The sequence below is a fragment of the Winogradskyella haliclonae genome, assembly GCF_014635865.1.
Lineage (GTDB): Bacteria > Bacteroidota > Bacteroidia > Flavobacteriales > Flavobacteriaceae > Winogradskyella > Winogradskyella haliclonae.
Genome location: NZ_BMDQ01000002.1, coordinates 1 through 461,373 on the forward strand (window position 1 = coordinate 1; position 461,373 = coordinate 461,373).

413 protein-coding genes, 5 tRNA genes and 1 other RNA gene (1 of these 419 only partly in view) are annotated in these 461,373 nt (G+C 33.1%); 208 read left to right on the forward strand and 211 right to left on the reverse strand.

The genetic code is table 11. The features are described from left to right. The coding region (locus IEV10_RS08055) for an Ig-like domain-containing protein (RefSeq protein WP_229719659.1) at positions 1-2,042 on the reverse strand (2,042 nt) is incomplete at its 3' end. A 512-nt stretch (positions 2,043-2,554) separates the two neighbouring features. Here IEV10_RS08055 and IEV10_RS08060 point away from each other — a divergent pair. From IEV10_RS08060 to IEV10_RS08075, 4 genes are all read left to right on the forward strand, one after another. Next, entirely contained in the window at positions 2,555-3,049 is a 495-nt protein-coding gene (locus IEV10_RS08060; protein ID WP_308694209.1) for a SixA phosphatase family protein, read from the forward strand. 57 nt (positions 3,050-3,106) lie between these two features. Further along, complete coding sequence (gene ppk1 / locus IEV10_RS08065; protein ID WP_188374213.1) at positions 3,107-5,173, forward strand: polyphosphate kinase 1; 2,067 nt, start codon at positions 3,107-3,109, stop codon at positions 5,171-5,173. Beyond that, the gene (locus IEV10_RS08070) at positions 5,166-6,071 is read left to right on the forward strand and encodes a Ppx/GppA phosphatase family protein (RefSeq protein WP_188374214.1); all 906 of its coding nucleotides are present in this window, start codon (positions 5,166-5,168) and stop codon (positions 6,069-6,071) included. The genes ppk1 and IEV10_RS08070 overlap by 8 nt, the downstream gene beginning before the upstream one ends. A 98-nt stretch (positions 6,072-6,169) precedes the next feature. Then, positions 6,170-6,709, forward strand: coding sequence for a porin family protein (locus IEV10_RS08075; RefSeq protein ID WP_188374215.1), 540 nt, complete (start codon positions 6,170-6,172; stop codon positions 6,707-6,709). Positions 6,710-6,758: 49 nt separating this feature from the next. Here IEV10_RS08075 and IEV10_RS08080 read toward each other — a convergent pair whose 3' ends face one another. The 3 genes from IEV10_RS08080 to dnaX are packed head-to-tail and all read right to left on the reverse strand — an operon-like array spanning position 6,759 to position 9,655. Then, a complete protein-coding gene (locus tag IEV10_RS08080; RefSeq protein WP_188374216.1) occupies positions 6,759-7,340 on the reverse strand; it encodes a MiaE family protein in 582 nt (193 codons plus the stop codon). 1 nt (position 7,341) lies between these two features. Continuing rightward, positions 7,342-7,926 carry a hypothetical protein gene (locus IEV10_RS08085; protein ID WP_188374217.1) on the reverse strand — a complete coding sequence of 195 codons (585 nt, stop codon included), beginning with the start codon at positions 7,924-7,926 and terminating at the stop codon, positions 7,342-7,344. Positions 7,927-7,930: 4 nt separating this feature from the next. After that, positions 7,931-9,655 (reverse strand): DNA polymerase III subunit gamma/tau, encoded by a 1,725-nt coding sequence (dnaX, locus tag IEV10_RS08090; protein ID WP_188374218.1) that lies wholly within the window; start codon positions 9,653-9,655, stop codon positions 7,931-7,933. A gap of 100 nt (positions 9,656-9,755) precedes the next feature. Here dnaX and rnpB point away from each other — a divergent pair. After that, an RNA gene (gene rnpB, locus IEV10_RS08095) (RNase P RNA component class A) lies at positions 9,756-10,074 on the forward strand. Between the two features lie 34 nt (positions 10,075-10,108). Here the strand turns inward: rnpB and rsmD are convergent. The 3 genes from rsmD to IEV10_RS08110 are packed head-to-tail and all read right to left on the reverse strand — an operon-like array spanning position 10,109 to position 12,136. After that, complete coding sequence (gene rsmD / locus IEV10_RS08100) at positions 10,109-10,651, reverse strand: 16S rRNA (guanine(966)-N(2))-methyltransferase RsmD (RefSeq protein WP_188374219.1); 543 nt, start codon at positions 10,649-10,651, stop codon at positions 10,109-10,111. Continuing rightward, positions 10,651-11,412, reverse strand: coding sequence for a DUF3822 family protein (locus IEV10_RS08105; protein ID WP_188374220.1), 762 nt, complete (start codon positions 11,410-11,412; stop codon positions 10,651-10,653). The genes rsmD and IEV10_RS08105 overlap by 1 nt, the downstream gene beginning before the upstream one ends. Before the next feature lies 1 nt (position 11,413). After that, positions 11,414-12,136: a hypothetical protein gene (locus IEV10_RS08110; RefSeq protein ID WP_188374221.1), complete on the reverse strand. Its 723-nt coding sequence runs from the start codon at positions 12,134-12,136 to the stop codon at positions 11,414-11,416. A gap of 160 nt (positions 12,137-12,296) precedes the next feature. On the opposite strand from IEV10_RS08110, the gene IEV10_RS08115 reads away from it, so the two are divergent. Genes IEV10_RS08115 through IEV10_RS08140 form a run of 6 tightly spaced genes read left to right on the forward strand, consistent with a single transcriptional unit; the run spans position 12,297 to position 17,510 of the window. Beyond that, complete coding sequence (locus IEV10_RS08115) at positions 12,297-13,727, forward strand: ATP-dependent DNA helicase (protein WP_188374222.1); 1,431 nt, start codon at positions 12,297-12,299, stop codon at positions 13,725-13,727. Positions 13,728-13,775: 48 nt separating this feature from the next. After that, entirely contained in the window at positions 13,776-14,504 is a 729-nt protein-coding gene (gene kdsB, locus IEV10_RS08120) for a 3-deoxy-manno-octulosonate cytidylyltransferase (RefSeq protein ID WP_262890110.1), read from the forward strand. Continuing rightward, a complete protein-coding gene (locus tag IEV10_RS08125; RefSeq protein WP_188374223.1) occupies positions 14,505-15,212 on the forward strand; it encodes an HAD family hydrolase in 708 nt (235 codons plus the stop codon). After that, the gene (locus tag IEV10_RS08130; protein ID WP_188374224.1) at positions 15,205-15,831 is read left to right on the forward strand and encodes a CatA-like O-acetyltransferase; all 627 of its coding nucleotides are present in this window, start codon (positions 15,205-15,207) and stop codon (positions 15,829-15,831) included. Before IEV10_RS08125 ends, IEV10_RS08130 begins: the two co-directional genes overlap by 8 nt. A 46-nt stretch (positions 15,832-15,877) precedes the next feature. After that, positions 15,878-16,960 (forward strand): iron-containing alcohol dehydrogenase family protein, encoded by a 1,083-nt coding sequence (locus IEV10_RS08135; protein WP_229719660.1) that lies wholly within the window; start codon positions 15,878-15,880, stop codon positions 16,958-16,960. A gap of 1 nt (position 16,961) precedes the next feature. Then, entirely contained in the window at positions 16,962-17,510 is a 549-nt protein-coding gene (locus IEV10_RS08140; protein WP_188374225.1) for a 1-acyl-sn-glycerol-3-phosphate acyltransferase, read from the forward strand. Here IEV10_RS08140 and IEV10_RS08145 read toward each other — a convergent pair. From IEV10_RS08145 to uvrA (IEV10_RS08260), 24 genes are all read right to left on the reverse strand, one after another. After that, complete coding sequence (locus IEV10_RS08145; protein ID WP_229719661.1) at positions 17,507-18,001, reverse strand: hypothetical protein; 495 nt, start codon at positions 17,999-18,001, stop codon at positions 17,507-17,509. The genes IEV10_RS08140 and IEV10_RS08145 overlap by 4 nt on opposite strands. Before the next feature lie 199 nt (positions 18,002-18,200). After that, a complete protein-coding gene (locus IEV10_RS08150; RefSeq protein WP_229719662.1) occupies positions 18,201-20,756 on the reverse strand; it encodes a zinc-dependent metalloprotease in 2,556 nt (851 codons plus the stop codon). A 138-nt stretch (positions 20,757-20,894) separates the two neighbouring features. Beyond that, the gene (locus IEV10_RS08155) at positions 20,895-21,359 is read right to left on the reverse strand and encodes a nuclear transport factor 2 family protein (protein ID WP_188374227.1); all 465 of its coding nucleotides are present in this window, start codon (positions 21,357-21,359) and stop codon (positions 20,895-20,897) included. 160 nt (positions 21,360-21,519) lie between these two features. Further along, the gene (locus IEV10_RS08160; RefSeq protein ID WP_188374228.1) at positions 21,520-22,269 is read right to left on the reverse strand and encodes a YebC/PmpR family DNA-binding transcriptional regulator; all 750 of its coding nucleotides are present in this window, start codon (positions 22,267-22,269) and stop codon (positions 21,520-21,522) included. A 93-nt stretch (positions 22,270-22,362) separates the two neighbouring features. Continuing rightward, on the reverse strand, positions 22,363-22,653 hold the full coding sequence (locus IEV10_RS08165) for a 4a-hydroxytetrahydrobiopterin dehydratase (RefSeq protein ID WP_188374229.1): 291 nt from the start codon (positions 22,651-22,653) through the stop codon (positions 22,363-22,365). 50 nt (positions 22,654-22,703) lie between these two features. Next, complete coding sequence (locus IEV10_RS08170) at positions 22,704-23,534, reverse strand: sugar nucleotide-binding protein (protein WP_188374230.1); 831 nt, start codon at positions 23,532-23,534, stop codon at positions 22,704-22,706. A 27-nt stretch (positions 23,535-23,561) separates the two neighbouring features. Further along, the gene (gene gcvT / locus IEV10_RS08175) at positions 23,562-24,644 is read right to left on the reverse strand and encodes a glycine cleavage system aminomethyltransferase GcvT (RefSeq protein WP_188374231.1); all 1,083 of its coding nucleotides are present in this window, start codon (positions 24,642-24,644) and stop codon (positions 23,562-23,564) included. 45 nt (positions 24,645-24,689) lie between these two features. Then, positions 24,690-25,226, reverse strand: coding sequence for a hypothetical protein (locus IEV10_RS08180; protein ID WP_188374232.1), 537 nt, complete (start codon positions 25,224-25,226; stop codon positions 24,690-24,692). Further along, positions 25,223-25,693 (reverse strand): hypothetical protein, encoded by a 471-nt coding sequence (locus IEV10_RS08185; protein WP_188374233.1) that lies wholly within the window; start codon positions 25,691-25,693, stop codon positions 25,223-25,225. Before IEV10_RS08185 ends, IEV10_RS08180 begins: the two co-directional genes overlap by 4 nt. A gap of 1 nt (position 25,694) precedes the next feature. Then, on the reverse strand, positions 25,695-26,384 hold the full coding sequence (locus tag IEV10_RS08190; protein WP_188374234.1) for a LytR/AlgR family response regulator transcription factor: 690 nt from the start codon (positions 26,382-26,384) through the stop codon (positions 25,695-25,697). Then, complete coding sequence (locus IEV10_RS08195; protein ID WP_188374235.1) at positions 26,377-27,438, reverse strand: sensor histidine kinase; 1,062 nt, start codon at positions 27,436-27,438, stop codon at positions 26,377-26,379. Before IEV10_RS08195 ends, IEV10_RS08190 begins: the two co-directional genes overlap by 8 nt. Further along, positions 27,425-28,084: a hypothetical protein gene (locus IEV10_RS08200; protein ID WP_188374236.1), complete on the reverse strand. Its 660-nt coding sequence runs from the start codon at positions 28,082-28,084 to the stop codon at positions 27,425-27,427. Before IEV10_RS08200 ends, IEV10_RS08195 begins: the two co-directional genes overlap by 14 nt. A gap of 118 nt (positions 28,085-28,202) precedes the next feature. Beyond that, on the reverse strand, positions 28,203-28,586 hold the full coding sequence (locus IEV10_RS08205) for a DoxX family protein (protein WP_308694210.1): 384 nt from the start codon (positions 28,584-28,586) through the stop codon (positions 28,203-28,205). A gap of 87 nt (positions 28,587-28,673) precedes the next feature. Beyond that, positions 28,674-29,861 (reverse strand): cytochrome-c peroxidase, encoded by a 1,188-nt coding sequence (locus IEV10_RS08210; RefSeq protein ID WP_188374237.1) that lies wholly within the window; start codon positions 29,859-29,861, stop codon positions 28,674-28,676. A gap of 123 nt (positions 29,862-29,984) precedes the next feature. Next, positions 29,985-30,875, reverse strand: coding sequence for a GIN domain-containing protein (locus IEV10_RS08215; protein ID WP_188374238.1), 891 nt, complete (start codon positions 30,873-30,875; stop codon positions 29,985-29,987). Between the two features lie 8 nt (positions 30,876-30,883). Further along, on the reverse strand, positions 30,884-31,267 hold the full coding sequence (locus IEV10_RS08220; protein WP_188374239.1) for a hypothetical protein: 384 nt from the start codon (positions 31,265-31,267) through the stop codon (positions 30,884-30,886). Positions 31,268-31,279: 12 nt separating this feature from the next. Beyond that, complete coding sequence (locus IEV10_RS08225) at positions 31,280-31,765, reverse strand: hypothetical protein (RefSeq protein ID WP_188374240.1); 486 nt, start codon at positions 31,763-31,765, stop codon at positions 31,280-31,282. A gap of 20 nt (positions 31,766-31,785) precedes the next feature. Then, on the reverse strand, positions 31,786-32,280 hold the full coding sequence (locus tag IEV10_RS08230; RefSeq protein ID WP_188374241.1) for a DoxX family protein: 495 nt from the start codon (positions 32,278-32,280) through the stop codon (positions 31,786-31,788). Positions 32,281-32,400: 120 nt separating this feature from the next. Next, the gene (locus tag IEV10_RS08235) at positions 32,401-33,573 is read right to left on the reverse strand and encodes a helix-turn-helix domain-containing protein (protein WP_229719663.1); all 1,173 of its coding nucleotides are present in this window, start codon (positions 33,571-33,573) and stop codon (positions 32,401-32,403) included. 102 nt (positions 33,574-33,675) lie between these two features. After that, complete coding sequence (locus IEV10_RS08240; RefSeq protein ID WP_188374242.1) at positions 33,676-34,419, reverse strand: hypothetical protein; 744 nt, start codon at positions 34,417-34,419, stop codon at positions 33,676-33,678. A 164-nt stretch (positions 34,420-34,583) separates the two neighbouring features. Beyond that, positions 34,584-36,995 carry an alpha-ketoacid dehydrogenase subunit alpha/beta gene (locus IEV10_RS08245; protein ID WP_188374243.1) on the reverse strand — a complete coding sequence of 804 codons (2,412 nt, stop codon included), beginning with the start codon at positions 36,993-36,995 and terminating at the stop codon, positions 34,584-34,586. A gap of 151 nt (positions 36,996-37,146) precedes the next feature. Continuing rightward, entirely contained in the window at positions 37,147-39,987 is a 2,841-nt protein-coding gene (locus IEV10_RS08250; RefSeq protein ID WP_188374244.1) for a gluzincin family metallopeptidase, read from the reverse strand. 7 nt (positions 39,988-39,994) lie between these two features. After that, positions 39,995-40,681, reverse strand: coding sequence for an LOG family protein (locus tag IEV10_RS08255; RefSeq protein WP_188374245.1), 687 nt, complete (start codon positions 40,679-40,681; stop codon positions 39,995-39,997). A 49-nt stretch (positions 40,682-40,730) separates the two neighbouring features. Next, complete coding sequence (uvrA, locus tag IEV10_RS08260; protein ID WP_188374246.1) at positions 40,731-43,559, reverse strand: excinuclease ABC subunit UvrA; 2,829 nt, start codon at positions 43,557-43,559, stop codon at positions 40,731-40,733. A gap of 122 nt (positions 43,560-43,681) precedes the next feature. Between uvrA (IEV10_RS08260) and IEV10_RS08265 the strand changes: the two genes are divergently transcribed. Beyond that, positions 43,682-44,209: a DUF8685 domain-containing protein gene (locus IEV10_RS08265; RefSeq protein ID WP_188374247.1), complete on the forward strand. Its 528-nt coding sequence runs from the start codon at positions 43,682-43,684 to the stop codon at positions 44,207-44,209. A 73-nt stretch (positions 44,210-44,282) separates the two neighbouring features. Here IEV10_RS08265 and IEV10_RS08270 read toward each other — a convergent pair whose 3' ends face one another. The 4 genes from IEV10_RS08270 to IEV10_RS08285 all read right to left on the reverse strand — a co-directional run bounded on the left by IEV10_RS08270 (position 44,283) and on the right by IEV10_RS08285 (position 50,198). Continuing rightward, a complete protein-coding gene (locus IEV10_RS08270) occupies positions 44,283-47,027 on the reverse strand; it encodes a zinc-dependent metalloprotease (RefSeq protein ID WP_188374248.1) in 2,745 nt (914 codons plus the stop codon). A gap of 69 nt (positions 47,028-47,096) precedes the next feature. Next, the gene (locus IEV10_RS08275) at positions 47,097-47,858 is read right to left on the reverse strand and encodes a hypothetical protein (protein WP_229719664.1); all 762 of its coding nucleotides are present in this window, start codon (positions 47,856-47,858) and stop codon (positions 47,097-47,099) included. A gap of 40 nt (positions 47,859-47,898) precedes the next feature. Beyond that, complete coding sequence (gene ggt / locus IEV10_RS08280) at positions 47,899-49,599, reverse strand: gamma-glutamyltransferase (RefSeq protein ID WP_188374249.1); 1,701 nt, start codon at positions 49,597-49,599, stop codon at positions 47,899-47,901. Further along, positions 49,596-50,198 carry an acyl carrier protein phosphodiesterase gene (locus IEV10_RS08285; RefSeq protein WP_188374250.1) on the reverse strand — a complete coding sequence of 201 codons (603 nt, stop codon included), beginning with the start codon at positions 50,196-50,198 and terminating at the stop codon, positions 49,596-49,598. Before IEV10_RS08285 ends, ggt begins: the two co-directional genes overlap by 4 nt. Before the next feature lie 70 nt (positions 50,199-50,268). Here IEV10_RS08285 and glmM point away from each other — a divergent pair, with 70 nt between their 5' ends. Together glmM and IEV10_RS08295 are read left to right on the forward strand one after the other, a co-directional pair. Beyond that, positions 50,269-51,657, forward strand: a complete 1,389-nt coding sequence (glmM, locus tag IEV10_RS08290) for a phosphoglucosamine mutase (protein WP_188374251.1) — start codon at positions 50,269-50,271, stop codon at positions 51,655-51,657. Positions 51,658-51,690: 33 nt separating this feature from the next. Next, positions 51,691-53,196 (forward strand): aminotransferase class V-fold PLP-dependent enzyme, encoded by a 1,506-nt coding sequence (locus IEV10_RS08295; RefSeq protein WP_188374252.1) that lies wholly within the window; start codon positions 51,691-51,693, stop codon positions 53,194-53,196. A 7-nt stretch (positions 53,197-53,203) separates the two neighbouring features. Here IEV10_RS08295 and IEV10_RS08300 read toward each other — a convergent pair whose 3' ends face one another. Then, positions 53,204-54,094 carry a lysophospholipid acyltransferase family protein gene (locus IEV10_RS08300; protein WP_188374253.1) on the reverse strand — a complete coding sequence of 297 codons (891 nt, stop codon included), beginning with the start codon at positions 54,092-54,094 and terminating at the stop codon, positions 53,204-53,206. Positions 54,095-54,149: 55 nt separating this feature from the next. On the opposite strand from IEV10_RS08300, the gene IEV10_RS08305 reads away from it, so the two are divergent. From IEV10_RS08305 to IEV10_RS08320, 4 genes are all read left to right on the forward strand, one after another. Beyond that, the gene (locus tag IEV10_RS08305; protein ID WP_188374254.1) at positions 54,150-54,803 is read left to right on the forward strand and encodes a rhomboid family intramembrane serine protease; all 654 of its coding nucleotides are present in this window, start codon (positions 54,150-54,152) and stop codon (positions 54,801-54,803) included. Positions 54,804-54,924: 121 nt separating this feature from the next. Next, a tRNA-Ser gene (locus tag IEV10_RS08310) sits at positions 54,925-55,008 on the forward strand. A 25-nt stretch (positions 55,009-55,033) separates the two neighbouring features. Beyond that, positions 55,034-55,108: transfer RNA gene (locus tag IEV10_RS08315), tRNA-Pro, on the forward strand. A gap of 219 nt (positions 55,109-55,327) precedes the next feature. After that, a tRNA-Arg gene (locus IEV10_RS08320) sits at positions 55,328-55,401 on the forward strand. Between the two features lie 64 nt (positions 55,402-55,465). Here IEV10_RS08320 and IEV10_RS08325 read toward each other — a convergent pair. The 4 genes from IEV10_RS08325 to IEV10_RS08340 form a co-directional block, all read right to left on the reverse strand. Then, a complete protein-coding gene (locus IEV10_RS08325) occupies positions 55,466-56,641 on the reverse strand; it encodes a THUMP-like domain-containing protein (RefSeq protein ID WP_188374255.1) in 1,176 nt (391 codons plus the stop codon). A 5-nt stretch (positions 56,642-56,646) separates the two neighbouring features. After that, positions 56,647-57,735: an AI-2E family transporter gene (locus tag IEV10_RS08330; protein WP_188374256.1), complete on the reverse strand. Its 1,089-nt coding sequence runs from the start codon at positions 57,733-57,735 to the stop codon at positions 56,647-56,649. A gap of 67 nt (positions 57,736-57,802) precedes the next feature. Beyond that, positions 57,803-58,315 carry a TrmH family RNA methyltransferase gene (locus IEV10_RS08335; protein WP_188374257.1) on the reverse strand — a complete coding sequence of 171 codons (513 nt, stop codon included), beginning with the start codon at positions 58,313-58,315 and terminating at the stop codon, positions 57,803-57,805. 245 nt (positions 58,316-58,560) lie between these two features. Then, complete coding sequence (locus IEV10_RS08340; RefSeq protein WP_371862936.1) at positions 58,561-59,181, reverse strand: DUF4159 domain-containing protein; 621 nt, start codon at positions 59,179-59,181, stop codon at positions 58,561-58,563. A 77-nt stretch (positions 59,182-59,258) separates the two neighbouring features. Between IEV10_RS08340 and IEV10_RS08345 the strand changes: the two genes are divergently transcribed. Continuing rightward, positions 59,259-59,990 (forward strand): DUF1223 domain-containing protein, encoded by a 732-nt coding sequence (locus IEV10_RS08345; RefSeq protein ID WP_188374259.1) that lies wholly within the window; start codon positions 59,259-59,261, stop codon positions 59,988-59,990. A 3-nt stretch (positions 59,991-59,993) separates the two neighbouring features. Here IEV10_RS08345 and IEV10_RS08350 read toward each other — a convergent pair whose 3' ends face one another. The 4 genes from IEV10_RS08350 to tsaD all read right to left on the reverse strand — a co-directional run bounded on the left by IEV10_RS08350 (position 59,994) and on the right by tsaD (position 63,194). Next, a complete protein-coding gene (locus IEV10_RS08350; protein WP_188374260.1) occupies positions 59,994-60,698 on the reverse strand; it encodes a 16S rRNA (uracil(1498)-N(3))-methyltransferase in 705 nt (234 codons plus the stop codon). Further along, positions 60,698-61,327, reverse strand: coding sequence for a peptidylprolyl isomerase (locus tag IEV10_RS08355; protein ID WP_188374261.1), 630 nt, complete (start codon positions 61,325-61,327; stop codon positions 60,698-60,700). The genes IEV10_RS08350 and IEV10_RS08355 overlap by 1 nt, the downstream gene beginning before the upstream one ends. 20 nt (positions 61,328-61,347) lie before the next feature. Continuing rightward, positions 61,348-61,719 carry a hypothetical protein gene (locus IEV10_RS08360; RefSeq protein WP_188374262.1) on the reverse strand — a complete coding sequence of 124 codons (372 nt, stop codon included), beginning with the start codon at positions 61,717-61,719 and terminating at the stop codon, positions 61,348-61,350. Between the two features lie 452 nt (positions 61,720-62,171). Further along, positions 62,172-63,194 carry a tRNA (adenosine(37)-N6)-threonylcarbamoyltransferase complex transferase subunit TsaD gene (tsaD, locus tag IEV10_RS08365; RefSeq protein ID WP_188374263.1) on the reverse strand — a complete coding sequence of 341 codons (1,023 nt, stop codon included), beginning with the start codon at positions 63,192-63,194 and terminating at the stop codon, positions 62,172-62,174. 183 nt (positions 63,195-63,377) lie between these two features. On the opposite strand from tsaD, the gene IEV10_RS08370 reads away from it, so the two are divergent. From IEV10_RS08370 to IEV10_RS08395, 6 genes are all read left to right on the forward strand, one after another. Beyond that, positions 63,378-67,745: a translocation/assembly module TamB domain-containing protein gene (locus IEV10_RS08370; protein ID WP_229719665.1), complete on the forward strand. Its 4,368-nt coding sequence runs from the start codon at positions 63,378-63,380 to the stop codon at positions 67,743-67,745. 147 nt (positions 67,746-67,892) lie between these two features. After that, on the forward strand, positions 67,893-68,879 hold the full coding sequence (pfkA, locus tag IEV10_RS08375; protein WP_188374264.1) for a 6-phosphofructokinase: 987 nt from the start codon (positions 67,893-67,895) through the stop codon (positions 68,877-68,879). Between the two features lie 24 nt (positions 68,880-68,903). Next, a complete protein-coding gene (gene gap, locus IEV10_RS08380) occupies positions 68,904-69,905 on the forward strand; it encodes a type I glyceraldehyde-3-phosphate dehydrogenase (RefSeq protein ID WP_188374265.1) in 1,002 nt (333 codons plus the stop codon). Positions 69,906-69,984: 79 nt separating this feature from the next. Then, on the forward strand, positions 69,985-70,845 hold the full coding sequence (locus IEV10_RS08385) for an N-acetylglucosamine kinase (protein ID WP_188374266.1): 861 nt from the start codon (positions 69,985-69,987) through the stop codon (positions 70,843-70,845). Positions 70,846-70,940: 95 nt separating this feature from the next. After that, complete coding sequence (locus tag IEV10_RS08390) at positions 70,941-71,108, forward strand: hypothetical protein (RefSeq protein WP_188374267.1); 168 nt, start codon at positions 70,941-70,943, stop codon at positions 71,106-71,108. Between the two features lie 183 nt (positions 71,109-71,291). Further along, positions 71,292-72,629 (forward strand): M24 family metallopeptidase, encoded by a 1,338-nt coding sequence (locus tag IEV10_RS08395; protein WP_188374268.1) that lies wholly within the window; start codon positions 71,292-71,294, stop codon positions 72,627-72,629. Here IEV10_RS08395 and IEV10_RS08400 read toward each other — a convergent pair. Continuing rightward, on the reverse strand, positions 72,607-73,893 hold the full coding sequence (locus IEV10_RS08400) for an MFS transporter (protein ID WP_188374269.1): 1,287 nt from the start codon (positions 73,891-73,893) through the stop codon (positions 72,607-72,609). The genes IEV10_RS08395 and IEV10_RS08400 overlap by 23 nt on opposite strands. Before the next feature lies 1 nt (position 73,894). Further along, the gene (locus IEV10_RS08405; RefSeq protein ID WP_188374270.1) at positions 73,895-75,538 is read right to left on the reverse strand and encodes an acyl-CoA carboxylase subunit beta; all 1,644 of its coding nucleotides are present in this window, start codon (positions 75,536-75,538) and stop codon (positions 73,895-73,897) included. Positions 75,539-75,693: 155 nt separating this feature from the next. Between IEV10_RS08405 and IEV10_RS08410 the strand changes: the two genes are divergently transcribed. The 6 genes from IEV10_RS08410 (at position 75,694) to ettA (ending at position 80,299) form a co-directional block, all read left to right on the forward strand. Next, positions 75,694-76,224: an NADPH-dependent FMN reductase gene (locus IEV10_RS08410; RefSeq protein ID WP_188374271.1), complete on the forward strand. Its 531-nt coding sequence runs from the start codon at positions 75,694-75,696 to the stop codon at positions 76,222-76,224. 9 nt (positions 76,225-76,233) lie between these two features. After that, positions 76,234-76,671, forward strand: a complete 438-nt coding sequence (locus IEV10_RS08415) for a MarR family winged helix-turn-helix transcriptional regulator (RefSeq protein ID WP_188374272.1) — start codon at positions 76,234-76,236, stop codon at positions 76,669-76,671. Between the two features lie 50 nt (positions 76,672-76,721). Then, entirely contained in the window at positions 76,722-77,597 is an 876-nt protein-coding gene (locus IEV10_RS08420; protein ID WP_188374273.1) for a pirin family protein, read from the forward strand. 12 nt (positions 77,598-77,609) lie between these two features. Beyond that, a complete protein-coding gene (locus IEV10_RS08425; protein ID WP_188374274.1) occupies positions 77,610-78,326 on the forward strand; it encodes a pirin family protein in 717 nt (238 codons plus the stop codon). Between the two features lie 99 nt (positions 78,327-78,425). After that, complete coding sequence (locus IEV10_RS08430; RefSeq protein ID WP_188374275.1) at positions 78,426-78,608, forward strand: CAL67264 family membrane protein; 183 nt, start codon at positions 78,426-78,428, stop codon at positions 78,606-78,608. Further along, complete coding sequence (gene ettA, locus IEV10_RS08435) at positions 78,608-80,299, forward strand: energy-dependent translational throttle protein EttA (RefSeq protein ID WP_188374276.1); 1,692 nt, start codon at positions 78,608-78,610, stop codon at positions 80,297-80,299. The genes IEV10_RS08430 and ettA overlap by 1 nt, the downstream gene beginning before the upstream one ends. A 73-nt stretch (positions 80,300-80,372) precedes the next feature. On the opposite strand, the gene IEV10_RS08440 is transcribed toward ettA, so the two are convergent. After that, positions 80,373-80,597, reverse strand: a complete 225-nt coding sequence (locus tag IEV10_RS08440) for a hypothetical protein (protein ID WP_188374277.1) — start codon at positions 80,595-80,597, stop codon at positions 80,373-80,375. 286 nt (positions 80,598-80,883) lie between these two features. Here IEV10_RS08440 and IEV10_RS08445 point away from each other — a divergent pair, with 286 nt between their 5' ends. The 7 genes from IEV10_RS08445 (at position 80,884) to IEV10_RS08475 (ending at position 89,569) form a co-directional block, all read left to right on the forward strand. Then, the gene (locus tag IEV10_RS08445; protein ID WP_188374278.1) at positions 80,884-82,233 is read left to right on the forward strand and encodes a coiled-coil domain-containing protein; all 1,350 of its coding nucleotides are present in this window, start codon (positions 80,884-80,886) and stop codon (positions 82,231-82,233) included. A 98-nt stretch (positions 82,234-82,331) separates the two neighbouring features. After that, on the forward strand, positions 82,332-83,366 hold the full coding sequence (locus IEV10_RS08450) for a hypothetical protein (protein ID WP_188374279.1): 1,035 nt from the start codon (positions 82,332-82,334) through the stop codon (positions 83,364-83,366). 21 nt (positions 83,367-83,387) lie between these two features. Then, positions 83,388-85,349, forward strand: coding sequence for an AAA family ATPase (locus IEV10_RS08455; RefSeq protein ID WP_188374280.1), 1,962 nt, complete (start codon positions 83,388-83,390; stop codon positions 85,347-85,349). Positions 85,350-85,365: 16 nt separating this feature from the next. After that, the gene (locus IEV10_RS08460; RefSeq protein WP_188374281.1) at positions 85,366-86,601 is read left to right on the forward strand and encodes a DUF6638 family protein; all 1,236 of its coding nucleotides are present in this window, start codon (positions 85,366-85,368) and stop codon (positions 86,599-86,601) included. Between the two features lie 40 nt (positions 86,602-86,641). Next, on the forward strand, positions 86,642-87,187 hold the full coding sequence (locus tag IEV10_RS08465) for a hypothetical protein (RefSeq protein ID WP_188374282.1): 546 nt from the start codon (positions 86,642-86,644) through the stop codon (positions 87,185-87,187). Between the two features lie 10 nt (positions 87,188-87,197). Beyond that, the gene (locus tag IEV10_RS08470; protein WP_188374283.1) at positions 87,198-88,886 is read left to right on the forward strand and encodes a hypothetical protein; all 1,689 of its coding nucleotides are present in this window, start codon (positions 87,198-87,200) and stop codon (positions 88,884-88,886) included. A 26-nt stretch (positions 88,887-88,912) separates the two neighbouring features. Then, complete coding sequence (locus tag IEV10_RS08475) at positions 88,913-89,569, forward strand: SLATT domain-containing protein (RefSeq protein WP_188374284.1); 657 nt, start codon at positions 88,913-88,915, stop codon at positions 89,567-89,569. A 5-nt stretch (positions 89,570-89,574) separates the two neighbouring features. On the opposite strand, the gene IEV10_RS08480 is transcribed toward IEV10_RS08475, so the two are convergent. Both IEV10_RS08480 and IEV10_RS08485 read right to left on the reverse strand, forming a co-directional pair. Continuing rightward, positions 89,575-90,039: a GNAT family N-acetyltransferase gene (locus tag IEV10_RS08480; protein ID WP_188374285.1), complete on the reverse strand. Its 465-nt coding sequence runs from the start codon at positions 90,037-90,039 to the stop codon at positions 89,575-89,577. Then, on the reverse strand, positions 90,029-91,048 hold the full coding sequence (locus tag IEV10_RS08485) for a formimidoylglutamase (RefSeq protein WP_188374286.1): 1,020 nt from the start codon (positions 91,046-91,048) through the stop codon (positions 90,029-90,031). Before IEV10_RS08485 ends, IEV10_RS08480 begins: the two co-directional genes overlap by 11 nt. A gap of 99 nt (positions 91,049-91,147) precedes the next feature. On the opposite strand from IEV10_RS08485, the gene IEV10_RS08490 reads away from it, so the two are divergent. Then, positions 91,148-92,032 (forward strand): DUF8428 domain-containing protein, encoded by an 885-nt coding sequence (locus IEV10_RS08490; protein ID WP_188374287.1) that lies wholly within the window; start codon positions 91,148-91,150, stop codon positions 92,030-92,032. A 53-nt stretch (positions 92,033-92,085) separates the two neighbouring features. Here IEV10_RS08490 and IEV10_RS08495 read toward each other — a convergent pair whose 3' ends face one another. The 3 genes from IEV10_RS08495 to fumC form a co-directional block, all read right to left on the reverse strand. Then, complete coding sequence (locus IEV10_RS08495; RefSeq protein ID WP_188374288.1) at positions 92,086-92,664, reverse strand: hypothetical protein; 579 nt, start codon at positions 92,662-92,664, stop codon at positions 92,086-92,088. Then, positions 92,648-93,883: an imidazolonepropionase gene (gene hutI / locus IEV10_RS08500; RefSeq protein ID WP_188374289.1), complete on the reverse strand. Its 1,236-nt coding sequence runs from the start codon at positions 93,881-93,883 to the stop codon at positions 92,648-92,650. Before hutI ends, IEV10_RS08495 begins: the two co-directional genes overlap by 17 nt. A 123-nt stretch (positions 93,884-94,006) precedes the next feature. After that, the gene (gene fumC, locus IEV10_RS08505; protein WP_188374290.1) at positions 94,007-95,404 is read right to left on the reverse strand and encodes a class II fumarate hydratase; all 1,398 of its coding nucleotides are present in this window, start codon (positions 95,402-95,404) and stop codon (positions 94,007-94,009) included. 212 nt (positions 95,405-95,616) lie between these two features. Here fumC and IEV10_RS08510 point away from each other — a divergent pair, with 212 nt between their 5' ends. The 3 genes from IEV10_RS08510 (at position 95,617) to IEV10_RS08520 (ending at position 99,349) form a co-directional block, all read left to right on the forward strand. After that, positions 95,617-96,894, forward strand: coding sequence for an ammonium transporter (locus IEV10_RS08510; RefSeq protein ID WP_188374291.1), 1,278 nt, complete (start codon positions 95,617-95,619; stop codon positions 96,892-96,894). A 36-nt stretch (positions 96,895-96,930) separates the two neighbouring features. After that, positions 96,931-97,455, forward strand: a complete 525-nt coding sequence (locus tag IEV10_RS08515; protein ID WP_188374292.1) for a DinB family protein — start codon at positions 96,931-96,933, stop codon at positions 97,453-97,455. A gap of 91 nt (positions 97,456-97,546) precedes the next feature. Continuing rightward, the gene (locus IEV10_RS08520; protein WP_188374293.1) at positions 97,547-99,349 is read left to right on the forward strand and encodes a serine hydrolase; all 1,803 of its coding nucleotides are present in this window, start codon (positions 97,547-97,549) and stop codon (positions 99,347-99,349) included. Between the two features lie 45 nt (positions 99,350-99,394). Here the strand turns inward: IEV10_RS08520 and IEV10_RS08525 are convergent, their stop codons facing one another. The 3 genes from IEV10_RS08525 to IEV10_RS08535 all read right to left on the reverse strand — a co-directional run bounded on the left by IEV10_RS08525 (position 99,395) and on the right by IEV10_RS08535 (position 105,283). After that, positions 99,395-100,057, reverse strand: a complete 663-nt coding sequence (locus IEV10_RS08525; RefSeq protein ID WP_188374661.1) for an ABC transporter ATP-binding protein — start codon at positions 100,055-100,057, stop codon at positions 99,395-99,397. Between the two features lie 21 nt (positions 100,058-100,078). Next, entirely contained in the window at positions 100,079-102,649 is a 2,571-nt protein-coding gene (locus IEV10_RS08530; protein WP_188374294.1) for a DUF5916 domain-containing protein, read from the reverse strand. A 225-nt stretch (positions 102,650-102,874) separates the two neighbouring features. Continuing rightward, positions 102,875-105,283: a DUF5916 domain-containing protein gene (locus IEV10_RS08535; RefSeq protein WP_229719667.1), complete on the reverse strand. Its 2,409-nt coding sequence runs from the start codon at positions 105,281-105,283 to the stop codon at positions 102,875-102,877. 201 nt (positions 105,284-105,484) lie between these two features. On the opposite strand from IEV10_RS08535, the gene IEV10_RS08540 reads away from it, so the two are divergent. Further along, positions 105,485-105,745, forward strand: coding sequence for a hypothetical protein (locus tag IEV10_RS08540; RefSeq protein WP_188374296.1), 261 nt, complete (start codon positions 105,485-105,487; stop codon positions 105,743-105,745). A 50-nt stretch (positions 105,746-105,795) separates the two neighbouring features. On the opposite strand, the gene IEV10_RS08545 is transcribed toward IEV10_RS08540, so the two are convergent. The 9 genes from IEV10_RS08545 to IEV10_RS08585 form a co-directional block, all read right to left on the reverse strand. Next, positions 105,796-106,386 (reverse strand): hypothetical protein, encoded by a 591-nt coding sequence (locus IEV10_RS08545; protein WP_188374297.1) that lies wholly within the window; start codon positions 106,384-106,386, stop codon positions 105,796-105,798. A gap of 71 nt (positions 106,387-106,457) precedes the next feature. Next, complete coding sequence (locus IEV10_RS08550) at positions 106,458-108,896, reverse strand: TonB-dependent receptor (protein WP_188374298.1); 2,439 nt, start codon at positions 108,894-108,896, stop codon at positions 106,458-106,460. 96 nt (positions 108,897-108,992) lie between these two features. Further along, positions 108,993-109,325, reverse strand: coding sequence for a hypothetical protein (locus IEV10_RS08555; RefSeq protein WP_188374299.1), 333 nt, complete (start codon positions 109,323-109,325; stop codon positions 108,993-108,995). Further along, positions 109,322-109,816 (reverse strand): DUF6787 family protein, encoded by a 495-nt coding sequence (locus tag IEV10_RS08560; protein ID WP_188374300.1) that lies wholly within the window; start codon positions 109,814-109,816, stop codon positions 109,322-109,324. The genes IEV10_RS08555 and IEV10_RS08560 overlap by 4 nt, the downstream gene beginning before the upstream one ends. A gap of 26 nt (positions 109,817-109,842) precedes the next feature. Beyond that, positions 109,843-110,280 carry a DUF6146 family protein gene (locus IEV10_RS08565; protein ID WP_188374301.1) on the reverse strand — a complete coding sequence of 146 codons (438 nt, stop codon included), beginning with the start codon at positions 110,278-110,280 and terminating at the stop codon, positions 109,843-109,845. Positions 110,281-110,476: 196 nt separating this feature from the next. After that, positions 110,477-111,127 carry a DUF937 domain-containing protein gene (locus IEV10_RS08570; RefSeq protein WP_188374302.1) on the reverse strand — a complete coding sequence of 217 codons (651 nt, stop codon included), beginning with the start codon at positions 111,125-111,127 and terminating at the stop codon, positions 110,477-110,479. 96 nt (positions 111,128-111,223) lie between these two features. Continuing rightward, positions 111,224-112,174 (reverse strand): D-2-hydroxyacid dehydrogenase, encoded by a 951-nt coding sequence (locus IEV10_RS08575; RefSeq protein WP_188374303.1) that lies wholly within the window; start codon positions 112,172-112,174, stop codon positions 111,224-111,226. 14 nt (positions 112,175-112,188) lie between these two features. Beyond that, positions 112,189-113,250, reverse strand: coding sequence for a 3-phosphoserine/phosphohydroxythreonine transaminase (serC, locus tag IEV10_RS08580; RefSeq protein WP_188374662.1), 1,062 nt, complete (start codon positions 113,248-113,250; stop codon positions 112,189-112,191). Between the two features lie 77 nt (positions 113,251-113,327). After that, positions 113,328-114,374, reverse strand: a complete 1,047-nt coding sequence (locus IEV10_RS08585; RefSeq protein WP_188374304.1) for an acyl-CoA reductase — start codon at positions 114,372-114,374, stop codon at positions 113,328-113,330. A gap of 76 nt (positions 114,375-114,450) precedes the next feature. Here IEV10_RS08585 and IEV10_RS08590 point away from each other — a divergent pair, with 76 nt between their 5' ends. After that, positions 114,451-114,804, forward strand: a complete 354-nt coding sequence (locus IEV10_RS08590; protein WP_188374305.1) for a 4Fe-4S dicluster domain-containing protein — start codon at positions 114,451-114,453, stop codon at positions 114,802-114,804. A 208-nt stretch (positions 114,805-115,012) separates the two neighbouring features. Here IEV10_RS08590 and IEV10_RS08595 read toward each other — a convergent pair whose 3' ends face one another. Next, positions 115,013-116,167, reverse strand: coding sequence for a vWA domain-containing protein (locus tag IEV10_RS08595; RefSeq protein WP_188374306.1), 1,155 nt, complete (start codon positions 116,165-116,167; stop codon positions 115,013-115,015). 188 nt (positions 116,168-116,355) lie between these two features. On the opposite strand from IEV10_RS08595, the gene ychF reads away from it, so the two are divergent. The 4 genes from ychF to IEV10_RS08615 all read left to right on the forward strand — a co-directional run bounded on the left by ychF (position 116,356) and on the right by IEV10_RS08615 (position 123,046). Then, positions 116,356-117,450 (forward strand): redox-regulated ATPase YchF, encoded by a 1,095-nt coding sequence (gene ychF / locus IEV10_RS08600; protein ID WP_188374307.1) that lies wholly within the window; start codon positions 116,356-116,358, stop codon positions 117,448-117,450. Between the two features lie 42 nt (positions 117,451-117,492). After that, positions 117,493-118,251 (forward strand): DUF481 domain-containing protein, encoded by a 759-nt coding sequence (locus IEV10_RS08605; RefSeq protein ID WP_188374308.1) that lies wholly within the window; start codon positions 117,493-117,495, stop codon positions 118,249-118,251. A gap of 216 nt (positions 118,252-118,467) precedes the next feature. Beyond that, on the forward strand, positions 118,468-120,321 hold the full coding sequence (locus IEV10_RS08610) for a DNA topoisomerase IV subunit B (RefSeq protein WP_188374309.1): 1,854 nt from the start codon (positions 118,468-118,470) through the stop codon (positions 120,319-120,321). Between the two features lie 28 nt (positions 120,322-120,349). Then, positions 120,350-123,046: a DNA gyrase/topoisomerase IV subunit A gene (locus tag IEV10_RS08615; RefSeq protein WP_188374310.1), complete on the forward strand. Its 2,697-nt coding sequence runs from the start codon at positions 120,350-120,352 to the stop codon at positions 123,044-123,046. Between the two features lie 9 nt (positions 123,047-123,055). On the opposite strand, the gene IEV10_RS08620 is transcribed toward IEV10_RS08615, so the two are convergent. Genes IEV10_RS08620 through IEV10_RS08630 form a run of 3 tightly spaced genes read right to left on the reverse strand, consistent with a single transcriptional unit; the run spans position 123,056 to position 124,650 of the window. Beyond that, positions 123,056-123,844 (reverse strand): TerC family protein, encoded by a 789-nt coding sequence (locus tag IEV10_RS08620; RefSeq protein WP_188374311.1) that lies wholly within the window; start codon positions 123,842-123,844, stop codon positions 123,056-123,058. A gap of 1 nt (position 123,845) precedes the next feature. After that, positions 123,846-124,232 carry a hypothetical protein gene (locus tag IEV10_RS08625; RefSeq protein ID WP_188374312.1) on the reverse strand — a complete coding sequence of 129 codons (387 nt, stop codon included), beginning with the start codon at positions 124,230-124,232 and terminating at the stop codon, positions 123,846-123,848. Positions 124,233-124,275: 43 nt separating this feature from the next. Beyond that, positions 124,276-124,650, reverse strand: a complete 375-nt coding sequence (locus IEV10_RS08630) for a helix-turn-helix domain-containing protein (RefSeq protein WP_188374313.1) — start codon at positions 124,648-124,650, stop codon at positions 124,276-124,278. Between the two features lie 302 nt (positions 124,651-124,952). On the opposite strand from IEV10_RS08630, the gene IEV10_RS08635 reads away from it, so the two are divergent. The 3 genes from IEV10_RS08635 (at position 124,953) to IEV10_RS08645 (ending at position 127,240) form a co-directional block, all read left to right on the forward strand. Continuing rightward, positions 124,953-126,095 (forward strand): M14 family metallopeptidase, encoded by a 1,143-nt coding sequence (locus IEV10_RS08635; protein ID WP_188374314.1) that lies wholly within the window; start codon positions 124,953-124,955, stop codon positions 126,093-126,095. Between the two features lie 72 nt (positions 126,096-126,167). Continuing rightward, entirely contained in the window at positions 126,168-126,647 is a 480-nt protein-coding gene (locus tag IEV10_RS08640) for an Lrp/AsnC family transcriptional regulator (protein WP_188374315.1), read from the forward strand. Positions 126,648-126,733: 86 nt separating this feature from the next. Then, complete coding sequence (locus tag IEV10_RS08645) at positions 126,734-127,240, forward strand: DinB family protein (RefSeq protein WP_188374316.1); 507 nt, start codon at positions 126,734-126,736, stop codon at positions 127,238-127,240. Here the strand turns inward: IEV10_RS08645 and IEV10_RS08650 are convergent. Both IEV10_RS08650 and uvrA (IEV10_RS08655) read right to left on the reverse strand, forming a co-directional pair. Continuing rightward, complete coding sequence (locus tag IEV10_RS08650; RefSeq protein ID WP_188374317.1) at positions 127,237-127,899, reverse strand: hypothetical protein; 663 nt, start codon at positions 127,897-127,899, stop codon at positions 127,237-127,239. The genes IEV10_RS08645 and IEV10_RS08650 overlap by 4 nt on opposite strands. Before the next feature lie 2 nt (positions 127,900-127,901). Next, positions 127,902-130,691, reverse strand: a complete 2,790-nt coding sequence (gene uvrA / locus IEV10_RS08655) for an excinuclease ABC subunit UvrA (RefSeq protein ID WP_188374318.1) — start codon at positions 130,689-130,691, stop codon at positions 127,902-127,904. Positions 130,692-130,927: 236 nt separating this feature from the next. Between uvrA (IEV10_RS08655) and IEV10_RS08660 the strand changes: the two genes are divergently transcribed. Together IEV10_RS08660 and IEV10_RS08665 are read left to right on the forward strand one after the other, a co-directional pair. Beyond that, complete coding sequence (locus IEV10_RS08660; RefSeq protein ID WP_188374319.1) at positions 130,928-131,512, forward strand: RNA polymerase sigma factor; 585 nt, start codon at positions 130,928-130,930, stop codon at positions 131,510-131,512. 57 nt (positions 131,513-131,569) lie between these two features. Next, positions 131,570-131,713: a hypothetical protein gene (locus IEV10_RS08665; RefSeq protein WP_188374320.1), complete on the forward strand. Its 144-nt coding sequence runs from the start codon at positions 131,570-131,572 to the stop codon at positions 131,711-131,713. Positions 131,714-131,737: 24 nt separating this feature from the next. Here IEV10_RS08665 and IEV10_RS08670 read toward each other — a convergent pair whose 3' ends face one another. Further along, the gene (locus IEV10_RS08670) at positions 131,738-132,289 is read right to left on the reverse strand and encodes a hypothetical protein (protein WP_188374321.1); all 552 of its coding nucleotides are present in this window, start codon (positions 132,287-132,289) and stop codon (positions 131,738-131,740) included. A 50-nt stretch (positions 132,290-132,339) separates the two neighbouring features. Continuing rightward, on the reverse strand, positions 132,340-132,996 hold the full coding sequence (locus IEV10_RS08675; RefSeq protein ID WP_188374322.1) for an endonuclease III domain-containing protein: 657 nt from the start codon (positions 132,994-132,996) through the stop codon (positions 132,340-132,342). A gap of 34 nt (positions 132,997-133,030) precedes the next feature. On the opposite strand from IEV10_RS08675, the gene bcp reads away from it, so the two are divergent. Beyond that, positions 133,031-133,486 carry a thioredoxin-dependent thiol peroxidase gene (gene bcp / locus IEV10_RS08680; protein ID WP_188374323.1) on the forward strand — a complete coding sequence of 152 codons (456 nt, stop codon included), beginning with the start codon at positions 133,031-133,033 and terminating at the stop codon, positions 133,484-133,486. Positions 133,487-133,551: 65 nt separating this feature from the next. Here the strand turns inward: bcp and IEV10_RS08685 are convergent, their stop codons facing one another. Then, the gene (locus tag IEV10_RS08685) at positions 133,552-135,003 is read right to left on the reverse strand and encodes a TonB-dependent receptor (protein ID WP_188374324.1); all 1,452 of its coding nucleotides are present in this window, start codon (positions 135,001-135,003) and stop codon (positions 133,552-133,554) included. Between the two features lie 88 nt (positions 135,004-135,091). Here IEV10_RS08685 and IEV10_RS08690 point away from each other — a divergent pair, with 88 nt between their 5' ends. After that, a complete protein-coding gene (locus IEV10_RS08690) occupies positions 135,092-135,853 on the forward strand; it encodes an MBL fold metallo-hydrolase (RefSeq protein ID WP_188374325.1) in 762 nt (253 codons plus the stop codon). 3 nt (positions 135,854-135,856) lie between these two features. Further along, positions 135,857-136,360, forward strand: a complete 504-nt coding sequence (locus IEV10_RS08695) for a hydrolase (RefSeq protein WP_229719668.1) — start codon at positions 135,857-135,859, stop codon at positions 136,358-136,360. Here IEV10_RS08695 and IEV10_RS08700 read toward each other — a convergent pair. The 5 genes from IEV10_RS08700 to IEV10_RS08720 form a co-directional block, all read right to left on the reverse strand. Beyond that, positions 136,357-137,004: an alpha/beta hydrolase gene (locus tag IEV10_RS08700; protein ID WP_188374326.1), complete on the reverse strand. Its 648-nt coding sequence runs from the start codon at positions 137,002-137,004 to the stop codon at positions 136,357-136,359. The two genes, IEV10_RS08695 and IEV10_RS08700, sit on opposite strands and share 4 nt — an antisense overlap. Before the next feature lie 3 nt (positions 137,005-137,007). Continuing rightward, positions 137,008-137,337 (reverse strand): hypothetical protein, encoded by a 330-nt coding sequence (locus tag IEV10_RS08705; protein WP_188374327.1) that lies wholly within the window; start codon positions 137,335-137,337, stop codon positions 137,008-137,010. A 1-nt stretch (position 137,338) separates the two neighbouring features. Next, positions 137,339-138,592, reverse strand: coding sequence for a dihydroorotase (locus IEV10_RS08710; protein WP_188374328.1), 1,254 nt, complete (start codon positions 138,590-138,592; stop codon positions 137,339-137,341). Then, positions 138,589-140,511: a BatA domain-containing protein gene (locus IEV10_RS08715; RefSeq protein ID WP_188374329.1), complete on the reverse strand. Its 1,923-nt coding sequence runs from the start codon at positions 140,509-140,511 to the stop codon at positions 138,589-138,591. The genes IEV10_RS08710 and IEV10_RS08715 overlap by 4 nt, the downstream gene beginning before the upstream one ends. 92 nt (positions 140,512-140,603) lie before the next feature. Next, the gene (locus tag IEV10_RS08720; protein ID WP_188374330.1) at positions 140,604-141,611 is read right to left on the reverse strand and encodes a glycosyltransferase family 2 protein; all 1,008 of its coding nucleotides are present in this window, start codon (positions 141,609-141,611) and stop codon (positions 140,604-140,606) included. 96 nt (positions 141,612-141,707) lie between these two features. On the opposite strand from IEV10_RS08720, the gene IEV10_RS08725 reads away from it, so the two are divergent. Then, positions 141,708-143,597, forward strand: a complete 1,890-nt coding sequence (locus IEV10_RS08725; protein ID WP_188374331.1) for a M61 family metallopeptidase — start codon at positions 141,708-141,710, stop codon at positions 143,595-143,597. 107 nt (positions 143,598-143,704) lie between these two features. Here IEV10_RS08725 and IEV10_RS08730 read toward each other — a convergent pair whose 3' ends face one another. Together IEV10_RS08730 and IEV10_RS08735 are read right to left on the reverse strand one after the other, a co-directional pair. Then, positions 143,705-145,192 carry a S10 family peptidase gene (locus tag IEV10_RS08730; protein WP_188374332.1) on the reverse strand — a complete coding sequence of 496 codons (1,488 nt, stop codon included), beginning with the start codon at positions 145,190-145,192 and terminating at the stop codon, positions 143,705-143,707. Between the two features lie 29 nt (positions 145,193-145,221). Continuing rightward, entirely contained in the window at positions 145,222-145,992 is a 771-nt protein-coding gene (locus IEV10_RS08735) for a TIGR02757 family protein (RefSeq protein ID WP_188374333.1), read from the reverse strand. 71 nt (positions 145,993-146,063) lie between these two features. Here IEV10_RS08735 and IEV10_RS08740 point away from each other — a divergent pair, with 71 nt between their 5' ends. Further along, positions 146,064-146,477 (forward strand): DUF1801 domain-containing protein, encoded by a 414-nt coding sequence (locus tag IEV10_RS08740; RefSeq protein WP_188374334.1) that lies wholly within the window; start codon positions 146,064-146,066, stop codon positions 146,475-146,477. A 71-nt stretch (positions 146,478-146,548) separates the two neighbouring features. Here the strand turns inward: IEV10_RS08740 and IEV10_RS08745 are convergent, their stop codons facing one another. Both IEV10_RS08745 and IEV10_RS08750 read right to left on the reverse strand, forming a co-directional pair. Then, a complete protein-coding gene (locus IEV10_RS08745) occupies positions 146,549-146,929 on the reverse strand; it encodes a RidA family protein (RefSeq protein ID WP_188374335.1) in 381 nt (126 codons plus the stop codon). 55 nt (positions 146,930-146,984) lie between these two features. Further along, positions 146,985-149,792, reverse strand: a complete 2,808-nt coding sequence (locus IEV10_RS08750) for a putative LPS assembly protein LptD (protein WP_188374336.1) — start codon at positions 149,790-149,792, stop codon at positions 146,985-146,987. A gap of 113 nt (positions 149,793-149,905) precedes the next feature. On the opposite strand from IEV10_RS08750, the gene IEV10_RS08755 reads away from it, so the two are divergent. The 9 genes from IEV10_RS08755 to serB all read left to right on the forward strand — a co-directional run bounded on the left by IEV10_RS08755 (position 149,906) and on the right by serB (position 157,435). After that, the gene (locus tag IEV10_RS08755; RefSeq protein WP_188374337.1) at positions 149,906-151,036 is read left to right on the forward strand and encodes an N-acetylmuramoyl-L-alanine amidase family protein; all 1,131 of its coding nucleotides are present in this window, start codon (positions 149,906-149,908) and stop codon (positions 151,034-151,036) included. Between the two features lie 59 nt (positions 151,037-151,095). Continuing rightward, positions 151,096-152,043: an MlaD family protein gene (locus IEV10_RS08760; RefSeq protein WP_188374338.1), complete on the forward strand. Its 948-nt coding sequence runs from the start codon at positions 151,096-151,098 to the stop codon at positions 152,041-152,043. Positions 152,044-152,051: 8 nt separating this feature from the next. After that, a complete protein-coding gene (locus tag IEV10_RS08765) occupies positions 152,052-153,362 on the forward strand; it encodes a 4Fe-4S dicluster domain-containing protein (protein WP_188374339.1) in 1,311 nt (436 codons plus the stop codon). 5 nt (positions 153,363-153,367) lie between these two features. Further along, entirely contained in the window at positions 153,368-153,997 is a 630-nt protein-coding gene (locus IEV10_RS08770) for a hypothetical protein (protein WP_188374340.1), read from the forward strand. A gap of 3 nt (positions 153,998-154,000) precedes the next feature. Then, on the forward strand, positions 154,001-154,789 hold the full coding sequence (locus IEV10_RS08775) for a (Fe-S)-binding protein (RefSeq protein WP_188374341.1): 789 nt from the start codon (positions 154,001-154,003) through the stop codon (positions 154,787-154,789). A 2-nt stretch (positions 154,790-154,791) separates the two neighbouring features. Further along, complete coding sequence (locus tag IEV10_RS08780; protein WP_188374342.1) at positions 154,792-154,983, forward strand: hypothetical protein; 192 nt, start codon at positions 154,792-154,794, stop codon at positions 154,981-154,983. Continuing rightward, on the forward strand, positions 154,976-155,614 hold the full coding sequence (locus IEV10_RS08785) for a hypothetical protein (RefSeq protein WP_188374343.1): 639 nt from the start codon (positions 154,976-154,978) through the stop codon (positions 155,612-155,614). Before IEV10_RS08780 ends, IEV10_RS08785 begins: the two co-directional genes overlap by 8 nt. Further along, complete coding sequence (locus tag IEV10_RS08790) at positions 155,614-156,096, forward strand: ABC transporter ATPase (protein ID WP_188374344.1); 483 nt, start codon at positions 155,614-155,616, stop codon at positions 156,094-156,096. Before IEV10_RS08785 ends, IEV10_RS08790 begins: the two co-directional genes overlap by 1 nt. A 115-nt stretch (positions 156,097-156,211) precedes the next feature. Next, the gene (gene serB, locus IEV10_RS08795) at positions 156,212-157,435 is read left to right on the forward strand and encodes a phosphoserine phosphatase SerB (RefSeq protein ID WP_188374345.1); all 1,224 of its coding nucleotides are present in this window, start codon (positions 156,212-156,214) and stop codon (positions 157,433-157,435) included. On the opposite strand, the gene IEV10_RS08800 is transcribed toward serB, so the two are convergent. Then, complete coding sequence (locus IEV10_RS08800; RefSeq protein WP_188374346.1) at positions 157,436-157,843, reverse strand: hypothetical protein; 408 nt, start codon at positions 157,841-157,843, stop codon at positions 157,436-157,438. A gap of 153 nt (positions 157,844-157,996) precedes the next feature. Here IEV10_RS08800 and IEV10_RS08805 point away from each other — a divergent pair, with 153 nt between their 5' ends. Together IEV10_RS08805 and bshA are read left to right on the forward strand one after the other, a co-directional pair. After that, entirely contained in the window at positions 157,997-160,957 is a 2,961-nt protein-coding gene (locus IEV10_RS08805; protein ID WP_188374347.1) for a serine hydrolase domain-containing protein, read from the forward strand. A gap of 87 nt (positions 160,958-161,044) precedes the next feature. Beyond that, complete coding sequence (gene bshA / locus IEV10_RS08810; RefSeq protein WP_188374348.1) at positions 161,045-162,181, forward strand: N-acetyl-alpha-D-glucosaminyl L-malate synthase BshA; 1,137 nt, start codon at positions 161,045-161,047, stop codon at positions 162,179-162,181. A gap of 48 nt (positions 162,182-162,229) precedes the next feature. Here bshA and IEV10_RS08815 read toward each other — a convergent pair whose 3' ends face one another. After that, the gene (locus IEV10_RS08815) at positions 162,230-162,706 is read right to left on the reverse strand and encodes a hypothetical protein (RefSeq protein ID WP_188374349.1); all 477 of its coding nucleotides are present in this window, start codon (positions 162,704-162,706) and stop codon (positions 162,230-162,232) included. A 112-nt stretch (positions 162,707-162,818) separates the two neighbouring features. On the opposite strand from IEV10_RS08815, the gene IEV10_RS08820 reads away from it, so the two are divergent. Then, positions 162,819-165,743 (forward strand): FAD-binding and (Fe-S)-binding domain-containing protein, encoded by a 2,925-nt coding sequence (locus IEV10_RS08820; RefSeq protein WP_188374350.1) that lies wholly within the window; start codon positions 162,819-162,821, stop codon positions 165,741-165,743. 9 nt (positions 165,744-165,752) lie between these two features. On the opposite strand, the gene IEV10_RS08825 is transcribed toward IEV10_RS08820, so the two are convergent. Continuing rightward, positions 165,753-166,586 (reverse strand): UDP-2,3-diacylglucosamine diphosphatase, encoded by an 834-nt coding sequence (locus IEV10_RS08825; protein WP_188374351.1) that lies wholly within the window; start codon positions 166,584-166,586, stop codon positions 165,753-165,755. A 185-nt stretch (positions 166,587-166,771) separates the two neighbouring features. On the opposite strand from IEV10_RS08825, the gene aroC reads away from it, so the two are divergent. From aroC to IEV10_RS08860, 7 genes are read left to right on the forward strand one after another with little or no spacing between them, the layout of a single operon-like run. After that, positions 166,772-167,836 (forward strand): chorismate synthase, encoded by a 1,065-nt coding sequence (gene aroC / locus IEV10_RS08830; protein ID WP_188374352.1) that lies wholly within the window; start codon positions 166,772-166,774, stop codon positions 167,834-167,836. A 53-nt stretch (positions 167,837-167,889) separates the two neighbouring features. Continuing rightward, a complete protein-coding gene (locus IEV10_RS08835) occupies positions 167,890-171,090 on the forward strand; it encodes an AsmA family protein (protein ID WP_188374353.1) in 3,201 nt (1,066 codons plus the stop codon). 21 nt (positions 171,091-171,111) lie between these two features. After that, entirely contained in the window at positions 171,112-172,419 is a 1,308-nt protein-coding gene (locus IEV10_RS08840) for a dicarboxylate/amino acid:cation symporter (protein ID WP_188374354.1), read from the forward strand. Between the two features lie 59 nt (positions 172,420-172,478). After that, complete coding sequence (gene gshB / locus IEV10_RS08845; protein ID WP_188374355.1) at positions 172,479-173,516, forward strand: glutathione synthase; 1,038 nt, start codon at positions 172,479-172,481, stop codon at positions 173,514-173,516. A gap of 11 nt (positions 173,517-173,527) precedes the next feature. Continuing rightward, positions 173,528-174,682 (forward strand): sulfurtransferase, encoded by a 1,155-nt coding sequence (locus tag IEV10_RS08850; protein ID WP_229719669.1) that lies wholly within the window; start codon positions 173,528-173,530, stop codon positions 174,680-174,682. Positions 174,683-174,688: 6 nt separating this feature from the next. Then, positions 174,689-175,519: an N-formylglutamate amidohydrolase gene (locus IEV10_RS08855; protein ID WP_188374356.1), complete on the forward strand. Its 831-nt coding sequence runs from the start codon at positions 174,689-174,691 to the stop codon at positions 175,517-175,519. Continuing rightward, complete coding sequence (locus tag IEV10_RS08860; RefSeq protein WP_188374357.1) at positions 175,519-176,676, forward strand: peptidase MATCAP family protein; 1,158 nt, start codon at positions 175,519-175,521, stop codon at positions 176,674-176,676. The genes IEV10_RS08855 and IEV10_RS08860 overlap by 1 nt, the downstream gene beginning before the upstream one ends. A 269-nt stretch (positions 176,677-176,945) precedes the next feature. Here the strand turns inward: IEV10_RS08860 and IEV10_RS08865 are convergent, their stop codons facing one another. Further along, entirely contained in the window at positions 176,946-177,368 is a 423-nt protein-coding gene (locus IEV10_RS08865) for a thiol-disulfide oxidoreductase DCC family protein (protein ID WP_188374358.1), read from the reverse strand. Then, entirely contained in the window at positions 177,365-179,533 is a 2,169-nt protein-coding gene (locus IEV10_RS08870) for an endonuclease MutS2 (protein WP_188374359.1), read from the reverse strand. The genes IEV10_RS08865 and IEV10_RS08870 overlap by 4 nt, the downstream gene beginning before the upstream one ends. Before the next feature lie 120 nt (positions 179,534-179,653). On the opposite strand from IEV10_RS08870, the gene IEV10_RS08875 reads away from it, so the two are divergent. Next, complete coding sequence (locus tag IEV10_RS08875; protein WP_188374360.1) at positions 179,654-180,328, forward strand: uracil-DNA glycosylase; 675 nt, start codon at positions 179,654-179,656, stop codon at positions 180,326-180,328. Here the strand turns inward: IEV10_RS08875 and IEV10_RS08880 are convergent. The 6 genes from IEV10_RS08880 to IEV10_RS08905 are packed head-to-tail and all read right to left on the reverse strand — an operon-like array spanning position 180,321 to position 184,941. Continuing rightward, positions 180,321-180,917 (reverse strand): hypothetical protein, encoded by a 597-nt coding sequence (locus IEV10_RS08880; protein ID WP_188374361.1) that lies wholly within the window; start codon positions 180,915-180,917, stop codon positions 180,321-180,323. The genes IEV10_RS08875 and IEV10_RS08880 overlap by 8 nt on opposite strands. A gap of 51 nt (positions 180,918-180,968) precedes the next feature. After that, positions 180,969-181,823 (reverse strand): substrate-binding domain-containing protein, encoded by an 855-nt coding sequence (locus IEV10_RS08885; RefSeq protein WP_188374362.1) that lies wholly within the window; start codon positions 181,821-181,823, stop codon positions 180,969-180,971. A 25-nt stretch (positions 181,824-181,848) separates the two neighbouring features. After that, positions 181,849-182,721, reverse strand: a complete 873-nt coding sequence (locus tag IEV10_RS08890) for a nucleoside phosphorylase (protein ID WP_188374363.1) — start codon at positions 182,719-182,721, stop codon at positions 181,849-181,851. Then, positions 182,711-183,652 (reverse strand): DUF1835 domain-containing protein, encoded by a 942-nt coding sequence (locus IEV10_RS08895; RefSeq protein WP_188374364.1) that lies wholly within the window; start codon positions 183,650-183,652, stop codon positions 182,711-182,713. The genes IEV10_RS08890 and IEV10_RS08895 overlap by 11 nt, the downstream gene beginning before the upstream one ends. 2 nt (positions 183,653-183,654) lie before the next feature. Continuing rightward, a complete protein-coding gene (locus IEV10_RS08900; RefSeq protein WP_188374365.1) occupies positions 183,655-183,984 on the reverse strand; it encodes a translation initiation factor in 330 nt (109 codons plus the stop codon). Positions 183,985-183,993: 9 nt separating this feature from the next. Then, the gene (locus IEV10_RS08905) at positions 183,994-184,941 is read right to left on the reverse strand and encodes an isopenicillin N synthase family dioxygenase (RefSeq protein ID WP_188374366.1); all 948 of its coding nucleotides are present in this window, start codon (positions 184,939-184,941) and stop codon (positions 183,994-183,996) included. A gap of 150 nt (positions 184,942-185,091) precedes the next feature. On the opposite strand from IEV10_RS08905, the gene IEV10_RS08910 reads away from it, so the two are divergent. Then, the gene (locus IEV10_RS08910) at positions 185,092-187,092 is read left to right on the forward strand and encodes an alpha-ketoacid dehydrogenase subunit alpha/beta (protein ID WP_188374367.1); all 2,001 of its coding nucleotides are present in this window, start codon (positions 185,092-185,094) and stop codon (positions 187,090-187,092) included. Positions 187,093-187,163: 71 nt separating this feature from the next. After that, positions 187,164-189,335 carry a S9 family peptidase gene (locus tag IEV10_RS08915; RefSeq protein ID WP_188374368.1) on the forward strand — a complete coding sequence of 724 codons (2,172 nt, stop codon included), beginning with the start codon at positions 187,164-187,166 and terminating at the stop codon, positions 189,333-189,335. Positions 189,336-189,409: 74 nt separating this feature from the next. Here IEV10_RS08915 and IEV10_RS08920 read toward each other — a convergent pair whose 3' ends face one another. Next, a complete protein-coding gene (locus IEV10_RS08920; protein ID WP_188374369.1) occupies positions 189,410-190,708 on the reverse strand; it encodes a dipeptidase in 1,299 nt (432 codons plus the stop codon). A 383-nt stretch (positions 190,709-191,091) separates the two neighbouring features. Beyond that, the gene (locus IEV10_RS08925; protein WP_188374370.1) at positions 191,092-191,655 is read right to left on the reverse strand and encodes an ExbD/TolR family protein; all 564 of its coding nucleotides are present in this window, start codon (positions 191,653-191,655) and stop codon (positions 191,092-191,094) included. 166 nt (positions 191,656-191,821) lie between these two features. On the opposite strand from IEV10_RS08925, the gene IEV10_RS08930 reads away from it, so the two are divergent. Together IEV10_RS08930 and IEV10_RS08935 are read left to right on the forward strand one after the other, a co-directional pair. Then, positions 191,822-193,336 (forward strand): DEAD/DEAH box helicase, encoded by a 1,515-nt coding sequence (locus IEV10_RS08930; RefSeq protein WP_188374371.1) that lies wholly within the window; start codon positions 191,822-191,824, stop codon positions 193,334-193,336. Positions 193,337-193,426: 90 nt separating this feature from the next. Continuing rightward, positions 193,427-194,134 (forward strand): hypothetical protein, encoded by a 708-nt coding sequence (locus IEV10_RS08935; protein WP_188374372.1) that lies wholly within the window; start codon positions 193,427-193,429, stop codon positions 194,132-194,134. Here the strand turns inward: IEV10_RS08935 and IEV10_RS08940 are convergent. Beyond that, positions 194,115-194,702 carry a pseudouridine synthase gene (locus tag IEV10_RS08940; protein WP_229719670.1) on the reverse strand — a complete coding sequence of 196 codons (588 nt, stop codon included), beginning with the start codon at positions 194,700-194,702 and terminating at the stop codon, positions 194,115-194,117. The two genes, IEV10_RS08935 and IEV10_RS08940, sit on opposite strands and share 20 nt — an antisense overlap. Next, the gene (locus IEV10_RS08945; RefSeq protein WP_188374373.1) at positions 194,681-195,487 is read right to left on the reverse strand and encodes a DUF1853 family protein; all 807 of its coding nucleotides are present in this window, start codon (positions 195,485-195,487) and stop codon (positions 194,681-194,683) included. The genes IEV10_RS08940 and IEV10_RS08945 overlap by 22 nt, the downstream gene beginning before the upstream one ends. Positions 195,488-195,567: 80 nt before the next feature. Here IEV10_RS08945 and IEV10_RS08950 point away from each other — a divergent pair, with 80 nt between their 5' ends. From IEV10_RS08950 to IEV10_RS08965, 4 genes are all read left to right on the forward strand, one after another. Continuing rightward, on the forward strand, positions 195,568-196,686 hold the full coding sequence (locus IEV10_RS08950) for a DEAD/DEAH box helicase (RefSeq protein WP_188374374.1): 1,119 nt from the start codon (positions 195,568-195,570) through the stop codon (positions 196,684-196,686). 60 nt (positions 196,687-196,746) lie between these two features. Then, positions 196,747-197,382, forward strand: a complete 636-nt coding sequence (locus tag IEV10_RS08955) for a peroxiredoxin-like family protein (protein WP_188374375.1) — start codon at positions 196,747-196,749, stop codon at positions 197,380-197,382. 89 nt (positions 197,383-197,471) lie between these two features. Further along, the gene (locus tag IEV10_RS08960) at positions 197,472-198,056 is read left to right on the forward strand and encodes a DUF4251 domain-containing protein (protein ID WP_188374376.1); all 585 of its coding nucleotides are present in this window, start codon (positions 197,472-197,474) and stop codon (positions 198,054-198,056) included. A 90-nt stretch (positions 198,057-198,146) separates the two neighbouring features. Further along, the gene (locus IEV10_RS08965; protein WP_188374377.1) at positions 198,147-199,538 is read left to right on the forward strand and encodes a DUF3179 domain-containing protein; all 1,392 of its coding nucleotides are present in this window, start codon (positions 198,147-198,149) and stop codon (positions 199,536-199,538) included. A gap of 1 nt (position 199,539) precedes the next feature. Here IEV10_RS08965 and IEV10_RS08970 read toward each other — a convergent pair whose 3' ends face one another. From IEV10_RS08970 to IEV10_RS09010, 9 genes are all read right to left on the reverse strand, one after another. Continuing rightward, the gene (locus tag IEV10_RS08970) at positions 199,540-200,433 is read right to left on the reverse strand and encodes a LamG-like jellyroll fold domain-containing protein (RefSeq protein WP_188374378.1); all 894 of its coding nucleotides are present in this window, start codon (positions 200,431-200,433) and stop codon (positions 199,540-199,542) included. A 14-nt stretch (positions 200,434-200,447) separates the two neighbouring features. After that, entirely contained in the window at positions 200,448-202,631 is a 2,184-nt protein-coding gene (locus tag IEV10_RS08975) for an acylase (protein ID WP_188374379.1), read from the reverse strand. A gap of 61 nt (positions 202,632-202,692) precedes the next feature. Continuing rightward, entirely contained in the window at positions 202,693-203,619 is a 927-nt protein-coding gene (locus tag IEV10_RS08980; protein ID WP_188374380.1) for a peptidoglycan DD-metalloendopeptidase family protein, read from the reverse strand. Positions 203,620-203,715: 96 nt separating this feature from the next. Beyond that, the gene (locus tag IEV10_RS08985) at positions 203,716-204,702 is read right to left on the reverse strand and encodes a PorP/SprF family type IX secretion system membrane protein (protein ID WP_188374381.1); all 987 of its coding nucleotides are present in this window, start codon (positions 204,700-204,702) and stop codon (positions 203,716-203,718) included. Positions 204,703-204,728: 26 nt separating this feature from the next. After that, a complete protein-coding gene (locus tag IEV10_RS08990; RefSeq protein WP_188374382.1) occupies positions 204,729-212,945 on the reverse strand; it encodes a T9SS type B sorting domain-containing protein in 8,217 nt (2,738 codons plus the stop codon). 74 nt (positions 212,946-213,019) lie between these two features. Further along, positions 213,020-215,380 carry a PorP/SprF family type IX secretion system membrane protein gene (locus IEV10_RS08995; RefSeq protein ID WP_188374383.1) on the reverse strand — a complete coding sequence of 787 codons (2,361 nt, stop codon included), beginning with the start codon at positions 215,378-215,380 and terminating at the stop codon, positions 213,020-213,022. A gap of 1 nt (position 215,381) precedes the next feature. After that, complete coding sequence (locus tag IEV10_RS09000) at positions 215,382-216,848, reverse strand: T9SS type B sorting domain-containing protein (RefSeq protein WP_188374384.1); 1,467 nt, start codon at positions 216,846-216,848, stop codon at positions 215,382-215,384. 56 nt (positions 216,849-216,904) lie between these two features. Further along, entirely contained in the window at positions 216,905-218,230 is a 1,326-nt protein-coding gene (locus IEV10_RS09005) for a beta-helix domain-containing protein (protein WP_188374385.1), read from the reverse strand. Between the two features lie 259 nt (positions 218,231-218,489). Further along, positions 218,490-218,942, reverse strand: a complete 453-nt coding sequence (locus IEV10_RS09010) for a hypothetical protein (RefSeq protein WP_188374386.1) — start codon at positions 218,940-218,942, stop codon at positions 218,490-218,492. A gap of 394 nt (positions 218,943-219,336) precedes the next feature. Here IEV10_RS09010 and IEV10_RS09015 point away from each other — a divergent pair, with 394 nt between their 5' ends. The 4 genes from IEV10_RS09015 to IEV10_RS09030 all read left to right on the forward strand — a co-directional run bounded on the left by IEV10_RS09015 (position 219,337) and on the right by IEV10_RS09030 (position 224,814). After that, the gene (locus IEV10_RS09015) at positions 219,337-219,918 is read left to right on the forward strand and encodes a peptidase associated/transthyretin-like domain-containing protein (RefSeq protein ID WP_188374387.1); all 582 of its coding nucleotides are present in this window, start codon (positions 219,337-219,339) and stop codon (positions 219,916-219,918) included. A 193-nt stretch (positions 219,919-220,111) separates the two neighbouring features. Then, complete coding sequence (locus tag IEV10_RS09020) at positions 220,112-221,794, forward strand: patatin-like phospholipase family protein (protein WP_188374388.1); 1,683 nt, start codon at positions 220,112-220,114, stop codon at positions 221,792-221,794. Positions 221,795-221,888: 94 nt separating this feature from the next. After that, positions 221,889-223,898, forward strand: coding sequence for a M13 family metallopeptidase (locus IEV10_RS09025; protein WP_188374389.1), 2,010 nt, complete (start codon positions 221,889-221,891; stop codon positions 223,896-223,898). Positions 223,899-224,007: 109 nt separating this feature from the next. Then, positions 224,008-224,814 (forward strand): TolB-like translocation protein, encoded by an 807-nt coding sequence (locus tag IEV10_RS09030; protein ID WP_229719673.1) that lies wholly within the window; start codon positions 224,008-224,010, stop codon positions 224,812-224,814. Positions 224,815-224,993: 179 nt separating this feature from the next. Here the strand turns inward: IEV10_RS09030 and IEV10_RS09035 are convergent, their stop codons facing one another. Further along, entirely contained in the window at positions 224,994-225,368 is a 375-nt protein-coding gene (locus tag IEV10_RS09035) for a hypothetical protein (protein WP_188374391.1), read from the reverse strand. 214 nt (positions 225,369-225,582) lie between these two features. Between IEV10_RS09035 and IEV10_RS09040 the strand changes: the two genes are divergently transcribed. Both IEV10_RS09040 and IEV10_RS09045 read left to right on the forward strand, forming a co-directional pair. Further along, positions 225,583-226,560 (forward strand): sensor histidine kinase, encoded by a 978-nt coding sequence (locus IEV10_RS09040; protein ID WP_188374392.1) that lies wholly within the window; start codon positions 225,583-225,585, stop codon positions 226,558-226,560. Positions 226,561-226,564: 4 nt separating this feature from the next. Then, positions 226,565-227,263 (forward strand): LytR/AlgR family response regulator transcription factor, encoded by a 699-nt coding sequence (locus IEV10_RS09045; RefSeq protein WP_188374393.1) that lies wholly within the window; start codon positions 226,565-226,567, stop codon positions 227,261-227,263. A gap of 11 nt (positions 227,264-227,274) precedes the next feature. Here IEV10_RS09045 and IEV10_RS09050 read toward each other — a convergent pair whose 3' ends face one another. Continuing rightward, positions 227,275-227,796, reverse strand: coding sequence for a hypothetical protein (locus IEV10_RS09050; protein WP_188374394.1), 522 nt, complete (start codon positions 227,794-227,796; stop codon positions 227,275-227,277). A gap of 102 nt (positions 227,797-227,898) precedes the next feature. Continuing rightward, positions 227,899-228,993, reverse strand: coding sequence for a helix-turn-helix domain-containing protein (locus IEV10_RS09055; protein ID WP_188374395.1), 1,095 nt, complete (start codon positions 228,991-228,993; stop codon positions 227,899-227,901). Between the two features lie 214 nt (positions 228,994-229,207). Here IEV10_RS09055 and IEV10_RS09060 point away from each other — a divergent pair, with 214 nt between their 5' ends. Next, on the forward strand, positions 229,208-230,953 hold the full coding sequence (locus tag IEV10_RS09060) for a polysaccharide lyase 6 family protein (RefSeq protein WP_188374396.1): 1,746 nt from the start codon (positions 229,208-229,210) through the stop codon (positions 230,951-230,953). Positions 230,954-231,063: 110 nt separating this feature from the next. Next, positions 231,064-231,711, forward strand: coding sequence for a class I SAM-dependent methyltransferase (locus IEV10_RS09065; RefSeq protein ID WP_188374397.1), 648 nt, complete (start codon positions 231,064-231,066; stop codon positions 231,709-231,711). Between the two features lie 457 nt (positions 231,712-232,168). Here IEV10_RS09065 and IEV10_RS09070 read toward each other — a convergent pair whose 3' ends face one another. Beyond that, complete coding sequence (locus IEV10_RS09070) at positions 232,169-232,507, reverse strand: HNH endonuclease (RefSeq protein ID WP_188374398.1); 339 nt, start codon at positions 232,505-232,507, stop codon at positions 232,169-232,171. A 154-nt stretch (positions 232,508-232,661) separates the two neighbouring features. On the opposite strand from IEV10_RS09070, the gene IEV10_RS09075 reads away from it, so the two are divergent. The 3 genes from IEV10_RS09075 (at position 232,662) to IEV10_RS09085 (ending at position 236,190) form a co-directional block, all read left to right on the forward strand. Continuing rightward, positions 232,662-233,324, forward strand: a complete 663-nt coding sequence (locus tag IEV10_RS09075; protein ID WP_188374399.1) for a hypothetical protein — start codon at positions 232,662-232,664, stop codon at positions 233,322-233,324. A 210-nt stretch (positions 233,325-233,534) separates the two neighbouring features. Further along, positions 233,535-233,804 carry a hypothetical protein gene (locus IEV10_RS09080; protein ID WP_188374400.1) on the forward strand — a complete coding sequence of 90 codons (270 nt, stop codon included), beginning with the start codon at positions 233,535-233,537 and terminating at the stop codon, positions 233,802-233,804. A gap of 91 nt (positions 233,805-233,895) precedes the next feature. Then, the gene (locus IEV10_RS09085; protein ID WP_188374401.1) at positions 233,896-236,190 is read left to right on the forward strand and encodes a type IA DNA topoisomerase; all 2,295 of its coding nucleotides are present in this window, start codon (positions 233,896-233,898) and stop codon (positions 236,188-236,190) included. Positions 236,191-236,242: 52 nt separating this feature from the next. Here the strand turns inward: IEV10_RS09085 and IEV10_RS09090 are convergent, their stop codons facing one another. The 3 genes from IEV10_RS09090 to IEV10_RS09100 all read right to left on the reverse strand — a co-directional run bounded on the left by IEV10_RS09090 (position 236,243) and on the right by IEV10_RS09100 (position 239,715). Beyond that, positions 236,243-236,701: a cold-shock protein gene (locus IEV10_RS09090; RefSeq protein ID WP_188374402.1), complete on the reverse strand. Its 459-nt coding sequence runs from the start codon at positions 236,699-236,701 to the stop codon at positions 236,243-236,245. A gap of 86 nt (positions 236,702-236,787) precedes the next feature. Further along, positions 236,788-237,219: a DUF2452 domain-containing protein gene (locus IEV10_RS09095; RefSeq protein ID WP_188374403.1), complete on the reverse strand. Its 432-nt coding sequence runs from the start codon at positions 237,217-237,219 to the stop codon at positions 236,788-236,790. Between the two features lie 9 nt (positions 237,220-237,228). After that, the gene (locus IEV10_RS09100; RefSeq protein ID WP_188374404.1) at positions 237,229-239,715 is read right to left on the reverse strand and encodes a zinc-dependent metalloprotease; all 2,487 of its coding nucleotides are present in this window, start codon (positions 239,713-239,715) and stop codon (positions 237,229-237,231) included. Between the two features lie 144 nt (positions 239,716-239,859). Here IEV10_RS09100 and IEV10_RS09105 point away from each other — a divergent pair, with 144 nt between their 5' ends. After that, positions 239,860-240,144, forward strand: a complete 285-nt coding sequence (locus IEV10_RS09105; protein WP_188374405.1) for a DUF3817 domain-containing protein — start codon at positions 239,860-239,862, stop codon at positions 240,142-240,144. A gap of 40 nt (positions 240,145-240,184) precedes the next feature. Then, positions 240,185-241,423 carry a mechanosensitive ion channel family protein gene (locus IEV10_RS09110; RefSeq protein WP_188374406.1) on the forward strand — a complete coding sequence of 413 codons (1,239 nt, stop codon included), beginning with the start codon at positions 240,185-240,187 and terminating at the stop codon, positions 241,421-241,423. Here IEV10_RS09110 and IEV10_RS09115 read toward each other — a convergent pair. The 3 genes from IEV10_RS09115 to IEV10_RS09125 form a co-directional block, all read right to left on the reverse strand. Then, a complete protein-coding gene (locus tag IEV10_RS09115; protein WP_188374407.1) occupies positions 241,416-242,417 on the reverse strand; it encodes a T9SS type A sorting domain-containing protein in 1,002 nt (333 codons plus the stop codon). The genes IEV10_RS09110 and IEV10_RS09115 overlap by 8 nt on opposite strands. 81 nt (positions 242,418-242,498) lie before the next feature. Continuing rightward, positions 242,499-242,882: an acyl-CoA thioesterase gene (locus tag IEV10_RS09120; RefSeq protein WP_188374408.1), complete on the reverse strand. Its 384-nt coding sequence runs from the start codon at positions 242,880-242,882 to the stop codon at positions 242,499-242,501. Further along, a complete protein-coding gene (locus IEV10_RS09125) occupies positions 242,883-243,776 on the reverse strand; it encodes a DUF72 domain-containing protein (protein ID WP_188374409.1) in 894 nt (297 codons plus the stop codon). A 153-nt stretch (positions 243,777-243,929) separates the two neighbouring features. Between IEV10_RS09125 and IEV10_RS09130 the strand changes: the two genes are divergently transcribed. The 3 genes from IEV10_RS09130 (at position 243,930) to IEV10_RS09140 (ending at position 245,804) form a co-directional block, all read left to right on the forward strand. Beyond that, entirely contained in the window at positions 243,930-244,346 is a 417-nt protein-coding gene (locus IEV10_RS09130) for a glyoxalase (protein ID WP_188374410.1), read from the forward strand. A gap of 79 nt (positions 244,347-244,425) precedes the next feature. Further along, the gene (locus IEV10_RS09135; protein WP_188374411.1) at positions 244,426-245,007 is read left to right on the forward strand and encodes a TetR/AcrR family transcriptional regulator; all 582 of its coding nucleotides are present in this window, start codon (positions 244,426-244,428) and stop codon (positions 245,005-245,007) included. A gap of 47 nt (positions 245,008-245,054) precedes the next feature. Then, positions 245,055-245,804: an SDR family NAD(P)-dependent oxidoreductase gene (locus IEV10_RS09140; RefSeq protein WP_188374412.1), complete on the forward strand. Its 750-nt coding sequence runs from the start codon at positions 245,055-245,057 to the stop codon at positions 245,802-245,804. Between the two features lie 47 nt (positions 245,805-245,851). Here the strand turns inward: IEV10_RS09140 and IEV10_RS09145 are convergent, their stop codons facing one another. Next, a complete protein-coding gene (locus IEV10_RS09145) occupies positions 245,852-246,526 on the reverse strand; it encodes a DUF2461 domain-containing protein (RefSeq protein WP_188374413.1) in 675 nt (224 codons plus the stop codon). Positions 246,527-246,801: 275 nt separating this feature from the next. Here IEV10_RS09145 and IEV10_RS09150 point away from each other — a divergent pair, with 275 nt between their 5' ends. Next, positions 246,802-247,023 carry a hypothetical protein gene (locus tag IEV10_RS09150; RefSeq protein WP_188374414.1) on the forward strand — a complete coding sequence of 74 codons (222 nt, stop codon included), beginning with the start codon at positions 246,802-246,804 and terminating at the stop codon, positions 247,021-247,023. Between the two features lie 57 nt (positions 247,024-247,080). On the opposite strand, the gene IEV10_RS09155 is transcribed toward IEV10_RS09150, so the two are convergent. After that, a complete protein-coding gene (locus tag IEV10_RS09155) occupies positions 247,081-247,869 on the reverse strand; it encodes a tRNA pseudouridine synthase A (RefSeq protein WP_188374415.1) in 789 nt (262 codons plus the stop codon). A gap of 85 nt (positions 247,870-247,954) precedes the next feature. On the opposite strand from IEV10_RS09155, the gene IEV10_RS09160 reads away from it, so the two are divergent. Then, positions 247,955-248,365 (forward strand): hypothetical protein, encoded by a 411-nt coding sequence (locus IEV10_RS09160; protein WP_188374416.1) that lies wholly within the window; start codon positions 247,955-247,957, stop codon positions 248,363-248,365. Positions 248,366-248,443: 78 nt separating this feature from the next. Here IEV10_RS09160 and IEV10_RS09165 read toward each other — a convergent pair whose 3' ends face one another. From IEV10_RS09165 to IEV10_RS09270, 22 genes are all read right to left on the reverse strand, one after another. Further along, on the reverse strand, positions 248,444-250,252 hold the full coding sequence (locus tag IEV10_RS09165) for a zinc-dependent metalloprotease (protein WP_188374417.1): 1,809 nt from the start codon (positions 250,250-250,252) through the stop codon (positions 248,444-248,446). A gap of 102 nt (positions 250,253-250,354) precedes the next feature. Beyond that, positions 250,355-250,954, reverse strand: a complete 600-nt coding sequence (gene hisIE, locus IEV10_RS09170; protein ID WP_188374418.1) for a bifunctional phosphoribosyl-AMP cyclohydrolase/phosphoribosyl-ATP diphosphatase HisIE — start codon at positions 250,952-250,954, stop codon at positions 250,355-250,357. A gap of 50 nt (positions 250,955-251,004) precedes the next feature. Next, on the reverse strand, positions 251,005-251,760 hold the full coding sequence (hisF, locus tag IEV10_RS09175; RefSeq protein WP_188374419.1) for an imidazole glycerol phosphate synthase subunit HisF: 756 nt from the start codon (positions 251,758-251,760) through the stop codon (positions 251,005-251,007). 2 nt (positions 251,761-251,762) lie between these two features. Next, positions 251,763-252,488, reverse strand: coding sequence for a 1-(5-phosphoribosyl)-5-[(5-phosphoribosylamino)methylideneamino]imidazole-4-carboxamide isomerase (hisA, locus tag IEV10_RS09180; protein ID WP_188374420.1), 726 nt, complete (start codon positions 252,486-252,488; stop codon positions 251,763-251,765). Position 252,489: 1 nt separating this feature from the next. Continuing rightward, on the reverse strand, positions 252,490-253,071 hold the full coding sequence (gene hisH / locus IEV10_RS09185) for an imidazole glycerol phosphate synthase subunit HisH (protein WP_188374421.1): 582 nt from the start codon (positions 253,069-253,071) through the stop codon (positions 252,490-252,492). Beyond that, positions 253,071-254,204, reverse strand: a complete 1,134-nt coding sequence (gene hisB, locus IEV10_RS09190) for a bifunctional histidinol-phosphatase/imidazoleglycerol-phosphate dehydratase HisB (protein ID WP_188374422.1) — start codon at positions 254,202-254,204, stop codon at positions 253,071-253,073. The genes hisH and hisB overlap by 1 nt, the downstream gene beginning before the upstream one ends. Next, positions 254,204-255,238, reverse strand: coding sequence for a histidinol-phosphate transaminase (gene hisC, locus IEV10_RS09195; RefSeq protein ID WP_188374423.1), 1,035 nt, complete (start codon positions 255,236-255,238; stop codon positions 254,204-254,206). Before hisC ends, hisB begins: the two co-directional genes overlap by 1 nt. Then, on the reverse strand, positions 255,235-256,521 hold the full coding sequence (hisD, locus tag IEV10_RS09200; RefSeq protein WP_188374424.1) for a histidinol dehydrogenase: 1,287 nt from the start codon (positions 256,519-256,521) through the stop codon (positions 255,235-255,237). Before hisD ends, hisC begins: the two co-directional genes overlap by 4 nt. After that, positions 256,521-257,378, reverse strand: coding sequence for an ATP phosphoribosyltransferase (gene hisG, locus IEV10_RS09205; RefSeq protein WP_188374425.1), 858 nt, complete (start codon positions 257,376-257,378; stop codon positions 256,521-256,523). The genes hisD and hisG overlap by 1 nt, the downstream gene beginning before the upstream one ends. A gap of 225 nt (positions 257,379-257,603) precedes the next feature. Next, positions 257,604-258,416 (reverse strand): prohibitin family protein, encoded by an 813-nt coding sequence (locus tag IEV10_RS09210; protein ID WP_188374426.1) that lies wholly within the window; start codon positions 258,414-258,416, stop codon positions 257,604-257,606. A gap of 11 nt (positions 258,417-258,427) precedes the next feature. Beyond that, the gene (locus IEV10_RS09215; RefSeq protein ID WP_188374427.1) at positions 258,428-260,458 is read right to left on the reverse strand and encodes a VWA domain-containing protein; all 2,031 of its coding nucleotides are present in this window, start codon (positions 260,456-260,458) and stop codon (positions 258,428-258,430) included. Positions 260,459-260,461: 3 nt separating this feature from the next. After that, positions 260,462-261,001, reverse strand: coding sequence for a hypothetical protein (locus IEV10_RS09220; protein WP_188374428.1), 540 nt, complete (start codon positions 260,999-261,001; stop codon positions 260,462-260,464). A gap of 10 nt (positions 261,002-261,011) precedes the next feature. After that, positions 261,012-261,758, reverse strand: a complete 747-nt coding sequence (fabG, locus tag IEV10_RS09225; protein WP_188374429.1) for a 3-oxoacyl-[acyl-carrier-protein] reductase — start codon at positions 261,756-261,758, stop codon at positions 261,012-261,014. A gap of 114 nt (positions 261,759-261,872) precedes the next feature. Next, positions 261,873-262,745 (reverse strand): succinate--CoA ligase subunit alpha, encoded by an 873-nt coding sequence (sucD, locus tag IEV10_RS09230; protein ID WP_188374430.1) that lies wholly within the window; start codon positions 262,743-262,745, stop codon positions 261,873-261,875. Positions 262,746-262,831: 86 nt separating this feature from the next. Further along, positions 262,832-263,215: a nuclear transport factor 2 family protein gene (locus tag IEV10_RS09235; protein ID WP_188374431.1), complete on the reverse strand. Its 384-nt coding sequence runs from the start codon at positions 263,213-263,215 to the stop codon at positions 262,832-262,834. Positions 263,216-263,217: 2 nt separating this feature from the next. Beyond that, the gene (locus IEV10_RS09240; RefSeq protein ID WP_188374432.1) at positions 263,218-264,159 is read right to left on the reverse strand and encodes a UDP-3-O-(3-hydroxymyristoyl)glucosamine N-acyltransferase; all 942 of its coding nucleotides are present in this window, start codon (positions 264,157-264,159) and stop codon (positions 263,218-263,220) included. 2 nt (positions 264,160-264,161) lie between these two features. Further along, on the reverse strand, positions 264,162-264,767 hold the full coding sequence (locus IEV10_RS09245) for a hypothetical protein (protein ID WP_188374433.1): 606 nt from the start codon (positions 264,765-264,767) through the stop codon (positions 264,162-264,164). 4 nt (positions 264,768-264,771) lie between these two features. Continuing rightward, positions 264,772-265,338, reverse strand: a complete 567-nt coding sequence (gene efp, locus IEV10_RS09250; RefSeq protein ID WP_188374434.1) for an elongation factor P — start codon at positions 265,336-265,338, stop codon at positions 264,772-264,774. A 19-nt stretch (positions 265,339-265,357) separates the two neighbouring features. After that, positions 265,358-266,143 carry an acyl-ACP--UDP-N-acetylglucosamine O-acyltransferase gene (gene lpxA, locus IEV10_RS09255; protein WP_188374435.1) on the reverse strand — a complete coding sequence of 262 codons (786 nt, stop codon included), beginning with the start codon at positions 266,141-266,143 and terminating at the stop codon, positions 265,358-265,360. Between the two features lies 1 nt (position 266,144). After that, complete coding sequence (locus tag IEV10_RS09260; protein ID WP_188374436.1) at positions 266,145-267,551, reverse strand: bifunctional UDP-3-O-[3-hydroxymyristoyl] N-acetylglucosamine deacetylase/3-hydroxyacyl-ACP dehydratase; 1,407 nt, start codon at positions 267,549-267,551, stop codon at positions 266,145-266,147. Beyond that, a complete protein-coding gene (gene lpxD / locus IEV10_RS09265) occupies positions 267,538-268,566 on the reverse strand; it encodes a UDP-3-O-(3-hydroxymyristoyl)glucosamine N-acyltransferase (protein ID WP_188374437.1) in 1,029 nt (342 codons plus the stop codon). Before lpxD ends, IEV10_RS09260 begins: the two co-directional genes overlap by 14 nt. A 49-nt stretch (positions 268,567-268,615) precedes the next feature. After that, a complete protein-coding gene (locus IEV10_RS09270; RefSeq protein WP_188374438.1) occupies positions 268,616-269,842 on the reverse strand; it encodes an HD domain-containing protein in 1,227 nt (408 codons plus the stop codon). 35 nt (positions 269,843-269,877) lie between these two features. Between IEV10_RS09270 and porX the strand changes: the two genes are divergently transcribed. The 6 genes from porX to IEV10_RS09300 all read left to right on the forward strand — a co-directional run bounded on the left by porX (position 269,878) and on the right by IEV10_RS09300 (position 274,429). Then, positions 269,878-271,431 (forward strand): T9SS response regulator signal transducer PorX, encoded by a 1,554-nt coding sequence (gene porX, locus IEV10_RS09275; RefSeq protein ID WP_188374439.1) that lies wholly within the window; start codon positions 269,878-269,880, stop codon positions 271,429-271,431. 95 nt (positions 271,432-271,526) lie between these two features. Next, complete coding sequence (tsaE, locus tag IEV10_RS09280; RefSeq protein ID WP_188374440.1) at positions 271,527-271,970, forward strand: tRNA (adenosine(37)-N6)-threonylcarbamoyltransferase complex ATPase subunit type 1 TsaE; 444 nt, start codon at positions 271,527-271,529, stop codon at positions 271,968-271,970. A gap of 171 nt (positions 271,971-272,141) precedes the next feature. After that, a complete protein-coding gene (locus IEV10_RS09285; protein WP_188374441.1) occupies positions 272,142-272,285 on the forward strand; it encodes a hypothetical protein in 144 nt (47 codons plus the stop codon). Continuing rightward, entirely contained in the window at positions 272,272-272,781 is a 510-nt protein-coding gene (locus tag IEV10_RS09290; protein ID WP_229719675.1) for a hypothetical protein, read from the forward strand. Before IEV10_RS09285 ends, IEV10_RS09290 begins: the two co-directional genes overlap by 14 nt. Before the next feature lie 64 nt (positions 272,782-272,845). Continuing rightward, positions 272,846-274,039 carry an alanine dehydrogenase gene (locus tag IEV10_RS09295; protein ID WP_188374443.1) on the forward strand — a complete coding sequence of 398 codons (1,194 nt, stop codon included), beginning with the start codon at positions 272,846-272,848 and terminating at the stop codon, positions 274,037-274,039. Positions 274,040-274,054: 15 nt separating this feature from the next. Next, positions 274,055-274,429 carry a hypothetical protein gene (locus tag IEV10_RS09300; RefSeq protein WP_188374444.1) on the forward strand — a complete coding sequence of 125 codons (375 nt, stop codon included), beginning with the start codon at positions 274,055-274,057 and terminating at the stop codon, positions 274,427-274,429. Here IEV10_RS09300 and IEV10_RS09305 read toward each other — a convergent pair. Then, complete coding sequence (locus IEV10_RS09305) at positions 274,426-275,598, reverse strand: proline dehydrogenase family protein (RefSeq protein ID WP_188374445.1); 1,173 nt, start codon at positions 275,596-275,598, stop codon at positions 274,426-274,428. The genes IEV10_RS09300 and IEV10_RS09305 overlap by 4 nt on opposite strands. Before the next feature lie 95 nt (positions 275,599-275,693). Between IEV10_RS09305 and aroB the strand changes: the two genes are divergently transcribed. Continuing rightward, positions 275,694-276,767, forward strand: coding sequence for a 3-dehydroquinate synthase (gene aroB, locus IEV10_RS09310; protein ID WP_188374446.1), 1,074 nt, complete (start codon positions 275,694-275,696; stop codon positions 276,765-276,767). Here aroB and IEV10_RS09315 read toward each other — a convergent pair whose 3' ends face one another. Beyond that, positions 276,768-277,838 carry a DUF3667 domain-containing protein gene (locus tag IEV10_RS09315; protein ID WP_188374447.1) on the reverse strand — a complete coding sequence of 357 codons (1,071 nt, stop codon included), beginning with the start codon at positions 277,836-277,838 and terminating at the stop codon, positions 276,768-276,770. Positions 277,839-278,093: 255 nt separating this feature from the next. On the opposite strand from IEV10_RS09315, the gene IEV10_RS09320 reads away from it, so the two are divergent. Continuing rightward, positions 278,094-278,771, forward strand: a complete 678-nt coding sequence (locus IEV10_RS09320; RefSeq protein WP_188374448.1) for a hypothetical protein — start codon at positions 278,094-278,096, stop codon at positions 278,769-278,771. Positions 278,772-278,911: 140 nt separating this feature from the next. Continuing rightward, the gene (locus tag IEV10_RS09325; protein WP_188374449.1) at positions 278,912-280,162 is read left to right on the forward strand and encodes a hypothetical protein; all 1,251 of its coding nucleotides are present in this window, start codon (positions 278,912-278,914) and stop codon (positions 280,160-280,162) included. A 73-nt stretch (positions 280,163-280,235) separates the two neighbouring features. Here IEV10_RS09325 and IEV10_RS09330 read toward each other — a convergent pair whose 3' ends face one another. The 4 genes from IEV10_RS09330 to IEV10_RS09345 are packed head-to-tail and all read right to left on the reverse strand — an operon-like array spanning position 280,236 to position 285,759. Further along, a complete protein-coding gene (locus tag IEV10_RS09330) occupies positions 280,236-281,693 on the reverse strand; it encodes a lipopolysaccharide biosynthesis protein (RefSeq protein WP_188374450.1) in 1,458 nt (485 codons plus the stop codon). A gap of 30 nt (positions 281,694-281,723) precedes the next feature. Then, positions 281,724-283,013, reverse strand: a complete 1,290-nt coding sequence (locus tag IEV10_RS09335) for a glycosyltransferase (RefSeq protein ID WP_188374451.1) — start codon at positions 283,011-283,013, stop codon at positions 281,724-281,726. A 9-nt stretch (positions 283,014-283,022) separates the two neighbouring features. Beyond that, the gene (locus IEV10_RS09340) at positions 283,023-285,446 is read right to left on the reverse strand and encodes a YfhO family protein (RefSeq protein ID WP_188374452.1); all 2,424 of its coding nucleotides are present in this window, start codon (positions 285,444-285,446) and stop codon (positions 283,023-283,025) included. A 31-nt stretch (positions 285,447-285,477) separates the two neighbouring features. After that, on the reverse strand, positions 285,478-285,759 hold the full coding sequence (locus IEV10_RS09345; protein ID WP_188374453.1) for a DUF4834 family protein: 282 nt from the start codon (positions 285,757-285,759) through the stop codon (positions 285,478-285,480). Positions 285,760-285,863: 104 nt separating this feature from the next. Here IEV10_RS09345 and IEV10_RS09350 point away from each other — a divergent pair, with 104 nt between their 5' ends. Together IEV10_RS09350 and IEV10_RS09355 are read left to right on the forward strand one after the other, a co-directional pair. After that, positions 285,864-286,841 (forward strand): transporter, encoded by a 978-nt coding sequence (locus tag IEV10_RS09350; protein WP_188374454.1) that lies wholly within the window; start codon positions 285,864-285,866, stop codon positions 286,839-286,841. Between the two features lie 8 nt (positions 286,842-286,849). After that, on the forward strand, positions 286,850-287,968 hold the full coding sequence (locus IEV10_RS09355) for a GTP cyclohydrolase (RefSeq protein WP_188374455.1): 1,119 nt from the start codon (positions 286,850-286,852) through the stop codon (positions 287,966-287,968). A gap of 50 nt (positions 287,969-288,018) precedes the next feature. Here the strand turns inward: IEV10_RS09355 and capB are convergent, their stop codons facing one another. The 3 genes from capB to IEV10_RS09370 all read right to left on the reverse strand — a co-directional run bounded on the left by capB (position 288,019) and on the right by IEV10_RS09370 (position 292,653). Continuing rightward, positions 288,019-289,278: a cysteate-C-fatty acyltransferase gene (gene capB, locus IEV10_RS09360; RefSeq protein ID WP_188374456.1), complete on the reverse strand. Its 1,260-nt coding sequence runs from the start codon at positions 289,276-289,278 to the stop codon at positions 288,019-288,021. 205 nt (positions 289,279-289,483) lie between these two features. Next, positions 289,484-290,521, reverse strand: coding sequence for a cysteate synthase (gene capA, locus IEV10_RS09365; RefSeq protein WP_188374457.1), 1,038 nt, complete (start codon positions 290,519-290,521; stop codon positions 289,484-289,486). Between the two features lie 71 nt (positions 290,522-290,592). Continuing rightward, complete coding sequence (locus IEV10_RS09370) at positions 290,593-292,653, reverse strand: S9 family peptidase (protein ID WP_188374458.1); 2,061 nt, start codon at positions 292,651-292,653, stop codon at positions 290,593-290,595. 78 nt (positions 292,654-292,731) lie between these two features. On the opposite strand from IEV10_RS09370, the gene IEV10_RS09375 reads away from it, so the two are divergent. Continuing rightward, complete coding sequence (locus IEV10_RS09375; protein ID WP_188374459.1) at positions 292,732-293,043, forward strand: YbaB/EbfC family nucleoid-associated protein; 312 nt, start codon at positions 292,732-292,734, stop codon at positions 293,041-293,043. A gap of 1 nt (position 293,044) precedes the next feature. Here IEV10_RS09375 and IEV10_RS09380 read toward each other — a convergent pair whose 3' ends face one another. Then, positions 293,045-294,064, reverse strand: coding sequence for a threonine aldolase family protein (locus IEV10_RS09380; protein ID WP_188374460.1), 1,020 nt, complete (start codon positions 294,062-294,064; stop codon positions 293,045-293,047). Beyond that, positions 294,064-296,475, reverse strand: a complete 2,412-nt coding sequence (locus IEV10_RS09385; RefSeq protein ID WP_188374461.1) for a zinc-dependent metalloprotease — start codon at positions 296,473-296,475, stop codon at positions 294,064-294,066. Before IEV10_RS09385 ends, IEV10_RS09380 begins: the two co-directional genes overlap by 1 nt. A gap of 106 nt (positions 296,476-296,581) precedes the next feature. Between IEV10_RS09385 and prfB the strand changes: the two genes are divergently transcribed. The 3 genes from prfB to IEV10_RS09400 all read left to right on the forward strand — a co-directional run bounded on the left by prfB (position 296,582) and on the right by IEV10_RS09400 (position 298,515). Continuing rightward, positions 296,582-297,683 (forward strand): peptide chain release factor 2 gene (prfB, locus tag IEV10_RS09390; RefSeq protein ID WP_188374462.1). Its coding sequence is split into 2 segments (ribosomal slippage): positions 296,582-296,644 and positions 296,646-297,683, totalling 1,101 coding nucleotides; the frame shifts between segments, so codons are not numbered across the junction. 17 nt (positions 297,684-297,700) lie between these two features. Next, positions 297,701-298,042: an arsenate reductase (glutaredoxin) gene (arsC, locus tag IEV10_RS09395; RefSeq protein WP_188374463.1), complete on the forward strand. Its 342-nt coding sequence runs from the start codon at positions 297,701-297,703 to the stop codon at positions 298,040-298,042. Further along, positions 298,039-298,515 carry a hypothetical protein gene (locus IEV10_RS09400; RefSeq protein ID WP_188374464.1) on the forward strand — a complete coding sequence of 159 codons (477 nt, stop codon included), beginning with the start codon at positions 298,039-298,041 and terminating at the stop codon, positions 298,513-298,515. Before arsC ends, IEV10_RS09400 begins: the two co-directional genes overlap by 4 nt. A 6-nt stretch (positions 298,516-298,521) precedes the next feature. On the opposite strand, the gene IEV10_RS09405 is transcribed toward IEV10_RS09400, so the two are convergent. Continuing rightward, on the reverse strand, positions 298,522-299,181 hold the full coding sequence (locus IEV10_RS09405; protein WP_188374465.1) for an HAD family hydrolase: 660 nt from the start codon (positions 299,179-299,181) through the stop codon (positions 298,522-298,524). Positions 299,182-299,246: 65 nt separating this feature from the next. Here IEV10_RS09405 and IEV10_RS09410 point away from each other — a divergent pair, with 65 nt between their 5' ends. Beyond that, a complete protein-coding gene (locus tag IEV10_RS09410; RefSeq protein WP_188374466.1) occupies positions 299,247-299,402 on the forward strand; it encodes a hypothetical protein in 156 nt (51 codons plus the stop codon). A gap of 2 nt (positions 299,403-299,404) precedes the next feature. Here the strand turns inward: IEV10_RS09410 and acs are convergent, their stop codons facing one another. From acs to IEV10_RS09430, 4 genes are read right to left on the reverse strand one after another with little or no spacing between them, the layout of a single operon-like run. Beyond that, positions 299,405-301,312: an acetate--CoA ligase gene (acs, locus tag IEV10_RS09415; protein WP_188374467.1), complete on the reverse strand. Its 1,908-nt coding sequence runs from the start codon at positions 301,310-301,312 to the stop codon at positions 299,405-299,407. Between the two features lie 30 nt (positions 301,313-301,342). After that, a complete protein-coding gene (locus IEV10_RS09420; RefSeq protein ID WP_229719676.1) occupies positions 301,343-303,073 on the reverse strand; it encodes a sodium:solute symporter family protein in 1,731 nt (576 codons plus the stop codon). Continuing rightward, complete coding sequence (locus tag IEV10_RS09425; RefSeq protein WP_188374469.1) at positions 303,063-303,320, reverse strand: DUF4212 domain-containing protein; 258 nt, start codon at positions 303,318-303,320, stop codon at positions 303,063-303,065. Before IEV10_RS09425 ends, IEV10_RS09420 begins: the two co-directional genes overlap by 11 nt. A 10-nt stretch (positions 303,321-303,330) precedes the next feature. Next, positions 303,331-304,707, reverse strand: a complete 1,377-nt coding sequence (locus IEV10_RS09430) for an alanine/glycine:cation symporter family protein (protein ID WP_188374470.1) — start codon at positions 304,705-304,707, stop codon at positions 303,331-303,333. A 131-nt stretch (positions 304,708-304,838) separates the two neighbouring features. Between IEV10_RS09430 and IEV10_RS09435 the strand changes: the two genes are divergently transcribed. The 3 genes from IEV10_RS09435 to IEV10_RS09445 all read left to right on the forward strand — a co-directional run bounded on the left by IEV10_RS09435 (position 304,839) and on the right by IEV10_RS09445 (position 308,664). Beyond that, complete coding sequence (locus tag IEV10_RS09435) at positions 304,839-305,516, forward strand: hypothetical protein (RefSeq protein ID WP_188374471.1); 678 nt, start codon at positions 304,839-304,841, stop codon at positions 305,514-305,516. A gap of 246 nt (positions 305,517-305,762) precedes the next feature. Next, a complete protein-coding gene (locus tag IEV10_RS09440; protein ID WP_188374472.1) occupies positions 305,763-306,377 on the forward strand; it encodes an HIT domain-containing protein in 615 nt (204 codons plus the stop codon). A gap of 1 nt (position 306,378) precedes the next feature. Further along, complete coding sequence (locus tag IEV10_RS09445) at positions 306,379-308,664, forward strand: AIR synthase related protein (protein ID WP_188374473.1); 2,286 nt, start codon at positions 306,379-306,381, stop codon at positions 308,662-308,664. Between the two features lie 3 nt (positions 308,665-308,667). Here IEV10_RS09445 and IEV10_RS09450 read toward each other — a convergent pair whose 3' ends face one another. Both IEV10_RS09450 and IEV10_RS14390 read right to left on the reverse strand, forming a co-directional pair. Further along, positions 308,668-309,006, reverse strand: coding sequence for a hypothetical protein (locus tag IEV10_RS09450; RefSeq protein ID WP_229719677.1), 339 nt, complete (start codon positions 309,004-309,006; stop codon positions 308,668-308,670). 133 nt (positions 309,007-309,139) lie between these two features. Further along, complete coding sequence (locus IEV10_RS14390; RefSeq protein WP_262890113.1) at positions 309,140-309,262, reverse strand: hypothetical protein; 123 nt, start codon at positions 309,260-309,262, stop codon at positions 309,140-309,142. On the opposite strand from IEV10_RS14390, the gene IEV10_RS09455 reads away from it, so the two are divergent. Next, a complete protein-coding gene (locus IEV10_RS09455) occupies positions 309,248-310,354 on the forward strand; it encodes a heparan-alpha-glucosaminide N-acetyltransferase domain-containing protein (protein WP_188374475.1) in 1,107 nt (368 codons plus the stop codon). The genes IEV10_RS14390 and IEV10_RS09455 overlap by 15 nt on opposite strands. Before the next feature lie 14 nt (positions 310,355-310,368). Next, a complete protein-coding gene (locus IEV10_RS09460; protein WP_188374476.1) occupies positions 310,369-311,265 on the forward strand; it encodes an alpha/beta hydrolase in 897 nt (298 codons plus the stop codon). Here the strand turns inward: IEV10_RS09460 and IEV10_RS09465 are convergent. Continuing rightward, positions 311,262-312,188, reverse strand: a complete 927-nt coding sequence (locus IEV10_RS09465) for a LysR family transcriptional regulator (protein ID WP_188374477.1) — start codon at positions 312,186-312,188, stop codon at positions 311,262-311,264. The genes IEV10_RS09460 and IEV10_RS09465 overlap by 4 nt on opposite strands. 86 nt (positions 312,189-312,274) lie before the next feature. Between IEV10_RS09465 and IEV10_RS09470 the strand changes: the two genes are divergently transcribed. From IEV10_RS09470 to IEV10_RS09480, 3 genes are all read left to right on the forward strand, one after another. Then, positions 312,275-312,532, forward strand: a complete 258-nt coding sequence (locus IEV10_RS09470; RefSeq protein ID WP_188374478.1) for a hypothetical protein — start codon at positions 312,275-312,277, stop codon at positions 312,530-312,532. 16 nt (positions 312,533-312,548) lie between these two features. After that, positions 312,549-312,860, forward strand: a complete 312-nt coding sequence (locus IEV10_RS09475) for a hypothetical protein (RefSeq protein ID WP_188374479.1) — start codon at positions 312,549-312,551, stop codon at positions 312,858-312,860. 98 nt (positions 312,861-312,958) lie between these two features. Continuing rightward, positions 312,959-313,921, forward strand: coding sequence for a sodium-dependent bicarbonate transport family permease (locus IEV10_RS09480; protein WP_188374480.1), 963 nt, complete (start codon positions 312,959-312,961; stop codon positions 313,919-313,921). A 19-nt stretch (positions 313,922-313,940) separates the two neighbouring features. Here the strand turns inward: IEV10_RS09480 and IEV10_RS09485 are convergent, their stop codons facing one another. Together IEV10_RS09485 and IEV10_RS09490 are read right to left on the reverse strand one after the other, a co-directional pair. Continuing rightward, entirely contained in the window at positions 313,941-314,894 is a 954-nt protein-coding gene (locus tag IEV10_RS09485) for a phosphoribosylaminoimidazolesuccinocarboxamide synthase (protein WP_188374481.1), read from the reverse strand. Further along, complete coding sequence (locus tag IEV10_RS09490; RefSeq protein ID WP_188374482.1) at positions 314,894-315,847, reverse strand: PhoH family protein; 954 nt, start codon at positions 315,845-315,847, stop codon at positions 314,894-314,896. Before IEV10_RS09490 ends, IEV10_RS09485 begins: the two co-directional genes overlap by 1 nt. A gap of 110 nt (positions 315,848-315,957) precedes the next feature. On the opposite strand from IEV10_RS09490, the gene IEV10_RS09495 reads away from it, so the two are divergent. The 6 genes from IEV10_RS09495 (at position 315,958) to dnaN (ending at position 321,345) form a co-directional block, all read left to right on the forward strand. Next, entirely contained in the window at positions 315,958-316,794 is an 837-nt protein-coding gene (locus tag IEV10_RS09495) for an SAM hydrolase/SAM-dependent halogenase family protein (protein WP_188374483.1), read from the forward strand. Positions 316,795-316,797: 3 nt separating this feature from the next. Continuing rightward, the gene (locus IEV10_RS09500) at positions 316,798-317,094 is read left to right on the forward strand and encodes a putative quinol monooxygenase (RefSeq protein ID WP_188374484.1); all 297 of its coding nucleotides are present in this window, start codon (positions 316,798-316,800) and stop codon (positions 317,092-317,094) included. A gap of 122 nt (positions 317,095-317,216) precedes the next feature. Then, on the forward strand, positions 317,217-317,939 hold the full coding sequence (gene gldF, locus IEV10_RS09505) for a gliding motility-associated ABC transporter permease subunit GldF (protein ID WP_188374485.1): 723 nt from the start codon (positions 317,217-317,219) through the stop codon (positions 317,937-317,939). A gap of 3 nt (positions 317,940-317,942) precedes the next feature. Next, on the forward strand, positions 317,943-318,434 hold the full coding sequence (locus IEV10_RS09510; protein WP_188374486.1) for a hypothetical protein: 492 nt from the start codon (positions 317,943-317,945) through the stop codon (positions 318,432-318,434). Next, positions 318,424-320,097: a gliding motility-associated ABC transporter substrate-binding protein GldG gene (gldG, locus tag IEV10_RS09515; protein WP_188374487.1), complete on the forward strand. Its 1,674-nt coding sequence runs from the start codon at positions 318,424-318,426 to the stop codon at positions 320,095-320,097. Before IEV10_RS09510 ends, gldG begins: the two co-directional genes overlap by 11 nt. A 129-nt stretch (positions 320,098-320,226) precedes the next feature. Beyond that, positions 320,227-321,345, forward strand: a complete 1,119-nt coding sequence (gene dnaN, locus IEV10_RS09520) for a DNA polymerase III subunit beta (protein ID WP_188374488.1) — start codon at positions 320,227-320,229, stop codon at positions 321,343-321,345. Between the two features lie 70 nt (positions 321,346-321,415). Here the strand turns inward: dnaN and IEV10_RS09525 are convergent, their stop codons facing one another. Further along, the gene (locus IEV10_RS09525) at positions 321,416-321,754 is read right to left on the reverse strand and encodes a DUF4870 domain-containing protein (RefSeq protein ID WP_188374666.1); all 339 of its coding nucleotides are present in this window, start codon (positions 321,752-321,754) and stop codon (positions 321,416-321,418) included. 237 nt (positions 321,755-321,991) lie between these two features. Between IEV10_RS09525 and IEV10_RS14460 the strand changes: the two genes are divergently transcribed. Further along, complete coding sequence (locus IEV10_RS14460; RefSeq protein WP_188374489.1) at positions 321,992-322,189, forward strand: LytTR family transcriptional regulator DNA-binding domain-containing protein; 198 nt, start codon at positions 321,992-321,994, stop codon at positions 322,187-322,189. 233 nt (positions 322,190-322,422) lie between these two features. On the opposite strand, the gene IEV10_RS09535 is transcribed toward IEV10_RS14460, so the two are convergent. Continuing rightward, complete coding sequence (locus IEV10_RS09535; RefSeq protein ID WP_188374490.1) at positions 322,423-322,572, reverse strand: hypothetical protein; 150 nt, start codon at positions 322,570-322,572, stop codon at positions 322,423-322,425. Between the two features lie 242 nt (positions 322,573-322,814). Here IEV10_RS09535 and IEV10_RS09540 point away from each other — a divergent pair, with 242 nt between their 5' ends. Next, positions 322,815-323,483, forward strand: a complete 669-nt coding sequence (locus tag IEV10_RS09540) for a helix-turn-helix domain-containing protein (RefSeq protein ID WP_188374491.1) — start codon at positions 322,815-322,817, stop codon at positions 323,481-323,483. Between the two features lie 65 nt (positions 323,484-323,548). Continuing rightward, positions 323,549-324,919 carry a serine hydrolase domain-containing protein gene (locus IEV10_RS09545; protein ID WP_188374492.1) on the forward strand — a complete coding sequence of 457 codons (1,371 nt, stop codon included), beginning with the start codon at positions 323,549-323,551 and terminating at the stop codon, positions 324,917-324,919. Between the two features lie 175 nt (positions 324,920-325,094). Here IEV10_RS09545 and IEV10_RS09550 read toward each other — a convergent pair whose 3' ends face one another. Together IEV10_RS09550 and IEV10_RS09555 are read right to left on the reverse strand one after the other, a co-directional pair. Next, positions 325,095-326,021, reverse strand: a complete 927-nt coding sequence (locus tag IEV10_RS09550; protein ID WP_188374493.1) for an alpha/beta fold hydrolase — start codon at positions 326,019-326,021, stop codon at positions 325,095-325,097. Positions 326,022-326,090: 69 nt separating this feature from the next. Then, positions 326,091-327,005: a hypothetical protein gene (locus tag IEV10_RS09555; protein WP_188374494.1), complete on the reverse strand. Its 915-nt coding sequence runs from the start codon at positions 327,003-327,005 to the stop codon at positions 326,091-326,093. A gap of 106 nt (positions 327,006-327,111) precedes the next feature. Here IEV10_RS09555 and IEV10_RS09560 point away from each other — a divergent pair, with 106 nt between their 5' ends. Next, the gene (locus tag IEV10_RS09560; protein WP_188374495.1) at positions 327,112-327,603 is read left to right on the forward strand and encodes a MarR family winged helix-turn-helix transcriptional regulator; all 492 of its coding nucleotides are present in this window, start codon (positions 327,112-327,114) and stop codon (positions 327,601-327,603) included. Positions 327,604-328,518: 915 nt separating this feature from the next. On the opposite strand, the gene IEV10_RS09565 is transcribed toward IEV10_RS09560, so the two are convergent. From IEV10_RS09565 to IEV10_RS09635, 15 genes are all read right to left on the reverse strand, one after another. Next, positions 328,519-329,136, reverse strand: coding sequence for a DUF3108 domain-containing protein (locus IEV10_RS09565; RefSeq protein ID WP_188374496.1), 618 nt, complete (start codon positions 329,134-329,136; stop codon positions 328,519-328,521). A gap of 162 nt (positions 329,137-329,298) precedes the next feature. Continuing rightward, positions 329,299-329,808: a hypothetical protein gene (locus tag IEV10_RS09570; RefSeq protein ID WP_188374497.1), complete on the reverse strand. Its 510-nt coding sequence runs from the start codon at positions 329,806-329,808 to the stop codon at positions 329,299-329,301. A gap of 27 nt (positions 329,809-329,835) precedes the next feature. Then, positions 329,836-331,020, reverse strand: a complete 1,185-nt coding sequence (locus IEV10_RS09575) for a serine hydrolase domain-containing protein (protein WP_188374498.1) — start codon at positions 331,018-331,020, stop codon at positions 329,836-329,838. Next, on the reverse strand, positions 331,017-331,481 hold the full coding sequence (locus tag IEV10_RS09580; RefSeq protein WP_188374499.1) for a hypothetical protein: 465 nt from the start codon (positions 331,479-331,481) through the stop codon (positions 331,017-331,019). The genes IEV10_RS09575 and IEV10_RS09580 overlap by 4 nt, the downstream gene beginning before the upstream one ends. 134 nt (positions 331,482-331,615) lie before the next feature. Beyond that, positions 331,616-331,999: a nuclear transport factor 2 family protein gene (locus IEV10_RS09585; RefSeq protein ID WP_188374500.1), complete on the reverse strand. Its 384-nt coding sequence runs from the start codon at positions 331,997-331,999 to the stop codon at positions 331,616-331,618. Between the two features lie 67 nt (positions 332,000-332,066). Continuing rightward, positions 332,067-333,173, reverse strand: a complete 1,107-nt coding sequence (locus IEV10_RS09590) for a DUF2911 domain-containing protein (protein ID WP_188374501.1) — start codon at positions 333,171-333,173, stop codon at positions 332,067-332,069. Between the two features lie 322 nt (positions 333,174-333,495). Beyond that, positions 333,496-334,521 (reverse strand): helix-turn-helix domain-containing protein, encoded by a 1,026-nt coding sequence (locus tag IEV10_RS09595; RefSeq protein ID WP_188374502.1) that lies wholly within the window; start codon positions 334,519-334,521, stop codon positions 333,496-333,498. Positions 334,522-334,708: 187 nt separating this feature from the next. Then, positions 334,709-335,629, reverse strand: coding sequence for a TPR end-of-group domain-containing protein (locus tag IEV10_RS09600; RefSeq protein WP_188374503.1), 921 nt, complete (start codon positions 335,627-335,629; stop codon positions 334,709-334,711). An 834-nt stretch (positions 335,630-336,463) separates the two neighbouring features. Next, a complete protein-coding gene (locus tag IEV10_RS09605) occupies positions 336,464-336,706 on the reverse strand; it encodes a helix-turn-helix domain-containing protein (protein WP_188374504.1) in 243 nt (80 codons plus the stop codon). A gap of 70 nt (positions 336,707-336,776) precedes the next feature. Then, a complete protein-coding gene (locus IEV10_RS09610) occupies positions 336,777-337,679 on the reverse strand; it encodes a CPBP family intramembrane glutamic endopeptidase (RefSeq protein ID WP_188374505.1) in 903 nt (300 codons plus the stop codon). Positions 337,680-337,693: 14 nt separating this feature from the next. Continuing rightward, the gene (locus IEV10_RS09615; protein WP_188374506.1) at positions 337,694-338,221 is read right to left on the reverse strand and encodes a hypothetical protein; all 528 of its coding nucleotides are present in this window, start codon (positions 338,219-338,221) and stop codon (positions 337,694-337,696) included. A gap of 20 nt (positions 338,222-338,241) precedes the next feature. Further along, positions 338,242-338,769 carry a hypothetical protein gene (locus IEV10_RS09620; RefSeq protein WP_188374507.1) on the reverse strand — a complete coding sequence of 176 codons (528 nt, stop codon included), beginning with the start codon at positions 338,767-338,769 and terminating at the stop codon, positions 338,242-338,244. 10 nt (positions 338,770-338,779) lie between these two features. Then, positions 338,780-340,408, reverse strand: a complete 1,629-nt coding sequence (locus IEV10_RS09625; protein ID WP_188374508.1) for a M20/M25/M40 family metallo-hydrolase — start codon at positions 340,406-340,408, stop codon at positions 338,780-338,782. A gap of 134 nt (positions 340,409-340,542) precedes the next feature. Continuing rightward, entirely contained in the window at positions 340,543-341,664 is a 1,122-nt protein-coding gene (locus IEV10_RS09630; protein ID WP_188374509.1) for a sensor histidine kinase, read from the reverse strand. A 6-nt stretch (positions 341,665-341,670) separates the two neighbouring features. Beyond that, entirely contained in the window at positions 341,671-342,450 is a 780-nt protein-coding gene (locus IEV10_RS09635; RefSeq protein WP_229719680.1) for a LytR/AlgR family response regulator transcription factor, read from the reverse strand. A gap of 586 nt (positions 342,451-343,036) precedes the next feature. Here IEV10_RS09635 and IEV10_RS09640 point away from each other — a divergent pair. From IEV10_RS09640 to IEV10_RS09655, 4 genes are all read left to right on the forward strand, one after another. After that, complete coding sequence (locus tag IEV10_RS09640; RefSeq protein ID WP_188374510.1) at positions 343,037-343,555, forward strand: ankyrin repeat domain-containing protein; 519 nt, start codon at positions 343,037-343,039, stop codon at positions 343,553-343,555. 1 nt (position 343,556) lies between these two features. Further along, complete coding sequence (locus tag IEV10_RS09645) at positions 343,557-344,444, forward strand: TolB-like translocation protein (protein WP_188374511.1); 888 nt, start codon at positions 343,557-343,559, stop codon at positions 344,442-344,444. Positions 344,445-344,447: 3 nt separating this feature from the next. Further along, positions 344,448-345,026 carry a DUF1579 family protein gene (locus IEV10_RS09650; RefSeq protein WP_188374512.1) on the forward strand — a complete coding sequence of 193 codons (579 nt, stop codon included), beginning with the start codon at positions 344,448-344,450 and terminating at the stop codon, positions 345,024-345,026. 81 nt (positions 345,027-345,107) lie between these two features. Further along, positions 345,108-345,413: a hypothetical protein gene (locus tag IEV10_RS09655; protein ID WP_188374513.1), complete on the forward strand. Its 306-nt coding sequence runs from the start codon at positions 345,108-345,110 to the stop codon at positions 345,411-345,413. A gap of 71 nt (positions 345,414-345,484) precedes the next feature. On the opposite strand, the gene IEV10_RS09660 is transcribed toward IEV10_RS09655, so the two are convergent. Further along, positions 345,485-346,306 carry a helix-turn-helix domain-containing protein gene (locus tag IEV10_RS09660; RefSeq protein ID WP_188374514.1) on the reverse strand — a complete coding sequence of 274 codons (822 nt, stop codon included), beginning with the start codon at positions 346,304-346,306 and terminating at the stop codon, positions 345,485-345,487. Between the two features lie 518 nt (positions 346,307-346,824). Between IEV10_RS09660 and IEV10_RS09665 the strand changes: the two genes are divergently transcribed. From IEV10_RS09665 to IEV10_RS09685, 5 genes are all read left to right on the forward strand, one after another. After that, positions 346,825-348,333 carry a serine hydrolase domain-containing protein gene (locus IEV10_RS09665; RefSeq protein WP_188374515.1) on the forward strand — a complete coding sequence of 503 codons (1,509 nt, stop codon included), beginning with the start codon at positions 346,825-346,827 and terminating at the stop codon, positions 348,331-348,333. Between the two features lie 13 nt (positions 348,334-348,346). Beyond that, entirely contained in the window at positions 348,347-349,318 is a 972-nt protein-coding gene (locus IEV10_RS09670; RefSeq protein ID WP_188374516.1) for an alpha/beta hydrolase fold domain-containing protein, read from the forward strand. Positions 349,319-349,443: 125 nt separating this feature from the next. Beyond that, entirely contained in the window at positions 349,444-349,974 is a 531-nt protein-coding gene (locus IEV10_RS09675) for a hypothetical protein (protein WP_188374517.1), read from the forward strand. A 7-nt stretch (positions 349,975-349,981) separates the two neighbouring features. Beyond that, a complete protein-coding gene (locus tag IEV10_RS09680) occupies positions 349,982-351,124 on the forward strand; it encodes a TlpA family protein disulfide reductase (protein ID WP_188374518.1) in 1,143 nt (380 codons plus the stop codon). Positions 351,125-351,147: 23 nt separating this feature from the next. Next, on the forward strand, positions 351,148-352,362 hold the full coding sequence (locus tag IEV10_RS09685) for a S41 family peptidase (protein ID WP_188374519.1): 1,215 nt from the start codon (positions 351,148-351,150) through the stop codon (positions 352,360-352,362). 56 nt (positions 352,363-352,418) lie between these two features. Here IEV10_RS09685 and mnmE read toward each other — a convergent pair whose 3' ends face one another. Continuing rightward, positions 352,419-353,810, reverse strand: coding sequence for a tRNA uridine-5-carboxymethylaminomethyl(34) synthesis GTPase MnmE (gene mnmE, locus IEV10_RS09690; protein ID WP_188374520.1), 1,392 nt, complete (start codon positions 353,808-353,810; stop codon positions 352,419-352,421). 117 nt (positions 353,811-353,927) lie between these two features. Between mnmE and IEV10_RS09695 the strand changes: the two genes are divergently transcribed. Then, a complete protein-coding gene (locus tag IEV10_RS09695) occupies positions 353,928-355,079 on the forward strand; it encodes a TlpA disulfide reductase family protein (protein WP_188374521.1) in 1,152 nt (383 codons plus the stop codon). 42 nt (positions 355,080-355,121) lie between these two features. Here the strand turns inward: IEV10_RS09695 and IEV10_RS09700 are convergent, their stop codons facing one another. Continuing rightward, entirely contained in the window at positions 355,122-357,173 is a 2,052-nt protein-coding gene (locus IEV10_RS09700) for an HD family phosphohydrolase (RefSeq protein ID WP_188374522.1), read from the reverse strand. 114 nt (positions 357,174-357,287) lie between these two features. On the opposite strand from IEV10_RS09700, the gene IEV10_RS09705 reads away from it, so the two are divergent. Further along, positions 357,288-358,466 (forward strand): acetyl-CoA C-acyltransferase, encoded by a 1,179-nt coding sequence (locus tag IEV10_RS09705; RefSeq protein WP_188374523.1) that lies wholly within the window; start codon positions 357,288-357,290, stop codon positions 358,464-358,466. A 9-nt stretch (positions 358,467-358,475) separates the two neighbouring features. Further along, positions 358,476-359,225, forward strand: a complete 750-nt coding sequence (locus IEV10_RS09710; RefSeq protein WP_188374524.1) for a C40 family peptidase — start codon at positions 358,476-358,478, stop codon at positions 359,223-359,225. Between the two features lie 45 nt (positions 359,226-359,270). Here the strand turns inward: IEV10_RS09710 and IEV10_RS09715 are convergent, their stop codons facing one another. Beyond that, positions 359,271-360,545, reverse strand: coding sequence for a tetratricopeptide repeat protein (locus IEV10_RS09715; protein WP_188374525.1), 1,275 nt, complete (start codon positions 360,543-360,545; stop codon positions 359,271-359,273). A gap of 26 nt (positions 360,546-360,571) precedes the next feature. Continuing rightward, a complete protein-coding gene (gene gyrA / locus IEV10_RS09720) occupies positions 360,572-363,100 on the reverse strand; it encodes a DNA gyrase subunit A (RefSeq protein WP_188374526.1) in 2,529 nt (842 codons plus the stop codon). Between the two features lie 259 nt (positions 363,101-363,359). Here gyrA and IEV10_RS09725 point away from each other — a divergent pair, with 259 nt between their 5' ends. Continuing rightward, positions 363,360-365,915 carry an ATP-dependent Clp protease ATP-binding subunit gene (locus IEV10_RS09725; protein WP_188374527.1) on the forward strand — a complete coding sequence of 852 codons (2,556 nt, stop codon included), beginning with the start codon at positions 363,360-363,362 and terminating at the stop codon, positions 365,913-365,915. A gap of 49 nt (positions 365,916-365,964) precedes the next feature. Here IEV10_RS09725 and hutH read toward each other — a convergent pair whose 3' ends face one another. Then, entirely contained in the window at positions 365,965-367,515 is a 1,551-nt protein-coding gene (hutH, locus tag IEV10_RS09730; protein ID WP_188374528.1) for a histidine ammonia-lyase, read from the reverse strand. A 125-nt stretch (positions 367,516-367,640) separates the two neighbouring features. On the opposite strand from hutH, the gene IEV10_RS09735 reads away from it, so the two are divergent. Continuing rightward, complete coding sequence (locus tag IEV10_RS09735) at positions 367,641-369,020, forward strand: TlpA family protein disulfide reductase (RefSeq protein ID WP_188374529.1); 1,380 nt, start codon at positions 367,641-367,643, stop codon at positions 369,018-369,020. A gap of 40 nt (positions 369,021-369,060) precedes the next feature. On the opposite strand, the gene IEV10_RS09740 is transcribed toward IEV10_RS09735, so the two are convergent. Further along, positions 369,061-370,614, reverse strand: a complete 1,554-nt coding sequence (locus tag IEV10_RS09740; RefSeq protein ID WP_188374530.1) for an NAD(P)H-hydrate dehydratase — start codon at positions 370,612-370,614, stop codon at positions 369,061-369,063. Positions 370,615-370,822: 208 nt separating this feature from the next. On the opposite strand from IEV10_RS09740, the gene thrA reads away from it, so the two are divergent. The 3 genes from thrA to thrC are packed head-to-tail and all read left to right on the forward strand — an operon-like array spanning position 370,823 to position 375,497. Further along, a complete protein-coding gene (gene thrA / locus IEV10_RS09745; RefSeq protein WP_188374531.1) occupies positions 370,823-373,270 on the forward strand; it encodes a bifunctional aspartate kinase/homoserine dehydrogenase I in 2,448 nt (815 codons plus the stop codon). A gap of 1 nt (position 373,271) precedes the next feature. Continuing rightward, a complete protein-coding gene (locus IEV10_RS09750) occupies positions 373,272-374,192 on the forward strand; it encodes a homoserine kinase (protein ID WP_188374532.1) in 921 nt (306 codons plus the stop codon). Next, positions 374,193-375,497, forward strand: coding sequence for a threonine synthase (thrC, locus tag IEV10_RS09755; RefSeq protein ID WP_188374533.1), 1,305 nt, complete (start codon positions 374,193-374,195; stop codon positions 375,495-375,497). On the opposite strand, the gene IEV10_RS09760 is transcribed toward thrC, so the two are convergent. Further along, on the reverse strand, positions 375,494-376,657 hold the full coding sequence (locus IEV10_RS09760) for a THUMP domain-containing class I SAM-dependent RNA methyltransferase (protein ID WP_188374534.1): 1,164 nt from the start codon (positions 376,655-376,657) through the stop codon (positions 375,494-375,496). The genes thrC and IEV10_RS09760 overlap by 4 nt on opposite strands. 63 nt (positions 376,658-376,720) lie before the next feature. Here IEV10_RS09760 and IEV10_RS09765 point away from each other — a divergent pair, with 63 nt between their 5' ends. Genes IEV10_RS09765 through IEV10_RS09775 form a run of 3 tightly spaced genes read left to right on the forward strand, consistent with a single transcriptional unit; the run spans position 376,721 to position 378,565 of the window. Beyond that, positions 376,721-377,452: an SAM-dependent methyltransferase gene (locus IEV10_RS09765; protein WP_188374535.1), complete on the forward strand. Its 732-nt coding sequence runs from the start codon at positions 376,721-376,723 to the stop codon at positions 377,450-377,452. A gap of 9 nt (positions 377,453-377,461) precedes the next feature. Further along, entirely contained in the window at positions 377,462-378,136 is a 675-nt protein-coding gene (locus tag IEV10_RS09770) for a ZIP family metal transporter (RefSeq protein ID WP_188374536.1), read from the forward strand. Continuing rightward, positions 378,137-378,565, forward strand: coding sequence for a DUF4268 domain-containing protein (locus IEV10_RS09775; protein ID WP_188374537.1), 429 nt, complete (start codon positions 378,137-378,139; stop codon positions 378,563-378,565). It begins immediately after the preceding gene. 23 nt (positions 378,566-378,588) lie between these two features. Here the strand turns inward: IEV10_RS09775 and IEV10_RS09780 are convergent, their stop codons facing one another. Further along, positions 378,589-378,969, reverse strand: coding sequence for a Fur family transcriptional regulator (locus IEV10_RS09780; protein WP_188374538.1), 381 nt, complete (start codon positions 378,967-378,969; stop codon positions 378,589-378,591). 157 nt (positions 378,970-379,126) lie between these two features. Between IEV10_RS09780 and IEV10_RS09785 the strand changes: the two genes are divergently transcribed. The 7 genes from IEV10_RS09785 (at position 379,127) to IEV10_RS09815 (ending at position 383,256) form a co-directional block, all read left to right on the forward strand. Further along, on the forward strand, positions 379,127-379,477 hold the full coding sequence (locus IEV10_RS09785) for a MerC domain-containing protein (protein ID WP_188374539.1): 351 nt from the start codon (positions 379,127-379,129) through the stop codon (positions 379,475-379,477). An 85-nt stretch (positions 379,478-379,562) separates the two neighbouring features. Beyond that, positions 379,563-379,916: a DoxX family protein gene (locus tag IEV10_RS09790; protein ID WP_188374540.1), complete on the forward strand. Its 354-nt coding sequence runs from the start codon at positions 379,563-379,565 to the stop codon at positions 379,914-379,916. A gap of 54 nt (positions 379,917-379,970) precedes the next feature. Continuing rightward, entirely contained in the window at positions 379,971-381,263 is a 1,293-nt protein-coding gene (locus tag IEV10_RS09795) for an SRPBCC family protein (protein WP_188374541.1), read from the forward strand. Continuing rightward, positions 381,264-381,797, forward strand: a complete 534-nt coding sequence (locus tag IEV10_RS09800) for a GNAT family N-acetyltransferase (protein WP_188374542.1) — start codon at positions 381,264-381,266, stop codon at positions 381,795-381,797. A gap of 101 nt (positions 381,798-381,898) precedes the next feature. Further along, positions 381,899-382,297: a DoxX family protein gene (locus tag IEV10_RS09805; RefSeq protein ID WP_188374543.1), complete on the forward strand. Its 399-nt coding sequence runs from the start codon at positions 381,899-381,901 to the stop codon at positions 382,295-382,297. Positions 382,298-382,368: 71 nt separating this feature from the next. Continuing rightward, complete coding sequence (locus tag IEV10_RS09810) at positions 382,369-382,740, forward strand: VOC family protein (protein ID WP_188374544.1); 372 nt, start codon at positions 382,369-382,371, stop codon at positions 382,738-382,740. 6 nt (positions 382,741-382,746) lie between these two features. Then, entirely contained in the window at positions 382,747-383,256 is a 510-nt protein-coding gene (locus tag IEV10_RS09815; RefSeq protein ID WP_188374545.1) for a flavodoxin family protein, read from the forward strand. On the opposite strand, the gene trhA is transcribed toward IEV10_RS09815, so the two are convergent. Together trhA and IEV10_RS09825 are read right to left on the reverse strand one after the other, a co-directional pair. Further along, on the reverse strand, positions 383,253-383,879 hold the full coding sequence (gene trhA / locus IEV10_RS09820; protein ID WP_188374546.1) for a PAQR family membrane homeostasis protein TrhA: 627 nt from the start codon (positions 383,877-383,879) through the stop codon (positions 383,253-383,255). The genes IEV10_RS09815 and trhA overlap by 4 nt on opposite strands. Beyond that, complete coding sequence (locus IEV10_RS09825; RefSeq protein WP_188374547.1) at positions 383,876-384,562, reverse strand: DUF4294 domain-containing protein; 687 nt, start codon at positions 384,560-384,562, stop codon at positions 383,876-383,878. Before IEV10_RS09825 ends, trhA begins: the two co-directional genes overlap by 4 nt. Positions 384,563-384,688: 126 nt before the next feature. Between IEV10_RS09825 and IEV10_RS09830 the strand changes: the two genes are divergently transcribed. The 7 genes from IEV10_RS09830 to IEV10_RS09860 are packed head-to-tail and all read left to right on the forward strand — an operon-like array spanning position 384,689 to position 391,686. Next, positions 384,689-385,777: a M42 family metallopeptidase gene (locus tag IEV10_RS09830; RefSeq protein ID WP_188374548.1), complete on the forward strand. Its 1,089-nt coding sequence runs from the start codon at positions 384,689-384,691 to the stop codon at positions 385,775-385,777. A 53-nt stretch (positions 385,778-385,830) separates the two neighbouring features. Beyond that, a complete protein-coding gene (locus IEV10_RS09835; RefSeq protein WP_188374549.1) occupies positions 385,831-386,982 on the forward strand; it encodes an aminotransferase class V-fold PLP-dependent enzyme in 1,152 nt (383 codons plus the stop codon). Then, the gene (locus IEV10_RS09840) at positions 386,975-387,529 is read left to right on the forward strand and encodes an NUDIX hydrolase (RefSeq protein WP_188374550.1); all 555 of its coding nucleotides are present in this window, start codon (positions 386,975-386,977) and stop codon (positions 387,527-387,529) included. Before IEV10_RS09835 ends, IEV10_RS09840 begins: the two co-directional genes overlap by 8 nt. Beyond that, complete coding sequence (locus IEV10_RS09845) at positions 387,529-388,209, forward strand: PrsW family intramembrane metalloprotease (RefSeq protein WP_188374551.1); 681 nt, start codon at positions 387,529-387,531, stop codon at positions 388,207-388,209. Before IEV10_RS09840 ends, IEV10_RS09845 begins: the two co-directional genes overlap by 1 nt. 10 nt (positions 388,210-388,219) lie before the next feature. After that, the gene (locus tag IEV10_RS09850) at positions 388,220-388,696 is read left to right on the forward strand and encodes an acyl-CoA carboxylase biotin carboxyl carrier protein subunit (protein ID WP_188374552.1); all 477 of its coding nucleotides are present in this window, start codon (positions 388,220-388,222) and stop codon (positions 388,694-388,696) included. Between the two features lie 2 nt (positions 388,697-388,698). Beyond that, the gene (locus tag IEV10_RS09855) at positions 388,699-390,138 is read left to right on the forward strand and encodes an acetyl-CoA carboxylase biotin carboxylase subunit (RefSeq protein ID WP_188374553.1); all 1,440 of its coding nucleotides are present in this window, start codon (positions 388,699-388,701) and stop codon (positions 390,136-390,138) included. Between the two features lie 6 nt (positions 390,139-390,144). After that, positions 390,145-391,686 carry an acyl-CoA carboxylase subunit beta gene (locus IEV10_RS09860; RefSeq protein ID WP_188374554.1) on the forward strand — a complete coding sequence of 514 codons (1,542 nt, stop codon included), beginning with the start codon at positions 390,145-390,147 and terminating at the stop codon, positions 391,684-391,686. Between the two features lie 5 nt (positions 391,687-391,691). Here IEV10_RS09860 and IEV10_RS09865 read toward each other — a convergent pair whose 3' ends face one another. Both IEV10_RS09865 and IEV10_RS09870 read right to left on the reverse strand, forming a co-directional pair. Further along, positions 391,692-392,771 carry an amidohydrolase family protein gene (locus IEV10_RS09865; RefSeq protein ID WP_188374555.1) on the reverse strand — a complete coding sequence of 360 codons (1,080 nt, stop codon included), beginning with the start codon at positions 392,769-392,771 and terminating at the stop codon, positions 391,692-391,694. Between the two features lie 3 nt (positions 392,772-392,774). Next, positions 392,775-393,221 carry a DinB family protein gene (locus IEV10_RS09870; RefSeq protein ID WP_188374556.1) on the reverse strand — a complete coding sequence of 149 codons (447 nt, stop codon included), beginning with the start codon at positions 393,219-393,221 and terminating at the stop codon, positions 392,775-392,777. A gap of 91 nt (positions 393,222-393,312) precedes the next feature. On the opposite strand from IEV10_RS09870, the gene IEV10_RS09875 reads away from it, so the two are divergent. Further along, positions 393,313-394,524: a multidrug effflux MFS transporter gene (locus tag IEV10_RS09875; RefSeq protein WP_188374557.1), complete on the forward strand. Its 1,212-nt coding sequence runs from the start codon at positions 393,313-393,315 to the stop codon at positions 394,522-394,524. On the opposite strand, the gene IEV10_RS09880 is transcribed toward IEV10_RS09875, so the two are convergent. Then, on the reverse strand, positions 394,521-395,141 hold the full coding sequence (locus IEV10_RS09880; protein WP_188374558.1) for an L-threonylcarbamoyladenylate synthase: 621 nt from the start codon (positions 395,139-395,141) through the stop codon (positions 394,521-394,523). The genes IEV10_RS09875 and IEV10_RS09880 overlap by 4 nt on opposite strands. 107 nt (positions 395,142-395,248) lie before the next feature. Here IEV10_RS09880 and IEV10_RS09885 point away from each other — a divergent pair, with 107 nt between their 5' ends. Both IEV10_RS09885 and IEV10_RS09890 read left to right on the forward strand, forming a co-directional pair. Continuing rightward, positions 395,249-396,208, forward strand: a complete 960-nt coding sequence (locus IEV10_RS09885; protein ID WP_188374559.1) for a pepsin/retropepsin-like aspartic protease family protein — start codon at positions 395,249-395,251, stop codon at positions 396,206-396,208. After that, positions 396,205-397,149: a glycogen-binding domain-containing protein gene (locus IEV10_RS09890; RefSeq protein WP_188374560.1), complete on the forward strand. Its 945-nt coding sequence runs from the start codon at positions 396,205-396,207 to the stop codon at positions 397,147-397,149. The genes IEV10_RS09885 and IEV10_RS09890 overlap by 4 nt, the downstream gene beginning before the upstream one ends. Here IEV10_RS09890 and IEV10_RS09895 read toward each other — a convergent pair whose 3' ends face one another. Next, on the reverse strand, positions 397,150-399,486 hold the full coding sequence (locus tag IEV10_RS09895) for an ATP-dependent helicase (RefSeq protein WP_188374561.1): 2,337 nt from the start codon (positions 399,484-399,486) through the stop codon (positions 397,150-397,152). A 144-nt stretch (positions 399,487-399,630) separates the two neighbouring features. Between IEV10_RS09895 and IEV10_RS09900 the strand changes: the two genes are divergently transcribed. The 6 genes from IEV10_RS09900 (at position 399,631) to IEV10_RS09925 (ending at position 412,142) form a co-directional block, all read left to right on the forward strand. Next, positions 399,631-402,606 (forward strand): sensor histidine kinase, encoded by a 2,976-nt coding sequence (locus tag IEV10_RS09900; protein ID WP_188374562.1) that lies wholly within the window; start codon positions 399,631-399,633, stop codon positions 402,604-402,606. 3 nt (positions 402,607-402,609) lie between these two features. Then, positions 402,610-403,254: a response regulator transcription factor gene (locus tag IEV10_RS09905; RefSeq protein WP_188374563.1), complete on the forward strand. Its 645-nt coding sequence runs from the start codon at positions 402,610-402,612 to the stop codon at positions 403,252-403,254. Between the two features lie 116 nt (positions 403,255-403,370). Then, entirely contained in the window at positions 403,371-408,518 is a 5,148-nt protein-coding gene (locus tag IEV10_RS09910; RefSeq protein ID WP_188374564.1) for a T9SS type A sorting domain-containing protein, read from the forward strand. 209 nt (positions 408,519-408,727) lie between these two features. After that, a complete protein-coding gene (locus IEV10_RS09915) occupies positions 408,728-409,996 on the forward strand; it encodes an amidohydrolase (protein WP_188374565.1) in 1,269 nt (422 codons plus the stop codon). A gap of 3 nt (positions 409,997-409,999) precedes the next feature. After that, positions 410,000-411,562 carry an FMN-binding glutamate synthase family protein gene (locus IEV10_RS09920; RefSeq protein WP_188374566.1) on the forward strand — a complete coding sequence of 521 codons (1,563 nt, stop codon included), beginning with the start codon at positions 410,000-410,002 and terminating at the stop codon, positions 411,560-411,562. Positions 411,563-411,620: 58 nt separating this feature from the next. After that, positions 411,621-412,142: a DUF7935 family protein gene (locus IEV10_RS09925; protein ID WP_188374567.1), complete on the forward strand. Its 522-nt coding sequence runs from the start codon at positions 411,621-411,623 to the stop codon at positions 412,140-412,142. 9 nt (positions 412,143-412,151) lie between these two features. Here the strand turns inward: IEV10_RS09925 and IEV10_RS09930 are convergent, their stop codons facing one another. Together IEV10_RS09930 and IEV10_RS09935 are read right to left on the reverse strand one after the other, a co-directional pair. Further along, positions 412,152-413,033 (reverse strand): patatin-like phospholipase family protein, encoded by an 882-nt coding sequence (locus IEV10_RS09930; protein WP_188374568.1) that lies wholly within the window; start codon positions 413,031-413,033, stop codon positions 412,152-412,154. Continuing rightward, on the reverse strand, positions 413,033-414,997 hold the full coding sequence (locus tag IEV10_RS09935) for a M1 family metallopeptidase (RefSeq protein ID WP_188374569.1): 1,965 nt from the start codon (positions 414,995-414,997) through the stop codon (positions 413,033-413,035). The genes IEV10_RS09930 and IEV10_RS09935 overlap by 1 nt, the downstream gene beginning before the upstream one ends. Before the next feature lie 80 nt (positions 414,998-415,077). On the opposite strand from IEV10_RS09935, the gene recG reads away from it, so the two are divergent. Next, positions 415,078-417,180 (forward strand): ATP-dependent DNA helicase RecG, encoded by a 2,103-nt coding sequence (gene recG / locus IEV10_RS09940; protein WP_188374570.1) that lies wholly within the window; start codon positions 415,078-415,080, stop codon positions 417,178-417,180. 75 nt (positions 417,181-417,255) lie between these two features. On the opposite strand, the gene IEV10_RS09945 is transcribed toward recG, so the two are convergent. Further along, complete coding sequence (locus tag IEV10_RS09945; RefSeq protein WP_188374571.1) at positions 417,256-418,344, reverse strand: DUF2911 domain-containing protein; 1,089 nt, start codon at positions 418,342-418,344, stop codon at positions 417,256-417,258. Between the two features lie 164 nt (positions 418,345-418,508). Between IEV10_RS09945 and IEV10_RS09950 the strand changes: the two genes are divergently transcribed. The 8 genes from IEV10_RS09950 to IEV10_RS09985 all read left to right on the forward strand — a co-directional run bounded on the left by IEV10_RS09950 (position 418,509) and on the right by IEV10_RS09985 (position 425,331). After that, positions 418,509-419,090 (forward strand): MiaE family protein, encoded by a 582-nt coding sequence (locus tag IEV10_RS09950; protein WP_188374572.1) that lies wholly within the window; start codon positions 418,509-418,511, stop codon positions 419,088-419,090. Positions 419,091-419,158: 68 nt separating this feature from the next. Then, positions 419,159-420,199: a glycosyl hydrolase gene (locus IEV10_RS09955; protein WP_188374573.1), complete on the forward strand. Its 1,041-nt coding sequence runs from the start codon at positions 419,159-419,161 to the stop codon at positions 420,197-420,199. A 10-nt stretch (positions 420,200-420,209) separates the two neighbouring features. After that, positions 420,210-421,604: a short-chain fatty acid transporter gene (locus IEV10_RS09960; RefSeq protein WP_188374574.1), complete on the forward strand. Its 1,395-nt coding sequence runs from the start codon at positions 420,210-420,212 to the stop codon at positions 421,602-421,604. Between the two features lie 112 nt (positions 421,605-421,716). Then, positions 421,717-422,568, forward strand: a complete 852-nt coding sequence (locus IEV10_RS09965; RefSeq protein ID WP_188374575.1) for an alpha/beta fold hydrolase — start codon at positions 421,717-421,719, stop codon at positions 422,566-422,568. Then, positions 422,565-423,053, forward strand: a complete 489-nt coding sequence (locus IEV10_RS09970) for an RNA polymerase sigma factor (protein ID WP_188374576.1) — start codon at positions 422,565-422,567, stop codon at positions 423,051-423,053. Before IEV10_RS09965 ends, IEV10_RS09970 begins: the two co-directional genes overlap by 4 nt. Next, positions 423,043-423,594 (forward strand): hypothetical protein, encoded by a 552-nt coding sequence (locus IEV10_RS09975; RefSeq protein WP_188374577.1) that lies wholly within the window; start codon positions 423,043-423,045, stop codon positions 423,592-423,594. The genes IEV10_RS09970 and IEV10_RS09975 overlap by 11 nt, the downstream gene beginning before the upstream one ends. Positions 423,595-423,657: 63 nt before the next feature. Further along, positions 423,658-424,218: a helix-turn-helix domain-containing protein gene (locus IEV10_RS09980; RefSeq protein ID WP_188374578.1), complete on the forward strand. Its 561-nt coding sequence runs from the start codon at positions 423,658-423,660 to the stop codon at positions 424,216-424,218. A gap of 120 nt (positions 424,219-424,338) precedes the next feature. Beyond that, on the forward strand, positions 424,339-425,331 hold the full coding sequence (locus IEV10_RS09985; RefSeq protein ID WP_188374579.1) for a hypothetical protein: 993 nt from the start codon (positions 424,339-424,341) through the stop codon (positions 425,329-425,331). 3 nt (positions 425,332-425,334) lie between these two features. Here the strand turns inward: IEV10_RS09985 and IEV10_RS09990 are convergent, their stop codons facing one another. Together IEV10_RS09990 and IEV10_RS14350 are read right to left on the reverse strand one after the other, a co-directional pair. Next, complete coding sequence (locus tag IEV10_RS09990) at positions 425,335-426,555, reverse strand: peroxiredoxin family protein (protein WP_188374580.1); 1,221 nt, start codon at positions 426,553-426,555, stop codon at positions 425,335-425,337. A gap of 97 nt (positions 426,556-426,652) precedes the next feature. After that, positions 426,653-429,769, reverse strand: coding sequence for a fibronectin type III domain-containing protein (locus IEV10_RS14350; protein ID WP_229719682.1), 3,117 nt, complete (start codon positions 429,767-429,769; stop codon positions 426,653-426,655). 246 nt (positions 429,770-430,015) lie between these two features. Between IEV10_RS14350 and pheT the strand changes: the two genes are divergently transcribed. The 8 genes from pheT (at position 430,016) to ribB (ending at position 440,616) form a co-directional block, all read left to right on the forward strand. Then, positions 430,016-432,448, forward strand: a complete 2,433-nt coding sequence (gene pheT, locus IEV10_RS10010) for a phenylalanine--tRNA ligase subunit beta (protein ID WP_188374581.1) — start codon at positions 430,016-430,018, stop codon at positions 432,446-432,448. Position 432,449: 1 nt separating this feature from the next. After that, positions 432,450-433,304: a phosphatase PAP2 family protein gene (locus tag IEV10_RS10015; protein ID WP_188374582.1), complete on the forward strand. Its 855-nt coding sequence runs from the start codon at positions 432,450-432,452 to the stop codon at positions 433,302-433,304. 77 nt (positions 433,305-433,381) lie between these two features. After that, complete coding sequence (gene tpx / locus IEV10_RS10020; protein ID WP_188374583.1) at positions 433,382-433,882, forward strand: thiol peroxidase; 501 nt, start codon at positions 433,382-433,384, stop codon at positions 433,880-433,882. 3 nt (positions 433,883-433,885) lie between these two features. Continuing rightward, positions 433,886-434,263: a diacylglycerol kinase family protein gene (locus tag IEV10_RS10025; RefSeq protein ID WP_188374584.1), complete on the forward strand. Its 378-nt coding sequence runs from the start codon at positions 433,886-433,888 to the stop codon at positions 434,261-434,263. Positions 434,264-434,379: 116 nt separating this feature from the next. Next, positions 434,380-436,797: an FtsK/SpoIIIE family DNA translocase gene (locus IEV10_RS10030; RefSeq protein ID WP_188374585.1), complete on the forward strand. Its 2,418-nt coding sequence runs from the start codon at positions 434,380-434,382 to the stop codon at positions 436,795-436,797. Positions 436,798-436,816: 19 nt separating this feature from the next. Next, a complete protein-coding gene (gene lolA1 / locus IEV10_RS10035) occupies positions 436,817-437,452 on the forward strand; it encodes an outer membrane lipoprotein periplasmic chaperone LolA1 (protein WP_188374586.1) in 636 nt (211 codons plus the stop codon). A gap of 2 nt (positions 437,453-437,454) precedes the next feature. Next, a complete protein-coding gene (locus tag IEV10_RS10040) occupies positions 437,455-439,437 on the forward strand; it encodes an LptF/LptG family permease (protein ID WP_188374587.1) in 1,983 nt (660 codons plus the stop codon). 30 nt (positions 439,438-439,467) lie between these two features. Then, entirely contained in the window at positions 439,468-440,616 is a 1,149-nt protein-coding gene (gene ribB, locus IEV10_RS10045) for a 3,4-dihydroxy-2-butanone-4-phosphate synthase (protein ID WP_188374588.1), read from the forward strand. Here ribB and IEV10_RS10050 read toward each other — a convergent pair. From IEV10_RS10050 to IEV10_RS10065, 4 genes are all read right to left on the reverse strand, one after another. Then, positions 440,613-441,806 carry a DegT/DnrJ/EryC1/StrS family aminotransferase gene (locus IEV10_RS10050; protein ID WP_188374589.1) on the reverse strand — a complete coding sequence of 398 codons (1,194 nt, stop codon included), beginning with the start codon at positions 441,804-441,806 and terminating at the stop codon, positions 440,613-440,615. The genes ribB and IEV10_RS10050 overlap by 4 nt on opposite strands. Before the next feature lie 2 nt (positions 441,807-441,808). After that, positions 441,809-442,237 (reverse strand): hypothetical protein, encoded by a 429-nt coding sequence (locus IEV10_RS10055; protein ID WP_188374590.1) that lies wholly within the window; start codon positions 442,235-442,237, stop codon positions 441,809-441,811. Positions 442,238-442,292: 55 nt separating this feature from the next. After that, positions 442,293-442,922: an NAD(P)H-dependent oxidoreductase gene (locus tag IEV10_RS10060; RefSeq protein ID WP_188374591.1), complete on the reverse strand. Its 630-nt coding sequence runs from the start codon at positions 442,920-442,922 to the stop codon at positions 442,293-442,295. Positions 442,923-443,004: 82 nt separating this feature from the next. Beyond that, positions 443,005-443,089, reverse strand: a tRNA-Ser gene (locus tag IEV10_RS10065). Positions 443,090-443,289: 200 nt separating this feature from the next. On the opposite strand from IEV10_RS10065, the gene IEV10_RS10070 reads away from it, so the two are divergent. The 4 genes from IEV10_RS10070 (at position 443,290) to IEV10_RS10085 (ending at position 447,165) form a co-directional block, all read left to right on the forward strand. Continuing rightward, positions 443,290-444,069, forward strand: coding sequence for a DUF3108 domain-containing protein (locus IEV10_RS10070; RefSeq protein WP_188374592.1), 780 nt, complete (start codon positions 443,290-443,292; stop codon positions 444,067-444,069). 4 nt (positions 444,070-444,073) lie between these two features. After that, complete coding sequence (locus IEV10_RS10075; protein ID WP_188374593.1) at positions 444,074-444,403, forward strand: membrane-associated sensor domain-containing protein; 330 nt, start codon at positions 444,074-444,076, stop codon at positions 444,401-444,403. A 57-nt stretch (positions 444,404-444,460) separates the two neighbouring features. Next, complete coding sequence (locus tag IEV10_RS10080) at positions 444,461-445,492, forward strand: M28 family metallopeptidase (RefSeq protein WP_188374594.1); 1,032 nt, start codon at positions 444,461-444,463, stop codon at positions 445,490-445,492. 116 nt (positions 445,493-445,608) lie between these two features. Next, on the forward strand, positions 445,609-447,165 hold the full coding sequence (locus IEV10_RS10085; protein ID WP_188374595.1) for a M28 family metallopeptidase: 1,557 nt from the start codon (positions 445,609-445,611) through the stop codon (positions 447,163-447,165). A gap of 59 nt (positions 447,166-447,224) precedes the next feature. Here the strand turns inward: IEV10_RS10085 and IEV10_RS10090 are convergent. The 7 genes from IEV10_RS10090 to IEV10_RS10120 form a co-directional block, all read right to left on the reverse strand. Beyond that, positions 447,225-447,300 (reverse strand) — tRNA-His (locus IEV10_RS10090). Between the two features lie 59 nt (positions 447,301-447,359). After that, positions 447,360-448,076: a bacillithiol biosynthesis deacetylase BshB1 gene (gene bshB1, locus IEV10_RS10095; protein WP_188374596.1), complete on the reverse strand. Its 717-nt coding sequence runs from the start codon at positions 448,074-448,076 to the stop codon at positions 447,360-447,362. A gap of 25 nt (positions 448,077-448,101) precedes the next feature. Next, entirely contained in the window at positions 448,102-449,247 is a 1,146-nt protein-coding gene (locus IEV10_RS10100) for a trans-sulfuration enzyme family protein (RefSeq protein WP_188374597.1), read from the reverse strand. A gap of 40 nt (positions 449,248-449,287) precedes the next feature. Then, positions 449,288-450,694: an MATE family efflux transporter gene (locus IEV10_RS10105; RefSeq protein WP_188374598.1), complete on the reverse strand. Its 1,407-nt coding sequence runs from the start codon at positions 450,692-450,694 to the stop codon at positions 449,288-449,290. A 257-nt stretch (positions 450,695-450,951) separates the two neighbouring features. Continuing rightward, complete coding sequence (locus IEV10_RS10110; protein ID WP_188374599.1) at positions 450,952-451,140, reverse strand: hypothetical protein; 189 nt, start codon at positions 451,138-451,140, stop codon at positions 450,952-450,954. A 75-nt stretch (positions 451,141-451,215) separates the two neighbouring features. Next, a complete protein-coding gene (locus IEV10_RS10115; protein ID WP_188374600.1) occupies positions 451,216-454,419 on the reverse strand; it encodes a cytochrome c biogenesis protein CcsA in 3,204 nt (1,067 codons plus the stop codon). Between the two features lie 114 nt (positions 454,420-454,533). After that, positions 454,534-454,923 carry a group III truncated hemoglobin gene (locus IEV10_RS10120; protein WP_188374601.1) on the reverse strand — a complete coding sequence of 130 codons (390 nt, stop codon included), beginning with the start codon at positions 454,921-454,923 and terminating at the stop codon, positions 454,534-454,536. A gap of 84 nt (positions 454,924-455,007) precedes the next feature. Here IEV10_RS10120 and IEV10_RS10125 point away from each other — a divergent pair, with 84 nt between their 5' ends. From IEV10_RS10125 to IEV10_RS10150, 6 genes are all read left to right on the forward strand, one after another. After that, on the forward strand, positions 455,008-455,808 hold the full coding sequence (locus tag IEV10_RS10125; RefSeq protein WP_188374602.1) for a Rossmann-like and DUF2520 domain-containing protein: 801 nt from the start codon (positions 455,008-455,010) through the stop codon (positions 455,806-455,808). Next, on the forward strand, positions 455,798-456,328 hold the full coding sequence (locus tag IEV10_RS10130; protein WP_188374603.1) for a KdsC family phosphatase: 531 nt from the start codon (positions 455,798-455,800) through the stop codon (positions 456,326-456,328). The genes IEV10_RS10125 and IEV10_RS10130 overlap by 11 nt, the downstream gene beginning before the upstream one ends. Before the next feature lie 24 nt (positions 456,329-456,352). Beyond that, the gene (locus IEV10_RS10135; RefSeq protein ID WP_188374604.1) at positions 456,353-457,282 is read left to right on the forward strand and encodes a geranylgeranylglycerol-phosphate geranylgeranyltransferase; all 930 of its coding nucleotides are present in this window, start codon (positions 456,353-456,355) and stop codon (positions 457,280-457,282) included. Beyond that, positions 457,282-457,875: a Maf-like protein gene (locus IEV10_RS10140; RefSeq protein WP_188374605.1), complete on the forward strand. Its 594-nt coding sequence runs from the start codon at positions 457,282-457,284 to the stop codon at positions 457,873-457,875. Before IEV10_RS10135 ends, IEV10_RS10140 begins: the two co-directional genes overlap by 1 nt. A 28-nt stretch (positions 457,876-457,903) precedes the next feature. Continuing rightward, the gene (locus tag IEV10_RS10145) at positions 457,904-458,854 is read left to right on the forward strand and encodes a septum formation inhibitor Maf (protein WP_188374606.1); all 951 of its coding nucleotides are present in this window, start codon (positions 457,904-457,906) and stop codon (positions 458,852-458,854) included. Between the two features lie 88 nt (positions 458,855-458,942). Next, a protein-coding gene (locus IEV10_RS10150) for a PIG-L family deacetylase (protein WP_188374607.1) crosses the window boundary here: on the forward strand, positions 458,943-461,373 show its 5' portion. It continues 92 nt past the right edge of the window; only the first 2,431 of its 2,523 coding nucleotides appear in the window; it begins with the start codon at positions 458,943-458,945; its stop codon lies beyond the right edge, outside the window.

Here is a 461,373-nt window from a genome sequence, read left to right on the forward strand (position 1 = left end):
TCACCAGAAATATCATAAGGGCTAGTTCCACCAGCAAAGCTGATTGTAATAGACCCATCAGTTAAACCGAAACAAGAGATTTCAGAAGCTACCGTTGCATTAGCAGTAAGTTCTGAGTCAGGTTGATTAATAGTAAAGCTTTCACCAACTGTACATCCATTAGCATCTGTAACTGTAACAGCATAAAAATTACCTGCAATTACACCCGATATGTCTTGAGTAGTTTGGTTAGTTGTCCATAAATAAGTGTAAGGTGCAGTACCTCCACTCACTGTTATATCAATACCACCTGTAGAATCACCAAAACAATCTACATCTATTATAGTAGAACTAGAGATTGATAGTTCTGCAGTAGGACTATCAACAATAATTTCCATGCCAGTTGCAAACGTAAATGAACATCCTGATGTATCTGTAACTACTACATTGTACATACCAGCAGGTATGTTAGATAAATCTTGAGTTGTTTGAGGTATAGAATTTCCATCTTGTGTCCAAGAGTATGTGTAAGGAGGGAAGCCTCCAGTAACATTAAGATCTATAGCGCCATTTACATTTCCAAAACAATCTATATCAGTAGTAGAATTGATTTCTACTTCTAAGGTTTCTAATGTTATTTGAGTAGTACTAGGAACGTTTTCACATCCAGTTGCTCTGTTTCTTATACCGAATACGTATGTACCAGGTCCAAGATTACTAAAAACTGGAGAAGACTGAAAAGCACCTCCATTTACTATATCAACATTATATTCAAAGTCACCACCAACTGGATCAGTAACTGTGACGTCATAACTTCCATCAGCATTACAAGACACATCCAAAGTCGGATTGTCTGGCTTAGGATTATATGTAAGTGTTACAGTGTTAGTTTCGCAAATATTACCAATTGAAGGTATACAGACTTCGTATTCAAAAGTAACAGTACCAGTAAAACCAGCAGGTGGAGTATAAGTAAAAGCACCATCTGGTTCACTAAAATTAAGTGTACCTGTACCAAGATTTGAAGGAGATGTTTGTAGACTATTTGCAACTAAGCTATATTCACCATCGCTAGGTACAGAAGATGAATTATCTATCTGGCCATTAAAAATACCATCAATACAACCTAAACCTGTTTGTGGTAGTGCATATCTTTGTAATATAAAAAGTTTACCATCACCATCATCATTTGAAGCAGCGATGAATTCAACTTTACTAATTTTAGAACCAGTAGGCGCAACGCTATTAAGCTCAAAAAGAGCTATAGCAATTGATTGACCATTATCAATCTTTCTACCAGATTGCCAGTAATCTGATTCATCACCATTATTAGGGCCTCCATTTCCATCATCTGGAGGAAGAACGTTACTTCCTCTTAAGTCACCATTAGTTCTAACAAAAGTATCTCCTAATACAGTTTCTGTTGTAGAACCAGGTAAGAATCCTCTAAATCTTATGTAATAACAGTTATTACCGCCACGTTCAGTAATAGCTATTACTCCACCCTCATTAGATGGAATGGCTGGACTATATAATAATGTTTGTATTTGTGCATCAGTTTCGGGAACTCCATTTATTCCATTGGCTGCGTTAAAATTTCCACAAATATTATCTCCATTTCCATTAGAAGTAAAATAATGGTTTAAGTTAGGGTCTTGGAATGCAGCTCTAGCTGCAGAATTCCACGGACTATTTATGCCTCCAGTAGAAGACCCACTGCCAAAGATAACATTGGCATTATTTTCTCTAATACCGTTTATACTGTTACCACCAGGTCCAAGTCTGGTTAATTCGTAGCCAAATGGAACAGCAAAAGCATCATATACAACATTATCAATAGTTATAGATTTAATCGTAGCCGGTTGGTTGTTTTCATTGGCATCAATGTCACCATTTCCATTTGTATCTTGCTCATCTGACCATTGAAAAGTAACATTTTCCCTGATAGAGGGCGATTGTGTTCCTACTTGAGCTTCTAAACTGCTAGGTAGGTAAAGTATTCCTAGAATTAATAGTGCTCTAATTACTTTAAACACTGAAATACAATTGTACTTGTTTTTCATATTGATTTGGATTATCTTAATATTTCCGTGCAGAAAGTGCGTACAAGAATTTACTTATTATCATAAGTTTAAATTCTAAATACTCACCAACAGCATCTTTCTTTTCTATATTTTAAGGGAGGGACGTACTTTGTTAGAGTACTAAATGGAAAAATTAATGTGTTTTTTATTTATTAATAGCAATGCAAATCAACACACTACTATGTATAATTGCAAAAAAAGTACTTTAAATACTCATATATTCGTTGAGCGACAATTATATATGTTTTATCGATTAAAAATGCATTTAATCTATATATTTATACATTCTGTTATAAACTTCTTACGCACATCTACCATATTTTAATTTATTTAAACTTTATGCACAAAATTTTACCTGTATTAATATATTTTAATCTAATTTTCATAGATAAAAACATATTTCACTGATATAATCTTAATCATTTCGACCGCAATTTATGACTTTAAACCGATAAAACAAACATTTAATCGTAAAAAAATGTATTTAAACGATGAATATTAAGAAAATCATATTCGTAAGACATGCAAAATCTTCGTGGAAGTATAATGTTTCAGATATAAACAGGCCTTTAAAGAAAAGAGGTATTGATGATGCAGGGATTATCTCACAAGAATTTAAGAAGTTAGATTTAACTATAGATTTTATATACTCAAGCCCAGCAAATAGAGCATTGTCTACATGTAAAATTTTTCAAAAGTGTCTGAATCATCCAGATAGCATGTTTAATATAACAGAAGATTTATATGATTTTTCTGGTGAACGGGTTTTAGAATTTATTAAGTCTATTAATAATGAACTAAATTCTGTAATGCTGTTTGGGCATAATTATGCTTTTACATCACTAGTAAATATCTTAGGAGATAGAATCATCGATAATTTGCCTACATCTGGTCTTGTCATAATAGATTTCGATATAACTTCATGGGAATATGTAAAGTTTGGTCAAACCAAAAAAATAATGTTTCCAAAAGATTATAGGTTATAAAAAAGACAATAGTATTTTGTGATGCATTTCAATACAATATATTTGTAAAAATAAGTGATGACTAATAATAACTACACATATATAAATAGGGAATTAAGTTGGTTACAGTTTAATGCTCGAGTTTTACAAGAAGCTGCAGATGTTAATGTGCCGTTAATTGAGAGGTTACGTTTTATTGGTATATTTTCTAATAATCTTGATGAATTTTTTAAAGTAAGATATGCTACTGTAAAACGAATTGACCAAGCTGGTAAAGGTGGTAAAAATCAACTAGGGGGTATTAAAGCTAGTGATTTGTTGCAGCGTATAACAGAAATCGTGATTGAGCATCAAAGTACAAGTTTAGGTATTTTGAATAGTATTCAATCTCAATTGGCAAATGAAGACATTTATATTATAGATGAAACACAAATAGAGTCATCTCATCATGAGTTTATAAAAAATTATTTTTTTCAAACTGTCAGTCCAGCTCTAGTTACAATAATACTAAATGATGATATAGAGTTACCATTGCTAAAAGATAGTGCTGCATATTTGGTAGTAAAAATGTGTTTAAAAAATGATACTAAACAGTATGCATTGATAGAAATATCAAAGTCTTTGGATAGGTTTGTAGTACTGCCTGAAAAGAATGGAAAAAACTATATCATATTAATAGATGATTTGCTTAGGTGCTGCTTAGGGGATATTTTTGACATTTTTGATTATACATCTATATCTGCTAACATGATTAAAATCACAAGAGATGGTGAGTTAGATTTTGATAGTGATTTAAGTAAAAGTTTTATTGAAAAAATATCTGATAGTGTAAAAGACAGGAAAATTGGTGAGCCAGTAAGGTTTGTTTATGATAAAACATTAGATGATGAGACACTCACTTATTTGATGGCAAAAATGGGTATTGACTCAAAAGATAGTGTTATACCTGGAGGTCGATATCACAATAGAAGAGATTATATGGGTTTCCCAAGTTTGGGTCGCCAAGACCTCTTATATGATAAAATAAAACCACTTCCAGTAAAAGGCTTAAGTTTAGAACAAAGTATTTTTAGCACAATTGCTAAGAAGGATTATATGGTTCATACACCATATCATACCTTTTCATACATTGTTAAATTTTTACGAGAAGCTGCATTAGACCCAAAGGTAAAAACTATAAAAATTACCATTTATAGACTTGCTCAAATATCTCACGTTGCAAGTTCTTTAATAAATGCAGCAAAAAATGGAAAAAAGGTAACAGTTTCTATAGAGCTTAGAGCCCGTTTTGATGAAGAAGCGAACATTAATTACGCTGAGCAGATGCAGAGTGAAGGTGTAAATATGCTTTTTGGTGTACCAGGTTTAAAAGTACACAGCAAAATGTGCGTTATCGAACGAGATGAAGGTAAAAAAATTAAGAGATATGGATTTATAAGTACTGGTAACTTTAATGAGTCTACTGCACGCATATATACAGATTTTACGTTGTTTACTGCAGATCAGAGAATATTAAAGGACATTAATAAAGTCTTTAATTTCTTTGAAGTTAGTTATAGAATGTACCGCTACAAGCATATCATAACATCACCTCATTATACGCAAACTAAACTATTCATGTTAATTGATAATGAAATACTAAATGCTAAAGAGGGTAAGCCAGCATTTATTAAGCTTAAAATGAACAGTATGAGTAGTTATAAAATGATTGATAAGCTTTATGAGGCGAGTAGAGCTGGTGTAAAGATTCAAATGATTATTAGAGGTATTTGTTGTTTAGTTCCTGGAGTTAAAGATATGAGCGAAAATATAGAGGTTATTAGTATTATAGATAAATTTTTAGAACATACTCGACTTTATATATTTTCTAATAATAATGATCCTAAAATTTATATTTCTTCAGCAGATTGGATGACAAGGAACATTGATAATAGAGTAGAAGTCAGCTGTCCAATTTATGATGAAGATATAAAGCAAGAGATGCAAGATATTTTTGATATATGTTGGAATGATAATGTTAAGGCTCGAATAATTAATCAAAATCAAGATAATAGTTATAAAAACTCTACAAGCAGAATAAAAGTTAGAGCACAATTCAATATTTATGATTATTACAAAAGCAAATTAGAAGTTACAGATGCTTAGTATTAAAAAGTATGCCGCTATTGATATAGGCTCTAATGCTGTTAGACTTTTAATTACAAGTGTAATTGAGCAGGATGATAAGCCTGTAATTTTCAAGAAAAATTCATTAGTAAGAGTACCAATAAGATTAGGTGCAGATGTTTTTGTTTCTGGAGAAATCTCAGATAATAATAAACAAAGAATGCAAGATACTATGACTGCATTTTACCTTTTGATGAAATCTAATGGAGTTGTTAATTATAAAGCATGTGCTACTTCTGCAATGCGTGATGCATCCAATGGGAGAGAGGTTTGTAAATTGATTAATGAAGAATGTAAGATTTCCATTGATATTATCGATGGAGAGGAAGAAGCAACAATAATTGCTGCTACCGATTTACATAGATTCATCGATCCTAATAAAACATACCTTTATGTTGATGTAGGTGGAGGAAGTACAGAGTTTTCTGTGATACATAACTCAGAGAAAATTGAATCAAAATCCTTTAGAATTGGTACTGTACGCTTATTAAACGATAGCGTTATAAATGATACATGGAGATCTTTAGAGAATTGGATTAAAAATCACACCAAATCTTATGATAAAATTGAGCTTATTGGTTCAGGAGGAAATATTAATAAGATATTTAAGATATCAGGAAAAGATTTAGGAAAACCATTATCCTATTTTTATCTGACTAGTTATTACAAGAGCTTGCAAGAGTATTCTTATGAGGAAAGAATTACAGAATTAAACCTTAATCAGGATAGAGCTGATGTAATAATTCCTGCTCTAAGAATATATTTGTCAGCTATGAAATGGAGTGGTGCAAAAGATATTTTAGTTCCAAAAATCGGGTTATCTGATGGCATCATTAAAAGCATCTATTACAATACCATAAGTAGTACAACCCTTTAGCTTTACAGTTTGCCGTATTTTTCCTATCAGAAGTCTAATAATTAATTATTGTAAAGATTTTAAATATATATTCGTGACATAATAAAATTAACTACTTTATGAAAAAAGCTTTACTCACGTCGACATTATTATTGTTTATAAGCCTTAGTTTTTCTCAAGGTAATGGCGCTACTAAATATGGTATCAGAGCAGGTATTAACATATCAAACATGGATTTTGACCCTGCACCTACAGAAAGAAACTTACATAGAAATGGTTTTCATTTTGGAGGTTTCGCAGAGTTTTCTTTATCAGAGAAATTATGGTTAAATACTGAGTTATTATGGTCTGCTGAAGGAGCTAAAGATGAAAACTGGAGAGCAAATTACCTTAGTTTACCAGTACAATTAAAATTTCTTGTTGGCGATAGACTTTCTTTGGGAGTTGGACCGCAAATAGGTGTAAAAACTTGGAAAAGCTCAGACGCGTTCGATACATTGAATTTTTCTGGAGTAGCTGGTATTCAATACCAAATATTCGGAGATTATTTCATAGAAGTGCGAGGTGTATATGGTTTTACCAACATGTTAGATGATACACTTGCACCACTTGAGGCAAAGCAGTTTGTAATACAGGCAAGTATAGGTATTAAAATATAAATCCTAATGACTATAAATGTAAAAGCCTTTTCAACTGAAAAGGCTTTTTTTATCCGTGTATAGTTTCTTTATTTCCAAGAGATTTCATGATGTCGGCTTCGTAATTCAAAAGCGCGTTCCATTTTTTGTCCACATCTTTTTTATCACCATATTTTCTAGCAAATTTTAAAAACATGGTATAGTGTCCAGCTTCGCTAATCATTAGTTTTCGATAAAACTTGGCTAGTTTTTTGTCTTCTAGTTCTTCTGAAAGCAATCTAAAACGCTCACAACTTCGGGCTTCAATAAGCGCAGCATATAATAATCTATGTACCAATTGTGTGGTTCTACTACCACCTTTTGGAAAAAATTTTAGTAGTTGAATAACATACTCGTCTTTACGGTCTCGACCAAGAATCCACCCCTTTTCTAAAATTAAGTCATGAACCATTTTAAAATGACTCATTTCTTCATTAACGAGCTCTATCATTTCTTGAACGAGCTCTGTATACTCTGGAAAACTAACAATTAATGATACAGCTGTACTGGCAGCTTTTTGTTCACAATAGGCATGGTCTGTTAGTATGTACTCTATATTTTTTTCTACAATATTCACCCATCGTGGGTCAGTAGGTAATTTAAGTCCAAGCATACTAATATGTTAATTGAATAAAATTTGATTTCCCATGTTTATCTATTTTTAAAGTATGCCAATCTATGTAGTCTTCATTTGGTATGGCATAAGCTATATCTATATAAATAGAGTCATTTTTTACACTTAATTCTTCGTTAAGATGTATCGACTTTAATAAAGCTAATGTATTAAAATCATGAATAGGTTCTTCTGAATCTATATCTGATGAGTAACCAAATAAGTCATTTACTTTTTGCTTATTAAAACTCTCATCAAATAATTTCTTTCCATTCTTTTCTATAGTAACGTTGAAGTTGAAGTTTCTGTAATTGTTTACATAATCGATATTGTCTTTAGTTTTTGTAAAAACAACCTGATTTATCATGTCAGTAGAAGTCTGTATTTTAACTCTAAAGCCATTAGAAAGTATGGTATCTATACGATGTTCAAAATACGTTTCGGGTATAAACTCATTGATTTTAATAGTATTATCTTTCTTAAAAGAAGATATACTTTCAGTTAATGCTTTACGCTGAGATTTTCGGCCTTCACAACTTGTAAAGCCTATAACAAGAATTAAAATAAAGTAAAGTCCGTTTTTCATAATATTAGATGTCTAGACCAAAAGTTCGCTTGAGAAGCTCAATATTTTCATTTCTCTCTTTTAGTTTTTCATATTTTTCTTGTGGTGTAAAAGCATACTTTTTGGCAACTTCTTCATTTACTGTAATGTCTAAATGAAGATCATAGTTTTTGCAGTTTTTACGTAAGTGCGCTAATAATGGATATTGTGCACGTTCTAACTCTATCTTACTAGTATGGTTAGAGTAGGTAAGGCATATTGCAGTATCTTTTAATGTTGGTGTTTCCATTTCCATAATGGATGCCATGATTTTTTCACCTTTTTTATGTAGCGACTTTATATAGCTTTCCCATGCTTCAATAAGCTTTTCTTCAGTTACAGGTTCTCTAGGAAGATTTTCTTCATCAATAACAACATCCATTTGTCGTATCTGATGCTCTTTTTTCTCTCTAATACTCTTCAATGATAGCCCAGATGTCACTTTCGAGGGTTTATTAATAGATATTTTTGGTATTACGGGCTCTACTGTTTTAGCTATAGTTTCTTCTTCTACTTTAATTTTTTGAGAAGCATTTTGGGTTATAGTTATTGCAGTCTCTTTAGGCTCAGTTTTTGTTACCGGAATAGGAGTAATCCCTTTAGACTTAAAAAAATAGGGCGGAATTATGTAATGTCTGCTATTTTTTTTTTCTCCATCAAAAGTGATAGAGGCTAGTTGCATAAGCGCTAATTCAACAAGTAATCGTTGATTTTTACTATTCTTATATTTTAAATCACAATCGTTTGCAATGTCTATACCTTTGATGAGGAAGCTTTGAGAGGATTTCTGAGCTTGTTCAACATATTTGAGCTTAGTATCTTCTCCAACTTCCAATAATTCTATGGTTGAAGGGTTCTTGCAGACTAATAAATCTCTAAAGTGAGATGCTAGTCCAGCGATAAAATGATGACCATCAAAACCTTTAGATAAAACGGTATTGAAATGAATAAGTAATTCAGGGATTTTATTCTCTAAAATTAAATCTGTACTCGTAAAATAAGTTTCGTAATCAAGAACATTTAAATTTTCTGTAACAGCTTGGCGTGTTAAGTTTTTTCCTGAAAAACTAACCACACGATCAAAAATTGAAAGCGCATCACGCATAGCACCATCGGCTTTTTGAGCAATAATGTGCAAAGCATCATCTTCAGCTGTTATACCTTGCTCTTCGGCAATATACTTAAGGTATTCTTTGGCGTCTTTTACGGTTATACGTTTAAAATCAAAAATCTGGCAACGTGATAATATGGTAGGTATGATTTTATGTTTCTCAGTGGTTGCAAGAATAAATATACAATGCTTTGGTGGCTCTTCTAAGGTCTTTAAAAAAGCATTAAAAGCTGCTTGAGATAACATATGTACCTCGTCAATGATATAGACTTTGTATTTTCCTACTTGAGGTGGAATACGAACTTGATCTGTGAGACTTCTAATGTCATCAACAGAATTATTGGACGCGGCATCAAGTTCAAAAATATTAAAGGCAAAATCTTCATTTTCACTGGTATTGCCATCACTATTAATCATTTTAGCAAGTATGCGCGCACAGGTAGTTTTCCCAACACCACGTGGCCCAGTAAACAAAAGCGCTTGAGCTAGATGATTATTTTCAATAGCATTTAGCAAGGTATTAGTAATCGCCTGTTGCCCCACAACATCTTTAAATGTTTGAGGTCTATATTTACGGGCCGATACTACAAAATGTTCCATAGAAAACTACTGAATTACAAATTTAAGAATATGGATGAAATAGTCATTTTCAGAGGGCTAAATTTAATAGGAGTTATTAACAATTTGTTTAATTTTGCAGCAAGCAGATCGCCTTATCGATCCTAACTTTAGTTAGGGTAGGAAAGTCCGAACACCATAGTGCAATCATAGTGGTTAACAGCCATCAGTCGTAAGGCTAGGAAAAGTGCAACAGAAAGTATGTACAGGTCATGCTGTAGTGAAATCAGGTAAACTCTATGTGGTGCAATGTCATGTATACTAACGTTTGAGTGTGCACGCGCGATTGTTAGAGGGTAGACAGCTAAAGTTTGCTGGTAACAGTAAACGTAGATAAATGATAAGGAACTTTTCTTAAAAAGAAAAGTGTACAGAATTCGGCTTATAAATCTGCTTAATTAAACAAGCCTTTTGCATTTTTGTGGGAGGCTTTGTTTATATATTGATTTCAAAAAAGCTAAACATATTACCGCCATAACTTTTTGAATAGGAAAAATGATCTAGCTCATCTAATTTGGTATGTTTAGAGTGCTCTACAATTAAAAGACCATCATCTTGTAGTAATTGATTTTCAAAAACGAGTTTTGGTATTTTTGAGAATTCTTCAATCTCAAAACCATACGGCGGATCAGCAAATATGATATCGTGCTTTTGTTTTGATTTTTCTAAGAATTTATACACATCACTTTTTATGGTGATAATAGACATATCAAAATTTTCAGCGGTCTCGTTAATAAATTTAATACAACCATAATTAGCATCTACAGCCGTAATTTGCTCTGTACCTCTGGATGCAAACTCATAACTGATGTTTCCTGTGCCTGAAAATAAATCTAGTACAGATATATCATCAAAATAGTATTGGTTATTTAAAATATTAAACAAAGCTTCCTTAGCCATATCTGTAGTTGGTCTAACAGGTAATTGCTTAGGTGCTGTTATGCGTCTTCCTTTATATTTTCCAGATATAATACGCATTAAAAACTATTTTTAATTAAAAATAGCTTGTGTTCGTCTACCAAACTGACATGTCTTATATACTTATATGCTACTTTAAACAAATCATCATCATCATCTAAAGCTCCAGAAAGCTTTACATGCGTTTTTTCAGCATTTAATTGTAATTGCTCAAAGGTGAATAAAATGTAGTATATAAAATCTTCGGGAGATGAAAATTCAAAATAATTATAAAAATCAAAGGCATGACTACTACATACAACAACTTGCATTGTAGCGCCTTCTATATTGATATAGACACATTTTTCCTCACTTTTATTTATACCGTTTATAGCGTTAATAAAAACCGATGAGGCGTGAGTATATGTAAAAGCTCCAAAAGTATCAAAGATGTAGTTGTTTATATTTACATACGGCACATAAACATTAACAGAATCTAATGATTCAATTTTATCAGAAGCAATAAAATCTGTTTTTAGGATTTTTGAATTAAACTTTAAATATTCAGCATTATTAGATTCGTCATATAACAATTTTGGGACTAAGGTTGATAGTTCGTTATAATGTATGATTTTTATAGTATTAAAATCATCAGAGAAAACAGTATTAGAAGCTAACTCTTCTTTTAAACGATTTAGGGTTTCGAAAGGAGTGAGTTTTTCATCAAATACAATTGTATTTGAATATTCAATCTTGTTATTTTCTGAACGATTAAGTATGCAAAAAGAAAGTCCACTCAAATTTACTTGAATGGACAGGTCTTTAATTATTTTGTTAGTCAAATTATTCCTTTTTAGTAAAGTTTTTTGGCCAATTTCCTGTAGTCTTTACTTCGTTCATAGAACCAACTGTTATTCTTGGTCCATTAACACCATCAACAGAAACTGTTTGCTTTTCATTAGATACTAAATTTTTATCTTGATCGTGTAAAACAACAGCTTTATCTACACTAGCTTCAAATACTGGAATGTCATCTAATTTGCCAGCTTTTAATTCAAACTTAGCGTCTTTCTCGCCTATTCCAACATTCATCATATTTTTGTAATCAATGTTCTTGAAAAGTGAATCTTTTACAGAAAAATATCTTAGTGTATCAATAACCACGAATGTTTTTGGCGTCTCTACGCCAAATAAGCGTGTTTTTTCTTGATCTATACCTGTACTATCTCTTCTTTGAGTGACAGGAACTTGTGCTGTATCTATAAATTTGATAAGGTTATCATACTTATCAGTATATTCTCCATTAACATCTTTATATGCAACTTGAGCTTTTTGTATATCTATCAAACGATTAACAACAACTTGGTAGCGCTCATCTTTTACCTTCTCAAATCTTAATTCTCCAGCAACTGACTCATAAGTAATATACCCTAAAAAGAAAACAATAGCCCAAAGCAAAAGGTTTAATACAGGCTTTAATTTTTTAGGTACAAATTTATCTATTAACCATACAATGGCTATGGTTGCGAGGATAATAGCAACAACTACAATAATTACTGTTAACATGTTTAGTTTATTTTATTAAGGTCTTTCGCAAATCTACAATTTTTTTTTGTTCGCAAAAACATAATAAATAAAAATATAGAAAAATGTATTTTAGAGTTGTAGTAAAGCACTTTAATGTGGAGATATAATAGTATATTGGCATTTAATTTTTTAAAGTTAAATGATTCAAAACGCATCAGATTTTTATAAGCTCATAAAGTCAAAATTTCCTTTTCAACCTACTGAAAAACAAGATATTGTTCTATTACAGCTTTCTGAGTTTATTTTTGATTCTAAACCAAATTCACTGTATTTACTAAAAGGTTATGCAGGTACAGGTAAGACAAGTATTATTGGCACTATAGTTTCTAATTTATGGCAATCTAAAAAGAGTTCAGTTTTATTGGCACCAACAGGTAGGGCAGCAAAAGTTATCTCTAACTACTCTAAAAAAGAAGCTTTCACTATACATAAGAAGATTTATTTCCCTAAAAAAGAAAAAGGAGGCGGTGTTAAATTTGTAATGCAGCCCAATAAGCACCGTAATACTATTTTTATAGTTGATGAGGCTTCAATGATACCAGATATTCCAGCAGATTCTAAATTATTTGAAAACGGTTCTTTACTAGATGACTTAATGCAATATGTGTATTCTGGTCATAAATGTAAGTTATTATTAATTGGAGATAAAGCGCAATTACCACCTGTAAAGTCTGAATTAAGTCCAGCATTAGATGCATCAAAACTAGATTTAAACTATAACAAGCAGGTTACTACTGTAGAGTTAGACGAAGTGGTGCGGCAAGAACAAGATTCGGGAATATTGGAAAACGCTACTGAGTTAAGAGCAGTTTTAGAAACTACATTTTATGATAGCTTCAAATTTAATGTAAAACTATATAGTGATATTGTTCGTCTTATCGATGGTCATGAAATTATGGATGCTATAAACGATTCTTACAGTAACGATGGCTATGAAGAAACAGCAATTATTGTTAGGAGTAATAAGCGTGCCAATCTTTATAATCAACAAATAAGAAATCGCATTCTTTTTAATGAAAGTGAATTATCTACAGGAGATTATCTTATGGTGGTTAAGAATAATTATTTCTGGATAAAACCTACTACCGAAGCTGGCTTTATTGCCAATGGTGACATTATCGAAGTCCTAGAAATTTTTAGTATTAAAGAATTGTATGGCTTTAGATTTGCTGAAGTTAAAGTAAAGATGGTTGATTATCCTAGGATGAGAGCTTTTGAAACCGTATTACTCTTAGATACTATTTCTGCAGAAAGTGCATCATTAACATACGAAGAATCAAATAGACTGTATCAAGAAGTTGCAAAAGACTATGCTAACGAAACGTCTAATTACAAACGATTTTTAGGAGTAAAAAACAACAAGTACTTTAATGCCTTGCAAGTGAAATTCTCATATGCAATTACCTGCCATAAATCTCAAGGTGGACAATGGAATACCATTTTTGTTGAACAACCTTATTTGCCAAATGGTCCAGATAGAGATTATATAAGATGGTTATATACTGCAGTAACTAGAGCCAAGGAAAAATTATATCTCATTGGTTTTAAAGATGATTTGTTTGTAGAATAGTTTATGTCAAATCAAACTATTATTTTTGATTAACTAACCCAGTTATAAATGAAGATAATAGCCATGATTCCCGCACGATATGCGGCGTCACGTTTTCCGGCAAAATTAATGCAAGACCTAGCAGGAAAGACAGTTATTTTAAGAACTTATGAAGCTACGGTCGCCACAGGATTATTTTCTGAAGTCTTTGTCGTGACAGATAGTGATATCATTTATAACGAAATAGTATCTAATGGCGGTAAAGCTATAATGAGTATTAAAACGCATGAGTCTGGTAGTGATAGAATTGCCGAAGCTGTTGCAAATGTAGACTGTGATATAGTAGTGAATGTGCAAGGAGATGAACCTTTTACTGAAAGAGAAAGCTTAGTAAAAGTTTTAAGCGTTTTTAATGATGATGATAAAAATGAAATTGATTTAGCCTCTTTAATGGTAGAAATCAAAGACTTGGAAGAGATAGAGAATCCAAACACAGTTAAAGTTATTGTGGATCAAAATAACTTTGCACTTTATTTTTCCAGAAGCCCAATTCCTTTTCCGCGAGATAAAAATGTTGCCTCACGCTACTTTAAGCACAAAGGCATTTACGCATTTAGAAAACAAGCGCTCTTGGATTTTACAGTTCTACCTATGCAATTTTTAGAAGCTACCGAAAAAATAGAATGTATAAGATATTTAGAGTACGGTAAGAAAATAAAAATGGTAGAGACTTCTGTACAAGGTGTAGAAATTGACACACCTGAAGATTTAGAACGTGCGAAAAAACTTTGGAAATAAGTGAAGGAAAATTTTAAGAATATAAAAGTAATAGGCTTTGATGCCGATGATACACTTTGGGTTAATGAGACTTATTTTAGAGATGCAGAGCAAGAGTTTGCAAAATTGCTTTCTCAGTTCGAGACACCAAACAAAATAGACCAAGAACTCTTTAAAATGGAAATGAAAAATCTTCCACTTTATGGCTACGGTGTTAAAGGATTTGTGCTCTCTATGGTTGAGATGGCTTTAGAGCTTTCTAATCACACAGTCTCTAGCAAAACCATAGAGAAGATTCTGGATATTGGAAAAGCTATGATAAATAAACCAGTTGAGCTACTAGATGATGTTGAGCATGTTTTAAAGCAAATGTCAGGTAAATACAAACTTATACTAGCCACCAAAGGCGACTTGTTAGACCAAGAACGTAAGCTTGAAAAATCTGGTCTTATCGATTATTTTCATCATATTGAGGTCTTAAGTGAAAAGGAAAGCAATAATTATTCAAAATTATTGAAACACCTAGAAATTGAACCTTCTGAGTTTTTAATGATTGGAAACTCTTTAAAATCTGACATTTTACCACTTGTAGACATAGGTGCATATGCTGCTCATATACCTTTCCATACAACTTGGCAACATGAAACTGTTTCTGAACAATCTGCAACAAGTGCAGATTATTTAACGCTTAACTCCATTAGTGATATTCTGAAGTATTTAGATGAATAAATCAAGAGTAGACATTGCGAACTGGAATAGAAAAGAGCATTTTGAATTTTTCAATACATTTCATGATCCTTATTTTGGTGTTACTTTTAAAGTAGATGTTACTAAAATGTATGCGAAATCTAAATCCAATGCGGTTTCATTTTTTGCACTCTATTTACATGCTTGTACTAAAGCTATAAACAGTGTTGAAAATTTGCGATATAGGATAGATTCCGAAAGCAATGTTGTATGCTTCGATAAAATTCATGCTTCAGCTACAATTTTAAGACCAGATAATACATTTGGTTTTTCATTTATTGATTTTGAACAAGATTTCGAGCGATTTAATAAAAATTATGAAGCTGAAAAATCGCGTATTTTTAACTCAAGTCATCTTTTTCCTCCAAAAAATTCATTAGATTGCTTTCACTGTTCAGCATTACCTTGGGTTAATTTTACAGGACACAAAGAGCCATGTAATGGTGTAAAGGATTCAGTTCCAAAAATAGCTTTCAGTAAAACGGAAGTAATAAAAGACAAGCAAATGATAAATATTGCCATATCTGTTAATCACGCCTTAGTCGATGGTTATCATATTGGGTTATTTTTAGAAAAATTTCAATATTTTTTAAATCAATAGGTAGAACGCAAGAGTATTTATATTTTTGTTTTAGAAAAAAAAATAAATGAGTTTTAAAAACTTTCCAATGGTTTCTCGTGTCATTTATGGCAGAGGTAGTTTCAATCAATTAGATGAAATTATCTCTCCTAAGCGTCAAGGTAGAGATGCGCCATTTATTTATTTTATAGATGATGTGTTTAAAGGTAATCATTGGTTAACATCAAGAGTTTCGTTATCATACAAGGACAAAATCATTTATGTTCCTACTGAAGAAGAGCCGAAAACTTCCCAAATAGATCAAATTGTTGAAGATATAATTCTTGAATTTAGCGAGCACCCATCTGGTATTATTGGTATTGGCGGTGGCATTGTATTAGATATAGCAAAAGCAGTATCTATTATGCTAACAAATGAAGGAGAATCTAAAGACTATCAAGGTTGGGATTTAGTAAAAAATCCTGCAATATATCACGTAGGAATACCTACAATATCTGGTACTGGAGCCGAAGTTTCAAGAACAACGATACTTACTGGTCCAGAGCGTAAACTGGGCATCAATAGTGATTATACGCCTTTTGATCAAGTTATTTTAGATCCTGAGTTGACTAAAGATGTACCTAAAGACCAATGGTTTTTTACTGGTATGGATTGTTTTGTTCATTCTATTGAATCTCTTAACGGCACTTTTTTAAATGCCTTTAGTCAAAGTTATGGAGAGAAGGCTTTTGAAATTTGTAAGGAGGTCTTTTTAGAGGATTATCTGTCTGAAGAAGAAGCTCAAGATAAACTAATGATGGCTTCTTGGCATGGCGGTATGAGTATCGCTTATTCTCAAGTTGGTGTTGCTCATGCAATGAGTTATGGCTTGGGCTACTTATTAGGTATCAAACATGGAGTTGGTAACTGTATAGTGTTTGACCATTTAGAAGCATTTTATCCTGAAGGTGTAAAGCTCTTTAAACAAATGAAAGAAAAACATAATATCGTATTACCTTCAGATGTTTGTAAAGATTTAGACCAACATCAACTGGATATTATGATAGATGTTGCCCTTGGTTTAGAGCCATTATGGGAGAATGCCATAGGTAAGAATTGGAAGTCTAAAATTACTCGACAAACATTGCAAGACTTATACTTAAAAATGTAAGATGAAAGCCTTAGCAAGATTCATCTACTTTAAACTCCTTGGGTGGAAAGTCGTTGGTAATACTAACTTCTCAAAAGACACCGTGAAAAAAGCCGTGATTATTGCTGTGCCGCATACCAGTTGGCATGATTTTTTTATAGGTTTATATCTTAGAAAAGTTACAGGAGTTAAAACTAATTTTGTTGGAAAGAAAGAGCTTTTTATTTTTCCGTTTGGTTATTATTTTAGGGCTGTAGGCGGAAAACCTTTAGATCGTACTTCTGGTCAGAATAAAGTTGAAGCTATTGCGAAATTATTTGAAGGCGAAGATGAGTTTAGATTGGCCTTAGCTCCGGAAGGAACACGAAAAAAAGTTAAAGAATGGAAAACAGGATTCTATTATATAGCAAAAGCTGCGCATGTACCTATAATTATGTTTACTCTAGATTTCAAGAATAAGCAAAATAAAGTTTCTGAACCTTTTTATACCACTGACGATAAAGAGGCAGATTTTACATTCATGCGTTCATTTTTTGAGGGAGTAGTAGGTAAGGTGCCAGAGTACTCTTAAATCTTCTTAGTTTTTAATTTCTTTTCCTTTGGTTTCTCATCTCTTTTGCTCCCTGGAAATATTAGTGATGTACTCGCATAAGTTGTCCCAAAATTTGTATTGGCATAATATACTTGACTAATAGCATCTTCTACTTGTTTTTCTGAAAGTTCTCTTAACGGATGTATAAATGCTGACCAAATTATACCTTCCGAGATGGCATATTTGACATCTAAGGCAGAATGAAAATTTGCAATAAGAGCATTTTCTAACATATTTTTCTCTAAGCTTATTGTTTCAGCAATAGGAGAGATAATGCGCATTCTATTATTAGTAGAATCTGTGAGTACTATAAAAACTGTTTCTTTGATATTAAATTGCCATCTTCCGCTTTCACCTTCAACCTTATCACTTACTTCATTTATGATTTTACCTAGTTTATCATTAGTCATTTCTTGAGCAGAAACATTTAATGCTAAAAGGCTTATAATTAATACTACAAATCTTTTCATTTTAATTGAATTTAGAGTTACTATTTAAATAGTCGATAAATATTTAACAACTAACAATTTTATTTATGGCATAAGCTTTGATATATAATTGATACAGCAATGAAACATAAAATAAACCCTAGTGTCACTAGAAAGAAACATTGCTAAATAAAAAAAGGCCATCAATTAATTTGATAGCCTTTTTTCTGATATATAGATATTATTTTACTTCTTTTAAAGCATTATCGATAAGAGTTCTTAAATGCTGTTTATGTGCTTTTGAAGACACATTTCCTGAAGGAGCAGCCATAGTTCTTATATTCTTTAGGTTATATAATGCCATGGACTTTGCATTATTGGTAAACCTTCCGCTTTGCTTACCTGTTAGCATATCTATAAGCATATTTGTATACTCTAGCTGTAGATTTTGTCTAAACGAATTAACATTACCGTATATGTCGGCCTTAAAAATTGCATTATTAAGATCAGACATAAACGTAGATAACTTATACTCATTTCCATAAAGCTCACTATCAGTAATACGTTGCAGTGTGTTTGGATGAAGAATATGTATTAATACACCTCTTTGGTAGTTTAATACTTGTCTGTGGATTTTTGGGTCTTCTGGACCTCCAAAGAAATTATAGCCTCTTCTTTGCATTGCTAGATAATTATACAAATCGCTAGGCGCATCAAAAGCATTTGGAGCAAAAACATAAGTCTTAAGGGCATTCATCGCTCTTTTTTGATCTTCTAAACTAACAGGCGTGTAAGGTTTTGTAGCACCTTGTTGGCCTACCATAGCGCGATCAACATAAACTCCTCCAATAAACCTGGAAATTACATTACCTGCTGTAGCGCGTTGTCCGCTTAAGATATAGTATGCTCGGCGCATCTCTTGAAATGATTCACCACGCTTTGCAAACTTAACTTTAATATCTCCCATCATTTCATCAACAAGCTTAAATCGGTCTATAGAGTAGCCTATTTGGTCGTTAGATAAATCTCCAATCATAACACGTGGGTCAATTGCCTTACCGGGAGCTCGCATATCATCTGCATCATTTCCAAAAATTAATTCAGGTTTTGTAGATTGATTCAATAATGCTTCTTTTTCTGCAGCAGTTTTAAAAGGTGTGTAACCAAATTGAATAGCCCATACATCGTATGGCCCAACTGAAGTATCATAGTACTGACCTTGCTTACTTCTATCATTTGTTAAATTAATGCCTGCATAATCCATTACAGAACCTGTAAGACACTTGCCTTCTATAAAACTAGCATCTGCTAATTGTTCTGGAGAAAATAACTGACTGGCTTTCATGTTATGATTAAGACCCAGAGTATGACCAACTTCATGCATAATTAATGCTATCATAGCTTCTTTTTTCATTCTAGCCATTTCCAAATCATCAGCGCCTGCAACTTCTAGTACAGCTTGGCCAAACATAGTGCTCTCATGCATAACATGACCTAATGAACAAAACACTTTATTCTCTCTTAAAAATTCTGATGCATCAAATGCTTTAGGTTTTGCAGATAATTCAAATAACTTATCATACATTACCCTATTAGTAAAGTGTACATACTCAAGCATAATATCTGCACCCATGATTTCTCCTGTTTTTGGGTTTACAAAACTAGGGCCATAACCACCAAAAGGTGGATTTGGAGATGAGGTCCAACGTAAAACGTTGTAATTGATATCTCCTGCATCCCATGTTGCATCATCTGGTTGCATTTTTACAACCATTGCATTTTTAAACCCTGCTTTTTCAAAGGCTTTGTTCCATTCTAAAACACCTTGCTTTATAGTCTCTCTCCACTCGACTGGTGTAGAGTTTTCCATCCACCAAGTAATAGGTTTTACAGGTTCTGAAATAGCAGCACTAGGGTCCTTTTTCTTAAGATTCCAACGGTGAACTAAATCTCTGAAAGGTGTAGAATTTGTTGCTGTTTGGTCATTAACTTGTGTTGTAAAATAACCCACACGAGGGTCATCCAGAAGAATTTCATAGTCATTATCTGGCATAGCTATAAAACTATGGAAAACCTGGACGCTTACATTTCTACCATCAGCTATAGCAGCTGAGCCACCATTTATAGCTGAAGACTTAGAATAAACATATTCAACCTCTAGATTAGTGTTGTCTTCGTAATTATTTATGGCTTTTACTGTAGTCTTGTTTTTATCTAAATTACCAAGTGTAAATGCAAAAGGCGATTGACCGGGAAATCGTGGACGTTTTAATTGCCTCAGGGTTTCTTTCATAAAAATACCATCTGCTTTGATTAAGTATTCTCCAGTTTCTTTATCATGTGCTTCAACTTTTAACGACGCCATTTTACCATTAGTAATATTTGCTTCTTTTGATCGCGATATAGCATTACCTTCATCAAAATAGAATGACGTATTCTGACCTTCAAATTCTAACTTATTAAAATGTTTATTTATTCTGAAAACTTTAGAGCCTCCATAGGCACCACGATATAAGCCAGCATCTGTGCTACCATTTGACACTTGGCTGAAATAGATATAATCTTTCCCAATTTGGTCATCTTTAACAATCATGTGTAAAGCGCCTGTTATAGTATCTTCATAAATCGTAAAAAGACCTTCAATTTTTTTGCTTGATTTTGTGAGTTCTTTAATTGACTTTTCTTTTTTCTTAGGAGGCTTAGGTGGCGCAGCTTCAGTTTTGTCTTTTTTTCTTTTTTTCTTTCGTTGTGCATTAACATTTTGCGGCATTACAAAAGCGCATAAAAGAAGAGCCATTGAAAAGTATTTAATGGCCTTGATTGATGTCATCTTCATGATTATAAATTTAGATTAGTGATATTTTAAATTCTAGAACAGAATGTTTAACAATATATAAAATATGCACCTTTATATAAGTTAATGATTGTTAAAAGATTAGTTTTTGGTTTCATATTGTGAAAGTAAAGTATGGGTTTGTTTCTGCAGTTTCTTTTTAAAAAAAGAAGTACCACCTATTAATTTTCCTTTAAAACCGAAAGCTTGCGAAGCCCATCTATGCAAGTTAAATGTATCTACATGTTTTATAATTAGACCGTCTTTGAATTGGAACTGCGCGGAAATCTTGTTATGGACTCTTTTTCTCGTTTTGCTAAAATTATATTTTGCTTCCCATTTGGCTGAGGCAATATTTTCATTAATTTCAATGTTAGAAAATGTGACTATAAAATCTTTTCCTTTTTGAGAAGCGCACAACATTCGCCACATATTCTTGGCATGTTCACCATGTAAAACACCAAAAGCAGGGTCTTCAAAAACGATGTCTTTGTGATAACAATTTGCCATAGCTTCTGCATCTAAATTTGCAAATGCGGTATAAAAAGAGGTTACTAATTTTTCCATGTTTTAAAGCTACAAAATTTATTTTTTGTTAAAAAAATCTAAAATTAGTTTTGTGACGTATATACTGCATCCCCTTTTTATTTTAATGGATTAATTTAAAAAGAAAAAAGGCTATCATTAGTTTGATAGCCTTTTTAAATTTTTATAAAACACGAAGTGGTTATTCTTCAGTAGATTCTTCCATGGTATGATATACATTCTGTACATCATCATCTTCTTCTAGTTTTTCAAGCAGTTTTTCTACGTCTTGAGCTTGTTCAGGTGTAAGCGGTTTGGTGACTTGTGGAATACGCTCAAAACCAGACGAAATGATTTCGATATTGTTTTCTTCTAAATAAGACTGGATATTTCCAAAACTCTCAAATGGTGCATAAATCATGACACTATGTTGTTCATTACCATCTGCATCTTCATCAGTGTCTTCAAAAATTTCTTCCACACCAAAATCTATAAGTTCTAATTCAAGTTCTTCTAAATCTAATTCTTCGCCTTTAATTTTAAAATTACAAGTATGGTCAAACATGAATACCACAGAACCAGACGTACCTAAGCTTCCATCTGTTTTATTAAAATAACTTCGCACATTAGCTACAGTACGTGTATTGTTATCTGTTGCTGTTTCTACAAGTACAGCAATACCATGTTGTGCATAGCCTTCGAAAAGAACTTCTTTATAATCGCCTTGGCCTTTTTCACTAGCTTTTTTTATCGCACGTTCTACATTGGCTTTGGGCATGTTTACAGCCTTGGCATTTTGAATAACGGCGCGTAAACGTGCATTACTTTCTGGGTGAGGCCCACCTTCTTTTACAGCCATTACAATATCTTTACCAATACGTGTAAAGGCTTTACTCATTGCCGACCAACGCTTCATTTTACGTGCTTTTCTAAATTCAAAAGCTCTTCCCATAATTTGTAGTTAAAAAGTTAAAAAGTATATGAAATGTCTAAAATTTTATAGACAAAACAAATTTAAAAAAATAAGTGTGGTTTAAAAATGATTTTAATCTTCAGGTTCAACAATAAAATCTATAGCTTTTGCAAGCTCAAAATCTTTATCTGTAACACCACCAGCATCATGTGTAGTAATAGATATTTTTAAAACATTATAGACATTTGACCAGTCTGGATGATGACCTAAGGATTCACACTCAAAAGCAATGCGACTCATAGCACTAAAGCAATCTTTGAAGTTTTCGAATTCAAACTCAGCATGAAGCGCATTATCAAAATAATCCCAATCTGGAAGTTGTAATAATTTTGCCTCTATAGTGTCTTTATCAAGTTGTTTCATCAAAAAATAGTTTGTATTAAAATTAACCAATTACAATAAGTATCACAAAATTACTTTTGCAGCTCTTTTAAAACAATATCACTAGTAATCTGAAGATGCTTAGGCAGTATATTATACTTTGGTAAAACTGCTAAATAGCGATCTTCGTTAGTAGTATAGACCTGTTTTAGTGATACTTTTGTTTGTGTAATATTAGATATGATTTGTTGAATAAACTCATCATGATGCACCAAATCTGTGCTTCCTAAGTGGAATACACCAGATTTTTTTCGATTGATGATATAATGAATTTGCTGTGTTACTTTTTTGTCAAGCGTAACATTCATTATTAAGTTTGGAAAAATTTCGACAGCTTCTTTTTCTGAAATGAGTTGTTTTATTTCTTGAATTCTAGGGCAGTTCGCTCCAAAAACCATGGGTAAACGTAAGATTGCTACTTGACGCTTTGGCATACGCATGAGCATATTCTCAATTTTTATTTTGAAATGCCCATAAATACTATGGCTTAAGGTCTTATCGGTTTCGTAGCTTGGGTATTTGCTATAGGCATCAAATGCGTTTGCTGAAGACAAGAAAATAATTTTTGAACCATGTTCTAAAGCATATTCGGCAATATGGGCATGTGCTATAGTTTGTGCGTGAAAATCGCCACGCAAAGCAGAAATGATAATGTCTGGTTTTGTAGCTTCAAGAATTTCGTAAATATCATCTTCTTCTACATTGTAGTGAAAAAAATGTTTGTTGTTCTCAAATTCCTTTTTGGGTGAAAAATAGGTGCCATAGGTATTAAAATACATGCAGAGTTCTTTGTAGATGGCATTACCTAGATAACCACTAGCACCAAGAATCAAGATTCTGTATTTCTTTTCTATCTTCTTCATTAATCTTACAACGCTAAGAATAGAAATTTAGCCTTTATAGAATGGCAATTTTACCACAGTTGCAGGAATTGCTTTTTTACGTACCTGAATATTAATTTTGCTATCTGCTGAGGCAAATACACGTGGCACATAGCCTAAACCGATACCAATACCTAAACTAGGACTCATTGTACCTGAAGTCACACGACCAATAGTTTTACCTGAACCATCAACAATATCGTAACCGTGACGTGGAATACCACGCTCATCAAGTTTAAAAGCAACCAATCTATTTTCTGGCTTACGTTCTTTTTCGGCCTGTAGTGCTTCACTATTTGTAAATTCTTTATTGAATTTGCAGACCCAGCTTAGACCAGCTTCTATAGGAGACGTAGTATCATCTATATCATTGCCGTACAAACAATAGCCCATTTCTAGACGTAGCGTGTCTCTTGCTGCTAATCCGATGGGTTTAATGCCAAAATCTGCTCCAGCTTCAAGAACTTTATCCCATATTTGTTTTACTTCAGAATTTTTGCAATAAATCTCAAAACCACCACTTCCTGTATAACCAGTTGCTGAGATAATCACATGTTCTATACCTGCAAAATCACCGACTACAAAATTGTAGAAATTGATTTCTGATAAATCATGACTAGATAAAGATTGCATGGCTTCTACGGCTTTTGGACCTTGGATGGCTAATAACGAATAATCTTCGCTTAAGTTACGCATTTCGGTACCGATATCGTTTTTAGAAGCAATCCAATTCCAATCTTTTTCTATGTTACTTGCATTAACGACTAGGAGGTAAGTCTCCTCTTTAATCTTGTAGATGATTAAATCGTCAACAATTCCACCATCATCATTAGGTAAGCAACTGTATTGTGCTTTACCTATTTCTAATTTTGAGGCATCATTACTTGATACTTTTTGAATTAACTCTAGTGCATTAGGCCCTTCGATTAAGAATTCACCCATATGAGAAACATCAAAAACACCAACTGCCTTTCTAACTGTTTCGTGTTCTATGTTTACACCTTCGTATTGTACTGGCATATTATAACCAGCAAAAGGTACCATTTTAGCGCCTAAGGCTTCGTGTGTTGCAGATAATGCAGTATTTTTCATGTTGTACGAATCAAAATTTGATGCGCTAAATTAAGAATTTGAAAGTTAACTTGAAACATCAAGTCTTTCTAATTTTGTACTTAAAAAGGATACTAATTTATTGAAATCGGATTCAGAAATTTCATCTTTACCTAAAATGTAAGATATATTTACATGAGAAGTATTTAGAAATATATTTTCTTCTACGATATCAAAATTTTTAAAGAAAGACCAATCCATTTTTACTTCACATTTTTCATCAGAATATTTAAAAAAATCATCTTTAAATTCCCAAATACTTTTACTCTTTATCTCAATAAAATTTGTGACATGTTTTTCTGATTCAGAAAAATAACGTTTTTTGTTATTCTTGTAGCTATGCCAAAATTCGTAGAACTTGTAGAGATATATTGTGCCTATTGAAAATATAATTACACCAAAGAAAGACCTGTGACCAATAAAAAATAAGCCTGTTGCTAAGTATATTATGCTAAAAACTAAACCCTTCCAGCTCTTTTTTAAATTTGATTTCCAAACGTAGTCAAACTGTAGTTTTGTTTGATTTAAATATATTTCTTTTATAAATGGAACTTCAAAAATCATAAGTTATCTAATTGAACTTTAAAATCATACTGCAAATCTTCATGAAACGTTGAGATTTTCTTCTCTATAGCTATAATCTGTCTTTGGTAGAGATTGTCTAGTGTTCGGTTGCGATGAATATTTGGTTTTAGTTGATTGAGTCGTTCGCAAAAATAGAGGAGAAGTTCTACTTCAGTAGTTTTAGTAATGCTATAACGGCTATAGGTTTTTATAAGCCTTAATATCTTTCGGATTGTTTTTTTCATATAGAAATAACTATCCGTATTCATACTTTCAAAATACTCGTCTAGCGTTTCTTTAATATTTTCTATATAGCTATCTTCGTCGTGAGCTTGAAAGAGCAAATAGGTGAGTAACTCCTTGTTTTCTTTTTTAAATCGCCCTAATCGTAAACATAACTGTAGTAAATCTTCTTTTGGAAGATGTTGTAATTCCTTTTTTATAGTGACGATTGTGGCTGCTTTCATACTATAGATTTAAAGCTTTTAAAACTTGTGCTTTGTAGGTTTGTCCAATAGGGACTTTATGCGAATCTACGGTAATTTGATTACCTGAGAGGTGATTCATCTTATTTAAATTGATGCTAAACGATTTGTGAACCCGAATAAAATCAATTGGTAATTGCTTAATAAAACCAGAAAATGTGCTGTGTGTTACTATCGTTTTATCTTCTAAATGTACTTTTACGTAATCTCCAAAGGCTTCAATAATGCTAATATCAGAAAAGAAGACTTTATGTAACGCTTTATTTTCTTTTAGAATCAGGAAATCTTGTTTTGGCTGAAGCGCTTTCTCATTTAAAACTTTATTAATCGCTGTTAAAAAACGCTCATAAGGAATAGGTTTTAGTAAATAATCGGTAGCATTGACCTCAAAACCTTCCACAGCATATTGCGGATATGCGGTTGTAAAAATAACAGCTGGAGGATGCTGCAAACTTTTATAAAAATCTAAACCTGTTTGTTTAGGCATATTAATGTCTAAAAATAGTAGGTCTACAGCTGTATTAAGCTTAAGATATTTAAAGGCTTCTGCGGCATTATTACAAGTTTGTTTAAGCTCTAAAACTTCTGTTTGTGAGATAAAATGTTGCAATACCTTTTGAGACGATAATTCGTCATCTACAATAATACAGCTTATGTTTTTTGAGTTATTCATTCTTTAAATTCAGTGTCACTACAAATGTTACGTCTGTATGCTCAATATTAAGATTATGGGTATCTGGATAGACCAAATTAAGGTTATTTCTTAAGTTTTGTAACCCTACGCCAGAATAGTTTTCATCTATGCTATTCTTAACATTTGCGTTAGTATTTTCAATTCTAAATTTAAAATCAGATGCGTTTTGAATGAACTCTATTTGAATTTTATCAGCGGTATTATCTCCAGAAAAGCCATATTTGTAGGCGTTCTCTAAAAGTGGTAATAAAAGCATAGGATATATGTTGTAATTCTCATCTTCTATCTCCACAACTAAATCTACTGTATTTTCTGAGTGACCACGATATTTCTGAAACGAAATATAGTTTTTGAGTAATTCTAATTCATCCTTTAGAGTTACACGCTCAGTATCCGAATCGTAAATTACGTATCGTAGAATATCTGAAAGCTCGATAATGGCTGTTTTTATATCCTCCTTTTTTTCTAATGCCATAGCATAAATAACATTGAGAGAATTGAATAAAAAATGGGGATTTATCTGTGCACGTAGTGCAGATAACTGTGTTTGTATTTGTTGATTTTGAAGTTTTAAAACCCTGTTCTCATTAGTGTTATAGTAAAACCAATCCTCAGCAAGTTTAAACAGTGTTGTCGCAATTAAAATAATGCCATAAGTTAGGTAAACATTAGCCTCTGACAAATAGGAAACAAAGAAATATTTTGGAAATAATGCATCTAATATTGCATTAAAAAGCTGTGTATTTAAAAATGAAAACAAACAAAAATTTAGAATAAAAAGTATGCTATAAATTGCATAACGTTCTTGTGTTAAAAACTTTGGAATAAGTACATAGAAGTTAATTGAAACGGGTATTGCTACTGTAACTAAAAATACAACAGTATAGATATAATCTGCAGTAATTGGTGTTTTACCTTTTGAAAAAATAAAGAGTAAAATAAGAAATGCCAAAAACCACAGAACTCCATTAAATATAAGTGGTCTGTGGTAATTGCCACGTTGCAATATGGTCTTAATATTAAGGCTTTGCATGAGCTGGCTTTAAAGTATAAATATCATCACTATCCCATTTGTCTTCAAAATCTGAAGCCATAAATTTCTTAAGAAAATTGTGTAATTCCTCACTGGAGGCAGTTAATACCAAATCTTCATCCAACCCTATTTTTTCATGTTTTAACCTTAATCTGTCTTGTTTAAATAAAGCTCCGATGGCTTTTTCTGAGAGCCACTTTAAAGTTATTGACTTGTCCTCATTATGCTGTACATATGCCGTAGAGTGTGTTTTTAGTAAATGTTGACCAACAAGTTTGTTTAATTCGTCACTTTCATACTCAAAAGGGGCAAAGTCTATAAAAAGATGCTCGTTAACTTTAAATGGAATTCCCATAAAAAGTGCCTCACTTTCTTTTTTAGTATATTTAATAAAATAGCCATTTTTATAGCTATCGTAAACTTTAAGGTCTTCAGCTGATAGTTTAACACCTTCCTCATTCTCTTTTTTAAATTCATCTTCAAAAGATAAAACTTCCCAATCACCATTTTTGTTATCGGTCCAATTTCCAACTAGAGCGGCATCATACTTAATTTCATTTTTAACATAAAAAGGCTGAATAGATTTTACAATACACGAGCTAAATAACAACAACCCTAATACTAATACTACAATTCTTGATTTCATGATTCTTTGTTTTAAAAGTTTCAGCTAAACTCTTATAAAAGACAAAGAGTTGCAACGAATTTCGACAAACACGTTGCAACTCATGCCAAACACTTTAAAGTGCTATTTTATAGGAATATTATCTTCCTTTTCGGCCATCTACAGAGAAAGACCCTGGACCAGCTAAAAAGATGACTACAAAAGCAAAAAGATATAGTAATGCCATTTCTTTTCTTGCTAATGGGTCACTAGCATGAACAATAAAAGCTGCTACAGCCATAGTAATTGCCGCTGGTATTGCTGCTAATTTTGTTTTTAATCCTACAATTATTAATACAGGAGCTAAAAATTCTCCAATAAGACAAAGAATTAAAGAAACCGTTGACCCGACACCCAAAGGATCAGGAAATCCAGATGGGTCTGATAATTTATCTAGTTTTGGAATACCATGCCTTACAAGCATCATTCCTCCAAAACCTAATCTAAGAATTAGTAAGGCTAAATCGTTATAATTTTTTTTCAAAATTGTTGGTTATTTGGGTTAATAATAGTCTAAAGATATAAAAAAAGCACCTTTTACTAAAGGTGCTTTTTATTATAAGTTTGTAAACTATTCATTTATAAAAGGATTGCTCCATTTTTCATTAGTGTAAACATCATTGCCGGCCAAAGTTCTCATAAAAGCTATTACAGCATTGCGTTCTTCATCTGTAAGATTAAGCTGCTGACCATTACCATTTGGTCTTAATCTTGGGTCCAAATTAGCATTCCCAGCAAGATTTATGTCATTGTAGTGATTAAGTACAGTTACCAAGTTATTACTAGCACCAATATGCATAAACTGTCCGTTACTTGTGCCATTGGCCTTTACAACATCTCTAAGTGTAGGTGAGCGTGTGACGTCCAAATCTGCTCCAGAATTATCGATACTCCCAATAACACCATTGTTGAGAGAATTTGGGATGATACTAAATTCTGGCGCTTGATGACAACCGGCACAGCCAATACCGCCATTAGTTCTTATCCCCTCATTATTGAACACAGGCGGTTGCAAAAACAGCTGTTTGCCCAAATTTTCCTGTTGTGTAAAGTTGGCAAATGGTTGCCCATCATTATTAGCATTGACTCTGCCTTCGTCATACTTACTATCAAAAGATTGAATACTACGTATAAATTGTGCTAAGGCATCTTGCATACGTGCTTCGGTAATGGATGCATTGCCAAAAGCTCGGTTAAAAAGCTCTGGATAATAGTCTATACCTTCTAATCTTGTTATTAAATCATTGAATGATAAATCACCGTTCTCTCCACTAAAGCCCATTTCTACATGATCTTGTATTGGCATTGTGGTTTGCGTTTCTAAAGTGTTAGCACGTTCGTCCCAAAAGAATCTTGCTTCGTCAGAAAATCTCGCATTCACCAAACGCATAGAATGTCTTCCGGTAACACCATTAACTCCAAGACTTGCTTGAGCATCATCACTAAATGCAAACTCTTGCTTGTGACAACTTGCACATGAAATACTATTGTTTACAGATAAATTTTTATCGTAAAATAATACACGACCAAGCATAGCACCTTCATCAGTAATACTATTATTTCCAGTATTATCACGTGTAATATAATTTGGAATATTTTGATTTGAATAATTTGGTAAAACATCGAAGTTAGCAGTGAAAATTCCAGAAAAATCGAATTCCGTATCTGGGTCATTGACTTCAACGGGTGTCAAATCATTGTTGTCTGATGAACATGAAAATAATGCAATAGCAAAGAAGAGGAGAAAGGATTGCTTCATAAATAGATTAAATTGATTGTACTTATATGACTACAACAAACCTGAATGGTTTAATGCGATTATGAAATAATCAATAAAAAATCCCCAATACATTAATATTGAGGATTTTAAACAATGATTTTTTTAAAAGAGGTTTACAATTTTCCCTTCATCTTCAGGCTTAATAATCACTAGTAGTTTTTTAAAGCCTAATGCGTTTTGTTTATAAACTTTTGTGCCTACTGACCATTTTTCTTTCCGTTTAGAGTTTGGCATCATAGGAAAACCATAACCAAAGTAACTGCCATCTGCTTTAGGGCCTTTAACGATAAATTGATTTCTGTTGGATGAATTGTTCTTTATTTTAAAAGAAATCCATTTAATATTATCTTTTTTCATCTTGTAGTTTGAAGATGATTCCACAATACCACTAGATTTAGTTTTTATTTTATTGTCTTTTGGTAATTGCTTGTAAAGTAATTTTCCGTCATTAGAGACATCTGCCCATAAGTATAGAGTTGGATTAACTTTTATAGTTCCAGAATCCCATAGATTTACATAAACTTTTTCTGCTTCTATATTTGAAGCATCTATGTGGCCTATTTCTGTACCTAAACGCAGCTCTTTTGTTTTTCCATCAATAATTACCCTGCCAATATTAGCATTTACTCTTAAAACATTATTATTTACATTAGTGATAATGGTTTTATCGTGTGTATCATGAACCACACGTTTTAGATTAGGTGCACCAATTTTAATGGTAATTTTTTGAGTAGGCTGAATCCATTTTAGCTGACTAAAGTGAATTGTGCCATCTACAATTTCTGTATCGATGTATTTAAATAGATTAGACTCGGCCGTAATTTCTAAACGTTCTTTAGCAGAATTGTCAATAGTGATATTGGCGTATAGATCTATTTTTATGGTTTCTACATTCTTAAATGGGAATGTTCGTGTTTCTAGGTTTTTATTTCCTTTGATTTGTGCTAGACCTGTAAATCCTACAAGTATTAGCAATAGGCTTAGCTTTTTCATTTTGAGAATTATTTTTTAGTGTTTTTAGCTTCAGGATTATTGTAAGTTGCTTCATAAGTGAAGCTTTCAGGCTCATATTCAAATTTTATTGAGCGATTTGGCTGGTTTTGTAATTCGTACTCATCATTATTTACAAATTTGAATTTAATATCGTATTGTGCTGCTTGGAATTCTACTTTTGCTTCATAAATGCTATCATTATTTTCATCTGTAAGCGGTACTAATTCTTCCCATGCAGGACTTGTAAATTGACCTCTTACACCAGGATTACTAATAGTATCTAGACCACGCATATTGACTTTAAAATTAATAGTTTTGAGATGTGTTTCTTGTATACAACTTGTCATCAGTACAATAGCAATTAGAAGGAGAAATGATTTATAGTTTTTCATGATTTCTAAGTTTTAAAGTTTAGTATAGTTATATGTGTTTCTTACAAATTTTTCGTCATTGTCTAGATATGAGACTTCTTTAGTCACAGTATAAGTTGAATCCGTTATTGTATGCGTGATAAACATATTGGCTTTTTTACCATTATCTCTACTTTGGTAAGTTGTTACGAGAGTTTTTGTACCATTTTGCTCAGTAAAGTTTAGGACTCTTTCATTTCCAAAATAGCTACCATTTTTTCTGATTTTTATTGAGCTCTTATGGTTTTTACTCGGCTCGTAAGTGTATTGCACATTAGAGATTATTTTGTCACCTTCAATTTTAAATTGCATAGTGGCATCAATAGTTTGTTGTTTGCCAGATTGGTAATCTTTATAAGTCAAAGTGCCTTTCCAACTGGTATTGTTCATACTTTCAAAATCCGAAAGCGAAATGGTATTCTGTGCATCAATAGATAGTACTGTGAATAGTAAAACGCATGTTGTAAATAGAGTTTTCATAATGTGTAGTTTTTGAATGATTATTTTAATTTTTTGCTGATAAGAAAGTCAAGTCCAAAGCGGCCAGAACCAAGAGTTAGGTTGTAAATAGCTACCCATAAAAAGCCCATTGCTGGTAGCATATTCCAGGCTGGTCCATTCCATTTTTGAAGAAAAATAGCAACGAGCATGGTACACATAATTAAGAAAGAAGAGATACGTGTACCAACGCCTAGAGCTAGTAGAATTCCACCCACAGCTTCACTAAATGCACCCATCCAAGCAAAGAAAATAGGAAACATAGCAAATATGCCACCGTAAGCTTTAACGTCTTCAGGGAACCAAGCGGCGACTTCAAATAGATTTAGGTTTTGACTATCTGGTGTCCATGGCACACCAAATTTATCGGCTCCAAAACCAATGGAGAGTCCAATTCCGCATCCGAATCTGATGATAAAGAAAACGAAATCCGAAAACCAGTTTTTCTGAAGGGTAGGTGCAATTAAAAATTTGAATAAAGATTTTAAACGTGTCATCGTATTTGTGTTTTAAGAGCTGACATACATCAGCGAGATTGATGACACAAATTTGCGACACAAACGTTGCGTGGACGACTTAAAGCGTACTAGAACGTCCTAAATACGATTTGAGACGTCTTATTTTAGTTGCGTTTTTAAATATTCAGTAGGAGAGAAGCTTGTTAGCTTTTTAAAGACACGATTAAAAGTGGCTTTGCTATTAAACCCACATTCTTGAGCAATACCAAGTAAGGATAATTGCTGTTGCTTATTTTCTTTAAGCATATTTTTAAAAGCTTCGACACGATAACCGTTTACAAAGTCGTTGAAGTTTTTGTTAAATCCAGAGTTTATGGTTTCCGATAATTGACCTCGTGTCATATTTGCCATTTTCGCTAAGTCCGATAAGTTGAGCTCAGGATTTAAATATGCTTTTTGGTCTACCATTAAATGATTTACTGTAGTAATATCTTCTTCAGAAACAGATTTGTGTTCTATGTTATCTGTTTCTTCTGGGATACCAATGGTTTTTGGAGAAAAACTGAAATCTAACTTATTCAGTTTTGTGGTGTCTGTAAAGTAACCTTTGATACCAACAAACAAAGTGATCATAGCAACTAGTAGATTAAGCCACCAGCGTTCTTGATACCCTAATTCTATAAAGCGTGAACCAATAATATCTTGAATGGTACCGTATAGAAATAATATGCTAAAGAGCACCAAAAAGGTTAAAATCCAATTGAGTTCAAGCTTATACGTATTTGAAAAATACTGTATAATCTTTTTACGATAACTATAAAATAGCTGGAACGTAAATGCCAAATACAATAGCATAAACGGTGGCTCGATATAAGACATAATGCTTAAAATGTATTCTTCGTCTAAAGAAATTTTTAGTACACCATTCTGAGTCTCATTAAATCCTGGTTGTAAGGCGTCGTATGTGTAAATCGAAAATCTATAGACCACAAATCCAATGGCCAAGGCAAAATGCCACCAATGACCTTTTTTGAACTTAAAATTTGAAGTGGTAACTGACTTTACATACAAGTAAATTAATGGCGCAAGTGCAATACCAATATTTATAAGAAAATAATTAATCTTTGTAGTTCTAAAAGCATCGTACCAGCCCATAAAACCTAGCGTGTAACAAGTTTGCGAGTAACTCGTTAGTAACAAAATGAATCCCAAAAATAAATCTGAAAGATGACGTTTTTTAAAATACCGACCAAATAAAAGACACACGAAAACAAGGCCTTGTAGAGCTAAAATTAAAAGCGGTAAACTCCAACGGTTAAAATCTGGAAACATTGTGTGTTTTTGTTTAAAACCTAAATGTATCTATTTTATTAGAGAATATAAAAATGGATACGGCTCAAATTGTTTCAAAGTCAAACTATGGACATAATTTTGTCAATTTTCACAATAACTTTCATAATCATCAGCTATTTTTCTAAAAGCTTTCCCACTTCTTGGAAAGTAATCCCCATTTTGAGCATTTTCAACAATCTTTGGACAGGTTTTGAAGAACCGTTTTACAGATTTTTTAAATGCTTTATGATTGTTATAATTTAGAAAATGGGTATCACTTTCATATACTGGTTTTTCTTGTGTTTGAAAGTAAACTATTTGTGAAGTGGCATAGTAGTTTGAAGTGATATCTTTAAAAATTCGAGCTTTGCTATTTTCATAATATAATGTACGTAGATTATTTGCTATAGCCCCTTTTATATGTCTTAGAAAAAACACATTGATAGTGTCATCTATAGCGTAATTTTTAGATAATATCCTTTTTTTCTGATTAGCATCTAAGTTTGGATCTAAATCAAGCATTCTATATGATAGGTCTTTGAGTTTTGAAGTATATATTGTTGCTGATTTCACTTTTATATCTTTCCAACCTTTAACAAGGTTTTCTTTAGGTTTTTCTTTTATAAATACAATTGATTTTGCATCTATAGGATTAACAAAACCAAAACCTGATACAGTTTCATTATTAAGAGAAGTGTAAGTCAATGAATCAAAAACTATTCTTGGTTGTTCTTTTTTTAGACTTCTACTTGTTATATAAAATTGTGTATGTAGTTTATCTGTACAAAAAAGAAGCGTTAATGTAATTAGTAATAGTTTATAGATATTGATAGGTTTTCTGAGCATAAATTATTCTTTTCTAATGACTACCAATATTAATAAATGATTTTTTATTATTCAAATGCGCTTTTAGTATTTCAATTGTTTGTTTTCAGGTGTTTTTGTTTTAAATAATAAAAACGCCTCTAATGTTAAATTAAAGGCGCTTAGTTTTATAACTATATGTTTTGTTATCTCAGTTTCGGAAAGTCCACCGGATTCGCTTCGTGCATCACATTATAGACGGCTTCAAAAATATCTTCTACAGAAGGTTTAGAAAAATAATCACCATCCGTACCATATGCAGGTCTATGTGGTTTTGCAGCTAAGGTTTTTGGTTGACTATCTAGATATTGGTATGCATTCTGTTTGTTTAGTATTTCATCTAAAATATAAGCAGAAGCACCACCAGAAACATCCTCATCAATAACCATCAGGCGATTGGTTTTAGCAACACTTTCTACTATGTCATAATTAATGTCTAACGGAAGAAGTGATTGTACGTCAATAATTTCAGCATTAATACCAACTTCTTGTAATTCTTTTGCAGCTTGCTCAACTAATCGCAGTGTAGAACCGTAAGAGACTAAGGTAATATCTTCACCTTCTTTTACTGTTTCTACAACACCTATGGGTGTTTTAAACTTTCCAATATTGTTTGGCATTTTTTCTTTAAGACGATACCCATTTAAACACTCTACAACAAGTGCGGGTTCGTCACTTTCTAAGAGTGTATTATAAAAACCAGCAGCTTTAGTCATATTTCTTGGAACTAACACATGCATACCACGCACCAAATTAAGAATACCGCCCATTTGAGAGCCAGAATGCCAAATACCTTCTAATCGATGCCCACGAGTTCTTACGATTAGAGGTGCTTTTTGGCGACCTTTTGTACGGTAATGTACGGTAGCCAAATCATCACTCATTAGCTGTAAAGCATATAAGATGTAATCTAGATACTGAATTTCGGCAATTGGTCGTAAACCACGCATAGCCATACCAATTCCAGAGCCTAAAATAGTGGCTTCTCTAATACCAGTATCTGATACTCGTAGCTCGCCATATTTGGCTTGTAAACCTTCTAAACCTTGGTTTACATCACCTATGTGACCAGCATCTTCGCCAAAAATCAATGCTTCTGGATAATTGCCAAAAATGGCATCAAAATTATCTCTTAAGATGAGACGTCCATCTACATCTTCGGCATTATCATCGTAAGTTGGTAAAACTTCGGTTTGGTTTAGTGCTTTTTTCTCCGAATGACTTAAGAGGTGAGAACTATATTTTGGTTGTATAGTTTCAATATAGTTTGTAATCCAATTTTGCAGTTCTGTTTTTTCAGTAGAACTTTCCGAAATCACATAACGTAATGCTTTACGTGTTGCAGTTAATATATCTTTACGTATAGGCTCATCAATAGTCGCTAAATCGTTTTTAAGTTTTGAAATAAAAACACCGTTAGCGCTAGACTTAGCTACGCGCTCTAAAAGTGAAACGGCTTCAGTTCTTTCAGCATGTATTGGATTTATAAATGCAGACCAAGCGGCTTTTTTACCGTCTCTAACAGCTTTTTTAATATCTTTTTCAATAGCTTTTAACTCTTCGTCTGTTGCTATATTATTGTCTATCATCCAAAGACGCATCTGTGCATTACAGTCGTACTTAGCTTCCCAGGCTAAGCGGTCTGCATCTTTGTAACGCTCATGAGAACCAGAGGTTGAATGCCCTTGTGGTTGCGTTAACTCATTAACATGAATCATGACTGGTACATGTTCTTTACGCGCCACTTGAGCAGCACGTTGATAGGTGTCAATTAATTCAGCATAATTCCAGCCATTGACACGGAAAATTTCGTAACCGTTATTAACTTCGTCTCTTTGAAAACCTTTTAAGATTTCAGAAATATTTTCTTTAGTTGTTTGGTGTCTCGCATGAACAGAAATGCCATACTCGTCATCCCAAATGCTAATTACCATTGGGACTTGTAAAACACCAGCAGCATTTATAGTTTCAAAAAATAAACCTTCACTTGTACTGGCGTTGCCAATAGTTCCCCAAGCGACTTCGTTACCTTCTTTAGAAAATTTGGTGGTATCTATACCTTTTACATTTCGGTAAATTTTTGAGGCTTGAGCTAAACCTAAAAGTCTAGGCATTTGACCGGCAGTAGGAGAGATGTCCGCACTTGAGTTTTTTTGCTCAGTTAAGTTTTTCCATTCGCCATTTTCATCTAAACTGTGCGTTGCAAAGTGACCACCCATTTGTCGACCTGCAGACATTGGTTCATCTTTTAAGTTGGTGTTAGCGTATAATCCCGCAAAAAACTGTTCTATAGTTAACTTATCAATAGCCATCATAAAGGTTTGGTCACGGTAATATCCAGATCGAAAGTCCCCGTTTTGAAAGGCTTTTGCCCAAGCAATTTGCGGGACTTCTTTACCGTCTCCAAAGATTCCAAATTTTGCCTTACCTGTTAGTACTTCTCGACGTCCTAAAAGGCTACACTCACGACTGGTCACTACAGTTTTGTAATCATTTAAAACTTCAGCTTTAAAATCTTCAAATGTAATCTCAGTTTTTGTGTTTGTATTTGGCTTCATATATCGAAATTTTGTCTTGCAAAAGTACAACATCTCAAGAAGTTACGCAATGTAGGAAAATGTTATATTATTAAATAATTCTTAGTAAATCGAATTAATTTTAAGAATAGTGTAAATTAATAAAGAAATTTAACACTTGAGTAAGAATATGTTAATACCATTTGCGTCTAAATAACCCTAGCAGCACTTGAGGGTCAACAGTAAACATGAATCGGATTTTCTCATCGTAATTTTGCTGTCCAACTTCCCATCCATTATTGGAGTATAGAGGAAAGAATATTTCAAAATAGTCTTCAACTAAATTGAGTCTAATACCAGAATCATAAACAAACTTTGGTTTGCTAAATTTATTCTTTACCAAACCAGCATCACCATAGAGTTGAATATAGCGCCAAATAGAAGTACTAAAGTTTGCCGTTGTCATCCATTGATTTGCAAATGGCGTGTTTAGTTTAGATTTAAAGCCTCCTTCTGCAATAATAATTTGCTGACTAAATATTCCTGCAGCTTCAGATCGCCCCAAATAATTAAAATCAAATAAATAATCTGTTGGCCTGTCTAAGGCAAAGCTAAAGAAATCAGAATTTGTATCCGTATTATTGCTAAGGAATGTTCCGGCAAAGAATCTGAAGTTATAATTTCTATTATTTTTTGAAAGCTTTCTAAATTCGTAATTAATAGAAAATTTACTAAAGTTGCTAGCAACTTGAAAATCTGCAAAAAATCTTGAAAAGTTTATAATTCCTGGACTGGATCTTACGTATCGCAGATTAAGAACACCGTAATCTGGTTCTTCTTCAATCTCTTCTAAAATGGCATCTGGTCCAATATTTCTTGCGATATCTACATATCGTAAGCGAATAAGATGGCGCTTATCTGATCTTAAATCGTCTTTATCCCTAAAACCAAAAGATATATTTGGTCTTATACGTCTAAAAAATGCATCTTGAGCAAAGGACTGGTAACTAGCATCTATACCGTATGTGATATTGAAGAGATTAGTATCTTCAAGATTATGTGTGTAAAAAAGCGTACCTGAACCAGTAATAGCTTTTGAGTTTAATGCATATTGTGGTGAAAATTTATAATTCAATCGCTTTCTGAGTATGGTTTTATTGTACACTTTTGCACCTAATGTAAAGCCATCATATATATTTTTGAATTGAGCAAGCGGCATAAAGAAGACCTGATTATAATATGGATCTTCAACATCCTTAAACAACCTAAATTGTAAAGGTTTTGACCAGAATTTAGGACCATTTGTAGATTTATAATTATCTCTTTGATTAAACTCTGGCACCACATTATCGTAGTCTAATACAAGTCGTTTTGTATTATAATTGGGGATAGTTAAGGTTTTGTATTTGCCAATACTATCAATCCATAGTTTATTTACGACACTATCATTTCGCAAACTAAACAATGATATTGGAGCACTATTATTTCGTTTGTTTTTTATAGTAAGTTGAATTGAGTCTTCTGTCGTCTTAACTTTAGAGATTTTAAAATCAATTTTCTTTCGAGTATTGAGATAGTCTGTAAAAAACCAATCAATATTTTTAGCTGTCTTGGATTTTATAAAGTTTTCAAAATTATCAAGAGTAACAATTTTAAGTTGATTGCCTTTTAAATAGTCTTTAGCTAGACTTCTAAAATTGATGTCTTCTGCATACTCATCTAAATAATTTAGACCGACACCAGCTTTGTATCTCCCAGCAATATTGGCATTAAACTTAGTAAGCGAATCTTTTGGGATAGTTATGGGCTGATCGTTATTTTTCCTTGCAGCTTCCATTGAATACAGGAAATACTGAAAATTGTAATCTAAATCTGCTAGATGAAATGACCTAATACCCCAAACATTTGCCAATGTTCCTAGTAGTTTGGTATCTGGATAATAATCTTCTACATATTTCATTAAGAAGTAAATAGCCAAGCCATCATTAAGCCAGTGATCTTTTCTAGGGTTTGTTAAATGAGTGTTTGAGATGTATTTGTTTAAGGCGGTCTTAAGTAATTTGAGCTCGTATTGAAAATCGTTTTTAAAAGGTCTTAAGAAACTTGGCAATTGGTTAAGGCCATAAAGTGGATTCTTATCATAATCTATTTGGCTTACTAGTAAGCGTTTATGTGGATATGTACCAAGATTATCTGTTAAAAACTTAGTGACTCTATCTGTTACTATTGCTTTTTCTTGTGGAGACAAACCTTTCTCTTCAATATCAGAAACTAGAGTAAAATCATCAGTTGTAACTTGATTAAAAGTTCTGTTTTGATTTAATGAAAGATAGGTGTCAATTCTATCCTTGCCTTTTAAAGTGACCGTTTTTAGTGTTCCGTCTTCAGTTTCGTTTTTAGTATTTAATTCTGAAGTGAGGTTATAAGCTTTATGAAAACTAAGACTTATTGAAATGTCAGATTTAGGAATAAATAAATCATCTATATTTTTATTACTGTAATATTGCCATTGCCCATCATATATTGCAGGTAAGAGGTACCAATATTTCAACTCTAAATTTTCGTCTTTGGTATAACCATAACCTGTAAATACAGCATCTGGTAAGACAATAGTGTATTCTAATTTTAGTGCATAGGACTCATTAGGCAGTAAAGGTTCTTTCAGATTTACTTTTATAACATCAATTTGATTTTTTAACCGCTCAGATGTAAGTGTGTTATTGCCACCATCTTTTATATAATCTATATTAGTGAAACCTCGTTGCCTATCTTTTGCTAAGTGAAACTTAGTGCTAAACTCTTCTTCAAAACGTTTTGCTAGTGCTGTAGATTTTGAAGAGTAGCTATTGTTCCAATCGCTTAAAAACACTTCGGTTAATGTGTCCTTGGTAACATTCTTATAGACAATGGTTTGTTTAATATTAATAGACTTTTTCGTTGGGTTTACAATACCAACAACATCTATTGTATTTTGCCCAAAAGTAAGAACAACAAACAGTAGGAAACCAAGAAATATGAGCGGTTTTTTATTCAAGTTTTTATTAGAAATTAGGGCTTAATTCAGATTCTTTATAGAATGCATTTAGTATAGATATTACTTCATCTGCTGTATCTACAACATGGATTAAGTCTAAATCTTTTGCGCTGATATTACCTTCTGTAAGCAATGTATTCTTAACCCAGTCTACAAGTCCACTCCAGAACTTTGTACCCACTAATATAATTGGAAATGTATCAATCTTATGAGTTTGAATTAGCGTAATAGCTTCAAATAACTCATCCAAAGTACCAAAACCTCCAGGCATCACTACAAATCCTTGAGAGTATTTTACAAACATGACTTTACGTACAAAGAAGTAATCAAAATCTAAGACTTTATCTGAGTCTATATATGGGTTATCATGTTGTTCGAAAGGTAATTCGATATTTAAACCTACAGAAGTTCCGCCAGCGATATGGGCACCTTTATTACCAGCTTCCATAATACCTGGACCACCACCAGTAATTACACCATAGCCACTATCTACAATTTTACTGGCGACTTCTTCGGTTAATTTGTAATACTCATGATCTGGCTTTGTGCGTGCAGAGCCAAATATAGAAACACAAGGCCCAATTTTACTCAATTTTTCATAACCATTTACAAATTCTCCCATGATTTTAAAAATTGCCCATGAGTCGTTTGTTTTTATTTCGTTCCAGCCTTTGTAGTGTTTTTCTTTTCTCATATAGTATTTAATTGTTAGTCTTTATTTGTTTCGACAATTATAAGGAGATTTAGTTTAATTCTCTTATCAAAAACTTTGCCGTATAACTTTTTTTATCTTTAATAATTTGCTCAGGTGTTCCTTTAGCGACTAATTGTCCGCCACCTTTACCGCCTTCATAGCCTATATCTATGATATAGTCAACGGTTTTGATGACGTCTAAATTGTGCTCAATAATTAATACAGTATTGCCTTTGTCAGCAAGCTTATTTAATACTTTCATCAAAACATTAATATCCTCAAAGTGAAGACCAGTCGTTGGTTCATCTAGAATATAGAAAGTGTTTCCTGTATCTCTTTTACTTAACTCTGTTGCTAACTTTATACGTTGCGCTTCTCCACCAGATAATGTTGTGCTTTGCTGTCCTAATGTAATGTATCCTAAGCCAACATCCTTGATAGTTTTTAGTTTTCTATAAATTTTCGGAATATGCTCAAAGAAATTTACAGCGTCTTCAATAGTCATGTTTAATACATCACTAATAGATTTTCCTTTATATCGTATTTCTAATGTTTCACGATTAAAGCGTTTGCCTTGACAAGTTTCACACTCTACATAAACATCAGGTAAGAAGTTCATTTCTATAACTTTAAGACCTCCTCCTTGACAAGTTTCGCAGCGTCCACCAGCAACATTAAAACTAAAACGGCCAGGCTTATAACCGCGTATCATTGCTTCTGGTATTTTTGAAAACAAGCTTCTAATTTCGCTAAAAACACCAGTATATGTTGCAGGATTACTTCGAGGTGTTCTACCAATAGGTGATTGGTTTATATCGATGACTTTATCAATATGTTCTAGTCCTTTTATGCTTTTATATGGCATTGGTTTTTTTACACCATTAAAATAGTGTGCATTAAGAATAGGATAGAGCGTCTCATTAATTAAAGTCGATTTTCCACTTCCAGAAACACCTGTAACACCAATCATTTTACCTAATGGAAACTCTACATCTACATTCTTAAGATTATTACCTGTACAGCCTTTAAGCACTAATTTTTTGCCATTACCTTTTCTGCGCTTTTTAGGTATGGCAATTTCTTTTTGTCCATTAAGATAATCCGCAGTAAGCGTGTCATGCTTTAATAATTCTTTAGGTGTGCCTTCACTGATTATTTCTCCGCCATGCTTTCCTGCAAAAGGACCAATATCAATAACATGGTCAGCGCGTTCAATCATGTCTTTATCATGCTCTACAACAATAACCGAATTACCAACATCGCGAAGTGATACTAAAGAGTTAATGAGTTTTTCGTTATCACGTTGATGTAAACCTATACTTGGTTCATCTAAAATATAGAGAACACCTACAAGCTGAGAGCCTATTTGCGTTGCTAAACGAATGCGTTGTGCTTCTCCACCAGATAGAGACTTAGAACTTCTATTAAGTGATAAATATGTTAATCCTACATCTAATAAAAATTTAACACGACTCTTTATTTCCTTAATAATCTCAGCAGAAATTTTCTGTTGTTTGTTTGAAAGTCTCTCAGTAAGATTTTTTAACCATTCGTCAAGTTCAATAATATCCATCTTCACCAAATCGGCTATACTTTTATTATCAACCTTAAAATACAGCGATTCTTTTCTTAGTCTTGAACCATTACAAGTTGGGCATTCTACTTTGTCCATGTATTCTTTAGCCCAACGAACTAAAGATGTAGAGTTAGACTTATGCTGACTTTCTATGAAGTTAGCAACACCTTCAAAATCGATGTTATAATCTCTGGCGACACCTAGTAATTTGCTCTCTACAGTAAATTTGTCTTTACCACCGTACAAAATAACCTGCTTAGCTTCTTCAGGAATGTCTTTCCAAGCATCACTCAAAGAAAAATTATAACGCTGTGCAATAGTATCGAACTGTTTAAAAATCCAACTTTTTTTCTGAGGACCATGAGGTGCTAAGGCACCATTTTTTATAGATAATGACTCATCAGGAACCAATTTTGTGTCATTAACTACATATAATTCTCCAATACCATTACATTTTTGACATGCGCCTTTAGGCGAATTAAATGAAAAGTTATTTGGTTCTGGATTAGGATAAGAAATTCCAGATGAAGGACACATTAAGTTGCGACTAAAAAAGCGAGGCTCGTTTGTCTCTTGGTCAATAACCATGAGAACATCTTCGCCATGATACATAGCTGTATAGATAGATTCCATCAAGCGCTTTTCATTATCTTGTGTGTTATCTATTTTTAAACGGTCTATAACTATTTCTATATCGTGCGTCTTATAACGGTCGAGCTTCATTCCTTTTTCAAGGTCCACTATCTCTCCATCGGTACGTACTTTTATAAAACCTTGTTTTGCAATTTGCTCAAAAAGCTCTCGATAGTGCCCTTTACGAGAACGTATCACTGGTGCTAGGATATTAATACGTTTATCTTTAAAAGATTCAAGTATTAAATCTTTGATTTGCTCATCACTGTAACTAACCATTTTGTCTCCGGTCTCGTAGCTATATGCATCAGCAGCCCTAGCAAAAAGTAATCGAAGAAAATCATAAATTTCTGTAATTGTACCAACTGTAGAGCGTGGGGATTTACTAGTTGTTTTTTGTTCTATGGCAATCACTGGAGAAAGCCCATCAATTTTATCGACATCTGGACGCTCTAAATTTCCTAAAAATTGACGTGCATATGCAGAAAATGTTTCAATATAACGACGTTGACCTTCAGCATAAATCGTATCAAAAGCTAAAGACGATTTACCACTACCAGATAGGCCAGTTATTACAACTAATTTTTCTCTGGGAATAGTAACATCAATATTTTTTAGGTTGTGAACACGAGCACCTTTTACTTCAATAGAATCGTCGGATGTTGTCATAAATTAGTTAATCTGAATCGTAAACTGGCAAAGTTGCAAAGGTACAATTTTTAGTTGTTAATTTAGTACTAAGGTTTGCTTGAGAATTATTATAATTGTGTTAGAAATTTAAACGAAATACTATGAAATTATTAGGAATAGGCTCAAGAATTAATCACCCAGAATATGGTAAAGGTGTTGTTACTAATGTGACATCTCAGCATTATTGGGTAACTTTTATAGATAATGGCTTGGAGACTTTGGATTTAGATGACAATTTTAAAGTTATAGAAACAGCTGAAGATGATGTGGATACAGTAAGTTTTTATGAAATAGAGAAGAGCTTAAGAGATATTTTAAAGAAATGGTCTGATGTTTCTGAAATTGTCTCTATTGGTGATAAATGGAAAGGTGGAAAGCTAATTATGCAACCAGGTGATGAGAATTTAAAATCTAGTGAATTACCTATTGATAAATTTTTTCATAAAATTACAATGGTTCGTGACAGATTACGTGTTATGGAGCAGAAGATAAATAGTAGCAAAAACCTAGATGAGCAAGAAAAGATAGATTTACAACAGTACATTACTCGGAGTTATGGTAGCTTAACCAGTTTTAATGTATTGTTTAAATTGAAGAGCCAGCAATTTAAAGGGCAGTCTTCAAAATAATTAATGATTCTTCTGAAAACAAAACCGCCGAAGTATTTAGCTTCGGCGGTTTTGTTTTATATATTCAAAGAATTTATTCTACAATAAGTTTTCTAGTAACATTTTTATCACCATCATTAACTTTCATGATATAAATACCAGTACTTACAGTATTGAGATTGATTTGTTTATCAAATCTTGACGTTGAACCGTAATTTTTATTATATACAAGTTTCCCCGATATGTCATAAACACTAACATCTATATCTTTACCAGAACTAGAGTTAAATTGTAACGTAAAATCTCCTTTACTAGGATTAGGGAATAACGCAAAATCATTTAATTCAAAATCGTTATCCCCTAGTACGGCTTCGGTTATGCCTGAGCAGACAGTTATAGTTACTGAGTCTATTGTACCATTATTTGCTGCAACAGTATCTGTAATGAAAAATACCCATTGACCATTAGAATTTTGGCCATCTATTGCTGATAGTGGTTCTGCTGGCATTGCTGAACCACCAGTGTTTATTGCTGAACAATTTAAAGTAGAAGCTTCATCATCAAATGTGATATTTGAGTTTGCAGTACCACCACAACTACCGTTAATCAACTCTTGTAAACCAGCTGTATCTTCTGGACCTCTAATGCCATGAAAAATTTCGCCATTATTTGGATGAGTCATATTAACTGTAACATCTACATCAGTAATAACTTCAGAATCATTTATAGTTAGACCATATCCAGTATAATTTGTTGTGCTAAAAGGAATTGTTTGATTTATATTAAACGTATAATCAGTACATGTTTCATTATTAACTATGGTATAATTACCAATAGCGAAAAACGATTTATTTATAGCAAAATAAATATTACCCACTGCTTCAACTTTGATTCTGCAATCGCCTGAGGTTACTCCGGAAGGAAAAGTAATTGTTTCAGACCCATCATTACTTGTATTTGCAGCTAAAGTCGTATTAAAATTTAATCCACCATCAGTAGAAAGCAAAATATTTACTTGTGATGTATTAATGCCATTAGCTGTGGTACCGGCAACATCCCATTCTACAGTTGTTGATGAATTTTCTGCAAAAACAACTGGCGTAGACTGTGTAGTGACTTGAAAAGGACCTGTATTTACAACGGTAACTACCATATCACTTCTATTGGTCTGACCACCATTGGGAGATTGATTGTCTCTAACAGTTAGTGCAAAATTCATAGTACGTGCTACATTTGGTATCACTTCCCATTGAGGCGTAAGATTATCAGCAAGTATATCACTTAATTGTGGAAATGTTCTATCTCCTGTAGATTGAGATGGTCTAGATCTGAACATAGGTCCACTTGCATCAGTAGGAGAAGGTTGACCTGCACCTATAATTGCTCCATTGTCTACTTGTTCCCAGTTGTAAGAAATCGTACCTCCATCTGGATCACTTCCTGTACCTGTTAATGTAAATGCTGTTCCAAAAGGAATAGTATAATTAGCTCCAGCATTTGCTGTAGGTGCTAGATTACTATTTGCTGTATTTACAGAACAGGTTGGAAAACCTGCATAAGCACCTGTGGCGGTTATTCTCTCGTACATTTCATCAATACTTATAGCGTTAAAATGGTCATCACTATTAGATTGAATATTGTCACCAGCACAAATCCCAGCATATGCCATAATAGTTGAACCACTTCCTGGTTCTACAGAGGTGGCTGCAGTTCTGTTTCCACCTGCACAATTCCCTTGGCTTCCATTAAACGTATGTCTAGCACCAAAATGATGCCCAATCTCATGTGCAACAAAGTCTACATCATATGGGTCACCTACAGGGCTTGGTAAGCCAGTAACAGCTCTTGCTTTATTATTACCAAAACCACCAGTTCCATCAGTACAAATTCCTCCTAGAGAAGCAACACCACCGCCTCCAGTTGAGAATACATGACCAACATCATAATTTGCAGTACCAATATTTGAATCTATAATTGATTGATTTTGATTTAGCATGGTAAAACCATCATTATTTGTATAACCATCATTTTCTGCAAGAAAAATTATGCTAGTATTATCTACCAACACCATTGTTGCAGATAAGTCTCTTTCATATAGGCCATTAACTCTAGTCATAGTTACATTCATTGCTGCTAATACAGTTGCTCTCCTTTCAGCATCAGTGGTTTCTATTTGAGGAGAAGCATCTATATGAAAATTTGAATATTCTTGAGTTGATGCTAATGCGAAACGAAATGTTCTTAGCATTTGGTCATTTGCATTTCTTTGAGTGTTAACATTTAAATCTCTTTCATTAGTCCTAGAATCTATCTCTTCAATTAATTGACAACCTATGCGGTCTATATCCGAATATAAATTTTCTTTAGCATACAATATGTATGTGTTTAAGTCTGAAGTATAAGGGTCTATGTAATAGGTTTTTCCAATGGTGTAGATAGAAGCGTGGAAACCAAATACTGTTGTACTAAAGCGCATAGTTGTACCTGGGTTATCTATATTAATACCAACATAAGATTGAATTTCTGGATGTTTTGCAGCAAACTCAGGTTCCATAATTGAAGCTTCATAAATCTGATAGCGTTCCATATCTCCATTAGCATTAGGAAATTTTACAAAAAGGTCAGATGCTTCATTTGAATTTCTACTGATAGCGTTGCTTAAAGAATTTCTAATACCTTCAAAATTTAGGTTATAAACATCAAATTTTGAGGGTGTAGAATTTCGTTCAACCAATTGGTCTTGCTTAATTCTATTTGTGTTAGTTTTTGACCAAAACGATTTTTCTTGCGAAAAGCCTATTAATGGTAGAATTAAAAGTAATAAGTAAATCTTTTTCATAAGAATTAATTTTTAGAATTATAAATTTACAAGATTTTTGGATAATTACTTAATAAATCATAATGTAAGTTATAAGGTTTTAATATCTGTTAGTTCTAACCCTAGAAATAATAGCTTATGAAAAGTGGGTAATTGTGCTCCAGTCTTGGTAATTGTCCAATCATTCCAGGAAGCTTCAAGTCCACTTATAGGAAGAATATCTACCCACATTTTATAACCAGTTGGTTTTCCACTTTCATTAAAAAGCCATAAGTATGAATCTCCTGGTGTACTTCCGCCTGAGATATAAGTTACTAAAAGTGCTTCTTTACTATCTCCAGTTTTGACCAATTGTCGCTCTGCACCTTTATCAAAAACTTTGTAAGGGGCTACTAACCAAAAAGAATCGTTGTTAAAATAGGCTAGTGCCTTATCAACATATTTTTGTTTTTCAATGCCCCTATATTCTTGATTTATGATATACACTTTAGAGTCATCAAGTTGTTTAAATTTCAGCATCACTTTAAAGTCTTTCCATGTGACCTCACAACTATCTACTGATTTATACCATTTGTAGCTATGTTGACCCTTAAAAGTCCACTCTATATAATCGGTATTTTTATAAGCTTCATAATCGAGTGCGTTAAGCATTTTTGTTGCTAATTGGTCGGCTTGGACCCCAGCTTTTCCATTTGGTAATTCTTCGTCATATTTCAGATAGATATAACCAAAAAAGAGAAGCGTTGGTAATGTTATAAAAATGACTAATCCACCTATGAATTTTAATATTCTGAATAGTTTTTGCTTTAGTGTAAGCTTACCGAATGGTTTTATTTTTTTAAATCTAAACACGATGTATTTTTTAAACTTTAAAATTATAATATTAAATCATTTAGAATCCAATTGCTGTATCATCACCACGCTTGTCGGCACCACCTTCTAGTTTACCGTTTTCTAAAATTAAGATACCGTCAACTTTTCCTATTACTGGTGTGCGCTTTTCATTAATAATATAACCTTTGGTTTTTAGCTGATTTTTTAAATCATCACTAAAAGAATTTGGTTCCATTCGTATCTCGTCGGGTAACCACTGGTTATGAAACCTTGGCGCATTTACAGCTTCTTGCATAGTCATGTTAAACTCATGAACATTTAAAATTGTTTGCAAAACTGATGTTATAATTGTAGAACCTCCAGGCGTACCAAGTGTCATAAATAATTCGCCATCTTTTTCTACTATAGTAGGCGTCATAGAGCTTAGCATCCTTTTTTCTGGCGCAATACTATTGGCTTCAGCACCGATAAGTCCATAGTAATTTGGTTCACCTGGTTTAGAACTAAAATCGTCCATCTCGTTATTAAGAAAAAAACCTAACTCATTTGCGTATACTTTTGAACCATAACCGCCATTAAGAGTTGTGGTCACAGCAATGGCATTGCCAAATTGATCCACGATGGAGTAATGTGTGGTTTCTTCACTTTCATAACCAATAATTTTTCCATGAGAAATTGAGTCAACAGCAGTTGCAACTACAAACGAAAAATCATTCATACGTTCATCTAAATACACACTACTTGTTAATGTTTCAATAGGAATATCTACAAAATCAGGATCACCAAGGTAATAACTACGGTCTGCGTATGCTCGTTTTTCTGCTTCTACTAATACCTGAATTGTTTTTAAAGAATTATGTCCATAACCACTTAAATCAAAATCTTCAACCATTGTCATAATTTGATTCAAACATACGCCACCGGAAGATGGAGGTGACATTGATGTTATAGTTAAATCATCATATTGAAATTGTATAGGTGTTCGCCATTTTGCTTCATATTTAGCTAAATCTTCAAGAGTAATAATACTTCCTTTGTCTTGAAGAAAATCTACTAGTACCTTAGCAGTTTCGCCTTTATAGAATTCGTCTCTACCGTTAGTTGCAATTCGCTTTAGGGTATTGGCTAAAGACGTATTCTGAATTTTGTTTCCGGCTTTTAAAGAGCTGTTAAAAGGTATTTCTTTATTATTAACGGCTTTAAAAATACTGTCGTAACTAGTAAATCGTTCTTCTTGTTGTTTGGTAATAGAAAAACCATTATTAGCCAAATCGATAACAGGCTGTAGTATTGTTTTTACATCGAGTTTACCAAAACGTTCTTGCGCTTTAAAAATTCCTGCAATAGTACCTGGAACTCCAATAGCTAGGGGACCAACAGTACTTTTATTTTTAATGACATTACCATCCTTATCTAAGTACATATCTTTTGTTGCTTCCAAAGGCGCTTTTTCACGATAGTCTAAGGCGCCAATTTCTCCGTCCGCAAGTCTGTAAACTAAAAATCCGCCGCCTCCTAAATTACCAGCATATGGGTAAGTTACAGCAAGCGCCATTTCTGTAGCCATCATGGCATCAAAAGCATTCCCACCAAGCTCTAAGATTTGAGAGCCTATTTTGGAGGCCTCCTCACGCGCACTCACTACCATTGCTTGGTCAGTAACTAGTCCACGGTTATTATCAATGTTTTTAATCTTTTTTGATGCTTCTTGACAATTAAAAAATAACAACAATAGTATTAAAAAGGATAGGTTTCTCATAGATTATATTCTTTTTCTAAAGCAATTCGCTTAGTGTTAGTTGCTTCGGTTAAATCTTTAAAAAATTGCGTAAAATCATTTTCAAATGCTTTGTAATAAAGCTTAAGTTCTTTAGTAGCTTCATTCATTTTAGAGCGGCCTCTAGTACGTCGATTCATGCCGTCTAAAACTTTTTGAATACCTTCTACTGATGCGTAACTTAACAGCCAATTATCGGCAATCATATATGGTGATAATTTTTTAAATCTTTCAGGAAGAATTTCAAAGTTCTCATTAAGATTGCTATAAAAATTTTGTATAAAATCTTCTATTGGTATATCGGAATACTCTTTCCAATTTTTTGCTAAAAAATGATCATAGAATATGTCTACGATAACTCCACTGTAATGCCCATAAGCCTTGTGCAATCGTTTTGTACTTTGCCTAAATGTTTCATGACTATCAGTGTAAGAATCAATAAAACGATGCAAAACTATACCGGCTTGCATAGCTTCAGGGTATTTAGAAAAACGCTTTCCTCTTATACCGTCAGCTGCAAAGTTGCCAATAGTAAGTAATTTGTTATTGCCAGAAAGGTAAATGTGGGCCAAAAAGTTCATTGCTCGAATTTACAAATTCATACTCACAAAATGCCATTAACTAATTATATTTGCGTAAAACATAAAATACATGACATTAATAAAATCTATATCAGGAATTAGAGGCACAATTGGTGGAAAAGTTGAAGATAATTTAACACCTATTGATGCTGTGAAATTTGCGGCAGCATACGGAACATGGCTTAAGCAACAACGTAATAAGGATAACTATCGTGTTGTTGTTGGACGAGATGCTAGGATTTCTGGAGAAATGATACAGAGTTTAGTTATGAATACTTTAGTGGGTATGGGAATTCATGTTATAGACTTAGGTTTGTCAACAACGCCTACTGTTGAAGTAGCTGTGCCTATGGAACATGCAGATGGCGGTATTATACTTACTGCAAGTCACAACCCTAAACAATGGAATGCATTAAAACTATTAAATGCTAAAGGTGAATTTTTGAACGGTATTGAAGGAAAAAAAATATTAGATATTGCAGAATCATCAAATATGACTTTTGCAGAAGTTGATGATTTGGGAAAGATTACTAAAAATGACGCTTATATTGATTTGCATATTGATGAAGTTTTAGATTTGCCATTGGTGAATAAAGATGCGATTGAAGCTGCAAATTTTAAAGTTGTAGTAGATGGTGTTAACTCAACAGGCGGCATTGCCATTCCTTTGTTATTAGAGCGTTTAGGCGTAGAACCTGTTAAGTTATATTGTAATCCAACCGGGCACTTTCCACATAATCCAGAACCTTTAAAAGAACATTTAGGAGATTTGGCTAAATCTGTTGTAGATAACCATGCAGATTTTGGAATTGTTGTAGATCCAGATGTTGATCGCTTGGCTTTTATGGATGAGAAAGGTGAGATGTTTGGTGAGGAATATACTTTAGTAGCTTGTGCAGATTATGTGTTGAGCAAAACACCGGGAAATACAGTTAGTAATATGAGCTCTACTAGAGCCTTACGCGATGTTACTGTTAAGCACGGCGGTAATTATGAAGCGAGCGCCGTTGGAGAAGTTAATGTTGTAGAACTAATGAAAAAGAATAATGCTATAATAGGTGGAGAAGGTAATGGCGGTATTATATTTCCAGAATCACATTATGGACGTGACGCTTTAGTTGGTGTCGCTTTATTTTTAAGCTTATTAGCTGAAAAAAGAATTAGAGTAAGTGAACTTAGAGCCTCATATCCAAATTACTTTATGAGCAAAAAGAAAATACAACTAACACCAGACTTGGATGTTGATGGTATTTTGAAAACTATGCAAACTAACTACAGTCATGAGAATTTAACGACTATTGATGGTGTAAAAATAGATTTTGCAAACAGTTGGGTGCATTTAAGAAAGAGTAATACTGAACCAATTATTAGAATATATACTGAAGCACCTTCTCAAAATGAAGCCGATATACTTGCTGATAGAATAATTGGTGAGATTAAAGCCATTGCTAATATTTAGTACTTTTGCAATGAAACAATTATTAGTTTAATAATGATATCAACACCAATCTCTCAGTCAAAAACAGAATTAGAAGTTTACTTCGATAAATTCCGTGAGCATATTATTGGTCATGACCAAACGTTTCATTCGCCTTATGGTGAACAAAAAATAATTTATACAGATTGGACCGCTTCGGGTCGTTTGTATAGACCTATAGAGGAGAAGTTGCTTAATGACTTTGGACCTTTTGTTGCTAATACGCATACCGAGACTACTGTTTCTGGTACAGCAATGACCAAAGCATATCATAAAGCTAAAACTATTATAAAAGAGCACGTCAATTGTAATGAAGATGATGTGCTTATTGTTTCAGGTAATGGAATGACGGGTGTTGTTAATAAATTTCAACGTATTCTAGGATTAAAAGTGCCTGAAAACTTAAGGGATTATACTAATATACCTGAAGAGATGCGCCCAATAGTATTTGTGTCTCATATGGAACATCATTCTAATCAAACCTCATGGTTAGAAACGATGGCTAAAGTAGAGGTTATTCCCCCAGGAGACGATGGGTTGTTCAGTCTAGAAAACTTAGAAAGCCTTCTTGAAAAGCATAAAGATTGTACCATTAAAATTGCATCGGTAATTGCGGGTTCTAATGTTACAGGTATACAAACACCGTATCATGACATTGCAAAATTGATGCATAAAAATGGAGGTGTGTGTTTTGTAGATTTTGCGTGTTCTGCACCTTATGTAGAAATAAATATGCATCCTGAAGATGAAGATGAACGTTTAGATGCTATTTTCTTTTCACCACATAAGTTTTTGGGTGGTCCAGGTACTTCAGGAGTATTGGTTTTTAGTAAAAAATTATATAAAAATATGGTGCCTGATTGTCCAGGAGGTGGTACTGTAAGTTGGACAAACCCATGGGGAGAACATAAATATATAGATAATATTGAAGAGCGAGAAGATGGCGGTACACCAGGCTTTCTTCAAACTATAAAAACCGCACTTTCTATTAATCTAAAAGAGCAAATGGGTGTCTCTAATATTTTGAAACGTGAGCACGAATTAGTTGACATTATTTTTAAACGTCTAGAACCTATAAAAAATATAAACATCCTTGCAGGACAACATAAAGATAGGCTAGGTGTTATTTCGTTTTATATAGATGATTTGCATTACAATTTAGGTGTTAAATTACTTAATGATAAATTTGGTATTCAAACCCGAGGCGGCTGTAGTTGTGCTGGTACCTATGGGCATTTTTTATTGCATGTGGATCAGAAAACATCCAAGGAATTAACAGACGAAATAACTATTGGAGATTTAGTACGCAAGCCAGGTTGGTTGCGGATGTCTATTCATCCGACTACAACAAACCAAGAAATTGAATTTGTTTGCGATAGTATTATTCAATTAGCCCAATACCATGAAAAATGGGCTTTAGATTACGAGTATTCGAGATGTAATAACGAGTTTGTTCACAAATCTCAAATCGATAGACCCTGTAATGTTACGCCAGTAGACGACTGGTTTAATTTAGATTAAAACTCATCTACTTCAATTCTGAAGGAACTTTATCTCTATGCTTCCAACGTTTATGTGTCCATAAATAATATTCTGGTTTTGTCTTTATTTGAGCTTCTAAAAAATGATTAAATTTTTTAGTGATAGCATATTTTTCTTCTTCCTTTGGTCTCTCTGAAATTATCTTAATCTCAGCTTCATAATAACCACGTTTAACTTTTTCGATTTGTGCAAAACCAACAGGGAAATCATTAGTTTTAGCTGTTAATTCTGCTCCAATGAAACATGGTACATTTATGCCCATAAACTCTAACCAGTGATTACTAGGTTTTAATTTTGGAGATTGATCACTTAAAAAAGCAATCATTCTTGGGTCATTTTTTTCCTTGATTTGTTTAATGCGGTCTACAGTATTTTTTGTGTCTACTAGTTCGGTATTGAATTTTCCTCTTACTTTCTTTGCAAGTCTATCAAAATAGGGGTTAGCTATCTTCTTATAAATACCAAGCCCTGCAATGTCAATGTGAGATTGTATAACGGTAGACCACTCGTAACTTGCATAATGACCATACATTAAAACCACACTTGTGTTATGAGAGGTGAGACGTTTAAGGTTTTCTGGATTTTTAATTATAAATCGCTTGTCTAATTCTTTTTTAGAAACAGTAAGGGTTTTTATCATTTCCAAGAATAAATCACATAAGTGGCTGTAAAATTTTGAACAAATGGTTTCAATTTCCTTTTTACTTTTTTCTGGAAAAACAAGTCTAAGATTAGCTTTTACTACCTTTTTGCGATATTTAAAAATTCTGAAAATAAGGAAGTAAAACACATCAGACAAAGCATAAAGTAAGCGAAATGGCAAAATAGAAATTAGCCATAGTACTGGGTATATTATGATGTAAGCGAGTAGTTGCATTTACTTCAGTTATAAAGTACAAATATATTTATATTTGAAGTTTAATAGGAAGTATATGCTCAATTTAAGTTTAGTAACCATAATAATTATAGCAGCTAACGTCATCATCTCACTTAAAGGTTTAGACGATCGCTCTTTTTTTGAACGGTATAAGTTTAATGTTGGCAGTATAAGACGTAATGAACATGAGCGCATGTTTACGTCAGGTTTTCTGCATGCGGATACAATGCATTTACTGTTTAATATGTTTACGCTGTATTTTTTTGCTGAAGCTGTTATACGGCCATTGGGCAGTTTCAATTTTGTAATTATTTACATTGCTAGTTTGCTCTTTGGTAGTTTATTGTCACTTTATCTTCATAAAGAAGAATATTGGTATAGCGCAATAGGAGCGAGTGGTGCAGTTACAGGGATACTATACGCTGCAATACTTTTAGACCCAGATATGAGTCTATATATGTTTTTTGTACCAGTGCCTATTCCAGGATATGTTTTTGGGATTGGTTATTTGTTATATTCCATCTACGGAATGAAGAAAAGAATTGGTAATATTGGTCATGATGCCCATTTTGGAGGCGCTATAGGCGGTTATTTTATTACACTATTACTTAAACCATCTTTATTAGAAACAGATTTAACTTATGTAGCGCTTTTAGCAGTACCTATTGTTATTTTGTTCGTAATGTATAAGACTGGTAAACTCTCTTGATTTCTCGTAATGAACACGTTGAAATTTATTATAAAAAACTCAAAAAAATTGTTGCGTTCTTTAATACTAAAAGTTACATTTGCATCCGCAATTTTAAGGAACGTTCTTAATTTATTGTATTGGAGAGGTGCCAGAGTGGTAATGGAGCAGATTGCTAATCTGTCAACGCGTAAGTGTTGCCCGGGTTCGAATCCCGGTCTCTCCGCAGAATTGAAATGATAACCGTTTTTCGGGGTGTAGCGTAGCCCGGTTATCGCGCCGCGTTTGGGACGCGGAGGTCGCAGGTTCGAATCCTGCCACCCCGACTAATCAAGGTTTAGAGTTTTTGTAGAAAGCTTGCTTTCTTAAGAAAATGAATAACTTTAATAGCAATTAAAGCCTCGCTTTAATTTGCAACAACAACGTTCAGGATTACCAAATGAAGTTTAGTAATCCATAAGATTTTGAGTATATCGAATGTTGCCCGCCCACCAGCTGGCCCTTTCGTTAAAAATGTCTACAAGACATTTTTAAACACTTAGTCCGGTCGCGTAGCTCAGCTGGATAGAGCATCTGCCTTCTAAGCAGACGGTCACAGGTTCGAATCCTGTCGCGATCACATAAGCCCTTGCTAGTAATAGCAGGGGTTTTTTGTTTAACAGATTATTCTAACGATAACAACGTTAAGCTTTATGGCAAACCAAAATTACTCTCTCCTCGTCAGTGCAAGTGGTAAAAAACAAATAAATATTTCCTCCGTCTTTAATTTTAAGCTTTTTTCTAATATCCCCAACTGATATAGGGAAATTACGCATGGTAACATTCGCTTTTGTGATTTTTTCTTTTGAAAATACTCTTTTATTAAAGGGTAATATTTTTTTAATTAGAAATCGCCTTCCTGGAAAATCTATAAGTTCTTTTGATGTATATAGATGAGAGTGTTTATGGAGCTTGTAGACATTTAAACTGCAAATTGAATTAAATGCACCAGCTTTTAAAACAGATGCGTTGGGTTCATATAAATAATCAAGAGGAGAATTGTAGCTAACATTTGCGTCTGATTCATCTTCATATTTGAAATCAAAGATTTGTGCATTGCCTTTTTGAAGATTAACCGTTTTTACTTCTACGGCGTCTTTATAACCTCTTTCTAAAACCCAAAGTAATTCTTTAACCTCGTTATTTATAGCCACTATATGAATCGTTTTTACATGTTCTAATTGATGAAGTGTTGCTGTAATATCAAGTAATGGCGATGTTTTGATCATTACATTTTTGGAATATTTCAAAAACAAATTTTGGAATGTTATTACATTAGGAGTACAGTCCGAAAGTAGAAACACTTTGTTTTTTACAACATCACGCCTAGAAGGGTCAACATATATCCAATCAAAAGGTTTATCTATGCGTTTTAAGGCATCAATTCCGTTTTCATTAATGCATATAATGTTCTTAATATTTAAGACATTAAAATTGTGCGTTACAATTTCTGATAGGTTAGGATTTATTTCGCAATGAGTGACATTATTAATACTTCTTGAAAAGTAATAACTGTCAATTCCAAAACCACCAGTTAAATCAATAAGAGAGTCTCCTTTAACCAAATTAGACTTATATGCCGCAGTTTTTTCAGAAGATGTCTGCGCTATGTTTAGCTTGTTTGGAAAATATATGCCTTGGGTGTTGTACCAAGTTGGTAATTTTTTTTCACTTCGTTTTTTGGCTTCAATTTGTTCTATTATTGCTTTTGTTTCAACGCCAGAAAAAGAGATCCCTTTTAAAAGGAGCCTAGATATATCTTGCTTAAGATTAGTATTGATATAATCTTGAACGTCTGTATTTAAAATTGAAGCATTCAAAAGGGTTACAAGTCTTTTGTGAGTTTTTTGACCACTTTATATTCCGACAGAAATTCTTTTAGAATAACCTTTATGGCTGTATATGTTGGTACGGCGATTATCATACCAACTATTCCAAACAAAATTCCAGCTATAATAATTATCAAGAAGATTTCTAACGGATGAGATTTTACACTCTTTGAAAAAATAATAGGTTGACTTAAAAAATTATCTATCAATTGCGCAATGACAAAACCTATCATGACATAGGTCGTTTTTGGCAGTATAACATCACTGAAGCTCTGCCCCAAATTACTTGACATGCTTAGTAAAACCATTAAAAAAGCACTGACTAATGGCCCAACATAAGGTATAAGGTTTAGTAATGCACATAAAAAAGCAATCACTACAGCGTTATCAATACCAAAAATTAATAAAACAATAGTATAGATTATAAATAAGATTAAAATCTGAAAAATTAAGCCTACAAAATACCGAGATAATAAGTCTTTTATTTTATTAAAAGAACGTTTGGTTCTCATTTCATTGCCCTTAGGAACAAATGTCATAATTCCATCTTCAAATAGTTTACTGTCTTTTAAAAAGAAAAACATAATAAACAATACTGAAAACAAACCTATGCTAAAGCTTCCAAGTCCACTTACAACCTTATTCAGATAATCTGGAATAAGCGAAAAATCAATTTTTGAGAAAAGACCAGAATCTTTAATGGATTGTTCTACATCAATATTATTAAACTCAAAATAATCAACCATTTGATTATACAAATCCTGGACATTCTCCTCAAGAGACGTTGTATTTAGGAGTGCTAATTTTTGCCCTTGCTCAGCGACTAGAGGTATAAATAAGCCAACTAATCCTATTAACAAGCCTATAAACAGTATCATTGTTACCACTACTGCTACAGTATTATTAAATTTAAGTTTTCGTCTTAAAAAAAGCACTAAAGGTCTTCCAATAAGCGATATTACAGCCGCTACTGCGATATATATAATTACTGATTGTATCTGGTATAAAAAGTATAAAACTAGAGCCACAGCAATTAAAATACCGATTGCTCTTAAAATACCGTTTGCTATAGTTTTTGAATTCATTGGTTGGTTTTATTCAAAGATGCTGAAATAATTTCAGCATGGCAAATACTAAAGATTGGTATTTGCTCTAATGATTGTTGTTTTGAAGTTGTTTAATCAGTTCATATAATGCAATTGAAGTTGCTTGTACAACATTCATACTCGTATTTTCACCAAACATATTTATATGCACTGTAGCATCAGTAAGTTTTAAAACCGCTTCTGAAATGCCAAAATTTTCATTGCCAACAATTAATGCAACGGGTCGATTTGTATTTAATTCATAGTCATTTAATCGTATGCTAGTATCAGTAATTTCTAATGCTATGACAAAATAATTTTTTCTTTTTAAATCAGAAATAACTGCTAGAATATCTGTTTCAATTCTGTGAGGCACATACTTTTCTGTAGACCGAGATGTCTTCTTTATCCGTTTGCCTAGCTGAACATTATCCCCACAAAAGATAAGTTCTTCAACGCCTAATGCATCCGACACCCTAAACAAGCTCCCGATGTTTGGGGCATTGGTTACACCATCACAAATTAAAGTGATTGGAAATTTTTGTTTTTTAAATGTTGAGTTGTAGTGGTTGAGTTGCAAGTCAGTGTTTTAAAAACATGTTTAGAAAATAACATTATCCATTTCCACACAGAAATATGAAAGGTGAACAGGAGTAGTGCAATCTTTTTTATGAATACTTACTCCTTTAGCACCATAAGTATGCCAGTTGATAGTATCCATAGATTGAAATACAAAGGCAAATACAAGAATAAAGGCCACTATCTTAAAGCGTAATGAAAATTTATTTGATTTTATTTTTTTTCTCATTTCTGAAGTCGTTTTTTTTAATTTATAAACACATACTTCATAATATTGGCGCCCATTTTTAGTGCTTTTAGTCTTACGTCTTCAGGGTCATTATGCACCTCTTGATCTTCCCAACCATCACCTAAATCACTTTCAAAAGTAAAGAGTAATAATAATCTATCTTCATGAAAAAGACCTAGAGCTTGAGGCGCTTTGCCATCATGTTCATGGACTTTTGGTAAACCATTTGGAAAATTATATACCGAATTGAAAATGGGGTGCGTTTTTGGAATTTCTAATAATTCTTTATTTGGAAATACTTTTTTGAGCTCCTTTGTGATGTAAGGTTCCATCCCATAGTTATCATCAATATGAAGGAAACCACCAGATAGTAAATATGTCCTTAGGTTTTCGGCATCATCTTCGCTAAAAAAAACATTACCATGTCCAGTCATATGCAAAAAAGGGTATTGAAAAATATCAATACTACCAACTTCTACATTAACTATGGTTTCATTGATATTTGTAGAAATATTATCGTTACAGAATTTTACCAAATTAGGTAACGCAGTTGGATTACTATACCAATCACCACCACCACTATATTTTAATACAGCGACATCTTGGGCATTAGTAATACTTACTGTTAAACCTATCATAATAGTTGTAGAAAGCGTAAGCATTTTATTTTTAAGCGTACTAAATCTCATATGTTCAAATTTAAAAAAGAATGTTTATGAAATCTACAGTCTTAACATTATTTATAATTCCGTTTTTATTAGGAGCTACATTTCAATCTGAAGATGAAATTATTTTAAAGGAAAATCCAATTGTTTTAGAGCTTTTTACTTCTCAAGGTTGCTCTAGTTGCCCGCCTGCGGATGAGTTATTAAAACAAGTAAAATCAGATAATGTTATTGCACTATCGTATCATGTAGACTACTGGAATTATATAGGATGGAAAGACCCTTTTAGTAAGGAAGAGTTTACAAATAAACAACGTGAATATGGGTCTAAATTTTATAGCAGTTCAATATATACACCTCAGTTGGTAGTTAATGGAAGAGAGCATTTTGTAGGTTCTAATAGACGAAAATTAAAGCAAAAAATTGCTCAATATTCAAAGCAAATATCTAAGAGTAATATAGACTTATCTAAGGTAAAGAAAGAGGATGCGATTGTCAGTTTTGATTATAAGATTGAAGGTTTGCAATCTGATGATAACCTTAGAGTTGTGTTAGTAATTGATGAAAGAAAAACATCTGTAAAACGTGGAGAGAATAGAAATAGAGAATTGGTAAACAGCAATATAGTTGTTGCTGAACAGAAGTTTAAAATTGAAAATACACTAGGTAAGGGCTCAATAATAATTCCTGAAATAGTTGAAGAAAAAGACAATTTATCGCTGGTGCTTATATTAGAAAATAACGAGTTAGATATTAATGCGGCAACACAAGTAAAATTATAATAATTATTCATTAGCATAAGCTACTGAATGGCAAGCCACAATAGCTGCGGTTTCTGTACGTAAACGTGTTTCCCCCAACATTACCGGTGCAAAACCGACAGCTATTGCAGTTTCAATTTCTTTTGTGCTAAAATCGCCCTCTGGTCCAATTAAAATAGTGATATCAGAATTTGGTTTAATCTCAGATTTTAGAGATTTACGCTCGCTGTCTTCACAATGGGCAATAAAACGCTGTCCAGAGATATCTTGCTTTATAAACGCTTTAAAAGGAATTAAGGGGCGCAATTCTGGTAAATAGAATTGTAAAGATTGTTTCATAGCCGATTGTATAATCTTTTCAAAACGTTCTGTTTTTATAACCTTTCTTTCGCTATGGTCACATAAAATAGGAGTGATGCTATCGATGCCAATCTCTGTTGCTTTTTCTAAAAACCACTCAAAACGGTCATTCATTTTTGTTGGAGCTACAGCAACATGAAGCTTATAATCCCTTTTTTCAAGGTGTTTTTTTGAAATAATTTTGGCTGAGCAATACTTTTGATTAATGGTGGTTAATTCGGAAGTAAATAACCAGCCTTTTCCATTTGTAATCTGTAATGTGTCTCCAATGTTTTTGCGAAGCACTTTTGTTATATGTCGACTTTCATCTTTTTCAAAATAAAAGATGTCATCATTTTCGGATACATTGGGATTATAGAAAAGCTGCATTATTTATGTTCAGTAAGTTTTAGTACAGTAATCTCTTCAATGTTTTGATTGTCTTGTGTTTTCATTATAATATAATGTTTTTTCTCACGGTGCTCATCAAAGCTAAAAACTTGCCCAACACGTTTATCAGCAATAGCTTTTTCAAATCGCTTAGAAAAGGTTCCTTTTTTTATCCACCCTAAATCACCACCAGTTTTTGCAGTTGGGTGTGAAGAATAAACACGAGCAAGATTTTCGAATTTATGTTCTTTATTCCGTATGCCTTTCAATATAAATGAGCGCAAAGAGTTAATCTCAGCAATAGAAGTTTTATTACTATCAAATAGCATAATACTTGCTTTGTAATGCGACGAGGGTTTTTTATCAATTAACTTATATATCGTTTTTCCGTTTTCAGATTTAACAACCTTTTTTCCACCTTTTGATAACTCAAAAAGTTCTGTTGCCAATTTGGTTTTGTGCTTTTCTTTATTGAAAGTTATAAGTTTTCCTTTAGTTTCATTTTTATGAGATTTCAAAAAGGTCTTAGCTTCTTCTTTTGTAGTAATACTATCAATAGAAGCTTCAAACTTTGCTTGAGAAAAACATGTATATGATGTAATAAAAAAGAGAATTAGTTTTAATTTCATTGGTAAATTTAAATTAAATTTTAGTTTGCAAACAACGATTTCCAAGGAATCACAAAAGGTAAAACAATAACCCATACAAGAAAAAATGAAGCCATACCTTTTGGGTAAGAAGCACCATTAATTATAGCAGGTAATGCAACTACTAAAAGCCATGAGCCTTTATATATTAGTTGCATAATAAGTACTGGCGAAAAGTTTTCAGGCTTAAACAAACCAAAAACTGATAAAACAGAAATACTTAGCCAAAGTGCACCTATGAGTCTTATGTATTCAGAATTGCCATATATAGTTTCAAAAATAGAATTCGCTGCAGTTTTTGGATAGAATAGAGATGTTATACCAATCCATCCAGCGACAATAATGTTTGCAACATATACTATCTTAAGACCCATAATATGACTTGTTTTTAAAATTTTTGATTGTACTTATAGTTATGTTTATAATAAATAGAAATTGCGCTATTAAGACTAATGAAGTTAAGAAAACAATTGCACTATTGAGTTTACTATAACTTTCATAGGGTTGAAAGTTTTTTTTCAGAATGAATTCTATGATAAAATACACAAATATTGCCCCTATGGTAAGGAACATATGCGCTCTTGTAAGAATTGTGTTGAGCTTAACTTTTGCTAAATCTATAAGTAAATAAAGGATACCGATTAATGCATAGAAGCCACACAGAATCACAGTCACATCTCTATGTGCCGAGACAAAGTAAGTATCACGTATATTGATATCAAATGATGAGCTTACCAATTTAGAATATCTCAAGTACCGTATGCAGAATATTAATAACGCTACAAGCCAGAAACAAAAATATGGTCTTTTATATAAACGCTTCATCTTAAATCTTCAATCTAGCCGTGGCCATAACATCAAAATCAGAAAAATCTTTTTCCAAATATTTTAAATAACCAACAATGGCAATCATAGCTGCATTGTCAGTAGTATACTCAAATTTAGGGATATATGTTGTCCAACCGTGTTTTTGTTCTGCGCCTTTAAGTGCATGACGTATACCAGAATTTGCCGAAACACCGCCACCAATGGCAATATGTGTGATACCTGTTTGCTTTACAGCCGCCTTTAGTTTATCCATAAGTATCCCAATAATTGTGTATTGTATAGAGGCACATATATCTGCTAAGTTTTCTTTTATAAAATCAGGATTGTTTTTTGTCTCTCTCTGAACAAAATATAGGATGCCTGTTTTAAGTCCCGAAAAGCTAAAGTTTAAACCATCTACTTTAGGTTTGGTAAATTGATAGGCTTTTGGATTTCCTGTTTGTGCTAACTTATCAATTTCTGGTCCAGCCGGATATCCTAGTCCAAGAATTTTTCCACTTTTATCAAAAGCTTCACCAACAGCATCATCAATGGTTTCTCCAATAACCGCCATATCAAAGTAGCTGTTAACCTTTACAATCTGTGTATGCCCACCAGAAATAGTCATTGCCAAAAACGGAAAAGGCGGTTTTGAATAACCATTTTCTTCTATAAAATGAGCCAGAATATGGCCTTGCATATGATTGACATCTATTAAAGGAATATCTAAGCCATATGCTAATGACTTTGCAAAAGAGGTACCAACTAACAGAGAACCCATTAAACCTGGACCACGAGTAAACGCAATAGCATGAAGTTGATCTTTAGCAATATTAGCTTGTTTAAGGGCTTGGTCAACTACAGGAACGATATTAGATTGGTGTGCTCTTGAAGCCAATTCTGGTACAACTCCACCATATTCTGCATGAATCTTTTGACTTGCCACAACATTGCTTAAAATTTTGTCGTTACAAAGTACAGCAGCTGATGTGTCGTCGCATGAAGATTCTATTCCTAGAATGTATATATTTTCTTTGCTCATTAATTATGATTAGGCACAATAATTGTTAATTTTGAAATACATAGTCCAAAACCTTAAACAATATCGTATAATCAAGTGCAAATATAAAGGTTTTACACACATCAATTAAGAATAGAAACTATCAAAAGAGTCTTAAAAATAATAGGAAAAATTGCAGCAATCATAGTGCTGCTTTTTATTATTTTGGTACTAATTCTTTCTATTCCTGCTGTACAAACCAAACTTGGCAAGTACGCCACTAAACGCTTAAATGAAGAATATAAAACCAATATTAACATTGGTAAGGTTGGTCTTCAATTTAATGGCGATGTAGAACTCAAAGAAATTTTAATAAAAGATTATAAGTTAGATACGCTTTTTGCTATTAGTGAATTGAATACATCAATAATTAGTGTTAATAATTTATACAATGGCAAGCTTACTTTTGGAGATATTGATATAGAGGATTTAGTATTTAATCTCAAAACTTATGAAGGCGATACGGATACCAATTTAGATATTTTTGTAGAGCGTTTTGAAGATGATAACCCACGTCAAGGCCCAAGTAGTTTTTTATTATCGTCTAGTGATATCTCTATTTACAATGGTATATTCCGATTGACAGATGAGAATAAGGAAACTCCAGAAATTTTAGAGTTTACTGAGCTTAATGCCAACACTACTGATTTTTTAATTAATGGACCTGAAGTAAGAACACGAATAAATAAATTTAGTTTTCTTGATGCGCGTGGTGTTAGAGTAGAAAACCTAATGGCAAATTTTGAATATACGCTCGACCATATGAGTTTTGAGCAATTAAATATAAAAACTAAGGCCTCAAACTTAATTGGTAATCTTCGTTTTGATTATGACAGAAAAGATTTTAAAGCGTTTACAGATAAAGTAAAAGTATCTGCAAATTTTAAAGACTCTCATGTTCAATTGAGTGAACTCAATGCCTTTTATAATGAGTTTGGTTCCAATCAGAAGGCTAGTCTTAGTGTTGACTTATCAGGCACATTAAATGATTTGCATGCTAAGAACCTGAGTATTAGCACTACACGTAACACTAAAATAATAGGAGATTTAAAGCTTAAAAACTTGTTTAATGGCGCCGAAGATAATTTTGTATTGGATGGACGTTACAGAAACCTGTCATCAAATTATAGAGACTTAACAGCATTACTTCCTAATGTGCTTGGCAAATCTATTCCTACTGTGTTTACTAAAGTTGGTAATTTTAGATTGACAGGGACATCAGTAATTACAAGCGAAGCTATTGATGCTGATTTAGACATTACTACCGAGCTTGGTTTTGTAAAGTCTAATTTGAAATTAACCAACATAGATGATATCGATAATGCCAATTATGTGGGAAATATTATTCTCGAAGATTTTGACATAGGTACGATGCTTAACGACCCACTTGTTGGCGATACATCATTAAACCTTGATGTAGAAGGGAAAAATTTTGCTCTAGAAGATATTGAAACAAATATTAAAGGAAATGTCTCTTACTTAGATTATAATAACTACAGATATTCTGGTATTGATGTATCTGGAGATGTCGGAAAGCATATTTTTAATGGTAAGCTTAATACCAAAGACCCAAATATCATCTTGGACTTTAATGGTCTCGCAGACATGTCCGAAGAGATTAGGAAATTTGACTTTAAAGCTAATGTTACTTATGCTAATCTCAGAGCTTTAAATTTTGTTACTAGAGATAGTATTTCAGAGTTCCGAGGATTTGTAGATATGGCTGTCACTGGCTCTACTTACGATAATCTCCGTGGAAAAATAAATGTAAAGAACACAACGTATAAAAATCAAGACAAAAATTATAGCTTCAAGGATTTTGATATTATTTCATCCTTTGATGAAGATATCAGAACTATCGCAGTTAATTCTCCTGATATAATTAATGGTCAAGTAAAAGGGAAATTTAATATTGAAGAAATAGTTAAGCTTTCCGAAAATGCACTAGGTAGTATTTACACCAATTATAAGCCACATGATATTTCTGAAGGACAGTATTTAGACTTCAATTTTAAGATTTATAATCAAATCGCTGCTGTATTTGATAAAGACCTCAATATTGCGCCAAATACTAGAGTTAAAGGTCGTATTGAAACTGATGAAAAAGGTTTTGAACTTGAATTTAACTCACCCAAAATAGCATTCAAAGATTATATAGCTACAGATGTTAGTCTTGAGGTCGATAATAGTAATCCTGTTTATAACACATTTTTAGAAGTTAAAAAGTTAGATTCTGATATTTATAATGTTTCAGACTTTAGTCTGATTAATGTTACAAAACGCGATACACTTTTTATAAAGTCTGAGTTTAAAGGTGGAGAGAATAATGCTGATGATTACGATATGAATCTTTTTTATACTATTACTGAAGAGAACAAATCTGTTGTAGGTTTTCAAAAATCAGAACTTAAATTCAAAGGATTCGATTGGTTTGTAAACTCTAACAAAGACAATCTTAATAAAATAACATTCGATAGTAATTTTAATAATTTTAAGATAGATGATATTAGAGTAAATCAAGGAGAAGAAGAGATATTGTTAGCGGGTGTGTTGAGAGACTCTACGTATAAAGATTTAAATCTTGACTTTAAAAATGTTCAACTTGTCAAAATTACACCTAGAATAGACAGTTTAGCATTAGCAGGTCGTGTAAATGGAAAATTAGCATTATTGCAAAATGATGGTATTTACCTTCCTAAATCAGATATAGAAATTGAACAGTTTAATGTCAATCAATACAATTTAGGCAATCTAAAGGCTATTATTGAAGGTGATAATTCTTTAACTAAATACGGTATTGATATTGAGCTGCAAAACACAAATGTAAAAACATTAGAAGCTACAGGTTTTGTAGATGTTAATAAAAGAAACCCAAACATAAATGTTAATGTGGCTTTTGATGATTTCCTAATAGACCCGCTTAACCCATTAGGCGAAGGCGTGATTAGTAACATAAGAGGTCTAGTTTCGGGAAATGCAAAAGTTAGCGGAAGCTTAAAAAAACCAAGTATAGATGGTGAGTTATTATTAGATAAGGCTGGCCTAAGTATACCATATCTTAATGTCGATTATAGTTTTGACTTTGATTCACGAGTCACATTAAGAAAGCAACAGTTTGTTTTTAATAATGTAGCGCTTACCGATTCAAGATATTTTTCCACTGGTTTTTTAAATGGGTTTATTGAGCATAACAATTTTGGTGATTGGCAATTAGGACTGGATTTAACCACTGATAGGTTATTAGTATTAGACACTGAAGAATCAGAAGACGAACTCTATTACGGAACAGGCTTTGTTTCTGGGAAAGCAGATATTAAAGGTTATACAGATAATTTAACCATATATGTAGATGGTAAAACGGAAGAAGGCACAGTATTTAATATTCCATTAAATGATGCTGAGAGCTTTGGTGATAACTCATACATAAAGTTTTTAAGCCCAGAAGAAAAACTAGATAGAGCTAGAGGGCAAACTATAACTCAAACCGAAATTAAAGGATTAAATCTTGAGTTTAACCTTGATGTTAATCCCAACGCTGAAATTGAAATAGTTATTGATAAAGATTCGGGTAGTACGATAAAGGGTAGAGGAAATGGAAATTTAGGTATCTTCATTAATACCAATGGAAAATTTGAAATGTATGGAGATTTTGTTGTATCAGAAGGTACTTATAAATTTAAATATGGTGCAATTATAGAGAAGTTGTTTACAGTAGAACCTGATGGAAATATTACATGGGATGGTGAACCATTAAATGCAGAAATAAACCTTAAGGCATTATATAGCACAACTGCAAACCCTTCAGCATTATTGGATGCACCTATTAATAGAGAGATACCTGTGAATCTTGAAATTAATTTGACAGGTCGTTTAGAAAAACCAGATCCAGACTTTACATTCGATTTTCCAAATGTCGAGTCTACAATTAGAGCAGAACTTGATTATAGATTATCCTCAAAAGAGCAGCGAAGTAATCAGGCTATATTTTTATTATCTTCTGGTAGTTTCTTTGGTGGCTCTTTAGATTTTACAGGTACAATTTCCGAACGACTTAATGGTATTATTAGTAGTGTTTTTGGGGATGATAATGATAATTTCAAAGTTGGTGTAGATTTAGACTTGGCACAAAACAATCCTAATTTCGAAAACGAGAGTAGAGTTGGATTAACACTTCAGACAAAACTCTCAGAAAAAGTGCTAATAAATGGGAAGGTTGGTGTTCCTTTTGGTAGTACCACACAAACAACTATAGCTGGTGATGTACAGATAGATTGGTTATTAAATGATGATGGTACATTAAGAGCAACAGTATTTAATAGGGAAAATGCAATAAGAAATTTCGGTGAGGAAATTGGGTTTACTCAAGGGTTAGGGATTTCCTATAATGTAGAATTTGACAATTTTAAAGAACTCCTGCAAAAAATATTTTCTGGGAAGGACAAAAAAGATAAAAACAAAGTAAAAGAAGACACTAAAAAGACAGAGGAAGATGTTATGCCAGATTTCATGTCAGTGAAGAAAAAGCAAAATTGAGGCTCTAAAATTATCATATAACCAATTAAAGACTAAAATAATTATTAACTATAACGTTTGAGATGCTTTCGGCATCTTTTTTTTTATGATTTTAGTCATAATATTGTGTGTTTAGTTTCCTAATTTTACTGTAAATAAAAAATGTAAATGCTCAATACAATCAAAAAAATAGGTGTAATGACGTCTGGAGGTGACTCTCCAGGAATGAATGCAGCCATTCGTTCTGTTGTTAGAACATGCGCTTTTCATGACATAGAATGTTATGGGATTTACAGAGGTTATGAAGGCATGATTGAAGGCGATTTTGTTAAGATGGATGCGCGTAGTGTTAAAGGCATAATCAATAAAGGTGGCACAATCTTAAAATCTGCTCGCTCTAAAGAATTCAGAACTAAAGAAGGCAGGGCTAAGGCATATGACCAACTTAAAAAAGCAGAAATTGATGCTTTTGTAGTTGTTGGAGGTGACGGTAGTTTTACTGGAGCTATGGTGTTTAACCAAGAATATGGCTTTCCAGTAATGGGAATCCCAGGTACTATTGATAACGATATCTTTGGTACCACACATACTTTAGGCTATGATACAGCTTTAAATACTGCGGTAGATGCTATTGATAAGATTAGAGATACTGCGAGTTCTCATAATCGATTATTCTTTATTGAAGTTATGGGACGTGATGTCGGACATATTGCTCTTAATGTTGGTGTTGGTGCAGGTGCTGAAGAAATTTTAATTCCTGAAGAAGATTTAGGGCTAGATAGACTTTTAGAATCCTTAAGACGTAGTAAACAATCTGGTAAATCGTCAAGTATAGTTGTAGTAGCTGAAGGCGATAAAATTGGTAAAAATGTTTTCGAGTTAGCTGATTATGTTGAAGAAAACATGGTTGAATATGAAGTTAGGGTATCAGTTTTAGGTCATATGCAACGTGGCGGTGCGCCATCTTGCTTTGATAGAGTTTTAGCAAGTAGAATGGGTGTAAAGGCGGTTGAGAGTTTACTCGATGGAAAAAGTAACTATATGGTTGGTCTTAAAAATGATGTTATGGATTTAACACCATTTGATAAGGCTGTAAAAGGAAAATCAAAAATTAATATGGAACTCATTAGAGTTTCAGATATAATGACAATTTAATACAATAAACAAACAAGATAAAAAATGGCAAATTTAAAATTAGGAATTAACGGATTCGGAAGAATTGGAAGAATCGTATTCAGAGCAACAGTAAAGCGTGCAGATGTAGATGTCGTTGCTATTAATGATTTACTTGACGTTAATCACTTAGCATATTTATTAAAATACGACTCTGTTCATGGACGTTTTGACGGCACTGTCGAAGTAAAAGATGGACATCTAGTTGTAGATGGGAAGACGATTAGAGTTACTGCTGAACGTGACCCAAAAAATTTAAAATGGGACGAAGCTGGTGCTGAGGTAATTGCAGAGTGTACAGGTATTTTTACAACTATGGATACCGCAAATTACCATATTGAAGGTGGTGCAAAGAAAGTTGTTATTTCTGCACCAAGTAAAGATGCTCCTATGTTTGTTATGGGTGTTAATGATGATAAACTAACATCTAATCATAGCATCGTGTCAAATGCATCTTGTACTACAAACTGTTTAGCACCTTTAGCTAAAGTTATTGAAGACAATTTTGGTATAGAAGAAGCATTAATGACCACAATTCATGCGACAACTTCCACACAATTTACTGTTGATGCACCATCACGTAAAAATTACAGATTAGGGCGTAGTGCAATTAATAATATTATACCAACATCAACAGGAGCAGCAAAGGCAGTAGGTAAAGTTATTCCAAAATTAGATGGTAAACTTACGGGTATGGCATTTAGAGTGCCAACAGCAGATGTATCTGTAGTAGATTTAACTGTTAAGACAAAAAATGCGACTTCTATTGATGCTATAAAGGCTGCTATAAAAGAAGCTTCTAATGGCACTATGGATGGTATTATGGGATATACGGAAGATGCAGTTGTGTCTCAGGATTTTGTTAGCGAAGTAAAGACAAGTGTTTTTGACGCTGAAGCTTCAATAGAATTAAATCCAACATTCTTTAAATTAGTATCATGGTATGATAATGAATTTGGTTACTCTAACAAACTAGTAGATTTAGCTCAAAAAATAAATTCATTATAAATCTTAGAAATACTTAACATAAGATTCCGTAGGATTCGTATTTTCTAACCTACGGAATTTTATTTTTAAAATATAAGTTATGATTTTAATTACCGATGGTGGTTCTACTAAGTGTGACTGGATTGCAATAGATAATAATGGTAATCAAGCAGCAGAAAAAATTAGGACTAAAGGTTTAAACCCTGCCATAATTGAAGAAAAAAAGCTCAATAAAACTATAAAAAAGAAAAAGGCTTTGATGAAAATGGCATCAGAAGTCACACATATTTTCTTTTATGGTGCTGGTTGTGGTACCGAAAAACCAAGACAATTACTTAAAGGCGTTTTAGAAATTAATTTTCCAAATGCATTAGTAGAAGTTAGAGAAGATACTTATGCAGCTGTAAGAGCTTCTATAAACTCAGTAGATGAAGCAGCAATCGTATGTATTTTAGGTACAGGTTCTAACTGCAGCTATTTTGATGGTAGACAATTACACCAAAAGATTGATAGTTTAGGTTATATGCTTATGGATGACGCTAGCGGTAATTACTATGGTAAACAACTCATTCGTGATTATTATTTTAATAAGATGCCTGATACTATACGGCTAGCATTTGAACATAAACATAATCTGGAGGCAGATTTTATAAAGTATAATTTATACAAACAAGCAAACCCAAGTGCTTATTTAGCAAGTTTTGCGGAGTTTATGTTTTTAAATAAAGATTCTGAATACATTGTAAATATTATAAAAAACGGCATTCGTGTGTTTTCAGAAAATATGATTCTTCAATTTAAAGAAGAGATTAAAACTGTTCCAGTACATTTTGCCGGTTCAATAGCTTTTTTTGCTAAGGATGAAATTATTGAAGTAGCAAAGGAATATGGTTATACTGTGGGTAATTTTGTAAGACGCCCAATAGATGGCTTGGTTGATTACCACATAAAGAACTTATAATTTAATATTCTGTTAATAATTCTTGATATTGCTATTGTAAAACACATATTTTGGTTTTATCTTTGCCGTATCTTAAACTAAAAGACAACCCAATTATGTTCGAATTTGACCAGTATTTAGGATTTTTAGCGTTCTTAACCATTCTTACCATAGGATTTTGGTTAATGATATTCTTATTAACATTTGTAATTCCTTATTGGGTATTTGGTTCAGCAATTGAGCGTTTCAAAGAAATAATGGCGGAAAGAAAAGAAAAACGTTAAGCGAAATATATTTGCGCTATATATATAAGAGTTCCATATTGGGACTCTTTTTTTATGCCTATTATTTAGGTAAATTAGACCATTCAAAAAATCTTATGAAACGAGCATGTTAAAAAGCATATCACCCAAGGAAATGATAAATAGCCAACAGCATGACCTATGTAAAACAATAAATATAAACACATGAAATCACTCTATATTATATTTTTCTGCCTAGCCTTTGGATTAAATGCCCAACAAATACTACCAGAACGTGAACGCGCAGAAGCTGTAGATAATATTCTAAAGGATAGATTTAACAATCTATTGCCAAAGTTAATGGATGATACTGATTTTGATATGTGGATTTTAATTTCGAGAGAGTATAACGAAGACCCAGTATTGAAAACAATGTTGCCAGCAACTTGGTTAAATGCAAGGCGAAGAACAATTTTAGTATTCTACAGAAATAAAGAAAAGAATACAATCGAAAAATTAGCTGTGGCACGCTATAATTTTGGAGAAAATATAATCTCTGCTTGGGATAAAGATAAAGAACCAAATCAATGGAAGCGTTTGATTGAAATTATTGAAGAACGAAACCCCAAAACTATTGGATTGAATTACTCGGAAAGTTTTAATATCTGTGATGGTATTGTAAAAACAGATTATGAGACCTTCATGAATAATTTACCTGATAATTATAAACCTAGAATAAAATCAGCTGAAAAATTGGCTATAAGTTGGATAGAAACCCGAACAGAATTAGAAATGATAATCTATAACCAATTAGTAGACATTACTCACAACATTATTGAGGAAGCCTTTTCTGAAAAAGTTATTACACCAGGAATTACAACCACTACAGATGTAGAGTGGTGGATGCGAGATAAAGTAACAGCATTGGGTTTAGAGACTTGGTTTCATCCAACTGTAGATGTTCAGCGAACAGCGGAAAAATTAGGAAATCATTTATATGCATTTTCTAACCGTCCAGAAGATATGATTATTTTGCCTGGAGATTTATTGCATTGTGATTTTGGTATTACCTACTTAAGATTAAACACGGATTGTCAAGAATTAGCTTATGTTTTAAAACCAAACGAGAGCGCACCTCCTAAATTCTTACAAGAGGCATTAAAGGATGGTAATAGAGTTCAAGATATTTTTACAGATAATTTTAAAACAGGAAATACTGGTAATGCAATATTAGCAGAATCTTTAAGCAAAGGAAAAGCTGAAGGATTAAGACCTGCTATATATACGCACCCGTTAGGTACTTATGGGCATTCCTCTGGCACAACACTAGGCATGTGGGATTCACAAGGCGGTGTTCCTGTAAATGGTGATTATCCACTGCAAGAAAATACAGTTTATGCTATAGAATTAAATACAACGGTTACTATTCCTGAGTGGAAACGAGATATACGTATTATGCTTGAAGAAGCTGGTTTTTGGGGCGAAAATGGATTTAGATATGTCAATGGTCGACAAACAAAACTATTAACGATTCCTCGTGTTAAAGACCATCAGGGGAATTAGATTTTGAATGCTTGTAAAATAGATATGATGCTATTAAACCAACAAATGTAAAAAGTGCCATAATACCAAAAGCATGTTGTAAGCCAATAGCACCTTTGTTGGCATCTAAAAAGTAACCCATTAGTAAACCTGCAAAAATATCTGGGGTATAACCTACTATAGATATAAAGCCAACAGCGGTTCCTGTAACAGCTAATGGAATTTTCGCTTCTTCAAGTGTTGCAAAATATAAAACCCTAGCTGAGTAAACCCCCAATGCCATAGTTCCTATCGAAAGCGTAAATAAAAGTGTTTTAGAATCATCAATAATCCCTAGGTAAAAAATTAAACTCGTTATGGACATTAATAAGAATCCAATAATAATCCATAATGAGGCTCTAGTTCTATCTGCAAGTAAACCAGTAGTCACACCAATTACAGGTCGTAAATAGAGTAGGTAAGTGCCAACTTTGGCGGCTTCAATCTTATTGTAATTCATTACTTGTTCAGCATATTGACTAAAAAGATCAGTCATCTTATAACCATAATATGCGCATAGAATAATAATCATCAATAGCCAGACGGCTTTGTATCTCATGACTATTTTAAAATTGTCAATAGTAATAAGCTTCGCATTTTTTTCAGTCTTTTCAGAATTCTCAACATTTAATTTCAATAAGAAGTAAACACTAACACCAATTACAATCACTGCATAAGATGTGTATGTAATTACTTCTTTAAAAGCAATTCGCCGTTCTTCAACCGAAGTCAATTCAATATCTTTAGTAATGAATAGTGAAAAAATCAGAACACCTATAGAACCAAAAAGTGCAGCCACTAATCCACGCCCACCATCAAGAAACCCAAAAGCAATGCCTTGTTTATTTTTGCCACCCCAAATACGAGTTGCTTTTATCATTGGTGCCCAAAACAGGAATATTGTTGTAAATCCCCAAAACCCATATAAAACATGGAGATTAAAAAGATTAGGATAAGTTGCTAAGTATATGCCACCTAATCCTGTCAGAACAAGCGCCACAGACATTAATTGATTAGGCTTAAATCTATCAGCTAATGGTCCACCAAATAAATAAGAAAATAATGCTACAATGCCATAGACAGAAAAACAACTACCTAATTCTGTTTGCGAAATTGAAAACGACTCTAAAAAAGTAGTTCTAAATATACGCTGGAGAACAAATGGCAAAATAAAAACAGCTTCTGCGGCTAGTATCAATAAGACGATAACATATAGAGGCTGTTTTTGAGAGGAGTTGGTTTTCATACTATACTTGTAAAACCCCTAAATTAAATGGTTTTTCGATAGGAGCATGATTGGCGGCTTCAATTCCCATACTTATCCATGTTCTTGTATCTAAAGGGTCTATAATACCGTCTGTCCATAATCGAGCCGCTGCATAATATGGAGAAACTTGGTTATCGTATCTCGATTTTATTTTATTGAATAATTCTTCTTCTTTTTCTTTAGTAATGGTTTCGCCTTTCTTTTTGAGAGAAGCTGTTTCAATCTGTAATAGTACTTTAGCCGCAGATTTACCACTCATTACTGCCAACTCTGCACTTGGCCAAGCAACAATAAGATTTGGGTCGTATGCTTTACCACACATGGCATAATTACCAGCACCATAACTATTTCCAATAACAATTGTGAATTTCGGTACAACTGAGTTGCTAACAGCATTTACCATTTTGGCTCCATCTTTTATAATACCTCCATGCTCAGATTTACTTCCTACCATAAAACCAGTTACATCTTGAAGGAAAACCAGAGGAATCTTCTTCTGATTACAATTGGCTATAAAACGAGTGGCTTTATCAGCAGAGTCATTATAAATCACGCCGCCAAATTGCATTTCGGCTGGTTTAGTTTTTGCACCTATTGTTTTTACAATCTGGCGCTGATTAGCAACGATGCCGACGGCCCAACCGTCAATACGCGCATATCCTGTAATTATAGTTTGTCCATATCCTGCTTTATATTCTTCAAACTCTGAATGGTCTACTAATCTTTTAATAATGTCATTCATATCGTACTGGTCAGAACGACTTTTTGGTAAAACACCATAAATATCTTCAGGATTTTCTTTTGGTTTGGCGGATTTAATTCTATTGTAACCAGCTTTGTCAAAATCCCCAATCTTATCTACTATATTTTTTATGGTATCTAAAGCATCTTTATCATCTTTGGCTTTATAGTCCGTGACACCAGAAATTTCGCAATGGGTTGTTGCACCACCAAGAGTTTCGTTATCAATTGTTTCGCCAATTGCTGCTTTTACTAAATAGCTTCCAGCTAAAAAGATGCTACCAGTTTTATCTACGATGAGTGCTTCATCACTCATAATGGGCAAATAGGCACCACCAGCAACACAACTTCCCATTACAGCTGCAATTTGGGTAATTCCCATACTACTCATTACAGCATTATTTCTAAATATGCGGCCAAAGTGTTCTTTATCTGGGAATATTTCATCCTGCATAGGTAAAAATACACCAGCACTATCAACTAAATATACAATTGGCAACCTATTTTCTATAGAAATTTCTTGAGCACGTAAATTCTTTTTTCCAGTGATTGGGAACCATGCACCTGCTTTTACGGTAGCATCATTTGCAACAACGATACATTGTTTCCCTTTTATGTAACCAATCTTAACCACAACACCACCAGAAGGACATCCGCCATATTCAGGATACATATCTTCACCAGCAAAAGCACCAATCTCTATAGACTCTTTCTTAGAATCTAAAAGATAGTCTATGCGTTCTCTTGCTGTGAGTTTTCCTTTGGCATGGTGCTTATCAATACTCTTTTGTCCACCACCAAGTTTTACGCGCGCATGACGTTTTTTAAGTTCAGAGACTAGAAGTTTATTGTGGTCTTCGTTTTTATTGAATTTTATATCCATTGTGCTTTTCAAGTTTGAAGCGAATTTACAAAAGAATATGCTTTCGTTTTTATTGAAAATTACAAATGAAATGTTAAATATTAATTACATGGAAATATATTCCTTGGAAAATAAATATTTTTTCCATAGATTTGTATCATCAAAAACAATAAGACATGAAAAAAATAGTAGCCTTTGCAGGAAGTAATAGTAAAACATCAATAAATAAACAATTGGCAGTATATGCATCTAGCTTAGTTAGTGAAGTAGATGTGGAGGTATTAGATTTAAACGACTACAATTTACCCCTTTACGGTATGGATTTAGAGAATGAATCTGGGATACCAAAAAAAGCGCATGATTTTTTAGACAAAATTAAATCTACAGATGGTATAATTTTATCATTAGCAGAACATAATGGTACATATGCTACAGTTTTCAAAAATTTGTTTGACTGGATGTCCCGCATCGATAATAAATTATGGAGCGATAAGCCTATGTTATTAATGTCTACATCACCAGGTGCAAGAGGTGGTATTACCGGTCTTAACATAGCCGCTGACCGTTTTCAGTATATGGGTGGCAACATCGTTGGTAAATTTTCATTACCTTCATTTGGAGCTAATTTTTCAGATGGGAAAATTACAGATGAAGTATTAAATTCTGAATTACTTGAAGAGGCAAAACAGCTTAAGAATAGTATATAAAATATTTGTATGGGAGATTTATCAAAAGATATCAATTCAAAGTTTGATAGCAATAGAGTGAAAGCTTTATTAAATATTATATATACAGCAAATTGGATTTCGAGTTGTCAAAACGAATTTTTTAAACCTTTTGGAATATCTCCTCAACAATATAATATTCTTAGAATCTTAAGAGGTGCTGATGAACCATTGAAAGTACAGACCATTAAAGATAGAATGCTAGAACGTTCGCCTAATGCAACACGCCTAATGGATAAGTTATGTGCTAAAGAATATATAGAGCGTTTGCCATCAGAACACGATAGACGAGTTGTAAAAATTATCATTACAGAAAAAGGATTACAATTACTTAATTCTATTCCTAAAAATTTAAATAGAGATTTATTAAAAAATCTAAATGAACAAGAAGCAGAACAATTAAGCAATCTGCTAGATAAAATGCGATAGACATTTTTTTAATCATATATTTTCCATGGAAAATATTAAATCAATGCATCATGAAACATAATACAATAAAAAGAGTAGGGCGGAGCGATATGGTAAATATGGGGCCAATACGTTTGCGTCAACCATTACCAACTCAGCAGATAGATATGGTGGATCCATTTATACTATTGCATCACTATGGACCATATAAAATTGATGAAAGAAGTAACCCATTTGATTTAGGTCCACATCCGCATCGTGGTTTTGAGCCAGTTACATTTCTTATTCAAGGAGAGCAGTTACATCGTGACTCTTTAGGAAATGAAAGCATTGTTAAAGCTGGAGATGTACAATGGACAACAGCTGGTCGAGGAATTATTCATGCAGAAGGCCCAACAAAAGATTTTGTTAGAAAAGGAGGTACTATAGAAGGTATTCAACTTTGGTTGAATCTGCCCGCTGAAAAGAAAATGATTCAGCCAAAATATCAGCATGCTAAGTATGAAGACTTTAATACGATTCTTTCAGAAGACACTATGGTAGAAACTAGAATAATAGCTGGAGAGATAAATAATGAATTTGGAAAGATAGCCACACAAACACCGGTTAATGCTTTTATGATCGATGCTAAAGCAAACGGTTCGGAGACAATTCAATTTTTAAATTCGCACCAAGGCATGTTGTATTTACTAAATGGGAAAGCGAAAATTAATAACAAAGAAACTTTAGAATTAAATGAAAACCAGTTTATCCAGTTTAATCAAGATGGCAATGGGTTTTATATAGAAGCATTAGAGGATAGTTTGTTATTATTTCTATCGGGAGAGCCATTTAATGAGCCAGTGAAAACTTACGGACCTTATGTAATGAATACTCAAACTGAAATCATGGAAGCCTTAAGAGATTATCAAATGGGAAAAATGGGATTTCTGCCAGCTTCTTATTAAAACTATAATATTATGAAAACAATAATTCACAAAGCAAAAACACGAGGATATGCAGACCATGGTTGGTTAAAATCGCATCATACCTTTAGCTTCTCAAGTTATCAGAATCCAGAGCGAATGAATTTTGGAGCTTTAAGAGTCTTAAATGATGATGTTGTAAAACCAAAGATGGGATTTGGGACACATCCGCACCAAAACATGGAAATTATTTCCATTCCATTAAAAGGCGCTTTATCTCATAAAGATAGTATGGGTAATAAACGTGCAATAGAAGTAGGAGAAGTACAGGTTATGAGTGCAGGAACTGGTTTGACACATTCAGAATTCAATGACAGTAAAACAGAAGAGGTTAACTTTTTGCAATTATGGATTATACCAGAAAAAATGAGTGTTGAACCTAACTATGAGCAACGTCAGTTTTCAGATGAAGGTAAAAAGAATCAACTTCAAACTGTAGTAGCTCCTAAAGATAAATTAGAAGGTGATGCTTTGCCAATAAGTCAACAGGCATACATCTATCGCAGTAGGTTAGATGCTAACAACTCGGTGACTTTAGATTTAAAATCTGATGCTAATGGACTGTATATTTTTGTTGCTGAAGGTCAGGTTAGGATATCTGATGCAATTTTAGAAAACCGAGACGCGATAGGTGTTTTAGAAGTAAATTCGTTAGAAATCAAAGCCAATAAAGATTCTGACTTAATCATTATTGAGGTACCAATGATATAAGCAGAACATCGTGATTAATTGATAAAAGCATTCTAAAAATTAGAATGCTTTTTTCGGTTAAAAATGCGATATTTGTCTTTCCCTTAAAAATTTTGAAATATGGCAATGAATAAAAACACAGTGTTGGCTTGGGCCACAGTTATTATGATAATAGTTGGATTATGTTTAATTGGATTAGGAGCATTCCGATATGATGATGTTGCTGGTTGGGGATTTGCTGCTGTAGGTGGTGGATTCTTTTGTATTGCCTGGGTTTTTAATGCATTAAAAGGTAGAGTATAATGAGTGATGATAAGAAGATAATTTTTTCAATGTCTGGTGTTACCAAGACATTTCAATCTGCAAACACACCAGTCTTAAAGAACATTTATTTAAGTTTTTTTTACGGCGCTAAAATTGGCATTCTTGGGCTTAATGGTTCTGGTAAGTCTACATTATTAAAAATAATCGCTGGAGTAGATAAAAATTATCAAGGCGATGTTGTGTTTTCTCAAGATTACTCAGTTGGATATTTGGAACAAGAACCAATATTAGATGAAAACAAAACAGTACTCGAAGTTGTAAAAGAAGGAGCAGCAGAAACTGTAGCTATTCTTGATGAATACAATAAAATTAATGACCAGTTTGGATTAGAAGAAGTATATAGTGATCCAGATAAGATGGAAAAGTTAATGAATCGTCAGGCTGAGTTACAAGACCAAATTGATGCATCAAATGCTTGGGAGTTAGACACAAAGCTTGAAATAGCAATGGATGCGCTAAGAACTCCAGATGGTGACAAAAAAATAAGTGTACTTTCTGGCGGCGAACGCCGTCGTGTGGCATTATGCCGTTTGCTATTAAAAGAGCCAGATGTATTATTATTAGATGAACCAACAAACCATTTAGATGCGGAATCTGTACATTGGTTAGAACATCATTTGGCACAATATAAAGGAACAGTTATAGCTGTTACTCACGATAGATACTTCTTAGATAATGTTGCTGGTTGGATTCTAGAACTAGATCGCGGAGAAGGCATACCATGGAAAGGAAATTACTCGTCTTGGTTAGATCAAAAATCTAAGCGTATGGCTCAGGAAAGTAAAACTGCTTCTAAACGCCAAAAAACATTAGAACGTGAGCTAGAATGGGTGCGTCAAGGCGCCAAAGGTCGCCAGACAAAACAAAAAGCACGTTTAAAAAATTACGATAAGTTAATGAGTCAGGACCAAAAACAGCTTGACGAAAAGCTTGAAATTTATATACCTAACGGACCACGTCTTGGGACAAATGTTATTGAAGCCAAAGGTGTTAGTAAAGGATATGATGATAAGCTACTTTATGAAGATTTAAACTTTAATCTGCCACAAGCTGGTATAGTAGGTGTTATTGGGCCTAATGGTGCTGGAAAGACTACAATTTTTAGAATGATAATGGGTGAGGAAACGCCTGATAAAGGCGAATTTACTTTAGGAGAAACCGCAAAAATTGCTTATGTCGATCAATCACATTCTAATATAGACCAGAATAAAACCATTTGGCAAAACTTTAGTGACGAGCAAGAGTTGATAATGATGGGTGGAAAGCAAGTCAATTCTAGAGCTTATTTAAGTCGATTTAATTTTTCTGGTAGCGAACAGAATAAAAAGGTAAGTCTTTTATCTGGTGGAGAGCGTAACCGTTTGCATTTAGCAATGACTCTAAAAGAAGAAGGTAATGTGCTTTTATTAGATGAGCCAACAAACGATTTGGATGTAAATACATTAAGAGCTTTAGAGGAAGGTTTAGAAAACTTTGCAGGTTGTGCTGTTGTTATTAGTCACGACAGATGGTTTTTAGATAGAATATGTACACACATTTTAGCTTTTGAAGGTGATTCACAAGTGTATTTCTTTGAAGGTAGTTTTTCAGATTACGAAGAAAATAAGAAAAAGCGTTTAGGTGGTGATTTAATGCCAAAGCGTATTAAGTATAAAAAACTGGTGAGATAAGTGTCAGTCACTTTTATTTATAAAAACAAAAAAACCAGCTGTATAAGCTGGTTTTTTTTATTAAAACTATTTTTTATAAATCATCATACAGATGACCACTTGTAAAATCTTGATAGGATTCATCAACCTCTTTAAAAGCATTTGTTTCCATAAGTCTCTTATTCTGAGCCTTAAGTTTATACATCTTAATTACCGCAATAGCAATCAAAACAATAAAAACAAAGCATACTGTTAAGAGGATAAGTGTAAGCTGATGAGTACTTACAGCTGAAGAATTAAGTAGGAAAATTCCTTTCATCTTTGATTAATTTAGACTTGGATACAGTGCGAATATAGTAAAAAAGTCGAATTTATAACTTATTCAGAATAAATATTTTACAATTTAGTTATTAACATTTTAACGATTAAGTGTTTATTATATAGGACAAACAGCACGTATTTGCTTGGTATTTAGCCAATATATCATAGATGTAACAATATTAATAATAGGTATACTTATATTTTGCTGGGAAAGTTTTTATAGTCATAAAAAATGACGAAATTGCTTAACCATAATTGTACAACCTTAAAACATACTATAAAATATGTCTGATGATTTTGACTTACTAGAAACCAATTCTCAAGAAAAACCTGAAAAAGTTGATGTCAATTGGGGGAAAGCCATTGACCAAATGAAATCTAAGTTAGCTCAAGAAGATGACCCAGAAAGTCGTCAAAAAATTCTTAATGCAACATTAGATAATGTTGTAGATATGGCAGAAAAAGATAGAACTACACTTCTTGATGCTATAAAGGACTTAACTGACTATCAAGATGAGGTTGGTATTATGTTCGAAGGATTTTCAGCATTAAATAAAGCAGAACAAAAAATCATTGACGACGCTATTAAACGCTTAGAGCGCGCAAAAGTTGAACTTGAAGATGCTAAAAACAAACCAGATACCTGGTGGAATAATCTTTGGGGACGTAAAGGAAAGATTAGAGATGCTGAAAGTGAATTAGTATCTGCTCAAAAAGAACGTGACGCTGCTGATAACAAAGCTAAAGCTATGTTTCAAGAGCGTATTGAGACTGCTGATGTTCAGACCTTGCTAAATGAATTATCATTTAAGAGTCAAGCAGCAATTAAGCGTCTTAAAGATCGCGAGGTCGAAATAAAAGAAGTTGAAGATAAATTGCAAGATGCAATTGTTGAAGCTAGTAAAAATCATACTAAAGCTTTAGAAAAGAAAGCCGAAGTTGAAGATAAACTAGAAGCAGAGTATGCATTATTAAAGCAAGCTCGTCAAGCATTAACAGATGTAGCTGATAAACAATCTACAGAATATTCTGAAGCTTTATCTAAAGTTACCAAGTTAGAACAATCTGTTGAAGAATTGGAAGGTCTTAAAAACGCCTATACAACTTTAGCAGCTTCTAAAGATAGTTTTGTGCATAAACATAACTTAACAATTAAGGTATTAACCTCTTTACGTAGTAACCTACAAACCCATCGTGCTAAATTAAAGTCTGACACAGACGAAAGATTAAAATACTACGATGGTTATGTTGTAGCATTAAAAGCTCGTACAGACCAAGAGTTTGCTGCAATACTAGAGCACTTAGGTGTTAAAACAGATGAGCATATTGGAGAAACACTTGCCGCAATGCATACAGCGAGTGCTAAGGCACGACAAGACATGATGGATAATATCCCAGTTCATGAGAAAGTTATGCAAGGTATTTATGGTAGCTATGCAGAAGCACTTAAAGAGATAAGAAATAAAGATATAGAATTACAGAAAAATTTTGCAGACCGTTATGGTATTGATATGAAAGAAATCTTTGATGAGTACTATAATTCTGAAAATACGGTACCAAATCCAGAAGGTGATAATTCTGGAGGAGATAACCCAGAACCTAAACCAGAAGCAGAAGACGATTTATTAGGATAATAAATTTGTAACTCAGTAATTAAGTCGGCAGTTTACAGTATGTTAATAAATACATATTATAGACTGCTTACTATTTATTGTCTACTGAACACAAGAAAATGATTGTAACCCCATTAGATTCAGCGCAATTAGACTCCAAGCAGCAGTATGAGTTTTACCATCGTATGGTAGACTTTACGGTTAAGGAGCTTATTGTAAAAATGCAACAGCAACAGCTTTGTGCCGAGCAAGAATTGGTATTTTTTAAACAGTATTGCGATTTATTACTATACTCTATAGAAGCAATGCGGGTAAAGTATATGTATGATGATGAGGATAACATGAAGATAGATTTAACAGATTCTGGGTTTCCAAATTATTTAGAGTTTCGTTATCTGTTTAATGATTTAGCCCTTCGAGAGGAATATCTAAATAGGCTTACCGATATCAATGTTCTACAAGATGAATTTTTAGACACACTGATGCGTAAGAAAGAACCGATAAAAAAATCACGTTTATTTCAAGCAGCATCAATTGTTTATTATACCAATGTAAAGCAGCAGTTTATTTTTAACCGTTTTGTACAAGGTAAAATTCTAAAATCTCCAAAACCTGAAGTTGCAGATTACATGACCAGTTGGAGCTTTTATGATGTATCGCATAATAGACCTTTTATTTGCTTTATGTACTTTAATTATGATGGTAGAGATCCAAATAAAGAAAAAGCTGAAATCTATCAAGCTATTAAACAATCTGCTGATCGTAAAATGAATTTGGATGCTATGGCCTATGCTATAGATAGAAAGTTACCAGAAATTCTACCAAAGCATGTAAAGCGTATTGATTTAGGACCATTACATAATGTCTTTGCAAAAGACGAAAACGAAATAACGCATGCAATTTTAGATGCCATTTCTAAAAAGGAAATTCCTCTAGAGAGTTATGCGTTTTCATTAAAAATAGATGAGATAAAATCCACATCAGAGTTTAAAGAAGGCAGCTTTTTTAGTAAACAAACATTTCAACGTTGGGGTGAAGTGATAAAGCAAAAATATGTTTTAGCACCACACCGTATGATTCAATTATTATATAACAAAACACCCGAAGTTATTGACAAACTGGCTAAACCGCCAATTCAAGTTTCGGATTTATAGCTAACCGCTAAACACAAATACATGGAACACAACTCAACTTTTCCTATAAAACAAACCGAATTGGATATGCTTCGTGATGAAGCAACATCTTATATAAAAAGTATTCAATGGGAGCAGGGTGAACGTGCTCGAAACAAAGATAAAGATACTAAGGATGAGTCTATTTTACTGTATTTATCTAGAGCGAAAGGTAATGGAGGTTTAGAAGTGACATCGGTTTCAAAAACCATTTTGGAACTTAAGAAGCGCTTATTACCAGAGTCCGTAGCGCTTCCAGTCCATCTTAATAGTACACTTTATGCTGTGCAAGAAGGTATTGGTTTGGGTTTATGGATTAGAGATAGCTATTATGACGCATCAGGATTATCGTCTTTGATAGAAAACAAATCGGCACTTGATAATAATGGAAAACGCGAATACGAAAGTAAGATGCATACTGCAACGGCTTTTATGTTGTTTTCATTAGCCTATAAGATCTTGTATGATTTGAAACCAACAGCTTCCGACGATTTAAGCGTGATGAAGCAGAAATTTGCAGGAATTCCTGAGGTGTCATTTTTAACACCTTTAAAAGGTATTTCGTGTAGTTTATTCTATTACGACAAATATCTTGGGCATCCCGAAATCATAAAGACAGATAAAGATGTTATAGATTTTACCGTTGTCTATTTTGAAGCTTTAATTTCTGAAATTCAACTCAGAAAAAGCACATTAGAGTACACAGAAACTATAGGAGATAGAGCATATAAGCTTGAAAATAGTGACTTTGCCATTGATGGTTGGAGCAATACGTTTGAAGGCACTGCAAAAAGTGTAGAATTCAATAAAATTCAATTCGAGCAGATTGTTGGTAACAGAGATGCTAAGCATTTTGCACGCCGATTAACGGAACGTATGCTGAGTTACGATTTTGAAGCTAAGAAAAATCCATTTCAGGAATTGGGTGGATTTATGCCAGTTTTTATGGGATATGGTATTCCTGGAACAGGTAAAAGTATGCTTATTGCTGCAATAGCCACACGATTAAAAGAACATTGTGATCATCTTGATATTCCGTTCTTATTTCATCCAATGCCAGATACGCTAATTAGTACATTCCAAGGTGGTTCTGCTGAGAAAATGGTGGAATGGATGAAACCATTACAAGATCCGACTAAGCTTATTTTTGCACCAATTGATGATGCAGAAAACAACCTACAAGAACGTACGGCTCAAGGTGTTTCTGCCGGTGTAAAAGAAGTTATTGGCGTTTTCTTAAGATATACTGAAGGTGCATATGCAGTTAATTACGGTAATAGTTCAATAGGCTTATTTACAAACCTTCCAGAAATGTTAGATAAAGCTGTAATTTCACGTGTGCAAGGACGCTTTAAAATTGATGGTGCACGTACAGCACATGATTTTTTAGATCAAGACCATATTTGGTGGCGAAAACTCCAAGATACAATGCCAGATTTTATAAATATGAATAACCCTGAAGGCTATGAGTATTTGGCAGACCAAGGTTTGGCAAAAAGTATGGGAGAGATTTTAAATGCTGTTGAAAAACCAACTGAAGAACGTGTTCATGATACGTTTGATAAGGTTGAAAAGTTGCATCAGTCAACTGATCATATGTTTTATGCCACTTTATATAAAGAAATTCAGAAGATATTTCCATTCTTTTCGTCTCGTGATGTTAGGAATATTCAATCAGCAATATCATTGCGTTTAACAGATTTTGATTTAGAAAAAGATTGGTTTGATAATCCTGATAAATACTTTAAAAAGGATTATGACACTAAATTCAATATGTTGCAAGAATTAATGAAGGCTAACATGAAAGGCTTAAACTTCTCTGATATCCGTCGTCAAGAGGTTATTCGCTATTTAGATAATGTTGCCACTATTGCTGATACTGACTTTAAACGTAAGGTAGACGCAAGAGTTAATCAGTTAAATATTGAGACCGAAGCACGTGAGCAATTTGGTAAACTAGATTAAAGATTAGAGTAATCTGATGCAAAAACTTAAAGCAGCAAATTTATATAGAAGCGAACTTATTCCGGTAAGTGGAAAACTTGTTGAACGTTACAACAAATGTTTACTAAAGCTAGGTTTTACTGAGACTAAGCTTAAAAAATTCTCTATTGATGGTGTTGGTTGGAGCCCAGAAGTCGCAGAAGAGAAAAAAGACGATAACTATCTCTGTAATGGGCCATCTAATCCACACGGAATTATTATATCGCCATTGCAGAATAGGAAACCAGTCTATTCACCGTATCATTCTTTTGATAGAGATATGATGCAACTCATCTTTAAGAGTTATTCAAAAAAAATTAATGATATCACTCGTGATTCTGCTGTAATTATAGATTTTGACCAAAAAATAGACACGTTTTATGAGCCTTTAGATGTACTTAAATACGATGAAATTACAATTAATTTCCATCTCATGGATAATTTGTATCATCAGCAACGAGAGCAATTTCAACTCATTGAAAAATTTAAAACCAATCATAATTTTATTGATGAAGAATTACAAGCTCAAATTCTAGAGTCAGCTAAAACTTATGGTGATTTAAGAGGTAGAGACTTGGATTTACCAAATCTTAAGTTCCAATCTGGATCATTTTACACCAAAGCTTTTGGTGGTGTTTATGTCTTAAGAGATTTTATTAAAACTATTGTAGTTTTTGAAGACATGACGTCTTACAAAGAGGCTATAAAAGATACAGTTCATGATGTATTGATGTATCATGTATCACATCCTGAACTTGTTGAAAAACTTCGAGACCATATTATAATAGAATGTAACTTAGAAGATATAGTAAGTACAAGTAAATACGAGAGAATTAAAAGGTACGAATTCGCGCAAGTTTTAACGGATACGCAGCACCCTATTAATGATATTTTATCCGATACCATGCTATTTAAGAGCTATCTTAATAAAATCGATATAAAATCACGCAAGCAGGTTATGAGTGTTGAACTCTATCTTGAGAAACTTGAGCGTAGTAATGCCTATAAACTTGAAGATATGGTAGACAAGCAGATGTATTTTGCCTTGCATCAGCCACATTCTTCACTATCCGTGCAACATCAAGATTTAATATGGAAACTCTTAGTTAATATAGCTCCCAAAGATGTGCTGTTTTTATATTGGTATGATAAAGAACAGTTTTACAAGAGTTATGATACTTGGGACGAATCGTTTAGAGATTGGGTCATAAAGACAATTAGTAACAATATATAGTTTTTATAGACTAATTTCATAAACAGTAAACACAAACCTTATGGGACTAGAACTTATAATTTTTATCGTAGCAATTCTTTTCGGTATTTTTCTATACTGGAGAGAATCTAATGGCAATGGTTTATATCGCACATTAAATAAAATAGTAAATAGTAAAGAATTGCAGATGTCTGCAGATGACCCTAAAGGTTTTGTTTATAAGCAAAGTATTTTACCACGAATAATTTTTGTAGTGACTTTGGTTCTATTGGCAGCATTAATTGTTGAATTTCTTACGCCTTTAGCGGTTTTTTCCAGTTACAATGGCATTTCTGCTTTTGCATCATTCGCCGTAGGAACATTGATTGGGACATATTTGGCGAGTTTTGTAATAAAGTCTACTGAAGTTATTGAAGAGAAGAGTGACTCTATAAGCGATATAGTTGGTGATGCCGTAGAAAAAGGAAAAGACTTTATTGAAGATTTAAAATCGAAAGACACAAAAGTTAAAGAAGACGTCATTGAAGACGTGAAAAAATCAAATGAGAGTATAGATGTAGACCAAAAGTCTGCTCGTGAACGCCTTAAGGATAAAGGTTTAATGTAATAAAAGCGTTATGATAAAATCATACTGGAAAAAAGGTCGAAAGCAAAAAATCATTACCGTAATACTGAGCTTAGTATTACTTATTGCGCTTTTTGTTTTACGAGATGACTATCAACCCGCGTTGCTTTTCTTAAGAAAGTACATTTTCATTATTATTATTTGCCTATCGGTATTGATTTTAGGTTTACGTAAGTTTCGTAAAACGGCTAGTACTGGCGGTCGTTTAGGAATTTTAGGTTTACTCATTGTCTTTTTTGGAATTTTGTACGCTTTTGGTTGGCATTATGGTATGTATGATTATATGAAAACGTATAATGTTTTCAATAATTTAAATAAAGTTGAAATACACGAATTACCACTTACTCAGAATGAACGTATACAGCCATTGCGAAATATATTTTCTATGGCTAATGAAAGTGTAGGAGAGACCAAAGATGTATCCTTGCCTCACTTAGTTAGAGTAGACGATGAGAACAAATGGACTATGGCTATACAGCCTTCAGAAAAATATATTATGCAACGTATTAGTGATAATACAGAAGAAGTATTTTCTGTGAGTAGTACAACACCATTTCCACGTTTTTCTAATGAAAATAGAATACCTGTAACGTTTTCTATAGGTGAAACTTTAAAGTTTAGTAGAAACACTTATAATGCTGTAGTACAGCGTTTTAGCCCTTGGATGTTATTTAATTATGAGCCTAGTGATACATTTTACATGAAGAATGATAATGGCGATTGGGTACAAGTCGTTAGCTTAATTAAATGGAAAGGCTTTTTCTTTCCATATCCAACCTTTGGTGGTGTTATGATTGTTGATAATGGAGCGCATGATTTTAATGATTATCTAGAACGAATTACTATTGGTAAAGGAACTTTTGTGAGTCCAGATGACATTAAGAAGTATCCGTTTTTAAATAAGCAAAATACCTTATCGGAAAAAGTATCTCAATTACAAGCAGAGTCATTGAAGTTTTTAGGCGGTTTTAGTGACCCTTTACCTTGGAATATGGAAACAGCTGTAAAAATCCCTGAGATGCCAGAAGATCAAAATCAGCAACCTTATGTTACGGACTTCGATTTTGTTGGTAGTAATACGAATGCTTATAGTGGCTTATACCATTGGTTTGGTTTAGAACCAGTAGGAGATGAGCGTACAAGTTTAAGTTTTAGTGTATTTATTCCAGCTGATGGTACTAATGTTATGTATTACTATGACCATGCAAGCAAGAAACAAGGTTATGCAGGTGTTTCGGCTATGCCATTGAAAATTGTCGAATCTCGTAAAGAATTTGATTGGGATGCCAATAAGCCTGTAGAATTTAGACCATATATCAAAGATATTGCTGGTAGAAAAAGGATGTTTTTCTTAGGTACTGTATCTGCCATAAACAAAAAAGGCCAATTTGATGGCTCTGCAACACCAGATTTGGCGTTAGTTGATAGCGAATATAGAGATGTAGTATGGATAGATGTAAAACATCCTAGTTCATGGAACAAGAATATTTACAATCAACTTAATGAAGCATGGCGTTCTAGTGAGGGTATTGGTTATTATTTTAATGAGAAACCAAAGTCTGATCGAGATTTACAGCAAACGATTGATTCTTTAAAAATAGAGCCAAAAATTAATGATAATTCTGAGCAAATTGAAGTTTTACAACGTAAACTAGATTCATTAAAGGCATTGGATAATTAATTAAATCAAGATTAAATTAAAAGTTAATGAGTGAAGAAATAGTGAGTTCTGAAGAAATAGAAACTACCTCTGGCCAACAATATTTGGATAAAGATTTTAGTGTTGAATTAAATTTTAAATTTTGGACAACAAAAGGAGCTAGGTTTGTTGCTAGCCATAGGTTTAAGACTATTAATCAACTTTCATCATATTCATTAGGTTTTCTATCTGCTTATTTAATTATACTAGGACTTTTAAGTGTATTTGGAATTGGGACTAGATTTGTTGTTACATCAGATCAGTTTGCATTAATTTCTACAAGTCTTTCAATTTTAATTCTAGTTTTTAGTCAATTAGAAGGTTCAAATGATTATCGCTTGAGAGCTGAAAAATTTCATGATTGTGCTTTAGAAATTAGTGAATTATATAATAAACTCAGGTACTTGAAGACTAGTTCGATGACTCAAGATGAAATTAATAAATTGTCTGAAAAGTTGTCTGTAGAATATTCAACTATCTTGAAAAAATATGAAAATCATAAATATATAGATTTTCTTAAATTTCAAACTACTAAAAATGATTATTTTAACTTAAAGTGGTATGATGTATTATGGATAAGATTAAAATATTATTGCGGTACTCAATTACTCTATCATATACTAATAGTTTTACCTCCAATTTTAATTTACTTTATAATTAGTTAGCATATTTATAATTCCAATAACATCTTAATATCTGCACGTTCATAAGGATTATCTTTTTCTAATTCCAATTCTATAAAACCATATTTGCGGTAGAGATATATGGCATTTTCTAATTTGGTATTTGAGTAGAGCAGTAGGGCTTTTAATTGATATTCTTTGGCAAAATCTATGCAGTGTTGTAATAATTGTTGTCCGATTTTTTGCCCACGAGCTTCGGGCAATACAGCCATTTTTGTTAACTCTAATATACCATTTTCATTAGTTGGCATCAATGCTACTGTGCCAAGAATAGTCTCATCATTTTTTGCAAAAAAGATATGCCCACCTTTGTCTATAATGTAAACTTCAGGTTTGCTAAGGACTTCTCTATCGTATGGTTCTACATAAAAAAAAGTCTCCAGCCATTCTATATTATAATCATAGAAGTACTGCTTGTATTTAGCATTGTATTCTATTATTTCAACTTCCATGAGCTTTTATAAAATCTGTAATGAGATAAGAAATAAGTTTTCCAACCAAGGCTTCAGTCTTTTTGGTTGGTGCAGCTTCACATATATGTAGGTAAGTTGCATTTTTATGTGAACCAAATTCATTTACAAAACGTCTAGCTTGAATGGTAGAAAACCCAGATGGTGTCATTGCACTACTAGGTACATTTTCTATAGCGTCGCAGTCGATTTCTATTCCAAAATTTGATTTAGAGACATGAGATAATGCACGTATCATTTCAGGCTTAAATCGTAGTTCTTTTCTAATGTTTAGTGCCTCGAACGTATTATATGCAATAGATTTTGTTTCGTTTAAGGTGTTTAAACTGTTTTGAGAGATATAGTTTTCATGCAGCCCAAAGATGAAATAATTCTTTAGAAAACCTTCGTTATAAGCATAACTAAAACCATTACCACTATGTCGCCCTTCTTCGGGTCTAAAGTCATGGTGTGCATCAAAGTTCACGACATTCATAGGTTGATTTAAAGCCAGAGACGCTCCTTTTAGGTTCCCATATGCATTGTTATGGCCGCCACCAATTATAATAGGTGTTTTACCAGCTTTAATTATTGAAAATATGAGATGAGATACATCTGTATCCACAGTTTCTGTAAGCGTTCTAGCTAGAGCAATCCGTTTTTTATTTGATAAAGACCTATCTTTTACTAGTTCTAATTGCTCTGTATAATCCAAATGACCTAAAATTAAAATACGTTTTACGTCAATAAAGACATTACTTTGGGTATTTAACAAAATTTTTATTGAAGCTTCCCAGGTCTTATATGTGCCTGATTTACCGTGGTTTGCAATCACTCCGAGATCTTCAGAAATACCAAAAATAACATAGTCAACATCCAATGCTAAAATGTCGTCGTATATGTTAGTGAGGTTGTTAATCAACTGAACATGTTCACCAAATTTGGTCTCGCCTTTGCGAGTTTTGACAAATAGATTACGGTCTTCTGATTTAAATTGAATTAGATTTTGCATTTAAAATTTAGAATTTGAATAAAATTACAGTTTAATCTGTTATAGACCTTGAATTAAAGATTAAAAAACAAGAATTAAAATAACTTAAAAACTAGAATTATGAGCGGAACAAACAATAACATAGGATTAAAAGTAGGTTTAGGGATTTTACTCGCCTTATTTTTAGGAACAGGATTTTATGCCTCTAAGCTTTACAGTGAGAAAAAAGAAACTGAAGCTACTCTTGTAAAAGAGAAAAAACAAGTGATGAACGATTTGAATGTTATGGCAAAGCAGTATGATTCTGCAATTGGAGAAAATGAAATTGCAAATGAAAAACTTGTTGAAGCTAGAGAACGTATTCAAGGTTTAATGGATTCTTTAAAAGTATCTCAGAATAGTGTTGGAAGCCTATGGAGGTATAAGAAAAAATACTTGGCTTTGCAGGAAGAAATGGATGTGTTATTAGAAGAAAACGACCGTTTAAAGGTTGAAAATGAATTATTAGCGACTACACTTGATAGTACACAAATTCAATTAGCAGAGCGTTCTGCATTTACAGATTCACTTTTAGTGCAAAATACAGAATTAGCAGATGTTGTAAAAGATGCTGGAGCATTACAGACAATAGGTCTTAAAGGTTTTGGTGTTATAGAAAGAAGTAGTGGAAAGCTTATCCCTACTGAGCGTGCAAGACGTAGTGACAAAATAAGAGTGTGTTATACTGTAGCAAAAAACACTTTGGCAGATGCTGGAGATAAAGAACTATATGTGCAAATAATTGATCCACAAGACAATGTTTTAGGTGCTAATAATCAAGTAGAATTTGAAGAGCAGGTTCTTAACTATAGTTTAATTAGTCGTTTTAATTACGAAAACAGAAACTTAAATATTTGTGAGTTTGTAGCTCCTACTGGAGATGAAAAATTCGAAAAAGGACGCTACATAGTCAATGTATTTAATGAAAGCGAATTAATTTCTACATCGGAGTTTACACTGAGATAGAGATTATAAATTGGTTGGTTAGTTTATTAAAAAGCCTGATGCAGATGAACACATCAGGCTTTTTTATTTTGTAATGCTAAAATGCAATTTTCTCGAATCTGCCATAGGTCTTCAAAAGAATACGATAGATTTGATGCTTCTATCCACTTCTTTAAATAATCTTGATGTATTTTAACTTTATAAATGCCAATTTGCTCAGGAGTTATTTCTTCTTCAATTAAAAGAGAATCTTCAAATTTTAAACTCGTACTTTCAGAAAAAGTAATGTCATAACGTTTGTTATTATACTTGAGATAACAGTGTGCTTCCGGGATATAATCCAGATTATATGCTTCTAATACAGAATTTATGCCTGTTGTGTTTTTTGCATTCATTTTATAAATACCAATCCATAGTGACAGCTTATCGAAATTATTTTCAATAGCGACTTGTTTTAAAAAAGCATGTTTAGAAGAGTACGTGCCCATTTCCTCTTTAATAACAAGCTCTAAATCATAGCGATTAGAATTACGTCCATAGGGTAATTGATGAACATGGTTGTACAAATCAATAAAAGAAGTCATACCTAAATTAAGAACTAGCTTAGATAATGCGTTATTTTTTGAAAGCTGGAAATTAAAGGATTTGTCCATTGATAATAACTGTATCAATTGGGTTATGACCAAATTCATACGGAATTTGAGCATAACTATCCATTGGTTTGGTAATAATGATATTAGCTTTTTTACCACGAGTAATGCTTCCGTACATATTACTAAAGCCCATGGCATAAGCGCCATTAATAGTAGCTGCATTAATAGCTTCTTCAGGAGTCATTTTTAATTTTATACATGCTGTGCTTACCACAAAATTCATATTACCACTAGGCGTAGAGCCTGGATTATAATCTGTTGCTATAGCTAATGGTAGTCCAGCATCAATAATAGCTCTTGCAGGCGTATATGGGATACCTAAAAAGTAAGAACATGCAGGTAGGGCAACTGGCATTGTTTTGCTGGATTTTAAAGCATTGATATCATCTTTATTTAACTCTTCTAAATGATCTACAGATAAGGCATTGTAGTCAACGCCAAGTTTTACACCACCTAGAATATTAAATTGGTTAACATGTATTTTTGGTATTAGATGATGTTTTTTTCCAGCCTCTAGAATTTTTGCTGTGTCTTCAATTGAAAAATAACCTTCTTCACAGAAAACATCAATATATTTTGCAATTCGAAGTGCAGAAGCTTTAGGAATAAGTTCATTAATGATTTTACTAATGTAGCTTGCTTTGTCATTTTTATATTCTGAAGGTATGGCATGAGCTGCCAATAGAGTGGGTGCAATTTTAGCCAAGCTATCTTGCTTAATACGCTTTATGACTTTTAACATCTTTAGTTCAGCATCAACAGTCAATCCATAACCAGTTTTAATTTCTACAGCTCCAGTACCCATAGCAATCATTTCATCTAAGCGTTGGATAGATTGCTCATATAAGTCCTCCTCAGAAGTGTCTTGAAGCTGTTTTGCAGAGTTAAGAATTCCACCACCACGATTAGCAATTTCTGCATAACTCATACCATTAATTCTGTCTACAAATTCGGAAACACGATTACCTGCATAAACAATATGTGTATGTGAGTCGCACCAAGACGGTAAGACTATTTTACCTGTAGCATCAATAATGGTTTCAGCATCAATACCTTTGCAAAAATCCATAGTACCAAATTCTACAATGGTATCATCTTGGATATATAAATACGCATTTTCAAGTATTGGTAGCGTTTTCATATCCTTACCTTTTACAATAGTAACACTATTTTCATGGACTTGAACGAGTTGTTTTATGTTTTTGATAAGTATAGACAATAGTTGGAGGTTTAGGGTTTGAAAAGGATTTAAAGTTACGAAAATTCTTTAGGATTCTTATAAAAGAAAACTGCCACTTTAATACAAACTAAAATGGCAGTTAAATTATTTATTTGGTGTTTATTACTTTAAACTTCCAGTCATATCTTCTGGTTTCACCCATTCGTCATATTGTTCAGGAGTTACATACCCTAAGCGTACAGCTTCTTCTTTTAATGTGGTTCCGTTTTTATGCGCTGTATTTGCAATTTCTGCAGCTTTATAATAACCAATTTTAGTATTTAAAGCAGTGACTAACATTAAAGAGTTATTTAAGAGCTCTTTTATAACACTATGATTTGGTTCAATACCAGCAGCACAATGCTCGTCAAAGCTGACACATGCATCACCGATTAATTGAGCAGATTGTAAAAGATTTGCCGCCATCATAGGTTTAAATACATTAAGCTCGTAATGACCTTGTGTTCCACCTACTGTTACTGCAACATCATTACCCATAACTTGTGCACAAACCATAGTTAATGCTTCACATTGAGTTGGGTTTACTTTTCCTGGCATAATTGAACTTCCTGGCTCATTAGCAGGAATAATAATTTCGCCAATACCAGAACGTGGACCAGAGGCCATCATTCTTATATCATTTGCGATTTTATTTAAAGACACTGCAACTTGTTTTAAAGCACCATGAGTCTCTACTATAGCATCATGTGCCGCAAGAGCTTCAAACTTATTTTTAGCAGTAACAAATGGCAAATTAGTAAACTCTGCTATATACTTAGCTACCAAAACATCATAGCCTGCTGGTGTGTTTAATCCAGTACCTACAGCTGTGCCCCCTAATGCGAGTTCACTTAAATGCTTTAAGGTGTTTTCTAAAGCTATAATACCATGGTCTAATTGCGACACATATCCAGAGAATTCTTGACCTAAGGTCAGTGGTGTAGCGTCCATAAGATGCGTACGTCCAATCTTTACGCAATCTTTAAATTCTAAAGATTTTTTGTGCAATGTATTTCTTAATTGTATGATTCCAGGAATGGTCGTTTCAACAACTTTCTTATAGGCTGCAATATGCATCCCTGTAGGGAATGTATCGTTAGATGATTGCGACTTGTTGACATCATCATTTGGCTGAATCGTTTTTTCACCTTCACCAATGATATTACCAGCTATTTGATGTGCTCTGTTGGCAATAACCTCATTAACATTCATATTACTTTGTGTACCAGAGCCTGTTTGCCAAATTACCAATGGAAATTGGTCGTCATGCTTCCCATCTAAAATTTCATCACAAGCTTGAGCAATCAAATCACGCTTTTCTTCTTCTAGAACACCAAGCTCACAATTTGTGTAAGCTGCAGCCTTTTTTAGATAAGCAAAACCATAAACAACTTCTAATGGCATAGAAGCTGGAGTACCAATTTTAAAGTTATTTCTAGAGCGTTCTGTTTGTGCGCCCCAAAGTTTATCAGCGGGCACTTTTACTTCGCCCATAGTGTCTTTTTCTATTCTGTAACTCATCTTAGATGTCAATTATTTTCTACTGGTGCAAAGGTACAACTAATCGTATGTTTTTACCATGAATCGTTACTTAAAAATTTAAATGTGAATTATGGATTTCTGAAAAAAATGAAACTATTTTTATGAATTATGCATTGATTTTCAAGTGCATAAAAAGTAATTTGCTTGCGTCTATTTTGACAGAACACTAACTAACTATTTTACTACTCTAAATGGGAAAGAAAATCAACTTCATTATTCTAACGCTTATTGTTATTTTTTGTGCATTTACAGCAACGAGTTATCAAGAATTGTCATCAACTATTGATAAGGGTGATACGGCTTGGATGCTTGTTGCAAGTGCATTTGTTTTACTAATGACGCCAGGTTTATCCTTCTTTTACGGAGGTATGATAAATAAGAAAAATATTATATCTACCATGCTTCAAAGTTTTGTAGCCTTGGGTGTTATAAGTGTACTCTGGGTCTTAGTAGGTTTTAGCTTAGCTTTTGGAGAGAGTATAGGTGGTATTATTGGTAATCCATTAACTTATCTTAATTTTAAAAATGTAGGTATTGAGCCTAATCCAGATTTTTCTGAAACGATACCTTTTCTATTGTATGCTTTATTTCAATTAAAGTTTGCCATTATCACGCCAGCTTTAATTACTGGAAGTTTTGCAGGCCGAATTAGATTTAGAAGTTATATTCTATTTATGGTGTTATTCAGCTTGTTTATATACAGCCCATTGGCTCATATGACATGGCATCCAGATGGTTTACTCCGTAATTGGGGAGTACTAGATTTTGCAGGCGGTACAGTTGTTCATATGTCTGCTGGTTTTGCTGCATTGGCGGGTGCCATTTATTTAGGCAAGCGTAAAAAGACTGAAGAGAGTCATGCTAACGTGCCTTATGTGATTTTGGGTACTGGTTTGCTTTGGTTTGGTTGGTTTGGTTTTAATGCAGGTTCTGCTCTAGGGGCAAATGGAGATGCTGTTATTGCTTTTGCTAATACTAATGTGGCTTCAGCAACAGCGATGATAGCGTGGTTGTTTTACGAGCGTTTTATGGGTCGTAAAATGTCTGCAGTTGGCGCATGTATAGGAGCAGTTGTTGGCCTTGTAGCAATTACTCCTGCAGCTGGGTTTGTTAATATAGGGCAGTCAATTCTTATTGGCTTTGTTGCTGCTATCATATCTAATTGGATGATACATCTCAAAAATAAGACTAGTATAGATGATACATTAGACGTTTTTCCGTCTCATGGTATAGGTGGTGTTGTAGGTATGATACTCACAGCTGTTTTTGCTGCTAATGTTGGATTAGTCTATGGTGAGACTACTACTTTTTATTATCATATAATAGCCTTATTCATTACTGCCGTATTTACATTTGGTGGTAGTTATCTACTATTCTTTATCGTTGATAAACTATTAAAAATGCGAGTAAGAGATGACCAAGAGGAGCGAGGTTTAGACTTAAGTCAACATGGAGAACAAATTGAATAGACTATTTTTGCATTAGCTTAATAAATGTTAGTGCAAATGAAATTTGATTTAAATAAATCCATAGAACTATTAGAAAAGACGCCTTTTATCCTAGAATCTTTCTTTGAAAATTTATCTAACGATTGGTTAAAATCTAATGAAGGTGAAAAAACTTGGAGTCCATATGATATTTTAGGTCATCTTATATTTGGTGAAAAAACGGATTGGATAATTAGAGCTAAGATAATTTTAAGTCCATCAAAACGTAAGTTATTTGAGCCATTTGACCGTTTTGCTCAGTTTAATGAAGATCAAAATACAATGGTTTCAGAATTAATTAATGAATTCAAAGCTCTAAGAAAGAATAATCTGAAAGAACTAGAATCATTAAATATTAAACCAGAAGATTTAAAACGTAAAGGCGAGCATCCAGAGTTAGGAGAAGTCACACTAGAGCAATTGCTTTCTACCTGGGTAGTACATGATTTAGGACATATCGCTCAAATCTCAAGAGTTATGGCTAAACAATACAAATCTAATGTTGGACCTTGGGAAGCTTATTTAGGGATTTTAAAAAAATAGAGACTTTTAGAAACTATTATTTTCTAATTTTAGTAACATAATATGGTTTTTGTATACTAACTTGTCATACATTCTTAAACCAATCCAAAAAATGAAAAATTATAGTCTAAGTCTATTCCTTTTACTTTTTACAATAAGTATACATGCGCAAACTGATAAGCGCTTAAAAGGCATTGAAAAACAGTTTAACTCTATACTCGAAAGTACAAAAGCTCCAGGATTTGCAGTAGCTATTGTAGAAGGAGATAAAGTAATATACGCCAAAGGTTTTGGCTATAGCGATTATGAAAATAAAATCCCTGCTAATGCCAATACATTATATGCTATTGGTTCTTCTACAAAAGCATTTACTTCTTCTTTATTAGGATTGTTGCGTGAAGATAAAGAGCTTTCATTTAATGATAGTCCAAGACAATATGTCCCAGATTTAGAGTTTTTTAATGATGAGATGAATAATGGTATTATCATTAAAGATTTAATGCGTCATACTACAGGTTTGCCAAGACATGATGGTGCATGGTATTTCTTTCCAAACAAAAATAAAGACAGTTTAGCTGCAAGATTAAAGCATCATGAGCCATTTACAGGCGTTAGACAGAAATGGTATTATAACAACTTTGGGTTTTTGCTTCAAGGTGTTATTACTGAAAAGATTACTGGCAAATCATGGGAAGAAAATATAGAAGAGAAATTCTTTAAGCCTCTTGGCATGGATCGCTCTAAGACAATGATTTCTGGCATGAAAGAAAGCTCTAACGCTGCTGTAGGTTATACACTAGATGAAAATCGTAATATCGAGAAAATGGACTATTACGATATATCTGGGATGTCTCCAGCAGGGAGTATAAATAGTAGCGTTAATGATATGACTAAATGGTTGATCACTTGGATAAACAATGGAAAGTATAACGATGCGCAAATTATCCCAGAAAATTATATAAAAGAAGCGATGAGTTCTCAAGCTGTAGTCGCAAGCGCAAGACCTAGTGAAGAATTGCCAGGAGTGCATTTTGCAAATTATGGTTACGGTTGGTTTTTACATTCTTACAAAGGACATTATATGGTAGAACATGGTGGTAATATTGATGGCTTTTCTGCGAGTGTTGGTTTCTACCCATCCGATAAATTAGGAGTTGTTGTGCTGACCAATCAAAATGGTTCTGCGGTACCAAGATTAGTTAGAAATACAGTTGCAGATTATATGCTAAAAGTAGAAAAAACAGAATGGGCAAAAAAGCATAAAGAAGATATAGCTAAAGCTATTGAAGCGCAAGAGAAAGTTAATGAAGACAAAGAGCTTTCTAATGTGAAAAACACAAGACCATCTCATGCTAAATTAGACTATACTGGGTTCTATGAAAATAAAGGATACGGTAAGTTTGAAATAAAACTGGAAAATGATTCATTAGTAACGACTTTGAATAATAAACGTCAATATATCCATCATTTTCACTATGATACATTTGAAGTGATAGATTACTCTGATGGTAAGGTAGATTCAACAGCAATTGGCAACTCTTTAAAGGTTAATTTCAAGACTAATGAAGCAGGTGATATAGAATCATTATCAACGTCTATTGAGCCAACTACCGATGCAATTGTTTTTAAGCGTACACCAAACACTATAGAATTAGATGCTGAAACCTTGGCAAAATATGTTGGCAAATATGATTTAGCAGGTACAGAAATTAAGATCTATATTAAAAATGAAAATGTACTTTATGCTTTCTTGAAAGGACAACCAGAATACGAACTTGTGCCAACTGCTGAGCATAAATTTAATCTTAAGATTCTTGACGGTTATAAAGTTGAATTTATTGAAACGGATGGAAAAATTACAGATGTAAAATTCATTCAACCAAATGGTGTGTTTAAAGCAACAAAAAAAGAATAATTAAATATTTTTATAACAAATATTGGGCTAGATAATTAGATTTATCTAGTCTATTATTTTTCCATCTACCATAGTAAGTTTCCTGTCAGCCATAGCAGCTAATTCTTGGTTATGAGTAACAATAACAAAAGTTTGTTTAAATTCTTCTCGGAGTTTAAAGAATAGTTTATGAAGCTGTTCTGCAGATTCGCTGTCTAAATTTCCAGAAGGTTCATCAGCAAATATAATTTTAGGATTGTTAATGAGAGCTCTAGCAACTGCTACACGCTGTTGCTCACCACCAGACATAGCATTAGGTTTATGATGTATGCGTTCACTTAAACCTAAATAGGAGAGTAGCTCTTTTGCGCGTTTTTCGGCTTCAGCTTTTGGGGTTCTATTTATAAAAGCAGGTATACAGACATTTTCTAAAGCTGTGAATTCTGGCAATAGTTGATGAAACTGAAAAATAAATCCAATATTGGTATTTCTAAATTGAGCTAAGGCCTTATCATTAAGTTGATGTATTGCTGTATCGTTGATTATAAGTTGTGTATCATCTTTGTAATCAGGTTTATCTAAGGTCCCAAGAATTTGTAATAATGTTGTTTTACCTGCCCCAGAAGCACCAACAATAGATATAATTTCACTTTCTGCAATAGTTATATCTACACCTTTTAAAACTTGTAGTTCTTTATAAGCTTTAAAAATTTGCTTAGCTGAAATGATAGATTTTGAATGCGTCACTAATTATTGATATGAGTTGTAATTATAACCGTCAATATAAGAATTATCTATCATTGCGTTACGTCTTAATGCCTCATTATGCATTTGTGTTTGTAAGCCAAGAGTTTTAGCGTTGTTATTTTTTTTCTTGAAAATACCTTTAATACTATTATAATCAATAAAATACTGTAATCTTACAGACAGAATGTGATTAATGTCTTGATCAAATAAATCGCCTAAGCTTTCAAAATAATTGTCCTCAGAATTTGTTCCAGCATTGAATAATTGATTTCTATACAATGCCGTTAAAAAACTTCCAGGTCCAACTTGCCATGTGTAATTTAAATCTAAGTTCCATGTATTAAAATTTACATTAGAATTACCTAAACCTAGCTCATCCCATGTATTGGCTTGCTCAACTAGTGTACCATCTTCTTGTAAGAAATAAGGTCTGTCATCGTAAGTCACAGTAGACCAGAAGTTTCTTAAGGTTAAGGATACTGTATGAAAAGGATTAAACGTATAGCTTCCAGACAAAGAATTTTCTATTGTGATAATGTCTCTTTCTCCAAAAATGATTTCATTAGGAAGGCTGTTAGAATTATTTGCAAAGCCTTGACTCCCTTTGTTGTTTTGATAAGAATAGTCAAATCCCAACCTAAATTTATCACTTACTCTCAGCGCTGGCGATATATTAAATCTATACCCAAAAAGGTCTCTTTCGCTATCAAAGGCATGAAAGGTATTTGCTCCTAGACCTATCGAAAAGAATTTATTGTCATTTGTATTTATATCAGCCCTAATAAAACCAATGTTTTCAAAAACAAAAAAACGTTTATTCTCAAAATCTCTTGGCTCAAAAAAATCAAACTGCTTGCCAGGTTCAAAATTTATACTACCTCTTAATCTTAGTAATTTCTTGGTCTGCGCATTTACAAAGACACCAAAATTAGTCCCTGAAAACTCACTTGGCTTATATAAACGTCTGTAGTTAACAAAGAAATTGGCAAAGAAACTATTTAACTTTTCAGTTGGTTCAAATATTCTGTAATTAATGTCAATCCCAAAATTATTGAAGTTGTTTCTAAAATTTAGGCCAATATCATTTATATCAAATTTGTCATTAGAAAAGCTATGATCAAAACTATACCTGAACTTTCCATGAGATTTACCAATTCTAAAAAATGAATTAAATCCAAACTCACCATCTAAATCAAACTCTGTCTGACTAACTTTAAGGTCAGTTCTGATGTTATATGTATTGCGTTTGTTGTTAATATTTGCAACTAATGCACCTGAATACGCATCTCTAAACTCTGATCCATTACGCCAAACACTAGTGTTTACAATGCCTATAGAAGAGTTGCCATTAAACTGTTGGTCAATTACAAATATATTATAGTTGGTTAGTGGTTCTATAATCTCATTTCTGCTTTCGTCTGTAACAGTATTAGTAACAACAGCTTCTGTTTTTTCGGTTACTGCATTAAAAATGCCAATGCCTAATCCGTTTTCATTTCTGCCAGATATTTTTAAAGCATTAAGCACTTTAACATTGTCTGGGACATTACTTACGCTTTCTTCATCAGTAGTATCAATACTCCCTCTAGGAGCTGCTCCAATCCTTCTAGAGAAGAATAAATTACCTTTATTAAATAAATCTACACCTTCAGTAAAAAATTGCCGCTGTTCTCCAAAAGTTTGTTCAAAAGGGCCTAGATTTAGTACCAAATTGTCGAAGCCTGCTTGACTAAAGTCAGGAATTAAGGTGGCGTCTAAAGTGATGTTTTCTGTGATGCCATATTTTACATCCATACCAAGCTTATATGTTGGTTTATCAAAGTTGTTAAAAACTGTAGACGCAAACGGATAAAGATTGAGTCTAACTGGTGGTTCAATGTCTTTTATTCCTTTAAGCTCTCCATGGTATAAGCCAATATTTCCTTTTGTTCTGTCTAACGGATTCCATGTGTATTGGGTATTATTTACCTGAAATCGTCTATGAAATTGTAACCCCCATGTTTCCACATCTTTTGAAAAACGTAACGTTCTGTAGGGTATTTTCATCTCAACAATCCATCCATCGTCTACAATTTTTACTGCACTATCCCAAACAGCACTCCATCCAAAGTCTTCTCCGTTATTTGGGTTAGCTATTGCATCAGCTTGCGTTCCAGAACTAAAAACAAAAAATTCTGTATCGTTTTGAGCATCATTATTTGGATTAAGAACAACTAGAAAGAAGTCTGATTGACCAAAATTATCACGACTTGTTAGTTGTCTTTGTATCTCTTCAGGTTTATCGTATAAATAAGCGGAAACATATATAGCATTATCATCATAAGCCATTTTTACCACAGTTTTTTGGTAATCAAGAGGATTTACACCCATTTCAGGTCTAAATTGCGTAAAATCTGTAGCTATATCAGCGTTTTTCCAAACGATATCATCTAAAACACCGTCTATTTTTGGAGCTGTGTTTGTCCGTTTTATATCAAGTGTTTTCTTAACATCGGGATTGATGTTAATCTCTTGTGAATTAGCAAAACAACATGTGATGATAAATAATAATGATAGGGTAGAACGTATGTTCATAATTGATTGACTGATGATAGTTAGTAATGTATAAAAGATGCAATTATTATGCGATTGTTACATCTTAACATCACAAATCTACATTCTCATTATATGCATGGCTCTTAATTAATAGTTAAAAAGATTTATGAACTGTGAAAATCTTAACATATCTAGATTTTTCATAAAATCATTAATAACAATCATTAATGATTAGAAAATGCTACATAATATATAACGACCTCATTAGCTGCCAGTATTGCTTTTATTGAAAATAGATTTTATACCATTAAAGTCAATAAAGTATTGTAGTCTTAGTGAGAGTTGGTGTAATGCAGGTTGCTGAAATAGATTGTCCAAACTTGAAGAAAAAGTGTCAAAAGCATTATCATTTACATTAAATAATTGGTTACGATAAAGCGCAGTTAAGAAACTTCCAGGTGCAAATTGCCAAGAATAGCTTAAATCTACATTCCAAGTACTGAAGTTTACATTTGGGTCATCACTAACATTGTCTAAGTTAAAACCAGATTCTGTAGTTAACCTACCCGTATCAAGTAAGGTAAAAAGGTCATAATCATAATCTACTGTATCCCAATTGTGTCTAAAATTAAGTGTTAATGTATGTAAAGGATTAAAAGTGTAATTCGCAGTAATGGTATTAGTTAATCGCCTTCTATCTCGTTCTCCAAATATAGTTTCATCATTCTCTCTTGTTGCAAAACCACGCTCTCCTTTACGTTTACTATAATCTATACTATAAACCAAAAGGAAATGGTCATTAAAACGATAACGAGGTTCAAGCTCTAGATTTATCGATGTAAAATCTCTGCCATTTTCAAAGATAGCTGCTGCAGAAGCACGAATATCATATGCGAAAGGTTTGTTATAATTTGTAGATATAAAACCTCCAATACGCGCAAAATTTTCAAAAATAAACGGGCGTCCATCTCGAGATTCAAAATAATTGTATTGTTTTCCTGGTCGTGCTCTAAAATTAAAGCCATAGGCATCTAGTGTTCTTTTAGCAATAGCAAAATAATTTATACCAGTACTTAAACCTGTAAAAGTATTAGGATTAGCTAAGCGCTCGTAATTAATAAATCCGTTGATTCTATAGCGATTTAACTTTTCTGTAGGTTCAAAAATTTCGTAGGACCAATCAGCACCAAAGTTATTAAGATTGTTTCTTAGATTAAGACCTAAATCATTAATATTATATTTTGTATCAGCAAAACTGTGATCAAAACTATAGCGAAAATTACCGTGAGTTTTTCCTATAAAAAAGAAACTGCTAAATCCTGTTTCTGCTGGATCATTTTGAAAGTTGACATGGCTTAAACGCGCTTCTGTATCAATGCGAAATGTATTTCTCTTATTCTGAAAATTACTTACCAAAGCAGTCGCATTTGCATCTCTAAAACCACCTTCTCTTAAAACATTTGTATTTATTATACTTATTGAAGAATTACCATTATACTGTTGGTCTATAGCTAGTACATTGTAATTAGTAAGAGGTTCTACAACCTCTTCTCTTAAAATGGCATCGTTATCATCATCATTAGTTACAGTAGCAGATGTTTTTTCTGTAATAGCATTTAGTATTCCAATACCTAATCCACTCTTTGTTCGTCCAGAGACTTTTATTGCATTAAGAACTTTGGTTGTGTTAGGTCTATTAAGCGATTCATTTTCAGCTAAATCTACTTGCCCAACAGGAGCATTGCCTATTCGTCTAGAAAAGAATAAGCCACCTTTTGAAAATAAATCTACACCTTCAGTAAAAAACTGACGCTGTTCTGCAAAAGTTTGTTCAAAAGGGCCAAGGTTGAGTTCTAAGTTATCAAAACCAACTTGACTAAAATCTGGTACTAAAGTAGCATCTAGTGTAAAATTGTCAGTAATACCATATTTTAAATCCATTCCAAAGTTTAAATCTGTCTCTTTCTCACCATCAAAAGAACTGGCTATACCGGTAGTGAATGGGTATAAGTTAAGTCTTACTGGAGGTTTAATGTTTTTTAAACCTTTTAACTCACCATGGTAAAGTCCAGGATTACCTTGAGTCGGGTCTAGTGCATTCCAAGTATATCTTGCTCGTGTACGTCTAAATTCTCTATGAAATTGAATACCCCATGTTGGTTCTTCTTCGTCTGCAAAACGCAATGCACGATAAGGTATTTTCATTTCTACAGACCAACCGTCGTCATTGATTTTTACAGCACTATCCCATACAGCATTCCACCCAAAATCTTCTCCAATGGTAGGGTTAACTATAGCATCTGCTTGAGTACCCGAACTAAATACAAAAAATGTGGTATCATTTTGAGCATCATTATTAGGGTTTATTACTACTAGAAAAAAATCTGATTGACCAAAATCATCTCTGTTGGTAAATTGACGCATTATAAGCTCTGGGTCATCATAAAGATACGCAGAGATGTATATGGCTTGATTGTCATAAGTCATTCTAACTTCTGTACGCTCATTATTTTTTGCTTTTAATCCAATCTCAGGTTGAAAAGAAATAAAGTCAGTGGCTATTTCTGCATTTTTCCATGCTTCATCATTGAGTATACCATCAATTTTTGGGGCTATAGCTGTTCGCTCAATCTTAAGTGTTTTCTTTTCTTGGGAAATAGAAAATACGCTCAAAAATACAGTAAATACAATGGTTAAAACTAGACGCAAGATTGATGCTATTATTTAAATTTTAAGTCGCACAAAATTACATTCTCACTTTTGCTTTCGCTCTTAATTAAAAGTTAAAAATGACGCTGTGAGTTTTGAAAAGATATCAGCAAAAATTTGGAATACTTATTGCATATTTTTATTGATTAATACTAAATATTTTAAATGAGGAAATATCCAAAATTACTTTTAAGCCTTTTGTTAGATGCAATGGGTTATATATCTTTTATAATTCCTGGTATTGGCGAGTTTTCAGATATTATCTGGGCACCACTTTCTGGTTTTATTATGACAAAATTGTATAAAGGCAAAACAGGAAAAATCGCTGGTGTAATCGCTTTTTTAGAGGAGACATTTCCTTTTAGTGATGTAATACCCACTTTTACTATTATGTGGATTTATGCATATGTCTTAAAAAAGAAATAAAAAAGGCTACTTGGTAAAAGTAGCCTTAATATTTATAATTGTGTTTCTATTTAGTTAATAGAAACATTTGTAAAAGTGATATTAAAATCTTCTTCACCACCTGTAGCTGAACCAAGATTGTTGTTTGCAGCTTCATCAACAGCGGTTGCTTCGTGAACTAAAGTAATGCTTAAGTTACCTGTACTTGCAGCACCTGCAACCCAAGTAGTGTTAACACCAATCTTGTTTCCGTCTAAACCAACTACGTCATTAGCATCTCTGGTCATAGTAAAATTAAGAGTGTTTAATCCATAAACAAAGAAGTGCTCGTCTGCCTCTGGGATAACGTCATCGTTTAATAAGTCATCAACATCGTTAGGGTCAGATGCATCTGTAGCAGCTAATGTTAAAGTGTAAGTTTCACCAGACACAAAAGCGCCAGTAACAGTGTTAGAGGTAGCACCACCACCACCTTGGCCGTTTGGCTGAATATCTTCCATAACCACAGTGGCATTTGCACCATTTGATGGTGTAAAAGTCAGTGTTACATTAGTAAAGAGTTCTGTAGGATTAACTGGTGCTGGATTGTCATCATCATCAGAACATGATATGATAAGCGTAAGGCAAAAAATTGCCACGATAAATAATTTACTTGTTTTCATAGAATTTAAATTTAAAAAATTGGTTTTCATTGTTTTAATTTTTTGATTTGTTCGAATTTATTTGATTTATTTTAATAATTAAGTTGTAATTGTAAAGTAAAATTTCTTCCAATGTCGTCTGCAAAAAAACGCAAGCCATTCAAATAGTTTCTATATGAGGCATTGAATATATTATTTACGCCAAAAGCTACATTTAAGGACGTTTTACCTTTAAAATTAAATGTAGCATCACTATAAAAATGCAGTAAATGATAGGCTGGAGGAGGCGAACTTATATCTATTGTAAATTCTTCTCCGGTTAGCTGATTTGTTACTTGGTAATTAAAGTCTGGGAATTCATTCTGTTCAAAAACCCATTCCGATTTTAAACTTGCAGAAAAATTATTCCACTTTTCATTATAGTATCGTATTTGATTTGTAGTATTGAACGGCGGAATATCTATCAACGGTAAATCCGTTTTTAAGTCATTACCTTTAATAAATGCAGACTTGTGTTGGTACTGAAAATTTGGTGTCACATCGTATGTTGCATTGATGTCAATACCAAAAAGTTCAGCATTGGTTTGCTCGTATATCCAAACTGCAAAATAGCCTCGTGTGCTTAAATCACTATTATCTGGTCTTAAGAATATATAGTCATTAACTCTGTTGTAAAATACTTCAGCTAAGAAGTTAAATTTGGAGTTGGTGTAATTATAGCTTGCAGATATTCTATTCGCTATTTCTTTATTGAATCTAATGTCGCCAATTTCAAATCTCGCTAATGCATGATGCAATCCATCACTAAATAATTCTGATGCATTTGGTGGGCGACTTGCATGACTAAAATTCAACATGACTTTATTATTATCATCAATGCTATACTTGCCTCCAATAGATGCTGAAAAATTGTGATAATTGAATATAGGATTTGCTAATAATTCAGGCAAGCTAAAATCTATTGTTCCTTCTTGGACCTCACCACTTAGAACAGACCCAACAATTATATCGTTAAAATCTATATCGTAACCACTATCTAACCATCTTGAAGTACGGTAAAACTTCTTAGCATCTATTCGATTAAAATCATAACGTATACCCGCATCAACAATCAAATCATCATCTATTAACCATTCTGTGGTGGCATAAACACCAAAGTCATATTTGTCATAATCTGGAATAATACGTCTTACACCAGTATCAGGGTCTGCAAAATTATTCTGATAGCGACCTAATAACCCCAAGTTGTATTTTCGGTCTAAGTTGGAATCTAAATTTACATCAGCCAATATACTATGCGTTTGTAAAATTAAATCTACTGCTGGGATATTTCTGCGCTCACCAACTCTGACATCAAATTCTTGGCGCCTATTATTTTGATAATCGTACTGCAAACTAACTTTTCCAAAATTCTGAAAGCGTTTATAATAATTAACCTTTGCTAAATGATGTGTTACACCCTGTTTTGGTACATTAATGTCATATGTAAAATCCTCTATTCTAAGTGGTCTTCCAGCATTTATAGCACGTTCAAAATCTAATAGATTTCCAATATGTGCTGCCCTAAGGATTCCTATTTCGTTGTTGAGAAAACTGTAATACATTTCAAAGCCAGATTCAAACGTCTTCTTTCCAAATCGAGTTGAAATCCCTAAAGATTCCAATCCGGTATTAGATAAAATGTAATCAGGAGCCTGGAAATCACCACTTCTTCGGTAAGATCCTTGCACATGGCCAAACCAACCAGAACTATAGTTTTTATTTAGATTCGACGCAATATTGTATCCACGTCCATTTGTTTGACCGCCAAATATTGTACGTCCATAAAGCGTGTCCTTAACTATAATCCGGCTTGGTTTTACAACTACTACACCACCAATAGCATCTCCTCCGTACCTCAAAGCTCCAGAGCCTTTAATTACTGTGAGTTGATTTGCAGCATTTATATCAATATTTGGTGCATGTTCTACTCCCCATTCTTGGTCTTGAAGACGTACACCATTATTCATAATAAGAATTCTACTGCTATGTAATCCGTTTATCACAGGCTTTACAATAGAATTTCCTGTCTTTATAGATGACACTCCAGAGATTTCCTCCAAAGCGTCGCCAATACTTAAATTATTGTATCGTCTCAATGTTTTAGAATCTATTGTAGCTTCTTGAGCTGTACTAGTTTCTCGTTTAGTAGCGTCTGCTTTTACCGATACTTCTCCAAGTTCTTCTATATGATGTTCTAGGGCAATAGGTTTAAATGTATCGCCGGTTATATCATAGGATACAGTTTTAGTTTCGCAACTAATGTGAGATATAACGAGAGTTAATTGTCCTTTACAAAGGTTTTTTATCTTGAATTTTCCATCAGCATCAGACGTTGTGTATTTATCTAAGTTTTTTATATACACAGTTGCACCTATGATAGGTGTTTTGTCATGGTAGTCACTAACTTCTCCAAGAAAAACATGGTTACAGTCTTGAGCAACTGTAAAAAACGTTGTGAACAAAGAAATAAGCAAAATGATTTGCTTCATATAAGATATGGTAAAATGAATGATTATAAAAAGTAAACGCTGTCTATTGTATAGTGCGAAAGACTTGTATATTTAAGCTAGCTAATTTGTGTAAAACTAGATTAAACTAGGAGGTCCTCTAAGAGAGAATTGAAGTTTTTGGTAATCGCTAATAAAATTGTATTGCGAGTTTATTCTTTTAGTGAAATATTGCTGAACAAGTATTTCATTGTATTCAAACTCATAATTATATTGCGATGTAAGTTTGAATTTGCATAAGTTGCAATCGATATCTAATTCATGAAAGTGCGATGTTGATTTACCATCACAGATTTCATGTTTATGATTTTCGTTACTATGAGATAGTTTTATTAAAGTAGGCGCGAGTATGGCTAATACTAATGTAATAGCTAGTATTCTATAGATACTATTTTGAATGCTCAACTTCAATTTACAAATTTTCCTAATCCAAAGCGTTTCAACATTTTCTTTTCAAACTCCCAGAAAAATCTGAACTGTCCAAAAAGAAAACCGAAAAACACCAATAATATTTGATAAAAAACGAGCCCAATGATAATAAATAATATCCAATAGATAAAGACATTTAGGTTTTCTTTTGTAATTCCTAAAAGCTTTATCACTGGTCTTCCTACAAACATTGAAGAGCTACCAGTAATGGCAAAGACTATGAAAACACGTATCATTTCCCATTTCTGATCAAGAATCCACTTGTTTTCTAACTTTTTAAATAAAAATAATGTAAACCTCAGTAGTATAAAAAACAAAGCTACAGCAAGCAAAACTTTGGCGATAACTCCAAATTTACTAATTACAGCATTTGATATTTTATATGATGTGTAGGCTAAAGCAATAATTCCTATAAGAGGAAACAACAATTGCCAATCTTGAGTAATCTCCCAACGTTTTTTAAATTTTTCCATAGTATTAAAAACGTTGCAAATTTACATTAAATTCTAACGACAAAAGGCCCTAATTTTTGCTTATATCTTAATTGGAAGTATATGAAGTAATTATACAGTTTATAATTAATCTCATAGCCATAATCTTCTGAATTGTTATAATCTATCCTTAGTTCATATAAATTTGGGTCAAACTGAAAAGGTTGATTTACTCTTAAGTTCCAATTAGTAACATATATATGATTTCTTGTTTCTAAAAAACTTTGTGAGTAATAGTGTCTTGGTCTAGCTGTGCTAGCCAACCAGGCATTAAAACCAGGCTCTATAATAATAATTTCATAGGAATTTTCTTCACTGTCTATAACTACAGTATCATTAGCAACAAGACTTTCTTCACGTTCTTCACTAACAGGTTTTGGGCTATCAACAGATTTACAGCTAGTGGCTATTACTAAAAAGAGTAGAAATGAAATCAACTTTTTCATAACATAAAGATATTAAATATTGAATTTGTTTGAGAATTTTGATTTGTATTTAACACTTCAAATAACCATATAGATATATAATCTTAAAAACCAAAATACGTAACTTAATCATTTTGTCGAGTAAACTCTTGATATTGATGAGTAACAAAAAAGCAGCTAAAAAGCTGCTCTTAATATATCCAAAATTTTAAGGTTATTATCTGCCGAACAATCCACCTAGCAATCCGCCAAGACCACCTTTTTTCTTACTTCCACCACCAAGTACCATTCCTGCTACATCATCTACGATACTTCCGTCTCCATCAGCATCTAAGACTTGTTCTAAAAAACCTTGTTCTTTTGTTCTAGGTCCAGAATTACTTGCACCTCCTAGTAGACCACCAAGTAAGCTACCTAAATCACTTTGAGAGCTAACATTGTTTTGACGTGACTGCTTACCCAAAACACCCATAAGAATTGGAGCAGCAACTTTTAAAATATTTCCAACAGATCCAGCATCAAGACCTGCCTTTTGTCCTATGACCTGCTGCACACCTTCTTGTTTTTGACCAAGAATGTGTCCCAAAATTTTTGAGCCGTCAGTTTTCACTTCTTCGTTTACACCACCTCCAAATAGGCCGCTTAAGTTATCTAAAATGCTACCGTCATGTTTACCATTTAGAGCACCCATTAGTCCTTGCGCCCCTTCTGGAGTTGAAGCATTGCGCTCCATCGCTTTCATTAAAACAGGCAATGCCATTGTTAATACGCTACTTGTTTTTCCTTGATCTGTGTTTGTAGAACCAGAAACACCACTGATAATTGTTTTTCCTAAATCGCTATTGAGTAAGTCTAAAATTCCTGACATGTTTTTTATAGTATTAATTAATAATTAGAGTAACAATGTACGAAAAAAGTCTCAATGAAAATTGAGACTTTAATACGAAATAAATTATCCTATTTGTTATTTAAGTATACTGACAATTTGCGAAGCCAATTCTGTACCAATTCTATCTTGAGCTTCATTGGTTGCAGCACCTGTATGTGGTGTTAATGATAATGCAGGATTCATTAATAACTGAATTTCAGGCTGTGGTTCTTTTTCAAAAACATCTAAGGCAGCTCTAGCAACTTTTCCGCTTTCTATAGCTCTTACAAGAGCAACTTCATTAATAACACCACCACGAGCAGCATTAGCTATAATAACCCCATCTTTCATTTGCTTAAATTCTGCTTCATCAATTACATATTCTTTTTGAGCTGGAACGTGAAGTGTTAAGAAATCGGCTTGTTTTAAAACGGCTTCCTTAGTAACTGTTTTTATATTGAAGTTTACTTTCTGTCCATCAAAAAATTCTAATTCTAAGTCTGCAGCATCCATGTAAGGATCAAAAGCGACAACGTTCATTCCTGCACCAATAGCAACTTTTGCTGTTGCTTGTCCTATACGACCAAAGCCTAAAACGCCCAGAGTCTTTCCTTTAAGCTCAATTCCTTTTGCATAAGACTTTTTTAAAGCCTTAAATTTTGAATCACCTTCTAGAGGCATATCGCGATTAGAGTTATGTAAAAAACGTGCTAAACCATAAAAATGCCCAAATACTAATTCTGCAACAGAATGAGACGATGCGGCAGGTGTGTTTATAACATGTAATCCTTTACTACGAGCATAATCGACATCGATATTGTCCATACCAACGCCGCCACGACCAATAATTTTTAGGCTAGGGCAGTTGTCTATAATATTTTTACGAACTGTGGTCGCACTTCTAACCAATAGAACAGCGATTTCTTTTTCATTGATGTAATTCTCTAACTGTTCTTGCGCAACAGTTGTAGTTAAGACTTCAAAACCAGCAGCTTCTAAAGCGTCTATTCCGCTTTGCGAAACACCATCGTTTGCTAATACCTTCATTTTTAATTTATTTTTTAAGCTTTACTTTCTAATTCACTCATTACTTCAACCAACACTTTTACGCTATCTAAAGTCAATGCATTATACATTGAGGCTCTATAACCACCAACACTTCTATGTCCATTTAGACCATTAATACCTGCTTCTTTTACCATGGCATCAAAGGTTTCTTTGAGGTTTTCATTTTCTAATGTAAAGGTTGCATTCATGAGCGAACGGTCTTCTTTAACAGAATAGCCTTTAAACAATGGATTCAAATCTATTTCAGAATACATTAAGCGTGCTTTTTTTTCATTTTCTTCTTCAATTGCTTTAATACCTCCTAAATCTTTTAACCATTGCATAGTTAACATAGACGTATATACGGCAAATACAGGCGGTGTATTAAACATACTACCTTTACTTATGTGCACTTTGTAATCCATCATTGATGGAATTTTGCGCGAAACTTTACCTAAAATATCTTCTTTAACTATCACTAGAGTAGTACCAGCTGGTCCCATGTTTTTTTGTGCACCAGCGTAGATTAAATCAAATTTTGAAAAATCTAGAGTCCTTGAAAAAATATCACTACTCATATCACAAACCATAGGGATAGGTGAGTCAGGGAATTTCTTCATCTGCGTACCAAAAATAGTGTTGTTAGATGTGCAGTGGAAATAATCGTAGTCTTCAGGAATGTCATAACCTTTAGGAATGTAATTAAAACCTGCAGTTTTTGAAGAACCAACTTCGTAGATATCGTCGTATATTTTTGCTTCCTTAATCGCCTTATCAGACCAAGTTCCTGTATTTAGGTAACCAGCTCTTTTCTCTAAAAGATTAAGTGCTACCATTAAGAATTGCGAACTTGCACCACCTTGTAGAAATAAAGCCTTATAACCTTTACCTTCTAAGCCCAAAAGCTCTAATGCTAGAGAACGTGCTTGCTCCATAACATCAACAAAAGGTTTACTACGATGCGAAATTTCTATTAACGATAAGCCATTATCAAAGTCTAAAAGTGCTTCTGAAGCCTTTTTTATTACTGATTTTGGAAGTACGCAAGGACCTGCGCTAAAGTTGTGTTTTTTAATCATGGTTTTAATTTTTGACCGTTACAAAGGTGGCGATTATATGATTATTTTCCATTAAGAAAATGATAATTTTTAGGCTATAATTTCAACAAGAAATCAACAGTATCTATATTATCTGCATAATCCCATAATTTTGGTTCTTGAGTTTGTCCAAACGGTATTTCTTCTGCATTAAATCCATTTGCAACAATACATTGAATGTTTTCTTTTTCTGACTTCAATTGTGCTTTTAAAGCTGATACGTCTTTGTACGTTTCATAAAAAACCGTGGCTATCGGTGAACCAAAGCTTTTGTCTTCTTTTAGCATCAAAAAGCCATTTTCTAACATATCAAACTCACTCATAATATATACGGCCTTGTTATAATCGTAATTATTAGCGTATTTGCTTTCGCTAATGATGTCTTTCCATTTAAAAACAGCATTAAAAAAGGCATCAAAATTATAATCTTCAGGCACATATAATTTTGAAACATTGCGGCAGCCTAATCCATAATATGTGAAAATATCATCAGATAAATCACTAAGCTGTTCATCAGTTTCGTTACCTGTTAGTATAGCAATGGAGTTTCTATTCTTCCTTACAATAGATGGTTTGTCCTTAAAGTAATATTCAAAATAACGTGCCGTATTATTACTTCCAGTAGCAATAACAGCATTATAATTTTCAAGTTTATCTTCTGTGAATGTTATCTTTCCATTAAAGCCGGATTCTACATATTCGAGATACTTTGCGAGATAAGGCAATAAATGCTTGTCGTTTGAGGATTGCTTTACAATGACCTTATGCCCACTAATTAAAACACTTAAAAAGTCATGAAAACCAACTAGTGGGATATTTCCAGCCATGATTATAGCGATGGTTTTGGTTTCTGTAGCATTAAAATTATAATTGTTTGTCCATTTATTAAGATTGTTATGGGTCAAGCAATCTGTCCAAGATTGTAGTGCAAAATCCAGATTATTTTTAGTAAACCAACCATTATTCTCTTGAGCTAACTTTAGCTGATGTGCAAAACCATCAAGCAATGCTTTATCGATATCTGCATCATTTGGGTTCTCAGTAAATTGACTTAAAAAATGGCCCAGTTTGACAAAAGCGTTAACTCTTTGTTGTAATTCCATATAAGGTTTGGTAATAATGTGTTTTGGCTTTATTTTTGCAACTGCAAAATTACGGAAAAAGAAAAATTAAAACACTATGGCAATTATAATCACAGACGAATGTATTAATTGTGGTGCCTGCGAACCAGAATGCCCAAATACAGCGATTTATGAAGGTGCGGACGATTGGCGCTATAAAGATGGTACAAGTCTTACAGGTAAGATTGTATTACCAGATGGTAGGGAAGTAGATGCAGACGAAACGCAAGAACCTATAAGTGACGAGGTTTACTATATTGCTCCAGATAAATGTACTGAATGTATGGGCTTCCATGAAGAACCCCAATGTGCAGAAGTTTGCCCGGTTGATTGCTGTGTGCCAGATGAGAACATTGTAGAAACTGAAGAACAACTACTAGCAAAACAGAAGTTTATGCATCCTGATGGTTAGTCGATAATCGACATTTGATAAAAGAAATATTATGAAATCCTGAGCTTTGGCTTGGGATTTTTTTATCATTAGAATTTATGGAAAACAACCAAGATGAGGGTTAAACAGGTATTCGGAAACATATTGGTTGTTTTCTGTTATTACTAGTTGTAATTGTTTTTACAGTTATTCTTGCAGTTTTTATTCAGATAACTTTCTTCATGAATTTCTAAAGTGTTTTCTTAGCTGCTTGCTTTTTCATGACTTTAAGTACCTCTTTACTGAAGGACAGTTTGCCATTACTCTCTGAGGCTTTTTGTGCTATAAACTCGCGTTTCTTTTTTAATAGTTCTTTGAGCTTATTGTTATCTGCTTTTCGCTTACTGGACATTTCTTTTATAAGACGTTCTTTTTCGGCTAAAGATTTTCCTTTTAATTCTTCTGGAAGTTTATCGTCATTAAGCTTATCAAGCTCCAGTTTACCATTGTCATAATCATTAATAATCTCTTGAGAACCATACGCTACTTTTTGTCCAGCTTTACTTTGTTTATAGGCTACTCGAGAGCTGTTGGCAGTACTAGAACCTGTATCGTATACCGCCATAGACTTTGCTTTTTTATCGTAATTGTATTCGCGCTCTTCTAATGAACCATAGTACATACGTGTGTTGTCAATGTTTCTTGATAGGTTATTAATTTCAAAATCGTAAGGTGTTGCAATCACGTAATCTTGTGCATTTTGGTCTAATCTTAAAAATTCGCCATTAGTACAAGACGCCATGTTTCTAAAATGTGGTATGGCTTCCAAACAATCATTTCCTAATTTTATGGTATTGATTGTAATGCCTTTTTTTGCTGCAAGCTTACAACTTTCGGAATACTTAACATCATCTTGATAATCCATATGCGGCGGGCAATCACCAACCACAAAGACGGTTCTATACGTTTTTTTATCAGTAGACCATTGCATCTGTGTAATCGCTTCGTATAAGCCTTGATTAACACTTTCTGGAGAGTCGCCACCACCAGAAGCTGTGATTTTTAGTAGCTCAGTATAAGCCTCGTCCAAATCCGTTGTCATGGCAATTTGCTTAGTGACAAAACTATCACCTCGGTCACGGTAAAAGACCATTCCCATTTTAAGTGTGTCAATATCGCCATCTTGAGCAAGTTCGCTAACAATATCCCAGATTTTTTCTTTGGCTGTGCCAATAAGTCCACCCATACTTCCAGTAGCATCAAGGCAGAAAACAATTTCGGCATTTTTTGTAGGATGTATACTAGGTGTTTCGATTAAAACGGATACATCTCTGCTGTTAGATGCTTTCGCATCATTTTTGCAGCTTAGTAGTATTACGCTTAAAACAAGAATTTTGATTTTCATAATATTTTGATTTGATGAATTTTGAGCTAAACTACTAGGAGTGAAGCATACTAAAAATTAGTAATGAGTTAAAAGGTCTTTTAGATGAGTTAACTCATCTTTTGATTGAGTTATGCCTTTTTTGATTTAAAAATTTAAGAACATTTTGTTCTAATTAGTTACATTTGCATTCGCTAAAAAAACCTAAAATGAAAGCTGGAATAGTAGGACTACCGAACGTAGGAAAATCAACATTATTTAACTGTTTATCTAATGCCAAAGCGCAGAGTGCAAACTTTCCGTTTTGTACTATAGAGCCAAATATTGGTGTGGTAAATGTACCAGATCCAAGATTGTCTAAGTTAGAAGAATTAGTAAATCCAGAGAAAGTGATTCCTGCTACGGTGGAGATTGTAGATATTGCTGGGTTGGTAAAAGGCGCAAGTAAAGGTGAAGGTTTAGGAAATCAGTTTTTAGCAAACATTAGAGAAACTGATGCTATTTTACATGTATTGCGTTGTTTTGATAATGACAATATTGTCCATGTCGATGGTTCTGTTGACCCAATACGTGATAAAGAAACAATTGACATGGAACTACAGTTAAAAGACTTAGAAACCGTAGAAAAGAAATTAGACAAAGTAAAGCGTGCAGCTAAAACAGGTAATAAAGAAGCACAAGCTGAAGAAGCCGTCTTACTCAAAATAAAAGAAGGTCTTGAAGCTGGAACATCAGTACGTGCCTTAGAATTCTCTGATGAAGATTATGCAGATTATGTAAAGCCATCTCAATTTATTACGGATAAACCTGTAATGTATGTATGTAATGTAGATGAAGGTGCAGCAACATCAGGGAATGCTTATGTTGATAAAGTTAAAGATGCCGTAAAGAACGAAAACGCTGAAGTATTAGTATTGGCTGTTGGAACTGAAGCAGATATTAATGAGCTTGATGATTACGAAGAGCGTCAACTATTTCTTCAAGATATCGGATTAGATGAACCAGGCTCTGCGAAGTTAATTCGTTCGGCTTATAAGCTTTTAAATCAGCAAACCTATTTTACTGCTGGAGTTAAGGAGGTTCGTGCTTGGACTGTAAATATTGGTGCTACTGGACCACAAGCAGCTGGCGTTATCCATACTGATTTTGAAAAAGGATTTATCCGAGCGGAAGTTATCTCTTATGATGATTATGTATCTTTTGGTAGTGAAGCCAAAGTTAAAGAAGCAGGAAAAATGCGTGTAGAAGGGAAGAATTACATCGTTAAGGATGGTGATGTAATGCATTTCTTATTCAATGTGTAAATTTTTGCCTTAGCTTTATCAAGCATTTAAAATGGATTTAATATGAAAAAATTCATTCTTTATTTTTTAGTTTTTCCAATATGCCTTTCAGCACAAATCAATGAGAGCGATTCGCTAAACCTAAAGGCTAGTTTATCATTTACGGGCATTTGGCAATCTGGTAATGTAGAGACCTTAATACTAAGAGGGCGAACTGACTTGAGTATTAAGCCATGGAAGAAATGGGTTTATAAAAATACCAACTCTTACGTATACCAAGCTTTTGATAAAGACAAAGCAGATTCAGATTTTTTAAGCCTTAACTTTTTGTATTTTAATCCTGAAAAGCGATTTTATCCGCAAGTGCTAGGCTTTATAAGTACCAATTTTAGAAGAGAAATCAGTCAACGCTATCTCGTCGGGGCTGGAGGAACATATCAAATACTTCAAGGCAAAAAAAACTGGCTTAAAGCATCATTAACTGTTGAATATGAAGATACAGACTTTAAGCGAGATGTTTTTAATAAGACACAATTTAATGATAAGAACTCTATAAACACGTTTAGAAGTACTATTTGGATAAGTGGAAAATACGAGCTCTTTAAGAAAAAAGTAATTTTAAAACATGAAAGTTATTTTCAGCCTTCCTTAGAACAAAGCGATAATTATAGATGGCAGGCAGACTTATCTGCGGAGTTTCCAATCTGGAAATTCTTAAACTTTAAAATAAACTACTTACGTACTTTCGAAAGTATTGTCATTCAAGACCAAGAAGAAGAAGACCAATTTTTAACTTTTGGTTTTACGCTGAAGAATTTTTGATGTAAGCTTCAGTTAACACACCTTAACGCTTGTTAACAGAATTAGCAGATTTCAGTTTGTACATTTGAATTTCATCAATCAATTTAGCAACCAATCTATAAAAGCCAATGTTCTCAACAACATTGGCTTTTTATTGTTAATTACTTTCCAAAAACCATATTTCATTTTCTAAGGTATAATATTATATTTAGCGTCTCATCTACATGTACTGATTTTATGGCCCAACAGACTAAATATACTGAAGACAATATACGCTCGCTCGATTGGAAAGAACATATCCGCATGCGTCCTGGTATGTATATTGGCAAGCTGGGTGATGGTTCGTCACCAGATGATGGCATATATATTCTACTAAAAGAAGTCCTTGATAATTCTATTGACGAATTTGTAATGGGTGCAGGAAAAACTATTGAAATTTCCATTCAAGGTGAAAAAGTAATTGTTAGAGATTATGGACGTGGTATTCCACTAGGGAAAGTTGTAGATGTTGTATCTAAGATGAATACAGGTGGTAAGTATGATTCTAAAGCTTTCAAAAAATCTGTAGGACTTAATGGTGTAGGTACTAAGGCTGTAAATGCATTATCTAACTATTTTAGAGTAGAGTCCACAAGAGATGGAAAATCGGCTTCTGCAGAGTTTGAGCAAGGAAACCTAACCAATCAAGAATTATTAGAAGATACTTCAAGACGAAAAGGAACAAAGGTGTCGTTTATTCCTGATGATTCTATTTTCAAAAAATTTAAATTCCGTAGTGAATATGTGGTGAAAATGCTTAAAAACTATGTCTACCTTAATCCAGGGTTAACTATAGTTTTTAATGGCGAAAAATATATTTCTGAAAATGGTCTTAAGGACTTATTAGCCGAAAATATAAGCGAATCTGATTTGCTATATCCGATTGTTCATTTGCGAGGTGATGATATTGAGATAGCTATTACTCATAGTAAGACTCAGTATAGTGAAGAGTACCATTCCTTTGTTAATGGACAAAACACCACTCAAGGTGGAACGCATTTGGCAGCATTTAGGGAGTCTTTAGTAAAAACAGTAAGGGAATTTTATGGGAAAAATTATGATGCATCAGATATAAGAAAATCTGTAGTAGCTGCAATAGCTATCAAAGTAATGGAGCCTGTTTTTGAAAGTCAAACCAAGACAAAGTTAGGATCTACGGACATGGGAGGCGATTTACCAACAGTAAGAACTTACATCAATGATTTTGTAAAAACCTATTTTGATAATTATTTGCATAAGAATCCTGATACAGCAGAAAAGATTCAACGCAAAATTTTGCAAGCAGAGCGAGAGCGAAAAGAATTGTCAGGTATACGTAAGTTAGCTAAAGACAGGGCTAAAAAAGCAAGTCTTCATAATAAAAAATTACGCGATTGTCGTGTGCATTTTGGTGATACTAAAAATGAACGTAGTTTAGAATCTACACTATTTATTACCGAAGGAGATTCTGCATCAGGAAGTATAACAAAGTCTCGTGATGTCAATACTCAAGCAGTTTTTAGCCTAAAAGGAAAACCTTTAAATTCTTATGGTTTAAGTAAGAAAATTGTATATGAAAATGAAGAGTTTAATCTTTTGCAAGCGGCATTAAATATAGAAGAATCACTTGAAGACTTACGATATAATAATATAGTTATCGCAACTGATGCCGATGTTGATGGGATGCATATTCGATTATTACTAATAACCTTCTTTTTGCAATTTTTTCCAGAAGTCATAAAAGAAGGACATTTATATATTTTACAGACACCATTGTTTAGAGTTCGTAATAAGAAAGAAACTATTTATTGTTATTCTGAAGAAGAACGCATAAATGCTATAGAAAAGCTTAAGCCAAAACCAGAGATTACGCGATTTAAAGGTTTAGGTGAGATTTCGCCCGATGAGTTTAAACATTTTATTGGTGCGGATATAAGATTGGACCCAGTAATGCTAGATAAAGACATGTCAATTGAAGAGTTACTGTCTTTTTATATGGGTAAAAATACACCAACACGTCAGGAGTTTATTATAAATAATTTAAAGGTTGAATTAGATGTTGTTGAAGACTAAAATTCCTGCTAAGTAGTAATGAAATAATATGAGCGAAGAACACGAAGACTTAGAGAACATAAATAACGAAGACAACTTAGAGCCCCAAGAAACCATAACTAAAGTTACCGGCATGTACAAAGACTGGTTTTTGGATTATGCTTCTTATGTTATTCTTGAACGTGCTGTCCCGGCAATTGAAGACGGTTTCAAGCCTGTGCAACGCCGCATCATGCATTCTATGAAAGATTTGGATGATGGACGTTACAATAAGGTGGCTAATATTGTTGGGCACACAATGCAGTATCACCCGCATGGAGATGCTAGTATTGCTGATGCAATGGTGCAAATTGGTCAAAAAGATTTATTGATTGATACTCAAGGAAATTGGGGTAATATCTTAACAGGAGATAGAGCTGCTGCTTCTCGTTATATTGAAGCACGTATTTCTAAGTTCGGTCTAGACGTTGTGTACAATCCCAAAATTACGCAATGGCAAGCCTCATACGATGGTCGTCGTAAAGAGCCTATAAATTTACCGGTTATGTTTCCGCTTTTATTAGCGCAAGGAGGAGAAGGTATCGCCGTAGGGTTATCAACAAAAATATTACCACATAACTTTATAGAGTTAATAGATGCTTCAATAAAGCATTTAAAAGGAAAACGTTTTACTATTCTTCCAGACTTCCCGACAGCTGGTATCGCTGACTTCACTAATTATAATGATGGAAATCGAGGAGGTAAAGTAAGAGTTAGAGCAAAAATATCACAGCACAGTAAGAATACTTTAGTGATTTCTGAAATTCCTTTTAGTACAACGACGCAATCGCTTATCGATTCAATTTTGAAAGCGAATGATAAAGGAAAGATTAAAATCAAGAAGATTGAAGATAATACTGCAGCGGAGGTTGAGATTCTAGTACATTTACCTTCAGGTATTTCTCCAGATAAAACCATAGATGCTTTATATGCATTTACTAATTGCGAAACATCAATCTCACCATTAGGTTGCGTTATTGAAGACAATAAGCCTTTGTTTATTGGTGTTTCAGAAATGCTACGCCGATCTACAGATAACACGGTTCAACTATTAAAATCTGAATTAGAAATTAAGCTTGGAGAGTTAGAAGAACAGTGGCATTTTGCATCTTTAGAGCGCATTTTTATTGAAAATCGTATTTATCGTGATATTGAAGAAGAAGAAACTTGGGATGGAGTTATTAATGCTATTGACAAAGGCCTTAAACCACATATTAAGCATCTAAAGCGCAAGATTACTCTTGAGGATATTACGCGTTTAACAGAAATCCGAATTAAGCGTATTTCTAAATTCGATATTGATAAGGCGCAACAAAAAATTGATGCTTTAGAAGCGCAAATTGCGGAAGTAAAGCATAATTTAGAAAACCTTATTGATTATGCGATTGCTTATTTTACACGTTTAAAGAAAGATTATGGAGAAGGAAAAGAGCGTAAAACTGAAATTAGAATATTTGACGATGTAGATGCAACTAAGGTAGTTATACGTAATACAAAGCTTTATGTAAATCGTGAAGAAGGCTTTATTGGTACCTCATTGCGTCGTGATGAATATGTCTGTGATTGTAGTGATATTGATGATATTATTGCGTTTACCAATGATGGTAAAATGATGGTCACCAAAGTAGGATCTAAAACCTTTATTGGCAAAGGTATTATACATGTTGCTGTCTTTAAAAAGAAAGACAAGCGTACCATTTATAATTTAATCTACCGCGATGGTAGTAAAGGACCATCATACGTCAAACGCTTTGCAGTCACTGCAATGACTCGTGATAAAGAGTATGATTTAACAAATGGAAACAAGGGTTCTAAACTTTGGTATTTCTCGGCAAATCCTAATGGAGAAGCAGAGGTTGTTTCTATTTCGTTGCGTCAAGTAGGAAGTATTAAAAAGCTAAAATGGGATTTGGACTTTTCAGATATTCTTATAAAAGGTCGTACGTCTCGAGGAAATATTGTTACTAAATATGCGATAAAGCGCATAGAACTTAAAGAGAAAGGTGTTTCAACCTTAAAACCTCGTAAGATATGGTTTGACGATACCGTACAGCGACTTAATGTTGATGCTCGAGGTGAACTTATTGGAGAGTTTAGAGGTGAAGACCGTTTATTAGTAATTAACCAAAAAGGAATAGTAAAAACTATAATTCCTGAGTTGACTACACATTTCGATAGTGATATGATTGTGCTTGAAAAATGGATTCCTAAAAAGCCAATTTCAGCAATTTATTATGATGGTGATAAAGAACGTTATTATGTTAAACGTTTCCTCATTGAGCATGAAGGAAAAGAAGAATCATTTATTTCTGACCATGCAAATTCTCAATTAGAGATTGTGTCTACAGATTGGCGGCCAATGGCAGATGTGGAGTTTACTAAAGAACGCGGTAAAGACCGTAAGCCTAATATGGAAGTCAATCTCGAAGAATTTATTGCTGTCAAAGGAATTAATGCTTTAGGAAATCAGTTGACTAAAGATAAGATTAATCAAATCAATCTTTTAGAGCCATTACCATTTGAAGCACCAGAAGAAGTACATGCTGATGAATTAGAAGTTGTAGATGAAGAACAAGTCATTGCTGAGTCTAGTAGTGATACAGAACAGGAAATAAAAGTCGATTTAGATCCAAAACCAAAAACGGAATCTAAGAGTACTAAAGAAGATCTAGATATTGATGAGACAGGTCAAGCTTCTTTGTTTTAGAAAAATAGTTTATCGCTTCTTTTTTGAGGTTTTCTGATTCAAAAATTCTACAAATAGCGAGAATGCTATAGCGAAGTACAAATAGCCTTTAGGTATAGCACCAACTTCATTGCCAAAGAATTGTGTATGAGACATATGTGCAGCTTCTGTAATTAGCATAAAACCAATAAGGATTAAAAATGCCAAACCTAGCACCTGCATACTTGGATGATTGTCTATAAATCGTCTAATAGGATTTGCAAAAGCTATCATGATAATTATGGAGATAACCACAGCAATAATCATTAAGACTAAACTATAATCTGGGTTAGGATGTAATCCATTTGTCATTCCTATGGCTGTTAAAATAGAATCTACAGAAAAAATAAAGTCTATAATTAAAATTTGAGTAATGGCTTGTTGTAGTGAGCTAATGACTTTCCCTTTTACACTATCTTCATCATGAGAAGGTGCTTCAACTTTTTCTCTTATCTCTGATGTGCTTTTGTAAATTAAGAATAATCCTCCTGCAAATAATATGATAGCTTGCCAGCTGAGGTGCAACTCTAACCAAGAATTCTCAAACTCGTAAAAAGGCTCTTTCAGACCAACTAAAAATGACACAAAGAACAATAGAATAATACGTTGCACCATTGCAAGAATAAGTCCAATATTAGTCGCTTTACTACGCTGATGCTCTGGTAATTTGTTAGCAGCAATAGAGATAAACACAATATTATCAATCCCTAGAATGATTTCTAAAAAGGTTAAGGTAAGTAATGCAAATATGGCATCACTAGAAAGTAAAAATTCTAACATATTATTTTATTCTAATAGCTGTACCTTTTTCAGCACGAGTAGCGCTATTCTTTTTCTTAATAGCCAACTTGTATTCAAACGTATATGAAGAATCTGTAGTGGACAAAATTTTCATGTGTATAGCATCATCTTCAGAAGTGTTTTTTGGATTTATTTTTTTTAAAATAAACTCACAATCGTTTATCCATCGTATAGAAGAGGAATCTATTTTCCCTTCAAAATAATCAACACTATAGTCTTCTGTACGTGTGAAAGTCCCTGTTTTTTCTTTACCGTCAACTAAAAAAGTGAATTTAAAGTCTCCTGTGCGATAATCTTGACAATTTCTGTCTACGGTATAACAACTTATTAAAATGCCACAAAAAGCAAGCAGAAGAAGTTTTTTCATCAATCAATACAAAGTTTATACAAAAATAAGGATTTAGAGTCGTTTAATTTTCATAGCTTTTAAAACTTCCGTCTTTATAGAAAATAATAATTTTTTCTATTTCAGAAGATTTTGAAGAACTTTCAAGATTTGGAATTTGGGCTAAAGCTTCAGGATTTGAGTCTGAGAATTTCAAAGTTTCCGTTTTTGGGATTGACGGAAAATTTCCTTTCCCATTCATTAGCCAATATAAATCAACTTCAGGATAGGAGTGAAGGACTTTCATTACAAAGTCTAAACTTGGTTTATTTCTACCAGAAAGAATATGAGAAATACTGGAACGTTGTACGCCAATTTTTTCAGCGAAACTAGATGCAGTTTCTTCGTAAAAAGTGATGACTTTTTGTAAGCGTTCCGTAAAATCAATAGTGTTTATCATTGTAAACCGTATGCTTTGATTATATACGTTACAAATGTAACAATAGTTGCTCTCATATTCTGTATTAACTTCAAAATATATTATTATTATATAAACTTAAACTTCATATAATATTTTTTAAATAACTGAAAATAAAAATTTTAAATATATTCTATTTATTTTTTTGAATATTTTTCAATCACTCTTATAGTATTTGTAACCAACGCACTAACTAATGTTTAGAAATGTAACAAATATTAGAAATTTTCATGTTTACAATTGTAAATTTACATTTGTATACCTTTGTGTTCTAAACTTATTCAATGACCTCAAATAGATTATCTGAATTGCATAATTCGTTTAAAGAAAAAACACTTTTTGGACGATACATTAACAGTGAAAAAATAGAACCAATTCTAAAAAGGATAGAACAGTGTTTTGATGTTTCTACTGTTGGATTTTCAGTAGAGAATAGACCAGTATATTCTGTAAGCGCTGGCAATGGTCCAATCAAAGTTTTGCTTTGGTCTCAAATGCATGGTAACGAATCAACAACCACTAAGGCTATTTTTGATTTGATAAATGTATTTTCTGAAGGGGAGTTTTCTAATATTTGTAAGTCATGTACACTTTTATTTATTCCTATTTTAAATCCTGATGGTGCAGAAAAGTATACTCGTGTTAATGCCAATGGTATAGATTTAAATAGAGATGCTCAAAACCTTTCTCAGCCAGAAAGTAGAGTTTTACGTCAATGTTTTAATGATTTTTTGCCTCATTATTGTTTTAACCTTCATGGGCAGCGTACCATTTTTGGTGTAGGTAATTCAGGTAATTCTGCGACATTATCTTTTTTATCTCCATCAGAAGACAATGAACGCTCGGTTACTGAAACACGCACAAGGGCTATGTCTATCATAGCTTCTGTAGTTAGTGGACTTCAAGTAGATTTACCAAATGCCATTGGTCGCTATGATGATGATTTTAATATAAATTGTGTAGGTGATACATTTCAGTCATTAGGTGTGCCAACAATTTTATATGAGGCTGGACATTATAATAATGATTACATGCGAGAGGTAACCCGTTTATATATCTTTAAAGCTTTGTTTTATGGTTTAAATGCTATTTCTACTAAACAGGAGTATAGTAATCACGGGCTATACTTTAAAGTGCCTGAGAATGAAAAGAACTTCTTTGATGTGATAGTTAGAAATGCATTGCTTAATCAAGGTGATGATAAGACTATTGATGTTGCTATACAGTTCAAAGAAACTTTAATTAATAATGTCATAGCCTTTATTCCTTGCGTCGAGAAAATAGAAAAATTAGACAACTATTTTGCTCATGATGAAATTGATGCAAAAGGTGCTGTTATATTAGATCATAATAACAATCGATTAAAAGTTACTAACGAAATCGATTTCGTAATGTTAAATAACCGCAAAATCTTGATAAAATCTTAGATATTCTGGTTTTTAGCTTCTTTTTATCAATAAAAATGTCTTATTTTTGCATATAATTCAACAAAACTGAAAATGGCAAAGTTTAAGTTAGACGAAATAGACCACCAAATTTTAGATATGCTTATTGATAATACGCGTATCCCTTTTACTGATATTGCGAAAAAATTATTAATCTCTGCAGGAACTGTACATGTTAGAGTTAAGAAAATGGAAGAAGCAGGAATTATAAGAGGTTCTTCTTTAACTCTAGATTATAAAAAATTAGGGTATTCTTTCATCGCTTATGTTGGGGTATTCTTGCAAAATACGTCACAAACAAAGTTTGTTTTAGAACGTATTAACCAGATTCCTTATGTTACTGTTGCGCATATTACTACAGGTAAGTTTAATATTTTTTGTAAAATAAGAGCAAAGGACACCATGCATGCTAAGGAAATTATATTCTTATTAGATGATATTGATGGTGTATATCGTACCGAAACTATGATTTCACTTGAGGAGAGTATCAATGACAAAAAACGTTTAATGCATACTATATTTAACGAATTATAATTGTTATTTAAAACGATATGTTAAAGCCCTAGTAAATTTGCTAGGGCTTTTTTTATCTTCGGCATCTAATTTATAAGACTAAAAAAATGCAATTGCCACAAGAAGAGTTTAATCCGTATTATCTGCCATATATTAATAGTGCTACTAGCTCTGATTTAGTTGGTGGTTTAAAGCAAAATTTAAAATCTGTTGTTGCATTTTATGATTCTATACCTGAAGAAAAGTTAGAGTATGCTTATGCTGAAGGAAAGTGGACAGTAAAAGATATCTTACTCCATATCATAGACACTGAGCGTATATTTGCATATCGTGCAATGCGAGTGGCAAGGCAGGATAAAACAGCTTTAGCCGGTTTTGAACAAGATGATTATGTTAATGCAGCTAATGCCTCGAATAGAACTATTGAGAGTTTATTAGAAGAATATAAGGTAGTAAGAAATGCAACCATATCTTTATTTGAATCTTTTACTGATGAAAGTTTAAAAGCTATTGGTACAGCAAGTGGTTCACCGATATCTACAAGAGCAATTGGATATATTATTACTGGTCATGAGAATCATCACAATACAGTAATAAGAGAGAGATATCTTTAATCTGTCTCTACATGTGACGTTGCATGCCAGATAGGAATATTTAAGAATTCACTTAATATTTTTGCATCAGAGACTATGCTTTTGAGATTGCCATGGTCAACAACGTTTTTACGAGAAGCATCATTCAATACAATATTCAATTCAAAGCTCTTATAGGGATTGTCTCCACTATTTACATGTTCTCCAATAATTTGTAGAGCAATAATCGAAGATAGTTTATGTGCTTTTTTCGAAGTGCCCATGTACCTCAATGAATAACTAAAACTTTTATAATAAAGATTAATGCGTTTATCAAAAACTCTTGGCGTTATAATCGAAAATAGAAAAACACCACCAATAATAGAAAATATTACACCTGCTATTATTGAAATGACTGAAAAATTTGATGATATAATCGCATCTTTATTAGTGATTAAATATGCATTATAGCTAAGCAAGCCAATACCTATAAACAAAAATAAACTGCAAAAAACGATGGCAAATATTGAAGGCTGATATGCCATTTTTGATGATGAAACTTGGACTAATTTATGAGTTCTAAAACTAGCGCCACCAGGTTTTAAAGGATATATGTTTACAGCTTGTTTGATAGGCAGATTCTTTCCCTTACGTTCTCTAGCTTCAATGACTTCTTGATGAAAACCTCCTATTGAGTCCATATTCAGATTTTTTCTTTTAAATATTTTCCTGTAATGGATTTAGAATTTTTCACAATATCCTCTGGAGTGCCAGAGGCAACAAGTTGCCCTCCATTTTTTCCACCTTCTGGACCTAAATCAATAATATAATCTGCACATTTAATTAAATCGATATTGTGTTCAATTACAATAATCGAGTGACCAATTTCTATTAAGGCTTGAAAAGATTTCAATAGCTTTTTAATATCGTGAAAATGAAGTCCAGTAGTAGGCTCGTCAAAAATAAACAACGTTGTGTCTCCGCGAGAGCCTTTGCCCAAAAAGGATGCTAGCTTAATGCGTTGTGCTTCACCACCAGAAAGAGTAGAGGAAGATTGTCCTAAAGTCACATAACCCAATCCAACATCTTTAAGAGGTTGCAACTTCTTTTCAATTTTGGATTGTTTATGAGCAGCAAAAAAATCTACGGCATTGTCGATGGTCATATTTAAGATGTCATCTATTGATTTGCCTTCAAAACTCACTTCTAGGACTTCCTTTTTAAAGCGCTTACCATTGCATGTCTCGCAAGTTAAATGCACGTCGGCCATAAACTGCATCTCAATAGTCACTTCGCCTTCACCTTTACATGTTTCACAACGTCCGCCATCTACATTAAAACTAAAATGCTTGGCTTGGTAGTTTCTAATTTTGCTCAATTTTTGTGATGCAAAAAGAGCTCTAATATCATCATATGCCTTTATGTAAGTTACAGGGTTTGAGCGCGATGAGCGACCAATAGGATTTTGATCAACAAACTCAACATTTTCAATATTGGAGAAGGTTCCTTTTAGTTCTGTAAACTGTCCAGGTTTATCTCCAAAACCTGTAAGTTTCTTTTGTAATGATGGATACAGCAACTTTTTAACTAATGTACTTTTTCCGCTTCCAGAAACACCAGTAATGACAGTTAGCATATTTAAAGGAAACGTAACATCTATATTTTTTAGATTGTTTTCTCTAGCTCCAATGATTTCAACATTGTATTTTGAAGTTCTTCGTTTTTTTGGAAGTTCTATTTCTAGCTTCCCGTTTAGATAATTTGCAGTTAATGTATCAGATATTAAAATATCTTTAAAAGTGCCAGTTGCAACAACTTCACCTCCAAAAGTACCAGCTTCTGGCCCAATGTCTATGACTTCATCTGCTGCTTTCATTATATCTTCATCATGCTCAACAACTATTACTGTGTTCCCTAAATCCCTTAAAGATTTCAACACATTAATTAATCGTTCAGTATCCTTAGGATGAAGACCAATACTTGGTTCATCCAATATATACATAGAACCAACAAGACTACTACCTAATGATGTAGCAAGATTAATACGTTGGCTTTCTCCACCAGATAAGGTATTAGACTTTCGATTTAGAGTTAAATAATCTAGACCTACATTAGATAGAAATTCTAATCGAGTATGTATCTCTTTTAATAATCGCTTGGCAATTTTAGAGTCATGCTCATTCAATTTTAATTCTCTAAAAAAGCTTGCTAACTCATCTAAAGGCAAATCAACCAAGTCCATTATGGTTTTTTCCGCAATCTTTACATAACTAGCTTCCTTTCGTAATCGCTTACCTTTACAGGTGCTGCATTTTGTCTTTCCACGGTAACGTGATAGCATTACACGATTCTGAATCTTATATGCCTTCGACTCTAATTCAGCAAAAAAGCTATCTAAGCCTTCAAAATATTCGTTTCCTGTCCATACTAAAGCTTTTTGGGCATCATTAAGTTCAAAGAAAGGTTTGTGAATGGGGAAATCGAATTTATGAGAGTTGTTTACTAATTGGTCTCTATACCAGCTCATACTTTCGCCACGCCATGGAAATACGGCATTTTCATAAATTGAAAGCGATGTATTTGGAATTACTAAATCTTCATCAATACCTATAACATCACCATAACCCTCACATTTTGGACAAGCACCATATGGATTATTAAAGCTGAATAAATGTGCATTTGGCTCTAGAAATACCATATCGTCAAGCTCAAACTTGTTATTGAATTTTTTTTGTTTCTTGTCTGCTAGAGATTCAATAATACATGTTCCTAAACCTTCAAAAAAAGCGGTTTCAATAGCATCTGCTAATCTATTTAAAAAATCTTCATCATCTTTATAAACTATTCGGTCTACAACTAAAAATAATTTGGTTTTACTATCTACTTTATCTTTTAAAGTGTCTTCAATTCTAGTAACATCATTTCCAACTTTTACTCTGGCATAACCTTGTTGTTGTAAAGCCTGCAATTTGTTTTCGATTGTTCTCCCTTCTTCGAGAGTAATGGGTGATAGGAGCAAGAGTTTCGCACCTTCTTCGTATTTAGATATAAAATTTATAACATCAGTAGTGCGATGCTTTTTTACTTCATCTCCAGAAATAGGAGAGTAGGTTTTACCAATTCTGGCAAATAATAGCTTTAGATAATCATAAATCTCAGTAGTGGTACCAACTGTAGAGCGTGGGTTGGTAGAATTTACCTTTTGCTCAATTGCAATTGCTGGCGCTATACCTTTTATGTAGTCTACCATAGGCTTATTAAGTCTACCTAAAAACTGTCTTGCATAGCTACTTAGACTTTCTACATAACGTCGTTGACCTTCAGCGTATAAGGTGTCAAATGCAAGGCTTGATTTTCCAGAGCCAGAAAGCCCAGTTATAACTACCAGTTTATTTCTTGGAATAACTACATCAATGTTTTTTAGATTATGGAGTTTTGCTCCTTTTATAATGATATTCTCTTTCGGGTTAACGTCTAAGACTGTGTTATTCATAGAATTTTATGACTAAAAGTTTTGCAAAGATACCACAACTATTTTATAGCCAAAAATGATAATATACCAGATTAAATGTTAAAATTTGGGCTGAAATTTTGCTTTTTTGGAATGATTCTTGTTTATTTGGCAATTATATACACTAAAAAAACAACTGCGTATACATAATATTACTTTAAGAAAAATGCTATAACCCCAAAAGTAAAGCACTTGCTTTGCTGCTTAAAGTACTTATTATGAAAAGAAAACTTATCGAAGACGCAGTTTTGGTCAAAAACTACATCAATGGAGACGAAAGTGCATTATCTGTATTGATTAATAGGCACAAACAAAAAATTTACAGTTTTATTTATTCAAAAGTTTTTGATAGAGATATTACTGAAGATGTTTTTCAAGACACATTTATTAAAGTTATAAGAACTTTAAAAAGAGGAAAGTATAACGAGGAAGGCAAGTTTTTGCCTTGGGTAATGCGTATTGCTCATAATTTGGTTATAGACCATTTTAGACGTAATAGTAGAATGCCAAAATTTGATAATGCTGGTGAGTTTAGTATTTTTTCTGTCTTAAGTGATTCTACTTTAAATGCAGAAAAGATGATTATAAAAGACCAAGTAGAGTCGGATGTAAGACGTATTATTGAAGAGTTACCGGAAGACCAAAAGCAAGTATTAGTAATGCGTATGTATCAAGACATGAGTTTTAAAGAAATTTCCGAGCGTACGGGAGTTAGTATCAATACGGCATTGGGTAGAATGCGTTATGCACTTATTAATTTAAGGAAGGTAATAGAGCAGCATAATATAGTTTTAACAAATTGATATAATAAAGTAGATTTTTATGCGTTAATGATGTTATATGAACATAAAATTACGCTAATGGCAAAAATTTACTCTAATTGTAACCCTAAAAATATTCAACTTAACCCAAAAAAAGAAACAGTAGATTTTCTACTGAATTATTCAAAGGCTTTACGTGTTAATTGTTATAATAATATGAAGTTTGAAGCGCTTCTGAATTAGTTTAAGAAACCCTGATTAAATAAGTCAGGGTTTTTTATTGAATAATAGTTCTTGGTAGTTAGCTGTGTTTAGATACTCAGCTTTCATGCTTTTTAGATATTCTATTACATTCTCTCTTTTAGGATGGTTATCTAACAAACAATTTTTTATCTCTTTGTCATAAACTGTTAGCAAAAGATACCAATGTCCAGTTCTATTGATATGATGACTTTCAAATAATGAATTATTGCCATTACTTTCACGTTTTACATCTATCAAAACTAACGGAAGGTTTACAGATTTATCTTCTTTTTCTGTTTCTGAATATGTCAAATAAAAAGTTTCACCTTTTATTTTAAATGGGGTATTTAGACCAACATTGTTGTCCTTAAGTTGAAATTTTGTATTTAAATATTTATAAAATTCTCCTTCATTTTTTGGGTCTTTGAAAATGAAAGATGTTTCTCTAGATAATTTTCGTTTGAATTTTTTAGCCTGAATAATTTTATAATCTTCATTTTTGAATTTAGGAGCTACTTTTACAGGAATACAGGATGTCATTAAAACTGTGAGGGTGATAACCAGTATATTTCTCATAATTCAGATTTTCTCAATAACATCAATAATTATTCCAATCAAAGTACAAATCACTTTCTCTTTTTATGATAATCATCCAATACAGATTTGCGTCCAATGGTTTTGGTAATGATATCTTTTTCCAAATCCCAACCTCTAGCAGGAGAGTATTCTCGTCCATACCATATAATCTGAAGGTGCAAATCATTCCACAATTCTTTAGGGAATAGGCGTTTGGCATCTTTTTCGGTTTGGATTACGTTTTTGCCATTGGTTAAATTCCAACGATACATAAGTCTATGGATATGTGTATCTACAGGAAATGCAGGAATTCCAAATGCCTGAGATAAAACCACAGCAGCGGTTTTATGACCAACAGCTGGTAACGCTTCAAGTTCTTCGTAGGTCTTTGGAACTTCCCCGTTGTGTTTGTCTATAAGAATGTGCGACAATCCATAAATACCTTTACTTTTCATTGGTGATAAGCCTACCGGTTTTATAATTTCTCGGATTTTTTCAACCGAAAGTTTAATCATATCATATGGGTTGTCCGCTTGTTTAAATAATAATGGTGTTATTTGATTAACTCTTACATCTGTGCTTTGTGCAGACATTAATACCGCTATTAAAAGTGTGTAAGGATCTTTATGGTCTAAAGGAATTGGGATTTCTGGATATAATTCTTTTAACGTAGATATAACAAACTCTACCTTTTCTTGCTTAGTCATTCATTGTATTTTTACAAAAACAAATTTAAAAAATATGAACACATTAAAAGCGGGTGATAAAGTACCAAATTTTACAGTTAATGATCAAGATGGGAATCCAGTATCGTTATCACATTATAAAGGGAAAAAGCTAGTAGTTTTTTTCTATCCTAAAGCTAATACACCTACATGTACAGTTGAAGCATGTAATATTGGTGAGAATTACAAAGCTTTGCAGGATGCTGGTTTTGAGATCCTAGGTGTTAGCGCCGATTCTGAAAAGCGCCAATCTAATTTTAAAAATAAATTTGATTTTCCATATCCACTACTTGCTGATACAGAAAAAGAAGTTATTAATGCTTTTGGTGTTTGGGGACCCAAAAAGTTTATGGGACGTGAATTTGATGGTATTCATAGAGTAACATTTATAATCAATGAAGAAGGTGTAGTAGATAGAGTTATAGATAAAGTCAAAGCTAAAATTCATTCCGAACAGATTTTAGATGCCTAACAAAAGCATAAAGCAAAAAAAAGACAACTATTTAATAGTTGTCTTTTTTATACCTCTTTATCAGATTATTTGTGCATCACCTCTTCAGATTCACAGCCAAATAAACTTTTTTCTTTAATAAGTTTAGCCACACCTTCTGGTAACATTTCTTCCCATCCGTCTTCTCCAGTAGCAATTTTCGCCAACACTTTTCTTGAGAAAATTGATAGAATAGAAGGGTCATAATCATTAATATCTACCACTTTTCCATTGTATTTAAAGAACTTGTAAAGCTCTTTCATACGAGGATGCACTTTTAGATTTTCACTAGATGTAATACTTCCATCTTCATTTACCATTGGATATAGGTAAACACGTAAATCTTTATAGAATAATTTACCAAAAGCTTCTAGGATTCCTCCACTTAAATGACGGTAATATTTTTCATCGAAAATATCTACTAAATTATTAACACCCATGGCTAATCCCATACGAGCTCTAGAATATTGAGAAAAATATTCAACCAATCTATAGTATTCTTTAAAGTTAGATATCAATACTGTTTGTCCTAATGAACAGAGTAGACGAGCTCTATCCATAAAATCTTGCTCATCAATCTCGCCTTCAGCACGAAGGTTAGAAAGCGTAATTTCAAAGATAACTTGGGTTTTCTCTTTATTGACCTTATTTTCTTTTATGAACATTTCGTAAGATTTCTCAAACATGTCCATATTTACTTTGGTAACTGGTCTAAAACTTCCTCTTAGAGTCAATATGTTCTTTTTGTATAATACACGTGCAGGTAACACATTGTTACCATCAGGCGCAAACATTACAGCATCAGTCATTCCGTTTTTTACCAACTGAAGACTCATTAACCTGTTATCGACATTTTCAAAAACAGGCCCAGAAAAGTTAATAGTATCAATTTCTAATTGATCTTTGTCTAAATGATCGTATAAATAACGTAATAATTTCCTTGGTTCATTGTATTTATAAAACGCACCATAAATAAGATTTGTTCCAAGTACGCCTAAGGTTTCTTGCTGTAACCTTGCATCGTTTTCTTTAAATCTTATATGCAGTACAATTTCATTGTATGCGGCACCTGGCTCTACTTGGTATTTTATTCCAACCCAACCATGTCCTTTGTATTTTTTTGCAAAATCAATTGTGGCAACTGTGTTAGCATAAGTAAAGAAGATTTTATTAGGATGCTTATCTCTAGTGATACGCTGCTCGATGAGATTCATCTCATGATTAAGCATTTTTCTTAGTCTTGCTTCGGTAACATAACGTTTGTCATTTTCAATACCATATATAGCATCACTAAAATCCTTGTCATATGCTGACATCGTTTTTGCAATAGTACCAGAAGCGCCTCCAGCCCTAAAAAACTGTCTCACAGTTTCTTGTCCAGCTCCAATCTCAGCAAAGGTACCGTATATATCTGCATTTAAGTTTATGCGAAGGCATTTGTCTTTTAGAGACGGAATGTTTTCAAACTCTTTATCCGCTCTATACTTAATTTCGTTCATCTGTGTTGAATTTTCAAGCTATACAAAGGTACTATTTTAGCATAGCAAACAAAAAAATAAGCTTATTTTTGTTTTAAACTTAACACTATTGAAAGTTACATTTCTTGGTACTGGAACATCTCAAGGAATTCCTATTATTGGAAGCACACATCCAGTTTGTTTAAGTGACAATCCTAAGGATAAAAGATTACGCGTATCGGTCTTAATCGAATGGGATAATTACACTTACGTTGTTGACTGTGGACCAGACTTTAGACAGCAAATGCTTAGAGCAAACTGTGCAAAGTTAGATGGTATTATTTTTACGCATGAGCATGCAGATCATATTATGGGTCTCGATGATATTAGGCCATTCTTTTTCAAACAAGGCGCTATAGATATATATGCTCATAAACGCGTAATAAAAGCTCTCGAGCGCACATTCGCTTATATTTTTGAAACTGAAAACAAGTATCCTGGAGCGCCAAGTGTTAATGAAAATTATATAGATGGGAAACCGTTTATAGTTGGTGATTTGCAAATCGTGCCAATTGAAGGTCTACATAATAAGCTTCAGGTTTACGGTTATAGGTTTGATAAGTTTGCCTACTTGACGGATATGAAAACCGTAGCTGATTCTGAAATTAAAAAATTGAAAAATCTTGAAGTTCTAGTTATTAATGCTCTACGTGAAGAGCCTCATGAGTCACATTTTAATTTAGAAGAAGCTTTAGATTTTATAGACAAAGTAAAGCCTAAGAGCGCATATTTGACTCATATTAGCCATCTTTTAGGCTTCCATGATGATGTGCAACAAAAATTACCAGAAAACGTTTATTTAGCTTACGATAACCTTCAAATAACAATTTAGAATATGAAAAGTAGAATCTTTATGTACTTGTTTATTTTTTCAGTATTGTTAATAATATTTCAATATGTGAATTCAAAAAGTATAATTGATGAATATGAAAAGGATATTAAGACTTATAAATCTAATATTGCAGATTTTGAAAATGAACAAACCTTATTGAATGATAAAATTTTTGATTTATCAAATTTTAGTATCAATGGAAATGAAGAGGCGTTTACATATTTCGAAGACCAAGGTATTAATGCTGATGAGTTAATATTAAAGCTCAAAGATGGTTTGTTAGAAATGAATGCGCATAAAGGCATTGACCATCCAATAATTCCTTATGCATCAATGACAGAATCTAGAATAATCATTGACCAAATTAGGATTCTTAATCATAAATGGATACTTACTAGTTTTACTGATGGAAAACACTCTGGTGAACTTTTTATCAATTACGAAGTAAATAATAAAGGTGAACTTGAGTATAAGTTAACAGATTATTTTCTATATCCAATTAGCTAAATCCGTTTTTCTAACCAATCTTTAAATTCATAGAAATTTTGTGGCGCAACACCGTGCCCAACAGGGAATTCACTATAAGTATTATTTATATCTAAGCTGTCTAAAAACGGTTTGCAACGACGTGCCCAATCTACAGGAATAACTTGGTCTACACTTCCATGAGAACAGTAAAAGTCAAGGTGTTTGCAACTGTTTTTATCTAATTCTCCAGGTAAAATGGCTTCATTGATATACCCGCTTAACGCAACTATATTTTTTACCTTTTTTGGATAGGTGAGTGCTACTGAATAACTTAAAATTGTACCTTGACTAAAGCCTAGTAATGTAACGTTATCAGTATCTATAGGATAAGTAGTGCAGGCATAATCTATAAATTTTGATAAAAGATCTCTTGAAGATTTAGCTTGCTCATCATCACTCCATTTCCCTTGTGTGGCATCAAAATTAATTGCGTACCACGCATTTCCATAAGGTTGCATTTGATATGGAGCTCTTACTGAAATGATATATAGTTCTTCAGGCAATTCTGCCGCAAAAGAAAACAAATCGTTTTCATCACTACCATAGCCATGACACATAATTAATAAAGGTACATTTTCTTTTAGCGTCGATGGACGTTTTATGTAATGAAGAGGCGCAGACATAATTTATTGTAAGGACTTAAAGATATTCTGAAATACATCTCCAACGAGAGGAAGCTTATGAAGTTTTCCAGTTACAGCTCCTATAATGCCATAAGCAAATAGTGCTAAAAAGAATATCCAAAACGAATAACTAATCATCCAACTATCAAATCCACTTACCATATAGGCTATGATAAAATACATTAACCAAAGCCCTAAGCCTTGCCTTACATGAAAAGCAGTAAAGGCATTTTTCTTATCCTGACTCATATAAAAGGCAATCAAAGTACCAATAACAGTGATGTAAGCTATTATAGCAAACTTTTTGCCTTCTTGAATAGTTTCTTCAGTCATTTTATGCTAATACAATTTTATTGTTAGAGATAATGCCGTAGACTTTTCCTTTTAGCTCAGAACCTAAAAAGCTACTGTTTTTTGAGGTGGATGAAATGTCTTTTTTGCTAAACGTATATTTTAAATCAGGATTAAATAGTGAAAGATTAGCTTTCTGACCTTCAGAAATTTGTGTTTCTTCAACTCCAAATCTTGATTTCCCTTTCGTTAATATAGACACTGTTTTCTTGGTTGTAAATATATTTTGAAGCGCTCCAAAGGCTGACTCTAAACCAATAGTGCCATAAGCGGCATGGTCAAACTCAACTTTTTTGTGCTCAATATCAATAGGGTTGTGGTCAGTAGTTACCATATCTATTGTTCCGTCTCGAAGCCCTTTAACTAAAGCATCTGTATCTTCTTGTGTTCTAAGAGGTGGCATGACTTTAAAATTAGTGTCAAAATCCTGAAGCTCATTATCCGTAAAACACAAGTTATGTATTGCTACAGAACATGTGATATCTAACTTCTTAGCTTTTGCTTCACGAATTAATTCTACCGATTTTGCCGTACTTATGGTAGGTATATGTAATTTACCTTCAGTATATTCTAAAAGAAATAAATCTCTCGCAATTTGCAATTCTTCCGCTAGCGTAGGATTACCTTTTAACCCAAGTTTTGTGCTATTTATATGCTCATTCATAACACCGAGTCCAGAAATTTTAGATTCTTGCGGATATGAAAGTACAAGGCCATCAAAACTACTGGCATATTGCAATGCTATTTTTAAAAGATTAGGATTGCTTATTGGCTTCTTATAATCATAGAAAGCAACTGCACCTGCATTTTGCATGTCGTATAATTCAGCTAAATCTTTACATTCTGAACCTTTAGTTAGTGCTCCAATAGGTTTTAAATCAACAGCATGTTTATCTGCTTTTGCTAATACAAATGCAATATCAGCATTGCTATCTATTACGGGGTTTGTATTGGCATTAAGAGTAACAGAAGTAAATCCAGATTTTGCAGCGGTATCAAGACCATTTGCAATTGTTTCACGCTCTTCAAAGCCTGGTTCACCAAAAGAGACAGAACTATCAAACCATCCTTGAGACACATGGAGGTTATCTAATTTAATTTCTCTATAATTTTTGGGATTTGAAATGCGTTTAGAAATCTTAGTAATAACGCCGTTCTCAATTAAAATATCAACAATCTGATTATGGAAATCACTTTTAGAATCGACGATTGTAGCAGATTTTAGGAGTGCATTCATTTAAGATATTTTAAAATTAGCATTTCTATTATTAAAAATACTAGGGCAAAAATAACAAACCATTTCCATAGCGCATTAATACTAGAGTTACTTTTTATTGTTTCTATTGCAGAAACTAATGCAGAATCTACAGTATAAGCACTATTTGCGTTGAGTTTATTATAGCTGAGATTACTTTCAGAGCGCATGTAATTAAAACTCAGTTTTAACAATTGATTGTCATTTTCTTTTACCTCCAATATCCCAGCAGTTCTTGGGTATTCATCAGTAGTAATACTTACTTTTTTACTAAAAGTTTGCTGTAGTGGAATGACTTTATCGTCATTCTTTTCTAGACTTAATATGGCATCTTGAGATAGCTGTATGTTAATGTCAATGGTATTTGTATTTCCTATTGAGTAGTATAGTTTTGGCAGTTCTAGACTCTGCTTTCCAATATTGTAAAGTACTGGGACGATTAAAGGCGACTTTTTAAAGTTGCTATTAGTATTGTTTATGGCTGAAGTAAAAAGATAGGACTTTTCGTTACTGACAAGAAATGCGCTGTTGTCTTCGTAACCAAATACTGCATTGGCATTACTTGTTAAACTGTATGAGGTATTAATTTTTGGATACTGAAAATTACTAACGCGATTATAAAACGCATCTCTAATTATTGGATGATCATAATTAATATTAGCAACACGTTTTTCAGAATTATTTTTTTCAGAGTAACTAGGTAGTCTTAATGAATTAACTAATTGATTATAAGTATTTATAACCATATCTTCTGAAGGGATTATTAAAATACTACCACCATCAGATTTAAAGGCTTTCAATGCAATTATTAGCGCATTAGGAATTGTATTTAACTCATTTAATATGATTAGATTTTGAGCTTCAAGCTTACTGTAATCTAAGGATTTATATGAGAAGGATTCATAGACAAATTCATCATCGGTATATAATTTTTTTAGAAAATCATCTGAAGCCTCATTAATACTTAACACTTTAATCTTTTCAGTTGAATTAATATTAAAATAAAAATTGTTGTCATATTGTAGGCTGGCATCTTCTACAGATATTTGGCCATTGAACTCTGTATTTGTAGGGATTGTAAAAGTTGTTTTTGCTTCTTTTTCAATATCTAATGCTGTTTTGGCAGACAATGTTTCGTTGTTAAATAGTGATACCGAAACATTTTTTATGGGGTTACCTTGATTCGAAAGGACAGTGGTAAGTTCAATATTCTCTGTTGTATACTTTGAGATGTATAAGCTATCTATACTAATATTATTACTATATACAGCTTTTGGCTGGACTAATTTCAAAGCAATTGTACTATCAGTGTCAAATGCTAATGGCTCATCTTTTTGTTGAAAATCGGATACTAAAATTAAATTTTTTATAGATGCTTTATCTTTAGAGAAATATTGCTTCCCTTTTAAGTATGCAGATTTATATGATAATTGACTAGTAGAATGCTGTAGCTTTATCAAGTCATTAGCAATAGCTTTTACGGAAGTATTTCTATAAGCTTCATCGTTTGTATAGATTGTAATTTCATCTTCTTCTGTGTAAGCTCTCAATATATCTTGGATAGCTTCATTAAGTAAACTGCCATTATTGCCTTTAGCCTCCATGCTAAAGGAATTATCTAAATAAATTACCGTTTCATTTTTAGAATTAAAAGTATCAGATTTAGTGGTAAAAGGCTGCGCAAAGGCAAAAACTAAACATGCTAGAAGTAAAAGCCTGGCTAGTAAAGCTAACCATTTTTTTATTTGCGAGCTTTTGCGTGTTTGTAGCTTTACATTTTTTAGAAACTTCACATTTGTGAATGCAACTTTTTGAAAACGCCTTAATTGAAATAAATGAATAATAATTGGAATAAGCAGTAAGAGTAGTGCCCACAGAAGTTCAGGATATTTAAACTGCATTCGCTTATATTATCAATTAATAGTTAATTTCAAATATAGGCATTGGTAGAAAATTACAAAGCTTCGGTTTTGAGAAATTTAACGTTTTACGCTTAGCAAAAGAAAAAGTAATCAGTCATAGATGTCATCTGAAGTCTTTGAAAATACTGTATAATATGTTTTTGCTCAGTTTCATTAGCCACAGTCACAATAGTTTGTGGATTTTTTATGGTCTCTAAATCTTCAAATGAGAGTAGTTTTTGTCCATAAATATCTTTTCCAATTTTTTTTGGATTATCACATATCCAATAAAACGAGATGCTTTGCTCAACCAAAGACTTGGCTATAGTTTTTCCTTTAAAGCCTGCTCCCCAAATGGTGAGTGGACGAGAATTGTCATAATCTAGTTTTAAGAAATAATGCAGTTTAATTTCTAAAAAATAATTCTGTGCATAGTGTTCATGAGTTCGAGAAGTTCGTGTACTATAATCGCGCCAATAATGCAAAAGATGTCGACTCGGGATGCATTTAAAGCCTTGCTCGTAGAATCTAAACGTTAAATCGTAATCTTCTGGATATCTATTAGGATTAAAGGCGTCACAAGCTATTAAATCGTCACGATGTAGCATCCAACAAGGCGAAGCAATTACACATTCTTTGTAAATTTCTGAATAGTTGGTGCCATCTTTAGTCAGCTTATTTAACCAAGTTTCATATTTTGCATAACCTTCACTTATACCCGCATTACTAAAATATTTTACAAGACCTAGTGCAACATGTTTATTCCCATATTCTTGAAGTTGATTAACCATGACTTCTATCTTGTTACTGCTCATCATATCATCACTATCCATTCGAGTGATATAAATACCAGAACTTTCAGCAAAAGCCTTCTGAAGTGCAGATATTATACCTTCACCATGATTTTTAAATAGTTTTATGCGATTGTTTGTTTTTGCATATTTTTCAACAATCGCATAGGAATTATCGGTTGAATGATCATCAACAATGAGCAGTTCCCAATTTGTATGAGTTTGTTTTATAATAGAATCTAAACATGCTTCGATATATACCGAAACATTCTTAAAAGGCGTTAATATGCTAACAAGAGGTTTTGTCATTGCACGAATATAGCAATCTTGATTTTAACATAAACTTCACTAATTTAATTGTAACTCATAGTAGATTTGCTCGTCAAGTAAAAAACAATTAACAAAATGAAAAATTATATTTCAATTATTACGCTTTCAGGACTATTGTTAGGTTGTGGTCCAACAAAACCTAAGGTTGATGATTCTGCAGCTAATAATCCTATCATTACTACATTAGATTTAATGAGCATTGATAATGATAGAGTTCCAGTGACCATTAATCCAGGTCGTTTTAATGTGGAGACAGTAACTTATCGTTTACCAAAAGTCGTACAAGGAACCTACTCAGTTGCAGATTATGGACGCTATGTAGACGATTTTACTGCTTTTGATTACGACGGGAATACATTAAGTGTTGATAAAATAGATACCAATACTTGGAGTATTTCTAATGCTACTAAGCTTGATAAGATAACGTATTTAGTAAATGATACTTTTGATACCGAAAAACAGGGTGGCATTGGAGGCGAAGATATTTTTTCTCCTGCAGGAACAAATATTGAACCTAATAATTACGTGTTAAATCTCCATGGTTTTATTGGATATTTTGATAATTTAAAAACTAACCAATATACTCTTGATGTTACAGCTCCTGCCGACTTTATAAGAACTTCAGCTTTAGAAGACAAGGGTTCTGAAATTTCTACTGATGGTAAGAGCATAACTAGTAAGTATTTTGCTCAGCGCTATTTTGACATTACAGATAACCCAATGATGTATGGTAAGCTTGATGTAGAAGAATTTATGGTTGGTGATATAAAAATAGTATTAAGTGTTTTCTCTCCAAATAAAACACATACAGCAGCGAGCTTAAAACAAACGATGTTTAATATGATGCAAGGTCAAAAAGCATATTTAGGAGATGTTAACAGTACACCACGATATGATATTTATTTATACTTATCCGATGGTTCTGATACTGCACCTAAAGGTTTTGGCGCTTTAGAGCATCATACGTCTACTGTAGTTGTTTTACCAGAGTCAATGCCAGAAGCAGCTTTAGCAAAGTCAATGACAGATGTTGTGGCACATGAGTTTTTTCATATTGTAACGCCTTTATCAGTGCATTCTGAAGATGTGCATTACTTTGATTATAACAATCCAACTTTTTCTAAGCATTTATGGATGTATGAAGGTGTAACAGAGTATTTTGCACAACATTTCCAAGTTTACAAGGGTCTAGTTGAGCCTTCAGATTTTTATAACGTTATAAAAGGAAAAATAGATTTTTCAAAGCGCTATAATGATGCTCAGAGCTTTACAATAATGAGCGAAAATGTATTGAAAGAAGGCTATAAAGAAAATTACGTTAATGTGTATCAAAAAGGTGCTTTGATAGGCATGTGTATTGATATTTTAATGCGTAGCGAGAGCAATGGTACTCGTAGTATGTTGTCATTAATGAAAGAATTATCAGCTAAATACGGGAAAAGTAAGCCTTTTGTAGACGATAATTTAATTACTGAAATTACAGCAATGACCTATCCTAGTGTTGGAGAATTCTTAAAGACTCATGTTGAAGGTGATGTGCCGATTAATTACGAAGATTTCTTTAAAATGGTTGGCTTAACTAATGGCGAAACAGAGGTTGAGACCAACTATATATTCGCTGGTGGCCAGAATATTATCTTTAGCGGTGCACCAGACAAAGGCATTTTCTTTACAGAAGTTGCACTAAACAATTCGTTTTGGAAATCTCAAGGTATTCAAGCTAATGATATCATAAAGACTGTAAATGGTAAAGAATTAACATTACAGAATGCACAAGAAGTTATAAGTGGTATGGTGACATGGGCAGAAGGTCAAGACATAGAGATGGGCTTAGAGCGAAATGGCGAGCCATTGACTATTAAAGCTAAACTAACTAAAGCGTATGCTACAATAAGTGGACTTAAAGAAGACGATAGCGCTACTCAAGCGCAGATAGACTTAAGAAACGCTTGGTTAAAAGGGTAAAATATAAAGTTTTAGGTTTTAAAAAGGCTTCCAGATTGGAAGCCTTTTTCAGTATCTATCATTTCGAGCAAATGTGATGTTTCATTACGTTTGATATAACTAAAATGCTAGTATTTAGCAGCTTTTCCATTTGCTGCAGAGTTCTTTATAAACTCACGTAAATCGTCATTTGCTTTTATTAAATCTTCATTACGTAGGTACATCATGTGTCCACTTCGGTAGCCTTTAAAATAAAAACGGTCTTTCATTTTACCACTTGGATCGACCTGCCATTGACTATATTTAGCTTGGAAATAGGTTGTAGCGCCATCATAATAACCAGATTGCGTTAGTACTTTTAAATATGGATTCTGCGCCATGGCTTGACGTAAGTTGTCTCTAACATTATCATTGTTTCTGTCCCAATTGCCAACATTACCAAATACATTGTATTTAAGGTCAGTTTTAAATTCTAATTCATTTTGAATGTAATAATTAATGGCTGGCGTAAATGAATGCAACCACGAAGTTAATTCTGCACTGTAATCAGGACTTGTACCAGTTTCAACTCTATCAATACCAATATATCTTGAATCTAGTCGTCCTATAGTTTGTCCTGTTTTATCGCGTAATAATTCTTTCCAGAAAAAACGATTTGGCACATCAAGATTTTGTTTTAAAATAACATCCTCTGATAGGCCAGAGTAGTAGCTCATCTTTTTAGCAATTGCTTTTCTTTCATTGTCAGAGATAAAGCCACCTTTAGCAATAGCTGGCATCAATTTATTTACAGCAAAATCTTCTGCTTCGGGAAGTATATCTAACAAATCTTTACTCTGTAGTTGGCTTGGTAGCATCTTATGATACCAAGCTGCTGCCGTATAATATGGCAAATTAAGACTTGATGATACAGGTCCACCAACACGTAACACTTTATAATCAGCAGGAGACACCATGATTACTCCATTAAGGTACATCCATTGACTATTTTGCAATTCTAAAGCCAAGCCCATCACACGTGTGCCACCATAGCTTTCGCCAATAATATATTTTGGAGACTCCCAACGATTATTACGAGTTACAAACGTATTAATCCAACTTGCCAAGTATTTGGCATCCGCATTGATACCAAAAAAGGTTTTATCATCTTCATACTTGCCATTTTTAAGCATCACTTTTCTAGAATAGCCAGTATTTACAGGGTTTACAAATACAATATCTGCAACATCTAAAATAGAATTTGGATTACTTTTTACGCCATAAGGCTGAATTGGGTAACCATCATCATCAACATTAAGTACTTTTGGCCCAGTATAAGCTATGTGCATCCAAACTGAAGCAGAACCGGGGCCTCCATTAAATGATACAATTAATGGGCGTTTATTGCCTTTATTATCATTGGTACGTTTGTAATATGTGTAATATAATGATGCCATAACTTCTCCGTCCGTATTCCAAACAGGTTGAAAACCAGTCATAGCTTTATAATTGACAGCTTTACCTTTTATAGTTGTTGAATGCGTTGTTGTAACAACAGTATCAATTGGTGTTTTAAGGTTTTGAGAAAAACTAAAAATTGTAGCGAATAAAAGAAGGTATGTAAATCTTAAGGACATAAGTTATTTTTTTAGGAGTCTAAAAATAACTAAAAGCCTTCAAAAACACCTAGTCCAAAAAGCGCAAAATCATATTTTACTGGGTCATTTACATCAAGTTTACGTAAATTCTGATCTAACTCTGCTAATGCTTTACCATCATTTTGTTTTCGTTTTAGCAAACCAAGTTTTCGTGCTACGTTGCCAGAATGTACATCAAGCGGACAACTTAATTGACGAGGCGATAATGATTTCCAAATACCAAAATCGACACCATTATTATCATTACGCACCATCCAGCGCAAAAACATATTAATACGTTTGGCTGCAGAATTCTTTAATGGATCGCTCACATGTTTTCTACTACGCTCTAGATGTTCAATCTCAAAGAGATGTTGTTTGAATTTGTGTATAGAGTTCTGAAGAGAATTAGCTTCAGCATATTTGGCGAAAATAGCTTCTAAGCCATTATGATGTGTATAAATATGATTTAAACTGGTTATAAATTGTATAAAGTCATAACCATTAAACGTACGGTGTACAAAAGCTTGTAACTTTTCTAAATCTGACTCTTGGTGTTGCATTACAAACTCAAAAGGTGAGTGGTCAAGTAGATTTGCCATGCGCTTGGCATTAGTGATGATGCTTTTACGATTTCCCCAAGCAATTGTGGCAGTTAAGAACCCAATAATTTCTATGTCTTCTTTTTTTGAAAACTGATGTGGTATTTGAATGGGGTCACTGTCAATAAACTTTGGGTTATTGTATAACTCAACCTTATTGTCTAAAAAATCTTTGAGTTCTTCTCTTTTAAGTTTCAAATGCTAGAAATGTTGTTCAGTAAAAATAATACTAAAAGCAGTATATTTAAAGTAATTTAAATTGAAATGCAATGTCTGGTTTAGTCACTAAAGAAACTAATAAAAGTGTCAGTGCTTTTATTGATAGTATTGAAAATGATTCTAAACGTAAGGACAGTAAACTCTTAATTGACATGATGTCTGAGCTTACTGGACATGAGCCTAAAATTTGGGGAGATAATTTTATTATTGGTTTTGGAAAATATAAGTATAGAAGAAAAACTGGTAAAGAGGAGTTTGAATGGTTCAATGTTGGTTTTGCGCCTAGAAAATCTAAAATAACTTTATATCTCACTTCGGATATAGAAAAAGAAAAGGAATTGATATCGCAACTTGGTAAATGCAAACATGGAAGAGGTTGTCTATACATTAATAAATTGGCAGATATAGATTTAAAAATACTGCGACAGCTCATCGCTAAGAGTAAAGATACCCAATGGAATTAGTTTCAGTGTTAGCTAATATTGCGCATCACTAAGGTTAATCTGTCATATTTTAAGATAAACACTACCCAAAATTATTTTACAGCAATCATGCTAATCTCTACGTTTACAAATTTTGGCAGGTTAGCAACTTCTACCGTTTCGCGAGCAGGTGCTGTTGCTTCATCGAAATAGGTAGCGTATACCTCATTAATCTGTGAAAAGTTGTGCATATCGCTGATAAAAATTGAAGTTTTAATCACGTTTTCAAAAGTCATATCAGCCGCTGCTAAAACAGCCTTCATATTTTCCATCACTTGTTTAGTTTCGGTCTTAATATCATCTAAAACCAATTCCATAGTTTCAGGATTTAATGCTATTTGACCTGATGTATATAGAGTATTACCCGACAAAACTGCTTGACTATATGGTCCAATAGGAGCAGGTGCTTTTAAGGTGTGAATTATTTTTTTCAAGATTATGAAGTTTAAAATGTTGTACTTCAAAAATAAGTAATAAAACCGACTCTTATTAGTTGCCTAAACGTTGATCCGGTTGACGACGTTGCTCGTATTTTAAGTCTTTTAAGAAGTTAGATTTTATGCCTATAAAGAAATTCCAAGATGATAAATTACTAAACGGCACCCAAGAAAAATTCATACGCCAACTTAATAGGTCCCGTTCAAAACGGAACTGAGTAAACGTAAAGCCTTTGTTTAAAAAATCATAACCAGATGATGCGCCAACTGTCCATTTTGGGGATAACTCTATATCACCAGAAAACATTAGCGAGTGTGATGCTATTCTATCTTCACGTCTAGTGTTGTTATAATTAACGGCGTATGCAAGACGTAAATTCCAAGGAATTTTGTAATTATAATCTGTGAGATTAGCTTCTTTTTCTTTTTGCCGTTCTTTATCTTCTTCAGTATAAACCCTAGTTGTGAAATCCTCGGTTCTTCCAAATAAGTCATCAGTACGTCCATTGGCTCTTACAGATTCGTCTCGCTGTCGTTGGTCTTTTTCTGATTCTGGCTTTCCACTGAATGAATTATTGTTAAGCGAGTAACTCATGTTTATGTTAGCAGCTGTTAAACGAAACAAACTACCTCCATTATCAATATTAAAAGTATTAATTTTATTGTTGTTATTGTCTAAGGCGTATGGATCTAGAGTTGCAGAAAAATTGACAGACATTTTATCCTTTAAAAAATTTAAGCCGCCATTAATACGTAGAGGTGCTAAATTTAAAGAATCTGCGGCCAAATCATAACGAGTACTAAAGTTTAAGTTATTGATTAACGTAATCTTCTTTGGTTCAGTTTCTGTAGAATCCTTAGAGCGAACTTTGGCTTCAAAATTATTACCTATATCTAGACCAATAGAGCTAGAATAACGGTTGTTTGGTGAGCCAAATATAGACCCTTCAAATCTTGTAAACTCTTCTACCTCTCTGATAGTATTACCATCTGCATCTACTGTTTCAAACGTTTCAAATTCTTCAAAGTATTGATCAAAAGCTGGTTGCACAGTATAACTCAAAGACGGCCTCATGACATGTCTTATGGCTTGTATCTTTGCATTTTTGTTCTTTTTGTTAAACGGAAACATACCATACAAAGTTGTACCAATATTTGCACTAAAATTATAGGTTCTAAAACTGTCAAAACCATTAATATCAGTAGTTACAACAGATTGAGTATTTTCATCAAAACTACGTCTTATAGTATTTAATGTCCAATTCTCTTGAAAATTTGTACTAGCACTTACGCTGAAATAATCAAATAATTTAAAATTAGTTGTTATGGGTATAGAGTGTTGCATTCCGGCTAAAGCATCATCAAACATTTCACTTTTACCAAATAACGAATCAGTTGTCGTAATACGATATTCTGCTCTAGAATTGTACTGCAAATTTATATTCTGAATAATTCCCTTTTTGACACCACTTTTAGGAGCAAAAGGAAACACTCTACCAACAGACACTTGTAACGTAGGTAATGTGAGATTTATTTGTTCAGTTTGGGTGTTTTGGGAATGAGTTGCAGTAGCATTAACATTAACTTGAGGCTCTCCAGGAAATGTTTTTGAGAATGATACTGAAGATGCTAACGTATTATTTTGTGAGTTAACAATGTTATTTTGGTTAACAGATTGTCTAAAAAATTGACTACTACCTAAATTAACTGATGCTGAAAACCTTGAGTTTGGATTTGCTTTTGCGTCTTGTGAATGAGACCACCTGAGATTATAGATGGTATTTTGTGTAAAATCTGGAAAGCCCCGCTCACTAGTCAATAAATTTTCATATCTAAATGCTAGATTGCCATTAAAACGATAACGTTTGGCATAATTACTTTCTAGGCGTAGACCATAACTTCCATTGGTATAATAATCGCCAAGAACTGCCAAATCTAAATAATCGCTAATCGCAAAGTAATAACCACCATTTTGTATAAAATAACCACGATCACTACCAGTGTCTTCACCAAAAGTAGGGAAGATGATACCTGATTTTTGTTCTTTGCTTAGCGGAAAGTATGCAAAAGGTAAAGCTATAGGTGTTGGTACGCCATAGATTTCCATATAGGTAGGACCAACTACAATTTTCTTACCTGGCACTAGTTTAATCTTGTCAGATATAAACTGATATTCTGGATCATCTAGATTTTCTGCTGTAGTAAAGCGTGCATCTTTCATGAAAAGTGTAGAGTCATTTTCTCGCTTTGTTAGGGGCGCAAAAATATTCATCCCAGAATCTTCAGTTCTAGAATTAAAAATGATAGCCTTTTTATTTTCTTTATTAAAAATTATAGAGTCAGGTTCAACTTTGTTTTGTGCTTGCGTAAAAACGGGTTGTTGTGAGTACCCTGTAGAGTCCTTTAAACGGCCAGCATAAATTAGATTGGTGTTGTTGTCTATAACAATAATACCTGCAGTAATCTCCATGTCCTGGTACTTTACAACAGCCTTATCGTATAAGTATATTTTCTGTTCTTTGTTATTTAGAGATACACGACCATCAGCACTATAAGTCACTTTATCATCTAAGAATTCTTTTGGTTTTTTAATGGAATCGTTCTTTACAGAGTCTATTACCTTTAGGTTTGGTTTGGGTTTTATTAAAGAATCCACAGAAATTGTAGTGCTGTCTTTTTGTATTGGTTTTGGTTTTACAGCAGGGATTTCCGGTTTAGGCTTGTTTGGAATATCCTGAGTATAGCCAAAAGTGTTAATAAACACTGTAAAACTAAGGGCGAAAAGTATCTTTAGGCTATTTGTACGCAAACCTTTAAATGGTATTTTTGTAAAAGAATGGCTCGGTTTTTGAAACCTCAAAATTACATATATTTTTTTGTGATTGATTTAATATTACAATTAAAGTTTCAAATATAATCGAGCGAAATAAAATAAGGTAATAAACATAGAGTAATTGCCGTTTTAAAATTTACATGAAAACGAATAAGAATTACATATTAGTATTAATGCTTATAGCATTTATCACATCTTTAACATCTTTTAGCTTTGCACAAGTTCCAGATGATAGGTTTGTGGTTGTCTTAGATGCTGGTCATGGTGGTAGAGATCATGGTAATTTGGGCAATGGCTATAAAGAAAAGAATATATCGCTTAAGGTTATTTTAGAATTAGGAAAAGAGCTTGAAAAGTTGGAAGGTGTTAAAGTTATTTACACCCGTAAGACCGATAAATTTGTTGATTTATGGAAACGTGCAGATATAGCTAACAAAGCTGATGCGGATTTGTTTGTATCTATTCATTGTAACTCTGTAGCTAATCCTAAGCCATACGGAACAGAAACATGGGTGTTAGGAGAAAAAAATACAGGTCGAAATTTTGAATTTGCAAAGCGTGAAAATGAAGTGATTTTTTTAGAGGAAGACTACGAAAAAAACTATGCTGGTTTTGACCCTAGTTCCCCAGAATCTACTATTGCTATAGGGATTGAACAAGAAGTTTATGTTGAGCAAAGTATTCTTTTGGCCCGTAAAATTGAAGACGCATTTAAAAACAAAGTAAAGCGTAAGAGCAGAGGTCTAAAACAGAAAAGCTTGTTGGTTATTCGGAACACATACATGCCTAGTGTATTGGTTGAATTAGGATTTTTAACCAACAAAAAAGAAGGTGCGTTTTTAAACACAAAAACTGGTCAATCTAAAATGGCAAAAGCAATAAAAGAGGCCATTATTGACTATAAAAATGAATTAGACCAAAATATTGGCGAAAGTATTTTTGTGGATGTAGATGAAGCCACAACGAAAACTGACACCATTGAAGCAGAGAAACAGACCACCCATGTTATAGAAGGTGTCACTTTTAAAGTTCAAATAGCAGCGAGTTCAAAAAAGCTTGAAACAAAATCATATAATTTTAACGGTTTATCCGATATAAGCCGTGTAGAACTAGGTAAGCTTTACAAGTATTATTATGGTGTAACATCCGATTATAATCAGGCAAAACTTCTTGAAGAAACTGCTAAATCCAAAGGCTATTCATCCTGTTTTATAGTAGCATATAAAAACGGAAAGCGAATTCCAGTAGAGGAGGCGCTTAAAAGTCGATAAAATAGAATACTTCTTAACTATTTTATTCCTAATTTTGTCAATAATCAAAGATCAAAACATTGAAAATTTCTAGAGAAGTTAAAACTGCTGTACTCGTTATTTCTGGAGTACTTCTTTTCATATATCTTTTTAATTATCTCAAAGGTCAAGACTTATTCTCAGATGAAGTAGAATTCTATACGGAGTTTGAATATAATGCATTGACAATGTCATCACCAGTTACCATAATGGGCAATGTTGTTGGCAAAGTAGAGGACATTAAATACGATTTTCAAACAGGTAAAACTAGAGTTGAATTTTCTGTTGACCCAAGATTGGAGTTTTCTAAAAGTTCAAAAATCCGTTTGTATGAAACTGGAATTATGGGAGGTAATGCCTTGGCTGTAATAGATTCTAATGAAGGTATTAAAGCAAAAAAAGGCGATTTTATTCAATCTGAAATCCAACCAGGTCTAATTTCTTCATTAAAAGATAATTTTTCAGGTTTAAGTACTAATCTAGACAAGACATTACGTTCTGCAGATACATTGATGGTAAGTCTTAATGGATTAGTAGCGGACGAATCTGATGCTGGATTAAAAGCGACAATCAAAGAGCTTAATGCGACACTAAAATCATTCAAAAGTTTATCATATTCAATACAAGGTGTAGTGAAAGAGAATGATAAAAAGATTGCTGCCACTTTAGAAAGCTTTAAAACTGCTAGTGCTAATCTTTCCATCTTATCTGAAGATTTGAAAAAGGCTGAGTTATCAAAAACTATTACAGATTTTGACAAGACATTATTAAACATAAATTCTCTTTTAGAAAGCTTTGAAAAAGGAGAAGGTTCCTTAGGAAAACTTCTTAAAGATGACAAGTTGTATAATAATCTTGAGGCTGCTTCTAAAGAAATGGAATTATTATTACTAGATATAAAATTACATCCTGCACGTTACAGACGAATTTTATCTAAAAAAGAAATTCCTTACGAAGCACCTACTGAAGAACAAAAACAAAAGAATTAAATCATTACATGGACTATTTATCAAATATAATTTTTGCAGTAATCCTTATTGCTGGCGTAGGTTATTTTGTCAGAAACATCAAAAAACTTATTCGAAACATAAAACTTGGTCATGATATAGATACAAGTGATAATAAAAACCAGCGTTGGAAAAGCATGGCACGCATAGCTCTAGGGCAAAGCAAAATGGTGGTACGTCCTGTTGCTGGTTTTCTGCATATTATCGTATATGTTGGTTTTGTGATTATAAATATCGAAGTTTTAGAAATAATAATTGATGGTCTTTTTGGCACGCATCGTGTAGGTTTAAAAGTGCTTCCAGAATCTGTATATGGGTTTCTGATTGGGTGTTTTGAAGTCCTAGCTGTACTTGTTTTAGTGTCGGTTATTGTGTTTTGGTTAAGACGTAATGTCATCAATCTTAAACGCTTTTTAAGCTCTGAAATGAAAGGTTGGCCTAAGAATGACGGTAATATTATATTGTATTTTGAAGTTGTTTTAATGTGTTTGTTCTTAGTAATGAATGCGACAGATATTACCTTTCAAAATATGAATGCTGGAAATGTAGTTTCACAATTTATTTCGCCATTATTTGGAGACAATTCCGATACGCTCCATCTTATTGAGCGCAGTGCTTGGTGGTTACATATTATTGGCATCTTAATCTTCTTAAACTATCTATACTTTTCAAAGCATTTACACATTTTACTAGCGTTTCCAAATACATACTATGGAAAGTTAACACCAAAAGGACAGTTCAATAATCTTGAAGCTGTTACCAATGAGGTAAAGCTAATGATGGATCCAAATGCAGACCCGTTTGCTGCTCCTGCAGAAGATGATAATGCTGAAGAGCCTGCAAAGTTTGGCGCTAGTGATGTTATGGATTTAAATCGCATTCAGTTACTTAATGCCTATACCTGTACAGAATGTGGGCGTTGTACTAGCGAATGTCCAGCGAATCAAACTGGTAAAAAATTATCGCCTCGTAAGATTATGATGGATACTCGCGATCGTCTTGCAGAAGTTGGTAAAAATATAGATGCTAATGGTGGAGCGTTTAAAGATGACGGTAAGCAATTATTAGGTGATTATATTACAAAAGAAGAATTATGGGCGTGTACAACTTGCAATGCCTGTGTCGAAGCTTGTCCTGTAAGTATAGACCCATTGTCTATTATCATTGAAATGCGTCGTTATTTGGTGATGGAAGAAAGTGCTGCACCAATGGAGCTAAATAATATGATGACCAATATCGAAAACAATGGTGCGCCATGGCCATATAATCAACAAGACCGTTTGAATTGGGTAAACGAATAAGCTGTATGATAAAGAATGTAAAAAAAATACTATCAATCCTTTTAATCTCAAGTATATCATGCTTTGCTTCTGCTCAAGATGAAACATTATCTGAAATGACTGAGTTAATGTTTAAAAACACAAATGAAAGAAACTTTGAAGCACTTTTGAACATGACCTATCCAAAAATATATGATATGGTTCCAAAAGAGACAATGAAAAACATGTTTGTTTCCATGTTTGAAGGTACTGATGAGATGTCTATTGACTTACCTAAACTAGACCCAGAGTATACTTTATCTGAAACATTCACTGATGAAGATTCAAAAACAGATTATGCTTTCTTAACGTACGATATGTCCATGTCTATGACTTTTAAACAGGAAAGTTTTGATAAAGAAGGTCAAGATTTGATGGTTAAGATGTTTAAGGTTCAAGGAATGGATGCTACATTTGAGACGGATAGCAAGGTCAATGTTTCTGCTCCTAACAGAATGGTCATTTTTCTAAACAATGAAACCTCAAATAATAAATGGACTATGCTAAACTATGATGCAAATTCTCCAATTTTTGTAGACCTACTACCTGTGGGAGTCATTGAAAAATCTAAAGATTACCATCAAAGCATAATGCTAGAAGCAAAGAAAAAGAACTAAGACATGAGTGAGCAACTAAAAGTGCCAACAATGGCAGAATATATGGCAGAAGGCAAACAACCAGAAATTTTATTTTGGGTTGGTTCTGCCGGTAGTTATGATGATAGAGCAAAAAAGATTACTAAAGCTTTTGTAAAGCTTTTAAATAATGCAAATGTAGATTTTGCGGTTTTAGGAGCAGAAGAAAGTAACACAGGAGATGTTGCTAAGCGTGCTGGTAATGAATTCTTATTTCAGATGCAAGCCATGATGAACATCGAAGTGCTTAATGCCTACGAAGTAAAACGCATTGTGACTTGCGACCCACACTCTTTTAATTGTCTTAAAAACGAATATCCAGGACTTGGCGGAGTTTACGATGTTATTCATCATACCCAATACATCAAAGAGTTAATAGATGCTGGTCGACTATCTGTAAAGGGAGATACCTATAAAGGTAAACGTATTACATTTCATGACCCTTGTTATTTAGGACGTGCTAACAATGAATTTGATGCACCGCGTAATGTACTTCAAAATACTAATGCTACTTTGGTTGAAATGAAAAAGCACAAGCGTACAGCATTATGTTGTGGCGCTGGAGGTGCACAGATGTTTAAAGAGCCAGAAAAAGGAGATAAAGATGTTAATGTACTAAGAACTGAACAAGCTTTAGAAACTACTCCTGATATTATTGCTACTGGTTGCCCTTATTGCAACACGATGATGACGGATGGCATAAAGGCTAAAGAGAAAGAAGATAGTATCACTGTTTTGGATGTTGCAGAACTTATTGCAAACGACCAAGATTAGTTATGAATACTGCGGACAAACAAATGCTTAAGGTCGCCTTAAGAAATGGTGTGTTGTTTACAGTTATTCTTTTGGTAATCAGCTATTTTAAAAACGGATTAATTAATTATAAGTGGATACCACTTTGGTTCTTGTTCTTTGCTGGAACTGGTGCACTCCGCTATTATTATCAAAATAAAAAAACAAATGAATAGATTATTATTTTTCGCCCTTTTTGCATTTTCAATTTTTATCACTAATGCTCAAGACAAAACTAAAGATGAGATTTTACAACTTATAGCAGATGATACATGCAAGTGTATTGCTACAAGTGATGTAAAAGAAAAAAAGACTATGAAAGAGAAAGAGTTAGCACTTGGCGTATGTCTTATTAAAAGTTATGGCGTTAGAAAAAAAGAGAGTAGCTATTTTGAGAAAAATCCTCAAGTCGATTTTGAAGCCTTAGGAGAAGAAGTTGGTGTTTTAATGGTGGGTACATGTGGTGAAGATTTTATGGCACTTTTTAATGAAGAAGAACTTGGCGAGTACATAGAGGATTATGCAGATGATTCTTCACAGCTATCTTACACAAGTGGTAATGTTTTGAGTTTGGATGTCACATTAGTTTCAATGGAAAATAATATTGTATCCTCTATAACAATGACTGATGATTTTGATAAGTCACATACGTTTATCATTATCAATGAGTTTAATGGAGCTGATCAATTAAAGAAATCTAATTTTGGCAAGCAATTTTATGTGGAATACCAAGAATTGGACATCTATGATTTAAGTGAAAAACGATATGTGAAAAAGAAAGTTTTAAAATCTATTAATAGAAAATAATGCTAGTAGATTTCGATACACTTCCCGAAGAATCACGTGTTTGGATATATCAGGCAAATCGTTCATTCTCAGAAACTGAAATTTCTGAAATTGAAGAGAAGCTAAATGTCTTTATTCAAGCATGGACTGCTCACGGACAAGATTTGCAAGCCGGCTTTAAAATTGTATATAAGCGTTTTATTGTTATCGCCTTAAACCAGAGTTTAAATATTGCAACAGGTTGCTCTATAGATGCTTCAGTACATTTTATTCAAGATTTAGAAAAGACATATAATGTTGATTTAATGGATAAGATGAATGTGTCCTACAAGCAAGGTGAGTTTATAGCTCATAAGTCCTTGATTGAATTCAAAAAAATGGCAAAACAAAAAGCGGTGTCAAAAAAAACAATTGTATTCAATAATTTGGTGACTAATATCGCAGAATTCAAAGAAAACTGGGAAGTACCTGCTAGTGAGAGTTGGCACAATAGATTTCTGTAATTAAAGATTTCTTAGTCATATCTCATTATTTTTGTAAAATTCACAATTCATTTTTCTTTTATTATTTATGGAGATTAAGCATATTTACACTTCTTAAATAATCAATCTGTATTTAGTGGCAAAAGATATTTTCTTATTAAATATTTCAGGTCAAGATAAGCCTGGATTAACTTCAGGTTTGACTAGTGTTTTAGCGCAATACGGTGCAAAAATATTAGATATTGGTCAAGCCAATATTCACGATACCTTATCTTTAGGTATGATGTTCGAGATAGAGTCTGGTCCTAAATCTTCTGCGGTACAAAAAGACTTATTGTTTAAAGCCTATGAGTTAGGGATTACCGCAAAATTCAAACCCATTTCCTTAGACGATTATGAGCATTGGGTCAATTTACAAGGAAAAGATCGTTACATCGTCACTATTTTAGGTGAAAAATTGGCAGCAGAACAAATTTCTAAAGTCACTAATGTCATATCAGAAAAAGGTTTAAATATTGACTCTATTAAACGGTTGACAGGTAGACTTTCATTAGTAAGAACGGAAGAATATCCAAGGGCATCTATTCAATTGTCCATTCGTGGGAGAATTGATAATAAAACTGAGTTGACTGAAAAATTTATGCAAATCTCACATGATTTAGATGTAGATATTGCATTTCAAGAAGATAATATTTTTAGACGTAATAGACGTTTAGTATGCTTTGATATGGATTCAACTCTAATTCAGACAGAGGTTATTGATGAGTTGGCTGAATTAGCTGGAGTGGGTAATGAAGTAAGAGCAATAACAGAATCTGCAATGCAAGGAGAGATAGACTTTAATGAAAGTTTTAAAAGGCGTATGAAGCTTCTCAAAGGACTCTCAGAAGATGTGCTGCAACAAGTTGCAGAAAATTTGCCTATTACTAAAGGTGCTAGACGATTAGTGGACACATTACACAGTTATGGGTTTAAAACTGCAATACTTTCTGGAGGATTCACATATTTTGGCAACTATCTTAAAGAGAAGCTAGATATAGATTACGTTTATGCTAACGAGCTAGAAATTAAAGACGGACTCCTCACAGGAAGCTATATTGGCGATATTGTAGACGGAAATAAAAAAGCAGAATATTTACAATTACTTGCAGATAAAGAAGGTATAGATATTAGCCAAACTATTGCTGTTGGTGATGGCGCTAACGATTTGCAAATGCTTAATCTGGCAGGTTTGGGTATTGCATTTCACGCAAAACCAAAGGTTAAGGATAATGCACAAAGTTCAATCTCTAGTATTGGTTTAGATGGTGTACTATATCTCTTAGGCTATCATGATCGACATATAGACTTACTAGATTAGTTATTTATATCCATTAAATCCTTTTGGTTTGAGTATAGCAAATTCATTTTTGTTAATCCATTTAAATGTCCAAACACTTTCAAATTTACTAGATTGATCAAATACAATTTGATTTTTATCTTTAGAAATAGTATACATGCCTTTATAGCTTCTTCGAGAATTGTCATTTCCGCATCTTCTGACTAAACCAGAATGTTTTAAGAATATGCCATTGGGTTTAAACTCTATTTTAGAACTAAAATCCTTTTTGTTAGTACGCTTATAGATCAGAATACTATTCCCATTCGATTTAATTGTTTTATTTACAAGCCAATAACCAATTAATTTAGACTCTGAAATACTTTTACGATTTTGACCTAATACATTTAATATAAATAATAGACTAAATAGTAGTAAAACTTTTTTCATAGTATAAAGCTTCACAAATATTATTCCATTTAAAAATTGTTTACTTGTTAATTAATGTCTTTATAAATCTATCATAAAGTCTTTTTACTTGTTGGTTTTTATGCTAATTTGCCATAGTATTCGTTATAGATTTAATACTATAAAAACAAATTCATGCAGCGTATTACCCTCATTATATTTTTATTCTTTTCTTCTCTTAGTTTTTCGCAAGAGGACACACCAAACCCATTACTAACAGAAGATATTGAAGCTCAACAAAAGTGGGTTGACAGTGTCTATAATTCTATGACTGTAAAAGAGCGTATTGGACAATTGTTTATGGTTCAAGCGTTTTCTAATAAAGGATTTAAGCATGAAAATGAGATTGCAGCATTGGTAAAACAATACGGTATTGGAGGTGTTATTTATTCAAAAGGAGGTCCGACTCGCCAAGTAAAAATGAATAATAACTTACAATCTGAGTCTAAAATCCCACTTTTAATAGGTATGGATGCAGAATGGGGTTTAAGTATGCGTTTAGATTCTACATATGCATTTCCTTGGAATATGACTTTAGGTGCAGTTTCTGATCATAAATTAGTTGAGCAAACAGGTTATCAAATAGGTGAGCACTGCAAGCGAGTCGGCGTGCATTTTAATTTTGCACCAGTAGTAGATATTAATACAAATCCAAAGAACCCAATCATTGGAAATCGCTCTTTTGGAGAAGATAAAGATAATGTTACTAGTAAAGCTTCAGCGTTTATGAAAGGCATGCAGTCGGCTGGTGTTTTGGCCAATGCCAAACATTTTCCTGGTCATGGCGATACAGATGTAGATTCTCATAAAACTTTACCGACAGTTAGTTTTACTAAAAAGCGAATTGACTCTGTAGAACTATATCCTTATAGAAAACTTATTAAAGAAGGACTCTCTAGTGTTATGGTGGCACATTTAAATATTCCAGAATTAGGAATTCAAAATGGATTGCCAACATCCTTATCCAAATATGTTGTAACAGATTTATTAAAAAAAGAACTAGGGTTTAAAGGTTTAATTTTTACAGATGCATTAACAATGAAAGGCGCTGCAGACTTTGTTGAACCTGCAATAGATGGTGTAGCCAAGAAGAAGATGGATACACGTGGCGAAATAGATCTTATGGCTTTTAAAGCCGGTAATGATGTGATGCTAATGTCCGAAAATGTACCTAAGGGTATTGAAAAGATTTTTAAAGCATTTGAAAAAGGAGATATTTCTGAAGAGCGCTTGGCGCATTCTGTTAAGAAGATATTAATGGCTAAATACAAAGTAGGACTTCAGGATTATAAACCTTTACCATATTATGGTGTTCATGGTGATATAAATAGAGTTGAAGATGATGTATTATATGGAAAACTCTTCGAAGAAGCAATTACGGTCTTAAAAAATAAGAATAGCATTTTACCTTTACGAAATTTAGAGACTAAGAAGATAGCCTATGTAACATTGGGTGATGATAAAGGTTCTGATTTTTATAATGAATTAAAAAAATACACTAAGGTGCATAGAGTCTCTGCAGAAAGTTTGAATGATTTATTAGAAAAACTTAAAAACTACAATACTGTTGTTATTGGTTTTCATAAATCAAATGCAAATCCATGGAAATCTTATAAGTTTTCTACTAAAGAGTTAACATGGCTGTACGAGATTGCAAGGACAAATACAGTTGTACTTGATGTATTTGCAAGACCTTATGCATTAATGGATTTTAGTACTATTGAAAATATTGAAGCCGTTGTAATGAGTTATCAAAATAGTACCATTTCACAGCAAAAATCTGCTCAATTACTATTTGGAGCTATTGGAGTCAAAGGAAAGTTGCCAGTTTCTGCTGGGCAATATTTTCAATATGGACAAGGAGAAACATATAATGCACTTAATAATTTGTCATACGGATTACCTGAATCTGTTGGGGTAGATTCAAAACTATTGAATTTTAAATTAGATTCTATAGCAAACTATGCAGTTAATGAAAAAATGACGCCAGGTATTCAACTTTTAGTAGCAAGAAAAGGAAAGGTGATTTATAATAAAAACTTTGGATATCATACATATTCAAAAAAGAACAAGGTAGACTTTGATGATGTTTATGATGTAGCATCTTTAACAAAGATTATGTCTACACTGCCTTTAATCATGGAACTTCAAGAAAATAATGTACTGTCGTTAAATACAAAAATTTCAAAATTGCTTCCAGAATATAAAGGCACTAATAAAGAAAATATTACCATAAAGCAGATGCTGTCTCATTATGCACGTTTAAAACCTTGGATACCTTTTTACGCAAAAACACTAGATACGATTACTAAAAAGCCTTTAAAAAAATGGTATAGAAATTCAAGAATTGGTGCATACAATGTAGAGGTAACAGATAATTTATTTATGCGTAAAGATTATAAAGATTCTATACATGATATTATTAAAGAAACAGGTTTGCTATCCACGCTTCGTTACAGATATAGTGATTTACCCTATTATATATTAAAAAAATATATAGAAAAATATCATGATAAAGGTTTGGATGAGCTGATTCAAGACCATATATACCAATCTTTAGGTGCAAATTATACGACCTACAAACCAAGAGATAAATTCAGTTTAAAAGATATTGTACCTACTGAAGTAGACGATTATTTTCGGTATCAAAAAGTACACGGTTATGTGCATGATATGGGTGCAGCCATGCAAAATGGAGTAGGTGGTCATGCTGGTGTTTTTAGTAATGCAAATGATGTTGCAAAGTTGATGCAAATGTATTTGCAGAATGGCTTTTATGGAGGAAAGAGATATTTTAAGACTGAGACTCTAGCACAATTTACTAAATGCCATTATTGCCACAGAGATAATAGGCGAGGTATAGGCTTCGATAAACCACAGTTAGGTGATGTTGGACCAACATGTGGTTGTATTTCAATGACAAGCTTTGGACATTCTGGATTTACGGGAACTTATGCTTGGGCTGACCCAGAAGAAGAAATTGTATATGTCTTTTTAGCTAATAGAACTTATCCAAAAGCTGGTAAAAACAGATTATTGCGCGAGAATATTAGAACAGAAATTCAACGTTATATATACGAAGCCATCATAGATTAAAAGAGTTGTAATTATTCGTTAAAACTAACAAACTTCAAGCTTTACTATTTCAAATCTTTTAATTTAGCTTAATATAATCAACACAATATGAAAATTGGAATTGTTTGCTATCCTACCTTTGGTGGTAGTGGCGTGGTGGCCACCGAATTAGGCTTAGAATTATCTAAACGTGGACATGAAATACATTTTATTACCTATAAACAACCTGTACGCTTAGAATTGTTAAGTAAAAATGTACATTTTCATGAGGTGCACGTCCCTGAATATCCATTGTTTCATTACCAACCCTATGAATTGGCTTTATCAAGTAAGTTAGTAGATATGGTGAAATTGCATGGTATAGAATTACTGCATGTGCATTATGCGATTCCACATGCTTATGCCGCTTATATGGCACAGCAAATGTTGAAAGATGATGGTGTTTATGTGCCGATAGTTACAACTTTGCACGGCACTGATATTACTTTGGTTGGTAGTCACCCTTTTTATAAGCCAGCGGTTACTTTTAGTATTAATAAGTCTGATGCTGTTACTTCAGTATCAGAAAGTTTAAAGCAAGATACACTGCGTTTGTTTGATATAAAAAATGAAATTGAAGTAGTACCAAACTTCATTGATATAGAGAAGCATCAACCAAATTTTACAGACTGCCAGCGTAGTATGATGGCAACAGATGACGAGCTAATAATTACACACATAAGTAATTTCAGAGAAGTAAAAAACATACCAGATGTAATAAAGGTATTTTATAACATTCAAAAAGAGATTCCAGCAAAATTAATGATGGTTGGTGAAGGACCAGAAAGAGAACCTGCAGAAAACTTAGTGAAGCATTTAGGTATTAGTAACAAGGTTGTTTTCTTTGGAAATAGTAATGAAATAGATAGAATCTTATGTTTTAGTGATTTATTTCTGTTGCCCTCGCAGACCGAGAGTTTTGGACTTGCTGCGCTTGAAGCAATGGCATCAAGCGTTCCTGTTGTATCTTCTAATTCTGGTGGGCTTTCTGAAGTAAATAAAGATGGTTACTCAGGGTATTTAAGTGATGTTGGAAATGTAGAGGAAATGACTAGAAATGCTCTTAAAATACTTCGAAATAAAGAAACATTACTTGTATTTAAAGCTAATGCTAAAGCTCAATCTCTAAACTTCGATTTGCATGCTATTGTGCCAAAATATGAAGCGATATATGAGAAAACATTGTCTGAGTATTTAGTAAAATAAAAAAAGCCATCTATCAAAGATGGCTTTTTTTATAGACTTTATAGGTGCTTAAAATTGATATCTAATACCTAATGCAATATCAAAGTTTGTATCGTCATTGAAATCCCCAAAACTAATTTCAGGTCTAAAATCTAAGGATATTAAAAGTGGTATATCAAAATCATATTCAATACCAACGTCCCCAGCAATAAAGAAAAAAGTTTCGCTATCGTTAATTGGTGCATCAAAATCATAAGATCCTACGCCACCACCAGCACCTGCATACCAGTTAAAACCGCCGTCTATGTTCCATACCCATTGGTAAATTCCTGCGAGTTTAAAACCGTCAAAGTCATCACCAGTTCTCCAGCCCAAGTCTAGTTCTAATCGATTATTATCACCCAATGCACGTTGATAAGAAATTTCAGCACCAAGACCATCACTATCGCCAAGACGTAATCCAATGGCGTTGTCAGAAATGCTTTGCGCGTTTGTAAATAATAGGCACCCAATTATTGCAAATGCCGAGAAAACAAATTTTTTCATAATGTATCGTTTTTTAATGATTTCCTTTTATTCTTCAAAAATAACGCCAAAAATCAATTTATATTTGTAAATATTGATAGTTTTATAAACTAAATTAAGTATAATTAAGTTAATGACTCAAGCTTTAAGCTTCTTAAAATCTAATTTTCAGGGAGATATCTATTATGACGATTTGATGCGGAAAATTTATGCTACTGATGCTTCAGTATATAAAATCCTTCCAATTGCTGTTGCAGTTCCAAAAACTATAGCAGATATAAAGAAATTAATAATTTTCGCGAATAACTATAATACATCTTTAATACCCAGAACAGCAGGTACATCATTGGCTGGTCAATGTGTTGGAAATGGTATCGTCGTTGATGTTTCAAAACATTTTAATGGAATAGTTAATCTAAATTCTGAAGACAAAACAATCACTGTTCAACCAGGTGTTGTAAGAGATGAGTTAAATAATTATTTAAAGCCTTTCGGATTGTTTTTTGGACCAAACACATCTACATCTAATCGTTGCATGATTGGTGGTATGGTTGGTAATAATTCTTCTGGTACAACTTCAATTCAATATGGTGTAACTAGAGATAAAGTTTTAAGTCTAAAAACTATCTTAAGCGATGGAAGTGAAGTCGAATTTAAACCTATTTCAAAAGAAGAATTTCATGGTAAATTGAATCTTGATAACCTTGAAGGGAAGATATATAATGCAATTTACACTCAATTAAAAAACAAGGATATTCAGCGACAAATCGGTGAAAACTACCCCAAACCTCAAATTCATCGCCGCAATACAGGTTATGCTATTGACGAGTTAATTAAAAATGAAGTTTTTAATGATAGCAATGAAACCTTCAATATGTGTAAATTACTATCAGGGAGTGAAGGAACATTGGCTTTTACTACAGAGGTTACATTACAATTAGATAATTTACCACCAAATAAAAATGCAATTGTTGCATTCCATTATATAAGTATAGAAAATTGTATGAAATCTGTAGAACATGTAATGAAGCATAACCTGCATACATGTGAAATGATGGATGATACCATTTTAAATCTTACAAAACATAACAAGACTCAGCAAAGCAATAGACGATTTATTGAAGGTGATCCAGTTGCAATTTTAATGTGTGAGCTTAAGTCAAATACGGAGGAAGATCTCAATACCAAAATAATGTCTCTTATTGAAACTACCGAGAGACTTAATTTAAGTTATGCTTCACCTATTTTAAGAGGAAAAGACATAGAAAAAGCAATGGAACTTCGCAAAGCAGGCTTAGGTCTTTTGGGCAACATGATAGGTGATAAAAAAGCCGTTGCATGTATAGAAGATACCGCAGTAGCTTTAGAAGATTTAGATAATTTTATTTCCGAATTTACAAGTTTAATGAAGTCTTATGACCAAGATGCTGTCTATTATGCTCATGCCGGTGCTGGTGAAATTCATTTACGACCAATATTGAATTTAAAGAAAAAAGAAGATGTACAATTATTTCGAAAAATAACTACAGATGTTGCACATTTGGTTAAGGCATATAATGGTTCAATGTCTGGCGAACATGGCGATGGTATTGTCAGAGCAGAATTTATTCCGTTGATGATTGGCTATGAGAATTTTCAAATTTTAAAACAAATTAAATCTGCTTTTGACCCAAATAACATCTTCAATCCAGGAAAGATTGTTGATGCACTGCCAATGGATAAAAACCTTAGGTATGAAGTTGACAGAATAGAGCCAGAAGTAACAACAGTTTTAGATTTTTCAGCATCTCAAGGCATTCTTCGTGAAGCTGAAAAATGTAATGGGTCCGGTGATTGTCGTAAACTTCCTGAGTTTGGCGGAACTATGTGCCCAAGTTACAGAGCCACTCGAAATGAAAAAGACACTACTAGAGCAAGAGCAAATGCTCTACGCGATTTTTTAACAACTTCAGATAAAGCAAATAAATTTAACCATAAAGAATTAAAAGAAGTTTTTGATTTATGCTTAAGTTGTAAAGCGTGTTCTAGTGAATGTCCAAGTAGTGTTGATGTTGCCAATCTTAAAGCGGAATTTCAATATCAGTATCAAAGTGCAAATGGCTATAAATTCAAGGATAAGTTTTTTGCGAAATCTACGCGATATAATAAGATAGCTTCAAGAGTCCCAAGATTTTATAATTTTTTATTCCAAAATAAATTTACTTCACAATTAATAAAAAAGGTTATAGGCATACATACTAGAAGAAGTCTTCCTAAAATAACAGAAGCTTTTAGTTCAATTCATGCAGTGAATCTTTGGATTGATAGTTCATTACCATTTAAAAACCAAGAAAAGATAATTTATCTATTTGTAGATGAGTTTACTAATTATTTAGAATCGAACATTGCTGAAGACGCAAAATTACTTCTAGAGTGTTTAGGCTATAATGTCATTGCCTATTCTAAGTTCGAAAGCGGCCGCTCATTTTTGTCAAAAGGTTTTTTAAAAGAAGCCAAAGATTTAGCGAATAAAAATGTATCAATTTTTAGAGATTTGATAACAAAAGACACTCCTTTAATTGGCATTGAGCCTTCAGCAATATTAACCTTTAGAGATGAATATATTAAACTTGCTGATGATAAAGCATCAGCAAAATTAATAGCAAAAAATACATTTTTGATTGAAGAATTTATTCAACAAGAAATTGAGTTGGGGAATATTACTTCTGAACAATTCACTAAAGAATCGAAAACCATTAAGTTTCATGGGCATTGCCATCAAAAGGCTTTGACTAATCAGAAGTCTAGTTTTGATATTCTGAATTTACCTGAAAATTATAAGGTAACCATAATTCCGAGTGGATGCTGTGGTATGGCTGGTAGTTTTGGTTACGAAAAAGACAAATATGAAGTTAGCATGCAAATAGGTGAACAAACACTTTTTCCAGCTGTCCGTAAAGCATCGACAGAAACTATTATTTCTGCAAATGGAACAAGTTGTCGTCATCAAATAAAAGATGGTACAGGAGTAGTTTCAAAGCATCCAATAACAATACTTAAAGAAGCTTTAGTTTACTAATTCTATAAATTATGGCTGCTCAACAATAGTAATTGCAGCAATTAAATCTTTTGTGTTCATATCCTTTAATTCTTCATCAGGAATAAAAGGAATCAACTTGTTATTTGTGTAATTATATAATTTCCAGCGTTTTAACCGGTATTCTAATGCCGTGAAATTTTCAACCCAATCACCAGAATTTAAATAAGTAGTTGAACCTTTTGAATTAGACTTTACTTTAATTGTTGGTTGGTGAATATGACCACATATAACATAATCATAGCCATTCTCTATTGCCAAATCAGACGCAGTTTTTTCAAAATCACCAATATATTTTACTGCACTTTTTACATTATTTTTTATTTTCTGTGAAAATGAATAGCGTTCTTTACCGCGTTTTTGTAAATACCAATTAATCCAACGGTTTAAAACAATGAGCATATCATAGCCCCAACCGCCAAGTTTGGCAATCCATTTTGCTTTTTGGATTGAAACATCAAAAACATCACCATGAAAAATCCATGCTTTTTTTCCATCTAGTTCAAGTAACAATTTGTTAACAATAGTGATGTTTCCAATTTCTGTATCCGTAAACTTACGAAGCATTTCGTCATGATTGCCTGTTACATAACTGACTTTTGTACCATTAGCTGAAAAGTTCATAATTTTCTTTATCACTTTTAAATGCGCCTTTGGAAAGTACCTTTTTTTAAACTGCCATATATCAATAATATCGCCATTAAGAACAAGGTGTTTCGGTTCAATGCTATTTAAATAGTTTAATAATTTTTTAGCATTGCAGCCATAAGTGCCAAGATGCACATCAGAGATAACAACAATATCTAGCTTTCGTTTCAAGTTCAAACCACTACATTTAACAGTGCAAATAACTTGTACTTATATGACTTAATAGTTAATAGACAATTAACTGTTATTAAGGGAATTGTTATTAAAGTGTTATGTAAATCAAACGCTAAAGCTTCTATAAAATATAAAATGTGCTTTTGTTTCTGTGAGATTACAATTACATTAGCATAAAATAAATATTGATGGCAGGAAATTCCTTTGGAAAGTTATTTAAACTTACCACTTTTGGTGAGTCTCATGGCCTAGCAATTGGCGGCATCATTGATGGTTGTCCTGCAGGAATAAAATTAGATTTTGAAGCTATTCAAAATGAAATGGATCGTCGTAAACCTGGGCAATCAAAAATCGTTACACAACGCAAAGAACCAGATACTGTAGAATTTTATTCAGGTATTTTTGAAGGACAAACGACAGGAACTCCAATTGGCTTTGTAATTAAGAACACTAATCAAAAATCAAAAGACTATTCGCATATAAAAGATGTGTATCGCCCTAGCCATGCAGATTACACCTATGATAAAAAATATGGTGTACGCGATTATCGTGGTGGTGGACGCAGCTCAGCTCGCGAAACGGCATGTAGAGTGGTAGCTGGTGCTATTGCAAAGCAGTTTTTATCTCAAATAACTATTAATGCATTTACATCATCGGTTGGGGATATATTTATCGATAAGCCTTATCAAGATTTAGACTTTAACAAGATTGAATCTAATATTATTCGTTGCCCTGATGAAACTTCAGCAGAAAAGATGATAGCTAAAGTTCAGGAAATAAAGAAGCAAGGTGATACCATTGGAGGTACAATTACCTGTGTGATTCAGAATGTACCAGCTGGTTTGGGAGAACCAGTTTTTGATAAGTTGCATGCAGAGCTAGGTAAGGCTATGTTATCTATAAATGCGGTTAAAGGTTTTGAATACGGTAGTGGTTTTTGCGGGGCTAAAATGCAAGGTAGTGAGCATAACGATAAGTTTAATGAAGACGGAAGTACTCAAACCAACTTATCTGGTGGCGTACAAGGTGGTATTAGTAACGGAATGGATGTTTATTTTCGAGTTGCATTCAAACCTGTTGCAACAACATTACAAAAACAAGAAACTATAAATAGCAAAGGCGAAACAGTCGAAATGCAAGGTAAAGGCCGTCATGACCCATGTGTAGTTCCTAGAGCTGTACCTATTGTTGAAGCTATGGCTGCATTAGTTTTGGCTGATTATATATTGTTAGACAGAATTAGTAGGGTATAAGTATTCTACAATAAAATCTGACATTCATGTCTTGAAGCGCTATTTAGCTTAATATGAAACATTTAGTTCTTAAGAGAAAAAAGCTATGGAAACTATTGCTATATGTAGGCATTATACCCCTGTTGGTTTTAAGTGTAGTGTTTGTGTACATCTACGCAAGACAAGATGTTATCCTTCAAAATCAAATATCTAAATTAAATACTGAACATGCGGCGCTTATAAAGGTTGGGGAAAGCCGTATATCGCTATTTAAGAATTTCCCTTATGTTTCTATTAAAGTTAATGATTTAGAGATTTATGAAACAAAGGCAATTGATGCACCAGTTATTACACGTTTAGACAATATCTATATTGGTTTTAATCTATGGGATATACTAAACAAAAAATATGATGTAAAATCGATTTTGTTGGAAGACGGTTTTTTCAATTTTGTTCTACATAAAGACGGCTCAAATAACATAGAAAATGCTTTAAGAACAGGTTCAGAAATTTCAAAAAGTGAGTCTACTGCTGATATCCATCTCGAAAAAATTAAAATTCGAAATTTAGATGTACATAAATTGGATGAGTCTAATAATCTAGATATTGAAACTCTTATTTATTGGGGAAATGGTGGATTTAAAACAAAGAATGATAAAATAGAAGCTCACGTAGATTCAGAGTTTGAACTTAATATAATAAAGGATTCTGACACGACTTACATAAAGCATAAGCATTTCGAGTTTGATACAGATTTAAGTTTTAATCAAACCTCAGGGATGCTAAGTTTACAACCTACCACAGTAGTTATGGAGCATGCGGATTTTGAGTTAGAAGGCACATTAGATACTAAAAATGATATGGATTTAGACCTTTCTATTAAAGGAAAGAAGTCAAATTTTGATATGTTAATAGCGTTTGCACCTCATGAACTTATTCCAGTACTAGAAACTTATAATAACGCAGGCAATATTTACTTTAATAGTGTTGTAAAAGGTCCTTTATCTAATAATCAAATGCCTTTTATAGATGCAAATTTCGGAACAGACAAAGCGTATTTAGAGAATACTCAGAAAAAGCGGCGAATTAGTGATTTAGGATTTAAAGGACATTTTACCAATGGGAAAGGTCGTGACTTAAAAAGCATGGAGTTTTCATTAACTAATATGAATGCCAAGCTTGAAAGAGGAAACTTCACAGGGAATTTAATAGTAAAGAATTTTGAACATCCGGACATTGATGCGCAACTCGATGTTGATTTTAATATAAACTTTGTTGCTGAGTTTTTTAACATTCAAAGTATTAAAAACACTTCTGGTAATATATCGTTAAAGATGAATTTCCACGATATTATAGACTTTAATCAACCAGAGCTCGCACTAAACAACTTAAATCAAGCCTATTTTAGTGAATTAAAAATTAAAGACTTAAGCATAGTGTCAGATGATTTTCCTGTACCACTTGAGCAATTAAACACCCATGTAATTATAAATGGCAAAGATGCTCTAATAGAAAACTTTGATATGCTTCTAGGTAAATCAGATGTGTCGATTAAAGGGTCTCTTTCTAATTTCCCCTCAGTTATTCATCATACCTCTGATTCTATTAATGCGCATTTAGATATTACCTCGAATTTGATTGATATAGCAGAGTTGACCAAATATTCTAAAGCTGATACTACAGGCATGAATGAGCAACTAAAAAATCTCAAAGCAGGATTGTCCTTTAAAGCTTTAGCAAAAGACTTTACAGAATTTAACTATTTGCCAAAAGGTGAATTCTTTATTGATAGCCTTTATGCAGAATTAGAGCATTATCCACATAACTTTCATGATTTTCATGCCGATGTCCTAATTGATGAAAATGACATGAAAATTGTAGATTTTACAGGATATATTGATGACTCAGATTTTCATCTTAATGGTCTGGTACATAATTATGGGTTTTGGTTTAAGGAGACTTTAGATGGCGATGTCAATCTAGACTTATCATTGACTTCAGACGTCTTAAGACTTGAAGATATATTCACGTATAAAGGTGAGAATTATGTGCCTGAAGAGTATCGACATGAAATGTTTAAAAATCTTGATTTGCATCTCAATTCTTCTATGCATTATAAAGCATCTCGTTTACAATCCATAGATTTAGATATCGACAAGATTAACACCAAAATGCTGTTACATCCTAATACATTTGAAGATTTTAGTGGTCATTTTCATTATGAGAACGACCAACTTGTTGTTAATGATTTTAATGGTAAAATTGGTAGTACCAATTTTGACATGGATTTAGACTTTCATCTAGGAAAAGATGCTGAAAAAAATAAAAGCAATTCACTTAAGCTAAAATCTAACTATATTGATTTTGATGCGCTTTTTAAATTTAACCCTGAGCCACCAAACAAAGTAGCATTAGAAAATGAATTTGAAGATGTAAAATCTCATGCTGAAGCATTCAATATATATGAGTTGCCATTTACGGATATAGTATTAGACGTCGATATTAAACGTTTGAAGTATCATAGAATTGATTTAAAAAATATTGATGGTAAATTACGTATGACCCAAAATCATTTTATCTATATAGATACATTAAATGTTGATTCTGCAGGTGGTAATTTTAAGCTTTCTGGTTATTTCAATGGTAGTGACCCAAAGCATATTTATTTTAAACCTAACCTAAGTATGCAAAATGTGGATATTGATAGGCTTGCTTATAAGTTTGAAAACTTTGGGCAAGACCATGTATTATCTGAGAATCTACACGGCAAATTAACATCAAAAATTACAGGTAATGTAAGATTATATCCGGATATGGTGCCGGATCTTGATCAATCTGAAATACATATGAATGTTAAGGTCCTAGAGGGAAGACTCGAGAATTATGAACCAATGTCCATGCTTTCTGATTATATAGGAGATAAAAACCTTAAAAAGATAAGATTTGATACACTTCAAAATAAAATTGACATCGATAATGGTAAGGTTGTTATTCCGAGTATGACTATTGAATCTACCATAGGACATATAGAGTTTTCTGGTACTCACGATAGTAATCATAATATTGAATACTATTTAAGAATACCTTGGAAGACAGTAAAAAAAGCGTCTCTGTACAAAATCTTCGGAAACAAGAAAAAAGCAGATTCTATTTATGGCGAAGAGGATATCGTAAAAGTAGATAAAACCAAAAGAACACGTTATTTAAACTTAAAAATTATAGGCACAATGGATGACTATAATATATCTTTGGGAAAGAAAAAGAATAAAAAATAAAGATTTACTATAAATTAGCATATGAAAAAACTTGCACTACACTGGAAGATTATTATTGGAATGGCTCTAGGAATAGCCTTCGGACTTGCTTTCACGACTTTTGAATCAGGTCCAGGAATTATTGCAGATTGGATTAAACCGTTTGGAACAATTTTTATTAATTCATTAAAATTAATTGCTATCCCATTAATTCTTGCGGCATTGATAAAAGGCATTTCTGATTTAAGAGATATATCTAGCTTATCTAAAATGGGTTTAAGGACAATTGTTACCTATGTAATAACTACAATAATTGCAGTTTCAATTGGATTGTTAGTGGTGAGTACTATTCAACCAGGTAATTCTATAGAAGAAGATACTAGAAATGAGCTTATTGAAGCTTATGGAGGTGATGCAGAGGCAAAACGTGTAGCTGCACAAAATCAAAAAGAAGCAGGCCCATTACAAGCTTTAATTGACTTGGTACCAAGTAATATCGTCAACGCGGCTTCAAGTAATAGAAATATGCTACAAGTTATTTTCTTCGCTGTATTCTTTGGTATTGCATTGATTCTAATTCCTGAAGAAAAATCAAAAACAGTAAAGAAGTTTTTTGATGGACTTAATGAAGTTATATTAAAGATGGTGGACTTAATAATGCTAGCAGCACCTTATGGTGTTTTTGCATTAATGGCAGCATTGGTAGTTGAGGCACCAAGTACAGACTTATTTGCGGCTTTGGGGATGTATGCATTATCCGTAGTAATTGGATTAGCATTAATGGTTGTTTTCTATATCACAATGGTTAAACTATTTACAAAAAAATCTCCAAGTTTCTTTTTAAATGGTATAGCACCAGCTCAATTATTAGCTTTTTCTACGAGTAGCAGTGCTGCTACATTACCTGTAACCATGGAACGAGTTACCGAGCATCTTGGAGTAGAGGAAGAAGTATCTAGTTTTGTACTACCAATCGGAGCAACAATTAACATGGATGGTACGAGTTTGTATCAAGCCGTAGCTGCAGTCTTTATTGCGCAAGCATTTGGAATGGATCTTTCTTTTGGAACCCAATTAGGAATCATTGCTACTGCGACTTTAGCGTCTATTGGTTCGGCAGCAGTACCAGGAGCAGGGATGGTTATGTTGGTAGGTGTGTTGGGTTATGCAGGAATACCAGAAGCAGGACTAGCATTGATATTTGCTGTTGATAGGCCGTTAGATATGTGTAGAACAGTTATCAATGTAACAGGAGATGCAACAGTATCTATGCTTGTGGCTAATTCTCAAGATAAACTTCATGATCCAAAACCTAAAGAATGGGATGACCATTATGAAGCTGTAAAATAATTTGAGAAAACACTTAAAGTTGCTATCTTAACTTTTCATAAAAACCAACTTATAGAATTATGAATGTTTGTTTTATTATGTATCCATGGGAAAATATTGACCCAGAGAATGATACAAGTTTAGCTTTAATAAAAGAATGTGTTAAACGAGGGCATGGTGTGGCCATGTGTACGCCTGCAAATTTAACAATACGGGATAGTGTTACTAATGCCTTTTGTAATGTGATTAGCCGTATGGACAAAGTGCCATCTACCCTTAAAGCGTTTTATAAAAAGACGACATTACGAGAAGAAATGTTACCATTAGCTGGTTTTGATGCTATTTTCTTTAGAGCAAACCCACCATTAGATCCATTAATGCTAAACTTTTTGGATTCTGTAAAAGATGATGTTTTTATTGTGAATTCGCTCCAAGGTATGCGAGAGGCTAACAATAAACTTTACACTGCGGCATTCGGTGATGCGCATAGCAATATTATTCCAAACACTCATGTTTCTAAAAACAAGAATTATTTGATTCAGCAAATTAAAGAGTCTAAGTCCGATAAGATGATACTCAAGCCTTTAAATGGTTTTGGTGGTTCTGGTGTTATTCTTATCGAGAAATCAGCCATGAGCAATATTAACTCATTACTCGATTTTTATATCAGCGCGGGTGATGGCGAATCTAATTATGTTATTCTTCAAGATTATATAGAAGGTGCAGATAAAGGCGATGTTAGGATTTTGATGCTCAATGGCGAAGCAGTTGGGGCTATGAAACGTGTTCCAGGTGATGATGATCATCGCTCTAACGTTTCTGCCGGAGGTTCTGTGCAAAAACATACCTTAACCAAAGAAGAAAAGGCATTATGCAAACAAATTGGGCCAAAGCTTGTAAAAGACGGCTTGTATTTTGTAGGTATAGATGTTATAGGCGGAAAACTTGTTGAAGTAAATGTGATGTCGCCTGGAGGAATAACTTATATCAACAAAGTATATAAAAATAAGCGTAAGGTTGAAGAAAAAGTTATTGACTTTTTAGAGAGTAAAGTGCTTGATAATCTCGAAGCATTTAATAGAAGAACACGTCTTCGAAAGACAGTTGAAGACGCATAAATATTGGCTTAATGCTTCAAATTGAATCGCCATTAGTTTCTGTAAATTGGCTTCATAAACATATTGAGGCTGAAAACTTAGTTCTCTTAGACGCTACTATACCTAAAGTAGCTGGTAATGAATTTGAATACGGTTCTGGTTACATTCCAAGATCACAGTTTTTTGATATCAAAAAGAAATTTAGCGATGTTTCTGGTCGATTCCCAAATACTTTACCAAGTGCTGAACAGTTTCAAATTGAAGCTCAAAAACTTGGTATTAATAGGAGCAGTGCTATAGTAGTTTATGATTTACATGGTATCTATTCGAGCTCAAGGGCTTGGTGGCTATTCAAATACTTTGGTCATGATAATATAGCAGTTTTAGATGGTGGTTTACCAGAGTGGAAGAAAACCAATTATAAAACAGTTAGTGCTTATGAGGTTCCAAATTCACAAGGAAATTTTATAGCAATACCTAACGAATCATTAATTACAAACTTTAAAGGTGCAAAGTCATTTTCAAACTCTGGAGAAGCATTAATTTTTGATGCACGTTCACAAAAACGATTTTCTGGAGAAATACCAGAACCAAGAAAAGGATTGCACAGTGGAACTATTCCAAATTCAGTAAATTTGCCATATACAGAGTTACTTTATATGGGCAAATTAAAATCTCAAGAGCAATTAAAACAGCTTTTTGAGGATTTGATTGACACACAAAAAAACCTTATTTTTAGTTGCGGTACAGGAATTACAGCGTGTAATTTAGCACTCGGCGCAACAATAGCAGGATATGAAGACTTAGTGGTTTATGATGGCTCATGGACAGAATACGGAACATTAACACATAATACTATGGAAGCGCCAAATTGGACAAGAAATGAGTTTATGGCATATGTATTATTATATGCTGCGCATTCAGATTTTAAAGAAGATAATCATGAACGTAATATTATCATCTCAAAAGTAGACATGCAAACTTTTCAGAAAATCCATTATGAATTCTCAAGCGATAACGATTATCAAAGCATTCAGAAAATATTGGCCTCTGTCGAAAAACACAAGTATTCCTCAGAAAATATAGACCAAATATTAGCCGATATTAAAGGATTATTTTTCGCAGATGGCGACTATGATATTAAAGAACATTCCATGCTTTTATTTTTAAAGCGTATTTTAAAATAGAATTACATGCTTAGACTTCCTGTTTCAAAAATTATAGAAAATATTAATTCAGAAACCTGTTTTCATGCTGTATCAAATGATTACTCGTTTACCATAAAAATTGATGAATATGTCCCATATGCTTGTGGTGCAGTACATGATGGGCATCAATTCAGAAAAGAACTTTGGGATAATTGTTTACATACAGAATACGATCGCTGGTATGAAGAAGATCCAGAAACTAAGAATATGATTGTATCTCATCCAATTGTTATTGCGGGCTGTGATTCACGTTTTGAATACGATTTAAATAGAGCGCCAAACGAAGCAGTTTTTGAGACTGCTTGGGGAAAACAACTATGGAAAACGCCATTGCCAAAAGCGCAAAAAGAGAAGAGTCAAGAAAAACATGCGAGCTTTTATAAAGTAGTAGAAGCTCTAATATCTAAATTAGAAGACAAATTTGGTGTATGTGTTGTTTATGATATGCATAGCTATAATTGGCAACGTTGGGACCGAGAAGTGCCAACTTGGAATTTAGGAACTTCGAATGTTGATAATGAACGATTTGGAGATTCTATTGAATCATGGCGCACTATTTTAGAATCTATTGATTTGCCAAACGGTATTATACAAACTGCAAAGATTAATGATACGTTTCAGGGCAATGGGTATTTCTTAAAATTTATTACCAATAACTTTAAAAATACATTAGTTTTGGCTACGGAAATTGCCAAAGTGTATTGCGATGAGTACAATCAGGTTATTTACCCTGAAGTAGTTGCAGCGGTAGAAAATCAACTTAGAGATTTATTACCAAAACACGCAGCAGATTTTTACAAAACATTTTCTAATTAATGCCAAGTATAAAGACGACACAAGAGTTTCATGAAGTTTTTGACATCGATTCTAATCTTAATAGATTAGTAAAAAACATTGAACTTCTTAATTATATAAATCCATTAAACATCTCTGCAGAAAAAAAGAAATTCTTCTCTGCTAAGTATAATTACGAACCAGAGTTTAAATATCCAAAGATTAAATTTAATGGTTATAAACTCCATCGTCTATTTTTCTCACAACGCTTAGAGCGCATCGAAGATGAAGATATTCGCCAATTGTATGAAGACATTATTTATGAATATTCAGGACTTATAGAGTGCATAGAGACAATAGGAAAAGGTAAAAAATTCTACTATAATAGCTTAAAAAGCTTTGGAACTCCTACAGAACGTGATATTGAAAACGCAAAATTTATTTTACGTTTTGATGATGTTGATGAAGCAGATTTAGAGCCAATACATGATGTGTTATATGCTAGGGATTATTTTGAAAACTATTCCAAACGCTATGATTTTAGGTATAATCTAAAGATTAGTAATAATATTTCTGCAGCTGCTATGGTACTTAATAATACGCAGACCTTAGTATTGCGAAAAAATCATAAATACAGCAATAATCAATTAAAAGTGCTTGCAAATCATGAAATAGGTGTGCACTTGGTAACAACTTTTAATGGCTTGTCGCAACCACTTAAAGTGTTTTCTAACGGTTTTCCTAACAATGTAGAGACGCAAGAAGGTTTGGCTGTTTATTCAGAATATATGAGTGGTTCTTTAACCATGTATCGATTGCGAGAATTAGCATTTAGAGTTATAGCTGTTGATAGTTTGAGCAAAGGTTATGGTTTTTCAGATACTTTTAATTTATTAAATGGGCAATATAAACTTGAGCGCCATAAGGCTTTTAGTATCACACAGCGTGTGCATCGAGGAGGAGGATTTACAAAAGATTTTTTGTATTTAACTGGTTTAAGAAATGTCTACCAGTATGCGAAACAGAATAAGGATTTAGGGAAGCTTATAATGGGTAAAGTCTGTATGTCATATTTGCCAACTATTGATAAACTTATCGATTTAGGATTAGCAATACCTCCTAAGTATTACACAGATGCCTATGAGACTAATAGTAATACCAATTCTAAATTGGATTTTATTTTAGATGGTTTGAAGTAAAAACCTCAAAGCTAGATTTTTCGGTCTATCATCTTCATAATGAAACTTAAATAGGGTAGACTTGCCATATTTTAAGAACTTGATTCGTTCCTAACTAACAGAAGCTAGGCTCAAGCTAACATAATCTTGCCTTGAGGTTTAGAGTAAATTAACCAACCATCAACTTTAAACTCATTATTAAAAGTAGCTATTATACTACATATCTAAAAACGACTATGAGTAAACAGGCCTTTTTTTAAAGTGAAATAGTATTTTGGATGAGTAAAGGCTTAATCTAAGAATTTTGCCTTCAATTCTGGTGTTGGAATCATACAAGCATCTCTTTTTCCATACCATTTATATCTGTTTTTGGCAATATAATCGTAAAACCAATTTCTTATAAAAGCAGGAATAATAAAGAATGCTGCCATTAAGTTTGTTGGGAAGTTGAGAGACTTACCCACATGTAATGCCGCCGCAGATTTGCTATAAATTTTATATGTTTCTGGATTAAAAAGTAATATAGAATCTACCTCTGTAGTATCTATATTAAACTCATTAATTATAGTTTCTCCTATTTTACTTTGCAGTGGCGCAAATAGAAATTTATTTTTCTTATCTCGTTTTATAACATACAAGACACTACTATTACAAAGGTTGCATACACCATCGAATAGTATTAATCGTTTGTCTTTTGGAATGTTATTAATCATTTTTTTACTTCTACTAATTCTAATAAATCTACACTGACATTAGTTGTAAATAAACCATAATTCACTCTAGCTTTCCCTTTCTCAATATCATCAATACTACCAATAGCACGTCCATCGTGCATGCGCACACGGTCTCCAATTTTAAGTACTGGTTTTGGAGGTACAGGTTTTTCTTGTTCTTTTTTCTTAGCCGCTTTTTTCTTTTTTCTAATAACTTCTATTTTCTTTTCGGCTTCCTTTTTGATTTGAGTTTCTTTAGCTTTTTCTGCTCTTTTTTGTTTTGCTGAAACTTTCTTACGCTTAGAGTTCTCTATTTGTACCAATCTAAATAACTCAGCCATTAACTCACGCTTCTTGTTATTATTCTGAAATCTTTCGGCTAAGTCATTCACTTTTTGGCCTAAATATATCAGGCGTTGATTACTATCATATAATTCTTGATAGCTTTCTAGTTTTTTTTGAACTTTCTGGTTAATACCCTCAAGTTTTTCTGCCTCAGTAAGTTTTTTCTTTTCATTTTCTTTTAAAGAACGCTCTGTTTGCTCAAGCTTACTACGTTGTTTCTGAAGCTTAGCAATAGTAGCATCAAATCGTACCTTGCCACGTTCAATTTTTTTCTTTGCCTTATTAATTAGGCTATAGGGTATCCCATTTTTTTGAGCAACCTCAAAAGTAAAAGAGCTTCCGGCTTGCCCTATCACTAATTTATAAATAGGTTCAAGTGTACGTTCATTAAAAAGCATATTAGCATTACGCATATATGGCAATTCGTTTGCTAATAATTTTAAGTTCGAATAATGAGTCGTAATTATCCCAAAAGCCTTTCTGTCGTAAAAAACCTCTAAAAAACTCTCTGCTAAAGCACCTCCCAATTCGGGGTCAGAACCTGTGCCAAATTCATCAATTAAGAATAATGTATTTTTATTACACTTTCTTAAAAAATAGTTCATTTGCTTAAGGCGATAACTGTATGTGCTTAAATGATTCTCTATAGATTGATTATCACCGATATCGCTTAATACGCGATCAAACAAACATACTTGACTACGCTCATGAACAGGAATGAGTATGCCACTTTGAAGCATAACTTGTAATAAACCAACTGTTTTTAAAGTAATACTTTTTCCACCAGCATTTGGGCCAGAAATGACGATGATTCTGCTATCATCTGCTAAACTTATAGTCTGCGGAAATGTTTCCTCTTCATTTTCAGTATTAGTTAAATAGAGTAGAGGATGATAAGCATCACGGAGATACATACTGCGTTTTTCAGAAATCTCAGGAAGAATGGCATTCATGCTTCTCGCATATTTTGCCTTAGCCGATATCACATCAATCTTAATTAAAAACGCTTGATATTGATTTAATAGTGGCAGAAATAGACGTATATAATTGGTTAGTTCTTTTAAAATTTTAATAACCTCTTCTTTCTCTTCGTATTCAAGGTTGTTTAACTCTCTAGAATAGTTTAAAGTCGTTTCTGGTTCTATATAGACGATACTACCCGTTTTACTACCTCCCATGATAGCGCCTTTAACTTTTCGCCTATACATGGACTTAACTGCTAAAACACGTTTATTTTCAATTACAGATTCGCGTATATCGTCTAAATATTCTAGATTATGATATTTGTTTAATGCTGAAGAAAAGCTTGTATTAATTTTTGTTCTAAGACCGCTAATAGATTTCCTTAAAATAGCTAAAGCAGGGGACGCATTGTCTTTTATGTCTCCAAAGCGGTCAACTACGAAGTCTACTTGTTCAATTATTGATGTGTTATGTTCTATTGGATTTGAAAGCTTATATAGACTTGGATAGTACTCTTTAAATTTTTCAAAAAACTTTAGAATTGTGTTAACCGTTAGAGAAGTGCTAACTATCTTCTGCAAACTATGAACCTCTAAATAAGTGTTTTCAATATTTAGAAGTTTTATTTCTTTTGTTAACGCTTCGAAGCCATGATTTGGGATACGATTGTCATTGTCAAAAGAAGAAACATACTCGTTTGTATAAGCTAACTCTCTTTTTAAAATTTCGGTATCAGAAAATGGGATAACAGATAGTGCTGATTCTTTTCCCATATTAGTGATGCAGTGCTCACTCAATTGAGATTGAACAGTATCAAACTCTAAGTCATCTAATGTTTTCTGATGTATATTAATCATATCTACTTCCAATTAAATGGAAACCTAATTATTAAATTCGAAGGCAAATTTAAGTGAATTCAATTATAGCACCTAATGCATTAAGAGGCTTTTATTATTTGTTAATTTTATATTTGTTGTATGAATGTATCAATCAATCAAAGCTGGAAAACATATCTTTCTCCCGAATTTGAGAAACCCTATTTTTCTGAACTTGTAGGCTTTGTAAAAAAAGAATATGCTACAAACACCTGTTACCCAAAAGGGTCAGAGATTTTTAATGCCTTTAACCATTGCAAGTTTGATGATTTAAAAGTGGTGATTATTGGTCAAGACCCTTATCACGGACCAAACCAAGCCAATGGCTTATGTTTTTCTGTAAATGATACTATTGCGCATCCACCATCACTGATTAATATTTTCAAAGAGTTGCAAATGGATATAAACATGCCATATCCTAAAAGTGGAAATTTAATGCCCTGGGCAGACCAAGGTGTACTGTTATTAAATGCTACATTAACAGTAAGAGCTCATGAAGCAGGAAGTCACCAAAGAAAAGGTTGGGAAACGTTTACGGATTCAGTAATTAGAGTTATTAGTGAGCATCAAAATGATATTGTGTTTTTACTTTGGGGCGGATTTGCTAAAAAGAAAGCTAAATTAATTGACCATGATAAACATCACATTCTAACCTCAGGACATCCTTCACCATTGAGTGCTAATCGCGGTTATTGGTTTGGAAACAAACATTTTAGTAAGGTAAATAGCGTACTTAAATCGCTACATGTAGAGGAAATAGACTGGAGAATTAATTAACTGTAAATATATACTTGCCTTGTTCATCAGAATTAACAATTCTTGAAGTAATATTAACATATCCTCTTTCGTAAACACCAAGATTAACGGTTGTTTCCCCATTAGAGTTATTAAACAATAATTCAGGTCCTGCCAAGTAATAGACACCTGACTCTAATAATTGAATGCTAAACTTACTACGGAACGAATTCCCATCATAAATGCTAATCACTTCAATCAATTGGTTGTTTAATCTCACATCACCTTCAGTAATGTTAATACTGTTTTCATTTAAAGGAATTTCTACAACAGATTGAAAAGCTGTTTCTTTATAAAGAATTAGTTGATGAAATGCTCTAGATTCAGCAATTTCAGCATATGTAAAGTCACTTAAATTTATATTTGTATTTTCTATTGTAACCTGATTGTCTTCTATAATAGTTTCAATAAATACAGAATCTCCAACATTAAATGAAGTTTGATTGTTATCAACAGAAATAAGGTTATCATTCTCTACAAAAAGTGTTTGGGAGATGCTATCTTCTTCAGGACAACAAAGTGATGCACAAAGAGAAAAACCAACCATGAGAGTAAAAGAGAAAGCTTTCATTAATTTCGTTTTATGATAGATGATATAAAACCGAAATGGTTGCGTATTTTTTCAAACTTTATATACCAAATCCTCATATGCCCACTTTTCAGGAATGATATTTAGATGAAGTAATTCATCTTGAACCTTATTTAAGGTCTTTTTATCAATTAATTCTTGCGACCATTCCGTTAGTGATAACCATTCTCGAACATCTTCAAGTTCTTGATTATAACGATTAGCAATTGTTCTGTCGATACTTGGTATATTCTTAAATTCTGAAGTAGTACTATTTATTATTTCTAAAATTGTTTTTACATCTTCCATATTCTCTTTTAAAAACGCCTCTCTAACTGCTATTACAAAACATGGCCATGGAGATGGGCAATTACCAATTCGTCTAAATATACCATCATCTACTAATGGTTTAGTCGTAAATTTTTCCCACATAAAATATTCAGCATCACCGTTTGTTAAACCTTTTACTGCGCCATCTAAATTTTTAATAACTGAAAAATTAAGGTCTTTCTTTAGATCCCAATCATTGTTCTTTGCATTAACATAAGCCATTAAATGTGATCCCGAACCATAACGACTAATTGCTGCTCGTGTTCCTTTTATGTCATCAATAGTATTGAATTTTGAATCTTGAGCAACATGAATACCCCAAATTAGAGGTGATTGTGTATAAGTTTGTATAATTCTTGATGGATTACCTGCAATGATATCTTTAACGATACCTTCTGTGAGTATTACCGCTAGGTCAATATCACCATCACGTAAGCCTTTACACATTTGTCCTGTGCCACCATGGTAATCGTGCCATCTGAGATTAATACCCTCAGCTTTATATTCACCATTTTTAAGGGTTAAGTACCAGGCTAAATTAAAATGTTCAGGAACACCTCCTATATTTATCTTATTCATATTTGCGCTTTGAAAAGGCTCTAATTTAAATGTTTACGATGCGCTCTAAAGCATACATAATCAATTGTTCTACTGTTTGCTTTGGATGTTGACTAAAAGTACCATTAGCTCTGTTGGCGATAATGGCATTTAATGACAAGGCTTCATGTCCTAATAGCTTAGACAGTCCATATATAACCGAAGTTTCCATTTCAAAATTAGTGATTCTAAAATCTTTATAACTAAAATTATCTAGTTTAGAATTAAGGTTGGCGTCTTGCAATGGTAATCTCAACACACGTCCTTGGGGACCATAAAAACCTCCAGCTGTACCTGTCATGCCTTTTAAGACGGTATTACTTTCAAAGTACTTTTGTAAATAAGTACTATTAATAATAATAATAGGTCTTGCTTTATTTTTATCCCAATGTGTATGTTCTATAAATTTATCTTCAATTTCAGGATTATTAATACCATCTATCTGATAGAAATGCAACATGCCATTAACATCTAAAGCGTGTGTACTTATTAAAAAAGAATCTACAGGTATATCAGCTTGCAATGCACCTGATGTGCCAATTCTTATAATGTTTAAGCTAGTTAAATTTTGTTTTGGTTTTCGTGTTTCCAAATCAATATTTACTAATGCATCTAGTTCGTTGAGAACAATATCGATGTTATCTGGACCAATGCCAGTAGAAATTACCGTTATTCTGCGGTCTTTGTAATAACCAGTTTGGGTTTTGAATTCTCTTTTTTGAGTAGTAAATTCAATACTTTCGAAATGCTTTGTTATTTTTTCAACACGATCTTGGTCTCCTACAAAAATTATGGTATCAGAAATATGTTCTGGCCTTAAATTCAAATGATAAACACTACCATCTGGATTAAGTATGAGTTCTGAGTCTTTAATTGACATGCGAGACTGTTTTTATGAGTTTGTTTTTGGTAGTGCTGAATTGATAATCTAATCGTGAAATACCACCATATCTAATGTCATTATTAATTTCTGAAGCAAAATTGTGTTCTCCTAACAAGGCGTCATGCCCTTTTCTGGTGAGTATCAATTTTTTATCTGAAGCTTGAAAAAAGTTGGTGAGTTTATTTACCATTCTTTGAAATTGAATATCTCCAAAACCATAGTAACCTTGATAGTTAAGGCAATAACCTAATAAATGGTGTTCCGATTTTATATCCTTTTCTTTGATAAGTTTAAGGATATTTTCCTCTATAGTACAAAGGCCTGTTTTTTGATTTGGAAATCGCTTTAAATGTGCTTTTAAGCAATTCGTTAAGTACTTAAAACTTGAATTTTTAGTAATGTAAGGTTTAAATATATTATGGTCTTTTCCACAGTAAGTACGCCATAAAGTAATTGCCAAATCTATATCGTCTTGGGTTAGCAAAACGCGATTTTGATAATGGACATTTAATTCCTCTGGACTTAGTTCTGGTAATCCTTTTAAATCTTTTTCGCCTTCAACTCGACCACTACAAATAAGGTATAATGGCTTATTAATTTCTTTTTGATGCAATAAGCTTATAACTGCAATTAGATTAATATGACAGAATAAATCGTACTCAAACCAGAGATTAACCTCTTTATATGCCTCGGCATTATCAAGAATGGCTATAGAGTCACTCAGGTTATAATCTAAAGTATTAATATCGTAATACTTAGCTAAGAATGACTTTCGAGTGTTGTAAAACTCTTCAGAGTCAATTAATGGCACTGTAGGACCTTCGCTAAGCATTTCTCGCCAAGTTAATATATCCTCTTTAAAATCTAATTCTCTCAGATAGTTGGTCAAGCTATCACCATTTGTAATATGCAAAGATGTTTTAGCCATAATTAACCCCCAACACGTTTTACATTAAACCCTTTGTCCTTAAGAATACTCATTATTTTATCGCGATAATCACCTTGAATAATAATTTTATCATCTTTATAACTACCACCAACACTGAGTTTTTGCTTCAATTCTTTAGCTAGCATTTTGAAATCTTCAGTAGCACCAGTATAACCTTCTAAGATTGTAATTGGCTTGCCCTTACGTTTTTCGTACTTACATATTATTGGGGCATCTTGTAGCCAAATATCTAATGTTTCATCAACTTCATTTTCTGAAACTTCTGGAATATGGTCAGGAAAGAGGTTTTTTAGTTGGTCTTTTAAATCCATGAGGCTAGCTTACTTTTTAAGACCTAACTCTATCAAACGTTCATTTAAGAATTCTCCCGCCGTGATATCTTCAAATTGTTTTGGATTGTTTTCATCTACACAGCTATCTAAAACGTTTAATTTCATTTCACTAATAGGATGCATAAAAAATGGAATAGAATAACGAGATGTGCCCCATAATTCTCTTGGTGGATTCACCACACGATGTATTGTAGATTTTAGCTTATTATTAGTATGTCTTGACAGCATATCACCAACATTAATCATTAATTCGTCTGGTTCAGCAATAGCGTCAATCCAATCGCCTTTATGGTTTTGCACCTGTAAACCACGGCCTTGTGCACCCATTAATAGTGTAATAAGGTTGATATCACCATGAGCAGCAGCTCTAACAGCATTTTTTGGTTCGTCAATAATTGGAGGGTAATGTATTGGTCTTAAAATAGAATTCCCATTGTGTATGTAATTGTCAAAATAATTTTCTTCAAGTCCCACAAAAAGAGCCAATGCTCGCAATACATACTTTGCAGTTTCTTCGAGTTTAGCATAGGTTTTTTTACCAACTTCATTAAACTTTGGAAGCTCTTTAACCTCAACATTTTCTGGGTATTCTTTTCGACGTTCTTCATCATCTTCTACATACTGACCAAAATGCCAAAACTCTTTTAAATCACCTTCTTTTTTGCCTTTTGCACTTTCCTTTCCAAATGAGATATAACCACGTTGACCTCCAATGCCTTCTATTTCATATTCGCGTTTCTTTTCAACTGGAAGGTCAAAAAAGTTTTTAACTTCAGTATAGAGACTGTCTACTAATTCATCATCTAAGAAATGTCCTTTCAATGCTACAAAGCCAATATCTTCATAGGCCTTTCCTATTTCATTTATAAATTTTTGCTTTCTATTTGGGTCACCTGATAAAAAATCTTTAAGGTCTACACTAGGTATTCTGTCCATGATATGCAGTTTTATTAATTACATGTAATACAAATCTAGTGAAAACCCAATAAAAACAGGAGATTTATACCAATAAAATTGATGAATAATAAGTTATAATTTCTATCTATTTTAGTTACATTTGATTGACTATTAAAAAATGTTACTTACATGTCTAACCCAACAATGAAATCTATAAATTATGACAGAGCTTCTCTAAGTGACGAGACGCTAATTCAGTTATATTACAACATGCTAAGACCGCGTTTAATAGAAGAGAAGATGCTTATTCTATTAAGACAAGGCAAAATATCTAAATGGTTTTCTGGTATTGGACAAGAGGCAATTTCCGTCGGTTTAACAATGGCATTAGATAAGGAAGAATATATACTACCAATGCATCGTAATCTTGGTGTTTTTACGACAAGAGAGATTCCATTATTTCGATTGTTTTGCCAATGGCAAGGAAAAGCTAGTGGATTTACAAATGGACGTGACCGTTCTTTTCATTTTGGCACACAGGAGTATCATATTGTTGGAATGATTTCGCATTTGGGACCACAACTTGGGGTTGCAGATGGCATTGCTTTAGCTAATTTATTGAAAAAAAATAATAAGGTAACTGCAGTTTTTACTGGAGAAGGCGGCACTAGTGAAGGAGATTTTCATGAAGCATTGAATGTGGCTTCTGTATGGCAATTGCCAGTACTATTTTGTATTGAAAATAATGGTTATGGCTTATCTACACCAACTGCTGAGCAATACAATTGTGAGCATTTAGCAGATAGAGGCATAGGTTATGGAATGGAATCTCATATTATTGATGGTAATAATATTACAGAAGTCTATACAAAAGTTTCTGAATTGGTCGAAGACATTCGTCAGAATCCACGTCCAGTACTACTAGAATTTAAAACGTTTAGAATGCGTGGTCATGAAGAGGCGAGTGGTACAAAATATGTTCCTCAAGAGTTAATGGACCATTGGGCTGCAAAAGATCCGCTAGAAAATTACCAAGAGTATTTGAAAACTCTAGGTGTTTTGACTGAAGAAAAAGTGCAGGAGTTTAACGATAAAATTAAAGCAGAAATCAATACTGCATTAGATCAAGCTTATGCTGAAGAAAAAATAACCCCAAATTTGAGTACTGAATTAAATGATGTATATAAAACATTTGTATATCAAGAAGTTAATAAAAATACAAAAACTAAAGAACTTCGATTGATTGATGCAATTTCTGAAGGTTTAAAGCAATCTATGGAACGTCATGATGACTTAGTGATTATGGGTCAAGATATCGCTGAATATGGCGGCGTTTTTAAAATTACTGATGGCTTTGTTGAGCAATTTGGAAAAGGCAGAGTGCGTAACACACCGATTTGTGAATCTGCAATAGTTGAAGCTGGAATGGGATTATCTATCGCAGGAATGAAAGCTATTGTAGAAATGCAATTTGCTGACTTTGTGAGTTCTGGTTTTAATCCAATAGTTAATTATCTAGCTAAGTCTCATTATCGTTGGAATCAACAAGCAGATGTTGTAGTGCGAATGCCATGTGGAGCAGGTGTTGCAGCTGGGCCATTTCATTCACAAACTAACGAAGCCTGGTTTACCAAGACGCCAGGTCTAAAAGTAGTATATCCTGCTTTTCCAGCTGACGCTAAAGGCCTGTTAATCACAGCAATTAATGACCCAAATCCTGTATTATTTTTTGAACACAAAGCCTTATATAGAAGTATACGTCAAGAAGTACCTAGCGATTATTATACCTTACCTCTTGGTAAAGCATCACTTTTAAGAAAAGGCAACAATATTACCATAATTACTTATGGTGCTGGCGTGCATTGGGCTTTAGATGTTCTAGAAAACAATGCTGACATCTCTGCTGACTTAATTGATTTGCGTTCATTGCAGCCCATGGATAAAGAAGCAATAATTAACTCTGTAAAGAAAACCAATAAAGCCATTATACTTCAAGAAGATTCTATGTTTGGCGGTATAGCGAGTGACTTATCAGCTATGCTTATGGAAGAATGTTTTGAATACTTGGATGCTCCTGTAAAGCGTGTAGCGAGTTTAGAAACACCAATCCCTTTTGATAGCCAATTAGAACAACAGTATTTGGCAAAAGACAGATTCCTTGAATCCTTATTAGAATTAATAAGCTATTGATTTTAACTTTTCTTACAAAAAAATAGCATACAATTTCTGTATATTTAAAGTCAATTCAATTCAGTTAAAAAATGAAAAATATAAGTTACGCTATAGTTGTACTATTTGTAGTATTCAGCTGTAAAGAAAATGAGATGAGCAATGATTATACGTCTATTGATGTCCCAGTTGCAGAAAAAACACCTAAAGCGCTCACAGCTCATGGCGATACACGTGTAGACGATTATTTTTGGATGCGTTTAACTGATGAGCAAAAAAATGCTGAGACTCCAGATAAACAAACTCAAAAAGTGTTGAGCTATCTAGGGGATGAGAATAGTTACAAGAAAGAAGTTTTAAAGCATACAGAGGATTTACAAGAGAACTTATATAATGAGATTGTTGGGCGTATAAAAAAGGATGATCAATCAGTCCCTTATAATGATAATGGATATTCTTATTACACAAGGTTTGAAGATGGAATGGATTATGCCTTGTATTGTAGAAAAAAACTTGAAGAAGGTAGTAAAGAGGAAATTATTCTTAATGGGCCTGCAATGGCTGAAGGTTATTCGTATTACGGTATAGCAAGTCGTTCTATTAGTCAAAATAATAATATAATGGCTTTTGGGATTGATACGGTTTCGAGAAGACGCTATAATATTTACTTTAAAGATTTAAATTCTGGTAAAATGTTATCAGATCAATTGAACAATACTACAGGAAGTGTTGCTTGGGCTAATGATAATAAAACGGTCTTTTATACTTCAAAAGACCCAGTAACTTTAAGAGCTAACAAAATATATAGACATGTCTTAGGTACAAAACAATCTGCTGATGAGTTGATTTTTGAAGAAGTCGATGATACCTTTAGTTGCTTTGTTTATAAATCTAGATCTGATGCTTATATTATGATTGGTAGTTCTCAAACACTATCAACAGAATACCAATATTTAGATGCCAATAACCCATATGGGAAGTTTAAAATTATTCAGCCTAGAGAAAAAAACCTAGAATATTCTGCAGATCATTACAAAGACCATTTTTACATACGCACAAATTTAGATGCAAGCAACTTTAAATTAGTAAAAACACCAGTAACAGCAACAGAAAAAAATAACTGGACAGATGTGATTCCGCATCGAAAAGATATTCTTTTACAAAGTTTTGTGCTTTTTAGTAATCATTTGGTGCTTCAAGAGCGAGTAAATGGATTAAGAGCTATTCGTGTTAAGACTTGGGATGGAAAGGATGACCATTACATAGAATTTAGTGACCCTGCTTATGTGTCATATCCAACAACAAATTTAGATTTTGACACCCATATTCTTCGCTATGGTTATACATCACTTACTACTCCTGGTAGTACATTTGACTATGATATGAACACAAAAACTCAAGTACTTTTAAAAGAACAAGACGTTTTAGGTGAAGATTTTTCCAAAGACAATTATATCTCCGAACGCATTTATGCTACAGCAAAAGATGGGGTAAAAATTCCTATTTCTTTGGTGTATAAGAAGGGGACTGTAAAAAGTGCGGATACACCATTATTATTGTACTCATATGGGTCGTATGGTTCAAGTTCCGAACCATTTTTTAGCACAGATAGATTAAGCTTATTAGATCGTGGTTTTATTTATGCAATGGCTCATATTAGAGGTGGACAAGAAATGGGAAGACATTGGTATGAAGACGGCAAACTGCTTAAAAAGAAAAACACCTTTACAGATTTTATTGCTGCTGGAGAATACCTTGTTAACGAAAACTATACAAGCTCTGACCATCTTTATGCTATGGGAGGAAGCGCAGGTGGATTACTAATGGGTGCTGTAGTTAACATGAAGCCAGACTTATGGAATGGCGTAGTGGCAGCAGTACCTTTCGTGGATGTTGTATCAACAATGATGGATGAAACAATTCCGCTGACAACTTTTGAGTTTGACGAATGGGGGAACCCAAAAGACAAAGAGTATTATGATTATATGAAGTCTTATTCACCTTACGATAATGTTGAAGCAAAAGACTACCCAAATATACTTATTACTACGGGGTATTGGGATAGTCAAGTACAATATTGGGAACCTGCTAAATGGACAGCAAAACTTCGTGAATACAAAACGGATAATAACATGTTGGTTCTAGATTGTGATATGGAAACAGGTCATGGTGGCGCTTCAGGCAGATTTGACCGTTATAAGCGTACAGCACTTTACTATGCTTTTTTACTCAATTTAGAGGAAATGAAAAAGTTTAAGTTATAAGACATATTTCATCAAAGATGGATACCCAGTAAACTAAAATTTACTGGGTATTTGTTTAAACTATATATGCATTACTATATTTTTAAGCTCTTAGCCACAGCCTGACACTCATCCAAAACACGTAATAAATTCCCGGACCATAATTGCTCAATTTGCGCTTCAGAATAACCACGACGTACTAATTCTAAAGTTACATTAAAAGTTTCAGAAGCATCGTTCCAACCTTCAATACCACCACCGCCATCAAAATCACTACTGATACCAACATGGTCAATGCCCATTTTGCTAACTAGATAGTCGATATGATCTACAAAATCAGAGACATTAACTTCTGGTGGAAAATCAGCCATAGCATCAATCTTAGCTTTTGCTAAATCATTAATTTTTGACAAATAACCGCTTTCTGTTATAGAATCCTGAAGTGTTTTATCCAAAGCTCTGAACTCACGACGATTGTAATACGTGACACCCAAAGAGTCTGCAATTTGGGTTTTAATGTTTGTAGCTGCGTTATTTCTAGCTTCTGATTTTTCTGTGCTCAAATAACTTCTAAATGCTACAGTTTGTACAACACCACCATTGTCTTTTAGCCACTGCAATTGTTCATCATCCAAGTTTCTACTATGATCACACAAGGCTCTTGCAGATGAGTGTGATGCTATAATAGGTGCTTCGGTTAATTCTATCATTTGGCGCATGGCTTCTTTTGATGGATGAGAAACGTCTATCATCATGCCAACTTTATTCATTTCTTTTACCACCATTTTACCAAAATCACTTAGTCCGTTATGTAGCCATTCATTATCAGCTTCACCAGTATTGCTATCACATAACTGGCTGTGTCCATTGTGAGATAAAGACATATATCTTGCTCCTAAATCGTAAAACTTCTGGACATTTTCAATATCCAACCCAACTGGGTAACCATTTTCAATACCAATCATGGCAACTTTTTTACCAGATGCATTAATACGTCTAACATCGTCTGATGTTCTTGCTAATTCAATTTGGTCTGGTGCATAATCTCTAACTAAGCGATGAATAGCGTTAAATTTTGACATAGCATTTGCATGGGCTTTTTCAAAACCTTCTCTAGATAATGAATCTTGTCCTGTATATACGATAAACCATGGTACATCTAAGCCACCTTCTAGCATTTTAGGCAAATTAACTTGGTTGTCTAATCGTTGAGTATAGTTTATAGAATCCGTAAAATTGGCAACATTAATATCACAATGGGTATCTAAAGTTATGACTCGGTCGTGAATCTCTTTTGCGTAAGCAATAATCTCTTCTTCAGTCTTAGGTTCAGATTTACAACTAGATAATAGAATGGTTAATACAAAAAAGGGTAGTGTGGCGTTTAGTTTCATATTTGAGATATCAATTTTGCATAAAAATAGAGTAGAATATGCTAAAAACAAAAAACCAGCATTACTACTAATGCTGGTTTACTCAAATTCGATTTTGATTAGATTCATAGTCTAATGTTTTCTAGGTCATCATCTAAACTGTTAGATGTATTGACGATTTTTGATAAGGCTTTCATAATTGATTGATTTTAAAAGATTATCTAAAACGCCTTTTACTGTTCCAAGTAAAACTTTTAGCCTCTGAATTTCTGTTCGTTAACTGATTGTTGTCTAATGTTCTCATGATTGTTCGATTTTTAATTGATTACACTATAAAGACGATCAATAAAAAATTATGTTACAAGTAAAACATTGATTTAACACACATTAACTTTACATTAACCTTAGTTGCGTTTAACATTGACTTCAGATAATATAAAAGGATAAGCTTCTTTTACTGCTTTTAACTCTTCTTTTGATAGCTCGTCTGGAATCTTATCAAAGGTCTTTTTTGCATACGCTACTCGTAAATCATAATAGGCATCACTAATTTCATCTTGTACGGCGATATACATACCATAATTGGTTAATGCATCGTGTTTTAATGATATTATAGCTTCTGAAGGCTTATCTGATAAGTTGGGCTGTTGTTCACCATTACAATAACCACAAACGTTCTCTCCATTGTTATCTATAAATGCGATAACTAAATCTTTTAATTCTTCTAGTTCTATTATTTCATCTTCAGCCATAATCTTATTTTCAAAATTTATGAATATTCTAAAAACATTGCGCTCATTAAAAGGTACATCACATGGTGGATTAGCACATTTATCAGGTAGCTTCCTAAGAATACCTTTTTCTGCAGAAATAGTAGTGGTAACTAAGAAAAAGATGAGCAGTAAAAAAGCAATATCTGCCATTGAACCAGCATTAACGGATGGAGCATTTCGTCTTGAATTTCTCATATTAAGTACGTTTTAAGATTAATGTTAAAGAAATCACAAAAACAATACCACTTTTAAAATGTTGTTAACAAGAGCCTTTGAAACCGTTATTATGTACTATTTTTGCAAAATTGGTCCGTTAAACATTTAATTGGCCTTAGCTATTAATACTTATTTTAAGCATCATATGTCTGTAGACACCCATATACAAGTAGAAAAAGAGAGTAAAAAGCGACTCTACGACTATCAAATTTCTGACCTCAATCGGATTTTTGATGTCATGGATGAGTCACCCGAGGATTATAATTTGCTCTATCAGTTGCCAACTGGCGGAGGAAAAACAGTTATTTTCTCAGAGATTGTTAGGCGATATATCAACGACAGAAACAAAAAGGTAGTTATACTTACACATCGTATCGAGTTGTGTAAACAAACATCTAGTGTGCTTTCTGGTTTTGATGTAAAGAACAAAATTATAAATAGTAAGGTTAAAGACCTGCCAGATCAGGATGAGTATCAATGCTTTGTCGCAATGGTAGAGACGCTTAACAATCGTTTATCTGAAAATGATTTTGAGTTAAAAGATATTGGACTTGTTATTATTGATGAAGCGCATTATAACTCTTTTAGAAAGCTATTTAAATTCTTTGACAATTGTTTTATTCTTGGAGTTACAGCCACGCCTCTTAGTAGTAATATTAAGTTACCAATGAAAGATAATTATAACAATCTAATTGTTGGTGATGATATATCTACATTGATTAAAAATGGGTTTTTGGCCAAGGCAGAAATGCTGAGTTACGATGTTGGCCTAACATCTCTAAAGGTTGGTATTAATGGTGATTATACAGTAAAATCGTCTGAAGCATTATATACTAATAGTTTTATGCAAACAAAGCTTTTAACTGCGTTTGATGATACTTCAAAAGGTAAAAAGACATTAATCTTTAATAATGGTATCCACACGTCTAAGGAAGTCTATCATACTTTCAGAAGAGCTGGTTATAGTATTCGACATCTTGATAATACTGCTAATAAAGAAGAACGAAAAGAAACACTTGAATGGTTTAAGAATACACCAGATGCTATATTAACTTCAGTAAGTATACTTACGACTGGTTTTGATGAGCCTTCGGTAGAATCTATAATCTTAAATCGTGCTACAAGATCATTGACTTTATATTTTCAGATGATTGGTCGTGGCTCTCGTATTTATGGTGATAGAAAATCGTTTCAGGTTGTTGACTTAGGTAATAACATAGCCCGTTTTGGACCTTGGGATCAGCCTGTAGATTGGCAACATATCTTTAAATACCCTGATTTTTATTTGGAAAACATTGTTGATGACGATACACTAGAACGAGACTTTATTTATGAAATGCCAGATGCTCTTCGTAAAAAGTTTAAAAAATCTGAATCTTTGGATTTTAATGTAAAAACAGAGTATAAGCAAGTGCTAAATTCTGGGAAAAAATCATTTACAGTAATAGAACGCTCTATAGAGCAGCATTCAAAAATATGTATCGAGAATTGTGAGGATGTTTTTGAAGCCCGTGAGTTGATAAAAGAATTGCAAGACGAAATAGCATATAGAATTAAACAATATTGCTATTGTATTATGAACAGTACTCAAAACTACAAAGACTGGCTTCTTGAAGAGTATAACAGGCGTTTAAGACTAAGTTTTAACGGAAAGTTTTAACTTTTTTTTGAAAGGTTTTTGTTTTTTATGCGTTTAATTTGAAATAGGTATAGTTTTTGTTGCTTATACCTTAATATAATTAAATCTAATATGTATAATCGTTTTTTAATCATTCTCTGCTTTATAGTCTTTGGCTTTACGCTGAATGCCCAGGTGACTGATAAAGAGAAAAAAACGATTAGAATCCCAGCTGTAGAATCTAAAAAAGAAAAAGATTCGACACCTATACGCATAAAAGTTGCTCCAAAAAAAAATCCAAAAGCGGATATAGACAAATCAAATACTAAATCAAATACTATTTCGCGAAAGAAGGCTACTGAAGTAGAACGCCCTTTTTCCCTGATTTATGATGATGGTTTAAGGAGTCCTGGTGAAATATTCGAAGAGCGCTGGAAAAAAGAAGCTCAAGCTTTAGGTATAAGAAAATTTATGAGTGATCAATTCTTAGGTCAATATAATATAGATACTGAGTTTGTAAATATAGTTTGCCGTGATCACGAGTATCCTGATGGTGATCGTGTAAGCATCTCATTAAATGGTGAACTAGTATACAGAAATGTGACGCTAACTTCTCAATACAGACGTTTAAAAATCAACCTCATTGAAGGTATCAACATGATTGATATCACAGCTCTTAATCAAGGTGATTCTGGACCTAACACGGCTGAATTTGTTGTGTACGACGACAAAGGCAATGTTGTTTCATCAAAAGAATGGAATTTACTTACTGGTGTTAAAGCCAAAATTACATTCATTAATGAGAAGCCAAAAATTACAGCTAAGAATGAAGGGAACTAATACTTTCATAATCTCCAGGTTTCATACTGTCTAGTTTATAAACTCCAATTCTAACTCTTACTAATCGCAATGTTGGCAAACCTACTTTAGAAGTCATTTTTCGGACTTGTCTAAACTTACCTTCAGTAATTGTGATACTCAACCAAGATGTAGCGCCATGACGTTTATCACGTACAAAACGCTCCGTAATATGCGATGTGCTATTCAAAATTTTGGCTTTGCACGGTTTAGTGGTATAAGATTTACCATTAACTGAGATTTCAACACCATTTTTTAATTGATTAATTGCATTAGTAGTAATAATACCATCAACCATAATATGGTATTCTTTTTCAATATTAGAACTTCTAATATACTCGCTAAACTTTCCATCAGTTGTTAAAAGAAGTAATCCCTCTGACTTTTCATCTAAACGACCAATAGCCATGGTTTCTCGAGTAAAATCGAACAAATCACTTAATAACTTCTTATTGCGTCGTTTGTTTTGATTGTTTACAAACTGACTCAAATACCCATAAGGCTTGTATATCTTATAATGTTTATGCATTACCAGAATGTGATGAAGCATTTTTGCAAGTTATCGCTACTATTTTTAAGCCAGACCATAGGTGAGCGTTCTTCAGTCATGCAATTATTAATTATTTTTTTAGCCTCAACAAAATCAATCCAATCTACTTCATAATAGGGCTCAACTAGCCAATTCAGCTTCTTCGGGAAATAAAAACTAAAACTTTTAAATACTTCAATCTTATTGAAAGAGATGTAAAATCCTGAAATACAATCTTGATTCAGAGGCGAAATATCTTTAATATTACTTTCAAAGGGTAAGAATAACTGAGCTTTATAACAGACCTGCTGGGCAAAATTTTGAGCTTTAATAGTAAAAGCCTCCAGCACGTCACTGCAATGCTTAGAGTAGAGAAGTGGCAGTTGCTTCTCTCTTAACTTTTGAAGCTTATAAATTAAGCTATCTTTTCGATTTGGACCAATCCATTTCGATAACACATCACCGTTCAAATTTGGATTATAGAGGTAGAATTTATAAATCATTTCAAGATGAATGTATACTAATTTATTTCGCAACAAAAAATCTAATTCTCCAATAGTAATCTTATCATTCTTAATTTGAATGCTTTCTGCCAATACATCAATATTATCTAGGTTTTTTAGCTGATGGCTCATAAATTCTTCTACACGTTTACCTAATCTAATCTCTTTAAAACTTGAATGGTTTTCAATAGAAAATAACTTAGCTTCAAATTGAAATTGTTCAAGCCCATAAATCTCTGAATTCTTCCAAAGATTCGCTGTGTTTAAAAAGCCTTTATACTGAAGTTCAATATTATCTCTCATTCAGTTTTAAAAATACAAAGAAGCATTAATAATTGAAGTGACGGCTCTAAATAAATTACCTTTGCAGCAAAAGTATTATAATGGCTACATTTATAGAATTAGGTATTTCAAAATCTTATGTAAAAGGTTTAAAAGAGCTAGGAATTAAGCATCCTACAAAAATACAGCAAGAAGTCATCCCAGTTTTATTAGAGTCAAGAACTGACCTTATTGGTTTGGCGCAAACTGGTACGGGTAAAACCGCAGCTTTTGGTTTGCCTGCTTTAAATGCAATTGATATCAGCAATAATAGTGTACAAGCTTTAATTATTGCGCCTACAAGAGAATTGGTGCAACAAATTAAAAAACAGCTTTTTAAATTTACAAAATACATTGATTATAAGATTTTTGTAGAGGGTGTTTATGGTGGCGAAAAAATGGATAGACAAATAAAGGCGCTTTCTAGAACAACTCACATAGTTGTTGCTACGCCTGGACGATTATTGGATCTTGTAGAAAGAGGCGCAGTGGATATTAGCCAAGTTAAAATACTAGTTTTAGATGAAGCAGATGAAATGTTAAGCATGGGCTTTAAAGAAGATCTAAATAAGATTTTAAAGTACAATACCAAAGCACGAAATACATGGTTGTTTTCGGCGACAATGCCAAACGAAATTCAGAAGATGGTTAAGACTTATATGTCGCATGATGCTATACGGATTGAGATTGACAAAAAGTCTTTAGTAAATAAAAATATCTCTCATCATTTTATAAATACTTCAATACACAATAAAACCTTGGTTGTTGGCAAACTTTTAGACAAATACCCAAACGATAGAGGTGTAATTTTCTGTAGAACAAAAGCTGGCACAAAAAAAATGGCACAAGAACTTAAAAATGAAGGATTTTCGGTAGATGCTTTAGAAGGCGATATGCAACAAAAAGAACGTGATAAAGTAATGCGCGCATTTAAAAATGAAAGTTTACAATTTTTGGTATCTACAGATGTTTCGGCACGTGGTATTGATATTAATAATTTGTCCTTTGTCATTCATCATCAATTACCAGAACAGTTAGAATATTATACACATCGTAGTGGTCGCACAGCTAGAGCTGGAAAAACAGGTCAATCAATTGCTTTAATTATACCAGGCGAAATGCAAAAGATTATCGATGCCCAAAACGCATTGGATATTACGTTTAAAGAATTTATAATATAACGTAATAACAAACTGTAAGGTGTTTAGTTATTTCCTGACTTAGTGTAAAAATAATTATAAATGAACCTTACGGAACAATTACAGGAACTTGCAGATAATAGTGTAAAACGTCACCCAGGCGAAGCACAGATTATTATGAAATCAGCCATAGAAGATTTAATTGCATCTTCCATCTTAGAAAATGCATCAAAAACTGGTGATAAAATTCCAAACGCAACTTTACCAAACGCAAAAGGAGAATCGATTGCTTTATTTGATTTATTAGATAATAGCAGAGTAGTACTCACGTTTTATCGTGGAGGCTGGTGTCCATATTGCAATCTAGAGCTAAGAGCATACCAAAACAAACTAGAAGCTATAAAATCTAAAGGGACAGAACTTATCGCTATAAGTCCAGAAACTCCTGATAATTCATTATCTACCTCTGAAAAGAATAACCTCAGCTTTGAAGTGCTTTCAGATATTAATAATGAATTTGCTAAGCAGTTAGGTTTGGTATTTCAATTACCAGAATCACTTCAAGAATTGTATAAAAAATTCGGGATTAGCCTTGATGAAAATCAAGAAAATAGCCATCAAGAATTGCCAATTGCAGCGACTTATATAATTGAGCAAGATGGTACAATTAGTTATCATTTTTTAGAAGAAGATTATAAGTTAAGAGCAAATCCAGATGAGATTATAGATAAATTATAATTAATTAGTTGATAATTAAAGGTTAAAATCTTTTTTTTAATAGTTATCGGTATAATTTTTGATTAACTTTAAAATATAAATACTTAACTATGAAAAAGTTATTCTTCATATTAATCTTAATTATATTCACTTTTAATATTAGTTTTTCTCAGACACAAGCAGAAGTAAAACAGGATAAAAAGGAGATTATAGAAGCTCAGTTTAATGAAATTAAAGCGTTAATTGAATCTGGAAATTTTCAATTTGAAGCACTATGGGCTAATCCTCTTGGAAATGATATTGCGACTATAGGTCAGAGTTTGCTAGGAAGCCAAGGTGTTTTCCAAGGTAATAGAGTTAATCTAGTTGGCAACGACAACTTTGTAAAAATAGAGAATAAAAACTCTGATATTTATTTGCCATATTTTGGACGTGTGTTTTTTCCGAAACGAATCACTAATGAAAGTGGTATACATTACAAAGGTGAAATAGAGAATTACAAAGTAGGATATAATGAAAAGAAAAAGGTAATTACTGTTAAGTTTACTGCTAATTCTCAAGGAGATTTTTTAAGGTTTAATTATAGAATTACTGCTCTAGGTGCAACACGATTAACTGTAACTAGTACTAATAGACAAACTATTTCATATGATGGCAAGATAACTCAGGGCAGTATCGAAATTACAAAAAACTAATCCGTTTAGAAGTCTATAATTTAGTATAGTTTTAATATTAATTTGTGTCATTTAAAGTCAATCTTTTCGACTTAATGGTAAATTATTGCCATGAAAATTTCGTTATCCAGATATAAATTAATCTTGATTGTATTTACATTTTTATTTTCTTTTTTATTGCTTGGCCAAACTGAGCCAAATACTATAACTCAAGAAGATATAGAGTTTTCTAATTTTGTGAGCCTAGTTTCGTCAAACGATAAACAAGTACATAAAAATGCTATATCCTTTCTGACTAAAAATTGGAAACCCGAATTTGAAATTATCATCTTAGAAATTTTTTATTTCTCTCAGGACTTTGAGCTAAATCAATTACTACTAAAATTAATTAAAGCAAAAACTGGTAAACGTTATGGTTTAGATGTTAATAAATGGTATGAAGATTTATGGTCAAAGCCTCAACGTTTAACACCATATTACCACAAATTTAAAGCACAATTACATGGACTAATTGATAGGCGTTTCACAACATATTTTTATAACAGACAGAATACAGCAAAAATAAGATTAGATGAGGTAAGGTGGGGTGGTGTAAAACAAGATGGTATCCAACCATTGCGAAATCCAGAGATGATTTTGGCTAATGAAGCTGACTATTTAGATGATGATAATATTGTATTTGGGATAGAAATTGATGGCGATTTTAGGGCTTATCCAAAACGTATCTTAGCTTGGCACGAGATGTTTACAGATACTATTAGTGATGTCCCTGTAGCAGGTGTATATTGTACACTATGTGGCACGGTAATATTATACAAAACTGAGTTTCAAGGAAAAAAATATGATTTAGGGACAAGTGGATTTTTGTATCGCTCAAATAAGTTAATGTATGATAAAGCGACACAATCGTTATGGAATACGATTTGGGGAAAACCTGTTGTTGGACCATTAGTTGACAAAGGCATAGAATTAGACTATTTAAGTGTAGTAACAACAACATGGGGAGAATGGAAATCTAGGCACCCTGAAACCACAGTTCTTAGCTTAAGAACTGGGCACACTAGAAATTATAACGAAGGAATCGCTTATAAAGATTATTTCTCTACAGATGATGTTATGTTTAATGTACCTAATCTTGATAAAAGGCTAAAAAATAAGCAGTTAATACTAGCTATTAAACTTCCTGAAATTACAGATGAGACAATTGCAATTTCATCAAAATTTTTAAGCAAGAATATCATTTATTATAATGAATTAGCTGAGCAACAATTCGTAGTATTAACAGATGTTTCTGGTGCAAATCGAGTGTACTTTTCTAAAGGAGTTGAATTTGAATATTATGACCAAAAAACGACTCTAAGAGATAAATCAGGAACTAAATGGATGCTTTACGAAAATTTTATAAAATCTGATTCAGGGAAAATTATAAAGCGCCTGCATTCCTTTAATGCATTTTGGTTTGGCTGGAAAGCAGCACACCCTAATACCAAACTTATAAAATAGTTTATTTTACAATAGCACTAATAGGCGTTTTAGAGTTATATAAGACTTTTATTTCATTTTTAGAAAGCACTTTATTAAAAATAGATAGTTCATCCATAAGACCAATATAGCTTAATCCTAAAAGAATATTTGAGTTCTCTATTTCCCATGTAAATGGATCTTTTATTGACGTTTTAGAACCCGCACTTTCCCCATTTATAAATAATTCTGTTTTCCCATTTGCTGTATTTAATTCAGAAAAATTAATAACAATATGTGTCCATTTTCCAGTACTAAAAGGTGGGCTTTTAACTGGAATTAATTGTGATATAAAATTAGGGTTTTCATTATCTGGCCCTTCAGGATTTGGGTTCCATGAATCACGATCTCCAATAACTCCCAACCTAAAATCTCTTGGATTTTCTTTTGTAAAATCTACCCATATTCCGGCATCATTATAGCCAGAATCTGTAATCTGTATTGGGTCACAATATCCTGGTTTTAAATCTGTATTTGGGTCTAGACTTAACCAAAAAGAAATTGAACTATCCCAATCAGTTGTAGAATAAGCAATATTGTTTAAACTTTTGTAAAACACGTAGCCTTTAGTTTTATCCTTGAATTGAAGTGCATCTCCGTACTTACCTATAGTTTTAGCGATATTAACACTGTCTTTATATAGACCTATTCTTGCAGAATCTAACGATTTACGATTCATTACAGAATAGAGTCTGTCATCGCCTTTTGCAAAATCAGCATTAATACCATTATCAAAAGAGGCATATAGAGTTAAAGCAGATTTAAGTGCCAATTGCTCTTTGTTAATGTTAGACACTTCTGTTTTTTCTTCAATAGTTTTCTCTTTGCAAGAACTAAGTAGTGTTAATAATAGTAATAACTGTATAGAGTATCTCATGGTGCATTTATTGATTATTGTCTTTGACCTGGTTTATAAGTTTCTTCTGCCACCTTTAAAACATCTTCTTTATAGTATGGCGCGTCTTTAAATTTTATATCAGCATAAGCTTGAGCTTGATCATTAAAATGTGGTGAATCTATATCACTACTTTGCCCACCTGCCAACATTGTTTTGGCTTTTACTTTATCCCCAAATTCTACGACCGCAACAAAACTATTACCGCGCGTACCATATATTTTTTTAGCTTCTGGATTGGTGTAACTCACACCATAAGCAGCTAAGGCACCCCAACGACCCGAAGCAAACCCAACCGGAATACTTGGCTCATTATCATCAAACTTTTGTTTGATGTCACTGTTAAGCCTTTGATAACGATTAACTTCTCCCCAAGGTAGATTCCACGTACCAAAGGTTTTATTTAAATAGTTTATAACACGTTCAAAGATTAAAACGCGTTCTATTTCTGGAGACTCATGACCAAAATAGTTAAGTGTTTCCATTGATGACATGGCTTTTGGACGTTTTCCATTTCTTAGAATTGCTAGTCCATAATAATGTGCCAATGTCATGGCTACAGATTCTTTAGAAGACATGTAATCCCATTTATTTAATAAGTCTATTGCTTCTTGATATTCTAAATTTTTGTCTTCTTGTTTATAATAAGCTTTGACAAGACCTGGAAGTAAAGCTTGAAAGGCTGGTAAGTATTGATCATGTGCCATTTTAATTACAGAGTCTAAGGTGTAATCTTTGTTATTGGTCAATAAATTTATGGCATGAACACCTCTGAAGTTTTCACGATTTAGTGACATATAACTTGGGTAGTCTTCAACTTTAGGACTATTCTCTGCAGCAGCTGTAAATGGTGTAGAATTACAATTTTGAAGCCAGCCATTTTTTGGGTTTAATAATGTAATATGTTCATTCACCTCATGCAATCCTTGCCAATCTGTTTTAGGATCACTACCATCAACAGGTTCTTTATAATTATAGCTGATATCCCGTTTTGGAATAAAATTACCATGGAAATATGCAATATTACCTTCGGCATCAGCGTAAACTGTATTGTTAGATGAGTTTGTCTTTATATCCATCATATTTCTAAAACCATTATAACCATCTTGCTTAGTTCTAATATATGATTGTTCTAATGCTTTTACTGGTTCCCACATCATAGCAGTCGCTATCCATTTACCATTTTTACTTTGAGTTACTGGTCCATGATGCGTTCTGTAGAATGGAAAAGTTTTAGTCTTAATAGAATCATCGTCTTTATATTTAAGCATTGTCTGAAAAGATTTGACCTCTCTCAATTCTTCACCATATCTATACATGAGTTTATCTTCAACTTTTACTATATCTTCTTCAAATTCATCAATGACATCTGTATATGTTGAAGTATGCATCCAACCTGTTTTTTCATTGAAACCTTGGTACACAAAAAACTGACCCCAAGTCACTGCTCCATACGCATTAAGCCCTTCTTCACTAACAACATGCACTTCACCTCGAAAAAAGAATGAGGTGTGAGGATTAATCAATAAAATAGGATTTCCAGATTTTGTCAGCTTTCCTGATATAGCAATACCATTAGATCCTGAAGGCTCAGCTTCCAACTGTTCTTTTTTTGATTTAGTCTCATCGAATAATTTAGAATCTCCACCTTCGTAGAAGGCTTTAATCTTTCTGGTCGAAACACGTTCAATATCACCACCAATAGAGCCTTCAGAAAAGTACATAGGCATCCAAGGCTCAAACTTTGTAAGTAAACGTGGTTTTACCTCTGGATGCGTGTATAGATAATAATTAATCCCATCTGCAAAAGCATTGCACAATTCTTTTAACCAGTCTGGGCTTTTGTTATAGTTTTCTTTTGCTTCATCTATAGTCATAAACATCTTAGCACGTAAATCACTATATATAGCAGATTTGCCTTCAACCTCAGCTAATCGACCTGTAGCCCAAATATAATTTTGCTCAACACGATTAAAATCATCTTCGCATTGTGCATATAACAAACCAAAAACAGCATCTGCATCAGTTTTACCATAAATATGTGGTACTCCAAAATTGTCTCTGATTATAGTAATGTTTTCAGCAATGCTATGCCATCTTTCAATGTCAGTAAGTTCAGATTTTTCCGTTTTACAAGAAAAAAATAGTAGGACAAAGCATAAAATAGAAATGTATCTCATGATGTGTTGAATTTGCAGTGTGAAGTTAGTTGACTTCTGCAACAAATCAAAACATCAAATTTTATAATTCAAGAATGAGTTTTTGCCCAATTCTAAGTGTTGAAGATTTTCTGATTGAATTTGTTCTGCAAATCGCAGCAATAGAGACATTGTTACGCTTCGAAATTCTTGAAAGCGTGTCACCAGACCTTACTACATATACTTTTTTAGTTTTTATTAAACTCGCTAATGCTTGATCTTCAGTTGTATATAATTTTAGTTTGGATTGACGCCTAGAACTATGAAATGATGCACGTGTCCATTCTTTGGTAACCCACAATTCTTTAGCTCTTATTTTATTGTCTTCAGAAAAATCAAAAATATATTCTGGATGTATGTATTGTCCTTTATAACTAGTTACTAAATGCAAATGACTACCAGTAGAACGCCCGGTATTACCTCCTTTACCTATAAATTGTCCTTTAGCAATAGTGTCATTTGGTTTTACATTTATAGATGAAAGATGTGCATATGTTGTCTCTAAGCCATTATAATGCCTTATAACAACAACTTTACCATGCCCACGACTATATCTTGCATAACGTACAACGCCATCAAGAATACTAGAAACACTATCTCCAGTTACTAAATCTATATCTATACCTTGATGTGGTCTACCACGACGCCAGCCATAGCGGGATGTAATTACCTTGTTTTTTGCAATTGGTGAAGCGTAATTAGAATCTTTGAATGTAATCTGCAATGGAAATTTAACCACTTCATTTCGGTACGGATTATAGTTTACAGTATCCCAAAACTCAGTTTTGATATCTACTATATTTTTTTTAATAGTATCTGAATCAACTATAGGAATTATAATTTCTTGACTTGTAACTCCTTTTTTAATTCTTGATTCTACAATTATTTTTAAAGAATCATTGGGTGCATTTTGAGAAAACAATAGAGTAGAAGCTAACAGAAATACAATTGAAGCTAATATAGATTTCATTTGATTAAAAGTGATTGATGCACAAATGTAAACGATATATAAGCTATTGTATTATGAGTTAACTAAAGTTTATCCTAAAAATATTAACATTTAGAATTATTGATATTTCCAATATTCTCTTGCACCAGTGGTACACTCACAATTACTAACACCTTGTAGTAAATCTATACCAATAGTAATACTATGCGTTCCTGAATTATAACCTGCCAAATCATTAACCGTAAATTGGTAAGAATATGCAAAGTAGAATCCTTTTTTCATGACGCCTGCCATAGGACCAATATTTAGAGGTTTTAACAGTTGATCATTTAAAAAACGATAAGAAGCTCCAATCCAATAGTAATCACCATATCTATTTAGTTTTCTATACTTAAAATTAATATCAGTACTAGAGCGACCATCACTATTAAATCGTTGATAAAATACTGAAGGTTCGTATTCTGTCATTCTATCCTGAGAACTTCTCATAACTAGGCCACTAAACAACTGAAAATTAGTCAAGCTATTTGGCTCTAATCCTGTAAAGGGGTTTACATCTTTTTCTAAAATGTTATTTACATTAAAACTGAGATAAAAATTATTGTATCGATATAAAAACCCTGCATCAAAATTATTATTAGTTTGTGAGCGATCATCAATAATACTTGGGTCTACAATTGGAATGTCTGGAGTGGCCACAAAGTTTTCGATATCAATACGAAAACTATTAATATTATAAGACAATCCAAGGGATAAGTATTGCTTTGAATTATAGCCTAAGGTTAGATGGTGCGCAAAAGAAAACTTAATACCCTTTTGTCTCGTATTACCATTTTTATCATTGTACATACTTACACCAACACCCGAGCGATTTCCTATTCTCATATCTGCATATAGAGCTTGATTATCTGGTGCACCTTTAATGCCAACCCACTGAGTTAATCCATTAGCTCGAATTCTTACATTATCACCAATGCCAGCAAATGTTGGGGAAATTACAAACTCATTATCAGCAAGGTATTGTGTAAATACAGGTAAATTTAGCTCTTGTGCAGAACTATAAATTGAAAAGGTTAGTAATATATATAGTAGATTTTTTTTCATCTGTTTCTTCTTTAATTAGTTAGGAATTACCTATAAAGGGTGAAATGCCCAACAAATGAGCGTTCAACACTTGAACCATTTGGTCTAACGACGTACCAATAATCTCCTGTTGGTAATTCTGAGCCATTATAACGTCCATCCCAATATTCGCCTACACGATAAGTGGCCACTTTACGACCATATCTGTCAAAAATGTCAAACTCTAAATTTGGATAATTGTCTACACATCCTGGAGCCCAAGTGTCTGTAGTTCCATCACCGTTTGGTGTGAAATAATTAGGCACACAGATGTCAACAAACTCAAGTTCTACTTGAGCAATAGCTGTACAACCATTTGTATCTGTTACGGTTATAATATATATTCCTGACTGAGTAATTGTATATGTATTTTCTGCACCATAGTCTTCTTCATTAAATGTATATGTATAACTTCCTGTACCTCCGCCACCTTGAGCAACAATTTCATTTAATTCACCTTCTGATAGTGTAAGTGTTACTGGGTCATAATCTGACATGTCGAATAACTCGGTAGTTTGAATACAGCCATTACTGTGTCTAACGTTAATGTAATTATCAGTTCCTACAGGGATATTTGTAAAAATATTACTTGCTTGGTATGGTCCTCCGTTTAATGAGTAATCAAGTTCAGATAAATCAGTAATAGAGTCATCAACAGTTACTGTTACAGTATTTGTCTGCGCGTTTTGATCACAATCGTACGATAATTCTATTTCTGGATTAATTCTAACAGATGGGGGAAAAGTAATATTCCATTCAGATTCGCAGCCTTCAGCATCTCTAACATAGACAATATGATCTCCGCCACTTAAATCTGTAAAATCAAATTGGGTTTGACCAACGAGACCTGTTGTATATGGACCATCATAATTATCTAAACTCACACTGTATGGTGTTGTACCACCTGATATATCTATACTAAATTCACCATCTAAATCACCGTCACAAACCTCAGGTAAAATTGAATTGGGCACTATACTCAATAATACCTGCACAGGTTCAGTGACAGTTTCAGTAAAAGTCAAATAACATCCTAGTTCGTCTTGAACTATAATATCATATTCGCCTGGTTCTAAATTTTCAAAAAGGTTAGTATCAAAAAATTGGTTTAATTGAGGTGAAATAGCATACTTGATGGTTCCTGTCCCGCCAGTAGCATTAACTAAAATTGAACCATTATCTGTTCCAGCACATTGTACATTAGTCACACTCAATGTAGCTTCAAGAACTGTTGAAGGTTCAGTAATAGGAATTGTAGATGATATTGCGTTACAATCACCACTTTCAACAGAAACTACATAATTACCAGCTATAAGCTCTGTAAAATAACCTGGTGTATTTTGTGTCGCATTTATTGTGTTTCCAGATGTGTCTTGTAGCGTGTAAATATAATTTCCTAGACCACCAGTTGCAGTAGCCGTAATACTTCCTGTATTATCACCAGCACAATTAATCGTTGGGTTTACTGAGTCTAAACTAATTGCTAAATCTGGCAACGGGTCTATAGTAATATCATTTGACACGATTGCAATACAATTATTTACATCTCTAACATAGTATGAATATGTACCAACAGGAACATTAAAAGTTGTAGATGAGTTAAACGTTCCTAATACTGTTGCAAAATTACTATCCGCACTATAGGAGTATGGCGCATTACCACCAGTTGCATTAAGTGTTAATGCAGATTCTGTGAAACAGGTTTGAGAAGATGCTTTTACTAAATTAGCGCTTATAGGTGTTGGTTCTGAAATTGAAATATCTATAGATATCATTTCACAATCAAAGCCATCATTAATTACAACTTGATATATTCCGGCTGCTAGTCCATCAAATACATTTGATGTTTGAGGACCAGATGAAGCTACAATTGGAGAAATTGTATTTAAAGTGTATGTATAATTGTTTCCTTGACCACCAGTGACATTAGTAATTGTGATACTCCCATTTGAATCTCCAAAACAAACTAGCATATTTGTACTAGGTGTAAAAATAGCATCAATTGGAGTAGGCTCGTCTAGTCTTATAGTTTCAGAAACGATGCAACCTTCTGCATCTCTAACATTAACAGTATAATCACCAGCAGATAAATCTGTAAATGTTCCGTTTGATGAAAAAGGAACTGTTGCATCTCCAGTTAATTCATATTGATAATCTCCCCAACCACCTGTTGCAATTGCAGTTATAGTTCCAACATTATTGTTACAGGTTACGTTAGATGTTTCTGTAACATCTAATAATAACTCTTCAAGTGGGGAACCTATTATGACATCCGAAGTTGATGAACAGAATGGGCTTTGAGTTTCAGTTATAATTACCGTATAAGTTCCAGAAGTAAGACTACTAACTGTTAATGGATTTGTACTAGTATTCGCGGAAACAACTCCAAAAACAGAAGTATTTGTACTATCAATAACTTCGTATGTGTATGTGCCTGAATAATTTGTAACATCGATATCAAAGCTTCCTGTATTATCTCCAAAACATGTTACAAAGTTTGGTGTTAAATCGAAAGTAGGAGCAATAGCTTCTGGTAGAGATACAGAAACCTCTTCAGTACAACCAGTAATGTTATCCGTAATTGTGATATCGTATAATCCAGAAGGGAGACCGGAAATGGTGTTTCCTGCTATAGTAATTGATGGGTTATTTGGTAAAATACTATATGTGTAGGTGCCAGAACCACCAGAAGGTGAAAGTGTAATTACGCCATCATCATTATTACAAGTTGGCAATGCCGTTACATCTGGTGTTATAGTTAAGATTGGTAAAATATCTACTGAAACTAAGTTTCCACAACCATTTGCATCGTTGATTTCTACGGTATGATTTCCTGATGCTAGATTTGAAATTGTGAAAGGGAAACTTTGTGTTTGAAATGCACCTCCATCGATACTAATACTATAAGGCACAACTCCAACTGATGCCAAATTCACATCAATTTGAAACGTTCCATCAATGTCTAAACAATCATCATTAACAACAGCTGTAATTACTGGCGAATCATCCATTGGTAATATTGTAGCTGGACTTGTAATAATACAGCCATATGCATCTAATACATGTACATAGTATGTATTTGCATCTAAATTAAATGTACTTGCGGAGCCCCATCCCGCATCAGTAGCCAATGGCGCAGCTGGTGTTGTTGTAATTTGATATTGATAGGGTGCAGTACCATTTTCGGCAACTGCAGAAACAACTCCAGAATTTGCATTACAATTAGCGTTTTGATTCACAAAAACAGATACGTCTAAAGGAAATTCTGATTCGGTAATATTAAAAGGAGCAGTGACAATTCCACAACCCGCATTCGGACCTGAAGTTTCTGCTATAGACACAAAATAATTTCCAAATGGTAAAGTTTCGAAATCCGTAACGGTTAAACTTCCATTTGCCGGAACAGTTCCAGTTCCTATTGCACCAACTGGAGTTAAAGATTGTGATTCATAAACTTGGTAACTAACATCAACGTTTGTAGCATATATACTCTCAATAGTAAAAGACACATTACCATCTGCATTACCTGTACAGGTTATATTATTGCTGTCAAAAGCACTTAAAGTTAAGGTAGAGTTTGTAGGTATAGATGCCGTAGAAGTTTCGTAGTATGTACAGTTAGTAGCGCTATCATATACAACGAATGTGTATTGCACTCCAGGAATTAATCCAGTAAATATAGTAGAAGCACTGCCTGCTGGATTCTCTGCCAACCAATTTGGATCACCTACAGAATAGGGTACAAAAGGCTCTTGATAAATCGAAAACCAAAAAGGACCCGAACTACTTAGTGCAGAGCTTACTGCTATTACTGCTTCACCGCCTGTAGAACAATTAACAGTTGGTGTAATGGTTATGTCTAAATCTGATGGAGGTGAAGCCACTAAAACATCCTGAATTAGTACTGAACATCCATTAACATCTACTACATTGATTTGGTATAATCCAAAGTCAACGACATCAAAACTTACAGATGTCGAACCAGTAGCATTAAGCTCTGAATTGGAATAGCCATTAGTTCCTGTTACAAAGTAATTATAGGGAGCTGTACCACCAGTTACAGAGTTTATGATGACAGAACCTTGTGAAACGCCAGAAGCTGTACACGTAATATCTACTGTACTAGAATTAACAACTATAGCATCAGGTTCAGATATGGTTATAGTCTGAGTATCTGTACAAGAATTGGCGTCAGTAATGGTAACTGTATAATCCCCAGCAGGTAAACTAGTCGTTTGATTGCCATAATCTGTATTTGTGGTGTCATTATTTACATTAATGACAAATGGTGGTGTACCAACTGTATTATCAATTGTTATGTCTAATGCTCCTGTAGCATCGCCATTACAATTTATATTTTGACTTTGCACTACAGCGCTCAATGCAGGAGGCACTATAGGATTTACTGTAATAATTGATGATACTACATTACATCCATTTCCATCAGTAATCTCAAATTGATAATCACCAGCTGTAGATGTAGAATATGCAAAGGTATTTCCTGTACTACCCAAAGAGCTGAATGCAGAACCATTAATTGAAACAGCATAGGTATATGGAGCAGTACCGTTGATGGTTCCTGTAATAACAGCATCTGGACTAGCAGTACAATCTAATCCTTCTGTTAATACAATATTTACAGTAGAAACTGGTAATGGAGCGACTGTATAAGATTCACTATACTCACAATTATTTTCATCTCTTACCTGAAACGTATATGTTCCAGGTTCCAATCCTGGAAACACATTAGATGATTGATAAGGTGTTGCAGCAGATGCTGGCGCTATGATTTGATATTCTAATCCACCTATTCCACCTGTTGTATTTGTAATGCTTATTGTTGTAGTATTTGTTGAACAATCGATTGGAGTGTTACTAAAATCTAAATCAGTAGGAGGATTTAATGGAGGAATTGTGATTTCATTAGTAATAAATGTACAATCATTTAAATCTCTTATAGTTACTGTATATGTACCTTGCCCTAAACCGTTAAATGTATTACCCGGCTGATAGTTTACGCCATCAATACTGTACGAATAAGGTGCTGTTCCTCCTGATACACCTGTAACGGTAATCGTTCCATTACTTGTACAAGTAAAAGGTGCACTCAACTCGGCGGTTCCATCAATTGGTGGGTTTTCATTTATAGTTACAGATTGTGGACTAGTATTACATATAACACCTCCAAAAATATACTCTACAACGACATCATAATTTCCTGCAGATAAACCTGAAAACACAGGAGAATTAGTAAATGTTACACCATTGTCAATGCTGTAACGTATCACATTTCCGTTAGCGTTGTTTACTGTAAAAGTAATGCTCCCATCATCGTTTCCTGGACATAGAATATCTGTTGTATCTACTGTAAAATCAGGAGGTAGTGCTGCATCTACTGTAATTGAGGTAGTAGCGCTACAATTGTTTGCGTCAATAACTGTGATATCATAAGTCCCTGCTACTGTAACTGTATATTCAGGGACAGTTTGGAAATCGGTAGTGCTATTTATAAAATAAAAATAGGGTGCAGTACCGCCTTCAGGATAAATAGTTATTTCACCATCAGAACATGTTAATGGTGTTGTTAAAGCTGCAGTGACGGTCAGTAAAGGAGGCTCTACAATAGTGACATCTTCAGAATAGGTACAGCCATCTTCAGTTGTTGCAGTTACGGTGTATGTTCCTGTATTTAAATTATCAAACAAATAAGTGTTTTCGATAATTGGACCTACACTATTAACTAGTGTTCCTCCTTGATATATTTCAAATGTATATTGTGGCTCAACATCATTTGCGGATATTTGGATACTTCCTTTATCGCCGTTACAAAATGGTTGAGTAACTACTGTAGATACTGTAAAGTCTCGTTCTCTTATTTGTACATCCGGAACTGTAAATACGCAAGGATTTGTATCTATACCTATTTGTCTGATATAAACAGTATATGTTCCTGGAGTAGTAATTGTAAATATATTGCTTGCTTGATAGGATATGCCATCTAAACTGTATTCATATCCAGATGGTACATCATTTACAGTAATGCTTCCTGGTGTTGTACAAATAATGTCCTCAGCAACTACTGAAGGGTTTAATAGATTTTCGTATACATTAAAATAAAACTGAACAAAACAACCCCCTTCATAATTTATGGTTAATCTATATTGCCCTGCAGTATCAGCTACAAAATCAGGTCCTGTAGCGACTTCATTCCAAGTACAGGAATCATCTTCATTAGCACAATCTGTATCTGTTACAGCTGGGCAACTAGTCTCATCTAGCTGTTCCCAAATAATTGAAGATGCCCCAGATATATTCGTATCTATGTTTACAAAATCTTCAGAGCCACATAAATATATGTTTGGTAGCTCTTTACCATCGTTAGGGCAAATAACAACTTCATCAGCAAATGGAATGACTGGATTAGTGGTTGTACCCCCAAAAAGTTGCACATTATACTGTTGTACAATTGATTGACACGGCGCTATTGCATTATTAAACGAATAATATGTTCCTGTAGCACTTACAGTTATGGTTTGCGTATTGCCTATGACTGGTGTTCCAGTTGGGCTAGTAGACCAAGAATATGAATCATATCCATCAGCTGCTGTTAAATCTAATGTAGAACCGCAAAGCACCTGTTCTTGTTCAAAAGTACAATCTAAATTAATTAGAAAGTTAGTAGCTTGAGGCGTTAGCAAACATCCAGTATTACTATCTATACTTGGATCATCAGTAATCTGAAATGTTGGATTAAAAAATCCATTGTATGTTGCAAAGGCTTGGTTATTTATAATATTTGAACAAGCATCAGCTAATTGTTGACAAGAATCAACAGTTTCTACTTCAATTCGTATTTCATAAACTGGGTCATTCTCTTCAACTAGATAATCTTCAACATCAAAAATAAGCTCTCTTGTTGCAGGGTTATAACTATTAACTGTTACACCTGGTGGAAGTATTAAATCGGTTGGATGGTCATAAACGATATTGATTGGAAGGACATCTCTAATTTGGAGATTTGTTGCATTATCATTTCCTGTATTCTGAAAACCAATAACATAATTTAGCGGTGTTGATAAACCAACACCTTGTCCTCCTATATTATTACCAGAATCGTCTTCAACAATTTTTGTAAGCACAATATTTGGCTCAATAATCTCTACGGCAAAGGCAAAGAAATACGGAAAATACGTATCGCCACTTGTTTCTAATCGTATGGTCCCAGATGTAGCATCATTTGCTATAACTGAATTTCCAGGATTTGGAATAGCGATTACTCCAGTATCAAACCCAAGTGTATTTGTACTATTTGGCACTCTATTATTTACTGGTAATGCACTTAATTGAGTAACAGAACTATTAAAAAAGTTTGCAACTGGTCTATCAGCTGTAGATAAACTCGTTCCATTTAATCGTAATCGATCTCCTAAAATGGGACTATCACCTTCAAGAGTTGCAAATGCAAAATTTGCTCTTACTGGTGCTGGTGCAGGAACAGTTCTAAATCCATCAACAGGAATGTCTAAGCTAGGATTGTTACCAGGAACACTAATAGCACTAAAGCCATCAAAACTTGTTATTGATTTCCCAGGTAGCGTTGGATCTTCGTATACTATAAAAAGAGACCATCCCGCCGATTGACCAGTACCATTAAATGGATCAAAATTTGCAGTCTCTCCAACTCCAGAAGATACATTTGCAACAGTATATGTTCCTAAATCAGCGCCAGAGCCATAACTTGTAACTATAGCTGTTACATCAGCAAAGCAGGCATATGAAAAACTATCACCACCATCTACAGATGTGCCGCCAGCATCATAAATTACTGTTCCTGTAATGTCATTATATCCTCCTGTTGGACCTCTGAATCTTACATTGGTAATAGGCTCATTACCTGGATTTACAGCACCCCAATATAAACCTGCGTAAATAATTTCATAGCAATTTGGATTAGGTATTTCTAAATCCGCACTAGAAGAGCTAAAAGTACTTGCATCACCATCAATATCAATATATTGCATATTGACATTATGGTTATATACAGAGTTGTCATTAAAGGCGTTATTATCTGGCCCTAGAATATTGTTACCAATTAATACAATATCACCTTTTAAATCCTGATTAAATCTCGGTGTAAAAGGCACGTAGTTTTGAGCGTAGGAGTGTAGGCCTATAAAAATTGTGATGATTATAGTGGCTATACTAGAAAAAGTAGGTTTTTTCATGATATATAATGTTTGATTATTCTTTACCTATCGGGTTTGGGGCTTAACAGATAAAGAATGCCCTTAATGATATGTTAGTTCTCGATTTTAATGATTGACATGTTACTGTTATATGGTTTAGTGCCCTTTAATTTCAGGTTATTGTTAGCTTCTTGAATGCTTCCAAACTTTTTTGAGTAGATATAATACTTACTCGTATTGACATCATAGAAGAATTCTATATTGCTTAAACCTGATTTTAAAGATTTAGTTATAAATTCATTTCGTTTATCTACATCACTATGTACTGCCAATACAGCATAAAAACCACTATCTACATAATTGATGTTTTTTAATATTTGAATATTGCTTGGTTGTGGTATACCAAAGTCAAAATCAGCCTCTATTAATGGCACATCAGATATAGATGTTGTTGCCTTCAAATTTGTTAAAGTAGCTCTATCTTGTTTGTAACGCTCTTCCTCATTATCAAATTCTGCACGTTTTATACGACGTCTTTTTTCGAACTCGATTGCTAATTGAATATCTCTTAATCTATTTTCTAAATTTGATTTTAGTTCATCAGTCTCTATCTGCTCCGTTTTTAAGCGCTTAATTTCTTTTTTATAGTAAAGCATAACAACCTCATTAACTATTGTATCTGCTTCTCTTAAATCATCATAAAGCTTTTCTAATTCATTAATCTTTAGATTTCTGGAGTCTATAACGTCATCAAGACCGGTCTTAATAGCTTTTAGAGCTTCATTTTCTTTAGTAATACTCTTAAATGGTTTTGGTTTTACTGCAATACCTTGCTCACTTAAATCATTTTCCTCTTTTAAGTTTTTAAGGTTTTCGTTTTTACCGTCCACAGCTTTGTTGTATTGGTTTAATAAGTCTTGTTGCTGCTTCTTTTCTTGTTCAGTTTGCTTTACAAGGTTTTGCATGGACTTACCGAGCTCGTCATCTGGATTAGTTATTAATTCTAATTCTTTTTCTGCTTTAGATTTTTCTTCAGCAATTTTTTGTGCTTCAAGGGCCTCTTGTTCTTTAGCAAGTTTTTCGGCATCTATTTTTGCTTGTTCTTCTGCTAAGCGCTTAGCTTCAATTTCTGCTTGTTCTTTGGCTAATCTATCGGCCTCTAATTTTGCCTTTCTCTCAGCTTCTTTTTTTGCTTTTTGTTCTGCCAATTGTCTAGCTTTGATTTCAGCTTGTTTTTTTGCTAATAATTCTGCATCTCGTTTGGCTTTTTCCTCAGCTAATCGTTTTGCTTCTAACTCGGCTTGTTGTTGAGCGCGTCTTTCAGCATCTTCTTTAGCTTTTAACTCAGCTTGTGCCAATTGTTCAGCTTCCAATTTTGCTTTCTCATCTGCGAGACGTTTGGCTTCAAGAGCTTCAATTTCTGCTTGTCCCTCATTTGTTTTAGCAACTACAGGTTCTTTTGCTTTTCGCTTTGTAGAGGTATATCTTGGATAGGATGGTCTTTTGTATTTCTTAGGTGCAATAAGTGCTGTAACTTCATCTTGACTACTGTAATCAAAAAATCTTTCGTTTTTAAAACGATAGGCCAATGTTATTTCATGAGAGGGTCCAAAATCACTAAAATCACCAAGTGCCATTTCATAATTATATTCAATAGCAATTTCTTCAGTAATATTAAGTCCTATACCTCCAGAAGCCCCATACATTGTGTTATAACCACCTTGAATCCAAAATCCTTTTGGTATACTTAGCATGGCATTTGCAGCAATAATAGTCTCATCTTCTCTAAATTCACTTCGTATTAGCCCCGTAAACTTACTATCATCGAAGAAACCTCTACTGGACATATAACCTGTATACATGACATGACCTTGAATACCTTGGTTAGGCACATCTTGCAATAACTCTGAAGACTGGACATTATATAAAAACAGGTTTTTCACCGAAACTCCAAAGTCTAAAAAGGTAGTACCAAAATTAATGCCTGGATTTACAGAAACTAAAAAATTAGACTCTATATTATCTAATGATGGGTCAGGGAAATTAGTGACTACATTCCCTGAGTTTAGTCCACTACTGTATGCGGCTAAGTTTAGTCCAAACGTTAGATTAGTATCTCGTTCTAATCTTGCATTATATGCAAAGTTTATGACGCCGCCATAAGTTGTTAGGACACCATAATTTTGTTGAAATAAAGTGATACCTGCACCAATATCATCAGTAAAACGACCTGAATATGACACTAAATAGGAGAGAGGTGCATCATTAAATTGTACCCACTCGCGCTTATTGTATGCACTTACAAATTTGTTTTGTTCTCTAACAAAGCTAAATGTTGGATTAATAATATTACGATTAAAAGTCAATGAGTTTCTTATAGGCAACTCAAAAGCAACCACACCATCGCCTCCTTGAGCAGTAATATACTCTAGAAAAAACATACATGCTATAAAGACAAGTAGGTGTGCTTTCATTTTATTTAATAATAGTTATTGATCCTTTTCTGGTATCACCAGTACTGGTAGTGATGATGTAATAAAATACCTGATTTATACTGTTTGAATTTAAATTGTCTATAGGCCAATTGTTTTGGTAATCATTCGTTTGAAACACCTGTTTTCCTTGGCTTGTCAATATTCTTACATTGGTTTCTGTACCACTAACAAATGCTGTTGGAATAACCCAAGTATCATTAATGCCATCTCCATTTGGACTGATTACATTCGGAATATTTGCAACATCTGGAAATGGCTCTGGGGCTTCGGTTACCTCGAAAATAAATTCTCTAGAACCTGTGCAGCCCACAGTTTCAGTAACCACTACTTTATACGTTCCAAATTCTGAAGCTGAATACGTATTTTCATTCTCATCTTCTAATAGTGTGTTATTAAAATACCAGACAAACTCTGGATTATTTGCATTTGTAGTGACTTCTACATCTAAACTGTTGCCTTCTTCAATTTCATTAGTTTCTGAAACATTGGTATCCATTTCAAATAATTGACTTTGTAAAGCAATAGTTCCTGAGGTTTGGCAATCGCCTAGGTCTACTTGCACAGAAAACTCACCAGACTCATTAGTCTGGTACATTTGTGCATTTGCACCTTCAATGAGCTCGCCGTCTTTATACCATTGATAACTCAGTGCACCAATTGTACTTAGTGTTGTTAAACCTTGCTCTGGACAATATGGATTTCCTAAACTAGATACTATAGTTGCATTTGCTTCACCAGTTGTAGCTTCTATAATTTCAACGCGATTTGAAAACGAATCTGAAGTACATGTTCCATAATTTGTTTCTACAAAATAAGTGCCTTCTTCTGAGACAGATAATGTTTCACCAGAACTTATAAATTCTGATGTTGTTGGACTCGTTTCCTTATACCAATTATATGTTAGCGACGGATAATTTAAAGGAGAATCATTTCCGTTAATACCTGGATTATCTATAGTTAGTAGATAAGCGCCGCCAGAGCAATATGCTCCAGAAGACACTAAATTATTTATAGAAAAAGGTGAATCTTGTAATTTATAATAAGCAGCAAAAGCAAATGAACTAGAACTAGTAGCTACTGGCGCCGTACTTTTTATACGTATTTTATAATTCTCACCTGCCGTTGTTGTTGGTAATGAAAAACTAAGCGTTGCTGGAGATTGAGTTACAGTCCCTTCTCCAGAAGTGTGTACTACAGTTGCATTAGAAAAATCTCCATCTGCATCTGACATCTCAACAATAAACTGATTGGTACTTTGCAATCCATTTTCTGGAGAGAATACAAACGTAACATCGTAATAATTAAAAGATTCACTTGCACAGGCTTGACTAAAGCCCAAATTTGGCATACCTATAACTATCTGTGCGTTTAAAAACTGCACAAAGAATAGGGCTATAACGAATAGGCATAGATAGGGTATCTTTATTTTAGCAATTTGGGAGCGCATTGGCTGTAGTTGTAGTTTTTTATTCTATAGGCTAATTTGTTTTGATAGGGTTAGATTTAGTTATCATCTAAATCATCAATCTCATCACTATCTGTAGTCGCTACAATCTTGTTAATTCGTAACCTAAAATCAGGAGTTTTCGGGTGTCTTAAGTCAATAAAAGTTTCAGAGTCAGGACCTTTAGAGTATACATTGTCAAAAGCTCTACTACCATACCAGCTTTCTAAATCTTCATTATTAGAATTGTACTTAGTAAAAATATTGCCTTTGCAATTATTAAAATATGTGCGCTCGAAATTAATTTTTTGAAGGTTTTCGTTGTTAATCTGAATGTCTTCATCAAAGAATACAGCAGGATTAAAGCCAGAAATAACGCTTCTTTTTAAAGAGAAAGTCGCATCTTTTTCTATGTAAATAGCTTCTTTAACAAGGCCAATGCTGATATCATATTTTAAATCATCACTAACATTTATCATAGTTAGATTTGAGGCTAATACAAGAGTATTAGGTTTTGTTGGGTCTATATCTTCTATGTTATTATATGATGACACATACATGCATCTATAGCCGTCTGGACTAGATACGTATGGTGATCTTACAGCTATTGAGTTTTCTATAATTACTTGGGCACCATGATTAAATTTGTAATCATTACGATTAGATTTATAGGATACAAGCTTATTTAATGTAACATTACCTCCAATGATACTAAATGCATCTCCAGAGCAATAACTCACCATAACATTTTCTATCATTGTTTCGTTACCTACTCCAGCAAGTGTTAGCCCATTAAAGTATCCGAAATCTTTTGTTCTTCTGCCAGCATATTCAATTCTCACATGACTTAATATCCCTGAATTGCTTACTTCATTTTCACCTCCAAAAGTGATGTTATTAAAATTACTAGGTTTTAAGCCAAAATTTAATGAACTTTCATTACCAAACTTATTAGTTGGTGCATCGCTTAGAATAAACAAACCTCCCCAATCACCAGGCTTTTTCATTGGTCGGTTAGAGGTAAAAACTATTGGGTCTGTTTGCTCGCCTTCTGCAATGATTTTTGACCCACTACTAATAGTCAATGATCCTCTTGTTTTATAATCTCCAAGAATAACTGTACCAGGCTCTATAGTTAGTGTAGTACTATCGGTTACAAAAACATCACCTAATAATAAGTAAATGTCGCGTTTTTTTAAGGTAATATCACTGGTGATATCTCCAGTTAAAATCTGGGTAGGCTCTCCATAGTTTGTTTTATTTGGTTTAAATTCTGCCCATGGATTTAGCCAGTTATCAAATCCAATAATGCCTTTTTCCTGTTGAGCTGTAACACATGTAAAAACTAGAATGCATAGAACAGCGCTAAACGTAATTTTTTTCATAGAGGTTAAGTTTATTTTTCGATGAGGGTTATATCAAACGTATAACTAATACCTATCAAATACAACTAATATCGATGAATTACATTAATTATTTAGAAAATAATGAAAATACTTACAAAATAATTCTTTTTGTCGAGGTTTAGTTTTTACAAAGTTGATTATCAACACAAAAGAATTGGTCTATGACAAAATAAGTGCCATTAAAAAAGCCTCAATAATAACTATTGAGGCCTTTAATTACATTAATTAAAACTGTTCATCAATTTGATTTAAAATCATTGTAAGTATGTAAGGACTTTAAAGTGGATTCATAAAACAATATTGCGGCTATCAAATCTGAAGTATCAGAATAGGGTAGTATTTTCTTTTGAAACTCTATAGTATTCTCAAAGTAAACATCAGAAGCTTCTTTATTTTCTACCAAGGCTTTTCTATTTTCTTTGGTATCTGGAATACCCAAAGTAGACATAGTGACATTTGAATTAGTTGCAAATGCAATATTTGGTAAAATGTTTACTATAACTTCTATGCGTTCTATATATAGGTCAAGAAGTTCTCCTTTGTTCATTCTATTTAGTTCTTCTCTTTCATGATACTTAGCGATACTTATTTTTCCACTAATAAAACTTAGAGCTTTTTGCTTTTTTTGTGCATTTGCTAGGGTAGATACACACAAAAGTGCAAACATAAGTAGGGTAATTTTAGTCTTCATTGTTATAGGTTTTTATTAGACTGGGCTAGACAAACATAGATAAATATTTATGATTTTCGCTGTAATTTTGATGTTTTTTTGAAAAAAAATTATCAACGAAATGCAATTTTAAGCGACAAACTGCATAAATAGTGGATTAAATGCAATTATTTTAGATGAAATACATTTGATGAATTTTCACATTGAATGTAGGATTTTTAATGCAAAATGAAAAAAATTATGAATAATATAGACAAAAGTTAAAGTTGTATTTACATTGTCATTCATCGGTATATTTTGCATTCATAGTCCTTACATCGATTATTTATTGCATTCATTTGATTTTTATGGCTTTACAATAATTATTATTCAAATTGAAACTCCAAATCAATATTATTGTCCCATGAAAATGCATATGAAGCTTACTATTTTTTCACTAGTTTTTGCAATTACTTTATCTACAGCCCAAACAAGCAATTCTTCTTTTATTGCGATTGATATAGTAGAAGGATTAACTAATAATACAGATACAATTCCTGATTATTCTATTAAATCAAAACAATTCAAAATCTCTGGAACTATATATTTAGAAGATGGTGCTACACCAGCAAAGAATCATGTATTGACTATTAATCAAGCAGACGAAGATGGAAATTTTGTTGTAGAAAAAATCAATGGTCAGAAAAAAGTGAAGCATAGCGCAACTGTAAAGACCAATGCAGATGGTAAATATACCTTTTATACTTTTGTTCCTGGTGGTGATAGACTTTATAATCAATTACAGGAAATACATATCAAAGTTCAAGTTCCTGACGGAACAGAATATGCTTTACCAACCTTATTCTTTGATGAAGACCCAATGTTAAGCAAACGTTGTCGCAAAAAAATGGCTAAAAGAGGAGAAACTGATCGAATCCTTAAACTTCAAAAAGTTGATAACAAACTTGTGGCTAAAAGAGATATGATTATTTCTGGAAGTCTGAAACGCATAAATTAAACGCTTAGCTACAGGTCAGGTCAGACTTTCAAAATTATTGATAATTGCATGCACATAAAAGCCTAAGGTTTTTATATATTTACACTCCTCCACAATATTTAAGCTATTACATTCACATTTTTACCCTTAAGAGATGCACTAAATTGATTGGTGTTAGAGTCTAAAGTGTGGTCTAAAATGAAAATATAATAGTATGTCTGAAGATAAAAAAACGCTTACACCTTTTAATAATGTTGGGCTTTGTTTTAGTGGTGGTGGCTATAGAGCTACTTTCTATGCCTTGGGTATTGTGTCCTATCTTAACAATGTATCCTATAACGGGAAATCCTTATTATCATCTGTAAAAGCGTTGAGTAGTGTAAGTGGTGGTACACTTTTAGCTGTAGCTTATGCCAAAGCTGTACAAGCAGATGATTATGATTTTAAAAGTTTTTTCAGGACGTTTTATAATACGTTTACTCCAAAAAATGACAAACTTTTAGAGAATGCCATTGCAAAATTAGAGGACGATACTGTTTGGAAAAACAATCCACATAAAAAACGCTCACTTATAAATGCTTTTGCGTTGACTTATGCCGAAATGCCTGTTTTTAGTGGTGATTTTAAGCACTTTGAGACTAAATTTATTAAGCAGTTAGAGCAAGTTTGTTTTAACGCTACAGATTTCTCCTTTGGCTTAACCTATAGATTTCAAAATAGAGGATATTTTGGCAATAATCCTTTGTACCGCAATTATCAAAAAGAAGTTAATGCACTTAGAAATGATGTTAAGTTAGGTGATGTTATAGCGTCTTCATCTTGTTTTCCTGTTGGCTTTGAACCTCTAGTGTTCCCAGATGATTATTTTGAAAATCATGATTCGCCAGCTTATAAGAATTTAAAAGGCCTAGATCGATTTATAAATGGTGTCGGTATCATGGACGGTGGTATTGCAGACAACCAAGGTATTGGAAGTATGATGCTTATAAATGAACGCATGGGAGATGGTCTTGACTTAATTATGGTCAACGATGTCGGTAGCTATAAAATGCAACCTTGGCAGCAAGACACTAGTAAAATAGGAAAGAGCTCTACTGTAAAAACGGTAGTTAATAAAATTTTGCAATACTTCACTATTAAACCATTATACATTATCATTCTACTTATAGGTACGCTGCTTGTAGTATTAAACAGTATGAGCCTATTTGGTCCAATGCCCTACACAGGTCTTTATATTTTGGGAAGCATTATTATAGGTTTTGGTTTATTACTAACAGTTTTTGGGTTGGTAGCATCAGTAATAAAAACTTCAGTTTTAGGACGCTTAAAACGCATCTTTAAAAAAAATGTGCCAGAACCATTATTAGATGATATTTTAACCTTTCAGAAGCTTGATATCAGTTTAATACAGCGTATGCTCACTGACAGATTAACTTCTGCTATGACCATGATTAACGATGTTTTTTTAAAACAAATGCGTCGTTTGAATTATGATTTATTTTATTCAAAATCGTCTTTGAAACATAGGCGGATTACAGCAACAGTTTACAAATTAAATGGTCAAGAAACCCCATACAGTAAGGGCAAAGCTTATAATAAAGCTATAAAACCACATCCGAGTAAAAGCTTACAAAGTGTTGCACTTACAGCATCTGAAACGCCAACAACCTTATGGTGGGACCAAACCGACATTGCTAAAAACCGTATGGAAACACTCATTGCTTGTGGACAATTCACAGCTTGTTATGAGTTGATGGATTATATATTACAACTTAAAAAGGATGAAAATAGCGGTGTATCAGATTTTGCAGAACTCGATAAGCTCTACGAAGCCTTAGAAAAAGATTGGAAAGCCTTTAATAAAAGTCCATTATGGCTAGTTGAAGCACTAAAATAATTTAGAATTTGGTTAATGCTAGGTTAAATCATTGGTCTAGTTGTCCTGCAAAAGTTATTCATGCTTATATTTGAGAAAATCAATCTTTATAATCATGAAACGTTTTTTTACACTATTAAGTTTTATCATCATTCTTGCATCATGCAAAGAAGAAACTAAGACAGAAGTTCAAGCTGTTGTTTTTGACGGGATTTCAGAAGACATTAAACCTGGCGATAATTTTTTTAATCATGTCAATAAAAAATGGATGGATAGTGCTGTCATTGCCGATGACCAAGTTGGCGTAGGTGCTTATCGCTTTTTAAATATTCCACAACAAGAATTACTAAAAAATATTTTACAAGAAGTTTCTGAACAAGAACACCCTAAAGGTAGTGTAGAGCAACAAGTTGGTGATTTCTTTGCTTCAGGTATGGATACCACTACGATTAATGAAAGAGGTATAAAACCGATTAAGCCCATTTTAAAACGCATTGCAGCAATAGACAATGTAGAGACTTTAACAGAGTTTGTGGCTATGCAAATTCAATATGGTGATTATTCTATGTTTGCACCATACATTTCTCCCGATCAGAAGAATAGTGAGATGAATATCCTCCATTTAGCACAGACTGGAATCGGATTGCCAGATAGAGATTACTATTTTATCGAAGCTGAATCTATACAACAAATACAAGATGCATACAAAACATATTTAGCGCGTTTATTTGAATTGGTTGGCGATACAGATGCTAAAGCCAAAGCAGAAATAGTTTATAACATCGAAAAACAATTGGCTGAATCGCATAAAACACGTATTGAACGTAGAGATGTGAAGGCGAATTATAATAAAATGTCAATTGAAGATTTAGATCAAAAACACTCTAACATTAATTGGGCTAATATATTGTCGCTTCTAAGCATAAAAACAGACTCAATAGACGTTGCACAGCCTGCATATTACGAAACCTTAGACAAGATGTTGTCTACAGTTTCATTAGACGACTGGAAGCTTTATCTCAAAGCAAACTCTATTGGTTCTCACGATAATATTTTAAGTAAACCTTTTCAAGATGCTGCATTTGAATACTCTAAGGTACTCACTGGACAAACAGAACAGCAGCCGCGTGATAAACAAATGGTACGACGCGTAGACCGGCAGATTGGTTTTGCCCTGGGGCAACTTTATGTAAAACGCTATTTTAATGAAGATGCCAAAAAGCGTGCGCTTGACTTGGTCAATAATTTTCAGAAAGTCCTAGAGAAACGTATTGATAATCTAGACTGGATGAGTGATAGTACAAAGATAAAAGCAAAAGAAAAGCTATTTGCTATAAACAAGAAAATAGGATACCCAGATGTTTGGCGTTCGTATGATGTGAGTATTGACCGTAATCAGTTTTTTGAGAACGTAGTAGCATTACGAAAAAACGATTATCAGTATCAACTAAAACAATTAAATCAACCACCAAATAAAGATGAATGGGGAACAACCCCATCTACAGTTACAGCATATTACAATCCCTCACTAAATGAAATTGTGTTTCCTGCTGGTATATTGCAAGCGCCTTACTTTGATTTGTATGCTGATGATGCAGTAAATTACGGTGGAATTGGGATGGTTATAGGTCATGAGTTCACTCATGCGTTTGATGATCAAGGCGCACAGTTTGATAAAGATGGTAATGTGACCAACTGGTGGACTGAAGACGATTATAAAAAGTTTAAAGAAAAAACGAACCAGATTGTAGAGCAATATGGAGCATTTACTGTTTTAGATAGTGTGCATCTTAAAGGCGCCTTAACGGTTGGAGAAAATACTGCAGATAATGGTGGAATAGCCATTGCTTATGACGCCTTTAAACTCACTACACAAGATCAAGATACCACAAAGATTGGAGGCTATACACCAAACCAGCGTTTCTTTTTATCTATAGCTAATATTTGGCGTGTAAAAATGCGTGATGAGTTTTTACGTAACTACGTTGCAAATGACCCGCATTCGCCACCAATGTGGCGTGTTAATGGCCCTTTAATGAACTTTACACCATTTTATGAAGCCTTTGATGTAAAACCTGGAGAATCTAATTATAGAGAAGAGGATAAGCGGATTAAGATTTGGTAGAATATAAATTTCGAGTTTACGTTTTAATATAAAAACATCCATGAAAACTCCACGTATCCTATTGATACTGTTATTATTACTTGGTATAAATACTAACAGCCAAAACAATATGTATATTAATCAAAAGCCACCATCAACAGTACCAGAAGTATTCGCGCCTGGTATTATTTCTAGAGAAAATATCTATGAATTTGGCTCAGTATTTAATAAAGATGCTACCGAATTTTATTATGGGGTTAATAATGGTGGTAAAGAAGAGATACGATTTACAAAGCTTGTCGGTAACCAATGGACCGCACCAAAAACCATTATGCCGCATGATAAGTATGGTTATAACGACCCTTTTTTATCACCAGATGAAAACCGGCTTTACTTTATATCTCAAAGAGCATTAGATGGGGTTAGCAACCCAAAAGATTATGATATTTGGTATGCAGAGCGTACAACAAATGGGTGGTCTGAGCCTATTAATGCAGGTGAAAATATAAACACCACAGCTGATGAATATTACATCTCATTTACAACAAATGGTACCATGTACTTTTCATCTAGTAAAGCAGGCAACAATTTTGATATCTACGCCTCAAAAATGGTTGATGGCAAGTTCCAAAAAGCTGAGCGATTACCAGCGGCCATTAATACACAAAGTTATGAGGCCGATGTATTTATAGCTCCTGATGAATCCTATATTATTTTCTGTGCCAATAGAAAAGATGGCTTGGGTAGAGGTGATTTATACATCAGCTTTAAAACTAAAGATGGATCTTGGACTCAGTCTGTAAACATGGGAGATGCGATTAACACCAAAGGTCATGAACTTTGCCCATTTGTTACTAATGATGGTAAATACTTCTTTTACACCAGTAACCAAGATATTTATTGGGTTAGTACAGCTATCTTTCAGAAGTATAAATAGTATACTCTCAAAAAAAATAGCTCTAAAATTTAGTCCTATTTGAGTAATGCAATACAAACCATATAGAAAGCATTCCAAAGAACTCTACTACTATTTGTCAAAATAATAGAGAACCTTTAGAATGCTATTCGTCTTATACTAACTTTGCCCATAGACTAAATGTATCTAAAGAAATGAGTTTAATTCTTTATAACAACCCTTTTAATTAAAGTCTCATAACCATTCTGGGAATACTTTAAAGCATTAACATTATCATCCACAAGTTCTAAATCAACTCCTCTCGTTGGTTCGCGCAAAGTAGTCTCATTTTTCTGCACTAAAACATCCTTGGAAAACTCTGTGACAATAAACATTTTGTTGCCCTCCTGTACAATTTTCAATTCAAAGTTGGCTTCCTCTAGTAAAAAACTTCCGACAGCGTCTTTAAATTTCTCTGTGTCGATAATTGTTTTGGTATCCTGCAAAGGAATTTTTACTGTTGTCGCTTCTTGACTAAATCCAATTGATTGAGCAAGAACTAATACTAACATAACAAGTTGAAATACATTTTTCATGATTATAAATTTTTATGATTAATATTTCAAAAGTCATTCAAATCTATAGTATCCAGAAAAAATAATGATAAGCGTATTTAAAGTCATGATGTATATACAATTTTCTATAAATCAGCGAAAACAATCCTTTCAGACTAAAAGAAGCTCTCTTCATCATTAAAAAGTGTCTATTTGAAGAAGAAAAGATACATTTGAAACAACCTTTACATTAATTATGTCGAAACTAGATACATGGATAGATAATAAAGTGGTACAGAACATATTCATTTGGTTCATACTTTTATTAATATTAATCGTTACAATTCAAGCAGAACAACGAATACTAGTAGCAATTTTTATAATCCTATTGTTGGCACCGACTATATATATCAACAACTTATTAATTCTTCCTTATTTAAGAAAAAAGCTCCCTTTGTTTATAGGCTTGTTCCTTTTAAATACTGTCGTATTTACTGTCATTTCGGTATTAATTATTAAAACAGTACTAGGACAATCTCTTCAGCTTCTTATGTTTATTAATTTTTTTGGCATTCTATTTTTAGCACTTGCCTTTGCATCAGCTTTAAAAATTGCAAGAGATAGTTTTACAAGACGACAACAGGAAAAAGAAGCCGAATTAAAACTATTAAAAGGGCAATTAAATCCTCATTTTTTATTCAATACCCTGAACAATCTCTATGGATTATCAGTTGTTAAATCAGATAAGCTTCCAGACTTAATGCTTAAATTATCAGATTTATTACGATATAGTTTGTATGACACTAAAGAAACCTATGTTTCATTGGAAAAAGAAATACAGTATCTCGAAAACTATATGTCATTAGAAAAAATTAGGTTAGAGGATAGTACAGAAATTCATTTTATAAAATCGGGTGACACGGCATCAAAAAAAATTGCACCAATGTTATTCATCGTATTTATAGAGAATGCATTTAAACATTTGGGCGTTTCAAAAGATAAAAAGAGTAGTGTTTCAGTTTTAATAGAAAGTCTTAATAATCAATTAATTTTTAAATCTCGGAACAGTATCGATGCTGTAGGTGTTAACCACAATTCTATGGAAACCACAAATAATGGTATTGGTCTAAAAAATGCAAAAAAGCGATTGGCATTGCTCTATCCTGATAAGCATCAGCTTATTATTACTAAGAATGATAATAGTTATGATGTCTCCCTAACACTAGATTTATAACATTATGAAAACATTACGATGCATCATAGCAGACGATGAGCCTATCGCTCGTCAAATACTAGAAAATTATATTGCAGACACACCACATTTAGAACTAGTAGCATTGTGCAAAAATGCTTTTGATGTTATGGAAGTTTTGCAAGAAAAGACAATAGACTTATTGTTTTTAGACATTAATATGCCCAAACTTTCTGGCATAAGTTTATTAAAAACGATGTCATATAAACCTGAAGTCATAATTACAACCGCATATCCAGAGTATGCTGTTGAAGGTTTTGAGCTTTCGGTCACAGATTATTTATTAAAACCATTTTCCTTAGAACGGTTTTTACAGGCTGTAATTAAGGTACAGAAAAACACATCGAAGCAAACAGAAACCGTTTTAGAAAATAAAAATGAAGTTGCAAGCTCAATATTTGTAAAGAGCGACAAAAAACTATTGAAATTAGATTTTGACAACATTACTCATATAGAAGCCTATGGTAATTATGTAAAAATTTATACGGATGCTATGGTGCTAACACCGCAAACTTTGTCAGATGTTTTAAAACAACTTCCTGAGCAATTCTTACGTATACATAAGTCATATATCATAAACTTTGACTACTTAGCATCAATAGAGGGCAACCAAGTCGTTTTACTTAACAAAGTCAAACTACCTATCGGAAAATCATACAGAACAGTTATCTTGGATAAAATCTAATATGAGTTTATCTAAAACCGGTATCCAAATCTTAAGTTCACATATAAGTCAATATCAATGTTCTTGCTTTCGAAGCCTAGTCCAGCACCAGCACCAACTTCGTAATTAAAATGTTTGCCTATGTTTCTTCTAATTCCCCAAGTAGGAATTACTGATATTTCATCTGTATAATCTTTGTTTAATTCTTCATCATCATGAAAAAAATAAGTAGCTCTTAACGAAAAATAATTACCGCTATTTCCATCTATTCGTTTTCCTTTTTCTTGACGCTTACCTAAATTATAGTACCAACGTGGTTCTAGAGCTATTGAAGGCGAAATGGTGTTAGTATTAACACCGTTTATACCTAACTCACTTCGTAAAGCAACTTGATTAGATAGCCTTAGTTCATTATGTGCCCAAACACCAATAAGACCAACTTGAACACCAAAAACAGATGTTTCTACAGATACTTCTGTTTTATTTTGGTCATCTTGAGAAAACCCAAAATAGTAGCTCATTACTAATACGATTGCAAAAATTACTCTTGTCATTTTTAAATTGTTTTTTGATTACAATTGCTAAACTATAGGCATCAAAAAAATAAAATGATAATTTTTAGATTGAAGAAGTGCAAAAACGTTTTCAAAAACGAATTAGGACACTTTATTCTGTTTTCTATAGGCTCCTGGAGAAATACCAAGACTGTTTTTAAATACGTTGTAAAAAGCGCTTTTAGACTTAAAACCTGCTTCCATACCAATAGCCTCTACAGAATATTTATCAAAAACTGGATTATGCAGTAGATTTTTAGCAGATTCAATTCTATAGTCATTTACAAACTGGATGACACTCTTATTAATTTCCTGATTTATAATCTTAGATAAATTGCCTTCGCTAGTTTCCAATCTATTGGCTAAATCCAATCGGCTTAAAAGTGGGTTTTTATACAATTCTTCGTCCTCCATTAATGCATACAGTTGTGAGACAATTTTAGAAATCTCATTTTGGTTTACATCCTTTTTTGGTAGGTTAGTATTGGTTTTTTTTGAGACCAAGTATTGGTGTATCTCGTCTTTTTGCACAACGAGTTGTAGTTTAAAAACACCATAATATAGTACCCACCATAATAAGGTAGAGAGAATAAACCACATAAGATTTGTGGTATGTTCTGAGTCAAAAAGATAAAATTCAATATTAGAAAACAACCATAAAAAGATAATAAAGATGATGTATAAGTTAAGACGCAGCAACCAAAGTTTTTTGTCTTTAGAAATAGTACTAGATTTTTTAACCAAATAACGTCCCCAAAAGATTAAAAATAGATTATAGATAATGGCTGTGTTGTTTTTAATATCAAAAACCAAATCGTCAAAATTTACATCATAAACATTAAATAGGGTTTGGGATACGACAATACAAATCTCTATACCAGTAGAGAGAATAATAGGAATGTAAAGCCATATATACCAATGCTTTTTTAAGTATTGGTGTTCTATCTGAATTAAGAAATACGTCAGTAATGTTACCGGAAACAAAAACTCTAAGGTAAAATTAGAAATGAGTTCTAAAATGCCAAAATCCGTATCATACCAACCCATAAAAGTTAAAAACGCCAACTGAAATAAAGACACAGACAGGTAAGTATTTGCCTTACTTTTATAAAACGGAGAAGCAACCAAAGCGACACTTATAAAAAAACCGATAAGACTGCTTGCTATGATGATAAAGTCAAAAAATTTGATATTCAAAAGCGGTTATAATTAGTAGAAAGCAAAATATTGGTTTTAGTTTTATTTAGGCTAGTTATTAACTTAATTATAACGACAAGTAACATCTAACCAAATTCCTAACTATATAACAATTACATGTATTCTTTATTATTTATAAAGTATGAATTTTACAAAATTTTATTATTTTTGAAATTGGTTAACCAGATTGGTTTTCCAATTAAAAATAAAAATAATGAAATATTTTATCTGCATATTTGCACTAATACTAACATTAAAAGTACAGTCACAAGTTGTTAGCAACAATACTCAACTTCAAAATGCGATATCTAATGCTACTGCAGGAACAGTTATAGAGTTTGCAGATGGTACTTGGACAGACGTGCAACTATCAATTAATGTTAACGCCACTTCGACACAGCCTTGTATTATTAAAGCTCAAAATCCAGGGAGTGTGTTCTTCGAAGGACGCTCTAATATCAGCATAGGTGGTTCTTATATAATTTTTGAAGGAGTAACTTTTCAAAATGCATCAGGACTTATTACAGATGGGGACAAAATAGAGCCAATTATTGAGTTTAGGGATACAAGCAATAACGATTGTGTCAATTGCACGGTAAGAAACATTAAAATAGATTCGTATAACGGTACGGCAAGTCAAGAAACACTTAAATTTAAGTGGATAGTTATCTATGGCGAGTACAATGAAGTAAGCTATAGCTCTTTCATTGGTAAGAATGGCGTGGGTAGTATTATTAATGACAATCATAATAATTCAACACCAGATTATTCCAGAATTCATCATAACTATTTTGCTGATAGAATACCTGTAAATAATGATGTTAATGGGCTAAATGATCAAGATGCCATAAGAATAGGCGTGAGCACCACATCACTTTCGGACTCATTTACAGAAGTGTATGATAACCTTTTTAATAATTGGGCTGGGGAAGTAGAAATTATTTCTAATAAATGTGGTAGCAATAAATATTACAATAATACTTTTAGAGATTTTCAAGGAACTTTAACCTTAAGGCACGGTAATAATGCTGAAGTATATGGCAATTATTTCTTTGGAAATGAAAATACATTCTCTGGAGGTGTAAGAGTTATTGGTGAAGATCATAAAGTCTATAACAATTATTTTGAAGGACTTAGGTACAGAAAACCTAATGGTTCGGGTTCAAGCGCTACAGGTGCAATTAACGTGTCCAATGGTAAGCCAAATTCAGAGCTTAACGAATACTATCAAGTAAAAAATTCTGAAATCATTAATAATACTATTGTCAGCTGCGATTTGGGAATTAGAGTTGGCACAGCCATTAATAGTGCACTGACCTTAGCACCAGAGAACTTAGTAATCGCAAATAATATCATGTTAGATTGTAGCGATTCTGCACTTCAAGAAATCACAGCACCAATAGGCACATCAAACTATCAAGGTAATATAACACAAAACGGAAGTTGGGATTTAACCAATGGCACCAACTCCAACCAAACTGTAGCCTCAGGGTTATTAACTAGTGGTACTGATTTTTATAGACTTGCTTTAGGGAGTGATGCTATAGATGCTGGTGTTGGTTCCTATAGCTACTTAACAAAAGACATCCTTAATGGCGATAGAGATGCTAATCTTGATGCTGGTGCCGAAGAGTATGGTGCTAGTGGCACTGTTGGGCCATACAAGGTTTCAGATGTTGGTACTACAATAGGCTTTCTAGCATTTAATGCGTTATCAACTAGTGCAAATGAGGTAAAAGAGAGTAAGATGAAGCTTTATCCTGTACCAGCAAATAAGGAGCTGACGATTTCTCAAGATAATGGAAACATTGGTACCATAACAATTTATGATACCCAAGGCAAACTACTTTTAAGGCAAAACATAGATTCAAATACTTCAACTATTGACACTCGTAATTTTGCGCCTGGTATTTATATTTTAAAAACGATAAGGTCTTCCATCCAATTTATCATAGACTAAATACGTATTAATAATAATAGTATGAGATTAGTATAGGCCAATTAAGGCCTATTCAATAAATTAGTGTTAATTAACATCTACAAATTGTATCTGTTTTTTAACTTGTTGCTATGAAAATAATTCTAGTAGTCTTAGCACTTATCTGTTTGCCATCATTAGGGTTTTCTCAATATGAAGAAAACGATTGGAAAGAACGTGATACATGGATGGCACTAGATACCATATTTAACGCTATTGGAGTAGAAGTAGGGGATTATGTTGCAGATATTGGTTGTCATGAAGGCTACTTGAGTGTACGCTTATCAAAACAGATTGGAGAAAACGGGAAGGTGTTTGCTGTGGATCTTAGAACGGACCGTTTAGAAACATTAAATGAGATTGCTAAAGATCGTGGTCTTCACAACATTACGACCATAGTGGGTGATTATGATAATCCAAACCTTCCAAGAGGACTACTAGACACTGTTATTATTATGGATACCTACCATGAAATGGAAGACTATAGGAGCATTCTGAGTCATGTCAAAAAAGCCTTAAAACCTGGTGGTCAGATTGTAATTATAGAAAAGCTAAAATCACGTATCATTGGAAAATCAAGACAAGAACAAACCAATGCACATAGTTTAAGCAGCAAATATGTGAAACAAGAATTGCAAAACGCAGGATTTATACTGCGTCATGAAAATAATAATCTGGGCTATTGGGAGAACAATCCTGATAAAGTCATTTGGATGTTGGTCGCATATAAAAAGAACTAATTAGTGTGATATTGTACAAAAGTCAATACTCCATTTTTTTCTTCTCAAATAGGTCTATACTCAGTTAATGACATCGAGTTTACGAAATTCACAAACACCTATTTATTTAATAAATAAATTGAGCGAGTAAATGTGTGTGGAATGAATCGATTTGGTCAAAATTAATTAACAAAACTTGATAGCGCTTATAAGTTATCATATATTTAAGTTTTATTAAAATCTACTGTTATCAGAAATATATATACAGCAGCTCAAATTGGCAAACTACAACAAGGTTATATCTTTAATTTAGGAATTTCAGATTCTTATAAAGACAGCAAGGTTTATGGAGTTATAATTACGCCAAGATGTGATATAGAAAACGAAAAAGTTACTACTTTATGTTGGCAAACTGACCTCATATCATTTGCTAAAACAATCCTTCGACAAGCTCAGGAAAACTAAGTGAATGGCCAGTTCAATGAAGGTCATCATGACAAGGCTTACAAACAGATTCTAGCCATTCTATAGGTTCTTTACCAATGTTATATTTAGCATAACGGGTATGATGGACTTGTGTAGCTCGTTGACCACAATACACACATGTCCAATTATCCCGTCTTAAAACGACATAACGTTTACGTTGCCAAGCATCAGATTTTAAATAAACGTTTCTATAATAATCACGTCGAGCAATTCTTTTTTTATCCCATAAGTATCTTTTAAATCTTAGCAATGAGATGTAACCAATTATAACAATGACTCCAATTAATATTGTTTTATAGTCATCACTTGTCAATTGAGAAAGCTTTTCCATACTCTAAGATAATGAATACTAAGGCAATAGCTCTTGGTCCCATAAAATTTTATTCATTTCATTCTTATTGTTTTTAAGTGGAACGACTATATTTTAGGCTATACAAATGCAATTATCCAGTGGATGATTGTATTTTTATATAAAATACTTTTCAATGACATTTCACTTTTATCACTTTCTTTTTATAACAAGTCTTTTCAGCTTAAATTTTGCAAATGCACAAATTTTTGTAGATGACGTTGAACGCGTTGGTATAGTTACTATTGATTATTGTGTTGATAATAGTGGCAAACGCTATGATATTAATATTAACCAGGAAAAAAGTACTTATAAGGACGAAGGCTGGCAACTAGGATGCTTGGATCACTTTAAAAAAGGTTATCTAGCTTATCCACAAAAAATGATAAATGAATGCTGGCAATCCGTTTATTATTTTGTCAATTCAAAATATAAAACGCACGAATTACCCAAAGAAGATTATGTAAAATGTAAAGCATTTCATCGTGGTAAATTTAAATACGAAAGTCCTGCATTCAGTGATTCAGTAATAAAAAGAAGAAAAAAGCGCCAAATTGAAACTGGTGAAAATATTTCTGGTGGTCGTCAAGTTTATAAAATAAATTGGATTAGTGACCATGAGTATACACTTGACACACGTAGAATGTCTTTAATTAAAGACAAACATAAAGTTGGCAATTTTATTAATGTAGAAATCATTGAAGTTATAAATGATAATACTTATTTATACAAAGCATTCATAAAAGATAAAGAGAATGATGACATTGTATTTGGCCTAATAACAAAGATTTCTAACTAATTACTACTTAATAATCAAATACTAAAAATGCTCTATAATTTATATTATGTAAAATATAGATTATTACAAACTCTAACTATGGTCATTTATCGAGAATATTATCCATTTACGAACGCTTAGCGAAAAATTAAGTTACTCAACTATGATATAACCAAACTATAAGCATCCGTTTTTAAATTGCATAAGCCCTCGATTTAAAACTTATGTATTATGGATAAAAATCTCGCCTTATTCACGCAAATCAATAGTTTATCGTATTGGTTACTTCAAGAAAGCAATTTTAAAAGCTCCGTAAACTTAGATGCTAACGACGATAGTTTCTTTATTACCATCAAAGATGGTTTCGAGTCTATTTACAAGCACCATATTGAGGATTTTAGTAAAAAAGACAGTCGTTTCCTAAGAATTGAGCTCTCTTCTATTGTATCGCATTTGTTGCAGATTAAGCGTTCTATACAAGACCACAAACAAGCATCGTAAAGCTGTTAATATATATTTATTAATTCTTAACAGATTAAGACTTATAATTTGCATTTTTGGTTATTTTGGAAGCTTAAAATTGACCAAATAAGTGAAAGTCTGTATTGCCGAAAAACCTAGTGTTGCCCGTGAAATTGCTGCTGTTCTTGGTGCTACAACCAAGCGTGATGGCTATTTTGAAGGCAATGGCTATGTCGTCACTTACACTTTTGGACATCTCTGCACACTTAAAGAACCTAACGATTATAAACCCTATTGGAAAAGTTGGGATTTAAACAACTTGCCCATGCTCCCAGAGAAATTTGAAGTCAAAGTCTCTGATAATGAAGGCGTAAAAAAACAATTCAATATTGTAAAAAGCCTTTTTGATAAAGCTGAAGTGGTCATTAACTGCGGTGATGCGGGTCAAGAAGGCGAATTGATTCAGCGTTGGGTATTAAACGAAGCCAATTATAAAGGTCAGGTAAAACGGCTTTGGATTTCATCTCTAACGACCGAGGCCATAAAAGAAGGTTTTGAAAACTTAAAACCCTCTGAAGACTACGACAACCTCTATTATGCGGGCTTTTCGCGATCTATTGGCGATTGGCTATTAGGGATTAATGCCACACGTTTATATACTGTAAAACATGGTGGTTATAAGCAAGTCTTATCGGTGGGTCGTGTGCAAACCCCAACCTTAGCCATGCTCGTCAAACGTTTTAAGGCCATTGAAAATTTTAAGCCGCAACCCTACTGGGAGCTACAAACCACGTACAGAGACACCCTTTTTAATTATGAAGAGGGCCGTTTTCTAAAAATGGAAGATGGTGAAGTATTGGCTAATAAAGTTAAAGAAGATCAGTTCGAAATTGTATCTGTGACCAAAAAGAAAGGCACAGAATACGCACCCAAACTCTTTGATTTAACGGGATTACAGGTGTATTGTAATACCAAATTTGGCATGTCTGCAGATGAGACTTTAAAGGCTGCACAGCGTTTGTATGAGCAAAAAGCCATCTCATATCCTAGAGTAGACACGACTTTTTTGCCTAATGATGTTTATCCTAAAGTTAAAGGCATTTTAAGCAAGCTGACCAACTATTCAGTCTTGACGTCTCCTCTACTTGATAAAAAGATTAAAAAATCAGCAAAAGTCTTTAATGATAAAAAAGTTACAGATCACCATGCCATTATTCCTACCGGAATGCAAATTAGTATGCAACATGGTGACCAAAAGGTTTACGATGCGATTGTAAAACGCTTTATCGCTGTGTTTTATGAGGATTGTAAAGTGTCTAATACCATAGTTATTGGGCAAGCGGCTGATGTAAAGTTTAGAACTACCGGAAAAGAAATACTGTCTAAAGGTTGGCGTGTGGTGTTTGAGTCTAGCCAAAGCAATGCTAAAAAAGAAAGCCTCTTACCTACTTTTGAAAAAGGCGAAAAAGGCCCACATGAGCCGTCGTTTATAGAGAAACAGACCAAACCGCCTAATCAATTTACCGAGGCCTCTCTCCTACGTGCTATGGAAACCGCTGGCAAACAAGTGGATGACGAAGAGTTGCGTGACATCATGAAAGAAAACGGTATCGGTCGTCCATCAACTCGTGCCAATATTATTGAAACACTGTTTAAGCGCAAATATATTAAGCGCAATAAGAAACAGATTTTGCCCACCGTTACTGGGATTCAGCTGATTGATACCATCCAGAATCAATTGCTAAAGTCTGCAGAGCTGACTGGAACTTGGGAAAAACAGCTAAAGGATATTGAAAAAGGCGAGTATTCTGCATCAGCGTTTATAAAGAGTATGAAACGCATGGTGGATGCCTTGGTTTATGAAGTGCGAACAGAGAAAGTTACGACACGTATATCGGCAGTAAATAATAAATCTGCAAAAACGCCAAAGACAAGATCTAAAACGTCTAAAGGCGTCGTTGGCAATACTTGTCCTAAATGCAAATCTGGGCAATTGATTAAAGGAAAAACGGCTTTTGGTTGCAACCACTACGGAACGTCTTGTGATTTTACCTTGCCGTTTAAATTTGAGAATAAAAAGATATCAGAAAATCAGTTAGTTAGACTTTTAAGTAAAGGTTCGACAGTGAACCTTAAAGGATTTAAAATCAATAATATAACTACAGAAGGCTTATTACGTTTTGATGCTGATTTTAAATTAAAATTTGAACCAAAAAAAGGAACTCATCCTCAATCACAAACCCCAGAAAATACCTGTCCAAAATGCAAAAAAGGCAGCATCATCAAAGGGAAAACCGCCTATGGTTGTTCTGATTATAAATTGGGCTGTGATTTTAGATTTTCGTATGACTTGCTACGCGAAAAAACTGCAGGTCAAGAACTGACAAAGCCATTGGTTTATAAAATACTAAACGAGAATACATAAAAAAGCCACTATCAATACGATAATGGCTTCTTTTTTATAAGATTAGCGTGCTCTATACGAGTTTTACTCTTACTGCATTCATACCACGTTGTCCTTTTTCGAGTTCGAATTCTACCTTGTCATTTTCGGCAATTTCATCTATTAAACCGCTAACGTGACAGAAATACTTTTCGTTATTCTCATCATCAATAATAAATCCAAAACCTTTTGATGTGTCAAAGAAGTTAACTTTTCCTTTTCTGATGGGGTCTATTTCTTCTTTTTCTCCAGGCAAAGTCTTAGGAATACTTACTTCAATATTTTCAGCTTCAATTTCGATTTTATGCTCTGGATCTGGTGGTGTATCTGTTAAATTACCATTGTAATCCACATATGCAATCGGTATGCCTTCAGAACCGTTAGCCTCCTTCTCTGCTTTTCGCGCCTCCATCTTCTTACGCTTATCCTCACGTTTTTTTAAACGCTTTTTTTCTTTTTCACTTTTGCTAAATGTCTGTTGTGATCTACCCATGTATTATTTGATACTGTTTCGTTATGTGCATAAATATAGTATTAAAGATGGATTAAGCACTGTAATTTCTTGACTATCTATACAAACTAATGATTTAATGCTATTGATTGAGGTTTAGAGTCCACCTTTTCCCATAAATAGTCCGATGTTAAACGGAAACTTCCCAAATGTTCAAAATCACAGGTATCTGGATTAATAATAGATAAAAAGGGTTGGTCCTTTGCATTATTATACAAATGATAAATCTCACCAATTATAGGCTCAAAACTGAATTTTGAAGCCGTGATAAGTTCATTATACTCTAGAACCTTCATCAAGGCTTCATACTCAGCTTTTAAAGCTTCATATTTTGTTTTTAGATGCTTGTTAGCCTTATATATCTGTGAATTTTTCCAACTGCCATTGTTTGGTGCTTTGATTTGTGGTGCACTAAAACTTGTGGCATAAGGCAAAAAGGCAGCGTTATACTGTTCTTTTTCTTCATCATAAACCACCATGTCTGGCTTTTTCTCTTTCATTCTAAAATTTTATTTTGGATCTAAAATTGAATTCACACGTTCTAAGCAATCTCTATAATGGTACTTCGTCTCTGTGTTTACTGCTGAATTTGAAGCAGTTCTTAAACGTTGTTTTAAGACATTTAATTCGCCTCTAACCAAAGCTCTAACATCAGATTGATTAACGTTGTAATACTTGCGAGAAAAACGTCTATTCATTTCTCCTGTCATTAAATTACCCAACTGATCAATATGCGCACGTTGCAAATTACGTCTATACACTGTTACATTTTGACCAAAATTTGCTTCTGACCAAACACCTTTACGTAAATCACGTAGCATCTCCAATGCTGAATAATTACTGGCATCTAAAGCCTTATAATCTATCAATCGCCCTAAAGTTTCAAAGCTTAACAAGCGGTTAAGGTGTCTGGCTTGCAGGCCTCTTAAACGCTCCGTATAACCTGCATAATCAATTTTATTGAGAATATTTTTATCTACCAACCATGTTGGGCTAACAAATGCATTTTTATGCAACCATTGCATGGCTGCCTTTTGTTCAGCCTTAGGAACCATAGTGTATACATTACCTCCTTGAGATGGGTTTTGAGTATCCTCATAAACACCACCAACATGCGACGTTACATGACCAATATATCGATTCCAAACACCTAGCATCTCTCCATAAAGCTCACCTAAATCCTCATAGTTATTAGTTTGGTCGCTTGTCCATTGTGGCAAATTAGCAGCGACAATCTTAAGATTACTTAATCCATAAGTACTCGCTTTAATACTATTGTTTCCGATATCTTCAGTCTGCGATCTTGGGTCAAAACGACTGCCTTGACTACCAAACATATACTTTGGGTCACCAGCTTTTGAAGACACCAACTGATCTAAAATTGTACGCTCTGCATCTGCAGAATTTGTACCTGGATAATAGCGGTAGCCAAAATTAATAGCATAATCATCATAAGGACCTAATTGTCTTATAAAACGAATGTTCTGATCACCAGGTTGTGCTATGTAGTTATAGCGTGCATAGTCCATTATAGTTGCTGCGATACCATTTTTTTGAGTAAAAGCACCATCTCTATAATTCTCAACATCATAGGCATAACTAGCTGCCATATTATGAGGCAAGCCTAAGGTATGGCCAACTTCGTGAGCAATGACCATTTTCATCATTTCTCCAATTTCAGATTCTGGCGTGTCTAAAGTACGTGCCGAAGGATTCGCTGCTCCCGTTTCTAATAAATAACGGTTACGATAAGAACGCAAATGGTTATGATACCAAATGATATCGCTTTCTATTATTTCTCCTGTTCTTGGGTCAGAAACACTTGGTCCTGTTGCATTACGTGTTGTACTTGCCACATAGCGAATCACTGAGTAACGGATATCTTCTGGGCTAAAATCTGGATCTTCCTCTTTTGTCGGTGGGTCTTTAGCAATAATGGCATTTTTAAAACCTGCAGCTTCAAAAGCTTTTTGCCATAACTCCACACCTTCTTTCATGTACGAACGAAATTTCTCTGGTGTTGCAGGATCTAAATAATAAACAATAGGTTTTATAGGCTCAACTAATTCTCCTCGCCTATAGGCTTCAATATCTTTTGGGACTAATCGCCAACGACGAATATATGTTTTGCGATCCGCCTTTAGTTTTTCACTACTGTAATCGTATTTACTTAATGTAAACCAACCAACACGCTCATCAAAATAACGGGGTTGCATTAAATCTTTAGGCAACAGAATCATGGATTGATTCATTTGGACACTAATAGACTCATCTCCTGTATTCACAGGTGGTTCAGAAGCATTGTATGTAAAGTCTTGAATCACTTCAATATTCTCTGGGAAGCTTTTCATTGAATTGATAAAACTTCTTGATTTGTCCAAATTTCTAACCTTATATTGTTTTCTGAATCGCGATGGCAAACCACTTAATGCTTTTACGTCTGTACCGTAAAAAGAACTAACATCGATAACCACAGCTGTAGAATCTTTTGAAATCGCTTGGATATCAAATGCATACAAAGTAGGTTCATAGTTATTATTCTGAACAGATATATTTATTGGCAAGCTGTCTTGTGCTACCGCACTGTACGATTTCTCTTTGATTAAAACCTTATTCTTAAAACGTTGCCATCTTACTAAGCGTGTATTGGTTTTGGTACCGGCGTTGACATATCCACCTCCAAGGCCAGAAGGCAACTTTGCAAAGCGACTCACTAATAACATATCGGTATCAAGATAGTCATTAGGAATTTCGAAAAAGTACTTCTCTCCTACTTGGTGCACTTTAAATAAGCCATCGTCCGTAATAGCATCTTTTGTAATTACTTTATCGTAATCTTTAATTTTTCCTTTCTTTTTTGGTGCTGGCTTAGGTTTTGCCTGTTCAGTTTTAGCGTCTTTTTTACGTTTACGCTTAGATTGTGCTTCTACATAGCTAAAGCTTAAAAGCATTGATAGACATAGTGTTACAGCTAAATTTTTTCTTAGAGAAATCATTAGGAATTGGTTATTAAGTTAGTTAAACAGTGTAAAGGTAATTAATAGAAAATTAGTTTTTATTGAATTCTTAAAAGCTGTTAAAATCAACTCATAATCTCTTATTCTACAGTATTTTTGCACTCGTAATAATTTGATTAGTCTATGGTAAATATTTTCAGAATTACAGCATTTTTAGAAGGCGTGTCTTATTTGCTTCTATTATTTGTGGCGGTGCCAATTAAATACTTAAATGGTGAACCTCAATATGTAAAACTCTTAGGAATGCCACATGGCTTACTATTTGTCGCTTACATTGTCTTAGCGATTTGGTTAAAACCCGATTTTAAATGGAATCAGAAAACATTTTTAATCGTTCTTGTAGCTTCGCTTATTCCTTTTGGAACCTTTTATGTTGATAAGAAATATTTAAAACCGCATTCTGCTTAACTAATATTTGCTAGGTTTATATAGAAATTTCTTCGACCTAATGAAACATTACCTATACGACCTATTAATTGACAAAGGCTTTTCTGTTGATACCGCTAAGTATTTAAACATGTTAGCCTTATTAATAGCATTGCTTATTGTTGCTTTTATTATAGATTTTGTAACCAAACGCCTACTAAGACGTTTTTCTTCAAGCATTGCTAAACGTACCAAAACAAATTTCGACAACATACTTATCACCAATAAACTGCCTAGGAATGTAGCGCATATTGTGCCATTAATCATCTTAATAGAGTTTGTGCCACAGGTATTTTCTGATTTCCCTGTTGTTGAAGATATCATAGAAAAAACGCTAAAAGTCATTGCTATTTTATTGACACTTAGAATTCTTCAAAGTGTGCTCCTGTCAATTCGTGATTATCTAAAAACCTTACCACGTTATAAAGACAAGCCTATTTATAGTTACATACAAGTTTTTATGATTTTTATGTGGCTATTAGCTATATTTTCAATGTTTGCTATTGTTACTGGTATCTCTTTTTGGGAGTTTGTAACTAGTATAGGTGCAGTATCTGCAATTATCATTCTTGTATTTAGAGACAGTATTTTAGGATTTGTAGCGAGCATACAAGTTACAGTAAACGATATGGTACGCATTGGCGACTGGATTACTTTCGATAAATACGGTGCAGATGGAGATGTTACAGAAATAACATTGGCTACAGTAAAAGTCCAAAATTGGGATAAAACCATTACAACAATACCTACTTATGCGCTGATTTCTGATTCGTTTAAGAACTGGCGTGGTATGTCTAATTCTGGTGGACGTCGTATAAAACGCTCAGTGATTTTAAAAGCTTCTACAATTAAATTTTTAACGGATGCAGATATTGTTCGGTATAAAAAGATTCAATTGGTCACAGAATATTTAAACACCCGTTCCGACGAAATTAATACTGCTAATATTGAAAATGATATTGATAAATCCGTACTCATTAACGGCAGGAATCTTACTAATTTTGGCGTTTTTAGAAAATACCTTCAAGTTTATATCGAAAATCATTCTGCTTTAAATAAGGATATGACGATGATGGTGCGGCAATTAGAACAGACCACTCAAGGCATTCCTCTAGAAATCTATACCTTTAGTAAAGACCAACGCTGGGTAAACTACGAATACATAATGGGAGATATTTTTGATCATGTATTGGCTGCGGTAACTTACTTTGATTTAGGAGTTTATGAACTAAACTTAGAAACTCAAAGCGCTATCAATTAATGACAAACTTAACTATTTTAGTTTCCCCTATGTTAGACGTAAATTTTGACAGGTATATTCCTTTTTTTAAATCACTCAAATTAACCATACTGTCATTGTTTAGTTGTAACGCCTTAATGCTTTGACCAGTAATGTTATAAATGTTTAGTTGACCAGAAACTGAGGCACTAAATTGAACAGATTTAGAATTATTAATGTATTTGACGTCTAAATTATTATATCTAATATTAGTATTTGAAAGCACTAAATCACTCCATGTACTTGCAACACTTACTAAACCAACATGACCTGAAAACCTGCCAGAATTAGGAACATTCCAAGCAAAAGCTAACCTGTCTATTGAAGAAGAATTTTCTATTGCTGGAGCTGGTGCTATTAAAGTAGAAGATACAGGCTCACCATTCACATAGTTAGGATTTATAAACAATTCTAGTTCATCATTAGAAGCTCCAGAATTAATAGTATACTTTAATACAACTAAATAAGCCGTATTAAAACTATAGACTTGAGAAGTTACAGCTCCATTATTTGATGAATCACCAGACTTTATTCCTATGCTAAACCCAGAACCAGAATCTTGTACCCAAATTCGTAAAGCTGTACTGAAAGCACTACCATTTAACACTCTGATAACATCAAAAGGAGAACTTGAAGGCGAATCACTAATATTCATAACAAAACTAGTGTAAAATGTTCCTGCAGTAATAGAAGAGGAAAATAGATGCCCTGGCCCATCTGAATTAATATTATTAATTGACTGTACACTATTTGCAGAGCTTCCATAATCTGGATATGACAAAGAAAAAGCAACAACATTAGAAGGTGTACCACCAAAAACGGCACCTGTTCCTCCCATCGAAGTATCGTTAGACCAACTTCCCTGTCCGTTGAGAGATTGGTTTGTGTTTAAAGCACTAAAGTCTTCTTGAAAAATGACTTGTGCACTAACACCAGAAATAAAAAATAATGACAGATAAAGTAATGTAGATTTCATCAAAAAGTTAATTGTTAATTAATAGCTCTATAAATATAATTTTTTGACTAAAAACTAACACATAATTAAGATGTATAACTTTTATAATCGGTCTTTTACAAATTCTACTTTTGTTTTACCATGAGGCGATGGTTTTCCGTCTTGACCTAGGTTAACCATTATCATATTATCCACCGTCAATATCGTCTCTCTAGTCATTTTATTTCTAGCTTCACATTTCATAGTAATAGAAGTTCTACCAAACTTTATAACTTCCATACCAATCTCTACGATATCCCCTTTTTTAGCAGAAGCCATAAAATTAATTTCGGACATGTATTTGGTAACTATTTTAGAGTTTTCAAGCTGAATTATAGTATACAAAGCGGCTTCTTCGTCTATCCAAGCCAATAACTGACCTCCAAATAAAGTGCCATTAGGGTTTAAATCTTCTGGTTTTACCCATTTACGTGTGTTAAATCTCATTTATAATAATGTTTGTTGTCCATTGGTATCGTCGTTAGGTATCATTAAATTAGTACCCAACTCAGAATTCATTTTACGAATTAAATATGCTGAAAGCAATGGAGATTCCTTTTCAATATTCTGATGCACAAAGAAATTAATATCATTAATTCCGGCATTCTTCCATATTTTCAAGCGTTCTACCCAATCATCTAAACGTGTATAATCGCTTTTATGATTGGCACCTACATAGCGAATAAAAGCTCTGGAATTGGTTAAACGCATATGCATAATATCTCGGCGTCCTGCAGAATCAACAATGATATTTGAAATATTGTTCTCTTCCAACAGCTGATACAAATCTTCAGCAATAGCACCATCATTATACCAATTTGTATGTCTAAATTCCATAGCTAATGGCACCTCTTTTGGCCAAGATTCGGCAAAATTTATGACTCTATCAAAATCCTTAGGTGCAAAGTTACTATGCATTTGTAAAAATATGCAGCCTAGCTTTTCCTTAAGATTAATAGCACTATATAAATAGTTATCTACTACAGGTTTTACGTCATCATTTAAGCGTTTCCAATGACTTATTTCCTGATTGAGCTTAGGGAAAAATTTAAAATTATCAGGTGTTTTGTCATACCATTTTACAAATTGCTCTGGAGGAAAAATTCGATAAAATGTAGCGTTTAGCTCAATGGAATTAAATTGATGAGAGTAATACTCTAACTCATCCTTAGTGCCTCTCGGATAAAACCCCTTTAAATCTGCCCTGTTCCACTTAGCACAACCTACAAATACATTTGTACTGTCTGATGGCTTATCTTTTAAAACTCTTAAAGTATCAATATGGTCACTGGGTAGAGTAAAATCTATCTCAGTAGGATTGTCAACGCTTCCAAACTTCATAGTTATAATTTTAAGATAAAGATACTAACTTGTAATTGCACTAGCTAAAAATTGATTTGTTAATAACACCGTTGACAAGATAATTCTCACATTAATATTTCACCTTGGTTAATACTTAAATTTAATTCCATATTAATTCAATTCTACTTTGATATGGAAACCCGCTCTAAACTTCTACTTGACATCAGACCACTAATTCCCTCTGCAAAAGTCTACGACTCTATGTCTAGTGACGAGGCTTTTCAGAATAAAACGCTTCGTCCTATTATAAAGATGCAGAATGATTTGTTTGTAAATGTCTTTAAGAATTACATCTCAAAACGAAAAAATGTATTTTATGACTTAACACTACCGAAGCAGTTGGCATATATAGAAAACGCTATTCATAAAGACATGAAGTTTAGGAATTCTCTTAAAGGTATGGTTATAGGACAGTTTACCGTTGAAGAATACGAACTGTATATTCAAAATTCTTCGGCATTAAACAAGCGCATGATGAATATCGTAAAAGAGCGTTTATTAAGTAGCATTCAACTTTTTATAAAACCAGATTTTCTAAAAGCGGTATAGTCTATTTTAAATTTTATAATTCTATTAACATATCCGCATTTCAATTATACTTAATTTTGGAACGTTCATTTCAAATAAAATGCCAAAAACTGAAGTTTTCAATAAAGAATTAGTGCTTAATCAAGCAAGTCATGTATTCCATGTAAAAGGATACAATGCGACATCTATGCAGGATTTAGTAGATGCTACAGGCTTGAACCGTTCAAGCATTTATAATTCTTTTGGCAATAAGCATAATCTCTTTCTAGAATGCTTAAAGGTATATCAAAGTAAATACCAAAGGTCAATTTCTAATCTTTTATTAAAAGCTAACAGTCCTTTGAAAGCTATTGAGTCTATCTTTGAATTGTATCTAGATGAAATTGTTAAAGACGACGAAAACAAAGGTTGCCTAATTACAAATTGTAAATCTGAAATGGCCAATCAAGATTCTACAATTCATAATTTTTTAATGAATAATCAAAAAAACACTTTAGCTTTATTTGAGGATTTAGTGAACCAAGGGCAAGAAAATTCTAGTATCAATAGTCATCGCAGTCCTAAAGACTATGCACTTTATTTATTTAGTACGATACAAGGATTTAGAATGGTAGGTATTTTAATTGACAATAAACAACAATTGCAAAGCCTTATAAATATAACTTTGCAAAACTTAAAGTAATTTTTTTAATCTAATTTGAAACGATTGTTTCAAATAAAACAGACATTATGAGTAAATTAAAAAACAAAGTTGCAGTCATAACTGGAGCTAATAGTGGTATAGGTCTAGCAACTGCAAAACTATACTTAAAAGAAGGTGCAAGAGTTGTGCTTTCTGGAAGACGACAAGAGGCTTTAGATGAAGTATCTAAAGAATTAGAAGGTGATTTTATCACAGTATTAGCCGATGTATCCAAACCTGAGGATAATATTAATCTTATAAAGGAGGCAACAAATAAGTACGGCAATATTGATATACTATTCTTAAATGCTGGCATTGCACCTATTGCAACAACTACGGATGTTACTGCAGAACATTATGATGAAATTTTTAATATTAATGTCAAAGGTCCAATATTAGCTACAAAAGAAGCATTGCCAAAAATTAATGATGGCGGTACTATCTTATTTACAAATTCTATAGTACATCAAAAAGGATTTGATGGTTTAGGTGTATACTCGGCAAGTAAAGGAGCGCTAAGAGCGTATTCTCGTGTATTAACTTCTGAAGTGAAATCCAGAGGAATTAGAGTAAATTCTATAGCGCCTGGTCCGATTGCGACGCCACTTTACGGTAAAATGGGATTGCCACAAGATGTTGTTGAAGAAATGGGAAAAGGATTTGCAGCCTCAGTACCCTTAGGTCGTTTTGGGACTTCTGAAGAAATTGCAAATGCAGCACTATTCTTAGCATCTGATGATGCCTCTTACATCAATGGCGTAGAGCTAGAAATTGATGGCGGATTAAGTCAAATCTAAAATACAGATATTTAAAAAGCCAAGTCTAATACTTGGCTTTTTTTGTTTTATAATAAGGACTCTCCATTTAAGTTAGTAGTCAGAACATCACTCATATAATCCACAAAAGGCTTAGCCGAATTAAAAGCCATATCTACATCTTTTATAAAGTTGGGTGACATCACCTCTTTATCAGAGTATTTCTTTGTGAAGATATATTGCTTACGACGAATCAAATCAATCGCAGGATGTGTCTTATCAAAACCTTTAGGGGCAGTCTTTAACTCGTCTCCAACAAATCCACCCCAAATAGAGTTAAACGATTTATCATTAAGAATACTACGTATTTCCTGATCATCCATTTCAAACTCTTTACGAATGCGCAATAAGTCTTCTTTATTAGGTTCCCAAAAACCTAAAGCGATAAATGATTCATTATTTGGTTGTATATGCAAATAATAACCACCTCTTAATTCAGGTTTTTTCCTATGAAAAGAACCTCCAAAATGAGTTTTGTAGGGTAATTTGTTTTTAGAAAATCGTACATCCCTATATATTCTAAATATTTTAACCTTATCAATTTGATCATGAGTATTCATTAGCTCTCCCAAGTAATTATAGGATGCTTTTACCTGAGATTCAATACGCTTAAATTCTGGTTTATGCGCATTAAACCAATCGCGGTTATTATTTTTTTCTAGTTTTTTAAGAAAGGTAAACGTGTCTTTTGATATTGAACTCATGATTCTGGTATTTGTAGATACCAAAAATATAAATTGAAAGTTTAATTTCATGGCGTAAAGCAGTTATTTAGACTCTCTTTTTAAATTTTAATGCGCATTAATCAAAAAATATGCCTGAACAGCACTGTGAGTATTTTAATTTTTTAACAGTTTTACCATTCAATTTTTATTTTTTTTAACGATTAATGCATATAATTTAGAATAATTCAAAATTAACTTGTAAAGTGAAAGAATTTTCACTATAATGCAAAAATTAATTATTACAGATATAATATATGGGTAGACCAGCAACTAAGCCAACTAAATTAAAAGACGGCTATTATATAGAGATTAGAAACAAAGGTTCTAGATCTGGTGTTAAACTATACAATGCTACAGAAATGCAGATGGAGCGTTCTATAAAAATGTATGAGCGTTCTAAAGAAGTTATTATTCTTGGTGAATGCATCAATGGTAAGTTCGTAGCAAAAGAACCAAAGTTGCATGTAGTGAAATAAAGATTTTTCTTACTTAACTATTAAAAAAATCATCTTAATTTATTAAGGTGATTTTTTTTATTCAAAATCTATAGCATGCAAAATTAACCCTGAAGCTGGCGCTATATAATCCATAACCTCTATACTGTCATTAGATAAAGACATTTGTATATAATCTAAATCGACCTCACCCCTACCCAACTTAATTAAAACACCAAACATTAAGCGTATTTGGTTTCGCATAAAGCCTTTACCTCTTACTTTAAGTACATAAGACTTTTCTGGGAAGAAATTTGCGGTATAATCTGTGTTCTCTACAATCTTACAATCTTCAATTGTTCTCATAAATTCACCTGTAACTGAGGCTTTATAACAATACGACTTAAAATAATGAGTTCCTTTAAATAAAAGGGCACCTTTTTTCATAAGTTCAACATCTAAAGGCTCTAGTATGGTTGTTAAGATTGGAGCACAAAACGGGTGATTTTTTTGACCTTCAGAAAATACATAGTGGTATTCTTTGATTTTTGAATCTTGAATAATATTGAAATTCTTATCAACTTCTTTTATACTTAAAGCTCTAATATCTTGCGGCAGATTATGATTAAAAAGCGCTAAGAATTCATCAAAGTGATTAATTGGATTTTTATATATAAACAACTCAAGCGCAGCTTCATTTGCAGAAACCATTGCATCTGTGCGCCCTGCACCTAATGTTTTAAACTTAATGTCCTTTAGAATAAATTTAAGTGTTCTATCAATCATTAAGTGAATCGTTTTTACATCTGGTTGTTTTTGCCAGCCATGAAAACGGTACCCTAAATACTGCAACTTTATGAGGTAATAATATCTTTTGTCAAATGCCATATTATGGTCGAAAGTAATGTTTGAAAATCACCTAATCAAAAATTTTTTTAACTTGAAACATAAATCTAACTAAATCAATTTAACTATGACAACAACAAAACCACCTATTTGGTTCTGGATTGTAAGTATTTTGGCACTAATCTGGAATGGCATGGGCGTAAATGCTTATTTGCAGCAAGCCTATAATACGGAGAGCTATCGTGAAATGTACAGCCAGGAGCAATTAGAAATTGCTGCAAATTTGCCTTCATATATTACTGCAGCTTTTGCAATTGCAGTTTTTGGTGGTGTTTTGAGCTCTATCTTACTCTTATTACGAAAAAAACTAGCAGCAACTATATTTTACGTATCATTATTAGCAGTTTTAGTTCAAATGGGATACCTATTAATTAATGGTTATGCAAGTAGTATAGGTATGACAATTATGATTATTCTATTTGCAATATTCCTAGCTTGGTTTGCTAAAAACTCAATCAATAAAAACTGGATTAGTTAAAATTTAGAATAACTAATTCACTATGCTAAATGTGTAATCCTATTAAAAAGGCTAATATTAAATATCAGCCTTTTTTATTTACCTTATGATGATTTTTTGAGTCTTTACTTGACTATCATCATGTATTTTCACTATATATATACCCGATGAAATACTTGATACATCAATTGAGTTTACAGAATTTGACGACTCTAATTTTTTACTTATAAGTAATCGCCCATTGATATCGTACAAATCAGCTATAGGCTTTGGAGTTAATTGACCTTCTATGTACAATTGATCTGTATCCTCAGAAGTATAAATTTTAAGACTATTTAGCTTATTTGATTCAACAGATAATGCAGACGATGCTTGAACATAGATTGTATAGTCCTCTGATTGCCCAGTTACTAGACCAGTATAACAAGCAGAATTAATTAAACTTATACCAGAATATCTATTATCTACTTCAGTAATAAGTCTAACTCTTACATAATCTTCATAAGGAATACTACTTGGATAACTAAGTGTAATTGGAATTGTAGAACCCGCAGCTATATCGTTATCTAAATATTGTTGTTCCGCTTCATCATCAAAATCTCCATCATCATTCCAATCAATCCATACACCTAACTGTTGCCAATTTACGCTAAACATACCCACGTTAATTGTATTGGATTGGTCAGCGTCAATTTCAAAATAATTAGAACAGCTATCAGAATTATCAATATTTCCACCATCACTTGCAGACGAAAAGGAACTATATGTTACGCCGTTTAATTCTACACTTGTTATACCAGAATTATTTGTACTAGTAGTATTTGTGTTACAAACGAATGTTGGAGCTGAATACGTTATATCTGGAGCTTCATCGCCATTAGAATTTGCTATCGCTGTACCTACCATAGCAGCTCTGGCTCTAGTTTTTTGGTCATTAGTTAGTCTATCAGTACAATTGTAATAACTCATAATGTTATTAATCGTATTATTATCTACCCAAGCACTACCAGTACAAGAATTATTAGAAGGACATGTACTTGTTTCTCTTTGGTGAGGTACAGTATCGGCGCATCCATCACTATTGTTTCCCACTGCTGTATTTGCAGGACATGTGTCTGAAGCACCGTCGCCATTAGTGTCATCTCCTTGAAAAGTATGGTATAAATGGAAATAATGGCCTAACTCATGTACTACAGTACTATTGTCTCCATTTGAATTAAGTCCCCAACCATTTGTATTCCCAGGATCATATCCAAAAACAGAAGACATCATTACGGAGCCATGGTTACTTGATGATTCATTATAGAAGTATGCGTAGCCTTGAAAACCAGAGCCTCCATTATTACCATCTAATTCAGTTACTATCCATATATTAAAATAGTCTGTTTGAGGCCAACTTATTAATGTCTTTATGTCATTATAGCTTGCTCCATTAGAATTTAGCACATTAACTCCAAAATTTGAATAACCTGATAATCCTGAAGCATTTACTCTATTAATACCAGTTGTTGTATTACAATCTGGATCTCTTTGAGCCAAAGCAAATTCTATTTCAAAATCTATAGGACTATTTGCAGTTAATCCTCTGTAAAAATCATTTAAATTGTTAATACTACTATGTATTTGTGCATCAGAAATATTAGCCCCTGTACCTACTGCTTCTCCTGTTAGATGTAACACGTGAACAACAACAGGAATAGTTATTACTGCTCCGCTATTACGTTGTACAGTGCCATCTATAATTGCATTTTGAAGATTTTCTTCAGAGATACGTTCTAAATCGACATAATTAGGATTTTGCCTTAAAATTTCTCTTTGAGTATCAAATGCACATTGTTGCGCATTGACATAACATGTAGTAGTTAATAACATTAGCACAAGTGCTAATGAAAAGGTAGTTTTTTTCATAAGATTTGGGTTAAAGTTGCAAATTGCAATGCGCAATATAACTCAATTTTATGAAAAATTACATTTAAACGTTAAAAATACACTTTTAAACGATGTTTTCAATTACTTATGTCGCTGCTTAAGGACTGAAATTATATCATTAAGCTGATAGCCTTTTGCCTGTAAAAGAATTAAATAATGAAACAATAAATCAGCACTTTCATTAAGAAACAAATCATCATTTTGGTCTTTAGCTTCAATAACAGTTTCTACAGCCTCTTCTCCAACTTTCTGTGCAATTTTATTAATGCCTTTTCCGAATAACGAAGATACATAAGACGATTCTTTCTCTGGATTATCTTTCCTATCAGTAATAATTTGTTCTAATTGTGATAAAAACCCATAAGATTGTTTATTTTCTTCATGCCAACAGGTATCTGTTCCTGTATGACATGTAGGACCTTTAGGATTGACAAATACAAGTAATGTATCATTATCACAGTCTAACTTAATATCTACTAGATTCAGAACATTACCGCTTTCCTCACCTTTGGTCCATAATCTATTTTTAGTACGGCTAAAAAAAGTTACCATACCAGATGCTTTTGTTTTTTCAAAAGCATCTTCATTCATATAACCTAGCATCAGCACATTCTTAGTTTGTGCATCTTGAATAATTGCTGGCACTAAACCATCCGAATTTTTATTGAAATCTATATTCATATTACTTAATTATTTGATGCTGAAATGAGAACAGCATAACGCGTATTTATCTATAATCGCACAGGAATTCCCTGCTTTTTTAATTCTTTTTTTAATTCTAAAACTGGTATTTCTCCAAAATGAAACACACTAGCCGCTAAAGCTGCATCTGCCTTTCCTTTTATAAAAGCATCTGCAAAATGCTGAATCGTTCCAGCGCCACCAGAGGCAATAATTGGAATATTAACTACACCTGAAAGTTTTCCTAAAGCTTCATTGGCAAATCCTGCTTTGGTACCATCATGATTCATAGAGGTAAATAAAATTTCTCCGGCGCCTCTTTCTTCTACTTCCTTTGCCCAATCAAAGAGTTTAATTTCTGTTGGAATTGTTCCTCCTGCTAAATGCACATACCAGTCGCCTTCAATTTGTTTTGCATCAATAGCTACGACGACACATTGGCTCCCAAACTTTTCTGATAATTCATTAATGAGTGCTGGTCGCTTAACTGCCGAAGAGTTTATAGATACTTTATCCGCACCACAATGTAATAAGGCATCAACATCTTCAATAGAAGAAATTCCGCCGCCTACAGTAAAAGGAATATTGACTTGCGCTGCCACTTTTAAAACCATCTCGTGCATGGTTTTTCTATTTTCGAGTGTTGCCGCAATATCCAAAAAGACCAATTCGTCAGCGCCTAATTCTGCATATTGCTTAGCCATAACCACTGGGTCACCAGCATCGCGCAAATCCACAAAGTTAACACCTTTTACAGTACGTCCATTTTTAATGTCCAAACAGGGAACAATTCGTTTTGTTAGCATAATTACGTGTTGATTATAAATTGCTCTAAGGCTTTTAATGAAATTCTATTCTCGTATATCGCTTTCCCAATGATAACAGCTTCACAACCCATATCTTGCAGTTTTGGGAGTTCGTCGTATTTAGAAATACCACCTGACGCAATTAATTTAATCGCTTTTACTTCATCTAATATTCGCTTGTATAGGTCAAATGATGGGCCTTCTAACATGCCATCCTTAGATATATCAGTACAAATCACATACTTTACACCTTTGGTTTGATAATCTTTTATAAACGGAATCACTTTCAATTCACTGTCTTCTTGCCATCCGGATATCGCAATTTTCTCATCATTACAGTCAGCGCCTAGAATGATTTTATCTGAACCATACTTTGCAATCCAATTTTTAAATGTATCAGGATTTTTAACCGCTATACTACCACCTGTAATTTGATGTGCACCAGATTCAAAAGCAATTCTCAAATCATCATCTGTCTTTAAACCACCACCAAAATCTATTTTTAAATTGGTTTTAGTTGCAATTTCTTCCAAAACCCTATAATTAACTATATGACTTGCTTTAGCACCATCTAAGTCAACAACATGTAAATATTGGATGCCTGAATCTTCAAATGCTTTAGCGACTTCTATAGGATTTTCATTATAGACTTTTTTTGTATCATAATCACCTTTTGTTAAACGAACACATTGGCCGTTTATAATATCTATTGCTGGTATAATTCTCATATTATATGTCTAAAAAATTTTGAATTAGCTGTGCACCTACCGTACTACTTTTTTCTGGGTGAAACTGTACGCCAAAGAAATTCTCATTCTCTAATGCTGATGCATACTCTATATCGTAATTCGAAGTTGCTATGGATTGCTCACAATTTTCGGCATAAAAACTATGGACCAAATACATATAATCGCCCTCAGATATATTCTTAAATAAATCAGATTTTAAATTCGCAACTGTATTCCAACCCATCTGAGGTACTTTTACGTTGTTAGAAAAGCGTTTAACATTGGTGTTGAAAATCTCCAAGCCTTTGGTGTCACCTTCTTCTGTATGGTTACACATTAATTGCATTCCTAGACAAATGCCCAAAACAGGTTGCTTAAGCTCTGGTATCAATGCATCTAGACCGCTTTCTTTGAGCATTTTCATTGCCGAACTCGCTTCACCAACTCCTGGGAAAATAACTTTATCTGCTTTAATTATGTCATCCGGATTATGAGATAATACCGCATCATAACCCAATCGTTGAAAAGCAAATTGAATACTCTTGATATTACCAGCACCGTAATTAACTATTTTTAAATCCATTACAGCATTCCTTTTGTTGATGGCAAAATCATTTTTTCTACATCTTGCTTTACAGCCATTTTAATAGCTTTAGCAAAAGCCTTAAAAATGGCTTCTATCTTATGATGTTCATTTGTGCCTTCAACTTTAATATTTAAGTTACATTTTGCACCATCTGTAAAAGATTTAAAGAAATGATAAAACATTTCTGTTGGCATCTTGCCTATCATTTCGCGTTTAAATTCTGCTTCCCAAACCAACCAGTTACGACCACCAAAATCAATAGCCACTTGTGCTAAACAATCATCCATGGGTAATGAAAAGCCATAACGTTCTATACCTAATTTATTACCAAGTGTTTTTGCAAAAACTTCTCCTAAGGCAATAGCTGTATCTTCGATAGTGTGATGCTCATCAACCTCTAAATCACCGTTTACCTTGATAGTTAAGTCCATTTGACCATGACGCGCTATCTGGTCTAACATATGGTCAAAAAAAGCAATACCTGTGTCTATTGTACTATTTCCAGTTCCATCTAAATTTAGGTCGATTTTTATCTTAGTTTCATTGGTGTTTCTTTCGATAGTACCTATGCGTTCGGTTGTTTTTAAAAATCTATAGATGGCGCCCCAATCGTTTGTTTCTAGAGCTATATACGGCTCTAGTTCTTTGCTACTAACTGTAACTTCATCTGTTCCCAAATTGGTGTCATCGTTAATAAAGATGCCTTTTGCACCAAGATTCTTAGCCAATTCTACGTCAGTTAATCTGTCACCAATGACATATGAATTTGCCAAATCATAATCATCAGAAAAGTACTTAGTTAATAAGCCTGTGTTTGGTTTTCTGGTAGGTGCATTATCCTTAGCAAAAGTTCTATCAATAAATTGTTCTTCGAACACAACACCTTCTTGTTCAAAAGTTTTAAGAACAAAATTGTGAACTGGCCAAAAGGTGCTTTCGGGATATACTTCTGTACCTAAACCATCTTGGTTGGTTATCATGACTATTTCAAAATTCAATTCTTTTGCAATCTTACTTAAATATTGAAACACTTTTGGATAGAACTCTAGTTTTTCAAACGAATCTATTTGCTCGTCTGCTGGCTCTTTGATTAATGTTCCGTCTCTGTCTATAAATAATACAGGCTTCATTATAGTTGGTTTAAAATCTCAATTAGTAATTGGTTTTCTTCTGCTGTTCCTACGGTAAATCGCAAACAGTTTTCACACAAAGGTTGCGTTGTTCTGTTTCTAACAACAACACCCCTTTTGATTAATTGTAAATATCGTTGATTAGCATCATCCACTTTGACCAATAGGAAGTTTGCATCTGATGGATATATTTTTTGAACAAAAGAAACATTAGACAACGCATTGGCTAATATTGTTCTCTGTTCTAATATTGAATTGACCTCTTGTATTACTTGCCCCAATTCATTTAATCGTTCTAATGCTTTGTCTTGAGTTAATTGATTAACATTATACGGTGGTTTAATTTTATTTAATATTGAAATAATATATTCTGAAGCATAACATATACCCAATCGAATTCCTGCTAAACCATATGCTTTAGAAAGTGTCTGTGTAACAATTAGGTTAGGAAACTCATTCAATCGACTTATCCAGCTGTCACTGTTAGAAAAATCAATATAAGCTTCATCAATAACTACGATACCGTTGAAACCTTTTAATAACGCCTCAACTTTATTAGAATTAAAACTATTAGCGGTTGGGTTGTTTGGTGAACATAAGAATAACAGTTTTGAAAACTCATCCTGCATCTTAAGTATTTCATTGACCTTTGGTTCAAAATTATCATCTAATACTACACTTTGAATTTTAACCGCATTCAAATCAGCCAAAACCGAATACATCCCATACGTTGGTGGTAAGGTGATTACATTATCACGACTAGGTTCACAAAAGGCTCTGAATACTAAATCTAAAACTTCATCACTACCATTTCCCAGCAATATTTGTGATGTTTTTACACCTTTTATGTTCGATAGACGTTCTTTTACTTTCGATTGCTGTGGGTCTGGATACCTATTGATATTGGTTTGAAATGGATTTTCGTTGGCATCAATAAAAACCATATCCGCAGAAGCATCTTTATACTCATCTCTCGCGGAAGAATACGCCTTTATGGTCTTAATATTATCTCTTAAAAGATTTTCTATATTCATGATTCTAAATCTTTTAATCGCAATGTTACTGCGTTCTTATGCGCTTGCAATCCTTCAGCTTCTGCCATAAGCTCAATTGCTGAACCAATGTTTTTAATCCCTTTCTTGGAAATTCTCTGAAATGTCATGCTCTTTAGAAAACTATCTAAGTTGACTCCAGAATAGGCTTTAGAAAACCCATTTGTAGGTAATGTATGGTTTGTACCAGATGCATAATCGCCAGCACTTTCTGGTGTATAATTACCAATAAAAACTGAACCAGCATTACTGACATTTTCAATGAAAAAATTGTCATTAGAAGTTGAAAAAATAAGGTGCTCTGGACCATAGCTATCAATTAATTCTAATGCTGTTTCAAAATCATCTACGACTACAATTCTTGAATTATTTATGGCATCAGCAGCCATTTCTTTGCGAGGAAGCTTATCTAGCTGATTATAAACTTCAGCATTCACCGCTTCTGCGAAATATTTTGATGTGCTTACCAAAATCACTTGACTATCCGATCCATGCTCTGCTTGACTTAACAAATCTGAGGCAACGAATGCCGCATTTGCAGACTCATCAGCCATGACTAGCAGCTCGCTTGGGCCAGCTGGCATGTCAATGGCTACACCATATTTTGTAGCCAATTGTTTTGCCACAGTTACATATTGATTTCCTGGGCCAAATATTTTATATACTTGTGGGATAGACGCTGTTCCAAAGGTTAATCCAGCTACTGCTTGTATGCCGCCAACTTTTACAATTTTTGTTACACCACATAGTTGTGCTGCATATAAGATTTCATTTGCGATTTTACCTTCTTTGTTAGGCGGCGAACACAATACAATCTCTTTGCACCCTGCAATGTTTGCTGGTACAGCTAGCATTAAAACTGTTGAAAATAAAGGCGCAGTACCTCCAGGAATGTATAAACCTACTTTTTGAATAGGACGCTTTTCTTGCCAACACTCTACACCTTCCATAGTTTCGATAAAGACTTTATCTGTTTTTTGAGCTTTGTGGAACTTTTCGATGTTAGATTTAGCTAATTGGATGGCTTGTTTTAATTTATCTGTAACATTATTTAGAGCTTGAACGATTTCGTCTTCTGAAACAACTAAAGCATTTAATGCTACATTATCGAACTTTAGCGTGTAGTCTTTTAATGCAGCATCTCCATTCTCTTTTATGTCGTTAAATACTGTATTGACTATAGATTCTATAGCGTCTACAGTTTTAGTTGGTCTCTCCAGAATACGTGACCAATCATTTCTTTTTGGATTCTCAATCAATCTCATTACAGCACCATATTTTCGATTGGACAAACTAATATACCTTCCGCTCCATTAGCTTTTAATTCGTCAATAACATCCCAAAAATCGTTTTTATTAATTACTGAGTGTAATGAGCTCCAACCCTCTTTTGCAAGAGGTAGTATCGTTGGACTATTCATGCCCGGTAGAATTTGAACAATTTTATCAAGCTTATCATTTGGTGCATTTAGCAATACGTATTTGTTTTCTCGTCCACGCAGTACAGACTTTAAACGGAATTGAATTTTATTTATAATTACTTGCTGTTCTTCTGAAATCTTTGGCGAAGTCGCTAATACAGCTTCAGATTTTAATAATACTTCTATTTCTTTTAACCCATTTTTAAACAATGTGCTACCACTAGAAACAATATCACAAATACCATCAGCTAAACCAATATTTGGTGCAATCTCAACTGAACCATTAATGATATGAAGATTGGCTTTTACACCTGCTCTATCCAAAAACTGATTAACCGTATTTGGATAAGACGTAGCAATTCGTTTTCCTTCTAAATCTTTCAGACTTTTTGCTGTAGAGGATTTTGGCACTGCAATTGATACCTTACATTTTGAAAAGCCTAAACGCTCAACAATAGTCAAATCATTTCCTTTTTCAATCAATACATTTTCGCCTATAATGGCTGCATCTACAACACCATCTCTAAGATATTGAGGTATATCACCATTTCTTAGATAAAAGACTTCTAATGGGAAGTTTCTGGCTGAAGCTTTGAGTTGGTCTTTGCCATTATCTATAGAAATACCTATGGCTTTTAAGATTTTCATTGAGTCTTCATTAAGACGACCCGATTTTTGGACTGCAATTTTTAATTTATTCATTTTTAAATTTGAATAGTTTGAAAAAATAGATGCGTTTACAAACAAAAAACCCATCTGAATTTATCAAACGGGTTTTTAAGTATATTTTGAAATCATTCAATACATCTTCACCTCGCTTGAGCGATTAAATGAAAATGATGATGTAATTGAGTAATATTCATGTCTTATTTTGTTGAAACAAATTTTCAGAAAAAATAATTACAATTCCAAGTGTTTAACAAACTTTTATTGATTTCCTAAAATTATTGGTAAACCTGAGTCACCAGAACCTATTACAATAACTTTACTGTTAGGCGATTCTGATAACTTCATTGTCGCTTCGATACCTTTATCTTGTAATATCTTATCTGTAAGTGATGCACTTAAAATTCTGTTAGCATCTGCTTTACCTTGTGCCTCGATACGTTGCTTTTGTGCTTCTTTATCTGCAGTTACCAATCTAAACTCATACTCTAAAGACTCTTGCTCTTGCTTTAATTTACGCTCAATCGCTTGTTTAATCGTAGGAGGTAAAGTCACATCACGTATTAAGATACTATTTAATTGGATGTATTGACTTTCAACTATTTTTTTTGTCTCTAAAAATATTTCCTCTTGGATAGCATCACGCTTACTTGAATATAATTGTTCTGGCGTATAACGACCAACAACACTACGAGCTGCACTTCTAATGGCAGGTTGTAGAACTCTGCTTAAATAATTTCTACCCTTTTCTTTATGTAATCTTGCTAAATTTGTCACATCTGGCTGATAAAGTACAGATGCATCAAGCTGGATATCTAGTCCATTAGATGATAATACTGACATCTTCTCAGGTATCTCTTGTTGTCTAATCTCGTAATCAATTACACTATTCCATGGTGCTACAAAATTAATTCCTTCTCCCAGAGGTTCTGATTCAGGATCTACACCTCCATTTAATTTATAAAGTACACCGGCATGACCTGAATCTATGGTGACTACAGACTTAAATACTCCAATTAAAATCAATACTGCTACTATTAAAATTGGCAATCCTACTTTTGGTAACTTTTCCATTTCTTTATTTTTTAAATTAATCCGTTATATTTTCTGATAAACCACTCCAAAGATAAGGCTAAAGCAATTAATCCGAGTAAGTATTTCCAATCTATTATCGGGATTGTGCTACGCTTACTTTTCTGGATTGTTGCATAGCGTGTATCATTAAGTAAACTATCTACAAGGTTGTTAATTTGATTACTGTAAAATGATTTACCATTTGTACTAGTCGCTAAACTATTAAGCTTTGTTACATCTGCATTTAAGAATTGTTGTTCTACATTGTATTCTAATACTTTAAATCTTCCAGAAGAAGAAACTGGTTCGTCTTGATTTTTAACCGTAAAGCTATAATCTCCGGGCTTAATACTACTTAAATCAATTCTGTATGATGCGTTTTTTAGTAATAGTGGTAGCGTTTTGGTTTCGTTAGTATCATTATTCTTATATGTGACTTGAAGATTAGCATTGCCATCAAATTCATAGCTCTTATTAAAGAATTGTGCACTTAGAACAATGGTTTCATTCTGGTTATAAAACGATTTGTAATCTAGATTTAATCGGTTTCGCTTTTTATTAGAGCTAAGATATTGTACCAATTTGCCTATAAAATTATCAAAATCCGAAAAGCTATCAGTATCAAGATAGCATTGAGCACGCCATCTCCAAATTCCTTCTCCACTTAATAATGCATATTTTTGCCCATTTGCTTCAAAGCTGCTCAAAAGTGGTGCGTCTATATTGACACCATTGACTCTTTTAAACAACAATGTTTCTTCTGGGGCTTTAAAGGTTACCGAGCCAAACTCTGATTGTAATGGCGGATAATTATTAAATGTAATATTATCTATTATAAAAGTACCATAATTTGTATTAACAGTTGGTTGAAAATCTTCAGACTGATTTGTTATTTCTTGAGAGAAAAACACTTGACTATCATTAACAACATTAAAGTCAGTAGTGTTACCTGTTATTGTGAATGTATTTAGTTTTATTCTAGAAATTGCATCTAGCAAATCATTAAAGTTATTATTTGGCTGATATAATATAACTAATTGAAAATCATTTAATTTTAATAAAGCCTCTTTTGGCTTTAAAATTGAAACACTTCGCTGTTCATTACTTTCTATTGACTTCTTTAAAGCACCTAAATCTGGATGCAAGCCATCAGCAATAAGTGCAATGTTTGTTTTTTGGTCAATAACTTCTACACCGAAATTTTTATAATTATTAACTGTATTTTTTTCATTTTCAAGTGGCAATATCTCAACCTTATACGTTTTAACACCAACCTGACTTGCATTTAGTGTTGTATTTATAATCTCTGAAGCCTTAGAGTTATCTAGAGTAATATTTTTAGAGAATAAAACCGTATTTCCTGAGCTAATTCTAAGCTGACTACTAACACTTTCTTCTCCTGAATAATTAATAATCATCTCTACCGGAAAACGATTTTTAAGATATGCGAACCTATTAACATTTACCTGCTGTAATCTTAAGTCCGAAAAATTGGTTGTATCTCCTAATATAATTGGAAATATCGCTTGTTTATTCTGTTTTGCAGAATACAAGTAATCATTACCGAGGGTCTGATTTCCATCTGAAACTAATAGTATTGGAGCTATTTGCCCTTTGTAAAGTTCATTATAATTTTTAAAAAAACTAGAAAAATTAGACTGATTATCTTTAAAATCTAAAGAATCTATTGGCGAGGTAGAATTACCAAACATGTATGCCTCAAGATTAAATCTATCTAACAAACTGCTATTTTTGGATAAGTCATTATAAATCTGTGTGGCAATCTCATCTTGCTTTAGGTAAGCAATAGATTCAGAATTATCCAAAGCAATGACAAGGTTTGGTTTTTCTTCGTAATAAGTTACTGCTTCAAATTTTGGATTTATAACAAGTAATAGCATGCTAAAAATAGCAACGAATCTTAAAATTGATAGAATTAATCGTAGCTGTGTAAATTTAGATTTGTATACATACTGAAAAAGCGCTATAAATAGCGCTAATATTCCAGAAAGTACCAGATATAAAATTGTGTTACTAGCCAATACTTATTTTACTTTTAAAATGTCAAAAGAATTTAGAAAACGGCTAATGCTGTCGTTGCCATCTTTATCTATTAAGCAGATAACTTGAGTTATGTACATCATATTATTTACCAAATAAGCATTAATATATAAGTAACCAGCACTAATTTGGATTTTAATACTTCTACCTGGATATCCATTATGCTTTGTTTTTTTATCATAAAGTAGTGTTCCATTTACATTGTTTACAGCACCGTTTACAGCACCATCTAATATATTATCGTTACTCTCATCTGTAGCATCTTTAAATTGCTCCTCTGGATACTCTGACCGTATTACAGAGTAAACTGCATTATCATCAGCTAAAGTGGTAGGCTGGTACATAAACATATTCATATCTAATTCACCAATTGCAGTGCTCACTTTTTGAACACTTTCTGTCGGTTCACTTGGAAAGTTAACAATGAATGCAAATTTTTCAGATTTATATCTTTCCCAGTTTTGTGAGAATGAGCTTCCGAAAGCGAATAAGCTAACTGAAACAAATAATACTATTTTCTTCATGCTGTTAGTTTTAAGTTAGCATTCCGCCGTCTACATTAAGTGTTTGCCCTGTAACATAGGCGCTTAAATCACTAGCCAAATAAACACAGGCATTGGCTATATCTTCAGGTGTTCCGCCTCGTTTTAATGGAATAGCTGCTCGCCAACCTTTTACAGTTTCTTCGTCAAGTTTTGCAGTCATTTCAGTTTCAATAAAACCAGGTGCAATAACATTACTTCTTATATTTCTTGAACCTAATTCTAAAGCTACTGACTTAGAAAATCCAATAATTCCGGCTTTTGATGCCGCATAATTAGTTTGACCGGCATTACCTTTAACCCCAACAACAGAGCTCATATTAATAATTGAACCTTTACGTTGCTTGAGCATTGTACGTTGTACAGCTTTGGTCATATTAAACACGGATTTAAGATTAACTTCAATAACTTTATCAAAGTCTTCTTCTCCCATACGCATCAAAAGATTATCCTTAGTAATACCAGCATTATTGATTAAAATGTCTATGCCCCCAAAATCTTCTAAAACGTTTTCAGCTAATTTTTGAGCTTGTTCAAAACTTGCTGCATTGCTTTGGTAACCTTTAGCTTTTACACCTTTAGAATTCAAATCTGCTTCGAGCGCATTAGCGGCTTCGACAGAAGAACTATATGTAAATGCCACATTTGCACCATGCTCTGCAAAAACTTCAGCAATACCTTTGCCAATTCCTCTGGATGCTCCTGTTATGATTGCTGTTTTACCTTCTAATAATTTCATATTGTTTGGTTAGTTTGTTTAATGTATATTATTTCAAATATATAAATTACAAATTGCATGAAATAAAAAAACCTTACAAGATTTTGTAAGGTTTTTAACAGTGTTATTTTTTAATTAGCCTAATACTTCAGCCACTTTCTTTCCTATTTCAGCTGGTGAATCTACAACATGTATCCCACATGCTCTCATGATTTTCTTTTTGGCTTGAGCTGTATCATCACTACCACCAACAATTGCTCCAGCATGACCCATTGTACGACCTGCTGGTGCAGTTTCTCCAGCAATAAAACCTACTACGGGCTTTTTACTACCACTATTTTTATACCATTCTGCAGCGTCAGCTTCTAACTGACCTCCAATTTCTCCAATCATTACAACAGCTTCTGTTTCTGGGTCATTGATTAAAAGTTCAACGGCTTCTTTGGTTGTTGTACCAATAATTGGGTCACCACCAATACCTATAGCTGTTGTGATTCCTAAACCTTGTTTTACGACTTGGTCAGCAGCTTCGTAAGTTAATGTCCCAGATTTTGATACAATACCTACTTTACCAGATTTAAATACAAACCCTGGCATAATGCCAACTTTTGCTTCACCAGGCGTAATTACACCAGGACAATTAGGACCAACTAATCGACAATTTCTATCTTTTATATAATCTGCAGCTTTAATCATATCTGCAACAGGAATACCTTCAGTAATAGTAATAATTACTTTAATACCTGCGTCAGCAGCTTCCATAATTGCATCTGCAGCAAATGCTGGTGGTACAAAAATAATAGTAGTATCAGCTCCAACTTTTTCTACAGCTTCAGAAACTGTATTAAAAACCGGTCTGTCAAGGTGAGTTTGCCCTCCTTTACCTGGAGTAACTCCACCAACAACATTAGTTCCGTATTCTATCATTTGCCCAGCGTGAAACGTACCTTCACTGCCAGTAAAACCTTGTACAATTATATTTGAATCTTTATTGACTAAAACGCTCATTTAATTTTGAATTTTTATTCGTTTAAAACGTTGCAAAAATAAGTCATTTGATACGTATTAACGAAGTGTTTTTAAATATTATTTTTTTAAGAATTTATAGTTTTCTCATCTGCCAATTGACTTAGCTCATAACAGCGATAAAGCTTACCATCTTTAACTTCCCAAATAGCAATAAAATGAGCCAATAACACCTCTTCATTAGGCTGCTCGATAGTTTGTGCATAAAGATGATGACGGCTAGTAACGTTTTCTCCATTTTCTAATAAATGTGTATGAACAAACCGCATAGTATTATATGATACTCTTACACCTTCAAAAAAGGATACTATATCGTCATACCTTAATAATGCAAAACCGCTACTACTATTCCAATGTAATTCACAGTCTTTATGAAAAAAATCAGGAACTATAGTTTCATTATTTGCAACATCTGAACTATAAAATTGTTCTACGAGTGTTTTTGCCGACATTATTAAATATTTAGATTTTTGAGTTTTTCCAATATTTCTGGAATTTGTTTTATAGAGGCTATTTCCTTGTATTTTGTTCTGAAATCTTCAGCAGGTATTCCAAAATAATGCTTTCCGCCTTCTAAAGATTTACTAACTCCTGCTTTGGCAGATATGACCGTTTTTGCACCTATGGTAATACCGCTTGTAATACCAACTTGCCCCCAAATTGTTACATCGTCTTCAATGACAACACAACCTGCAATTCCTGTATGAGAAGCTATCAAACAATTTTTACCAATTACGGTATCATGACCAACTTGTATTTGATTGTCTAATTTAGAACCCTCTCCAATTGTTGTATCTGCAGTAACACCTCTATCTATCGTACAAGAAGCTCCGATATCTACATTATCATTAATAACTACTCTTCCACTCGATTTTAAACGGTCATAACCTTCTGGGCGCTTTTTATAATAGAATGCATTTGCACCAAGTACAGTTCCTGAATGGATGGTTACATTATCCCCTATGATGGTGTCATCATAAATACTAACGTTTGCATGAATCAGACAATTATCTCCTATAGTAACATTATGCCCAATAAATGTATTTGGTTGAATAACTGAGTTTTTACCAATTATTGCAGAGTCAGAAATAGAAGAGACCGCATTTACAAAAGGTTTAAAAGTATCCGTGAGTTTATTAAAATCTCTAAAAGGATCATCAGAAATTAATAAAGCTTTACCTTCTGGACAATCTACTTCTTTGTTGATAAGAATAATAGTCGCAGCAGAGTTTAAAGCCTTATCGTAATATTTTGGATGATCAACAAAAACAATATCGCCTGGTTCTACAACATGTATTTCGTTCATACCAAGAACAGAAAAATCATCTGCTCCTACATATTTAGAATCGATGATTTCTGCAATTTCTTTTAACTTATATGCTTTTGGGAATTTCATATCTAAATTATTTTAAATGTCCCATTAATGTATTCAAAAGCATTTTCATATTTATCTTTTCTATTCTCTAATGTCCAATTCATTATCATATACAGATTATCTTTACCTTCAACAAAGGCAATAATGTAAAATGCATCAATACCCTCTACAGTTCCAAAAACTTTTATTTGACGTGCAGGTATTCCGTTTATTTCAGAAAGACCGTAGTCTTGAATCCTAGGTTTAATAAGTGACTCTTTTAAAGATTTTTTTTGAACAATAGTATAATTTTCTAAAACTGACAATGAATCATTATATTCATCAATCTCTTTAAAAACGTCAACAAAATACTGTTTATCCTCATGGATTACCACAGAATAAGTCTCTTTATAAATATTAGCGTATTCTAATGAAGCATCAGGATGAAGACTAGGCATATCCTTCATGTATTTAGGAACATCTAACTGATACAAGTTATCTATAGTAACAGTCTTATATGCACCTTCTGATGTAGTTTCGGAAGCTTCATATGAAGAATTAGAAATCTCTTTAGTAGCTTCACTCAACATCTGAATGCAACTTGTATTGATAAACAATGACAAAATGAAAGCTATCCGTAAAATTTTCATTTCTTTATTCCTTAATTCTTTCTTTATAGGTACCCTTTTCAGTTTCTACCTTAATCTTATCGCCTTCGTTAATAAATAAAGGCACATTAACCGTAGCACCCGTTTCAACAGTAGCTGGTTTTGTTGCATTTGTAGCAGTATTCCCTTTTACTCCAGGTTCTGTTGCTGTGATTTCCAAAATAACTGTTGCTGGTAAATCTACAGATAAAGGCATATTATCTTCTGTATTGATTTGGATAGTCACAACCTCACCTTCTTTCATTAATTCAGGTTTATCCAGAGCATTTTCAGTCAATTGAATTTGAGAATAATCAGCTTCATTCATAAAATGATAAAAATTACCATCGTTATATAAAAACTGAAATTTATGAGTTTCAACTCGAACATCCTCTATTTTATGACCTGCAGAAAATGTATTATCTAGTACTTTTCCAGAGGTTACACTTTTTAGTTTAGTTCTTACAAATGCTGGACCTTTACCTGGTTTTACGTGAAGGAATTCTATTATTTTATAAATATCGTTATTATATTTTATACATAATCCATTTCGGATATCTGAAGTACTTGCCATATTATCTAATTAATTATTTTTAGTTTGATTTAAAGTATCCTTTCATGATACCACGATGAGAATTCTTTATAAACTGCAGAATTTCATCTCGTTCTGAAGTTGCTTCCATTTCGGCTTCAATAATTTCTGAAGCTTGAGTATTATTATACTGTTTTTGATAAAGTAAGCGATATATATCTTGAATTTCTCTAATTTTTTCTGTTGTATAGCCTCTTCGCCTTAAACCAACTGAGTTAATCCCAACATAAGACAGTGGTTCTCGGGCAGCTTTAACATAAGGCGGTACATCTTTTCTCACCAAAGACCCTCCAGTAACAAAGGCATGGTTACCTACAGATACAAATTGGTGTACTGCTGTCATACCTGCAAGTATTACATAATCGCCCACAGTTATATGCCCAGCAAGAGTACTATTATTAGAAAATATACAATTGTTACCTACAATACAATCATGTGCAATATGGCAATACGCCATAATAAGACAATTATTACCAATCACGGTTTTCATTCTATCAGCTGTTCCACGATTTATAGTAACACACTCTCTAATAGTAACATTATCTCCAATTTCTACGGTAGTTTCCTCATCATTATATTTTAAATCTTGAGGGACGGCAGAAATTACTGCTCCAGGGAAAATATTACAGTTTTTACCTATACGAGCACCTTCCATAATTGTAACATTACTTCCTATCCATGTGCCTTCTCCAATAACAACATTGTTATGTATGGTTGTAAAAGGCTCAATAACTACATTTTTTGCAATTTTTGCTCCAGGATGTACATATGCTAAAGGTTGGTTCATCTTATTTTACTTTTGAAATTTGTGCCATTAATTCGGCTTCTGCACATAGTTTACCATTTGCATAAGCATAACCTTGCATATGACAAATACCTCTACGAATTGGTGTGATTAAATCGCATTTAAAAATTAAAGTGTCTCCAGGAACAACTTTCTGCTTGAACTTTACTTTATCTATTTTCATAAAAAATGTCAAGTAGTTTTCTGGATCGGGCACAGTACTTAGAACTAATATTCCGCCTGTTTGCGCCATAGCTTCAACAATTAAAACGCCAGGCATAACTGGTGCTCCAGGAAAGTGTCCCTTAAAGAACTCTTCATTCATTGTTACATTCTTCATACCAATGACATGGTTTTCAGAAAGTTCGAATATCTTATCAAGTAACAAAAATGGTTGCCTGTGCGGTAACATGTCCATGATTTGATTCACATCCATTAAAGGTGTTGAGTTCAAATCTACAGTTGGGACATTATTGCGTCTTTCATTTTTAATAATCTTAGACATTTTCTTTGCAAACTGAGTGTTTACAAAATGACCAGGCTTGTTAGCGATAACTTTACCTCTTAATCGTGTACCAATTAAGGCTAAGTCACCAATAACATCTAACAACTTATGTCTTGCAGCTTCGTTTGGATGATGCAATGTTAGATTGTCTAATATGCCGTTTGGTTTTACTGCAATCTTGTCTTTTTTGAAGGCGATTCTTAGTCTATCCATAGTTTCAGGAGATAGTTCTTTATCTACATACACTATAGCATTATTTAAGTCGCCTCCTTTAATTAATCCATGCTCTAAAAGCATTTCGATTTCATGAAGAAAACTAAACGTTCTTGAATCAGCAATTTCAGTTTTAAAATCTGAAATCTTATTTAGCGTTGCATTTTGCGTGCCTAAAACTTTAGTCCCAAAGTCTACCATAGTCGTGACTTGATAACTTGTTGCTGGCATTAGTATTATTTCACTACCGGTTTCTTCATCAGAATACGAAACAACTTCAGTAACCACATACTCTTCTCTAAGAGCGTCTTGCTCAACAATACCAGCTTTTTCTAAAGATTCAATAAAAAACTTTGACGAACCGTCCATAATTGGAGGTTCTGAAGCATTGAGTTCTATAACAGCATTGTCAATATCTAAACCAACTAAAGCAGCTAAAACATGTTCGCAAGTTTGAATAGTAACACCATTTTTTTCTAAACAGGTACCACGTTGTGTGTTAGTAACATAGTTGGCATCCGCTTCAATTTTTGGACTACCTTCTAAATCTATACGCTCAAAAACAAATCCAGAGTTTGGAGCTCCAGATTTAAAAACTAAAGTGACATCATCTCCAGTATGAAGTCCAACACCTTTAAGGCTGACTTCATTTTCAATAGTTTTTTGTTTAACCTGAGTTTTAACTATCGCCATTTAATTTCTTTTCTAAATCGTTTATATTTTTCACAATCTTAGGCAGATTCTTAAAATGCACATAAGATTTATTATAATCGCCATAAGCTAAAGCTGGAGAACCCTGAAGCACTTCATCATCTTTAATACTTCTTCCAATACCAGACTGAGCTTGTACTCTAACATTATTACCTATTGTAATATGTCCTACGATACCAACTTGTCCGCCAATTTGGCAATTTTCACCTATTTTGGTCGACCCGGCAATACCAGTTTGCGCAGCAATAACGGTATTCTTACCAATTTCAACATTATGCGCAATCTGTATTTGGTTATCTAACTTAACACCTCTTCGTATTACAGTTGACCCTAAAGTAGCTCTGTCTATAGTCGTGCCAGCTCCAATATCTACATTATCTTCTAAAATAACATTACCTATTTGTGGTACTTTGGAATATTCACCATTCTCATCAGGCGCAAAACCAAAGCCATCAGCACCAATAATTGCCCCAGAGTTAATAACACAGTTATTACCAATGACGCATTCCGAATATATTTTACCGCCAGAAAAGACAATTGTGTTATCGCCAATAGTAACATTATCTCCAATATAAGAATTAGGAAATATCTTTACATTGTCTCCTAGTTTTACATTGTTACCGATATAAGAAAACGCTCCTAAATATATATTTTCACCAACTTTAGCAGATTCTGAAACATAAGATGGGTTTTCTATTCCAGACTTATTTAGCTTTATTTGATTATAATACTCTAATAATTTTGTAAACGCTTTGTAGGCATCCTCAACTTTTATCAAAGTTGTTGATAAATCTTCTTCAGGTTCAAAATCTGAATTTACTATGGTTATAGATGCTTTTGTAGTATATATATAAGGCTTGTATTTTGGATTTGCTAAAAAGGTTAAAGAGCCTTCTGTACCTTCTTCTATTTTAGATAAGGTAGAAACTTCAACATTTGAGTCTCCAATTACTGTTCCTTCTAAAATACCGGCTATCTGTTCTGCTGTAAATTTCAACTGTCTTGTTTAAGCTTATGGTTGGTCTGGCAAAAATAGAAAAAATGTCTTACATTTTGTTTTTAGGGTAACAGATATAATATTTAGTTACAGGTTTGCTCAAAGCATTAAGGTTTAATTGGTCCGAAACCTTTATAATATCCTTAACTTTTCCTGTTTTAAACAATATATTTATCTGCTCTTTGGATTTTTTATAAGCTTGATTTGTAATTTTTCCATTAAAAACAAAATAATTTGCCTCAGCATTTGTGATATTATATTCAGCCATTAAAGCCTCTTTATGAGCTTTTAAACTCGATGCCTTAATAGGTTTGTTTTTTATTTTAATTTTTAACAAATCTCTGTTGATTATGATGTCGCATAAATTTTTAAGCACAAAATCATCGTGGTATTGCCATGATTTCATTGCAGAGACAATATCATAATCATCTAATCTTGAAAAAATCTCTAAGCTATCGTTATTAAAGTTAGATAGATTAATGTCATTTTTAAGAAAATACGCTAATGGCGCACTCGCTTCAAGATTTACGCCAGTTTTCACCAATTCTTTAGCTCTTTGCAGTACACGTGTAAGCATTTGCTCAGCTACTAGTCCTGTTTTATGTAAGTATACTTGCCAATACATAAAACGGCGAGCAATTAAGAACTTTTCAACACTATAAATTCCTTTTTCTTCAATAACCAATTCATCATTAATAACATTGAGCATAGTTATTAAACGCTCACTATTAATATTTCCTTCTGCTACGCCAGTATAAAAACTATCTCGTTTTAGGTAGTCTGCCCTATCCATATCTAGCTGACTTGAAATCAACTGACACATAAAACGCCTATGATATTCACCTTTAAATATTTCTATAGCTAAGGTTAAACTTCCGTTAAATTCTGAATTTAATTTCTCCATAAAAGCCAACGAAATTTCTTCATGGGAAATCTCATTTACAATACTATGTTCCATAGCATGAGAAAAAGGACCATGCCCAATATCATGTAATAAAATAGCAACATAAAGTGCGGTTTCTTCATCATCAGAAATTGTAACATCTTTAAAACGAAGTACATTGACCGCTTTTTGCATAAGATACATACTACCTAGTGCATGATGAAAACGTGTATGATGTGCGCCAGGATATACCAAATACGACATACCCATTTGACTAATACGTCTTAAACGCTGGAAGTATTTGTGCTCAATTAAATCAAAAACAAGCGTGTTAGGGATTGTAATAAAACCGTAAATTGGGTCGTTAAATATTTTAAGTTTGTTATTTGGCAAACGTTAGAAATTTATTAATCAAAAAACAAATATACATGAACACTATAAATATTCTTTGGGTAGATGATGAAATTGACCTTTTAAAACCTCATATTCTCTTTTTGGAGAAGAAGGAATACAATGTCTCTACCTGTCAAAGTGGTACTGAAGCCTTAGAAGTTATAGGTGATACTAACTTTGATATTGTGTTCTTAGATGAAAATATGCCCGGGCTTACTGGTCTTGAAACTCTTAATGAATTGAAAGAACGTCGGCCAAATCTTCCTGTAGTTATGATTACCAAAAGTGAGGAAGAATATATTATGGAAGAAGCTATTGGTAGCAAAATTGCAGATTATTTGATTAAACCTGTAAATCCTAATCAGATATTATTGAGTTTAAAAAAGAATTTAGACCACTCACGCTTAATTTCTGAAAAGACAACCTCTAATTATCAGCAAGAATTTAGAAAGATTGCTATGGATTTGTCTATGGTAAACTCTTATGAAGAATGGGCAGACCTCTATCAAAAACTAATTTATTGGGAGTTAGAGCTTGAAAACATTGAAGATATTGGCATGACTCAAATATTGGAATCTCAAAAGAATGAAGCCAATTCTCAGTTTGGTAAGTTTATAGAAAAAAATTACACTGATTGGTTTCAACCTGGTGCGGATGCACCACTAATGTCGCACAATCTATTTAAAGAAAAAGTAGTTCCAGAGCTTAGTGATAAGCAACCAACACTCTTAGTAGTTATTGATAATTTACGTTATGATCAATGGCGTGCTTTTGAGCCTATTGTAAATAATTATTACAAAAAAGCTTCAGAAACGTCGTTTTATAGTATTCTACCGACTGCAACGCAATATGCGCGTAACGCTATATTTTCAGGCCTAATGCCAAGTGATATGGAAAAATTATTTCCGCAGTATTGGAAGAATGACACAGATGAAGGTGGAAAAAATATGCATGAAGAAGATTTTCTACGTGAACAATTAAAACGCTTGGGCTTATCGCATATTAGCTACTCTTATAATAAAATTACAAGCCTCAAAGGTGGAAAAAAGCTGGTAGACAATTTTAAAAGTTTAAAGGACAATAACCTAAATGTTGTGGTTTATAATTTTGTTGATATGCTTTCGCATTCTAAAACAGAAATGGAAGTGGTTAAAGAGTTGGCTTCTAATGATAAAGCGTATCGCTCATTAACTCAAAGTTGGTTTAAAAACTCGCCATTATTAGAAATGATTCAGTTATCACAGCAACTGGGATTTAAATTAATCTTAACTACAGATCATGGAACCATTAATGTATCTGCACCTACAAAGGTTATTGGAGATAGAGATACGAGTCTAAATTTACGCTATAAAACTGGTAGAAGCTTAACATATCAAGACAAAGATGTTTTAGCAATCAAAGACCCAAAATCTATTCATTTACCATCCATTACGATGAGTAGTTCTTTTATTTTTGCGAAAAACGACTTGTTTCTTGCTTACCCAAATAACTTTAATCATTATGTCAGTTATTATCGTAACACATACCAGCATGGTGGTGTCTCATTAGAAGAAATGATAATTCCATTTGTCGTTTTGGACCCTAAATAAATCCATGTAAGGCATAAAAATCCGATGAAATACACTTTTTTCTAGGTTTTTTGATAATTTATCTGTAATATTGCCATGTTTCATACTATGAAATTTTGGACACAAGACAATACATATACAATTTAGAGGACATAGATGTTATTGCATCAAAGGTTTTAGAACAATTAAATTCTAAGGTTGTACTGTTTAATGGAAACATGGGAGCAGGCAAAACCACGCTTGTAAAGGCTTTGCTAAAAGCTATGAAGAGTGAAGATAGTGTTACTAGCCCAACGTTTTCAATTGTCAATGAATATCAAATCCCAAATGATAGCGTTTATCATTTTGATTTTTACAGGATAGAAGATATTGAAGAAGCATATAATTTTGGAATTGAAGATTATTTTGCGACAAATCATTGGTTATTTATAGAATGGTCAGAACGCGTTGCTTCTCTAATACCAGATGATGTTTGCATAGTTGATATTTCTATTGAAAGTCCTATAAAAAGAGCCCTCAAATTAACTATAGATACAAATCAATTAACCGAAACTATGTAATAAAGCAGCTAAAAATAACATACTAATTACTACTAAAACGAGTATAGCTATTACGGGTTTTCCGTAATTAAAAAATTAAAATTCATCGGATTTTAACACAAAGTGGTTTCATCTAGAGTGTCAACTGACCTTAAATTTGTACCATAATTAATTAATTAAATCCCTTGAATTATGAAAAGTAAAAAATTAATTTTAGCTATTGCTATTTTTGGTGGTATGTTGTTCACTGCAGAAGCAACTAATATCATTGATTTAGATGGACAAACTAAAACAGAAATCAAAAAGAAGAAAAGAAAACTCGTTGAACACGGGTAAACAAAAATTAAGTAAAAGTGCTATTGTTGGTACTGTAGTATCAACAATAATTGCTTCTACTCCTTTAATTTATTCTTTACATGAAAGTGTCCCTACCACAGAAGTATGGGACACTTTTTTATTTACATATAAAAGTGGTTTTTGGGAAGATGCACAATATGCCATGTGGGTTTTTACTGGAAAGTTCCTCCCATTACTATTTCTTATAATATGGTTCTTTACTTGCCGACACTGGTGGTATCATGTTCTTCTTGTGCCAATAGTAATGTATATTTTACAAATTGTTAATAGCTATAGGGCTGAAGTAGAATATATAGATGAAAACCAAATACTAACTTTGCTTCCTATACTTGTAATTATTGTGCCTTCAATTTATTTGATTAGAGCCCAAATGTTTAATAAAATAAATTATGCTGATAAAACAATGGAAGAATTAGAGGCAGAGTTTATGCTAAAGCCCAAAACACTTTGGGGCAAGATTAAGCAGTATTTTTAGCGTTAATCTCGTAAAGTTTTATTTTTATTTGTAATTTGAGTTATCAAACCAATTAGTCAACTTAATGAGTAAATCGCCGTTTACTAAAGCACAACTCTTACCACAAGAAGAAACTCTAGAGATTTTAAAGCAAAAAGGTGAGCTTTTTATAGGCATCCCTAAAGAAACATCATTTCAAGAAAGACGTGTTTGTTTAACACCTGATGCCGTTTCTGCTTTGACAGCTAATGGACACCGTGTTATGGTTGAGTCAGGAGCAGGTAATGGCGCAAATTTTAAAGACAAAAATTATAGCGATGCTGGCGCAGAGGTTACGAAAGATACTACAAAAGTTTTCTCCTGCCCTATTTTACTTAAGGTAGAACCACCATCAATAGATGAGATTAAGCTCATTAATCCGCAAACCATATTAATTTCAGCCTTACAGCTCAAAACGCAAAATAAAGATTACTTTAAAACTTTAGCAGAAAAACGTATCACCGCTTTTGCCTTCGAGTTTATTAAAGACGAAGATGGTGCATACCCTGCAGTACGCTCTTTAAGTGAAATCGCAGGAACTGCATCAGTACTTATTGCTTCAGAATTGTTATCAAATGTCAATGGCGGTAATGGCTTAATGATGGGGAACATTAATGGTGTTCCACCTACAGAAATTGTTATTCTTGGCGCAGGAACTGTTGGCGAATTTGCTGCACGTTCTGCTATTGGATTAGGAGCAAATATTAAAGTTTTTGATAATTCTATTACCAAGTTGAGATGCTTACAATCTAATCTCAATCAAACTATCTACACATCTACCATGCAGCCAAAAAATGTTTTAAAAGCTTTAAAACGTTGTGATGTTGCTATTGGTGCGGTACGTGGCAATAACCGTTCTCCAATAGTTGTTACTCAGTCTATGGTTGATAATATGAAACCTGGAGCGGTTGTAATCGATGTAAGTATAGATATGGGTGGTTGTTTTGAAACTAGTGAAGTAACTACACATGACCATCCTACATTTGAGTATAATGGTGTTACACATTATTGTGTACCTAACATTCCTGCTAGATACTCTAGAACTGCATCGGTGTCAATAAGTAATATTTTTACACCTTATTTACTAGAAATTGGAGAAAACGGTGGTATAGAAAATACCTTAAGATTTGATAAAGGTTTGCGACATGGTTTGTATTTTTACCACGGTATTTTAACTAATAAATCTGTTGCTGATTGGTTTGGCTTAGATTTTAGTGATGCCAACTTGTTGATTTTTTAAACACATTTTTCATATATGAAATTTATACAACGTCTAAGTTACTACCTTGGTGGTTTTGCTTTAGGATTAATTATTCTTATGTTTTTTCTTAACGGAAAAGATGCCTCCTGTGATTATGGTCCAAATGCACGGACTGTAAAAAATATCAGCTCTAAAAAACTATCATATTCAGATAATGTTTCTATAGAAATCAATAGACAAACTTTAGATTCAACTGTTATAAAACAATTGATACAATATGGTGATGTGAACTTTTCGGAAAGTGATACAAAAGCAGAACCTTGTAAAGTCTACCAAATAGAAAATACCTATAAAAAAAGAGAAGTGGTACTGCGTATTAAGAATTGTAGTTTAGTTGCTACAATTCTTGATTTTAAAATAGAAAATTAAAGCTTTCTACGTTTACGTTCTGTTTTAATCAATTCTAATTCTCTATTTGTTTGCCCTGCAACAGACGTATTTTCTTCAGCACGCCTTATTAAATAAGGCATCACATCTTTTACAGGGCCAAATGGCAAATATTTAGCTACATTATAACCTTGCTCAGCGAGATTAAAACTTATATGATCACTCATACCATAGAGTTGTCCAAACCATACGTTATTGTCTGATTTGCTTATACTCAACTCTTTCATAATAGATATAGCTAAATAGCAGCTATGCTCATTATGAGTACCTATAAATATTGATATATCAAGATTATTTTTTAGAATATAAGTAAGTCCATTATTAAAATTATCATCTGTAATAGCTTTTGTTTCACAGATAGGAGATGCATAGCTCATTTCTTCTGCCCTTGCTCGTTCCTTTTCCATATATGCACCACGTACTATCTTCATACCAATTTTAAAATTATTAGCCTTAGCGCGTTTGTGCAACTCTTTTAGATAATCTAGTCTATCCCAACGGTAAAGCTGCAATGTATTATAAACAATTGCCTTTTCTGTATTGTATGCTCTCATCATATCTTCAACCAAATCATCTGCAGCAGTTTGCATCCAACTTTCTTCACCATCAATCAGTACTTCGACATCTTTTTCTTTTGAAGCACGACAAACATTATGAAAACGCTCTACGACTCTATCCCATTCTTCTTGTTCTTCTGGAGAAAGCTGAATGCCTTCGGATTTCTTTTCGTATAAATAAAAACGACCAAAAGCCGTGGGCTTAAAGACGACAATTGGCATAGAATCTCGCTCATCACAGAAATCTACAATCTTCAATATTTTTTTTAGTGCATCATCAAATTGCGCCTCTGACTCTTTTCCTTCTACAGAATAATCCAAAACTGAACTAACGCCTTTTGTATACATCTTTTCTATAGCCGGCAAACAATCTTCTTCATTAACACCACCGCAAAAATGATCAAAAACTGTTGAGCGGATAAGACCTTCAACTGGAAGGCTAGCATTTATAGCAAACTTTGTAACCGCAGTACCAATTCGCACCAAAGGTTCTTTGGATATCATTTTAAATAAAAAGTAGGCACGTTCTAATTGAGAATCTGACTTTAATGAAAAAGCTGTTTTGGTATTATTAAACAGAGTATTTTTGCTCATCTATAAGGTATTTGTAACAAAAATAAATATAACATTTCTTATTTTCTGAAAATAACACCCTATTTTCACAATCTCAAATTCAGCTTACAAGAATCATGATATCCATAACTACAAAAAATTCAGTAATTCATTTTAATTCAACTGTTTATACTGAATTAAACACCTATATAAAAGCACAAAACCCTTCAAAAATATTTATTCTAGTAGATACAAATACGCATGATTTATGTTTACCGCAGTTTATGGCTAACCTAGAATCTGGTGACATTGCTACAGAAGTTATGGAGATGCCTGAAGGCGAAGACCATAAAACTATTGATATATGTATGGGTGTTTGGGAAGCGATGTCTCAATATAATGCAGACCGAAAAAGTCTACTTATTAATTTAGGCGGTGGTGTTGTCACAGATTTAGGTGGCTTTGTAGCTAGTACATATATGCGTGGTATTGACTATATAAATGTTCCAACATCATTACTAGCCATGGTAGATGCATCTGTTGGTGGCAAAACAGGTGTTGACTTAGGGGTTTTAAAAAATCAAGTTGGTATCATTAGTGAAGGTGCTATGGTGCTTATAGATGTATCCTTTCTAAGCACATTACCTCAAAATCAAATGGTTTCTGGATTTGCCGAAATGCTAAAGCATGGCTTAATCATCGATGCAGAATATTGGCACACATTGACACATCTAGAAGAGTTAGACTTATCAGATTTGGATCAATTAATCTATGATTCTGTTATCATTAAAAACAAAGTAGTAACAGAAGACCCAACGGAGAAAGGACTCCGAAAAACTTTAAATTATGGACATACGCTTGGTCATGCTATAGAAAGTTATTTTCTAGAACATGATGCGAAAACAACTTTACTACATGGTGAAGCTATTGCCATAGGTTTAATTTTAGAATCTTACATATCAACTAAGGTTTGTGGCTTACCAAATGAAGTTTTGGATGAAATTTCTGAAGGCGTTTTAAAAACCTTTGCTAAAATTGAATTTGAAGAAGTAGATTATAAACCAATAATTGAATTAATGAAGCATGATAAAAAGAATAGTCATGGCATCATTAAATTTGTATTGCTAGAAGCTATCGGAAAAGCAAAAATTGATTGTGAAGTGCCTAACGAGATTATTCTAGAGGCATTTACTTATTACAAAGCATTGTAATTACCCATTCATAATACCAAATAAAGCCAACAATACACCAGTTGTAGGTATTACCATTAACATAAACACAAATGTGATAATGCTACATTTTACAAATGTAAAAAACCAATTACGCCGATAAAAATTGAGTAACGCGACATAAAAATAAAAGAATGTAGATAGAATTAAAAGCCAACTTATCCACCCAGGAATAGGGACAATAAAAAGATCGATACACAGCAATAAAGAGAATAGGGTGAATAAAAAGGAAAAGAAGTAAAAACTAAAGACTAAATGGTGAGAATAACGTCCTCTTTTAAAATAAAACAGCTTTAAAAGCAAAGCAAACAAAGGCAAAAGAATAAACATAGCTATGGGTACAGCATCAACAGATCGTTGAATCACAGAACCTGCTCCACTACCCTTCATAAGGTTTAAAAAACCAGCATAGATACGTTTTTCAAAAAAACCTGCATCATTTGACATGCCCATCTCTTTATATATTATTGCATCATCGGCCCCAGCATCAATCAAAGAATCCACCTTTTTCTTATTAAAATCCCAAGATGTTTTTAGATTGTTACCATTTTGTAACTGTATAATAGAATCTGTCTTCTTCAAATCTTCATCCGTCATACCTAACAACGCTTTATTCTTCTTCAAAGATTCTAAAACTTTAGCTTTTTGTATAGAATCAAACTGTTTTTGAGCTTCATCGGGTAGTTGTTCAACAACTTCAGATTCAACAATTTTTTTATTAATTGCATTAGCTTCTTTTTTCCATTCAGCCACTACAAATGAAAATAAGAAGAAAAAAATCACAGACACAAACAAATACATCTGAGCTGGATGAAGGTATAACAATCGCTTACCAGCTAAAAATCGCTTAGCCAAATAACCAGGTCTAAACATTAATGGAATAAAACTTTTTAAAAATCGAGCATCAAATGAAAAATAGTTACTTATTGTATTATAAAACAGAACACCGATTGTGAGCTCTTCATTAGTTTTTTGACCACAATTTGGACAAAATTTAAACCCTTCATCAAAAGGTTCTTCACAATTTTGGCAATTGATTTTTTTAGTTTCCATTGTTGATGATTAGCTAGGTTAAAATTACAAAATTCTAATATTTCACATCATAATATTTGATATTAATAAGAAGAAACATGTTATAAAACGTTACTAGTTTCTATATAAATAGCTTCAGTAGCTTAATACATATTTACGCATAAACATCTTAAAATCAGCTGATTGATTATTTGGCACGTTAATTGGTTTTAATTATCACAAATAGCGTAAGCCGAAAAGCTATATATGAGTAGGCACAATCTAAATTCTATAATTATGAAAAAGGTAATTTTACTTTTGGCAGTAATGTTAACGGGATTAACAACTGCAACAGCCGCAGAAAAAACTTCTGTAACACTAGACAAAGATTTAGATCTTACATCACGCTATCGTTATGCACAACCTATTTTGTTTGTAGAGCGTGGTGTAGAGTTTTTAATCTTTGCTGATGGTAGCTTTGATTTTAACACTGATTTAATCAATACACCTAGAACAAGCAGCTATTACAGAAACCGTAGAGGTTCTCTTAATAGATCTTTTGGAGCTCCTGGAAGGAGATATAATCATTATGGCTCAAGAAATAGAGGTGTGCGTATTACTCATGATTATTTAGGTCGTGTAAGACGTATTGGAAACGTATTTATTAATTACGATAGACAAGGACGAATTAAACGTGCTGGAACCGTTCATATGCGATACCGATACAATAGGTTACAACAAGTTGGCAACCTAAGATTACAATACAATCGTCGAGGTCGTTTAATTGGTTATAGTGGCTTTGTTAACCATAGCAATAGAGATTGCAATATTTTTAACCAATGGGATGATGATTGGAGTGATAATTGGAATGATAATGATTATGATTGGGATGACGACGACGATTTTTACTACTACCGACAAAACGGAGAAGTAAAAAAGCATCGAAAGTTAAAAAGGCGTTCTCGTGACGACTAAAATAAAGCTATAATTTAAGAACCTGAAGATATATGTCTTCAGGTTTTTTTTATGGAAAGCCTTGTGTTATAAGCATTATATATTTTTGGCACGCTGTTTGGTAATAGTTAAATGAGTTAAATTTTTAAAACCCAAATATTATGAAAAGGATTCTATTTTTAGCAGCAAGTTTATTCCTCATCGGAGGTACTTCATTTGCAACAACCAACACAAATTCAGAAGCAGATGCTACGTTATACAATTATGTGAGAGGTTATGGCAATTCTTTCATATTTGTCGAAGACGGCATTGAATTTTCGGTTTTCCGTGATGGGCAATTCGATTTTTATGCAGGTAACTTCGGCCCAAATCTTAATGTTGGATTTAGCAATAGAAACGTAAGCTTCAGTTTTAATACTGGTTATGATTATAACCCATACGTTCAGTATGATAGTTTTGGAGCTGTTATCCAAATAGAAAACACACCAATCTTTTATGATTATTATGGGCGTGTGTCTCAAATAGGAAATATCTTTATTAACTACAATGGGTTTGGAAGAGTTAATAGAATAGGCGGACTAAATGTTTTTTATAGAGGAAATGTATTTTCACATTATACAGGATTTATAAACGTATATAACAGAAGATATATCTATAGACCATGGCACAGATTTTATGCTGTACCTGCAGTTAACTTATGCATTGTAAATACTAGGCCTTACAGACAGTTTTACACACCTTATCGTCATGTATATTACAGACCATACAGAAATAATACACGTTTTGTAAATGTAAACGGAAGACGTGGAAACAATAACTTTGGAAGACGTGGAAGTGCTAGAGACTATTCTAGAAGATATGCTCAAACGCCTAGAAACGAAAGAGAAAGAACTATAGGAAGACGTGCGCAACAAAGAAACGAATCTATTACTCGTGATAGAGGAAGACGTTTAGCATCAAATGATGTTAATCGAAGAAGTGATCGTACTTCAAGAGATATTAACTCAAGAAGTACAAGACAATCTGAAGCTAGGACAACTGGTAGGTCAACTCGAAATAGCCGAGGTATATCTCAGAATCGTTCTAAAAGAAATGAGAATGTCAAGCGTTCGTCTAGCAGAAACTCTAGATCTTCAGTAAGTACTAGGTCTGACAGAAGTAGTAATACATCAGCTAGAAGAAGTAGTTCTCAAAAAAGAACTATAACTTCTAATAGAGGACAAAGGCAAAATAATAGTTCGGTCAGAAAATCGAGTACAACATCTCGTAAAACTGTAAGAACTACTCCGAAAAGAACGCAGAGAACTGTTACGCAAAGTAAACGAAAAACATCTTCTGTGAGTAAGAGCTCAAGTTCTTCTAGAGGCTCAAAAAGCACCTCGTCTAGAAATACATCTCGAAGAAGAGGATAAACAATTTTTTTGGTTGGTTAGATTGAACATCCCGCAAGTGTATGCCTCAAAGTTCATTGCGGGATGTCTTTATTTATAAAAAATGTAAATACTTTTTTAATTGCTCATTAATATCTTCTGAAAGGCTGAATTTATAGACTGCAACTAAATAAATTAATGATACTAAAATTGATTTTATCGCTATATTTATAATAGGATGAAAAGGAAATTCAATATAATAGAATCCAAAACCTAAAACTACAAGAAGCAACAGGACTTTGAAAGTCGCTAAACCAAAAGGTTGCATATTTAGTTTCAACTTTACGAATACTAGCTTTAAGGTATTGTAGATTACAATTGCCATAAACGTAGCCAAGGCTGAACCGTTAATTCCGTATAGTGGAATGAAAATCATATTCAAGATTACCGCAAGAATGGCTAATAACACTCCAAAAAACAAAACAACTCTGTAATAATCACTATTAAAGAGTATCGCATTATTATTACCCATCATATTATCATATAGCTTAGCCAAACCAACGATAAATACAACAAATAATCCACCTGTAAATTTCTCTGGAAGTAACTGATAAAGCATATTAATATTTAAAACTATTAACAAGAATATGAGTCCACTTATAATTAAAAGACTTAAAGAGCTTTTCTGATATAAACTTAAAAGTTCTTCCTTGCGATTATCATTTAAAAATTTGGCAGTAATTGGCATCATTATTTGATGCATAGAGCGTTGTGGGACTGATATAACAGTAGCAATAAAAATAGCAACACTATAATAGGCTACGTTTTCAATTTCCAAATACTGTCCAATCATAAATTTGTCTAAGTCTAAGATGACCATAGCAATAGAACCTGCAATAATAATTAAGAAGCTATATTTAAGAATAGAAGATGTATTTTCAATCTTATTAAATTTAATAACAGGAAATTTTAACACATAGGCATATATTTTCATTATTAGCATTCTAATAACATATACTGCAACTACTCCTGTAATAAATGCTTCTACAGTAATCCAATTCATGTATACAGAGCATAATAAAATCATGATGCAAAACCGATGAAATATCTCTCGCATAATATTTCCAAAAACAGTTTTCATCTGTACTTTTGACCATGCAAAAAAGATTTCGAAATAGGCCATTGCTATTGCGGTGATATATATATGCCAGAGATAATCATATACCAATGGATTTTTGTCAGATAAAAGACTAGCTATAAAATCATAACCAAAAACACCAATAAGCCCAGTAGGAATTATAAATACCAGAGGCAGAAAGAGCATTAGCGTTAAAAAACTATTAAGACTATTTTTTGTCTTAAATGTCGAATAAAATTTTATTAGCGCATTCTGCACTCCAAAAGCCATAAATGGTAGCATGATATTGGCTGCAGAAAGTACAAAGGCTACAAGGCCGTAATAATCATCCGTTAAGAAATTTGTGTAAAGAAAAAGTGCATTGATAGCACCAATACCAAAGCCTATGTATGTGCTTAAGGTATTTTTAAATGACTGTTTTATGACTATTCCCACAGACTTAAAAGTACAATTTTTTTAGAGCATCTAAAGATCTACTAAAAGTTTAGAGAGTGATTGACTTAAAGAACGTCTACTATATTTCTCAAGTCCAATCCCATTAGTCTTAAGAGCCCCTTCTTTGTATGTATCAAAATAATCTAAAATCTGGGTTTTTAGCAATTGCTTATCATCGTAGCAAAAATAATTCCCGGTATTTGTAGATGTTATAACCTGCTCTATATCAGAGTCCTTAGGTCCAATTGCTAAAATTGGTGTTTCAGACACCATGTATTCAAATAATTTTCCTGGGATAATCGCTTTTGTGTTTTCCGAATCTATTTCTATTAAAAGCAGTAATTGAGAGTTCTTTTGATATGCTCTAGCTTCTTTATGACTTACATAACCAACTAAGTTAAGATAGTCTTCTAATCCACTTTTCTTTATTGAATTAACAATTGAATTACTTACGACACCAACTAAATTTAACTGAAACTGAACTGCGAAGTCTCTATTTTCCTCAATTAATTCTGAAAGTACTTCCCAAAGAATTATTGGGTTTCTATCTGAGAGTAATGAGCCTATGTGAGATAATGTAAATTTAGAATCTTTTTCTTTAATAACTGCTGAGTGAGAATCGTAACCATTTGTAATCACTTCAATAGGCTGGTTAGTTTTGGATGAAAACTCATTCATCGTATGGTTACTAGTAACGACGATTTGGTCAGCAGAATTTAGAACTTCTTGTTCTAGTTTTATATGCTTCTTCTTAGCAAAATTTAATAATTTTAAAGACTTATGATACCCAATAGTCGTCCAAGGATCTCTAAAATCTGCTATCCATTTAATAGATAGTGTCTGCTTTAGCTTTAAGCCAATTAAATGCATACTATGTGGCGGACCTGTTGTTATAATAGTGTCAATATTATTGTTTTCTATATAATTTGAAAGGAAACGCACTGAAGGTTTAATCCAATTTCTTCTGGCATCAGGAATAAAAAAGTTTCCTCTTATAAAGAGCATCAATCGCTCTAATAGTGATTGATTACTTTTTTCAGGTATAACACCAGAGCTTATAGTTTTAGAACTCTTTTTAGATAAGAGTTTTGCAAAACGATAAGGCTCATTAATAGGCTGCTGAAGTGTTATAATATCATTTTGAAGCTCATTAACGAGGCTCTCATCTACAATGGGGTAATTAGGATTAGACGGGCAATAAACAATAGGCGCTATGTTAAATTCTGGAAGATATTTTACAAACTTAAGCCATCGTTGTACACCTGGACCACCAGCTGGTGGCCAATAATAAGTAACTATAAGGACTTTTTTACCTTCCATAAAGAATAGTTATTCCTTCTTTTTATACTGGAAATATCCTCCTAACAATAATAATACACCAAACAAGACTGAACTACCGAAAGCAATTTTACTTCCGATCTCTACTACTTTTGGTTCAAACTTAAATTCTACGGTATGACTTCCAGCCGGAATTTCGAGTGCTCTTAAGGCATAATTGACACGTAAGTGAGGTATAAGTTGACCATCAATATAGGCATTCCAACCTTTATAATAATAGAGCTCAGAAAATACCGCTAATCCATTATTAGAATTTTTGGATTCGTATTTAAGACTGTTTGGTTTATATTCTGTTAAACGTATGGACGCCGTACTATCAGTCTCATAACTGGTTTTAAGCTTGAATTCATCAAAAATTGTCTTATTCACAATAGCTTCAGTCTTAGTTTTTAAGCTATCTAAAGCCAATATTTCATCATTTCCAGTTTCAGCTGTCTTTAATTCAGAAACAAACCAAGCATTCCCATTTGGCTGCGTATAGCGTGTTGAAGCTTCTACTCTACCCGTTTGGTCTTCAGCAATCACATACTTTGTGTTTAGCATATTTAATACCTCAGTATTGTTCTGATAAATATGGAAATCTAAAAGTGCTTCAAATCTATTTAATTTTGCAGCATGATAACCATTTAAAGAGTTATGAAAATAAGCAGCTCTAGCTGGTCTTTGCTGTCCTTCACGAGATACGTCTAATACTCTAAAATGTTCATTGTCATTAAGTATTAACTTATCTGCAGCTGAAGCTTGATATGGTTTATTTACTTGACGAGCAGAAACAAAATTATCAGTATTTACATATGCTCTATCTACTGTTACCAAATCAAACAAAATCAATACAGCGAAAACTACTACTAATAATTTTTCAGAAATTTTTTCTTTTAGAAAATAGAATATTGCAGCAGCCGATAGTATTACTAAAACAAGAGTTCTTATTGTGTCTGAAACAAATAATGCCTTTCTGTCCTCTGCAAAAGCATTAACTAGGAGTTCAGGATATTGCTCTTCTCCTGGTTTTATGAAATCGAATAAAAAAGGATGTGCTAAAAGGAAAAATAAAGCTAGTCCTCCAGTTATAGCTACTGTATATTTTAAGGCTTTAAGTTTTTCTTCTCTCTTCAGAAAATCATTGAATAATCGAGATAAAGCAAATATCCCTAAAACAGGAATACAGAGTTCTAGAATAACCTGAATAGAACTTACAGCACGGAACTTATTATATAATGGTACATATCCAATAAAAAAGTCCGTAAGCAAGCTAAAGTTTTTTCCATAGGACAAAAACAATGACAATATAGTCCCTCCAACAAGCCACCATTTTAATCGACCTTTGACTAAAAACAAACCTAAAACAAATAAGAATATAATAACAGCTCCTACATAAGCTGGAGCTTCTACTATAGTTTGGTCTCCCCAATACATTGGTGCATTTCTAGATGCTTCGATGGCTTCAATTGGAGAAGCACCAAGTTTAAGGTATGCCTCATAGGTTTCGGAATCTTTGCCAATATCTTCACCACTACCACCTCCCATAAATTTTGGGATAAATAGATTAAAAGATTCAACTAAACCATAGCTATATTCTGTTATATAACTTGGGTCCAGCCCTTCTTTTGCTTCTTTTGGTTGTCCGTTTACTTTTATAGTCAAATCACTTTTACCACGCGTACTTTCTTTAACGTACTCTTGGGTTGCCATGATGTTAGTGGCGTTTAAACCTACCGAAATGATAGCAGCAACTGATAGCAAACCAACAGATTTAAAAAAGTGAGGCAATTGCTTTTTCTGATAAGCATCTACTAAATATGTAAAGCCTAGAACTAGAACTAATAACAATAAATAATAGGTCATTTGGTAATGATTGGCAACTATCTCTAATCCAAGAGCTACTATAGTAAGCAAAAAACCCCAAATATATTTCTTCCGAAAAGTGAGAATAATTCCTGATAATACTAATGGCATATATGCAATGGCATGTGCTTTAGAGTTATGACCAACACCAAGGATAATGATCATGTAAGTAGAAAAACCAAATGCTAAAGCACCAAGAGCAGCAAGCTTAAAATCTATTTTTAGACTTAATAATAGAATGTAAAATCCTATAAAATATAGAAATAGATAATCTGCTGGTCTTGGTAAAAACCGAATCGTTAAATCTAATTTTTTAATATAATTATGTGGATACTTTGCCCCTAATTGATAGGTTGGCATGCCACCAAAAGCACTATTGGTCCAATATGTATATTCACCTTCTTTTTCAGCATAATCTATATGCTGTTGTGCCATACCTTTGTAGTGCATGATATCGCTCTGAAAGATTTTTTTGCCTTGCAAAACTGGGCTAAAATAAGCCAGAGACAATACTACAAATCCGATTAAAATTAATACATGAGGTAGCAGGCGCTTAAATGAAAATGACATGAAATAAAGGTTAAATCAATAAAACCGAAAATTAATCAATTTCTTCGTAATCGATGTATTCACCAACCTTTTTGTTCGAAGAAGTAGTATTGGAAGGCATTTTGTCTATAACTGTCTCGCCTTCTTTTTGATTAGGTTGTTGTGGACGCTGGTTAGCACCAAACTGCTGGCCAAATTTTTGTTCCATTTTTTTAGCAGCATATTTTACCAAAAAAGGAGCAAAAAGACGCGATAATATCTTTACAACAAAGTAAATACCAATAATCCAAAGAAGTGTTCTTGCTAATCCCACAACAGATAAGGTGTAAATCATAAACTTAAATTATACTTCAAAAATACAATTAACATCATTTATAATCCGTTATTATTCCTTAAAAAAAGTATAAAATACTATATTTGAAATCTAACCTATACAACATGCAACAATTAAAATCTTTTTTTGTTTCGCTTTTGCTCGTTGCCTCATTACCTGCATTAGCGCAATACACAGAAGTTATAAACTCAAATAGACCAGGAGTTTCTAAAGCCGCTTTTTCTGTGGGAACCAATGTTTTACAATTTGAATTAGGAAGTTTTACCGTAAAGGAAGAACACAATCCATTAAACTATGAGGTCTCAGGTTTTGGTGTTGATTTTGCAGCACGTTTTGGTCTTTTGTGGGAACAGTTAGAAATAAATATTGAAGGTGTTTACCAAAATGATACATTTACTAGTAATGCGTCAGCAATACCATTTGAAGACAAACGTTCAAATTTTAGAAACTTTACAATTGGTGCTAAGTATTTGGTTTATGACCCCTATAAAAATGCTGAAGAAGATAAACCTAATCTTTACAGTTATCATGCAAACAGACGATTTAAATGGAAATCTTTAATTCCTGCTGTGGCTGTCTATGTGGGTGCAAATTTCGACACTAAAGATAATCCTTATACTGCGCCTGATGTTGAAGGTTTTAGCCCAAAAATAATGGTAGCAACTCAAAACAATTTTGCTGGTGGCTGGGTATTTGTCATGAATTTCTTAAAAGACCGTATAGGTTCAGACTTTTCAGATTTTCAATACATACTTACACTGACACATTCTTTCTCAGATCAATGGGTGTTGTTTGGTGAAGCACAAGGCATACAAAGTGACTTTTATGCCGATAATATTTTTAGAGTTGGTGGTGCTTATTTATGGACCAAAGACTTTCAATTAGATGCAAATATTGCTTTTAATACTAAAGACACGCCTTCAGTTTTTAATATTGCTTTTGGAGCTTCATATCGTTTAGATTGGCATAAGGACAAAAAAATAGATAATGGTGGTGCTGTTAAAGATAAAGTAGATACCTCTAAAAATAAGAAAAAGAAGAAGCGTAAAAAGAAAACAGATTTCGATTCTGATAATTTATAATTGACTACATGATTGAAATTAAAGAAGCGATTTCTAAAAAGGAATTAAAACGATTTGTCAAATTTCCTTTTAAACTCTACAAAGATTCTAAAAATTGGGTGCCTCCAATAATTAGTGAAGAATTAAAGACTTTTGATAAGTCTGAAAACCCTGTTTTTAATGATGCTGATGCACGTTTCTTTCTTGCTTATAAGAACGGTGAGGTCGTTGGGCGTGTAGCTGCAATAGTGAATTGGCTAGAAATCAAAAAGCAGAACATTAATAAAATGCGCTTTGGCTGGTTTGATTTTATTGACAATTTAGATGTTAGCAAGGCGCTTTTAGATACGGTGACTAAAATTGGTAAAGACTATAATCTCGAATATATGGAAGGTCCAGTTGGCTTTTCTAATCTCGATAAAGTTGGTGTAATGACTGAGGGTTTTGATACAATTGCACCAATGATAACTTGGTATAATCACCCGTACTATGTAGAACATTATATAACCCATGGTTTTAGTGTAGAGAAGCAATATTCAGAAAGTAAATTTCCATTTAAGAATGTAAAACCTGAGTCCTTCAAAAAGGCACAAGGGTTAATAAAAAAACGTTATCAACTAAAGGAGTTGAATTTCACTAAAACTAGTGAGGTTATGCCTTATGCAGACCGTATGTTTGATTTATTTAATGAAAGCTATGCGTCTTTATCGTCATTTGTAGAAATTACTGATATTCAAAAAGAATACTTCAAGAAGAAGTTTATCAGTTTTGTAAATCCTGAGTATATCAAGTTTGTGGTAGATTCTGAAGAGAAGTTAGTTGGCTTTGCTATAGTGATGCCACGCTTTGCCGATGCCTTACAGAAAGCTAAAGGTAAACTCTTTCCGTTTGGATTTAGACATATATTAAAAGCAAAAAAGAACAGCAAGGATGTTATATTCTATCTCATAGGCATACACCCAGAATATCAAAACAAAGGTGTTCATGCGGTGTTATTTAATGAAATGTATGAAACCTTTACTGCTAAAGATATTCAGTACTGTTATAGAACACCAGAGCTTGAAGATAACGAAGCTATACACAAAATCTGGAAACACTTTAATCCAGTAGTTTATAAACGTCGTAAAACATTTAAAAAAGCCTTATAAAAAAAGCTACCAAATTGGTAGCTTTTCGTGTTTATATATTTTTAGAATTTTTATTCTCCCATTGCAGCAATAAGAGCAGCAGACATACGCTTATAAGTACCGTTATCTAAACGTTCTCTGATGGCATCAAAGGCATCTAAAGTTTCTTCAACATCTTGTAAAGTATGCGTTGCTGTAGGTATCATTCTTAGTAGAATTAATCCTCGAGGTATTACAGGATAAACCACTATAGAACAGAAGATTCCGTGATTTTCTCTTAGATCTCTAACTAAAGCCATAGCTTCTGGAATACTACCTTTTAGATATACCGGTGTTACACAACTTTGTGTTGTTCCGATATCAAATCCGCGATTCTTTAAACCTGATTGTAAAGCGTCAACAATCTTCCAAAGATTCTGCTTTAATTCTGGCATTGTTCTAAGCATGTCTAAACGCTTCAAAGCTCCAACTACTAATTGCATTTGAAGTGATTTTGCAAACATCTGAGAACGCAAATTGTATTTTAAATAATCTATAATTTCTTGATCTGCAGCAATAAAAGCACCTGTACTCGCTAAAGACTTAGCAAAAGTTGCAAAATACACATCAATATCATCTTGCACACCTTGTTCTTGACCTGCTCCTGCTCCAGTCTCTCCTAAAGTACCAAAACCATGAGCATCGTCAACAAAAAGTCTGAAATTGAACTTCTTTTTAAGCGCTACAATTTCCTTTAATCGACCTTGTTCTCCTCGCATTCCAAAAACACCTTCAGAAATCACTAGGATGCCTCCTCCAGTAGTTTCGGCCATTTTAGTAGCACGCTCTAAGTTTTTTTCTAAACTTTCTATATCATTGTGCTTGTATGTAAAACGCTTACCGTGATGCAATCTTACACCATCAATAATACAAGCGTGAGCATCAACATCATAAACAATAATATCATCTTTACTTACCAAAGCATCTACAGTAGACACCATACCTTGGTAACCAAAATTTAATAAGTAAGCAGCTTCTTTGTTTACAAACTCTGCCAATTCATTTTGTAATTGCTCATGCAATTCAGTATGACCAGACATCATACGAGCCCCCATTGGATATGCAGAACCGTATTGAGCAGCTGCTTCTGCATCTACTTTACGAACTTCAGGATGATTTGCTAATCCAAGGTAATCATTAATACTCCATGTAATAACATCCTTTCCTTGAAATTTCATTCGGTTAGAGATTTCTCCTTCTAACTTAGGAAATACAAAATAACCTTCTGCTTGTGCTGCCCATTTACCTAAAGGCCCTTTGTCTTTGTAAATCTTTTCAAATAAATCCTTCATACTATCTTTTCGAACTCATTTTAAATTGAATTTTTAGAGGAAACTCAATTTATAATTTTATGTTAAAATTAGTTTAGCGTAACCGGGCAAAATTAGGTAATAATATTATGAATGCATAATTTATTTCCCCCTTTATATTCACCAAGTTTTAAACATAAAAAAAGCCCATTGAACACATCAATGGGCATAATCTATATTTGCTTGATTACTTTACGTATTCTATTGTTGCTTGCATTTCTGTTTGACTATCGAAAAAGCCTTGGTCTTCCATCCACTTATCATTATACACTTTACTCATGTAGCGTGAACCATGATCAGGAAAAACAACAACAATAGTATCTGTTGGCTTAAACTCTCCAGATGCATTGAGTGTTTTTATCGCTTGTAGAGCCGCTCCACTAGTATAACCTACAAAAAGACCTTCTTTTGCAGATATTTCACGAGCAGAATGTGCACTCTCTTCGTCAGTTACCTTGACAAACTTATCTATAGCATCAAAATCAGTGGCTGTTGGTATTAGGTTTTTTCCTAAACCTTCAATTCTATACGGATAAATTTCTTTATCATCAAACTCACGTGTTTCATGATACTTTTTTAGTACAGAACCATAAGCATCTACACCGATAATATTTACGTTTGGGTTTTGTTCTTTTAAGAATCTAGCAATACCAGAGATAGTACCTCCAGTTCCACTGCAAGCCACCAAATGTGTAATCTTACCGTCAGTCTGTTCCCAAATTTCAGGACCGGTTGTTTTGTAATGTGCTTCTGTATTTAAAATATTAAAATACTGATTGATATAGACTGAGCCTTTAATTTCGTTATGAAGACGCTTAGCTACTTCATAATAAGATCGCGGATCATCTGCTTTTACATGTGCAGGGCAAACATAAACCTTTGCTCCCATTGACTTCAGCATATCTATCTTATCAGGGGAAGATTTTGAGCTAACTGCTAAAATACACTCATAACCTTTAATAATACTAACCATAGCTATACTAAAACCTGTATTACCAGATGTAGTTTCTATAATTGTATCTCCTGGTTTAAGAATGCCTTGACGCTCTGCTTCTTCAATAATGTGAAGTGCTATTCTGTCTTTTGAAGAATGACCTGGGTTAAACGCTTCTACCTTAGCAAAGAAATTACCATCGAAGTCTTCTGTAACCTTGTTTAATTTAATTAGGGGCGTACTTCCAATAAGTTGAAGTACGTTGTCATAAACGTGTTTACTTTTCGTCATATTTGATATTTACAAGTAACAATATAAAAAATGTCACCTAAAACCGCGCAAAACTACAATTTTTTTTTCAATTAACTGCTAATTCCTTCAAGGTCTAATAGAAAGGTAAACTCCTCAGCGTCTTCTCTTAAGGATTCAAATCTACCCGAAGCACCTCCATGACCAGCATCCATATTAGTTTTTAGGAATAATTTATTAGCATCTGTCTTTAATTCTCTGAGTTTAGCCACCCATTTAGCTGGCTCCCAATACTGTACCTGAGAATCATGCAACCCAGCTGTGACAAACAAATTTGGGTAGTTTTTGGCTTCTATATTATCGTATGGCGAATAAGATTTCATATAGTTATAATAATCTTTCTCATTAGGGTTTCCCCATTCATCATACTCTCCAGTAGTTAATGGAATTGAATCATCTAACATTGTAGTTACAACATCTACAAAAGGTACAGCTGCAATAATGCCATTGTACAATTTTGGAGCTTCATTAATTATAGCGCCCATTAACAAGCCTCCTGCACTTCCTCCCATTGCATATAAATGTTCTGGTGACGTGTAACCTTGTTGAATCAAATATTTGGAGCACGCGATAAAATCGGTAAATGTATTCTTCTTCTTTAGTAGTTTTCCATGTTCGTACCAATTACGTCCTAAATACTCACCTCCTCGAATATGAGCAATAACATAAATAAAACCTCTATCTAGTAGTGTCAATCGAATGGTTGAAAAATAAGGATCAACTGTAGAGCCATAAGAACCGTAAGAATATTGCAATAATGGATTCTTACCATCTTTTTTTAATCCTTTTCTATAAACAACTGACATCGGAATCTTTGTGCCATCTTCTGCTGTTGCCCAAAGGCGTTCTTCTGTGTAATTTTTTTTATCGAATTTTCCACCTAAAACCTCTTGCTCTTTTAATATTTTTTGAGCTTTAGTACGCATGTTATATTCTATAACAGATGCCGGAGTGGTCATAGAGTTATAACCATAACGTAGTATTTCAGTATCAAAATCTACATTTGTACTTGTATAGGATGTATACGTTTCTGAATCAAATGGCAGATAGTAGTCTTCGCTTCCATCCCATTGCATAATACGGATGAGATTAAGACCATTAGTGCGTTCGCTAACCACCAAGTAATCTTTGAAAATATCAATATTCTCTATGAGGGTATCTTCTCTATGCGCAATGACATCTACCCAATTACTGATATTTGTATTTGCTTCTGATGTCTTCATCAATTTAAAGTTGACAGCCTTATCTTTATTGGTCATTACATAGAAGTCGCCATTATAATGTGCAATACTATACTCTAAACCTCTAACTCTTGGACTAAAGTTTTTGAAAGCTTCATCTGGAGTATCTGCATTTAAAATATGATATTCATTAGTTAGTGTACTATAACATGCAATGATGATGTATTTTCTTGATTTTGATTTATAGACGGCAACTCCAAAAGTATCATCGGTTTCTTCAAAGACCAACTCATCCTCGTCTTGACCTAGTTTGTGTCTATAAATTTGATAAGAACGTAAGGTTTGTTCATCTTTTTTGGTGTAAAACAATGTATGATTATCATTTGCCCAACTTGAAGAACCAGTCGTATACTCTATCTTGTCGCTTTCTAACTTATCAGTGATTAAATCCTTAACATAAATGGTGTAATTGCGCCTTCCTGTCAAGTCTAAACCAAAAGAGACTTTTGTGTTATCTGGACTGATTGAAATACCTACTAGTTTAAAATAAGCTTCTCCTTTGGCCATAACATTACAATCAAACAATAATTCTTCATCAGCCTCCAAAGTTTCTTTTTTACGTGTGTATATTGGATAGTCTTTCCCTTTTTCAAATTTTGTAATATACCAATAGCCATTGTATTTGTAGGGTACAGAAGAGTCATCTTCCTTAATTCTCCCTTTCATTTCTTCAAATAAATCATTCTGAAAACCCTTAGTATGCGCCATCATCTCATCACAATAAGCATTTTCAGCTATGAGATGATTAATAACCTCTTCGTCTTCACGATTATTCATCCAGAAATAGTTGTCTATTCTTTCATCGCCATGCTTTTCAAGTTTTTTAGGAACTTTCTTTGCTATTGGAGGAATTCTGAGGGAACTGTTAGCCATATTTATTATTTTTTTAAATCAAAAAAGTGGCGCAATTTACTAATTTTGTAACGTATAAATTTTTAAACCGGAAAGATTATGTTTGGAGATATGATGGGCATGATGAATAAATTAAAAGAAGCCCAAAAGAAAGTTGAAGAAACTAAAGAGCGTTTGCACAGTGTTTTGCTAGATGAAGCCAGTACTGATGGGAAACTAAAAGTGACTATTACTGCAAATAGAACCATAAAATCTTTGGAAATTGACGAGGAAATTTTGACAGACAAGGAAATGCTCGAAGATTACCTTATCCTTACACTTAACAAAGCCATTGAGCGTGCAACTGCTGTAAATGAAGCTGAATTGGCAGCTGTTGCCAAAGAAGGCATGCCGAATATTCCGGGATTATAATCTATAGATTTTTTAATATATCTATTAATTTAGAATGCATTATATCCGTATAATCTAAGTGCGTCACCATACGCAATTTATTACTACCCATACCAATGATTTTGATGCCTTTTTCAGATAAATTATTCTGAAATTGGTTGTCATCGATGTGAGATTTTAACTCAAAAATGACAATATTAGTTTCTATAGGTTCAACTTTTTCAATAGCGTCATTTTTTAAAAGCATCTCTCCTATTTCTTTAGCTTTTTTATGGTCCTCAGCCAACCTATCCAAATGATGATTTAAAGCATATAAACCTGCTGCTGCAGCAAAACCAACTTGACGCATACCACCACCTAAAATCTTACGAACACGGATGGCATTTTTCATCAAGTTACTATTTCCTATTAAGACGGAGCCCATTGGACAACCTAAGCCTTTACTTAAGCACACAGAAATGGTATCAAACAATTCGCCATATTGTTTTGGTTTTTGACCAGTAGCAATGAGTGCATTCCATAATCTGGCACCATCCAAATGGTAACCTAAATCATTATTAGAAGCTACTTGTCGCAATTTCTTGAGTTCTTCAAAATCCCAACAAGCACCACCACCTTTATTTGTTGTGTTTTCTACAGCTATTAAAGATGTTAATGGACTGTGATAAAAATCTGGAGGATTTATAGATGCTTTCGTCTGTTCTGCTGTAAACATACCACGATGCCCATCTACTAGCTTGCATGAAATTCCACTATTAAAAGAAGCGCCACCACCTTCATAATTATATATGTGTGCATACTTATCGCAAATAACCTGTTCGCCTGGATTGGTATGCAATTTTAATGCAGCTTGATTAGCCATACTTCCTGTTGGAAAAAATAAGGCTTCGTCCATACCAAACATATCCGCCAATCGTTGCTCTAAGGCATTAATACTTGGGTCTTCTTTATATACATCATCTCCAACTTCTGCCGTTAGCATAGCATCTAACATGCCTTTAGTTGGTTTGGTTACAGTATCGCTACGTAAATCTATTATCATTAGTTAGTTGGGTTATAATTACAAATATCACTGCCTATTGGTGAGCCATCAGGAATCTTAGGTGATGCTTTTAGTTTGAATTTTTCTGGGTTTTTATAAAAATTCTCCAATGTCAATTTGAATTGGACTCCATAAGCTTTATTAACTTTTTCTGTATTAAAATCACTGAAAACTTTAACCAAAAATTGATTAGAAATTGCTTTTGTTTGAAAATATGACTCATCATTTAAAGCCAAATTCATAACATGCTTTAAGAAATTATTAGCAACTTGAAATTTAATTTCGTTATGGTAACTATTGTCGCTCATAGTGAAAACTGACTTAAAAACTGTTTCAAACACTTCTTCTAAGCCTATCTGCTTTTCATCCAAACTCTTCTGTAAAACCAATCGATTGGCACGTTGCGGATGTAATAGATACTTTAAGGTCATATCACTAGCGGTATTCGCCGCACTCAATGGATCAAAAGCAACACCGGTTTTTCCTTTAAAGGATTCTCGTGTGCGACCGTAACCAAATGCTCGTGGTGGAAATAGCCCTAGTTTGCCTTTAGGAATCGCTAAGTTTTTAGCATCAAATGTACTTAATAAAACACTCAGTGTTTTACGTTGTTGTTTTACGTCAATCGGTTTTGTTGTAAACTCACCACCATCTTTTACAGCATAGTTATAATCTAACCCGCCAATGACTTTAGTCGCTGCTTCCGTTTGGTAGCGATGGTAAAAATACAGCGGTACAAAAACATCCTCTAAAACCGAATAGGGTTCATAGCTCTTAATATTATCTTTTGAAAAGTTCGAAATGGCGATCTCACGTAAAGCCAACACTTTTTCTAACTCATCAGCGGCATTGCCACCATTATCCCATAAATGTGCTGTAGCATGCGCACCACCAGCTGCTCGTGCATCTGAATCTGTGACAAAACGATGCCCTGCAAAAGTTGAAGCCTTTAGAATTTTATTTAATTCTGATTTCTCGTCGGCATTTTTATCAAATTCAGAATAACTGTAAGCTACAGTAACTTTATCCCAATCGCCGATGCCTGTGGCATAAGCATTACTGAAATCAATTTTTCCATTTTTAAGCTCAATTTGTGGATGCGGATAATCCATAACCGAAGCACGATTATTAGCACTTGCAGCAAAATTGTGTGCAAAACCAATAGTATGCCCCACTTCATGTGCGCTCAATTGACGAATTCTAGCCAAAGCCATCTCCAACATCGGTTGGTAATTATCATCGCTTTCAGCAAAAGGTTTATTCATCAGCGCTTGCGCAATCATAAAATCTTGACGTATACGTAAACTCCCTAAACTCACATGGCCTTTAATAATTTCGCCAGTTCTTGGATCTACCACACTACCACCATAACTCCAACCTCTTGTACTGCGATGCACCCATTGTATGACGTTGTACCTGCAATCCATTGGGTCCGCATCTTCAGGTAGCATTTTTACTTGAAAGGCATCCTTAAAACCAATTGCTTCATAAGCTTGGTTCCACCAACGTGCACCGTCTAATAATGCTGAACGTACAGGTTCTGGAGTTCCAGGGTCGAGATAGTATATTATAGGCTCTTTAGCTTCGCTAATAGTAGCTTCAGGATTTTTCTTTTCTAAGCGATGACGAATTATAAATCGCTTTCTTATGTCGTCCTGAATTGGTGTGGCATAATCTAAATAACTCATAGAGATTGCACCACTACGTGTATCAAAAGCTCTTGGTTTATAATTACTATCTGGTAATTCTACAAAAGAATGATGTTGTGTAACAGTTACTAAAGACGACGTAGGCGTCACACTTCTCAAATTTCTACCCGTAGGATTTCCTTTAAACGTCAACAAGGCTTCAAATTCTACATTTTTAGGAAATGCTTTGGTGCGTTCTAATGCCAATGCGCTTTTTGAAGCGTCTATTTTATAACTCCCTTCTCCTCTGCCTTTTAATCTTCCTGAGACATTGTGCGCATCTTGCATTAAAAATGCCGTAAAATCTATAATATAATACCCGGTTTTTTGTTCTACAATTTTAAATCCGAAAAGCACGGATTTTGCAAAAGCTTGCTCTATACTTTTTCGTTCTAATTCATTATCTGTATTGGCCCGATACCTCAAATTAGGTTGAATTAAAAGCAATTTATTTCCAGCTTTTTGGAAATAGACCACACGCTCATTACCCAATTGACCCCGATCCAAACCAATATCATTACTACCAACACCCGATGCTAAAGAATTAACATACAAAAACTCTTCATTAAGTTTTTCTACTTTTAAATAGATTTTATCTGTAGATTCCTCGTAAAAGAAATCAAAATAACCTTCATAAGATTTAAGTCCCGTTTTATTCAATATTTGAGCCTGAATATTAGAACAAAATAGCAACACAAGTATAATGCGAAGTGTGGATTTCATAGTCAGTTTTTTAAAGAGACATAAAACTACGGAATTTCTAAAAATTCTATTTAAAAATAACAACACTTTAAGTCATCATCTTATATTTGCATAAATTCAAATTTGAATGATTACATCCGATCAAATAAAAAATCTTAATTCCCGTCTCGACGCACTGAGGCAGTATCTTTGACTTAGATGCCAAACGCATAGAAATAGCTAACGAAGAAGAGCAAACCTTTGACCCAAATTTCTGGAACGATTCTAAAAAAGCAGAAGCTGTAATGAAATCGCTTCGCGAAAAGAAAAGTTGGATTAACGATTTTGAGGCAGCTGCAACACTTTTTGAAGATTTAGAAGTCATCTACGAGTTTTTCAAAGAAGATGAAGCGCCTATGGAAAATGTTGTGGCACGTTATGAAAAGTCGATTAATGCTATTGAAAAATTAGAGTTTAAAAACATGCTTTCTGAAGAAGGTGATAGTTTAAGTGCTGTATTACAAATCACTGCTGGTGCTGGTGGTACTGAAAGTTGTGACTGGGCAAGCATGCTCATGCGTATGTATATCATGTATGCTGAAAAGAGTGGTTTTAAGATTAAAGAGCTTAACTTACAAGATGGTGATGTTGCTGGTATAAAAACCGTGACATTAGAGATAGAAGGTGATTATGCCTTTGGTTGGCTTAAAGGTGAAAATGGCGTACATCGATTAGTGCGTATTTCTCCTTTTGATAGTAATGCCAAACGCCATACGAGTTTTGCTTCTGTTTATGTCTATCCATTGGTAGATGACTCTATAGAAATAGATATTAATCCATCGGATATAGAAATTACAACGGCGCGTTCAAGTGGTGCAGGTGGGCAAAATGTAAATAAGGTAGAGACAAAAGTACAATTGCTTCACAAGCCGTCGGGGATTCAAATACAATGTTCTGAAACGCGATCACAGCATGATAATCGTGCCCGTGCATTGCAAATGCTTAAATCGCAACTTTACGAGATAGAATTGCAAAAACAAATGTCTCAACGCGATGATATAGAAGCTAGCAAAATGAAGATTGAATGGGGAAGCCAAATTAGAAATTATGTGATGCATCCATACAAATTAGTAAAAGATGTACGTTCTGGTCATGAAACTGGAAATGTTGATGTCGTAATGGATGGCGATATTGAACCTTTTTTAAAGGAATATCTGATGATGATGGGCCAAAAAGATGCGGCACAATAATTGTTAATTAGAAAGCGATGATACAAATACTACATAACCCGAGATGTACAAAATCAAGGCAAGGTTTGGCCTTGCTTGAAGACGAAGGACAAACATTTGAAATCATAAAATATCTAGATAATCATCTTACAGTTGCTCAACTCACAGAGATTATTAGTAAATTAGGCATAACCCCTTTGGAGCTCGTAAGAAAAAATGAAGCCATCTGGAAGAGTGACTTCAAAGGAAAAGAATTAAGTGATTCTGAAATTATTGAAATCATGGTCAACCACCCAAAACTGATTGAAAGACCAATTGTAATCAATAAAAACAAAGCTGTCATTGGGAGACCAACAGAAGCTATAAAAACAATATTATGAAAAGAGTATTTATTTTAATCTGCATATTGCTTACAACAGCAACTGCAACTGCACAATTTGGCAGGCAACGTCAAAACAGACTAGGACGTCAACAACCTAACCCCATTACAGACGAAAATAGAAAGGTTAGTATGGAAAAAAAAGCTGCTGAGCGTCAAGAAGAATATATTATTAATTTCCTTTCTATTCTAGAAGCAGACGATTTTCAGAAAGAAATCGCTAAGTTAACCTTAAATGATTACTTTGCTAAAGTAAAGGAATTAGTAAAACTTGATTTTGAAAATTCTGCTCAACGAAAAGATACTTTTGATGCCTTAAAAGAAGAGCATTTTAAAGAATTAAAGAGTTTGTTATCAGCTAAAGATAATTATGAATTAGATAAACTTCTTAAAGGTGAGTTTCGAGAAAACGAAATCAAAAAGAAAAAGAAGAAAAAACGTAGGAAAAAGAAGGACAAAGATGATGACAACTAATTACTACTAATTAAATAAACTTAAGGCTTTATCACTGGTAATTTCACTATATTCAGTAATTATAATATCCGCTAAGCTATAGTCTTGATGCGATGAGTGTGGACTTTTAAAACCTACACAAAAAATACCTGCAGCATTAGCTGCTTTAATTCCGTTTGTAGAATCTTCTATGACCATACATTCAGATTTTTTAAATCCTGTGTGGGCTGCCGCTTTAATAAATATCTCTGGATGCGGCTTGGATTGCTTTAAATCTGCACCACTAAATTTCCCCATGAAATATTGATTTAAATCAAAACGCTCGAAAATACGATTGATATTAGGCATGGATGCAGAAGAAGCCACAACAAGCTTCATATTATTTGCATGGTAATCTTTAATCAAGTCCAAAACACCATCAATTAACCTTAAATCGCTATCGTTTTCAAATAAATACTTAAAATGATAGCGCTTTTGTTTTACAAGATATTCTGGCGAATAACTTAAACTAAAGTGACTTACCAAACGTTTACAAATATTTATCGTTGATTGTCCTGTAAATGAGGCATACAAATCCTCATCGACACTAATATCAACATCAGAAAACATTTTAAAATAGGCTTTTCTATGCAATGGCTCCGTGTCTACAATAACACCATCCATATCAAATAATACGGCTTTAAGCATGATCTATTTTATATTGCTAAATAAAAAGTCGAAATTAGTAATATTAAACGGTATCTAAACATATAATGGCCAAAAAAGGACAAGAAAAAAACACAAAAAACAAAGCGAAGCACAGCCGACTTATAGCTCAAAAAAAGAATAAGAAAAAACAAGAGGCCGAGTTACGCAAAGAGCGCTTAAAAGCCATAGTTAAAAAAGCAAATCAAGAAAAATCTAACTAAGTCTAAACTACATTATCTTTAATGTCCTGAACCACTTCAGGATTTAGTAAGGTACTAATATCACCTAATTGCTCTCCTTCATTACAGGCAATTTTTCTTAGAATTCGACGCATAATTTTACCAGAACGCGTTTTTGGTAAACCGTTTGTGAACTGAATCTTGTCCAGTTTGGCAATTGGCCCTATTCTATCCGTGATTAACTGATTAATTTCTTTACGCAAATTATCATGGTCTCTACCTTCGCCACTGCCTTTTAAAGTAACATAACCATATAAGGCGTTGCCTTTAACATCATGCGGAAAGCCTACAATAGCAGACTCTGCAACAGCTTGATGCTCGTTTATAGCATCTTCAATAGGTGCTGTACCTAAGTTATGGCCAGAAACAATAATCACATCATCTACACGACCTGTAATACGATAATACCCTACTTCATCTCTTAACGCACCATCTCCAGTGAAATACATGTTTTCAAAAGCCGAAAAATATGTGTCTTTATAACGTTGATGATTTCCCCAAATGGTTCTTGCCATGGATGGCCAAGGATATTTTATACATAAACGCCCATCCACTTGATTATTACTAAGCTCTTTTCCATTTTCATCCATTAAAGCAGGTTGAATTCCAATAAATGGCAATGTCGCATAGGTGGGTTTTGTTGGCGTAGAAAACGGAATAGGTGTGATCATAATACCACCTGTTTCTGTTTGCCACCAGGTATCTACAATCGGGCTTTTCTTCTTACCAATATTTTCGTTATACCAATGCCAAGCTTCTTCATTTATGGGCTCTCCAACGGTGCCTAAGACTTTGAGCGAAGATAAATCATGCTTTTCAACAAGCTCGGTACCATGTTTTGCTAAAGCTCTTATGGCTGTTGGTGCCGTATAAAATTGGTTGACCTTGTGTTTTTCCACAATCTCCCAAAATCGTCCAAAATCTGGATAACTTGGTACGCCTTCATACATGACGGTAGTTGCACCATTCGCTAATGGTCCATAAACAATATAGCTATGACCTGTAATCCAGCCTATATCTGCGGTACACCAATAGACATCATTTTCTCTATAATCGAATACGTTTTTAAAGGTATATGCCGAATAGACCATATAACCCGCAGTAGTGTGCAACATACCTTTTGGCATTCCTGTTGAACCAGATGTGTATAGGATAAACAATGGGTCTTCTGCATCCATAATTTCTATCACGCAATCCCCATAAGCATCATCTAAAAGTGGTTGTAACCAATAATCACGACCAGTTTTCATGTTAATATCAGACTCAATACGCTTAGCAACTAATACCGTATCTACGCCAGGGCAATCCTCTAAAGCATCATCAACGATACCTTTTAAATCAATTGTTTTTGCACCGCGATAAGACCCATCAGATGTAATCACCATCTTAGCATCACAATCATTAATTCTAGTTGATAATGCAGTCGCTGAAAAACCAGCAAATACAACGGAGTGTACAGCTCCTATTCTCGCACAAGCCAAAACGGAGACTGCCAATTCTGGAATCATAGGCAGGTAGATACAAACACGGTCGCCTTTTTGTATGCCTTTACTCTTTAAAACATTAGCAAATTTGCACACGCGCTCATGTAGCTGCTTATAGCTAATATGCTCTGCAGAAGCATTTGGATCATTAGGCTCAAATAAAATAGCGGTCTTATCACCACGGGTACTTAAATGACGATCCAAGCAATTTTCAGTGATATTGAGCTGCGCACCCTCAAACCATTTCACTTCTGGTTTTGTAAAATCCCAACTCAGTACATTATGCCACTTTTTGCGCCATGTAAAATGCTCTTCGGCAATTTCTTCCCAGAACACTTTAGGATTCTCAATAGATTTTCGATACACCTGAAAATATTCTTCAAAACTTTTAATGTGGTAATTACTCATGATTTATTTATTATCCATTACATAGTTCTATTAATGATTTGAAGCCTCACCTGCTCCACTCGGTATTCTTATATTCTCTACAATATTCTGAACATCTTTTGGAGGCGCTTGAGTGAATTGTAATACAATAATAGAAACTACAAAATTAAGACACATTGCTATAGCTCCAAAACCTTCTGGAGAAATTCCAAACCACCATTCATTTTTATTAGGTAGAGCATCATCAAACCAACCAAGCTTATATTTCATCATATACAATAACATTGCTGTAATACCAACAATCATACCTGCTATTGCACCTTCTTTATTCATTTTTTTATAGAAAATTCCCATAATAATTGCAGGAAAAAAAGATGCCGCCGCGAGCCCAAATGCCAACGCAACGACTGCAGCCACAAAACCTGGCGGATGTATTCCGAAATAACCAGCAACACAAACAGCACCAACTGCAGATAAACGCGCAGCAATTAGTTCGCCTTTTTCAGATATTGTAGGCTTTATTATTTTTTTAATCAAATCGTGAGAAACAGATGCCGAGATCACTAATAAAAGCCCTGCTGCAGTAGATAAAGCTGCTGCTAAACCTCCAGCTGCTACCAAAGCAATAACCCAATTAGGAAGTTTGGCTATTTCAGGATTAGCTAAAACCATTATATCTCTATCAACAACTAATTCATTTGTTTTTTCATCTGCCACATATTGAATAATCCCATCTTTATTTTTGTCTTCATAAGTAATTAAACCTGTTGTCTCCCATTTTTTAAACCACTCAGGCACATCGGCATAAGTCTTATTTGATACTGTTTCAATCATATTCGTACGAGCAAATGCTGCAACTGCTGGTGCTGTTGTATACAAAACAACAATAAGTAATAGGGCAATTCCGGCTGATTTACGTGCATCTTTAACTCGTTTTACAGTAAAAAACCTAACAATTACATGTGGCAATCCTGCAGTACCAACCATTAGAGCTAAAGTAATTGCAAAAACATCTAAGGTAGATTTTGAGCCTTCGGTATATTCTGAAAAACCAAGTTCTGTACTTAGTCCATCTAATTTATCTAAAAGAAATGTCCCTGAACCGTCTGATAACTCACTTCCAAATCCAAATTGCGGAATAGGATGACCTGTCATTTGTATTGAAATGAAGATTGCTGGTACCATAAAAGCAAAAATCAGAACGCAATACTGCGCAACTTGGGTATAAGTGATGCCTTTCATACCGCCAAGAACTGCATAGAATAAAACGATAAGCATTCCAATAATAACGCCAGTATCAATATCAACTTCTAAAAAACGAGAAAATACAATACCGACTCCACGCATTTGTCCAGCAACATATGTAAAAGAGACTAATAGTGCACAAAATACAGCAACAATACGTGCTGTTTTTGAATAATAGCGATCTCCAATAAAATCTGGGACGGTAAACTTTCCAAACTTTCTTAAGTATGGTGCTAAAAGCAAGGCCAATAAAACATATCCACCTGTCCAACCCATTAAATAAACAGCGCCGTCGTAACCAGCAAAAGAAATTATACCCGCCATAGAAATAAAAGATGCAGCACTCATCCAATCGGCAGCAGTTGCCATTCCATTGGCTAAAGGAGAAACACCAGCACCAGCAACATAGAAATCTTTTGTAGAGCCTGCTCTAGACCATATGGCAATACTAATGTACAAGGCAAATGTAATTCCGACAAGAATATATGTCCATGTTTGGACATCTAGTGCTTTTAATAGAACAAGACTATTCGTCATAACCATATTTTTTATCTAGTCTATTCATTAAATAAACATATACAAAAATTAGAACGACAAAAACATACATCGAACCTTGTTGAGCAAACCAAAACCCAAGTTTAAACCCTCCTATTTTAATCGAATTTAAAAAGTCTTTAAACAAAATTCCAGCGCCAAAGGATACTAAAAACCATATCAGCATTAATATAAAAACGTATCTGATGTTTTCTTTCCAATAGGACTTGGCCTTCTCGTTTTCTGTCATAAATAAAAAATTAGGCGTTTTTCAGTTTATTGAAATACGATTTAGACGCCGCAATGACTTTTGGTGCTAAAATTATAGTCGCTAACATCGTAGGTATGGCCATCAAAGCAAACACACCATCGATGAAGTTTATCATGGCCTCAAAATCTGTTGTTGCAGCTAGTACAATACTTGCAATGTATAAGTAATTGTAATAATGTTTTCGTTTGGCGCCTATTAAAAACGATAGGCATTTGTTACCATAATAGGCATACGAGAATAAGGACGACACGCTAAATATAAATACGCAGACCATCAATAAATACTGTCCGACTTCTGGTATGGCGCTCTGAAATGCTGCCGCAGTTAAACTCACACCATTACTCGCTGTGGTCTCCCATACGCCAGTGACCAAAATGGCTAGAGCGGTTAATGTACAAACGATTAGTGTGTCAATTGCTGGACCTAACATGGCAACTAAGCCTTCACGTACAGGTTCATCTGTTTTTGCAGCACCATGTGCCATTGCTGCAGTACCCAAACCGGCTTCATTAGAAAAAGCACCGCGTTTAATCCCATGCAAAATTAAAGCTCCCAGAACGCCGCCTAAAAACGGTTTGTCTTCTGGCCAATAATCCGCTGCAAAGGCATCTGTAACAATCATTGTTAGGTATTTAGGCACTTCTGTATAATTAACCACCAAAATAATTACGACCAAGACAAAGTATAACAAAACCATTGAAGGCACTAATTTAGAGGCTAAAGCACTAATTCGTTTCAAACCACCAAGGATAACAATACTAGTAAATATGACCAGAATAGCTGCGATAATTAAGTTTGTAGAAAAAGACACCTCCACACCATTAGGTATCAAAATAATATCATTAATCGCCTGTTTTAGCTGATTTACATTGACCACAGGCAATGCGCCTAACATACCAAAGAAACTAAACATAATGGCAAGAAACTTCCAGCGTTTGCCTAAACCTTTTACGATAAAATACATCGGCCCGCCTTGCAACTCACCCTCACTGTCTTTACCACGATATAAAATGGCTAAGGTCGATGTAAAATATTTGGTACTCATACCAATTATAGCACTCACCCACATCCAAAATACCGCTCCTGGCCCACCAACTGCAATGGCCAAAGCCACACCAGAGATATTGCCCATACCAATGGTAGACGATAAAGCTGTGGTTAAAGCCTGAAAATGCGTGATCTGCCCTGGGTCGTTAGGGTCATCGTATTTACCACGCAAAACTTGTATGGCATGACCGAGATACCGAAACGGTAAAAATTGTGAGCGAATAATTAAATACAGTCCACCACCAATTAAAATAATTAGCAATGGCAAACCCCAAGCTAATGACGAAAAATCCTTGAGGAGTTGGTTGAGTGTTTCCATAAGTCATAAAAATAGTAATTCTACAAGTACTCTGTATGGCTTCTTGCACAATGATTAGCTAACACATTGATTTACAGGTTTAAAAAAAATAACTTAGCTTTATAAAACGGAACCAACAAAAACCTAATATCATGTCTGACCAAAAAATATTTGAAGCAAGCCCTGAAAGTAAAGCAAAAGCAAAACAGTATAGAGTCATTGCCTTTATCGCTTGGATAATCGCTATCGCCGCTCAAATCTATGCCATTTTAAAGTTGCTGAGTAATGAAATGATGACATGGCTGATTGTGACCATAGTTGTGATATTAATATTAGCAGTTACCGCTAATATCCTTTGGAAAAAAGCCAATAAGTTAGACCCAGCCTCCGAGAAAAACAAAACAAAGTTCTTTATCCAAAATCAGTTGGGTGCCATAATGGGTGTGCTCGCCTTTTTACCAATAGTGATATTGATTTTTACGAACAAAAACCTAAATGGCAAAACCAAAGGTATTGCGGGTTCTATAGCGGTGATTGCCTTATTAATTGCAGGGGTATCTGGTGTGGAGTTTAACCCAGCTTCTATTGAAAAATATACCGAAGAGATTAATGCACAAACCGAAGATTTAAAAGATTTAAACGTTGGCGACAATGTGTTTTGGTCTAAGGCAGGTAATAAATACCATATCGATAGTGATTGTTACCACATTAAAGGCAAACAATTATCGAACGGCACAGTAAAAGAATCTTGGGAGCAGAAAGGCATTTCTGAGCTATGCAAAACCTGTAGAAATAGAGCTGCAAAAGCAAAAAAAGAGACTACTTCTTAAGTAACATCCTATTTTAAAATCTCATCATTAATTCTAACAGTTGGGCTTTCTAAGTCATAACTGTTATAAAATCCTATGCCTTAAAATCATCTATTTGGTAAGAAATACTGCCAAAAAACTGAAAAACTACGTATTTCTACGTATTGACTCGATACATTAAAAACTCTAACTTCGCTTATCTAACGATATACTTCATTTATAACGAACCATATCTTAATGTTGGCAATAATATTAAAAATATAAATCTTGAATAAAACAAAACGTTTAGAAAATTGTAGCTTTTGTTATCCAAATGATAAATATAGAATCTTACATAGTTCAGAAAATTTCTATATAATGGTTTCTCTTGGGCAAATAAGTGAGGGGTATTTACTTTTAGTTTCTAAGGAACACATCCAAAGTTGCGCTAATTTACCGAGTGAATATCATCAAGAATTTATTAAGTTGTATAATAAAATATTACAAATTCTAAAAAATCAATATGGTAATGCCATTGCTTTTGAACATGGTAGATCTGGCTCTTGTCTAACTACAAAAAATTCAAGTGAGCATTGTTTTCATTCACATATGCATTTTGTTCCACTTAATGGAATAATTTCAGATTCAATTTTTCTTGAACAAAAAACCGAATATGATTCAATTGACTTATTTTTAAAAGATATCAATAATAAAATTTTTCCATACTTGTTTGTACACGATGATATGATCAGGTCTTACAGGGTAGATAGGATTATTGAGAGACAGTATCTTAGAAAATTAGTTTCCTCTAAATTCGGAACACCTAATCTTTGGAATTGGCAAGAATTCCCGAGACATAATGTTATAGATTCAACAATTTCAAAACTAAAAACAGCATTTTGATATGGAGATTACCTTTCAACCAGAAATAGAAATTGAAGCTCTTAAATTGTTTTTAAAAGAAAACTATCCTGGTATTACTGAATTAAATATAATTCCGCAAAGTCGAATAGGATATTCTGGTTCAAATTTATATGTCTATTATTATAAAACATCCTCTATTGATTCTTTTACAAAGCCATACTTTTTCAAGATTGCAACAAGTGAAAAAGCTAAAACTTCATTAAGAAAAGAATGTGAAGCTTACAAAAGTTTTGTTAGCCCCTTTTTAGGAAGCGTGCAAAATATCATAGGCCCAAATGAGTTAGAAGTTTTGAATCAAAAAGTAACTTGCATTTCTTCTCCAATCGTTGGAATTGGTTCATTAAAGAATCAAAAGGAAATAAATGAAATAACGACTCTAGATTCGGTATTGAAAGAGTTAAATACTACAGTAAGTAAAGAACGAGCTTTAGGAATTCAAAATAAAGTAATTGAAATTTTAAATAAAGTGTTTTCAAAAATACTAGAGCCGTGGATTGATGGGGCTAAAAAGTCAGAATTTAATTGGAAAGAGCAATATGATTGGTATCTAAGAATTGATCATTCTCAAGAAGTACTTGATGAATTATTCCCACCTAATACTCAAGAATATTTCGAATTTGATGGAGAGAAAAAAGTTAATCCAAATTGGTATTTAAAATATTTGCTATCAAAAAAATTTAAAGGCTCGTTAAGAGTGACTCATGGGGATTTACATTTAAGAAACATAATGACCAATAAATCATCAGTGGATGTAAAAAGCTTTCTAATAGACTTTGGGTGGACAACTAATAAAAGTCATTGTTTAAAAGACTACGTAATACTAGAAATGTCTTTGAAATTCTTACACTTATCAAAATTCCTTTCCAAAAGTGAATTGATTAATTTTGAAAATAGTCTATTCTCAGAAACAATGCCGGATGGAATCTCAAGTCATAGAAATAATGCGATTTGGGAAATAATAAAAGTGGTTAGAGATTTATCCAAAAATGAATGTGACTCCTCAACATGGGAAATTGAATATTTAACATCTCTGTTTTTAATTCAAGTTGGTTCATTAGGTATACCATATTTTGAAGGGCTGGATATAAGGGCATTAAAAATATCAATTGTCAATATTTCCAATAGATTAAAAAATATGGAAGAACCAAATGATAATCAGTTATTTGAACTTGGTGAAAATCGGATATTAAAGGAATTGATAATTCCTAAATTTAATAAAATTAACGCCTTATATAATCATATTCAAATTCCAATTGGAGATGATTGTGCTTTAATTGAACTAAATAACACTCTTTTAAGTATCTCAACTGACCCTTGTCCAAAACCTATTGGCTGGTATTTGGGTGAATTTGATTATTTTTCTTATGGCTGGTATACCTTAGCTATCAATTTAAGTGATATTTCTGCAATGGCATCAAAACCATCTGGGATTTTATTAAGTTGTATAATACCAGAATCTTTTCTAACAAGTGATTTAAATCGATTTATTGATGGGGTTTCGCAAGCTTCAAATTTCTTTGAATGCCCTGTACTTGGTGGCAATATTAAAGAAGGAAACTACTTCGATGTTCATGCATCAGTGATTGGAGAGTCGGAAAAAGAAACTTTTATAACTCGTGATTCAATTTCTGATGGAGATTTGATTATTGTCATAGGTGATTTAGGACATTTTTGGTTGAATGTTTTTAAAATAATGTATCAAGGAGAGGATGTAGATAAAACACCCTTTTTCGATTTTCTTAGAACTCCAAAACCACAGGTGTTTCAAATGCAAACAATTTCTAAATTAAATTTAGTGCATTCTTGTATGGATGCTTCAGACGGTGTTCTTGATTCTATCAGTAAACTTGGCCAGTTTAACAATCTGACACCAATTATAGATGAGTCAAAACTGCTGGATCCTATAGACAATGACACAAAACAATTCTTCGAAAAAATAAATAAAGACATTAGACCATATTTATTAAATTGGGGAGATTGGCAAATAGTTGGAGCTATAAAGCCTGAATTACTTGATAACCTCAAAGACTTTGTGGAAATTCACAATAGCAATCTTGACGACAATGAAATTCATAAATCAATTAAGTTTAACATTATTGGTGAATTCAAAAGGACAAATATTAAATTAACACCAAGATTAAAAAAAGGAAAAGAAGAACTAGATATTAATACAATAAACAATCAACGCTTCACAAAGAATTCTTTCTTTAAAGGTAATTTAAATGATTATGTTAATTTTATTGATAAAATTAAATTCACTGCATAAATACTAAGAGATTTGTCTATCTATAGATTCCAACCAAGCAACACAAACGGCTGTTAATTGGATTAGTTCAATTCTTCTTTTATTAATATCTAATTCACTAATAACTTCAGCGAATTCTTCTAAAGCAATATGTGCGAATGTACCTTCTCCTTTTTTAAAAGAGCTTCTAGATAAAAATCTTGCTCTAGTCTCTGAAGGTATTTCATAATTCGCGCACATATCATCTGAACTACAACTTTGTTGCCTATTCATTAATGCCTGATTTAAACAAGGATGGTTCTGTTCTCCCCACATTTCATCTTGTCTAAGTCTTTCTTTTTCAATTTCCTTATATATATTCATATTTTACAGTAATAATTAATTTGCAAAGTAGGAATTTAATTTAATGAAATACTATTGCCAACAACGTGTATAATTCATGCCAGCAGTCACACACAAAAATTTCTTACTTTTAATTTCATAAATTTTCGTGTAACTAATCTGTCCCAATAGCTGGCACAAACCATACACGAACACGATAAGCGCAATACCAAAACCCCATTAATTCCCAAAATCCTATATTTACGCTACCAACATTATTACTTTGAGTACCAATCAACGTCTTTATTTTATTGATGCCGTCCGTGCCTTTGCCATTTTAATGATGCTACAGGGGCATTTTATAGACAGCCTCCTAGCGCCAGAGCATCGGGATATGTCGCATGTAGCCTACAGAATCTGGTCGTATTTTAGAGGGATTACCGCACCTACATTTTTTACCATTTCGGGGTTAATATTTACCTATCTCTTACTTAAAGCCAAAGAAAAAGGCACAGAAAAACAACGTATGCGCAAGGGTCTTAATCGCGGGCTCATGCTTATTGGTATTGGGTATTTGCTACGCATGCCCTTTTTAAGTTGGTTGTCTGGCTATTTTGGCAACACCTACTTTTTAGTTATCGACGTGCTACAAATCATCGGTTTGTCTTTAATATGCATTGTAGCTTTGTATTACATCTGTTTTAAAAATACAAGACTATTTGCCATCATGAGCTTTGCTATTGGCTTTACGATTTTTGTTTGTGAGCCCTTGTATAGAACACTCACTCTAGACAACGTACCGCTCATTTTTGCCAACTATGTGTCCAAAGCCAATGGGTCCGTATTTACGATTATTCCCTGGTTTGGCTATATGGCATTTGGTGCCTGTATTGCTACAGCCTTTTATAGGTACTTAGAGAAACGTCACTTTAAACCTGTAATGGTTGCGCTGCTTGTTATCGTCGGTTACTTATTAATTGAGTGGTCGTCTCATGCCCTGTTCTATCTGACCAAATGGACAGGCATTGAATTGTTTTTAAAGGCGTCTAACTATAATTATTTGTTTTCACGTCTAGGAGATGTCTTTCTATATTTTGCCTTTTTCTATGGCTTGGAGCGTTTTCTTAAACCGCCATTATTACTAAAGATTGGTCAGAAAACCTTATCGATATATGTCATTCATTTTATCATCATTTACGGCAGTTTTACAGGTGTTGGCTTAAGTCAGTTAATTGGTAAAACCTTATCGCCATGGCAAGCTGTTTTTGGCGCCGCCTTGTTTTTGGTAGTGGTTTGCTTTATTTCGTTCTATTATGTGCGGACTAACGCCTATATTTATGGAAAATTGAGACAATTGTTTTACAAACTGAAAGGAACACCAAAAGCCTAACGACAGATAGAGTTATGAAATACAGAATTATTGCTTTCCTTATTGTCTTTGGCTTTCAGTCTGCTTATGCCCAAACCGAATATTTAGATTCGCTATACACGGTTGAAAAAACCACACATACCTATCATAAATTTAATAGAAAGGATAGCTTACAACTCGATTTCTACAGACCTCAAGGCGTAGACAAAGATTTGCCACTTCTACTCTACATCCATGGTGGTGGTTTTTCTGGTGGTGAACGCGATGATGCCAATACTCAGCAATTTGCAAATGCCATGGCAGCCAAAGGGTATGCTGTTGCCTCTATTTCTTACCGTTTGATTATGAAGAAAAAAGGCTTTGGTTGCGATACCAAAACTAAAGATAAGATTGAAGCTTTTGATACCGCAGCTGACGATATTAGCTACGCCATAAAACACATTATAAAAAACAAATCGACATTTCATATCGATGAAGATAAAGTGGTCATCTCTGGTACAAGTGCTGGTGCTGAAGCGGTTTTGCATTTGGCCTATGTTTACGAGAGTAAAATATTACCAAAGAAGTTTAAATTGGCTGGTGTTATTGGCATGGCTGGTGCGATTATTAGCCTAGACCAAATAGATGCTGAGAAAGCCATACCAACACAGTTGTTTCATGGTACAAATGACAATTTGGTGCCCTATCATATTGCAGCACATCATTATTGCAGCCCAGATGCAAAAGGCTATATGATTTTACATGGGTCTAGAGCTATTGCAGACCGACTAAAAGGCTTAGGGAAATCTTATTTCTTATTTTCTGTAAATGGTGGTACACACAGCTGGTCTGGCATACCAATGAGTAGATGCATTATGGAAGTCACTGACTTTCTCTACAATGATGTCTTAAACAATGCAAAGCGCCAGACAGAACGTACGATTGGGTTTTAATTGTAAGCCTCGTACCAACTGAAAGTGTCGTGGATAATTTTCTCCTTTTCTGATTGAATATATTCAAGATATGCCGAAGCTACTGGCGATAAGTTTTTAGATGTTAACCAAATGAGGTTCCAATTGGTTTTAATGGGTAGATTTTTATAGGGAATAATATGTAATTCTTCATCCTTTAACTCATTTTTCAACCCAATTAACGGCATTATCGAAATTCCTAAACCTGCGATAAGTGCTTGTTTTAATGCCTCGTTAGAAGTTAACTCAATTTTTTTCTTATTAGGAACATTTAATTTTGTGAGGAAAGATTCCATAGCGGATCGTGTTGCTGAACCTTTTTCACGATAAAGCAAAGGATACTTTTCAAAAATCGTTTTTGTAATGCGTTTGGATTGTGTTTCGGTATGCGCACTTCCCACTAAAAACAACTTATTGGTCATCAATTCTACTTTATTAAGACTCAAATGTTCTGGCAATACAGAAACCATAGCAAAGTCAACTTCGTTATTCTCCAAACTTCTAATGACACCAGCTTTATTAGTCACATCCATTTCTAAATCAATACCTGAATGCTTTTGCATAAATCCAGTTAAAAAATAAGGCATACCATACTTTGCAGTTGATACAATAGCAATTTTTAATTTTCCTGCCAATTTTCCTTGGCGTGATAAGGTTTTGTAATTAATGGCCTCTACTTCATTCAATATCTTTTCTGCCGCTTCTACAATTTCATTGCCAAAATCTGTAACGTAAAGCTGTCTTCCTACAACTTCTGTTAATGGAATTGAAAATTGGTCTTGAAACTTTTTTAACTGCATTGATACTGCAGGTTGACTTAAAAAAAGTTCTTCCGAGGCTTTGGTAATACTCTTTAGTTCTGCGACTTTCAAAAAGATTTGAAGTTGATGCAAGGTATAATTCATAAGTTTTACTTATATATATCATAACAAATATATATAAAAATATATGAATTATTTGTTTCAATTTTGCACCATCAAAACATCACAGCATGAACAGAAATTATAGTTTAAATCGAAAACAAGCACATCAAAATACGCATCGAACAAAAGCTAACGAACAAGATGTAATTGCTTCAAAAGAAAAACGCTCAGCCATTTATGCTGCAGTCATATTTTTGCTCATGATGGGCGCTATAGCTGTAATATCCTTAGGCAAAAGTATTTTTATTGATAAAATAGCGATTTGTCTTTTCATTATTGGCTGCATCTTACTGATTAGATTAAGCGGCCCTACAAAACAACTTTAATTTTAAACCAGAGAATATGTCATTAGAAACAGCAACAAACTTAGTAAAAACCAAACAAGAAGTACAACTTGTAGAAGGCCAATTTACATGCTCAGAAGCATCATTTGTTATCAATGAATTAATTAACGGGAAGATAAACTTTCACAAATTACAACGTTTAAGTCTTTGCGAAGGCGATGAAAATGCAGATACGCGCTACGCAACTAACAGAATTGCAGAACTAGAAAATGAAAAATCAGTTGCAAAATCTTATATAGATAAAGCCAGGAAAGAAGGCTACGATGTTTTTATCGATGGTGTCTTAGAGATACGATTTGTTAAAAAATAACCAACCCGTTCAATCCCGCTTAACCAAGCGGGATTTTTTCAAACTAACATTTTAAATTATGACTCTATAGAGAGTTTATCCTACTAATCGATTATTTAATGGATTTACATTTACTTTTTGATAATCTAACAAACCCTGCGCTTCTATTTTTCTTTTTAGGGATTATAGCGGTTCAGGTTAAAAGTGATTTAGCATTACCAGAAAATTCTTCAAAATTTATTTCGCTTTATCTTTTACTGTGTATTGGATTTAAAGGAGGCCAAGAGCTATCGCACAGCGAAATCAATAGAGAAATCATTTTATCAGTTTTATTGGGTATTTTCTTGGCTATTATTGTACCCATCTATTCTTATTTTATTCTTAGACGCAAATTTAATGTTGTTAACTCAGGTGCAATTGCGGCTACGTATGGTTCAATAAGCGCTGTAACATTTGTGACTGCTGTAGCATTTTTAGAAATAGCGCAATTACCATTTAGCGGGCATATGGTCGCAATCATGGCACTAATGGAAGCGCCATCAATAATTGTTGGTGTTCTTCTCATTTCAATTTATGACAAATCGAATAAGACCAAAGTTTCAATTCCGAATCTCATAAAACACTCTTTTACAAATGGGAGTGTATTATTAATCTTAGGTAGTTTAATTATTGGAATGCTTACTAGTGATGCTCAAGCTGAAGGTATAAAACCTTTTACTACAGACATTTTTAAAGGCTTTTTAATGGTGTTTCTATTAGATATGGGGATTACCAGCGGTAAAAAAATAGGTGCTTTTTTAAAGAAAGGTTGGTTTGCATTTTTGTTTGCTGTAATCATACCGGTAATTAATGGTGTAACCATAGCTATTGTGAGTGGCTGGATTACTGATAGTGTTGGTAACCGTTTATTGTTTTCAATATTAGCTGCAAGCGCATCTTATATTGCGGTACCAGCTGCCATGCGTTTAGCAGCTCCTAAAGCAAATCCTAGTTTGTATTTGCCCATGGCCTTAGCCATAACATTTCCTTTTAATATTACATTAGGAATGCCTTTGTATTTGGGCTTTATTAATTGCTTTTAAAACTTAATTGTTTGTTTTACTAAGATGTCTCTAAGTAGTTTAGCACATTAGTTTCAATGCGCTTTTGAATATCCGATACATCTGCCTTAACAAAAGTGTGTCCTGTAATATTCTCGTAAAGTTCAATATAACGTTCGCTCACAGTCTCTATGTAGTCGTCGGACATGTAAGGCACCGATTGTCCTTCTAATCCTTGAAATCCATTAGAAATTAACCATTGGCGTACAAACTCTTTGGAGAGTTGCTTTTGAGCTTCTCCTCTACTTTGACGTTCTTCATAGCCATCCGCATAGAAATAACGCGACGAATCTGGGGTGTGGATTTCGTCAATGAGTACAATTTGTCCATCTTTAGTTTTACCAAATTCGTATTTGGTATCGACCAAAATAAGGCCACGTTTTGCTGCGATTTCTGTACCACGCTGAAACAGCTTTTTGGTGTAATCTTCAAGAATCTCATAATCTGCTTCAGAAACAATGCCGCGTTTCAAGATATCTTCACGTGAAATATCTTCGTCATGGTCACCCATTTCGGCTTTGGTTGCAGGTGTTATGATGGGTTCAGGAAATGGATCATTTTCTTGCATGCCATCGGGCATCTCCACACCGCAAAGCATTCGTTTTCCTGCTTTATACTCACGAGCAGCATGACCAGACATGTAACCACGAATAACCATCTCTACTTTAAAAGGCTCACACAAATGACCTACAGCAACATTAGGGTCTGGTGTTGCTACTAACCAATTTGGCACCAAATCTTCAGTGTCTTTCATCATTTGGGTTGCAATCTGATTTAAGATTTGTCCTTTGTACGGAATGCCTTTTGGCATCACCACATCAAAAGCAGATAAACGGTCTGTAGCGACCATTACCAATTGATTGTCATTGATATTATAAACTTCTCTTACTTTTCCTTTGTAAACACTTTTCTGCTTAGGAAAATTAAAATTGGTATCTATAATTGTGTTGCTCATTAATCTCTATTTTCAATTTCTTTATATGCAGAAATCACTTTCTTCACTAATTTATGACGAATCACATCTTTATCATCTAAGTAAATCATACCAATGCCATCTACATTTTTAAGCACTAAAAGGGCTTCTTTTAATCCAGATATAGTACGCCTTGGCAAATCTACCTGACCAGGATCACCGGTTAATAAAAACTTAGCGTTTTTACCCATGCGTGTCAAAAACATTTTCATTTGGTTATGGGTTGTATTCTGGCCTTCATCTAAAATTACAAAGGCATTGTCTAGCGTACGTCCACGCATAAACGCCAATGGTGCAATTTGTATGGTGCCTTTCTCGATATAACTTGCTAGTTTTTCTGCAGGAATCATGTCGCGTAATGCATCGTATAATGGTTGCATATAAGGATCTAATTTTTCTTTTAAATCCCCAGGTAAAAACCCTAGATTCTCACCCGCTTCAACAGCAGGTCTTGTAAGTATAATTCGTTTGACTTGTTTATTCTTTAAAGCTTGCACTGCCAAAGCTACGCCAGTATATGTCTTACCAGTTCCAGCGGGACCAATAGCAAAAACCATATCGTTTTTACGCATGCTCTCTACCAATTTGCGTTGATTAGCTGTTTGTGCTTTTATTAGTTTTCCGCCAACGCCGTGTACAATAACTTCGCCACTCTGCTTAGAGGTGTTGTAATCATCACTAGTTTGACTCGTTAACACACGTTCAATAACATTTTCATCAAGTTTATTGTATTTGGCAAAGTGCTTCATGAGCATGGTCATACGGCGGTCAAACTCTTCGAGGAGTTCTTCATCGCCATAGGCTTTTATCTTGTTACCACGAGCAACTATTTTGAGCTTTGGGAAATAGGTTTTTAAAAGTGCAATATTGGCATTTTGAGCGCCAAAAAATTCTTTAGGTGAAATTTCTTCGAGTTCGAGGATAAGTTCGTTCAAAAGCGAGTTATTTTTAGTGAATATATCAGTTCAATTTTATTAGCTTTGTGCATCAACAAATCTAATAATTTAATCTCTCGATTGGTTAAAAAAATATTAACAATCTGTAAATGCCAATAATAACTTTAACTACTGATTTTGGAGAAAAAGACCACTTTGCAGGTACTGTTAAAGGTTCTATTTACAGTGAGCTTTCTGATGTTAGAATTGTTGATGTTTCGCATTCTATTTCGCCATTCAACATTATAGAAGCGGCGTATACGATACAGAATGCCTACAGCAGTTTTCCTGAAGGCACCATACATATTATTGGTATAGACTCTGAGCTTAGCCCAGAAAATAAGCATATTGCGGTAAAATTAGACGGTCATTATTTTATCTGTGCCAACAATGGTATCATGAGTATGATTTGCCAGGACATTGCTCCAGAAAAAATTGTTGAAATTAACATACACGATAAGATACAGACGAGTTTTCCTGTTTTGGACGTTTTTGTAAAAGTGGCTTGCCATATTGCAAGAGGTGGAACACTAGAAGTGATTGGAAAAGTTATTAACAATATAAAACCAATCAAGTATTTAGTGCCCTTTGTTAATGACGAAAAAACACAAATTATAGGCACTGTCATCCACATTGATAATTATGGAAATGTGATTACTAATATTAAACGTAAATTTTTTGAGGGCGTGCAAAAAACACGCAATTATGAAATTGCTGCAAGAAACTACAAGTTTAAAAAAGTGCATGACCGTTATGGCGATATTATAAATTTTGATATCCCTGAAGACAAACGCAATGATGAGGGAAAAGCACTTGTCGTTTTTAATGCCTCAGATTATTTAGAAATCGCCGTTTATAAAAGTAACTGTAGTACTGTTGGAAGTGCATCAACCTTAATGGGTTTAAAAGCTATGGACACGGTAACTGTAAGTTTTGATAAAGTATAAAAGATGTTAGTAAGGATTGTAAAAATGAGTTTTCAGCCTGAAAAAGTAGATGAATTTTTATCTAATTTTGAAGCTAATAAAACAAAAATTAGAGCTTTTGAAGGTTGCCATTTTTTAGAATTATATAGAGACCAGAACAATAGTAATATCTTTTTTACGTATAGCTATTGGGACTCTGAAGATGATTTAAATAATTATAGACATTCAGATTTATTTAAAGGTGTTTGGGCAAAGACAAAATGCTTATTTAATGCAAAACCTGAAGCTTGGAGCGTAGATAAGCTCGCTTCGCTTAAGTGATAAGTGATAAGTGATAAGTGATAAGTGATAAGTGATAAGTGATAAGTGATAAGTGATAAGTGATAAGTGATAAGTGATAAGTGATAAGTGATAAGTGATAAGTATAAAATATCAGAATTAAAATGTTAGCCATACTAAAAAAAGAAATAAACACATTTTTTGCTTCACCCATTGGGTATTTAGTAATTGCCGTCTTTTTGGTACTCAATGGTTTGTTTTTATGGGTATTTACAGGAGAATTTAATATCCTAGATAATGGCTATGCAGATTTATCATCGTTCTTTTTGTTAGCACCATGGATACTTATTTTTTTAGTGCCTGCAGTAACTATGCGCAGTTTTAGTGATGAGAAAAAGCAAGGCACATTAGAGCTTTTAGTCACAAAGCCCCTATCGCACCTTCAAATTGTATTGGGCAAATACTTTGGCTCATTTTTATTGATTGTGATTGCTTTAGTACCAACATTACTTTATGTGTATACAATAAGTAAATTAGGAAACCCAGTGGGTAACTTGGATATTGGCAGTACCATTGGCTCCTATTTTGGTTTGTTATTCTTAATAGCCTCATATACCGCTATTGGTCTATTTGCATCAAGTATAACGGATAATCAAATTGTGGCTTTTATCGTTGCTATTTTTATATGTTTTGTATTCTATTTTGGTTTTGATGGCATAGCGAGTTACAACCTTTTTGGTTCTGGGTTTGACATCGAAAGTATAGGCATGTCTTCGCATTATAAAAGCATGAGTCGTGGTGTTATAGACACAAGAGATTTGATTTATTTTATAAGCATAGCCGCATTTTTTATAGTATTAACCAAACTAAATATTAAAAAGGATTAGATTATGATTATAACACCGCTTTTAGTCATATTTATGCTCGTCGTTTTTATACTGCTTTTTCTGTTTTTGAATACTGTAGACAAACGCAAATGGTTAACAGGTTTAATTAGTTTGGTATTAACGCCTTTAGCCTATTTTCACCTCTTATATCCGTTTATAAATATCGTAAGTAATTACCATCACCAAAAGTATTTTGATGCTGAAGCTTGGCTAGAAAAACCAGCTTTACGATATGAAATGATAGATTTCACTATTGAATCTGACACACTTAAAGGAAAATCAAAAACAGAAATTGAAACGCTTTTAGGAAAAGCCGAATGGTTATCATGGGATGATGCAAAAAAGATGCATGATGACAATAAATGGAATTATGGTTTAGGTATAGAACCTGGAGCATTTACTGAAGAAAAGAGTAATGTCGAAATTATATTTAATAATAATAAAGTCGTACGTTTAAAAACCTATACAGAACCTATAACTTTTGATGAAGAATAGAAAGTCAAAAATCATACATATTGCGACAGTTCTTGTCGCTATTATTGCTTTAAATATCATTGGCAATAGCATGTTTAAGCGTTTTGATTTGACAAAAGATAAGCGCTATACACTATCTGAAACCTCCAAATCTATTATTGATTTGGCAGACACACCTTTAATTATAGACATTTTTTTAGAAGGAAACTTACCATCAGAATTTAAGCTGTTACAAATTGAAACCAAACAACTTATTGAAGAGTTTCAGACTTTAAATCCTCTAATAAAAGTTAATTATATAGACCCATTAGAAGACGAAGCAAATCGTGATAATATCATTCGAGAATTAACAAAAACTGGATTAGAACCTTATGTAAATAGTAAAAAAGTAAGTGGTAAAATTACTCAAGAACTCATATTCCCATGGGGTTTTGCAAGCCATAAAGGACGTACAATTAAGATTCCGTTATTTAAGAAAAGTGTTACTGAAGATTTGCAAACACAAATGACAAATTCTATTCAGCAGTTAGAATATAATTTTGCAGATGCCTTTGACCAATTAACAAAAGAAAAGTCTAAAACAATTGCTGTATTAATTGGCAATGGGCAATTAGGTGATTTATATGTTAGAGATTTTTTAAAAACAATTCAGCCTTATTACAATTTAGCACCTTTTACATTAGACTCTGTGGCTAGTAATCCACAAACTACTCTAAACCAGATAAAGCAATACGATTTGTTGATTTCTGCAAAGCCATCAGAAGCATTTACAGAAAACGAAAAACTTGTTTTAGACCAATACACCATGTCTGGCGGCAAAAGCTTATGGCTAACAGAAGGTGTTTTTATGGACCGCGATAGCTTGTACAATGATTCTGGTTCATCAGTAAGTATTGCAAAAGATTTAAACTTAAATGATTTTTTCTTTCAATATGGCGCAAGAATTAATCAAAACTTAGTTAAGGACTTGTATTCAGCTCCTATTCCATTAGCTATTGGCGAAGGTAGAAATACGCAATTTCAACCTGTGCAATGGCAGTATTCGCCTTTGGCATCTTCTAATTCTAATCATCCCATAAGCGATAATATAGATTTAGTAAAGTTTGATTTTGCAAGTCAGATAGATACTTTAAAAAATGACATAAAGAAGACCATTCTATTGCAAAGCTCAGAACGTACAAAATTAGAAGGGCCATTAAAAACCATCTCTTTATCATCTGTAACGCAACAACCAGATGAGAAGAATTATAATCAAGGTAAACAGACATTAGCTGTCTTACTTGAAGGTGAATTTAATTCTGTATACAAGAATAGAGTCTTACCATTTGATGTAGAAAACTTTCAAGACAATGGACAACCCGCAAAAATGATTATTATCTCTGACGGAGATGTTATTAAGAACGAGGTGCAAAGAGGTAGGTCACTTCAATTAGGTTTTGAACGTATTACTGGACGAACGTTTGGCAATAAAGAATTTTTACTCAATGCCGTCAATTACCTTTTAGACGATACTGGACTTATAAACATTAGAACAAAATCAGTAGACATTGCATTTTTAGATTCTGATAAAGTCGAAAAGCAAAAAAGTACGTGGCAGTTTATCAATATTGCTTTGCCATTATTACTATTAGGCGTTTTTGGGTTTATTTTTAGCTATTTCAGAAAACGTAAATACAACAAATAACCGTCTTGTTTTAAGGATAATTTTGCGATTTCTAGAACAACTTTTTGTTAATAAGTTTGTTTCATAAAGACAAGTGATTAAGATATATTTGTAAGGATTAATGATTCGTTAAAAATCGAAAGCATACAGATGAAATTTATAGTATCAAGTACATATTTACTAAAACAGCTTCAAGTTTTAGGCGGTGTAATTAACAGTAGTAACACCTTACCCATTTTAGATAATTTTCTATTTGAATTAAAGCAATCAAGTCTTACGGTTTCTGCTAGTGATTTAGAAACAACAATGTCGTCTAAGGTAGACGTAGAGAGTGACTCTGAAGGTAGTATTGCACTACCAGCTCGTCTGTTATTAGATACATTAAAAACATTTCCTGAACAACCCTTAACGTTCGTTGTTGAAGATAATAATACTGTTGAAATTAGCTCTAATCATGGTAAATATGCACTAGCTTATGCTGATGGTGCTGAATTTCCAAAAGCTGTGGCTTTAGATAATCCAAGTACAACAAGTCTGGAAGGTGATATCTTAGCAACTGCGATTAGTAAAACAATTTTTGCTGCTGGTAATGATGATTTAAGACCTGTTATGAGTGGTGTATTCTTTCAGTTTTCGCAAGATAACTTAACCTTTGTGGCCACAGACGCTCACAAACTAGTAAAATATACGCGCGAAGATGTTTCTGCTGATGCTGTTGCAGAGTTTATTATGCCCAAAAAACCTTTAAATCTTTTAAAAGGTATTTTGGCAGGTAGTGAAGAAGCCGTAACTATAGAATATAATGACTCTAATGCAAAATTTACATTTAACAATTCTGAATTGGTATGTCGTTTAATAGATGGTAAATATCCTAATTATGAAGCTGTGATTCCTAAAGAGAATCCTAATAAACTCGTTATAGACCGTACACAATTTTTAAACTCAGTACGTCGTGTTAGTATATTCTCAAATAAAACAACACATCAGATTCGTTTAAAAATCGCTGGTGCAGAATTAAATATTTCTGCAGAAGATATTGATTACAGTAATAAAGCCGAAGAGCGCTTAAGTTGCGATTACCAAGGCGATGATATGCAAATAGGTTTTAACTCTCGTTTCTTAACCGAAATGATTAACAATCTTAATGCAGATAATGTACAATTAGAAATGAGCTTACCTAATCGTGCTGGTATTTTAACTCCAACAGATGGTTTAGACGAAGGTGAACATGTTACAATGCTTGTTATGCCTGTCATGCTTAATAATTAAAAAGCTTAGAACATAAATGAAAAAGGCTCACCAATTGGTGAGCCTTTTTTGCATCTCTGTAATAAAATAACTAACTAACAAAATTAAGAGATAATGGGTAGCTAGGTGGTTCTCCATTGCTAGCTTTTATAGCGTTTATTATTGGAAATATTAATGAGAATAAACCAACAAATATTAATATTAAAATTCCTATACCAAACAGTAATATGAGAGGTACACTAATAATACAGTAAACAATGACGCTTAACTGAAAATTAATAATTGCTTTACCATGAGCATCCATACCTTGTACTCTATCCTTTTGAGTCGCCCACAAAATTAAAGGCACAATTAAGCCACCAAAGCCTGTAAAACAAGTAAGTAGTTGGCATAAGTGTGTTACAACCAACAATTGGTTGTCTCTTCGCATTGATACTTCGTAATAATTAGATTCCATGATTTGCAATTTTACTATATGACGCAATGATTATAATAATGTTACAAAAAAGAGCACATTTCTGTACTCTCTTATAGCGATTAAAATTCATATAACGCAATCCTTATTCCCCTTATTAGCTTCACTAGACTTAAATTTAACCAAAAACGCTTAACTACTATTATGTTTTGAAATTTTATTATCTAAGTAAAACTAAACCTTAAGAACTAATTGAAGAACTTTGAGCTACTCTTAGATTCAAATACTTTTTTTAGAATAAATAGAAGTGAAATTATTAATATAAACTTTGTAAAAAAGTATAGAAGTTATATAAAAAATAGATTAGAAATAGAATTCAATATAGAGATAAACAAATTATATACATCCAATAGTCGTTCTTTAGATTTTAAAAACTGGTTAGATAGATAACTATATTATTTAAAACCTCAATAGATACTTTAAGAATCTAAAAGAGTTAAAAATTAGTAGCATAACATCTCTTCTTTTTGTCTGTTTTTTGTTGCAAGTACATATCTAATAAAATTGCTAATTAGTTTACAGTAGCTATGACAATTCCATACTTTTGTATATAGTATTTATGGAATATAATTTCAATATATTTAATATCCTCATAAGCTTTGGTATGCTTCAGGGGTTTGTATTTAGTATTTTCCTTTGTTGGAAAAGTAGATTAAGAGGTACTCATGCTTTTTTAGGACTAACTGTACTTTTCCTGGCTTTTTATCTTCTCTGGGTTTTAAAATATGACATTGGCTTTCAATATCAAATACCCAAATTACAATTTCTGCCATTATTATTTCTTTGGGGGCTCGGACCTATTTTTTATGCATATTTGCGATCTCTCATAGGAAAATCTATATCTAAAACTTTGTTAAAAATCTTTATCGGTTTTTTGTTATTAGAACAGCTCTATTTTAATTCTTTTACAATCATTATGTGGCTAAATGAGTGGCAGGTGTCAAAACTGAGTCGCTTCGAATATATTTGGACTCGAAATGTTTTTAACGTAGAACATATAATAGGACTCACAATTATGGGCATCTATCTTTATAAAAGCTACAAGTTACTTAAAGTTGGAGGTGTATTTTATGCCTCTAACAAAATCCGAAACATTCTACTTTGTTTTGCTTTATTATGGATTATCTGGGTACCGTACACTATTGTAGATATAATGTATTATGATTTTGGATTTCCTCCATCTGGATTTTATGTTTTTTACATCTATTTTGCGATATTAACATATGGGATTGGTTTTTTTGGATTCAAAATAAATGACCAAACCTATGAGAAAGTAGCACCCCCTAATACAGGTAAGTGTATTCAAAAAACAAAGGAAAGTAAAGAAATGAAATCTTTGGCTTCCAGTATTAAAACAACAATGCAAGAAGGGAAATTATATTTAGACCCAAATCTTAGTCTTTCATCTTTTGCTCATATGATTGATTTACATCCTAATAAAGTTTCAGCTATTATTAATTCTACTCTTGGATATTCTTTTCGGGATTTTATAAACAAATACCGAGTAAAGGAATTTGAAGAACAACTAGCATTTTACGATTTACAATCGAGAACCCTCTTGAGTTTGGCTATGGAATGTGGTTTCAACTCAAAAGCTTCCTTCAATCGAGCTTTTAAAAAATTCAATAATTGTACTCCGCAAGAATTTGTTGAAAATTATAAGAAAAGAGGGGTCAAAATGTAAAATGAGTCGATTCATAGATTCAAAAATAGGTTCTTTGGACTTTTATTCAATCAAAAATTTACAATATGAAAAAGACCATTTTTTCCGTATGCATTTACTTATTGGGAATGTTTTTAATAGTTGCTCAGGAGCAAAAAGATTTTAATTTCGAAGAATTCGTAGAGAAGGCAGATAGCTATATGAAGGCTATAGAAAATATCGGTGAGTTTAGAGGGACTGTGCTAGTAGCAGAAAAAGGAGATATCAAATTTCACAAAGGTTATGGAATGGCAAGTGAACGATTCGATATTCCAAATGGACCACAAATTAAATATCGCATTGGTTCTATTACAAAAAGCTTCACAGCTATATGTATTCTACAACAAGTAGAAAAAGAGAGAATAAATCTAGACGACCCTGTGGACAAATACCTTCCTAATTATCCTTTTGGAGCACAAATCAAAATAAGGAATTTGCTTTCGCACACATCGGGACTTAAAAGAGATATCGACTTTCCTGATAAAACCAAAAATTACCCATTAAGTGAACAGGTGCGTATGACCTATGTAGATTCCTTATTGTATAGTCCAGGGTCAAAGTCTACATATTCTAATGGAGGTTATGTGCTATTACACGCCATTCTTGAAAAAGTAAGTGGAATGGATTATAAATCCTATGTTACCAAATATGTATTGGAACCTATGGGACTAAAACAAACGGGAATAGAGTATACTTTAATGCCCCCAAAAGGTTTGGCAGATGGTTATAATAATGGCTCTAATCGTGATGGCAATTATTCAATTGTAATGGGCTATTTACAATCTCACGGCTACTCAGATGCTGTTGGGGCTATGTATTCCACTACCGAAGATCTTTTAAAGTTTTGCAGACAAATAGGGAAAAGTAAGATTCTTTCTGAAAAAAGCTGGAAACTAGCACTAACACCGGTCGTAAAAAATAAAGGTGGATATAATTGGGGTTTAGGATTCAATATTTTGAAAGGAAAAACTACTACCGCTTACAATCATAATGGAAGGACAACAGGATTTAGAGGGGGATACTATCAATTTAATGAAGATGATGTAACTATTATTATATTAGGTAATTATAACAATGCCGCAAGAGAAACAATTGTCTCCGCATTTCAGCGAATACTATTAGATAGGGAATACTATCAACCAACTCTGCATAAGGTCAAGGACTTACCAATAAAAGAGTTGAAGAAATATGTAGGTAAATACAAAACGAATGATTTTCAGTTTGAAATTTTTGAATTTAAAAATCATTTATACGTTAGTTCTCATGGAGACGCTCCAGCACGTATTGAAAATTTTGGTGAAGATGCATTCTTCTGCAAATATTTTGATTTGGAATTAAAATTCAAAAGAGAGAAAAATCGTATTATCGGTTGTAATTGGGTTTTTAAAGAAACCTCAATGCCAGCAAAGAAAATATAAAGGCCAATATTAAAGAAAGAACCTATAGAATCTAGTGGTATAACTTTGAAGCACTAAAAAATTAGAAATTCAGATTGGATATAAAGTAAAACTATATAGAGAATTAGTGTTAAAACACAAAGAGTAAATTAAAGTTAACATACCTATTAATACTTTATATTTTTTATTAGTAATCTTAAAGTTTAATTTTACCTTCTTTAACCATTTGTATTATAACTCTATCAGGACCAGCGTGACCTTGGTCTGAAGTATAAACAGGTACATTTTTTGACTTTAAAAAATCTAGCTCTTTTTGTGTCAATGCTCCAATTTGTGGGTCGTTCGTAGCATAAGCATAAACCACGTTTGACAAATCCATGTCAGCTAGTTCTTCAGTGAACTTATATTTACCAAGAGCAGCTTTCATAAACTGCTTTACTCTAGATATTTTATGATAATATTCTCCTCTATTTGGATTACGCACTCTTGTTGTATCAGGAAATATCATCGTCTTACCATCGTGTAAAAATTTAGAATTATACCCTTTTAAAAAATACTTCACTTGCATAGGGTCTGAATCTAGTCTTCCAGCACTTATTATTATTTTATCTACATTATTTCCATATTTTGTTAGATAATATGGGATTAAAATTGCTCCCCAAGAAGTGCCAGCTAAAATAACTTTCTTATTGCGACTCTTAAAGTAGTTTATAGTTCTAGCCAAAGCTTCTGTCTCATTATTAACTTCTAATTCTCCCATATCATGAGTAAACTCGTGTTTCCAGTTGTATATTGAAGGGTTGAGGCCGTTTACTTGATGAAGATGCACCCTGTAATAGTTGTAATAATCTGGTAGAGCTGACCAAATATCTATACCATTTGTTTGAAAATAAATCTTGTTATGTGGTCCACCTTCAATTACAATAAAGGCAGTATCACTATTCATATCGCCTTCGCCAATCCAAAGATTAGTAGTGTCTTTAGGCAATACTGTGGGTAGGTAATTGAGTTCTTTTTCTGCTTTTGCAGACAGTATAACAGGGTTCTTTTCTTGAGTATTACAAGAACTTAAAAAGATTATAATTCCTGTTAAGACTAGATGATTTTTTATTATTGCTTTCATTTTTTTGATTTAATGATTGTTTAAATAACCGATATCAATTTAGGGGTTGCTTTGATACAAATTGTTTCATTATAATTTAACTGTTTCATTTGTTAAAAGCTCTAAAAGAAATGCATCTACACCAAAATGACCTTTATCATTACTATATACAGAAGCACTTTTAGACTTTAAAAACGCTAATTCTTTATCTGTTAACGCGCCTGAATAAGTATCATTTGTAGCATAGGCATATACTACGTTTGATAAGTCTTTACCAGCAAGTTTCTCAGTAAATCGTTGCCTTTTCATTACACCTTTCATAGTCTGGGTTACCTTTACTATTCTTGAGTATCGCTCCTGCTTCAAAGGATCAGGTGCATTTAAAGTATCTGGTGCAATTGGTGTTTTACCGTCATTAGTAAAGGTGGCTTGAAATCCTTTCAAATGATATTTATAATGCTCTTCATTAATATCTAATCTACCAGCACTGATTAAGTATTTATCAGCATTGTTTCCATATTTGGCTATATAATCTTGTATGACAAATGCACTCCAAAACGTACCTATTACGATTACCTTTTTATTCTTTTCTTTAAAATGCTTAATGGTTCTTGCTAGAATCTCTGTACCATTATCTATCTCAACTTGAGCCATATCTTCGGTAAAGTCATACTTCCAATCATATATACCATTATTTAATGTAGTCGCTTGATGAATGTGTGCTCTGTAATAGTTAAAATAATTTGGTAGTCTTGACCAAATCTCTTTAGCACGCCAATCAAATGTTAATTGAGCTTTTGGCCCACTTTCTGCAATAATGAGAACTGTATCGCTATTTAAATCACCTTCACCAATGTAGAGCTGACTTGTATCTTCTGGCAATACAGTGGCTTCATAATTTAAATCGCCTTCTATCCTGCTTGACTGATAGATTTCATTTTTTTCTTGAGAATTACATGCATTCAAAAGAAACATAAGAACTAATAATGATAAATAATTTTTCATGCTTTATTGTTTTTAAAAATATCTTTATATCAAGATACTTTGCAAATATATAAAATTTATCTTTATATCAAGATATTTTTATATTTTTGAAAGAAAATTTTGTTCTATGAATAAAAATGATATTATCGATTCTCTAGTTTTAGACTGGCAAAAAGAACGTTCAGACCTTGATGTCTCGGCTATGTCTGTAGTAGGACGAATCTTAAAATTGGGTAAAACTCTCGAAAAACGTGCTGGTTTAGTGTTAAAAAACATTGATTTATACTATACTGATTTTGATGTTTTAGCAACTTTACGACGTTCAGGCAACCCCTATCAGCTTACACCAAAAGAGCTAATGGAATCTGTTTTAATAACCTCAGGTGCTATGACCTCTTTACTAGAACGACTGACTAAACTAGACCTCATTTATAGAGAAACGGATGAAAAGGATAAACGTGTAAAACGTGCTATACTTACTGAAAAAGGTATAAAACTAATAGATGAAGCTGTTGAGCTACGTTTTAATGAAGCTAATAAATCCATAGACTATTTAAGTAATGATGAAAAAAAAACACTATCAGAACTACTCAAAAAAATGATTTTAAATATTGAATAGATTAAATACTATACTAGATATTTTTGAAAATGGAACACTATCAGAACTACTCAAAAAAATGATTTTAAATATTGAATAGATTAAATACTATACTAGATATTTTTGAAAATGGAACACTAATATTTTTAACCTGTGATTAAAATAAAATTTATGCGCTATTGTTTTTTCTTAATTTATGAACTAATTCTAAAACCTTATTCTAATAGTTAAATAGCTTAATTTTAAGATGTTGAGTCTTGTCTATTATTTTATCCTATTTACCAATACAGAAAGTAATTTATTATTATTAATAGTACTTTAAAGCCCAAAGAGACAAAATTGGTACATTAAAAATCAAAATAGATTAAAATATATAATAGTATTTATTCCTACTAGAACCTCATTCATAATTTTGAAATATACCTAAATAACAACATCTTGATTTTGTTAATTAAAATCAATCTATTATATAGCCTAAATGGCTACTAGTTTTTATGTTGATATTCATATTTTCAAAAAATAATGATAGTTTTTTTTCATTTACCTAACTATATCTTGGGTTTTAGGAGCAATTGGTGAAGAAATAAGTTTTAGCTGTTTTTTTAATGAATCGGATAGCAGCCTTATATAACAATACTAAAGCTGGCTGGATTTTGGCAATTATATTATCTAGTGCTCTTTTTTGCTGGAGACATACAGAGCAGGAGATTTCTGGCTGGTTTTAGAAGTTTTAAATGCCATAATTTAATAGTATTTGTTAGATTAATAAGAGCCTCTTCATTCCAATTATAGCACATGGTATTTCCAACACAATGGGACTAGTTATGATTTACTTTGGCACTTATCTATGTGTCTATTAATCAAGTACATTAGAATTAACATTAAATTATCTTACTAAACACCATTAAACTTGTTTAGATTACAGCGAATTTAAAATCATAGTTTAACCAATTCAATAATTAGTGGTTGATCAACAACTTCGACCTTTACTATTCGCTTAGGGAATTGTTTGCTTATATAAATTATATTAGATACTACATTCTTAATTCCACTTCTGAAGGTTACTTTATGACAATCAAAAGTTCCTGCTGGTACAGTAACCACTTCATCCCCTGCGTACATTAGTTTCATTTCATACGCTAAGGCTGAACTTAGAAAAAAAGTATTTATTTTTTCATCTAACTTTGTTGGGTCAGTTATAGTATGTATTAATCCAAAAATTTCTGGCCGTAAAATTACTCTAGAAGTATAAGTCGTATCTATCTTCTTTTCTGTCAAATTTCCATTATTAATTGAGAAATTCCCTTTCAAATCTAAACTACTCTTACGTTGAATAGCTACATCTAATGAGAAATTACTTCCTTTCATTTTCATATCAACCATTTTTGAAACCAGATTTTTTTTGTCCATTTTCAACACAAACTCTTCTTGAATTATGTTAAACAAAACTGATATGTCTTTCAAAATGATTTCTTTTTCATTTACCTCTGTTTCCCAAATCCAATACCCAACTATCTTACCGTTTTTTGTCATGTTAAATGAGTCTTTTCTCATTTCTAAGAGCTTTAAATCAACTTCTTTATCTAACCATAACTTGGTTTGAGAAAAAATTAGGTTTGAAAAAAAAATCATTAAAAGAACTAAAGGGAATTTATTTTTAATCATACAGTTTTTAACTTTTTTATTAATTGATTTTTAAGATTCATTACTCTAATTTTACATTTTGAGGTATGCTTCAGGTATATCTGGATAAGATGTAGTATCACTAAAGATAGTAGAATAAATAAGCCACCCTTTTTTAGGATCTTTAATCAACTGAAAAGTGTTTACTCCTCTAATGGTTTGTTGTTTATCTCCAGCTTTTATAGTAAATTCATATGGACTAAAACGAACTGCAACTCCACCATAAACATGTGTAATGTGACTCAACTCTTTTTCAACAAATGATTTTACATTATACTTCTTGAAGTTCTCTTTATTCTTATTGGTGAAATCTGCTTCTTTGAACATCTTTATTTGAGTCGTATCTACAGCTCCCACTATTGCTTCATGATAATGAATTGCCTTAAGTGTTTTATAATCAGGACTTTTAGTTTTAGTAAAAGAAATAGATTTATAAAGTTTCATTATTATCTCGTCAATATGTTTTCTATCCTCTTCTTGATTTTGAGAAAAACAAAAAGTTGTTAATACTAAAGCTATGAATAGTGTGCATTTAATTTTCATGATATATAGTTGTTGAATTTTATAATTTTAATTTAAAATGGAAGGCAAGATATCTCCCCAAAGCATTGATTCTGATTTTCTAGTTACAGCCTCATTACCTGCAGTTGTTACGATAACCATATCTAAATGTGGAATGACCCAAATGTATTGCCCTGCGTGTCCAATAGCATAGTAAATATCTTTTGTTCCTAATGTATTATACACATAATGATTCTCTGAATATCTCCACCAATGGTAGCCATAGTTATTATTATCTGTAATTCTAATTTGGCTTGAAGTAGAAGTTTCAATCCAATCTTCAGAAATAATTTGAAGGTCATTCCAATGCCCATTATTTAGATATAGTTCTCCAAATTTTAGCATATCTATCGGTCTTAAAAATAGCTCTCCAGATGTCCATGTAAGTCCATCGTCACCTCTAAGCCAATTCCATTCTTCAATTCCGACTTTAGAAAATAGATTATTTGCAGCATACTGCTCAGCAGATAAACCCGTTTTATTCTTTATAATTCCAGACAGCAGAATACTACAACCACTATTATAAGTAAAGTGTGTACCTGGATTATGCGATAATGGCAAATTGAGCATATACTTTATCATATCATTACTCTCCCAAAGAATTGTAGCAGAATTATTTGGGTTGTCATATGGATATGTCCATTCATTCCATTCAAATCCAGAACTCATTGTTAAAATATTTTCTAATGTTATATTTTCCTTTTCATTGCTTAAATTTTCTATTTGTGAATACTCAGGAAAAAAATCTAATAGTTCTTCATCCAAGTCATTGATATCATTACTATCTATAGCAATACCTATGAGTGCAGATGTCACACTTTTGGTTATAGAGTATATACAATGCAATCTATCTCTATCATATCCTCGAAAGTATTTCTCTAAAACAACTTCATTTTTTCTTGAAATAATTATACTATGAACATCTCCAAAATAACCATTATCAATTTTTGAAACTAAGCTTTGTAACTTAATTGTATCAAAGTTTTGTTTATGAGCTTCTAAGTACTTATTGTTGCTAGATAAACGGCCATTATAATCGACATCGACCGAATGATTATCAATTATCGCACAACAAATAAATAAGATAGATACAGTGCAAATTGATATACCCTTAATCACTCTAACTTTTAAATTAAACTTCATTAAATATGCATTTTTTATTTGCTCTAAAAACATATTGCTTTTATGCTTCATGAATGGTCTGTTATTATAAGATATTTATTATTATATCTCTTCATTATAACAGAAAACCAATTAGAAAACGGTTCTTTTGAATCTTTAAAAGTCAAATTAAATTTACCAGTCACAAAGAATAAGTCTTCGGCTAATTTTCTATAATGATAATTTTCAAATGATAATTTCCCCATATCTCTCTTAGGGAAAGATTTTTTAAATTGTCTTAAAATGTTTTCATATCCAAATGTGACTCCATTCTTAGATATCATTTGTACGGTATCTTTTGTTGAATATGCTTTCATATAACACTCAATATCCTCATTGTTCCAACAAATCACAATATCGTTAAAGGTATTCATTATCATCTCCTTATCTTTATCCAAAGACTTATTGATTTCTAATACCGTATAGAAGTCTTTATTTTGATTACAAGCAGAAATAAAAATTGCAATCAAAATGCTTATCATATAATTTTTCATTTATTTTTCTCTTGCAAAGAGTAAATAACCTGTAGACAAACTTTCAATAATTTTAATACAAGCTGTAAAATTTAAAAGTCTTAAGACAAATATTAAACAATATCTAGCAAACAAAATTTCTTATTGAATATTTATTAAATGTTCATCATTTTTTCAATTACTTCTCTCCATTCTGGCGTATCAAAAAACAATCTGGATTTTATAATTTTATTTCCTCTAATAGTAAAAACTTCTGCTGTTCTTGTATTCTCTACAGTAGGTATGTCTGTAGTAAAATTATATAGTGCTAAAACGTCATCCCTTTCTTCAATGAGTTGCTCAATCTCTATACTTTTAATAATCATAATGAACTTCTCAAAAGACAACATAAAATTGTCAGCTCCAAAATGCTCTTCTATTGGTCCTTTAAAGTGAAAATCGTCATCAAGTAAAGATCTACATCCTGAAAAATCATGATTTATTTGTGCATTTAGGTAAGCTTTAACCAGCTTTTTATTTCCTGTATTTTCAGTACTCATTGTTTAATTATTTCTCTAACTATTTTATTCTTTTTATTAATCAGTTTAATTTTTATTAAAACTTCAATTAATTAGGGATTTTATAAATACCAGCTTTCATCTCCTTCACAACTGTATTAAAACGATTATGATAATGCTGAGGTGCCTTTGAGATAACTTCCTCAATAATACTAATAGCCTCTTCAGTGTTTCCAAGGAAATATCTAGCCAATCCTTCATTAATAGCTAAAAACCATGTGTCTGAAAACTTCTTTCTTGCCTTTATAGCAAAGTCTAATGCTGATTCGTATTCTTTGAAATTAAGTAGCTCTCTACCAAATTGAAATGCTTCTCCAGGAGAAGAATAAATGGATTCAATATCATTTACCACTGCTTTAAAATCTTTATCCTTTTTTAATCTTTTTAAAAGCCTAGCTTTAGTATTTAAATTTGAAAAATTCTTATTAGCAGCAAAACCACCATAACCACCATTAATAGACCTTTCTGCCCATTGTAATGCCTCTTCTATATTAGTGTTGTGATTTAAGCACCATGTGGCTGCGTCATTCCATGCTTGCCAATGATATGTATTTATTCCTCTCAACTCACTTCTAAAACTTTCAACAACTGTTTTGTTGATGTCTACTTTTACTTCGAAGGGAATCCTCCTATCTGCCCATTCCAAGCCTATGGTGACTGAGTTTGCTTTCCAATCAAAAAACTCATAATCTAATTTCTCTGAGAACGGACTCTCTTCGGAATTCACATCAATGCTTAAAGTTATATCCTTATCAATATCCAAATAATAACTACCCCATAAGTTATTATTATGAGCAAAAAGTAAAGTATAGACATTATTACTTTTTGGTATAATATGAAAACCATACTTACCTTTTTTCAATGCCATGCCTTCAATGATTACATCAGTTGAAAACTCAATAGTTGTATTCATATTAGCACCTGCTCTCCATGGTATAGGCTCTCCTTCTTGAGGTATAACATTTGTGTCGTTCCAAACATCTCTGTTATTTACTGTAGGGCTACAATACGAAATTATAATGTCTGTTACTCCAAGCCGTTGTTGTTCTTTTACTTCATTGCTTAACTGTGGAATTTTTAAGGTATGAAATTGTGCATTTCCTATTTTAAAAAATAACAACAGTATTAAGATGCATAAGATTTTGATTTTGCTCATAATTTAAGTAGTGATTTTATTTTCGCTAAAAGTAAAGCTCATTAAATAGTCAAGTATCTTTATTTCGAAAATCAGGATATGAAAACTTTGTTTTTAGTATATCATTAACTTAATTCACTATTAAAACTTTCTTCATCATAACCGTTAGCAACATAATACAAGTTTGCTTATGTTTATTCAATATTAGATAGTCATTAGTATTACAGAAGATTCTAAATAAAAATATGCTTATATAATGTTTGTTTGGGAATTCATAGATTACAGAATATTAGAACTCTATAATTACAATCGATTCAATTACTTAAACTGGTAATTAGATTAACTAAGCAGATGTTAAATTACTTTTCACTTGAAAATGTTTATCTTGATAATCTCTAGGACTCATTCCTGTTTCCTTCTTAAATGCAACATAAAATGCAGAAGGTGAATTAAAGCCAACCTCATAAGCAAGAGCTTCAACCTTAATTTCTTTGCGATTCCTATTGTTTAGCAACATAGTTTTTACATCTTCAATTCTAAAATGATTTACTACTTCTGGAAACCTTTTACCATAAAGCTGCTTTACTGATTGTGTAACTAAATATATTGGTATTTTACTGTCAATTGAAAATTTAGTTAGTGTTATAGATTTTTCCATATATAACTTTTCTTCTTCAAAGGCTTTTTTAACTTTTTTCAATATACTTAAAGGCACTAAGTCAGTATTTTTTTTAAAGATTATCGGGGATTTTAGTGCTGCAAAAAAAATATAATAAATGGACAATGATGCTAATCCAGTCCATAGTGCGTATTGTAAAATAAAAGGTGTTATATGTTGTATCAAAAAGGAAAACCAAATTACACTTATTACCAATAGTAAACGACTATTCCAAAGTTTGATATTTGTCTCATGATATGTATTTCTAATATGTATAAATAGCGAGGCTAATAAATAAGCTAAGAAGATAAAAGTTGCTGTTTTATAAAGCATTACCACATACTTAAAGTCAACAAATAAACATGTAATAGTACCAATTACAGGGATAATGAAATGCATCCATGTTTTAAAATAAAACTCTATTTTCTTATTTACCATTCTACACATATATACATATAACAATGGTCCAGCACAACTAAGACCTAAAAACCCAAAGGAAAGACCTAAAGAAAAAACATCAATAAAAATAAAATGGATAATAGACTTAATAATTCTTAACCCTATAGCTATAAACAACAATCCTAATAAAGTATTCTCATATTTATCTCTCTTTTTAATAAGAATTAGATAGACAGCTATAAAAAAGTTCGTAGTAACGGCGATGCCTGAAAAAATTCCCAAAAGGACAATATTTCTATCTATGTCATACATAATTAAATTTACTATAATTTTGACTTTAAATAAAAAACTGTAGCTATGACTACACTTAATTAATTTACCTCTTTAATTCTTATTAAATCAACTCTAATTACAAAACCCTCTAAACATTTATATACTATATATTAAATTTTATAATTCTTAATGATTCTATTTAATCATTTAAATAACAGAAAATAAACTATTCTGATTTGAAATTATTAATATATTCTCTCAACTTCTCTATTGTAGGGGCATTCAGTCTTCTTCGTTCTAAAGTTGAAACAGCAGTAGTATCTATAAGCTTAGGGTCTAACATAATTTTATGATTCATCGTTACAGATATTCCTTGTGTACCATACCACTGTGGCTTATCTTGGCTTAACAAAAGCCTATCTTTAGTTGCTGCACATAACCAAGGTGCCATTTCATGAGTTGAATCAAACTTCAATGACTTCTGGGCTAGTTTATGTGCTATTTTATAATCTTCTGTTTTTGAACCATGATGCATTATCATGGCTGCTTTGTAATAATCATATCCAGATTTTAGTTTATCATTTTCTATAAATTTCATAACTTTAAATCGACGAATTGAATCTTGTACAATCACTTTCAAATTATTGTATTGGCCGTTTAGACGTACTTGCTGATCTTCGCTATACAATTTTGCTAATTCTTTGTTATGCTCTTTATAGTAAAGAACTAATAAAGGGCTTATAAGCTTTGTCCACTCATCAGAATCTTTAATAAAGGAAAGCTTTTCATCAAACTCTAATTTACTCATGTCTGACCATCCATTATTTATAGACTCTTTCAAATATTTTACAGCTTTATCCTTAATCTTGAACATAGAAAAATAGCAAGCTATCTCATAATAAGCTAAGCTTATCTCTTTATCTTCAAACTCTCCTTTATCTATGGCTTTAATCAATAGATTTGCTGCCTCTTTATATTGTTCTTTATACTTAGCAATCTTTGATTTAAACCTATATTTTGTAGTGTCACCGCTAATTTGAAACATTGTAAAGTTTTGTCCACTTCCTTTTTTAATAGTAACAGTGTGTTGAGAATAAATATTATTGTTATACAAACACATAATAGCCATAACCATTATAATTTTCATGATATTTTGATTTTTATATATAATCCCTGGGGAAATTTAGAATAAATATAGAATGATTCATTTAGCGAAAAAGTTAGTTAACTATTGATTTGACAAATCAGGACGTTAATTTTTGTTAACATCGATGAACTACAAAAGTTTGAGCTAAACATTTAATAACATTATCACTTTAAATGTTTATGAAAAATTATCGAAAGAGCATCTTTCAGTATTAATCTACTGTATATATAAATCTTTAATGATACTGTTATGTTTGAAAAAGTAATGAAATACATTAAAAAACTACGTTCTTAAACGTAAATTTATGTGATTACTTTTTAAGTAGTTTATATCAGCGTGGTTTAATGAAGCTTGTACTAGTTACTTCCGATACAGAAAGTAATTTAATTAGCTTGATATTTTATGAGGTTCAAATTCAGTACAATATATATTGTGATTATAGTTTGTTATTTAATGTCTAAAAGTTTTAACAATCGCAGTCATTTATTTGGAAATTCATCACTGTCTTTTTCCAATATGCAGTAGGCATCTGTAATGTCATTGTATATGCATAAGTATTTTCCTTTTTGAAAAAAATCTAATTTTAAATCATAGAGTTTTGAGAAGAAATTATTGGGTTTATAGATTACACTAATTTTATATTTCTAGTAATAGATTTATCAGTAAAAGGGGTCTTAATTTTAATGAGTTTTCTTAGTCGACATTAATAGTGAATCATATATAAGTAAGGATAAAAAAAGAGTTTTAATATTCAATTTTTATATTCTCCATAATCTATATTAAATCACAAAACTATTAATAGTATTGCTGTTAAACTTTTAAAAACTATCCTCATTACAACATATCATGAAGCATCTTTCTCTGAAACTCTCTTGGTGTAATCTTTACTATCTTTTTAAAAGCTACGTAAAAAGAAGAGGTTGAATTAAATCCAACATCAAAAGCAAGTTCTTCCACTTTTACATTTGCCAAATTGGGGTCTTTAAGCTTATTTGTAATGTCCTTTATTCTCATGGAATTAATAACTTCAGGGAATGATTTACTGTATGCTACACCAAATAGAGGTTTTCTATCCAAGTTCTGCGAATAACAAAATTGATAAGCATTATAACTAATAGGACTAATACTTTTATATAATTGTTAGACTTTATTTTATTTTTAAGATTTTTTGATTGAACTTATTATTATCAAAAATTTCAGAACGCATCATAATAAATAATGTAAGAGATATAGCTACTGTAGTTAGTAAGCCACCTTCAACTCCAAAACTACCTCCTGTCCATAACTCATTCCCTGAATTTTCAAAAGTCAATATTGTTACTATAGATTCTTTACCACTATTTGCAGATCCAAAAACATTATTCTGAAATATATTCCAAAATGCATGCAGACCAATCGCAAAATTCAATTTTCCAGTTTTAACAACTAACCAACCAAAAAGCAAGCCTAATAATATTAGATTAATAGTAGACAATAATGAAGAATTATCATTCCCAATATGAAGAATTCCAAAAATAGAAGATGTAATTATATATGAGATAAAAACAGCTTTAGAACTACTTAATTTTCCTTTTAATCCTTCAGCAATATTTATTAACAAATAGCCTCTACTAAAAGCTTCTTCAAAAACACTACCGCATAAGTATCTGAAAATTTGACCTGTAAAAGCTAATACAAATGGATAAGTAGAAAGCTTATTATATTTTAAATCACTTATCTCTAACCAACCAAGCAAGTACATCACAACAAAAATAAGGGTAACTAGAAAGGCTCCTAAACATGCTCCAAAAAAGAAAGACTTAATTGGTAGTAAAGTAATTCCAAAGTCAACCCACCTTCTCTTATCTACATAAGTACCAACTATATATATAGAAAATAATATTGCAGCCATTATTAGAAAATTCAGTAATGATTTCTCTAATAATTCATTTAAATTATCAAATACTAATGAAAGAATATTTGCAAAAACTGCAGCTATTAATATTAGAATAAAAATCCTAAAAGGAGCTCTAATTCGTTTCTCTTCTTTATTCCAAAAAAAAGCTTTCATATATAACATATAGCTTAGCCCTTTAAATAGATTTCAGGTATTTTATATTTTTCATTTTCGGCCATCCAAAACATTGATATAAACCAGTATCGTTCCCCGTCAAAAAATATTTCATAACTCGTAATTCCCCTACCTGGCTTAATACTATTGTCCTCAGAATAATATTTATAAGAGCTAAAAACTTGTATTACAGAACCAAATTGATTTTGTGAATTAGAAATTTCTTCTTCATAAAATCCTTTCTTATCCATATAATTGAGTTTGCTTAAGTATTCGTCTATTGTTTTAAAAACTAATACTGAAGCTTTTGTTTGATCTTCATTCCAATAACTATAAGCAAACTTGGCTGTTGGATGAAACATATTTCTAAGTCTATCAAAATCTCTCTTCGCTTCTATTGGTCCAGAAATACAATCGTAATATGAATCTAAAAGGTTTTGAACACTTTTAGTGTCATTTGAATATTTTGTTTCTATTAATTGTGCCTTTAGTTGAACACTATTACAAATTAGAATTATAGTTATGATTTTAATGTATTTCATATTACTATTTATATATAAAATTAGTCTTCTGCTTGATACTCTTTATCTAAAAATTTATTAGGGATTTGATTTTCTGGTGTTTCATTTGACCAAGTTGTACTAGCAATCCACCATCTGTTACTAATAAAAACGAGTTGATAACTATTAATTCCTCTTTTTTCATATGTCCCTTTTAAGTTTTTAGCATAATAGCATTGAAAGGCATTTGCAATTCCATTGAACTCATTAATTGTTAATCCAATTTCTATTTCTTTAAAGCCGTTTTTTCTATATGATGGTCCTACTACTCTAACAAACTCTTCTATATTCATTGCACGAGTTCTGTTATTGGGATTCTTTGTATTAGGGTATAAAACATATTTTTGAGCTGTCGGTAAGAACAAGTTTCTATAGTTATCCCAATCTCTTGGTTCATCAATATCACCAGATATAAGCTCAAGCATTTTATTCACTGTGCCCTCAATTGTTTTCGTAGCTATAGTATCTATTTGCGCTTCAATATTTAAATGCATTATCATGAATGACACAAGAAGTATTACTTTTTTCATAAATCAGTTTTTAATTATATATTATGCTTTTATATCTAATAGCCTTATACTCAGAACTAGGTATCCAATTGGGCCAAAGTTGTGAATTTGCCACTTCAAGACCAGTTAGAAAATTAAGTTGTGCATCAAACACAATATTAGCTGAATTGAACCCTTCATAATATTCATCTGTAACCTTATGGTAATGCAATCTTACAAACTGACCTATTTTTTCTGTTTCTGTTTCATCACCGTTCATTGGATTAAAATTGCCAATATTCCAAACTGCAGGAACACCTTTTTTAACGAATGGATAATGGTCTGATCGCTTAAAAACATTATTCGGAGGCATTTCACCATTTCCTTTATAAATCTCTCTTCCTAATTTTGAAGCAGCTATATTTACCAACGTATCCATTTCAGTAAAGCCTTCAATAACATTAATTACCGTTTTCATTCGCTCTACAGTAAAACTTGCATCAGCATTAATGACACAGACTGTTTTATTTAATGGATAAACCGGATGATTTGCATAATATTCTGCACCTAAAAGCCCCATTTCTTCAGCAGATGTAAATAAAAATACTATTGACCTTTTTGGTCTATTATTTAATTTCTTAAATGCATTAGCGACTTCTAGCTGCATGGCTGTTCCTGAAGCATTGTCAACTGCCCCATTATATATTGAGTCTTTGCCTAAACTTGCGTCTCTTGTTCCTATATGATCCCAATGGGCTGTGTATAAAACATATTCATTTGGTCTTTCTGAGCCTTCTATAAAACCAATAACATTCTTTGTTTTAATAAAATCAGTAGCTGTTGATTTAAGAGATAAAGAAACCTTTGAGTTTAAGGAGGAAATCTGAAAATTTTCATCTAAGGCATTTTTCTCATAATCAGAGTTCGGCATCAAATCTTTCATTATGGATGTAGTAATATATCCTGAAAACTGCAAACCATCAGAAGCTAACTCTTCTTCTCCTTCAACAAAAAGAGGTGCATCTTTTTGACTATTAAATGTGTCAAAACCAATCAACTCATCATGAACAATTAACAAACCAATTGCACCCTTATTAAAAGCCTCTTTCTTTTTATACTTTAAACTACCATAGAATGTTGGTTGTTTACCTCTGAAAAGGTTAGGGTTATCCATATAAAATCCAGGATCATTATTGAGAACTACCACAACTTTACCTTTAACATCTGCATCTTTATAATCATCCCAATTATTATTAGGTGCTACAATTCCGAAACCTGCGAAAACCATTTCCGCATTTTCAATTTCTACATCTTCATTTAACTTAAATGATGTACTTGCATAAAACTCTTTCTTAAATTTGTATAGATTATTTTCGTCACCAATAGACAGCTTGAGGTCGCTACAATCTAAATACTTAACTTTTTTTATTGTAAAATCCTGAAAATAACTATCACCATATCCAGGACTAACATTTAATTCCTCTAACTGAGATTTTATATATTCTGTAGTTTTTTTCTCTCCTAAAGTTCCAGGTTTTCTTCCTAAAAAATCGTCTGAAGCTAATATCTTTATATGAGCATTAACTTTTTGTGTTCTAATATGATTTTCTGGCTTGACATCTAGTTGTTTGCATGAAAACAAGCATAGAAACAATATAATAAACAACAAATATTTAGTCATAACTATACCATTAACTTTATAATTTAATATAATGATAAGGTTATAGCTTAGAATAATTAGGCTTCATGATGTAAACCAACAATTATTAGATATAAATAGGTGCAAATATGAATCAAATAAACTTGTAAATAATTCTAATAAATTTTTGCAGGTATTGTTTTCTTATCTGTATTTTCTACAAAAGGAATTACTATTTTAGTCAATACACTAAACTTTTCATTATTTGAATTTAAGAAGCTAAACTCATGGTCTTCACCAAATAATGTATACAACCTATTTTTAGTGTTTTTAATGCCATGCCCTTCATTTAATGGCTTTTCAATTGGCTTGCCATTATTAAATACTTCAACAATTAATTTATCATCAAGTTTGTATGCTTTTAGTTGAATTCTTAAATTCTTAATTTGCTTTGAATATCCATGTTTTATGGAGTTTTCTACAATTGGCTGCAATAACATACTTGGAACCAGAGAGTCTTTTAGTTCATGAGAAATATCAAATTCAATTGATAGATGATCCGAAAAACGAGTTAACATTATATTTATATACCTTTTTAAGAGTGAAATTTCTGTTGTAAAAGGAATAAGATTAATCTCTTTAAAATATAGAACTTCCCTCAAAAGCTCACTCAAATCAACCAACGTATTTTGAGCTTCATCTGGGTTTGATTTAATAAGCGATGAAATAGAATTTAAAGTATTAAATAAAAAATGAGGCTGAAGCTGGGCTTTTAAAATTTGCATTTTTGTTGTTACCAACTGATTCTCTAATTTACTTTTTTGAAGTTCAGTTTCTCTTAATTTTTTCACATAATAGTAGATGTAAATTATTCCTGCCATAAAGAAATAGGTAATTAAATTTACATCAACTATAGTTATATAATTCTCAAAAGAGAATACATGCTGCATAATTACTTCAAAAGTAATTGTTCCTGCTAATAATTGCATAAATCCTACTGCAACGAACAGGTACCAGCTCATAAAAAAACCTAAAACTATATGAATTAAAATAATGTACTGGTATTTTAAAGATGCAGAAAACATTTTTTTTGTAATGATTGCTACAACCACCATGTAAATCACTACAGAAATCCAATCAAAAATTGTTTGCCCAAATATTAAAACGCCCCAATCAATATTGTCAAAAAGGCCTTTTTTATATAGCATAAATATTCTTTTAGAAAAAGATAAAAGCACAATAAACCCGTAAAAAACAGCAAGTATTTTAACTAATCTAAACTCAATATATTTTTTCATTGATAACTAGATATTCAATTTCTTTGAGAAGTCTTTTTTATAACTCTTACTAATCCTAAATAATTTTCCATCTTTCATCTTAACATCCATTTCTCCAAAACTAGAGTTTATAATTTCATACATATATTCTAAATTGATTATCGTAGATCTATGAATTCTTATAAAGTTATCATTATTAATCTCTAAAATTAAATTGGCTAATGATCTTCTAATAAGATGCTTTTTTTCTTCTGAGTAAATCTCAGCATAATAACCAGATGCAGTTATGTATTTAATATCTTTTATTTTTAAAAAAGAAATTTTGTTTCCTAATTTAATTGGAATTGATTGCAGTGCGTGAGTATCTTTAAGCTTATTCTCCCGTTGTTCTATTGTAGCCAATAACTGAATTAAGTTATCACTAGATTGCCTCTTCTTTAATCTAATTTGCTCAATGACTTTAGAAACTGATTCAAAAAATCTTTGATCTTTGAAAGGTTTTAACAAGTAATCAAAAGCAAAACTATCAAAAGCCTTAATAGCATAATTATCATATGCAGTAACAAAGATTATAGTTGGAAGTATTTCCATTGTCAATTTTTCTAAAACATCAAATCCAGTCATATCCTTCATTTCAATATCTAGAAAGATTAGATCCGGCTTTAAATCTTCTATTTCTTTAATAGCTTGCTCACCATTAGAGCATTGAGATAACAATTTAAATTCAGAAACTTCATCTATCAAATTTGCTAAACGTTTTCTTGCTAAATGTTCATCATCAATTATTATAACTTTTATTGGTGCCATTTTTAACATCAGAATATAATATAAAGAAAAGCAAATTATTTTTTTTAATATCATATCTGGGAAAAATCAAATCAGGATATAAACGACACAAATCAATATTATGGCATTTAAAATCATAAAACTTCAACTTTAAATCAAAAAAAATATTTCAGCAGTTAAAGACTCTAACTTAATACTTTCAAAGTTGTGTTTTCCAGTTTTAATAACATATTCTGTCATTAGCTTTTTATTGAAAAACATAAAATCATACTAGCTGGTCATAGAGATGGAAAAATAACTGTTTTTGGCTTTAATGGAACTATAATTAAAGTAATTGATGCTCATATAGGTGATGAAAGCAGCATGGTGTCTGAAATTGAATTTATCAAGAATGATAAATATTTTATTTATGTGGCGCAGACAAAACAATAAAAATTTTGAACATAAAAGGGCAGTTAAAAACTGTGATTCTAGGTCATCGTGGTTGGGTTGCAAGTGTCTCTTACTCTAAAGGAATTCTCGTAACTGCGGGGATTATCCAGAAAACACAGTTAAGATTTGGAAGTTGAACAGTTTAGATTAATCTTAATTATATATAAACAGTCCTATGAATAGAAGAAAATTTGTCGAAAAATCAATGCTTTTTGGTTGTAGTATTGCAGTACTATCGTCATGCAAGGCAAAGAATTCGCTAACTGCTGAATTTGTAAAAAACCCTTTAGACATTGAAAAAACCAGAGACTTTGTCTATTACGCACATTCAGATTTAGCTCTGGTAAAAAAGTTCGTAAACGAATTTCCTCATATAGTAAATTCAACTGTAGATTGGGGAGATGGTGATTTTGAATCTGCATTAGGAGCTGCAAGTCATGTGGGTAATATAGATATAGCTAACTTTCTTATTGAAAGTGGAGCACGAGCAGACATTTTTACTTTGGCTATGTTGGGACTAACAGATAATGTTATCACTTATTTAAAAAAATTCCCAGCCACCATTAACAGTATTGGTCCACATGGTTTTACATTGTTACATCATTCAGAAATAGGAGTAAAAAGTGAAGGCTTGTCAAACTATTTAATTAATAATGGATTAACTGACAAGTTTATTAAGACTTTTAAAAAATAAGATGAAGGCAGTATCAACATGTGTTAGTATATTAATTTGTTTTACTCTAATGGGGCAAAATGATAAATCAATAGAAACTTGCTTAACAGAAAATGAGTTTGATGACAGATATGCTTCATATTCATCAAATGGACAGCGTATAGTTTTTGAGTCGAATAGAGATGGAGATTGGCAAATTTTTCTAATGGATTCTAATGGAGAAAATGTTGAGAAATTGACAATAAACCATAGAATAAACAGAAGACCTACTTGGCATCCGAATGGAAAAATAGTTCTTTTTGAATCTTCAAAAGATGGTGCTAAAGAGCTAAGGATAATTAAAGTAAAAAGTAAAAAAGAGCGGATTATTAAACCCTTTATCAATAAAGAATTTCTATTTGCCGCATTTTCTCCTAACGGAAAAAAAATAGCTGTCAGCTTAAAGGAATCAGATGATAAAAGCAATATTGTAATACTAGATAAGAAAGGGAAACTAGAAAAAAAAGTCACAAAAAACAATAATCGAAACTATTATCCTAAATGGTCAAAAGACGGAAAAGAGTTAGTTTATTTTTCGAGAAAAGATACAGAAAATAAGGACGATGAAATTTATCGTATAAACATAAAAACTGATAAAGAAATAAGACTTACAAATTGGCCTAAAAACAATTTTTGCCCATCATGGTCCGCCGATGATACTAAAATCGTTTACGTCACTTCTATGGATGAATCAAGGCCTGAAATTTATATAATGAATATTGATGGTAATAATAAAAAAAGAATAACACATAATGAAGATGGTGATACTTTGCCTAATTGGCATCCACTAGAAAACAAAATTCTAATTACAGGTTATAGAAATGGAAATTATGAAATCTGTGAATTAAAACTAACAGAGAACAATAACTAAAATTTGTGTCAACTAACGATTAATTATAATACTAAAATGATGAAAATTAACAGAAAATACTTATGGCTATTTTGCATGGTATCATTAATATCTATTACCTCTAATGCACAAGAAGAATCATACACCTGCCAAAACCCTCTATATAATTACTTGAGTACCATTATTGGAGATTGGGAAGTTAAAACTAAAGACAGAACTTCGCCAGGAGTATACGAAAATAACAAGGGTAATTCAAAAATTACAAATTTAATAGAAGGCTGTGGGATTAAAGAATCTTACCGTGGTAGTTATAAAAGTAGAAAATATGCCAGAGAGGTAATGATCGTAGGACAAGATTCAATTAGTGTTCAAATGTCTGCATTAGATTCAGAACATGGATCATTCTCAATCTTGAATGGTAAAATTGAAAATGACAAACTAGTAATTTATTGGTTTAGAAATATAGATGTAAAAAAATTACAGTCAAAATATATTCTTTCCATTGAGAATAAAGACAAATTTGAGTTTTCTTCATATTTATCAACAGATTATGGGAAAAATTGGGCTCTTACACATAAAAGAATTTACAGTAGAATAGATTAAAACTAATGATTATGAAAATTCTTTTATGCGTATGAGCAACTATAAAAAACTACTGGCGCAATAATATGTTTAACATATTAATTGGGTTTTGTCTCAAAAGCTAATTCGCAAAGTAGATTCCCTTCTCAATTAGCTACAGATTTGCAATTTGAATTAGATAATTGGGCTAAAGACTCAAATCACATAGGTGTAAGTGCTTCAGTTATTCTAAAAGATGGATTTCAATGGATAGGTACCTCAGGTATTTCTGCATTAGACAAAGATTTAAATGAAGATGAATTAATATGTATAGCTAGTATTACTAAATATTTAGAATTGAATTTGAAATTTTATAGTTCTCCAAGCTTAACTGGTTTCTTTTTCTACAATAAATTTAGCTTGATGTAGTTTGTATTAATTACTTCCCGATACAGAAAGTGATTTATCATTATGCTGTTAAACTTTTAAAACTATACTCATTACAACATATCATGAAGCATCTTTCTCTGAAACTCTCTTGGTGTAATTTTTACTATCTTTTTAAAAGCTGCGTAAAAAGAAGAGGTTGAATTAAATCCAACATCAAAAGCAAGTTCTTCCACTTTTACATTTGCCAAATTGGGATCTTTAAGCTTATTTGTAATGTCTTTTATTCTCATGGAATTAATAACTTCAGGGAATGATTTACTGTATCTATCTCTAATGACAATAGAGATTACATACTTAGGAATATTAATTTTATTTGAAAATTTGGTCAAATTAATACCTTGAGTTCTGTATAATTTATCTAATTCCAAAGCAGTAATTATTTGAATCATTTGCTCTGGTTTAGGCGAGATTTTGTTTAATGCTTTTAACATGTTAGGTGGATTTTTAAGCATATAAAAAAACAACCCACTAATCACAACAGATGATATAGCTGTCCCTATTATATGCATCTGAATCGTTGTCATGAAGTACTGAACAAGAAATACTAAAAACAATAATGACATTGTAATAAAAATTGTTTTATCCCAAAATAGATAAGAGACTTCTGTTTTGTTTTTCTTATCGAGAAAAGTAAAAAAGCAATACGAAAGATATAATAGAAAACTTAAGTTACAAACAAAATATAATTCATTGTCTAAATTGCTCGTTGAAAAAATCGTTGTAACTCCAATGATGGATAATAGAAAATGAAGCAATTGAATCTTAGAAAAATCAAATATTGTTCTTACTGAATTAGATTTAAAGTACCAATATGTCAGAGGCCCAATTAACGAAAACCCCAAAAAGCCTATTGCTACTATAATTCTAGGCATAAAACCATGTTTCATTGTAATAAAATAGAAAATTATAGATTTTATTATACATAAAAATATAGCGATTATTAAAGCAGAAAGTATAGATTTTTTTAAACTTCTCTCTTTGATTCCAAATAATAGATACATTACAATGAAAATACACATTACAACGACAATTCCAGAAAATACAGTAAGTAAAAAGTAAATACCCATAACCACAAAATACTAGAAAATTGATTTTTAATACATTAACTTTATTGTTAAATCTGTCACAAATATATATCCTGATTTGATGAATCAGGATTTTTAATAAAATACTCTATACAATTTATAAACACAAAGAATTTTATTCTGATATAAAAATTTCAAAAGAATGGAGATTTTTATCACTCGTTTTCATACTATAAATTAAGAAAGAATAAAACCACTGTCAATTTGTTAAAAATTTTATAATTCTTATTCCTGTTTATAAAAATCAGGAAATCACATGGTAAAGTTCCGTCTATTTTTAACATCAAAATTTCAATTATAAAATTATGACAAAATCGCTTACAAATAATTTAAAATGCTTTATTATACTATTTTTATTTACAACTTCTCTTTTACATGCTCAACAAGATAAAGTAGAGCAAATAGACAAATTTATTAATCAGTTAAAAAAACAATACCAATCCATCCCAGGTTTGGCTGTTGCTATAGTTAAAGACAATAATACTATATTAACCAAGGGGTACGGTTATGCTGATTTAAATAAAAATATAAAAGCAGACAAAAACACAGCTTTTTATATTGCTTCTACAACTAAATCTTTTATTGGTGCATTAGCAACTATTCTAGAACATAAAGGACAATTAAATTTATCAGCACCCCTAAGCAGTTACAAACCGTTTAAAGAACTATCAAATAGAGATATTTTTGATAACATTACCATTTTAGAATTATTAAACCATACGAGTGGATTGACAAATAATTTTCTCACATTCAGATATTCATATTTAGGAAACTTATCAAAAAAAGATATCATAATGCTTATAGAAAAAACTACTCAAGCTAAAGATAAGCGATTTAAATATTCTAATCTTGGTTATAATTTGTTTAGTGTATTACTAAAAGAAGAATTTGATAAAAACTGGCAAGATTTATTAAATGAAAAGTTGTTTACACCTTTGAAAATGTCTCATACTTCAGGCTATATGTCTGATGCTTTTAAGAATAAATGGATATTAGCACAACCTTATGTAGGGGGGTATAAGGATGGTCTGAAAAAGTTTCCTCTAAAAACAGACAATACAATGCATGCAGCTGGAGGACTAATTTCTTCTGCAAGTGATGCTGCTAAATGGTTGCTTTACAACATTAATACAGGAAAGTTAGATAACACTCAAATTACAGCTTCTACGGCAATAAAAAAATCTCATATACCCACTATTAATTATTCAAAAAAGAAAGGACAAATATTTCAAGGACTGAGTTATTCTATAGGTTGGCACAATGCTACGTTTAACGATAATAATGATGTTATTTATCATTTTGGTGGTTATAACGGTTTTCAATCTCATATATCATTTATGCCAAAAGAAAAGATTGGTATAGCTGTTTTTACGAATGAAGAACATTTTGGAGATAATTTAAGTAGTATCATCGCTTCTTATATTTATGAAGTATTACTAGAAGAACCTATTAATGAAAACACTTATAATCAAAAGTTAAAAGATCTAACTGAACTTGAGAGAAAGTTAATAGAAAACTCTGGAAAAAAGAAGTTAAATGAGACGGCTACTGAATGGAATTTAACAATGCCTTTAAAAGCTTATACGGGTATTTATAAAAATGATTTTATGGGAAGTATGGATATTACAATAAAAAATAAAACTTTATATGTAGAATTTGGAGAACTACAGGCTGCAGCTGTAGCTTCACCAGAAGTCAATGCATGCAAAGTTGAGCTTATTACTAACCGAACTATGAATTTAAAGTTCATTATAAATAATAATACCATAACTGGAATAGATAGTGGCGGACTAACTTTTAAAAAAGTAGAATAAGGCCAGCCAAAATATGAAAAACTTAAAATATAGTCTAGGTTTAATAGAAAAGTGTGTTTCAACTATATTAAAACGAGGAGTTGGGAAAAAGAAAACTGTAACTTGGAACTTAAAAACTGAACTTATTTGGGCTACTACTAGATTCACACTTTTATCCTCAAACATACATGGTTTAGAGTGGTTAAAAAGATTATCCAATCGTTTTAATCCAAAATCTTCATTAGTTAATGAACTTATAATCGAGGAAATAAATAATAATGTTGGTAAATATCTTAAAGTAGAACCGAAAGATAAAAAGTATAGCAAAAACATCATTATTTACTTTCATGGTGGTGGCTTTGTTACAGGCTCTCCTTATGCTATTATTGAATTTATTTCAAGGTTAGCCATGTCTTCAAATTCAAAAATCATAATACCCTTTTACCCAACTGCTCCTGAGAAATTTTATCCGTCTGCTCATAAATTTGCTATAGAGATAAGTGAGTTCATTTTAAAAGAGATAGAAACTCCAATATATCTTACAGGCGATTCAGCTGGAGCAAATTTAGCGATAACTACATTTAAAAAATTAACAATAAATAACAGACAAAAGATTCGTGGTTGTATTCTTATCTCTCCTTGGGTAGAACCAACATCAACGAAAGGCACGATTCAAAGTAATTCTAAAAATGACGTAGCAAATTCTCAATACTTAAAGAATTGTTATGACATGTATATAAACAATAATAACGAACTAGATGAATACCCTCTTACTCTAAACAAAAGTCAGTTGATTAAACTACCTAAAACCATAATAACTGTTGGAACTTTTGAAATGTTATTAGATCAAGTCAAAAAATTAGACGATAATTTAAAATCTTTAAAAACAGAAACCACACTTATTGAATACGACAACATGTTTCATACATTTTGGAATGTTCCAGCAAAAATTAGAGAAGCTGATAAATTAATTGATGATATTGCAAGTTGGCTGGATTCAAATTAAACCGCAACCCTTGTTAAACTAATCAAAATATTTTGTCCCGATTTAATAAACCAGAGTATTAATAAGCTATACATTTTATATTTTTTGGCCATGAAAATTTTTAATTAGCATTTAAACCAAAACATATGCATAAAATTTCAATAAAACTTTTTGCTCTTATTTTCACAGCTTTTTTATCAGCTAATATAATTGCCCAGCAAGAGCAAGATGATTATAAGCAAATAGACCAAGTAATTTCTAAACTATATACATCTATCTCATTTATAAATGGCAAAGAACAAGATTATATAACACTTAAAAAAATTCATCATGAGAAGGCTATGATAGGTTCAATATCTACAAAACAAGCTAGAATATTTCCCGTGAAAGAATTTCGTTCAAAAAATAAAGAGACTTTTAAAAAAAATAATATTCTGTCCTTTCAAGAAAAAGAAATAGATTACAAAACACTAGTATACGGTGGCGTTGCAACTCGATTTAGCACGTATGAGTTTGAAATTAAAACTAAAGACCGAGAGTTAAAAGTAATAGGAGTTAACGTATTTCAGTTAATAAAAGATCCAGAAAAAGGTTGGTTAATACTGTCAAATGTATTTAGTGATAATATGTCTTATCCAAATCCAAAAACACACATAAAGATTATCAGAAAAGAATAACTGCAATATGAAAAAAACAATCCTTTACATAGTATTAATAAACGTTCTTCTTTCGTGCAAAAAAGAAATAACAACACCTTTAGCAGTAGTAAATTCAAATTTAGCAACTAGCTCATCTAATGTTGGTTGGGATAAAATTACGTCACAATCGTGTTTGTATAATTTAAAGACTAGTATAAATGGGAAGATTATAAATAATGAAAAAAAGGAGATAAGCCAGCAATTCCCTAACCTTCAAAAAATTGTTTCTTATAAAGACAATGTTATGACCAATATAACTTTAACAAATGATGAAGGAAGTAGCATAATTAAGTATGAAGAAAATACCTTAATAGGCTTAAATAAAATTCCTTATGAAAAGCCTAAGATTAATCCTGTTATAGAACTTAAAGAAAAAATAGAAGATTATTATTTAATAGATACATTATGGAACAACACTGATGTTTTTTATTTGGATAGCAAAAAAAATAATGACACTTATATATTTAATAAAGAAACAAAATTGCTTATTGCCTACCTATCCGAAACCGGATATGGATTATCTACACTAACTTTTGAAGACTATAGAGAAGTAAATGGCTATTTATTACCATTTAAGAAAAAAAACTTTGTTCCAAAATCGGCATATATACAAGAGTATACTTTTCAAGAGAGAAAACTAAATGTAATATTTCCTGATAATCAATTTGAATTAAATAAAGACTTGACATATTTGAAAAAAGGTTCACTAATTCCAGATTTTACATTACCAACCGTTTCTGATGATAATAAAGTTTTTTCCAACAATGATTTGGAGGGAAAAGTAACATTAATTGATTTTTGGGCTACTTGGTGCAAACCTTGTATAAAAGAATTTCCAGTTATAGAAAAATATTATAATACTTATAAAAACAAAGGCTTTAACGTAATTAGTATTTCTCTTGACACAGATATTGAAAGATTAAAATCATTCTCTAGAAAAAAAATATTTCCCTGGACTACAAGCCTTTACTCTGCTGATGGATTGAAAGGAGATATAGCTAAAAAATTTCAGTTAGCTTCTTTACCTAAACTAATATTAGTTAATAAAGAAGGAAGAATAATTGCTATGGATAAAGAATTAAGGCATGACAAATTAGGAAAGGTTTTAAGTGAAATACTAGATAATTAAAACTTGTTAAAAAATATAACTCAATGCGTTTATCCATACTAATCTCGATACTTTTAATTACAAATATAATTTATGGTCAGCTTTCCTTTGTTGACGATATTAATATTCCAGTAGAAAATTACAATCAAAATTTTAAACAAATAAATGCTATAGTAGCTAAAAATTATAGTCATTTAAAAAATAAGAATATTGATATCGACTCTTTATATAGTTTCTATCAAAACAAAATATCTGAAATCGCAAATAAAGAAGATTATTTTAAATGTTTACTAACGTATTTTTCAAAACTTAAAAACTCACATACAACTATTCATCTTAGAGATTACGGTATAAAAGCTTCTGTTAAGATGATTGAAAATAGACTTTTTTTGCATAAAGTAGACGATGCAGATTTTGTTAAATTGGGAGTTAAAAAAAATGATGAAATTCTGCAAATAGATAACAGACCAATAATAGAATGGCTAAACATTCAACGAAAATTTGTAAGTGCCTCTACCCTTGATGGCGAATTAAATAATACGTTATGGAAAGTATTTAATAGTGAGTTTAAAATATCTAGAACATATACTATTAAAACCACTAATGGATTAAAAACAATTGCAAAAAAGCTAAATATACCAACTGAATACAGTTATTCATTTCCTAACAATATAACCAAAAGTAATGGTAGAAAACTCAACGAAACTACAGGCTATATTACTATAAATTCAATGACTGGTAATGTAGTAAAAGAATTTGAGGCTTCTTTTAATTCATTAATGCATTTACCTAATTTGATAATTGACTTAAGAGAAAACACTGGTGGGAATTCAATTTTCAGTGAACAAATAGCTAGATATTTAATATCTTATCCAACAAGAGCTTGTGTCTCTAGAAAAAAAATAAAACCTAAGAAAAATAGATATAAGGGAAAGTTATATGTGCTAATAGGTGTTAAAACAGCATCTGCTGGTGAAAGTTTTGCTATTGATTTGTTAGAAAGTGGAAATGTAAAACTAATAGGTAGTCCTACTGCAGGAGACACAGGTAACAATCCTAAAAATTTTACAACTGATTATGGAATTTCCTTTAGAATCCCAATACGCAAACCTCCTCAAATTTCTTTTAATGGTTTTCCTATGGAAGGAACTGGTTTACCACCGCATTTTGAAATTAATCAAACAGTAGAAGATTTTAAAAGTGACACAGATACGGTTTTGGAGTATACTTTAAACTATATTGCGAAAATTAAAGGATAAATTACACATCTTTATTCTCCTGCCTATATTGTTTACTACTTGTTTGTTAATTGGAATTACTTCCCGATACAAAAGTTAGCAAAGATATTTCCTAACAAATCATCAGTAGTAATCTCGCCCGTGATTTCACCAAAATGAAATAGTGATTGACGGATATCAATAGCCATTAGGTCTCCTGAAAGTCCCATTTCTAGACCAGACTTCACTTTATTAATTTCTTCAAAAGCCTTTAAAAGTGAGTCGTAATGACGAGTGTTTGTAACTATTGTTTCATTATTACGAAGTGCACCAGTATTTACAAATCCTGTCAATTTATCTTTTAGTGATTCTACTCCAACTCCAGTTTTTGCTGAAAGCAAATGAAGGTTTATAAATTGAGATTGTAGTTTACCTAGTTCATCATTGGTTATCTTATCAATTTTATTTGCAATAATTACTAATGGTTTTTGAGGAAAACGATTCTTTATTTTTTCGATTTCAACCTTCAAGCGTTGACTTTCAGTTTTAAACTCCTCAGCAGAAAACAACAGAACAACCACCTGAGCTTGCTCCATTTTCTCAAAAGTTTTTTTGATACCAATACTTTCTACAATATCTTCGGTTTCACGTATACCAGCAGTATCTATAAATCTAAAGCCAATACCTCCAATAGAGATTTCGTCTTCAATAGCATCTCGTGTTGTTCCTGCTATATCACTAACTATAGCACGCTCTTCATTTAAAAGTGCGTTAAGCAAAGTAGATTTACCAACATTAGGCTCGCCTACTATAGCGACAGGTATTCCATTTTTAATGACGTTACCAACTGCAAAACTATCTATGAGTCGTTTTAATACAAATGAGATTCTATCTATGAGTTCTTTAAACTCTGATCTATCCGCAAACTCTACATCTTCTTCAGCAAAATCTAATTCTAATTCAATCAAAGATGCAAAATTCATTAACTCTTCTCGAAGCTTAGCTATTTCTGAAGAGAAACCGCCTCGCATTTGTTGCATTGCAATTTGATGCGAGGCAGCATTATCACTAGCTATTAAATCAGCTACTGCTTCAGCCTGACTTAAATCTAACTTACCATTTAAAAAAGCTCTTAGAGTAAACTCACCTGCATTAGCCATACGACAGCCAGTTCTTAGAAATAATTGAATAATTTCTTGTTGTATATATTGGGAACCGTGGCAAGAAATTTCAACAACACTTTCTCCTGTATATGAATTTGGATTCTTAAATATTGAAACCAAAACTTCGTCAATCTCTCGAGTTCCATCTATGATATGACCAAGATGTATCGTATGAGACTTTTGATTAATTAAAGATTTGTTATCCTTTACAGACCTAAAATGCTTGTCAATATAAGTTATAGCATCTTTACCCGAAAGTCTTATCACAGCAATGGCACCACTTCCAGAAGCTGTGGCTAAAGCTACAATTGTATCATTATTAATCATGTAGTTTTCTTTAAGACAAAAATAATGCTTTTACTTTTTTAAGATATAATTTACATTAGTATATATAATCTCTTAAAGCTAACTTTTTATATTTGTGGAAGAATTAAAAAATGAATTATGAAAAAATTGATTTGCATCGCTTTTTTAAGTTTATGCGTTTTTGGTTGTAAAAAAGAACAGCGAACTGACTATGTTATTAATGGAAAAGCAAAAGGACTCTATAATGGCATTAGAGTTTATTTGAATACAATGGATGAACGTGGAAGAATAACCGCAATAGATACTGCTATTGTCATGAACGAGACTTTTACTCTAGATGGTACTGTGGAATACCCCTCTTTACATTACATTACAGTAAATGGAGTAAACGGTCGTCTCCCTGTAATTATAGAAAATGCTGTATTAGAACTTAATATCAATCAAGAAAAATTTTCAAATTCAAAATTAAAAGGTTCTAAGGAAAATGATATCTATTCTGAGTTCGGTTTTAAAGTGAGTGAATTAAGAAAGAAACTTGTTGACGCTAAAAAAAAATATAATCAATCATTCATTTTAAATGATACATTAAATCTAAGTAATGACAAACAGTTCTTAGAAAATCTCGAAAAAGAATTTAATGATTTTCCTTATGCTCATATAGAAAAAAATAAAGAAAAATATTCTTCTCTTACTATACTTAGCGCACAATTAAATTCTAGAAATCTAGACACTGAGAAATTTATCTCTACATATAATAACCTTGATGAAAATATTAAAACTACATCCGAAGGTAGAAAAATTGGAGAAATAATAAACAGTATAAAAGAAAAACTTAAATCTGAAAAATCTACAACGATAGGCGCTATTGCTCCTGAATTTTCTGCGCCTAATCCTGAAGGAAAAATTGTAGCATTAAGTGATGTTGTTTCTAAAGGAAAAATTACGATTATAGATTTTTGGGCTGCTTGGTGTGGGCCTTGTAGAAGAGAAAATCCAAATGTTGTCAAAGTATATAATAAGTATCACGATAAAGGCTTAGAAATTATTGGTGTTGGATTAGATGGTAGACGTGGGCAACAGAATCCAAAGGAAGCATGGATAAAAGCTATAAAGGATGATAATCTAACTTGGCATCAAGTATCTAACTTAAAATACTTTGACCAAATTGCAAGACGTTATAATGTAGGCTCTATTCCGTCAATGTTTGTATTAGATAATGAAGGTAAAATTGTTGCTAAGAATTTAAGAGGCTTGGCTTTGGAGAATAAAATTGCCGAATTATTAAACTAACTAGTAATTAATCATAAAAAAGCCAGCTATCTAGCTGGTTTTTTATTCTGGATATTCAATCCGTAAATGATATATATTTGCCAGTTTTAATTTAAGTACACGCTTTATAGATTCTATATCTTTAAAGGTAATATCTGCATTTAAAAACTGTCCCATTTCTACTTGTTTATTAATAATATTCTCAACAAACTCATTAATTTTTGTACTCGTAGGAGACTTAAGACTCTTAGAAGCAGCCTCTACACTATCACACATCATTAATATAGCTGTTTCTCTACTGAAAGGTTTTGGACCAGGATAAGAGAAATCCTCTTCTTTAGCAAACTCATTGACCGCCAATTCCGTTTTATAAAAATAGTAAACCATACTTGTTCCATGATGCGTCCTTATAAAATCTATAACGCGATCAGGTAAATTATTCTTTTTAGCAATCTCTATACCATTTATAACATGATCGATTATTACCGAAGCACTTTCTTTTGAAGACAATTCATCATGTGGATTGATACCTGTAGATTGATTTTCTGTAAAAAATGTAGGGTTTTTCATTTTACCAATATCATGATATAAAGCGCCTACTCTAGCTAGCATAGCATTTGCACCAATTTCATTTGCCGAAGCTTCTGCCAAATTTGCAACATTCAATGAATGATGAAATGTACCTGGTGCTTTATTTGATAATTCCTTTAATAATTTAGTATTAGTATCTGATAGCTCTAATAATGACACGTCTGACACCAAACCAAATAATTTTTCATAGATATATATTAGTGGTTGTACAAAAAGTGTCGCCAAACCTCCAAGAATAAAAAGACCAAATGTTTCCCATTTTATATTAGAAATTTGCCCTTCATGAATGACAAAAAAAGCAAAGTATGCGATGATATATATTAAGGTGATTTGTCCAACTGAAATAAAAAGATTAGCTCTTTTATATAATTCTGAAACTGTTAGAATAGTAACTATACCTGCAATTATTTGCAAAAACATATACTCGTAACTATTTGGTACAATAAAACCTAACAGCAATACTGTAAGAACGTGCGCAAAAAGACCCAATCTAGCATCGAAAAATGCCTTAAGAACTAAAGGCAAAATACATAATGGCACAACATACAGATACTGCGAATTATAATTGGTAACAATAGTTGTTAGCACAACCATTACAACAATATTAAAGAAGATAAAAGTGACCTTAGTATTATTAAGAAACACATCAGATCGGTATTTCCTAAGAAAGAGTAATAACATTAAAAGTGCTAAGGCAACTAATAATGTATACGCCATAATTACCCAATTATAATTACTAGAACTCCAAACTTGAGACTCATATTCTGACTTTAAAGAATCAAGAATATTAAACTGATTATCCTCAACAACTTGCCCTTTAGAAATTATTAAAGTGCCTTCAGAAACTAAACCTCTTGTAGGCGATATTGTAGACAGTCTCTCTTCCAATACTTTATCTGTTAGAGATTTATTGAAACCTACATTTGGCTCTATAATATTAAAAAACAAGGACACAAAATCACTCTCATATTCTTGAAGATTATTTTGTCTTAATACCCCTTGTAGATATGGTCGAATATCTGTTTGAGCAAATAAATCTTTAAATTGAATCTTACTCTTCTGTTTATTATTTTCAATGAGTATAATCTGACGATTTTCATCATAATTATAAACAGAATTTAAAACCCCATATTTATAAATATCTTCTAAAGCTTTTTGTCCTTGATTATATAAAACTAATCTGTTTTCAAAACCAGTAATAGAATCTTCAAAAATGGTATTAAACTCTTCAAGATATCTATTAATAGCTGATGTCTTTATTTTTAAATCAACTTCAAAATACAGTTCGTTATTATCCGTAATTCGTTTTACTTCTTCATCACTTTGAGCTTTAGATTTTTTTATAGCAAAATCAAAAGGCGCATACAAATTTTCAGATTGCCAAGGCTTTCCTTTTTCAAAAGAATACCTAAACTTTCCAGTTTTGGGGAATAGGTAAACAATAAAAAAAGTTGTCCCTAGTAAAAGAAGCAGCTTATATATTAGCGCATGGTTGCGGTACCATTTATTTACAAGTTCATTCATAGGTAATCAAATGTAATAAATATATGTATTTTGTGGTTTGTTTAAGAAAGATTTCGTTATCAAATCTCTTAAAAATCATTAAATTCGCATCAGCAAAAATCAATTTATAGTAAAATGGAGAAACAAGTTGTAATAGTATCAGCCGTAAGAACCCCAATAGGTAGTTTTATGGGTGTTTTATCTACTGTTCCTGCTCCAAAATTAGGTGCAACAGCAATAAAAGGTGCTTTAGATAAAATAAATTTAAATCCCGAACTGGTAGAAGAAGTATTAATGGGTAATGTTGTCCAAGCTGGTACTGGACAAGCTCCAGCTAGACAAGCAGCCATATATGCCGGAATACCTGACTCTGTCCCCTGTACAACTATAAATAAAGTTTGCGCATCTGGTATGAAAGCTATTATGCAAGCTGCTCAAGCTATTCAGCTTGGTGATGCAGATATCGTAGTTGCTGGCGGAATGGAGAATATGAGTTTAATACCGCATTATTATCATGCAAGAACAGCAACAAAATTTGGACCTACCACTTTCGAAGATGGTATGCAAAAAGATGGTCTTGTTGATGCTTATGATAAAAATGCCATGGGTGTTTGTGCAGATGCATGTGCAACAGAATATGATTTCTCAAGAGAGGACCAAGATGCGTTTGCTATTCAATCTTACGAACGTTCAAAAAACGCATGGGAATCAGGAAAGTTTAATAATGAAGTTGTACCTGTTGAAGTCCCACAAAGACGAGGTGAACCAACTATTATTGACCATGATCAAGAATATACTAATGTAAAAATGGAAAAAATTCCAGCATTGCGACCAGCCTTTACAAAAGAAGGTACGGTAACTGCAGCAAATGCTTCAACAATAAATGATGGTGCAGCAGCAATGGTATTAATGAGTAAAGAAAAAGCTGAAGAATTAGGTTTAAAACCAATTGCAACTATAAAGAGTTACGCAGACGCGGCTCAAGAGCCCAAATGGTTTACAACTGCACCTGCAAAAGCATTACCAAAAGCATTATCTAAAGCTAACTTAAGCATAGATGATGTAGATTTCTTTGAGTTTAATGAAGCCTTTTCTGTTGTTGGGCTAGCTAATATGAAAATATTAGACCTAGACGACAGTAAAGTAAACGTTAATGGAGGTGCTGTGTCATTAGGCCATCCGCTTGGGTGTTCTGGAGCCAGAATTCTTGTAACCCTAGTAAACGTATTAGAACAAAATAATGCAAAATATGGAGCAGCAGCAATTTGTAATGGCGGTGGTGGAGCTTCAGCATTAGTATTAGAGCGTTCTTAAAATCTATTTATGCAATACGGAATTTGTAATCTTGGAATTGTTCCAATGCGTTTTGAATCTAGCGATAAATCCGAACTTGTATCACAGGTTTTATACGGTGAAGTTTTTAAGGTTTTAGAAAAGCGTAAAAAATGGAGTAGAATTCGTATTGCGTTTGATAAATATGAAGGCTGGATAGATAATAAACAATATCTAGAGATTAATGAAGAAAATTACAAATCAATAGCTAAGAGTCAGCCAATATTATCTTCAGATTTACTAGAATATATCTCGGACAGTAACGGTAATATATATACAATTCCACTTGGGTCATCTCTTAATGGTCTAGAATTACTAAATCATAAATTTGATGGTAATCAACTATCCAAAATACAGGATAGATCAAACCTAATTAAAACTGCATTTCTTTACCTTAACGCTCCATATTTATGGGGTGGAAAAACGCCTTTTGGCATAGACTGCTCTGGTTTTACGCAAATGGTTTATAAAATAAATGGATATAAGCTAAAACGTGATGCTTCACAACAAGCTACACAAGGTGAAGCTTTGAGTTTTATAGAAGAAAGTGAACCTGGTGATTTAGCATTTTTCGATAATGCAGAAGGTAACATTATTCATGTTGGTATTATTATGGAAGACAATTATATTATTCATGCACATGGAAATGTAAGAATAGATCGACTCGATCATATTGGTATATACAATGTTGAAACCAATACCCATACTCATAAACTTAGGGTCATTAAAAAAGTGATATAAAAAAAGCGACCTTATTTAGGTCGCTTTTTTTATAAAGTAATATTTTTAATTACCAGCTTCCATTTCAGCAATTTTTTCTTTCATTTCTTTATATTTATCGGTCATAAATGCCCCACTATATAAATCTCTTAAGTACTTTCCTGTGTCTAATTGAGGGTTTAATTCAAATGCTTTTTCAATATAAGGAATAGCTTTTTTATATAGTTCTAAACGATCGGACCTTAACTTATCATAACGAGCATTGTCAGCAGAAGAATTACCCAAGCTGTTCATTTCTTCAACAATCTGAACATCAGGCTCTAAAATTAAAGAACCCATATTAAGGTATGCATCAGACATTTTAGGGTTGACCTTTATAGCATCTTCAAAATACTTTTTTGCCATTTCATACTCAGAAATTTCCATAGCAAATATACCAAAGTTCATTAGGTTAGTAGCATCACCAGCAATCAAACTACTAGCACTATTTAGAAGAGGCTTTATTTTATCTTTTTGACCTGATGCTAAATATGCTTTAGCCTCCGCAATAACCAATTGAGTATCATCAGGATTATATTCTTTTGCCTTAGCAATGAGCTCTAATGCTCTATCCGTTTTATTTTGACTTGAATAAATTAGAGCCATATAGCGTAATATTTCTCCTTGTTTTGAAGGCAGCTTTTTTTCTTTTGGTGCAATATAACTCTTGGATTTTACGGATGCATCTCTTAATTGTTTACTATTAAAAATTTCCTCTTGGCCAGTCTCTTTATTGGTAGCAACATACTGAACAACAGTTCCTTGATAATTCATACTCTGCAACTGCTCATAAAATTCCAATGATTTATCATACTTTTGTGCGTTTAAATAAGAAGATGCGGCAGCATATAAGAACAATGTATCCTTTTTGGATAAAGTATAAGCCTTATAAAACTTATCACCTGCTTGTTCACTTTTTCCATTTTGAACTGCTTTATATGCAGATTGTACAATAGATTCAAATATTTGATTTTTTATAACTAAAGCTTCTTTTAAAAATTTTGATTTTTTGGTTGTTTCATTTAAGGAAACTAAATCTTCTACTGCTTTTAATGCTACATCTATATCTGAGCTCGATATAGCACCATTTGAATAAAGAGTTTTAGCTTTTAAAAAATAAAACTTATCCTTAGTCTTATCATCCATATTCCCTAGTAAAGATTCTGCAGCTTTAACACTAGATTTTGCTGTTGCAAAATTATTACTCTTTAACGCTTTCTCGATAGCCTTAATCTCGTTCTTTTGAGCAAACGACATCGAGCCAATTACAAGTGCGCAAATTAAAGTTATTAGTTTTTTCATTTTTAATCTATTAATTTTAGTTATTCTTAGTTTTCTGTTTCATTGTTATCAATAGCCGTGCCACCTTCATCTGCAGACTCATTTTCAAGACTTTGGCCTTCTAATTCTTCTTCATCTTCATCTTTCATAACCTTAGCCACAGCGGCAATAGAATCGCTTCCTTTTAGGTTAATTAATTTAACCCCTTGTGTTGCTCTTCCCATAACTCTTAAATCAGATACCGTCATTCTAATTGCTATACCAGATTTATTGATAATCATTAAATCATCTTCATCTGTAACATTCTTGATAGCTACTAAGTTACCTGTTTTTTCGGTAATAGAGATAGTTTTCACTCCTTTTCCACCTCTATTTGTAATCCTATAGTCTTCTAAACTTGAACGTTTACCGTAACCATTCTCGGAAACCACAAGTATATTACTATCCATATCATTAACTGCAATCATACCTACAACTTGATCCTTATCATTTTGAAGCCTTATACCTCTTACTCCTGAAGCATTACGTCCCATAGGTCGAGTTTTTGCTTCTTCAAAACGAATGGCTTTACCAGAACGTAAAGCTAGCATTACTTGACTTTCGCCAGTCGTTAACTTAGCTTCAAGCAACTCATCGTTCTCTTTAATTGTAATAGCATTAATACCATTTGTTCTAGGTCGTGAGTATTGCTCAAGAGATGTTTTCTTTACTTGACCATTCTTCGTCGCCATGATAACATAATGACTATTAATATAATCTTCGTCTTTAAGGTCTTGCGTACAAATAAAAGCCATTACCTTATCATCTTGTTCAATATTAATAAGGTTTTGGATGGCTCTACCTTTAGATGTTTTACTTCCTTCAGGAATTTCATAAACACGCATCCAAAAACATTTTCCTTTTTGTGTAAAGAATAACATGTATTGATGGTTTGTGCCAACAAATAAATGTTCTAAGAAATCCTCATTACGAGTGGTAGATGCTTTCTGACCAACTCCACCTCTATTTTGTGTTTTATATTCGGTTAACGATGTACGCTTGATATAGCCTGCATGAGAAATAGTAATTACCACTTTCTCATCCGGAATCATATCTTCGATACTTAAATCTCCGCCAGCATATTCAATTAAAGAACGGCGATCATCGCCATATTTAGATTGTACTTCTAATAATTCTTCCTTAATTATATCCATACGACGCTCTTTCTTGTCTAAGATATCTTTAAGGTCTTCTATTGTTTTCATTAAAGCATCATACTCTGCTCTAAGCTTATCTTGTTCAAGACCAGTCAACTGACGCAAACGCATCTCTACAATAGCTTTTGCCTGTATTTCAGTTAGTTCGAAACGCTCAATTAATTTAGCTCTAGCTTCATCGGCATTTGCACTAGCTCGAATAAGTGCAATTACTTCATCAATATTATCTGAAGCTATTATTAATCCTTCGAGTATATGTGCACGTTCTTCTGCTTTATTTAATTCATACTTAGTACGACGAACGACAACTTCATGTCTATGCTCAACAAAATGGTGAATTAAATCTTTAAGGTTTAACATTTCTGGTCGGCCATTAACCAACGCAATATTATTTACACTAAAAGAAGATTGCAGTGCAGTATACTTATAGAGTTTGTTTAAGACAATGTTAGGAATTGCATCACGTTTTAATACATAAACAATTCGCATTCCATTTCTATCAGATTCATCACGAATAGTAGAGATGCCATCAATCTTCTTATCGTTAACTAAATCAGCTGTTTTCTTAATCATATCAGCTTTATTTACCTGATACGGAATCTCGTTAACAATAATGCACTCTCTACCGTTAACTTCTTCGATATTAGCTTTACCTCTTAAAACTACACGACCACGACCAGTATGAAAAGCTTCCTTAACGCCATCATAACCATAAATTGTACCTCCTGTAGGAAAATCTGGTGCTTTGATGTGCTGCATTAACTCATCAATTTCAATATCGTTATTCTCGATATAAGCAACTGTACCATTGACAACTTCTGTTAAGTTATGAGGAGGCATATTAGTTGCCATCCCTACTGCAATACCTGATGCCCCATTTACTAAAAGTCCAGGAATACGCGTTGGTAATACTGTTGGTTCTTTTAAAGTGTCATCAAAATTTAATTTATGGTCTACAGTATCTTTATCAATATCTGCCAACATGTCTTCAGAAATCTTGCGCATACGCGCTTCTGTATAACGCATTGCAGCAGGACTATCGCCATCAATAGAACCAAAATTTCCTTGACCATCAATCAGCATATATCTTAGACTCCACTCTTGTGCCATACGAACCATAGTATCATATACTGAGGTATCACCATGTGGGTGATACTTACCTAATACTTCACCTACAATTCTTGCAGATTTCTTATGTGCTGTATTTGCTCTAACTCCTAGTTCATGCATACCGTAAAGAACACGTCTATGCACAGGTTTTAATCCATCCCTCACGTCTGGTAATGCACGTGACACTATGACCGACATCGAATAATCGATGTATGCCGATTTCATTTCATCTTCAATGTTAATAGGGATTAATTTTTCGCCTTCTGCCATATTATATATGTTAATTTATTTACTTAATTTTCATAACGTGCTAATATAAGTATTTTGTTAGGTTTAGGCCTGTTTTTACGACTTACATTTAGGGGTTTTTATTAACAATTTTTAACGGTATTTTCGTTGATAACTATATAGTTCAATATTTTGATTTATAAACCTTTTTTAGTCTATTCGTTAATTTCATATTAATAAGGAATGGTTTTTGCCTTATTCATATTGAATTTATTATTTTTAATGCAGAACGATTTTTAATATGGATGATAATTTTTCACCTAGAGTAAAAGATGTAATTGCCTATAGTAAAGAAGAAGCTTTACGATTAGGTCACGACTTTATTGGTACTGAGCATTTAATGCTTGGCCTACTCAGAGACGGCAATGGGAAAGCCATAGACATACTAACTGCTTTAGAAGTAGACTTAAATCATCTGCGTAGAAAAGTTGAGATTTTAAGCCCTGCTAATCCTAATGTAACAGTAACGTCTAACGAAAAGAAAAACTTGCATTTAACAAGACAGGCAGAACGCGCACTAAAAACCACTTTTTTAGAAGCAAAACTGTTTCAAAGTACATCTATAAACACCGCACACTTACTATTGTGCATTTTAAGAAATGAAAACGACCCTACTACTAAACTTTTAAATAAGTTGAAAGTAGATTATGATAATGTAAAAGAAGAATTTAAATCTATGATAACAAACGACGAGGACGACTTCTTAGAAACTCCAAAAGCGGAGTCATTTTCTGATGATGACATGAGTGAATCTGATGATAATGCAAAGCAAAACCCTTTTGGTGGTACCTCTCAAAAAGGCAATAAAAAGTCTAAAACACCTGTTTTAGACAACTTTGGTAGAGATTTGACTATACTTGCCGAAGAAGGAAAATTAGACCCTGTAGTTGGTCGAGAAGAAGAAATACAGCGTGTTTCTCAGATACTTAGCAGGCGTAAAAAGAACAATCCTTTATTAATTGGAGAACCGGGTGTTGGTAAATCTGCAATTGCAGAAGGTCTAGCTTTGCGTATTGTAAAACGAAAAGTGTCTAGAACTCTATTTAACAAACGAGTAGTCACTCTTGATTTAGCAAGTTTAGTAGCTGGCACAAAATATAGAGGTCAGTTTGAAGAACGCATGAAGGCCGTTATGAATGAGCTTGAAAAGAATGATGATATTATCCTTTTCATTGATGAAATTCATACCATAGTTGGTGCTGGTGGTGCAACAGGAAGCCTAGACGCATCTAACATGTTTAAACCCGCTTTAGCAAGAGGTGAGATACAATGTATTGGTGCTACTACTCTAGACGAGTACAGACAATATATCGAAAAAGATGGCGCTTTAGAACGTCGTTTTCAAAAAGTATTGGTAGAGCCAACAAGTGTTGAGCAAACCATCGAAATACTTAACAACATTAAAGGTAAATATGAAGAGCATCATAATGTAAATTATACAGATGAAGCTATAGAAGCTTGTGTAAAATTAACTAACCGATACATGACAGAACGGTTTTTACCTGACAAAGCTATTGATGCCTTAGATGAAGCGGGTTCTCGAGTACATATTACAAATATTGATGTACCTAAACAAATCATTGAGCTTGAGAAAAAGCTTGAAGAGGTAAGAGAAACAAAAAATAGTGTTGTAAAAAAACAGAAATATGAAGAAGCAGCTAAACTTAGAGATGACGAAAAACGTATTGAAAAAGATTTAGCCTTAGCTCAAGAAAAATGGGAAGATGAAACAAAACTTCATCGCGAAGTTGTTTCTGAAGAAAATGTAGCAGATGTTATCTCAATGATGACTGGTATTCCTGTAAATAAAATTGCTCAGACAGAGATTAACAAGTTGGCAGAATTACCTAGCTTAATTAAAGGTCGCGTTATTGGACAAGATGAAGCTGTTAAGAAAGTTGTTAAAGCAATACAGCGTAATAGAGCTGGTTTAAAAGACCCAAATAAGCCTATAGGTTCGTTTATCTTCTTAGGACAGACTGGTGTTGGTAAAACGCAATTGGCAAAAGTATTAGCTAACGAATTATTTGATAATGATGATGCACTCATAAGAATTGATATGAGCGAATACATGGAAAAGTTTGCTATTTCTAGGTTAATAGGTGCACCTCCAGGATACGTTGGTTATGAAGAAGGTGGGCAGTTAACCGAAAAAGTAAGACGTAAACCTTATGCTGTAGTCCTTTTAGATGAAATTGAAAAAGCACATCCAGATGTGTTTAACATGCTGCTTCAAGTACTAGATGATGGTTATTTAACAGATAGTCTTGGACGCAAAATCGATTTTAGAAATACCATTATAATTATGACTTCCAATATTGGTGCCCGTAAACTAAAAGATTTTGGAACTGGTGTAGGATTTGGTACCTCAGCAAAAGAATCGCAAGCCGCAGATCATGCCAAAGGCATTATTGAAAATGCACTTAAAAAAGCATTTGCGCCGGAGTTCTTAAATCGTATTGATGATGTAGTTGTTTTCAACACACTAGAAAAAGAAGACATTAATAAAATTATTGATATCGAATTGGTTAAACTTGTAAAGCGAATTAAAGATTTAGGCTATGAATTAAAGCTTTCTAAAAAAGCTAAGGACTATATAGCTAATAAAGGTTTTGATTCGCAATACGGTGCTAGACCTTTAAAAAGAGCCATTCAGAAATATATAGAAGATGCTTTAGCAGAAGAAATTATTAACTCAAAAATCCAAGAAGGTGATACAATTTCAATGGATTTAGATGAGAAAAATGATGTTTTAAAAATTAAAGTAAAGTCATCGAGCGAGACTAAAGAGTCATAATTTCTAAGCTATATAATTTTAAAAGCCATTTCAAATGAAATGGCTTTTTTTATTCATTCTCTAAAAGACTTGCTTTTATACCATAATCGTTCAAAAACAACTCAAAGTCATTGATGTCGTATTTCTTCAAAAACTGAATGGTTTTTTCAATATCATCATGTAAAATTTCATCTTTCTTAATAAAAGGCACTTCTTTTCTATAGGCTTTCAAAAATAATTCTATAAACTTAGAGGACTTAAATGGCTTCCTAAATTCCATAGCTTGTGAGGCATTAAACAATTCTATAGCAATAATGCGTTCCACATTTCTAATCAAACTATAAGCCTGTGTTGCTGCATTTGCACCCATGCTTACATGATCTTCTTGGCCATTACTCGACACAATACTATCAATACTAGCTGGTGTTGCCAATTGTTTATTAGCACTTACAATACTAGCTGCTGTATATTGCGGAATCATAAAACCAGAGTTTAAACCTGGATTATCTACAAGGAATGCCGGCAAACCACGTAAGCCTGATACCAACTGAAAAATACGGCGTTCAGAAATATTACCAATTTCTGCCATAGCAATTTTGAGATAGTCAAAGGCTAAAGCCAAAGGTTGACCATGGAAATTTCCTGCTGAAATTATTTCATCTTCATCTGGAAAAATATTTGGGTTGTCTGTTACCGAGTTTATTTCTGTAATCATGGTTTTCTCAACAAAATCAATAGTATCTTTTGTAGCGCCATGAACTTGAGGAATACATCTAAAAGAATATGGGTCTTGCACATGTTCTTTTTCACGATTAATCAACTCACTATCTTTTAAAAATTCTGTAAAACGACGTGCTACTTTCAACTGTCCTGCATGTGGTCTAATCAGATGAACCAAATCATTAAACGGGTCAATTCTTCCATCAAACGCATCTAAAGAAATACTTGCCACAATATCCGCCAAATATGAAGTTTTATGCGACAACAATAAGCAGTATACTCCGTAAGATGTCATAAACTGCGTACCATTTAATAAAGCCAAACCTTCTTTAGCTTCCAATTTTATTGGTTTCCAATTAAATTTCTTTAAAACTGTGGTAGTATTTACCAAACGGCTTTGATACGTCACCTTTCCTTTACCAATTAAAGGCAAAGACAAGTGGGCTAAAGGTGCTAAATCACCTGAGGCACCTAAAGAACCTTGTGTGTATACAAACGGAAAAATATCATTATTAAAAAAATCAACTAAACGTTTAACTGTAGATAACTGCACACCACTATGACCAAAACTCAAAGATTTAATCTTGAGCAATAACATAATCTTGACAATAACTTCAGGGACTTTGTCTCCAGTACCACAGGCATGAGACATTACTAAGTTCTCTTGTAGCTTTGTTAAATCTCGTTTTGAGATTTTTACATTATATAATGAACCAAAACCAGTATTTATGCCATAAAAAGGTTTGTCATTTTCAGAAAGTTTAGAATCTAAATATACCTTAGATCTTTTTATAGCTTTAGCAACATCATCAGAGAGTTTAATCTTTTTGTGATTAAAGATGATATCATTAATATCCTTTAGCGTCAGTTTAGAACCAGAAATTGAATAGTATTTAGCCATCAAATTATATTTTAATCAAAATTGATTATATCTTTTATACTATGCAAAAAATGTTAATAATTAATCAACACATAAGATTGCGGCCATTAAAACGTTAAATTCGTTATACCAAAAAAGTTAAACCAATGAAAAAATTAGCATTAATTCTTTGCATACTATTGATTGTATCCTGTAAAGAAGACCAAAAAGATTATGCTTTAGTATCTGGAGCTTTTAAAAATACAAAAGCTAAAGAAGTTATAATCTCAAAAGGTGAAACCGAATTTAAATTAGCAATTAATGATGACGGAACATTTAGCGATACTCTAAAAATTGAAAAGCCTGGGTTTTATAATTTTTCAGCTGATGGTCCGCCAAAATCGGTCTATATAGATTTTGGTGACAATTTAAAAGTTATTGCTGATGCAAAATCTCCAATACTTGAGATGACGTTTGAAGGTGAAGGCGCTATTGAAAATAATTACCTATCGTCTAAAGTTGGTGTAAGAAGTTTCGCTGATAAGGGTGCAAAAGCTCTTTTCTCATTAGACGAAGTTGCTTTTAGAAATAAAATCGAAAGTGATAAAAACGAAAATCTAAAAACCTTAAGTAGCATAGAAGGTATAGATTCAAATTTTAAAACATTAGAAGAGACAAATCTTAAATACGAAACACTAACGCTTTATAATGATTATCAAAATGGTCATCGTTATTTTACAAATAAAAGAGAATTTGAAGTTTCTGAAGACTTTTTACCGCAAAGTCTAAAGGATATGGTATTTGATAGCGGCTCTGATTATGAAAATTCTGAAGCATATAAAAAATTAGCTCTAAACACCTCATTAGATGCTACTTTTAAAGACATAGAAAGCTTTTCAAATATCAAACCTGCAGATTTAACTCCTATTTCTGAAATTAAAATTCAGGCTCTTAAAAATGATGTTATATCGTATGTGGGAACTATGATTATGTCTCCTGCTAATGCTAATATGAAGGATATTTATCAATTCTTTTCAGACAATTCAACAGATCCAGAAACAAAAAAAATATTAACTAACACCTACAATAAAAATAAAAATCTATTAAAAGGCATGCCTTCTCCAAAATTTGTAAATTATGAGAACAATGCAGGTGGTGAGACATCATTAGATGATCTAAAGGGAAAATATGTGTATGTCGATGTTTGGGCAACCTGGTGTGGACCTTGTATCGGAGAAATTCCTTCACTTAAAAAAGTTGAAAAACAATACCACGGAAAAAATATAGAATTTGTCAGCGCATCAATTGACACACCTAATGCATATGACAAATGGAAGTCTATGATTAAAGAAAAAGAATTAGGTGGTACACAATTATTAGCAGATAATGCTTGGCAATCTAAATTTGTGCAAGATTATGCTATTGATGGTATACCTAGATTTATTTTAATTGACCCTGATGGTAATATTATTAGTGCAGATGCACCAAGGCCTTCTAATCCAGAATTAGTAAGTATGCTTGACTCAGAACTTGACAAAACCAAATAACATATTACAATTACTAAAAAGCCCATAATTATGGGCTTTTTTATGCTTTATCTTCTGTTTTAACCTCTTCTTGAGCTTGTTCAGGTTGTTTAAATAAATCTATGTAAGCTTCACCTAAATAATCAATGATGTTTCCAGCTAATAAACTCTGATATCCAAACTCTTCAACTGCTAAATCTCCTGCTCGCCCATGCAAATACACACCAAAGAGTGCAGCTTCAATTGGTAAATGTTTTTGGCTTAAGAGTCCGGTAATTATACCTGTTAATACATCTCCAGAACCTGCAGTGGACATACCAGAGTTACCTGTAACATTTATAAATTTTTTCTGACCATAAACAGTGATTGTATGCGCACCCTTTATGACTAATATTACCTTATGTTTACTAGAGAATGTTGAAGCTTTCTCTAATTTTTCAAAATCACTAGACCAGGTCCCTATTAAACGTTCTAGCTCTCTATGATGAGGAGTTAAAATCGAGTTTTCAGGAACTAACTTTAACAACTTTTTATTTTCAGAAAGCATGTTAATGGCATCAGCATCAATCACAAGTGGCACTTTATTACTTTTCAAAAAGGCCTCATAAGCTTGGATTGTAGAGGTATCAGTTCCTATGCCAACACCTATCCCAATTGCAGATGGGGTAATATCAAAGTTTATATCTGTTATTTTCTTTTCATCAATATCTGTCATTACCATCGCTTCAGGCAAAGAGGTTTGAAGTGGCAAATAACCACATTCTGGTACATAAGCAGTCACCATACCTGCACCTGAAACTAATACTGAACGTGTTGCCAATTGTACTGCTCCTATTTTACCATAACTACCACCAATAATAAGACCATGACCAAAATCACCTTTATGAGAAAACTTTGTTCTAGGTTTATAAATTGGTAGAACTTCATTTTTTGAAATAAGCTCAACTTCGGTATCGGTAGTCATCAAATATTCTCTATCTATACCTATATCAATAACTTCCCATTGTATCGTATAATCTGCTGTTTCTGGTAAAAAGAATACTAATTTTGGAGATTGAAAGCTTAACGTGTAATTCGCTTTTACAACACCATTAACATCTTCTACAGGTTTATCTGTATATAAACCAGATGGTATGTCTACAGAAAGTGTAAATGCCTCTGAAGCTTTAAAATGATGAAACAGTGCTTTAATCCAATCCTCAATAGAACGATTTAGACCGATTCCAAAAATGGCATCGACTATAATATCATCTTTATGTATTTCTGGAAAATCAGATTCGCACTTTAATAACTGTGGCCACTTTTTGGTAACCTCTTTAACCTTATCGTAACTTGTTAAAAAATCTTTTGAGCGACTATTACCGCAGTTTACAACATAAGTTTCAACATTGTATCCATGAGTAATCAGATGTCTCGCTAAAACCAATCCATCACCACCATTATTACCTATGCCACAAAAAATATGAATAGGCACTTGTGCACCCTGCATACGCATATGCATCCAATTAAAAATTTGAAGACCTGCACGCTCCATGAGTTCAGAAGGCGGCAATTTTTGTCGTTCTTCAGTTACTTTATCGCCCTCATATATTTGTTCCTTCGAAAAGACTTTCATTCTATGTATTTTAAATATATAATCATCCTGTGATTATATTTTTTTATTCTGGTAAAAATAATACATTTGATTAGTAATGTTGTTAAAACATTTGGATGCATAAAATAATAGCTATTAAAATTGCAAAGTGCTTATTATTAAGCTTTTTGCATGTAATATTCTAGCTCTCAAATTTGTATAAAATCAATAATTTTCTAACATCAATCACATGAAAGTATTGAAATTTGGTGGAACATCGGTCGGTTCTGCCTCTAACATAAACAATGTAATTTCTATCCTAGACAAAAAGTCAAAAGACGGTAAGGTAATTGCTGTTGTTTCTGCTGTAGGAGGAATAACAGACAAGCTCTTAGCTGCAGGTAATCTAGCAATAAAAAAAGACGAGGCCTACAAAGACGTTTTTACTGAAATTCAGAATGTTCATGTTACACTTGTAAAACAACTCATTCCATCAGAGAATGAAGCCATAATAGCTGCTATAGAAAACAAATTCAAAGATTTAAAAAGTCTTCTTGAAGGTTTGTATCTTTTGAATGAGTTAACACCAAAAATATCAGATAAATTGGTAAGTTTTGGAGAGCTTATGTCTTCATACATTATTACAAAATGTATGTTTGCAAGAAGCTTAGATGTTGTTCGTAAAAATTCTCAAGAATTAATTATCACTAACTCTAACTATGGCGATGCGGATGTAGAACTAACTCTAACAGAAAAAAACATTCAAACCTATTTTAAGGCATCGGAATCTTTGATTACGATTCTTCCCGGTTTTGTTGCAAAAAATCAGGATGGTGAAGAAACAACTTTGGGTCGTGGTGGCTCTGACTTCACTGCATCAATAATTGCAGCAGCTTTAAATGTGGAAATCCTAGAAATATGGACAGATGTTAGTGGTATGTATACTGCTAATCCTAAATTGGTAAAACAAGCCGTCCCAATTGAACAGTTGTCATTTCAGGAGGCAATGGAATTATCACATTTTGGTGCTAAAGTTCTATACCCACCAACGGTACAACCAGTATTGGATGCTAATATCCCAATTTTAATCAAAAACACCATGCAGCCTAATGATGCTGGAACAAAGATTTCTGACGAGACTAAAGCATCAATTAAAAATCCTGTAAAAGGCATAACGCATATTAATGATATTGCGCTTCTTACTCTACAAGGTCCTGGTATGGTTGGTATTCCTGGTTTTTCTAAGCGCTTGTTCGAAACCCTAGCAAATGAAAAAATCAATGTCATTTTTATAACGCAAGCCTCTTCAGAACATGCCATTTGCTTTGGAATAGACATCAGAGATTCTCAAACAGCACAAAACGTTATAGATAAGACCTTTGAATATGAAATTACTCTTAAAAAAATAGAACCAATTCTTGTAGAAACAGGACTGTCTATTATTGCATTGATTGGTGATAATATGAAAAATTATCAAGGCATTAGTGGTAGAATGTTCAGTACACTTGGCAAAAATAATATTAATGTTAGAGCCATTGCGCAAGGTGCGTCAGAGCGAAATATATCGGCTGTGATTGATGAAAGTGATATAAAAAAGGCCTTAAATTCACTACATGAACGCTTTTTTGAAGTCCAAACCAAACAACTCAATGTCTTTATAGTTGGTGTGGGTAATGTTGGTGAGCGCTTAATAGATCAGATTGAACAACAACATGGCTTCCTTAAAGAGAAACTAAAGATAGATGTCCGTATTGTGGGAATGGCAAATTCTCGCAAAATGGTTTTTAATAATGAAGGTATAGATTTAGAAAACTGGCCTTCCGCTTTTGACTTTGCAGAACAATCAAATTTAGAACGTTTTTTCAATAAAGTGATAGAACTTAATTTGCGTAATAGCATTTTTGTAGATATTACTGCAGACGAAAAAGTCTCTGATTGGTATGCGCACTATTTAAGAAATAGCATCGCAGTTGTAGCTTGTAATAAAATTGCATGTTCTGGTGCTTATGACACCTATGAAAACTTACACAATTTAGCATTAAGTTACAACACTGCATTTTTATATGAGACAAATGTAGGTGCAGGATTACCAATTATTAACACACTAAATAACCTAGTAGCTTCTGGAGATAAAGTAACAAGTATACAAGCCGTCTTATCTGGCAGTCTAAATTTTGTTTTTAACCATTTTGGGGATCATACCAATTTTCATGACACCGTAAAACGTGCTCAATTTGAAGGCTATACAGAACCAGACCCACGTATTGATTTAAGTGGTATTGATGTTGCCCGAAAAATTTTAATATTAGCCAGAGAAAATGGCGGTAAAATGGAGATAGAAGATATTGAAAATGAATCTTTCTTGACTACTGCAAATTTAGAAAGTAGTTCTGTAGATGATTTTTATGATACTCTTAAAGAAGATGAGTCACACTTTCAACATATTTATGCTTCAGCAAAAGCAAATAATTGTCAATTAAAGTATGTAGCTGAGTTTAAAGATGGAAAAGCAAAAGTAGGCTTACGTGAAATTCCTGAAGGTCACCCATTTTACAATTTAGAAGGTAAAGATAATATTGTGATGTTCTATACAGAACGTTACCCAGAGCAACCACTAATTGTAAAAGGTGCTGGCGCTGGTGCTGATGTCACTGCTTCTGGGTTGTTTGCAGACATTATAAAAATTGGAAATAAATAATATGAATAGCATTAAAATATTCTCACCCGCTACAGTTGCAAATGTATCTTGTGGTTTTGATGTTTTAGGCTTTTGCCTTGATAGTATTGGTGATGAAATGATTATTCATAAGACATCCGAAAAAGGTATTACGATTACTAAAATTGAAGGCTATGACTTGCCCTATGAGGCAACAAAAAATGTAGCTGGAGTCTCAGCCTTGGCCATGTATGAAGCTTTACAACCAGATTGTGGTTTTGCAATAGAAATATACAAAAAAATTAAACCTGGCAGCGGAATTGGCAGTAGTTCTGCTAGTGCAGTTGGAAGTATTTTTGGTATGAATGAATTACTCGGAAAACCGTTAGACAAAACTGCGCTTACCAAATATGCATTAAAAGGCGAAGCTATTGCAAGCCAATCAGAACATGCCGATAATCTAGCACCTGCAATATTTGGAGGTTTTACATTAGTTCGAAGCGTTAATCCTGTTGATGTACTACAATTACCAACACCTAATGATTTATTTGCTACATTAATTCACCCACAAATAGAAATAAAAACTTCAGTTTCAAGAGCAATTCTACCAGAAACTGTAAATTTAAAAAGCGCAATAACGCAATGGTCTAACGTTGGGAGCTTAGTGCATGCACTTCACACAAATGACTATGAAGTATTAAGCAAATCCCTTAATGATGTAATTATAGAACCTTACCGAAAACAAATGATTCCACATTTTGCTACCATAAAAAAAGCCGCTCTAGAATCTGGTGCATTAGGCTGTGGCATTTCTGGCTCTGGCCCTTCAATATTTGCCTTAAGCAAAGGAAAAGATACTGCTTTGGGTATTGAAAAAGCTTTCCAAAACATGTATTCAAAAACAGATATTGAGTTTAACACTTTTGTTTCAAAAATTAATACTGAAGGCATTAAAATTTTATAGATGAAGTACTATTCATTAAATAGAAAAGCACCGTCAACTACTTTTGAAGATGCCGTTGTTAGAGGCTTGGCTCCGGATAAAGGTTTATATTTTCCTGAAAGTATAACACCTCTACCCGATTCTTTCTTTGAAACTATAGAACATAAATCAAATACCGAAATAGCTTTTGAAGCCATTAAACAATTTGTCGGTGACGAAATTCATGAAAAAGAATTAAAACAAATTATTGAAGAAACCTTGTCTTTTGAGTTTCCTATTATAGAATTTGATACTAGTATATCAACTTTAGAGCTCTTTCATGGTCCAACTATGGCATTTAAGGATGTTGGTGCGCGCTTTATGGCAAGATGCTTAGGTTATTTTAATAAAAATAATTCTAGAAATATAACGGTTCTGGTCGCTACATCTGGAGATACAGGTGGTGCAGTGGCTAATGGTTTTTTAGGTGTTAAAGGTGTAGATGTTGTTATTTTATATCCTAGCGGAAAAGTGAGTGACATTCAAGAAAAACAACTCACTACTCTTGGACAGAACATTACTGCTCTTGAAGTAAATGGTGTTTTTGACGATTGCCAAGACATGGTAAAACTAGCTTTTGTTGATAGTGAGTTGATTAGTCATATGCAATTGACATCTGCAAACTCAATAAATATAGCCAGATGGTTACCACAACTATTCTACTTTATGTTTGCCTACAAGCAATTAAAAAATAAATACAAAAAGATAGTGTTCTCAGTACCTAGCGGCAATTTTGGGAATATTTGCGCTGGAATGGTTGCACAAAAATTAGGCTTGCCAATCCAACACTTTATAGCTTCTAATAACGCTAATAATGTAGTTACAAACTATCTAAAAACTAAGGACTATAATCCAAAAGCATCAGTACAAACCATTAGCAATGCTATGGATGTTGGTAATCCTAGTAACTTTATTAGAATTGAAGCGTTATATAGTAACAATTTTGATAACTTAAAGAATAATCTATCATCTTACAGTTTTACAGATAATGAAACGCGAGACGCATTATCAGAAATTTATTCAGCTTACAACTATATTGCAGATCCACATGGTGCAGTTGGCTATTTGGGTGCTCTAAGACATTTAGAGAATAAACCTAATGACCATGTCGTATTCTTAGAAACGGCGCATCCAACAAAATTTTTGGACGTTGTTGAAGATGTTATTAAAACTAAAGTAGAGTTACCAGAGCAAATTAAATCTGTAATTAATAAGAAAAAATCTTCTATAACCATTACCGATTATAAAGATTTGAAGAGGTTTTTGCTTGCTAGGAATAATACCTAATTGCTTTGTTTCTTTGCTTTACGACTACCTTCGTACATTTCGTATTTCACTAATCGTGCTTCAAGTTTGGCATTAAACACTTTAATTTTTCGAGAAGGTCTTAATCCCACAAATTTTAGAGCTTCAAGATTAGAGGTTACCAGCCAAGCATTGGTATTTGGATAACCATGTTTTAATGTTGTGCCAATATTCCCATAAAATTCCTCAACATTTAAATTCTCTAAACGCTCACCATAAGGCGGATTAAAAACCATATGTAATTTATCACTTCCTGCTTTTTGAGTCTTAAAAAAGTCTTCGTGCTGAATATGAATAAATTCATCTAAATGCGCATTTTTAATATTCTCCTTTGCTTTCTTTATAGCTGATGGTGACTTATCATAACCAAAAATTTTATGATGGAAATCATGTGTTTTCTTCAAAAGTGATTCTTCAATTTTTTCAAATAAATCTACATCCCAATCTTCCCAACGTTCAAAAGCAAATTCTTTTCGCATTAAATTAGGCGGAATATCACAAGCTATCATTGCAGCTTCCGCCAATATAGTCCCGCTTCCACACATTGGATCCATAAAATCAGACTGGCCATCCCAACCACTCATCATTATAAGTCCAGCCGCTAAAACTTCATTTATTGGTGCAATATTAGTCGCCGTTTTATAACCTCTTCTATGTAAGGATTCTCCTGACGTGTCTAAAGAAATTGTACAACGTTGACGGTCGATATGCACATTTACCTTTATATCTGGAAAACGTAAATCAATATTAGGTCTTGTCCCATTATTCTCTCTAAAGCGATCTACTATAGCGTCTTTGGTTTTAAGAGCTGTGTATTGCGAATGTGTAAAAATACTATGATGCACTGTGGCATCTACAGCCAGAGAACCTTCAGGTTTCAAATAGTTCTCCCACTTAATATTTTTGACGTTCTTATATAAATCTTCCTCTCTTGCAATACGGAAAGACTTTATAGGTTTTAGGATTTTAATTGCTGTTCTAAGACCCAAATTTGCTTTATACATAAAGCCTTTATCACCAACAAAAGTGACCACGCGAACACCTTTCTCAACATCCATAGCACCAAGGTTTCTAAGCTCATTGGCTAATATATCTTCAAAGCCAAATAATGTTTTGGCTACCATCTTGAAATTTCCGTCCATATTATACGTCAAATAGGTTGCAAAAATACAGTATTTTTGTAAAGTCGAAAGACCACACTAACTATGACAAAAACTACAGAAAAATGGTATGCCTCTTGGTTTGACACACCATACTACCATATCTTATATAAAGATAGAGATTATACTGAAGCGCAAGCATTTATGGACAATCTTGCTAATTACCTTAACCTTCCTGTGAATGGAAAAATTTTAGATTTGGCTTGTGGAAAAGGCAGACACTCTATTTATTTAAATAAACTTGGTTATAATGTTACCGGTGTAGATTTATCAGAACAAAGTATTAATTATGCCAAACAGTTTGAAAACGATACTTTAACCTTTGATGTTCATGATATGACAAAACCATATCCTGAAACATTTGATGCTGTTTTTAATCTTTTTACCAGTTTTGGTTATTTTGAAGATGATGAATGTAATCTCCGAACAATTAAGGCCATAAAAGAAGAATTAAATGAATTTGGTTTCGGAGTTATTGACTTTATGAATTCCGAATATATCATTGAAAATCTAGTTCCAGAAGACGCAAAAACTGTAGATGGCATTGAATTTTTACAACAACGACGTTTTGAAAACGGATACATCATTAAAGATATATCGTTTACTGCCGATGGTGAAGATTACAAATTTCAAGAACGTGTAAAAGCTTTTACTTTAAAAGATTTTGAAACACTCTACAAAAAAGCTGGTGTACACTTATTAGACGTGTTTGGAGATTATAAACTGCGTAAATATTATCCAAAAACATCCGAACGTTTGATTATGATTTTTAAGTAAATTGCGCCCATGAATAAGTACTTATTTCCAATCTATGCAATTGCAATTGGTGTAATCATTGCCTATTTAACTAGAAGGCAAAAAACAGTCTATACCAAATTACTATTATCATTTAGTGGTGCATTTTTACTAGCATTAACCTTGTTTGACTTATTACCAGAAGTATATGAACATCTAGATGCTAAACGCACAGGCTTGTTCATTATGTTTGGTATATTATTACAAATTATTTTAGAGTTTTTTTCTAAAGGTGCAGAACATGGTCATGTCCATATTCATAAAGATGGCAAGCGGTTTCCTTGGTTATTATTTATAAGCCTTTGTATTCATAGTTTTTTAGAAGGTTTTCCTATTAACCAGCATAATGATATGGTTTACGGAGTCTTTATTCATAAAATTCCTATTGCGGCACTATTAACGTCATTTCTGTTACAGTCCATGCAGGTAAAAGAAAAAGCCATAAGTTTTATTTTGATTTTTACCGCAATGACACCTTTAGGTACATTAGTATCCAACACAACGTCTATTGCTCCAGAGTACCTTACTAGTATTAATGCTTTGGTTATAGGAATCTTTTTACATATATCAACAACTATCTTATTTGAAAGTAGTGAGGGCCACAAGTTTAATTTATCAAAGCTTGTTGCAATTTGCTTGGGAATTCTGATAGCATATTTTGTTTAAATGTTTAGTAAAGAAGAGAGTCGAAAACTAAGAGAAGATTTTTGGATAAGTTTTGGTAAGTCTTTCCAAAGAAAATGGATACTCTACAATACTAAAATTAAAGGCCTGTCTTTTAAATTTTATTTTGATACTAAAAAAGCTTTTGTATCATTAGACTTAGAAGACGATTTAGAAAACCGTATTAATTGCTGGGAAAAACTTGAAGCCCTAAAAAGTATTCTGCAATCTGAGTATTTACCAGATGCTATTTATGAAGAAGAATATTACTTAGATAATGGTAAGGAAATATCCAGAATTTATGTTCCTCTAGAAGAAAAGGTCTCCATACACAACAAGAATTCTTGGCAAATAGTTATGGAATTCTTTAACCAAACTATGCCAAAGTTTGAAGCTTTCTTTGAGGAATATCGAGATATCATTAAATCTTGAAAATAATATTGCGTATTAACTATCTACGAGCAGCAAGTCTCACATTGCCCCATTAATAGAATATCTGTAGAATCTACTTTATGGTTTTTTAAAGCTGGTATTTTAACCTCTAAAGACAAGCACTCCACCTTGTCGCACTCTGTACATTGAAAATGCGGATGCTTATCTGAATGTTTGTGCGCAGAACAACCTTCACATTTGGCATACCATTTTAAGCCATCTTTTCCATTAAAAGAATGAATAATCCCATCTTGTTCTAGTCTATCAAGAATACGATAAACTGTGGTTTTATTCATTTCGCCTTTAACAAGTTCTATAAGACTTACTACAGATTTAGCCTCATTTTTATTTTCAAAAATGCTTAATACAGTACTTACGGCTTTTGTTTTTCTAATAACTCCCATGATTACAAATTTAATGCAACTTTGTTGCAAATACAAATTGTGTTCTTTACTTTTGCAACTAAGTTGCGTTAACAAACTAACTACATAAGTACAATTATTTTCAAAAAAGATAACATACAAAGTCACAATTCAGAAAATATACAATTGAACTAATATAATGATAACAACAAAAAAAATATACTGGGCAGATAAACTAGGCATTGCAAGTGCTCTACTTTGTATAGTCCATTGCCTAGCTGCACCATTACTAATGACAATAGGAGTTGGTTTCCTAAACAATCCAGTAATTGCTATCCTTTTCATTTTAATAGCTTTTGTGTCTATTTATAAGACGACCAAAAGGAAATTTTTTAAGGGAGTGAGTATCCTTTTGTGGATGGCTTTTACTGGCTTTGTTATGTCTATCATGCTCGAAGAACGAGCAGAAATTTTCGAATTCACTATGTATATATCATCTTTATGTATCATCATTGGTCACTTATACAACATAAAGCATTGTCCAAAATGACGATAACATGAAGATCCGTAACTACTTTCTTGTCTTATTATGTTTTGGTTTTCATAGTATTTAAAATATCATGTATCTTGATGATATGAAAACTATCTATTGGATATCAACGCTAATTCTTACAATATTTCTATCCTGGAGTGCCTATGGCTACTTTTTTAGTAAAACTATGATTGACGGTGTCAAAGCCCTGGGATTTCCTGATTTTTTCAGAATTCAGCTTGCTGTACTCAAAATTACCGCTGTATTCATCTTGTTAATTCCTCAAATCCCTATTCAGTATAAGGAATGGGCTTATGTGGGTATTGGTTTATTTTTTATTACAGCTATTGTAGCTCATGCTATTCATAAAGACCCTCTTTTTATTAATCTAATTAACATAGTATTTTTTGGGATTTTAATTATTTCAAGAATATGTCTACTTAAGCTTCAAGGTTGATTGACTTTTGTCGCTTTTTATTAACTTAGTACTAATCAACTTAACAATCGTAATATGAAATATTTAAAGTACGTATTAGGAATTATAGCTATTCTAGTTATCGGTTTTTTTCTTTTGGGCATTATTAAGTCTGAAGTTTCCTATGACTGTGAAGTGATGGTAGATAAACCATTAGCAGAATCATGGGCTACTAGTCAAGACCCAAATAAAATGGCTGATTGGTTGATGGGTTTTCAAAGAATCGAACATATTAGTGGAACCCCAGATACTGTAGGCGCAGTTTCTGATGTCTATTTTATAACTGAAGGAGAAGAAATGGTTATTCGTGAAACGATTACTGAGATTGTGCCTAACGAGTCTATATCTATGACGTTTACATCAGATTTTATGAACATGGACTATAAACTTAGTATGAGTGACGTCGATGGAAAAACAAAAATCAGCTCTAGTACTACTGCAAAAGGCAACGGTATAGTTTCAAAATCTATAATGGCATTAGCTGGAGGTTCTGTTAAAGCACAAGAAGAGACTAATTTGACTAATCTTAAAAAAGTAATTGAAGAAACTAAAAGCTCAATTCCTACTTTTATATCTGAAACTTCAGAATTAACACATTGCGAATCTGCTGTTTACGATTCAAAAAACAATAGGGTTTATGCTTCACTTATTGGTAATAGTGAAGATGGTGATGGTTCTATTGCTACGATAAATTTAGATGGTAAAATTTTAAACAAAACCTTTATTGCAGCACTTAATGACCCCAAAGGTATTGCTATTACTGAAGATAAGCTATATGTGTCTGATGTAACAGAACTGGTTGAAGCAGATATAAAAACTGGTCAAATTTTAAAAAAATACACCTTGCCAAGTATCGCTTTTTTAAACGATGTTGCTATTGATAATTCTGGGAATGTTTATGTTTCAGATACTAGAACTTCAGAAATTTATAAGTTAGATACCGAAGGCAACTTTACATTGTGGTTAGCAAATGACGCTCTGGACAAACCAAATGGTTTATTAGTCCAAGACAATACAATGTATGTGGCATCATGGGGTTCTGCTCCAGAAGGTGGGCGCTTATCTAAAATAGATATGGCTACAAAAAGCGTAGATACTATCTCTTCGATTATAGGAAATTTAGATGGCATTAGACCATATAACGATAAGCACATGATAATATCTGACTGGAAGAGTGGTAATATTCATCTGATTGATTACAAAGGCAATACCAAAAAAATTCTTACCGTAGGACAAAGTGTTGGTGACATTGCTTATGTTAAAGAAAAAGAGCTTTTACTTTTGCCTATGAACAAACAAAGTCGATTGTTATTTTATAAATTAAAGTAAATGCAGTTCGATAATTACAATATTCGCCTATTACAAAACTCCGATATAGATGCCTATTATAAAATGGTGTCTAAAAACAGAAAGCGTTTAGAAGATTTCTTCACAGGCACAACATCTAGAACTAAAACATTTGAAGACACTAAAGCTTTTTTAGCTGAAATGTTAGAAAAAGTTAATAAACGCGAGTATTTCCCATACATTATTGAAGACACTAAAACGCATACTATTGCTGGGTTTTTAGACTTAAAAAATGTGGACTGGAAGATTCCAAAAACCGAAATGGGACTTTATATCGATGAGAAATATGCTGGTAAAGGCCTATCAACCAAAGCCTTTATTTTATTTTGCGAGCATTGTTTTAAAGAACATGGCTTTAGAAAACTATTTCTAAGAACACATCCAAAAAATCATTCTGCACGGAAAATAGCTGAAAAAGCTGGTTTTAAAATTGAAGGCACCATCCGATGTGATTATAAAACAACTTCTGGTCAATTGGTGGATTTGATATACTATGGTAAATTAAATGATGACTAATCAAATTATCTTCGTTTAAAAATTTAGTCATTATGTAAGTATACTTTTAAAATGTTGACTTAGTGTTTTAGATAATTCAACCAAAAAAAACATAATTAAACATGAAATACTTAAAACTAATCATCCGCATCGCAGTGGCAGTCATTCTAATACAAACCCTAAGATTCAAATTTACTGCTCATCCAGACAGCGTCTATATCTTTACTAAAGTTGGTTTAGAACCTTATGGAAGAATTGGTATTGGTATATTAGAGCTTATTGCTAGTATTTTAATTCTAGTTCCAAAAACAACATGGCTTGGCGCTACTCTAGTTGTTGGCATTATTGGCGGTGCTATTATGATGCATCTCACACAGCTTGGCATAGCTATAAATGGAGATGGTGGATTATTGTTTTACACGGCAATAGTAACATTTCTTTTGAGTTTAGTGACATTATGGTTTTCGAGAAAAGACATTCCTTTTATTGGTAAGAAATTCTTTGCTGCAGAAAACAATTAGAACTAAGGCTTAAATTTATAAGTGCCTTTTCATTACCTTTAAAACTGTCAAATTATTAAACTCATTTAGTTATGAAAGTAGGTGCATTTTCTATAAGCTTAAGTGTTAAGGATATAAAAGTTTCAAAAGAGTTTTACGAAACCCTAGGATTCTCAGTATTCGCTGGAGACATGGAACGCAATTACCTTATCATGAAAAACGGTGATGCTATTGTCGGGCTTTTTCAAGGTATGTTTGAGCAAAACATCATTACTTTTAACCCTGGTTGGAATCAAGAAGCCGAAAATCAAGATAATTTTGATGATGTCAGAGCGATCCAAAAACATCTAAAATCTTCAGGCATTACATTAGTGAAAGAAGCTGATGACACTACAAAAGGACCTGAAAGCATTACGCTATTTGACCCAGATGGCAATACAATTTTAATTGATCAGCATGTTTAAATCATTATGACAAAACGAATATTAATTTTCGGTAGCTCAAGAAATGATGGAAATACTTCAACAATTGTTAATTGCTTAAAGCAATCATTAGATTTCGACTTGATTAACTTAAATGGTTTAAATATTTCTCATTTTGATTACAAGCATCAAAACAGAGATGATGATTTTTTACCTCTTATGAGAAAAGTAATTGGCTATCAACAAATCATTTTTGCAACCCCAGTATATTGGTATACAATGAGTGGTATTCTAAAGGTGTTTTTCGATAGACTTACAGATTGTTTAACAATTGAAAAAGACTTAGGAAGAAAGTTAAGAAATAAACAAATGTCTGTATTAAGTACCAGTAATGACGATAGTCAAAATGAAGAATTCTTTTTGCCTTTTATTTTATCTGCAGAATATCTTGGAATGGATTATATAGGTAATATTCATACTTGGTTAGAAAATGAAAAGATACCTAATGTAGTAAAAAACAGAATTACTTATTTTGCAAAACTACATTCAACGAACTAAGTCAGATGCCAATACATCATTAAAAAATGACAAATAGCACCTGCTAATACAAAAAAGTGCCAAATTACATGATTAAAAGGTATTTTGTGTATGGCGTAAAATACAATGCCTATGGTATAAAATAATCCACCTGCAAATAACCACAATATCCCATTTGGATGCATTAATTTTGATAGCGTGGAAAAGTCAAAAACAATCAACCAACCCATCACTAGATACAATAGTGTTGAAAATATCTCAAATTTGCCTGTAAAAAAGAGCTTTAAAATCACACCAAAAATGGCAATACCCCAAACTGTATAAAATAAAGGCCAACCCAAACTATCTGGTAACATAATTAGTAAAACAGGAGTGTAAGTTCCGGCAATAAGCAAGTAAATACTAATATGGTCTACGATTCTAAATTTTTGTTTTAAATCGTAATTAGAAATAGCGTGGTAAGCTGTTGATGCCGTAAATAAAATAATAATAGATAATCCATACACAACGACACTAAACAATGCCCATGGTTTAGAACTATCAACATTAACAATAAGTAATATTAAACCAATAACTCCTAAAACAGAACCCAATCCATGAGACCAAGCATTTAGTAATTCTTCGCGTTTGGATTGTTCACTCATTGTTTTTTTGCAAGCTTTTTAGATGCTTTCCATTTATTTAATAAATCGTAATAATCGATTTCAAAAGCAGGTTCTTGACGCTCTAATCGGCCATTTTGGAAATCGCGCAGTAAAATGTCTTCAATCAAATAGTCCTCTTCGACATCTAATGGTGCAAACTCACGCTTAAGCTTAATATCAAACAAACTCGCTGTGTTATTATACCAGAAAGCACGCCAACCATTACGCAGCTCTTTGACTAATTGAAAGGCTGTTTTTCCAGTTTGGCGGTGAATTAATTTTACTAAAATCTGACCTTCAGTCTTGGTAAGTTTTTTTAGCTCAGCTGAGAATTCTTTTTCAATATATTTTTGAACTTTTTTTGCGTGCTTTTTCTTTTTTCGACGTTTTTCAAATTGTTTTAACTCTTCGTTTAACTCTATTAAACGCTCAGCCGCCATCTTTGCATAAGGATAAACTTTGCGCGTCTTACGTCTTAAAATCAAATAGCGATAACGCTCATCTTTATCACGAAATTTTAAATCTGGCAATACCAGAACTTCGTCTAAGTCTATATACTTTCTTGGAATAGAATCGCCTTCAATAAGCAAGTACTTTTCTTGCAAAGAATCTTGTTCTACAGGTTCTATCTGCGCTAATAAAAGCATAGGGAAACAGAAGAAAAAAAAGATAATGTATCGCATAACTATTATGTCTCTCTAAAACCATTCCAAAAATGGAAATTAAAGCTATTCAAAATTACGAATTAATATATCCTATAACCTTAATTTTACTATTAATATTGTTATTTTTAGGAAAATTTTAAACGCATGGCAAAAAAGAAATTACTCAACAAAAAGTCGATGGACTTTTTAGAAAAATACTTAAATAACGCATCGCCTACTGGATATGAATGGGAAGGCCAAAAAATATGGATGAATTATCTAAAACCTTATGTGGACGAATTTATAACCGACACCTATGGTAGTGCTGTTGCAGTCATCAACCCAAAAGCAAAATATAGAGTTGTTATAGAAGGGCATGCCGATGAGATTTCATGGTACGTCAATTACATCTCTGACAAAGGGCTACTCTATGTGATTAGAAATGGAGGAAGTGACCACCAAATTGCGCCTAGTAAAGTCGTAAACATCCATACCAAGAAAGGTATTGTAAAAGGTGTCTTTGGATGGCCAGCAATACACACAAGAAGTCGTGCAAAAGAAGAACCACCAAAACCTGATAATATCTGTATTGATATAGGCGCAAAAGACAAAGCTGAAGTTGAGAAAATGGGCGTACATATTGGATGTGTTATTACCTATCCGGATGAGTTTCATATTCTTAATAGCGATAAATTTGTATGTCGTGCGTTAGACAACCGCATGGGTGGTTTTATGATTGCTGAAGTAGCACGTTTACTTCATGAAAACAAAAAGAAATTACCTTTTGGATTGTATATTACTAATTCTGTACAGGAAGAAATAGGCTTACGAGGTGCAGAAATGATTACCGAAACTATAAAGCCTGATGTGGCGATTGTAACTGACGTGACTCACGATACGACTACCCCAATGATTGACCCTAAAAAACAAGGTCTTGCAGAAATTGGTAAAGGTCCAGTTATTGCTTATGCACCAGCAGTACAACAAAAGTTGAGGGATTTAATTACAGACACAGCTGAAGAAAAGAAAATTCCTTTTCAACGTGCAGCATTATCAAGAGCTACAGGTACAGATACCGATGCTTTTGCTTATAGTAATGGTGGTGTTGCCTCTGCGCTCATTTCTTTACCATTACGCTACATGCATACGACTGTAGAGATGGTTCATAAAGACGATGTTGAAAATGTGATTCGCTTAATTTATGAATCATTATTAAACATTAAAGATGGCGAAACGTTTAGCTATTTTAAATAAAAACCAAAGCCAGTTAATATCTTAAATATTACTGGTTTTATTTTTAACTTATCATGTCTTTAAAGCAACAAAAGCACCTATTCAACATTTCAGAAGATGTGACGTATCTCAATACGGCAAGCTTCTCTCCTGCTTTTAAATCGGTTGAAGCTGCTGGTATAGGGGCAATTAGAAGAAAAAGCAGCCCAGAATTACGACAAGCATCAGATTTGTTTGAGCCTGTAATCAAACTTCGAAAGTTATTTGCGCAACTTATAGACGAAGATGATTACAATCGTGTCGTCACGATTCCTTCAGTATCATACGGCATGGCTAATGTTGCCAATAATATTACTTTAAAAGAAGGTGATGAAATTGTAATTGTAGAAGAACAGTTTCCTAGTAATTATTACATCTGGGAGAATTTAGCCAAACAATACAATGCAAAAATTGTAACAGTAAATCAACCAGACAAACCTAAAGATTGGAATGGATTAATACTTGAGGCTATAACCAAAAATACGGCACTAGTTGCCATTGGACATTTGCATTGGGCAAACGGAATTGTATTTGATTTAAAAGCCTTAAGAAAGAAGACTAATGAGCATGATGCACTTTTAGTAATTGATGGTAGTCAATCCATTGGTGCATTACCGTTTTCTATAAAAGACATACAACCAGATGCCTTAATCTGTGCTGGTTATAAGTGGTTGTTTGGACCCTACGGATGTGCTTATGCGTATTATGGTTCCTATTTTGATAATGGCAAACCCATAGAACAAAATTGGGCAAACCGTTTAGGTAGTGAAAACTTGTCTGGTTTAACGGAATACCAATCACAATACAAACCAAAAGCAAGCAGATATGCTATGGGCGAAAGCGGTAGTTTTATTTATGTAAAAATGCAAATAGCAGCTTTAGAAGAAATATTAAAAATTAATAAAGCCGAATTTCAAGACTATTGCCATTCTATTTCAGGAGACGCCTTAAAATCATTATCAGAAATTGGATTTACATCTGATAATCCTGAAGTGAGGGCAAAGCATTTATTTGGTATAAAAATTCCAAACTCTGTAGATACTGACCTATTAAAACAAACCTTAAAAAGCCATAATATCCATTTATCTTTTCGTGGTGATTACATGCGTGTGTCTTGTCATATATTTAATACAGAAACACATTTCAAAAAATTGTTTAGTGTCTTAAATGCTGCTGTCAATGGATGAGCTCTTAGACATTGTTGATGAAAACGGAAAGCCTACTGGTAAAACAGCTTTAAAATCCGAAGTACATAAAAAGGGTTGGTATCATAATACCATTCACCTTTGGTTATACACCGATAATGACGAAATATTATTGCAGCAACGGTCTCATAAAAAAGTAATATACCCACTATTATGGGATGTTTCTGTTGCTGGGCATATAGACGCTGGCGAAACATTTAAAGAAGCAGCTACACGAGAAACTAAAGAAGAGATTGGATTGAAGCTTAATGAAAATGATTTAACGAAAATCGGGACCCATCTTCATAAATCAATTTATGATAATGGCACTATAAAAGATTTTGAATTTCATCAAGTTTATGTGGCAAAATTGTCTATTGATTTAAATCAGTTAATCCCTCAAAAAGATGAAGTAGAAGCTCTAAAATTAGTTACCTTTAATGAGTTTGAAAATCTATTGGCAAATAGTACTACCAATTCTCATTTCATAGCTTCAAATACTGAATATTACAAATTTGTACTAGAATCTATTAAAAGTCTTAAGCATTAATGCATTTACTCTTACTTGCAATAGCGCCTATATTAGCAATAAGCACTTATATCTATTTTCAGGATAAGCATGAGAAAGAGCCATTAGGGCTGTTAATAAAGAGCTTTTTACTTGGTGCTTTTGTTAGTGTTCTTATAGTACTCGTATTATATCTTATTACTGGACGGTTTATTCCTATCACTGATAAGTTTAGTGTCTGGCAGCAGTTTATACAAGCATTTATTGTTGTTGCACTTTCGGAAGAGTTTAGCAAATATGTTATCGTAAAATATTATGCGCAACCCAAAAAAGATTTTAACGAGCCTTATGATGGCATTATGTACGCCGTAATGGTATCTATGGGCTTTGCCTGTACAGAAAACATTATGTATGTTTTAGATGGAGGTACTGAAGTAGCTATATTAAGAGCTTTTACAGCTGTCCCAGCACATGCCACTTTTGGAATACTTATGGGTTATTTTATGGGTAAAGCTAAATTCTCAAACAACAGAATTAAGTTAAACTTAGCTGGATTAGGTTTGGCAACCTTATTTCATGGCGCTTACGATTTCTTTTTATTTATAAACTTTATTCCTGGAATATACATTGGCGCATTTATATCTTTGATTATAGGTCTTATTCTTTCAAGAAAAGCTATAAAGCGTCACCAAAGAGATTCAAATTTTAATAATACTAAATAAAACGTATGATATGTATAAGATAAAAGTCAACAATACCCATAGTTTTAATATCACAAAAGACGATATTAATAAGCTAGATGCTGTTGAAACCTCTAAGAATCAGTTTCATATTCTTAACAATGATAATTCACTTGAGGCTTCAGTACTAGAATCGGACTTTAATAAAAAAACATACGAGGTAAAAGTGAATAGTAATACGTATTCTGTTGTTATTCAAGATGAATTAGACCAGCTCATAAGCGAATTAGGTTTTGAAGTTGGTGCCTCAAAAAAAGTAAATGATATCAAAGCGCCTATGCCTGGACTTATCTTAGAGATTAATGTTACTCAAGGACAAGAGGTGAAAGAAAACGATGCGCTTCTTATTCTTGAAGCTATGAAAATGGAAAACGTCATTAATTCTCCAAGAGATGGTATCATAAAATCAATTGCCGTTAATCAAGGAGAAACAGTAGATAAAAATAACCTTTTAATTTCGTTCGAGTAAGCATGAAAAAAATATTAGTTGCCAACCGTGGCGAAATTGCGATTCGCGTGATGCAAACAGCTAAGAAAATGGGAATTAAAACAGTTGCCATTTTTTCTGAAGCAGATAGAAATGCGCCTCATGTAAAATTTGCAGATGAAGCCGTTTGTATTGGCCCAGCTCCGTCAAACCAATCTTATTTATTAGGTGATAAAATTATAGAAGTTGCAAAGTCTTTAAATGTAGATGGCATTCATCCAGGATATGGTTTTTTAAGCGAGAATTCAGATTTTGCAAAGCTTTGTGAAGTAAACAATGTCATATTTATTGGTCCAAAATCTAAAGCTATAGAAATGATGGGCGATAAGCTCGCTGCTAAAGACGCTGTAAAAGATTATGATATACCAATGGTTCCTGGTGTTGACAATGCCGTTACTGACCCAAAAGAAGCTATTGAAATTGCAAAGTCGATTGGTTTTCCAATACTCATCAAAGCTGCTGCTGGAGGCGGCGGAAAAGGCATGCGAGTTGTAGAACAGGAAAGCGATTTAGAAGAACAGATGAAACGCGCCATAAGTGAGGCCACTTCAGCCTTTGGAGATGGCTCCGTTTTTATCGAAAAATACGTAAAATCTCCGCGACATATCGAAATACAAGTCATGGCAGATAGTCATGGAAATATTGTTCACCTTTTTGAGCGTGAATGTTCTGTACAACGCCGTCATCAAAAAGTCGTTGAAGAAGCACCTTCGGCAGTATTAACTCCAGAATTGCGTGAACGAATGGGAAAAGCAGCCATTGATGTAGCCAAAGCTTGCGATTATTTGGGTGCTGGTACTGTTGAGTTTTTACTTGATGCAGACCATAATTTCTATTTTTTAGAAATGAATACACGTCTTCAGGTTGAACATCCAGTTTCTGAATTAATTTCTGGAGTGGATTTGGTTGAACTCCAAATTAAAGTTGCTCGAGGAGAAGCTTTAGAGATTAACCAAAATGACTTAAAAATCAACGGTCATGCGTTAGAGCTTCGTGTTTATGCCGAAGACCCAATGAACGATTTCTTACCGAGTGTAGGTAATCTAGAAATATACCAACTTCCTGTTGGTGAAAATATTCGTGTGGACAATGGTTTTGAGGAAGGCATGGATATTCCTATTTATTATGATCCAATGCTCTCAAAATTAATCACCTATGGCCAAACAAGAGCTGAAGCCATTGAGCTAATGATTAAAGCGATTGACAATTACAAAGTAAAAGGCGTAGAAACAACATTACCTTTTGGACGCTTTGTATGTGAACATGACGCTTTTAGAAGTGGAAATTTTGATACGCATTTCGTAAAAAAGTACTACTCACCTGACCTTTTAGAAGCGCAACATAAAGCTGAAGCAGAGATTGCAGCTCAAATTGCTCTAAAAACTTACTTAGAAGAACAACAATTATTAAAGCTACCTAACTAAGATATTATGGATTCGAAAACAAAAGCATTAAATGAAAAGCTAGAACTATCGAGATTAGGTGGTGGTCAAGCAAGAATAGACAAACAACACCAAAAGAAAAAACTAACAGCCAGAGAACGTGTGCTCTATCTATTAGATGAAGGCTCTTTTGAAGAAATAGGGGCATTAGTTACGCACAGAACCAAAGATTTTGGTATGGAAAATCAAAAATTCTATGGTGATGGTGTGGTTACTGGATATGGAACCGTAAACGGAAGACTCATTTATATTTTCGCGCAAGACTTCACCGTTTTTGGGGGTTCACTATCCGAAACCCATGCTGAGAAAATTTGCAAAATTATGGATATGGCAGTAAATGTAGGTGCTCCAATTATAGGACTTAATGATTCTGGTGGCGCACGTATTCAAGAAGGTGTGCGGTCTTTAGGTGGCTATGCTGATATTTTTTATCGTAATGTACAAGCATCGGGTGTTATTCCTCAAATATCTGCAATTATGGGACCTTGTGCAGGTGGTGCCGTTTACTCACCTGCTATGACAGATTTTACACTTATGGTACAAGACACAAGTTACATGTTTGTAACTGGGCCAAATGTGGTTAAAACGGTAACTAATGAAGAAGTTACAAGTGAAGAATTAGGTGGTGCAAGTGTACATTCTACAAAATCTGGTGTGGCACACTTAACATCTTCAAACGATGTTGAAGCGTTAGAAGATATCAAACGCCTGTTAAGTTATCTTCCACAAAATAATAGAGAAAAAGCAATTGATATTCCGTTTGATTTAAAAGACGAAGTCAGAGAAAGCTTATCAGACATTGTTCCTGATAATCCAAACAAGCCGTACGATATGCATCAGGTTATTGAAGGCATTATTGATGAAGATTCTTTCTATGAAATTCATAAAGATTTTGCCGAAAATATTATAGTAGGTTTTGCGCGTTTGGGAGGTAAATCTGTTGGTGTTGTGGCTAATCAACCTATGTTTTTAGCAGGTGTATTAGATGTTAATAGTTCTACAAAAGCAGCACGTTTAGTACGCTTCTGTGATGCTTTTAATATTCCACTTTTAGTCTTGGAAGATGTGCCTGGATTTTTACCTGGTACGGACCAAGAGTGGAACGCTATTATTACCAACGGTGCAAAATTATTATATGCGTTTAGCGAAGCTACTGTACCGAGAGTTACAGTAATTACTCGTAAAGCATACGGTGGCGCTTATGATGTTATGAATTCAAAGCATATTGGTGCTGACATGAATTTTGCTTGGCCTAATGCTGAAATTGCGGTTATGGGAGCTAAAGGAGCTGCTGAGATCATCTTTAAACGCGAAATTTCTGCTGCAGATGACAAAGAAGCGAAATGGAAAGAAAAAGAAGCTGAATATGCAAATCTCTTTGCAAACCCATACAGTGCTGCAGAACGTGGTTTTATAGATGAAGTTATACTTCCTAAAAACACAAGACGCAAGCTGATAAAAGCGTTTCATATGTTAGAAAACAAGGACGTGAATAGACCAAATAGGAAACACGGTAATATCCCGCTTTAACGCATTTATTTTGGGAATTTAGTTTTATCAATACCTGGGACTATTCGTAAAGCATTTTTATAATATACTTTTTTTAGTACCTCATCTGATAAATCTAAACCATACATTGCCCAAAATGCATGATATTTTTTGTGATATGGAAAATACTCATCATTAGATTCTAAAACTCTGAAATAAGTTGGAAACTCTTCGGGTTTCCAACTATCTTTTCCAAATAAAATTCGGTCTTGGTATTTCTCAAAAAAAGCTTTAGCAAATCTTGGTTGACGACCTAGTTCAGCTATAATTGCTCCAATACCAACATTCATATTTGGCATTTCATCTAATAGTTCTCCTAACTTCCCAAGGTTATTTGCATACCAACCCATATGTGCATTTATAAATGTGGTGTTGGGATGTTTTTTAAACATACGATGCTGTTCTGCAATGATTTCTTCCCAAGGTGCTGGGTTATTTGGTCCACGTTTACGGTTAGGACGGGTTTTTAACTCAAGCCAACGTTCATTATCACCATCAAAATCATCCCAAAACGATTTTGGATCGGCAGAATGAATTAAAACAGGGATGTCTAATTCGCCACATTTAGCCCAAATAGGGTCAAGACGCGAATCATCTACAGCAAGTCGGTTTCCTTTAAAATCTTTATTTCTTAAACCCAAACTTTTATAAACTTTCAATCCTACTGCACCTGCTTTAACATCAGCCTCAAGTTGTGTTACCGTTTTTTCAATCCATCCCTCTGCTCCTGCTCCTTCAAAGTTAATATTACAAAAAAGTACAAATCGTCCAGGATAATTGGCATTTGCATTCTCTAGTGCTTTAATCAAGTCTTCACCAGAACGTCCACTTAGGTTTACCATGGTTTGTAAATTAAGCGTATCCATAGCGGAAATGACAGGTTCTAAATTTTGAGTTGCCATTCTGTATTGATGCCCATGAACATCTATAAAAGGGAATTTTGCACGTTTTATGATTTTTCCTGGAACAACTAACGTCGATTTAGGATTATATTCTTCAAAAGTTAAATCTTGGGAAAATGAAAGATTTACTCCAATGATTAGAATAATTATTAATTTCAATTTCATGGCTTAATTTTTATCGAATAAACGTCTGTGATAATTAATCTGCCCCAAATGATACGCTAAATGAGACTTAAGGTGCAACAAAAAGTATTCAGTGGTCATAAAGTCTTCAAAGGGATTCCTTCTGTATTCCTTTTGTAAGTCTTCATCTGTTAAGTTTGTTAATGTCAGTTCTATCATTTTTTCAGTGTCCTCTAGCATCTTAATCATGTCAACTACAGGAACATTCTTTTGAGAGAATTCTAAATCACGTTGTCTAATGTAGCCCGTATTACCTAATGTAGCACCAATAAAATGATTTAAGTTTCCAACGAGATGTAGTGCAAGATTACCTGCACAATTAGATATGCCTTTATCTATTTTCCAAATGACTTGTTCTTTATGGTAAGACTTAAGTTCTTTCTTAACCGCATTTAAATCTCTTTTATATAGTTTTATTAGGGATTGCCGCATGAGTTTATAGGTATTAAAGATTTAGATTTCAATATTCATAAAAGAAATTCTGAAGACTAAAAATAGCTAAATATTAGCTTACTTTTACAGTATGGTAAATCAAAATCGGTCACAAGTTGAGTTTGTTGTTTTAATGGCCGCATTAATGTCAATTGTAGCACTCTCAATAGATGCTGTTTTACCTGCTTTGCCAGATATGGGAAGCTTTCTTAATGTTAGTGACCCAACAGATAATCCAAAACTCATTACATCTATTTTTCTTGGATTAGGTATAGGGCAGTTATTATTTGGACCTTTATCTGACAGCTTTGGACGTAAACCAATTGTGTATATAGGTTTTATCGTATTTGTAATAGCTTCAATTATTTGCATCACAACTAAGAGCTTTGAAATGATGATCTTTGGACGTATACTCCAAGGCATCGGATTAGCTTCGCCTAGAACGATGTGCATTGCAATGGTTAGAGACTCTTATAATGGAGATTACATGGCAAAAATCTTATCCATAGTTGTTATGATTTTTATTCTAGTGCCAGTAATAGCACCTACATTAGGTCAGTTTTTAATGCAACACTATCATTGGAAATCCATTTTTATTTTTAACCTATGTTTCGGCATTATAGTAATGCTATGGTTTTGGATTAGGCAGCCAGAAACCTTAAAGGACAAACATCGTATTAAATACAGATTATCCATTTTTAAAACAGGAACTATTCAATTTTTCAAAATAAGACCAGCAGTTATCTATACCATACTATCTGGTTTAATTACTGGTTCTTTTATGGTTTATTTGAGTACATCTCAGCGAATTTTTGAACAGCAATATGATATGAAGGATGAATTTCCATTGATATTTGCAAGTTTAGCAATCGCTGTCGGCTTATCTACGTTTATGAATAGTCAATTAGTGGTTAAATATGGAATGCGACGTATTGTAAATGTAGCTATGTTGAGCTTTGTATTAATCTCTTTAGTATACATTATAATGTTTGCTTCAGGGAACAATCCAAGTATTGAGGTATTAATAGGCTTCTTTGCGCTACAGTTTTTTAGTATAGGTTTTATTTTCGGAAATCTAAGAGCGTTAGCTATGGAACCTATGGGACATATTGCAGGTATAGGTTCTGCTTTAAATGGATTTATCTCTACAGTTATGGCAGTACCAATAGCAGATTACATTGGCAAATTTGTAATCGATTCGGTAACGCCACTATTTATCGGTTTTTTGGTATGCGGTATTATATCACTAGTACTATTCTACTCAATTACAGACAGCATCTCCAAGGTCCTAAAGCGCATTTAAAATATTTCTAAACTGCCTTTACCCTCTCTTATAATTACTGGCTCATCCTCCGACAAATCAATGACAGTAGAGGCTTCATTATCACCATAGCCACCATCAATAACTACATCTACCAAGTTGTCCCATTTTTCATGAATTAATTCGGGGTCTGTTGTATATTCTAAAACATCATCATCATCACGTATTGATGTAGAAACAATTGGATTACCAAGTAAATTGACAAGACTTAATATTATTGAATTATCAGGTACACGAATACCAACCGTTTTACGTTTTTTAAAAGGGTTAGGCAAGTTTTTAGAGCCTGGAAGAATAAATGTATAAGCGCCTGGTAATGCTCGTTTTAGTATTTTAAAAGTAGACGTATCTATTTGCTTTACATAATCACTAAGATTACTTAAGTCTTCACAAATAAAAGAAAAACTAGACTTCTCTAGCTTAACGCCTTTAATTTTTGCAATACGCTCTAATGCTTTAATATTAGTTATATCACATCCTAAACCATAAACTGTATCCGTTGGATAGATAACCAATCCCCCTTTTTTAAGTACGTCTACAACCTTTTGAATCTCTCTCGGATTAGGGTTTTCAGGATATATTTTAATGAATTCTGCCATAAAATAAAAATAAACATAATCCATTTGAAGTAAGACTAAAAATGCTAAAAAAAATATAATTCCAATGCGTTCTGTAACAATTAGTAGTAACTTTTAGTCTTTATAGTATGCATCAATCAATTAAACTACTCATCGCACTATTAATTTCGGTAAAAATTTTTGCTACTGAAGCCAAGCCCCCAATTATATTTTCTAAAGCAGAATTTATAAATGAAACAACGACACGCATTCCGTTTAAAGTCATTGACCATCTTATAGTCGTCGAAGCACAATTACTAAATCAAGAAGGCAATTTCATCATTGACACTGGCTCTAAAACCCTTATTTTAAATAGTCAGCATTTTAAAACGCATTATGGTTCAATTAAAAGCCAAGAAGAAATTAATGGCGTTAATGGTACTGTAGAAACTGTTAATGAAAAATATATTAGTACTTTAAGTATTAATGCGCTTCAATTAAACAAACTTAATGCGGATGTTATAGATTTATCTCATTTTGAAAAAGTAAAAAAGATAAACCTTCTAGGCATTATTGGTTATAGTATTTTAAAAGATTTTGAAATATTTATTGATATGCATCTTAATCAAATAACACTTACAAAAACGGATAAGCATGGTGAAAGGCTATCCAAAAAAGTATATGCTGAAAAATTTCAGGATAGCATAGATTTCAAATTAAAAAAGCATACTATTGTATTGACTGGTTTTGTTGGTGGTTATGAAGTGAAGTTTGGTTTAGATACTGGAGCAGAATACAACCAGATTAATAAGAAATTAAATAAAAAAGTTTTGGACTATTTTTATAGTAATCAAACGCTTAAACTCACTGGTGCAAGTGGAAAATCTAAGCGAGTGATAGCCGGTAATTTATATCGTTTTAAATTAAATGATAATATCTATTTTGGGCCAATGAAAACGGTTTTAACAAATTTGAAGCACATGTATGGCGCATTTGGTACAAATTTAGATGGTATACTCGGGTATGAGTTTTTTAGACAAAAACGTACGATTATTAATTATAAAAAGCGAAAACTTTATTTTATAAAAAATCCACTAATAACGCATTGAAAATTAGCACAAAACATATAACCATCTTTTTAATTCTTATCGCTTTTACTTTAAATAGTATTGCTCAAAGTACTACTATTAAAGGGTATACCATAAAAGGTGATATTATCACTTTTGTATTTAAGGTTGATGATTATCCCAACATAAAGTATAATGGTCATACTATTAAGCAAGTGTTTGTCTCTGGTGAATTTAACGATTGGGCAACGAATCAATGGGAAATGCAAAAAGTCACAGATACCCGTTATGAACTAAAGAAGAGTCTTCATGATTTTACGAGTGATTTTGATTGGGAATTTAAATTTGTAGTTAATGGAGAACATTGGGCAGAACCCTCTAGAGATTTTGTAAATAGTGTAACAGCTAGAGATAAAAACGGTAAAAAAATGATGGTGTATAACTTAAAGCTATATAGTGCATTTGCTACAGATTATGGTAATGTAAGTTTTAAACTTAAAGGCTTTACTGATGCAACTAAAGTTATTTTATCAGGTACTTTTAACCGTTGGGATGAAACAGGTTTTAAAATGAAGCCAACAGCAGATGGCTGGCAAGTGACATTACAGTTGCGTCCAGATATTTACGAATACAAATTTATTGTTGATGGTCAATGGATGGTTGACCCACAAAACCCATCAAAAATCCTTAATAAATACGAAGGCTATAATTCAGTAATCAATGTTAAAAGAAGAGTAGAGTTTCGCTTATGTGAGTTTGGTGACGCTCAAACTGTAATTCTAGCTGGAGATTTTAATGATTGGTCAGAGCACCAATTTAAAATGAAAAAAACAAATAATTGTTGGACCTATAGTACATTATTATCTGGAGGAAAATACCACTACAAATTTATTGTAGATGGTAAGTGGATGATAGATCCCGCAAATTCTGTTGCAGAATATGACGGAAAAGGAAATGTAAATTCTGTTTGTATGATAAAATAATTATTTACTCCGTAAAATTTCAAGTTTTGCAAAGCGTAACAAGAGTTTTTTAACAGCTCCGTTTGAGAACTTAATTTCTGCTTTTAAATCGCCTCCAGCACCTTCTATTTTAAGCACTTCTCCTCTACCAAAACGCTGGTGATTTACAATATTACCAACCGTTAATTTACTATCGAACAGATTAGTCTTTGAAGACGTCTTACTAACAGGTGTCATCTTTTTCGGAGAACTTATTTGAAAATTTTCGGGTTTCTTGCGCTCTTCTTTCCTTTTAAATTTTGGAGACTTAGGTTTAGCAAAACGAATCTTATTAGGCTCTACATCTCCAAAGATTGACGCATCTAGCATAGGATTAAAACGTTGTTCTTGTATAGGTGTAATATTATCTAAATACTGCTCGTCAATTTCTTCAATAAAACGACTTGGGTCAGCATCTATCAACTTTCCCCATCGGTATCGAGATACCGTGTATGTTAAATAGGCTTGTTTTTCGGCACGTGTTAAAGCAACATAGAACAGACGGCGCTCTTCTTCAAGCTCACTTCTGGTATTCATGCTCATAGCACTTGGAAATAAATCTTCTTCCATACCTACAATAAATACATGAGGAAACTCCAAACCTTTTGCCAGATGAATGGTCATTAAAGCGACATGGTCGGGATTACCTTTATCTGCATCTAAATCTGTTGCCAAGGCCACATCTTCAAGAAATTCTGCCAATGATGCTGTGCTATCGGCTACCTCTTTCTGACCCTCAACAAAATCACCAATACCATTTAAGAGTTCTTCAATATTTTCCATTTTGGCCACACCTTCAGGTGTACCATCTTTATTGAACTCTTTTATTAATCCCGAAACTTTAACCACATGGTCTGCCAACTCAAAAGCGTTAGCATTAGCATTCATAACCTGAAAGCTTTCTATCATGGTTACAAAATTCTTTAGTTTGTTTCGTGTGCCGCTATTGATACTAATCTCAATATCATCAATGCTTTTTAAAACCTCAAAAATGGTTTTATTATAGCTGCTTGCAGCGACTATAAGCCTATCTATGGTTGTTTGACCAATACCTCTTGCAGGGAAGTTAATAATTCGTTTTAAGGCTTCTTCATCCGCAGGGTTTATAATAACACGTAAATAAGACAATACATCTTTAATCTCTTTACGTTGATAAAAGGATAAGCCGCCATAAATTCTATAAGGAATATCGCGCTTACGTAAGGCGTCTTCAATAGCACGAGACTGAGCATTAGTCCTATACAATACCGCAAAGTCACTATTGTGCAATTGCTCCTGCATTTTAGTCTCAAAGACTGTACTCGCCACATATCGACCTTCATCACCATCCGTCATTAGTCGGTTGACTTTTATTTTACCACCTTCATCATTAGCCGTCCAAACGACTTTATCTAGTTTGGTTTGATTTTTATCAATAACCGAATTAGCGGCATTAACAATGTTTTTTGTAGATCGGTAATTCTGCTCTAATCTAAACACTTTTACGTCGTCGTAGTCACGTTGAAAATTTAGAATATTATTAATATTTGCACCTCTAAACGCATAAATACTTTGTGCGTCATCACCAACAACACATATATTCTGAAATCTATCCGATAAAGCTCTCACTATTAAGTATTGCGAATGGTTTGTATCTTGATACTCATCCACAAGTATGTATCTAAAGCGGTCTTGATATTTGGCCAACACATCCGGAAAGCGCGTCAACAACTCATTGGTTTTTAATAACAAATCGTCAAAATCCATCGCGCCTGCCTTAAAACAACGCTCTACATAAGCCGCATAAATTTCGCCCATTTTTGGTCGCCTTGCCGCAGTATCTGATTCTATTAATTCTGGATTGTTGTAATAGGCCTTTACAGTAATTAAACTGTTTTTATACGACGAAATCCGAGAACGCACCTGCTTATACTTATAGATGTCTTTATCTAATCCCATTTCTTTTATAATCGAAGAAATAAGTCTGTCAGAATCCTGAGTATCATAAATGGTAAAATTGCTTGGGTAACCTAATCGGTCAGCTTCAATACGGAGAATCTTAGCAAATACTGAGTGAAACGTACCCATCCATAGATTTTTTGCTTCACTATCACCTACAATTTCAGCAATACGCCCTTTCATTTCGCGTGCCGCTTTGTTAGTAAATGTCAATGCCAAAATATTAAATGGGTCAACACCTTGACTCATAAGGTAAGCTATTCTAAAAGTAAGGACACGTGTTTTACCAGAACCAGCACCTGCAATGACAATCATTGGTCCTTCCTTTTGTAGTGTTGGCGCTAATTGAGCGTCATTAAGTTGACTTAAATACTTTTCCAAATGCCTAGCAATTTTAAAAAAGTGAATTTAAGTAAACTGCTTGTTTTTGCGGGACGTTTTTATGAATAATTATAAACAACCAAATAGTATTTCTTTACAATTTGTTACTTTCGGGAAACACATAATTAATCTAGGTCGCATAGGATGAAGAAATTATTTCTTTTTCTTTCTTTAATTTATTCATTACAAAGCTATTGCCAATCGCCAGTTCAATATCAAAAAAGAACATTATCTAGAGATGATGGTTTAACCCTCGACAAAGTCAGCTCTATGTGTTATGATAATGATGGCTTCTTATGGCTAGGAGGAATTGATAATGATATTAGAACCATAATATCTAACAACAAAGAATTAGGCTTACTGCGTTTTGATGGTACTACTTTTCATAACATAACTATTCCAAACCTATCTAAATCTACGAATAGTGTAACACAACTTTACAAAAGAACCGATGGGAAAATCATAATTACATTTAATACAGAGTCTAAAGAGAAAATGGTACTCCTTGATCCTTATACCATTGAATTTAAGACCTTACAACTTGATGCTAGCTCTTTTTCTAAAGTATTTAGTTATAAGGAAAAAGATTATATACTAACTAAAAAAGGAAAACTACTAACCTTAAATGAGATTAGGGAAAGTTTTGTGCTCAATCCTGTTTTTAGTTTTTATAATAATGTACCGCAAAGGTTTAAACTAGACAGCTCTACCGAACTAATTTTTGACCAAAATTATTGCCTTATAGGCGATGACAATTTCCCGATTATTATTACAGATTGGAATGGCAATATCCTAAAGCAATATAGTAATGACACCTTTAGAAGAAATAGAGATATTGCCAAAAAGAAGTTTTGGATAGCTGAGGCATTTAAATACAAGGCTAAAAACTATACAATTATAGATTCTGAAGACGAATTATATACTGTCAACTTTGAAATGCTTAATGTTAAGCCGACAAAGAAGACTATACATCTAGAGAACATTTTAAAAACTTTTGAAGACAAAAAAAGAAATCATATCATTCTATCCTCAAAAGAAAATTCAATTATTTTTCAAAAAATAGAAGGCGATTCGCTTGTAACATTATGCACAGATAATACACTAAAGAATGCTACAGTAATTGAAGCATTTTCAGAGGATTTAAACAATGAACTTTGGCTGTACTACAATAATAACCTACACCAATATACCTTTAGAAATACTTCTGTAACTAACTACTTAAAAGAGTATCAGATACGAGCCATTAAACAGAAAGATGCTGAGAATATAATAGTAGCTACTGAGAGTAATGGTTGGTTTAACCTAAATACCCAAACACAAACAACGAAACCTATCACCATTACAGAAGATGGCAATAGTGTTACTCTTTCTTCTAGAAATATAATCATTAGAGATAGTGTCATTTGGAGTCATAGTTATGGCAATATCTTAAAATTGAACACCAAAGACTACACCGCAAAATCGTTTAGGCACTACCCAATTAGAAATATAAAAGCGCTTAACGATAGCATATTGGTTTACAGCACAGCAGGCTATAATTTGATGCAGTTTAACACAAACACAGAAAAACATGAAGCATTATTAGCCACTGATAGTTTAGTAGTTTTTGATATTGCCATTAAGGATAACCTTATCTTAGGTGCTACCGATAAAGGTATTTTAAAATATGACATCAACGATAAGTCAAATACGTTTTACAATAACCTTCAGGATAATTTTGTTTTCATGTGCAGTGAAGATGATAAAGGAAACCCATTATTTGGCACAAGAAGCGGTTATATCTATCAATATTCATCAAAAAACGAATCATTTAATATCGTATATGAAGATGAATTAAACGCAGGAATAGCAGGTGTAATTATCGACGGTGATACATGGTGGGTCAATACCTTTAATGGCGTAGTAGCATTCAATCGCAAAGCTAATAGTTCGTATAGATTTTCTGAAAAAGATGGTTTTACACATAATGAAGGTAACCGCTATAGCGCGCTTAAAACTAATGATGGTATCTTTTTTGGCACCTTAAAAGGCTTGAATTTTTTTAATCCAAATGATATAAAACCTAGAGAAAATAATTCTGAGCTTAGATTATTAAAAGCTAATTTTTATAATGAAAACACAAAAGAATACAAAGACGTTTACAGTAGAGCAGTCTTAGATAGTTATGAAGCGATTGTTCTACCCCCAGAAAATAGAGCCTTAGAATTAAATTTTGCGCTTAAAGACAACCTAGGTTTAAGCAATGCCTATTTCTATAGGTATAGACTCAACCAAAATAAATGGATAGACCTAAAAAGTCAAAACTTTATACAATTCCCCAATCTTGAAGCGGGCATTTATAAGTTAGAAATTGAAGCTTTAAATTATTCAAAAGAAAAAATAGGTACATCCCTAATTATACCAATAAAAAGCACAGCATTTTTCTACAAAACATGGTGGTTTATCACTTTTCTTAGTCTTATTATTATTGGGGTTCTACTCTATTTTTTAAGACAATTTCAGTTAAGAAAACGACTTCAAGACCAGTTTGCGCTAGACTTAATACAATCGCAAGAAGACGAACGCAAACGTATTGCTAGAGAATTACATGATAGTGTGAGTCAGCAATTGACACTTATTAAAAGAAAGGCACAAAGCAATGCACAATCAGAAATTTCAGAGTTAACTAATAACACACTAGAAGAAGTACGACATATTTCACGTGGGCTTTTTCCGCCTTTATTAAAACAATTAGGTTTTACCGAAAGTGTTGAGCAATTGGCAATAGATATTGATGAAAACAATGAACTCTTTGTCTCTACTGATATCGAAAATATTGACGATGACTTAACCGATGAAAACGCTTTACATCTGTACAGATTTGTTCAAGAATGCATCAATAACAGTTTAAAACACGCAGGAGCTAAAGCAATATCGATAAGCATAGAAAAAGAAAAAGATGTTATTTTAGTATTGATTAAAGATAACGGTAAAGGTTTTGATGTTAGCTCAGCAAAAAACAAAACTAGTTTAGGCTTAAAAACACTTGAAGAGCGTATTAAAATCTTAAATGGTGAATTATCAATTGAAAGTAAATCAGGAAAAGGCACCACGACCAAAGCTAAAATACATTTATCGTAGTTAATGAATAGAGATATTAAAATACTAGTTGCTGATGATCACCCTATGCTCTTAAAAGGGCTTAAGGACGAATTACTTAACAATAATTACAAGAATATTACAACTGCTACAAATGGTGCTGAGGCTTTAGAGAAATTGGCATCAGAACCCCATGAAGTTGCTATTCTAGATATTGAAATGCCTCTATTAACTGGCTTTGAGGTAATTAATAAATGTCAAGAAAAAGACCTTAAGACTAAATTTATCATTCTTACTTCACACAAAGAAAGTCGCTATATTTTTAAGGCAAAATCACTAAACATCTCTGGTTATTTACTTAAAGACGAGCCGTTTTCTGAAATACAAAAATGCATTTATAAAGTTCTTGAAGGCGAAAATTATTACAGCTCTACCTTTAACGACGTGTTTCAGTCTCAGATATCTCCAGAACTACAGAAAATAAAATTGCTCTCACCTTCTGAGCGCACCATAATCAGGTTAATTGCATTTAAAAAATCATCTAAAGAGATTTCTGAAACACTACTAATTTCTGTAAGAACCGTACAAAAACACCGCGCTAATATTATTAAAAAATTGAGTCTCAACTCGGACCAAGATGCATTAACCAATTGGGTTTCGCAAAACAAAGCGCTTATTTCTTCATTATAATTAGTACGTAGGCCTACGTAGTTTTTGACACACTTGCGTATTGTGTGAAATTACCTATGAGCATAACTTGTGCTCATAATCAGCTATTAATTTCTTAACATTCCAAACTACGCATAATGAGAACAAAATTACTTCTGCTTTTTGTCTTTTCAATTTCAGTTTTATCTCATACTCAAACGACAAGCATACCAGACAGTGTCTTTGAACAGCAATTAATTGATTTAGGCTTAGACGATGTTATTGACGGGCAAGTACTAACTGCTAATATTGTATCAGTAACCACTTTAGATATTTCTAGTCCAATTACTAGCTTAGATGGTATAGAAGATTTTACAGCATTAGAAACTTTAATAACCACTGGAGTTAGTACCTTAACAAGCATTGATGTAAGCCAAAATACAAACCTAAAAAATCTAGATATCGTAGGGTGTTTTAACCTAACTAGCTTAGATGTCTCTAATAATTTGAACCTTACCACACTTAAAACTAATGGTACTGGGATAATTACTATTGATGTAAGTAGCAATACTAATCTCACAGAGCTAATAGCAAGTCCTAGCTCAAATCTAATAAACTTAATTGCCAGTAATACGTCAATTTCAGAACTCGATTTAAGATTTACGCCTAACTTACAGAATATTAATGTTAGTAATAATAATTCACTTAGTCTATTGAGGCTAAATAATGGAAATAACGTCAATGTAACAAACTATATTTCCTTTAATACTCCCAACCTCACCGATTGTATTTGGGTTGATGATGCTGTTTTCTCTAACTCATTTTGGACAAACCGAGATCCAAATAATTCGTTCTGCGATGGTGTTTATGTACCAGATGATGCTCTTGAGCAAGCTTTTGTTGATTTAGGTTTTGATACTTTGCCACTAGATGATGAAGTGCCATTCAGCGCATTGTTAAGAGAATCCTTAAATCTAAGTGGGCGAGGTATTTCTGACCCAACTGGCCTTGAGTACTTTGAAGTTCTTAGAAGTCTAGATTTATCAAATAATAACATTAGTAGTTTAAATGTAAGTAAAAATAGTGATTTATCCATTCTTAATGTAAACAATAACAACTTAAATAGTTTAGATGTTAGTCAAAACACCATAATGGGTGTTTTGCGTATTAGAGATAATACTATAGACAACTTGGATGTTGGGCACCTTAATCTATTTATACTAGATGTAGCAAATAATAATTTGGATGCTTTGGATTTACTTAACAGTAGCCTTTTAGAAACTCTTGATATAAGCGGAAATAATTTTAGTAACTTAGATGTAAGTCAAAATAATGATTTGAAAATCTTAGATGTAAGTAATAATAACTTAAGCACTTTAGATTTGAGCAACAATACAGATCTAAATTCTTTATCTACACAAAATACTGTAATAACTAACCTCGATTTAAGCACCCAAACTAACTTGAGTGCTATAAATATTAGCAATAATAATCAGTTAATGGAGTTAAATATCCGCAACGGAAACAACTCTTCTATTTCTGGAAATGATTTCATAAGTACTAATTCTTCCAATCTCATTTGTATCACCGTAGATGACCCTGCTTATTCTATAGCGAATTGGATAAATATAGATCCTGCAAATACGTTTAGTGTAGTTTGTGGCCCAGGAACTGCCTTTAATTTTGATGGTATAGATGACTATGCAGTAGCTGTAAACCCTTCAATCTTGGAAATTACTAGTGGTACTGTCGAAATGCGAATTAAACCCGAAACAAAAGCAACAGCACAAACCATTTTAGCCTATCGCAGTAGTGATGGTGCCAATACAAAATATTTATTTAATCTATTAGGTAATCTCACTGGAATTGGCTTTTGGAATGGAGCATCTTATCAAACCATAACATATGCCTTCAATCCTGATGAGTGGTATAATATTGCAATTACAGATGATGATACTGGTAGTACAACCGTATATGTCAATAGTGTATCTATAGGCGCATTCTCTACAGAATTTGGAACTGCTACTGGTTCTAACCTAAATCTCTATGTAGGTGTAGATTTTCCGTTAAACGAATACTTCCTAGGTGATATTGGAGATATACGAATTTGGAACACCGTTAAACCTAGAGGAACAGGTATATGCAGCAATACACCTTCTGGTAATGATTTAATAGCCTATTATGACTTTAATCAAGGTACAACAAGCGCAGATAATAGCAGCATAAATTCAATAATAGATAGCTCAGGTAACTCTAATAATCTGTCGTTGATAAATACTACTATAAACGGATTAACAAGTAATTGGATAAACTCAGATAATGCCAGTTTCACAGATACTATAACACCAGTTGCAGTTGCGCAAAATATAACAGCATCTTTAGATGCCAATGGGCAAATTATAGTGGATCCGCTATTAGTAGACAATGGTTCGACTGATAATTGTGAGATAGTTAGTTATGTACTTAGTCAAGATACGTTTACCTGTGGCGATTTAGAGTTTGAAGGCTTTTCGAGTCAAGCTTTAGATTTAGATGGCACATTACAGTATGCAGAAATACCATATACTCCGGAGCTTAATTTACCAAACTCATGGACACTTGAAGGTTGGATCTACCCTACAGGATTTAATCCTGGTGGTGATGTCGTCATTGATAAATATTCTGGAACCTCATTCTTTGATGAGTATAGCATATTTCATTTTGGTGGTAATTATTTTGCTGAAGTCACTACGACTGATGGTAACTTTGGCGTAAATGGTGGTCCAGTAACCCTAAATCAATGGACACATATTGCTGGAGTTTATGATCAAGCCAACGGTACATTATCAATATATATTAATGGCACACTCCAAAACACAGCCGCTGGTATAACAGGAAGTTCTCTAAGCACAACCAACAACACCATTTTAGGCGGAGTTGACTGGGGCAATGCAACCTTTACAGGAACTATAGACGAGCTTCGTATTTGGGATAGAGCACTTACTGCTCAAGAAATTACTGACCAACGTAGTCAAATACTCAGTAGTGATGAATCAAATTTAGTAGGTTATTTCCGTATCGAACAAGGTCAAGGAAATAACACATTGCTAGATAGTTCTCCAAATAATAATACAGCAAGCTTCTTTAATCTAGATGCAAATTCAGATTGGAATACCATTAATACAGCAACAGTTAATGGTGAGCCAGGAGTTATTCCAATAATCCTTACCGTAACTGATGGTAACAATAATTCATCAATAACTCCACTACAAGTCACAGTAGTAGATAATATAGGGCCAAACGTTATAACACAAGATATTACCTTAAACATCGCTTGCGGAGCATCGGTTTCTATCACTGTCGACGATATTAGCAATGGCATAACAGATAATTGTGAAATTGATTCTATATCTCTAGATAATAATACTTTTGATGGTTCTATGGTAGGTGCAAATACAGTGACATTAACTGTAACGGATACCTCAGGTAATACGACTTCAGAAACAGCCATAGTAAATGTTGTTAACACAACCCCAATACTTTACGTAGACCAAAATGCTACAGGTAATGCCGATGGAACTACTTGGGCAAACGCATTTAACACCATTCAAGATGCCCTAAATTTAATTAATAACACCTGTACGACTATTGATGAAATACAGATTGCAGAAGGCAACTATGTCGAAGGTTCTCAATTAAATATTAATAAAGCAATAACTATTAAAGGTGGCTATCCTACAGGTGGTGGCATACAAGACTTTGAAAACAATCCAACCGTAATTGATGGCAATGACATACACCGTGTTATAAATGCATCTCATACCACAGGCATATTGTACCTAGAAGGTATTACCATACAAAATGGTATAGTAGCATCTACAAATGCTGATGGCGGCGGCATTTACACCACTGGAGATTTAGATTTAAATTATGTAAAGGTTTTAAATAATAAAGCAGAAGCTATAATACCTTCTTCCTTAAATACAACTGGTATCGCTAATGGTGGCGGTATATATGCATTTCAAGCTAACATTACACTAAGTAATAGTGCTATAAACAATAATATGATAACATCAATTAATAATGATGATTTAAGCCCACTTGCCTATGGAGGCGGCATTTATATTTCAAATGGAGATATTACGTTGACTAATACTACAGTAGACAACAATATGATTTTTTGCTTTAATAGCGGTCAAGCAGCAGCTCCACAAAGAAGCTATTCATATGGTGGAGGTATTTATTCAGTTATTGGAAACACCACAATAATTTCTTCTTCAGTAAATAACAATAGTATTAACAACAACACCTACACCATTTCAGAAGAAGTTGGTGCAGGTGCTGCAGGAATTTACAATCAACTTGGAAACACGGTAATATTAAACAGTACAGTAAATAATAACAGTGTTACAATTGGAGATAGTAGTCTTTCAGTTAGTATTGCTCCATCAAACAATGCTACCGGTAGTGGCATACGTGCAGATACTATTGAGTTAATAAATACTACACTTAGCAACAATACAATTACAACATACACCGGTTATGCTGGAAGAGTTGAGGGTGGCGCAATATATGTTACACAATCCATTACTTTGACGAATAGCTTACTCAGCAACAATCGTATATCTGGCCCTAGCTCTAGCTCATCAATACAAGGAGGCGCTATATTTCCTTTTAATTCGAATTTAACTGTTTCTGTTTCTTCATCTAATAGTATACTTTGGAATAATGAAAAATCTACGGATAATGGCAATACATTTAGTTCTAGTGAGTATGAAGGTAGTGGCACCTTTGCCTTTAACCATAGTTTAGTGACCAATCAAAATCCAACAGGCACCAATAATATAGATGCAACATCGCCAGGTTTTGACCCATTATTTGTAGATAGCCCAAACGGAGATTTTAGACTTCAAAGTGGCTCTCCGCTTATTGATGCTGGTAATGATAGTTATTTACCTCAAGATACTTTTGACGTCGATAACGACGGAGATACTTCAGAAGCATTACCATTAGATTTAGATGGAGAACTTAGGATTTCTGGTTCATTCGTTGATATTGGGTCTTATGAATTCCAAGGCTCTACTTTGAGCATTGATGATGATTTTAATCTTTCAAAATATAGCGTCTACCCTAACCCAACAAACCAAATACTTAATATAGATGGTTTAAAGACCTCTGAGAACGTGGAAATTTACAATATATCAGGACAAAAGCTATTCACCAAAACTATTGATTTAAATAAAAATACAATTGATGTATCACAATTATCAGCAGGACTCTATTTCCTTAAGATTAATGATGAAAGCATCAAGTTTATTAAACAGTAAAATATCTACTCTACTTGCGGCTCTAAAATTGAGACAATTGTTTCGGGGGAAACATGACAATATCTTTTAAGGGGTCGCAAGTAAAGTAGGTTATTCAGTAAGAATTCAAAGCCATCATTAAAGTTTAATGATGGTTTTCTTTTTTTAAATATCTTAGTAGCCCATAATGGGCATTTGGCAATAAAAGCCTGACTAAATTAAATGATACTATGAAAAAACTTCTAGCGCTACTCCTGTTTGCTTCTATTAGCATTTCAGCACAAAACTCAATAGAGCAAGACATTATTAATATCGAAGATAAACTCATCGAGTGGCGTCGCGATTTTCATCAAAATCCAGAACTTTCTAACCGTGAGTTTAAAACGGCTGAAAAAATTGCGAAGCATCTTAAGTCTTTAGGTCTAGACGTTGAAACAAATATCGCTAAAACTGGCGTTGTTGGTATTTTAAAAGGAAATAACCCAGGTAAAGTTATTGCTATTAGAGCAGATATTGATGCGCTACCAGTAACAGAACGTAACGATTTACCATTTAAATCTGAAGTAAAAACCACCTTCTTAAATACCGAAACTGGTGTGATGCATGCTTGCGGTCACGATACGCATACAGCCATATTAATGGCAACTGCAGAAGTATTTAGCAAACACAAAGACAAAATTAACGGGACTATAAAATTCATCTTTCAACCCGCAGAAGAAGGACCGCCACCAGGTGAAGAAGGTGGCGCAAAATTGATGATTAAAGAAGGGGTTTTAGACAACCCTAAAGTCGATGCTATTTTCGGTTTACATATCAACTCTCAAACTCCAGTTGGTGTTATTAAATACAAAACAGGTGGTATTATGGCATCTGTTGAGCGTTTTGTAATTAACGTTGAAGGCAAGCAAACGCATGGCTCGCAACCTTGGTCTGGTGTTGACCCTATTTTAATTTCGGCAAAAATTATAGATGGTTTACAAACCATTATCAGTCGTGAAGCACGTTTAACAGACGAAGCAGCTGTAATTACAGTTGGTAAAATCACCTCTGGTACACGTTTTAATATCATCCCAGAATCTGCTGAGATGATTGGTACCGTAAGAACGCTCGACCCAAAAATGCGTGCTATGATTGAGCGTCGTATGAAAGAGATGGTAGAGACTATAGCCAAAGCCTATGGCGGTGAAGCGACAATTACCTTTCAGAATAATACCTCGATTACTTATAATGATGAAGCCTTAACAGCTCAAATCTTACCATCCATTCAAAAAGTGGCTGGCGAAGAGAATGTGCAGATCATGAAAGCCACAACTGGTGGTGAGGATTTCTCTTATTTTCAAGAAAAAGTGCCTGGCGTGTATTTCTTCTTAGGTGGAATGACACCAGGAAATACTGAGTCTTTTCCGCATCACACACCAGATTTCCAAATTGACGAAAGTGGATTATTACTGGGCGTAAAAGCATTCACGCAAATTACATTAGACTATCTCAATAACTAAATTATGGACGCAGTTTTAGAGTTTCTAGGAAGCATATCTTGGTGGCTATGGATTATTATTGTTTTGGCTATTGTAGCCATTAGAGACATTTTTTTTCAAAGAAGTCACACCATAAGCCATAACTTCCCTATTGTGGGGCATTTACGCTATTTACTAGAAAGTATTGGTCCAGAAATGCGTCAATATTTTGTAGCTAACAATCGTGAAGAATTACCATTTAACCGTATAGAACGTGGCTGGATATATGCTTCAGCAAAAAATGAAAACAATTATGAAGGTTTTGGTACCGATAGAGACATTTATGCACATCAGCATATTTTTATAAATAATGCCATGATGCCGTTTAAGATTGGTGAGAATCATCCAAACGCCATTGACAAATGCTTTCTGCCTTGCGCCAAAGTTATGGGCGCCTATCATAAACGTAAACGTCCTTATCGCCCTGCATCCATTATTAATATCTCGGCCATGAGTTTTGGTTCACTGTCAGCGAAAGCTGTGGAGTCGCTCAATAAAGGTGTAAAATTGGCTGGCGCCTACCACAACACAGGTGAAGGCGGCTTATCGCCTTATCACAGTAACGGTGGTGATGTGGTCTTTCATTTTGGAACCGGTTATTTTGGAGTTCGCGCAGAAGATGGTGGGTTCTCTATGGAAAAAATGGTGAAACTCGTTGAAGACAATCCTTTTATTCGTGCCATAGAAGTTAAATTATCACAAGGTGCAAAACCCGGAAAAGGCGGTGTATTACCTGGCGCAAAAATTACTAAAGAAATTGCAGAAATACGCGGTGTCGAAGAAGGTAAAACCGTATTATCACCACCAAACCACAAGGCCTTTTCTAACGTGCCCGAAATGGTAGATTTTATCGAATCTATTGCTGAAGCGACTGGTTTACCTGTTGGTATTAAAGCCGCAATCGGAAAACTAGACCAATGGGAAGAATTAGTGCAAATCATGAAAACTGAAAATCGCGGACCAGACTTTATCGCTATTGACGGTGGCGAAGGCGGTACTGGTGCAGCACCTCCAAGTTTTGCCGATCATGTATCATTACCTTGGGTTTATGGTTTTAGTGATATTTACAAACTATTTCAAAAGCACAACATAGAAGACCGCGTGGTATTTATTGGTAGTGGTAAGTTAGGTTTTCCTGCAAAAGCAGCTATGGCATTTGCCATGGGTGTCGATTGTATAAATGTGGCTCGTGAAGCCATGATGAGTATTGGTTGCATACAAGCTCAAATATGCCATACAAATCGCTGTCCGGCCGGAATCGCCACACAAAGTAAATGGTTGCAAAACGGTATAAACATTCCTTTAAAATCTGAACGTTTAGCGCAGTATTTTAGAACCTTTAAAAAGGAACTCATAGAAATAACACATGCAGCAGGTTACGAGCACCCCTGTCAATTTAATATGTCAGATATTGAAATGAACGTAGATGACCACAACCTTACAAAAGAATTCAATAGCACATTTGGCTATAATAAAACGCCCGTAGACTTCAATAATATGCAAGATTTAAAAGATTGTATATATTTAGGTGGCAAAACAAAAAATTAGAACTCTAATCGCACAATAGAAAAAAGCACATATCGTTTTTAGAAAATAACATCATATTATGACCTCAGATACTATCCTACAATTATTCTTAAGCTTACTACCAACAATTATAGTCGCTGCTATAGCCTATTATTTTTTTAAAGGACATATAGAAAATGAAAACAGACGAAGACGTTTTCAGCTTCAAAGAAACACGCAAAAAGAGTCGCTACCTTTGCGCCTGCAAGCCTATGAACGTATGGCCTTATTTTTAGAACGCATTTCTCCAAATAAATTGGTTGTTAGAGTAAGCCCAACTTCCTCAAATAAAGAAAATTACGAATCTTTACTTATAGCAAGCATTGAACAAGAATTTGAGCATAATTTAGCGCAACAAATTTACATTACAGATGAATGTTGGAACGTTATTAACGCTTCAAAAAACGCCACTATTCAACTCATAAGAAAGTCGAGTTTAAGTGATAAAGTAGATTCTGCAGATAAACTTAGAGAAGTTATTCTAACAAATTTAATGGACAGATCTACACCTAGTAGCGCTGGCCTCTCTTTTATAAAAAAAGAAGTTGGTGAGCTGTGGTAATTTAATGTCTTACACATGCTTTTGTTCGGCATAATCATAACCTTGTTGCCACCACTTTTCCATTAATCGTTTACTAAAAATCAAAGAATTTTCAGTTAAGGATGTTGGCGTGTAATACAAATTAAGTTTTGCGCCTTTATTTTTTGCAGCAAGCTTTCCTATTTCTATATCATTTCGTTCAACCTGGTCTAATAAATGTCCAAATAAATTCAACATTAAAGAAAACGGATTTTTACCCAAAACCTTTTGCTTATCCATGTTTTCAGCTTCTAAAACTATAGCATCTACTTCAGTAGCGCCTCTCAAGATAGCCTCACGAATAGGGATCACGCTTCCTAAGCCACCATCTGCATACTCATGCCCATTACGAGTCGCTAAAGACATAAACGGTATGTAATTACACGAAATCCATATCCAATCACAGAACTCTTCGTAAGAACAGTCTCTGATAGACTTGTACTCTACCCGGTTCATAGACAGATTAGCAACAGTCACCACCACGTCGTGTTTTATCGTTTTTATTTTCTGATACTCTTCAAAAGTGAAGTTCTGCTTTATATTTCGCTTTAAGGCCTTACTCTCCCCAAAGGTTCTTTTACGACGAATAAACTGCCATAAGGAGTTTATAAAATCTATAGACACATATTCCCTGTCCCCTTTTTTGCGTTGCACAAAAGGGCTAATACTAAAAATATCGTGCTGCTGGACATTGGTAAAAATATCATACAGTTTTCCTATTTCACCGACAGCAAGATGTGGCACTAATAAACTTCCTGTAGAAGTCCCCAAAAACATATCATAATCGCGTTTTTCGCGCTCCATAAGGTATTGCGCAACACCTCCTGCAAAAGCGCCTTTACTACCACCTCCAGAAATTACTAATGCCCGCATTATTTTTTAGGATTGTTTAATTCATTCAACATGTCCTTTGCAAACTTTGTCATACGCCAGTTATGATGACTTTTAGCGAGTTCTAAATTCGATTTGCATAAATCGTTGCAAGCATTCATTAGTTTCAAATACCGAAACGCATTCATTCGTAACTCCGCATTGTGATAATCATTTGTATAATCCAATAATTCTGCAAGGATATCTGACTTTGCATCAGAGTTATAATCAGGTGTATTAAGGTGTAATACCAACCAAAGCAGTCTCACATTCTTATCACTAAAGCCTTCGATATTTCTTGTCTTACTCAGGTATTTTGAACGCTCCGTCGGAAAACTAGTCCAGAGGTTATAAAGTGCATTCTCAATAGTTATATACGATTTATCATCTAAAAGTGATTCGTACTCTGATTTTAAATTCTTGGGCACATACTTTAAATAGGTTGAAATAGCTTGTCGCACTTTTAATCCATTCTGAAAAGTCGTTACATTTATTAATTGCGGTCGCTGCGCAATGACTTTTACTTTGGCATCATCAGACACATAATATTTAAGATAATCTGCACATTTTGAAGAATTTGCTTCGCAATTGACTTGCGTATACTCTTGAATATACTCTGACTGCTGATAAATGGTCCGCACAGCGGCTTCAAAAGGAAATGCCTTATCAGCAATCCATGTTTTTACAAAAGCTTGTAATGATTTTCCAGATAGCTTTTCAACTTCAGAGATAAAGTCTTTGGTCTCGACATTAGAAAATTGATGTTTTTCTAAATACACTTTTACAGCTTTTTTAAATACCACATCACCAACATACTGTCGTAACGCATACAAAACCCATGCGCCACGCTGATAAAAAGTTAAGCTGCTTGATTTTGGATTTAGTAAGGACGTCCCATTACCTGCTTGGTCCTGACGTGCTAAATCTTGAGCGTTTTGATATAATTTGAAATAAAAACAATCCTCACCAAAAACTTCTTTTTCAGCTAATAAGGCATAATAGGTAGCAAAACCTTCTTGCAACCAATGGTGCTCACCAGAAGTTGCAGTCACTAAATCTCCAAACCATTGATGTGCTAGTTCGTGTGCATTTACATTAACATAGTTTTTATCATTAAACCCTATATCGTCAACCATAAATGCATCAGAAAATATGGTCAAACTCGTATTTTCCATTCCCGCGTATAAGAAATCATGCACAGGCACTTGTTTGTAATTTTGCCATGGATACGGAAAACCAATTTCCTCTTCTAAAAAATCGAACATTTGCTTGGTATAGCGATAGGTTGACTCCACTTTAGCAGAATCTTCAGGATAATAATACAGCTCTATCGGAACTCCACTTTTTGAAAGCTCTTTTTTAACATCGTATTTACCGATAGCAAGCGCCACAAGGTAACTAGACATTGGTTTACTCATCGTATAGGTATTCATATAATATTTACCCAATCGTTCTTCAGTATAAATTAGCTCTCCATTTGACAGCAACTCATACCCATGTTCAAATGCAACTGAGATATTGAATACTAATTTTTCATTAACATCATCAAAACTAGGTAGCCAATTACTCGTGTATTTTCCTTGGCCTTGCGTCCAGATGTTCCAATCTTCTTTGCGTTTTAAAAAATAAAGCGCCTTTTTTGGATGCGACTTATAGTTGAATGTTATATTATTATTTTTATCTTTTAAATCCTTTATTACAACCCACAATTTGTTGTTATGATAACTGAAGTCAGCTTGAGAGTCATTTAATTTCACATCTCTGATAATCATGTTTTTAGCATCAATATATACAGAATCTATGGGTTCAAGTATATCAAAAAATAAAGAAATTTTTCCGCTAACTCTTGAAGAGTCTGGAACCAAAATAACCCTTGCATCTAATGAGGTAAAATCCACATACTCCGTTTGCTGAGCGGACAAGCAAATAACTTGAAAAAGACAAAATAAGACTAAGAATTTCTTCATACCGTAAAACTACACAAGGATAAGGCCAAAATGCAAATTATAGTCAACAAGTTTTATCGAAAAGAATTAAATTCGCTTTTATGAGCGCTAATCTACAAACTCCTATCGATTATCTTAAAGGTGTTGGTCCAAATCGGGCAGATTTGTTGCGCTCAGAACTTAGCATCCACACCTATCAAGACCTCATCAATTTATTCCCTAATCGATATATAGACCGTACGCGTTTCTATAAGATCAATGAGCTACAACGCAATACTGCCGAAGTGCAAATTATTGGTACTATTACTGGCTTTAGAGAAGTTGCCCAAAAGCGCGGAAAACGCTTAGTTGCAAACTTTAAAGATGATACAGGCATGATGGAACTCGTTTGGTTTCGTGGTCAAAAATGGATTAGAGAAAGCTTACAGATTGGTAAGACTTATGTCATTTTTGGAAAAACCAATTGGTTTAGTGGTAAATACAGCATGCCTCATCCAGAAATAGAGTTGCAATCAGAACATGACAAGAATCTGCGTTCTGCAATGCAACCTATTTATCCATCAACAGAAAAACTTTCAAATAAAGGCATTACCAATAAAGTCGTTTCTAAAATAATGCAACAACTCTTTCTAGAGACAAAAGGTCGTTTTGCAGAAACTTTACCTGAAACCTTGAAAGATGATTTAAAATTAATTTCAAAAACTGATGCGCTTTTAAATATTCATTTTCCAAAAACTTCAGAGCTTTTAGCAAGAGCACAATTCCGATTAAAATTTGAAGAATTGTTCTACATTCAATTGCAATTAATTCTAAAAAATCTGATTCATAAATCGAAAATAAAAGGATTCCCGTTTACAGAAGTTGGCACATATTTCAATACATTTTTTAAAGACCATTTACCCTTTGATTTGACCAACGCACAAAAACGAGTGATTAAAGAAATTAGGTCTGATTTGGGCAGTAACGCACAAATGAATCGGCTTTTACAAGGTGATGTAGGTTCGGGGAAAACTATAGTCGCTTTTATGTCAATGCTCATAGGGCTTGACAACGGTTTTCAATGCTGTTTAATGGCGCCAACTGAAATTTTGTCAGTCCAACACTATAATGGATTAATTGAATTATGTAAATTATTGAAAATCAATATATCAATACTCACTGGTTCAACTAAAACTTCAGAACGAAAAATAATTCATAAAAATCTTGAAAATGGGCAATTACAAATACTAATTGGCACTCATGCCCTACTTGAAGACAAAGTGAAATTTAAGAATTTAGGCATTGCAATTATAGACGAACAACATCGTTTTGGAGTTGCTCAGCGTTCAAAATTATGGAAGAAAAATACATCTCCTCCACACATTTTAGTTATGACGGCTACACCAATTCCTAGAACCTTAGCAATGTCAATTTATGGCGACTTAGATATTTCAATAATTGACGAATTACCTGCAGGAAGAAAGCCAATAAAAACTGTTCACAGATATGACAACAATCGGCTAAAAGTTTTCAAGTTTATAAGAGATGAAATCTCAAAAGGACGACAAGTCTATATCGTCTACCCATTAATTCAGGAAAGTGAAAAAATGGATTATAAAGATTTAATGGATGGTTATGAGAGTATTTCAAGAGAATTTCCAATGCCAGACTATCAAATCTCTATTGTTCATGGAAAAATGAAACCTGCAGATAAGGATTATGAAATGCAGCGCTTTGTAAAAGGCGAAACAAATATCATGGTGGCCACTACAGTCATTGAGGTTGGTGTTAATGTACCTAATGCTTCGGTTATGATTATTGAGAGTGCAGAACGTTTTGGCTTGTCTCAATTACATCAATTACGTGGTCGTGTTGGGCGTGGTGCAGAACAAAGCTATTGTATTTTAATGACAAGCCACAAACTCAGTAATGATAGTAAAACACGCTTAGAAACCATGGTGCGTAGCAGTGATGGTTTTGAAATTGCAGAAGTCGATTTAAAGCTTCGTGGTCCAGGAGATATTATGGGCACGCAACAAAGTGGTGTTCTTAATCTCAGAATTGCAGATATCGTAAAGGATAAAGATATTTTGCAACAAGCACGCTATTATGCAAAACAAGTGCTAAAAATTGACCCTAGTTTAGCCTTGCCTGAAAACAATGTTATACTTGAGACTTACAGACAAATGAGTAAGTATCGTAATATTTGGAATTATATCTCATAAAAAAAAGGCCTGGCCACCAACCATTACCAGGCCCCTCAAAACATAATTACTCGTGTTTTGATGATGAAATTAGTATTATTTTGAAGTCAATTCCTTCAATCCTTTATCTACGCTGGCCTTTACTCTATCATTAGGATTTAAAGACAGTGCTTTTTTATAATGCTTAGTCGCCAGTTTTTTATCGCCTTTAGCTTTATAACCATCACCCAAACTACTATGCCAGTTTGCATTTTTAGGGTCTTTAGCTAAATTGGTATTAAAATACTTAATAGCACGATTGTAGTCTTTAGCATTAATCATAGCATATCCCATACGGTTAATCTGCGCAGGTGTAGCTAATGTTAATGCCTCATCCATTGTCGTACCATAACCCTCATTATCACCCTTTTTCTGAAGTATTTGCGCTTTAATAGCTAAACCATTCACTGTTTTTTGACTAAAAAACTGACCTTCTAGAGCATTGTTTATCCAACCAAGAGCTTCATCTAGATCGCCTCCGTTGTTCATTGCAAAATTTGCAGCCTGCTCCCAGTTTTGTCTTGTAAAACCTTTTTGTCCTTTAAACTGACCTCTTATATCAGCTAAAACAATATCAGTCACATCTACTTCAATATTAAAAGGAATCGCTTTCTTTTCCCATTTGAGCACAGCCTTAGCTGAGTTAGCTTTTACATCTTCAAAATCATAAGTCAATAACTCTACATGAGCAATATCCTTTAATTTTACATCTGCTCTTAAAGCATCGTTAGCAGGGTCATAGAAATAGCTTCCCCAAGCGTCTTTATCCGTAGATAAGATAATTGTTGCGTTATCTGCATCCTTTACATTAATATGAAAGCCATAAGTGCCAGCAGCAATAGCTTTCCCTTCAACTTTAGCATCATGGGTAAAAGTAATTGTAGTGTTTTCATTGGCACCTGCACGCCAAGGTGCAGCTTTAGAAGTCCCAAAGCCTAAATTGTTCATGCCGTAAGGCACAAGTTTCCCCCAAACTTCACGCTCTTTTACACTTGGTCTAGAATACGTAATTGTAATATCTGTTGTGCCAATGCGCTGCATCACGGAAGCCATTTGACTACCACGAGGCGTATTTAACTGCGCAGATAATGTAAACGAAGCACAGAGAAACAGGCACATTACAAAAGAAGTAATTGTAGTTTTCATTTTTATATTGGTTTTTGATTAGTAGTACTACCAAATTATACTGATTTTGAAAGCACTACTGTTAGGAAGATGTTAAAGAACTCTTACAGGTTGTTAATTAACTAAACATTAAGAATAGCATAAAATCTAACTATATTTACATCAGTATAATAACTCCAAAGTATATGCTCCACCTAAAATTAGAAACCGACCCACGCTGGGTAAATATTGTAGAATCAAATATTGAAGAAATTCTTGTCGACCATGCCTGGTGCGAACAAAAAGCTGCCACAAATGCTATTACGATAATTACGCATAATAGTGAATATGAAGATTTGGTAACCAAATTGGTTGAGTTAGCCATGGAAGAATTAGAGCACTTTCAGATGGTACATAACATTATAAAAGAACGTGGTTATACTTTAGGTCCAAAACGTAAAGACCACTATGTTAATCAACTCCACAAGTTTATGAATCGTGGTGGCAACCGGACGCAAAGTTTGGTGGACCGATTATTATTTTCTGCAATGATTGAAGCTCGAAGCTGTGAGCGTTTTAAATTACTCTCACAACGCATAAGCGACCCTGAATTGTCTAAATTTTATTACGACCTAATGGTAAGTGAAGCTGGACATTATACTGTTTTTATTACGTTTGCTAAAAAATACGGCAAAGGCATAGATGTTGAAAAACGCTGGAAAAAACTCGTAGAATTTGAAGGCGAGATTATTAAAAGCTATGGAAAATCTGAGACCATACATGGGTAAAAATTAAACCACAATTCATTCTTTTTTTGAAAAAAACAACTTGTAATAATGTTCTAAAGTATTTCTCTATGCTACTGCTATTTTTTGCACTAGTAGGGCATTCACAAGACATAGGTTCATTAGCTAAGTTTGAACCCAAAGATGGTAAAATCTTAGTTTTTATTGGTCAAGAATTAGAAGCCGTTGGCGGCTTAGAAAATTACACTGATGGTTATTGCAATTATTTTGATATGCCAGCTGGCATAACACTATATACCAACTTATCTCCTGGTGATGAATCGTTTGGATATTACAACAAAGGAAACGATGGATTAAAAACAGTAGCTAATTGGGGCGCTGGTGATAGTTGCGGACAATACTACTTAGATAATGAGACGTTTAAAAACGTTAGTCTATCCATTGGTTTGTCTATTGTAAATCATGAAAAGCAAATTGCAAAAGGAACACACGATAAACTCATCACAGAATTAGGAGAATGGATCAAATCTACTAAGCGTCCAGTATTTTTAAGAATCGGTTACGAATTTGACGGCTGGGACTGGAATCACTACAAGAAAAAATTCTACCTAAAATCGTGGGAGCGTATTCATGCTATTTTCAAAGCTATGAAAGTGACTAATGTTGCATTTGTTTGGCAATCCAAAGGCATAGGCTCTGGGCAAGATATTTTAGAAGAATGGTATCCTGGAGATGAGATTGTAGATTGGGTTGGTTATTCCTATTTTGGAAATCCAGATACCGAAATGCTTACTTTTGCTAGAACGCACAATAAGCCGGTTTTTATTGCTGAAGCAGCGCCAGTAAGAGAAAATAGTAACTTATATTTTAATTCACAACTTACAAATCCTAAAGTAGCAAAAAGACTTTGGGGGGAATGGTTTATATCATTTTTTAAAACCATCAATGACAATAGCGATATCATAAAAGCCTTTAGCTATATTAATACAAACTGGCCATCTCAACCTATGTGGACATACAACCCTACATTTCAAAAAGTAGATTCTAGATTACAAATGAGTGATTATGTAGCAAAAAAATGGAGAGAAGAATTAGAGAAACCACAATACATTAAATCTTCTGTAAATTTGTTTAACGATTTAAGATATTAGACGTAAACACATGCTCACCAAACTCGGAAAAAAATTTACTGACGGTTTTACCAAATATATGCCAAGTGCTTATGTATTTGCCTTATTGCTCACACTTATCATTGGTGTTTTAGCACTCACACTCACAGATGCAAAGCCCATAACGGTTTTAGAAGGTTGGTATGATGGCTTTTGGAAATTACTCACCTTTGGAATGCAAATTGTCTTAATTATTATCACCGCATACTGCATTGCACAATCCAATCCTGTAAAACATGCTATTGACAGATTCGCTTTGGTCATAAAGACGCCTGTACAAGTGTATATGGTCGTGATAGCTCTAGGCACTCTATTATCATTGATAAGCTTTGGGATGGTAGTAATCACTGCAATTTTAGGGCGTGAGTTAGCAGTTAGAATAAAAGGCATTCACTATCCATTTTTAGTGGCTTGTGTGTACTTTTCTTTTAACGGTTGGGTTTGTGGATTATCAAGTTCAATTGCATTATTACTAAATACCGAAAACAACTTTTTAATTGAAAGTGGCATTCTCAAAGACACAATCTCTACGAGTTATAGCTTGGGGTCTACGCTTAACATAGCTATGATTGCGCTATTTGTTATTATAGCACCACTGTTGATTTATTTCTTAATTCCAAAATCATCTAAGGGTAAAGAATTAAGGGACTTACTCACAGAAACAAATACCGAAGACCATTCTGTAAAAGACGAAGCTATGTCCTACAAACTTCCATTTAAAGCGGTTTCTGATGCCTTGAATAATGCAGCCTGGTTACAAATTAGTGTGGCTTTGTTAGGTGTGACATACATAATTTATAATTTTTTTATAAATGGGTTTGACATCAACTTTAATATCATGATTTTTGTCTTCTTGATAGCAGGTATGTTATTACATATTACACCTATGCGTTACAGTATAGCTATGAAGCGCGCCAGCAGTAATATCGCAGGTATATTATTCCAATACCCATTTTATGCAGGCATTATGGGCATTATGATGGCTTCTGGTTTGGGCAGCTTAATTAGTGATGCCTTAGTAGCTATTGCCACACCAGAATCTTATGCCGTTATCTCTTATGTCACAGGTGGCATTATTAATTTTGCTATTCCTTCCGCAGGCGGTGAGTTTGCAGTGATTGGCCCGAGTATTATTAACATGGTACAAGAGTTGGGCGCAAATCTCTCACAAACCAATGTTACAGCCATGACCGCTCGCGCCTCTATGTCCGTGGCCTATGGTGAGAGCTTAAGCAATTTATTACAGCCGTTTTTCCTTTTAATTGTTTTTCCTGTTATGGGCAAAGGCATAAAAATACAAGCCCGTGATGTTGTTGGGTACTTGTTTATCCCATTTGTGGTCTTGTTTGTCATACAGGCCTTGATGGTCACTTACCTCCCATTGTAAACACTTGAAAAGCATTTGATGTCATATATTGACCATGTTATGTGCCATTCTTAAAATAAAATGTAACATTTTCTGATTTCTACATCTAAAGGGAAATCAAAACATAGAAACAATGAAAAATGTTATTTTATTTTTAGTCGCAATAGTATACTCTTTATCAATTAACGCAACAGATAAAACGCAACCTATCCATATAGAAGTTACAGGAAAAGGTAATCCTATACTTTTTATACCAGGGTTTACAGTTCCAGGAGATGTCTGGAGCCCTCTCGTAAAAGAGCTAGAAAAAAATTACGAATGCCATGTGGTTACTTTAGCTGGTTTTGGTGGAAAAGAGCCTATTGCGTTTCCATGGTTACCAAAAATAAATCAATCTCTAAGAGACTATATTAAAAACAATAATTTACAAAACACCACTATAGTTGGACATAGTTTGGGTGGCACAATAGCCACTTGGCTTGCGACACAAGAGGATTTAAAACTTTCTGAAATTATAGTAATTGATGCGCTTCCAGCTGCTGGTGCATTGATGATTCCTAATTTTAATCCTGAAAACTTGGCTTATGAAAGCCCATACAACAACCAACAACTAGCAATGGACGATGTTGCATTTGAGCAAACCGCCAAAGCGATGTCAAAAGGGATGAGTCTACAAGAATCTGCACAAGAAAAAATTAAAAACTGGATTTTAGAATCTGACCGGAAAACATATGTTTACGGATATACCGATTACCTTAAATTAGATTTGCGAAAAGATTTAGAAAAAATAGTAATTCCTGTTACAATAATTGCCACCACTGAACCTTATGGGAAAGATATGGTAACACAGACTTATAAAAGTCAATATGAAAATTTAAAAGGCTATAATCTTATTTTAGCGGAAGACAGTGCGCATTTTATCATGCTAGATAAGCCTCAATGGTTTACAAAACAGATACGAATGATCTTATCCTCAAAAGAATGACTGAACAGGAATTTACTAAGATTTATAATTCAAACGCTTCCAAAGTCCATAGGCTATGTTTAGGTTATGCTTCTGGCAATAATGAACTTGCCGATGAATGGCTTCAAGAGACTTTTATAAAAGTTTGGAATCACAGAAATTCTTTTAAGGGCAAATCAGCTATTGACACTTGGATTTATAGAATTGCGGTAAATATATGCTTAGGAGATTTACGTAAATCCAGGAAAAGTATACCAATAAATGAAGACCTATTGTCAAAAAGAAGCAATGATGAAGAAAATGATAATGATGAAAAAAATATCAAGCAAATGTATCACTGTATTGACCAACTCACTGAGCAAAACAAAGCATTGATATTATTAGAATTAGAAAATATATCGCAAGCCACTATAGCCCAAACAGTTGGCCTAGCACACGGGACATTAAGAACACGCTTAAGTCGTATTCGAAAATCACTTTTAAAATGCATTAAAAATGGAAAATGATTCTTTAAACAAATTATGGCAGGCTCAGAATGAGCCTTCTGAGATAAGCAATGTTGAAACTATTTTAAACAAAGCAAAGCAACAACGCAATGGACAATATATAAGTATAACTGTTATGTCCGTAACAGTGGTAATACTAATTGCATACACTATTGCTTTTGCTACAAATCAATGGAACAACTTTATTTTAGGCTTACTTCTTATGATTTCTAGTCTTGTTTTTAGAATACTATTAGAGTTTATCTCTATGTATCGTAAAAAGAGTCAGATAATTCTAATGAGCCAAAAGCTATACCACGCTTATCTCAAAAAACATTACAAAATACGCCTGATGGTAAATTATTATATCACTCCAATATGTATTGCTGTGTATTTATATGGCTTTTACCTATTGCTTCCATATTTTAAGGACTATTTTTCAGAAGGCTTCTATACCTATATTGTAATTTCTGGTATTATTTCTCTTAGTATAATTATTGTTATTATCATAAACAGTGTAATTAAGGAGCGTCGTTTTCTAAAACACTTAAGAGAAGTATAGAATCTATACATCACTTTTAATATTAAAAAACTAACTTAGTAGATATAATGTATTGAAACACTTTTGAAAATTATTAAGAACATAAGAGAGAAATCCGGATACACTCAAGTTGAATTAGCAAAACAAACAGGTTTGTCCTTAAGAACAATTCAACGTTTAGAATCTAGTAATAAAGAGCCTAAAGGCTATACATTAATGGTGCTTTCAAAAAAATTTAATATGGAGCCTTCTGCTTTGAGTGCTCAATTTAAGATTATAGAAAGCGAGCATGAATCTGAAAAAACATCAATTCAACTTATTAATTTATCAATTATATCGTTTATAGGAATTCCATTTGGAAACATCATTTTCCCTATTATACTTTGGTACAGAAATCGTAAATCTAAATTTGTCGACGAAATAGGTAGACGGATTATTAATTTTCAAATTATCTGGTGGATTGTTTTATCGCTGCTTCTATGCCTCTCACCTATTATTAGTCGAAAATTTCTATCCAATACGCAAATCATCCTTTATGTATTATTTGCATGTTATGTATTTAATATTGTCATCGTATGTATCACTGCCATAAAATTGAAACGTAACGATTACAGTTTTTTAAATGTTCCTATCAGCTTTATATGAGATATTGTCGCAAAATTGGCGGCATTATAATCCCGGTTTTTAATTCGTTTTCTTATTAATTTGTGTGTATGAGTTTCTAAAACGACTCATCGTATTTCATCATATCAAAATCACACAATCATGAAGAAAAAAATTGGTTACACGCTACTCTTCTTATTAGTTCTTATTCTTTCTGTTGGCTATTATTACATTCGAAAGTTTAACAATGCATTTTTTAAAGAAAAATCAGCATACATGGAATATACTTTTGAATCTAAACCCATTCATTTTGATTGGGCATCTAGTTATAAAGGTTCAGGTGGATACCATGAACCGCAAGCAGCAATCATAATTCCAGTTAAAATTGAAAACTTAACACATCGGTTTTACATGCAGTTTGATACTGGTGCACCACATTCTTTTATCTATGAAAAGGATTTAAAATCCTTGCGAAAAATTGGACTTAACATTGAAGAAGTTACAAAAGGCGAAGAACGTTTTGTTGAAGCGTTAAATTTTAAATTAGACAGCACAACTATAAACGCTAAAATGATTAGAATCTTAGAGAATTACGGAAATTCTTTTGATAAGACTGATACGATTTCTAATCTCAATATAGGAACTATAGGCAGCGATTTTATTACTAATAGAATTACATCTATCGATTTTAAAAATCAGACATTAGAGCTTTACGAGCAACGTCCAAAATGGATGAAAACCAAATCAGAATTTAAGCCTTTTGATTTTACAGGAAGACGCATCATGCTTCCAGTAGTTATAGACAACAAAGATTACGAATTGTTTTATGATTCGGGCTGTAGTGCGTTTGGATTAATAACTATAAAAAGCAGGTTTGATAAATATACCGATGAAAATACTGAGGCGATTGCATATAACGCTAAAAGTTGGAATAGCAGTATTGCTATTACTAGTAAAGTCAGTAATAAACGCTTTAAAATAGGCAATACAGAATTAAGTCTTAAACGTGTAAGTCATGTAGACATGTACAATGCTATACAACCCTTAGTAACACCATTTACAAGAATTGGTGGTTGGCTAGGAAATCAACCTTTTAATGATAAAATCTTAATTCTAGATACAAAAGCCGAAGAATTTATAATACTAGAAAATTAAAATTTATTCATTAATCAATTCGCTAACAAAACGTTCAAATTCCGTTTTAAATTCGGTGTATTTATCACCAGTGGCTGGACCATTAAAACCGGTATGTATTTTGCGCACTTTTCCTGTTTTGTCGATAAAAATTGAGGTTGGATAGGACAACACATGGTTAAGCATTGGAAGTTTCTCTTGAGCTTTAACTTTGTCAGATGTTCCATACTGAGCTAATAAAATAGGGTAATCTATCCCAATCTTAGATTTTAAACGGTCTATACGGCTAAACGCAATCTCTTCAGTTTTAGCATACTCAAATGCCAAGGCAATAATTTCAAAATCTTTATCTTTATTCTTGTTATAAAAATCTGCGTAGTACTTACTCTCATCCAAACAGTTTGGACACCAGGTTCCCATAATCTGCACAACAATAACCTTATCTTTAAAACGCTCATCTTTAAGACTCACCATATCACCTTTAGCATTAGGAAATGTAAAGTCTATACTATCATAGCCTTCCTTTAAAAAGGTTAAACTATCAGCACTTGGCAATTCGTAATCTGGGTTACGTTTGGCAACAAAAGGTTCTTTCCAATGGTTACCTGAATAAAACTGACCTTCCATAGTAGAGTCAGTGACTTTTGCCGTAAACAAAAAGGCATGTGCCCCATCAAAAGTAGAGAGCTTCATAATATTGCCATCCATAATACCTTCGAGATAGCGGTAATCACCAGTAGTGGTTCTAAATGTGCCATAAACAAAATGGTCAATCTGCTCAAAAATACCTTTAGCAATATACTCGTCACCCTCAATGCCTTGACTAAATATGGCTTCCCAAACACCATCTACAGAAGTTGATATTGGACTTTTTGGTGATTTCGAAAAACGTACGTCTTCATTAAAAGTGGCTGTAAACGGAACAATTCTATCTAAGCTTTCCTTGATAAATTCACCTTTAAGATTATCTCCATCAAAAGTGGCCGCAAAATAACCTTCGAAAACTGGTGCAGTAATGAATATAGAATCGTTTCGGTATTCGACCTCATCGACATCAATCACTTCTTCAGCATTAAAAATCTTCAAGGTTATTGGCGAATCTACTTTAAATAAAAAGGGTAATTCTTCATTATCCTGTACCTCTAGAACAGCTCTGTATGTTCCATTTTTAAGAATTTTAGGCGTCTCTTCATTTTTACATGACGTGAGTAATAAAGCTAGTATAAGTAGAGATAGATATCGCATTAGAAAATGTTTGTAATAAAGTTCGAATTAACAACAAATACCTTACAAAAAAAAGCCCAACACAAAATGTTGGGCCTTAATTAAGATTTGTATGAGATTACTTTTTAATAATCTTCTTTTGAATGGTACGCTGCCCATCGTTGATGTTTACAATGTACATTCCTGAATCTAGATGATTTAACTCCACCTTTCCTTTGAATGTACCTTTAGCCACAAAACGTCCTGACATATTATAAATCGCATACGATACTTCTCTGTCATCTTTCATTTCAAGATTTAAAGTATTGTAACTTGCATAAATTTTAGAGTTAAAAACAGGTTCCTCTACACCTAATTCCCCATCAATATTGATGTCAACAAAAGCTGCAAAACGTGCTCCAGATGCCCCAATATTTACGGTGTAATCTTCAACCTCTCCATAAGTAAATGTTTCACATGCTCCAGGCGTAGAATTCCATTCCATAGATACTCTTAAACGTGTTGGTCCTGCAACAGCTGACGTTGGTACTGTAAAGTTATAGGATAAGTTTCCTCCGTTTGAAGACGAACCAGCGACGATTTCCTCACTAGACTCAAATGTTCCGTTTTGGTTGAAATCTATCCAAGCTCTCCATTGCTCAGTATACGATTGTCCAGGGAAACCTGCACTTAAGACAATAGTATTACTACCGTAGTTGATGTTACCTGTTTGGTTTGTGAAATCACCGTAACCACCATTTGAACCCGTAGCGTTTGAAATTCCACCTAAAGCAACAAAATCAATAAACTCAAAATTGGTGTTATTCCCTTGAGAGTTGCAGTAGTTTAATACTACAGCTTCAGTTGATACTGACACATTAGAACTCGCATTTGATACATTTCCAGCAGCATCTTTAGCCCTTACATTAAACGTGTAGTTAGTGGATGGTGATAAGCCTGTTACCATATAACCAGTACTAGTAACTGTTGTTAATAATGTAGCGCCTTGGTATACATCATAACCAGTTACGCCAACATTGTCTGTGGATGCAGACCATGATAACACAACTGAACTTGTCGTCACATTTGATGCTGTAAGATTCGTTGGTACTGATGGCGCTTGCGTATCTGGTGGCGTAGCTGTTGTTACACCAACATTAGAACTCGCATTAGACACATTTTCAGCAGCATCTTTTGCCCTTACATTAAAGGTGTAGTCTGTGGATGATGATAAGCCTGTTACTGTATAGCCTGTACTAGTAACTGTTGCCAACAACGTAGCGCCTTGGTACACATCGTAACCAGTAACTCCAACATTGTCTGTAGATGCTGACCATGATAACACTACTGAACTAGTCGTCACATTTGATGCAGTGAGATTCGTTGGCACTGATGGTGCTTGCGTATCTGGTGGCGTCGCTGTAGTTACACCGACATTAGAACTCGCATTTGATACATTTCCTGCGGCATCTTTAGCCCTTAAATTAAACGTGTAGTTTGTTGATGGTGATAAGCCTGTTACTGTATAACCAGTACTAGTAACTGTCGTTAATAATGTGGCGCCCTGGTACACATCATAACCTGTTACGCCAACATTGTCTGTAGATGCTGACCATGATAACACTACAGAACTTGTTGTTACATTTGATGCTGTAAGATTGGTTGGTACTGATGGTGATTCTGTATCTGGTGTTGATCCTGCCCCACCGTCAATAGTATGAGAACCTAAATCATCAAATGTGTTTTGAGGAAATTGGTCCCATTCCGAAACAGTATACGTTGTATTTGGATCTAAAACTGAAGACTTACGTCTTAAAGTGACGTCTTTTGCAAAATTTGCACTACTATTTTCGTTACCCATTTTATCAATCAACACATTATCTTTAAATAATCCAATAGCATCGTTACCATTAAACGTTGTAACACCACTTGTTGCATCAGCTTCGTTTAATATTGCTGCAGTTGCACTACTATTAGCGACTACAAAAACTTCACCGTTGGCCAATTGCCCAGTTAAATTATAAGTGCTTGTAAAATTACCACTACCGTTAGTAGCCTTCCTGAGAGAGTATCCAGAAAGATTAACTGTAGCGCCTGTAAAATTAGCAACCTCTAATGCTTTATTGTTTGATGAGCCTTCAATATATTCTGAAATAAACAACTCTGAAGCTGTTCCTCCAGTTCCTGCAGCTTGCGTTGTTACTGCTGTAGAATTACTATTTGCAGAGGTATTACCTGCAGCATCTGTTGCATTTACAGAAAAGCTATATAATGTACTTGCTCCTAATCCAGAAACATTGTAGTTCGTCCCACTCACGGTTGTAACAAATGCACCATCCTGAAAAACATTATAACCAGTTACGCCAACATTATCCGTAGATGCAGACCATGTTAAAACGGTTGAGTTTGAAGTTGTATTAGAAGCTACTAAATTAAGTGGTACAGTTGGTGCTTCAGTATCTTGAGTTCCAGTACCAAAACGGTCTTCGGCTTGAGGACCACCCCAAATTTGAGTCGCAAAAGCAGGATTATCTACAAAAGGATTCCTGTTCCCTTGAATATCAGCAATGACTTCATTTCTATTATCTTCAAAGCCATTTACTGGGTCTTCTGCATTCCATTGCAATAAAACATCAATCATGTTTGCATCTCCGGCCACTGTATTTCCTACAGCAACATCACTTGGCAAACAACGGCTACCATAACGCAAATACATATACATCATCATTCTAGCTACATCACCTTTCCATTCGTCACCTGGATAAAAGTTACCTTGAGGTGTGATTCCAGAATTTCCGTTACCAGCAGCAAACTTTCTGTTACTTCTAGAAGAATTCATTTGACCATCAGCAGGGCGCAACGAGTGCGCATCACTTCCAGGGCCAGTACTACCCAAGTTTGGATTTCCTAAAGATCTGGGATAAACATGCTCTCTATTCCAAAGACCAATACCACCGCCATTGTCATTTACACCACGAGAACGATCGGTCATAAAATCACCATCATTGTCATTATAGCCATATATCAGCAGTACTTTTGACGCATCAGTTGGGTCTAAATCAGATTGTTGCAAAGCATCCCAAACACCAGGAGTATAACTCAAAATAGTCGTTTGCGTTGTGGTAATCTTAGACGCTAAATCATCTTTTAGAGAAGTTCCTGTTTGGTTTAGATTAACATCGTTATAATACGAAGGTATTTGAGCATACGCTAACGCGCTAATCAATAAAATTGAAAAAAGTAGAATTTTCTTCATTAGTTAAATTTGGTTTAATGTTGTGTTAGTAATTTTCAGTGCGTAAATTATTATTTAATTACATGCTTATTATTGAGCTGATTTAAAACACTTAAAAAGCTAATAACAATTCTATATTAATCGTCTAAAAACAAGCAGATTACCTCAATAAAAAATGTTAATAATTATTTTTTTAACTAAAGACTTTTCAATTTTATTAAGACATAAGTATTATTATCTTTGACATCTTAAATAAGATTGAGATTTATGAAGATTTCTTACAACTGGTTAAAGCAGTTTATTAAGATAGATTGGGATGCCGAAAAAACAGGTGAGTTACTAACAGACCTTGGATTAGAAATTGAAGGCATTGAGACATACGAATCTGTAAAAGGCGGACTCAAAGGTATTGTAGTTGGAGAAGTATTGACTTGCGAGCAACACCCAAATGCAGATAGGTTAAAAGTTACTACAGTAAATATTGGCGAAGATGCACCTTTGCAGATAGTCTGTGGCGCTCCAAATGTTGCCTCTGGACAAAAAGTACCTGTAGCAACTATTGGCACCACATTATATACTGAAGAAGGTGAAGCTTGGAAAATTAAAAAAGGTAAGATACGTGGAGAAGAAAGTCATGGGATGATTTGTGCTGAAGACGAACTTGGCTTAGGTAAGTCTCATGATGGCATTATGGTATTAGATTCTGATTTAAAGGTAGGCACACGAGCTTCTGAAGTTTTTGACATCGAAAATGATAATGTTTTTGAAATTGGTTTAACACCAAACCGTGCTGATGCTATGAGCCATTATGGTGTTGCACGCGATCTTAAAGCGGGTTTATTACAAAAGGATATACTATTAGAGTTAATTACACCATCAGTTAGCTCGTATCATGTAGATAGCAGAACATTAAAAATAGATGTTGATGTCCAAGACAAAGAAAAAGCACCAAGATACTGTGGCGTTACCATTTCTGGATTAAAAGTTGATGATTCACCTAGCTGGCTACAACATCGCTTAAAATCGATTGGCCTATCTCCTATTAATAATATAGTAGATATTACAAATTATGTACTTCACGAATTAGGACAACCTTTACATGCCTTTGATGCCAATAAAATCTCAGGTAATAAAATTGAAGTAAAAACTTGCACTAACGGAACAAAATTTACAACGCTAGACGAGGTTGAGCGTGAGCTACATGAAGATGATTTAATGATATGTGATGCCGAAAAACCTTTATGTATCGCAGGTGTTTTTGGAGGTATAAACTCTGGTGTTACTGAAGGGACAACGAGCATCTTTTTAGAAAGCGCCTATTTTAATCCGGTTAGTATTCGTAAAACAGCAAAGCGACATGGACTTAATACAGATGCCTCTTTCCGTTTTGAACGTGGCATTGATCCAAACATAACAGAATATGCATTAAAGCGTGCTGCACTAATGATTACTGAAATTGCTGGCGGTGAAATATCAAGTGATATATATGACACTTATCCTAATAAGATCAGTGATTTTGAAGTTCGTTTAAGTTTTGATAACGCTAAGAAATTAATAGGTGAAGAAATCCCAAGAGAAACTATTAAAAGTATTCTAACATCTCTTGAGATAAAAGTTAACAATGTTACCGAAACAGGCTTGGGGCTCACTGTTCCTGCATACAGAAACGATGTACAACGTGAAGCTGATATTATAGAAGAAATACTACGTGTGTATGGTTATAATAATGTAGGAACTACGGAAAAACTAAATGCGTCGATTTCAAATTCTACACGTTTTGAAGATTATAAACTTCAAAATATTATTGGAAATCAATTAGCGTCTCAAGGCTTTTTTGAAATTATGGCAAACTCATTAACCACACCAAAATATGTGGAGCTTAGTGCACAGTTAAATGCTGAGCATAATGTAGAGATGCTCAATCCTTTGAGTAAGGATTTAGGCGTCATGCGGCAATCACTATTATTCTCTGGTCTAGAAGCTGTTTCATATAACATTAACAGAAAACGTGGTGACTTAAAGTTATTTGAGTTTGGTAAAACTTATCATCAATATTCAGAGCAACGTGAAGAACACAAGCATTTGTCATTGTTTGTAACTGGAAATAAATCAGATGAGTATTGGGATCCCAAAGTTCAGTTATCTCCAAGTGATTTCTTTTACTTAAAAGGTACCGTCGAAATTATTTTACAACGCCTAGGTTTACATCGATTGAAATCTTCTCCATTAAAATCAGACCTATTAAGTGAAGGCATGAGCTTATCTCTAGGAAAACTTAAAATAGTAGATTTTGGCTTAGTTAAAAAAACAACACTTAAGCATTTTGGAATTTCTCAAAATGTACTATTTGCAAATTTTAATTGGGATAATGTATTAGAAATAGCAAAACATAATAGTATTAAATTTAAAGCTATACCTAAGTACCCTGAGGTCCGTCGTGATTTTGCATTACTTATAGACAATACGGTTACTTTCGAGGATATTTTCACTATTGCAAAACAAACTGAAAAACAACTACTAAAAAATGTAAATTTGTTTGATGTATATGAAGGCAAAAACTTACCTGGTGGTAAAAAGAGTTATGCCGTGAGTTTTACATTACAGGATGAAAATAAAACTCTGACTGATAAACAAATTGATAAAATAATGAACAAGTTACAGGCCAATTTTGAGTCTAAACTTGGTGCAGAATTACGATAATATGAGATATAGACTTATTTTTCTTATTAGCTTTTTTTTATTAGTTATTAATAAGTCTAATGCGCAACAACTCAAAACCCAGATAGATAGCACTAAACCTCAAACGATTTGGCAAATGGCCAAATACGACACAAGGTACACTCTAAAAAGTGTTGGTCATGCTTTCACCAGACCTTTACATTGGAAAGGGAATGACTTTGCAAAATTAGGAATTCTACTAGGAGGAACAGCAGCACTTACCTTTACTGATGAGCCAATACAGGAGTTTATCCAGAATCAAAGACGTGATTTCCCAAAAGTTGTAAGAGATTTTGGTTGGTATTTTGGTAGTCCTCAAAACTACTTTATGGCTAATGCCGGTTTATATGGCTTTGGACTTTTTACAAAAAATGAGAAGATTAGAAAAACTAGTGTTCTTATAATTTCATCATCATTAACCACTGGTTTAATTCAAACCTTTACAAAGAATGCAATTGGTCGTGCAAGGCCAAGTAGAAATGCTGGTCATCTAGAATTTTCGTCTTTTGCAAATGAATCTAGTTTTCGCTCGTTTCCTTCAGGGCACACCGTATTATCTATTACTATGGCGCATTCTATTGCTAAACAATTTGAAAACCCATGGGTAAAAGCTGGAATTTATACTGTTGGAGCTATTCCTCCAATATCAAGGCTTGTCGATGACGCACATTGGTTTACAGATATAGCTTTTAGTACAGTTCTTAGTATTATTGTTGTGGATAGCATTGATAATTTCTTATTCGATGACAAAGCATACGATTATCCAAAAAAAGAAAAAGTGATTTCTTGGAATCTTAGATTTTCAACAAATCAAATTGGTTTGGTTGGCACCTTCTAAGTGAAAATTATTTATCATTTTATTCACATTTAACATATCTATATTCTTTACTTTTAACAGAACTAAAAAAATAAACTATGGCAAATATTACATTAGGTGGTAACCCAGCTACAACTGTAGGTAACCTTCCAGGAATAGGATCAAAAGCTCCCGATTTTAAATTGACTACTACAGATTTATCAGATAAAACTTTAGCAGATTTTAGTGGTTCAAGATTGGTATTGAATATTTTTCCGAGTGTTGACACAGGTGTTTGTGCACAATCTATTAGAACCTTTAATAAAAAAGCAAGCAACTTAGAAAATACTAAAGTACTATGCATATCTAAAGATTTGCCATTTGCTATGGCACGTTTCTGTGGTGCTGAAGGTTTAGATAACGTTATAAACCTTTCTGATTATAAGACTGGAGATTTTGGAAACACTTATGGTGTTACTTTTAAAGATAGTGCATTTGAGTCACTGCACTCAAGATCTGTTGTTGTCGTAGATACGGATGGAACAATTTTACATACTGAGCAAGTTTCAGAAACTGGTGAAGAACCAAACTATGAAGCGGCTCTAAATGCTTTAAATTAATATATGCCAAATAGGAATAAAGAATCTTTTGGAGTCAATCGCCTTAAAAGCGTAGGTTATGCTTTTAAGGGTTTGGTGGTTTTGGTAAAGACTGAAAACAGTATAAAACTTCAGCTCATCATTGGATCAATTGTAACTATTGCAGGAATTTATTTTAATATTTCTACTACAGAATGGCTAATTCAACTAGTGATGATAGCCATGGTTATGAGTGTTGAAGGCGTAAATACTGCTATAGAATATATGGCAGATTTTATTCACCCGGACCACCACCCTAAAATTGGACTTATTAAAGATATTGGTGCTGGTGCCGTTCTTATTGCTTCTATAGCAGCGATCATTGCCGCTGGGATTATTTACATTCCCAAAGTATTTGCTTAATCTTTATATTGTTAATAACACCTTGGTATAAATACCAAAACCGTTAGGATAAACGTTACTTATTTGTATTTTTGATTTAGTACTAAATCTATCACTTCCTTTATAGGATTTTATTAATGGCAAAAAGAACAACCAAGAAAAAAACCAAAGCTAAACCAAAGACTAAGCGTAAGCCTATCTCTTTAAAATTATCAAACCAACAAAAATTAATCGTTGGTAGTTTACTGATAATTCTGGGTGTACTTTTATTTATTTCCTTTGTGTCCTTCTTGTTTACAGGTAAAGAAGATCAGAGTATTTTATCTGAATTCCCTTCTAGACAAGTCGAGGCTAAAAATTGGGCTAACCAATTTGGAGCCAAATTAAGCGAATGGTTTATAACCAAAGGATTTGGTTTACCCTCATTTATATTTTCAGGATTATTATTTCTATCTGGCGTTTATGTAACGCTAAACTTAAAGCTATCTAAGCTACGTAAACATTGGATTTGGGGAACACTAATTGTAATATGGCTATCAATATTTTTTGGATTTTTTACTCACAAGTACGATATACTTGGTGGTGTCATAGGCTATGAAATGAATCACTTTTTTCAAGATTATATTGGTAAAATAGGTACTGCTCTCCTACTTGCCTTTGGTCTTATTGTGTATTTAGCAATTCGTTTTAAAGTGACTGGTGATACGTTTGTTAATCTATTTAAAAATGCTAAAAAAGATTTTAAAGATGATTTTGATTCAAATGAATCAAATACCGCTGAAGATAAAGTAGTCCCTATTGATAATAGTCTATCTGAAGAGGCAGAATCCATCAAATCTGCATTTGAGATTCCATTAGATAACATAGAACCTACTATTTCTAAACATTCAAAAATAGAAAAAGACAACCCTACAGAACTTAAGGTTGAACCTCCAAAAGAAATGGAGGTTATTATAAAAGAGCCTGAAGTTGAGATGAAGATTGAGGTTACCGAAGAAGAAAAATCTGAAACAGATAATCTTGCGGATAAACTCGTTGAGGATTTTGGACAATTTGACCCAACATTAGAGTTGAGTAATTTTCAATTTCCGCCATTAGATTTATTAAAAAAATACGATAACGAAGGTATCTCAATTGACCAAGACGAGCTTGAAGAAAATAAAAATCGTATCGTAGAAACACTTAATAACTACAAAATAGGTATTACAAGTATTTCTGCCACTATAGGTCCAACTGTGACCTTATATGAGATTGTTCCTGAAGCTGGTATTCGTATTTCAAAAATCAAAAATCTTGAAGATGATATTGCATTATCACTTTCGGCCTTAGGGATTCGTATCATTGCACCTATTCCTGGAAAAGGTACTATAGGTATTGAGGTCCCAAATAAAAATGCGACTATTGTTTCTATGCACTCTGCTATAGCATCTAAGAAGTTTCAGAATTCAGCAATGCAATTACCCATAGCTTTAGGTAAAACAATTAGCAATGAAACACTCGTTGTAGATTTGGCAAAAATGCCTCACTTACTCATGGCTGGTGCTACAGGTCAAGGTAAATCTGTTGGTCTTAATGCTGTACTGACCTCTTTACTTTACAAGAAGCATCCTGCGGAGGTTAAATTTGTTTTAGTTGACCCAAAGAAAGTGGAGCTTACACTCTTTAATAAAATAGAACGTCACTATTTAGCGAAACTACCAGACAGTGAAGACGCTATTATAACAGATAATACTAAGGTAATTAATACTTTAAATTCTCTATGTATTGAAATGGATAACCGCTACGATTTGCTAAAAAATGCATTTTGTAGGAATATTGCTGAATACAATAAGAAATTTAAAGAACGTAAACTTAACCCAAATGATGGACATCAATTTTTACCTTACATCGTTTTAGTTGTTGATGAGTTTGCAGATTTAATAATGACTGCAGGCAAAGAGGTAGAAACACCTATTGCACGCTTAGCACAATTAGCACGTGCCATAGGGATTCACTTAATTATAGCCACGCAACGTCCTTCTGTAAATGTCATCACAGGGATTATTAAAGCAAATTTTCCAGCCAGAATTGCATTTAGAGTAACCTCAAAAATAGATTCTCGTACTATTCTTGATGGCTCTGGAGCTGACCAATTAATTGGTCGTGGTGATATGTTGTATACTCAAGGTAATGACTTAATCCGTATACAATGCGCCTTTGTTGACACACCAGAAGTAGAACGTATAACAGAATTTATTGGTTCTCAGAAAGCATATCCAGACGCTTATCTTCTGCCAGAATATGTAGGCGAAGAAGGTGGCACAAATCTTGATATAGACATAGCAGATAGAGATAAGTTGTTTAAAGAAGCTGCTCAAATTATAGTCACAGCACAACAAGGGTCAGCGTCTTTATTGCAACGAAAACTAAAATTAGGGTACAATAGAGCTGGTAGACTTATTGACCAACTAGAAGCTGCTGGAATAGTCGGTGGTTTTGAAGGTAGTAAAGCGCGTCAAGTTCTAGTACCAGATTTAATAGCCCTCGAACAATTATTAGAAAACGAAAGCCAATAATGGCATTTAATAAAACAAAATGAAAAAATTAAGTATTCTTTTAGCATTAATTATCACTAGTACTGTATTTGCACAAGACAAGGCTGAAGCACTTTTAAATGAAGTTAGCAAGAAAGTTAAAGCTTACGAAAATATTAGTGTGGATTTTAAATACGAACTTAATAATGTTAGTGAAAATATTACGCAAGAAACCAAAGGCGATGTTACTATACAAGATGATAAATATGTATTAAACGTCCTAGGCGTAACTCGTATTTACGACGGTAAAACACTATATAATATTAGTCCAGAAGATGAAGAAGTAACTATATCTTCAGAAAACACAGAAGATGAAGGTACAATAACACCTAGCAAGATGTTATCTTTTTATGAAGATGGTTATAACTACAAAATGGACATTGTTCAGAATGTTAAGGGTAGAAAAATTCAGTATGTAAAATTAACACCTATTGACAGTAACGCAGAAATAAAGCATGTTCTATTAGGTATAGATGCAACAACAAAACATATTTATAATTTGATAGAAGTTGGTAAAAACGGCACAAAAACAACATTAACCGTTAATTCTTTTAAAACCAACCAAGCTATACCAAAAACTCTATTTACTTTTGATAAAAATAAGTACAAAGACTATTACATCAATAAAATAGATTAGACTTGAAGATTTTAGACAGGTACATATTAAAAACCTACCTAAACACATTTGTGAGCATATTTGTAATATTTATGTTCATTTTTGTTTTACAAGGGCTTTGGCTATATATCTCAGAGTTAGCTGGTAAGGACTTAGATATTGTTACTACCTTTAAATTTATTTTTTATTATTCTCCTAAGTTAATTCCTCTCGTTATTCCACTAACAGTATTATTAGCTTCAATCATGGTTTTTGGGAATTTTGCAGAAAACTATGAGTTTGCGGCGATGAAATCTACAGGGATTTCGCTGCAACGTGCAATGAGAAGTTTATCTGTCTTTATAGTAGCACTTGGTTTTGGGTGTTTCTTTTTTGCCAATAATGTGATTCCTTGGGGAGAATACAATTTTTATAATCTAAGACGAAATATAGCTAAAGTAAAACCTGCATTGGCAATTGCAGAAGGGCAATTCAATACTATAGGTAATATTAATATCAAAGTTGATAAAAAAAGTGGTGAGCGTGGACAGTTTTTAAATAACGTCGTTATTCATCAAAAAAAGTCATTTAGAAGCGGAAACTATACTGTTATTATTGCTGAAAAAGGAGAGCTAAAAAGTGCTGAAGATTCTAATATACTTAAGCTTGAACTCTCAGATGGTAATTTTTATGACGAACTAATTACTAGAGATATACGAAAATTCAATAAGCGGAAACCTCATGCTCAAAGTCAATTTAAAACCTATACTATAAACATAGATTTAGGTAATTTAAAAATAGATGTAGATGAGAAAAATACTGACGATAGATACAGCATGCAGGATGTTAGTGATTTAAATTACTCAATAGATAGCTTGTATAAAAAACGGAATAAAGATTATGAAGCATTTTCTACAAGTTTATATAACAGAAGTACATATACTAACCTAAAGACCTCTTATGAAGCGACAAATGATACTATTCATGATACAGATATCTTAGATCTTTTTAATACCAAAACCAAAGTTCAAATTTTAGGATTAGCATTTAACACTGCAACTAGTACTTCTCAAATTATTCAAACCAACGAAAAAACATTTAACGCACAAACTTCTAACAGAAACAGACATATTATAGCATTGCATGAAAAATATGCTTTAGGCTTTGCTTGTATTATTCTATTTTTTGTTGGGGCTCCTCTAGGTGCTTTAATTAGAAAAGGTGGCATAGGCCTGCCAATGGTTATAGCCATATTATTGTTTCTTACCTATCATTTTATTGGGATTTTTATTAAAAATAACGCCAAAACAGATGCTATAGACCCAGCATTAGGTACTTGGTTATCTACTTTAATAATGCTACCTCTGAGTATCTATCTAACCTATCGAGCTACAAATGACAGAGGACTAATAAATCTCGACTTTATAACAGTACCTCTAAAAAAGTTCTTTGCCTTTAAACCAAAGTCAGAACTAAACACTATTAAAAATATTCAATCTTATAGTTATTACAACAAACACTCAATAGATGAACTTATTGATATTGTTAAAACACAAGATGAGTTTGATTTAGATAAAAAACCAAAACAAATAGCGCTTCAGCATTTATTTGATAGAAAAATTACAATTGCTGAGTTAGAAGAAAAAGAATTGGTTGTTCCTGAAAATATTAAAAATGCCAAATATTATTTAAAAGATTATATAGACTACTCAAAAACTAATTTGGTCACATTCAGTTTAGGAGTCATATTCTTGATTCTTCATTTTGTATTTAAAAACAATAAACTACCAGAGTTATCAGAAATTGTAAAGTCATTAAGTTTTATAGCCTTTGGCATGTTTGGACTATACGTTATAGTTTCGTCTGTATATTATTCCAAATTTTATAAATCCATTGGACAATCTAGTAAGAGGGTTAATCCGTTACTCATAGTATTAAGTTTGCCCTTCTACCCAATAAAGCACTTTTTATTAAAGACAAGAGTCAAAGAAGACTTCCATTTAAGTTGCTTAGAGCAAATAAAATAAGCTTATCTTTGCAATATCAAAATACACGTCATGATTACTGAAACTGTGAGTACAAAAATCATTCTAAATACTATTGAAGAGGCCATTGAAGACATACGCCAAGGAAAGGTGATTATTGTAGTTGATGATGAGAATAGGGAAAACGAAGGCGATTTTTTAGCAGCAGCGGAAGCTGTTACTCCAGAGATGGTAAACTTTATGGCCACTCATGGACGTGGTCTTATATGCACACCTTTGACAGAACAGCGCTGTAAAGAGTTAGAGCTAAACATGATGGTACGTAATAATACGGACCCAATGGAAACTGCTTTTACTGTTTCTGTAGACTTAAGAGGTAATGGCGTTACTACAGGAATTTCTGCAAGTGACCGTGCTAAAACTATAAAAGCTTTAGTCGATAAAGACACAAAGCCATTTGAACTCGCTAGACCAGGTCATATTTTTCCTTTAGTTGCCAAAGAAGGTGGTGTTTTAAGACGTACTGGACATACTGAAGCAGCTATAGATTTTGCGCGTTTAGCAGGTTTTAAACCAGCTGGTTTCATTGTTGAAATAATGAACGAAGATGGAACAATGGCCCGTTTACCTCAATTAGTAGATGTTGCCAAAAAATTTGATTTAAAAATTGTATCTATTGAAGATTTAGTAGCCTATCGTATGGAGCACGATTCTTTAATAGAAAAGAAAGAAGATTTTGATATTGAAACGCGTTTTGGTAAATATAGATTACGCGCATACAAACAAACTACAAATAATCAAATTCATATAGCGCTAACTAAAGGCAACTGGAATTCTGGTGACGAAGTGTTAACTAGAATAAACTCTACATTAGTAAATAATGATATTTTAGGCACTTTAACCAACAATCCTGATAAGAAGTTAGATAACATGTTTAATGTTATTAATAAAGCCGGAAAAGGTGCAATAGTATTTATAAATCAGCAAAACCAAACTACAAATTTATTAAGTAGACTTTCTATTCTAAAAAGTAGCCAAAAAGAAGGGCAAATTGCTAAAGCGCCACGTATTGCTATGGATACAAAAGATTTTGGTATTGGTGCTCAAATCTTGCATGATTTAAACATCAGTAAAATAAAATTAATTTCTAACAGTGAGCAAACCAAACGTGTTGGTATGATTGGTTATGGTTTAGAAATAATTGATTATGTCAATTACTAAAGATTAGCTTTTATGAGCTGAGCCATTTTTTTAGCTCTTTGCTTTACTTCTTCTTCTCTCCAAGATAATTTTATTAAACAAGAAATATTTCTTGCAATATAACTATCTGACTGTTTGTAAGTTTTACCTTGAAGATACTGAAGCCCTTCTTTTACTTCTTGAGCAATAGGGAATAATGACTTTAGTTCTTTTAAGTGATTCCATTTTCTGATATAATGCCAATTATTATCATAATAATGAAAGCAAGCATCTACTCCACTTTCCTTAAAAGCTTGAGAGACTCTGCGGGCTATATCTAAATCTGGTAAAAAGAAATTTAGAAAAGCACAACTTTCTACTCCTCCATCGGGCACAGTTCTAAACTCAACTTCAGGGATTTGCTGCAATTCTGCTCTAATGATATCAAAATTACGTTTCTGTAGTGCTAAAAATTCTGGTAAGCGCTTTACTTGAGCCAAACCAACAGCAGCATGCAATTCTGATATTCTAAAATTATAGCCTAAAAATGGATGTGTTTCAGCACCTCTATCACTTCCAATATGGTCATGACCGTGATCACTATAATGGTCTGCATTAATATAATACGTTTTATTATTACTAATTACTGCACCACCTTCGCCGCAGGTTATAGTTTTTACAAAATCAAAAGAAAAACAACCTAAATCAGCAATACTACCAAGAGGTTTGCCTTTATAAGAACCTCCAATGGCTTGGCACGCATCTTCAACAAAAACTAAATTATGCTTATCACAAACAGATTTAAGTGCATCCATATCTGCCATACTCCCACACATTTGCACAACCATAACAGCTTTTGTTTTTGGAGTAATTGCAGCTTCTACAGCTTTTGGATCTAGAGTTAATGTACTATCAATATCTACTAGAATAGGAATTGCACCTAGCATCATTATGGCTTCAAAACTCGCAACAAATGTAAATGTTGGCATAATAACCTCATCTCCAGCACCAATACCTGCAGATGCTAAAGCAACAGAAACCGCAGCAGTTCCACTAGATACTAATTGCACATGATTGGTTTGAAATGTTTTTTGAAGCTCAGCTTCAAGCGCTTTGGCTTTCCAATGTCCATTGCGCATACCATCAAAACCATAGCGCATTAAAACGCCATTATCTAAGACGTCATTGACACTTTCGCGTTCAGCGTCTCCAAATAATTCAAATCCTGGCATAGTTAATTAGATAAATCTTTAAATTCATTTAAGAAGAGTTCAATATTTGCATCTTCAAATTTTGTAAGCAAAGGCAAGTAATTTCTTGTTTTAAAGCGTACCGCTGTTATAGCAGGAAATACTTTATTCTTGTTATAACTTGAAATAACTCTACTATTATATCTATGCTTCTCATTATTATTTGCATCCTCAATTAATAATCCAACAATACTGTTTGAATTATTTTTAAACTCATCCGATTTTAAAATGCGCTTCTTTATTACACGTTCTATATTTGGGCTCTGTCCATTATTAAAATAAATAACTAAAATTTTATTATCCTTTTGAGCCTTACTTAGTGCCGTAGGATAGTCTGTTTCCCAAACAATACTTTGCGATAAAACTGGCATAGATACCAAACACAGCAAAACTAAAAATATGTAATTTTTCATATCATAAAATTTATCAAAAAACAAATATAACACTTTGATATACTTAAGCTAAAAACTATAAATCTATTACTGTAGCATCTATAGATTTTCTAACTTTTTTTAATGTAGAAAACATATCGTCTTCTGCTCTATAGCCTACTGGTAACAACAATACTGATTTCAATCCTTTTTCTGATAATCCTAGCACTTTATCATAAGCCTCAGGGTTAAAGCCTTCCATAGGACAGCTATCAATCTTCTCTAACGCACAAACTGTCATCAAATTGCCTAAAGCTATATAAGCTTGACGTGTTGCCCAATCGATTTTTTTTGCTTCTGGCATCGTTTTAATTGTAGACTTTAATTGATTCTTAAAAGGCTCCAAGATTGATTCTGGCGTATTCCTAATTGCAGTAATATTTTCAAAATGCTCATCTACATCGCTATTATCAATTTCATTTTGAATACATAAAATCAATAAATGCGAAGCATCAACGACCTGACGCTGATTATAAGAATGTTCTACTAAAGCTTCTCGCTTAACTTTATCTTCAATGACTACAAGCTTTAGGGTTTGCAGGCCATAAGATAATGCCGTAAGGTTAAAGGCCTCTTTAAGTATTGATAATTGCTCATGAGATATAGATTTAGTGGCATCAAACTTTTTGGTTGCGTACCGCCATTTTAATTGCTCAATAACGTTCATAGACTTTTTTTTGCAAAAATACGGAATGTTATATTGAAGTAATCCACAAAAAAAGCTTCATCAAAATTTGATGAAGCTTTTGCGGAGAAAGAGGGATTCGAACCCCCGGAGGTGTGACCCTCGCCAGTTTTCAAGACTGGTGCATTCGACCACTCTGCCATTTCTCCTTGAGTGTCTCATTAGGTATTACCTAAATGCGGATGCAAATATAAAATCCTTTTTTGCTTTTGCCAAGGCTTTTTTCTATTTATTTAAAATAATAACTAAAGCATCGAATTATTCAACAAAAAGTATTCAATTTTAATAATCCATTGTATTTTCGGCACAATAAATGTTTAATACTTCGTTATTAAAAAAACTTTAATCAATGAAACGACTATCACTTACGTTTATTCTTTTTACTGGAGTTTTACTCTCTGCACAAAACAAGACTATTGGCTTTGGAGAGAAATTAGTCTTTACTGCGTCATATAACATATCTGGTCTACTTACAGACATTGCTCAAGTAACAATGGAAACCAGTAAAGTAAGTACTTCAAAAAGCACTTTGATGCGTTTAAAATGTAGAGCTACAACATTTAGCAGCTTCGATAGTTTTTTTAAGGTTAGAGACTTATACGAGAGCTATGTTAGCCCAACCAGTTTAACGCCATATTTGTATAAACGTGATATTAATGAAGGTGGGTATTACAAATTTATGCAATACAAATACAGGCGCAAATCAAAATCAGTTGAGAGTATAAAAAAGAAACGTCGAAGCGATGGCACTATATGGGAAGAAAAGAAAACCTTAAATATTAGTAGCTCAACAAAAGATTTGGTAGCAACACTATATACATTACGAAATTTAGATATTAATAAAGCTAAGGTTGGAGACTCTTCTAGCTTTAAAGTATTGTTTGATAATGAAGAATCTACAGTAGTGTTTAAATATTTAGGAAAAGAAACTATTGCATCAAATATTGGACGTAAAGAATGCTATAAAATAGCCATAAGCCTTAGAGGTTCAGATTTGCTTAAAGGAAATAACTCTAATGTTATATGGTTAACGGCTGATGCAAATAAAGTTCCTGTACTAGCAAAATTTAAAATCCCTGTAGGCAATGGTGAATTAAAAATTAAGTCAGCCTCAGGTTTAAAAAACTAATATTATGAAAAAACTACTAATAATTCTAGGGTTCATTTCTGCTATATTAAGTGTTATATTATCAGTTACGCCACTCTACAAAATAGCTGTATTTCCAATTATTATAGCTTTTATTTGTGGTATAGCACTACTCTACTTAGCAAAGAAAAAACAGATAAAGACTAAGGCCATACAATATGTTTTCTTGCTATCCATTATTTCGTTATCATTTGTAATCTATAAGAGCATATTCCAAGAAACTGAAGTTGACAATACTGAAGAGCTCGAAAAATTAGATGAATCTTCTGAAGAAGAGGCTATAAAAGAATTAGAAGACCTAGAAATTGATGATTAGATTTTTTATTCAATTCTAATTTTTCCTTTATTTTTGAGCTTCAATAATTTAGTATAAATGAAGATATTAGTTGTTCCCCTACTACTTTTAGTTGGTACATGTTCTAATCAACGACATAGTGAAAAAGTTGATAATTTAAAAAACTCAATATCTTATTCTGAAAAAGCCCCTGTAGAAACGTATCTAAATACAATTACTACTGAAGACTTAGAAGTCCACCTTAATGAAATTGCCTCGGATAAGTATGCTGGTCGTAGAGCTGGTGCTGATGGACACAATGAAGTTTGTGATTATATCCGAAAGTATTACGATTCTCTACAAATAAAAGCACCAAAGGCGTATCCTGATTATTTTCAAACTATACCAAAGTCTTATTTACCGGAAGAATTAAAAGTCTCTCAAAATGTAATCGCTTATATAGAAGGTTCAGAATTTCCAGAAGAAGTTTTAGTAGTCTCTGCGCACTCAGACCATATGGGTGTAATTGATGGTAAAATACATAATGGTGCTGATGACAATGCTTCCGGCACATCTGCAATTATGGAGGTTGCACAAGCTTTTCAATTAGCAGTTGAAAATGGACACAGACCAAGACGAAGTATCGTTTTTTTGCATTTGACCGCTGAAGAATATGGCCTCTATGGGTCTCTTTTTTATACTGAAAATCCCGCTTTTCCTTTAGAAAATACAGTGGCAAATTTAAACACAGATATGATTGGTCGTGTAGACAAAAGGCATGAAGACAATGAAGAATATATTTATTTAATAGGCTCTGACCGTATTAGTACAGAGTTAGATTTCATAGTTAGAAAAGCTAATGAAGAGTTTACACATCTAGAACTAGATTATAAATACAATGCTTTAAATGACTCAAACAGATACTACAACCGTTCAGATCATTATAATTTTGCTCTAAAAAACATACCTGTAATTTTCTTTTTTAATGGTGAGCATAAAGATTATCATAAGCCAACAGACACTGTAGAAAAAATCAATTATAAAGTGCTTCAGAAAAGAGCTCAGTTAATTTTTGCAACTGCTTGGTATGTGGCAAATTCTGATAATCCGCCTGCAAAAGAAGTGCTTTGATGTTAAAGTATGTTAATCAAATATTGATTTGTGTTTTTACTCCTCAATATTTAGTTATTTTTAAACCTAAGACTAAATGCAGTCATAATTAACCGAAAACAAAATTCAATTACATAATGAAAAAATTAGTTCCTATCATATGTTTATCTACTATCATATTTGCCTGTGGTAGCGGAAAAGGTAATAACTCAAATGCTTCAAGTAAAAGTGTTGCCAATCCTGTAGACTATGCTAAAACCATAACGCAAGATGAGCTTAAGACCTTGCTGTATAAATATGCTTCTGATGAATTTGAAGGAAGAAATACTGGAGAGAAAGGTCAAAAAATGGCTGTCGAGTATTTAAAAGAACAGTACATGTCCATGGGAATTTCTTCACCCTATAATAATGATAATTACTTTCAAGAAGTGCCGCTTCAAAAACAACAAGTAGCAGAAGCAGAAATTATGGTTAACGGAACGTCTTACGATGCCTACACTAATCATATAGTCTTAGCAATCTCCAAAAGCTTAGACTTAAAAGCATCAGAAATCGTATATGTAGGTCACGGTATTGATGCAGATAATTATTCTGATTATAAAGATGTAGATGTTAAAGGAAAGATTGTTTTAGCGAAAGCGGGCGAACCAAAAGATGCAAGTGGAAACTACATAACTTCTGGAACAACAGAAAATACAAAATGGACAAATGGTCGTCAATCACTATCTAGTAAAAGAAATGCAGCTAAAGATAATGGTGCAAAAGCAATGTTATATTTTGATGGCAATTTGTTTTCTAGATATGCGCCATTCTACAAAAGAGGCATCTCAGGAAGGTTATCTTTAAAGACTAAAAGTGATGATTTTGCTTTTCTTATGATTGAAGAAAACTTGGCTAAGGCATTACATGACTCAATATCTGAAGATGGTTCAGCTAAAGTTTTGAGTACAAACCTAACATTGAAAGCTGAAAGAAAAGCTGAGGACATCATGTCAGAAAATGTTGTAGCTTTTATAAAAGGGTCTGAAAAGCCTGATGAAGTATTAGTTATATCTGCGCATTTAGATCATGAAGGTATTAAAAACGGTCAAGTATATAACGGTGCGGATGATGATGGCTCCGGTACAGTTGCAATTTTAGAAATAGCTGAAGCTTTTCAAGAAGCAGTAAAAAACGGACACACACCTAAGCGTTCTATATTGTTTTTACATGTTACTGGTGAAGAAAAAGGTCTTTTAGGATCTAGATATTACACAGATATGGATCCTATTTACCCTCTTAAAAATACTGTTGCTGATCTTAATATAGATATGATAGGTAGAATTGACCCTAAGCGTAAGGAAGGTGACCGTAACTATGTTTACCTTATTGGTAGTGACAAATTAAGTACAGAGTTGCATGAACTATCTGAAGACGTCAATAAAAAGTATACTAACATAGAATTAGACTACACATACAATGATGAAAATGATCCTAACCGTTATTATTACCGTTCTGATCATTATAATTTTGCCAAAAATAATGTTCCTGTAATTTTCTATTTCAACGGAACTCACGCTGATTATCACAAACCAAGTGATACACCAGATAAAATTGAATACGATTTGTTAGAAAACAGAACTCGCTTAGTGTTTCATACAGCATGGGAAGTTGCTAATAGAGATGAGCGCATTGTCGTAGATAAAGCTGAATAATAATCTTTATAACATAATACAAACAAAAAAAGCCTTTCAAATTTGAAAGGCTTTTTTTTGGGTGGAAGATGGGGCTCGAACCCACGACTTTCGGTACCACAAACCGACGCTCTAACCAACTGAGCTACAACCACCATTTTAATAGGACTGCAAATGTAAATTATTTCCCATTTTCTGCAAAGGCTTTTTTTAACTTATTTTAAATCAAATAAGCTTTCCACAGCAGGAAAACGTTCAACAGTATAACCTTCAGCATGTTCTACTCCTACCATACGGCCAGTGTTTCTTGCACGATACTCAATACTATCGGAAAAATTCTTACTAGATATTGGTGTTTCTGGTTCTTTACTATCAGGGTTATAAAACTGTGTTTTATAAGCAAATACAGATGCCATTTTTTGTTCCATAAAACCAGTTATATCTACTACAACATCAGGCTTTAAATCTTTCCATTGTATATAATGATAAACTGCTTTTGGTCGCCATGATGATTGACTTTTCCCATTTATCTCAGTTTCAATTTTAATTAATCCGCTTAAAAAACAAGCATTACTAACCAGTTGACTTCCCTTTCTATGATCTATGTGTCTATCATCAATAGCATTACAAAGCACAATTTCTGGCTGATACTTTCTAATCATTTTAATGACTTCTAATTGATGTGCCTTATCATTAACAAAAAAACCATCCGCAAAAGCTACATTTTCTCTAACTGCTACACCTAATATTTGTGCAGCATCAGCAGCTTCTTGATCCCTGGTTTCTGCTGTTCCACGTGTCCCTAACTCTCCACGTGTTAAATCAAGAATACCTACCTTTTTTCCGTTGGCAACTTCTTTGGCTACTGTGCCACCACATCCTAACTCTACATCATCAGGATGAGCGCCAATGGCTAATATGTCTAATTTCATCATAATATTTTTAAAACATCATTAGCTATGCATTCATAGCTTGTTCAATATCCTTCTTTAAATCTTTAAGGTTTTCTATTCCAACTGAAAAACGAATCAATTGGTCACTTATACCTACAGCGTTACGTTCTTCTTGAGTTAATAATGCATGTGAAGTCAAATGTGGAGAAATAACTGTACTCTCTATTCCTGCTAAACTCATAGAAGATTTTATCAATTTTAAAGCCTTCTGAAAGGTTTCGGAATCTAAACTTTTATCTAATTCAAAAGATAACATAGCACCAAAGCCTTTCATTTGGGCTTTTGCTAATTTATACTCGGGATGTGATTTTAACCCTGGATAATATACCTTAGAAACTTTTGGATGTTTATTTAACCATTTGGCAAGTTTTAAAGCGCTTTTTGTTTGGGCTTTTACACGCAATCCCAAGGTTTTCATACTACGTTCTAGCATCCAAACCGTCATATCACTTAGGCTTCCTCCTAAATTCTTTGATACGTTCCAAATACGATCCATATGTTCTTTTGAACTTGCTACAGCTCCTGCACAAATATCGCTATGACCTCCAAAATATTTAGTAGCGGAATGCATTACCATATCAATACCGTAGCTAGCCGGGTTTTGATTTATAGGTGAGGCAAATGTATTGTCAATGGAAGTTAATATCCCTTTTGACTTTGCCAGCTCAGCAATAGCTTTAATATTAGTAATTGTAAGCAAAGGATTTGAAGGTGTTTCAATATGTATCAGTTTTGTATTTGACTGAATTGCTGCTTCAAAATCTTTTACTTCATAACCATTTGTAAAGGTATATTCTATGCCATACTTTGGGAATTCTTCTTTTATAAAATTCACTGTGCCTCCATACAGTGTATTCTGTACGACTAAATGGTCACCCTTACTTAAAAAAGCCAAAAACATATGGCTAATCGCTGCCATTCCAGACCCAAATATCATAGCGGTTTCAGTACCTTCTAATGCAGCTATTTTTTTTGATAAATACTCCTGGTTTGGCGTATTAAAATAACGAGGATATCGCTTAACATCCACATCTAAAAACTCATAGGAAGAGCTCAAATACATTGGAGAGACAGCGCCTTTAAACTGCTTATCTTTAATTTCACCAACATGAGTACAGATTGTATTTACACCTAATTTCTTTTCTGACATATTGTGCATTTTTATTACCATAAAAGTAATGAAAAGTGTGCTATACTTTTACTGATTTCCAATATCCTTTTTTAAACCAAAAAATACCTAAAATTACGATGAGAACCTCAGCCAAAGTTATAGCTAAAAATACGCCTAATGGTCCAAAATCAAATGTCAACGCCATGAGGTAAGCAAACGGTAATTGAAATAACCAAAAACATATAAAGTTTATCCAAGTTGGTGTTTTTGTATCACCAGCTCCGTTAAAGGCATTAATAACTACCATACCATAGCCATAGAAAATATAGCCTGCTGCAATAATTCTAAGGCATAGCGCTCCATTTCTAACTACCTCAGCTTCTTGAGAAAACAACCCAACTATTTGGGGTGCAAATAATAAATATATAACAGAAACTATACCCATAAAAGCAGCACTGTACTTTCCGGTTTTCCATACAGATTGTTCTGCACGGTCTGGTTTCTTAGCTCCTAAATTTTGACCAACTAATGTAGCCGCTGCATTACTCATTCCCCATGCTGGCATTAATGTAAACATCATAACACGAATAGCAATTGTGTAACCTGCTAATACTTCACTACCAAATTCGCTCATTATACGCATTAAAAAGACCCATGACGATGTTCCTATTAAGAATTGTCCAATACCACCAAGTGAAACTTTTATGAGATTAACCATAACAGCCACTCTTATCATGAGATCCTTGAGACCAACTTTAATACGACTCCATCCGTAGAACAATACAAATAATTGAAAGATAACTGCTGTACCTCTACCAATTGTTGTAGCTATTGCAGCACCTTGTACACCATAAGCAGGAATTGGTCCAAATCCAAAAATAAATATTGGGTCCAAAATAATATTTAAGCTATTAGAAACAATTAAAGCCCACATAGCAACTGAAGCGTCTCCTGCACCTCTAAAAATGGCATTGATTAAAAAGAGTAACATAATGGTTACGTTGCCGCCTAAAAGTATTTGTGTATAACCATAGCCTTCTTCAATGAGATCAGCTTCTCCGCCCATAAGACCAAGAATCTCTTTAGGATATAATATTCCTATTGCACTGATAAGGGCAGCAACGATAATACCAAGAAAAATAACTTGAACTGCTGCCTGAGAAGCACCTTCATTATCTTTTTCACCAATACGTCTTGCTACAATAGCAGTAGCAGCCATACTAAGACCAATTGCAACAGCATATACAAGAGTAATAACTGATTCTGTAAGACCAATAGTAGCTACAGCATTAACGCTAACTTGAGAGACGTAAAAAATATCTACGATAGCAAAAATAGATTCCATAAGCATTTCCAATATCATTGGAATGGATAACATAAAGACGGCTCTTCGGATACTACCAGAAGTAAAATCTTGTTCCTTGCCAGAAACAGCGATTTTAAAATATTTAAAAAATTGTTTTATTGAGATTTTGTTTGATTGCATAGTTGAAATAAGTTTAATATAAAATGTATCAAGTAATACTATTACTTGATAATTAAGACATCGCAGAGGAAGCGACAATTTTTCCGAAAGGTTAACTTATGCTATCATAATGTCAAATATGCACATTATTTTTCAATTAGAAAGGAGTTCTATTAAGTAATTAATCTCTTTTACCAATATTATTGTAGGCTCTAATAATAAAAAATGCCCAAAGTGCTACTAGTGCAGAAACAACAATAGAAAACCAAAATACAATATCATCTGCCTCCATTGTTAAGAATTTTAAGGTAAATCATCACACCTAATAACGTTGGAGCCCATAGGCCTACAAAGATACCATGCAATTTATCACCAGTTAAGAATAAGTATTCTGCTACAATAATTATGACTGCACATAATGCAAGCATTAAGAAGTTTGCAGTGCCTAACTTTTTGAAGTTATTCATTTAATGAGTTGGTTTTATGCCAACAAGTTAACAAAAATGAATTTTACTTCAATAAATTCTAGTAAAATAAATATGCTAGTAATGCTGTTTATATTTTTTATAAGCGAAAAAGGCAACTATGGTAATAATACCTAATGTAATTGCTATAAACTGAAAACTTATTATTTGATCTCCACTTGCATAAGCATGCAAACCTGACAAATAAAAGTTAACACCAAAGTAAGTCATCAAGATACTAGCAAATGTTAATACAGATAATAAGTTATATAACCATTTACTTCGTAATCCTGGTACCAATCGCATGTGTATAACAAACGCATAAAACATTATACTAATCAATGCCCATGTCTCTTTTGGGTCCCAACCCCAATAACGTCCCCAACTTTCGTTTGCCCACATACCACCAAGAAAATTACCTATAGTTAGCATAACCAAACCTACGGTTAAAGCCATCTCATTAATAATGGTTATTTCTTTAATATTCAAGCCTACTCTCTCTTTATTTTCTTTTGTTGTAATAATCATTAAGAATAACGATACAAGTCCAAGTATCATACCTATAGCAAAAGGCCCATAACTGGCTACAATAACTGACACATGTATCATTAACCAATACCCTTGTAAAACAGGCTGCAAATTACCAATAGCTGGGTCCATCCAATTCCAATGTGCAACCATTAAAATTACTGATACCACAAAAGCAGATGCTGTTAATGTTAATCTACTTTTTCTTCCAAAGAGTAAACCAAACAACATTGTAGCCCAGGCTACATATATCAAGGATTCATATGCATCACTCCAAGGTGCATGACCAGATAAATACCAACGCGTAATTAATCCTCCAGTATGAAGAATAAACAAGAAAATAATAACACCTACTAAAATCTTAATAGCTACTTCTAGAGCTTTACTTCTATGCTTGAGTATTTGCCATATGATAAGAATAAATAGTAAAGTACTTGCATACATATACCAACTGAAAAGTTTCTTGAAAATATCGTATTTGTTATATGCTATTTCTGTTCTAACTTTTTCATCGGATAACATCACGTCACTACCGAGCTTTTTTTGAGTGGATTTAAAATCTTCAAGTAATCTATCTGCATTGGTGAAATCATTTTTTTGTTTGGCATTATTTAAAGTCATTAAATAATAAGCAAAACCATTTCTTATAAAGTTACCATATAAAGAATCTGTTTGTTTTATTTCATCTTTAAAACGACCGGCCTTGAATTCATAAGACGAAATCCAAGTATTGTTTTCGTCATTTGGTACTGGGAATACTTTAAGTGAGCGTCCTTCTATTAAATCCGAAAGGAGGCTCAAACGCTCGTAAGCCATTTTAATTTCTTTTTGCGACCCATTAGGTATTTGAGCACTAAAGGCATCTTCTAAATAAGGTTCTAACTTATAGGTACCGTCAGGATTAATAAAATCTAGTAAACTAGCATATTTTACAGATGTATCTACTCCAATAATACCTCGAACAGAATCGGCTTTTCGAGCAGCTAAATAAATAATTGGAATATTATACCAAAGTTGTGGACTTTCTTGAATAGACAATAGGACTTGAGTTGCTTCTAACCCTTCATAAGTATCACTTTTACTTAACTTACGCAATACCTCTGAGGCATAGGTATGCATTGGCATCATACGCCCGCTAACATCTTGAATCACCATCTTAGCAAACTTATCGGCATGCTCTTTTGGTGTTATGTTTACCTTTAAAATAGAATCTAACTGTGATTTTGTTGGTCGCTTATTTTCTTTATTGTGATTGTGACCATCATTTGCAGAATGATCTTGAGAGAAGCCAAACAAGCCTATACAAAGTAACAATCCTGTTAATAATTTTGTCTTTTTCTTTTTAAGCCTTTCAAGCTGTTTTCTTAATTCATCAAAACGTGTATTCTTTGAAAACATGATAGCCATAAGTCCAAAATAGAGTAATAAATATCCCGCATAGGTGATGTAAGTTCCCCACATGTCATGGTTTACAGAGAGGATAGTCCCTTTTTCATCTGGATCATAGCCTGATTGAAAAAAACGATAGCCTTTATGGTCTAATACATTATTCATATAAATTCGATAATCAAAATCTTCTTTTTCATTATCAAATACTGTCACTTTACTTTCAAATGATTTTGGAACATTCTGTGTTCCTGGATATTTTTCAGCAATAAAATCATTCAACTTTATTGAAAAAGGCAATTCTATTATTTTAGATCCATATAGCATTTCAATATCTAATCCACCAACTTCAATTTTTTCTAAACCCCCATAAGTGCCTTTTCCACCAATTAATCCAATTTCTTTAGTCTCGCCATTTGCAGTAACATCTATAATAAGTCCGTCTTCATCATTTTTTAATATTCTAGATTTTTTAACCACTCCAAACTCGCCCTTTAACACAGGATTAGGAATTACAATCTGCATATTTCCTATGATATAACGAGAACGCAGCGCTAAACGTTGTAAACTATCTTTGACTAATTTACCCTGTTGCATCGTAGCCATCGTTAAATACTCACCATCATAGGGCGAATTGATAAAAATACCATCATCTGTGTTGGTTATATTTATAGCACCTTCTTGATATTTATTTAATGAAAAAAGAATGTTATGAATACTCTGAACTTGACCTTCTTCTAAAAAGTGATTATGTGGCTTTCCATTTCCAGCTTCAACTATCTTTAAGTATGATTTTCCATTATCATTAGGAATGACATCCTTTTCGGCACCAACAATAAACTCTTTTAACTTAATTGTAACTTCGGTATTACCGTAATCAAAAGTTTTTTCAAAATCGTTATCTAGACGTGGAGAAAAATCAACTTCTTCTTGAATATTACGTTGTTGTAGTTGTCCTTTGACCTTATAATCTCCTACTATTCGACCTTGAATATAAGTTTTAAGAGATAGCATCTGGTTCGCAGTTTCTCCTTCTCTAATGGGCATAGCGCCTTCATAACCAATATAGCGTGTCACTCCCGCACCTACGATAATGAATATCCACGACAAATGTAAAATCAAAGTAGCCCATTTCTCTTTGCGCCATAGACGATACCTTCCGATATTACCAAAAAAGTTGATAAGAAAAAAGACCATTATAGCTTCAAACCACCAAGCATTATATATGTAATGTCTTGTAAAAGGGGTTGGCGAAGTATCCATGTTGCGGTCTAAAATAGTACCGACAGCCATGGCAACGGCAAAAACAATAAATAAAGTGGCAGTAAGTCTTGTGGAAAATAGGAAATTAGCGATTTTCTTTTGCATAGTGTATGCTTATTTTAAGCTCGTGCAAAGATAAGCCTTTTAACCGATTTTTCTAGCCTAGAGTTTATACTAAAAGTTGTTAAATTTCTTTAAGAAACTATAGTCTTTATTTTGTCATGAATTTCGAGCTTCAAAAATCTTCAAATACAAGAAAGTACCCATTTTACGTGCTCGGCGTTTAGCATTCTCTGCATAATCGCCTTCAAATAACTCATCTATGGTCTCAAACCATAAGTTTAACCATAATCCAAAATGCAACTCAGTAATACTATTATTATGCTTAGCATCTACATTAACATGAGCTTTTAAGGGATTACCCGTAAACTTTGTTTTTAGAAACAAACTCGATTCCCAAAATGTGGTTAAGTGCTGTAAATGCTCTTCCCAATTCTTAATTGTTTCATTAAAAAAAGGGCCCAAAACCTTGTCTCTTCTAATCTTTTGATAGAATGAAGAAACTAATAAATAGATATCTTCTCGAGTTTTAATATCTGTCTTTTTCATACACTACCAAAGGTAGGTTTTAATTTTAAGTTATTGAGACTAAGAGTATTTTTGTCTCGGTAGATTTCTTAGTATTTTAGCAGTATGATTTCAGTAATATTACTTGGAGCTGGTAATGTAGCTTCTCACTTATATAACGCATTTTCAGCTTCAGATTCTGTTGAAATAAAACAATGGTATAATCGCTCGTATGATGCTATAAAAAGTTTTGAAAATGACACTGAAGTTATTGATGACTTATCACAATTAAAAGAAGCAGACATTTACATAATTGCAGTAAGCGATGATGCCATTGCAAATTTATCTAAGTTATTACCTTTTGACAATCGTTTTATTGTTCATACATCTGGAAGTGTGAGTCTTCACGATTTGGATAAAAAAAATTCGAGAGGTGTTTTCTATCCGCTACAGAGTTTTTCTAAAGATGCTGAAATTGATTTTTCGACTGTTCCTATTTGTATTGAAACTGAAGATAAAAGCAGATTACAAACTCTTAAAACTATAGCAGAAGCTATAGGAAGCAAGCATTATAAAATTTCAACCGAACAGCGACAAACACTGCATCTTTCAGCTGTATTTGTAAATAATTTTACGAATCAAATGTACCGTATTGCACATGAAATAAGTGACGCAAAAAGTATTAATTTTGAGATACTAAAACCTCTGATTTTAGAAACTGCAAACAAAGTTCAAGACATGTCTCCATACATGGCACAAACTGGTCCAGCAAAACGAAATGATAAAAAAACTTTGAAAAAGCATTTAAAGCTTATTAAAGACGAAGAACATCAAGACATCTATAAATTGATGACAAAATCAATTCAGAAAACACACGGTATTAAATATCGCTTTGATATAAAACGAAAAAATAATAATGAACGATAAAAGCTATAAAGAATACTTAAATGATATTACGACATTTATTTTTGATGTTGATGGTGTATTAACTGACGGTTCTGTGACTGTGACTACAGATGGCGAAATGCTTCGCACAATGAATATTAAAGACGGATTTGCTCTAAAAACAGCTGTTGATGCGGGTTACAATGTCTGTATTATTTCTGGAGGGTCTAACGAAGGTGTTCGTAAAAGACTTAGTGGTTTGGGCATTAAGGATATTTATTTAGGCGCTCATAACAAGATTGAGCAACTCAATGATTATTTCAGCAAAAACGAAATTGCCAATAACCAAACGCTCTACATGGGAGATGATATTCCGGATTATCCAGTAATGAAGCTAGTGGCTTTACCATGTTGTCCTCAGGATGCTGTACCAGAAATAAAAGAGGTTTCTAAATATATTTCTCACAAGAATGGTGGTAAAGGAGCCGTTAGAGATGTTATTGAACAAGTACTTAAAGTACAAGGCAAATGGAATGGTAATTTTAATGCCAAGTATGATTAAAATCAGTCTTCTGTACAACCATCTATGATATACTTTTTTAAACTTATTCGCTGGAAAAATCTTCTACTAATAATACTTGCGCAGCTTCTAATAAAGTATGCACTTTTAGAACCCTTAAAAGTAGATTACGGATTAGATACTGCATTAACACCTCTTGGCTTTATTTTGCTGGTAATAGCAACCATATCAATTGCTGCTGCTGGTTATATTATTAATGATATAGAAGATGTTGAAGCAGATACGATTAATAAACCCGATTCTGTAATCATCGGTAAGCAAATCTCTGAAAAATCAGCAACAAACCTATTTATCATATTGAATATTATAGGTGTTGTTTCAGGTTTTTTAATATCAAGAGCTGTTGATAAATCTGCATTTTTTGTTTTATTTATTATCACATCTGGGTTATTGTACCTCTACTCTACTTATCTAAAGCGAATCACATTAATAGGTAATATAGTAATAGCTGGTTTAGTAAGTTTAAGTATTCTTTTGGTAGGTATTTTCGATTTAATTCCTGTGATTAGTGATAGCAATAAATCTTCACAATTATTCTTTCTGAGCCTTATTAAGGACTATGCCATCTTTGCCTTTATGATTAATTTACTCAGAGAGTTAGTAAAAGACATTGAAGACACAGACGGAGATTATAAAATGAATATACAAAGCATGCCTATACTTTTAGGAAGAAGTAGAGCAACAAAACTCGTTTTTATCCTATCATTAATTCCCCTGATGATTATTGTTTTTTATCTTTCTAACAACCTCTACAAACAACCTATGGCTATTGGCTATGTTCTTATTCTAATCGTAGCCCCGATGATTTATAGTACAATAAAACTCTTCAATGCCACGCATAAAAAAGATTACAAACACATTAGTACCGTTTTAAAACTGATAATGCTAACTGGTGTTTTATCATTATTACTATTTCAATTTATTCTCCTCAAATAATGCTGAAAGAGATTCTAAAGCCATATCGTCTTATTTTAGCATCAGGTTCTCCAAGACGCCACCAATTCTTCAAAGACTTAGGCTTAGAATTTGAGATAATTCTTAAGCCCATAGAGGAAGTTTATCCAGAACATTTGAAGCGTGAAGAAATCACAGACTACTTATCTAACTTAAAAGCCAAGCCTTTTGTTTTAGATTTAAAGTCTAACGACATCTTAATTACAAGTGACACAATTGTCTGGCACAATAATAAAGCACTTGGCAAACCAAAAGACGAACAAGACGCTTTTAGCATGCTTAAATCTATGAGTGATGGGACACATGATGTTATCTCTTCTGTTTGTTTTACTCAAAAAAACAAACAAAAAGTAGTGAATACAACTACCAGAGTAACCTTCAAAAAACTAACAGATCAAGAGATTTGGTATTATATAAAAACCTATAAGCCTTTTGACAAAGCTGGTGCATATGGCATCCAAGAATGGATTGGAGCTATAGGCATTACTTCTATTGAAGGTTCTTATAACAATGTAGTTGGTCTACCAACACACATCCTATACGAAACGTTAATTAACATTTCTAAAGACGAATAAATCGTATCTTTAAAACAAAAAAATTGAAATGAATAATTCTGTAAAAAGCATCACAGTTTTTGTGAGTTTTATTTGTGCTTTTGTTATTGCAATTTCTTGCAAAGATGAAATATCAAAGCAAGAATCAGATAATACAATCATTGCTAAAGCCGAAAAAAAGCCTGAGATTCTAAAGCCTGCTTTTGAGTTATCAAAAGATTTTAATGAGTATTGGTATGCTGGCGAAGCAGAAATAACATCTTATAAATTAGAGCAAGCACGTTACGGCGAGATTAGAGACGGTAAAGCTGTATTGGTTTTTGTAACCGAAGATTTTTTACCAGAGATACAAGTAAAGGCAGATAACTACAGTAAAGACAATATCCCTGTTCTAAAATTGAATGCTACAAAGAATTTTAATACTGGCATTTATCCGTATTCAATAATGCAGAGTACATTCTATCCTGTTTCTAATAACAAACATGCTATAAAAGTGTCTGCTTCAATACAGGAATGGTGTGGTCATGTATACGCACAATTAAATAATAGAGATGATTTTGAAATTAAGTCTCACTCCTATTTTCAATCTGAAGCTGACCAAGAAATATCTCTCGAAAAATCTATAACAGAAAATCAATTATGGACCCAGTTACGTATTAACCCAAAATCACTTCCTACTGGAAAAATAAAAGCCATTCCGTCATTAGAATATATGCGATTAAAGCATGGTAAATTTAAAGCTTACGAAGCCGAAGCAGAGTTAAAAAATGATGCTTATACACTTTTCTACCCAGATTTAAATAGAACACTAAAAATCAATTTTAATCAAGAGTTTCCACATGACATTATGGGTTGGGAAGAAACGTTTCGGGATGGTTATGGGCCAAATGCAAAGCTCTTGACAACTAAAGCTACCAAAATTAAAACCATAAAATCTGCTTATTGGGGCAAAAACTCTAATGCAGATGAAGGTTTAAGAGAAACTTTAGGGTTGAAATAATACATTCTTATAACCGTTAAATAAATCTAAAATCTCATACACGGCATAGTAACTTTTTTACCTTTGAGAAGTAACTAACTAAAACACTATGCATCGCATAAAACTAGGTATCTTATTCCTTATTGCTATTACATATTCTGTAAATGCACAACAACCAAAAAAACTAAATTCATCAGAAATATATGAAGCCGTACAAAAGCTCAATGTATTAGCCTCTGTGCTTTATGTAGCTGCGCATCCCGATGATGAAAATACACGCTTAATTGCATACATGTCCAATGAAGTTAAGGCACGTACAGCTTATTTGTCTTTAACTCGTGGCGATGGTGGTCAAAATCTTATTGGTCCAGAAATAAGAGAATTACTAGGAATTATGCGTACACAAGAGTTACTAGCTGCAAGAGGCGTTGATGGTGGAGAACAACGTTTTACTCGCGCTAATGACTTTGGTTTTTCCAAGCATCCTGATGAGACTTTAAATATATGGGATAAAGATGAAGTTTTAGCCGATGTGGTTTGGAATATTCGTCAATTTAAACCAGACATTATTATAAACCGTTTTGACCACAGAAGAGCTGGAAGAACACATGGGCATCACACGAGTTCTGCAATGCTAAGTTTAGAGGCATTTGACTTGGTAAACGATGCTTCAAAATACGCATCACAATTAAAGTATACAGACACTTGGCAGCCACAACGTATATTCTACAATACATCATGGTGGCGTTACGGAAGTCGTGAAGCTTTCGAAAAAGTAGATAAAAGCAATATGCTCAACTTTGATGTGGGTATTTACTATCCATTAAAAGGATTATCCAATAACGAATTGGCGTCTATTGCAAGTAGTCAACATTTGTGTCAAGGGTTTGGCCGCATGACTTCCCGTGGAACTCAAGACGAATATATTGAGTTCTTAAAAGGAAAACCTCTTGATGGTGATAGTCCATTTGCCGGTATAGATATTAGCTGGAACAGAATTGATGGTGGAAAAGCCATAGGAGACCTATTAGAAAATGTTGAGGCAAATTTCAATTTTGCAAACCCTTCTATTCACATTCCAGAATTGGTTAGAGCCTATCAATTGCTTCAAAATGTAGAAGATGAGCATTGGAAAAACATTAAAACAGAAGAACTAAAAACAATCATTCAAGCTTGTACCGGCTTGTATCTAGAGGTTTCGGCTAATAGCCCAACAGCAACTAAAAACGAAGCTGTACAATTAAGAATTGAAGCTTTAAATAGAAGTAATACTAATATTCAATTAGTGTCTTATTCTATGACCTCTTTAAAAAATGCTGTCACTAAAAATATTAGCCTTCAAAAAAATAAAAGGATTAATCTCGAAGAAGGCATTACAATACCGAATAACACATCATATACGTCTGCCTATTGGTTAACTAAAAAAGGGAGTTTAGGCATGTACGATGTTGCAGACCAGACTCTAATTGGTAAGCCTGAAACACCAAGAGCAATTAATATTACATTCAATTTAAATATTGAAAATGTATTAATTCCTATTACCAAACCTGTAGTTTACAGATATTCTAAACCTGATAAGGGTGAATTATACCGTCCTTTCGAGATTGTACCACCTGTATCTGCTAGCCTTAAAGACAAGGTTTTCATTTTTGAAAATGATAAGCAAAAAGAAATCGAAGTTGTTGTAAAAGCTGGCAAAAATAATATTGAAGGCTATGTACAAATGGCCTATCCAAACGATTGGAGTGTTTTCCCTGAGAAACAAAAAATTAAAATCGAAAATAAAGGAGATGCTCAAACATTAGTGTTTACCGTCATTCCGCCAAAAAATCAAAGTGAAGGATTAATTACACCTATGGTAAATTTGGATGATGAGTTTTATACCAAAGAGCTTGTAGAAATTGATTATGCACATATCCCATATCAAACGGTTTATTTGCCAAGTGAAAGTAAATTGGTGCGCCTAGATATTCAGAAAAAAGGAAATAATATTGGCTATATAGAAGGTGCTGGAGATGTTGTTCCGGAAAGTTTAAGACAAATTGGCTATAAGGTTACCATTATTAAACCTGAGCAAATCACTGCCGATAATCTAAGTGATTTTGATGCGATAGTTGTTGGCATTAGAGCTTATAATATTTTAGATGACTTAAAGTTCAAGCAAAAATACTTACTAGATTATGTAAATGATGGTGGAAACCTTATTGTACAATACAATACCAGTAGAAGAATAAAAGTCGATAAAATAGCGCCATATGAATTAAAGTTATCACGTGATAGAGTTACTGACGAAAATGCTGAGATTACAATTCTTGAACCTAATCATCCCGTATTAAACTTTCCAAATAAGATTACAGAAAATGACTTTAAAGGTTGGGTACAAGAACGTGGCTTGTACTTCCCAAACAAATGGGGAGAAGAATTTACACCGCTGTTTTCTGCAAATGACAAAGGAGAGTCTGCTAAAAAAGGAAGTTTATTAGTTGCTAAATACGGAAAAGGGAATTACATCTATACTGGTTTGAGTTTCTTTAGAGAAT

Bases quoted from the DNA above. Each gene is read 5' to 3' on its own strand.
- IEV10_RS09525 (WP_188374666.1), bottom strand. From the start codon at position 321,754: ATGCGAAGAGACAACCAATTGTTGGTTGTAACACACTTATGCCAACTA.
- IEV10_RS09610 (WP_188374505.1), bottom strand. From the start codon at position 337,679: ATGAAAGCTTTTTTTTGGAATAAAGAAGAGAAACGAATTAGAGCTCCT.
- IEV10_RS08230 (WP_188374241.1), bottom strand. From the start codon at position 32,280: ATGACACGTTTAAAATCTTTATTCAAATTTTTAATTGCACCTACCCTT.
- IEV10_RS09825 (WP_188374547.1), bottom strand. From the start codon at position 384,562: ATGCGATACATTATCTTTTTTTTCTTCTGTTTCCCTATGCTTTTATTA.
- IEV10_RS08660 (WP_188374319.1), top strand. From the start codon at position 130,928: ATGAAAAGAAAACTTATCGAAGACGCAGTTTTGGTCAAAAACTACATC.
- IEV10_RS09125 (WP_188374409.1), bottom strand. From the start codon at position 243,776: ATGAAGTTTGGAAGCGTTGACAATCCTACTGAGATAGATTTTACTCTA.
- IEV10_RS09005 (WP_188374385.1), bottom strand. From the start codon at position 218,230: ATGAAAAAAATTACGTTTAGCGCTGTTCTATGCATTCTAGTTTTTACA.
- IEV10_RS08470 (WP_188374283.1), top strand. From the start codon at position 87,198: ATGATAAAATCATACTGGAAAAAAGGTCGAAAGCAAAAAATCATTACC.
- IEV10_RS09035 (WP_188374391.1), bottom strand. From the start codon at position 225,368: ATGAAAAATGTATTTCAACTTGTTATGTTAGTATTAGTTCTTGCTCAA.
- IEV10_RS09615 (WP_188374506.1), bottom strand. From the start codon at position 338,221: ATGAAATACATTAAAATCATAACTATAATTCTAATTTGTAATAGTGTT.
- IEV10_RS08385 (WP_188374266.1), top strand. From the start codon at position 69,985: ATGATTTTAATTACCGATGGTGGTTCTACTAAGTGTGACTGGATTGCA.
- IEV10_RS09535 (WP_188374490.1), bottom strand. From the start codon at position 322,572: ATGGCAGAAATTGTAATTTGGGTATTTGATATTGAAAGCCAATGTCAT.
- hutH (WP_188374528.1), bottom strand. From the start codon at position 367,515: ATGGCTAAATACTATTCAATTTCTGGTTCTAAACTGACGCTAAAGGAT.
- capA (WP_188374457.1), bottom strand. From the start codon at position 290,521: ATGACGAAAAGTAAACACGTTTATGACAACGTACTTCAACTTATTGGA.
- IEV10_RS09320 (WP_188374448.1), top strand. From the start codon at position 278,094: ATGAAAAAGGTAATTTTACTTTTGGCAGTAATGTTAACGGGATTAACA.
- IEV10_RS08915 (WP_188374368.1), top strand. From the start codon at position 187,164: ATGAAAAATATAAGTTACGCTATAGTTGTACTATTTGTAGTATTCAGC.
- IEV10_RS09220 (WP_188374428.1), bottom strand. From the start codon at position 261,001: ATGAAGAAAATAGTATTATTTGTTTCAGTTAGCTTATTCGCTTTCGGA.
- IEV10_RS09855 (WP_188374553.1), top strand. From the start codon at position 388,699: ATGAAAAAAATATTAGTTGCCAACCGTGGCGAAATTGCGATTCGCGTG.
- IEV10_RS08880 (WP_188374361.1), bottom strand. From the start codon at position 180,917: ATGAAAGCTTTCTCTTTTACTCTCATGGTTGGTTTTTCTCTTTGTGCA.
- IEV10_RS09795 (WP_188374541.1), top strand. From the start codon at position 379,971: ATGAAATATTTAAAGTACGTATTAGGAATTATAGCTATTCTAGTTATC.
- IEV10_RS08080 (WP_188374216.1), bottom strand. From the start codon at position 7,340: ATGCTTGGACTTAAATTACCTACTGACCCACGATGGGTGAATATTGTA.
- IEV10_RS09790 (WP_188374540.1), top strand. From the start codon at position 379,563: ATGAAAACTATCTATTGGATATCAACGCTAATTCTTACAATATTTCTA.
- tsaD (WP_188374263.1), bottom strand. From the start codon at position 63,194: ATGAGCAAAGAAAATATATACATTCTAGGAATAGAATCTTCATGCGAC.
- IEV10_RS09990 (WP_188374580.1), bottom strand. From the start codon at position 426,555: ATGCGATATCTATCTCTACTTATACTAGCTTTATTACTCACGTCATGT.
- IEV10_RS09930 (WP_188374568.1), bottom strand. From the start codon at position 413,033: ATGCGGGCATTAGTAATTTCTGGAGGTGGTAGTAAAGGCGCTTTTGCA.
- IEV10_RS08245 (WP_188374243.1), bottom strand. From the start codon at position 36,995: ATGAAGCCAAATACAAACACAAAAACTGAGATTACATTTGAAGATTTT.
- IEV10_RS08520 (WP_188374293.1), top strand. From the start codon at position 97,547: ATGAAAAATTATAGTCTAAGTCTATTCCTTTTACTTTTTACAATAAGT.
- IEV10_RS09050 (WP_188374394.1), bottom strand. From the start codon at position 227,796: ATGACAAGAGTAATTTTTGCAATCGTATTAGTAATGAGCTACTATTTT.
- IEV10_RS08930 (WP_188374371.1), top strand. From the start codon at position 191,822: ATGTCTGTAGACACCCATATACAAGTAGAAAAAGAGAGTAAAAAGCGA.
- IEV10_RS09625 (WP_188374508.1), bottom strand. From the start codon at position 340,408: ATGACTAAATATTTGTTGTTTATTATATTGTTTCTATGCTTGTTTTCA.
- IEV10_RS09620 (WP_188374507.1), bottom strand. From the start codon at position 338,769: ATGAAAAAAGTAATACTTCTTGTGTCATTCATGATAATGCATTTAAAT.
- hisG (WP_188374425.1), bottom strand. From the start codon at position 257,378: ATGAATAAATTAAAAATTGCAGTCCAAAAATCGGGTCGTCTTAATGAA.
- IEV10_RS08235 (WP_229719663.1), bottom strand. From the start codon at position 33,573: ATGTTTCCAGATTTTAACCGTTGGAGTTTACCGCTTTTAATTTTAGCT.
- IEV10_RS09840 (WP_188374550.1), top strand. From the start codon at position 386,975: ATGGATGAGCTCTTAGACATTGTTGATGAAAACGGAAAGCCTACTGGT.
- glmM (WP_188374251.1), top strand. From the start codon at position 50,269: ATGACATTAATAAAATCTATATCAGGAATTAGAGGCACAATTGGTGGA.
- IEV10_RS09915 (WP_188374565.1), top strand. From the start codon at position 408,728: ATGAAAAAACTTCTAGCGCTACTCCTGTTTGCTTCTATTAGCATTTCA.
- IEV10_RS09645 (WP_188374511.1), top strand. From the start codon at position 343,557: ATGAAGGCAGTATCAACATGTGTTAGTATATTAATTTGTTTTACTCTA.
- IEV10_RS08550 (WP_188374298.1), bottom strand. From the start codon at position 108,896: ATGAAGCAAATCATTTTGCTTATTTCTTTGTTCACAACGTTTTTTACA.
- IEV10_RS08340 (WP_371862936.1), bottom strand. From the start codon at position 59,181: ATGATAGGTTTAACAGTAAGTATTACTAATGCCCAAGATGTCGCTGTA.
- hisIE (WP_188374418.1), bottom strand. From the start codon at position 250,954: ATGAATATAGATTTCAATAAAAATTCGGATGGTTTAGTGCCAGCAATT.
- IEV10_RS09760 (WP_188374534.1), bottom strand. From the start codon at position 376,657: ATGGACGGAAATTTCAAGATGGTAGCCAAAACATTATTTGGCTTTGAA.
- IEV10_RS08625 (WP_188374312.1), bottom strand. From the start codon at position 124,232: ATGAAAAAACTTCTTCTGCTTGCTTTTTGTGGCATTTTAATAAGTTGT.
- IEV10_RS08530 (WP_188374294.1), bottom strand. From the start codon at position 102,649: ATGAACATACGTTCTACCCTATCATTATTATTTATCATCACATGTTGT.
- IEV10_RS08420 (WP_188374273.1), top strand. From the start codon at position 76,722: ATGAAACATAATACAATAAAAAGAGTAGGGCGGAGCGATATGGTAAAT.
- IEV10_RS09905 (WP_188374563.1), top strand. From the start codon at position 402,610: ATGAATAGAGATATTAAAATACTAGTTGCTGATGATCACCCTATGCTC.
- IEV10_RS09325 (WP_188374449.1), top strand. From the start codon at position 278,912: ATGAAAAGGATTCTATTTTTAGCAGCAAGTTTATTCCTCATCGGAGGT.
- IEV10_RS09045 (WP_188374393.1), top strand. From the start codon at position 226,565: ATGAAAACATTACGATGCATCATAGCAGACGATGAGCCTATCGCTCGT.
- IEV10_RS08855 (WP_188374356.1), top strand. From the start codon at position 174,689: ATGCTTAGACTTCCTGTTTCAAAAATTATAGAAAATATTAATTCAGAA.
- IEV10_RS09400 (WP_188374464.1), top strand. From the start codon at position 298,039: ATGAAAAGAGTATTTATTTTAATCTGCATATTGCTTACAACAGCAACT.
- IEV10_RS09470 (WP_188374478.1), top strand. From the start codon at position 312,275: ATGAACAGAAATTATAGTTTAAATCGAAAACAAGCACATCAAAATACG.
- IEV10_RS08155 (WP_188374227.1), bottom strand. From the start codon at position 21,359: ATGGAAAAATTAGTAACCTCTTTTTATACCGCATTTGCAAATTTAGAT.
- IEV10_RS09560 (WP_188374495.1), top strand. From the start codon at position 327,112: ATGAATAAAAATGATATTATCGATTCTCTAGTTTTAGACTGGCAAAAA.
- IEV10_RS08390 (WP_188374267.1), top strand. From the start codon at position 70,941: ATGTTCGAATTTGACCAGTATTTAGGATTTTTAGCGTTCTTAACCATT.
- IEV10_RS09350 (WP_188374454.1), top strand. From the start codon at position 285,864: ATGCAACAATTAAAATCTTTTTTTGTTTCGCTTTTGCTCGTTGCCTCA.
- porX (WP_188374439.1), top strand. From the start codon at position 269,878: ATGAACACTATAAATATTCTTTGGGTAGATGATGAAATTGACCTTTTA.
- IEV10_RS08490 (WP_188374287.1), top strand. From the start codon at position 91,148: ATGAGCGGAACAAACAATAACATAGGATTAAAAGTAGGTTTAGGGATT.
- IEV10_RS08115 (WP_188374222.1), top strand. From the start codon at position 12,297: ATGATTCAAAACGCATCAGATTTTTATAAGCTCATAAAGTCAAAATTT.
- IEV10_RS08145 (WP_229719661.1), bottom strand. From the start codon at position 18,001: ATGAAAAGATTTGTAGTATTAATTATAAGCCTTTTAGCATTAAATGTT.
- IEV10_RS09445 (WP_188374473.1), top strand. From the start codon at position 306,379: ATGGAGATTACCTTTCAACCAGAAATAGAAATTGAAGCTCTTAAATTG.
- arsC (WP_188374463.1), top strand. From the start codon at position 297,701: ATGATACAAATACTACATAACCCGAGATGTACAAAATCAAGGCAAGGT.
- IEV10_RS08465 (WP_188374282.1), top strand. From the start codon at position 86,642: ATGGGACTAGAACTTATAATTTTTATCGTAGCAATTCTTTTCGGTATT.
- IEV10_RS09465 (WP_188374477.1), bottom strand. From the start codon at position 312,188: ATGAATTATACCTTGCATCAACTTCAAATCTTTTTGAAAGTCGCAGAA.
- IEV10_RS09375 (WP_188374459.1), top strand. From the start codon at position 292,732: ATGTTTGGAGATATGATGGGCATGATGAATAAATTAAAAGAAGCCCAA.
- IEV10_RS09575 (WP_188374498.1), bottom strand. From the start codon at position 331,020: ATGAAGCATAAAAGCAATATGTTTTTAGAGCAAATAAAAAATGCATAT.
- IEV10_RS08850 (WP_229719669.1), top strand. From the start codon at position 173,528: ATGCTTCAAATTGAATCGCCATTAGTTTCTGTAAATTGGCTTCATAAA.
- IEV10_RS09240 (WP_188374432.1), bottom strand. From the start codon at position 264,159: ATGAAATTCCCAAAAGCATATAAGTTAAAAGAAATTGCAGAAATCATC.
- IEV10_RS08440 (WP_188374277.1), bottom strand. From the start codon at position 80,597: ATGAAAGGAATTTTCCTACTTAATTCTTCAGCTGTAAGTACTCATCAG.
- IEV10_RS09835 (WP_188374549.1), top strand. From the start codon at position 385,831: ATGTCTTTAAAGCAACAAAAGCACCTATTCAACATTTCAGAAGATGTG.
- IEV10_RS09550 (WP_188374493.1), bottom strand. From the start codon at position 326,021: ATGAAAGCAATAATAAAAAATCATCTAGTCTTAACAGGAATTATAATC.
- IEV10_RS08950 (WP_188374374.1), top strand. From the start codon at position 195,568: ATGGCTACATTTATAGAATTAGGTATTTCAAAATCTTATGTAAAAGGT.
- IEV10_RS09145 (WP_188374413.1), bottom strand. From the start codon at position 246,526: ATGAGTTCAATATCAAAAGACACGTTTACCTTTCTTAAAAAACTAGAA.
- IEV10_RS09540 (WP_188374491.1), top strand. From the start codon at position 322,815: ATGGGCATCTATCTTTATAAAAGCTACAAGTTACTTAAAGTTGGAGGT.
- IEV10_RS08740 (WP_188374334.1), top strand. From the start codon at position 146,064: ATGTCTGGTTTAGTCACTAAAGAAACTAATAAAAGTGTCAGTGCTTTT.
- IEV10_RS09345 (WP_188374453.1), bottom strand. From the start codon at position 285,759: ATGATTTACACCTTATCTGTTGTGGGATTAGCAAGAACACTTCTTTGG.
- IEV10_RS10140 (WP_188374605.1), top strand. From the start codon at position 457,282: ATGCTGAAAGAGATTCTAAAGCCATATCGTCTTATTTTAGCATCAGGT.
- IEV10_RS08110 (WP_188374221.1), bottom strand. From the start codon at position 12,136: ATGTTAACAGTAATTATTGTAGTTGTTGCTATTATCCTCGCAACCATA.
- IEV10_RS09285 (WP_188374441.1), top strand. From the start codon at position 272,142: ATGAAAAGTAAAAAATTAATTTTAGCTATTGCTATTTTTGGTGGTATG.
- IEV10_RS09015 (WP_188374387.1), top strand. From the start codon at position 219,337: ATGAAGCTTACTATTTTTTCACTAGTTTTTGCAATTACTTTATCTACA.
- IEV10_RS09710 (WP_188374524.1), top strand. From the start codon at position 358,476: ATGCAATACGGAATTTGTAATCTTGGAATTGTTCCAATGCGTTTTGAA.
- IEV10_RS08445 (WP_188374278.1), top strand. From the start codon at position 80,884: ATGTCTGATGATTTTGACTTACTAGAAACCAATTCTCAAGAAAAACCT.
- fumC (WP_188374290.1), bottom strand. From the start codon at position 95,404: ATGAGTTACAGAATAGAAAAAGACACTATGGGCGAAGTAAAAGTGCCC.
- gyrA (WP_188374526.1), bottom strand. From the start codon at position 363,100: ATGGCAGAAGGCGAAAAATTAATCCCTATTAACATTGAAGATGAAATG.
- IEV10_RS10110 (WP_188374599.1), bottom strand. From the start codon at position 451,140: ATGAATAACTTCAAAAAGTTAGGCACTGCAAACTTCTTAATGCTTGCA.
- IEV10_RS09580 (WP_188374499.1), bottom strand. From the start codon at position 331,481: ATGAAAAATTATATGATAAGCATTTTGATTGCAATTTTTATTTCTGCT.
- IEV10_RS09860 (WP_188374554.1), top strand. From the start codon at position 390,145: ATGGATTCGAAAACAAAAGCATTAAATGAAAAGCTAGAACTATCGAGA.
- fabG (WP_188374429.1), bottom strand. From the start codon at position 261,758: ATGAAATTATTAGAAGGTAAAACAGCAATCATAACAGGAGCATCCAGA.
- IEV10_RS08560 (WP_188374300.1), bottom strand. From the start codon at position 109,816: ATGGAAAAATTTAAAAAACGTTGGGAGATTACTCAAGATTGGCAATTG.
- IEV10_RS09785 (WP_188374539.1), top strand. From the start codon at position 379,127: ATGATAACAACAAAAAAAATATACTGGGCAGATAAACTAGGCATTGCA.
- IEV10_RS08215 (WP_188374238.1), bottom strand. From the start codon at position 30,875: ATGAAAAAGCTAAGCCTATTGCTAATACTTGTAGGATTTACAGGTCTA.
- IEV10_RS09815 (WP_188374545.1), top strand. From the start codon at position 382,747: ATGACAAAACGAATATTAATTTTCGGTAGCTCAAGAAATGATGGAAAT.
- IEV10_RS08670 (WP_188374321.1), bottom strand. From the start codon at position 132,289: ATGAGAAATATACTGGTTATCACCCTCACAGTTTTAATGACATCCTGT.
- mnmE (WP_188374520.1), bottom strand. From the start codon at position 353,810: ATGATTAATAATGATACAATTGTAGCTTTAGCCACAGCTTCTGGAAGT.
- IEV10_RS08075 (WP_188374215.1), top strand. From the start codon at position 6,170: ATGAAAAAAGCTTTACTCACGTCGACATTATTATTGTTTATAAGCCTT.
- IEV10_RS08495 (WP_188374288.1), bottom strand. From the start codon at position 92,664: ATGGACAAATCCTTTAATTTCCAGCTTTCAAAAAATAACGCATTATCT.
- IEV10_RS09000 (WP_188374384.1), bottom strand. From the start codon at position 216,848: ATGCGCTCCCAAATTGCTAAAATAAAGATACCCTATCTATGCCTATTC.
- IEV10_RS10115 (WP_188374600.1), bottom strand. From the start codon at position 454,419: ATGCAAAAGAAAATCGCTAATTTCCTATTTTCCACAAGACTTACTGCC.
- IEV10_RS10125 (WP_188374602.1), top strand. From the start codon at position 455,008: ATGATTTCAGTAATATTACTTGGAGCTGGTAATGTAGCTTCTCACTTA.
- IEV10_RS09810 (WP_188374544.1), top strand. From the start codon at position 382,369: ATGAAAGTAGGTGCATTTTCTATAAGCTTAAGTGTTAAGGATATAAAA.
- IEV10_RS08970 (WP_188374378.1), bottom strand. From the start codon at position 200,433: ATGAGATACTCTATACAGTTATTACTATTATTAACACTACTTAGTTCT.
- IEV10_RS08725 (WP_188374331.1), top strand. From the start codon at position 141,708: ATGAAAAATTATATTTCAATTATTACGCTTTCAGGACTATTGTTAGGT.
- IEV10_RS08920 (WP_188374369.1), bottom strand. From the start codon at position 190,708: ATGAAACTAAACGCCACACTACCCTTTTTTGTATTAACCATTCTATTA.
- IEV10_RS09100 (WP_188374404.1), bottom strand. From the start codon at position 239,715: ATGATTTCTCTAAGAAAAAATTTAGCTGTAACACTATGTCTATCAATG.
- IEV10_RS09165 (WP_188374417.1), bottom strand. From the start codon at position 250,252: ATGAAAAAAACTACCTTTTCATTAGCACTTGTGCTAATGTTATTAACT.
- IEV10_RS10085 (WP_188374595.1), top strand. From the start codon at position 445,609: ATGAAAAAATTAGTTCCTATCATATGTTTATCTACTATCATATTTGCC.
- IEV10_RS08730 (WP_188374332.1), bottom strand. From the start codon at position 145,192: ATGTCCTTAAGATTTACATACCTTCTTTTATTCGCTACAATTTTTAGT.
- IEV10_RS09900 (WP_188374562.1), top strand. From the start codon at position 399,631: ATGAAGAAATTATTTCTTTTTCTTTCTTTAATTTATTCATTACAAAGC.
- IEV10_RS09780 (WP_188374538.1), bottom strand. From the start codon at position 378,969: ATGGGAGTTATTAGAAAAACAAAAGCCGTAAGTACTGTATTAAGCATT.
- dnaN (WP_188374488.1), top strand. From the start codon at position 320,227: ATGAAATTTATAGTATCAAGTACATATTTACTAAAACAGCTTCAAGTT.
- IEV10_RS09570 (WP_188374497.1), bottom strand. From the start codon at position 329,808: ATGAAAATTAAATGCACACTATTCATAGCTTTAGTATTAACAACTTTT.
- IEV10_RS09865 (WP_188374555.1), bottom strand. From the start codon at position 392,771: ATGAAATTGAAATTAATAATTATTCTAATCATTGGAGTAAATCTTTCA.
- IEV10_RS09430 (WP_188374470.1), bottom strand. From the start codon at position 304,707: ATGGAAACACTCAACCAACTCCTCAAGGATTTTTCGTCATTAGCTTGG.
- capB (WP_188374456.1), bottom strand. From the start codon at position 289,278: ATGAAGGATTTATTTGAAAAGATTTACAAAGACAAAGGGCCTTTAGGT.
- IEV10_RS08240 (WP_188374242.1), bottom strand. From the start codon at position 34,419: ATGCTCAGAAAACCTATCAATATCTATAAACTATTACTAATTACATTA.
- IEV10_RS08770 (WP_188374340.1), top strand. From the start codon at position 153,368: ATGATAAAGAATGTAAAAAAAATACTATCAATCCTTTTAATCTCAAGT.
- IEV10_RS08140 (WP_188374225.1), top strand. From the start codon at position 16,962: ATGAAAGCCTTAGCAAGATTCATCTACTTTAAACTCCTTGGGTGGAAA.
- IEV10_RS09385 (WP_188374461.1), bottom strand. From the start codon at position 296,475: ATGAAATCCACACTTCGCATTATACTTGTGTTGCTATTTTGTTCTAAT.
- IEV10_RS09420 (WP_229719676.1), bottom strand. From the start codon at position 303,073: ATGACGAATAGTCTTGTTCTATTAAAAGCACTAGATGTCCAAACATGG.
- IEV10_RS09435 (WP_188374471.1), top strand. From the start codon at position 304,839: ATGTCTGACCAAAAAATATTTGAAGCAAGCCCTGAAAGTAAAGCAAAA.
- IEV10_RS08720 (WP_188374330.1), bottom strand. From the start codon at position 141,611: ATGACAAAACCTCTTGTTAGCATATTAACGCCTTTTAAGAATGTTTCG.
- IEV10_RS09210 (WP_188374426.1), bottom strand. From the start codon at position 258,416: ATGGAAAAGTTACCAAAAGTAGGATTGCCAATTTTAATAGTAGCAGTA.
- IEV10_RS09740 (WP_188374530.1), bottom strand. From the start codon at position 370,614: ATGAAAGTCTTTTCGAAGGAACAAATATATGAGGGCGATAAAGTAACT.
- IEV10_RS09115 (WP_188374407.1), bottom strand. From the start codon at position 242,417: ATGAAATCTACATTACTTTATCTGTCATTATTTTTTATTTCTGGTGTT.
- IEV10_RS08150 (WP_229719662.1), bottom strand. From the start codon at position 20,756: ATGGCTCTTCTTTTATGCGCTTTTGTAATGCCGCAAAATGTTAATGCA.
- uvrA (WP_188374246.1), bottom strand. From the start codon at position 43,559: ATGACAACATCCGACGATTCTATTGAAGTAAAAGGTGCTCGTGTTCAC.
- IEV10_RS08220 (WP_188374239.1), bottom strand. From the start codon at position 31,267: ATGAAAAACTATAAATCATTTCTCCTTCTAATTGCTATTGTACTGATG.
- tpx (WP_188374583.1), top strand. From the start codon at position 433,382: ATGGCAAATATTACATTAGGTGGTAACCCAGCTACAACTGTAGGTAAC.
- IEV10_RS10050 (WP_188374589.1), bottom strand. From the start codon at position 441,806: ATGCCAGGATTTGAATTATTTGGAGACGCTGAACGCGAAAGTGTCAAT.
- IEV10_RS08515 (WP_188374292.1), top strand. From the start codon at position 96,931: ATGAAATTTGATTTAAATAAATCCATAGAACTATTAGAAAAGACGCCT.
- IEV10_RS10025 (WP_188374584.1), top strand. From the start codon at position 433,886: ATGCCAAATAGGAATAAAGAATCTTTTGGAGTCAATCGCCTTAAAAGC.
- IEV10_RS08925 (WP_188374370.1), bottom strand. From the start codon at position 191,655: ATGAGAAATTCAAGACGAAATGCTCCATCCGTTAATGCTGGTTCAATG.
- IEV10_RS09300 (WP_188374444.1), top strand. From the start codon at position 274,055: ATGAAATTTATACAACGTCTAAGTTACTACCTTGGTGGTTTTGCTTTA.
- IEV10_RS08975 (WP_188374379.1), bottom strand. From the start codon at position 202,631: ATGAGATACATTTCTATTTTATGCTTTGTCCTACTATTTTTTTCTTGT.
- IEV10_RS08615 (WP_188374310.1), top strand. From the start codon at position 120,350: ATGAGCGAAGAACACGAAGACTTAGAGAACATAAATAACGAAGACAAC.
- IEV10_RS09090 (WP_188374402.1), bottom strand. From the start codon at position 236,701: ATGGGTAGATCACAACAGACATTTAGCAAAAGTGAAAAAGAAAAAAAG.
- ychF (WP_188374307.1), top strand. From the start codon at position 116,356: ATGAAAGCTGGAATAGTAGGACTACCGAACGTAGGAAAATCAACATTA.
- IEV10_RS08955 (WP_188374375.1), top strand. From the start codon at position 196,747: ATGAACCTTACGGAACAATTACAGGAACTTGCAGATAATAGTGTAAAA.
- IEV10_RS09935 (WP_188374569.1), bottom strand. From the start codon at position 414,997: ATGAAGAAATTCTTAGTCTTATTTTGTCTTTTTCAAGTTATTTGCTTG.
- IEV10_RS08985 (WP_188374381.1), bottom strand. From the start codon at position 204,702: ATGAAAAAAAATCTACTATATATATTACTAACCTTTTCAATTTATAGT.
- IEV10_RS09585 (WP_188374500.1), bottom strand. From the start codon at position 331,999: ATGAGTACTGAAAATACAGGAAATAAAAAGCTGGTTAAAGCTTACCTA.
- IEV10_RS08990 (WP_188374382.1), bottom strand. From the start codon at position 212,945: ATGAAAAAACCTACTTTTTCTAGTATAGCCACTATAATCATCACAATT.
- IEV10_RS09080 (WP_188374400.1), top strand. From the start codon at position 233,535: ATGGATAAAAATCTCGCCTTATTCACGCAAATCAATAGTTTATCGTAT.
- IEV10_RS10070 (WP_188374592.1), top strand. From the start codon at position 443,290: ATGAAACGACTATCACTTACGTTTATTCTTTTTACTGGAGTTTTACTC.
- IEV10_RS09040 (WP_188374392.1), top strand. From the start codon at position 225,583: ATGTCGAAACTAGATACATGGATAGATAATAAAGTGGTACAGAACATA.
- IEV10_RS09075 (WP_188374399.1), top strand. From the start codon at position 232,662: ATGACATTTCACTTTTATCACTTTCTTTTTATAACAAGTCTTTTCAGC.
- IEV10_RS08865 (WP_188374358.1), bottom strand. From the start codon at position 177,368: ATGATTAATAACATTCCAAAAGACAAACGATTAATACTATTCGATGGT.
- IEV10_RS09160 (WP_188374416.1), top strand. From the start codon at position 247,955: ATGACAACAACAAAACCACCTATTTGGTTCTGGATTGTAAGTATTTTG.
- IEV10_RS08595 (WP_188374306.1), bottom strand. From the start codon at position 116,167: ATGAAAATCAAAATTCTTGTTTTAAGCGTAATACTACTAAGCTGCAAA.
- IEV10_RS10130 (WP_188374603.1), top strand. From the start codon at position 455,798: ATGAACGATAAAAGCTATAAAGAATACTTAAATGATATTACGACATTT.
- IEV10_RS09635 (WP_229719680.1), bottom strand. From the start codon at position 342,450: ATGGCACCAATAAAAGTTATAATAATTGATGATGAACATTTAGCAAGA.
- IEV10_RS09750 (WP_188374532.1), top strand. From the start codon at position 373,272: ATGAATAGCATTAAAATATTCTCACCCGCTACAGTTGCAAATGTATCT.
- IEV10_RS08180 (WP_188374232.1), bottom strand. From the start codon at position 25,226: ATGATTTTTGAAGTTCCATTTATAAAAGAAATATATTTAAATCAAACA.
- IEV10_RS08910 (WP_188374367.1), top strand. From the start codon at position 185,092: ATGTCTAACCCAACAATGAAATCTATAAATTATGACAGAGCTTCTCTA.
- rsmD (WP_188374219.1), bottom strand. From the start codon at position 10,651: ATGCGTATTATATCTGGAAAATATAAAGGAAGACGCATAACAGCACCT.
- IEV10_RS08800 (WP_188374346.1), bottom strand. From the start codon at position 157,843: ATGAAAAAAGTTTTACTACTATTTAGTCTATTATTTATATTAAATGTA.
- IEV10_RS09945 (WP_188374571.1), bottom strand. From the start codon at position 418,344: ATGAAAACTACAATTACTTCTTTTGTAATGTGCCTGTTTCTCTGTGCT.
- IEV10_RS08780 (WP_188374342.1), top strand. From the start codon at position 154,792: ATGAATACTGCGGACAAACAAATGCTTAAGGTCGCCTTAAGAAATGGT.
- IEV10_RS09425 (WP_188374469.1), bottom strand. From the start codon at position 303,320: ATGACAGAAAACGAGAAGGCCAAGTCCTATTGGAAAGAAAACATCAGA.
- IEV10_RS10100 (WP_188374597.1), bottom strand. From the start codon at position 449,247: ATGTCAGAAAAGAAATTAGGTGTAAATACAATCTGTACTCATGTTGGT.
- IEV10_RS09305 (WP_188374445.1), bottom strand. From the start codon at position 275,598: ATGAGCAAAAATACTCTGTTTAATAATACCAAAACAGCTTTTTCATTA.
- IEV10_RS08805 (WP_188374347.1), top strand. From the start codon at position 157,997: ATGCAGCGTATTACCCTCATTATATTTTTATTCTTTTCTTCTCTTAGT.
- IEV10_RS09150 (WP_188374414.1), top strand. From the start codon at position 246,802: ATGGGTAGACCAGCAACTAAGCCAACTAAATTAAAAGACGGCTATTAT.
- IEV10_RS08995 (WP_188374383.1), bottom strand. From the start codon at position 215,380: ATGAAAGCACACCTACTTGTCTTTATAGCATGTATGTTTTTTCTAGAG.
- IEV10_RS08575 (WP_188374303.1), bottom strand. From the start codon at position 112,174: ATGAAGGTATTAGCAAACGATGGTGTTTCGCAAAGCGGAATAGACGCT.
- thrC (WP_188374533.1), top strand. From the start codon at position 374,193: ATGAAGTACTATTCATTAAATAGAAAAGCACCGTCAACTACTTTTGAA.
- IEV10_RS08700 (WP_188374326.1), bottom strand. From the start codon at position 137,004: ATGTCTGCGCCTCTTCATTACATAAAACGTCCATCGACGCTAAAAGAA.
- IEV10_RS09955 (WP_188374573.1), top strand. From the start codon at position 419,159: ATGCTACTGCTATTTTTTGCACTAGTAGGGCATTCACAAGACATAGGT.
- IEV10_RS08635 (WP_188374314.1), top strand. From the start codon at position 124,953: ATGACCTCAAATAGATTATCTGAATTGCATAATTCGTTTAAAGAAAAA.
- IEV10_RS09725 (WP_188374527.1), top strand. From the start codon at position 363,360: ATGGATGATAATTTTTCACCTAGAGTAAAAGATGTAATTGCCTATAGT.
- IEV10_RS09910 (WP_188374564.1), top strand. From the start codon at position 403,371: ATGAGAACAAAATTACTTCTGCTTTTTGTCTTTTCAATTTCAGTTTTA.
- IEV10_RS08765 (WP_188374339.1), top strand. From the start codon at position 152,052: ATGGACTATTTATCAAATATAATTTTTGCAGTAATCCTTATTGCTGGC.
- IEV10_RS09695 (WP_188374521.1), top strand. From the start codon at position 353,928: ATGAAAAAATTGATTTGCATCGCTTTTTTAAGTTTATGCGTTTTTGGT.
- IEV10_RS09885 (WP_188374559.1), top strand. From the start codon at position 395,249: ATGCATCAATCAATTAAACTACTCATCGCACTATTAATTTCGGTAAAA.
- IEV10_RS08130 (WP_188374224.1), top strand. From the start codon at position 15,205: ATGAATAAATCAAGAGTAGACATTGCGAACTGGAATAGAAAAGAGCAT.
- IEV10_RS08620 (WP_188374311.1), bottom strand. From the start codon at position 123,844: ATGTTAGAATTTTTACTTTCTAGTGATGCCATATTTGCATTACTTACC.
- IEV10_RS08510 (WP_188374291.1), top strand. From the start codon at position 95,617: ATGGGAAAGAAAATCAACTTCATTATTCTAACGCTTATTGTTATTTTT.
- IEV10_RS09685 (WP_188374519.1), top strand. From the start codon at position 351,148: ATGCGTTTATCCATACTAATCTCGATACTTTTAATTACAAATATAATT.
- IEV10_RS09480 (WP_188374480.1), top strand. From the start codon at position 312,959: ATGGATTTACATTTACTTTTTGATAATCTAACAAACCCTGCGCTTCTA.
- IEV10_RS09590 (WP_188374501.1), bottom strand. From the start codon at position 333,173: ATGAGCAAAATCAAAATCTTATGCATCTTAATACTGTTGTTATTTTTT.
- aroB (WP_188374446.1), top strand. From the start codon at position 275,694: ATGATATCCATAACTACAAAAAATTCAGTAATTCATTTTAATTCAACT.
- IEV10_RS09735 (WP_188374529.1), top strand. From the start codon at position 367,641: ATGAAAAAATTAGCATTAATTCTTTGCATACTATTGATTGTATCCTGT.
- gcvT (WP_188374231.1), bottom strand. From the start codon at position 24,644: ATGAAAAATACTGCATTATCTGCAACACACGAAGCCTTAGGCGCTAAA.
- IEV10_RS08285 (WP_188374250.1), bottom strand. From the start codon at position 50,198: ATGAACTTTTTGGCCCACATTTACCTTTCTGGCAATAACAAATTACTT.
- IEV10_RS09495 (WP_188374483.1), top strand. From the start codon at position 315,958: ATGCCAATAATAACTTTAACTACTGATTTTGGAGAAAAAGACCACTTT.
- hisD (WP_188374424.1), bottom strand. From the start codon at position 256,521: ATGAGATTGATTGAGAATCCAAAAAGAAATGATTGGTCACGTATTCTG.
- IEV10_RS08360 (WP_188374262.1), bottom strand. From the start codon at position 61,719: ATGGGTCTTAAGATAGTATATGTTGCAAACATTATTGTCGCTGGATGG.
- IEV10_RS09120 (WP_188374408.1), bottom strand. From the start codon at position 242,882: ATGAGATTTAACACACGTAAATGGGTAAAACCAGAAGATTTAAACCCT.
- IEV10_RS10055 (WP_188374590.1), bottom strand. From the start codon at position 442,237: ATGAAAAATTACATATTTTTAGTTTTGCTGTGTTTGGTATCTATGCCA.
- IEV10_RS09870 (WP_188374556.1), bottom strand. From the start codon at position 393,221: ATGCGGCAATCCCTAATAAAACTATATAAAAGAGATTTAAATGCGGTT.
- dnaX (WP_188374218.1), bottom strand. From the start codon at position 9,655: ATGGAACATTTTGTAGTATCGGCCCGTAAATATAGACCTCAAACATTT.
- IEV10_RS09340 (WP_188374452.1), bottom strand. From the start codon at position 285,446: ATGTCATTTTCATTTAAGCGCCTGCTACCTCATGTATTAATTTTAATC.
- IEV10_RS09545 (WP_188374492.1), top strand. From the start codon at position 323,549: ATGAAAAAGACCATTTTTTCCGTATGCATTTACTTATTGGGAATGTTT.
- IEV10_RS08640 (WP_188374315.1), top strand. From the start codon at position 126,168: ATGGCAAAGTTTAAGTTAGACGAAATAGACCACCAAATTTTAGATATG.
- IEV10_RS08875 (WP_188374360.1), top strand. From the start codon at position 179,654: ATGAATGTATCAATCAATCAAAGCTGGAAAACATATCTTTCTCCCGAA.
- IEV10_RS08070 (WP_188374214.1), top strand. From the start codon at position 5,166: ATGCTTAGTATTAAAAAGTATGCCGCTATTGATATAGGCTCTAATGCT.
- IEV10_RS09235 (WP_188374431.1), bottom strand. From the start codon at position 263,215: ATGTCGGCAAAAACACTCGTAGAACAATTTTATAGTTCAGATGTTGCA.
- IEV10_RS08675 (WP_188374322.1), bottom strand. From the start codon at position 132,996: ATGACTAAGCAAGAAAAGGTAGAGTTTGTTATATCTACGTTAAAAGAA.
- IEV10_RS09925 (WP_188374567.1), top strand. From the start codon at position 411,621: ATGACCTCAGATACTATCCTACAATTATTCTTAAGCTTACTACCAACA.
- ppk1 (WP_188374213.1), top strand. From the start codon at position 3,107: ATGACTAATAATAACTACACATATATAAATAGGGAATTAAGTTGGTTA.
- IEV10_RS08475 (WP_188374284.1), top strand. From the start codon at position 88,913: ATGAGTGAAGAAATAGTGAGTTCTGAAGAAATAGAAACTACCTCTGGC.
- pfkA (WP_188374264.1), top strand. From the start codon at position 67,893: ATGCTCAATACAATCAAAAAAATAGGTGTAATGACGTCTGGAGGTGAC.
- IEV10_RS08960 (WP_188374376.1), top strand. From the start codon at position 197,472: ATGAAAAAGTTATTCTTCATATTAATCTTAATTATATTCACTTTTAAT.
- IEV10_RS09920 (WP_188374566.1), top strand. From the start codon at position 410,000: ATGGACGCAGTTTTAGAGTTTCTAGGAAGCATATCTTGGTGGCTATGG.
- IEV10_RS08295 (WP_188374252.1), top strand. From the start codon at position 51,691: ATGATATCAACACCAATCTCTCAGTCAAAAACAGAATTAGAAGTTTAC.
- IEV10_RS08785 (WP_188374343.1), top strand. From the start codon at position 154,976: ATGAATAGATTATTATTTTTCGCCCTTTTTGCATTTTCAATTTTTATC.
- IEV10_RS08135 (WP_229719660.1), top strand. From the start codon at position 15,878: ATGAGTTTTAAAAACTTTCCAATGGTTTCTCGTGTCATTTATGGCAGA.
- ettA (WP_188374276.1), top strand. From the start codon at position 78,608: ATGAGTGATGATAAGAAGATAATTTTTTCAATGTCTGGTGTTACCAAG.
- IEV10_RS09985 (WP_188374579.1), top strand. From the start codon at position 424,339: ATGAAGAAAAAAATTGGTTACACGCTACTCTTCTTATTAGTTCTTATT.
- IEV10_RS09875 (WP_188374557.1), top strand. From the start codon at position 393,313: ATGGTAAATCAAAATCGGTCACAAGTTGAGTTTGTTGTTTTAATGGCC.
- IEV10_RS09950 (WP_188374572.1), top strand. From the start codon at position 418,509: ATGCTCCACCTAAAATTAGAAACCGACCCACGCTGGGTAAATATTGTA.
- IEV10_RS08935 (WP_188374372.1), top strand. From the start codon at position 193,427: ATGTATAATCGTTTTTTAATCATTCTCTGCTTTATAGTCTTTGGCTTT.
- IEV10_RS08835 (WP_188374353.1), top strand. From the start codon at position 167,890: ATGAAACATTTAGTTCTTAAGAGAAAAAAGCTATGGAAACTATTGCTA.
- hisB (WP_188374422.1), bottom strand. From the start codon at position 254,204: ATGAAGCCTGTATTATTTATAGACAGAGACGGAACATTAATCAAAGAG.
- IEV10_RS09380 (WP_188374460.1), bottom strand. From the start codon at position 294,064: ATGATAATAGATTTACGTAGCGATACTGTAACCAAACCAACTAAAGGC.
- IEV10_RS09060 (WP_188374396.1), top strand. From the start codon at position 229,208: ATGAAATATTTTATCTGCATATTTGCACTAATACTAACATTAAAAGTA.
- IEV10_RS09020 (WP_188374388.1), top strand. From the start codon at position 220,112: ATGTCTGAAGATAAAAAAACGCTTACACCTTTTAATAATGTTGGGCTT.
- IEV10_RS09970 (WP_188374576.1), top strand. From the start codon at position 422,565: ATGACTGAACAGGAATTTACTAAGATTTATAATTCAAACGCTTCCAAA.
- IEV10_RS09715 (WP_188374525.1), bottom strand. From the start codon at position 360,545: ATGAAAAAACTAATAACTTTAATTTGCGCACTTGTAATTGGCTCGATG.
- IEV10_RS09335 (WP_188374451.1), bottom strand. From the start codon at position 283,013: ATGGAAGGTAAAAAAGTCCTTATAGTTACTTATTATTGGCCACCAGCT.
- IEV10_RS09565 (WP_188374496.1), bottom strand. From the start codon at position 329,136: ATGAGAAAAGACTCATTTAACATGACAAAAAACGGTAAGATAGTTGGG.
- IEV10_RS09675 (WP_188374517.1), top strand. From the start codon at position 349,444: ATGCATAAAATTTCAATAAAACTTTTTGCTCTTATTTTCACAGCTTTT.
- IEV10_RS08200 (WP_188374236.1), bottom strand. From the start codon at position 28,084: ATGAAATCAAGAATTGTAGTATTAGTATTAGGGTTGTTGTTATTTAGC.
- IEV10_RS08085 (WP_188374217.1), bottom strand. From the start codon at position 7,926: ATGAAAAACGGACTTTACTTTATTTTAATTCTTGTTATAGGCTTTACA.
- IEV10_RS10135 (WP_188374604.1), top strand. From the start codon at position 456,353: ATGATATACTTTTTTAAACTTATTCGCTGGAAAAATCTTCTACTAATA.
- IEV10_RS08840 (WP_188374354.1), top strand. From the start codon at position 171,112: ATGAAAAAACTTGCACTACACTGGAAGATTATTATTGGAATGGCTCTA.
- IEV10_RS08300 (WP_188374253.1), bottom strand. From the start codon at position 54,094: ATGCAACTACTCGCTTACATCATAATATACCCAGTACTATGGCTAATT.
- IEV10_RS09660 (WP_188374514.1), bottom strand. From the start codon at position 346,306: ATGCCTAGAATTATAGTAGCAATAGGCTTTTTGGGGTTTTCGTTAATT.
- IEV10_RS08630 (WP_188374313.1), bottom strand. From the start codon at position 124,650: ATGATAAACACTATTGATTTTACGGAACGCTTACAAAAAGTCATCACT.
- IEV10_RS10080 (WP_188374594.1), top strand. From the start codon at position 444,461: ATGAAGATATTAGTTGTTCCCCTACTACTTTTAGTTGGTACATGTTCT.
- IEV10_RS08695 (WP_229719668.1), top strand. From the start codon at position 135,857: ATGAAAAGTAGAATCTTTATGTACTTGTTTATTTTTTCAGTATTGTTA.
- IEV10_RS08455 (WP_188374280.1), top strand. From the start codon at position 83,388: ATGGAACACAACTCAACTTTTCCTATAAAACAAACCGAATTGGATATG.
- IEV10_RS09640 (WP_188374510.1), top strand. From the start codon at position 343,037: ATGAATAGAAGAAAATTTGTCGAAAAATCAATGCTTTTTGGTTGTAGT.
- IEV10_RS09595 (WP_188374502.1), bottom strand. From the start codon at position 334,521: ATGTATGACATAGATAGAAATATTGTCCTTTTGGGAATTTTTTCAGGC.
- IEV10_RS08705 (WP_188374327.1), bottom strand. From the start codon at position 137,337: ATGACTGAAGAAACTATTCAAGAAGGCAAAAAGTTTGCTATAATAGCT.
- IEV10_RS08345 (WP_188374259.1), top strand. From the start codon at position 59,259: ATGAAATCTACAGTCTTAACATTATTTATAATTCCGTTTTTATTAGGA.
- IEV10_RS08485 (WP_188374286.1), bottom strand. From the start codon at position 91,048: ATGCAAAATCTAATTCAATTTAAATCAGAAGACCGTAATCTATTTGTC.
- IEV10_RS08610 (WP_188374309.1), top strand. From the start codon at position 118,468: ATGGCCCAACAGACTAAATATACTGAAGACAATATACGCTCGCTCGAT.
- IEV10_RS09830 (WP_188374548.1), top strand. From the start codon at position 384,689: ATGGCAAAAAAGAAATTACTCAACAAAAAGTCGATGGACTTTTTAGAA.
- IEV10_RS08185 (WP_188374233.1), bottom strand. From the start codon at position 25,693: ATGAAAGCAGCCACAATCGTCACTATAAAAAAGGAATTACAACATCTT.
- IEV10_RS08430 (WP_188374275.1), top strand. From the start codon at position 78,426: ATGGCAATGAATAAAAACACAGTGTTGGCTTGGGCCACAGTTATTATG.
- IEV10_RS08885 (WP_188374362.1), bottom strand. From the start codon at position 181,823: ATGAATAAGATAAATATAGGAGGTGTTCCTGAACATTTTAATTTAGCC.
- hisA (WP_188374420.1), bottom strand. From the start codon at position 252,488: ATGAGAATTATACCAGCAATAGATATTATAAACGGCCAATGTGTTCGT.
- IEV10_RS09805 (WP_188374543.1), top strand. From the start codon at position 381,899: ATGAAATACTTAAAACTAATCATCCGCATCGCAGTGGCAGTCATTCTA.
- IEV10_RS08400 (WP_188374269.1), bottom strand. From the start codon at position 73,893: ATGAAAACCAACTCCTCTCAAAAACAGCCTCTATATGTTATCGTCTTA.
- IEV10_RS08590 (WP_188374305.1), top strand. From the start codon at position 114,451: ATGGCAATTATAATCACAGACGAATGTATTAATTGTGGTGCCTGCGAA.
- IEV10_RS08270 (WP_188374248.1), bottom strand. From the start codon at position 47,027: ATGAAAAAGATTTACTTATTACTTTTAATTCTACCATTAATAGGCTTT.
- IEV10_RS08410 (WP_188374271.1), top strand. From the start codon at position 75,694: ATGAAAAAAATAGTAGCCTTTGCAGGAAGTAATAGTAAAACATCAATA.
- trhA (WP_188374546.1), bottom strand. From the start codon at position 383,879: ATGAGTGAACAATCCAAACGCGAAGAATTACTAAATGCTTGGTCTCAT.
- IEV10_RS08255 (WP_188374245.1), bottom strand. From the start codon at position 40,681: ATGAGAAAAGAAAAACACTACAAAGGCTGGAACGAAATAAAAACAAAC.
- IEV10_RS08605 (WP_188374308.1), top strand. From the start codon at position 117,493: ATGAAAAAATTCATTCTTTATTTTTTAGTTTTTCCAATATGCCTTTCA.
- IEV10_RS09155 (WP_188374415.1), bottom strand. From the start codon at position 247,869: ATGGCATTTGACAAAAGATATTATTACCTCATAAAGTTGCAGTATTTA.
- IEV10_RS09460 (WP_188374476.1), top strand. From the start codon at position 310,369: ATGAAATACAGAATTATTGCTTTCCTTATTGTCTTTGGCTTTCAGTCT.
- IEV10_RS09450 (WP_229719677.1), bottom strand. From the start codon at position 309,006: ATGAATATATATAAGGAAATTGAAAAAGAAAGACTTAGACAAGATGAA.
- IEV10_RS09070 (WP_188374398.1), bottom strand. From the start codon at position 232,507: ATGGAAAAGCTTTCTCAATTGACAAGTGATGACTATAAAACAATATTA.
- IEV10_RS08160 (WP_188374228.1), bottom strand. From the start codon at position 22,269: ATGGGAAGAGCTTTTGAATTTAGAAAAGCACGTAAAATGAAGCGTTGG.
- IEV10_RS10060 (WP_188374591.1), bottom strand. From the start codon at position 442,922: ATGAACGTTATTGAGCAATTAAAATGGCGGTACGCAACCAAAAAGTTT.
- IEV10_RS09960 (WP_188374574.1), top strand. From the start codon at position 420,210: ATGCTCACCAAACTCGGAAAAAAATTTACTGACGGTTTTACCAAATAT.
- IEV10_RS08210 (WP_188374237.1), bottom strand. From the start codon at position 29,861: ATGAAGCAATCCTTTCTCCTCTTCTTTGCTATTGCATTATTTTCATGT.
- IEV10_RS09475 (WP_188374479.1), top strand. From the start codon at position 312,549: ATGTCATTAGAAACAGCAACAAACTTAGTAAAAACCAAACAAGAAGTA.
- IEV10_RS09410 (WP_188374466.1), top strand. From the start codon at position 299,247: ATGGCCAAAAAAGGACAAGAAAAAAACACAAAAAACAAAGCGAAGCAC.
- IEV10_RS09845 (WP_188374551.1), top strand. From the start codon at position 387,529: ATGCATTTACTCTTACTTGCAATAGCGCCTATATTAGCAATAAGCACT.
- IEV10_RS08940 (WP_229719670.1), bottom strand. From the start codon at position 194,702: ATGCTTCATCACATTCTGGTAATGCATAAACATTATAAGATATACAAG.
- IEV10_RS09975 (WP_188374577.1), top strand. From the start codon at position 423,043: ATGGAAAATGATTCTTTAAACAAATTATGGCAGGCTCAGAATGAGCCT.
- IEV10_RS09110 (WP_188374406.1), top strand. From the start codon at position 240,185: ATGAAACATTACCTATACGACCTATTAATTGACAAAGGCTTTTCTGTT.
- IEV10_RS08650 (WP_188374317.1), bottom strand. From the start codon at position 127,899: ATGGACTCAATAGGAGGTTTTCATCAAGAAGTCATTGAAGCTAGAGAA.
- IEV10_RS08540 (WP_188374296.1), top strand. From the start codon at position 105,485: ATGAGGAAATATCCAAAATTACTTTTAAGCCTTTTGTTAGATGCAATG.
- IEV10_RS09130 (WP_188374410.1), top strand. From the start codon at position 243,930: ATGGAAACCCGCTCTAAACTTCTACTTGACATCAGACCACTAATTCCC.
- IEV10_RS08665 (WP_188374320.1), top strand. From the start codon at position 131,570: ATGGCAAAAATTTACTCTAATTGTAACCCTAAAAATATTCAACTTAAC.
- ggt (WP_188374249.1), bottom strand. From the start codon at position 49,599: ATGAGAAACCTATCCTTTTTAATACTATTGTTGTTATTTTTTAATTGT.
- IEV10_RS09775 (WP_188374537.1), top strand. From the start codon at position 378,137: ATGTTTAGTAAAGAAGAGAGTCGAAAACTAAGAGAAGATTTTTGGATA.
- IEV10_RS08405 (WP_188374270.1), bottom strand. From the start codon at position 75,538: ATGGATATAAAATTCAATAAAAACGAAGACCACAATAAACTTCTAGTC.
- IEV10_RS10145 (WP_188374606.1), top strand. From the start codon at position 457,904: ATGAATAATTCTGTAAAAAGCATCACAGTTTTTGTGAGTTTTATTTGT.
- IEV10_RS10015 (WP_188374582.1), top strand. From the start codon at position 432,450: ATGAGATATAGACTTATTTTTCTTATTAGCTTTTTTTTATTAGTTATT.
- IEV10_RS09770 (WP_188374536.1), top strand. From the start codon at position 377,462: ATGAATAAGTACTTATTTCCAATCTATGCAATTGCAATTGGTGTAATC.
- IEV10_RS08815 (WP_188374349.1), bottom strand. From the start codon at position 162,706: ATGAAAAAATTTGTTTTCTCGGCATTTGCAATAATTGGGTGCCTATTA.
- IEV10_RS09665 (WP_188374515.1), top strand. From the start codon at position 346,825: ATGACAAAATCGCTTACAAATAATTTAAAATGCTTTATTATACTATTT.
- sucD (WP_188374430.1), bottom strand. From the start codon at position 262,745: ATGAGCGTTTTAGTCAATAAAGATTCAAATATAATTGTACAAGGTTTT.
- efp (WP_188374434.1), bottom strand. From the start codon at position 265,338: ATGGCAAGTACTTCAGATATCCGAAATGGATTATGTATAAAATATAAT.
- IEV10_RS08415 (WP_188374272.1), top strand. From the start codon at position 76,234: ATGGGAGATTTATCAAAAGATATCAATTCAAAGTTTGATAGCAATAGA.
- IEV10_RS09355 (WP_188374455.1), top strand. From the start codon at position 286,850: ATGATTGAAATTAAAGAAGCGATTTCTAAAAAGGAATTAAAACGATTT.
- IEV10_RS09500 (WP_188374484.1), top strand. From the start codon at position 316,798: ATGTTAGTAAGGATTGTAAAAATGAGTTTTCAGCCTGAAAAAGTAGAT.
- IEV10_RS10030 (WP_188374585.1), top strand. From the start codon at position 434,380: ATGGCAAAAAGAACAACCAAGAAAAAAACCAAAGCTAAACCAAAGACT.
- IEV10_RS08890 (WP_188374363.1), bottom strand. From the start codon at position 182,721: ATGTCAATTAAAGACTCAGAACTCATACTTAATCCAGATGGTAGTGTT.
- IEV10_RS08820 (WP_188374350.1), top strand. From the start codon at position 162,819: ATGACTCAAGCTTTAAGCTTCTTAAAATCTAATTTTCAGGGAGATATC.
- IEV10_RS09510 (WP_188374486.1), top strand. From the start codon at position 317,943: ATGATTATAACACCGCTTTTAGTCATATTTATGCTCGTCGTTTTTATA.
- IEV10_RS08570 (WP_188374302.1), bottom strand. From the start codon at position 111,127: ATGTCAGGAATTTTAGACTTACTCAATAGCGATTTAGGAAAAACAATT.
- IEV10_RS08895 (WP_188374364.1), bottom strand. From the start codon at position 183,652: ATGGCTAAAACATCTTTGCATATTACAAATGGTGATAGCTTGACCAAC.
- IEV10_RS09765 (WP_188374535.1), top strand. From the start codon at position 376,721: ATGACAAAAACTACAGAAAAATGGTATGCCTCTTGGTTTGACACACCA.
- IEV10_RS09670 (WP_188374516.1), top strand. From the start codon at position 348,347: ATGAAAAACTTAAAATATAGTCTAGGTTTAATAGAAAAGTGTGTTTCA.
- IEV10_RS09370 (WP_188374458.1), bottom strand. From the start codon at position 292,653: ATGGCTAACAGTTCCCTCAGAATTCCTCCAATAGCAAAGAAAGTTCCT.
- IEV10_RS08355 (WP_188374261.1), bottom strand. From the start codon at position 61,327: ATGAAATTAAAACTAATTCTCTTTTTTATTACATCATATACATGTTTT.
- IEV10_RS09850 (WP_188374552.1), top strand. From the start codon at position 388,220: ATGTATAAGATAAAAGTCAACAATACCCATAGTTTTAATATCACAAAA.
- IEV10_RS08905 (WP_188374366.1), bottom strand. From the start codon at position 184,941: ATGGACAGAATACCTAGTGTAGACCTTAAAGATTTTTTATCAGGTGAC.
- IEV10_RS09105 (WP_188374405.1), top strand. From the start codon at position 239,860: ATGGTAAATATTTTCAGAATTACAGCATTTTTAGAAGGCGTGTCTTAT.
- IEV10_RS08195 (WP_188374235.1), bottom strand. From the start codon at position 27,438: ATGCAAAGCCTTAATATTAAGACCATATTGCAACGTGGCAATTACCAC.
- IEV10_RS09405 (WP_188374465.1), bottom strand. From the start codon at position 299,181: ATGCTTAAAGCCGTATTATTTGATATGGATGGTGTTATTGTAGACACG.
- IEV10_RS09800 (WP_188374542.1), top strand. From the start codon at position 381,264: ATGCAGTTCGATAATTACAATATTCGCCTATTACAAAACTCCGATATA.
- gldF (WP_188374485.1), top strand. From the start codon at position 317,217: ATGTTAGCCATACTAAAAAAAGAAATAAACACATTTTTTGCTTCACCC.
- IEV10_RS08685 (WP_188374324.1), bottom strand. From the start codon at position 135,003: ATGAACGAAATTAAGTATAGAGCGGATAAAGAGTTTGAAAACATTCCG.
- IEV10_RS09025 (WP_188374389.1), top strand. From the start codon at position 221,889: ATGAAACGTTTTTTTACACTATTAAGTTTTATCATCATTCTTGCATCA.
- IEV10_RS09295 (WP_188374443.1), top strand. From the start codon at position 272,846: ATGAGTAAATCGCCGTTTACTAAAGCACAACTCTTACCACAAGAAGAA.
- IEV10_RS08585 (WP_188374304.1), bottom strand. From the start codon at position 114,374: ATGGAATTACAACAAAGAGTTAACGCTTTTGTCAAACTGGGCCATTTT.
- IEV10_RS10105 (WP_188374598.1), bottom strand. From the start codon at position 450,694: ATGCAATCAAACAAAATCTCAATAAAACAATTTTTTAAATATTTTAAA.
- kdsB (WP_262890110.1), top strand. From the start codon at position 13,776: ATGAAGATAATAGCCATGATTCCCGCACGATATGCGGCGTCACGTTTT.
- IEV10_RS09315 (WP_188374447.1), bottom strand. From the start codon at position 277,838: ATGGAAACTAAAAAAATCAATTGCCAAAATTGTGAAGAACCTTTTGAT.
- IEV10_RS08710 (WP_188374328.1), bottom strand. From the start codon at position 138,592: ATGAATGCACTCCTAAAATCTGCTACAATCGTCGATTCTAAAAGTGAT.
- IEV10_RS08395 (WP_188374268.1), top strand. From the start codon at position 71,292: ATGAAATCACTCTATATTATATTTTTCTGCCTAGCCTTTGGATTAAAT.
- hisF (WP_188374419.1), bottom strand. From the start codon at position 251,760: ATGCTAACAAAACGAATTGTTCCCTGTTTGGACATTAAAAATGGACGT.
- uvrA (WP_188374318.1), bottom strand. From the start codon at position 130,691: ATGAATAACACAGTCTTAGACGTTAACCCGAAAGAGAATATCATTATA.
- IEV10_RS09095 (WP_188374403.1), bottom strand. From the start codon at position 237,219: ATGAAAGAGAAAAAGCCAGACATGGTGGTTTATGATGAAGAAAAAGAA.
- bshA (WP_188374348.1), top strand. From the start codon at position 161,045: ATGAAAATTGGAATTGTTTGCTATCCTACCTTTGGTGGTAGTGGCGTG.
- IEV10_RS08330 (WP_188374256.1), bottom strand. From the start codon at position 57,735: ATGAATTCAAAAACTATAGCAAACGGTATTTTAAGAGCAATCGGTATT.
- lpxA (WP_188374435.1), bottom strand. From the start codon at position 266,143: ATGAACCAACCTTTAGCATATGTACATCCTGGAGCAAAAATTGCAAAA.
- IEV10_RS08450 (WP_188374279.1), top strand. From the start codon at position 82,332: ATGATTGTAACCCCATTAGATTCAGCGCAATTAGACTCCAAGCAGCAG.
- gldG (WP_188374487.1), top strand. From the start codon at position 318,424: ATGAAGAATAGAAAGTCAAAAATCATACATATTGCGACAGTTCTTGTC.
- IEV10_RS08060 (WP_308694209.1), top strand. From the start codon at position 2,555: ATGAATATTAAGAAAATCATATTCGTAAGACATGCAAAATCTTCGTGG.
- IEV10_RS09140 (WP_188374412.1), top strand. From the start codon at position 245,055: ATGAGTAAATTAAAAAACAAAGTTGCAGTCATAACTGGAGCTAATAGT.
- pheT (WP_188374581.1), top strand. From the start codon at position 430,016: ATGAAGATTTCTTACAACTGGTTAAAGCAGTTTATTAAGATAGATTGG.
- IEV10_RS08170 (WP_188374230.1), bottom strand. From the start codon at position 23,534: ATGAAGAAGATAGAAAAGAAATACAGAATCTTGATTCTTGGTGCTAGT.
- IEV10_RS09030 (WP_229719673.1), top strand. From the start codon at position 224,008: ATGTATATTAATCAAAAGCCACCATCAACAGTACCAGAAGTATTCGCG.
- thrA (WP_188374531.1), top strand. From the start codon at position 370,823: ATGAAAGTATTGAAATTTGGTGGAACATCGGTCGGTTCTGCCTCTAAC.
- IEV10_RS08190 (WP_188374234.1), bottom strand. From the start codon at position 26,384: ATGAATAACTCAAAAAACATAAGCTGTATTATTGTAGATGACGAATTA.
- IEV10_RS08305 (WP_188374254.1), top strand. From the start codon at position 54,150: ATGCTCAATTTAAGTTTAGTAACCATAATAATTATAGCAGCTAACGTC.
- IEV10_RS10075 (WP_188374593.1), top strand. From the start codon at position 444,074: ATGAAAAAACTACTAATAATTCTAGGGTTCATTTCTGCTATATTAAGT.
- IEV10_RS10120 (WP_188374601.1), bottom strand. From the start codon at position 454,923: ATGAAAAAGACAGATATTAAAACTCGAGAAGATATCTATTTATTAGTT.
- IEV10_RS08900 (WP_188374365.1), bottom strand. From the start codon at position 183,984: ATGGATTTAAAAGACCAACTAAAAAACCTCTTTCCTGACCATATTCCA.
- IEV10_RS14350 (WP_229719682.1), bottom strand. From the start codon at position 429,769: ATGAAGAAAATTCTACTTTTTTCAATTTTATTGATTAGCGCGTTAGCG.
- IEV10_RS09260 (WP_188374436.1), bottom strand. From the start codon at position 267,551: ATGGCGATAGTTAAAACTCAGGTTAAACAAAAAACTATTGAAAATGAA.
- IEV10_RS09245 (WP_188374433.1), bottom strand. From the start codon at position 264,767: ATGAAAATTTTACGGATAGCTTTCATTTTGTCATTGTTTATCAATACA.
- IEV10_RS08460 (WP_188374281.1), top strand. From the start codon at position 85,366: ATGCAAAAACTTAAAGCAGCAAATTTATATAGAAGCGAACTTATTCCG.
- IEV10_RS08225 (WP_188374240.1), bottom strand. From the start codon at position 31,765: ATGAAAACTCTATTTACAACATGCGTTTTACTATTCACAGTACTATCT.
- hisH (WP_188374421.1), bottom strand. From the start codon at position 253,071: ATGGATTTAAAAATAGTTAATTACGGTGCTGGTAATATCAAGAGTATT.
- IEV10_RS08425 (WP_188374274.1), top strand. From the start codon at position 77,610: ATGAAAACAATAATTCACAAAGCAAAAACACGAGGATATGCAGACCAT.
- IEV10_RS09600 (WP_188374503.1), bottom strand. From the start codon at position 335,629: ATGAAAATTATAATGGTTATGGCTATTATGTGTTTGTATAACAATAAT.
- IEV10_RS08860 (WP_188374357.1), top strand. From the start codon at position 175,519: ATGCCAAGTATAAAGACGACACAAGAGTTTCATGAAGTTTTTGACATC.
- IEV10_RS08980 (WP_188374380.1), bottom strand. From the start codon at position 203,619: ATGAAATCTATATTAGCTTCAATTGTATTTCTGTTAGCTTCTACTCTA.
- IEV10_RS08945 (WP_188374373.1), bottom strand. From the start codon at position 195,487: ATGAGAGATAATATTGAACTTCAGTATAAAGGCTTTTTAAACACAGCG.
- IEV10_RS08265 (WP_188374247.1), top strand. From the start codon at position 43,682: ATGAAATTATTAGGAATAGGCTCAAGAATTAATCACCCAGAATATGGT.
- IEV10_RS08545 (WP_188374297.1), bottom strand. From the start codon at position 106,386: ATGAAAACAAGTAAATTATTTATCGTGGCAATTTTTTGCCTTACGCTT.
- recG (WP_188374570.1), top strand. From the start codon at position 415,078: ATGAGCGCTAATCTACAAACTCCTATCGATTATCTTAAAGGTGTTGGT.
- IEV10_RS08775 (WP_188374341.1), top strand. From the start codon at position 154,001: ATGAGTGAGCAACTAAAAGTGCCAACAATGGCAGAATATATGGCAGAA.
- IEV10_RS08755 (WP_188374337.1), top strand. From the start codon at position 149,906: ATGAAAACGAATAAGAATTACATATTAGTATTAATGCTTATAGCATTT.
- gap (WP_188374265.1), top strand. From the start codon at position 68,904: ATGGCAAATTTAAAATTAGGAATTAACGGATTCGGAAGAATTGGAAGA.
- IEV10_RS08715 (WP_188374329.1), bottom strand. From the start codon at position 140,511: ATGCAGTTTAAATATCCTGAACTTCTGTGGGCACTACTCTTACTGCTT.
- IEV10_RS08790 (WP_188374344.1), top strand. From the start codon at position 155,614: ATGCTAGTAGATTTCGATACACTTCCCGAAGAATCACGTGTTTGGATA.
- aroC (WP_188374352.1), top strand. From the start codon at position 166,772: ATGGCAGGAAATTCCTTTGGAAAGTTATTTAAACTTACCACTTTTGGT.
- IEV10_RS09700 (WP_188374522.1), bottom strand. From the start codon at position 357,173: ATGAATGAACTTGTAAATAAATGGTACCGCAACCATGCGCTAATATAT.
- IEV10_RS08645 (WP_188374316.1), top strand. From the start codon at position 126,734: ATGCAATTGCCACAAGAAGAGTTTAATCCGTATTATCTGCCATATATT.
- ribB (WP_188374588.1), top strand. From the start codon at position 439,468: ATGATTACTGAAACTGTGAGTACAAAAATCATTCTAAATACTATTGAA.
- gshB (WP_188374355.1), top strand. From the start codon at position 172,479: ATGAATGTTTGTTTTATTATGTATCCATGGGAAAATATTGACCCAGAG.
- IEV10_RS09555 (WP_188374494.1), bottom strand. From the start codon at position 327,005: ATGAAAAATTATTTATCATTATTAGTTCTTATGTTTCTTTTGAATGCA.
- IEV10_RS09680 (WP_188374518.1), top strand. From the start codon at position 349,982: ATGAAAAAAACAATCCTTTACATAGTATTAATAAACGTTCTTCTTTCG.
- IEV10_RS08965 (WP_188374377.1), top strand. From the start codon at position 198,147: ATGAAAATTTCGTTATCCAGATATAAATTAATCTTGATTGTATTTACA.
- IEV10_RS08565 (WP_188374301.1), bottom strand. From the start codon at position 110,280: ATGAAAAAGTTGATTTCATTTCTACTCTTTTTAGTAATAGCCACTAGC.
- bshB1 (WP_188374596.1), bottom strand. From the start codon at position 448,076: ATGAAATTAGACATATTAGCCATTGGCGCTCATCCTGATGATGTAGAG.
- IEV10_RS08870 (WP_188374359.1), bottom strand. From the start codon at position 179,533: ATGATTAATATACATCAGAAAACATTAGATGACTTAGAGTTTGATACT.
- IEV10_RS09705 (WP_188374523.1), top strand. From the start codon at position 357,288: ATGGAGAAACAAGTTGTAATAGTATCAGCCGTAAGAACCCCAATAGGT.
- bcp (WP_188374323.1), top strand. From the start codon at position 133,031: ATGAACACATTAAAAGCGGGTGATAAAGTACCAAATTTTACAGTTAAT.
- acs (WP_188374467.1), bottom strand. From the start codon at position 301,312: ATGAGTAATTACCACATTAAAAGTTTTGAAGAATATTTTCAGGTGTAT.
- IEV10_RS09010 (WP_188374386.1), bottom strand. From the start codon at position 218,942: ATGAAGACTAAAATTACCCTACTTATGTTTGCACTTTTGTGTGTATCT.
- IEV10_RS09065 (WP_188374397.1), top strand. From the start codon at position 231,064: ATGAAAATAATTCTAGTAGTCTTAGCACTTATCTGTTTGCCATCATTA.
- IEV10_RS09135 (WP_188374411.1), top strand. From the start codon at position 244,426: ATGCCAAAAACTGAAGTTTTCAATAAAGAATTAGTGCTTAATCAAGCA.
- IEV10_RS08165 (WP_188374229.1), bottom strand. From the start codon at position 22,653: ATGAAACAACTTGATAAAGACACTATAGAGGCAAAATTATTACAACTT.
- hisC (WP_188374423.1), bottom strand. From the start codon at position 255,238: ATGAATATAGAAAATCTTTTAAGAGATAATATTAAGACCATAAAGGCG.
- IEV10_RS09630 (WP_188374509.1), bottom strand. From the start codon at position 341,664: ATGAAAAAATATATTGAGTTTAGATTAGTTAAAATACTTGCTGTTTTT.
- IEV10_RS09880 (WP_188374558.1), bottom strand. From the start codon at position 395,141: ATGGCAGAATTCATTAAAATATATCCTGAAAACCCTAATCCGAGAGAG.
- IEV10_RS08350 (WP_188374260.1), bottom strand. From the start codon at position 60,698: ATGCAGCTTTTCTATAATCCCAATGTATCCGAAAATGATGACATCTTT.
- IEV10_RS09965 (WP_188374575.1), top strand. From the start codon at position 421,717: ATGAAAAATGTTATTTTATTTTTAGTCGCAATAGTATACTCTTTATCA.
- IEV10_RS08480 (WP_188374285.1), bottom strand. From the start codon at position 90,039: ATGGAAGTTGAAATAATAGAATACAATGCTAAATACAAGCAGTACTTC.
- lolA1 (WP_188374586.1), top strand. From the start codon at position 436,817: ATGAAAAAATTAAGTATTCTTTTAGCATTAATTATCACTAGTACTGTA.
- IEV10_RS09485 (WP_188374481.1), bottom strand. From the start codon at position 314,894: ATGAGCAACACAATTATAGATACCAATTTTAATTTTCCTAAGCAGAAA.